The organism is Pseudomonas sp. SK3(2021), from assembly GCF_016772375.1.
Taxonomy (GTDB): Bacteria; Pseudomonadota; Gammaproteobacteria; order Pseudomonadales; family Pseudomonadaceae; genus Aquipseudomonas; species Aquipseudomonas chlororaphis_I.
In genome coordinates this window covers 1573154-2027713 of sequence record NZ_CP061943.1, presented here as the reverse complement: position 1 = coordinate 2027713, position 454560 = coordinate 1573154, and the positions used below count along the sequence as shown (strand labels likewise).

General features: G+C 62.8%; 427 protein-coding genes, 4 tRNA genes, 7 pseudogenes and 1 riboswitch (2 of these 439 only partly in view). Of the genes and pseudogenes, 194 read left to right on the top strand and 244 right to left on the bottom strand.

The features are described 5' to 3' along the window. From IF690_RS09210 to IF690_RS09190, 5 genes are all read left to right on the top strand, one after another. Positions 1-992 carry the 3' portion of a glycerate kinase type-2 family protein gene (locus tag IF690_RS09210; protein WP_202699834.1) on the top strand. It extends 289 nt beyond the left edge of the window, so only the last 992 of its 1281 coding nucleotides appear in the window; its start codon lies beyond the left edge, outside the window; the stop codon is at positions 990-992. Then, entirely contained in the window at positions 982-2397 is a 1416-nt protein-coding gene (gene pyk, locus IF690_RS09205; protein WP_202699833.1) for a pyruvate kinase, read from the top strand. Before IF690_RS09210 ends, pyk begins: the two co-directional genes overlap by 11 nt. 94 nt (positions 2398-2491) lie before the next feature. Continuing rightward, positions 2492-3403 carry an urea transporter gene (locus IF690_RS09200; protein WP_202699832.1) on the top strand — a complete coding sequence of 304 codons (912 nt, stop codon included), beginning with the start codon at positions 2492-2494 and terminating at the stop codon, positions 3401-3403. Positions 3404-3424: 21 nt separating this feature from the next. Next, positions 3425-4270 (top strand): ion transporter, encoded by an 846-nt coding sequence (locus IF690_RS09195; RefSeq protein ID WP_202699831.1) that lies wholly within the window; start codon positions 3425-3427, stop codon positions 4268-4270. A gap of 109 nt (positions 4271-4379) precedes the next feature. Then, complete coding sequence (locus IF690_RS09190) at positions 4380-5378, top strand: sulfate ABC transporter substrate-binding protein (protein WP_202699830.1); 999 nt, start codon at positions 4380-4382, stop codon at positions 5376-5378. Positions 5379-5688: 310 nt separating this feature from the next. Here IF690_RS09190 and IF690_RS09185 read toward each other — a convergent pair whose 3' ends face one another. The 12 genes from IF690_RS09185 to ccmA all read right to left on the bottom strand — a co-directional run bounded on the left by IF690_RS09185 (position 5689) and on the right by ccmA (position 15312). Next, entirely contained in the window at positions 5689-6318 is a 630-nt protein-coding gene (locus IF690_RS09185) for a DUF5666 domain-containing protein (RefSeq protein WP_202699829.1), read from the bottom strand. Positions 6319-6690: 372 nt separating this feature from the next. Continuing rightward, complete coding sequence (locus tag IF690_RS09180; protein WP_202699828.1) at positions 6691-7833, bottom strand: hypothetical protein; 1143 nt, start codon at positions 7831-7833, stop codon at positions 6691-6693. A gap of 115 nt (positions 7834-7948) precedes the next feature. Next, positions 7949-8353, bottom strand: coding sequence for a hypothetical protein (locus IF690_RS09175; RefSeq protein ID WP_202699827.1), 405 nt, complete (start codon positions 8351-8353; stop codon positions 7949-7951). An 11-nt stretch (positions 8354-8364) separates the two neighbouring features. After that, on the bottom strand, positions 8365-9567 hold the full coding sequence (gene ccmI / locus IF690_RS09170) for a c-type cytochrome biogenesis protein CcmI (protein WP_202699826.1): 1203 nt from the start codon (positions 9565-9567) through the stop codon (positions 8365-8367). Then, positions 9564-10034 carry a cytochrome c-type biogenesis protein gene (locus IF690_RS09165; protein ID WP_009047731.1) on the bottom strand — a complete coding sequence of 157 codons (471 nt, stop codon included), beginning with the start codon at positions 10032-10034 and terminating at the stop codon, positions 9564-9566. The genes ccmI and IF690_RS09165 overlap by 4 nt, the downstream gene beginning before the upstream one ends. Next, positions 10031-10567, bottom strand: a complete 537-nt coding sequence (locus IF690_RS09160; protein ID WP_038581077.1) for a DsbE family thiol:disulfide interchange protein — start codon at positions 10565-10567, stop codon at positions 10031-10033. Before IF690_RS09160 ends, IF690_RS09165 begins: the two co-directional genes overlap by 4 nt. Further along, positions 10564-12552, bottom strand: a complete 1989-nt coding sequence (locus tag IF690_RS09155; RefSeq protein ID WP_202699825.1) for a heme lyase CcmF/NrfE family subunit — start codon at positions 12550-12552, stop codon at positions 10564-10566. Before IF690_RS09155 ends, IF690_RS09160 begins: the two co-directional genes overlap by 4 nt. A 3-nt stretch (positions 12553-12555) precedes the next feature. Continuing rightward, a complete protein-coding gene (gene ccmE, locus IF690_RS09150) occupies positions 12556-13011 on the bottom strand; it encodes a cytochrome c maturation protein CcmE (RefSeq protein WP_009047728.1) in 456 nt (151 codons plus the stop codon). Beyond that, positions 13008-13184 carry a heme exporter protein CcmD gene (gene ccmD, locus IF690_RS09145; protein WP_009047727.1) on the bottom strand — a complete coding sequence of 59 codons (177 nt, stop codon included), beginning with the start codon at positions 13182-13184 and terminating at the stop codon, positions 13008-13010. Before ccmD ends, ccmE begins: the two co-directional genes overlap by 4 nt. After that, positions 13181-13936 (bottom strand): heme ABC transporter permease, encoded by a 756-nt coding sequence (locus tag IF690_RS09140; protein WP_202699824.1) that lies wholly within the window; start codon positions 13934-13936, stop codon positions 13181-13183. Before IF690_RS09140 ends, ccmD begins: the two co-directional genes overlap by 4 nt. Before the next feature lie 75 nt (positions 13937-14011). Beyond that, the gene (ccmB, locus tag IF690_RS09135; RefSeq protein WP_007922033.1) at positions 14012-14680 is read right to left on the bottom strand and encodes a heme exporter protein CcmB; all 669 of its coding nucleotides are present in this window, start codon (positions 14678-14680) and stop codon (positions 14012-14014) included. Beyond that, positions 14677-15312 (bottom strand): cytochrome c biogenesis heme-transporting ATPase CcmA, encoded by a 636-nt coding sequence (gene ccmA, locus IF690_RS09130; RefSeq protein ID WP_009047724.1) that lies wholly within the window; start codon positions 15310-15312, stop codon positions 14677-14679. The genes ccmB and ccmA overlap by 4 nt, the downstream gene beginning before the upstream one ends. A gap of 198 nt (positions 15313-15510) precedes the next feature. Here ccmA and fliK point away from each other — a divergent pair, with 198 nt between their 5' ends. Next, complete coding sequence (gene fliK, locus IF690_RS09125) at positions 15511-17082, top strand: flagellar hook-length control protein FliK (RefSeq protein ID WP_202699823.1); 1572 nt, start codon at positions 15511-15513, stop codon at positions 17080-17082. Next, the gene (locus tag IF690_RS09120; RefSeq protein ID WP_202699822.1) at positions 17079-17408 is read left to right on the top strand and encodes an EscU/YscU/HrcU family type III secretion system export apparatus switch protein; all 330 of its coding nucleotides are present in this window, start codon (positions 17079-17081) and stop codon (positions 17406-17408) included. The genes fliK and IF690_RS09120 overlap by 4 nt, the downstream gene beginning before the upstream one ends. A gap of 106 nt (positions 17409-17514) precedes the next feature. On the opposite strand, the gene IF690_RS09115 is transcribed toward IF690_RS09120, so the two are convergent. The 65 genes and pseudogenes from IF690_RS09115 to IF690_RS08795 all read right to left on the bottom strand — a co-directional run bounded on the left by IF690_RS09115 (position 17515) and on the right by IF690_RS08795 (position 87317). Further along, positions 17515-17907 (bottom strand): DUF2802 domain-containing protein, encoded by a 393-nt coding sequence (locus IF690_RS09115; RefSeq protein ID WP_037033950.1) that lies wholly within the window; start codon positions 17905-17907, stop codon positions 17515-17517. Next, a complete protein-coding gene (locus tag IF690_RS09110; protein ID WP_007922496.1) occupies positions 17908-18390 on the bottom strand; it encodes a chemotaxis protein CheW in 483 nt (160 codons plus the stop codon). A gap of 78 nt (positions 18391-18468) precedes the next feature. Continuing rightward, positions 18469-19371 carry a CheW domain-containing protein gene (locus IF690_RS09105; protein ID WP_202699821.1) on the bottom strand — a complete coding sequence of 301 codons (903 nt, stop codon included), beginning with the start codon at positions 19369-19371 and terminating at the stop codon, positions 18469-18471. 84 nt (positions 19372-19455) lie between these two features. Beyond that, positions 19456-20244, bottom strand: coding sequence for a ParA family protein (locus tag IF690_RS09100; RefSeq protein WP_007922498.1), 789 nt, complete (start codon positions 20242-20244; stop codon positions 19456-19458). A gap of 50 nt (positions 20245-20294) precedes the next feature. Next, complete coding sequence (gene motD / locus IF690_RS09095) at positions 20295-21179, bottom strand: flagellar motor protein MotD (RefSeq protein WP_202699820.1); 885 nt, start codon at positions 21177-21179, stop codon at positions 20295-20297. Positions 21180-21189: 10 nt separating this feature from the next. Next, positions 21190-21930, bottom strand: coding sequence for a flagellar motor protein (locus tag IF690_RS09090; protein ID WP_007922500.1), 741 nt, complete (start codon positions 21928-21930; stop codon positions 21190-21192). After that, positions 21930-23054: a protein-glutamate methylesterase/protein-glutamine glutaminase gene (locus tag IF690_RS09085; RefSeq protein WP_202699819.1), complete on the bottom strand. Its 1125-nt coding sequence runs from the start codon at positions 23052-23054 to the stop codon at positions 21930-21932. Before IF690_RS09085 ends, IF690_RS09090 begins: the two co-directional genes overlap by 1 nt. A gap of 49 nt (positions 23055-23103) precedes the next feature. Then, a complete protein-coding gene (locus tag IF690_RS09080; RefSeq protein ID WP_202699818.1) occupies positions 23104-25383 on the bottom strand; it encodes a chemotaxis protein CheA in 2280 nt (759 codons plus the stop codon). Between the two features lie 27 nt (positions 25384-25410). Further along, complete coding sequence (locus IF690_RS09075; RefSeq protein ID WP_009042749.1) at positions 25411-26199, bottom strand: protein phosphatase CheZ; 789 nt, start codon at positions 26197-26199, stop codon at positions 25411-25413. Positions 26200-26229: 30 nt separating this feature from the next. Then, positions 26230-26601, bottom strand: coding sequence for a chemotaxis response regulator CheY (locus tag IF690_RS09070; protein ID WP_003183998.1), 372 nt, complete (start codon positions 26599-26601; stop codon positions 26230-26232). A 159-nt stretch (positions 26602-26760) separates the two neighbouring features. Continuing rightward, positions 26761-27501 (bottom strand): RNA polymerase sigma factor FliA, encoded by a 741-nt coding sequence (fliA, locus tag IF690_RS09065; RefSeq protein WP_007922505.1) that lies wholly within the window; start codon positions 27499-27501, stop codon positions 26761-26763. Then, complete coding sequence (gene fleN, locus IF690_RS09060; protein WP_025805213.1) at positions 27498-28328, bottom strand: flagellar synthesis regulator FleN; 831 nt, start codon at positions 28326-28328, stop codon at positions 27498-27500. Before fleN ends, fliA begins: the two co-directional genes overlap by 4 nt. Positions 28329-28446: 118 nt before the next feature. After that, a complete protein-coding gene (gene flhF / locus IF690_RS09055) occupies positions 28447-29763 on the bottom strand; it encodes a flagellar biosynthesis GTPase FlhF (protein ID WP_081362346.1) in 1317 nt (438 codons plus the stop codon). Between the two features lie 11 nt (positions 29764-29774). After that, entirely contained in the window at positions 29775-31904 is a 2130-nt protein-coding gene (gene flhA / locus IF690_RS09050) for a flagellar biosynthesis protein FlhA (protein ID WP_202699817.1), read from the bottom strand. Positions 31905-32141: 237 nt separating this feature from the next. Next, positions 32142-33278, bottom strand: a complete 1137-nt coding sequence (gene flhB, locus IF690_RS09045; RefSeq protein ID WP_202699816.1) for a flagellar biosynthesis protein FlhB — start codon at positions 33276-33278, stop codon at positions 32142-32144. Between the two features lie 3 nt (positions 33279-33281). Beyond that, positions 33282-34064 carry a flagellar biosynthetic protein FliR gene (fliR, locus tag IF690_RS09040; RefSeq protein ID WP_202699815.1) on the bottom strand — a complete coding sequence of 261 codons (783 nt, stop codon included), beginning with the start codon at positions 34062-34064 and terminating at the stop codon, positions 33282-33284. 3 nt (positions 34065-34067) lie between these two features. Next, complete coding sequence (gene fliQ, locus IF690_RS09035) at positions 34068-34337, bottom strand: flagellar biosynthesis protein FliQ (protein ID WP_202699814.1); 270 nt, start codon at positions 34335-34337, stop codon at positions 34068-34070. 24 nt (positions 34338-34361) lie between these two features. Then, entirely contained in the window at positions 34362-35111 is a 750-nt protein-coding gene (fliP, locus tag IF690_RS09030) for a flagellar type III secretion system pore protein FliP (RefSeq protein WP_202699813.1), read from the bottom strand. After that, positions 35111-35548: a flagellar biosynthetic protein FliO gene (gene fliO, locus IF690_RS09025; RefSeq protein ID WP_202699812.1), complete on the bottom strand. Its 438-nt coding sequence runs from the start codon at positions 35546-35548 to the stop codon at positions 35111-35113. Before fliO ends, fliP begins: the two co-directional genes overlap by 1 nt. Next, positions 35549-36016, bottom strand: a complete 468-nt coding sequence (gene fliN, locus IF690_RS09020) for a flagellar motor switch protein FliN (protein WP_023968318.1) — start codon at positions 36014-36016, stop codon at positions 35549-35551. It abuts the gene before it with no gap. Positions 36017-36070: 54 nt separating this feature from the next. Continuing rightward, a complete protein-coding gene (fliM, locus tag IF690_RS09015; RefSeq protein WP_009042741.1) occupies positions 36071-37039 on the bottom strand; it encodes a flagellar motor switch protein FliM in 969 nt (322 codons plus the stop codon). 9 nt (positions 37040-37048) lie between these two features. Then, positions 37049-37552 (bottom strand): flagellar basal body-associated protein FliL, encoded by a 504-nt coding sequence (fliL, locus tag IF690_RS09010; protein ID WP_053277964.1) that lies wholly within the window; start codon positions 37550-37552, stop codon positions 37049-37051. Between the two features lie 167 nt (positions 37553-37719). Continuing rightward, complete coding sequence (locus IF690_RS09005; protein ID WP_202699811.1) at positions 37720-39084, bottom strand: flagellar hook-length control protein FliK; 1365 nt, start codon at positions 39082-39084, stop codon at positions 37720-37722. A gap of 111 nt (positions 39085-39195) precedes the next feature. Further along, entirely contained in the window at positions 39196-39540 is a 345-nt protein-coding gene (locus IF690_RS09000; protein ID WP_202699810.1) for an Hpt domain-containing protein, read from the bottom strand. Positions 39541-39570: 30 nt separating this feature from the next. Then, entirely contained in the window at positions 39571-41277 is a 1707-nt protein-coding gene (locus IF690_RS08995; protein WP_202699809.1) for an ATP-binding SpoIIE family protein phosphatase, read from the bottom strand. 5 nt (positions 41278-41282) lie between these two features. Then, positions 41283-41588, bottom strand: a complete 306-nt coding sequence (locus IF690_RS08990; protein WP_009047705.1) for an STAS domain-containing protein — start codon at positions 41586-41588, stop codon at positions 41283-41285. A 119-nt stretch (positions 41589-41707) separates the two neighbouring features. Further along, positions 41708-42157: a flagellar export protein FliJ gene (fliJ, locus tag IF690_RS08985; RefSeq protein ID WP_009047704.1), complete on the bottom strand. Its 450-nt coding sequence runs from the start codon at positions 42155-42157 to the stop codon at positions 41708-41710. A 6-nt stretch (positions 42158-42163) separates the two neighbouring features. Continuing rightward, on the bottom strand, positions 42164-43522 hold the full coding sequence (fliI, locus tag IF690_RS08980) for a flagellar protein export ATPase FliI (protein ID WP_202699808.1): 1359 nt from the start codon (positions 43520-43522) through the stop codon (positions 42164-42166). Further along, a complete protein-coding gene (fliH, locus tag IF690_RS08975) occupies positions 43512-44333 on the bottom strand; it encodes a flagellar assembly protein FliH (RefSeq protein WP_202699807.1) in 822 nt (273 codons plus the stop codon). Before fliH ends, fliI begins: the two co-directional genes overlap by 11 nt. A gap of 9 nt (positions 44334-44342) precedes the next feature. Then, the gene (gene fliG / locus IF690_RS08970) at positions 44343-45362 is read right to left on the bottom strand and encodes a flagellar motor switch protein FliG (RefSeq protein WP_007922630.1); all 1020 of its coding nucleotides are present in this window, start codon (positions 45360-45362) and stop codon (positions 44343-44345) included. Next, on the bottom strand, positions 45355-47142 hold the full coding sequence (gene fliF / locus IF690_RS08965; protein ID WP_202699806.1) for a flagellar basal-body MS-ring/collar protein FliF: 1788 nt from the start codon (positions 47140-47142) through the stop codon (positions 45355-45357). The genes fliG and fliF overlap by 8 nt, the downstream gene beginning before the upstream one ends. 15 nt (positions 47143-47157) lie before the next feature. Continuing rightward, entirely contained in the window at positions 47158-47484 is a 327-nt protein-coding gene (gene fliE, locus IF690_RS08960; protein ID WP_007922633.1) for a flagellar hook-basal body complex protein FliE, read from the bottom strand. 128 nt (positions 47485-47612) lie between these two features. Continuing rightward, complete coding sequence (locus tag IF690_RS08955) at positions 47613-49019, bottom strand: sigma-54-dependent transcriptional regulator (RefSeq protein ID WP_202699805.1); 1407 nt, start codon at positions 49017-49019, stop codon at positions 47613-47615. A 5-nt stretch (positions 49020-49024) separates the two neighbouring features. After that, on the bottom strand, positions 49025-50218 hold the full coding sequence (locus IF690_RS08950) for a sensor histidine kinase (RefSeq protein ID WP_202701368.1): 1194 nt from the start codon (positions 50216-50218) through the stop codon (positions 49025-49027). A gap of 128 nt (positions 50219-50346) precedes the next feature. Further along, positions 50347-51822, bottom strand: a complete 1476-nt coding sequence (locus IF690_RS08945; RefSeq protein ID WP_023968308.1) for a sigma-54 dependent transcriptional regulator — start codon at positions 51820-51822, stop codon at positions 50347-50349. A gap of 173 nt (positions 51823-51995) precedes the next feature. Next, a complete protein-coding gene (fliT, locus tag IF690_RS08940; protein WP_007922640.1) occupies positions 51996-52292 on the bottom strand; it encodes a flagellar protein FliT in 297 nt (98 codons plus the stop codon). Between the two features lie 10 nt (positions 52293-52302). Continuing rightward, on the bottom strand, positions 52303-52698 hold the full coding sequence (fliS, locus tag IF690_RS08935) for a flagellar export chaperone FliS (RefSeq protein WP_202699804.1): 396 nt from the start codon (positions 52696-52698) through the stop codon (positions 52303-52305). Positions 52699-52826: 128 nt separating this feature from the next. Further along, positions 52827-54245 carry a flagellar filament capping protein FliD gene (gene fliD / locus IF690_RS08930; RefSeq protein WP_202699803.1) on the bottom strand — a complete coding sequence of 473 codons (1419 nt, stop codon included), beginning with the start codon at positions 54243-54245 and terminating at the stop codon, positions 52827-52829. A gap of 82 nt (positions 54246-54327) precedes the next feature. Beyond that, positions 54328-54693 (bottom strand): flagellar protein FlaG, encoded by a 366-nt coding sequence (locus IF690_RS08925; protein WP_202699802.1) that lies wholly within the window; start codon positions 54691-54693, stop codon positions 54328-54330. A 71-nt stretch (positions 54694-54764) separates the two neighbouring features. Further along, positions 54765-55616, bottom strand: a complete 852-nt coding sequence (locus tag IF690_RS08920) for a flagellin domain-containing protein (protein WP_202699801.1) — start codon at positions 55614-55616, stop codon at positions 54765-54767. Positions 55617-55867: 251 nt separating this feature from the next. Next, on the bottom strand, positions 55868-56137 hold the full coding sequence (locus IF690_RS08915; protein ID WP_202699800.1) for a hypothetical protein: 270 nt from the start codon (positions 56135-56137) through the stop codon (positions 55868-55870). After that, entirely contained in the window at positions 56134-57426 is a 1293-nt protein-coding gene (locus IF690_RS08910) for a motility associated factor glycosyltransferase family protein (protein WP_202699799.1), read from the bottom strand. The genes IF690_RS08915 and IF690_RS08910 overlap by 4 nt, the downstream gene beginning before the upstream one ends. 81 nt (positions 57427-57507) lie before the next feature. Then, positions 57508-58434: a ketoacyl-ACP synthase III gene (locus tag IF690_RS08905; RefSeq protein ID WP_202699798.1), complete on the bottom strand. Its 927-nt coding sequence runs from the start codon at positions 58432-58434 to the stop codon at positions 57508-57510. A gap of 224 nt (positions 58435-58658) precedes the next feature. Continuing rightward, positions 58659-59711, bottom strand: coding sequence for a pseudaminic acid synthase (gene pseI, locus IF690_RS08900; protein ID WP_202699797.1), 1053 nt, complete (start codon positions 59709-59711; stop codon positions 58659-58661). 82 nt (positions 59712-59793) lie between these two features. Further along, positions 59794-60837, bottom strand: a pseudogene (gene pseG, locus IF690_RS08895) (UDP-2,4-diacetamido-2,4,6-trideoxy-beta-L-altropyranose hydrolase); the annotation flags it as partial. After that, positions 60834-61541: a pseudaminic acid cytidylyltransferase gene (gene pseF / locus IF690_RS08890; protein WP_202699795.1), complete on the bottom strand. Its 708-nt coding sequence runs from the start codon at positions 61539-61541 to the stop codon at positions 60834-60836. The gene pseF and the pseudogene pseG, both read right to left, overlap by 4 nt. Further along, complete coding sequence (gene pseC / locus IF690_RS08885) at positions 61538-62710, bottom strand: UDP-4-amino-4,6-dideoxy-N-acetyl-beta-L-altrosamine transaminase (protein ID WP_202699794.1); 1173 nt, start codon at positions 62708-62710, stop codon at positions 61538-61540. Before pseC ends, pseF begins: the two co-directional genes overlap by 4 nt. Further along, complete coding sequence (gene pseB, locus IF690_RS08880) at positions 62707-63708, bottom strand: UDP-N-acetylglucosamine 4,6-dehydratase (inverting) (RefSeq protein ID WP_202699793.1); 1002 nt, start codon at positions 63706-63708, stop codon at positions 62707-62709. The genes pseC and pseB overlap by 4 nt, the downstream gene beginning before the upstream one ends. A gap of 30 nt (positions 63709-63738) precedes the next feature. Then, a complete protein-coding gene (locus IF690_RS08875) occupies positions 63739-66687 on the bottom strand; it encodes a TIGR00180 family glycosyltransferase (RefSeq protein WP_202699792.1) in 2949 nt (982 codons plus the stop codon). Positions 66688-66737: 50 nt separating this feature from the next. Next, positions 66738-67475: a cephalosporin hydroxylase family protein gene (locus IF690_RS08870; RefSeq protein ID WP_202699791.1), complete on the bottom strand. Its 738-nt coding sequence runs from the start codon at positions 67473-67475 to the stop codon at positions 66738-66740. A 19-nt stretch (positions 67476-67494) separates the two neighbouring features. Continuing rightward, complete coding sequence (locus IF690_RS08865; RefSeq protein WP_202699790.1) at positions 67495-68565, bottom strand: class I SAM-dependent methyltransferase; 1071 nt, start codon at positions 68563-68565, stop codon at positions 67495-67497. Continuing rightward, positions 68555-69412, bottom strand: a complete 858-nt coding sequence (locus IF690_RS08860; RefSeq protein ID WP_202701366.1) for an NAD-dependent epimerase/dehydratase family protein — start codon at positions 69410-69412, stop codon at positions 68555-68557. Before IF690_RS08860 ends, IF690_RS08865 begins: the two co-directional genes overlap by 11 nt. 5 nt (positions 69413-69417) lie before the next feature. Beyond that, complete coding sequence (locus IF690_RS08855; protein WP_202699789.1) at positions 69418-70644, bottom strand: class I SAM-dependent methyltransferase; 1227 nt, start codon at positions 70642-70644, stop codon at positions 69418-69420. Next, the gene (locus IF690_RS08850; RefSeq protein ID WP_202699788.1) at positions 70641-71201 is read right to left on the bottom strand and encodes a dTDP-4-dehydrorhamnose 3,5-epimerase family protein; all 561 of its coding nucleotides are present in this window, start codon (positions 71199-71201) and stop codon (positions 70641-70643) included. Before IF690_RS08850 ends, IF690_RS08855 begins: the two co-directional genes overlap by 4 nt. After that, positions 71198-72280, bottom strand: coding sequence for a CDP-glucose 4,6-dehydratase (gene rfbG / locus IF690_RS08845; RefSeq protein WP_202699787.1), 1083 nt, complete (start codon positions 72278-72280; stop codon positions 71198-71200). Before rfbG ends, IF690_RS08850 begins: the two co-directional genes overlap by 4 nt. Then, complete coding sequence (gene rfbF / locus IF690_RS08840) at positions 72262-73035, bottom strand: glucose-1-phosphate cytidylyltransferase (RefSeq protein WP_202699786.1); 774 nt, start codon at positions 73033-73035, stop codon at positions 72262-72264. The genes rfbG and rfbF overlap by 19 nt, the downstream gene beginning before the upstream one ends. Before the next feature lie 308 nt (positions 73036-73343). Then, positions 73344-76916, bottom strand: coding sequence for a glycosyltransferase (locus IF690_RS08835; protein WP_202699785.1), 3573 nt, complete (start codon positions 76914-76916; stop codon positions 73344-73346). Positions 76917-77035: 119 nt separating this feature from the next. Beyond that, the gene (locus IF690_RS08830; protein ID WP_202699784.1) at positions 77036-78610 is read right to left on the bottom strand and encodes a flagellar hook-associated protein 3; all 1575 of its coding nucleotides are present in this window, start codon (positions 78608-78610) and stop codon (positions 77036-77038) included. A gap of 13 nt (positions 78611-78623) precedes the next feature. Next, on the bottom strand, positions 78624-80675 hold the full coding sequence (gene flgK, locus IF690_RS08825; protein ID WP_202699783.1) for a flagellar hook-associated protein FlgK: 2052 nt from the start codon (positions 80673-80675) through the stop codon (positions 78624-78626). A 10-nt stretch (positions 80676-80685) separates the two neighbouring features. Then, positions 80686-81966, bottom strand: a complete 1281-nt coding sequence (gene flgJ / locus IF690_RS08820) for a flagellar assembly peptidoglycan hydrolase FlgJ (RefSeq protein WP_202699782.1) — start codon at positions 81964-81966, stop codon at positions 80686-80688. 10 nt (positions 81967-81976) lie between these two features. After that, the gene (locus tag IF690_RS08815) at positions 81977-83065 is read right to left on the bottom strand and encodes a flagellar basal body P-ring protein FlgI (protein ID WP_202701364.1); all 1089 of its coding nucleotides are present in this window, start codon (positions 83063-83065) and stop codon (positions 81977-81979) included. Between the two features lie 27 nt (positions 83066-83092). Then, positions 83093-83788, bottom strand: a complete 696-nt coding sequence (flgH, locus tag IF690_RS08810; RefSeq protein ID WP_180924614.1) for a flagellar basal body L-ring protein FlgH — start codon at positions 83786-83788, stop codon at positions 83093-83095. Between the two features lie 51 nt (positions 83789-83839). Then, positions 83840-84625 (bottom strand): flagellar basal-body rod protein FlgG, encoded by a 786-nt coding sequence (gene flgG / locus IF690_RS08805; RefSeq protein ID WP_202699781.1) that lies wholly within the window; start codon positions 84623-84625, stop codon positions 83840-83842. Between the two features lie 45 nt (positions 84626-84670). Further along, complete coding sequence (locus IF690_RS08800; RefSeq protein ID WP_009047671.1) at positions 84671-85411, bottom strand: flagellar basal body rod protein FlgF; 741 nt, start codon at positions 85409-85411, stop codon at positions 84671-84673. A 340-nt stretch (positions 85412-85751) separates the two neighbouring features. After that, positions 85752-87317, bottom strand: coding sequence for a sigma-54-dependent phenylalanine hydroxylase transcriptional regulator PhhR (locus IF690_RS08795; protein ID WP_038581185.1), 1566 nt, complete (start codon positions 87315-87317; stop codon positions 85752-85754). Between the two features lie 304 nt (positions 87318-87621). Between IF690_RS08795 and phhA the strand changes: the two genes are divergently transcribed. From phhA to IF690_RS08770, 6 genes are all read left to right on the top strand, one after another. After that, the gene (gene phhA / locus IF690_RS08790) at positions 87622-88413 is read left to right on the top strand and encodes a phenylalanine 4-monooxygenase (protein WP_007930098.1); all 792 of its coding nucleotides are present in this window, start codon (positions 87622-87624) and stop codon (positions 88411-88413) included. Positions 88414-88484: 71 nt separating this feature from the next. Continuing rightward, positions 88485-88841 carry a 4a-hydroxytetrahydrobiopterin dehydratase gene (locus IF690_RS08785; RefSeq protein ID WP_007930096.1) on the top strand — a complete coding sequence of 119 codons (357 nt, stop codon included), beginning with the start codon at positions 88485-88487 and terminating at the stop codon, positions 88839-88841. Continuing rightward, a complete protein-coding gene (locus tag IF690_RS08780) occupies positions 88841-90034 on the top strand; it encodes an amino acid aminotransferase (RefSeq protein ID WP_202699780.1) in 1194 nt (397 codons plus the stop codon). Before IF690_RS08785 ends, IF690_RS08780 begins: the two co-directional genes overlap by 1 nt. Before the next feature lie 225 nt (positions 90035-90259). After that, positions 90260-90391 (top strand): hypothetical protein, encoded by a 132-nt coding sequence (locus IF690_RS29125; protein ID WP_023968281.1) that lies wholly within the window; start codon positions 90260-90262, stop codon positions 90389-90391. A gap of 81 nt (positions 90392-90472) precedes the next feature. Beyond that, complete coding sequence (locus IF690_RS08775) at positions 90473-90655, top strand: hypothetical protein (protein WP_202699779.1); 183 nt, start codon at positions 90473-90475, stop codon at positions 90653-90655. Between the two features lie 113 nt (positions 90656-90768). Then, entirely contained in the window at positions 90769-91968 is a 1200-nt protein-coding gene (locus tag IF690_RS08770; protein ID WP_202699778.1) for an MFS transporter, read from the top strand. Here IF690_RS08770 and arfB read toward each other — a convergent pair. From arfB to IF690_RS08755, 3 genes are all read right to left on the bottom strand, one after another. Continuing rightward, positions 91965-92378 (bottom strand): alternative ribosome rescue aminoacyl-tRNA hydrolase ArfB, encoded by a 414-nt coding sequence (gene arfB, locus IF690_RS08765; protein ID WP_202699777.1) that lies wholly within the window; start codon positions 92376-92378, stop codon positions 91965-91967. The two genes, IF690_RS08770 and arfB, sit on opposite strands and share 4 nt — an antisense overlap. Positions 92379-92482: 104 nt before the next feature. Continuing rightward, positions 92483-93904, bottom strand: coding sequence for an amino acid permease (locus IF690_RS08760; RefSeq protein ID WP_202699776.1), 1422 nt, complete (start codon positions 93902-93904; stop codon positions 92483-92485). A gap of 512 nt (positions 93905-94416) precedes the next feature. Beyond that, the gene (locus IF690_RS08755; RefSeq protein ID WP_202699775.1) at positions 94417-94815 is read right to left on the bottom strand and encodes a hypothetical protein; all 399 of its coding nucleotides are present in this window, start codon (positions 94813-94815) and stop codon (positions 94417-94419) included. 127 nt (positions 94816-94942) lie between these two features. On the opposite strand from IF690_RS08755, the gene IF690_RS08750 reads away from it, so the two are divergent. Next, a complete protein-coding gene (locus IF690_RS08750; RefSeq protein WP_202699774.1) occupies positions 94943-95080 on the top strand; it encodes a hypothetical protein in 138 nt (45 codons plus the stop codon). Positions 95081-95150: 70 nt separating this feature from the next. Further along, positions 95151-96110, top strand: a complete 960-nt coding sequence (locus tag IF690_RS08745; RefSeq protein WP_202699773.1) for a CgnE/CgnB domain-containing protein — start codon at positions 95151-95153, stop codon at positions 96108-96110. Positions 96111-96340: 230 nt separating this feature from the next. On the opposite strand, the gene rluB is transcribed toward IF690_RS08745, so the two are convergent. The 5 genes from rluB to IF690_RS08720 all read right to left on the bottom strand — a co-directional run bounded on the left by rluB (position 96341) and on the right by IF690_RS08720 (position 101283). Next, entirely contained in the window at positions 96341-97555 is a 1215-nt protein-coding gene (gene rluB, locus IF690_RS08740) for a 23S rRNA pseudouridine(2605) synthase RluB (RefSeq protein ID WP_202699772.1), read from the bottom strand. Positions 97556-97871: 316 nt separating this feature from the next. Further along, on the bottom strand, positions 97872-98945 hold the full coding sequence (gene scpB / locus IF690_RS08735; RefSeq protein WP_202699771.1) for an SMC-Scp complex subunit ScpB: 1074 nt from the start codon (positions 98943-98945) through the stop codon (positions 97872-97874). A 12-nt stretch (positions 98946-98957) separates the two neighbouring features. Further along, positions 98958-99776, bottom strand: a complete 819-nt coding sequence (locus tag IF690_RS08730) for a segregation and condensation protein A (protein WP_502710168.1) — start codon at positions 99774-99776, stop codon at positions 98958-98960. Further along, entirely contained in the window at positions 99777-100406 is a 630-nt protein-coding gene (locus IF690_RS08725; protein WP_009042694.1) for an L-threonylcarbamoyladenylate synthase, read from the bottom strand. It abuts the gene before it with no gap. A gap of 13 nt (positions 100407-100419) precedes the next feature. Continuing rightward, positions 100420-101283, bottom strand: coding sequence for a PHP domain-containing protein (locus IF690_RS08720; protein WP_096373351.1), 864 nt, complete (start codon positions 101281-101283; stop codon positions 100420-100422). Between the two features lie 87 nt (positions 101284-101370). On the opposite strand from IF690_RS08720, the gene IF690_RS08715 reads away from it, so the two are divergent. The 6 genes from IF690_RS08715 to IF690_RS08690 all read left to right on the top strand — a co-directional run bounded on the left by IF690_RS08715 (position 101371) and on the right by IF690_RS08690 (position 105536). After that, positions 101371-101967: a septation protein A gene (locus IF690_RS08715; protein ID WP_202699770.1), complete on the top strand. Its 597-nt coding sequence runs from the start codon at positions 101371-101373 to the stop codon at positions 101965-101967. A 1-nt stretch (position 101968) separates the two neighbouring features. Then, entirely contained in the window at positions 101969-102268 is a 300-nt protein-coding gene (locus IF690_RS08710) for a YciI family protein (protein ID WP_202699769.1), read from the top strand. 110 nt (positions 102269-102378) lie between these two features. Continuing rightward, the gene (locus IF690_RS08705; RefSeq protein ID WP_023968269.1) at positions 102379-102789 is read left to right on the top strand and encodes an SH3 domain-containing protein; all 411 of its coding nucleotides are present in this window, start codon (positions 102379-102381) and stop codon (positions 102787-102789) included. 7 nt (positions 102790-102796) lie between these two features. Continuing rightward, positions 102797-103474, top strand: coding sequence for a response regulator transcription factor (locus tag IF690_RS08700; RefSeq protein WP_202699768.1), 678 nt, complete (start codon positions 102797-102799; stop codon positions 103472-103474). 176 nt (positions 103475-103650) lie between these two features. After that, entirely contained in the window at positions 103651-104088 is a 438-nt protein-coding gene (locus IF690_RS08695; RefSeq protein ID WP_016702278.1) for a Spy/CpxP family protein refolding chaperone, read from the top strand. Positions 104089-104195: 107 nt separating this feature from the next. Continuing rightward, complete coding sequence (locus IF690_RS08690; RefSeq protein ID WP_202699767.1) at positions 104196-105536, top strand: sensor histidine kinase; 1341 nt, start codon at positions 104196-104198, stop codon at positions 105534-105536. Between the two features lie 97 nt (positions 105537-105633). Here IF690_RS08690 and IF690_RS08685 read toward each other — a convergent pair whose 3' ends face one another. Next, positions 105634-106200 (bottom strand): nitroreductase family protein, encoded by a 567-nt coding sequence (locus IF690_RS08685; RefSeq protein ID WP_202699766.1) that lies wholly within the window; start codon positions 106198-106200, stop codon positions 105634-105636. A gap of 120 nt (positions 106201-106320) precedes the next feature. Between IF690_RS08685 and IF690_RS08680 the strand changes: the two genes are divergently transcribed. Then, on the top strand, positions 106321-107775 hold the full coding sequence (locus IF690_RS08680; RefSeq protein ID WP_202699765.1) for a TrkH family potassium uptake protein: 1455 nt from the start codon (positions 106321-106323) through the stop codon (positions 107773-107775). On the opposite strand, the gene IF690_RS08675 is transcribed toward IF690_RS08680, so the two are convergent. After that, positions 107732-108793 carry an AraC family transcriptional regulator gene (locus IF690_RS08675; RefSeq protein ID WP_202699764.1) on the bottom strand — a complete coding sequence of 354 codons (1062 nt, stop codon included), beginning with the start codon at positions 108791-108793 and terminating at the stop codon, positions 107732-107734. The two genes, IF690_RS08680 and IF690_RS08675, sit on opposite strands and share 44 nt — an antisense overlap. Before the next feature lie 395 nt (positions 108794-109188). Here IF690_RS08675 and IF690_RS08670 point away from each other — a divergent pair, with 395 nt between their 5' ends. From IF690_RS08670 to IF690_RS08655, 5 genes and pseudogenes are all read left to right on the top strand, one after another. Continuing rightward, complete coding sequence (locus IF690_RS08670) at positions 109189-110268, top strand: ArsO family NAD(P)H-dependent flavin-containing monooxygenase (protein ID WP_202699763.1); 1080 nt, start codon at positions 109189-109191, stop codon at positions 110266-110268. A 152-nt stretch (positions 110269-110420) separates the two neighbouring features. Continuing rightward, complete coding sequence (locus IF690_RS08665) at positions 110421-111794, top strand: ATP-grasp domain-containing protein (RefSeq protein ID WP_252189541.1); 1374 nt, start codon at positions 110421-110423, stop codon at positions 111792-111794. Further along, positions 111791-112100: pseudogene (locus IF690_RS28965) on the top strand (hypothetical protein); the annotation flags it as partial. The gene IF690_RS08665 and the pseudogene IF690_RS28965, both read left to right, overlap by 4 nt. A gap of 70 nt (positions 112101-112170) precedes the next feature. Beyond that, positions 112171-112482, top strand: a complete 312-nt coding sequence (locus IF690_RS08660) for an Mpo1-like protein (RefSeq protein WP_007929744.1) — start codon at positions 112171-112173, stop codon at positions 112480-112482. Between the two features lie 97 nt (positions 112483-112579). After that, positions 112580-113170 (top strand): HD domain-containing protein, encoded by a 591-nt coding sequence (locus IF690_RS08655; protein ID WP_202699762.1) that lies wholly within the window; start codon positions 112580-112582, stop codon positions 113168-113170. A 104-nt stretch (positions 113171-113274) separates the two neighbouring features. Here the strand turns inward: IF690_RS08655 and IF690_RS08650 are convergent, their stop codons facing one another. Next, a complete protein-coding gene (locus tag IF690_RS08650) occupies positions 113275-114096 on the bottom strand; it encodes a UDP-2,3-diacylglucosamine diphosphatase (RefSeq protein WP_202699761.1) in 822 nt (273 codons plus the stop codon). A 132-nt stretch (positions 114097-114228) separates the two neighbouring features. On the opposite strand from IF690_RS08650, the gene IF690_RS08645 reads away from it, so the two are divergent. Continuing rightward, positions 114229-114987, top strand: a complete 759-nt coding sequence (locus IF690_RS08645; protein WP_202699760.1) for a helix-turn-helix transcriptional regulator — start codon at positions 114229-114231, stop codon at positions 114985-114987. 94 nt (positions 114988-115081) lie between these two features. Continuing rightward, positions 115082-115972 (top strand): DMT family transporter, encoded by an 891-nt coding sequence (locus IF690_RS08640; RefSeq protein WP_202699759.1) that lies wholly within the window; start codon positions 115082-115084, stop codon positions 115970-115972. On the opposite strand, the gene IF690_RS08635 is transcribed toward IF690_RS08640, so the two are convergent. Then, positions 115966-116253, bottom strand: a complete 288-nt coding sequence (locus IF690_RS08635) for an Rdx family protein (RefSeq protein ID WP_009047647.1) — start codon at positions 116251-116253, stop codon at positions 115966-115968. The two genes, IF690_RS08640 and IF690_RS08635, sit on opposite strands and share 7 nt — an antisense overlap. 71 nt (positions 116254-116324) lie before the next feature. Between IF690_RS08635 and IF690_RS08630 the strand changes: the two genes are divergently transcribed. Then, positions 116325-118514 (top strand): patatin-like phospholipase family protein, encoded by a 2190-nt coding sequence (locus IF690_RS08630; protein WP_202699758.1) that lies wholly within the window; start codon positions 116325-116327, stop codon positions 118512-118514. On the opposite strand, the gene IF690_RS08625 is transcribed toward IF690_RS08630, so the two are convergent. The 3 genes from IF690_RS08625 to recQ all read right to left on the bottom strand — a co-directional run bounded on the left by IF690_RS08625 (position 118487) and on the right by recQ (position 122541). Continuing rightward, the gene (locus tag IF690_RS08625) at positions 118487-119725 is read right to left on the bottom strand and encodes a FimV/HubP-related protein (protein ID WP_202699757.1); all 1239 of its coding nucleotides are present in this window, start codon (positions 119723-119725) and stop codon (positions 118487-118489) included. The genes IF690_RS08630 and IF690_RS08625 overlap by 28 nt on opposite strands. 130 nt (positions 119726-119855) lie before the next feature. Next, complete coding sequence (locus IF690_RS08620) at positions 119856-120290, bottom strand: MarR family transcriptional regulator (RefSeq protein WP_007929752.1); 435 nt, start codon at positions 120288-120290, stop codon at positions 119856-119858. 124 nt (positions 120291-120414) lie between these two features. Next, positions 120415-122541: a DNA helicase RecQ gene (gene recQ, locus IF690_RS08615; protein WP_202699756.1), complete on the bottom strand. Its 2127-nt coding sequence runs from the start codon at positions 122539-122541 to the stop codon at positions 120415-120417. Positions 122542-122814: 273 nt separating this feature from the next. On the opposite strand from recQ, the gene IF690_RS08610 reads away from it, so the two are divergent. The 4 genes from IF690_RS08610 to lapD all read left to right on the top strand — a co-directional run bounded on the left by IF690_RS08610 (position 122815) and on the right by lapD (position 126581). Continuing rightward, positions 122815-123402, top strand: a complete 588-nt coding sequence (locus IF690_RS08610; RefSeq protein ID WP_007929756.1) for a UPF0149 family protein — start codon at positions 122815-122817, stop codon at positions 123400-123402. A 10-nt stretch (positions 123403-123412) separates the two neighbouring features. After that, the gene (locus IF690_RS08605; RefSeq protein WP_202699755.1) at positions 123413-123808 is read left to right on the top strand and encodes a YbaN family protein; all 396 of its coding nucleotides are present in this window, start codon (positions 123413-123415) and stop codon (positions 123806-123808) included. 109 nt (positions 123809-123917) lie between these two features. Then, positions 123918-124625, top strand: coding sequence for a transglutaminase-like cysteine peptidase (locus IF690_RS08600; RefSeq protein ID WP_202699754.1), 708 nt, complete (start codon positions 123918-123920; stop codon positions 124623-124625). 18 nt (positions 124626-124643) lie between these two features. Beyond that, entirely contained in the window at positions 124644-126581 is a 1938-nt protein-coding gene (gene lapD, locus IF690_RS08595; RefSeq protein WP_202699753.1) for a cyclic di-GMP receptor LapD, read from the top strand. A gap of 62 nt (positions 126582-126643) precedes the next feature. Here the strand turns inward: lapD and IF690_RS08590 are convergent, their stop codons facing one another. Then, on the bottom strand, positions 126644-133021 hold the full coding sequence (locus tag IF690_RS08590; protein ID WP_202699752.1) for a retention module-containing protein: 6378 nt from the start codon (positions 133019-133021) through the stop codon (positions 126644-126646). A 588-nt stretch (positions 133022-133609) separates the two neighbouring features. On the opposite strand from IF690_RS08590, the gene IF690_RS08585 reads away from it, so the two are divergent. The 3 genes from IF690_RS08585 to IF690_RS08575 are packed head-to-tail and all read left to right on the top strand — an operon-like array spanning position 133610 to position 138514. After that, a complete protein-coding gene (locus IF690_RS08585) occupies positions 133610-134968 on the top strand; it encodes a TolC family outer membrane protein (RefSeq protein ID WP_202699751.1) in 1359 nt (452 codons plus the stop codon). Between the two features lie 20 nt (positions 134969-134988). Then, complete coding sequence (locus tag IF690_RS08580) at positions 134989-137148, top strand: type I secretion system permease/ATPase (RefSeq protein WP_202699750.1); 2160 nt, start codon at positions 134989-134991, stop codon at positions 137146-137148. A 10-nt stretch (positions 137149-137158) separates the two neighbouring features. After that, complete coding sequence (locus IF690_RS08575) at positions 137159-138514, top strand: HlyD family type I secretion periplasmic adaptor subunit (RefSeq protein ID WP_202699749.1); 1356 nt, start codon at positions 137159-137161, stop codon at positions 138512-138514. 108 nt (positions 138515-138622) lie between these two features. On the opposite strand, the gene IF690_RS08570 is transcribed toward IF690_RS08575, so the two are convergent. Together IF690_RS08570 and IF690_RS08565 are read right to left on the bottom strand one after the other, a co-directional pair. Next, positions 138623-139240 (bottom strand): tRNA-uridine aminocarboxypropyltransferase, encoded by a 618-nt coding sequence (locus tag IF690_RS08570; RefSeq protein WP_202699748.1) that lies wholly within the window; start codon positions 139238-139240, stop codon positions 138623-138625. A gap of 10 nt (positions 139241-139250) precedes the next feature. Beyond that, entirely contained in the window at positions 139251-140144 is an 894-nt protein-coding gene (locus IF690_RS08565) for a LysR family transcriptional regulator (RefSeq protein WP_009047635.1), read from the bottom strand. A 393-nt stretch (positions 140145-140537) separates the two neighbouring features. Between IF690_RS08565 and speB the strand changes: the two genes are divergently transcribed. The 6 genes from speB (at position 140538) to IF690_RS08535 (ending at position 146332) form a co-directional block, all read left to right on the top strand. Continuing rightward, entirely contained in the window at positions 140538-141488 is a 951-nt protein-coding gene (gene speB, locus IF690_RS08560) for an agmatinase (RefSeq protein WP_202699747.1), read from the top strand. 9 nt (positions 141489-141497) lie between these two features. After that, entirely contained in the window at positions 141498-141920 is a 423-nt protein-coding gene (locus tag IF690_RS08555) for a YybH family protein (protein WP_202699746.1), read from the top strand. A gap of 249 nt (positions 141921-142169) precedes the next feature. Continuing rightward, entirely contained in the window at positions 142170-143678 is a 1509-nt protein-coding gene (locus tag IF690_RS08550) for a purine-cytosine permease family protein (protein WP_502710167.1), read from the top strand. A gap of 140 nt (positions 143679-143818) precedes the next feature. Beyond that, positions 143819-145198 (top strand): sodium:solute symporter family protein, encoded by a 1380-nt coding sequence (locus tag IF690_RS08545; protein WP_202699745.1) that lies wholly within the window; start codon positions 143819-143821, stop codon positions 145196-145198. 84 nt (positions 145199-145282) lie between these two features. Next, positions 145283-146008, top strand: a complete 726-nt coding sequence (locus IF690_RS08540) for an MBL fold metallo-hydrolase (protein ID WP_202699744.1) — start codon at positions 145283-145285, stop codon at positions 146006-146008. Between the two features lie 72 nt (positions 146009-146080). After that, a complete protein-coding gene (locus IF690_RS08535; RefSeq protein ID WP_202699743.1) occupies positions 146081-146332 on the top strand; it encodes an acyl carrier protein in 252 nt (83 codons plus the stop codon). Between the two features lie 148 nt (positions 146333-146480). Here the strand turns inward: IF690_RS08535 and IF690_RS29120 are convergent, their stop codons facing one another. Then, entirely contained in the window at positions 146481-146609 is a 129-nt protein-coding gene (locus IF690_RS29120; protein ID WP_009042667.1) for a PA1414 family protein, read from the bottom strand. Between the two features lie 227 nt (positions 146610-146836). On the opposite strand from IF690_RS29120, the pseudogene IF690_RS08530 reads away from it, so the two are divergent. Beyond that, positions 146837-147211: pseudogene (locus IF690_RS08530) on the top strand (YbfB/YjiJ family MFS transporter); the annotation flags it as partial. 8 nt (positions 147212-147219) lie between these two features. Here the strand turns inward: IF690_RS08530 and IF690_RS08525 are convergent. The 3 genes from IF690_RS08525 to IF690_RS08515 form a co-directional block, all read right to left on the bottom strand. Then, positions 147220-148143: a DMT family transporter gene (locus tag IF690_RS08525; RefSeq protein ID WP_202699742.1), complete on the bottom strand. Its 924-nt coding sequence runs from the start codon at positions 148141-148143 to the stop codon at positions 147220-147222. A 156-nt stretch (positions 148144-148299) separates the two neighbouring features. Further along, the gene (locus tag IF690_RS08520; protein ID WP_202699741.1) at positions 148300-149748 is read right to left on the bottom strand and encodes an NCS1 family nucleobase:cation symporter-1; all 1449 of its coding nucleotides are present in this window, start codon (positions 149746-149748) and stop codon (positions 148300-148302) included. Between the two features lie 445 nt (positions 149749-150193). Next, positions 150194-151030 carry a CvfB family protein gene (locus IF690_RS08515; protein WP_202699740.1) on the bottom strand — a complete coding sequence of 279 codons (837 nt, stop codon included), beginning with the start codon at positions 151028-151030 and terminating at the stop codon, positions 150194-150196. A gap of 351 nt (positions 151031-151381) precedes the next feature. Between IF690_RS08515 and IF690_RS08510 the strand changes: the two genes are divergently transcribed. The 3 genes from IF690_RS08510 (at position 151382) to IF690_RS08500 (ending at position 153431) form a co-directional block, all read left to right on the top strand. Continuing rightward, positions 151382-151570, top strand: coding sequence for a PFL_1563 family small protein (locus IF690_RS08510; protein ID WP_016702300.1), 189 nt, complete (start codon positions 151382-151384; stop codon positions 151568-151570). Between the two features lie 197 nt (positions 151571-151767). Then, positions 151768-152481 carry a TorF family putative porin gene (locus tag IF690_RS08505; protein ID WP_202699739.1) on the top strand — a complete coding sequence of 238 codons (714 nt, stop codon included), beginning with the start codon at positions 151768-151770 and terminating at the stop codon, positions 152479-152481. An 80-nt stretch (positions 152482-152561) separates the two neighbouring features. Further along, positions 152562-153431 (top strand): DUF6279 family lipoprotein, encoded by an 870-nt coding sequence (locus IF690_RS08500; RefSeq protein ID WP_202699738.1) that lies wholly within the window; start codon positions 152562-152564, stop codon positions 153429-153431. Between the two features lie 87 nt (positions 153432-153518). On the opposite strand, the gene IF690_RS08495 is transcribed toward IF690_RS08500, so the two are convergent. After that, positions 153519-153911 carry a transcriptional regulator gene (locus tag IF690_RS08495; protein ID WP_202699737.1) on the bottom strand — a complete coding sequence of 131 codons (393 nt, stop codon included), beginning with the start codon at positions 153909-153911 and terminating at the stop codon, positions 153519-153521. A 199-nt stretch (positions 153912-154110) separates the two neighbouring features. On the opposite strand from IF690_RS08495, the gene IF690_RS08490 reads away from it, so the two are divergent. Then, complete coding sequence (locus IF690_RS08490; RefSeq protein WP_202699736.1) at positions 154111-154848, top strand: DUF899 domain-containing protein; 738 nt, start codon at positions 154111-154113, stop codon at positions 154846-154848. A 292-nt stretch (positions 154849-155140) separates the two neighbouring features. Next, positions 155141-156088: an AraC family transcriptional regulator gene (locus IF690_RS08485; protein WP_202699735.1), complete on the top strand. Its 948-nt coding sequence runs from the start codon at positions 155141-155143 to the stop codon at positions 156086-156088. A 75-nt stretch (positions 156089-156163) separates the two neighbouring features. On the opposite strand, the gene IF690_RS08480 is transcribed toward IF690_RS08485, so the two are convergent. Genes IF690_RS08480 through IF690_RS08470 form a run of 3 tightly spaced genes read right to left on the bottom strand, consistent with a single transcriptional unit; the run spans position 156164 to position 160099 of the window. Further along, on the bottom strand, positions 156164-157546 hold the full coding sequence (locus tag IF690_RS08480; protein ID WP_202699734.1) for a coiled-coil domain-containing protein: 1383 nt from the start codon (positions 157544-157546) through the stop codon (positions 156164-156166). Further along, the gene (locus IF690_RS08475; RefSeq protein WP_286673837.1) at positions 157546-158970 is read right to left on the bottom strand and encodes a DUF6384 family protein; all 1425 of its coding nucleotides are present in this window, start codon (positions 158968-158970) and stop codon (positions 157546-157548) included. Before IF690_RS08475 ends, IF690_RS08480 begins: the two co-directional genes overlap by 1 nt. Before the next feature lies 1 nt (position 158971). Beyond that, entirely contained in the window at positions 158972-160099 is a 1128-nt protein-coding gene (locus tag IF690_RS08470) for a merozoite surface protein 3b (RefSeq protein ID WP_202699732.1), read from the bottom strand. A gap of 714 nt (positions 160100-160813) precedes the next feature. On the opposite strand from IF690_RS08470, the gene IF690_RS08465 reads away from it, so the two are divergent. Beyond that, positions 160814-161086 carry a hypothetical protein gene (locus IF690_RS08465; protein ID WP_202699731.1) on the top strand — a complete coding sequence of 91 codons (273 nt, stop codon included), beginning with the start codon at positions 160814-160816 and terminating at the stop codon, positions 161084-161086. A 158-nt stretch (positions 161087-161244) separates the two neighbouring features. On the opposite strand, the gene IF690_RS08460 is transcribed toward IF690_RS08465, so the two are convergent. The 3 genes from IF690_RS08460 to IF690_RS08450 all read right to left on the bottom strand — a co-directional run bounded on the left by IF690_RS08460 (position 161245) and on the right by IF690_RS08450 (position 162847). Next, entirely contained in the window at positions 161245-161532 is a 288-nt protein-coding gene (locus IF690_RS08460; RefSeq protein WP_202699730.1) for a hypothetical protein, read from the bottom strand. An 83-nt stretch (positions 161533-161615) separates the two neighbouring features. Next, on the bottom strand, positions 161616-162323 hold the full coding sequence (locus tag IF690_RS08455; RefSeq protein ID WP_202699729.1) for a hypothetical protein: 708 nt from the start codon (positions 162321-162323) through the stop codon (positions 161616-161618). Between the two features lie 86 nt (positions 162324-162409). After that, positions 162410-162847 carry a hypothetical protein gene (locus IF690_RS08450; protein WP_202699728.1) on the bottom strand — a complete coding sequence of 146 codons (438 nt, stop codon included), beginning with the start codon at positions 162845-162847 and terminating at the stop codon, positions 162410-162412. 149 nt (positions 162848-162996) lie between these two features. On the opposite strand from IF690_RS08450, the gene IF690_RS08445 reads away from it, so the two are divergent. Continuing rightward, positions 162997-163272 carry a hypothetical protein gene (locus tag IF690_RS08445; RefSeq protein WP_202699727.1) on the top strand — a complete coding sequence of 92 codons (276 nt, stop codon included), beginning with the start codon at positions 162997-162999 and terminating at the stop codon, positions 163270-163272. A gap of 56 nt (positions 163273-163328) precedes the next feature. Here the strand turns inward: IF690_RS08445 and IF690_RS08440 are convergent, their stop codons facing one another. Next, complete coding sequence (locus IF690_RS08440; protein ID WP_023968231.1) at positions 163329-164666, bottom strand: DEAD/DEAH box helicase; 1338 nt, start codon at positions 164664-164666, stop codon at positions 163329-163331. Between the two features lie 192 nt (positions 164667-164858). Here IF690_RS08440 and IF690_RS08435 point away from each other — a divergent pair, with 192 nt between their 5' ends. Next, on the top strand, positions 164859-166157 hold the full coding sequence (locus tag IF690_RS08435; protein WP_202699726.1) for a mechanosensitive ion channel family protein: 1299 nt from the start codon (positions 164859-164861) through the stop codon (positions 166155-166157). Positions 166158-166234: 77 nt separating this feature from the next. Here the strand turns inward: IF690_RS08435 and IF690_RS08430 are convergent, their stop codons facing one another. The 3 genes from IF690_RS08430 to IF690_RS08420 form a co-directional block, all read right to left on the bottom strand. Continuing rightward, positions 166235-167098: a carboxylate/amino acid/amine transporter gene (locus IF690_RS08430; protein WP_202699725.1), complete on the bottom strand. Its 864-nt coding sequence runs from the start codon at positions 167096-167098 to the stop codon at positions 166235-166237. Between the two features lie 398 nt (positions 167099-167496). Next, positions 167497-168096: an FMN-dependent NADH-azoreductase gene (locus IF690_RS08425; protein WP_202699724.1), complete on the bottom strand. Its 600-nt coding sequence runs from the start codon at positions 168094-168096 to the stop codon at positions 167497-167499. A gap of 149 nt (positions 168097-168245) precedes the next feature. After that, positions 168246-168560 (bottom strand): hypothetical protein, encoded by a 315-nt coding sequence (locus IF690_RS08420; protein WP_007920629.1) that lies wholly within the window; start codon positions 168558-168560, stop codon positions 168246-168248. Positions 168561-168609: 49 nt separating this feature from the next. Here IF690_RS08420 and IF690_RS08415 point away from each other — a divergent pair, with 49 nt between their 5' ends. The 5 genes from IF690_RS08415 to aqpZ all read left to right on the top strand — a co-directional run bounded on the left by IF690_RS08415 (position 168610) and on the right by aqpZ (position 174020). After that, positions 168610-169533, top strand: coding sequence for a PA3225 family LysR-type transcriptional regulator (locus IF690_RS08415; RefSeq protein WP_007920628.1), 924 nt, complete (start codon positions 168610-168612; stop codon positions 169531-169533). Positions 169534-169576: 43 nt separating this feature from the next. Continuing rightward, positions 169577-170380 (top strand): alpha/beta fold hydrolase, encoded by an 804-nt coding sequence (locus IF690_RS08410; RefSeq protein ID WP_202699723.1) that lies wholly within the window; start codon positions 169577-169579, stop codon positions 170378-170380. Between the two features lie 3 nt (positions 170381-170383). Then, the gene (locus IF690_RS08405; RefSeq protein ID WP_023968226.1) at positions 170384-170947 is read left to right on the top strand and encodes a peptidylprolyl isomerase; all 564 of its coding nucleotides are present in this window, start codon (positions 170384-170386) and stop codon (positions 170945-170947) included. A gap of 139 nt (positions 170948-171086) precedes the next feature. After that, a complete protein-coding gene (locus IF690_RS08400) occupies positions 171087-172919 on the top strand; it encodes an ABC transporter ATP-binding protein (protein ID WP_110177413.1) in 1833 nt (610 codons plus the stop codon). Positions 172920-173321: 402 nt separating this feature from the next. Further along, positions 173322-174020 carry an aquaporin Z gene (gene aqpZ, locus IF690_RS08395; RefSeq protein ID WP_009047606.1) on the top strand — a complete coding sequence of 233 codons (699 nt, stop codon included), beginning with the start codon at positions 173322-173324 and terminating at the stop codon, positions 174018-174020. 15 nt (positions 174021-174035) lie between these two features. On the opposite strand, the gene IF690_RS08390 is transcribed toward aqpZ, so the two are convergent. Together IF690_RS08390 and IF690_RS08385 are read right to left on the bottom strand one after the other, a co-directional pair. Further along, a complete protein-coding gene (locus tag IF690_RS08390; protein WP_202699722.1) occupies positions 174036-175160 on the bottom strand; it encodes a GNAT family N-acetyltransferase in 1125 nt (374 codons plus the stop codon). 45 nt (positions 175161-175205) lie between these two features. Next, entirely contained in the window at positions 175206-176093 is an 888-nt protein-coding gene (locus IF690_RS08385) for a LysR family transcriptional regulator (RefSeq protein ID WP_202699721.1), read from the bottom strand. Between the two features lie 118 nt (positions 176094-176211). Here IF690_RS08385 and IF690_RS08380 point away from each other — a divergent pair, with 118 nt between their 5' ends. From IF690_RS08380 to mtr, 8 genes are all read left to right on the top strand, one after another. Then, positions 176212-177567, top strand: coding sequence for an MFS transporter (locus IF690_RS08380; protein ID WP_202699720.1), 1356 nt, complete (start codon positions 176212-176214; stop codon positions 177565-177567). After that, on the top strand, positions 177560-177961 hold the full coding sequence (locus IF690_RS08375) for a DUF4440 domain-containing protein (RefSeq protein ID WP_202699719.1): 402 nt from the start codon (positions 177560-177562) through the stop codon (positions 177959-177961). The genes IF690_RS08380 and IF690_RS08375 overlap by 8 nt, the downstream gene beginning before the upstream one ends. Before the next feature lie 14 nt (positions 177962-177975). Continuing rightward, the gene (locus IF690_RS08370) at positions 177976-178923 is read left to right on the top strand and encodes a flavin reductase family protein (protein ID WP_202699718.1); all 948 of its coding nucleotides are present in this window, start codon (positions 177976-177978) and stop codon (positions 178921-178923) included. 13 nt (positions 178924-178936) lie between these two features. Beyond that, positions 178937-180238, top strand: coding sequence for a Rieske 2Fe-2S domain-containing protein (locus IF690_RS08365; RefSeq protein ID WP_202699717.1), 1302 nt, complete (start codon positions 178937-178939; stop codon positions 180236-180238). Then, positions 180231-180701: an aromatic-ring-hydroxylating dioxygenase subunit beta gene (locus IF690_RS08360; protein ID WP_028681880.1), complete on the top strand. Its 471-nt coding sequence runs from the start codon at positions 180231-180233 to the stop codon at positions 180699-180701. Before IF690_RS08365 ends, IF690_RS08360 begins: the two co-directional genes overlap by 8 nt. Before the next feature lie 18 nt (positions 180702-180719). Then, positions 180720-182429, top strand: coding sequence for an NAD(P)/FAD-dependent oxidoreductase (locus IF690_RS08355; protein ID WP_202699716.1), 1710 nt, complete (start codon positions 180720-180722; stop codon positions 182427-182429). A 36-nt stretch (positions 182430-182465) separates the two neighbouring features. Continuing rightward, positions 182466-183809 (top strand): amidase family protein, encoded by a 1344-nt coding sequence (locus tag IF690_RS08350; RefSeq protein ID WP_202699715.1) that lies wholly within the window; start codon positions 182466-182468, stop codon positions 183807-183809. A gap of 96 nt (positions 183810-183905) precedes the next feature. Continuing rightward, on the top strand, positions 183906-185183 hold the full coding sequence (gene mtr, locus IF690_RS08345; protein ID WP_202699714.1) for a tryptophan permease: 1278 nt from the start codon (positions 183906-183908) through the stop codon (positions 185181-185183). Positions 185184-185281: 98 nt separating this feature from the next. On the opposite strand, the gene IF690_RS08340 is transcribed toward mtr, so the two are convergent. The 6 genes from IF690_RS08340 to aceK form a co-directional block, all read right to left on the bottom strand. Beyond that, positions 185282-186625 (bottom strand): OprO/OprP family phosphate-selective porin, encoded by a 1344-nt coding sequence (locus tag IF690_RS08340; protein WP_202699713.1) that lies wholly within the window; start codon positions 186623-186625, stop codon positions 185282-185284. Positions 186626-187759: 1134 nt separating this feature from the next. After that, the gene (locus IF690_RS08335) at positions 187760-187993 is read right to left on the bottom strand and encodes an anti-sigma factor family protein (RefSeq protein ID WP_202699712.1); all 234 of its coding nucleotides are present in this window, start codon (positions 187991-187993) and stop codon (positions 187760-187762) included. Continuing rightward, positions 187987-188601 (bottom strand): RNA polymerase sigma factor, encoded by a 615-nt coding sequence (locus IF690_RS08330; protein WP_202699711.1) that lies wholly within the window; start codon positions 188599-188601, stop codon positions 187987-187989. Before IF690_RS08330 ends, IF690_RS08335 begins: the two co-directional genes overlap by 7 nt. A 101-nt stretch (positions 188602-188702) precedes the next feature. Continuing rightward, positions 188703-189824 carry a beta-ketoacyl-ACP synthase III gene (locus IF690_RS08325; protein WP_202699710.1) on the bottom strand — a complete coding sequence of 374 codons (1122 nt, stop codon included), beginning with the start codon at positions 189822-189824 and terminating at the stop codon, positions 188703-188705. Between the two features lie 337 nt (positions 189825-190161). After that, positions 190162-194073: an ATP-dependent RNA helicase HrpA gene (gene hrpA, locus IF690_RS08320; protein ID WP_202699709.1), complete on the bottom strand. Its 3912-nt coding sequence runs from the start codon at positions 194071-194073 to the stop codon at positions 190162-190164. Positions 194074-194293: 220 nt separating this feature from the next. Further along, entirely contained in the window at positions 194294-196015 is a 1722-nt protein-coding gene (gene aceK / locus IF690_RS08315) for a bifunctional isocitrate dehydrogenase kinase/phosphatase (protein ID WP_202699708.1), read from the bottom strand. Between the two features lie 197 nt (positions 196016-196212). On the opposite strand from aceK, the gene IF690_RS08310 reads away from it, so the two are divergent. Then, entirely contained in the window at positions 196213-197106 is an 894-nt protein-coding gene (locus tag IF690_RS08310; protein WP_202699707.1) for a DMT family transporter, read from the top strand. 172 nt (positions 197107-197278) lie between these two features. Here IF690_RS08310 and IF690_RS08305 read toward each other — a convergent pair whose 3' ends face one another. From IF690_RS08305 to cysK, 4 genes are all read right to left on the bottom strand, one after another. Next, positions 197279-197665 carry a type 1 fimbrial protein gene (locus IF690_RS08305; RefSeq protein WP_202699706.1) on the bottom strand — a complete coding sequence of 129 codons (387 nt, stop codon included), beginning with the start codon at positions 197663-197665 and terminating at the stop codon, positions 197279-197281. Between the two features lie 231 nt (positions 197666-197896). Continuing rightward, complete coding sequence (locus tag IF690_RS08300; RefSeq protein WP_202699705.1) at positions 197897-198760, bottom strand: DMT family transporter; 864 nt, start codon at positions 198758-198760, stop codon at positions 197897-197899. Between the two features lie 345 nt (positions 198761-199105). Further along, the gene (locus IF690_RS08295; RefSeq protein WP_096373322.1) at positions 199106-200044 is read right to left on the bottom strand and encodes an aspartyl/asparaginyl beta-hydroxylase domain-containing protein; all 939 of its coding nucleotides are present in this window, start codon (positions 200042-200044) and stop codon (positions 199106-199108) included. 275 nt (positions 200045-200319) lie between these two features. Continuing rightward, positions 200320-201294, bottom strand: coding sequence for a cysteine synthase A (cysK, locus tag IF690_RS08290; RefSeq protein ID WP_202699704.1), 975 nt, complete (start codon positions 201292-201294; stop codon positions 200320-200322). Between the two features lie 132 nt (positions 201295-201426). On the opposite strand from cysK, the gene IF690_RS08285 reads away from it, so the two are divergent. From IF690_RS08285 to IF690_RS08275, 3 genes are all read left to right on the top strand, one after another. Beyond that, on the top strand, positions 201427-202503 hold the full coding sequence (locus tag IF690_RS08285; RefSeq protein ID WP_202699703.1) for a DUF748 domain-containing protein: 1077 nt from the start codon (positions 201427-201429) through the stop codon (positions 202501-202503). A 142-nt stretch (positions 202504-202645) separates the two neighbouring features. Next, a complete protein-coding gene (locus IF690_RS08280) occupies positions 202646-203491 on the top strand; it encodes an AAA family ATPase (RefSeq protein ID WP_202699702.1) in 846 nt (281 codons plus the stop codon). Between the two features lie 179 nt (positions 203492-203670). Beyond that, the gene (locus tag IF690_RS08275) at positions 203671-204849 is read left to right on the top strand and encodes a vWA domain-containing protein (protein WP_202699701.1); all 1179 of its coding nucleotides are present in this window, start codon (positions 203671-203673) and stop codon (positions 204847-204849) included. Between the two features lie 159 nt (positions 204850-205008). Here the strand turns inward: IF690_RS08275 and IF690_RS08270 are convergent, their stop codons facing one another. The 4 genes from IF690_RS08270 to IF690_RS08255 form a co-directional block, all read right to left on the bottom strand. After that, complete coding sequence (locus tag IF690_RS08270) at positions 205009-205926, bottom strand: 5-oxoprolinase subunit C family protein (RefSeq protein WP_202699700.1); 918 nt, start codon at positions 205924-205926, stop codon at positions 205009-205011. Continuing rightward, positions 205923-206627 carry a 5-oxoprolinase subunit PxpB gene (pxpB, locus tag IF690_RS08265; protein ID WP_202699699.1) on the bottom strand — a complete coding sequence of 235 codons (705 nt, stop codon included), beginning with the start codon at positions 206625-206627 and terminating at the stop codon, positions 205923-205925. The genes IF690_RS08270 and pxpB overlap by 4 nt, the downstream gene beginning before the upstream one ends. Beyond that, complete coding sequence (locus IF690_RS08260; protein ID WP_202699698.1) at positions 206624-207373, bottom strand: 5-oxoprolinase subunit PxpA; 750 nt, start codon at positions 207371-207373, stop codon at positions 206624-206626. The genes pxpB and IF690_RS08260 overlap by 4 nt, the downstream gene beginning before the upstream one ends. Positions 207374-207442: 69 nt before the next feature. Next, positions 207443-208726, bottom strand: coding sequence for an MFS transporter (locus IF690_RS08255; protein WP_202699697.1), 1284 nt, complete (start codon positions 208724-208726; stop codon positions 207443-207445). A gap of 137 nt (positions 208727-208863) precedes the next feature. Between IF690_RS08255 and IF690_RS08250 the strand changes: the two genes are divergently transcribed. Further along, positions 208864-209784 (top strand): LysR family transcriptional regulator, encoded by a 921-nt coding sequence (locus IF690_RS08250; protein ID WP_202699696.1) that lies wholly within the window; start codon positions 208864-208866, stop codon positions 209782-209784. 62 nt (positions 209785-209846) lie between these two features. Here the strand turns inward: IF690_RS08250 and IF690_RS08245 are convergent, their stop codons facing one another. From IF690_RS08245 to IF690_RS08230, 4 genes are all read right to left on the bottom strand, one after another. Continuing rightward, the gene (locus tag IF690_RS08245) at positions 209847-213578 is read right to left on the bottom strand and encodes an autotransporter domain-containing protein (RefSeq protein WP_202699695.1); all 3732 of its coding nucleotides are present in this window, start codon (positions 213576-213578) and stop codon (positions 209847-209849) included. A gap of 561 nt (positions 213579-214139) precedes the next feature. Beyond that, positions 214140-214682 (bottom strand): DUF2937 family protein, encoded by a 543-nt coding sequence (locus tag IF690_RS08240; protein WP_202699694.1) that lies wholly within the window; start codon positions 214680-214682, stop codon positions 214140-214142. A gap of 11 nt (positions 214683-214693) precedes the next feature. Then, on the bottom strand, positions 214694-215470 hold the full coding sequence (locus tag IF690_RS08235; protein ID WP_202699693.1) for a class II glutamine amidotransferase: 777 nt from the start codon (positions 215468-215470) through the stop codon (positions 214694-214696). 25 nt (positions 215471-215495) lie between these two features. Then, the gene (locus tag IF690_RS08230) at positions 215496-215990 is read right to left on the bottom strand and encodes an MFS transporter (protein ID WP_202699692.1); all 495 of its coding nucleotides are present in this window, start codon (positions 215988-215990) and stop codon (positions 215496-215498) included. 101 nt (positions 215991-216091) lie between these two features. Here IF690_RS08230 and IF690_RS08225 point away from each other — a divergent pair, with 101 nt between their 5' ends. Then, a complete protein-coding gene (locus IF690_RS08225) occupies positions 216092-218146 on the top strand; it encodes a S9 family peptidase (protein WP_202699691.1) in 2055 nt (684 codons plus the stop codon). A gap of 102 nt (positions 218147-218248) precedes the next feature. Further along, positions 218249-218722 carry a cyclic nucleotide-binding domain-containing protein gene (locus IF690_RS08220; protein WP_103331395.1) on the top strand — a complete coding sequence of 158 codons (474 nt, stop codon included), beginning with the start codon at positions 218249-218251 and terminating at the stop codon, positions 218720-218722. Here IF690_RS08220 and IF690_RS08215 read toward each other — a convergent pair. Continuing rightward, complete coding sequence (locus tag IF690_RS08215; protein ID WP_202699690.1) at positions 218719-219024, bottom strand: hypothetical protein; 306 nt, start codon at positions 219022-219024, stop codon at positions 218719-218721. The two genes, IF690_RS08220 and IF690_RS08215, sit on opposite strands and share 4 nt — an antisense overlap. Before the next feature lie 75 nt (positions 219025-219099). Here IF690_RS08215 and IF690_RS08210 point away from each other — a divergent pair, with 75 nt between their 5' ends. The 4 genes from IF690_RS08210 to IF690_RS08195 all read left to right on the top strand — a co-directional run bounded on the left by IF690_RS08210 (position 219100) and on the right by IF690_RS08195 (position 221327). After that, positions 219100-219786: a spermine/spermidine synthase domain-containing protein gene (locus IF690_RS08210; RefSeq protein ID WP_202699689.1), complete on the top strand. Its 687-nt coding sequence runs from the start codon at positions 219100-219102 to the stop codon at positions 219784-219786. A gap of 49 nt (positions 219787-219835) precedes the next feature. Continuing rightward, complete coding sequence (locus IF690_RS08205; protein WP_007926907.1) at positions 219836-220201, top strand: YajD family HNH nuclease; 366 nt, start codon at positions 219836-219838, stop codon at positions 220199-220201. Positions 220202-220399: 198 nt separating this feature from the next. Next, positions 220400-220867 carry an RNA methyltransferase gene (locus tag IF690_RS08200; protein ID WP_007926908.1) on the top strand — a complete coding sequence of 156 codons (468 nt, stop codon included), beginning with the start codon at positions 220400-220402 and terminating at the stop codon, positions 220865-220867. A gap of 88 nt (positions 220868-220955) precedes the next feature. Continuing rightward, a complete protein-coding gene (locus IF690_RS08195) occupies positions 220956-221327 on the top strand; it encodes a YgaP family membrane protein (RefSeq protein WP_202699688.1) in 372 nt (123 codons plus the stop codon). 152 nt (positions 221328-221479) lie between these two features. On the opposite strand, the gene IF690_RS08190 is transcribed toward IF690_RS08195, so the two are convergent. Both IF690_RS08190 and IF690_RS08185 read right to left on the bottom strand, forming a co-directional pair. Then, positions 221480-222718 carry a hypothetical protein gene (locus IF690_RS08190; protein WP_202699687.1) on the bottom strand — a complete coding sequence of 413 codons (1239 nt, stop codon included), beginning with the start codon at positions 222716-222718 and terminating at the stop codon, positions 221480-221482. Between the two features lie 46 nt (positions 222719-222764). Further along, positions 222765-223214, bottom strand: coding sequence for a YcgN family cysteine cluster protein (locus IF690_RS08185; RefSeq protein WP_007926912.1), 450 nt, complete (start codon positions 223212-223214; stop codon positions 222765-222767). Positions 223215-223494: 280 nt separating this feature from the next. On the opposite strand from IF690_RS08185, the gene IF690_RS08180 reads away from it, so the two are divergent. After that, positions 223495-224088: a nitroreductase family protein gene (locus tag IF690_RS08180; RefSeq protein WP_023968185.1), complete on the top strand. Its 594-nt coding sequence runs from the start codon at positions 223495-223497 to the stop codon at positions 224086-224088. Between the two features lie 131 nt (positions 224089-224219). Here the strand turns inward: IF690_RS08180 and IF690_RS08175 are convergent, their stop codons facing one another. The 5 genes from IF690_RS08175 to IF690_RS08155 all read right to left on the bottom strand — a co-directional run bounded on the left by IF690_RS08175 (position 224220) and on the right by IF690_RS08155 (position 229236). Beyond that, positions 224220-225152 carry a D-2-hydroxyacid dehydrogenase gene (locus IF690_RS08175; RefSeq protein WP_202699686.1) on the bottom strand — a complete coding sequence of 311 codons (933 nt, stop codon included), beginning with the start codon at positions 225150-225152 and terminating at the stop codon, positions 224220-224222. A gap of 127 nt (positions 225153-225279) precedes the next feature. Continuing rightward, positions 225280-225573, bottom strand: a complete 294-nt coding sequence (locus tag IF690_RS08170) for a YcgL domain-containing protein (protein WP_053277841.1) — start codon at positions 225571-225573, stop codon at positions 225280-225282. Beyond that, a complete protein-coding gene (gene rnd / locus IF690_RS08165; protein WP_202699685.1) occupies positions 225570-226703 on the bottom strand; it encodes a ribonuclease D in 1134 nt (377 codons plus the stop codon). The genes IF690_RS08170 and rnd overlap by 4 nt, the downstream gene beginning before the upstream one ends. 121 nt (positions 226704-226824) lie before the next feature. Further along, a complete protein-coding gene (locus IF690_RS08160) occupies positions 226825-227502 on the bottom strand; it encodes a class I SAM-dependent methyltransferase (protein WP_202699684.1) in 678 nt (225 codons plus the stop codon). Between the two features lie 84 nt (positions 227503-227586). Continuing rightward, a complete protein-coding gene (locus IF690_RS08155) occupies positions 227587-229236 on the bottom strand; it encodes a phosphoethanolamine transferase (RefSeq protein ID WP_202699683.1) in 1650 nt (549 codons plus the stop codon). Between the two features lie 265 nt (positions 229237-229501). Here IF690_RS08155 and IF690_RS08150 point away from each other — a divergent pair, with 265 nt between their 5' ends. Further along, positions 229502-230284: a transporter substrate-binding domain-containing protein gene (locus IF690_RS08150; protein WP_202699682.1), complete on the top strand. Its 783-nt coding sequence runs from the start codon at positions 229502-229504 to the stop codon at positions 230282-230284. On the opposite strand, the gene cynR is transcribed toward IF690_RS08150, so the two are convergent. Then, positions 230257-231147 carry a transcriptional regulator CynR gene (cynR, locus tag IF690_RS08145; RefSeq protein WP_202699681.1) on the bottom strand — a complete coding sequence of 297 codons (891 nt, stop codon included), beginning with the start codon at positions 231145-231147 and terminating at the stop codon, positions 230257-230259. The genes IF690_RS08150 and cynR overlap by 28 nt on opposite strands. Before the next feature lie 122 nt (positions 231148-231269). Between cynR and IF690_RS08140 the strand changes: the two genes are divergently transcribed. The 5 genes from IF690_RS08140 (at position 231270) to IF690_RS08120 (ending at position 235936) form a co-directional block, all read left to right on the top strand. Beyond that, on the top strand, positions 231270-231929 hold the full coding sequence (locus IF690_RS08140) for a carbonic anhydrase (protein ID WP_202699680.1): 660 nt from the start codon (positions 231270-231272) through the stop codon (positions 231927-231929). A gap of 76 nt (positions 231930-232005) precedes the next feature. Then, positions 232006-232476, top strand: coding sequence for a cyanase (gene cynS, locus IF690_RS08135; protein WP_009042607.1), 471 nt, complete (start codon positions 232006-232008; stop codon positions 232474-232476). 236 nt (positions 232477-232712) lie between these two features. Next, positions 232713-233897, top strand: a complete 1185-nt coding sequence (locus IF690_RS08130) for a cyanate transporter (protein ID WP_202699679.1) — start codon at positions 232713-232715, stop codon at positions 233895-233897. Positions 233898-233913: 16 nt separating this feature from the next. Continuing rightward, entirely contained in the window at positions 233914-234825 is a 912-nt protein-coding gene (locus tag IF690_RS08125) for a DMT family transporter (RefSeq protein WP_202699678.1), read from the top strand. 172 nt (positions 234826-234997) lie between these two features. Beyond that, the gene (locus IF690_RS08120; protein WP_202699677.1) at positions 234998-235936 is read left to right on the top strand and encodes a LysR family transcriptional regulator; all 939 of its coding nucleotides are present in this window, start codon (positions 234998-235000) and stop codon (positions 235934-235936) included. Positions 235937-235960: 24 nt separating this feature from the next. On the opposite strand, the gene IF690_RS08115 is transcribed toward IF690_RS08120, so the two are convergent. Together IF690_RS08115 and IF690_RS08110 are read right to left on the bottom strand one after the other, a co-directional pair. Beyond that, the gene (locus IF690_RS08115; RefSeq protein ID WP_202699676.1) at positions 235961-236323 is read right to left on the bottom strand and encodes a 5-carboxymethyl-2-hydroxymuconate Delta-isomerase; all 363 of its coding nucleotides are present in this window, start codon (positions 236321-236323) and stop codon (positions 235961-235963) included. 92 nt (positions 236324-236415) lie between these two features. Then, positions 236416-237345 carry a LysR substrate-binding domain-containing protein gene (locus tag IF690_RS08110; protein WP_202699675.1) on the bottom strand — a complete coding sequence of 310 codons (930 nt, stop codon included), beginning with the start codon at positions 237343-237345 and terminating at the stop codon, positions 236416-236418. A gap of 236 nt (positions 237346-237581) precedes the next feature. Here IF690_RS08110 and IF690_RS08105 point away from each other — a divergent pair, with 236 nt between their 5' ends. After that, the gene (locus tag IF690_RS08105; RefSeq protein ID WP_202699674.1) at positions 237582-237740 is read left to right on the top strand and encodes a hypothetical protein; all 159 of its coding nucleotides are present in this window, start codon (positions 237582-237584) and stop codon (positions 237738-237740) included. 162 nt (positions 237741-237902) lie between these two features. Here the strand turns inward: IF690_RS08105 and IF690_RS08100 are convergent. The 5 genes from IF690_RS08100 to dapA form a co-directional block, all read right to left on the bottom strand. Further along, positions 237903-237992 (bottom strand) — tRNA-Ser (locus IF690_RS08100). An 84-nt stretch (positions 237993-238076) separates the two neighbouring features. Next, positions 238077-238787: a phosphoribosylaminoimidazolesuccinocarboxamide synthase gene (gene purC / locus IF690_RS08095; protein WP_007930242.1), complete on the bottom strand. Its 711-nt coding sequence runs from the start codon at positions 238785-238787 to the stop codon at positions 238077-238079. Between the two features lie 28 nt (positions 238788-238815). After that, complete coding sequence (locus IF690_RS08090; RefSeq protein ID WP_202699673.1) at positions 238816-239574, bottom strand: MBL fold metallo-hydrolase; 759 nt, start codon at positions 239572-239574, stop codon at positions 238816-238818. Between the two features lie 4 nt (positions 239575-239578). Then, positions 239579-240691, bottom strand: a complete 1113-nt coding sequence (gene bamC / locus IF690_RS08085) for an NlpB/DapX family lipoprotein (RefSeq protein WP_202699672.1) — start codon at positions 240689-240691, stop codon at positions 239579-239581. Positions 240692-240708: 17 nt separating this feature from the next. Then, the gene (gene dapA, locus IF690_RS08080; protein ID WP_202699671.1) at positions 240709-241587 is read right to left on the bottom strand and encodes a 4-hydroxy-tetrahydrodipicolinate synthase; all 879 of its coding nucleotides are present in this window, start codon (positions 241585-241587) and stop codon (positions 240709-240711) included. 326 nt (positions 241588-241913) lie between these two features. On the opposite strand from dapA, the gene IF690_RS08075 reads away from it, so the two are divergent. Further along, positions 241914-242474, top strand: a complete 561-nt coding sequence (locus tag IF690_RS08075; protein ID WP_007930238.1) for a glycine cleavage system transcriptional repressor — start codon at positions 241914-241916, stop codon at positions 242472-242474. A 10-nt stretch (positions 242475-242484) separates the two neighbouring features. Next, positions 242485-242958: a peroxiredoxin gene (locus tag IF690_RS08070; RefSeq protein ID WP_023968160.1), complete on the top strand. Its 474-nt coding sequence runs from the start codon at positions 242485-242487 to the stop codon at positions 242956-242958. A 65-nt stretch (positions 242959-243023) separates the two neighbouring features. Here the strand turns inward: IF690_RS08070 and IF690_RS08065 are convergent, their stop codons facing one another. After that, positions 243024-244094 carry an AI-2E family transporter gene (locus IF690_RS08065; protein WP_202699670.1) on the bottom strand — a complete coding sequence of 357 codons (1071 nt, stop codon included), beginning with the start codon at positions 244092-244094 and terminating at the stop codon, positions 243024-243026. 41 nt (positions 244095-244135) lie between these two features. Further along, on the bottom strand, positions 244136-244375 hold the full coding sequence (locus tag IF690_RS08060) for a sulfurtransferase TusA family protein (RefSeq protein WP_007930235.1): 240 nt from the start codon (positions 244373-244375) through the stop codon (positions 244136-244138). Positions 244376-244472: 97 nt separating this feature from the next. On the opposite strand from IF690_RS08060, the gene IF690_RS08055 reads away from it, so the two are divergent. Then, on the top strand, positions 244473-245906 hold the full coding sequence (locus tag IF690_RS08055; protein WP_007930234.1) for a M48 family metalloprotease: 1434 nt from the start codon (positions 244473-244475) through the stop codon (positions 245904-245906). Positions 245907-245982: 76 nt separating this feature from the next. On the opposite strand, the gene IF690_RS08050 is transcribed toward IF690_RS08055, so the two are convergent. The 4 genes from IF690_RS08050 to rpoE form a co-directional block, all read right to left on the bottom strand. Beyond that, positions 245983-247410: a DegQ family serine endoprotease gene (locus tag IF690_RS08050; protein ID WP_202699669.1), complete on the bottom strand. Its 1428-nt coding sequence runs from the start codon at positions 247408-247410 to the stop codon at positions 245983-245985. A gap of 246 nt (positions 247411-247656) precedes the next feature. Then, complete coding sequence (locus IF690_RS08045) at positions 247657-248619, bottom strand: MucB/RseB C-terminal domain-containing protein (RefSeq protein WP_202699668.1); 963 nt, start codon at positions 248617-248619, stop codon at positions 247657-247659. Between the two features lie 8 nt (positions 248620-248627). Further along, positions 248628-249215: a sigma-E factor negative regulatory protein gene (locus IF690_RS08040; protein WP_202699667.1), complete on the bottom strand. Its 588-nt coding sequence runs from the start codon at positions 249213-249215 to the stop codon at positions 248628-248630. A gap of 31 nt (positions 249216-249246) precedes the next feature. After that, the gene (gene rpoE / locus IF690_RS08035; protein WP_007930230.1) at positions 249247-249828 is read right to left on the bottom strand and encodes an RNA polymerase sigma factor RpoE/AlgU; all 582 of its coding nucleotides are present in this window, start codon (positions 249826-249828) and stop codon (positions 249247-249249) included. A gap of 570 nt (positions 249829-250398) precedes the next feature. On the opposite strand from rpoE, the gene nadB reads away from it, so the two are divergent. Further along, the gene (gene nadB, locus IF690_RS08030) at positions 250399-252015 is read left to right on the top strand and encodes an L-aspartate oxidase (protein ID WP_202699666.1); all 1617 of its coding nucleotides are present in this window, start codon (positions 250399-250401) and stop codon (positions 252013-252015) included. On the opposite strand, the gene IF690_RS08025 is transcribed toward nadB, so the two are convergent. Together IF690_RS08025 and IF690_RS08020 are read right to left on the bottom strand one after the other, a co-directional pair. Then, positions 251984-252436: a protein YgfX gene (locus tag IF690_RS08025; protein ID WP_202699665.1), complete on the bottom strand. Its 453-nt coding sequence runs from the start codon at positions 252434-252436 to the stop codon at positions 251984-251986. The two genes, nadB and IF690_RS08025, sit on opposite strands and share 32 nt — an antisense overlap. Next, positions 252420-252674, bottom strand: a complete 255-nt coding sequence (locus IF690_RS08020) for an FAD assembly factor SdhE (RefSeq protein WP_007930227.1) — start codon at positions 252672-252674, stop codon at positions 252420-252422. The genes IF690_RS08025 and IF690_RS08020 overlap by 17 nt, the downstream gene beginning before the upstream one ends. Before the next feature lie 149 nt (positions 252675-252823). Here IF690_RS08020 and ygfZ point away from each other — a divergent pair, with 149 nt between their 5' ends. Continuing rightward, complete coding sequence (ygfZ, locus tag IF690_RS08015; RefSeq protein WP_202699664.1) at positions 252824-253765, top strand: CAF17-like 4Fe-4S cluster assembly/insertion protein YgfZ; 942 nt, start codon at positions 252824-252826, stop codon at positions 253763-253765. A gap of 36 nt (positions 253766-253801) precedes the next feature. Next, positions 253802-254623 (top strand): HDOD domain-containing protein, encoded by an 822-nt coding sequence (locus IF690_RS08010; protein ID WP_202699663.1) that lies wholly within the window; start codon positions 253802-253804, stop codon positions 254621-254623. 18 nt (positions 254624-254641) lie between these two features. Here the strand turns inward: IF690_RS08010 and tctE are convergent, their stop codons facing one another. Both tctE and tctD read right to left on the bottom strand, forming a co-directional pair. Beyond that, positions 254642-256027: a two-component system sensor histidine kinase TctE gene (gene tctE / locus IF690_RS08005; RefSeq protein ID WP_202699662.1), complete on the bottom strand. Its 1386-nt coding sequence runs from the start codon at positions 256025-256027 to the stop codon at positions 254642-254644. Further along, on the bottom strand, positions 256020-256691 hold the full coding sequence (tctD, locus tag IF690_RS08000; protein ID WP_009042580.1) for a two-component system response regulator TctD: 672 nt from the start codon (positions 256689-256691) through the stop codon (positions 256020-256022). Before tctD ends, tctE begins: the two co-directional genes overlap by 8 nt. Before the next feature lie 235 nt (positions 256692-256926). On the opposite strand from tctD, the gene IF690_RS07995 reads away from it, so the two are divergent. The 5 genes from IF690_RS07995 (at position 256927) to IF690_RS07975 (ending at position 262344) form a co-directional block, all read left to right on the top strand. Then, positions 256927-258219, top strand: a complete 1293-nt coding sequence (locus IF690_RS07995) for an OprD family porin (RefSeq protein WP_202699661.1) — start codon at positions 256927-256929, stop codon at positions 258217-258219. Between the two features lie 80 nt (positions 258220-258299). Further along, positions 258300-259289, top strand: coding sequence for a Bug family tripartite tricarboxylate transporter substrate binding protein (locus IF690_RS07990; protein WP_023968150.1), 990 nt, complete (start codon positions 258300-258302; stop codon positions 259287-259289). A 56-nt stretch (positions 259290-259345) separates the two neighbouring features. Beyond that, the gene (locus IF690_RS07985) at positions 259346-259804 is read left to right on the top strand and encodes a tripartite tricarboxylate transporter TctB family protein (protein ID WP_016702126.1); all 459 of its coding nucleotides are present in this window, start codon (positions 259346-259348) and stop codon (positions 259802-259804) included. Position 259805: 1 nt separating this feature from the next. Then, positions 259806-261320 carry a tripartite tricarboxylate transporter permease gene (locus tag IF690_RS07980; protein ID WP_202699660.1) on the top strand — a complete coding sequence of 505 codons (1515 nt, stop codon included), beginning with the start codon at positions 259806-259808 and terminating at the stop codon, positions 261318-261320. After that, positions 261313-262344 carry an AbrB family transcriptional regulator gene (locus IF690_RS07975; RefSeq protein ID WP_202699659.1) on the top strand — a complete coding sequence of 344 codons (1032 nt, stop codon included), beginning with the start codon at positions 261313-261315 and terminating at the stop codon, positions 262342-262344. The genes IF690_RS07980 and IF690_RS07975 overlap by 8 nt, the downstream gene beginning before the upstream one ends. A 169-nt stretch (positions 262345-262513) precedes the next feature. Here the strand turns inward: IF690_RS07975 and ung are convergent, their stop codons facing one another. After that, on the bottom strand, positions 262514-263206 hold the full coding sequence (gene ung, locus IF690_RS07970) for a uracil-DNA glycosylase (protein WP_202699658.1): 693 nt from the start codon (positions 263204-263206) through the stop codon (positions 262514-262516). Between the two features lie 131 nt (positions 263207-263337). Between ung and dspII the strand changes: the two genes are divergently transcribed. After that, complete coding sequence (dspII, locus tag IF690_RS07965) at positions 263338-264450, top strand: enoyl-CoA hydratase/isomerase DspII (RefSeq protein ID WP_202699657.1); 1113 nt, start codon at positions 263338-263340, stop codon at positions 264448-264450. A 60-nt stretch (positions 264451-264510) separates the two neighbouring features. On the opposite strand, the gene IF690_RS07960 is transcribed toward dspII, so the two are convergent. Continuing rightward, complete coding sequence (locus IF690_RS07960) at positions 264511-264960, bottom strand: hypothetical protein (protein ID WP_202699656.1); 450 nt, start codon at positions 264958-264960, stop codon at positions 264511-264513. 442 nt (positions 264961-265402) lie between these two features. Then, positions 265403-265503: riboswitch (guanidine-I (ykkC/yxkD leader) on the top strand. Between the two features lie 60 nt (positions 265504-265563). Between IF690_RS07960 and IF690_RS07955 the strand changes: the two genes are divergently transcribed. The 15 genes from IF690_RS07955 to IF690_RS07885 all read left to right on the top strand — a co-directional run bounded on the left by IF690_RS07955 (position 265564) and on the right by IF690_RS07885 (position 280802). Beyond that, complete coding sequence (locus IF690_RS07955; protein ID WP_202699655.1) at positions 265564-266637, top strand: putative urea ABC transporter substrate-binding protein; 1074 nt, start codon at positions 265564-265566, stop codon at positions 266635-266637. A gap of 14 nt (positions 266638-266651) precedes the next feature. Continuing rightward, positions 266652-267467, top strand: coding sequence for an ABC transporter permease (locus IF690_RS07950; protein ID WP_202699654.1), 816 nt, complete (start codon positions 266652-266654; stop codon positions 267465-267467). Next, positions 267464-268252 carry an ABC transporter ATP-binding protein gene (locus IF690_RS07945; protein ID WP_202699653.1) on the top strand — a complete coding sequence of 263 codons (789 nt, stop codon included), beginning with the start codon at positions 267464-267466 and terminating at the stop codon, positions 268250-268252. The genes IF690_RS07950 and IF690_RS07945 overlap by 4 nt, the downstream gene beginning before the upstream one ends. Positions 268253-268265: 13 nt before the next feature. After that, positions 268266-268991, top strand: a complete 726-nt coding sequence (locus IF690_RS07940; protein WP_202699652.1) for an urea amidolyase associated protein UAAP1 — start codon at positions 268266-268268, stop codon at positions 268989-268991. Positions 268992-269002: 11 nt separating this feature from the next. After that, a complete protein-coding gene (locus tag IF690_RS07935; RefSeq protein ID WP_202699651.1) occupies positions 269003-269644 on the top strand; it encodes an urea amidolyase associated protein UAAP2 in 642 nt (213 codons plus the stop codon). 201 nt (positions 269645-269845) lie between these two features. Beyond that, complete coding sequence (gene uca / locus IF690_RS07930) at positions 269846-273433, top strand: urea carboxylase (protein ID WP_202699650.1); 3588 nt, start codon at positions 269846-269848, stop codon at positions 273431-273433. 28 nt (positions 273434-273461) lie between these two features. Then, entirely contained in the window at positions 273462-275240 is a 1779-nt protein-coding gene (gene atzF / locus IF690_RS07925; RefSeq protein WP_202699649.1) for an allophanate hydrolase, read from the top strand. A 175-nt stretch (positions 275241-275415) separates the two neighbouring features. Next, positions 275416-276903, top strand: a complete 1488-nt coding sequence (locus IF690_RS07920; RefSeq protein ID WP_202699648.1) for a sensor domain-containing diguanylate cyclase — start codon at positions 275416-275418, stop codon at positions 276901-276903. Between the two features lie 7 nt (positions 276904-276910). Then, entirely contained in the window at positions 276911-277129 is a 219-nt protein-coding gene (locus IF690_RS07915) for a cysteine-rich CWC family protein (RefSeq protein WP_286673850.1), read from the top strand. Between the two features lie 33 nt (positions 277130-277162). Continuing rightward, positions 277163-277855, top strand: coding sequence for a pseudouridine synthase (locus tag IF690_RS07910; RefSeq protein WP_202699646.1), 693 nt, complete (start codon positions 277163-277165; stop codon positions 277853-277855). Positions 277856-278206: 351 nt separating this feature from the next. Further along, positions 278207-279091 carry an alpha/beta fold hydrolase gene (locus IF690_RS07905; protein WP_202699645.1) on the top strand — a complete coding sequence of 295 codons (885 nt, stop codon included), beginning with the start codon at positions 278207-278209 and terminating at the stop codon, positions 279089-279091. Positions 279092-279293: 202 nt separating this feature from the next. Next, positions 279294-279367 (top strand) — tRNA-Gly (locus IF690_RS07900). A gap of 269 nt (positions 279368-279636) precedes the next feature. After that, positions 279637-279819 carry a type II toxin-antitoxin system HicA family toxin gene (locus IF690_RS07895; RefSeq protein WP_202699644.1) on the top strand — a complete coding sequence of 61 codons (183 nt, stop codon included), beginning with the start codon at positions 279637-279639 and terminating at the stop codon, positions 279817-279819. Positions 279820-279851: 32 nt separating this feature from the next. Beyond that, entirely contained in the window at positions 279852-280259 is a 408-nt protein-coding gene (locus tag IF690_RS07890) for a type II toxin-antitoxin system HicB family antitoxin (protein WP_202699643.1), read from the top strand. 237 nt (positions 280260-280496) lie between these two features. Beyond that, positions 280497-280802 carry a hypothetical protein gene (locus IF690_RS07885; protein WP_252189539.1) on the top strand — a complete coding sequence of 102 codons (306 nt, stop codon included), beginning with the start codon at positions 280497-280499 and terminating at the stop codon, positions 280800-280802. 175 nt (positions 280803-280977) lie between these two features. Here IF690_RS07885 and IF690_RS07880 read toward each other — a convergent pair whose 3' ends face one another. Together IF690_RS07880 and IF690_RS07875 are read right to left on the bottom strand one after the other, a co-directional pair. Continuing rightward, positions 280978-282756 (bottom strand): GGDEF and EAL domain-containing protein, encoded by a 1779-nt coding sequence (locus IF690_RS07880; RefSeq protein ID WP_202699642.1) that lies wholly within the window; start codon positions 282754-282756, stop codon positions 280978-280980. 236 nt (positions 282757-282992) lie between these two features. After that, positions 282993-283883 carry a LysR family transcriptional regulator gene (locus tag IF690_RS07875; protein WP_202701356.1) on the bottom strand — a complete coding sequence of 297 codons (891 nt, stop codon included), beginning with the start codon at positions 283881-283883 and terminating at the stop codon, positions 282993-282995. 102 nt (positions 283884-283985) lie between these two features. Between IF690_RS07875 and IF690_RS07870 the strand changes: the two genes are divergently transcribed. Next, complete coding sequence (locus tag IF690_RS07870) at positions 283986-284648, top strand: NAD(P)-binding domain-containing protein (protein WP_252189538.1); 663 nt, start codon at positions 283986-283988, stop codon at positions 284646-284648. A 271-nt stretch (positions 284649-284919) separates the two neighbouring features. Here IF690_RS07870 and IF690_RS07865 read toward each other — a convergent pair whose 3' ends face one another. Together IF690_RS07865 and IF690_RS07860 are read right to left on the bottom strand one after the other, a co-directional pair. Further along, positions 284920-285261, bottom strand: a complete 342-nt coding sequence (locus tag IF690_RS07865; protein WP_202699640.1) for a YXWGXW repeat-containing protein — start codon at positions 285259-285261, stop codon at positions 284920-284922. A gap of 182 nt (positions 285262-285443) precedes the next feature. Beyond that, positions 285444-285974: a GNAT family N-acetyltransferase gene (locus IF690_RS07860; protein WP_202699639.1), complete on the bottom strand. Its 531-nt coding sequence runs from the start codon at positions 285972-285974 to the stop codon at positions 285444-285446. A gap of 106 nt (positions 285975-286080) precedes the next feature. Between IF690_RS07860 and IF690_RS07855 the strand changes: the two genes are divergently transcribed. Next, positions 286081-286251, top strand: coding sequence for a YhfG family protein (locus IF690_RS07855; RefSeq protein WP_202699638.1), 171 nt, complete (start codon positions 286081-286083; stop codon positions 286249-286251). Further along, a pseudogene (locus IF690_RS07850) lies at positions 286248-286863 on the top strand (Fic/DOC family protein). The gene IF690_RS07855 and the pseudogene IF690_RS07850 overlap by 4 nt, the downstream one beginning before the upstream one ends. An 80-nt stretch (positions 286864-286943) precedes the next feature. Here the strand turns inward: IF690_RS07850 and IF690_RS07845 are convergent. From IF690_RS07845 to IF690_RS07830, 4 genes are all read right to left on the bottom strand, one after another. Beyond that, a complete protein-coding gene (locus IF690_RS07845; protein WP_202699637.1) occupies positions 286944-287957 on the bottom strand; it encodes an Ldh family oxidoreductase in 1014 nt (337 codons plus the stop codon). A 112-nt stretch (positions 287958-288069) separates the two neighbouring features. Then, a complete protein-coding gene (locus tag IF690_RS07840; protein WP_202699636.1) occupies positions 288070-289644 on the bottom strand; it encodes an aldehyde dehydrogenase (NADP(+)) in 1575 nt (524 codons plus the stop codon). Positions 289645-289675: 31 nt separating this feature from the next. Further along, positions 289676-291244 (bottom strand): APC family permease, encoded by a 1569-nt coding sequence (locus IF690_RS07835; RefSeq protein WP_202699635.1) that lies wholly within the window; start codon positions 291242-291244, stop codon positions 289676-289678. Between the two features lie 169 nt (positions 291245-291413). Beyond that, positions 291414-292334: a dihydrodipicolinate synthase family protein gene (locus IF690_RS07830; protein ID WP_202699634.1), complete on the bottom strand. Its 921-nt coding sequence runs from the start codon at positions 292332-292334 to the stop codon at positions 291414-291416. 458 nt (positions 292335-292792) lie between these two features. Here IF690_RS07830 and IF690_RS07825 point away from each other — a divergent pair, with 458 nt between their 5' ends. From IF690_RS07825 to IF690_RS07805, 5 genes are all read left to right on the top strand, one after another. Beyond that, positions 292793-293725 (top strand): 4-hydroxyproline epimerase, encoded by a 933-nt coding sequence (locus tag IF690_RS07825; protein ID WP_202699633.1) that lies wholly within the window; start codon positions 292793-292795, stop codon positions 293723-293725. After that, on the top strand, positions 293722-294855 hold the full coding sequence (locus IF690_RS07820; protein WP_202699632.1) for an NAD(P)/FAD-dependent oxidoreductase: 1134 nt from the start codon (positions 293722-293724) through the stop codon (positions 294853-294855). Before IF690_RS07825 ends, IF690_RS07820 begins: the two co-directional genes overlap by 4 nt. Continuing rightward, on the top strand, positions 294852-295085 hold the full coding sequence (locus tag IF690_RS07815; protein ID WP_023968126.1) for a 2Fe-2S iron-sulfur cluster-binding protein: 234 nt from the start codon (positions 294852-294854) through the stop codon (positions 295083-295085). Before IF690_RS07820 ends, IF690_RS07815 begins: the two co-directional genes overlap by 4 nt. After that, the gene (locus IF690_RS07810) at positions 295082-296344 is read left to right on the top strand and encodes an NAD(P)/FAD-dependent oxidoreductase (protein WP_202699631.1); all 1263 of its coding nucleotides are present in this window, start codon (positions 295082-295084) and stop codon (positions 296342-296344) included. Before IF690_RS07815 ends, IF690_RS07810 begins: the two co-directional genes overlap by 4 nt. A 112-nt stretch (positions 296345-296456) precedes the next feature. Then, entirely contained in the window at positions 296457-297233 is a 777-nt protein-coding gene (locus tag IF690_RS07805) for an AraC family transcriptional regulator (RefSeq protein ID WP_202699630.1), read from the top strand. Between the two features lie 24 nt (positions 297234-297257). Here IF690_RS07805 and IF690_RS07800 read toward each other — a convergent pair whose 3' ends face one another. Next, a complete protein-coding gene (locus IF690_RS07800) occupies positions 297258-298031 on the bottom strand; it encodes a GNAT family N-acetyltransferase (RefSeq protein WP_202699629.1) in 774 nt (257 codons plus the stop codon). A gap of 551 nt (positions 298032-298582) precedes the next feature. Here IF690_RS07800 and IF690_RS07795 point away from each other — a divergent pair. Further along, on the top strand, positions 298583-299455 hold the full coding sequence (locus IF690_RS07795) for an AarF/UbiB family protein (protein ID WP_202699628.1): 873 nt from the start codon (positions 298583-298585) through the stop codon (positions 299453-299455). 357 nt (positions 299456-299812) lie between these two features. Here IF690_RS07795 and IF690_RS07790 read toward each other — a convergent pair whose 3' ends face one another. The 7 genes from IF690_RS07790 to yiaY form a co-directional block, all read right to left on the bottom strand. Then, on the bottom strand, positions 299813-300898 hold the full coding sequence (locus IF690_RS07790; protein WP_202699627.1) for a type I restriction endonuclease: 1086 nt from the start codon (positions 300896-300898) through the stop codon (positions 299813-299815). 296 nt (positions 300899-301194) lie between these two features. Next, on the bottom strand, positions 301195-301719 hold the full coding sequence (locus IF690_RS07785; protein WP_202699626.1) for a DUF4142 domain-containing protein: 525 nt from the start codon (positions 301717-301719) through the stop codon (positions 301195-301197). A gap of 137 nt (positions 301720-301856) precedes the next feature. After that, positions 301857-303197, bottom strand: a complete 1341-nt coding sequence (locus tag IF690_RS07780; RefSeq protein ID WP_202699625.1) for a sensor domain-containing protein — start codon at positions 303195-303197, stop codon at positions 301857-301859. Positions 303198-303308: 111 nt separating this feature from the next. Further along, on the bottom strand, positions 303309-303947 hold the full coding sequence (locus IF690_RS07775) for a LysE family translocator (RefSeq protein WP_180924475.1): 639 nt from the start codon (positions 303945-303947) through the stop codon (positions 303309-303311). A 127-nt stretch (positions 303948-304074) separates the two neighbouring features. Further along, the gene (gene fos / locus IF690_RS07770) at positions 304075-304491 is read right to left on the bottom strand and encodes a fosfomycin resistance glutathione transferase (protein ID WP_202699624.1); all 417 of its coding nucleotides are present in this window, start codon (positions 304489-304491) and stop codon (positions 304075-304077) included. Positions 304492-304575: 84 nt separating this feature from the next. Next, positions 304576-305322, bottom strand: a complete 747-nt coding sequence (locus tag IF690_RS07765) for a PA3715 family protein (RefSeq protein ID WP_202699623.1) — start codon at positions 305320-305322, stop codon at positions 304576-304578. A gap of 288 nt (positions 305323-305610) precedes the next feature. After that, positions 305611-306759 carry an L-threonine dehydrogenase gene (gene yiaY / locus IF690_RS07760; RefSeq protein ID WP_202699622.1) on the bottom strand — a complete coding sequence of 383 codons (1149 nt, stop codon included), beginning with the start codon at positions 306757-306759 and terminating at the stop codon, positions 305611-305613. Between the two features lie 157 nt (positions 306760-306916). Between yiaY and IF690_RS07755 the strand changes: the two genes are divergently transcribed. After that, complete coding sequence (locus IF690_RS07755) at positions 306917-307936, top strand: DUF4917 family protein (protein ID WP_202699621.1); 1020 nt, start codon at positions 306917-306919, stop codon at positions 307934-307936. A gap of 329 nt (positions 307937-308265) precedes the next feature. Here the strand turns inward: IF690_RS07755 and IF690_RS07750 are convergent, their stop codons facing one another. After that, positions 308266-308808 (bottom strand): helix-turn-helix domain-containing protein, encoded by a 543-nt coding sequence (locus IF690_RS07750; RefSeq protein ID WP_202699620.1) that lies wholly within the window; start codon positions 308806-308808, stop codon positions 308266-308268. A 159-nt stretch (positions 308809-308967) separates the two neighbouring features. Between IF690_RS07750 and IF690_RS07745 the strand changes: the two genes are divergently transcribed. Both IF690_RS07745 and IF690_RS07740 read left to right on the top strand, forming a co-directional pair. Continuing rightward, positions 308968-309750, top strand: a complete 783-nt coding sequence (locus IF690_RS07745) for an aldolase (RefSeq protein ID WP_202699619.1) — start codon at positions 308968-308970, stop codon at positions 309748-309750. A gap of 30 nt (positions 309751-309780) precedes the next feature. Next, entirely contained in the window at positions 309781-310668 is an 888-nt protein-coding gene (locus IF690_RS07740) for a dihydrodipicolinate synthase family protein (RefSeq protein ID WP_202699618.1), read from the top strand. Positions 310669-310933: 265 nt separating this feature from the next. Here the strand turns inward: IF690_RS07740 and IF690_RS07735 are convergent, their stop codons facing one another. Continuing rightward, a complete protein-coding gene (locus IF690_RS07735; RefSeq protein WP_202699617.1) occupies positions 310934-311269 on the bottom strand; it encodes a YegP family protein in 336 nt (111 codons plus the stop codon). A 14-nt stretch (positions 311270-311283) separates the two neighbouring features. Here IF690_RS07735 and IF690_RS07730 point away from each other — a divergent pair, with 14 nt between their 5' ends. After that, positions 311284-311631: a hypothetical protein gene (locus IF690_RS07730; RefSeq protein WP_202699616.1), complete on the top strand. Its 348-nt coding sequence runs from the start codon at positions 311284-311286 to the stop codon at positions 311629-311631. 634 nt (positions 311632-312265) lie between these two features. Continuing rightward, the gene (locus tag IF690_RS07725; RefSeq protein WP_097302265.1) at positions 312266-312619 is read left to right on the top strand and encodes a DUF6124 family protein; all 354 of its coding nucleotides are present in this window, start codon (positions 312266-312268) and stop codon (positions 312617-312619) included. A 184-nt stretch (positions 312620-312803) separates the two neighbouring features. Here IF690_RS07725 and IF690_RS07720 read toward each other — a convergent pair whose 3' ends face one another. Both IF690_RS07720 and IF690_RS07715 read right to left on the bottom strand, forming a co-directional pair. After that, positions 312804-313112 (bottom strand): ribbon-helix-helix domain-containing protein, encoded by a 309-nt coding sequence (locus tag IF690_RS07720; RefSeq protein WP_202699615.1) that lies wholly within the window; start codon positions 313110-313112, stop codon positions 312804-312806. A gap of 76 nt (positions 313113-313188) precedes the next feature. Beyond that, entirely contained in the window at positions 313189-313770 is a 582-nt protein-coding gene (locus IF690_RS07715; protein ID WP_202699614.1) for a DJ-1/PfpI family protein, read from the bottom strand. Between the two features lie 303 nt (positions 313771-314073). On the opposite strand from IF690_RS07715, the gene IF690_RS07710 reads away from it, so the two are divergent. Further along, entirely contained in the window at positions 314074-314967 is an 894-nt protein-coding gene (locus tag IF690_RS07710) for a DMT family transporter (protein ID WP_202699613.1), read from the top strand. 150 nt (positions 314968-315117) lie between these two features. On the opposite strand, the gene IF690_RS07705 is transcribed toward IF690_RS07710, so the two are convergent. The 4 genes from IF690_RS07705 to IF690_RS07690 form a co-directional block, all read right to left on the bottom strand. Next, positions 315118-316335 (bottom strand): class I SAM-dependent methyltransferase, encoded by a 1218-nt coding sequence (locus tag IF690_RS07705; protein WP_202699612.1) that lies wholly within the window; start codon positions 316333-316335, stop codon positions 315118-315120. A gap of 252 nt (positions 316336-316587) precedes the next feature. Next, a complete protein-coding gene (locus IF690_RS07700) occupies positions 316588-317205 on the bottom strand; it encodes a TPM domain-containing protein (RefSeq protein WP_202699611.1) in 618 nt (205 codons plus the stop codon). A gap of 29 nt (positions 317206-317234) precedes the next feature. After that, complete coding sequence (locus IF690_RS07695) at positions 317235-317984, bottom strand: TPM domain-containing protein (RefSeq protein WP_202699610.1); 750 nt, start codon at positions 317982-317984, stop codon at positions 317235-317237. Positions 317985-318057: 73 nt separating this feature from the next. Further along, the gene (locus tag IF690_RS07690) at positions 318058-318666 is read right to left on the bottom strand and encodes a LemA family protein (RefSeq protein WP_202699609.1); all 609 of its coding nucleotides are present in this window, start codon (positions 318664-318666) and stop codon (positions 318058-318060) included. 253 nt (positions 318667-318919) lie between these two features. Here IF690_RS07690 and bglX point away from each other — a divergent pair, with 253 nt between their 5' ends. Beyond that, positions 318920-321241, top strand: coding sequence for a beta-glucosidase BglX (bglX, locus tag IF690_RS07685; protein ID WP_202699608.1), 2322 nt, complete (start codon positions 318920-318922; stop codon positions 321239-321241). Positions 321242-321481: 240 nt separating this feature from the next. On the opposite strand, the gene IF690_RS07680 is transcribed toward bglX, so the two are convergent. From IF690_RS07680 to IF690_RS07640, 9 genes are all read right to left on the bottom strand, one after another. Next, on the bottom strand, positions 321482-322639 hold the full coding sequence (locus IF690_RS07680; RefSeq protein ID WP_202699607.1) for a phospholipase D-like domain-containing protein: 1158 nt from the start codon (positions 322637-322639) through the stop codon (positions 321482-321484). A 1-nt stretch (position 322640) separates the two neighbouring features. Next, positions 322641-323231, bottom strand: a complete 591-nt coding sequence (locus IF690_RS07675; protein WP_202699606.1) for a YceI family protein — start codon at positions 323229-323231, stop codon at positions 322641-322643. A 224-nt stretch (positions 323232-323455) separates the two neighbouring features. Further along, complete coding sequence (locus IF690_RS07670) at positions 323456-324226, bottom strand: IclR family transcriptional regulator (RefSeq protein ID WP_202699605.1); 771 nt, start codon at positions 324224-324226, stop codon at positions 323456-323458. Between the two features lie 86 nt (positions 324227-324312). Next, positions 324313-325770, bottom strand: coding sequence for an amidase (locus IF690_RS07665; RefSeq protein WP_202699604.1), 1458 nt, complete (start codon positions 325768-325770; stop codon positions 324313-324315). After that, positions 325770-327080, bottom strand: a complete 1311-nt coding sequence (locus tag IF690_RS07660; protein WP_202699603.1) for a citrate-proton symporter — start codon at positions 327078-327080, stop codon at positions 325770-325772. Before IF690_RS07660 ends, IF690_RS07665 begins: the two co-directional genes overlap by 1 nt. A 109-nt stretch (positions 327081-327189) precedes the next feature. Beyond that, positions 327190-328365: a M20 aminoacylase family protein gene (locus IF690_RS07655; protein ID WP_202699602.1), complete on the bottom strand. Its 1176-nt coding sequence runs from the start codon at positions 328363-328365 to the stop codon at positions 327190-327192. A 213-nt stretch (positions 328366-328578) separates the two neighbouring features. Beyond that, complete coding sequence (locus IF690_RS07650) at positions 328579-328908, bottom strand: amidase (RefSeq protein WP_202699601.1); 330 nt, start codon at positions 328906-328908, stop codon at positions 328579-328581. After that, positions 328905-330002 carry a serine hydrolase domain-containing protein gene (locus tag IF690_RS07645; protein WP_202699600.1) on the bottom strand — a complete coding sequence of 366 codons (1098 nt, stop codon included), beginning with the start codon at positions 330000-330002 and terminating at the stop codon, positions 328905-328907. Before IF690_RS07645 ends, IF690_RS07650 begins: the two co-directional genes overlap by 4 nt. 291 nt (positions 330003-330293) lie before the next feature. Continuing rightward, positions 330294-331169 carry an acyl-CoA dehydrogenase family protein gene (locus tag IF690_RS07640; RefSeq protein ID WP_202699599.1) on the bottom strand — a complete coding sequence of 292 codons (876 nt, stop codon included), beginning with the start codon at positions 331167-331169 and terminating at the stop codon, positions 330294-330296. A 140-nt stretch (positions 331170-331309) separates the two neighbouring features. Here IF690_RS07640 and olsB point away from each other — a divergent pair, with 140 nt between their 5' ends. Both olsB and IF690_RS07630 read left to right on the top strand, forming a co-directional pair. Then, positions 331310-332065 carry an L-ornithine N(alpha)-acyltransferase gene (gene olsB, locus IF690_RS07635; RefSeq protein ID WP_202699598.1) on the top strand — a complete coding sequence of 252 codons (756 nt, stop codon included), beginning with the start codon at positions 331310-331312 and terminating at the stop codon, positions 332063-332065. After that, a complete protein-coding gene (locus tag IF690_RS07630) occupies positions 332065-332859 on the top strand; it encodes a lysophospholipid acyltransferase family protein (protein ID WP_202699597.1) in 795 nt (264 codons plus the stop codon). Before olsB ends, IF690_RS07630 begins: the two co-directional genes overlap by 1 nt. 82 nt (positions 332860-332941) lie before the next feature. On the opposite strand, the gene IF690_RS07625 is transcribed toward IF690_RS07630, so the two are convergent. After that, complete coding sequence (locus IF690_RS07625; RefSeq protein WP_202699596.1) at positions 332942-333523, bottom strand: acyl carrier protein phosphodiesterase; 582 nt, start codon at positions 333521-333523, stop codon at positions 332942-332944. 153 nt (positions 333524-333676) lie between these two features. On the opposite strand from IF690_RS07625, the gene IF690_RS07620 reads away from it, so the two are divergent. From IF690_RS07620 to IF690_RS07610, 3 genes and pseudogenes are all read left to right on the top strand, one after another. Next, on the top strand, positions 333677-333991 hold the full coding sequence (locus IF690_RS07620; RefSeq protein ID WP_009047418.1) for an ArsR/SmtB family transcription factor: 315 nt from the start codon (positions 333677-333679) through the stop codon (positions 333989-333991). A 13-nt stretch (positions 333992-334004) separates the two neighbouring features. Beyond that, positions 334005-335170: pseudogene (locus IF690_RS07615) on the top strand (MFS transporter). 28 nt (positions 335171-335198) lie between these two features. Continuing rightward, complete coding sequence (locus IF690_RS07610; RefSeq protein WP_009042512.1) at positions 335199-336248, top strand: alkene reductase; 1050 nt, start codon at positions 335199-335201, stop codon at positions 336246-336248. A 178-nt stretch (positions 336249-336426) separates the two neighbouring features. On the opposite strand, the gene IF690_RS07605 is transcribed toward IF690_RS07610, so the two are convergent. Together IF690_RS07605 and emhR are read right to left on the bottom strand one after the other, a co-directional pair. Next, positions 336427-337314: a DMT family transporter gene (locus tag IF690_RS07605; protein WP_202699595.1), complete on the bottom strand. Its 888-nt coding sequence runs from the start codon at positions 337312-337314 to the stop codon at positions 336427-336429. Positions 337315-337476: 162 nt separating this feature from the next. After that, entirely contained in the window at positions 337477-338109 is a 633-nt protein-coding gene (emhR, locus tag IF690_RS07600; RefSeq protein ID WP_202699594.1) for an efflux system transcriptional repressor EmhR, read from the bottom strand. 264 nt (positions 338110-338373) lie between these two features. On the opposite strand from emhR, the gene emhA reads away from it, so the two are divergent. The 4 genes from emhA to IF690_RS07580 all read left to right on the top strand — a co-directional run bounded on the left by emhA (position 338374) and on the right by IF690_RS07580 (position 345703). Beyond that, a complete protein-coding gene (gene emhA / locus IF690_RS07595; RefSeq protein WP_202699593.1) occupies positions 338374-339531 on the top strand; it encodes an efflux RND transporter periplasmic adaptor subunit EmhA in 1158 nt (385 codons plus the stop codon). Positions 339532-339534: 3 nt separating this feature from the next. Further along, positions 339535-342681, top strand: a complete 3147-nt coding sequence (gene emhB / locus IF690_RS07590; RefSeq protein ID WP_202699592.1) for an efflux RND transporter permease subunit EmhB — start codon at positions 339535-339537, stop codon at positions 342679-342681. Continuing rightward, entirely contained in the window at positions 342678-344138 is a 1461-nt protein-coding gene (gene adeC / locus IF690_RS07585) for an AdeC/AdeK/OprM family multidrug efflux complex outer membrane factor (protein ID WP_202699591.1), read from the top strand. Before emhB ends, adeC begins: the two co-directional genes overlap by 4 nt. Before the next feature lie 299 nt (positions 344139-344437). Further along, entirely contained in the window at positions 344438-345703 is a 1266-nt protein-coding gene (locus tag IF690_RS07580; protein ID WP_202699590.1) for an OprD family porin, read from the top strand. Positions 345704-345903: 200 nt separating this feature from the next. Here the strand turns inward: IF690_RS07580 and pcaC are convergent, their stop codons facing one another. The 11 genes from pcaC to pcaR all read right to left on the bottom strand — a co-directional run bounded on the left by pcaC (position 345904) and on the right by pcaR (position 356982). Next, positions 345904-346296, bottom strand: a complete 393-nt coding sequence (gene pcaC, locus IF690_RS07575) for a 4-carboxymuconolactone decarboxylase (protein ID WP_009047408.1) — start codon at positions 346294-346296, stop codon at positions 345904-345906. 11 nt (positions 346297-346307) lie between these two features. Next, positions 346308-347108 (bottom strand): 3-oxoadipate enol-lactonase, encoded by an 801-nt coding sequence (pcaD, locus tag IF690_RS07570; RefSeq protein WP_202699589.1) that lies wholly within the window; start codon positions 347106-347108, stop codon positions 346308-346310. Positions 347109-347119: 11 nt separating this feature from the next. Continuing rightward, positions 347120-348484 carry a 3-carboxy-cis,cis-muconate cycloisomerase gene (locus IF690_RS07565; RefSeq protein WP_202699588.1) on the bottom strand — a complete coding sequence of 455 codons (1365 nt, stop codon included), beginning with the start codon at positions 348482-348484 and terminating at the stop codon, positions 347120-347122. A 47-nt stretch (positions 348485-348531) separates the two neighbouring features. Continuing rightward, entirely contained in the window at positions 348532-349827 is a 1296-nt protein-coding gene (locus IF690_RS07560; protein ID WP_202699587.1) for an MFS family transporter, read from the bottom strand. Between the two features lie 200 nt (positions 349828-350027). After that, positions 350028-350594 (bottom strand): protocatechuate 3,4-dioxygenase subunit alpha, encoded by a 567-nt coding sequence (gene pcaG / locus IF690_RS07555; RefSeq protein WP_202699586.1) that lies wholly within the window; start codon positions 350592-350594, stop codon positions 350028-350030. A gap of 1 nt (position 350595) precedes the next feature. Continuing rightward, a complete protein-coding gene (gene pcaH, locus IF690_RS07550) occupies positions 350596-351300 on the bottom strand; it encodes a protocatechuate 3,4-dioxygenase subunit beta (protein ID WP_202699585.1) in 705 nt (234 codons plus the stop codon). A 29-nt stretch (positions 351301-351329) separates the two neighbouring features. Then, positions 351330-352535 carry a 3-oxoadipyl-CoA thiolase gene (pcaF, locus tag IF690_RS07545; RefSeq protein WP_202701354.1) on the bottom strand — a complete coding sequence of 402 codons (1206 nt, stop codon included), beginning with the start codon at positions 352533-352535 and terminating at the stop codon, positions 351330-351332. Further along, positions 352532-353314, bottom strand: a complete 783-nt coding sequence (locus IF690_RS07540; protein ID WP_174248213.1) for a CoA-transferase subunit beta — start codon at positions 353312-353314, stop codon at positions 352532-352534. Before IF690_RS07540 ends, pcaF begins: the two co-directional genes overlap by 4 nt. Further along, complete coding sequence (locus IF690_RS07535) at positions 353311-354168, bottom strand: CoA transferase subunit A (RefSeq protein ID WP_202699584.1); 858 nt, start codon at positions 354166-354168, stop codon at positions 353311-353313. The genes IF690_RS07540 and IF690_RS07535 overlap by 4 nt, the downstream gene beginning before the upstream one ends. Before the next feature lie 312 nt (positions 354169-354480). Then, a complete protein-coding gene (gene pcaK / locus IF690_RS07530; RefSeq protein ID WP_202699583.1) occupies positions 354481-355827 on the bottom strand; it encodes a 4-hydroxybenzoate transporter PcaK in 1347 nt (448 codons plus the stop codon). 312 nt (positions 355828-356139) lie between these two features. Next, positions 356140-356982 (bottom strand): pca regulon transcriptional regulator PcaR, encoded by an 843-nt coding sequence (gene pcaR, locus IF690_RS07525; protein ID WP_202699582.1) that lies wholly within the window; start codon positions 356980-356982, stop codon positions 356140-356142. 635 nt (positions 356983-357617) lie between these two features. Here pcaR and IF690_RS07520 point away from each other — a divergent pair. Together IF690_RS07520 and IF690_RS07515 are read left to right on the top strand one after the other, a co-directional pair. Then, positions 357618-357818 (top strand): hypothetical protein, encoded by a 201-nt coding sequence (locus IF690_RS07520; protein WP_009047397.1) that lies wholly within the window; start codon positions 357618-357620, stop codon positions 357816-357818. Between the two features lie 352 nt (positions 357819-358170). Further along, positions 358171-359646, top strand: coding sequence for an inorganic phosphate transporter (locus IF690_RS07515; RefSeq protein ID WP_023968073.1), 1476 nt, complete (start codon positions 358171-358173; stop codon positions 359644-359646). Between the two features lie 155 nt (positions 359647-359801). Here IF690_RS07515 and ccoM read toward each other — a convergent pair whose 3' ends face one another. The 3 genes from ccoM to IF690_RS07505 form a co-directional block, all read right to left on the bottom strand. Next, the gene (gene ccoM / locus IF690_RS29115; protein WP_007926603.1) at positions 359802-359918 is read right to left on the bottom strand and encodes a cytochrome c oxidase subunit CcoM; all 117 of its coding nucleotides are present in this window, start codon (positions 359916-359918) and stop codon (positions 359802-359804) included. Positions 359919-360062: 144 nt separating this feature from the next. Beyond that, positions 360063-360221, bottom strand: a complete 159-nt coding sequence (locus IF690_RS07510) for a hypothetical protein (protein ID WP_023968072.1) — start codon at positions 360219-360221, stop codon at positions 360063-360065. A 227-nt stretch (positions 360222-360448) separates the two neighbouring features. After that, positions 360449-360790: an aspartate-semialdehyde dehydrogenase gene (locus IF690_RS07505; protein ID WP_180924437.1), complete on the bottom strand. Its 342-nt coding sequence runs from the start codon at positions 360788-360790 to the stop codon at positions 360449-360451. A 219-nt stretch (positions 360791-361009) separates the two neighbouring features. On the opposite strand from IF690_RS07505, the gene rapA reads away from it, so the two are divergent. After that, positions 361010-363856 carry an RNA polymerase-associated protein RapA gene (rapA, locus tag IF690_RS07500; protein WP_202699581.1) on the top strand — a complete coding sequence of 949 codons (2847 nt, stop codon included), beginning with the start codon at positions 361010-361012 and terminating at the stop codon, positions 363854-363856. Between the two features lie 77 nt (positions 363857-363933). On the opposite strand, the gene IF690_RS07495 is transcribed toward rapA, so the two are convergent. Further along, positions 363934-365280, bottom strand: a complete 1347-nt coding sequence (locus IF690_RS07495) for a spinster family MFS transporter (protein ID WP_202699580.1) — start codon at positions 365278-365280, stop codon at positions 363934-363936. Between the two features lie 338 nt (positions 365281-365618). Between IF690_RS07495 and IF690_RS07490 the strand changes: the two genes are divergently transcribed. After that, a complete protein-coding gene (locus tag IF690_RS07490; protein ID WP_202699579.1) occupies positions 365619-365978 on the top strand; it encodes a YkgJ family cysteine cluster protein in 360 nt (119 codons plus the stop codon). 144 nt (positions 365979-366122) lie between these two features. Beyond that, entirely contained in the window at positions 366123-368411 is a 2289-nt protein-coding gene (locus tag IF690_RS07485) for a putative bifunctional diguanylate cyclase/phosphodiesterase (protein WP_202701352.1), read from the top strand. Here IF690_RS07485 and IF690_RS07480 read toward each other — a convergent pair. Beyond that, a complete protein-coding gene (locus IF690_RS07480; protein WP_202699578.1) occupies positions 368302-369198 on the bottom strand; it encodes an NAD(P)-dependent oxidoreductase in 897 nt (298 codons plus the stop codon). The genes IF690_RS07485 and IF690_RS07480 overlap by 110 nt on opposite strands. A gap of 192 nt (positions 369199-369390) precedes the next feature. On the opposite strand from IF690_RS07480, the gene IF690_RS07475 reads away from it, so the two are divergent. Then, positions 369391-371574, top strand: a complete 2184-nt coding sequence (locus tag IF690_RS07475; RefSeq protein ID WP_202699577.1) for a hypothetical protein — start codon at positions 369391-369393, stop codon at positions 371572-371574. Between the two features lie 224 nt (positions 371575-371798). Here IF690_RS07475 and IF690_RS07470 read toward each other — a convergent pair whose 3' ends face one another. Then, on the bottom strand, positions 371799-372110 hold the full coding sequence (locus tag IF690_RS07470; RefSeq protein ID WP_202699576.1) for a DUF2288 domain-containing protein: 312 nt from the start codon (positions 372108-372110) through the stop codon (positions 371799-371801). 339 nt (positions 372111-372449) lie between these two features. Between IF690_RS07470 and IF690_RS07465 the strand changes: the two genes are divergently transcribed. The 9 genes from IF690_RS07465 (at position 372450) to IF690_RS07425 (ending at position 380235) form a co-directional block, all read left to right on the top strand. Beyond that, entirely contained in the window at positions 372450-373577 is a 1128-nt protein-coding gene (locus tag IF690_RS07465; protein WP_025806742.1) for a branched-chain amino acid ABC transporter substrate-binding protein, read from the top strand. A gap of 231 nt (positions 373578-373808) precedes the next feature. Beyond that, on the top strand, positions 373809-374732 hold the full coding sequence (livH, locus tag IF690_RS07460; RefSeq protein WP_007926616.1) for a high-affinity branched-chain amino acid ABC transporter permease LivH: 924 nt from the start codon (positions 373809-373811) through the stop codon (positions 374730-374732). Beyond that, the gene (locus IF690_RS07455; protein WP_202699575.1) at positions 374729-375985 is read left to right on the top strand and encodes a high-affinity branched-chain amino acid ABC transporter permease LivM; all 1257 of its coding nucleotides are present in this window, start codon (positions 374729-374731) and stop codon (positions 375983-375985) included. Before livH ends, IF690_RS07455 begins: the two co-directional genes overlap by 4 nt. Then, a complete protein-coding gene (livG, locus tag IF690_RS07450) occupies positions 375982-376749 on the top strand; it encodes a high-affinity branched-chain amino acid ABC transporter ATP-binding protein LivG (RefSeq protein ID WP_007926620.1) in 768 nt (255 codons plus the stop codon). The genes IF690_RS07455 and livG overlap by 4 nt, the downstream gene beginning before the upstream one ends. Beyond that, positions 376750-377451, top strand: a complete 702-nt coding sequence (locus tag IF690_RS07445; protein WP_007926621.1) for an ABC transporter ATP-binding protein — start codon at positions 376750-376752, stop codon at positions 377449-377451. A gap of 289 nt (positions 377452-377740) precedes the next feature. Further along, a complete protein-coding gene (locus IF690_RS07440; protein ID WP_009047384.1) occupies positions 377741-378046 on the top strand; it encodes a BufA1 family periplasmic bufferin-type metallophore in 306 nt (101 codons plus the stop codon). Positions 378047-378077: 31 nt separating this feature from the next. Next, positions 378078-378962 (top strand): MNIO family bufferin maturase, encoded by an 885-nt coding sequence (gene bufB / locus IF690_RS07435; RefSeq protein WP_252189537.1) that lies wholly within the window; start codon positions 378078-378080, stop codon positions 378960-378962. Then, positions 378959-379729 carry an HvfC/BufC N-terminal domain-containing protein gene (locus IF690_RS07430; protein ID WP_202699573.1) on the top strand — a complete coding sequence of 257 codons (771 nt, stop codon included), beginning with the start codon at positions 378959-378961 and terminating at the stop codon, positions 379727-379729. Before bufB ends, IF690_RS07430 begins: the two co-directional genes overlap by 4 nt. Positions 379730-379731: 2 nt before the next feature. Next, positions 379732-380235: a DoxX family protein gene (locus tag IF690_RS07425; protein ID WP_198919841.1), complete on the top strand. Its 504-nt coding sequence runs from the start codon at positions 379732-379734 to the stop codon at positions 380233-380235. A gap of 249 nt (positions 380236-380484) precedes the next feature. On the opposite strand, the gene IF690_RS07420 is transcribed toward IF690_RS07425, so the two are convergent. Further along, positions 380485-381393 carry a LysR family transcriptional regulator gene (locus IF690_RS07420; RefSeq protein ID WP_202699572.1) on the bottom strand — a complete coding sequence of 303 codons (909 nt, stop codon included), beginning with the start codon at positions 381391-381393 and terminating at the stop codon, positions 380485-380487. Positions 381394-381501: 108 nt separating this feature from the next. On the opposite strand from IF690_RS07420, the gene IF690_RS07415 reads away from it, so the two are divergent. From IF690_RS07415 to IF690_RS07405, 3 genes are all read left to right on the top strand, one after another. Further along, positions 381502-382101, top strand: coding sequence for a short chain dehydrogenase (locus tag IF690_RS07415; RefSeq protein ID WP_202699571.1), 600 nt, complete (start codon positions 381502-381504; stop codon positions 382099-382101). Between the two features lie 179 nt (positions 382102-382280). Then, positions 382281-382964, top strand: a complete 684-nt coding sequence (locus IF690_RS07410; protein ID WP_202699570.1) for a COG3650 family protein — start codon at positions 382281-382283, stop codon at positions 382962-382964. Between the two features lie 110 nt (positions 382965-383074). Continuing rightward, positions 383075-384688 carry an NAD(P)/FAD-dependent oxidoreductase gene (locus IF690_RS07405; protein ID WP_202699569.1) on the top strand — a complete coding sequence of 538 codons (1614 nt, stop codon included), beginning with the start codon at positions 383075-383077 and terminating at the stop codon, positions 384686-384688. A gap of 148 nt (positions 384689-384836) precedes the next feature. Here IF690_RS07405 and IF690_RS07400 read toward each other — a convergent pair whose 3' ends face one another. Continuing rightward, positions 384837-385931: a PLP-dependent cysteine synthase family protein gene (locus IF690_RS07400; RefSeq protein ID WP_023969879.1), complete on the bottom strand. Its 1095-nt coding sequence runs from the start codon at positions 385929-385931 to the stop codon at positions 384837-384839. A gap of 324 nt (positions 385932-386255) precedes the next feature. On the opposite strand from IF690_RS07400, the gene nhaA reads away from it, so the two are divergent. From nhaA to IF690_RS07375, 5 genes and pseudogenes are all read left to right on the top strand, one after another. After that, positions 386256-387443: a Na+/H+ antiporter NhaA gene (gene nhaA / locus IF690_RS07395; RefSeq protein WP_202699568.1), complete on the top strand. Its 1188-nt coding sequence runs from the start codon at positions 386256-386258 to the stop codon at positions 387441-387443. A gap of 759 nt (positions 387444-388202) precedes the next feature. After that, positions 388203-388451 (top strand): hypothetical protein, encoded by a 249-nt coding sequence (locus IF690_RS07390; RefSeq protein WP_202699567.1) that lies wholly within the window; start codon positions 388203-388205, stop codon positions 388449-388451. Between the two features lie 369 nt (positions 388452-388820). Next, positions 388821-389327: pseudogene (locus IF690_RS07385) on the top strand (IS66 family transposase); the annotation flags it as partial. A 300-nt stretch (positions 389328-389627) separates the two neighbouring features. Then, positions 389628-390083 (top strand): aegerolysin family protein, encoded by a 456-nt coding sequence (locus tag IF690_RS07380; protein WP_202699566.1) that lies wholly within the window; start codon positions 389628-389630, stop codon positions 390081-390083. A 284-nt stretch (positions 390084-390367) separates the two neighbouring features. After that, positions 390368-390511: pseudogene (locus IF690_RS07375) on the top strand (transposase); the annotation flags it as partial. Between the two features lie 233 nt (positions 390512-390744). Here IF690_RS07375 and IF690_RS07370 read toward each other — a convergent pair. Further along, complete coding sequence (locus tag IF690_RS07370; RefSeq protein WP_202699565.1) at positions 390745-391371, bottom strand: recombinase family protein; 627 nt, start codon at positions 391369-391371, stop codon at positions 390745-390747. 158 nt (positions 391372-391529) lie between these two features. Further along, the gene (locus IF690_RS07365) at positions 391530-391751 is read right to left on the bottom strand and encodes a helix-turn-helix domain-containing protein (RefSeq protein ID WP_252189536.1); all 222 of its coding nucleotides are present in this window, start codon (positions 391749-391751) and stop codon (positions 391530-391532) included. Positions 391752-391871: 120 nt separating this feature from the next. Here IF690_RS07365 and IF690_RS07360 point away from each other — a divergent pair, with 120 nt between their 5' ends. Together IF690_RS07360 and IF690_RS07355 are read left to right on the top strand one after the other, a co-directional pair. Beyond that, the gene (locus IF690_RS07360; RefSeq protein ID WP_202699564.1) at positions 391872-392177 is read left to right on the top strand and encodes a hypothetical protein; all 306 of its coding nucleotides are present in this window, start codon (positions 391872-391874) and stop codon (positions 392175-392177) included. 205 nt (positions 392178-392382) lie between these two features. Next, positions 392383-393924: an ATP-dependent nuclease gene (locus IF690_RS07355; RefSeq protein WP_202699563.1), complete on the top strand. Its 1542-nt coding sequence runs from the start codon at positions 392383-392385 to the stop codon at positions 393922-393924. A gap of 154 nt (positions 393925-394078) precedes the next feature. On the opposite strand, the gene IF690_RS07350 is transcribed toward IF690_RS07355, so the two are convergent. The 3 genes from IF690_RS07350 to IF690_RS07340 all read right to left on the bottom strand — a co-directional run bounded on the left by IF690_RS07350 (position 394079) and on the right by IF690_RS07340 (position 398178). Continuing rightward, the gene (locus IF690_RS07350; protein ID WP_202699562.1) at positions 394079-395563 is read right to left on the bottom strand and encodes a hypothetical protein; all 1485 of its coding nucleotides are present in this window, start codon (positions 395561-395563) and stop codon (positions 394079-394081) included. 443 nt (positions 395564-396006) lie between these two features. Continuing rightward, positions 396007-397623 (bottom strand): recombinase family protein, encoded by a 1617-nt coding sequence (locus IF690_RS07345; RefSeq protein ID WP_202699561.1) that lies wholly within the window; start codon positions 397621-397623, stop codon positions 396007-396009. Positions 397624-397713: 90 nt separating this feature from the next. Then, positions 397714-398178: an outer membrane lipoprotein gene (locus tag IF690_RS07340; RefSeq protein WP_023969877.1), complete on the bottom strand. Its 465-nt coding sequence runs from the start codon at positions 398176-398178 to the stop codon at positions 397714-397716. Between the two features lie 173 nt (positions 398179-398351). Here IF690_RS07340 and IF690_RS07335 point away from each other — a divergent pair, with 173 nt between their 5' ends. Next, entirely contained in the window at positions 398352-398588 is a 237-nt protein-coding gene (locus IF690_RS07335; RefSeq protein WP_202699560.1) for a hypothetical protein, read from the top strand. Between the two features lie 12 nt (positions 398589-398600). Here IF690_RS07335 and pdxH read toward each other — a convergent pair whose 3' ends face one another. The 5 genes from pdxH to dinG form a co-directional block, all read right to left on the bottom strand. Beyond that, on the bottom strand, positions 398601-399248 hold the full coding sequence (pdxH, locus tag IF690_RS07330) for a pyridoxamine 5'-phosphate oxidase (protein WP_202699559.1): 648 nt from the start codon (positions 399246-399248) through the stop codon (positions 398601-398603). Between the two features lie 31 nt (positions 399249-399279). Then, positions 399280-400452 carry an OmpA family protein gene (locus IF690_RS07325; RefSeq protein ID WP_202699558.1) on the bottom strand — a complete coding sequence of 391 codons (1173 nt, stop codon included), beginning with the start codon at positions 400450-400452 and terminating at the stop codon, positions 399280-399282. Between the two features lie 140 nt (positions 400453-400592). Beyond that, positions 400593-401738 (bottom strand): serine hydrolase domain-containing protein, encoded by a 1146-nt coding sequence (locus tag IF690_RS07320; protein WP_202699557.1) that lies wholly within the window; start codon positions 401736-401738, stop codon positions 400593-400595. A 218-nt stretch (positions 401739-401956) separates the two neighbouring features. After that, the gene (locus IF690_RS07315; protein WP_202699556.1) at positions 401957-404368 is read right to left on the bottom strand and encodes a beta-galactosidase; all 2412 of its coding nucleotides are present in this window, start codon (positions 404366-404368) and stop codon (positions 401957-401959) included. Positions 404369-404460: 92 nt separating this feature from the next. Further along, positions 404461-406605 (bottom strand): ATP-dependent DNA helicase DinG, encoded by a 2145-nt coding sequence (dinG, locus tag IF690_RS07310; protein WP_202699555.1) that lies wholly within the window; start codon positions 406603-406605, stop codon positions 404461-404463. A 99-nt stretch (positions 406606-406704) separates the two neighbouring features. Here dinG and IF690_RS07305 point away from each other — a divergent pair, with 99 nt between their 5' ends. Further along, a complete protein-coding gene (locus IF690_RS07305) occupies positions 406705-407169 on the top strand; it encodes a CopD family protein (protein ID WP_202699554.1) in 465 nt (154 codons plus the stop codon). 87 nt (positions 407170-407256) lie between these two features. Here the strand turns inward: IF690_RS07305 and IF690_RS07300 are convergent, their stop codons facing one another. The 4 genes from IF690_RS07300 to IF690_RS07285 form a co-directional block, all read right to left on the bottom strand. Continuing rightward, a complete protein-coding gene (locus IF690_RS07300) occupies positions 407257-408015 on the bottom strand; it encodes a collagen-like protein (RefSeq protein WP_202699553.1) in 759 nt (252 codons plus the stop codon). Further along, a complete protein-coding gene (locus IF690_RS07295) occupies positions 408008-408286 on the bottom strand; it encodes a DUF1145 domain-containing protein (RefSeq protein ID WP_180924417.1) in 279 nt (92 codons plus the stop codon). Before IF690_RS07295 ends, IF690_RS07300 begins: the two co-directional genes overlap by 8 nt. Before the next feature lie 117 nt (positions 408287-408403). After that, complete coding sequence (locus IF690_RS07290; RefSeq protein ID WP_202701348.1) at positions 408404-409123, bottom strand: PA1041 family peptidoglycan-binding anchor lipoprotein; 720 nt, start codon at positions 409121-409123, stop codon at positions 408404-408406. Between the two features lie 89 nt (positions 409124-409212). Then, positions 409213-409905: a PA1041 family peptidoglycan-binding anchor lipoprotein gene (locus IF690_RS07285; RefSeq protein ID WP_202699552.1), complete on the bottom strand. Its 693-nt coding sequence runs from the start codon at positions 409903-409905 to the stop codon at positions 409213-409215. Between the two features lie 195 nt (positions 409906-410100). Between IF690_RS07285 and IF690_RS07280 the strand changes: the two genes are divergently transcribed. From IF690_RS07280 to IF690_RS07265, 4 genes are all read left to right on the top strand, one after another. Beyond that, positions 410101-410598: a DUF6231 family protein gene (locus IF690_RS07280; RefSeq protein WP_202699551.1), complete on the top strand. Its 498-nt coding sequence runs from the start codon at positions 410101-410103 to the stop codon at positions 410596-410598. A 4-nt stretch (positions 410599-410602) separates the two neighbouring features. Further along, positions 410603-411079: a YchJ family protein gene (locus IF690_RS07275; RefSeq protein WP_009047362.1), complete on the top strand. Its 477-nt coding sequence runs from the start codon at positions 410603-410605 to the stop codon at positions 411077-411079. A gap of 345 nt (positions 411080-411424) precedes the next feature. After that, positions 411425-411919, top strand: a complete 495-nt coding sequence (locus IF690_RS07270; RefSeq protein ID WP_202699550.1) for an LEA/WHy family protein — start codon at positions 411425-411427, stop codon at positions 411917-411919. Further along, positions 411916-412116 (top strand): SEC-C metal-binding domain-containing protein, encoded by a 201-nt coding sequence (locus tag IF690_RS07265; protein WP_007923047.1) that lies wholly within the window; start codon positions 411916-411918, stop codon positions 412114-412116. The genes IF690_RS07270 and IF690_RS07265 overlap by 4 nt, the downstream gene beginning before the upstream one ends. A 126-nt stretch (positions 412117-412242) precedes the next feature. Here IF690_RS07265 and IF690_RS07260 read toward each other — a convergent pair whose 3' ends face one another. Continuing rightward, positions 412243-412803, bottom strand: coding sequence for a cysteine hydrolase family protein (locus IF690_RS07260; RefSeq protein ID WP_202699549.1), 561 nt, complete (start codon positions 412801-412803; stop codon positions 412243-412245). A gap of 147 nt (positions 412804-412950) precedes the next feature. Here IF690_RS07260 and IF690_RS07255 point away from each other — a divergent pair, with 147 nt between their 5' ends. From IF690_RS07255 to IF690_RS07225, 7 genes are all read left to right on the top strand, one after another. Continuing rightward, positions 412951-413595 carry a glutathione binding-like protein gene (locus tag IF690_RS07255; RefSeq protein WP_202699548.1) on the top strand — a complete coding sequence of 215 codons (645 nt, stop codon included), beginning with the start codon at positions 412951-412953 and terminating at the stop codon, positions 413593-413595. Positions 413596-413780: 185 nt separating this feature from the next. Further along, positions 413781-416204 carry a penicillin acylase family protein gene (locus IF690_RS07250; RefSeq protein ID WP_202699547.1) on the top strand — a complete coding sequence of 808 codons (2424 nt, stop codon included), beginning with the start codon at positions 413781-413783 and terminating at the stop codon, positions 416202-416204. A 317-nt stretch (positions 416205-416521) separates the two neighbouring features. After that, the gene (locus IF690_RS07245; protein ID WP_202699546.1) at positions 416522-417304 is read left to right on the top strand and encodes a transporter substrate-binding domain-containing protein; all 783 of its coding nucleotides are present in this window, start codon (positions 416522-416524) and stop codon (positions 417302-417304) included. Between the two features lie 56 nt (positions 417305-417360). Next, entirely contained in the window at positions 417361-418089 is a 729-nt protein-coding gene (locus tag IF690_RS07240; protein WP_023969862.1) for an ABC transporter permease, read from the top strand. After that, entirely contained in the window at positions 418086-418796 is a 711-nt protein-coding gene (locus IF690_RS07235) for an ABC transporter permease (protein ID WP_202699545.1), read from the top strand. The genes IF690_RS07240 and IF690_RS07235 overlap by 4 nt, the downstream gene beginning before the upstream one ends. Positions 418797-418816: 20 nt before the next feature. Then, positions 418817-419935 (top strand): succinylglutamate desuccinylase/aspartoacylase family protein, encoded by a 1119-nt coding sequence (locus IF690_RS07230; RefSeq protein ID WP_202699544.1) that lies wholly within the window; start codon positions 418817-418819, stop codon positions 419933-419935. Positions 419936-419948: 13 nt separating this feature from the next. Then, a complete protein-coding gene (locus tag IF690_RS07225; protein ID WP_202699543.1) occupies positions 419949-420713 on the top strand; it encodes an ABC transporter ATP-binding protein in 765 nt (254 codons plus the stop codon). A gap of 86 nt (positions 420714-420799) precedes the next feature. Here IF690_RS07225 and IF690_RS07220 read toward each other — a convergent pair whose 3' ends face one another. Continuing rightward, positions 420800-421006, bottom strand: coding sequence for a hypothetical protein (locus IF690_RS07220; RefSeq protein WP_016702032.1), 207 nt, complete (start codon positions 421004-421006; stop codon positions 420800-420802). Positions 421007-421112: 106 nt separating this feature from the next. Next, positions 421113-421679 carry a dCTP deaminase gene (gene dcd, locus IF690_RS07215; protein ID WP_062823490.1) on the bottom strand — a complete coding sequence of 189 codons (567 nt, stop codon included), beginning with the start codon at positions 421677-421679 and terminating at the stop codon, positions 421113-421115. A gap of 352 nt (positions 421680-422031) precedes the next feature. On the opposite strand from dcd, the gene IF690_RS07210 reads away from it, so the two are divergent. Then, positions 422032-422241, top strand: a complete 210-nt coding sequence (locus IF690_RS07210; RefSeq protein WP_002554837.1) for a cold-shock protein — start codon at positions 422032-422034, stop codon at positions 422239-422241. A gap of 123 nt (positions 422242-422364) precedes the next feature. Beyond that, positions 422365-423783, top strand: a complete 1419-nt coding sequence (locus IF690_RS07205; RefSeq protein WP_202699542.1) for a toxin-antitoxin system YwqK family antitoxin — start codon at positions 422365-422367, stop codon at positions 423781-423783. Between the two features lie 93 nt (positions 423784-423876). Here the strand turns inward: IF690_RS07205 and IF690_RS07200 are convergent, their stop codons facing one another. Beyond that, a complete protein-coding gene (locus IF690_RS07200) occupies positions 423877-424884 on the bottom strand; it encodes a DUF481 domain-containing protein (RefSeq protein WP_202699541.1) in 1008 nt (335 codons plus the stop codon). A 164-nt stretch (positions 424885-425048) separates the two neighbouring features. On the opposite strand from IF690_RS07200, the gene IF690_RS07195 reads away from it, so the two are divergent. From IF690_RS07195 to IF690_RS07180, 4 genes are all read left to right on the top strand, one after another. Beyond that, positions 425049-425402, top strand: coding sequence for an MGMT family protein (locus tag IF690_RS07195; protein WP_009042455.1), 354 nt, complete (start codon positions 425049-425051; stop codon positions 425400-425402). A 44-nt stretch (positions 425403-425446) separates the two neighbouring features. After that, complete coding sequence (locus IF690_RS07190; protein ID WP_202699540.1) at positions 425447-427024, top strand: AmpG family muropeptide MFS transporter; 1578 nt, start codon at positions 425447-425449, stop codon at positions 427022-427024. A 129-nt stretch (positions 427025-427153) separates the two neighbouring features. Then, complete coding sequence (locus IF690_RS07185; protein WP_202699539.1) at positions 427154-428869, top strand: proline--tRNA ligase; 1716 nt, start codon at positions 427154-427156, stop codon at positions 428867-428869. Between the two features lie 17 nt (positions 428870-428886). Then, entirely contained in the window at positions 428887-429840 is a 954-nt protein-coding gene (locus IF690_RS07180; RefSeq protein WP_202699538.1) for a hypothetical protein, read from the top strand. Between the two features lie 62 nt (positions 429841-429902). On the opposite strand, the gene dinB is transcribed toward IF690_RS07180, so the two are convergent. Further along, positions 429903-430967, bottom strand: a complete 1065-nt coding sequence (gene dinB, locus IF690_RS07175) for a DNA polymerase IV (RefSeq protein WP_202699537.1) — start codon at positions 430965-430967, stop codon at positions 429903-429905. A gap of 299 nt (positions 430968-431266) precedes the next feature. Between dinB and IF690_RS07170 the strand changes: the two genes are divergently transcribed. The 5 genes from IF690_RS07170 (at position 431267) to IF690_RS07150 (ending at position 436624) form a co-directional block, all read left to right on the top strand. Next, positions 431267-431343 (top strand) — tRNA-Met (locus tag IF690_RS07170). A gap of 206 nt (positions 431344-431549) precedes the next feature. Then, positions 431550-431626, top strand: a tRNA-Met gene (locus tag IF690_RS07165). 278 nt (positions 431627-431904) lie between these two features. Then, positions 431905-434553, top strand: coding sequence for a bifunctional lysylphosphatidylglycerol flippase/synthetase MprF (mprF, locus tag IF690_RS07160; RefSeq protein ID WP_202699536.1), 2649 nt, complete (start codon positions 431905-431907; stop codon positions 434551-434553). After that, positions 434553-435848 (top strand): virulence factor family protein, encoded by a 1296-nt coding sequence (locus tag IF690_RS07155; protein ID WP_202699535.1) that lies wholly within the window; start codon positions 434553-434555, stop codon positions 435846-435848. Before mprF ends, IF690_RS07155 begins: the two co-directional genes overlap by 1 nt. 500 nt (positions 435849-436348) lie before the next feature. Next, positions 436349-436624: a DUF3077 domain-containing protein gene (locus tag IF690_RS07150; protein ID WP_202699534.1), complete on the top strand. Its 276-nt coding sequence runs from the start codon at positions 436349-436351 to the stop codon at positions 436622-436624. 214 nt (positions 436625-436838) lie between these two features. On the opposite strand, the gene IF690_RS07145 is transcribed toward IF690_RS07150, so the two are convergent. Then, positions 436839-438740, bottom strand: a complete 1902-nt coding sequence (locus tag IF690_RS07145; protein WP_202699533.1) for a potassium transporter Kup — start codon at positions 438738-438740, stop codon at positions 436839-436841. Positions 438741-439072: 332 nt separating this feature from the next. Here IF690_RS07145 and rimO point away from each other — a divergent pair, with 332 nt between their 5' ends. The 6 genes from rimO (at position 439073) to tsaA (ending at position 443997) form a co-directional block, all read left to right on the top strand. Beyond that, complete coding sequence (rimO, locus tag IF690_RS07140; protein ID WP_202699532.1) at positions 439073-440410, top strand: 30S ribosomal protein S12 methylthiotransferase RimO; 1338 nt, start codon at positions 439073-439075, stop codon at positions 440408-440410. Positions 440411-440516: 106 nt separating this feature from the next. Further along, on the top strand, positions 440517-440990 hold the full coding sequence (locus tag IF690_RS07135; RefSeq protein WP_202699531.1) for a GNAT family N-acetyltransferase: 474 nt from the start codon (positions 440517-440519) through the stop codon (positions 440988-440990). A gap of 82 nt (positions 440991-441072) precedes the next feature. After that, a complete protein-coding gene (locus IF690_RS07130; RefSeq protein ID WP_202699530.1) occupies positions 441073-441783 on the top strand; it encodes an rRNA pseudouridine synthase in 711 nt (236 codons plus the stop codon). Positions 441784-441849: 66 nt separating this feature from the next. Continuing rightward, a complete protein-coding gene (locus IF690_RS07125) occupies positions 441850-442311 on the top strand; it encodes a YehS family protein (protein ID WP_023969844.1) in 462 nt (153 codons plus the stop codon). A gap of 133 nt (positions 442312-442444) precedes the next feature. Continuing rightward, positions 442445-443215 carry an SDR family oxidoreductase gene (locus IF690_RS07120; RefSeq protein ID WP_202699529.1) on the top strand — a complete coding sequence of 257 codons (771 nt, stop codon included), beginning with the start codon at positions 442445-442447 and terminating at the stop codon, positions 443213-443215. An 86-nt stretch (positions 443216-443301) separates the two neighbouring features. Next, a complete protein-coding gene (gene tsaA / locus IF690_RS07115; protein ID WP_202699528.1) occupies positions 443302-443997 on the top strand; it encodes a tRNA (N6-threonylcarbamoyladenosine(37)-N6)-methyltransferase TrmO in 696 nt (231 codons plus the stop codon). Positions 443998-444070: 73 nt separating this feature from the next. On the opposite strand, the gene fpr is transcribed toward tsaA, so the two are convergent. Next, on the bottom strand, positions 444071-444850 hold the full coding sequence (gene fpr, locus IF690_RS07110; protein WP_009047333.1) for a ferredoxin-NADP reductase: 780 nt from the start codon (positions 444848-444850) through the stop codon (positions 444071-444073). Between the two features lie 135 nt (positions 444851-444985). Between fpr and IF690_RS07105 the strand changes: the two genes are divergently transcribed. Beyond that, positions 444986-445912, top strand: coding sequence for a LysR family transcriptional regulator (locus tag IF690_RS07105; protein ID WP_202699527.1), 927 nt, complete (start codon positions 444986-444988; stop codon positions 445910-445912). Between the two features lie 174 nt (positions 445913-446086). Here the strand turns inward: IF690_RS07105 and IF690_RS07100 are convergent, their stop codons facing one another. From IF690_RS07100 to IF690_RS07090, 3 genes are all read right to left on the bottom strand, one after another. Further along, positions 446087-446449: a diacylglycerol kinase gene (locus tag IF690_RS07100; RefSeq protein WP_096373215.1), complete on the bottom strand. Its 363-nt coding sequence runs from the start codon at positions 446447-446449 to the stop codon at positions 446087-446089. A gap of 75 nt (positions 446450-446524) precedes the next feature. Next, on the bottom strand, positions 446525-447175 hold the full coding sequence (erdR, locus tag IF690_RS07095) for a response regulator transcription factor ErdR (protein ID WP_202699526.1): 651 nt from the start codon (positions 447173-447175) through the stop codon (positions 446525-446527). Between the two features lie 331 nt (positions 447176-447506). Next, positions 447507-448217, bottom strand: coding sequence for a tRNA-uridine aminocarboxypropyltransferase (locus IF690_RS07090; protein ID WP_202699525.1), 711 nt, complete (start codon positions 448215-448217; stop codon positions 447507-447509). A 189-nt stretch (positions 448218-448406) separates the two neighbouring features. On the opposite strand from IF690_RS07090, the gene IF690_RS07085 reads away from it, so the two are divergent. Continuing rightward, entirely contained in the window at positions 448407-448829 is a 423-nt protein-coding gene (locus IF690_RS07085) for a PA3611 family quorum-sensing-regulated virulence factor (protein WP_009042441.1), read from the top strand. Between the two features lies 1 nt (position 448830). Here IF690_RS07085 and IF690_RS07080 read toward each other — a convergent pair whose 3' ends face one another. After that, positions 448831-449025 carry a hypothetical protein gene (locus IF690_RS07080; RefSeq protein WP_025806685.1) on the bottom strand — a complete coding sequence of 65 codons (195 nt, stop codon included), beginning with the start codon at positions 449023-449025 and terminating at the stop codon, positions 448831-448833. Positions 449026-449508: 483 nt separating this feature from the next. Here IF690_RS07080 and IF690_RS07075 point away from each other — a divergent pair, with 483 nt between their 5' ends. Then, entirely contained in the window at positions 449509-450624 is a 1116-nt protein-coding gene (locus IF690_RS07075) for an LOG family protein (RefSeq protein ID WP_202699524.1), read from the top strand. 45 nt (positions 450625-450669) lie between these two features. On the opposite strand, the gene recX is transcribed toward IF690_RS07075, so the two are convergent. The 6 genes from recX to IF690_RS29265 all read right to left on the bottom strand — a co-directional run. After that, positions 450670-451137, bottom strand: a complete 468-nt coding sequence (gene recX / locus IF690_RS07070) for a recombination regulator RecX (RefSeq protein WP_202699523.1) — start codon at positions 451135-451137, stop codon at positions 450670-450672. A gap of 8 nt (positions 451138-451145) precedes the next feature. After that, positions 451146-452198 carry a recombinase RecA gene (gene recA / locus IF690_RS07065; protein WP_202699522.1) on the bottom strand — a complete coding sequence of 351 codons (1053 nt, stop codon included), beginning with the start codon at positions 452196-452198 and terminating at the stop codon, positions 451146-451148. Positions 452199-452281: 83 nt separating this feature from the next. Continuing rightward, complete coding sequence (locus IF690_RS07060; RefSeq protein WP_202699521.1) at positions 452282-452782, bottom strand: CinA family protein; 501 nt, start codon at positions 452780-452782, stop codon at positions 452282-452284. Between the two features lie 82 nt (positions 452783-452864). Continuing rightward, positions 452865-453401 (bottom strand): lysis system spanin subunit, encoded by a 537-nt coding sequence (locus IF690_RS07055; protein WP_202699520.1) that lies wholly within the window; start codon positions 453399-453401, stop codon positions 452865-452867. Beyond that, the gene (locus tag IF690_RS07050; RefSeq protein ID WP_202699519.1) at positions 453383-453946 is read right to left on the bottom strand and encodes a glycoside hydrolase family 19 protein; all 564 of its coding nucleotides are present in this window, start codon (positions 453944-453946) and stop codon (positions 453383-453385) included. Before IF690_RS07050 ends, IF690_RS07055 begins: the two co-directional genes overlap by 19 nt. Positions 453947-453991: 45 nt before the next feature. Beyond that, positions 453992-454560, bottom strand: the 3' portion of a protein-coding gene (locus IF690_RS29265) for a phage tail assembly chaperone (protein WP_502710166.1). It continues 82 nt past the right edge of the window; 569 of the gene's 651 nt are visible here — the last part of the coding sequence; its start codon lies off the right edge, out of view; it ends in the stop codon at positions 453992-453994.

Sequence of the window (454560 nt, the reverse complement as noted above, 5' to 3'; positions counted from 1 at the left end):
CCAAGCGCGTGCTGGAGCTGGTCGGCGACCTGTCGGAACAAGACCGGGTGATCTTCCTCCTGTCCGGCGGCGGTTCCGCCCTGCTGGCCCTGCCCGCCGCGGGCATTACCCTGGCGGACAAGCAGTCGATCAACAAGGCCCTGCTCAAGTCCGGCGCCAGCATCGGCGAGATGAATTGCGTGCGCAAACACCTCTCGGCGATCAAGGGCGGCCGCCTGGCCAAGGCCTGCTGGCCGGCCACTGTCTACACCTACGCGATTTCCGATGTACCGGGCGACCTGGCCACGGTCATCGCTTCCGGCCCCACCGTGGCCGACCCCAGCACCTCGGCCGAGGCCCTGGCGATCCTCAAGCGTTATGCCATCGAGGTACCGGCGGCGGTGCGCGCCTGGCTGCAAAGCCCGGAGTCGGAAACCGTCAAGCCCAACGACCCGAGCCTGGCCCGCAGTCACTTCCAGTTGATCGCCCGGCCGCAGCAGTCGCTGGAGGCCGCCGCGGTGCAAGCCCGCCAGGCCGGTTTCAGCCCGCTGATCCTCGGCGACCTGGAAGGCGAGTCCCGCGAGGTGGCCAAGGTCCATGCCGGCATCGCCCGCCAGGTGGTGCTGCACGGCCAGCCGCTGGCGGCGCCCTGCGTGATCCTGTCCGGCGGTGAAACCACGGTCACCGTGCACGGCAATGGCCGCGGCGGACGCAATGCCGAGTTCCTCCTGAGCCTGACCGAGAGCCTCAAGGGCCTGCCCGGCGTCTACGCCCTGGCCGGCGACACCGACGGCATCGACGGCTCCGAAGACAACGCCGGCGCGATCATGGCCCCGGACAGCCATGCCCGCGCCACCGCCCTGGGCCTGAATGCCAGCGACGAGCTGGACAACAACAACGGCTATGGCTATTTCGCGGCCCTGGACGGGTTGATCGTCACCGAACCGACCCGTACCAACGTCAACGACTTCCGCGCCATCCTGATCCTCGAGAGCCCCAAACATGACGCCTGACAAAAAGGTCAAAATCCTCGCCACCCTCGGCCCGGCCATCGACGGCATCGACGATATCCGCGAGCTGGTGCAGGCCGGGGTGAATATCTTTCGCCTCAACTTCAGCCATGGCGACCACGCCGATCACGCCCAGCGTTACCAGTGGATCCGCGAAGTCGAAAAACAGCTGAACTACCCGCTGGGCATCCTGATGGACCTGCAAGGCCCGAAACTGCGGGTCGGCACGTTCGCCGACGGCAAGGTCCAGTTGCACCGCGGCCAGGCCCTGCGCCTGGACCTGGACAGCACCCCGGGCGACCAGCGCCGGGTCAACCTGCCCCACCCGGAAATCCTCAAAGCCCTGGAGCCGGGCATGGACCTGCTGCTGGACGATGGCAAGCTGCGCCTGCGGGTCACCGCCAAGCACGCCGCCGCCATCGACACCACGGTGCTCAACGGTGGCGAGCTGTCGGACCGCAAGGGCGTCAACGTCCCGCAAGCGGTGCTCGACCTCAGCCCGCTGACCGCCAAGGACCGCCGCGACCTGGACTTCGGCCTGGAGCTTGGGGTGGACTGGGTCGCCCTGTCGTTCGTGCAACGCCCCGAGGACATTCGCGAAGCCCGCGCGCTGATCGGCGACAAGGCATTCCTGATGGCCAAGATCGAGAAACCCTCGGCGGTCACCCAATTGCGCGAGATCGCCGAACTGAGCGACGCAATCATGGTGGCCCGTGGCGACCTGGGGGTTGAAGTGCCGGCCGAAAGCGTGCCGCAGATCCAGAAGAACATCATCGGCACCTGCCGCCAGCTGGGTAAGCCGGTGGTGGTGGCCACGCAGATGCTCGAATCCATGCGCTTCTCCCCCGCCCCGACCCGGGCCGAGGTCACGGACGTGGCCAACGCGGTGGCCGAGGGCGCCGACGCGGTGATGCTCTCGGCGGAAACCGCTTCCGGCGAATACCCGCTGGAAGCAGTGCAGATGATGAGCAAGATCATCCGCCAGGTGGAAAGCGGCCCCGACTACCAGGCCCAGCTCGACGTCAGCCGGCCCCAGGCCGAAGCCACGGTGTCCGATGCCATCAGCTGCGCGATCCGTCGCATCAGCAGCATCCTGCCGGTGGCGGTGCTGGTGAACTACAGCGAATCCGGCAGCTCCAGCCTGCGCGCGGCCCGGGAACGGCCGACGGTGCCGATCCTCAACCTGACACCGACCCTGTCCACCGCACGCCGCCTCACCGTGGCCTGGGGCGTGCACTCGGTGGTCAACGACCGCCTGCGCCAGGTCGACGAGGTCTGCTCCACCGCCCTGGAAATCGCCCAGGCGCAAGGCATGGCCAAACGTGGCGACACGCTGTTGATCACCGCTGGCGTGCCGTTCGGCCAGCCGGGCTCGACCAACTCGCTGCGCATCGAAACCCTGATCTGAGCCCATCGCGAGCAAGCTCGCGCCTGCGGGAACGACACACACCCTGTAGGAGCGAGCTTGCTCGCGATGACCGCACAGCGGTCAAGACGTCCTCATGTCCACACATCAACACTGCCCCGACTGGGCCACCGCCCTGCTCAACGGCTTCAGTCAGGTCTTCCTCCAGCGCCATCCGCTGTGCGGCCTGCTGTGCATGCTGGCCATCCTCCTGAGCGCTCCGGCGCTGCTCGGCGGCGCCTTGCTGGGCGGCGTGGCCGGGCTGCTCACCGCGCAGCGCCGGGGTTATGCCAAGGCCGACCGGCAAGCCGGGCTGTTCAGCTACAACGGGGTCCTGCTCGGCCTGCTCCTGAGCCTGCGATTCGACTGGTCGGTGCTGCTGCCACCGCTGATCATCGCCTGCGGCGGCCTCAGTGCGATCCTCACCCAGCAATGGCTCAAACGCGCCCGCGATCAATATTGCCTAGCGGCCTACACCGCGCCCTTCGTCGGCCTCGGCTGGTTGCTCCTGGGCCTGGCCGCGCCACTGCCCGCCAGTGCCGACGCGCCCCGGGCCGAACCCGATGCGCTGGAGTTGCTGCTGGCACTGATCCAGGGGCTCGGCCAGGTGATGTTCCTCGAGCATCCGCTGGCCGGGGCATTGATCGCCCTCGGGCTGTTACTGGCCGATCGCCGGGCAGCCGCCTGGGCCGCATTCGGCTCGGCGATAGGCCTGGGCTTCGCCCTGCTGCAGGACCCCGCTGGCGCCCCGCAGGGCCTTGGCGGCTACAACAGCGCCCTGGTGGCCCTGGCCCTGAGCCAGGACCAGCGCCGGTCCTGGCTGGCGCTGCCGGGAATAGCCCAGGCGCTACTGCTCGCCCCAGGCTTCACCGCGCTAGGCCTGCCCCCTCTCACCGCCCCCTTTATCCTCGCCTGCTGGCTGGTCCGCGCCGCACTGCGGACACTACGCCAGGCCGCCGTGGACAGCACGCCTTGCGCTACCGGGGCCAATCCCCCTAGGCTTCGCTGACCTTCAATTCAGGCGGACAGCATGGACAGCAACACGGACAACAACCGGCACTGGCGCGAGCGTCTCTACGTCATGATTTTCCAGACCGACACCGTGGCCGGTCGACGCTTCGACAGCACCCTGTTGCTGATCATCCTCGCCAGCCTGGTGATCGTGATCCTCGACAGCATCGACGAGGTGCATCAGAACTACGCCAATGTGCTGGCCTATATCGAATGGGGTTTCACCCTGATCTTCGCCATCGAATACGGCCTGCGCCTGTACTGCTCGCCCAAGCCGCTGCGCTACGCCTTCAGTTTCTATGGGCTGGTGGACCTGCTGGCCATCGTGCCGGGGATCCTCGCCCTGTATTACAGCGACGCCCAGTACCTGCTGATCATCCGGGTGATCCGCATGCTGCGTATCTTCCGGGTGCTCAAGCTCAGCCCGTATCTCAAGCAGGCCAACTACCTGATGTCGGCGCTGCGCGGCAGCAGACAGAAAATCATCGTGTTCCTGCTCAGCGTATCGACCCTGGTCACGGTATTCGGCACCCTGATGTATGTGGTCGAGGGGCCCGAGCATGGATTCACCAGCATCCCCAAGGGCATCTACTGGGCCATCGTCACCCTGACCACCGTGGGCTTTGGCGATATCGTGCCGAAGACGCCGCTGGGCCAGGTGATTTCGTCCCTGGTGATGATCACCGGTTACTCGATCATCGCCGTGCCCACCGGGATCTTCACCGCGGAACTGGCCAATGCCCTGCGCGGCGAACAGCTCAAGCACGACTGCCCGGTGTGCAGGAAAAACGACCATGAGCACGGTGCCGCGTTCTGCTCGCGGTGTGGCAATGCGTTGTTCCCGAAAGTGGTTCAAGGAAACTGAATAAGCAAAGCACTTTTTAATCTTTAAAGAGATATACCGCCCCGGCTATAGTCGGCGGCAAATTGCCTTCACTCTCGAATACTTCACGCTCAACAAAAAGGAATGTGCAGTGAAAAAACTCGTTAGCGCCTCTCTCCTGGCCGCCGGCCTGGCACTGGGCAGCGTCGCCCAGGCCGCCCCAACCCTGCTCAACGTTTCCTACGACGTGATGCGAGACTTCTACAAGGACTACAACACGGCCTTCCAGAAGCACTGGCAGGCCGAGCACAACGAGAACATCACCCTGCAGATGTCCTTTGGCGGTTCCAGCAAACAGGCGCGCTCGGTGATCGACGGCCTGCCGGCCGACGTCATCACCATGAACATGGCCACTGACATCAACGCCCTGGCGGACAACGGCAAGCTGGTGCCGGACAACTGGGTGACCCGCCTGCCGAACAACAGCGCCCCCTTCACCTCGGCCACCGTGTTCATCGTGCGCAAGGGCAACCCCAAGGCCCTGAAAGACTGGCCGGACCTGCTCAAGGATGGCGTGCAAGTGATAGTGCCGAACCCGAAGACCTCGGGTAACGGCCGCTACACCTACCTGTCGGCCTGGGGTTATGTGCTGAAGAACGGCGGCGACGAGAACAAGGCCAAGGACTTCGTCGGCAAGCTGTTCAAGCAGGCACCGGTGCTCGACACCGGCGGCCGCGCCGCCACCACCACCTTCATGACCAACCAGATCGGCGATGTGCTGGTGACCTTCGAGAACGAAGCGGAAATGATCGCCCGCGAATTCGGCCGCGATCAGTTCGAAGTCATCTACCCGAGCGTTTCCGCCGAAGCCGAGCCGCCGGTGTCGGTGGTGGACAAGGTGGTCGACAAGAAAGGCTCGCGCGCCGCGGCCGAGGAATACCTGAAGTACCTGTGGTCGCCGCAAGGCCAGGAAATCGCCGCCAACAACTACCTGCGCCCACGGGACCCGAACGTGCTGGCCAAGTACACCGACCGCTTCCCGAAAGTCGACTTCCTGTCGGTGGAAAAAACCTTCGGCGACTGGCGCACCGTGCAGAAGACCCACTTCAACGATGGCGGGGTCTTCGACCAGATCTACGGCGGGAAATAACCGGCCGGCCCATGAAAAAAGCGACCCTCGGGTTAATGCCGATCAGTTAAGGCTTTTTGTAGGAGCGGCCGGTCGACGCTCGATTGCTCGCGAAGAACTCCAGCACAGCGCGTTAAACCAGGCAGTACGCGTTATCGTTGACGTTTTTCGCGAGCAAGCTCGCTCCTACAGTCGAGCCAATCGCTTAACTGATCGGCATTAACCCTCGGGTCGCTTTTTTATTGCTGGCGCCTAAAGCCCGGCGCCCACATCGACCAAGGCGCTCCGAAACCAGGCCGTTGAAACGCCTGGCAACGTAACCGCCTGCCAGCTACATCGGCGGCGTCACCCCATCCTTGCCGGCGGAAATCGACTGCGCGGTGAGTGTGCCGTCCGCGCTCTGGGACACGAACATCACCACCTTGACCCCGGCCTTGAGCAAGCTGCGCTCGCCCGGCACCAGGTTGACGATGGGGACGTCGTCCGGCACCAGGATCGTCTGCTGGCCGCCCTTGTAGTTGACGGTCAGGGTCCGGCCGTTGCTCACCACCAGATCGCCGACGTGGCCATTGGTCATGCTGCTGCCCTTGACCAGGTCGAAGGGCCGATGGCCGTCGCCGGTGCCGGCCATCTGTGGTGGGAACACATGGACCTCCAACGCCTTGAGGCTGCCATCGGCCTGCGGCACGGCGGCCGAGCCGATGTAGCTGCCGGGCTTGATGTCCTCGATATTGGCCAGGGTCACGGCGCGGACCTGGGTCTGTGGCGTGAGGTTGATGGTGACGTTCTCGCCGCTGTTGACCTGGACCCGCACCGCATCGCCGGCAATGCTGGTGATTTCCCCGCGCACGCCGATGCGCATGCCCGGCGCGTCCTGGGCCTGGGCCGGGCTGGCCAGCAGCAATGCGCCGAGAGTGATCGCTTGAGCGCCGCCGAGCAGGCGGCGAAGACACAGATTCATGGGACGGACTTCCTGTGATGAAAGGTGGCACAGACGTCGAAACGAAAGCACTCCAGCGTCCGCGGAACAATCAGCGAGCTATGGAACTGAATGTAAGTAAATCTATCATCGCAGCGCGAGGCCGGTCGTCTGCCGCTCTGCGCCGGTCTCGCCAGGCCATTATTCCTGAACGGCATGAATGCTATCGCTCGTCAGCTGCTACCGCGTCATGGGCCAGCCTCGCACGCATCCCTTTCGCGGCAACGAGAATCGCCATGACTTCCAGGACCCGGGGCTGCCTGTCGCCAGCACGACCATGGCCCGCGGCATGGTGCTGCTGTTCGCCTTCTGCTGCGGCGCCATAGTCGCCAACCGCGACTACGCCCAGCGGATTCAGATCCGCTCGCGCACCAGCACTTCGACCTTGGCCGTCTCGCCCCACTGGCGCACCCGCTCGATCAGCGCCAGGTCGGTCTCGCCCACCAGGTACAGGGTTTCGATCGACTGCCTGGCCGCCCACTCGACGAAGCCGCACTGCTCGAAGGTGCTGACAGACGCCAGCTGGAACTCGTTTTCATAGAACCCAGGCGCCACCGCGACCCGGGTGTCCTGGGTACTGACCTCGGGCAGGAACGGACAGGCCAGGTGCACCACGTCCCACTTCGCCACGCGCCAGTTGCGCAGCGCTTCGTCGAAGCGGCTGCGGGCGCCGCGGACAAACCCCAGGCCGTCGATCACCATGCGCCGGTTGATGATCATCCACACCTTGCGCTTGCGCGGGGCCTTGAGCAGCACTTCGCCTGTGACCTTCGAGGCGCGCAGGGCCAGGGCGATTACCAGCAATACCGGAACGAAGTAGCGATAAACGGTCTCGGCGTTGGTGGCGCGGGTCAGCTGGTACAGCCTGGACACCTCGTTCCGGGCCTTGCGCTGCTCGCCCAGGGTTTCATCCAGCCGGCCGAGCCAGGCCAAGACGGGCGGCGCCGAATACCGCGCGCGAATCTCATCCAGCGCCTGGACCACTGTCCCTGCCGAGAGCGCCGTCAGCCGCCCCTGCGCCGTTCTCTCCAGCGAGGCAAAGCGCTGACAGAGCTCGTTCACCTGCGCGGCATCGGTGGCGCTATGGACAGCCGCGGCGGCACGGCAATGATCCGGCCCCAACAGATCGTCGATCTCGGCCTTGAGGCGCCTCTGGGTCGCGGCTTCATGGGATTCGGCCAGTCGATAGTCGCTCTGGAACCATTCGGTCCTGACGTTCTGGGTCTCGCTGATCAGCGCCAGCGAAGCCAGCAGCAGCCAGCCGTAATCCACGCGTTTCCAGCCAACCTCGCCCAGGGGCAAGACCGAGATGAAGCTCCAGCAGAAGAAGTAGTAGAGGAAGATGAACAGCACCAGCAGGTACACCGGCGCCAGGGAGAAGTAGATCAGCTGCGGCACTTCGACATCGGCGAAGCCATGCAGGGCGAGCAGGACAACGACCACACAGAGCCAGAAGGCCATGGGCGCGAAATAGGGTTTGTTCAGGCTTTTCTTCATCGGGCGCTCGGATGGCGATACTCAGGAACACCCCGGGGTATCGGCCATCCAACCGGCTGCTTGAACCGGCTCCGTCCGCGGTCCGCTCAGCGGTCGCGGCTTACGAGGGAGCCGCTTACTGGAACTGGCGCCCCAGCCCCGACGGCACACCGTGGATATCGGTCTCTTCCCATGGCCCGTCGGGGCTGATGGAACGGCTCCAGCCGTTGTTCCAGCGGTAGTAGGTGCGCTGGCGGTAGAAGGTGTTGGTCTGGTTATCCAGCACATAGACGCCCAGGCGCTGATCCCAGTGGCTATTGCCACCCGGCGGCGGCGCGAAGCTCGCGGAAGTGCGCGGCAGCGGCTTGGCCGGCTTGATCGGCGTGGCAGGCTTGCTCGGGGTACTGGGCGGCGCCGGCTTGGTGCTGGGCTGCGCGGGCGGAATCGGTGGCAGGGTGTCGGGCGGCGTCGGCTGCTGGACCGCACAGGCGCTCAACCCCAGGGCCAGCGTTAACAGGGTGATGCGGGCAATGGCGGTCATGGCGGCTTCTCTTATTTATCCGGGCTGTCGATGGTCAGTTGTTGCGGCACGGTGGTGCTGCTGGCCAAAGGCTTGCTGCGACCGACCCACTCGCCGGCAGTCGGTTGGCCGGCGCGGGAAATGCGTGCAACCAGTTGGACTTCCGGGAAGTTCGACAGTTTCAACTGCGGCATCATTGCGTCGGCATCCCCCAGCTCCACCGTCACCGGCAGGTCGGCCACGGTCAGGCGCTTGGCCGCCAGCGGCACCGGCGGCCCGGAGGTGGCGCGGGCAAAGATGAACACGCTGTCGCCCGGTTGCACCTTGGCTTTCAGATCGGCGGCTAGGTCGACACGCACCTTGAGCAGCGCGGCGGCCTTGGGCGCGGGCGCCTGGGCCACTTTGCCACCCCTGGCCAGCAGTTTCTCGGTCGCCCGGTCGATGCCGCCCTGCAGCGCAGTGCGCGAGTTGTCGTCCGCCGGCAGTTGCGCCAGCAGGCGGTTCCAGTAATCGATGGCCTCTTGATAACGCTCGCCTTCGAAGGCGGCGATCCCTAGCAGGCCGAGGCTGGTGACTTCCTTCGGGTCAGCCTTCAGCGCTTCGTCGGTCAGGGCCTGGACCTTGTCCGACCATTGCTTGCCGTCGGCGAAGTACTGCGCCTGCGCCCACTGGCCGAGCAGTTCCGGCTGGCGGCCGGCCAGGGCCACGGTGCGCTCGAAGATCTTCGCCGCGTCCGCCGGGCGGTCCTGGGCCATGTAGGTACGGCCGAGGAAGTACAGGCCCTCGGCGGAATCCGGCTGGGCGGCGACCGCGCGCTCGAGGCGGCGGGTCATCTCCTCCATGGATTGCGGGGCCTGGGCGAATTCACGGGTCAGCTCGACCTTGTCGCTGGCGCCGAAATGCAGGTACAGGCCCAGGCCCAATAGCGGCACCAGCAACGCCGCCAGCAATGGCAACGGCTTGCCCAGGCCGGACACCCGGGCCGGTTCCGCGCCCTCGGTGTCGGCCAGCAGTTCCCGCGCGGCTTCGGCGCGGCCGCTGTCCATCTGCTCGGCGCTGAGCACGCCTTCGGCCTGCTGGCCTTGCAACTCGGCCACGCGTTCTTGATAAAGCGCCACGTTCAGCGCGGTACGATCCTCTTCACGCTGGGCGCGACGGCCACGTAGAACCGGGATCAGCAGAAAACTCAGGGCTACCAGGAGCAGCAGGCCTGCGGCGAGCCAGAAATCAATCATTCGCGGTCTTTATCCAACAGTTGGTCGAGGCGCTGACGCTCCTCGGCGGAAAGTGTGCTCGGGCTGTCGCTGCGCTCTACGCGCCGACGCCGGACGATCACGGCGATGATCACCACGCCCCCGAGCAGCAGGCCGGCCGGGCCGAACCAGAGCAAGGCGGTCTTGCCGGTCAAGGCCGGCTTGTAGCGCACGAAGTCGCCATAGCGGTCGACCATGAAGTCGATGATCTGCTGGTTGTCCTTGCCTTCGCCAAGCATGCGGAAGATCTCCTTGCGCAGGTCCGCGGCGATCGGCGCGTTGGAATCGGCGATGTCCTGGTTCTGGCACTTGGGGCAACGCAGCTCCTTGGTCAGTTCGCGAAAACGCTCGCGCTCGGCATCGTTGGCGAACTCATAGGTATCGATCGCCGCGTGGGCCACGCCAGCGATGCTCAGGCCCAGGACGGCCGCGGCCAGCCAGCGCTTCATGGCTTGGCCTCATCGGCCAGGGCCTGGTACTTGGCGGCCAGCTTCTCGCGCCACACCGCTTCGTCGATCACCCCGACGTATTTGTCGCGGATGATGCCCTTGGCGTCGATGAAGAAGGTTTCCGGCGCGCCGTACACCCCGAGGTTCAGGCCCAGGGTGCCCTCCTCGTCGCGGATATCCAGCTGGTAAGGGTTGTGGAACTCGGCCAGCCACTTCAGGGCGTCGGCGTTGACGTCCTTGTAGTTGACGCCATAGATGTTCACGCCCTGCTGCGCCAGCTTGTTCAGCACCGGGTGCTCGACCCGGCAGGAAATGCACCAGGTGCCCCAGACGTTGACCAGCGCCGGCTTGCCCAGCAGGTCGGCGCGGGTCAGGGTCTTGTCGCCCTGCACCGATGGCAGGGAGAACTCCGGGAACGGCTTGTCGATCATCGCCGACGGCAGCTCGGCCGGGTCCAGGTACAACCCGCGGTAAAGGAACACCGCCACCAGCAGGAACAGCGCCAGCGGCAACAACATTATCCAGCGTCTCATGCAGTGGCTCCTGTCATGCCCAGGGCTTCGCGCACCCGGGTCTTCACCTTGACCCGATAACGCCGGTCGAGGGCCGCCAGCAGGCCACCAAAACCGGTGAGCAGGCCGCCGAACCAGATCCAGCGCACGAACGGCTTGACGTGCACCCGCACGGCCCAGGCGCCCTCGCCCAGCGGCTCGCCGAGGGCGACGTAGAGGTCACGGGTGAAACCGGCGTCGATCCCGGCCTCGGTCATCACCGAGTTCTGCACCGTGTAGAGGCGTTTTTCCGGGTGCAGCACGGCAATTTCCTTGCCGTCGCGGATCACCCGCACCGTGCCCTTGTCGGAGGTGAAGTTGGGGCCTTCGAAATGCTTGGCGCCCTCGAAGACGAAGTGATAGCCGGCCAGGTCCATGGACTCGCCCGGCTCCAGGCGCAGGTCGCGCTCGGCGCTGTTCTGGCTCGACAGCACCACGCCCAGGGCGCAGACCGCGATGCCCAGGTGCGCCAGTTGCATGCCCCAGTAGCTGCGGGTCAGGCCCGGCAGGCCCTTGACCAGGCCTTTGTGGCGGGTCTTGTCGAAGATGTCGCGGACCCCGGCGAGCAATACCCAGGCCGCCAGCATGAAGGTCGCCAGCACCGCCCAGTTGAAGTCGCCGTAGGCGATACCGGCCACCACCGCCAGCGTGGCGCTGCCCAGCAGCACCGGGGTCAGCATGCTCACCAGCCATTTGACCGGGGTGTCTTTCCAGCGCACCACCACGCCGACCGCCATCACCACCATCAGCAGTGCCATCAGCGGGATGAACAGCGCGTTGAAGTACGGCGGACCGACCGACAGCTTGGCCCCGGTCAGGGCATCCAGCACCAGCGGGTACAGGGTGCCCAGCAGGATCATCGAGGCCGCCACCACCAGCACCAGGTTGTTGCCCAGCAGCAGGGTTTCCCGCGACCAAAGATTGAAGCCGACCTGGCTCTTGACCACTGGCGCGCGCAGGGCGAACAGGGTCAGCGAACCGCCGACCACGAACAGCAGGAAGATCAGGATGAACACGCCGCGCTCGGGGTCCGAGGCGAAGGCGTGTACCGAAGTCAGCACCCCGGAACGCACCAGGAAGGTTCCCAGCAGGCTCAGGGAGAACGCGGCGATGGCCAGCAACACGGTCCAGCTCTTGAACACACCGCGCTTTTCGGTGACCGCCAGCGAGTGGATCAAGGCGGTGCCCACCAGCCACGGCATGAACGAGGCGTTTTCCACCGGGTCCCAGAACCACCACCCCCCCCAGCCGAGTTCGTAGTAGGCCCACCAGGAGCCGAGGGTGATACCGATGCCGAGGAATGCCCAGGCGACTATGGTCCAGGGTCGCGACCAGCGCGCCCAGGCCGCGTCCAGGCGACCGCCAAGCAGCGCGGCGATGGCGAAGGCGAAGGCCACGGAGAAACCGACATAGCCCATGTAGAGCATCGGCGGGTGCACGATCAGGCCGATGTCCTGCAGCAGCGGGTTGAGGTCGCGGCCGTCGCCGGGCACCTGCGGCAGGATCCGCGCGAAGGGGTTGGAGGTGACGATCAGGAACAGCAGGAAGCCGGTGCTGATCATGCCCATCACCGCCAGCACCCGCGCCAGCATCACCTGCGGCAACTGCCGGGAGAACACCGACACGGCGAAGGTCCAGCCACCGAGGATCAGCGCCCAGAGCAGCAACGAGCCCTCGTGGGCGCCCCACACCGCGCTGAACTTGTAGTACCAGGGCAAGGCGCTGTTGGAGTTGCTGGCGACATAGGCCACCGAGAAATCATCGACCATGAAGGCGTAGGTCAGGCAGCCGAAGGCGAAGGTCAGGAAGGCGAACTGTCCCCAGGCCGCGGGCTGCGCCAGGCCCATCCACAGGCGGTCGCCGCGCCAGGCGCCGAGCAGCGGCACCACGGCCTGGACCAGGGCAAAACACAGGGCCAGGATCATCGCCAGATGGCCGAGTTCGGGAATGAAGATTGCGGATGTCATCGGTCAGCCCTCCTTGGCCGGAGCCGGCGCCATTTGCCCACTGTCTTTGAGGGCCTTGGTCACTTCCGGCGGCATGTACTTCTCGTCGTGCTTGGCCAGCACTTCGTCGGCCACCACCACGCCATCGGCGTTGAGCTTGCCCAGGGCGACGATGCCCTGCCCTTCGCGGAACAGGTCCGGAAGGATGCCGCGGTAGGTGATGGTCACGGCCTTGTTGAAGTCGGTGACCACGAAACGCACATCCAGCGAATCCGCCGAGCGTTGCAGCGAGCCCATCTGCACCATGCCGCCGGCGCGGATCCGCGTATCATGGGGGGCTTCGCCGTTGGCGATCTGGGTCGGGGTGTAGAACAGGTTGATGTTCTGTTGCAGGGCGCTCAGCGCCAGGCCGACGGCGACACCCACGCCACCCAGCACGCCGAGGATGATCAACAGACGCTTTTTACGCAGCGGATTCACTGATTGTTCTCCCGGCGCAGACGACGCGCCTCTTGTTGCAGGTAACGCTTGCGGGCCAGCAACGGCACCGCCACGTTGAGGACCAGCACCACCAGGCAGATGCCGTAGGCTGACCAGACATACAGGCCGTGATGGCCCATGGCGAGAAAGTCGGCGAAGGAAGCGAAACTCATGATGCGGCCTCCAGGCTGTTCTGCACTTCGGCCCTGACCCAGCTGGCGCGGGCTTCGCGCTTGAGCACTTCAAGGCGCATGCGCAGCAACAGCACCGCGCCGAAGAAACAATAGAAGCCCAGCACCGTCAGCAACAGCGGCAGCCACATCTCGACGGGCATCGCCGGCTTTTCGGTGAGGGTGAAGGTCGCGCCCTGGTGCAGGGTGTTCCACCACTCCACCGAGTATTTGATGATCGGGATGTTGATCACCCCGACGATGGCCAGCACCGCGCAGGCCTTGGCCGCGCTGTCGCGGTTGCTGATGGCGTTGCCCAGGGCGATCAGGCCGAAATACAGGAACAGCAGGATCAGCATGGAGGTCAGGCGCGCATCCCAGACCCACCACGAGCCCCAGGTCGGCTTGCCCCAGATGGCTCCGGTGACCAGCGCCACGGCGGTCATCCAGGCGCCGATGGGCGCCGCGCATTGCAGGGCGACGTCGGCCAGTTTCATCTTCCACACCAGGCCCACCACCCCGCACACCGCCAGCATCACGTAGATGGACTGGGCCAGCATGGCGGCGGGAACGTGGATGTAGATGATGCGAAAGCTGTTGCCTTGCTGATAGTCCGGCGGCGCAAAGGCCAGGCCCCAAATGACGCCAACGGTGATCAGCAGCAACGCTGCGATGCTCAACCAGGGCAACAGCTTGCTGCTGATGCCGTAAAACCACTTGGGCGAGCCGAGCTTATGAAACCAGGTCCAGTTCATACTGTTTCCATCACGGTGCCGTGCATTGTCACGCACGGCCAGGGTCTTTACTGATCAAAATTTGATCAGACCTCATTATTCGCCGACGCTGATCTTCAGGCCAGCCGCTATTGCAAAAGGTGTCAGGGTTACTGCCAGGGCGGTCAGGCTACCAAGCCACAGCAGATAACCGGTCGCCGGCATGCCCTGCAGGGCCGCCTGCAAGGCGCCACTGCCGAGAATCAATACCGGGATGTACAGGGGCAGGATCAGCAGCGCCAGCAACAGGCCGCCACGCTTGAGTCCTACCGTCAATGCCGCACCCACCGCTCCCAGCAGACTGAGCACCGGCGTGCCCAGCAACAGGGACAGCAACAGCACCGGCAGACAGGCGGTGGGCAGACCGAGCATCAGGGCCAACAGGGGCGCAAGCAATACCAGTGCCAGGCCGGAGAAGGCCCAGTGTGCCAGCACCTTGGCCAGAACCAGAAGAGGCAGGGGGTGCGGCGAAAGGACCCACTGTTCCAAGGATCCGTCCTCGAAATCACTGCGAAAAAGCCCGTCCAGCGAGAGCAAAACCGATAATAAGGCCGCTACCCAGACTAGTCCTGGAGACAAGGTTTGCAACAATTGTGTCTCAGGTCCCACCGCCAATGGGAACAGTGAGACGACAATGGCGAAGAACACCAGCGGGTTGGCCAGTTCGGCGGGACGGCGGAACAGCAGCCGGGATTCGCGGGCAACCAGCAGTCCGAAAACACTCATACGGCCCAATGCCCCAGATCGATGTCGCGATAGCCGGCCGGCATGCGGCTCAGGGTGTGGTGGGTGGTGAGAATCACCATGCCACCGCGTTCGCAGTGGCCGGCCAGGTGCTCTTCCAGTTGCGCCACGCCCTGTTTGTCCAGGGCGGTGAAGGGTTCGTCGAGGATCCACAGCGGCGGGCTGTCCAGGTACAGCCGGGCCAGCGCCACCCGGCGCTGCTGGCCGGCGGACAGGGTGTGACAGGGCACATCCTCGAAGCCGCGCAGGCCGACCGCCGCCAGGGCCTGCCAGATGGCCTCGCGCCCGGCGGGCTGATGCAGGGCGCAGAGCCAACTGAGGTTTTCCTCGGGGGTCAGCAAGTCCTTGATCCCGGCCGCATGGCCGATCCACAACAGGTTGCGCGCCAGCTCCGCACGCTGGGCATTGAGCGGCTGGCCGTTGAGCAGCACCTGGCCGCTGGTTGGCTGCATCAACCCGGCCAGCAGGCGCAACAGGCTGGTCTTGCCGCTGCCGTTGGGGCCGCTGATCTGCAACATGTCGCCGCTGGCCAGACGCAGTTCGAGCTTTTCGAAGAGCAGCCGCAGGTCACGCTCACAGGCAAGCGCTACGGCTTCTAGAAGAGGACTGGTCAAATGATCGCGGGCCTTTACGGTTCAAGTCGGCAGTGGAGCAGCCGTTAAAGAGATGCAGAATAAACGCATCGGCGGCCTGTTCCAGAGAGCTGCGTCAAACTTTTGCGATGTTTTCGCCACGCCCCCCGAAGACGGGCGGCATTATACATGCGATGCCCTACTCTCAAGAGGGCTTATTTCTCCACAGGTTGTGTCCAGATGACAGGCGAAATCACCCTTCCTCCGCTGCCACAGCTGACGCCGGGAACCGTGCGTGCGCTGCCGATCGGCGGTGAGCTGCTCACATTGCTGCAGCCGCTGGAAGGCCTGATCGCCGCCGGCCAATCGGCCAAGGCCGAAGTGCTGTCGCTCAAGCAGGCGGACCAGACGTTCCAGCTGTTGCTCAAGCTGACCCTCGACAGCGGCCGGCAGACCACCGTCCAGGCCACCAGCAGCCAGCCGCTGCCCCTGGGCAGCAGCCTGGCGGTGACCCAGCCGTCGGCCGGCAACCTGGCCATTACCGTGCAGCAGGCGATTGCCGCCAGCGTCGCCACCCTGACTCGCCTCGACACCGCACAGCTTCCCGTCGGCACCCTGCTGCAAGGCAAGGTGCTGACCACCCAGCTGCAACCCCAGGCAGCCGGGCAACCGGCGGTCTATCGCTCGCTGGTGAGCCTGCTCAACACTGCCTTGAGTGGCAGCACCCTGAGCATCGACAGCCCGCAACCCTTGCGCATCGGCAGCCTGCTGAGCGCCCTGGTGCAAGGTTCGCAGAGCTTGAGCCTGGTGCCGCTGAGCGGGCGTCAGGAGCAACTGGCGATTGCCCAGCAGTTGGCCGCCCAGCAAAGCCGCCAGGCCTCGCTGACCGGCCTGATCAATGCCTTGCAGAATCTGCCGCCCTCCGACAACGCTTCCAGCGAGCTGCGTGCCGCGGTGGACAAGCTGCTCGCCGGCCTGCCCGACCTCCAGCAACTGAGCAACCCCAAGGCGCTGGCCCAGGCCCTGGGCAACAGCGGCGCCTTCCTCGAGTCGCGGCTGCTGGCCGGCGACAATCCGGGCCTGGCCGGCGACCTGAAGGGCAACCTGCTGCGCCTGATTGCCCAGATGACGCCGGGCCTGCCGAGCAGCACCAGTTTCAACGCGATCATTGCCGCCAACACCCTGGTCCAGGTGTTGCCGAGCTTTGTCCGCAGTGCCCTGGGCACCCTCGGCCAGGTCAGCGCCAAGCCCCAGCCGGGGGGGTTCCCCCTGCCCTCGCGGCTGCTGCAAAGCCTCGAGGAGGAAGGCGACCTGGAGCATCTGCTGCGCCTGGCCGCGGCGGCTGTTTCGCGCCTGCAGAGCCACCAACTGGCGAGCCTGGAACAGAGCGGCCTGACCGATGACGGACGGCTGCTGAGCACCTGGCAACTGGAAATCCCGATGCGCACGATGCAGGACGTCGTGCCCTTGCAGGTCAAGTTCCAGCGCGAAGAGCCGGCGGAAAAACCGCCCGAGGAAAAACGCCAGGAACGTGAACCGAAGCAGCAACTGTGGCGCGTCGAACTGGCGTTCGAGCTCGAGCCCCTGGGCCCGCTGCAGGTGCAGGCGCAATGGCTCAAGGGCCGCCTGTCCAGCCAGCTCTGGGCGCAGCGGCCGTTTACCGCGAGCCTGATAGAAAGCCATCTGGGCAGCCTGCGTGAACGGCTGCTCGCGTCCGGCCTGGATGTCGGTGATCTGGACTGCCATCTCGGCACGCCGCCGCAAGGCCCGAAAACCCGACTGGAACAACGCTGGGTCGATGAAACCGCATGAATAATCCCACCCCACCACGCCAGGCCATCGCCCTCAAGTACGACGGCCAGCACGCCCCCACGCTGACCGCCAAGGGCGACGACGAACTGGCCGAAGCCATCCTGAAGATCGCCCGCGACTGTGAAGTGCCGATCTATGAGAACGCCGAGCTGGTGAAGCTGCTGGCGCGCATGGAACTGGGCGACAGCATTCCCGAGGAGTTATATCGGACCATCGCCGAAATCATTGCCTTCGCCTGGAGCCTCAAGGGCAAGTTCCCGGCCGGGCATGAGCCGCAGGAAGCGGCGCTGGAGAAGGACGTCACCGACTGCGGCGACGATTACTGACTGTAGCCGCTGCCGCAGGCTGCGATAAGGCCGAAGGCCTTCAGCGATCCTAAGATCCCTGCGGCCGTTCCGGCCGTTCGCAGCCTGCGGCAGCGGCTACGGGATTTCAGCTTTTGTGCAACTTGCTCATCAACTCGGCCTCGGCCTGGGTCAAGCCGCAGGACTGAGTGAGTTCGTCGACGCTGGCGCCCATGCCCACCAGGCGCGCGGCCTGGGCGAAGGACAGGCTCGACGGATCGCGCTGCTCCAGCTGGGCCAGCTTGTCCGGCAACGGGCCGACCACCGCACGCAGCTCATGCAGGTCCTCGCCCATGCGCACCGTACCGTTCTGGTAATCATCGACGCGCTTGGCCAGGTCCTTGATGCGCTGATCGCGCAGCGCATCGCCCTGGGCCTGCTGGGCGGCGATCTGCCGCTGAGCGCGGATATAGGCCAGGAACATCGCCAGCGTGCCTGCCCAAAAGAGGAACAGGACAATAACCGCAACCTCGAGAATCAATCAGATACTCTCCAGTTCCGACCACTCTTCTTCGCTCATCATCTTGTCCAGCTCGACCAGAATCAGCAGCTCGCCGTTCTTGTTGCACACGCCCTGGATGAACTTGGCCGACTCTTCGTTACCGACGTTCGGCGCAGTCTCGACTTCCGACTGGCGCAGGTAAACCACTTCCGCCACGCTGTCGACCATGATCCCGACCACTTGCTTGTCGGCTTCGATGATCACGATGCGGGTGTTGTCGTTGACCTCGGTCGGCACCAGGCCGAAACGCTGGCGGGTGTCGATCACGGTCACCACGTTGCCGCGCAGGTTGATGATGCCCAGCACGTAGCTCGGGGCACCCGGCACCGGTGCAATCTCGGTGTAGCGCAGGACTTCCTGGACGCGCATCACGTTGATGCCGTAGGACTCGTTATCCAGCTTGAAGGTTACCCATTGCAGGATCGGATCTTCGGAACTCTGTGCAGACGACGACTTATTCATACCCCTGACCCCTCAAAAAACCGTTGGAAACGGTGTGTGTTCTGTGTGGCCGCACCGTCGGTGCAGCCTGTTGTTGGTCTATATCGGCTTCGGTGCCGGTTTACTGATCGCCATGTGTTTCGCCCCGCCGCTGGCGATCAGCTCGGCCAGCTCGGAAACGTCCAGCAGCGCGCACATATGCTCGATGACCGTCCCCGCCAGCCATGGCCGCTGGCCACGGTGGCTGCGCCATTTGATTTCGTTCGGGTCCAGGCGCAACGAGCGGCTGACCTGATGCACCGCCAGCCCCCACTCGTAGCCCTGGACCGAGATCACGTATTGCAGGCCCTGGCGGAAGTCGTCGCGGTAGCGGTCGGGCATCACCCAGCGCGCGGTATCCAGCACCTTGAGGTTGCCGGCCTGGCTCGGCAGGATCCCGAGGAACCATTCCGGCTGGCCGAACAACGGCGTCAGTTCATGCCCCGCCAGGGAGTAGATCGATCCCAGGCAGACCAGCGGTACCGCCAGGGTCAACCCGGCGACATCGAACAGCAGGCACTCGAAGGGTTCCGCCGCCCAGCTCGGCCGGTCGTCACCCGCCACCGGGGGTGGCGTACTGCTGGGCGGCCGATGCACCTCGACCACCGGGGCGACCACGCCTTGCAGCAAGGGCGCAACGCTCGACAAGGTGGCCGGCAATGGCGCGGGCGCCTCCAGCACCGGGGCGACCACGGACGCCTCGACCCGCGCTATCGGCGCGACAACCACCGCGGCTGGCGGCGTACGCTGGACCTGGGCATCGCGGGCCTGTTCTTCGAGCACCGCGGCCTGGAACTCATCCAGGACCTCGCTCGACACCGCCACCTCTTCCAGCGCTGCCTGAACCTTGGGCAGCACCTCGGGAACCGCGAATTCTTCTTCGGTGGCGTCCTGCAGCAACGCGTCCAGGTAGGACTGCAGCGCCAGCTGCGGCCGGGACGTAACGTCGACAGGACGATTCATGAGGATGCCCACGGATAAAACCCAGCACAGTGACCTGTAGGGTTTATCGGCCAGACCGATAGCAGACTTGAATGCTCCGCCACGTCAGGCCACCTGCGGGACAAGTTGCTGGGCCAGCAAGTGCTTGAGCAAGGCGCGATAGGCCAGTACGCCACGGCTCTTGCCGTCGAACTGCGAAGGCGTCAGCCCGGCCCGGCTGGCATCGCGCAGGCGTGTGTCGACCGGGATGTAGCCCTGCCAGATCTCATCCGGGAACTTGTCGCGCAACACCCGCAAGGTGCCCAGGGACGCCTGGGTCCGGCGGTCGAACAGGGTCGGCACGATGCTGAACGGCAGCGCCTGTTTGCGCGAGCGGTTGATCATCGCCAAGGTATTGACCATGCGCTCCAGGCCCTTGACCGCCAGGTGCTCGGTCTGCACCGGGATCACCAGTTGCTGGCTCGCCGCCAAGGCATTGACCATCAGCACGCCGAGCAACGGCGGACTGTCGATCACCGCATAGTCGAAATCCTGCCACAGCTGCGCCAGGCTCTTGGCGATCACCAGGCCCAGGCCGCTCTGCCCCGGCGACTGGCGCTCCAGGGTGGCCAGCGCGGTGCTCGATGGCAGCAGGGAAATACGTTCGTCGCTGGTCGACAGCAGCAACTGCCCGGGCAAGCCCTCGGGGACGCTGCCCTTGTGCAGGAACAGGTCGTAGTTACTGTGTTCCAGGCTGTCGGGGTCATAGCCGAAATAGCTGGTCATGGAGCCGTGGGGGTCGAGATCGACCACGACCACGCGCTTGCCCGCCTCGGCCAGCAACCCGGCTAAAGCGATGGAACTGGTGGTCTTACCGACGCCACCCTTTTGATTGGCAACTGCCCAGACTCTCATTCAGATTGTTCCTCCCGGCAGGCGCGGGCCGACCGAGAAATAGCACCCAGTTATAAAGCCGGTGACGGAGAATTGACGGCACTCTCGCGTCCCGGCGTCTTGACTGGCGTAGGTGCAGTTTGTGTGCCAGCCCGCTTCAATGCCGCATCCGGTGTTGCATGGGCGGTGCCGGTGCCTGTCAGGCTGCGGCGTACATCGAGATTGCGCGACACCACCAGCACCACCCGACGGTTGCGGGCGCGGCCATCGGCCGTCGCGTTATTGGCTACCGGCTGGAACTCGCCGTAGCCGACCGACGCCAGGCGCTGCGGATTGACCCCCTGCATCGCCAGCATCCGCACGATGCTCGCCGAACGGGCCGACGACAGTTCCCAGTTGGTCGGGTACTGCGCGGTCTGGATCGGCTGGTTGTCGGTAAAACCCTCGACGTGAATCGGGTTGTCGAAGGGTTTGAGGATCGCCGCCACCTTGTCGATGATGTTGAACGCCAGGTCGCTGGGCATCGCATCGCCGCTGCCGAACAACAGGCTGGAGTTGAGTTCGATCTCGACCCACAGCTCATTGCCGCGCACGGTCATCTGGTTGGAGCTGATCAGGTCGCCAAAGGCCGCACTGATATCGTCGGCGATGCTTTTCAGCGGGTCGCTGGCACCAGCGATACCGGCGTCGGTCTGTTCGCTGTCCTTGACCAGCGGCTTGGCCGGGGTCACGGTATGGGGCCGCTCCTCACCGATGGGAATCGGCTTGAGGGCGCGATCCGAGTCGGTGAACACGCCAATCAACGCTTCGGAAATGACCTTGTACTTGCCCTCGTTGATCGAGGAGATCGAGTACATGACCACGAAAAAGGCGAACAGCAAGGTGATGAAGTCCGCGTAGGACACCAACCAGCGTTCATGATTGACGTGTTCCTCATGCCGGCGACGACGTGACATGGCTATTCCCTTAGTCCATGAAGCCTTGCAGCTTCAACTCAATGGAACGAGGGTTTTCACCTTCGGCAATCGACAGGATTCCTTCAAGCAACATTTCGCGATAACGCGACTGCCGCAAGGCTATGGACTTGAGCTTGGCGGCGATCGGCAGCAACACCAGGTTGGCGCTGGCCACACCGTAGATGGTCGCGACGAAGGCCACCGCGATACCGCTGCCCAGCTGCGACGGGTCGGCCAGGTTGCCCATGACATGGATCAGGCCCATGACCGCACCGATGATGCCGATGGTCGGCGCGTAGCCGCCCATGCTTTCAAAGACCTTGGCCGCTTCGATGTCGCGGCTTTCCTGGGTGTAGAAATCCACTTCCAGGATGCTGCGGATGGACTCCGGCTCGGCGCCGTCCACCAGCAGTTGCAAGCCCTTGCGCGAGTAGGTGTCGGGCTCGGCATCCGCCACGCCTTCCAGGCCCAGCAGGCCTTCCTTGCGGGCGGTCAGGCTCCAGTTGACGACGCGGTCGATGCCGCCGGGCAGGTCGACCCGCGGCGGAAACAGGATCCAGCCGAGGATCTGCATGGCCCGCTTGAAGGCGCTCAACGGCGACTGCAGCAACGCCGCGCCGATGGTCCCGCCCAACACGATCAGCGCCGCCGGACCATTGGCCAGGGCCGACAGATGACCGCCTTCCAGGTAGTTGCCACCGATGATGGCGACGAACGCCATGATGATCCCGATGAGGCTTAGAACATCCATCAGAGACAAGCCTCGACCAGGTGCTTGCCGATCTCGTCCAGGCCGTACACCGCATCCGCCAGCTCCGCCTTGACGATCGCCATCGGCATCCCGTAGATCACGCAACTCGCCTCATCCTGGGCCCAGACCGCGCTACCGCCCTGCTTGAGCAGGCGCGCGCCTTCGCGACCGTCGGCGCCCATGCCGGTGAGCACCACCGCCAGAACTTTGTCGCCGTAGGACTTGGCCGCCGAACCGAAGGTGATGTCCACGCACGGCTTGTAGTTCAGGCGCTCGTCGCCCGGGAGGATTTTCACCGCGCCACGGCCGTCGACCATCATCTGCTTGCCACCAGGAGCCAGCAATGCCAGGCCCGGACGCAGGATGTCGCCATCCTCGGCTTCCTTGACGCTGATCCGGCAGAGCTTGTCCAGGCGTTCGGCGAACGCCTTGGTGAAGGCCGCCGGCATGTGCTGGATCAGCACGATCGGCGCCGGGAAGTTGGCCGGCAACTGGGTCAGCACCCGCTGCAGGGCCACCGGACCACCGGTGGAGGTACCGATGGCCACCAGCTTGTAGGCCTTGCGCTTGGGCGCTGGCGACGACGCGCCGGCGGCCGGCGTACGGGCGGCAATCGGTGCCGGAGCCGGACGCGCCGGGGCCGTGCCACTGAAACTGCCAGGGCTCGATGGCGCAGGGGCCGCTGCCGGCAGTGGCGCCGGCGCACTGTAGCTGCTGAAACGACGGTTACTGCGCGAGATGCTGTGGACCTTCTCGCACAGCAGTTGCTTGACCTTCTCCGGATTGCGCGAGATGTCTTCGAAATTCTTCGGCAGGAAATCCACCGCGCCGGCATCCAGCGCATCCAGGGTCACCCGGGCGCCTTCATGGGTCAGCGAGGAGAACATCAACACCGGCGTCGGGCAGCGCTGCATGATGTGCCGCACCGCCGTGATGCCATCCATCATCGGCATCTCGTAGTCCATGGTGATCACGTCCGGCTTGAGCGCCAGCGCCTGATCGATCGCCTCTCTGCCGTTGGTCGCGGTACCGACGACCTGGATATTGATATCCGCTGAAAGAATTTCCGAGACGCGGCGGCGGAAGAACCCCGAATCGTCCACCACCAGGACCTTGACTGCCATAAACACTCCGTTAGGCGGGGCAAGGCAAATGGCCCCGCCCCTCCGGTATTCAAATACGCCGTGCGGCGTAACGCTTGAGCATGCTCGGAACATCGAGAATCAGTGCGATGCGGCCGTCACCGGTGATGGTGGCGCCAGACATGCCCGGAGTTCCCTGGAGCATCTTGCCCAATGGCTTGATGACGACTTCTTCCTGGCCGACCAGTTGATCGACGACGAAGCCGATCCGCTGGGTGCCGACCGAAAGGATCACCACATGGCCTTCGCGCTGCTCTTCGTGAGCGGCGGAGCTGACCAGCCAGCGCTTGAGGTAGAACAGTGGCAACGCCTTGTCGCGGACGATCACCACCTCCTGGCCGTCGACCACGTTGGTGCGCGACAGGTCCAGGTGGAAGATTTCGTTGACGTTGACCAGCGGGAAGGCGAACGCCTGGTTGCCCAGCATCACCATCAGGGTCGGCATGATCGCCAGGGTCAGCGGCACCTTGATGACGATCTTCGACCCCTGGCCTTTGGTCGAGTAGATGTTGATCGAGCCGTTGAGCTGGGAAATCTTGGTCTTCACCACGTCCATGCCCACGCCGCGGCCGGATACATCGGAGATCTCGGTCTTGGTCGAGAAGCCCGGGGCGAAGATCAGGTTGTAGCACTCGGTGTCGCTCAGGCGATCGGCGGCATCCTTGTCCATCACCCCACGCTTGACCGCAATGGCGCGCAGGACATTCGGGTCCATGCCTTTGCCGTCATCGGAAATCGACAACAGGATGTGGTCGCCTTCCTGTTCGGCCGCCAGCACCACCTTGCCGCCACGGGGCTTGCCCGCCTCCTCGCGCTCTTCCGGCGACTCGATACCGTGGTCGACGGCGTTGCGCACCAAGTGCACCAGCGGGTCGGCCAGGGCCTCGACGAGGTTCTTGTCGAGGTCGGTCTCTTCGCCGACCAGCTCCAGGTTGATCTCTTTCTTGAGCTGGCGGGCCAGGTCGCGAACCAGGCGCGGGAAACGCCCGAAGACCTTCTTGATCGGCTGCATCCGGGTCTTCATCACCGCGGTCTGCAAGTCGGCCGTGACCACGTCGAGGTTCGACACGGCCTTGGACATGGCTTCGTCGCCGCTGTTGAGCCCCAGGCGCACCAGGCGGTTACGCACCAGTACCAGCTCGCCGACCATGTTCATGATTTCGTCCAGCCGCGCGGTATCGACCCGCACGGTGGTTTCGGCTTCGCTGACCGGCTTTTCCGCCGGGGCGGCAGCCGGAGCACGAGCAGGCGCCGGCGCAGCGGCGGCGGCTGGTTTCGGCGCTTCGACCTTGGCTTCGGCTTTCTTCGCTGCCGGCTTGGCGACGGCGGCAGGCGCCGAGGCCGTGACCGCCGTTGCGCTCCCCTTGGTCGCGGCGGCAGCAGGTACTTCAGAGAACTTGCCCTTGCCATGCAGCTCGTCGAGCAGGGATTCGAATTCCTGGTCGGTGATCAGGTCGCTACCGGCGGCAGCCGCGCTTGGCGCAGCCGGTGGTACCGCCGCTGCCACTGCGCAATCCAGCGCCTCTACCGCAAAGTTGCCCTTGCCGTGCAACTGATCCAGCAGCGCTTCGAATTCGTCATCGGTGATTTCGTCGCTGGCCGCGGCTTTTTCCGCCGCGGGCGCCGTGGCCGAAGGTGCCACCGCATCCGGTGCGAACTGACCCTTGCCATGCAATTGATCGAGCAGCGACTCGAACTCGGCGTCGGTAATTTCGTCGCTGGCCGCTTCGCCACCGGTCGCGGGCGCAACGGGGGCAACAGCGGCCGGGGCTTCGGCCTCGGCCTTGGCGGCATTGAGAGAATCGAGCAACTGCTCGAACTCGCTGTCGGTAATATCGCCGGACTCGCTTTCGGCCGATTCGGCAACGCTTTCAACAACTGCCTCAACCTCGGCCACCGGCGCGGCGACCTCCTCGGCTCCGGCAGGCTCGGCCAGGCGGGCCAGGGCAGCCAGCAACTCCGGGGTGGCGGCGGTGATCTCGGTACGCTCGCGCACCTGGCCGAACATGCCGTTCACCGCGTCCAGCGCTTCGAGCACCACGTCCATCAGTTCCGCGTCGACGCGACGCTCACCCTTGCGCAGGATGTCGAACACGTTTTCGGCGATGTGGCAGCACTCCACCAGCTCGTTGAGCTGGAGGAAGCCGGCGCCCCCTTTTACAGTGTGAAAACCGCGAAAAATTGCGTTGAGCAGATCCGCATCGTCCGGCCGGCTTTCCAGCTCGACCAGTTGTTCGGACAGTTGCTCTAGAATCTCGCCGGCCTCAACCAGAAAATCCTGGAGGATTTCTTCATCGGCGCCGAAGCTCATTAATGGGTGCTCCTACTAGGTCTGAGCCTAAAATCCAAGGCTGGAAAGCAAATCGTCGACATCGTCCTGACCGGATACAACGTCTTCACGTTTATCGGCATGAATCTGCGGACCTTCACCCTTGGCCAGATGTTTTTGCGGATCTTTTTCAGCAAGGATCGATTCACGGTCATGTTCGATGCCGGCAAAACGATCGACTTGGCTGGCCATCAGGACCAGCTTGAGCAGGTTGCTCTCGACTTCGGTGACCAACTGGGTCACGCGCTTGATCACCTGACCGGTCAGGTCCTGGTAGTCCTGCGCCAGCAGAATGTCGTTGAGGTTGCTCGATACCGCGCGCGTCTCTTGCTCGCTGCGGGTCAGGAAACCGTCCACCCGGCGGGCCAGGTCGCGGAACTCCTCGGCGCCCAGTTCGCGGCGCATGAAACGTCCCCAGTCGGCGCTCAGGGCCTGGGCTTCGCTGCTCAGGCCATTGACCAACGGGGTGGCGCTCTCGACCAGATCCATGGTGCGGTTGGCCGCGGCCTCGGTCAGCCTGACCACATAAGACAGGCGCTCGGTGGCATCCGTGATCTGTGAAACTTCCTCGGCTTGCGGCATATGCGGGTCAATCTGGAAATTGACGATGGCGCTATGCAGCTCGCGGGTGAGCTTGCCGACTTCCTGGTACAGGCCGCGGTCACGGGTCTGGTTGAGCTCATGGATCAGTTGCACGGCTTCGCCGAACTTGCCTTTTTCGAGGCTGTCGACCAGTTCGAGTGCGTGTTTTTTCAGGGTCGATTCGAAATCGCCCAATGAAGATTCGTTGTGCTCCATAGCTCCCCCGTGGCGGAATGGTTCCACATCTCAACCGATGCGTTCGAAGATCTTCTCGATCTTTTCTTTCAACGCCTGGGCCGTGAAGGGCTTGACCACATAGCCGTTTACGCCGGCCTGGGCAGCTTCGATGATCTGTTCGCGCTTGGCTTCAGCGGTCACCATGAGTACCGGCAGGTGCTTGAGTTTTTCATCGGCGCGCACATGGCGCAGCAGATCGATACCGGTCATGCCAGGCATGTTCCAGTCCGTTACCAGAAAGTCGATGCTCCCACTGTTGAGGACCGGAATGGCGGTGGTGCCATCGTCAGCCTCGACCGTGTTGGTGAACCCCAGGTCACGCAACAGGTTTTTTATGATCCGCCGCATCGTTGAGAAGTCATCAACGATGAGGATTTTCATGTTCTTGTCCAATTCGACCTCCAAGCAGTCTTAAACGCGTCCAGCACCTGAACGCGCCATTCAATCAATCAGGCAGAGCACTCAACGACTGCATGGAATACACACCGCAAGACCGGCAACGTCGTGCCAGTCTCGTTCGCAGTGTCCCCACACTGCCTGTCAGCGCGCTCGCCACTCCCCCAAACGCCCCCGCAAACGGGCCGCGCACTGGCTGTGTAACTGGCTGACCCGCGATTCGCTGACTCCCAGGACCTCACCGATTTCCTTGAGGTTCAGCTCTTCGTCGTAGTACAGCGCCAAGACCAGTCGCTCACGCTCCGGCAAATTGGCAATCGCGTCCGCCAGCGCGGCCTGGAAACGTTCGTCCTCCAGGTCGCGCGACGGCTCGAGATGAGCACTCGCGCCATCCTCATGCAGCCCTTCATGCTCGCCGTCCTGCAACAGGTCGTCGAAGCTGAACAGGCGACTGCCCAAGGTGTCGTTCAAAATCCCGTAATAATCGTCGAGACTCAATTGAAGTTCGGCCGCAACTTCATGATCTTTAGCGTCACGACCGGTTTTAGCTTCAATTGCGCGAATGGCATCGCTCACCATCCGGGTATTGCGATGTACCGAACGCGGCGCCCAGTCACCTTTACGGACCTCATCGAGCATCGCACCACGGATACGGATACCCGCGTACGTCTCGAAACTCGCGCCCTTGCTCGCGTCGTACTTGGTCGACACTTCGAGCAGGCCGATCATCCCGGCCTGGATCAGGTCTTCGACCTGGACACTGGCCGGCAGGCGCGCCAGCAGGTGATAGGCAATACGCTTGACCAGGGGCGCATAACGCTCGATCAATTCGTACTGGCTGTCACGTGCCGACTTTTTGTAAAGGTTGTAGCCGCTGGCGCTCATAGCACCGGTCCCGCTGTCTGATGCACTAGCCGCTCGACGAAAAATTCCAGATGCCCACGTGGGTTGGCCGGCAACGGCCAGGTATCGACTTTCTGCGCGATGGCCTTGAACGCCAGCGAGCATTTCGAACGCGGAAACGCCTCATAGACCGCACGCTGCTTTTGCACGGCCTTGCGCACGCATTCGTCGTAAGGCACGGCGCCGACATATTGTAGGGCCACGTCCAGGAAGCGATCCGTGACCTTGGTCAACTTGGCGAACAGGTTGCGCCCTTCCTGCGGGCTCTGCGCCATGTTGGCGAGCACACGGAAGCGGTTCATGCCGTAGTCGCGGTTGAGCAGCTTGATCAGCGCGTAGGCGTCGGTGATCGAGGTCGGTTCGTCGCAGACCACCAGCAAGACTTCCTGCGCGGCGCGGACGAAGCTGACCACCGAGTCACCGATGCCGGCAGCGGTGTCGATCACCAGCACATCGAGATTGTCGCCGATGTCGCTGAAGGCCTGGATCAGGCCGGCATGCTGGGCCGGGCTCAGATGAACCATGCTCTGGGTGCCGGACGCCGCCGGCACGATACGGATTCCACCCGGCCCCTGCAGCAGCACATCGCGCAGCTCGCAGCGGCCCTCGATCACGTCGGCGAGGGTCCGTTTGGGGGTCAGTCCCAATAGCACGTCGACGTTAGCCAGACCCAGGTCGGCGTCCAGCAGCATGACGCGCCGGCCGAGCTCCGCTAGGGCCAGGGACAAGTTCACTGACACGTTAGTCTTGCCGACGCCACCCTTGCCGCCGGTCACCGCGATCACCTGTACGGGATGCATGCTGCCCATGTTCTTTCTTTACCTTGTCTTACTTAGACGGGGCCACATAACTGGCTGCGCGTTCACCAACGGAACAATGCCTGGCAGACCATCGATGTAGGTACATTGCAATCTTTTCATGATTCCCTCAGCCAACCCGCTTGGTCGGGTTGTGGTAGAGGTCAGCGAACATGTCAGCCATGGCTTCTTCGCTGGGTTCTTCCTGCATCTGCACGCTCACCGCACGACTGACCAGCTGATGACGGCGCGGCAAGTGCAGATCGTCCGGAATCCGCGGGCCATCGGTCAGATAGGCAACGGGGAGTTCGTGACTGATCGCCAGGCTCAACACCTCACCAAGGCTGGCGGTTTCATCCAGTTTAGTCAGGATGCAGCCGGCCAGCCCGCAACGCTTGTAGCTGTGGTACGCGGCGGTTAGAACCTGTTTCTGGCTGGTGGTTGCCAATACCAGATAATTTTTTGCCCTGATCCCGCGTCCGGCCAGACTTTCCAGCTGCATGCGCAGGGCCGGGTCGCTGGCTTGCAGGCCGGCGGTGTCGATCAGCACCACGCGTTTGCGCAGCAGCGGATCGAGGGCTTGCGCCAGGGACTGGCCCGGGTCGACATGGGTCACCGAGACGTTGAGGATCCGGCCCAGGGTCTTGAGCTGCTCCTGGGCGCCGATGCGGTAGCTGTCCATGCTCACCAGCGCGATGTTCTGCGCGCCGTACTTGAGCACGTAGCGGGCGGCCAGCTTGGCCAGGGTGGTGGTCTTGCCCATGCCGGCGGGGCCGACCATGGCGATCACTCCACCCTCTTCCAATGGCTCGACTTCCGGGGTCACGATCATCCGCGCCAGGTGGGCCAGGAGCATGCGCCAGGCCTGGCGGGGCTCGTCGATTTCAGTGATCAGCGCCAGCAGGTCGCGGGCCAGCGGACCGGACAAGCCGATACGCTGCAGGCGCCGCCACAGGTTGGCCTGCTCGGGCCGGCTGCCTTGCAGCTGGCTCCAGGCCAGGGAACCGAGCTGGACTTCCAGCAGCTCGCGCAAGCCGTTGAGTTCAAAACGCATCGAGTCCAGTGCCCGCTGATCGACAGCCGGCGCGGCGGCCACCGGAGCCGGGCGATGGGGCTCGCTGAACGTCGGTTCGATCAGCGGCTCGGCGGCGGTCAGCGGCAGGCCGGCGAACAGCTGGCGATTGGTGCTGCCATCGCCATCGCCACGCAGGCTCAGTTCCGCCTGGGCGGTGACGATGCGCGACTGAGTCTTGCGCAGTTCGTCCTCGAGCTCCATGTTCGGAACCCGCGGCGCCAGCGCCGACAGCTTGTAATCCAGGGCAGCCGTCAGCTCGACACCGCCAGCGATGCGGCGATTGCCAATGATGGCGGCGTCGGCGCCCAGCTCATCACGAACCAGCTTCATGGCCTGACGCATATCGGCGGCGAAAAAACGCTTAACTTGCATAACCCACTACCTCAGCCGTTGGGCCCTACTGTCGCAACGATGGTCACTTGCTTGTTGTCAGGGATTTCCTGATAAGCCAACACGTGCAAGCCCGGGACCGCCAGGCGCCCGAACCGCGAGAGCATCGCGCGGACCGGACCGGCTACCAGCAGAATCACCGGTTGACCTTGCATTTCCTGGCGCTGCGCAGCTTCGATCAACGAACGCTGCAGCTTTTCAGCCATGCTTGGCTCCAACAGAACCCCCTCTTCCGAGCCCTGTCCTGCCTTCTGCAGACTGTTGAGCAAAATCTGTTCCAACCTGGGCTCCAAGGTGATCACAGGCAGCTCGGACTCAGTCCCTACAATGCTTTGCACGATGGCGCGTGACAATCCGACGCGCACCGCGGCCACCAAAGCGGCAGTATCTTGACTCTTGGCGGCATTGTTCGCGATGGCCTCGGCAATGCTGCGGATATCGCGCACCGGCACCTGTTCGGCCAGCAGCGCCTGCAACACCTTGAGCAACTGGGACAACGAGAGAACGCCCGGCACCAGCTCTTCCGCCAGCTTCGGCGAGCCCTTGGCCAGCAGTTGCAGGAGCTGCTGGACTTCTTCGTGGCCGATCAGCTCGCTGGAGTGCTTGTAGAGAATCTGGTTGAGGTGGGTGGCGACCACGGTACTGGCGTCGACCACGGTGTAGCCCAGCGACTGCGCCTGGGCGCGCTGGCTGATCTCGATCCACACCGCCTCCAGGCCGAAGGCCGGATCTTTGGCGGTGATACCGTTGAGCGTGCCATAGACCTGCCCCGGATTGATCGCCAGCTCGCGATCCGGGTAAATCTCGGCCTCGGCCAGGATCACCCCCATCAGCGTCAGCCGGTAAGCACTGGGCGCCAGGTCGAGGTTGTCACGAATATGCACGGTCGGCATGAGGAAGCCCAGGTCCTGGGACAGCTTCTTGCGCACGCCCTTGATCCGCGCCAGCAGTTGCCCACCCTGGTTGCGGTCCACCAGGGGAATCAGCCGATAGCCGACTTCCAGGCCGATCATGTCGATCTGGGTCACGTCATCCCAGCCCAGCTCCTTGGTTTCCATGGCGCGGGCCGGCGAAGGCAGCAGTTCCTGCTGGCGCTTGACCTCTTCCAGCGCCTTGACCCTGACCACGTTCTGGCGCCTCCAGAACAGGTACGCGGCGCCGGCCGCCAGGGCCGCCATGCTCAGGAAGGAAAAGTGCGGCATGCCCGGCACCAGGCCCATCACCGCCATCAGGCCGGCGGCGACGGCCAGGGCCCGGGGCGAGGCGAACATCTGCCGGTTGATCTGCTTGCCCATGTCTTCGGAACCGGAAGCACGGGTCACCATGATCGCGGCCGCGGTGGACAGCAACAGCGATGGCAATTGCGCCACCAAACCGTCACCGATGGTCAGCAAGGCGTAGACCCGACCGGCATCGCCGAAGGACATGTGGTGCTGGAAGATACCGACCGCCATGCCGCCGATCAGGTTGATGAACAGAATCAGCAGGCCGGCGATGGCGTCACCACGGACGAACTTGCTGGCACCGTCCATGGAACCGTAGAACTCGGCTTCCTGGGCCACTTCCTGGCGCCGCGCCTTGGCCTGGGCCTGGTCGATCAGGCCGGCGTTGAGGTCGGCGTCGATGGCCATCTGCTTGCCCGGCATCGCATCGAGGGTGAAACGCGCGCTCACCTCGGAAATCCGCCCGGCCCCCTTGGTCACCACCACGAAGTTGATGATCATCAGGATCGCGAACACCACGATACCGACCACGTAGTTACCGCCGATCACCACCTCGCCGAAGGCCTGGATCACCTTGCCGGCGGCAGCGTGACCGTCCTGGCCGTGGAGCATCACCACCCGCGTGGAAGCCACGTTCAGCGCCAGGCGCAGCAGGGTCGCCACCAGCAGGATGGTCGGGAATACCGCGAAATCCAGCGGCCGCAGGGCATACACGCAGACCAGCAGGACAACGATCGACAGGGCGATGTTGAAGGTAAAGAACACGTCCAGCAGGAACGGTGGCACCGGCAGCATCATCATGGCCAGCATGACCAGCAGCAACAGCGGCACACCCAGGTTCCCCCGACTGAGGTCAGCCAGGTTAGTGCGAGCCGTACTGATTAACTGAGAGCGATCCACCGGTATTCCCCGTTCCCTTGAAGCAAACTTTTGACGCCTGGAAGCGGCGCAGGGCGGGTATTGCAAGAAGCCTTCCAACTTTGGCCTGGAAGGAAAACTGATTTATGGCGTTGCGCCATCAGTCGTCATAAAAGGCGCTTTCAGCGCCATCGCGAGCAAGCTCGCTCCTACAGGCCGGGCGTGAATTCTGCAGGAGCGAGCTTGCTCGCGATAACGTCGGCACAGCCAACGCCGACCTCAGGCATCGCGACGCAAATCCGGTGGAATCGGCAGGTCCTTGAGCGGATCGGGGCGCTTGCCCTTGCCGGCGCGGTGCTGGCGAATCTGATAGACATACGCCAGCACCTGGGCCACCGCCAGATAGAGCCCGGCGGGGATTTCCTGCTCCAGTTCGGTGGAGTAGTAGATCGAACGCGCCAACGCCGGCGACTCCAGCAACAGCACTTCGTTGGCCACGGCGATCTCGCGGATCTTCAGCGCCAGGAAATCACTGCCCTTGGCCAGCAACACCGGCGCCCCGCCCTTCTCGGCGTCGTACTTGAGCGCCACGGCGTAGTGGGTCGGGTTGGTGATGACCACGTCCGCCTCGGGAATCGCCGCCATCATCCGCCGCTGCGACATCTCGCGCTGGACCTGGCGAATCCGCTGCTTGACCTCCGGACGCCCTTCCTGGTCCTTGTGCTCGTCCCGCACTTCCTGCTTGGTCATCAGCAGTTTCTTGTAGCTCTGGTACAGCTGCACCGGCACGTCCACCGCGGCGATCAGGATCAGCCCGCAGGCCATCCACAAGGTGCTCCAGGCCACTACTTGCACGCTATGGATGATCGCTTGCTCCAGCGGTTCATGGGCGATCCGCAGCAGGTCGTCGATATCCGAGGACAGCACCGACAAAGCCACGATCAGGATCACCACGAACTTGGCGAAGGCCTTGAGCAACTCGATCAGCGAAGTCGGTGACACCATGCGCTTTATGCCGCTGAGCGGGTTCATGCGACTGAACTTGGGCGCCAGGCTCTTGGTCGTAAACAACCAGCCGCCCAAGGAGATAGGACCTATGAGCGCCGCCAGCACCAAGGGCAGCAGGATCGGCATCGAGGCGATAATCGCGATCTTGCCCGAATGCAGCAGGTACAGGCCCATGGCGCCAGGGCTGAGCAGCACCTCGCGCGGCAGGGAGAAATTCAGGCGCATGATTTCCAGCAGGTCTTGCGCCACCCCCGCCCCGTAGATCAGCAGGCCGGCAGCCCCGATCATCATGATCGCCAGGGTGTTGAGCTCTTTGGAGCGGGCAATCTCGCCCTTTTCCCGGGAGTCCTTTTTACGCTTCTCCGTGGGGTCTTCTGTCTTGTCCTGACCGCTCTCGCTCTCAGCCATGGTTCAACGCGCCTGTGCCAGGTTGCGCAGCAACTGCAAGGCCTCGACGGCCAGCGGTTGGTACTGGTTGAGAATGTCGCCCAGGCTGACCCAGAAAATCCCCAGGCCCAGCACCAGGGTCAACGGAAAACCGATGGAAAAAATGTTCAGCTGCGGCGCCGCCCGGGTCATCACGCCAAAGGCGATGTTCACCACCAGCAGCGCAGTGATCGCCGGCAATACCAGCAACAGCGCGGCCCCCAGCACCCAGCCGAGCTTGCCGGCGACTTCCCAGAAGTGGTTGACCAGCAGCGCACTGCCCACCGGCAAGGTGGTGAAGCTCTCGGTCAGCACCTCGAAAACCACCAGATGACCGTTCATGCCAAGAAACAGCAAGGTCACCAGCATGGTCAGGAACTGTCCGATCACCGCCGTCGAAACGCCGTTGGTGGGGTCGACCATGGACGCGAAACCCATGCCCATCTGTATCGAAATGATCTGCCCGGCGATCACAAAAGCCTGGAAGAACAGCTGCAAGGCGAAGCCGAACAGGGCGCCGATGATGATCTGTTCGGCAATCAGCAGCAGCCCGCCGAGGTCCAGCGCATTGACCGCCGGCATGGGCGGCAGGCCCGGCACCACCACGACGGTGATGGCCAGGGTGAAATACAGGCGGATACGGGTCGGCACCAGGGCCGTGCCGAAGACCGGCATGGTCATCAAGACGGCGCCGATACGGAACAGCGGCAGCATGAAGCTCGCGACCCAGGTGCTGATCTGCGTATCGGTAAGCGCCAGCAGAGACATGATTCAGCCGATCAACTGCGGAATACTGCCGTACAGCCGCAGGATGTATTCCATGAAGGTCTGCACCAGCCAGGGGCCGGCGACAATCAGCGTCACCAGCATCACCAGCAGGCGCGGCAGGAAGCTCAGGGTCTGTTCGTTGATCTGGGTGGCGGCCTGGAACATCGCCACCAGCAGCCCCACCAGCAGGCTGGGGATCACCAGGATGGCGACCATCATGGTGGTCAGCCAGAGCGCTTCGCGAAACAGGTCTACTGCGACTTCAGGCGTCATAGCGCGTCACCCGCCAACAAGGTTCTAAACACCACCGAAACTGCCCGCCAGGGTACCGATGATCAGCGCCCAGCCATCCACCAGCACGAACAGCATGATCTTGAACGGCAGGGAAATGATCAGCGGCGACAGCATCATCATGCCCATGGCCATCAGCACGCTGGCGACCACCAGGTCGATGATCAGGAACGGAATGAAGATCATGAAGCCGATCTGGAACGCGGTCTTCAGCTCCGAGGTGACGAAGGCCGGCACCAGGATCGTCAGCGGCGCCTGGTCCGGCGTCGCGATGTCGGTGCGCTTGGACAGGCGCATGAACAGCTCCAGGTCGCTGCTGCGGGTCTGGGCCAGCATGAAATCCTTGATCGGCACCTGGGCCTTGGCTACCGCGTCCTGGGCGCTGAGTTTCTCCGCCAGGTACGGCTGCAAGGCATCCTGGTTCACCCGGTCGAACACCGGGGCCATGATGAACAGCGTCAGGAACAGCGCCATGCCGGTGAGGATCTGGTTCGATGGCGTCTGCTGCAGGCCCAGGGCCTGACGCAGGATCGAGAACACGATGATGATCCGGGTGAAGCTGGTCATCAGCATGACGAACGCCGGAATGAAGCTCAGCGCGGTCATGATCAGCAGGATCTGCAGGCTGACCGAGTATTCCTGCTGGCCGTCGGCATTGGTGCCGAGGGTGATCGCCGGGATCGACAACGGGTCGGCCGCCAGCGCCAGCGGCGCCGCCAGCATCAGGGCCAACATCAAGAGAAGGCGCAACGGCATTACTTCTTATCCTTCTGATCCTTGCCCAGCAGCTCCATCAGGCGCTGGGCAAACTCCGGAGTCGCCTGCTCGGTGCTCGGCACCTGCACCGGCTCCTTGAGCACATGCAACGCCGTGATGGTGCCCGGCGTCAGGCCGAGCAGAATCTGTTCGCTGCCGACCTGCACCAGCACCAGCCGGTCCCGCGGGCCAAGCGCCCGCGAGCCGACCAGCTCGATGACCTGCCCCTTGCCGGCCGGCCCGGCATGCTGCACCCGGCGCAACAGCCAGGCGAGAAAGAAGATCAGCCCCACCACCAGCAACAGGCCTAGCACCAGCTGGGTCAGCTGCCCGGCCACGCCGCTGCTGCCAATCACTGGCGCGGCGGTACCGGCCGCCGGCTCGGCAGCCAGTGCCCAGAGCGGCCAGGCCAGGAACAGCGCAAGTGCCTTTCTCACTTAGCGCAGCTTCTTGATGCGTTCGCTTGGGCTGATCACGTCGGTCAGGCGAATGCCGAACTTCTCGTTGACCACCACCACTTCGCCATGGGCGATCAGCGTGCCGTTGACCAGCACGTCCAGCGGCTCGCCGGCCAGGCGATCGAGCTCGATCACCGATCCCTGGTTGAGCTGCAGCAGGTTGCGGATGTTGATGTCGGTGCTGCCGACCTCCATGGAGATCGATACCGGGATGTCCAGGATCACGTCCAGGTTCGGCCCGTCGAGGGTCACCGGCTCGTTGTTCTTCGGCACGCTGCCGAACTCTTCCATCGGCAGGCGGTTGGACGCCGGCGCGCTGGCCGCATCGGCCGCCAGCAAGGCATCGATATCGTTTTGCCCGGCATCGCCGGTTTCCTGCAGGGCGGCCGCCCACTCATCAGCCAGGGCCTGGTCTTCTGCGGAAGTCATTTCGTGTTCGTCAGCCATGTTGTCCTCGGCGGGCAAAAAATCATTAACAAAGCGAATTCATAACAACGCCGCTCAACGGCGCTCGATCGGCTCGATCACTTGCAGAGCCAGGTTGCCCTTGTGCGAACCGAGCTTGACCTTGAACGCCGGTACGCCGTTGGCGCGCATGATCATGTCTTCAGGCAGCTCCACCGGGATCACATCCCCTGGCTGCATGTGCAGGATGTCGCGCAGGCGCAACTGCCGACGGGCCACCGTGGCGCTCAAGGGCACATCCACGTCCAGCACGTCTTCGCGCAGGGCCTTGCTCCAGCGCTCGTCCTGGTCGTCCAGGTCCGACTGGAAGCCGGCGTCGAGCATTTCCCGCACCGGCTCGATCATCGAGTACGGCATGGTCACGTGCAGGTCGCCGCCACCGCCATCGAGCTCGATGTGGAAGGTCGAGACCACGATCGCTTCGCTCGGGCCGACGATATTGGCCATGGCCGGGTTCACTTCGGAGTTGATGTACTCGAAGTTGACTTCCATGATCGCCTGCCAGGCTTCCTTCAGGTCGACGAAGGCCTGCTCCAGCACCATGCGCACCACGCGCAATTCGGTCGGGGTGAATTCACGGCCTTCGATCTTGGCGTGACGGCCGTCGCCGCCGAAGAAGTTGTCCACCAGCTTGAACACCAGCTTGGCGTCGAGGATGAACAGCGCGGTACCGCGCAGCGGCTTGATCTTCACCAGGTTGAGGCTGGTCGGCACGTACAGCGAGTGCACGTATTCGCCGAACTTCATCACCTGCACGCCGCCCACCGCCACGTCCGCCGAACGGCGCAGCATGTTGAACATGCTGATACGGGTGTAGCGGGCAAAACGCTCGTTGATCATCTCCAGGGTCGGCATGCGTCCGCGGACGATGCGATCCTGGCTGGTCAGGTCGTAGCTTTTGACGCTGCCGGGCTCGGCGGCGTGTTCGGTCTGTACCAGACCGTCATCGACGCCATGCAGCAGCGCGTCGATCTCATCCTGGGACAGCAGGTCCTGCACGGCCATGTCGTGTTCCTACTGCAGTACGAAGTTAGTAAAGAGCAACTGCTCGACCACCACTTTGCCGACCTCTTTCTGGGCCACTTCCTGCACGCTGGCAGTGGCCTTCTGGCGCAGCATTTCCTGACCGACCGGAGTCGCCAGGGTGTCGAAGCTCTGGCCGGAAAACAGCATGACCAGGTTGTTGCGGATCACCGGCATATGCACTTTCAGCGCGTCCAGATCGGCCTGGTTGCGCGCCAGCAGGGTGATGCTCACCTGCATGTAGCGCTGGCGGCCGTTCTGCGTGTAGTTGGCCACGAAGGCCGGCGCCATGGGCTCATAGATGGCCGCCGGCTTGACGCTGCTGGTCGCCTCGGCAGTCTCGGCAGGCTTGCTCTGGGCACTGCTGTGCATGAAGTACCAGGTAGCCCCGACGGACAAACCGATCGCCAGCAACAAGGCCAGAACAATCAAGAGGATAAGCTTGAGTTTGCCTTTCCCGGCGGGGGTTTTCTCTGCTGCTTCGCTCTTCGCCATGCCAATAATCCGTCACTAATCGGGTTTTCACAGTCGCACGGCAAGGCAAGAGCAAGTGTTATGCCAGATTTGTCTGAAGCGAAGGGATAGGGCAGCGCAAAGCAAAAGATCGCCAGCCGCGGTATCGCGCGACGGGCGATCTTCTGTTCAATGGCGTTCTAAGCGGGTCAGGCGTAATAGTCGACGGCGCTGGTGCCAATGACCGTGCTGGTGCTGGCGGCGACTTCGGCGACGCTCGGCGGCAACTCCTCATCCCCGCCGTCCAGGCGCCCGCCACTGGCACTGGTGCCGTTGCTGCGGTGCTGCCCCTGCTGGGCCTGCTCCTGGCCCCCCTGCCAGTTGCGCGACTGGTCGGAAACGTTGACGTCCACCTGCCCCATGCCTTGCTGATGGAACATATCGCGCAGGCGATGCATCTGCCCTTCGAGGGCCTCGCGCACGCCGACATGGGCACTCATGAAGGTCACCTGGGTCTGCTGGTCCGGCACCATGTTCACGCGGATGTCCAGGCGCCCCAGCTCGGCCGGCTGCAACTGGATCTCGGCCGACTTCAGATTGACGCTGGACAGGTACATGACCCGGTTGACCACTTCCTCGGTCCAGCCACTCTGATGCATGGCCAGCGGCTGGTTCACCGGGACGGCGTTGGCGGTCTTGGGCGTGGCCGCCTGGGTCAGGGCCGCCAGGCGGTTGGCGAAATCATCGACGCGGGTATCGCTGGCAGCGCTCTTGAGGTCCTTGAGACCGTCATCGAGCAGACCGCTGAAGGCCTTTTCGCCGCCCTGCCCGGTGCTGTCCTTGTCCACCTGCAGGTCCAGCATATTGGCCATGCCGCTGGCGAAGGTCTGGGCCGAAGTCGGCCCGTCATCGGCCACAGTGGTTGGCGCTGCCTTGTTCTGCGCCTGGCTGGAAGCCGAGACATGGCCGCCCTGCTCCATGGCCAGGCGTACTACCGGCAGCGCATCGAGCGGGTCGGCCTCAGGGTCGAACTCCGGATCGACCGGCACCGGCGCCACAGTGCCGGCCACCAGCGGCGCAGCCGGCTGCGCTTGCGGCTGCACGTGCGGCGGTGCCGGAACCGGCGCGGCCGTCACTTCCGGCTCAGGGGAAGGCAACGGCACCGGCTGGGTCGCCTGCATCAGCGCCGGATCGAGGGTCGGGTCGACCGGCGCGCCGTCGGCCAGCGGCTGATCGCTGCTCGCGGCCTGATCGTCGGTGACCTTGTCGTCACTGGCAGCGGCCTTGTCGGCAGGCAAGGTTTTGCCGCTATCGGCAACCGCCGGCTCGGGGACGGCAGCCTTGCCCTGGCCCGGATCCACCTTGGCAGCGGTTTCGACACCTTTGTCGCGAGCCGGCTTGATGGCGCCGTCGGCGGCCGCTACCGGCTTGCCGAGCGCTTCCTTGGCGAACACCCGGGCAAAGCTTGCGCCTTTGTCCCCGGGCTCGGCGGCGCTGGCCTGGGGGGTGGCGGAAGCCGCTTGAGTCTTGGCCTGGGAGGCGGCCTGAAGCAGCATGTTCGGGGTAAGGGGCATGAAAACGGTCTCCGCTGCACTGGGATCGTAGGTACAGTTGGGAGACTTGATTGCAAAGGTCGAGCCAGCTTTGCTGGCTCGCGGGGAAAAGCCCGGGTTGCGGCGTTTTTTTCAGCAGTGAAAACGCTGGCGTTCCTGCTCGCACAGCTGCCGGACAATGGCGAATTCACCATCGATCTCGCCCACCAGCTGTTCGATACCGCGCAACGACGAGTCCTGGGCACGCTGCTCCAACTGATGACAGAGCTCGGCCAGGCGAATCGCCCCCATATTGCTACTGCTGCCCTTGAAGCTGTGGGCAGTGGCGACAAGTTGACGGGGGTCGTCGACCTTGTGCAACTGGCGCAAACGCTCTTCGGAGTCGCAAAGGAAGGTATCGAGCAACAACGGATACTCATCCTCCATGACTTCCTGTAATGCGTTCAGCACCTCGTGATCCAGATGAATATCAGCCACTTGCTCACTCCTTGATCAAGAATCGGCGAATTATGCCAGAGGCTCCCAAGAAAACTCCACGCAGGCACTGCGGCCATCGTCAGACCAACTGGCACGCCGGCTGAGCTGACGGATCAGGCTGACGCCGCGCCCGGACAGGCGGTCGCCATCGACGGGCCGCGCCATCACCCGCCCGACATCGAAACCACTGCCACTGTCCTCGACCCGGATCAGCAAACGACCGCCGGCACCCTGGGGCTCCACCTGCAGGTGTACCCGTACAAACCCCTCCTGCAATGCTTCGAGGCGTACCGCGCGCTCCCGGTAATAACGGGAAAACCCCTGGGCATCGCGCTTGAGGCTTGAGTCCAGGCGTAATACGCCATGCTCCAGGGCATTGGAATACAACTCGGCCAGCACACTGTAGAGCGCCCCGCTCTGCGCCCGCAGGCCATGCACTTCCAGCAGCAGTTGCAGCAGGTAAGGCAAAGGGTTGAAGCGTTTGAGAGTAGCGGCGCGATACTCGAAACTCACCGACCAGTCCAGCGGGCAGGACTGGCCACTGTCGGAGTACACCAGCGCCGGCGGCGTCAACTGCCAGGCCTCGAGCAGGCTGACCTCGACCATGCTCACATCGTCCCGCGCATCCCCACCAAACTCGCTCAGGGCCCGCTGGATCTCCTCGAACAGCAGGTCCGGCTCGCGGTTGGCGGCAAATACCTGCTGCAGGCGCTCGACACCGAACAACTGCTCGTTGGCGTCACAGGTGTCGATCACCCCATCGGACAACAGGAACACCCGGTCACCCAGGGCCATGGGAAAGACTTCGGTGCGGTCGTCGAATGCCTCGGCGCCCAGCACCCCCAGCGGCAGATGGTGCGCCACCAGTGGCACCCGCTCCCCGCTTGCCAGGCGATGCAGGTAGCCATCCGGCATGCCGCCGTTCCACACCTCCACCGCCCGCCGCTGGAAACTCAGGCACAGCAGCGTCGCACAACAGAACATGCCCACCGGCAGGATGCGCTTGAGCTTGGCATTCATCTCGCGCAGGGTTTCCGGCAGCCCGTAGCCCTTGGCCGTCATGCCGTAAAACACCTCGGCCAGGGGCATCGCGCCCACGGCCGCCGGCAAGCCGTGGCCAGTGAAATCCCCCAACAGCACATGCATGTCGCCCGTCGGGGTAAAGGCTGCCAGCAGCAAATCGCCATTGAACAGCGCGTACGGCGACTGCAGGTAGCGGATATTCGGCGCGCCCAGGCATCCGGAATGCGCCACCTTGTCGAACACCGCCTTGGCCACCCGCTGCTCGTTGAGCAGGTAGTCATGGTGCTGGGTGATCTGGTCGCGCTGCTGCAGCACGGTTTCCTGCAGGCGCCGCAAGCGATCCATGGCCTTGATCTTGGCCGCCAGGATCACCGGGCTGTAGGGTTTTGCCAGAAAGTCGTCGCCGCCGGCTTCCAGGCAGCGCGCCAGCGCTTCGCTCTGGGTGAGCGAAGTCAGGAAAATGATCGGCACCAGCGCTTCGCCAGCCAGATGCTTGATCTGCCGGGCCGCCTCGAAACCGTCCATCACCGGCATCATCGCGTCCATCAGCACCAGGTGCGGGCGCTGCTGGACGAACAGCTCCACCGCCTCGGCGCCGTTACTCGCCGTCAGCACCTCGTGCCCCTGGCGCCGGACGATGCTCGACAGCAACATGCGATCGCTCGTGCCGTCTTCGGCGATCAGCACGCACAGGGGTGACTCGGTCGACTGCATGCCAATCAACTGATATCGAACAGCTTGTCGAAATTGGAAATGGCGAGGATCTTGCGCACGTCCGAGTTGCTGTTGATCACTCGCACGTCGGAATCGTCGCCGCCGGCGTGATCGCGCAGCAACAGCAGCATGCCCAGGGCAGAACTGTCGAGGTAGGTGGCGTCTTTCAGGTCCACCACTATGGATTCGGGCTTTTTGTTGAGGCGCTCGTAGGACTCGCGAAACTCTTGGTGTCGGCCAAAATCGAAACGTCCCTTGATCGAAATCGTCAGTTTTTGCCCGTCCGGTGATACTTCAGTAACGACTGACATGATACCGCTTCCTTGTGATTGGCAATCTGTACAAGGTTTAGCACCCCGTACAAGCATGGGCAACCCGAACCGCCGAAGCGTCGCTGACGAGCATCTGGCGGCGACGAACGGAATGGCGCTCAGTACGGATCCTGGCGCGGCAGGCGCTGGGACAGCTCGTCGAGCAGCTTCTGCTCGCGCTTGTCTTCCAGTTGGCGGGCTTCATCGATGTAGCGCTGCACCAGCTTGCGCAAGCCCTCGACCCGGGCATAGGCCTGCTGCCAGGTTTCCCGCGCGCGGTTGAGGTTGTTCTGGTGCCAGGCCAGGCTTTGCCGCTGCTGTCCCACGGCGGTTTCCAACTGATTGAGGAAGTGCTGGTAGTTCATCAGCCATTGGCCGGAAACCCCGCCACTGCCCCGCTCGATCCACTGCTGCTGGTATTCGGCACGAAAGCGCTCCAGGTCCCCCAGCTTGCTTTCCGCCAGGCGCACCTGGCCCTGGAAATGCCCCAGGCGCTGGGCGGCAGTGCGCTCGGCGCTTTCGGCCATTTCGACCACGGGCGCCAGACGCGCGGCACGGCTGTTGGCCATGCTGGATCAGCCGCCCGGCGCCGGAGCGAAAACCATCTCCAGATGGGCTTCGCTTTCACCCAGGCTGATGCTGTCGTTGAGCCCCTGGCGCAGGTAGGCGACCATCGACGGCTGCAGCGAAATGGCGGTGTCGGTTTCGCGATCGCCGCCCGGCACATAGGCGCCAACGCTAATCAGATCGCGCGCCTGCTGGTAACGCGACCACAGCTGCTTGAAATACTGCGCGCGGGTCATGTGCTCCGGGGTCACCACCGCCGGCATGACCCGGCTGATGGACGCCTCGATATCGATGGCCGGGTAATGCCCCTCTTCTGCCAGGCGCCGTGACAGCACGATGTGCCCGTCGAGCACCCCACGGGCCGAGTCGGCGATCGGGTCCTGCTGGTCGTCGCCTTCGGACAACACCGTGTAGAACGCGGTGATCGAGCCGCCACCGGCCTCGGCATTGCCCGCGCGCTCCACCAGCTTCGGCAGCTTGGCGAAGACCGACGGCGGATAACCCTTGGTCGCGGGCGGCTCGCCGATGGCCAGGGCGATTTCCCGCTGGGCCTGGGCGAAACGGGTCAGGGAATCCATCAGCAACAGGACGTTCTTGCCCTTGTCGCGAAAATATTCGGCAATGCGCGTGCAGTACATGGCCGCGCGCAAGCGCATCAGCGGCGCATCGTCCGCCGGCGACGCCACCACCACGGAGCGCTTGAGCCCCTCTTCACCGAGGATATGCTCGATGAACTCCTTGACTTCACGGCCCCGCTCACCGATCAGCCCGACCACGATGATGTCGGCCTCGGTAAAGCGGGTCATCATGCCCAGCAGCACACTCTTGCCCACGCCGGTACCGGCGAACAGGCCGAGGCGCTGGCCACGGCCCACCGTCAATAATCCGTTGATGCAGCGAATGCCCACGTCCAGCGGCCGGCTGATAGGGTCGCGCTTGAGCGGGTTGATGGTCGGACCGTCCATCGGCACCCAGTCCTCGGCCTTCATCCCGCCCTTGCCGTCCAGCGCACGGCCGGCGCCGTCGAGGACCCGGCCGAGCATGCCCATGCCCATCGGCAGGCGGCCGGTATCGGCCAGCGGCACCACCCGAGCGCCAGGAGCGATCCCAGCGACGCTGCCGACCGGCATCAGGAATACCTTGCTGCCGGAGAACCCCATCACCTCGGCCTCGACCTGCACCGGGTGATAGCTGTCGTCGTTGATCACCATGCAACGCGTGCCCATGGCCGCCCGCAGGCCTTCGGCCTCCAGGGTCAGGCCAACCATGCGCAGCAGGCGGCCTTCGAGAATCGGCTGGTTCGGCAGTTCGGTGGCTTCGGCGTAGCTGCTCAGGCGCTTGCCGAAGCTGGTGCGGTCAAGGCGCATCAGCGGGGTCCTGCGCGAGGTCGACAGGGTCGACATCCGCGGCGGGCTTGCCCGTGGCGGCCCCCAGCTCGAGGCTCAGGTCCGGTTCAGCGGGATGCAAAGCCTGTTCGTGAAGCTGTCCGGACAGCTTGTCCATGATCTTGGCGATCCGGGTTTCCATGGTCGCGTCGATACGGCTGTGCTCGGTCTCGACCCGGCAGCCGCCCGGCAACATGGCCTCGTCCTCGACGATGCGCCAGCTTTCCTCATGGCGCTCGCGCAGGCTCTTGACCTGGGCGAAGTCCTGCGGATTGACGTACAGGCGCACATTGCCCACGCCCAACGGCAGCAGCTTGAGGGCCTCGCGCATGACATGCTCGATCTGGCTGGAGTCGATGGCCAGCTCGCGCTGGATCACCTGGCGCGTCATGTGCTGCACCAGGTTGACCAGGGCTTTTTCAATCTGCGTGTCCTGCTCGGCGATCGGCTCGAACAGATGGCCCATCAGCTTTTCCAGCGCCGCCAGCTTGGCGCTCAGGGCCACTTCGGCCTCCTGGCGAACCTTCAGCGTGGTGCTGTGGAAACCTTCCTTTTCGCCCGTGGCGAAGCCTTCGTTATAGGCTTCCTGGCGAATGCTCTCGAGCTCCTCGAGGGTCAGTGGCTGGACCTCTTCCAGCGGCACTTCCTCGATCTCCGCTGGCGGTTCTTCAACCGGTTCCGGCTCGGGCTCGGGTACATGGGGGTCGAAACTGGGCAGCGCCCAGACGTCGAAACCACCGACGTCCCGAGCGCGAATCAGGTCGCTGTGGGATTCATCACTGCTGGACGACATAAAGCGACCTTAGATCATTTCTTCGCCGCCCTTCCCGCCGAGAACGATTTCTCCGGCTTCGGCCATACGGCGGGCAATGGTGAGGATTTCCTTCTGCGCGGTTTCCACATCGCTGACGCGCACCGGGCCCTTGGCCTCGAGGTCGTCGCGCAGCAGTTCGGCAGCCCGCTTGGACATGTTCTTGAAGATCTTTTCCTTGACGCCTTCGTCCGACCCCTTGAGGGCCAGGACCAGCACGTCGGAAGACACTTCGCGCAGCAACGCCTGGATGCCGCGGTCGTCGACATCGGCAAGGTTGTTGAACACGAACATGAGGTCTTCGATCTGACCGGACAGGTCTTCGTCGACTTCGCGGATCGAGTCCATCAACTGGCCTTCGATCGAACTGTCGAGGAAGTTCATGATGTCGGCAGCGCGCTTGATACCCCCCAGGGTGGTACGCGAGGCGTTGGAGTTGCCGGCGAACTGCTTCTCGAGAATCTGGTTGAGTTCCTTCAGGGCGGCTGGCTGCACGGTATTGAGCGAGGAAACCCGCAGAATGATGTCCAGGCGCGCCTTGTGGTCGAAGTTGCCGAGCACTTCGCCCGCCTGGTCCGGATCGAGGTACGCCACCACGATCGCCTGGATCTGCGGGTGCTCGTAACGGATCACGTCCGCCACGGCGCGCGGCTCCATCCACTTCAGGCTGTCCAGGCCGCTGGTGTTGCCGCCCAGCAGGATGCGGTCGATCAGGCCGTTGGCCTTGTCCTCGCCCAGGGCCTGGGTGAGCATCTTGCGCACATAGTCGTCGGAGCCCACGCCCAGGCTGGTCTGGTCGCCGACGATGTCGACGAACTCGCTCATCACCTGTTCGACCTGCTCGCGATGCACGTTACCCATCTGCGCCATGGCCACGCCCACTCGCTGGACCTCCTTGGGGCCCATGTGGCGCAGCACCTGCGCGGCATCGGTGGAGCCCAGGGACAGCAGCAGAATCGCAGCCTTGTCGACCCGGGTCAGTTTGGCGGTAGCGGCTCGGTTATCACTCATCTGCGTTAATCCACTCTTTCACGACCTGGGCCACTCGACCCGGGTCTTCTGCCACCAGACTCTTGATTGCGTTCAACTGTGCGTCATAGCCTTCGCTCGGGCTAGGCAGCAGGATGCTTTGCGGGCCGCCGAGGCTGACGCGATCGTTGGCCAGCTCGCCATCCAGGCCGCCCATGCCGCCGAGCTCGACATCGCTGCCAAACCCTGCCAGTTGCTTGCCCTTGCCGCCACCGGTGATGTTGTTGAGCACCGGGCGCAGCACACCGAACACCAGGACCAGGATGAAGAGCACGCCCAGGACCTGCTTCACGATGTCCCAGAACCAGGGCTGCGAGTAGAACGGAATGTCGGCGATCACTTCACCGCGATCGGCCGAGAACGGCACGTTGATCACGCTGACACTGTCGCCACGACTGGCGTCGAAGCCCACGGCGTCCTGGACCAGGCGGGTAAAGCGCGCCAATTCGTCGGCGCTCCAGGGCGCGCGGGTGGTTTCGCCGTTGGCCGGGTTGACCTTGACCTGATCGTCCACCACCACCGCCACCGACAACCGGTTCAGGCGACCCTGCTGTTGCTTGGTGTGGCTGATGGAGCGATCCAGCTCGAAGTTCTTGGTGGATTGTTGACGCTTGTCGTTGGGGTACGGCGCCAGCATCGGCTGGCCGGTAGCCGGGTCCATGATCTGCTGGCCGTTGGCGTCCAGCAGCGGCTGGCCTGGCTGCACCATGCCGGCGGCAGCGGTGGCGCCACCGGTGGTCTGCGGCGCACTGGCCGGCGACGGTGGCTGGTTACTCAGGGCGCCAGGAACGCCTTGCGGGCCCAGGCTGCTGGAGCGTTGTTCGTTGACCGACTGCTCGCTGCGCAAGGCCGGCTGGTCCGGGTTGAACTGTTCGGAAGTCGACTCGACCGCACTGAAGTCCACATCGGCGGACACTTCGGCCTTGTAGCGGTCATTGCCCAATATCGGCTGCAGGATGTTGTGCACGCGCTGGGTCAGCATGCTTTCCATGCGGCGGCTGTAGTCGAATTGCTTGCCGGCCATGGTCAGTTCGGAGTTTTCCGCCTGGTCGGAGAGCAGATTGCCCTTCTGGTCGACCACGGTGACCTGCGACTTGCTCAGCTCGGGAACGCTGGTCGCCACCAGATTGACGATGGCCACCACCTGGCCCGGCTCCAGCGAGCGACCGGAGTACAACTCGACCAGTACCGAAGCGCTGGGCTTGCGCTCGTCGCGCACGAACACCGAGCTTTTCGGGATCGCCAGGTGCACGCGCGCGCCCTTGACATTGTTCAGGCTGGAAATGGTCCGCGCCAGCTCGCCTTCCAGGCCGCGACGGTAACGGGTCGCCTCCATGAACTGGCTGGTGCCCAGGCCCTGCTCTTTATCGAGAATCTCGAAACCGATATTACCGTCGCCCGGCGCCACGCCGGCAGAGGCCAGCTTGAGGCGCGCCCGCGGCAGGTCGTCGGCCTTGACCAGCAAGGCACCGGAGTTGGGCTCGACAGTGTAGGGAATGTCGGCGGAGGCCAGGGTGTCCATGACCTGCTTGGCGTCCATGCCGGCAAGGCTGCCGTACAACGGACGGTAATCGGGTTGCTGGGACCACAACACCACGGCAAAACCAATCGCCACGCTGGCAGCCAGACCGACCATGAGGCCAACCTGACGCAACATGGTCATCTCGGAGAGGTTTTCCAGAAAGGACAACCCGAACAGCGGCGGCTTGCCTTCTGTCGGAGCGGCCTTGGCCGGTACGTTATCGGCGACTGCTTCTGCCATGACTCAATCTCGTCCTTAAACCGGCATCTGCATGATGTCTTGGTACGCCTGAACCAGCTTGTTGCGCACCTGGGTCAATGCCTGGAAGGACACACTGGCCTTCTGCGAGGAAATCATCACGTCGGTCAGGTCGACACCGCTCTTGCCGATTTCGAAGGCACTGGCCAACTGGCTGGAGGCCTGCTGAGTGTCGTTGACCTTGTTTACCGCCTGCCCAAGCATGTCGGAAAAACTGCTGCCGCTCACCTGCGGCACCGCGGCCGATTTTGGCTGGGCCATGGCGTCCATTTGCATGGCCCGCATGTCCAACATCAACCGATTAAATTCAATACCTTGGCTCATGGTCTACTCTCTCCGACGACCCGCATTTTTTTGACACTCACGCAGCGGTTAGTGAGGTGTTAGCAACAAGGGTGCCAGCTCCGCGGAGACACCGAACAAAAGCCTGCACGGCTTCAGCCTTAAACGATTCATGTTGCAAACAGATACGCCTCGACATCCATTCCGGCATCGCGCATTTGCGCCAACTTGTAGCGCAAGGTTCGCGGGCTGATACCCAGGCGCTCGGCCGCCTCCTTGCGCCGGCCGCGCTCGGCCCGCAAGGTGTCGATGATCATCTGGAATTCCCGACGCCGCAGATCATCGCCCAAGCCCCCCGCCGACTCGGCGGGCGGCACCTCGGCCTCCACCGGCGCACTGCGCGCCGCCACCGGGGTCGGTGCCATGGCCGGCAAGGGCGCACAGGCCAGCGGCCCGCCCAGGCAGAAATCTTCCGGCTGGATCAGGCCGCCCTGCTGCAGGATCAGTGCACGCTGGATCGCGTTGTCCAGTTCGCGCACATTGCCCGGCCATGGATAACCGAGCAGGCACGCCTGTGCTTCGGCGGACAGCCGGGCGGCAGCGTGTTTCATTTTATTGACGTGCCTGGCCAGCAGGCGCTCGGCCAGCGGCAGGATATCGGCGGTACGCTCGCGCAGCGGCCGCCAGGCCAGCGGGAATACCGACAGCCGATAGTAAAGGTCTTCCCGGAACCGCCCCGCCGCCACTTCACCGGCCAGGTCGCGGTTGGTGGTCGCCACCACGCGGATATCCAGGGCGATGGGCTTGCGCGCGCCTACCCGCTCGACTTCGCGCTCCTGCAACACTCGCAACAGCTTGGCCTGCAGGGCCAGGGGCATTTCGGAAATCTCGTCCAGCAGCAGGGTGCCGCCATCGGCCTGTTCGAACTTGCCGGGCTGGGCGGCGATGGCGCCGGTAAAGGCGCCCTTCTCATGACCGAACAGTGTGGCTTCGAGCATGTTGTCCGGAATCGCCGCGCAGTTGATGGCGATAAAGGGCTGGCTGGAGCGATGGGACTGCTGGTGAATGTAGCGCGCCAACACCTCTTTGCCGGTGCCGGACTCGCCAGAGATCAACACCGTGGAATCGCTGCGAGCGACCCGCGCCGCCAACTCGAGCAGTTGCGCACTGGCCGGCTCGAATGCCACCGGCCCTTCGCCCTCCGCCGCCCCCAGGCAACCCAGGGCATGTCGCGCCACCAGGTCCAGCAGGGCCTTGGGCTCGAAGGGCTTGACCAGGTAGTCGGCGGCGCCTTGACGCATGGCCTCGACCGCACGCTCGACCGCACCATGGGCGGTCATCAGCAATACCGGCAATTGCGGTTGGCGCGCACGCAGCAGGCCCAGCAACTGATGGCCGTCCATGCCCGGCATATTGACGTCGCTGACCACCAGGCTGAACGACTCGCCAGACACCGCCTCCAACGCTTCTTCCGCGCTGCCGACCGCCTTGTAGTCATGACCGGCCAACAGCAGCGTATCCGCCAGGGCCTCGCGCAGGGCGCGATCGTCTTCAACCAGTAGTACCTTGATTGCCATTACCTTCACTCCACTCCTTGAGCGCTGGAGAACAGCGGCAGAACCACCAGCGCACATGTGCCGCGCCCAGGACGCGAGCGCAGCAGCAATTCTCCCTGATGGGCACGCGCCACCGCCTTGACGACTGTCAGGCCCAGGCCGGTTCCTGTGGTCTTGGTGGTGAAAAACGGCTCACCCAGGCGCGCCAGCACCGCGGCGTCGATACCACTGCCGCTATCGCTGACACACAGCCGCAGGTTGTTGCCACGGGTGTAAAGATGGACTTTCAAACGCACCTGGCCGGCACTGGCCTGGATGGCGTTCTCGATCAGGTTGAGCACCGCCCCCACCAGCGTGTCGCGGTTGCACAGCAACTCGCCGGCATGGCTGTCGCACTGCCAGCGCACGGGCACCTCCTGCACATGGGTCAAGGCTGCTGCCTGCAGCGATTGCAGCAGCGCCTTGGGCGTCACGCGGTCAGTCAGCGGCAACTCGCCCCGGGCGAACACCAGCATGTCGCGGACCTGATGCTCCAGCTCATGCAACCGCTCCTTCAGTCGCCCGGCAAAGCGCTGCTGGGTAGCGACGGGCAGCTCCTGCTCCGTCAGGTGGCTGGCGTACAACAGCGCGGCGGACAATGGCGTACGAATCTGATGCGCCAGGGACGCCACCATGCGCCCGAGGGACGACAGGCGCTCATGACGGGCCAGTTGATCTTGCAAGTGACGGGTTTCAGTCAGGTCGTTGAGCAGCACCAGTTGGCCTGGCTCGGCGTCCAGCGAACGGGTGGCGATCGACAATCGCCGTCCATCCTTCAGCGAGATTTCATGGCCGTCGTCTTCTCGTGGCGCGAAGCAACGGGCGATGACATGCCGCCACAGCTCGCCCTCGAGAGGCAGGCCCAGCAGGTCGCAGGCAGCAGGATTGGCTTCGCGGACAATACCCTGGGCGTCGATGACGATGACGCCGCCAGGCAATAGATCGAGGAGGTTTTGCAGACGGTTGGCCAGACGCTCTTTTTCCGCCAACTCCTGCATGCGCTGGGCACTGACCACGGCCAGCTCACCCTTGAGCTCGGTCACCCGAGCCTCAAGCATGCTGTAGGAGTCGGTAAGCTGGCTCGACATCTGGTTGAACAAGGCGAACGCCTGCTCAAGGCCAAGCCGGCTTGCCTGCTCTACGGACGACGATTGCCCCTGGGCTTCAGGAACAGGAGACATCTGGGCGGCTTGGGGCATCGTGCTCTCTCGCGTGGCTGACCGTCAGTTAAACGGAACGTTGAGAGAGGCTTAGCAATACCCGTGCCGGAAAAAAACCGCCCGGTTTTCAACAGGTTAAAAAACAGGCGTCAATCCTCCGCCTGTTCATCACCCTCGCGACGGCTCATGCCGTACTTGCGCATCTTTTCCACCAGCGTCGTGCGACGGATACGCAAGCGCTCCGCAGCCCGCGCAACAATGCCGTTGGCGTCGTCGAGCGCCTGCTGGATCAGCCCCTGCTCCAGACCACCGAGGTAATCCTTCAGGTCCAGGCCCTCCGGCGGAAGCATGGCGGTGGCGGCGAAGTCCGGCGTGTGGCCATTGATCGCCACCCGCTCTTCCAGGTCGCTGCGCAGGCTGTCCACCAACTGCTCGTCTTCGTCGTCGACATAGCGGAACTTCTTCGGCAACTCGACCACGCCGATAACACCATAGGGATGCATGATCGCCATGCGCTCCACCAGGTTGGCCAGCTCGCGGACGTTGCCCGGCCAGCCATGGCGGCAGAGCGACATGATCGCCGCGGAGTTGAAGCGGATCGAACCGCGCTTCTCGTGCTCCATGCGCGAGATCAGCTCGTTCATCAGCAGCGGAATGTCTTCCACCCGCTCACGCAGCGGCGCCATCTCGATCGGGAACACGTTCAAGCGGTAATACAGGTCTTCGCGGAAACTGCCGACCTCGATCATGCTCTCGAGGTTCTTGTGAGTCGCCGCGATGATCCGCACGTCGACGCTCTGGGTCTTGTTGCTGCCCACGCGCTCGAAGGTACGTTCCTGCAGCACGCGCAACAGCTTGACCTGCATCGGCAGCGGCATGTCACCGATTTCGTCGAGGAACAGGGTGCCGCCGTTGGCCAGTTCGAAACGCCCGGCACGGCTGGTGATGGCTCCGGTGAAGGCGCCCTTCTCATGGCCGAACAGTTCGCTCTCCAGCAACTCGGCCGGAATCGCCCCACAGTTGACCGGCACGAACGGCGCTTCGCGACGCTTGGAGTGGTAGTGCAGGTTACGCGCAACCACTTCCTTGCCAGTCCCGGACTCGCCGAGAATCAGCACGCTGGCGTCGGTATCGGCCACTTGCTGCATCATCTGCCGGACATGCTGGATCGCCCGGCTGGTGCCGACCAGACTGCGAAAGAGGTTGGGCTCACGATGGCGACCACGCTCACGGGCCTGATCGTACATCTCACGATAGACCTGGGCGCGGTGCAGGGAATCGAGCAACTTGCTGTAGCTGGGTGGCATTTCCAGGGTGGAAAGCACTCGACGACGCTGGTCTTCCGGCAAGTCAATGGAAGAATTATCGCCCATTAACAAAACTGGAAGGAACTCATCCCAGGTTGAGAGTGTCTTTAACAGGCCCAGAAGTGCACCAGGAGCATTTACAGTCCCGATGAGGACACAGATTACTTCACGACTTGATGACAATGAGCCGACAGCCTGCTGCCAGTCATGGCTACCGCAGGGTAAATTTTCTTCGCCAAGAAAATTTAAAATCACCGCCAGGTCGCGGCGGCGGACGCTATCGTCATCAATCAGCAGAATTTTGGTTTCACGCCACATGCAATAGCAACTTCCCTAGTCAACTCAATGCCCGGAATCAGGGCAAGCTAGACGCTTGTAGGCATTTTGAGCCTGATAGACGTCTGAAATCTGAAAACAGCCACTAGTTAAGTCAAAAAAGCGTGCACAGTCAAATTTATGGCGCACTGGATTCGGATTAACTTAGGGGTTAATTAACCGAACAGATGGTAAACCTTTGCCGCGTTCTGTGCTTGATGGATCTGCGACATCTCGTCGACTATCGCCTGACGCTCCCCTGTCGTCACTTCCAGAAGCTGTCGATAAACCCCAAGCAGCTCCTGCAGATTCTCGCGCAACGCGGCTTCATCTTCCGGAGCTTCACTCAAGATGTCTTCCATGCAGGAACGGCAGGCCAGATCCAACTGACCGATTGCTTCCCAGTTACGCTCGGCCAGGGCGGCGACCAGTGCTTCACGGGTTTCTTCGATGCGCTGCAATACAAGACTCATGGTGATCTCCTTAGAACTGCGGACCCGGCGCAGCGATGGCGTCCCAGCCTTCCTTGACGGTGCGCAACAGATCGGCGACCTCGTCGAGAATCTTTGGATCGGTCTTGATGTTCGCCTCGGTGAGGCGCGTCATCATGTAGGTGTACAAGCCGTCCAGATCACCCAGGGTGTCGGGTGAGTTTTCCAGGTCGAGCCCTTCGCGCAAGCCACCGATAATGCCGATGGCCTTGCTGATGAATACACCTTTGCTGGGAATATCCTTGCGTTCCATCGCCCCCTTGGCCTGGGCGATACGATCCAGGCCGCCCTCCATCAGCATCTGCACCAGGCGATGGGGACTGGCTTCGGAAGTCTGCGCCTGGGCACCAATCTTCTGGTATTGCCGAAGGGCCAACATCGGATTCATGTTCTACCTCATCAAAACTCAAGGGTTCGTATAACCAGCGTATCGACCCGGCGTCAAAAAACTTTAGATCAAAAGCCAAAAGCCCGGAACGCTACGAACGTTGCCGGGCTTTTGGCGCCTTGTATCAATCAGCCTTTCTGTTGCGCGGTCAACGCCTCGAACATCGAGGTAATGTTGCTGGCGGTGGCTTTCAATTTGCCCACCAGGGTGTCCATGTCGTTGTACTTCTTGGTCAGTACCGCCGTCAGGGTCTCGATACGGCGATCCAGGGCAGCCTGATCCGAAGCCAGCTTGGTCTTGGTCTTGTTCAGCGCAGTCGTACGCTGATCGAGAACACCGCCGGTCTGGGCAAAAGGCGCGATGGCCTTGTCCATGCGGTCCAGCAGGCCGTTTTCGCCGGTGAACAGGGTCTGCACCTCGCCACCGAGCTTTTTGTCATTCATCGCCGCGGTGAACTTGGTGGAGTCGAAGTCCAGGGCACCGGTCTTCTGGTTGGTGGTAATCCCCAATTGCGCCAGAACGGTCAGCTTGTCGCCGGCCCCGACTTCCGACAGCGGCGCACGAATCGCCGCCAGGATCGAGCGCGGCAACGCGTCGCCAGTCAACTGGGCCGGGATGGTCGGCTTGCCGTCGTCATCCAGGGACGGCTTGGTCAGCGCGGTAACGCTGTTGGCCACCGCGTTGTAGGCATCGACGAACTTCTGGATCGAAGCCTTCAAACCGTCGGTGTTGGCCGCGACGGTAATGGTCGAGGTGCCTGGAGCAACCAGGTTGAAGGTCAGCCCGGAAACCGCCTTGTCCACCGAGTTGCTCTTGCTGGTCAACGCCATGCCGTCGACGGTGAAGTTGGCATCTTTTGCCAGGGCACCAATGGAGCCCGCAGAAGTGGCGGTCATCGGCGAACCGGAAGCACCAACGACAGTACTGCCGTCGATTTCCAGACCAGCAATACCGCTAAGAGAAATATCGGAGCCCGCACCAGTAGTGGTCGAGCCCACCACCAGACGCGATCCAAAGGAGTCGGTCACGATGTTCGCGCTGATCCCGGCGCTCTTGAGCGATGCATCGGCGTTGATCGAGTCACGCACCGACTGCAAGGTAGCGCCGGCTTTTACATCGAGGTTGTAATCAGTGCCATTTTGACTGATTTTCAAGGTACCAGTCGGAATAGCACTTGTAGTACCGCCAGCGAAGGCAGCACTGGTGACTTTCGAGGAAGTCGCAAGATTCTGCACAGCGACAACATAGTTGCCATTGACCGCGGTATTGCCAGCGACCGCTGTTACATACTTGTTATCGGAAGTAGTAGCGGCATAGCCAGGGAATTGCGGGTTGGTCTTGCTGCCGAGTTCGGTAATGGTGGTCCGAAAGGTCGACAACAAGGACTTCAAGGTACCAATGCCGGAGATGCTTGCGGTGTTGGTCGCAGTTCCCCGGTCGATCTGACCTTGCTTGGCTGCTTTGTCAGCGTTCACCAAGGCTTTGACGATAGCACCGGTGTCGAGGCCTGAGCCTAGACCGGTACCCGGTAGAATTGGACTTGCCATGGAGATCTCCTTTCAGTGTGCCGCCGGTCTTTTGACCATTACAACGCCCAAAAGAACATAGCAACAAATTTCATGCCAGCTGTCAGACTTTAGCGCTGAACAACAAGCTGCTCGCATCATTCAAACTATTGGCCAACTTCAGGACTTCTTCGTTGGGGATCTGACGAATCACCTCACCGGAGTCACTGGCAATGACCTTGACGACAACCTTGCCAGAAGGCTCGTCAATAGAGAATTCCAGGTTACGCTTGACCGATTGCACAAACTTTTCAATTTCCTGAATGGCCATCTTCAGTTTGTCCTGCTCGGCTTGCGCACTCTGACTCTCTTCCTTGACAGTCGACAGTGCCACAACATCCGCTTGAGGCTTCTCCACAGGCTTGTCAGCAACAGGCGTTGCCGGCTTGACCGCTGGATAAGACAAGTTCAGCTTCATGCTCATATCCATGTCCATCACCTCTTAAGTAAAAAGCGAGAGAGCACGACCAGCGCACTCCCCCGCTAGAGCTTAGTCAGCTATTACTGAAGCAGTTTCAGTACAGCGGACGGCAGTTGGTTGGCCTGGGCCAGAACTGCGGTGGAAGCTTGTTGCAGAGTTTGTTGCTTGGTCAGCTGTGCAGTTTCAGCAGCGAAGTCGGTATCTTGTACGCGACCCAGTGCAGCACTGGCGTTTTCGTTGATGTTCTGCAGGTTGGAGATGGTGCTGGTCAGACGGTTTTGCGCAGCACCGAGGTCGGCACGGCTGGAGTTGATGGTCTGCAGCGCTTTTTCGATCGCGTTGATCGCGGCCTTAGTGTTGGTTTCAGCCATGCCGCTGTCGGTGGCGCTGATGCTGATGGTAGCGGAGTCAACGCTCAGGGTCGCAGCGTCGAAGCCGCTGGCCAGAGTGATGGTGATCTGGTTGGTAGCACCGGTGTTGGAACCGACCTGGAAGGTCATGGTGCCAGCGGAACCGTCGATCAGGTTCTTGCCGTTCAGGTTGGTCGACTTGGCGATACGAGTCAGTTCGTCCGACATCTGAGCAAATTCTTTGTCCAGAGCGGTACGGTCTGCAGTGCCGTTGGAGTCGTTTCGCGACTGGAGAGCCAGCTCACGCATACGTTGCAGAATGTTGGTCGACTCTTGCATCGCGCCTTCAGCGGTCTGGGCGATGGAGATACCGTCGTTGGCGTTTTTGATCGCCATGGTCTGGCCACGGATCTGCGAGGTCATACGGGTAGCGATCTGCAGGCCGGCGGCGTCGTCTTTTGCACTGTTGATCTTCAGGCCGGAAGACAGGCGAGTCATCGAAGTCTGCAGAGCATCGGAAGCACGGTTCAGGTTTTTCTGAACGTTCAGCGACGCGACGTTAGTGTTTACTGTTAAAGCCATGACGAATTCCTCGTTGGTTGGGTACTGCGGCTTCCGGCCCTGGCAACCGCCGGGTAATGGCCTAGAGAACCTTCGTAATAGTTATCGTCGGCAATGCAAGTTGCTTTAGGGGATTTTCAAAAAAAAATGCCATCAGCGTGCCACCCCTCGTAAATCAAGGGCTGACGGCCTTCAACAGTAAAAAAAATGACGCCAGGAAAGTGCCGGGAAAGGCCCGAGCGCAAAGATCGCCCGGGCGGGCAGAGAATGTTTTAGCAAGAAGGGATGGAACGCAGTACTTCAACGCATTCGTATTGCAGATAGTCGGCCAGGGCCAACCAGTTTTGCCCTTGCTGACACTCAAACATCAGGCCAAGCAACGCCTCCCAATCCTGCCTCAGCTCTTGCGGCGCGCGCTCGATCATCGGCTCGATTGCCTCCATCAACTGGACCATCGTCATGGCCGCCTCGACATCGCGCCCCAGGCGAAACCCCTCGGCACATTGCTGCAAGCGGGCGATCACCCCTTCGCCCCCACTCATTGGTTGAACTCCGGATGAAAGGTCGTCCCGGCAATCATCGCCCCGTCCCGACTGCTGTTATAGAAGCGCACCTGTGGATGACCAGCGATAAAACGCTCCAGCTCGCACAGGTAACTGCGAAAATTAAGCTGAGTCCTGACCCGCTGGCCATGCCCGTCCAGCACCCAATGCCTGGCAGCACTCAACTGCGGCCCCAGCTCACCGTCGAGCCAGCCGGCATGTGTCTTGTTCATCGGGAAGGCAAAGTCGGCACCGAACAAGGTGATCTGCTCGGCGCCCATTTTTACTGCAAGGTCCACCGCCGGATGAATCACACTGCCGCCGACATACAGCTGCGCCTTGGGTAGCTGCTCGCGCATCCGAACGTAAATCGGACTGGCGGAATACCCGACATAACGCGGCCCCTGCCAGCGCCCCAGAATCTGCGGATCGACCATTGGCAGATAGACCAGGGTAATGGCTGCGGACCGCTCAGGCGGCAAGTGAAGATTGGAGATCCGTTGATCGATGCTGACCACGATGTCCGGCTCGATCCCCTGTTTGAGCAGCGGCCGGTAGGCGGTATCGACACAGATAAACAGCGGCCGCCGAGCCTGCCCGCGAACCTGGCGCAAGCGCTCGAAATGCCGCTCCAGACTCGGCCCGGTGGCAATCACAAAGACCTCGCGCCCCGGCTGCGAGCCAAACAACTGCGCCACGTCGCTGTCACCGGCCACCAGCTCGACACTCGATTGCAGACGTTGAGCAACCTCAGGGGAATCGGCCACGAAGTCACGGTTATTGAAGGCCAGGTGCACCTCGCTGACCAGGCGATCGCGGATCTTGGCGTTGTAGTCATCCGCCAGCACCAGTTCGGAAGGCAAGGCGAAGAACGGCAACTGGATTTCCGCCAGGTCACCGGCATAACCCAGTTCGACTCGAGGATCGTTCAACCAGGCCTGCTGATCGAGCAATTGCAGCACCAGGGCAAATACCGCGCCATTCAGGATGTGCACCTGCAAGCGTTGCAGCGCCGGGTTTTCCAGCAGTATCTGCTGCAAGTCGCCCAAGCCGGTGCCGTACAAATGAATCACCGGGCTGTCGGCCGGCAGGCTCGCTGCCTGGGTTCGCGCTTCCGCCGTACGATCGTGGCGGCTGGTGAGCTGAATGCCGGAAACACTCAAGGTCGACCCCAGCCCTTCGACCAGGTCCGCCTGCAATGCAGCACTGTCCTCCGCCAGCAACCGCTCGAGCAGTCGTGGCCAGCGAGCCTGTATTGCCTGGGCATTGCCCTCGAAGCTTTCGCTCATGCTGTCTCGCCTATCTTCATGCAAAAAAAATAGCGCTCAGGGTACACCCTGGGCGCTATTTTTGGATGCCGCGGGATCAACTCATGGGCGATAGATAATCGCCGACCCCCAGGACAGCCCCACACCGAAACCGCTCAGGGCCACACGTTGCCACTTCGACTCGAGCACATGCTTTTCCAGCAGCAGCGGAATGCTCGACGACACGGTGTTACCGGTCTCGACCATGTCCTTGATGAACTTCTCCGGCTCGCCTTCGAAACGGCGCGCCACGGCATCGACGATCGCCGCACTGCCCTGGTGGATACAGAACGCATCGATCTGCTCCTCCTTCAGGCCCGACTCATCCAGCAACTCGTTCAAGTGCGCCGGGACTTTCAGCAGGGCAAAGTTGAACACCTGGCGGCCATTCATGAAAAACACCCCATCGCTGACTTTCAGGTGGGGGGCGCCGGAACCGTCGGTGCCGAACTTGGCCTTGCCCAGCTGCCAGGGAGCGTCTTCGCCCATCCAGGTAGCGGTCGCCGCATCGCCGAACAGCATGGTGGTGTTGCGGTCTTCCGGATCGACGATCTTCGAGTAAGGGTCGGCGGTGACCAGCAGGCCGTTCTTCAAGCCCGTGGCTTCCATGAAGCCCTTGAGCGCGTAGATGCCGTAGACATAACCGGAGCAGCCCAGGGAAATATCGAAGGCCGCAACGTGGGTCGGCAGGCCCAGCTTGTCCTGGACAATGGCGGCGGTGTGCGGCAGGCCTTCTTCGTCACCGTTCTGGGTGACGACGATCAGCGCCTCGATCGACTCGCGCGACAGTTGCGGATTGTTGGCGAACAGCGCATTGACTGCTTCGACACACAGGTCCGAGGTTTCCTGCGCAGCGTCTTTGCGCGGCAGGAAGGCCGAACCGATCTTGCCCAGGATGAACTCCTCATCCTTCTCGAATTTTGCACCTTGTGCGTAATTGTCTACGCCGGCTACAGGCACGTAGCTCGCAATGCTCTTTATGCCAATCATTACGGCTTCCCAATAATAAACAGCTGAATACCCCGACCTCCGGGACCGGGGCTGCCGACAAACAGACATCCTGGCGCCCCTGACGGGCGACAGCGGGAAGAATAGAGGGCTATCACTGCACCGTTTACCGGCCAGGCGCCATCTCCCCGGTCAATACAATACAGTGAAGATGCGCGTTATGACTCGCAGGTCACGCTATTTTGCCGAATCAGCCATACAAACGGCTATTCGACAAATGCCCAATCCAATGCGGTACCGCGCTTGAGGGCCTGGCGCGCGCACCGCCCGAGGACCGCGTCGATGTGTTTGGGGGCCAGCCCCAGGCCCGGACGAATGGCCCTGACGTTATCGCTGCTGAACACCTCCCCCGCCGCCATATCGCGGGTGACATAGAGGGAACGGCGGTACAACACCGACTGCCGCTCGGCCTCGGTCGCGCCGTAACGCACCTGGCCCAGGGCCTGCCAGGCGCGTTCGGTTTCTACCACCAGGCTGTGCAGTTCCGCCGGTTCCAGGGAAAAACTCGCATCCACCCCGCCACCGGCGCGGTCGAGGGTGAAGTGTTTCTCCACCACAGTGGCGCCCAGCGCCACGGCGGCCACCGAAACCCCGACGCCCATGGAGTGGTCGGACAAACCGACCTCACAACCGAACAGCTCGCGCAAATGAGGGATGGTCAGGATGTTGCTGTTTTCCGGCGAAGCCGGGTAGGTACTGGTGCACTTGAGCAGCACCAGGTCCTTGCAGCCTGCCTCCCGGGCGGCGCGCACGCTTTCGTCCAGCTCGGCGATGCTGGCCATGCCGGTGGAAATGATCAGTGGCTTGCCGGTGGCCGCTACCCGGCGAATCAGTGGCAGGTCGGTGTTCTCGAAGCTGGCGATCTTGTACGCGGGCACATCGAGGCTTTCGAGGAAGTCCACCGCGCTCTCATCGAACGGTGTGGAGAACGCCAGCATCCCCAGCTCCCTGGCGCGGGCGAAAATCGGCGCATGCCATTGCCACGGCGTGTGGGCCTTTTCATACAAGGCATACAGCGAGGAACCGGCCCAGAGGCTGGCCGGATCCTTGATGAAAAACTCGCCATGCTCCAGGTCCAGGGTCATGGTGTCGGCGGTATAGGTCTGCAATTTCAGGGCATGGGCGCCGGCCTTGGCCGCGGCTTCGACGATCTGCAGGGCAACGTCCAGCGACTGGTTATGGTTGCCGCTCATCTCGGCAATGATGAACGGCGGCGAGCCGGCGCCAATCGAGCGCGAGCCGATCTTGAAACTAGTCATTGGGGTTTTCCTTCGATTCACGCGTAGATTCGCCGGTGGCCGGATCATCCCCGGCACGACGCAATGGATTGCGGGTCATCTCGAACAGGGCCGCCGCCACCCGCGATGCGCCCTGCCCGTCGACCAACTGCCGGGAGCGCTGCGCCAGGCTCTGGCGCAGCGGGTAATCGCCAATGAGCACGGAGGTCACCTGGCGGATCTGCTCGACGCTCACCTGCTCGCTGGGCCCCAGGTAGACATGCATGCCTGCCTCGGCCAACAGCCGGGCATTGGCCTCTTGATTGCCGGCCACGCTGATGCACAGGGTTGGCAGGCCCAGGGCGGCCCGCTCCCAGCTGGTGCCGCCACCGGCACCGATAAACAGGTCGGCCTCGGCCATCAGGCGGGAAAAGTCGCTGACATAGGCGTGCAAGCGCCAATGTCCGCGACCGGCCACCAGTTCCTGCATCTGCGCCCAGGCCGGGTTACCGGCCCCGGCGACAAAATCCACTTCCAGGTCGTCGAACGCACTCAAGGCCAGCATCGCCTTGTATGTCTGGCTGGCCGCATCGAAACCGCCGAAATTCACCAGCACCCGATTCGCTCGCTCGCGAATGGCGATCGGCGGGCAGCGGAACTCCTCGCGCAGCAAGGCGAAATGCGGCCCCAGCAGCGCCCGGCACTCAGCGTCGATCAGGCCGGCATAGGCCTGGGGCGTGCCGCTGAAGTTCTGGTCGAGCAACAGGTCGACGGCATGCCGCCGGTTGGCCAGGTCATCGATGGCGGCAATCCGCGGCGCCCATTGCCGCGCCGCCTGCTGCCACTGCCAGTCCAGACCATAGTGATCGACCAGCACCCAATCGAATCGCGGCTGATCCTGCAACGCTGCCTGCAAGGCAGCGATATCCGCCTGCCAGGGCAACGGCGCCTCGATGTCCAGCGCGCACTCACCCGGATAGCTCGCCGGCAATACGAAGGTCTGGAAACCCAGTTCGGCCAGGCGCTCCAATTGCTGCCCGGGCAAGCTTCGGCAAGCGAAAGCCACTGTGGCACCCTGCTCACGCAACGCCCTGGCCAGGGTCAGGCAGCGGGCGATATGGCCGCTGCCAATGGCCGGCGAAGCATCGGCACGGACCAACACCCTCACTCCAGTTCTCCACCGGCCTTGAGCGCCGCGTACAGATACTCAGCGCGCAGCCAGTCTTCCTCGGTGTCGATGTCCTGCACCAGATGGCGCGGCAGGATCACCGGCAGGCTGAGCGGAGAAAACACCAGGTCGCCGCGCAGCCAGGCCTCGCTGCGCCCCCAATAGAACTGCCCGGCATCCTGATAGGCCGGTGGCAGGTCCTGGGAGCGTGTGTTGCGAAACTCCGGATAAAGCGAGGTCAGCGCGCCCTGGTCGTCGAGGGTCAGGGCCCGCTGCACCGGGAACGCGAAGCTGCACACGGAAAAGGCATAGGACTTTTCAGGATGGGCATCCAGCGCCGCCAAGCCCTGGCGCAGGTAGCGCAGCTGCAACAAGGGCGCGGTGGCGTAAATGCAGCAGGCGTAATCGAAGGTTTCGCCACGCTCGCGCAACGCATTCAAGGCATGCACGATCACCGGCCCGGTGCCGGTGAAATCGTCCGCCAGCTCCGCCGGGCGCATGAACGGCACCGTGGCGCCGCTGGCCCTGGCCAGCTCGGCGATCTGCGGGTCGTCGGTACTGACCAGCACCTGGTCGAACAACCCGGAGTCGAGTGCCGTGGCAATCGAACGAGCGATCATCGGCACGCCATCGAACGGCTTGAGGTTCTTGCGCGCGATGCGTTTGCTGCCGCCACGGGCGGGAATGATGGCGATGGCACTCAAGGCTGGGCGGGCTCCTGGATAAGCTGGCGCAATTGCTCGACCACATACATCTGCTGATCATCCTCCAGCGCCGGAAACAGCGGCAGGCTGATGGCCTCGGCGTAGTAGCGCTCGGCCTCGGGAAAATCCCCCGCGGCGAATCCCAGGTCGCGGTAATACGGCTGCAGGTGCACCGGGATGTAATGCAGATTGACCCCGACCCCGGCCTCGCGCAATGCCTCGAAGACCTCGCGATGGGAGCGACGGATGCGTTCGGGTTGCAAGCGCACCACGTACAGATGCCATGCCGACTGCGCCTGCTCCTGAGCCTGCGGCAGGGTCAGCGGCAGATCGGCCAGCAGGTGGTCATAACGGGCCGCCAGCTGCCGGCGCCGGGCAATGAACGCGTCGAGCTTGTCCAGTTGGGACAAGCCCAGGGCCGCCTGCAGATCGGTGATGCGGTAATTGAAACCCAGCTCGGCCTGTTGGTAGTACCAGGGGCCGTGGCTGGGTTCGGTCATCTGCGCCGGGTCGCGGGTCATGCCGTGGCTGCGCAAGCGCCGCAGGCGGTCCGCCAGCTGCGGGCTGTTGGTCAGGACCATGCCGCCCTCGGCGCTGGTGATGATTTTCACCGGATGAAAACTGAACACCGTCATCGCCGCGAATTCGCCACAGCCCACCGGCCGCCCGGCATAGGAGGCGCCCACCGCGTGGGAGGCATCTTCGATCAGCACGAAGCCATAACGCTGCGCCAGTTGCGCCATGGCCCGCATGTCGCAGCTTTGCCCGGAGAACGCCACCGCCACTACCACCTTGGGCAAGCTGCCGGTGCGCTCGGCGGCCTCCAGCTTATGCGCCAGCGCCCGGGCATCCATGTTCCAGGTGCGTGGGTCGATATCGACGAAATCCACCTCGGCGCCGCAGTAACGGCCACAGTTGGCCGAGGCCAGGAAGGTATTGGGCGTGGTCCACAGCCGGTCTCCCGGCCCCAGCCCGGCGGCCAGGCAGGCGATGTGCAGGGCCGCCGTGGCATTGCACACCGCCACGCCATGGCCAGCCTCGCAGCGAGCGGCCATGGCCTGCTCGAAGCGCTCGATGGCCGGGCCCTGGGTCAGCCAGTCGGACTGCAGCACCGCGACCACCGCATCGATGTCCGCCTGGTCGAGGCTCTGGCGCCCGTAGGGAATCATGCCGACAGCCCGGCATGCAGCTCGGCGATCTGGCCCACCGAGAGGAAATGCGGATTGGTGTCCGAGCGGTATTCGAACTGCTCGCCCACCGGCCGCCCCCGCTCGCCCAGGCCGTCCACGGCAAAATCGACATTGACGTTGGTAAAGCGGATCGACGGCTGGATGGTGTAGTGATCGGCGAACTCCAGGGTCATGCGCGCATCATCCAGCGGCACCATCAGCTCGTGGAGTTTTTCCCCCGGCCGAATGCCCACTTGCCGGTGCGGCAGGTTTTGCGCCATGCCGCGCGCCAGGTCGACGATCCGGATCGACGGAATCTTCGGCACGAAGACTTCACCGCCATGCATGCGCGAGAAGCTGTCGAGCACGAACTGCACCCCGTGATCCAGGGTGATCCAGAAACGGGTCATGCGCTCGTCGGTGATCGGCAGCTCACGGGCGCCTTCGGCGATCAGCTTGCTGAAGAACGGCACCACCGAGCCTCGGGAGCCGGCCACGTTGCCGTAGCGCACCACCGAAAAACGGGTCGGCTGCTCGCCGGCGATATTGTTCGCCGCGACGAACAGCTTGTCCGACAGCAGCTTGGTCGCGCCATACAGGTTGACCGGGCTGGCCGCCTTGTCGGTGGACAGCGCGACCACTTTCTTCACGCCGTTGTCGATGGCCGCGGCGATGATGTTTTCCGCGCCGTTGACGTTGGTGCGGATGCATTCGGTGGGATTGTATTCCGCGGCCGGCACTTGCTTCAGGGCCGCCGCGTGCACCACGTAGTCGATCCCGCGCATGGCCTGGCGCAGGCGCTCGGCATCACGTACGTCGCCGAGGAAATAACGCATGCAGGGCGCGTTGAAGGTCTGCTGCATTTCGTACTGCTTCAGTTCATCACGGGAGAACACCACCACCCGCTTGGGCTGGTATTGCTCCAGCAGGCGCCGGATGAAATTGCGCCCGAACGAACCGGTGCCGCCGGAGATGAAAATCGATTTACCGTTGAACATGCCTTGAGTCCTTTTTCCTGTCAGCCAGGCTTATGCGAGCAACTGCGCCCAGTCGACACTGCCAGGAGCGTCAGGGGTGAAGCCTTTGCCGGTCCGGCTCAGGTTCTGGTTGTAGGCCACATCGTGCTCGAAGCGGGCCTGCCATTTGTCACGCAGCGCCGCCGCGGCCTGGGTATCGTCCGCCAGGGTGCCCGGATGGAGGATCTGCACCTGCGGGGTCCAGACCGTCAACAGCCCGGCTTCGGCCACCTTCAGGCACAGGTCGACATCAGCGAATGCCTCGGCGAAGTGCTCTTCGTCCAGGCCGCCGACGGCGTTATAGACCTCCTTGCGAATCATCAGGCAGGCACCGGAGACCGCCGAGTAGTTCTGCTCGGCAAGCAAGCCGTTCAGGTAGCCGCTGGCGCCTTTCGGCTCACCGGCGAATGCCGCCCCCAGATGTTCGTTCAGCCCGAGCACCAGGCCGGCCGAGGTGGTCGCGCCCTTGGCGTCCACCAGGCGTGCGCCGACAATCCCCACCTCCGGCCGCTGCGCCTGATTGAGCAGGCTCTCCATCCAGTCGGCATTGACCACTTCGGCGTCGGCCGCCAGCAGCACCAGGTAGTCGCCGCGGGCCTCCTGGCTCGCCGCGTTGTACAGCGCCGAAACGCTCAGGCGCCGTGGGCTGCGCAACACGCGGATACGATCGCCCTTCTGCTCCAGGCTGCCGAGCCAGCTCGCCAGTTCGTCGCACTGGTTGTGGTTGTCGGCGATGACCACTTCGTAACGCTGGTAGCGCGTGCGTTGCAGCACACTGACCAGGCAGCGCTGCAGTTGCTCGAGATTGTCCTCGCTGCGCAGGATGATCGAGGCCAGCGGACGTTCGCCATGGCCATAGTTGATCTGATAGACGCCGGGCTGCGCCGTGCTGACCTGGGCCCGGTAGCCACGCTTGCCCAGATGACGGGTCAACGCCTGGCTGTACTGGGTGTTCTCCTCCACTGTCGCGGCCTGGCCGAGCAACAGCGGCTCAGCCAGATGGGCCAGGCCGGCCAGCCCGCCGTCTTCGATCAGGCGCAGCAGCAGGTCGTATTCCATGGCCTGTGGAAAGGCCGTCGAATAACCGCCGGCGGCCGCCAGCACATCCCGGCGAACCAGCCAGTGGCCGGCCATCATGTCCGGCACGCTTTGCAGCAGGTCGAGGTTGACGCCCGGGCGGAACACATCCTTCAACGCGCCATCGGCGCCGTAGTGGATTTCGTCCATGGCTACCGCGCGGCAGCCTTGCGCACCAAGCAGTTCCAGGCTGGCGCGCAGCAGGCCGCTGGCAGTGAAACGCTCGCCGGCACAGGCCAGCAGCAACCAGTCGCGGGAAGACTGTGCCGCGACCTGGTTGATTCGCTCCACATAGTTGCTGGTGCTGACCTTGACGAAATGCACGGTGTCCCGGGTGGTGGTGGTCGCCGGCAGGTCGCCCGTGGTGAAGACCACCACCTGGAAGGACCGGCAATGGCCGTTGACCAGGCTGTCGAAGGTCGCCTGCAGCTTGACCATGTCCGCGTCGAGGTCGAGCAGCAGGATGCCGAAGGTCGGACCACCGTTGTGCCGGGCCAGGTGCTCGTTGATCGACTTGAGCTGCTGCGTCTCCGGGTTGCGCGCCTCCAGCCACTTCAGCAAGCGCCCCGAAGGCATGCTCTCCAGCAGTCCCGGGCCGTCCTGGAAAGGCACCGACGCCAGGCGCTCGGCCCAGGCCTGCAATTTGCGGGCATCGTTCTGGTCCTCGCAGTCCAGCTCCGTGGAAGCCTGCAGCGAGGCCGCCAGACGCCGGACCACCTCGAGGTTGAACAGGTTGCACGACAGCGCCTCCCACAAGCGGCTGCGCAGGGTGCGGTCGGTGTCGTTGGGTTGTACCTGCATCAGTTGCCGCTGCTTGAGCAGTACGCCTTCAAGCTCCTGGAGCTGCAGGCGGCCAGCCGGCATCGCATGCATGAGGAATTCGAACTCGGTCAACAGGTCGAACATCGGCTTGTTGTAGAACGGCATCTCGACGAACTGTTCCGGTCCGAACGAACGCACCGGCTCGGCCCCGGGCGCGACCCAGGCCGAACGGAAAATCATCTTGCCATTGAGCGAGCGCCCGGTGAGCAGGCACTCGGCCATGGCCACGAAGCTGTCCAGGGCCACCTGCTTGATCCGCTGCGGGTCCTGGCCGCTCAGGCCGGTGGGCAATGAAGCGAGGAACTCGGCGAATTCTTCACGCTGAGCCACCGACTTCGCATCGCCATAGGTCAGCACCGTCAGCACATTGGTGTTGTGTTCGGAGGCGCCATAGTTGATTTCCCGCACGGCGAACGGGATCGGCAGGATCCGCGCCTTGGCCGAGGCCAGCAGGAAGAAGGTATGGCCGATTTCCTGCCATTCGAAACTCACCCCCGGCGGCAACAGGCTGTACCACTGTTGCAGCAGGTCGGTGCGGGTCACCGCGTAGAACGGCGGCAGGAAATGGCTCATGAACGCCATGACCCGCTCGCCGGCATCTTCCGAAGCGTAGTCCTCGATCACCCGGCAATCGCGCCGGTAGTAGTTCACCTCGGCGGCGCGGGCCAGGTACATCATCCCGTAGCCATGGCACAGGCCGTAGTCGGGGTTGGCTTCGAGAAACTCCACCGACTCGGTCAGCGCGCCATGGAGCAGGAAGTCGTCGTCGGCGGCAAACACCATGTACGGCGTCGTCACCTGGGCGACACCGTAGGTGAGTTTTTCCTGCAGGCCCTTGTAGGTGTACTGCGGCAGATGCCGATAGTCGACCTGGGGGAACTGCTCGGCCAGGCGCTCGTCGGCCTGCAGCGAGGAGTCCAGCACCAGGATCTTGCAGGGGTAGGTGCTGTAGTACTGCAAGGTACGGCGCAAGAACGCCCTGCGATTGTGGGACATCACCACCAGCGTGAAACGCTCGCTCAACGGTGCGCTAGTGTTTTGAGCCTTGTCTTGAACCTGCATCAGTGTTTCCCCACAACCGGCAAAGTGCTGTTACCTGCAAACCATTGAATTCAACGAACGCGACGCAGATAGCCATCCGGCGCCACGGTGATCAGCAGCTTGTTCTGCATCTGGTAGTCGATCTCGAAGTCGCGATTCTCTTCCAGGTAGGCCCAGACCGCGGTTTTCGGGTTGTCGCCCGGGCCCCATGGACGGTCCGGGAAAAAGTCCGCCGGCATGTCCTCGACCACGGTGTCCATCACCACGCAGTAGCTGTCCACCGACACCAGCGGTGCGTACAGGCGCAGCTCCTCGAGCACGTGCTCGTGGGTGTGGTTGGAGTCCAGGACCAGGATGACTTTCTTGCCCGCGGCCGCCGCGCGCACCTGCTCGGCAATCGCCGGATCGATGCTCGAGCCTTCGATCATCTTGATGCGCTTGCTCATCGGGTGGCTTTCGATGGCTTCGCGGTTATGGGCGCGGATATCCAGGTCGATGCCCAGTACTTCGCCGTGGCCCTGCAGCTCGAGCAGCGAGGCGTAGTAGATGATCGAGCCGCCGTGGGCGATGCCGCATTCGATCACCAGGTCCGGCTTGACCCGCCAGATGATCTCCTGCATGGCCATCATGTCCTGGGGCAGCTGGATGATCGGGCGGCCCATCCAGGAGAAGTGATAGCTGTACTTGTGGCCGGCGGACTCGTTGAAGAAGTCGCGCGCCAGGTCCTTGAGTTTCTGGTCTTCGCCCTGGGCGCGGATCTGCGCCTGGCACTCGGCTTCGAAGGCTTGGATGATGCTGTTGTCGGTCATGGTCGGGTCTCAATAAACGTCATTTGAACGAAGCGCTGTCGACCGCGTGATAGACGTAACGCCCATCGGTCATGCGCTTGATTTCTTCGAGGTAGTTGGAATTCATCACAAACAGGTTGGCGCCCTCGGGCAAGGTCGCCATGACCTCTTCGGGGGACGACACACGGGCACCGCTCAGGGGCAGGTAACGGCCCTGCTTGGCCGGATTGATATCCACCACCTGGTCCACCGAAACGCCCGCGCGCTGCAGGAACAGCGAATAAATCACGCCCTTGGAAGAGGCGCCCCAGATCGCCGAGCCCGCCTCGGGCCGGGCCTGGATGATCTGCTTGGCCCGCTCGATGCTGGCGGTGAAATCCAGCGGCATCTCCAGGCGCTCGACCGGGGTCTCGCCGGGCTCGCGCAAAGTGCCGAGGTCGGCCACCACATACAGGTACTGGCCAGCGAACAGGTGGCCGGCTTCGTGCACGCTGCCGAACATCCGGCGCAGGTCATCCAGGCGGAAGTAGTTCACATGCTCGTAGAACACGTCGAACCAGGCGCGATGCTCGACGATCCAGTCGAAGCACGGCACTTCGATGTAGATCTGCCCGCCCTGGTTGGCCTCGGCCATCTCCGCCAGGAACGAGCGCGGGTCGGCGATATGCTCCAGCACATGGCGCAACACCACGGCATCGGCCGACAGGCCCAGGCCACGGGTAAAGGGCGCCTTGATCACATCGGCGTTATCGCCCTCGTAGGCCGGGTCGATACCGGTGATGCGGTAGCCCCGCTCACGCAGCAGCTCGAGGAAATAGCCCTTGCCGCAGCCGACCTCGATCAGCTCGCGGCCCTTGAAATGCCGGGCGATGATGCCTTCGACATCCAGCAGGTGGCGCTGGAACTGCGCCGAGTGGGCCTGCTCGTTCTGGTAGTCGCTGTCGTAGCTCAGCTTGTCGGGGTCGAAGGCCTGGTTGAAGATCAGGCCGCTCTCCTCGTCCTGTACCAGCACCATGTCGGCACAGGCCGACGCCCTGGCGCTGTGTGCGTCGGCGAAGGTGCGGTTCTGCAGCACCGGCAGGTCCATGACCCGATACAACTCATGCCCCATGTTCTGCTCCCAATAGTTGTTGCAGGCGCTCGTTCGCCCCCCAGAACGCCATGGGCTCATGGGCGGGATAGGGGTAATGCCCCAGGTTCAGGCGGATCATCGAGCCGCGCTCGCGCACCCGCCGCTCGACCAGCGCGCGAACCGATATCGGCTGGCCGCTGGAACAGTTGACCACCCCGGAAAAGTCCCGCCGCTGCAGCAGCGCCGCAAGGCTGGCGGTGGCGTCCTCGATCGCCAGGTAATCACGCAGCTGTTCGCCGGCGGACATGTCGAACACCGCGTCGCCGGCATCGATCGCCCGGTCCAGGGCGGCCAGCAGGCTGTTGGGGTTCTGCCCGGCGCCGTGCAGGTAGAACAGCCGCACCCACTGCAAGGTGAAAGGCACATGCTGCTGCAGGTTTTCCAGGAACAGCCGCAGGCTGTGCTTGGCCAGCCCGTAGGGATTGCTCGGCTGCGCCGGCGTCTGCTCGTCGAGCGGACCGCTCTGCATGCCGTATTCGAAACAGGTACCGGTGACCATGACCTGGGGTACGCCCGCCTGGACCGCGGCCTTGATGAACCGGTAGTCGGCCATCAGGTTGTGCTCGAAATGGAACAGCGCCTTGTAGTTCGGCAGCCCCGGCCAGGCCAGGTGCGCCAGGGCATCGACACCCTCGGCCAGGGAAGCGCTATCGCAGTCGGCGGCATGCACGTCCGCCGCCACCCGCTCCACCGCTCCAGCCCAGGGCATGGCGGCCAGCTTTTGCGGATCACGGGCCACCGCCCGTACCTGGCAACCGCGGGCCAGCAAGGCGGCGACCAGATGCCGGCCGACAAACCCGCTGGCCCCGGTGACCAGTACCTTCAAGCCACTCACAGCAGCTTCAACTCGGGCACGGCGATCACGAAACGCCCGCCCCACTGGCGAACGTGGGCCAGCTGCTCGCTGACTTCCGACAGCAGGTTCCACGGCAGCACCAGCACATAGTCCGGACGCTCGCTGTCGATACGCTCTGGCGCGACCACCGGAATCCGGCTGCCGGGCAGGAACTTGCCCTGCTTGTGCGGGCTGGCGTCGGCGACCCAGGCCAGCAGGTCCGGCTTGACCCCGGCGTAATTGAGCAAGGTGTTGCCCTTGGCCGCGGCGCCATAACCCACCACGCGCTTGCCTTCGGCCTTGGCCTGGAGCAGGAAGCGCAGCAACTCATGCTTGATCCGCTCGGCGGCCGGCGCCAGGGTCGCGTAGTACTCGGGGGTCTGGACCCCGGCTTGTCGCTCGAGCTGCAACTGCTGTTGCACCGCCGCCTGCACTTCGCGGCGCGAGCCGTCGCTGCGCTGCACGAAGACCCGCAGCGAACCGCCGTGGGTCGACAACTGGCTGACGTCGAAGACTTCCAGGCCATTGCGCTCGCACAGCGCCCGCACCGCGGTCAGCGACAGGTAGGAATAGTGCTCGTGGTACAGGGTGTCGAACTGCTGGCCAGCCATCAGCGCCAGCAACTGCGGAAACTCGAAGGTCGCCACGCCCGTCGGCTTGAGCAAGCTGGCGAAACCGCCGAGGAAATCGTTGATGTCCGGCACATGGGCCAGCACGTTGTTGGCGGCCATCAGGTCCGCCGCCCAGCCCTCTTCCCGCAGTTGCCGCGCGGCCTCGCGCCCGAAGAACAGCTCGCGAATCTCCAGGCCCTTTTGCCGTGCCGCTTGCGCGGTGCTGTGGGTCGGCTCGACCCCCAGGCAGGCGATGCCACGCTTGGCCACGTATTGCAGCAGGTAGCCGTCGTTGGCCGCGACTTCCACCACCCGACTGTCGGCCCCCAGGGCGAAACGCTCGACCATCTCGGCCACGTAGCGCTCGGCATGCTTGAGCCAGGTGCTGGAGAAAGAACTGAAATACGCGTAGTCGGCATCGAACAGGCTGTCGGCGCGGGTGTAGTCCTCGGTCTGCACCAGCCAGCAGGCCTGGCACACCTGGACCTTCAGCGGCACCCACGGCTCGGCCTGCTCGAGTTGCTCGGCACGCAGGTAGGCGTTGGACGGCGGCGAAGTGCCCAGGTCGATCAGGGGCAGGCTCAACGGGGTGCCACAACCGCGGCAGTTCATAGACGCACTCCAGCGAACTCGGCATCGAGCCAGGGATGGCTGGCATCCCTGGCCGACAGATTATTGACAGGCAGCGGCCAGCTTATCGCCAGGCGCGGATCGAGCACCGACAGCCCGGCCTCATGCTCCGGGGCGTAATCGGCGCTGTGCAGGTACAGCAGCTCGGCATCGTCGCTCAGGGCCTGGAAACCGTGGGCGAACCCGGCCGGCAGCAGCAGGCTGCGGCCATCGCCGGCGCACAGGTGCTCGGCGTGCCAGTGCAGGAAGGTCGGCGAACCATGGCGCAGGTCCACCGCCACATCCCAGACTTCGCCGCGCAGGCAGGTGATCAACTTGGCCTCCGGGCGCGCCGCGGTCTGGTAATGCAGGCCGCGCACGCTGCCGCGTAAACGGGTGCAGGAATGGTTGATCTGGCGGATATGGAACGGCTGGCCGAACGCGCTCAGGCTGCCTTCGCAGAACAGGCGAGAGAACTGTCCGCGCTGATCTTCATGGCGCTTGTGCTGGACACCGAACAAACCGTCCAGTGGCAAGGCGTGCAACAGGAACTCGCTCACAGCGCCCCCCGATAGAGGTTCAACTGGTCCAGGGTGACGGCGCGCATGTCGTCGCCACGCTGCCAGGCCAGGTGCCAGTCCAGGGTCTGCGCCAGGCATTGCTGCAGCGACCAGCGCGGTTGCCAGGCCAACAGTTGGCGTGCGCGGCTGCTGTCCAGGCGCAACAGGCCGGCCTCGTGCAGCTCGCTCGGTTCGATGCGCAATCCGGGGGCCGCCGGCCAGCGCGCGGCCAGCAACTCGACCACTGCGCCGACGCTGCACATGTCCGCTTCGCTCGGCCCGAAGTTCCAGGCCCCGGCGAACTGCGGCCCTTGTTCATAGAGCCCGGCGGCCAGTTGCAGGTAGCCGGCCAGTGGCTCCAGGGCGTGCTGCCAGGGACGCACCGCCTGCGGGTAGCGCAGGGTCACCGGCTCGTCGGCCGACCAGGCCTTGAGCACATCGGGGATCAGCCGTTCGGGGGCAAAGTCGCCGCCGCCCAACACGTTGCCGGCGCGCGCCGTGGCCAGGGCCAGGCCGTGCTCGGCATAACGCTCGGCCGGGAAGAATGACGCGGCATAGGACTGCGCCAGCAACTCGCAGCACGCCTTGCTGCTGCTGTAGGGGTCATGCCCGCCCAGGGCTTCGTTTTCGCGATACGGCCACAGCCATTCCTGATTGGCGTAGACCTTGTCGGTGGTCACCAGCACGCAGGCGCGCACACCGCCGACCTGACGGATAGCCTCCAGCAGGTTGAGGGTGCCCATCACGTTGCTCGAATAAGTGCCCAGCGGATCGCGATAACCCTCGCGCACCAGCGGTTGCGCCGCCAGGTGCAGGACGATTTCCGGCCGCGTCTCGGCGATCTGCTCCAGCAAGGCGCCGAGATCGCGCAGGTCGCCACGCTGGTCGTTGATGCCTTCGGCGACCCGCGCCAGCTCGAACAGGCTCGGCTCGGTCGCAGGGTCCAGGGAGAAACCGCTGACTTCAGCCCCCAGGCTTTGCAGCCACAGGGTCAGCCAACTGCCCTTGAAGCCGGTGTGGCCGGTCAGCAGGACCCGCTTGCCGTGCCAGAATTGCGGGCTCAGTCCCATTGCTTCCATGGGGCCTCCCCGCTCTGCCAGAGTTGCTCCAGGTGGTTCTTGTCACGCAGGGTGTCCATCGGGTGCCAGAAGCCATCGTGCTGGAAGGCATGCAACTGGCCTTGCCCGGCCAGGGTGGTCAACGGCTCGGCTTCCCACACCGTGTCGTCGGCGCTCAGCAGCGGCAACACCTTGGGCGACAGTACGAAGAAACCGCCATTGATCCAGCCACCGTCACCGCGGGGCTTTTCGGTAAAGCCCAGGACGCTGTCGCCGTCGCGCTCCAGGGCACCGTAGCGGCCAGGCGGCTGCACCGCGGTGACGGTCGCGTGCTTGCCGTGGGCCAGGTGGAAGTCCACCAGGGCGCCGATATTCAAGTCGGACACGCCGTCGCCGTAGGTAAAGCAGAAGGCTTCTTCGTTCTCCAGGTAGCGCCCGGCCCGGCGCAGACGGCCGCCGGTCATGGTTTCCTCGCCGGTATCGATCAGGGTCACGCGCCAGGGCTCGCTGTAGTTCTGGTGAACGTCCATGCGGTTTTCCCGCATGTCGAAGGTGACGTCGGAGGTGTGCAGGAAGTAGTTGGCGAAGAAGTCCTTGATCGCGTACCCCTTGTAGCCCAGGCAGATCACGAAATCGTGAATACCGTGGGCGGAGTACTGCTTCATGATGTGCCAGAGAATTGGCTTGCCGCCAATCTCGATCATCGGCTTGGGCTTGAGATGGGACTCCTCGCTGATGCGTGTGCCCAGGCCACCCGCCAAAATAACTGCCTTCATCGTCTCCCCTCTTGTTCGTCACAGGGCTCTGCCAAGCTGTACCGAGCTTTTTGCGGGCCTTCTGGATAAAACCTTATGCCGTTGACGGCGCCTCGCTGGTCAGCGGAAACGCTCGTTTTATGGCGATATCGAGGGGGGCTTGCAGGAAACGCGCCAGCTCCTGGGTCCCGGGCCCATGACCCTGGGGCTGTGGAATAGACCATGGGGCAGTGCGCCAAGGGGCGTTTTGAACGGCGACACCTGCCCCTGGATCGCCGCCATAAAAAAGCCAGGCGTCCAGGCCTGGCTTGTTGTGTTCCCGCCCCCCATCAATCCGGCAACCACCCCTGCAGCCACAGATTCAGGTTGTTGCCCCGCAGCATGTAGTCGCGCAGGACCTCTTCGCGCAATGCATCGCCCATGCGGTAGCTGGCTTCGGGGTCCGCCAGGTGCATGCGGATCGCTTCGAGCCATTCCTGGGTGCTGTTGCTCACGACCTTGGTACAAGGCAGGTAGCCGCGATAGGCCTCGGTGTCGGTGCAGATCACCGGGTAACCGCAGGCGCCGTACTCCAACAGCCGCAGGTTGCTCTTGCAGTCGTTGAAGATGTGGAACTCCAGCGGCGCCAGGGCCAGGTCGAGGTTGAGGCTGGCCAGCTTGAACGGATACGCCTGCAGGCTGACGCTGGAGTGGAATTCGTGCACGTAGGGCCGCAGTTCGTCCGGGCACATGCCGAAGAACACCCATTCGACTTCATTGGCCAGCTCGCGTACCACATCGGCGATGATCTCCAGGTCGCCGGTGTGGCTGGTGCCGCCGCCCCAGCCCACCCGTGGCTTGCTCGAAGTACCACGACGACAGGTCAGGCTGCCCCAGGGATCGACCGGCAGCATGTTAGGCACGATCCGAATGTCGCTGTGCATGCTCGACAGCGCATCGGCCAGGGGCTGCGTGGTGACCACCACCCGGTCGCACAGGGCGATGCCCTGGCGCAGCATTTCTTCGGTGTTGACCGGCTTGTTACGCGCATGGGAGTTCTTCTTCGGCGCGCTGACCACGTAGTCGTCCAGCTCGAACACCCGCAGCGCATTGGAGTACTTTTTCATGCGCTGGATATCGCTCACCGCACCGTCGCTGTAGCGGCATTGCAAGATGATCGAGTCGGGTGACAGGCGTTCGATTTCCACACTCGCCGGGGACTCGTAGGCGACACGGCCGATCAGCCGCCCCTCCTCTTCCAGCGCCGCCAGCGGTGCGGTCACCCGGTAATGGCCCACCGCCGAGCTGTTCACCGGCAAGCCAAGCACCAGTGGCAAGGCCCGGGTCGAGAACGGATTCCAGTTGTTACGCAGCCCCACCTCCAGGCTGAAGCTGGAATAACCCAGGCTCAGAGCCGGGTTGTAGGCCGGATCACGGGCGACCTTGGGCATCCAGCTGCGGTAGAAGGTGTCGTGCTCGCGCTCCTGCAATGCCAGAGTCGCGGAGTCCTGTGGCGCCTTCTCGGCAGGCGTCAGCAGCACATTGGCATAGGGTGTCCAGACCACCAGGTAACCGTCGCGGCTGATCCGCAGGCACAGGTCGACATCGCTCAAGACCTGGGAATAGTTGACCTCATCCAGCTGGCCGACACTGTCGAAGACCTCCTTGCGCACCATCAGGCAATCGCCGCTGACCGCGCTCCAGCTCTGCGGCACCTGCAGGCGCTGCATGTAGCCGCGGGCACTGGCGGCCTCGCCATGGAACGGCGAACTGGCGGCACCGGCCAGGCCGAGGACCAGCCCGGCATGCACGATCGAGCCATCCGGGCCGAGCATGCGCGCGCCCACCACCCCCACTTCCGGCCGCCGGGCATGATTGAGCAGCTCGTCCAGCCAGTCGCCGGAGCAGATCAAGGCATTGGCACTGAGCAACAACAGGTACTCGCCACGCGCCTGCTGCGCCGCGTAATTGCGCAGCGCCGCATCGCTAGCGCTGCCGGCAAACGGCACCACCCGCAACATGTCGGCGCCCAGCTGCGCCATGGCTTGCAGCCAGGCGGCCATGGCCGGGTCGCGACTGCCACTGTCGACGATCAGGATCTCGTAACGGCTGTAGGCGGTCTTTTCGATCAGGCTCTCGGTGCAGCGCTGCAAAGCCGCCAGCGAATCGCCGGCCTGGATGATGATCGACACCAGCGGTCGCTGCGGGAACAGGTAGTCGATGCGGTTGAGCAGCGGCAATTCGTCGTGGCCGATGCGGTGCTCCACGCCGATCCTGTGCAGATGCCCGCCGACCAGGCCGGCGTTGCCCTCGATCACTTCGGGCAGCGACAGCCAGTCGGCGAAATTGAACGGGCTCTCGACCTGGATTTCGGCAATGTGCTCGATGGTCTGCGGCCCCGCCTCTTCCACCAGGCGCCATAGCACGTCATGGGGGGCCAGCTCGCCGAGGGCCGGGTCGAAACCACCCAGGGCCAGGAAGCGCTGGCGCTCGAACGCCAGCGTCCGGCCGACATAGGGGTAGCCGCGCATCAGGTCCAGGTTGAAGTCGGGCTTGAACACCGGGTCGCTGGACTCGCCCTCGACCCGCGCCCCTTCATCGCTGTAGACACACAGCGCGCCCGGCGTCGCGGCGATGCGCTCGGCAAGGATCAGCAGTGCCGATTCCTTGAGGATGTCGCCGGCGCGCAGCAGGTAAAACCAATGGCAACCTTCCAGCTGCGGCACCAGGGCATTGAGCTGTCGCGGCCACTGTGCTTCCAGCGGCAGCTGCAGCACGCGTTCGTGCCCCGCACACTCGGCATCGGACAAGACCAGGATTGCCTGCGGTGCATACAGCTGCTGCTCCAGGCTCTGCAGGGTCGACTCCAGGGCCACGCCATCGGTGTCCAGGTCGATCACGACGGGCACGATCTGCGGCCGCACCGGCCAACTGGCGATGCGCTGTGGCAAGTGGCGTTTCTCGGTCTCGCTGAAACACCGGATCGCCAGCCACTCCTGATAGAACTCGGCATAGCTTTCGCTCTCGCCGCCGACCCGGCCATTGACCACGGTGTTGCGGTTGCCGAGCACCCGGGTCACGCAGAGCTCCTCCCACTGCCAGGACGGCTCGGACATTTTTGCCAGGTCGACAGAACGCACCCAGCCCGAGGCCGGGGCCGACTCGCCACTGCGCGCGGCGAGCATCTGCGCCAGCCAGCCCCATTCGAGCTTCGCCGCCCGCAGCACTTCCGGCTGCTTGCTCAAGCGTTCCGGATACAGGCGTTCGGTGCTCAGCACAGTATTGAGCAGCGCCAGGTTGCCACGCCGCATCAGGCACACGAACAACGCCAGATCCAACAACGCGAGGAAACCCGCACCTTCCTGAATCAAGGCCGGCAGCAACTCCCGCACGTCGGCGCGGCGCATCAGGGTCGAACTGAAATTGCCGAGGAAGTTGCGCGGCGTGCTCTCGAGGATCGCCAGCATGTCGTCGCCCTTGAGCATCGCGTCGTTCGGCGACAGCCGGGCGTTCTCGACCCGCGGCGGCAGGATGAAGTTGCCGGCGTCGCTCAGCATGCGCAGGGCGCAGACCAGATTGATCTCGGGGTGGTCGACCAGCACCTGTGCCTGCATGGCAAGGCTGGGGGCGAACAGGCGGTCGTCGTCACAAAGGATCTTGATCAGCTCGCCCTGTGCCTCTTCGACACAGCGCAGCAGGTTCTTCTGCATCCCCAGGCGCTGCGGGTTACGCAGATAACGCACGGGATGGGGAGGCTCTACGATGGCCTCGACCACCTCACGAATCTCGTCGCCAGCCGAATCGTCGCAGATGACGATTTCGACCCGCTCCCAGGTCTGGGCCAGCGCACTCTCGAACGCCTGGCTGAAGAAGCGCGGATTGAAGGCAGGGATGACGATGCTGACTAGAGGGCGTTGATTCACGGCGGGAAACTCTCGAGCGGCGGGCCCGGCCTGGTCAGGCGCGGGCCCCGGAACCGCTTAGTGAAGACGGTTGGCGGCTCGACGGCGCGGTCGCTCCCAGAGGCGCGACCGGCTCAGGCTCAGACCTTGTTGAACAGGCCCAGCTGGGCAATCTTGCTGAAGGCCAGTTGCGAGGCTTGCAGCATGGTCTGTTGCAGGGTCAGGCGGGTCATCACCTCGGCCGGGTCGGAATCGCGGATCGCCGACTGGGTCTGGGTGTTGGCCGCGCTCAGGCTCAGGTTGGTCTCGTTCTGGATAGCCAGCGCCGAACCCCGACCGCCGATGTCGCTGACCGCGCTCGCCACCTGGTTGGCGCCGCTGGCCAGGTTGGCCATCCCCGCCTGCAACCCCGCGTTGAGTTTCTGGATGGCGATCGGATCACCGTTGGTGGGGGTATCCAGCACGCTACGCAGCTGGTGAATGGTGTCGAGGACGTTCTGGGTCTGGTGGTTGTTGACCGCCACCACATACTGGTCGCCCGCCGCCGGTGTACCGCTGAAGGTGAAGTCCACGCCGGACGCCGTGGCGGTGGAGCCGGCCATGGTGCCGGTGGAAACCGGCTTGCTGTCGGCGGTCAACGGCGACGCGTACAGCTCGTAGTCGGTGGCGCTGGTGAACTTGAGGATCGCACCGCCGCTCGGGAAGCTGGCGTTGTAGGCGTTGGTGTCGCTGATACTGGCACCGGTCACGACCGCGGTCGACGGGTTGCCCGGGCTGCGCGAGACGTTGAAGGAATCGGGCTTGGCCGCCAGGGTGAAAGTGTGACCGGCGATCACCGCGTCAGGGGGGGTGGCATCGCCGGATTTCAGGTTGATGCTCAGGCGCAGGTCGACGCCGCGGAAACTGACGGTCTGTGCCTCGGCGCCCTTGCTGGAGGTGAAGGAGCCATTCTGGCTGGCCTCGGACGTCACGTCGTTGCCGGCGCTGTCGGTGATCTTGAACTGAGTGCTGCTGAGGAAGCTGATGGTGTACGGCTCGCCGCTGCGGAACTCACTGTTGTACTTCGGATTCGACGACACCTGGCCGTTGGACAGCGTCACCCGGCCGTCATCCACCGCCGGAGCGGTCATGCTGACCTGGCTGCGGCTGGTGTTGATGGCTTGCTGGAAGGCCGCCCAGCCGGTGGTGTTGGTGGCCATGGACATGGTGTCGCCCACTGGCAGGTCCAGCGTGGTCTGGTCGCCGTTGTAGCTGTAGGTGCCGTCGGAGTTGCGGCTGAACGGCACGGTGTCGCCCTGGGAGCCGGCAAAGATGTACTTGCCGTTTTCGTCCTGGGTGTTCATCAGGCTCAACAGCTGCTCTTCGATCTGCGCCAGCTCGGCGGCGTTGGCCTTGCGGTCGTCGTCGGTGTAACCGGCGTTGCCGGCCCCGCTCGCCAGCTCCTGGGCACGCGCCAGAACACTGGTGATGCTGGTCAGGACCGATTCGGCCTGGCCCAGGGACGCCTTGATCGAGGTGGTGTTGGCCGAATACTGGCTCAACAGCGAAGCCTGCTGGCCCAGTTGCAGCAGGCGCGAGGCGCCTACCGGATCGTCGGCCGCGGTGTTGACGCGAACCAGGCTGCTGGCCTCTTCGCTGCTCTTGACCACATTGGCGAAGTTCTTCTGGTAGTTGGCAGCCGAGGACTCGTAAAACTGGGCGGTGGAAATACGCATGGGCTACGACTCCTTAAAGGCTGTTGATCAGGGTGGCGAAGGTTTCCTGCGCCGCCTTGATGATTTGCGAGGACGCGGTGTAGTACTGCTGGTACTTGACCAGGTTGCCGGTTTCTTCATCCAGGTCGACCCCGGACAACGAATCCCGCGCGCCCTTGGCGTTGGCCAGGATCGCCTCGGTGGCCGCGCTGTCGAGCTTGCCCTGGCTGGCCTTGGCACCGACGCTCTCCACCAGCTTGCCGTAGGCGTCGACCAGGGTGATGCCCTTGCTGGCCGAACCGGTATCGACAGTCTGCTTGGTCTGCAGCCCCGCCAGCGCGATGCCGTTGCGGTTGTCGGTGGAGCCGGCGCCATTGAACTTGACGTTCAGCCCTTCGCCGGCCTTCGGCGAGCCGGCGACGCTCATCTCCACGGTGAAGGTTTTCTGCACCGGCGGTGTGCCGCCGTCGGTGATCGGGTTACCGCTGGCATCGACCATCTTGATCTGCAGGTTCAGGGTGTTGTTCTGCCCCGGGACGATCGAACCGGTGCCCATCAACGTGCCCTTGGCATCGTAGTACTTGTAGCCCTGGCTACCGCCCGCGGGGGCGTCGAAGACCAGCTTGACCGGTACCGAATTCTTGATCGCGGTCTGCATCTCGGCGTTGGCGGCCGAGTCGTAGATGTCCAGCGCCGGCTTGACTGTCGGCAGGCCTGGAATGCTCAGCGAACCGGTGGCCCCCGGCAGCACCTCGGCATTCAGCGGCGCGGCGATGGCCAGGCGCTTGGCGTCGGTCAGTTCGGTCTTGATCGTGGTGGCCGCGTTGCGGGTCGGGGTGATCTTGAAACTGTCGCCGGCGCTCATCGCCCCGCCGTTGAGGCTCAGGGTGAAACCGTCGATCACCGGTGGCGGCGTGGTGGTGGTGCTGAACGCGCCCAGGCTGGTGCCGTCGGAGCGCTTGACGGTGTAGTCGGTGGCGCTGGTGAAGGTCACCTGGTAGTCGCTGATCGTCAGCTTGCCGGTGTCCTTGATGGTCACATCGAGGTTGCCCGAGCCGGCACTGTTGTTGCCGTTGGCAATGCTGCGCTGGCTGATCAGGGCCGCACTGTTGATGTTGTTGAACAGCGCCGCGCCGAACTCGCCGTTCTTGTCGATGCCTTGTCCGAGCTGGCGGTTGACCTGGTCGGCGATCACCAGGGCCACGCGCCCCAGTTCGTTCATCGCCGGGTCCAGCACCTCGTTGCGATAACGCAACAGGCCGCCGATCTCGCCGCCGGTAATCACCGAGGTCACATCGATCACGCTCGAGCCACGATTGAGTTGCAACGAGGAACGAGTCGGATCGGTTTTGCCGGCGACCACTTCCAGGGTGCTGGAGGTGTTACCCACGACCAGCGGCTGGCCGCTGCCCAGGTACAGGTCGACACTCGAGCCGCGCTCCGAGACATCCACTTTGACGAAGGTCGACAGCTGGCGCAGCGTCTCGTTGCGCGCATCGAGCAAGTCGTTGGGCATGCCGCCGCCACTGGAGACTTCGGAAATCTTCTGGTTCAGCTGGGCGATGGTGGCCGCCAGCTTGTTGACCTGGTCAGCCATGCTGCTCAGGTTGCCGTTGATGTTGGCGTTCTGCTCGTTCAACTGGCTGGAAACGGAGTTGAAGCGATTGCTCAGGGCTTGCGCATCGCTGAGCAGCAATTGGCGCGAGGCATCGTCGGTCGGCTTGGCGTTGACGTTCTGCATCGAGGCAAAAAACTTGGTCAGCGCGCCGGTGATGCCGGTGCCGCTGTCCGACAGCAGCTTGTCCACCGGGGTGATCTGGCCCAGGTAGGCGGCGGCATCGCTGTTCAGCGAGGTGGTGGTCTGCAGCTGGGCATCCAGGTAGCTGTTGTACACCCGGCGCACGTCGGCCAGGGTGGTACCGCTGCCGATGAAAAGGTTGCCGTACTGGTTCGAAGCCTTGCTGCCCTGCACGGTCTGCTGGCGCGAATAACCGGCGGTATCGGCGTTGGCGATGTTGTTACCCGTGGTCATCAACGACGTTTGGCTGGCTGACAGCCCCGACATCCCGATATTGAGCAAACTCATGATTCAGACCTTATAAATTCGTGGAAGCGCCCGCCGCAGCGTAGTTCTCGTAGCTCTTCATCTGCTTGGCAATCTGCGAAATCTTGCTTGCGTAGTCCGGGTCGGTTGCATACCCGGCCTTTTGCAATTCGCGTACAAACTGTTCGGGGTTATCGGCCGCCTTCAGCACTTCTTGATAGCGATTGTTGCTCTGCAACAAGGTCACCAGGTCGTGGAAGCTGTCCTGATACGAGGCATAGGAGCGGAACTCGGCCGTCTCCTTGACCATCTGGCCATTTCTGAATTCGCTGGTGATCGCCCGCGCCTGGTCGCCCTTCCAACTGCTGCCGGCCTTGATGCCGAACAGGTTGTGGCTGCTGCTGCCGTCCTGCTGGCGCATCACCGATTTGCCCCAGCCGGTTTCCAGCGCGGCCTGGGCGACCAGGTAGCGCGGATCGACACCGATGCGGTCGGCGGCCTGCTGCGCCATCGGCAGCATGGTGGCGACGAATTCGTCCGCCGAGCCGAAGGCTTTCTTCGCCGGCGCCAACGGTGGCTGGGCCACGGCGCGGCCGTAGATCTGCATGCGCCCGTGCGGCACCGCGGCAAAGCTGCGCGAGCTGTTCTTGAGCAGCGCGTCGGTAGCGGCCGTGGTGCGCTCCGGCAAGGCCGTCCGGTTGGTGGCGGCACTGTCGGCCGACGGCACGATGCCCGCCAGCAAGCGATCGGTCAGCTTGCTCGGCAGGGAGATGCGCCGCTGGTTGAGCAGCGCCATATCGTTATGCGGACCGCTGTCGGCGGCGCGCTGTGGCTCCAGCGCACGGGACGCCCACAACGGACGCTGGCCATTGACCCGCGACAACGGGCCGCCCAAGGCGGTGGTGCCGGCAGCGATGGCGGTTGGCGTCGCGACCTTTGCAGTCGGCGCGACCTTTTCAGCCTGGGCCCCGGGCAAGGTCGAGGCCGCTGCCGCAGCGGTGGATTTGTTCTTCGACATCTGGCGCATCAGCACGTCGGCCAGGCCAATGCCACCGCCCTCGCGGGACATGGAAACCGCCAGCTGCTGGTCGTACATTTCCTGGTACTGCTTGGCCGCCGGGGTATTGAGCGGGTTGTCCTTGCCCAGCGCTTCGGTGGCCGAGCGCATGGACTTGAGCATTTCGTTGAGGAACAGCGACTCGAACTCCTGCGCCACCTTGCGCATGTTGGCGTCGCTGTTCTTGTCGCCGACCTTGAGCTGGTTAAGCCGGTTGAGGTCCGAGTAGGAACCCGAATCGCCGCTGCTGACCAGACCGCTCTTGCGAATATCCATGGCCCCTACCTCAAATCACGATCAGGTCGGCTTGCAGCGCGCCGGCCTGTTTCAAGGCTTCGAGGATCGCCATCAGGTCGCCCGGTGCCGCGCCGACCTGGTTCACCGCACGCACGATCTCGTCGAGGGTGGTGCCCGGGCCGAACTTGAACATCGGCTTGGCTTCCTGCTCGGCGTTGACCCGCGAGCGCGGAACGACCGCGGTCTGGCCGTTGGACAGCGGGCCCGGCTGGCTGACGATCGGGTCTTCGGTGATGGTCACGGTGAGGCTGCCGTGGGTCACGGCGGCTGGCGACACCTTGACGTTCTGGCCGATGACGATGGTGCCGGTACGCGAGTTGATGATGACCTTGGCCACCGCCTGCCCCGGATCGATTTCCAGGTTCTCGAGGATCGACAGGTAGTCGACGCGCTGGCTCGGATCGAGCGGCGCGGTAACGCGGATCGAACCGCCGTCGATGGCCTGGGCCACGCCCGGGCCGAGCATGTCGTTGATCTTGTCGACGATGCGCTTGGCGGTGGTGAAGTCGGAACGGTTGAGGTTCAGGGTCAGGCTGTTGCCCTGGTTGAAACCGCTCGGTACCGCACGCTCCACCGAGGCACCGCCCGGGATGCGACCGGCCGACGGAACGTTGACCGTGATCTTCGACCCGTCACGGCCTTCGGCGTCGAAACCGCCCACCACCAGGTTGCCCTGGGCGACGGCGTAGACATTGCCGTCGATCCCCTTGAGCGGCGTCAGCAGCAAGGTGCCGCCGCGCAGGCTCTTGGAATTGCCGATGGAGGACACGGTGATATCCACCTGCTGCCCCGGCTTGGCGAACGCCGGCAGATCGGCGCTCACCGATACCGCCGCGACGTTCTTCAACTGCACGTTGCCGGAACCCGGCGGCACCTTGATACCGAACTGCGACAGCATGTTGTTGAAGGTCTGCAGGGTGAAGGGTGTCTGGGTCGTCTGGTCGCCGGTGCCGTTAAGCCCGACCACCAGGCCATAGCCGATCAACTGGTTGGAACGCACGCCGGAAATGCTGGCGATGTCCTTCAGCCGTTCGGCTTGAGCGTTGCAGGCCGCCGAGAGCAACAGCGCGGCCAGCATGAGGCGTTTGAAATTCAACGTAGCCACCTAGAAAGGGAACAGCGGGCTGAGGAAGAAACGGTCGAACCAGCCCGGCTGGCTCGCATCGGCAAAGGCACCGGTGCCCGAATAGGTGATGCGTGCATCGGCGACGCGGGTCGAGGACACCGTGTTGTCGGTGGCGATATCGTCGGCGCGCACCAGGCCGGCAATCCGCACCAGCTCGTCGCCGGTGTTGAGGGTCAGCCACTTCTCGCCGCGCACGGCGATGATGCCGTTGGGCAGCACGTCGGCCACCGTCACGGTGATCGAGCCGGTCAGGCTGTTGCTCTGCCCGGACTTGCTGTCGCCCTTGGTCGCGCGCTCGCCTTCATAACCGACGTCCAGGCTCAGGTCGCCGCCGCCCACCGGGTTATTGGTGCTCAGGCCACCACCGAAGAACGAGGTCAGGCCGATGCCGGTCTTGCTGTTCTTGTCGATCTGCGAGTTGGCGTTCTTGCTCGCCTGGGTCCGCTCGTTGAGGGTGATGGTGATGATGTCGCCCACGCGGAACGCCTTGCGGTCGCTGTACAGGTTCTGCTCGAAGCCGGCCTGGTAGATCGAGCCGTTGTTGGCCGCAGCCGGCAACGGAGTACGTGGCAACACCGGAGCGTAATACGGGTCATTGGGTTTCGGCGTCGGGGCCACGCAGCCTCCGAGCACGACGAACCCACTCAGTGCGAGAACAGATACAAAGCGATTCATGACCCTACCTCATGGTGTTGCAGGCGGCCGCCGGGCCGCCCCAGGACTTGATTACAGATTCTGCGTGACGAACGAGAGCATCTGGTCGGCGGTGGAGATCACCTTGGAGTTCATCTCGTAGGCGCGCTGGGTGGTGATCATGTTGACCATTTCCTCAACGGTGCTGACGTTGGAGGTTTCCAGGGTGTTCTGCAGGGTGGTGCCGAAACCGTTGAGACCCGGGGTACCGACCTGCGGCGCGCCGCTGGCGGCGGTCTCCAGGAACAGGTTGTTGCCCACCGCTTGCAAGCCGGCCGGGTTGATGAAGTCGGCGGTCTGCAGGTTGCCGATCACTTGCGAGGCCGGGTTGCCGGCGGTGGTGATCGAGACGGTGCCGTCCTGGCCCACGGTGAAGGTCTGGGCATCGTTCGGCACGACGATCGCCGGCTCCAGCGCGAAACCGTTGGCGGTGACGATCTGGCCGTTGGAGTCCAGGTGGAAGGTGCCGTCACGGGTATAGGAAGTGGTGCCGTCCGGTTGCAGGACCTGGAAGAAACCGCGGCCGTTGATGGCCATGTCCAGCGGCTGCTCGGTGGTCTGCAGGCTGCCGGCGGTGAAGTTCTTCTGGGTGCCGACGATGCGCACACCGGTACCCAGTTGCAGGCCCGACGGCAGCTCGCTGTCCTGGGTCGACTGGGCGCCAGGCTGACGCTTGATCTGATACAGCAGGTCCTGGAACTCGGCGCGATCACGCTTGAAACCCGTGGTCGAAACGTTCGCCAGGTTGTTGGAAATGGTGGTCAGGTTAGTGTCCTGGGCGGACAGACCTGTTTTGGCAACCCACAGAGCCGGAAGCATTCGATTCTCCTCGTGCGCCTGTTTTACGGCGCGACGTACTGGTAATTAGCTGATCTGCAAGACCCGAGCCATGGCCTGGTCGTCTTCTTTGGCGGTGTTCATCATCTTGATGTGCAGTTCGAACTGCTTGGAGAGCGCCAGCACCGAGGTCATTTCCTCGACCGCATTGACGTTGCTCGACTCGAGGAACCCCGAGACCAGTTGCACATTGGCGTCAGCCGCTGCCGGCTTGCCGTCCTTGGTATGGATCGAACCGTCCAGCCCCTTGGTCATGTTCTTCAGGTCCGGGTTGACCAGCTTGATGCGGTCGACCTCGGCCATCACCCGCGGACCTTCGCCCATGGCGCGGATGCTGATGGTGCCGTCCTGGCCGACTTCCACCTGCTGCTCCGGCGGCACGGCGATCGGACCGCCGTTGCCGATCACCGGCATGCCATTGCCGGCGCGCAGCACACCCAGGGCGTCGATATTCAGGCTGCCGGTGCGCACGTAGCTTTCACCGCCATCCGGGGTCTGCACGGCGATCCAGCCATTGCCGCTGACCGCCACGTCGAGGTCGCGACCGGTTTCCACCAGCGAGCCCGGGGTGAAATCGGTAGCCGGACGCTCGGACATGGCAAAGGCCCGCGCCGGAAAGCTGTCACCAAACACCGGCATCGAACGCGCCTGCTCCAGGTCGCGCTGAAAACCGTTGGTGGAGATGTTCGCCAGGTTGTTGGCATGCGCCTTTTGCGCCAGCGCATTCTGGCTGGCACCGGTCATGGCCACATAAAGGTACTTGTCCACAGTCTTTCCTCTGCATGTCGGACGCTTGCCGTCCACCGCTGTACTGCTGAGCCATAAGCAATAAGTGCACCAACTTGTTTTTCGGGCGGCCGAAGGCAGGAAATCCGGGAACTTGAGGGCGTTCGAAGGGAATCGGGTGATTGTGTCAAAGTCGAAAAACCGGCGCCGATATGCCGCTTACGGCAAGCCTCGGCCTCTGTAGCGCAACAAGGTTCTGTAGCCGCTGCCGCAGGCTGCGATCGACTGCGAAGCAGACGCCAACCCCATATCGAGGTAATACGCTGCCAGCCTCGCGAGTCCTTCGGCCTCGATCGCAGCCTGCGGCAGCGGCTACAAGAGTTCAGCTCTCGCCAGCGCCCTTGCCCACTTCGTACTCGCGCAGCTTGTTGGCGATGGTGGTATGCGACACGCCCAGGCGCTTGCCCAGCTGGCGGCTGCTGGGATGTTCGGAATACAGGCGTTCGAGCACCGCCTTTTCGAAGCGCCCGACGATTTCGTCGAGGCCGCCTTCCAGGGAGAAGTCGCCAAGGGGTTGGCGCACGCCGTAGTCCGGCAGGCGGATGTGTTCGGCCTTGACCGTGCCGCCGTCGCACAGGGACACCGCCTGGAACAGCACGTTTTCCAGCTGCCGCACGTTGCCCGGCCAGTGGTAATGGCTGAGGCGCTCCATGGCCGCCGGCGCCAGCTTGGGCAAGGCGCAGCCGATCTGCCGGCTGGCCTGGTCGAGGAAGTGCTCCACCAGCGGCGTCAGGCCGTCGAGGCATTCGCGCAGCGGCGGGATATGCAACGACAGGACATTGAGCCGGTGATACAGGTCCTGGCGGAACTCGCCGCGGGCGCACAGCTCGGACAGGTCGACCTGGGTCGCGCAGATCACCCGCACATCCAGGTACACCTCTTCGTCGCTGCCGACCCGGCGGAAGCAGCCGTCCTGCAGAAAGCGCAGGAGCTTGACCTGCAAGCGCGGGCTCATCTCCCCCACCCCATCGAGAAACAGCGTGCCGCCGGCGGTCAATTCCAGCAGCCCGAGCTTGCCTTCGGCCCGGGCACCCTCGAAGGCCCCCGGCCCGTAGCCGAACAGCTCGGTCTCGGCCATGGATTCCGGCAGGCCGGCGCAGTTGAGCGCCATCAGCGGCGACTGCCCGCGCGGGCTGGCCAGGTGGCAGGCGCGCGCCAGCAGCTCCTTGCCGGTGCCGGTCTCGCCCTCGATCAACAGCGGCGCGTCCAGCGGCGCCATGCGCCGCGCTTCGCGTACCACCGCGGCCATGACTTTCGAGCTCTGGAAGATGCTGTCGAAGCCGCGCAGCTCCTGCTTGCGCACGTTATAGATGCGCTCGCCGACCCGGTCCGCGCGGTGCAGCGTCAGCACCGCGCCGGCCATGGCCTCGCTGTCGTCGTGCTCCGATTGCAGCGGCGCGATGTCCGCCAGAAACACGTCACCCTTGACCTTGACCCGCAGGCCGTTGATCCGCGACTTGTTGGCCCGCACCAGCTCCGGCAGATCGAAATCCTCGGCATAGCGCGACAGCGGAATCCCCGGCACCTCGTCCACCCGCACCCCCAGCAACTGCGCCGCCGCGCGGTTGGCGGCGACGATGGAACCGCCCATGTCGATGGACAACACCGGGAACTCCAGCGCCCCGAGCAGGGCATTGAGTTCCATGTGCCGCCGCTCGCTGGGCATCAGCCCGACCCGCTTGACCCCGAACACCCCGGCGATCGACTCGAACTTCGGCCGCAGCGCCTGGAACTGCAGATTGATCAGGTTCGGGCAATGCAGATAGATGGCATTGCCATGCTCACCGCCCACCTCGCCCCGGGCGACGTTGATGCCGTACTCCACCAGCAGGTTGAGAATGTCGCGCAGGATGCCGATGCGATTCTGGCAGTGGACTTTGATACGCATAAAGGAAGGCCCGAAACAGGTAATGGAGGGCGTGAACGCCAGAAAGCGGCGTTTTTGGCACTGCCCGGCACGAACTTTCTGCGGTGTGGCGCAGATAATCGTCAAGATTATGTGACAGCAACCTGTCTTTTCAAATCGACTATTCTCAGTATTAACGGCCTTGCGGCGCATTCGTAACGAAAACTTTACGAAATCAACCCTGAGGCGCCCATTACGTTCACGTCAACCTGCTGCATGGGCTGCAACCTTGGGTTATCTCTAACGTCAACTGATAACAAGAAGCAGCCCCTGACAGGAGAGCAGCATGAAGCAGACGCAGTACGTGGCCCGCGAGCCCGACGCGCAAGGTTTTATCCACTACCCCGATGAAGAACACGCGGTGTGGAACACCCTGATCACTCGTCAACTGAAAGTGATCGAGGGTCGCGCGTGCCAGGAATACCTGGACGGCATCGAGAAACTCGGCCTGCCCCACGACCGCATCCCGCAGTTGGGCGAAATCAACAAGGTATTGGGCGCAACCACCGGCTGGCAGGTCGCCCGGGTGCCGGCGCTGATCCCCTTCCAGACCTTTTTCGAATTGCTCGCCAGCAAACAGTTTCCGGTCGCGACCTTCATTCGTACCCGCGAAGAACTGGACTACCTGCAAGAGCCGGACATCTTCCACGAGATCTTTGGCCACTGTCCGCTGCTGACCAACCCCTGGTTCGCCGAATTCACCCACACCTACGGCAAGCTCGGCCTGCAGGCCACCAAGGAAGAACGGGTGTACCTGGCGCGCCTGTACTGGATGACCATCGAATTCGGCCTGCTGGACACTCCGCAAGGCCAGCGCATCTACGGTGGCGGCATCCTCTCCTCGCCGAAGGAAACCGTCTACTGCCTGTCCGACGTGCCCGAACACCAGGCCTTCGACCCGCTGGAAGCGATGCGTACCCCGTACCGCATCGACATCCTGCAACCTATCTACTTTGTGCTGCCCAACCTCAAGCGCCTGTTCGACCTGGCCCATGAAGACATCATGGCCCTGGTGCACCAGGGCATGCAGATGGGCCTGCACGCACCCAAGTTTCCGCCCAAACCCAAGGCGGCCTGAGCACCCTGCCCTCGCGCGGCGCTCATAAACCCCGTAATTTCCACAACAAGAACCGATTTCAGGAACCCACCATGACCGCTCTCAACCAAGCCCATTGCGAAGCCTGCCGTGCCGATGCCCCACAAGTCAGCGACGAAGAACTGCCGGTACTGATCAAGCAGATCCCCGACTGGAACATCGAAGTGCGCGATGGCGTCATGCAACTGGAAAAAGTCTTCCTGTTCAAAAACTTCAAATTCGCCCTGGCCTTTACCAACGCAATGGGTGAAATTTCCGAGGCAGAAGGTCATCATCCTGGCCTGCTCACCGAATGGGGCAAGGTCACCGTGACCTGGTGGAGCCACTCCATCAAGGGCCTGCACCGTAACGACTTCATCATGGCCGCTCGCACCGACGAAGTGGCCAAGACCGCAGAAGGACGCAAGTAATGCATTTCGACGCCATAGGCCGAGTACCCGGCGACCCGATTCTTGGCCTGATGGAGGCCTATGCGTCGGACAGCAACCCACGCAAGTTCGACCTCGGCGTCGGTGTCTACAAGGACTCCCAAGGCCTGACGCCGATCCCGCGGTCGGTCAAGCTGGCCGAGCAGCGCCTGGTCGACCGGCAGACCACCAAGATCTACATCGGCGGCCACGGCGACGCGGCCTTTGGCAAGGTGATCAACGAACTGGTGCTGGGCGCCGATTCGAAGCTGATCGCCGAACGACGCGCCGGCGCCACCCAGACCCCGGGCGGCACCGGCGCCCTGCGCCTGAGCGCCGACTTCATCGCCCACTGCCTGCCGGGCCGAGGCGTGTGGCTGAGCAACCCGACCTGGCCGATCCACGAAACCATCTTTGCCGCCGCCGGCATCCCGGTCAGCCACTACCCTTACGTCGGCAGCGACAATCGCCTCGACGTCGAGGCCATGCTGGCGACCCTGAACCAGATACCCAAGGGCGACGTGGTGCTGCTGCATGCCTGCTGCCACAACCCCACCGGTTTCGACCTGAGCCACGACGACTGGTATCGGGTGCTGGACGTGGTGCGCAACCGCAACCTGCTGCCGCTGATCGACTTCGCCTACCAGGGCTTCGGCGACGGCCTGGAGCAGGATGCCTGGGCGGTGCGCCTGTTCGCGGCCGAACTGCCCGAGCTACTGATCACCAGTTCCTGCTCGAAGAACTTCGGCCTGTACCGCGACCGCACCGGCGCGCTGATCGTCTGCACCCGGGACGCGGAAAAGCTGCTGGACGTGCGTAGCCAGCTGGCCCACATCGCCCGCAACCTGTGGTCCACCCCACCGGATCACGGCGCCGCGGTGGTCGCCACCATCCTCGGCGACCCGGAGCTGAAAAGCCTCTGGGCCGACGAAGTGGAAGCCATGCGCCTGCGCATCGCCCAACTGCGTTCGGGCCTGGTGGAAGCACTGCACCCCTTCGGCCTGGCCGAACGCTTCGCCCACATCGGCGTGCAACGCGGGATGTTCTCCTACACCGGCCTGACGCCGGAACAGGTCGCCAAATTGCGCAACCAGCACAGCGTGTACATGGTCAGCTCCGGCCGGGCCAACGTCGCCGGTATCGACGCCACCCGCCTGGACCTGCTGGCCGAAGCCATCGCCGAAGTCTGCAAGTGACATCCTGATCGCGAGCAGGCTCGCCCCTACAAAAAGCCCATGCCTGTAGGAGCGAGCTTGCTCGCGATGCTCTTCAACGGTCTCCCGCCCGATGAAACGCCTTTCATCCCAAAACCCCAGATAAAAATCTTTTTGTCATTTCCAGTGCTGTATCCTGCCCAGGCTTTTTAAAAGCGCGGATCTACCCAGCGATTTAAAAAACAGACCTTGCGAGGAGCAACGAACATGCACGAGATTCCTAATCTCCCCTTCCCAAGCCTGCACGAAACTGAGCAGACAACCCCGCAACAAGCCGGCGCCCAACAGCCCGAGCCGAAAGAAGCCGCCTGTGGCCACAAGGCCGACAGCGAAGACTGACCGCAACACCCAGACCGTGTGGAAAGCGCTCTTTGATGCGCTTTCCACACCGCCTGAAACCCGTTTTCGAGAACCGCCTCCATGACCGACGCCTTCAGCGAAACCCAAGCCAGCGTGCTGATCGGCACCGCCGAAAAGATGATCGAGATCTGGAATCGCCTGACGCCGGAAAAACAGGCCGCCCTGCTGGTGCGCTTCGGTACCCAGGAAAACGCCCTGGCCGCCCTGGTCACCACGCAATTGCTGGCCCCCGCCCAAGCCTGAACCTACGACGCGCAAAAACTTGCGCCAGGGCATCGATTTCTCCACCTGAATCGTTTCAACCCTCGGTATCATAAGCAGCCTATCTATCTCTGCCGCGCCCGTGGACCTTTCCCATGCCAGATACCCAGCACCCCTTGGCGGTCACGCTGCAAGTCGTTTCCATCGTCCTTTTCACTTTTATCGGCTACCTGAACATCGGCATCCCCCTGGCCGTGCTGCCGGGCTACGTGCACAGCGAGCTGGGCTTCGGCGCGGTGATCGCCGGGCTGGTGATCAGCGTGCAATACCTGGCCACCCTGCTCAGCCGCCCCTATGCCGGAAAGATCATCGACAACCTGGGCAGCAAGCGCGCAGTGATGTACGGCCTGGCCGGCTGCGGCCTGAGCGGCGTGTTCATGTTGTTGTCGGCGTGGCTGAGCAGCTTGCCGGTGCTGAGCCTGGCCAGCCTGCTGGTCGGGCGCCTGGTGCTGGGCAGCGCCGAGAGCCTGGTGGGCTCGGGCTCCATCGGCTGGGGCATCGGCCGTGTCGGCGCGCAGAACACCGCCAAGGTGATTTCCTGGAACGGCATCGCCAGCTATGGCGCGCTGGCCGTCGGCGCGCCACTGGGGGTGCTGCTGGTGGATCGCCTGGGGCTGTGGAGCATGGGCGTGAGCATCATCCTGCTGGCGCTCCTGGGCCTGGCGCTGGCCTGGCCGAAACTGGCGGCGCCGATCGTTGCCGGTGAGCGCCTGCCATTCATCCATGTCCTGGGCCGGGTGTTCCCCCACGGCTGCGGCCTGGCCCTGGGCTCGATCGGTTTTGGCACCATCGCCACCTTCATCACCCTGTATTACGCCACCCAGAACTGGTCCAACGCCGTGCTGTGCCTGAGCCTGTTCGGCGCCAGCTTTATCGGCGCGCGCCTGCTGTTCGGCAACCTGATCAATCGCCTCGGCGGCTTTCGCGTGGCGATCGCCTGCCTGTCGGTGGAAACCCTGGGCCTGCTGCTGTTGTGGCTGGCGCCGGATGCCCACTGGGCCCTGGCCGGCGCGGCATTGAGCGGCTTCGGCTTCTCTCTGGTGTTCCCGGCGCTGGGGGTGGAGGCGGTCAACCTGGTCCCCGCCTCCAGCCGTGGCGCGGCGGTGGGCGCCTATTCGCTGTTCATCGACCTGTCGCTGGGGATCACCGGACCGTTGGCCGGGGCGATTGCCGCCGGTTTCGGCTTTGCCTCGATCTTCCTGTTCGCCGCCCTCGCCGCCTGCAGCGGTTTGCTGCTGAGCCTCTACCTGTACCGCCAGGCACCGAAACATCGCGAGGAGCGTAACGGACGTTAGTAATCGACCTTGCCGCGGCCGGCCTTGATAGTGCCGCGCTTGCTCTTGGACTCCAGGCGCCGAGTCTTCGAGCCCAGGGTCGGCTTGGTCGGGCGGCGCTTTTTCTCCACCTTGACCGCGCCGAGGATCAACGCCACCAGGCGCTCCAGGGCATCGGCGCGGTTCTGTTCCTGGGTCCGGTATTGCTGGGCCTTGATGATGATCACCCCATCGCTGGTAATGCGACTGTCGCGCAGCGCCAGCAGCCGCTCCTTGTAGAACGGCGGCAGGGATGAGGCCTGAATGTCGAAGCGCAGGTGCACCGCGCTGGAGACCTTGTTGACGTTCTGCCCACCCGCGCCTTGCGCGCGAATGGCGGTCAACTCGATCTCGGTATCCGGCAGATGCACGTTGTTGGAAATCACCAGCATGGAAAAGGAATCCGCGTTCAGGGCGTTCAGGATACCGCGCCTACGGATTTGCAGCGCCCACAAAAAACCCGGCCGAAGCCGGGTTTTCCGTTATCGCACAGACCTCACTTCAGCGAAGCGTTGGCCGCCTGCAGGCTGTGCTGCGCGCTGCGCTTGTTCTTGATGCCGTAGCAGATCCACATGAAGGCGACCCAGACCGGAATCGCGTACACCGAGACCTGGATGCCCGGGATCATCAGCATGACGCCGAGGATGAACACCACGAACGCCAGGCAGATGTAGTTGCCGTAGGGGTACCACAGCGCCTTGAACAGCGGCGATTGTTTCGTGCGGTTCATGTGCTGGCGGAACTTGAAATGCGAGTAGCTGATCATCGCCCAGTTGATCACCAGGGTCGCGACCACCAGCGACATCAACAGCTCCAGGGCGTGCTGCGGGATCAGGTAGTTGAGCACCACGGCGACGAAAGTCACCAGCGCCGAGGCCAGGATCGACATCACCGGCACGCCGCGCTTGTCGATCTTCGCCAGGACTTTCGGCGCGTCGCCCTGCTCGGCCATGCCCAGCAGCATACGGCTGTTGCAGTAGGTACCGCTGTTGTACACCGACAAGGCCGCGGTCAGGACCACGAAGTTGAGGATGTGCGCCGCGGTGTCGCTGCCCAGCATCGAGAACACCTGGACGAACGGGCTGCCGCTGTAGGCATCGCCGGAGGCATTCAGGGTCTCCAGCAGGCTGTTCCACGGGGTCAGGGACAACAGCACGACCAGGGCACCGATGTAGAAAATCAGGATGCGGTAGATCACCTGGTTGATGGCCTTGGGAATCACGGTCTTCGGCTTGTCGGCCTCGGCCGCGGTAAAGCCGAGCATCTCCAGGCCGCCAAAGGAGAACATGATGATCGCCATGGCCATCACCAGGCCGCTGACACCATTGGGGAAAAACCCGCCGTGCTCCCACAGGTTGCTCACCGAGGCCTGCGGGCCGCCGTGACCGCTGACCAGCAGGTAGCTGCCCAGGGCGATCATGCCGACGATGGCCACCACCTTGATGATCGCGAACCAGAACTCGGCCTCACCGAAGACTTTGACGTTGGCCAGGTTGATCAGGTTGATCAGCACGAAAAATGCCGCGGCCGAAGCCCAGGTCGGCACCTCCGGCCACCAGTAGTGCACGTACTTGCCGACCGCGGTCAGCTCCGACATGCCCACCAGGATGTACAAAATCCAGCAGTTCCAGCCCGACAGGAAACCGGCGAAACCGCCCCAGTACTTGTGCGCGAAATGGCTGAAGGAACCGGCCACCGGTTCTTCGACAATCATCTCGCCGAGCTGGCGCATGATCATGAAGGCGATGAAGCCGCAGATGGCGTAGCCGAGGATCATCGACGGCCCGGCCGACTTGAGCACGCCGGCGGAGCCCAGGAACAATCCGGTACCGATCGCGCCGCCCAGGGCGATCAGTTGAATATGGCGATTTTTCAGGCCGCGTTTCAGCTCGCCTGAATGCGAGTTTTGTCCACTCATGAAAAGGGTCTCACGCAAGGTTTGATGATGTTCGATAGACGTTGCAGCCGACAGCAGGCTTAAGCAGCGCGGATCAAACCCCAGCGCAGGCACCAGGAGTTCAGCGTTTGTTTAACGGTCATGCGTCACCTGTTTGTTTTTATCTGTGACGAAATCGAACCCACCACGCTTGTGACGCGGCGGAGTGAACAAGGCGGATAGCCTCGAAATTATTGGCCTTGGGAGCGTGTCTCGAGCATTCGAGCCAGGGCTCGTCATGCGTCGAAAGCAGTCGTTGGGGCGCAAAACGCGCGGATACGCAGTTGGGTCACAGTTAAAACGCCGCGCATTGTACACCGCTGACTCCCTGCCGCCAGACGCGGCTTATCAGCGCGTCGGGTGCCGGAATCGCACGGGGCCTGCTCGATGCTTGGCATCGGCGGCAAGGTTCGGGACAGACCCGTCGGGGTCGTCGACGAAGGTACGACAGGGATCGTCCTTCGGTGGGAATCGGTTGAGGTGAGCCACGGCGTTCATTGCGCCTCCTTCTTGTTATGCACCTGCACACAGGCATGGGCTGCATCACACCCGCCTTCAGGCCGCGGAACAAGCGGCTTGGAGCCCGGCGGCGGGCAGTATTGAAGCTGCGACGGAAGGTTTTTCTTACAGTGCTGGACGAGGCTCGATTCCATGACTCGATAGCGGGTTTTTCGTAAGTTTTTCTTTACAAGGCGGAACGTATTTTTTCCACTGCAGATCGATATCAGCGGCGACTGCAAATTGACGGCCAGCGCTTTTTTACCTGTCTGCTCGCTCAGCTTTTTGTTTTTTCTTGATAATTTTTCAGCACAAAAACAGAAAAAAAAGTTCAATAAAAATAATTCAATTATTTTTTTGCATTTCAAAAAACCCTGGACTAGGTTTCCAGCCACTTGCCGGACCATACCCCCGGCAAGCCGAGCGGCCAAGTTGAGCAGCTGGGGTTTTCAAGCACTCCCCGCGGAATGCCGAGCTGTCTCACCGACTGCTTAATCCGAAAAGCCATCTAGGAGATTCACGATGCAAGCATTGGAAAAAGACGTGGACACTGAACTGCAATTGGACGATTGGTTTGAAGCAGCGACCCACGAGGCCGCGGTGGAAATGATGCAGGCCGATGCGATAGTACCGTTCGGCACAGCGATGTGGCCTTTGTAAAAACGGCCATCAGGCAGGAGCGGCCCGGCGGTCGCCCCTGCCTCCACTCGCTGTCCGCCAGGGAGGATCCATGGACAACACCGCTGCCATCCGGCATTTCCTTTACTACCTCGAACACCATCCGGCCTTGGCCGACCGCCAGAGCGCCAGGGTCCTGATCGGCCACACCGCCGAGTACACCGCCACCAGCGCCGCCATCATCGAGCAGGCCAGCGAGCCCTTCCATTTCACCGCCCTGCGCCTCGACCAGGAGCCCACCCCGGTACTGACCCAGGCCATCGCCGACTGCGATCTGTATATCTTCTTCTACGACTCCTCCACCCTCTCGCCGCCCCGCCCGCAAGGCCCGGAATTCATCCAGGCGCTGCAGGGCGTGATGGCCGAAAACTGGAAGAAATCGCTGCTGTTCAAGGACTACGGCGACTACTTCTACGACACTTTCAGCGTCGAGCCGCAACGCATCGCCGAGCTCAACGCGACCCTGATCCAGCATATGTCCGAGGCCACCACCCTGAGCTTTCGCGACGACCACGGCTCGTACTTCGAAGCGCCGCTGGACAGCATCAAGAAGTGGACCAACATCAACGGCGTGGGCAACTACGACCTGGCTCCCGGAGAAATCGCCAGCCACAGCGAGGCCATCAATGGCCGGGTGAAATTCGTCGGCACCTTCCTCGGCACCATCCCCTTCGCGCGCAAGTACGGCGTGCTGCAATCGCCGCTGGAACTGTGGATCGAGAACTCCACCATCAGCCGCATCGCCACCGACGTGCCGGGGCTGGCGGAGGACTTCAACAAATACCTGGATGCCAACCCGTCCAACCGGCGCATCGAGGAACTGGGCATCGGCACCAACGAAGGGGTGAAAGACCTCTACGCGCGCAATTCGGGGTTCGAGGAGCGCCATTGCGGCCTGCACCTGGGGCTGGGCGGCGGCGCCAAGGGCAGCCATCACCTGGACCTGATCTTTGCCAGCGGGGTGCTGGCGCTGGACGACAAGCCGGTGTTCGACGGCAGGTTCGTGTTCTGAGCCCTGTCGCCCTGTAGCCGCGGCGCAGCCTGCGATCGGGCTGGGCGGCATTCCGACGCAGCGACCGCAAGATACCTGAACACGGATTGCCTGACAGATCACCGTTGCCGTTTGGCTGCTGCTGCGCAGCCGATCGCAGGCTGCGCCAGCGGCTACATAAAGGCAAAAAAAACGCCAACCCTGGGTTGGCGTTTTTTCTTGTTGCCTACAGCTTGCTGCTCAAGGCTGCCTCACTCAGGCTTGCGGCGACCGAACCCCGGACGCTGGCCGGAACCGGCCGGGGCGCCGCGACGCTTGCCCGACGGTGCATCCTTGTCGACCAGGACGATGCCCGGACGCTTGGACTTCGGCGCTGGCTTGGCCGGGCGCCTGGTGTCGCTCGGACGATCCGCCACTGGCGTACCGCGACCCGACTCCCCACGCCCGGCAGCCGGACGCGGCGCCCGTGGAGCACGCTCGCCATCCTGGCGTGGCGCGGGCTTGCGGCCCGCACGCTCGCCTTCGATCTGCGGCTCGCGCAACGGGCGCGGGGCACCGGCGGCAGGCGCGCCATGGGCCGGACGCAGGGTCCGCACGCGCTCGCTCTTGCCCACCGGGCGCGAGGATTTGCGCTGCATGCGCTCCAGCTTGTCCTTGCTCTTGGCGTTGAGCTGCGGCAGCGCCACCGGCGTCAGGCCAACCTCGGCGCTGAGGACATCCACTTCGTACTGGCTCATTTCGCGCCAGCGGCCCATCGGCAGGTCGGAGTTGAGGAACACCGGACCGAAACGCACGCGCTTCAGGCGGCTGACCACCAGGCCCTGGGATTCCCACAGGCGACGCACTTCACGGTTGCGGCCTTCCATCACCACGCAGTGGTACCAGTGGTTGAAACCTTCGCCACCGGGCGCCTGCTGGATGTCGGTGAACTTGGCCGGGCCGTCTTCGAGCATCACCCCGGCTTTCAGGCGCTCGATCATCTCGTCGTCGACTTCGCCACGCACACGCACCGCGTACTCGCGGTCCATCTCGTAGGACGGGTGCATCAGGCGGTTGGCCAGCTCACCGTCGGTGGTGAACATCAGCAGGCCAGTGGTGTTGATGTCGAGGCGACCGATATTGATCCAGCGGCCTTCCCGTGGGCGTGGCAGCTTGTCGAACACGGTCGGGCGGCCTTCCGGGTCGTCGCGGGTGCAGATTTCGCCGTCGGGCTTGTTGTACATGATCACGCGGCGGACCGATTCGGACGCCTCTTCGCGCTTGATCACCTTGCCATCGATGGAGATGGCGTCATGCAGGTCGACGCGCAGGCCAAGGGTGGCCTCGACGCCATTGACCTTGATCCGGCCCTGGCTGATCCAGGACTCCACGTCGCGGCGCGAGCCGACGCCGATACGGGCGAGGACTTTCTGCAGCTTCTCGCCTGCTGGGCCGATTTCCTGCTGGTCTTGCTGATCTTCACTCATCTGGGCACCTCCCGGTGTGTCGATTCAGGCTTGAGTGGCCTGAACGCTAGTAAAAACAGGTCTTGTGGCGAAGGGATCGCCAAAGGGTCGCGAATCATACGCTCATGGCGCCGGTTGCGCATCAGAGACTAGCCGATAAGTGGCGGCCTAGCGGTTTTTCCGCTGGCCGGTGGATGTCCGGCATGTGAGCGCCAGACCTGCAGGAGCAAGCGGACGGCGGTCCGACTTGCCCGCGATCGGCAACGATGCGGCATGCCTGGCACAGCGCATCAACTTCATCGCGAGCAAGCTTCGCTCCTACAGAAGCGCGGCGCGATCAGTCTTCCCGTTCGCGTCTTTCGTTCTCGATGGCCTCGGCCAGCGCCAGGGCTTCGGCCTCTTCGTCGCTCAGTTCCGGAGCAGGCGGTTCCAGTGCTGCCACGGCGGCCAGCAGCTTGGCGCGGGCTTCGGCGACGCCGAGCACATCGTCGTCGGCCTCCAGCTCATCGCCAGCGTCTACTTCGAGTTCGGCCTCGTGCTCGGCTTCAAGCTCCCCTTCGTGCTCGACTTGCACTGCGGCTTCGGCTTCGGCTTCGGCTTCGGCTTCGGCTTCGGCACGAGTCTGCGCTTCGGGGTTGATCCCGGCGCCCACCTCGGCGTCGGCAACAGAATCGCCCCCGGACGAATCCACCGCGCCATCGCGATGCAGATCGTCGAAGTCGGTCTTGATCCCCTCCTCCATCGAGTCCAGCTCCAGCAGCAAGGTGTGGAAGCTGGTCTCTTCCTTCGGCTCCTCCGGCTCGGCGCTGGCGTCGGCCAGGGCTTGCAGGCTGGCGGGCACCGGCGCGTCGTCGAAGTCGAGGACCGGCTCGGTTTCGATCTCCCGCAGCTCGGCCAGCGGTGGCAGGTCGTCGAGGTTCTTCAGGTTGAAGTGATCGAGAAACGCCTTGGTGGTGGCGAACATCGCCGGCTTGCCCGGCACGTCACGGTAGCCGACCACCCGAATCCACTCGCGCTCCAGCAAGGTCTTGACGATCTGGCTGTTGACCGCCACGCCCCGCACATCCTCGATCTCGCCGCGGGTGATCGGCTGGCGGTAGGCGATCAGCGCCAGGGTTTCCAGCATCGCCCGGGAGTAACGCTGGGGCCGTTCTTCCCACAGCCGGCCGACCCAGGGCGCGAACTTTTCCCGCACCTGCAGGCGATAACCGGAAGCCACTTCCTTGAGTTCGAAGGCTCGCCCTTCGCAGGATTTGCCCAGAACGCTCAGCGCCTTCTTGAAGACCGCGGGGTCCGGCCGTTCGCCTTCCTCGAAGAGTTCGAACAGGCGCTCCATGGATTGCGGTTTTCCCGAGGCCAACAGAAAGGCTTCAAGCAGCGGCGCCAGCTCGCGGGGTTCATTCAGATTCATTGTTTCAGCTCGTTATTCGGCTCGCGCCCGCACATGGATAGCCGTGAAGGGCTCATTCTGTACCAGCTCGACCAGGGATTCCTTGACCAGCTCGAGGATCGCCATGAAGGTCACCACCACCCCCAGACGTCCTTCTTCCGCGCTGAACAGCTCGACAAAAGGCACAAACCCACCGCCCTTGAGCCGCTCCAGCACCTCGCTCATGCGCTCGCGGGTGGACAGCGCCTCGCGGCTGACCTGATGGCTTTCGAACATGTCGCCCCGGCGCAGCACCTCGGCCATGGACATCAGCACCTCTTCCAGGGCGACATCCGGCAGCAGCTTGCGCGCCCGGGCCTCCGGAGCGTCGAGCTTGGGCACTATGACGTCGCGGCCGACCCGGCTCAGGCCGTCGATGCCTTCGGCGGCGGCCTTGAAACGCTCGTATTCCTGCAGGCGGCGGATCAACTCGGCGCGCGGGTCTTCCTCTTCCTCTTCCACCTCGGCCGAGCGCGGCAACAGCATGCGCGACTTGATCTCGGCCAGCATGGCCGCCATCACCAGGTACTCGGCGGCCAGCTCCAGGCGCACCGACTGCATCAACTCGACATAGCCCATGTACTGGCGGGTGATTTCCGCCACCGGGATGTCGAGGATGTCGATGTTCTGTTTGCGGATCAGGTACAGCAGCAGGTCGAGCGGGCCTTCGAAGGCTTCGAGAAAGACTTCCAGGGCGTCGGGCGGGATATACAGGTCCAGCGGCATTTCCATGACCGCCTGGCCGTAGACCATCGCAAAGGGCAGCTCCTGCTGCGCTCCGGCCTGGTCGTCGACATGTTCCACTGCGGACATTCAGGCCTCGACCATGAAGGGAGCCGGGTCGCCGCAGCCGATACGGATCACTTCCGGCTCGCCGTCGGCCAGGTTGATCACGGTGGAGGCCATGATGCCGCCAAAACCGCCATCGATGATCAGGTCGACCTGATGTTCGAGCAGTTGGCGCATTTCATAAGGATCGTTCATCGGCTCGGTTTCGCCGGGCATGATCAGGCTGACGCTCATCAGCGGTTCGCCCAGTTCGGCCAGCAGGGCCAGGGCGATCGGATGGCTCGGCACCCGCAGGCCGATGGTGCGCTTCTTCGGGTGCAGCAACAGCCGCGGCACTTCGCGGGTGGCGTTGAGGATGAAGGTGTAAGGCCCCGGCAGATGCGCCTTGAGCAGGCGAAAGGTGCCGGTATCGATCTTGGCGAACAGGCCCAGCTGCGACAGGTCGCTGCAAATCAGCGCGAAGTTGTGTTTGTCATCCAGTTGCCGCAGGCGCCGCACACGCTCGACCGCGCTCTTGTCGCCGATCTGGCAGCCAATGGCGTAGGACGAGTCGGTCGGGTAGATCACCACGCCACCTGAGCGGATGATTTCGACAGCCTGTTTGATCAGGCGCGGTTGCGGGTTTTCCGGATGAATCTGGAAAAATTGACTCACATTCTCTACCTGTTCAGACGGCGGCAATAATTGGGTCATGTTTGAACCGACACCAGAGCGGCGGCAGATCCTCCGGAACAGGGCGATACTCGCCTATCTCGGACCAGCCTCCAGGGCCATGAAAATCACTGCCGGCGCTCACCAGCAGACCGAACTCCCGAGCAAGGATGGCCAGGCTGCCCACCTGCTCGGCGGGTTGATGGCCGTTGACCACCTCGATCGCGTGGCCACCCGCTTGAATATAGTCGGCAATCAGGCGGCGACGTTTGCTGCGGGTGAAATCGTAGTGCCAGGGATGGGCCAGGCTGACCCAGGCCCCCGCCGCGCGCAGCGTCTCGACGGTTTCCTCGAGGGTCGGCCAGTGCTGCTTGACGTCGCCCAGCTTGCCGGCCCCCAGCCACTTGCGAAAAGCTTCGGCGCGGTCCTTCACGAAACCGGCGCGCACCAGGTAGTCGGCGAAGTGCGGCCGGGCCGGCGCATTGCCGCTGTCGCCCAGCTCCCGCTGGATCGCCCGGGCCCCTTCGAGGGCGCCCGGCATGCCTTTGAGCGCGAGCTTGCGGCTTATTTCTTCGGAGCGCAGCCAGCGGCCATCGTGCAATTTGCCGATGGCTTCGACCAGTGACGGCGCATTGACGTCGAAACCGTAGCCCAGCACATGAATGGTCGCCCCACCCCAGGTGCAGGACAATTCGACGCCATTGACCAGTTGCATGCCCAGTTCCCGGGCCGCGAGGCGAGCCTCGTCGAGGCCTTCCAGGGTGTCATGATCGGTCAGGGCCAGGACTCGCACGCCTTTCTCGAACGCACGCGCAACCAGAGCCGCGGGCGCCAGGGCGCCATCGGAGGCCGTGCTGTGGCAGTGCAAATCAACATTCACGGGACTGTTCAACCTCAAGTCAGCTGGCGCTTTCGCTGCCATGGATGTTTGTTATTATGCCGCCACATCCTGCTTCTGGCTGCCACTGTGAAACAATTCATCGACTTCATCCCGCTGTTCCTGTTTTTCATCGTCTACAAAATCGATCCCCGAGTCGTCGACATTGCCGGTCAGCAACTGACCGTAGGCGGTATCTACAGCGCCACGGCGGTGTTGATCATCAGTTCCCTGGTGGTATACGGCGCGTTGTTCATCTCCCAGCGCAAGCTGGAGAAAAGCCAGTGGCTGACCCTGGTCGCCTGCCTGGTGTTCGGCAGCCTGACCCTGGCCTTCCACAGCGAGACCTTCCTCAAGTGGAAGGCGCCGGTGGTCAACTGGCTGTTCGCCCTGGCCTTTATCGGCAGCCACTTCATCGGCGACCGCCTGCTGATCAAGCGCATCATGGGCCACGCACTGACCCTGCCGGATCCGGTCTGGACCCGCCTGAACATCGCCTGGATCGCCTTCTTCCTGTTCTGCGGCGCCGCCAACCTGTTCGTCGCCTTCACCTTCCAGAGCATCTGGGTCGACTTCAAGGTCTTCGGTAGCCTGGGCATGACCGTGCTGTTCCTGGTCGGCCAGGGTATCTACCTGTCGCGCCATCTTCACGACACCGAACCCACCCCTTCGAAAACCGAGGACTGACATGCTTTACGCAATCATTGCTACAGACGTCGCCAACTCCCTGGAAAACCGCCTGGCCGCGCGCCCGGCGCACCTGGAGCGGTTGCAGCAGCTCAAGGCCGAAGGTCACGTGGTACTGGCCGGGCCACATCCTGCCGTCGACAGCAATGATCCCGGCGCCGCGGGTTTCACCGGCAGCCTGATCGTCGCCGAATTCGACTCGCTGAGTGCCGCCCAGGCCTGGGCCGACGCCGACCCTTACGTCGCCGCCGGTGTCTATGCCAGCGTCGTGGTCAAGCCGTTCAAGCAAGTCCTGCCGTAAACCCTCTCCCGCGCGGTGAACCTTATGGGTTCATCGCGCGCTCAATCGCTCATTATTCTCGTTTGACTGCCGACAACTTGCCCAACACTCGATTGGAATCAGGAGTTCCGATGCGCCAAGCTCCGTTGTGCCTGTTGTTGGTCATGTTAACGATCGGGGCGAGCGCCTCTGCCGAAGAAACCACGGACCCGGGGCATTCCACGCCTTTGTCCCTGAGTGCCGGCAGCCAGATCGGCGAATTGCAGCAGCGCCTGAAAGACAGCGAGCGCCAGCGCGAAGAGCTGACCCGGCAATTGCAGGGCGCCGACAGCGAGCGCGAAAGCGCCCAGCTGAGCCGCCTGCGCCAGGAGAACCAGCGCCTCAAGCTGCAACTGCGCGAGGCTCAGGCCAGTTCCGCGCCGCGCCTGCTGACCGATCAGCAGCAATGGTTCGTCACTGGCGCCGGGGTAGCGCTATTGGCCCTGCTCTGCGGTATCTTCGCCAGTGGTGGACATAGGAAGCGTCGACAATGGCTAAATTGAGTGATTCATGAGCGAGCTGTTACTGATTGACGATGACCAGGAGCTCTGCGAGCTCCTGACCAGTTGGCTAGGCCAGGAAGGTTTTCAGGTACGGGCCTGCCACGATGGCCTGAGCGCCCGACGCGCCCTGGCCGATCGCGCCCCGGCGGCGGTGGTGCTGGACGTGATGCTGCCCGACGGCAGCGGCCTGGAATTGCTCAAGCAGTTGCGCAACGACCACCCGGACCTGCCGGTGCTGATGCTCTCGGCCCGCGGCGAGCCCCTGGACCGCATCCTCGGCCTGGAACTGGGCGCCGACGACTACCTGGCCAAACCCTGCGACCCACGCGAACTGACGGCCCGCCTGCGCGCCGTGCTACGCCGCAGCCACCCGACCGCAGTGTCCAGCCAGATGGAGCTGGGCGACCTGTGTTTCAGCCCGGTACGCGGCGTGGTCAGCATCGATGAACAGGACATCACCCTCACCGTTTCCGAAAGCCGCCTGCTGGAAGCCTTGCTCAAGCAACCGGGCGAACCGCTGGACAAGCAGGAGCTGGCGCAGATCGCCCTGGGCCGCAAGCTGACCCTGTACGACCGTAGCCTGGACATGCACGTCAGCAACCTGCGCAAGAAGATCGGCCCGCACCCCGACGGCCGCCCGCGCATCGTCGCCCTGCGCAGCCGTGGCTACTACTACAGCCTCTGAACAGATCGCAGCGCCTTGTAGCCGCTGCCGCTACAGGGTGCGCAGTCGCCTGCTATGTCAGTTTCGCCAAAAAACCTCTTTACCCAAGCTTTACCCTTCGCTGACCGCCGCTGACCTTGATCTCCGTAATCTGCACACATCCGGAACTGACCGGGAATGAGACGAGGAGATACGCTATGCGCAAGACCCTGATCGCTCTGATGTTCGCCGCCGCCCTGCCGACCGTGGCCATGGCCATGCCGGAAGGCGCAGGCCCCATGGGTCCGATGGATGGCCCGCGCCACAGCGAACACATGCGCGGCAAAGGCCCTTACAGCCAGCTGGACTTGAGCCACGAACAGCGCCAGCAGATCCGCAAGCTGATGGGTGAGCAGATGCACGAGCGCAAGCAGCTGGTGCAGAAGTACCTGGAAAAACTGTCGCCGGCCGACCAGAAGGCCATGAAGGACGAGATCGCCGCCAAGCGCCAGAAAACCGAAGCGGATATCCGTGCCCTGCTCAAGCCGGAACAACAGAAAGAGTTTGACGCCATCCAGAAGAAACATGCCGAGCGCCGCGCCGAATGGGCCGAATTCAAGGCCTGGAAAGCGCAACAGCCGCAAAAAGCGCAATAATGCTCGAGGTTCTGTACGGACAGTCGCAGGCCGTTTATGTACAGAACCTAGCGCTTATCCCAGCCCAGTGGCGCCCCCACTGGGCTTTCCTTGTTTGAGGACTTCCCGTGCGTTCATTGTTCTGGCGCATCCTCGCCAGCTTCTGGCTGGCCATCGCCCTGGTTGCAGGGTTGTCGATTCTGCTTGGCCACATGCTGAACCAGGATGCCTGGATCCTCAGTCGCCATCCGGGCCTCAATACCCTGGCCGAAGAATGGACGCGCACCTACGAAGAACAGGGCGAAGACGCCGCCCAGGAGATCCTCGAGCAGCGCAAGCACCAGTATCACGTCAACGTACAGGTACTGAACGAAGCCGGCGACCCGGTGGTCCGCGGCACCTTCCCGCGCCGCGCGGCGGCCTTCGAGGCCCGGCAGAACAACGATGACCGGCGCCTGCCCTGGCGGCGCCTGACCGCCGAATACACCAGCCCGAAAACCGGCGAAACCTACCTGCTGATCTACCGCATTCCCCATCCAGAACTGGACGCCTGGCACCGCGACAGCCTGCTGTGGCCGCTGAGCGCCCTGACCATCGCGCTGGTGGTGCTGACCCTGTTCAGCCTGCTGGTGACCCTGTCCATCACCCGCCCCCTCAGCCGTTTGCGCGGAGCGGTGCATGACCTGGGGCAAACCACTTACCAACAGAACAGCCTGGCCCGCCTGGCGGACCGTCGCGACGAGTTCGGCGTGCTGGCCAAGGACTTCAACCGCATGGGTTCGCGCCTACAGAGCCTGATCGGCAGCCAGCGCCAGCTGCTGCGCGATGTCTCCCACGAGCTGCGCTCGCCGCTGGCGCGCCTGCGCATCGCCCTGGCGCTGGCCGAACGCGCCACGGCTGAGGAGCGCGAGCGCCTGTGGCCGCGCCTGACCCGCGAGTGCGATCGCCTGGAAGCGCTGATCAGCGAAATCCTGGTACTGGCCCGGGTCGATGCCGACAACGCCAGCGCCGAAGAGGTGGACCTCAACGCCCTGCTCGACAACCTGCAGAAGGATGCCCAACTGGCCTGCCCGGAACAACCGGTGAAGATTCAGGCCGAAGCGCAGCTCAATCTCAAGGGCTGGCCGACCATGATCGAACGGGCGGTGGACAATCTGCTGCGCAATGCCCAGCGCTTCAACCCGGCCGGGCAGCCGATCGAAGTGCGGGCATTGCGTCAGGGAGATCGGATCGTGCTCAGCGTGCGCGATCACGGCCCCGGGGTGGAGGCCGAACATTTGCGTCAGCTGGGCGAACCCTTCTACCGCGCCCCGGGCCAGACCGCGCCGGGTCACGGGCTGGGCCTGGCCATCGCCCGGCGCGCCGCGGAACGCCATGGCGGCAGCCTGACCCTGGACAATCATCCGCAGGGTGGTTTTATCGCCAGCCTGGAGTTGCCGTTGGTACCTGGGACCCCGGTTCAGCCTTGAGCCCCATCGCGGCAAGCTCGCACCTACAGGAGGACGTCATTCCTTGTAGGAACGAGCTTGCTCGCGATAAACCCGCAAGAACGTCGCGAATAATCGCTCAGGCCTTGCCCGGCCAGGCACTGACGAACTCCGCCGTATCCACCTTGGGCGCGACCCGTGGCTCGTTCAGCGGTGTGCCCAGGTACAGGAAGGCGATGATTTCTTCACCTTCTCCCAGCCCAAGGCCCTTGGCCACATGGGGCGAATAGGACAACTCGCCGGTACGCCACACCGCACCGATCCCCTGGGCGTAGGCCGCCAGCAGGATGCCATGGGCGGCGCAGCCGGCCGCCAGCCGTTGCTCCGACTTCGGCACCTTGAAGTGCTCCTGCAGGCGAGCCACCACAACCACCACCAACGGCGCGCGCAGCGGCATGGCACGAGCCTTGTCCAGGGCCGCCTGGGTCACTTCGCCACCCTGCAATTGCACCGCTTCCACCAGCAGCTCGCCCAACTGTTCACGGGCTGCGCCTTCCACCGTCAGAAAGCGCCAAGGCCGCAACTGGCCGTGATCCGGGGCGCGCAATGCCGCCGCGAACAGCGCTTCGCGTTGCGCCGCTGTCGGCGCCGGGTCCACCAGGCGCGGTACGGAAACACGGTTGAGCAATGCGTCGAGAGCCTCCATCGGCCACCTCCTGAAGAAAATGTCCGGCCATTCTACCGATAAGTGCCTTCCGGGTGCCGGTTTACATGCTCTGCGCCGCAGGTAGAATGGCGCCCTCCTTATCAGCCCCGAGCGGACCTCATGGCGTTGCCGACCCTACGGATCATTGGTTTCATCATCGGCATTTTCCTGATCACCCTGGCCATCGCCATGGTCATTCCGATGGCGACCCTGGTGCTGTTCGAGCGCACCGGCGACCTGCCGTCGTTCCTCTGGGCCAGCATGATCACTTTCGTCGCCGGCCTCGCCCTGGTGATACCGGGGCGCCCGGAACATGTGCACCTGCGCCCGCGGGACATGTACCTGCTGACGGTGTCCAGCTGGCTGGTGGTGTGCATCTTCGCCGCCCTGCCGTTTTTGCTGACCCAGCACATCAGCTACACCGACTCGTTCTTTGAAAGCATGTCCGGCATCACCGCCACCGGCGCCACCGTGCTCAGTGGGCTGGACAGCATGTCGCCGGGCATCCTGATGTGGCGTTCCCTGCTGCACTGGCTCGGCGGCATCGGCTTCATCGGCATGGCGGTGGCGATCCTGCCGCTGCTGCGCATCGGTGGCATGCGCCTGTTCCAGACCGAATCCTCGGACCGCTCGGAAAAGGTCATGCCGCGTTCGCACATGGTGGCGCGATTGATCGTGGCGGCCTATGTCGGCATCACCATTCTCGGCAGCCTGGCCTTCTGGTGGGCCGGGATGAACCTGTTCGACGCGATCAACCACGCGATGTCGGCAATTTCCACCGGCGGCTTCTCCACCTCCGACGCCTCGCTGGCGCACTGGCCGCAACCGGCGGTGCACTGGGTGGCGGTGGTGGTCATGATCCTCGGCAGCCTGCCGTTCACCCTGTACGTCGCGACCCTGCGCGGCAACCGCCGGGCGCTGATCAAGGACCAGCAGGTCCAGGGCTTGCTCGGCATGCTGCTGGTGACCTGGCTGGTGCTCGGCACCTGGTACTGGTGGACCACCCAGCTGCACTGGCTGGAAGCCCTGCGTCACGTCGCACTGAACGTCACCTCGGTGGTCACCACCACCGGCTTCGCCCTGGGCGACTACAGCCTGTGGGGCAACTTCTCGCTGATGCTGTTCTTTTACCTGGGCTTCGTCGGCGGCTGTTCCGGCTCGACCGCCGGCGGGATCAAGATTTTCCGCTTCCAGGTCGCCTACATCCTGCTCAAGGCCAACTTGAACCAACTGATCCACCCGCGCGCGGTGATCAAGCAGAAGTACAACGGTCACCGCCTCGACGAAGAAATCGTCCGTTCGATCCTGACCTTCTCGTTCTTCTTCGCCATCACCATCTGCGTGATCGCCCTGGCGCTGTCGCTGCTGGGGGTGGACTGGATGACCGCCCTGACCGGCGCGGCCAGCACGGTATCGGGGGTGGGCCCGGGCCTGGGCGAAACCATCGGCCCAGCCGGCAACTTCTCCACCCTGCCGGACGCCGCCAAGTGGATTCTGTCCTTGGGCATGCTGCTCGGCCGGTTGGAGATCATCACCGTATTCGTGTTGTGTATTCCGGCATTCTGGCGTCACTGACTGCGGCACCGGACTCCTGCAGTCGTGCCCGGTATTCGCCGGGCGTGGCATCGAACCAGCGACGAAAGGCGCGGAAAAAGTTGCTCGGGTCGGCAAACCCCAACAGATAGGCAATCTCCAGCAGGGTCATGCTTGGCTGTGCCAGGTACTGCTCGGCCAGCTCGCGCCGGGTGTCGTCGAGCAGGGTCTGGAAACTGGTGCCCTCCTCCTGCAAACGCCGTTGCAGGGTGCGCTGGGACAGGTGCAGGGTCTGGGCCACGGCTTCGCGTTTCGGCTCCCCCTGAGGCAACAACCGACACAGCGCCTGACGCGCCTTGTGCGTCACCCGGCTTTCGGAGAACCGCGCCAGGTATTCACCGGCGAAGCGGTCATGCAGCAGCGCCATGGCCTCATTGGCGGTCGGCAACGGTGCCTCCATATCGGCCCGCTCGAAAATCAATGCATCGTAAGGCGCGTTGAACACCAGCGGCGCATGAAACACCTGTTTGTAGGGCGCCAGATCGACAGGCACGGCCCCCTGCATCAGGACTTGACGCGGCTGCAGCGTTCGCCCGGTCAACCAGCCACACAGCGCCAGCGCACAGGCCAGCGAGGCTTCGGCACTTTGCCGGGTGGGCGGCAGATGATCGCCGTGTACCGTCAGAATCAGCGCATAACCTTCAGGTAAGAGTCGGAAACTCAGATCAGCGCTTTCCGCGATGATCCGCTGGTAGCGCACCAAACGCTGGAAACCCTCGGCCAGGGTACGACTGGACATCAGCGCATACCCGGCCACGTTGAAGGAGGCCGGGCGCACCACCTTGCCCATGTTCAGGCCGATCGCCGGGTTGCCGGACTGTTCCACCGCACGCTGCCAGAGACGCGTCATCGAGTCCTGGGGGAAACGCGCGTCCGGATCGTCCAGCGCGGCATAGTCGAGCCCGATCTGCTTGAACAATGCACGGCAATCCAGGCCGTCCATCTCCAGAGCTTTGACAATTCCCATCGCCCAGCTTGCAGAAGTCGTTCGTTCGCTCATGGTGGGTTCTTTTACATGATGAGCCGCATCCCACGGCCGATTTTCCAAGGATACTAACCCGTAGAGCGTAATCTGCCCCCCTTTATTATCAAGGACTCCAGCCCGAATAAATTTACAGGCTGGGGTTTGATAGGGCCTCTTGGGCCCTCAATGCCAACATAATGACAGCCTGTCATTCCCTCCTTCGGCGTCCTGCCGACTGAACACCAACCCTATTTGCAAGCCACCGACCAAAGCTGGTCCAGCCTCGCCGTATAGCTCTGACTCATCATCTACTGGCGCATCCCCCACGCAAATAGGACGCGGACACGATGCTACATATGAGCTAGATCAGTTGGATTCAAACGTGGGTCGCTATACTGGCTACCGCCCAGCATCGACTTAAGGTCTCCACTATGACTCATTCGACCAGTGACCAACTTGATGTAGTCATTATCGGTGGGGGGCAGTCAGCCTTGGCGGTGGCGTATTTCCTGCGCCGAACTCGACTATCGTTCGTCATCCTCGACGCAGAGGAAGAGCCCGGTGGTGCCTGGCGGCATGGCTGGAACTCGCTGCGTTTATTCTCACCGGCCACTTGGAGCTCGATACCCGGCTGGATGATGCCGCCCGCGCAAGAGGGCTACCCAACCCGAAATCATGTGGTCGACTACCTCATCCAATATGAGCAACGCTACCAATTTCCGGTTGAACGCCCGGTTCGGGTCGTTTCTGTGGAACGCTTAGAGTCTGGCTTACGAGTACGTTCCGACGGCAAGTATTGGGATGCCAAGGTTGTAATCAGCGCTACCGGCACCTGGAGCAATCCGTATATCCCTCACTACCCTGATGCCGAGTTATTCGCCGGTCGGCAATTGCATTCCGCGAACTATGTCGATGCACAAGCGTTTGCTGGCAAGAAGGTTTTGGTGGTGGGTGGTGGCAATTCAGGAGCGCAGATTTTGGCAGAAGTATCCAAGGTCGCCGAGACCACTTGGGTAACAGCTACTGAACCGGTCTTTTTGCCTGACGATGTGGATGGACGGGTGCTGTTCGAGCGCGCCACTCAACGCTTGAAGGCCCAGCAAGAGGGGGGTGTCATTGACCAGCCAGTCGGCGGGTTGGGAGACATCGTCATGGTGCCGCCCGTTGTAGAAGCCCGTGAGCGTAATGCTCTCAAGTCTGTACGCCCATTTGAACGTTTCACTCGCGATGGCGTGATGTGGGCCAATGGATCTGAATCTGCAGTGGACGTGGTCATTTGGTGTACCGGGTTCAGGCCCGCACTTCAGCATCTGGATACGTTGGGGGTAATCGACACTGAAGGTCGTGTTGAGGTCGAAGGCACTCACTCGATCCAAGAACCAAGACTATGGCTGGTGGGCTATGGCGAGTGGACAGGTTCGGCCTCCGCCACGCTGATCGGTGTAACACGCACAGCACGCAGCACAGTCAATGAGATCGCGACCTATCTTGGCGATCCGTCCGTGGCCTAGTGCGCCTACACCCCAGGAGTAGAGGACATGAATGAAATGATCGTGCGCTGGTCACCTTTGAGTCGCCTTAAAGTTTAATACGACACGCCTGACTGCCCGCCTCAAATAATTACAGTCTTTGGGCAAGTCACAAGGTCCTAGGGGAAATAGCGATGCCTAAGTTGGTTAACCCCCTGTTCGACAATGATGCTGCGTTTCTTTCAATGGCAGCCGCTGCAGCAGCTCTGGCAGGAGTGTCTATCGAAACCCTCAACAGTCAGTGTTTTTGCATAAGCCTAGATAAAGATGCCCTACGTAAGACCCTGGAGTCGACACTCGGTCAGCCCGGTTTGTTTGAGCTTGTGCAGCAACGTTGCCCTCATCTATTCGCCACCCATCCAGTCTTCATCGCACCGGCGCACTTGGATCGCATGGCGCAGGTGGTGCGCGCAGTCGAAGCCGTCGTTGCACTCCCGGCTTACCGTGAGGAAGTGCTGGCTCACTCTCCTGCTATCGCACGACATGATCCGGGAGGGGGCAAGGGTGTGTTCTTTGGGTATGACTTTCATGTCACTGAGAATAATTTCGGCCTGATCGAGATCAACACCAATGCTGGTGGAGCAATGCTCAATGCCGTGTTGTCACGAGCGCAGCACGCCTGCTGCCCGGCGATAGAACAACTGCTGCCACCATCGACAAGGGCCGAAACGTTTGAAAGCAAAATCATTGCAATGTTTCGTCAGGAGTGGTCACAGTACGGCCTGGATAAACCGTTACGCAGTATTGCCATTGTCGATGAGTCGCCCGAACAACAGTACCTGTACCCAGAATTCCTGCTGTTCCAACAGCTGTTCCAGCGTCATGGACTAGAAGCGGTGATCATCGATCCCTCCGAGCTCAGCCTGAGGGATGGTCTGCTTTGGCATGACCGGTTGGCCATCGATATCGTCTACAACCGTTTGACCGACTTTTCCCTTGAGGCCGTTGGCAACGCCACACTGCGCCAAGCCTACCTTGAACGAGCAACCCTACTCACACCACACCCGCAAGCCCACGCCTTATACGCAGATAAGCGCAATCTGGCCCTACTCTGCGATGCCCAGCGATTGAAAGCATGGAAAGTGCCTAAAGCCACCCAAGATCTATTACTGACCAGCATTCCGCATACCGAAATAGTAACGACAGAAAATGCCGAACGTCTGTGGCGGGAGCGCCGGGCGCTGTTCTTCAAACCTTGCACCGGGTTTGGCAGCCGGGCTGCCTACCGAGGTGACAAACTCACTCAGCGGGTCTGGAAGGAGATTCTCTCCGGTAATTATGTTGCCCAAGCCTTGATCTTACCTGGCCAACGAACGCTATCAGCCGAAACTACGGCCCAAGTGCTGAAGTTCGACGTTCGTAACTACGTCTATGCTGGCGATGTACTGTCGGTGGCCGCACGGCTATACCAAGGCCAGACAACCAATTTCCGAACCTTGGGGGGCGGTTTCGCACCCGTGTATCCAGGCCCTCAAACTAGACAGATCATTCATTCAGGTAACCGTTAAGGAAGGCAGGAGTCCGGTACCGTCACCCATATCAGACAAGGCACACCTAAGCTTGCATGATGCTTTCGGCACAGCGAACACCCTATGTGGGTGGCCAGCCAGATGGGGCACAAAGACTGGACCATGATTGCTCGGATTTGTGGTTGCTGGATGCCTTCTGCCGACGTCGATGCAGGAGGACGAGCGGAGGCTCTTTTCAGTGGTAATGCCAAGGTTATGACAACATTGCCTCTACAGGCCGCATTTTCCGGGCATCTCACCAAGGATACTAAAGTGGCGCCTATTGTCACTGGCCCTAGCCATTGATGACTCTAGACTCAATAAAGTCCCCGCAGAGCATCCCGCTGACAGAACAACAACCACAGAGATCGCAGTCGTGGATAACATCAAGCAATTCAACAGCTTCGCCGAGTTCTATCCCTATTACCTGAGCGAACACAGCAACAGCACCTGTCGCCGCCTGCACTTCGTTGGCACGACCCTGGTGATCTTCATCCTCGCCTTCGCCATCGGCAAAGGCGCCTGGCTGTTGCTGCTGGCCCTGCCGGTGGCCGGCTACAGTTTCGCCTGGGTCGGTCATTTCTTCTTCGAAAAGAACCGCCCGGCCACCTTCCAGCATCCGCTCTACAGCCTTCTGGGCGATTTCGTCATGTACCGCGACATGCTGACCGGCAAGGTGCCGTTCTAGGCCTGGCCGGACACCAAGCCGTCCCGCGCAGCCAGTGCAGGACTGGATCCAAGGCATAGACTCCAATCGTTGCGCAAAAACAACAAGAGGATTGCCGATGAACGCTCATGCCCGTTTCACCCACATGAAGGATGGCACCCAGGAAGACTGGGCGATCATCGCCGCGGATTTCAGCGCCTACGCCAAGCAGTTGCCAACGCGCATCGTGGCGCACCTGAAGTTGCTCGATGGCGATTTTGGCGGCTTCCCGGTGGACCGCCTGACCCACTCGCTGCAAACCGCCAGCCGGGCCTGGCATGACGGTCGCGATGAGGAATATGTGGTCTGCGCCCTGCTCCACGACATCGGCGACACCCTGGGTTCCTACAATCACCCGGACATCGCCGCAGCGATCCTCAAGCCGTTCGTCAGCCCCGAGAACCTGTGGATGGTGGAAAAGCACGGGATCTTCCAGGGCTACTACTTCTTCCATCACTTGGGCATGGACCGGCACCTGCGCGAGCAATTCAAGGAGCACCCGCTGTACCTGCGGACCGTCGAATTCTGTGCCAAGTACGACGCCGCGGCATTCGATCCGGACTACGACAGCCTGCCCCTGAGCTTTTTCGAACCCATGCTCGAACGCCTGTTCGCCCAGCCGAAAAACTCGATCTACAAGGCGGCCATGCAGGAACACGCGCCGGCCTGAGGTGAGCTGCACTGCCCCTCGCGAGCAAGCTCGCTACAGGGTACGCGGCGTCTGTAGGAGCGAGCGTGCTCGCGATAACGTCCGCCCGGCCGGCACCGGGCCTCTCAAGCCAGCTCCGCGACCTTGGCCAGTTCGGCCTTGCGCTGCGCCTCCCGTGCCTGGGCGTCGGCCAGCCGATACAGCTCGATGGTGCCGTCCCAATGCTCGATCAGGGCGGTGCACGACTCGACCCAATCCCCGCAATTGAGGTAGTCCACTGCGCCGACTTTGCGGATCTCGGCATGGTGAATGTGCCCGCACACCACGCCGTGCAGCTCGCGCTTCACGCATTCGTGAGCGATGGCTTCCTCGAAGTCACTGATGAAGCTGACCGCGGTCTTGACCTTGTGCTTGAGGTAGGCCGACAACGACCAGTAACCATAGCCGTAACGCGCCCGCCAGTGATTCAGCCAGCGGTTGAGGGTCAGGGTGAATTCGTAGGCCGAGTCGCCGAGAAAGGCCAGCCAGCGGTGGTAGCGGGTGATGACATCGAACTGGTCGCCATGGATCACCAGCAGGTGCCGGCCGTCGGCGGTGACGTGCACCGCCTCGTCCACCAACTGGATATTGCCCAGGATCAGCTTCGAATAACGGCGCAGGAATTCGTCGTGGTTGCCGGTGATATAGATCACCTCGGTGCCGCGCTTGCTCATGGTCAGCAGGCGGCGGATGACGTTGGTGTGTGCCTGGGGCCAGTACATGCCGCCGCGCAGCTTCCAGCCGTCGATGATGTCGCCGACCAGGTAGATCCGGTCGGCGTGATAGCCCTTGAGGAACTGCGACAGATGCTCCGCCTGGCAGTCCCGGGTGCCCAGATGCACATCGGAAATCCACAAGGTGCGCACGCGTTGTTTACGGCTGGGTCTGGCGAGTTCGGCACTGGTCATGGGCACGCTCCTGCATTTTCTGCGAGCTTGCACCCGGGCGATTAATCGCCTGTGACAGAAATACGGCAGTCCGATGACAGCGCTGAACCCCGGGCCGCCGGTGTAGACTGCCGCTCTGCCAAGGAGACTGCGATGAGACCGATCCTCACGCTACGCCAATACAGCCACGACCTGATCGTCCACAGCCACGAACACGCGCAACTGGTGTTCGGCCTGTCGGGCCAGCTCGACTTCGAGGTCGACGGCCAGGGCAGCCAGGTGGTCCAGCAGAGTTTCGTGGTGGTGCCCTCCGGCGCCCATCACGCCTGCGGCAGCCCCAACGGCAGCCGCTGCCTGGTGCTCGACGTGCCCGACGAACATTGGCTGGTGCAGTCGCTGGGCGATCACGCCGATGCCAGTCGCCGCCTGCTCGACAACGCCGGGCGCCTGCCCCTGGATACGGCGCAGAGCCAGCTGGTCAACTGGCTGGCCGGCAGCCCGGTCGACGACCCGCTGATTGCCCAGCAAGGCGCCGTGCTGTTGCTGGCCAGCCTCAACCAGGCCAGCCCCACCACTGTCGGCGGCCGACGCCTGCCCTTCGCCGCCTTGAATGCGCATATCGACCAACACGCCGCCCATCCGCTGCAAGTGGCCGACCTGGCGCGGATCGCCGGGCTGTCCAGCGCTCGCCTGCATGCGCGGTTTGTCGCCGAATGCGGGCAGACGCCGATGGACTACATCCGCAGCCGGCGCCTGCACATGGCCGCCGGCCTGTTGCGCGACTCGGCACTGCCTATCGGCGAAATCGCCAGCCGCGTCGGCTACAGCTCGCAGAGTGCTTTCGCCGCGGCGGTGCTGCGCGAGTTCGGCGTCTCCCCCGGCAGGCTGCGGCGCACGACAGACCACCGCTAGGCTGTCGACAAAAAACGCGAGGATCGCGACAGACCGGGTCCTGCCCAGGCTTTTAGACTGGCACCGCTCCGCTCAACTGTCTTGAAGGATTGAAATGACTCCGCGTACTGCCCTTGGCGCCCTGCATATCGGCGCATTGATGTTCGGCCTCACCGGTGTATTCGGCAAACTCGCCGCCGCGTCCCCGGCCATCATCGTCTTTGGTCGCGCGGCGTTCGCGGTGCTCGCCCTGGCATTCTTCGCCCGCTGCGCCAGCAGCATCCGCTGGCAACGGCTGCAGGCGACGGACTGGTGGCGCCTGCTGCTCAGCGGCTTGTTGCTGGCCGGGCACTGGGTGAGTTTCTTCATCGCGGTGAAAGTCGCGGGCGTGGCCGTCGCCACCCTGGGTTTCGCCAGCTTCCCGGCCTTCACGGTGATCCTCGAGGGGCTGATTTTCCGCGAGCGCATCCGCCTCAACGAAATCATCCTGGTGGCCCTGGTCAGCGTCGGCCTGGTGCTGGTCACGCCGGATTTCGACCTCGCCAGCCAAGCCACCAGCGGGCTGCTCTGGGCCATGGGATCGGGCCTGCTGTTCGCCTTGCTGTCATTGAACAACCGCGCCAGCTCGGCGCGCATCCCGGCGGTGCAGGCGGCGCTGTGCCAGAACGTGGTGGTTGCCTTGTGCCTGCTGCCGGTAGCGGCGCCAGGGTTGAGCGAGGTGCGCGCCCTCGACTGGTTGTGGATCAGCCTGCTCGGCATCTTCTGCACCGGCCTGGCCCACAGCCTGTTCGTCGCCAGCCTCGCGGTGATCAAGGCGCGCACCGCGGCGGTGGTGTTCGCCCTGGAGCCGGTCTACGGGATTACCGTGGCCTGGCTGCTGTTCAACGAAACGCCGACGCTGCGCATGCTGATCGGCGGCGTCTTGATCATCTTCGCCATCGTGGTCTCCAGCAGCCTGTCCGGCTCAAGCCAAAAAACCGTAGCGGCGCAAGCCCCGTCTCACTGAGTGCGGTCGTTGTGGCCGAGGTCGCGCTGCGGGTCGATCTGGTCGCGCACCCGCTGCTTGAGCACCTTGGCCTCGGGGAAACCGCCATCGGCCTTGCGCTCCCAGATCTGCACGCCGTCGCAGGTAATGCGGAACGTACCGCCGGTGGCCGGTTCCAGGGACACCTTGCCCAGGTCGTCGCTGAAGGTGCTCAGCAGTTCCTGGGCCAGCCAGGCGGCGCGCAGCAGCCACTGGCACTGGGTGCAATAGGTGATGACCACTTCGGGTTTACGTTCTGTCATGGTGCTGCCGACTCCTGGGCTCAAGGGCGTCGTTATAATAGCCGCCTTTATCGCTCGCCCCGAGATCCATGATGCGTCGTTTGCTGTCCTGCCTGATCCTGTGTTTGCTCCCCGTGTTCCTGCACGCCGCCGAAGCGCCACGACCGAAGATCGGCCTGGTGTTGTCCGGCGGCGCCGCCCGTGGCCTGGCACATATCGGCGTGCTCAAGGCCCTGGAGGAGCAAGGCGTGAAGATCGATGCGATTGCCGGTACCAGCATGGGCGCGGTGATCGGCGGGCTGTACGCCTCGGGCTACAAGATCGACGAGCTGGAAAAGCTGGCCCTGGGCATCGACTGGCAACAGGCGCTGTCCGACGCACCGCCCCGGGAAGACATACCGTTCCGGCGCAAGCAGGATGACCGCGACTTCCTGGTGAAACAGAAACTCAGCTTCCGCGACGACGGCAGCCTCGGCCTGCCGCTGGGGGTGATCCAGGGCCAGAACCTGGCGCTGCTGCTGGAAAGCATGCTGGCCCACGCCAGCGACACCCGGGACTTCGACAAGCTGCCGATCCCCTTCCGTGCGGTCGCCACGGACATCGCCAGCGGCGAAAAAGTGGTATTTCGCAAGGGCCACCTGCCCCGGGTGATTCGCGCCAGCATGTCGATCCCGGCGGTGTTCGCCCCGGTGGAGATGGATGGCCGGCTGCTGGTGGACGGTGGCATGACCGACAACATTCCACTGGATGTGGCCCGCGACATGGGCGTGGACATCGCCATTGTGGTCGACATCGGCACCCCGCTGCGCTCGCGCCAGCAACTGGCGACCGTGGTCGATGTGCTGAACCAGTCGATCACCCTGATGACCCGGCGCAACTCCGAGGAACAACTGGCCTCCCTGCACAAGAGTGACGTGCTGATCCAGCCACCCCTGGCCAGTTTCGGGGTCACCGACTTCGGCCGCGCCCGGGAAATGATCGATGCCGGTTATCGCGCCACCCGCATCCTCGACGCACGCCTGGCGCCGCTGCGCCGGGCCGAACCGATGGATGCCGGACTCAGCGCCGCGCGCATGCCCAGCCAGCGTACCCCGATCATCACCGCGATCCGGGTGGAAAACGATTCGAAGGTCAGCGACGACGTGATCCGCTACTACATCCGCCAGCACATCGGCGAGCCTCTGGACCTGGGCCGGCTGCAGACCGACATGGGCACGTTGTACGGCCTGGACTACTTCGAGCAGGTGCAATACCGCGTGGTCCACAAGGGCAATGACCACACCCTGGTGATCAACGCCCGGGGCAAACGCAGCGGCACCGATTACCTGCGCCTGGGGCTGAACCTGTCCGACGACATGCGCGGCGACAGCGCCTTCAACCTGGGCGCCAGCTACCGGGTCAACGGTATCAACAGCCTCGGCGCCGAATGGCTGACCCGGGTGCAGATCGGCGATCAGCAAGAGCTCTACAGCGAGTTCTATCAGCCGCTGGATGTCGGCTCGCGCTACTTCATCGCGCCTTACATCGGCATCGAGTCGCAGAATATCGAAGCCGTGCTGGATAACGACCCGATCGCCGAATACCGCCTGGAGCGCTACGGTCTCGGCCTCAATATCGGGCGCCAGATCGGCAACAGCGGCGAGATCCGCTTCGGCGTCGGCGAGGCCTGGGGCAAGGCCGATGTGCGCGTCGGCGACCAGGACCTGCCCAGCGAAAGCTTCAACGAGGGCTACTACGAACTGCGCTACTCGTTCGACTCCCTGGACAATGTCTACTTCCCCCACGCGGGCGAGGACATCGGCCTGTCGCTGCGCCAGTTCGAACCCAGCCTGGGCTCGGACAAGCGCTACCGGCAGTGGGAGTTCAAGCTGGACAAGGCCCTGAGCAGCGGCCCGAACACCTTTATCCTCGGCGGTCGGTATGGCCGGACCCTGGATGAGGCCGAAGTGGTGACCTCAAGCTTCGTGCTGGGTGGCGCCCGCCAGCTGTCAGGCTTCCGCCAGGATGCCCTGTCGGGCCAGAACATCAGCCTGATGCGCGGCGTCTACTACCGGCGGCTGACACCCCGCTCCTACCTGCCCCTGGACTTCCCGCTGTATATCGGCGGCTCCCTGGAGCGAGGACGGGCCTGGAACAACGACAACGAGTTCGACAGCGGCTACATCAACGCCGCCAGCGTTTTCCTCGGTTTCGACACGCCGCTGGGGCCGCTGAATTTCAGTTATGGCATCAACGACGACAACCAGAAAGCGGTCTACCTCAACCTGGGCCAGACGTTCTGAGGCTGGACGTCCGACTCGGTTTCGGCCTTGGTGCCGGAGCCCGGCTCGTCTGGCTCCTCCAGGCGCCAGACGATCGAGTCGGCATTGAAGGGTGCCGGTGTGACAGCGGGAGACGCCGGAGCGCTGGAGGGTTCGGAAGGTGCGACCAGGTCCCAGTCGACATCGATCGAAGGCTCGCGATCGGCAAGCCGATCCCCTGCCTGGGGCTGTACCGGAGCAACAGGAGGGGGTGATCTGAACGACTCCTGGGCTGCCGCCGTCGTCACCGCAGTGGCCAGCGCTCGCATGGGCCGGCTCTCGGGCGTCAGCCGCGCTTCCGCTACGGCTGCGGACCGACGACGCCGACGCATGACCAGCAGCACCAGCAAGGCCGTCAGCAGCAAGGCGGCAAGCATCAGCCAGGGATTCGAGCCTTCGGCCTCTGGCGCCTGTTCGGCTGGCGGGGGTGGACTGACAGCGGCGGGTGTCACGGGTACAGGTGCGGAAGCCGGAACGGGACTATCGGCAGGTTCACTTTGGAACTCGGTCAACTGACGTTGCAGTTCCACCAGCTGTTGCTGCTGGCGCGCCAGTTGTTCGTCCCGCTGCTGCAATGTGTCCCGCAGCTCTTGCGCCTGGTCCCGCAGTTGCTGGTTGGCCTGCTGGGCGTGCGCCAATTGGTCGGCCACAGGATCGGCCGCCCTGGCCGCCGCAGGGGGGGCCTGAGTGGCAATCGCCGGTCCAGGTTTCGTTATCTCCCTGAGCGGGGCAGGAGCTATCTCGGGGCTGCCCGGAGGATCGATCAGCAGCGTGTACTCGCGCAACTGCCGGCCATTGGCCTGGTTCACCTGCAGCAGGAAATCCAGGAACGGCTCGTTCACCGGCTTGCTCGACACCACCCGGATCACCTTGCGCTCGCCCTGCAAAACCTGGGTAAAACGCAAGTCTTCGAGAAACGGCAAGCGTTCGACACCGGCCTGCTTGAACTCGCTGGCGGTCGCCAGGCTGACCGACAACTCGCCCTCCTCCAGGCCTTGTGCCTGCACCAGGGCGATCTCCGCCTCCAGCGGCTGGTTCAGCGCCGAATGCACGGTGATTTCACCCAGGCCCACCGCCGAGGCCTGGGACGAATACAGGGTCGCCAACAGCGGCAGCAGGAGCAAGGAAGGATTCTTCGCCACCCAGGACAACCCGACAAAACCGCGCGCAGCGGCCAGCAGACTCTGGAACATGAGCAACCTTTTTTGAGGACCGAAAGCGACCACAGCGGCAATACGCTGGCTGCGCATGCCGCTGTGGACCTGGTATTTCTTATAGTCCGCCGGTGTCGGTAGCTCAAAAATCCGCGGCGCTAGTTATGCCTCAAGACTTTTCCAGATTGGCCAGGATATGCGCGTGAACCCGCATGCATACCCGCATATCCTCTTCATCGACACCGACGAACAATTCACTGCGCAAGGCGGTGGCGATGGTTTCGATCTGCTCGATCAAGGGCAGCGCCGGAGCACACAGAACGATCTTCTTCGCCCGACGATCCTCGACCACCGACTGCCGTTGCACCAGGCCCTGGGTTTCCAGACTGTCGAGCAGCCGCGCCAGGGTCGGTCCTTCGACGCCGACACTCTGGGCAAGTTCACGCTGGGTCGGAGCTTCATCGAAACGGGCGAGGTGCAGCAGCACCAGCCAGCGGGCCTGGGACAGGCCAAGTCCGGCCAGGCGGCGATCCAGTTCGGCGCGCCAGCCTCGGGACATCTGCGCCAACTGCATGCCAAAACGGTGTTGATCGGTTAACGGCATAAACAACTCATGAGTTAGTAGACTGAAAATTAAGAAAAACTAATTATTAGTCAGCTAAGCATGACAGTTGCCGAGTGGCAAGGTTTGGCATGAACTGAATCGTTACATCTTGCCGCCGGAAAATTCACATCTCGAATTCCGATTCCAGCGCCGCACGTACGCAATACAGCACACCTTCCGGCACGCGACCGGCAAACAGCTCGGCCACTTCGCTCACCGAAGGCAGCTCGCCTTCACCGTCGAGAAAGGCATCCTGGATCTCGCCGAGCAGGTCTTCCGGCAGATCCAGCGCCTGCTCCAGGGACAGCTGCTGCTTGCCCACGGCTTCGGCGAGCATGGTGTAAACGTTCTTTTCCGAGCACTGCAATTGCCCGGCGATCTGCAGCGGCGTCATGCCGGCGCGGGCCAGGGTAATCAGCTCGTGGCGGATGTCGGCCAGCACTTTCGGCGCCTGGGCCTGGCCACCCAGCACCTCGAGGAAGGCCTCGCCGTAGCGCTCCAGTTTGCGTGCGCCAACGCCGCTGACCCGGGCCATTTCCGCCAGGGAGCCGGGCTGGCTGCGGAGCATTTCCAGCAGGGTGGAATCGGGGAAAATGACATAGGGCGGCACGCCATGTTCTTCCGCCAGTTTGCGCCGCAGGGCGCGCAAGGCTTCCCACTGTTCGCGCTCTTCGCCACGTACCAGTTGGCTGGCCTGGCTGGTGCTGCTCTTGGCGGCGGTCTGCGGCTTTATGTCGCGGCGCAGCTCCAGGGTCACCTCGCCCTTGAGCAGCGGTCGGCAGCTGTCGCTCAGACGCAGGCCGCCGTAGCCTTCCAGATCGATGTCGGCCAGGCCGCGGGCCACCAGTTGGCGGAACAGCGAGCGCCATTCGCCTTCGCTACGGGCCTTGCCCACGCCGAATACGGAAAGATGCTGATGGCCGAAGCTGCGGACCTTTTCCGTGTCCTTGCCCAGCAGCACGTCCACCAGGTGGCCGACGCCATAACGCTGGCCGGTGCGATAGATCGCCGACAGCGCCTGGCGCGCCGGCTCGGTGGCATCCCAGGTCTGCACGCCATCGACGCAGTTGTCGCAATGGCCGCACGGCTGCGGCATGTCTTCGTCGAAGTAGGCCAGCAGGGTCTGGCGCCGGCAGCGGGTTTCCTCGCACAACGCCAGCATGGCATCGAGCTTGTGCTGCTCCAGGCGCTTGTGGCGCTCGTCGCCCTCGGAATTCTGCAGCATCTGCTTGAGCATCAGCACGTCCTGCAGGCCGTAGGCCATCCAGGCATCGGCGGGCAAGCCATCACGCCCGGCGCGCCCGGTTTCCTGGTAATAGGCCTCGAGGGACTTGGGCAGGTCCAGGTGCGCCACGAAACGCACGTTGGGTTTGTCGATGCCCATGCCGAAAGCAATGGTCGCGACCATGATCAGCCCTTCCTCGTTGAGGAAGCGCTTCTGGTGATAGGCCCGCAGTTCGCTGGGCAATCCGGCGTGATACGGCAGCGCCGGGAAGCCCTGCTCGCAGAGGAATGCGGCCACCTCGTCGACCTTCTTGCGCGACAGGCAGTAGACGATGCCGGCGTCGCTGCGCCGTTCGCCGAGGAACGCCAGCAGTTGCTTGCGTGGCTGCTCCTTGGGAACGATGCGATAGAAGATGTTCGGACGGTCGAAACTGGAGAGAAAACGCTCGGCATTCTGCAGGTGCAAGCGATTGACGATTTCCTCGCGGGTCCGCTTGTCGGCGGTGGCGGTCAGGGCGATGCGCGGCACCTGGGGGAACATTTCCGCCAACTGGCCCAGTTGCAGGTATTCCGGACGGAAGTCATGCCCCCACTGGGACACGCAATGCGCTTCGTCGATGGCGAACAGGGCGATGTCGAGGTTCTGCAGGAACGCCAGCATCCGCGGTTGCACCAGGCGCTCCGGCGCCAGGTACAGCATCTTCACTTCGCCGCGCCGGATGCGCGCGGCCAGGTCGCGCTGCTGCTCGGCGCTCAGGGTGGAGTTCAGCGCCGCCGCGGCGACCCCGAGTTCCTCCAGGGTCGCGACCTGATCGTCCATCAGCGCGATCAGCGGCGAGACCACCACCGCCAGGCCCTCGCGCAGCAGGGCCGGGACCTGGAAGCACAACGACTTGCCGCCGCCGGTAGGCATCAGTACCAGGGCGTCGCCGCCACTGGCCACACGCTCAATGATCGCACCTTGGCGGCCACGGAAACTGTCGTAGCCGAAGATGTCCTTGAGGACGCGCTGAGCCTGTTCGAGCATGAAAAACTCCAAAAATCGCTGAAATCCCTGTGCGCAGGCTGGCCGAAAAGACCACGGGTTTCACTGACAAATCCGTTAGCGGACTTTTCCTGGACCGTTACGACGCCTGCCGGGCATCACAAAACGCGCAAGTATACCCGAGCACTTGCCGGCGAAGGGGTCGACTATGGACCGTCGGTAACCTTTAGAAGCGCGCAAATCTGCGCTGCGGCTGGCCTGGGCGCTCAAGAAGGCCTAGAATTCAGCATCGTTTATTCCCAAGGTAGTCCTTCAATGTCCTTCGCTGAGCAATTAACCCGCCTGCAAGCCTTCCTCGACGCCGATGAGCTGCATGACGAGGCGCTGGACTATGTGGCCGCCCACGGCTACCTGACTGCGCTGTCCATCTGTTCCGAAAGCGTTCCCGACCGTGAGTGGATCGACGCCCTGTTCGCCGAGGAGCCGCACTACAGCGACGCCGCCCAGCGCGAAGAGATCGAATCCACCCTGATTGCCCTCAAGGCCCACATCGCCCGCCAACTGGCCTCCGACGAAGAGTTCGAGCTGCCGTGCGACCTCGACCTCGGTGACGAGCCGGACGACTCCGACCTGCGCGGCTGGTGCATCGGCTTCATGGAAGGCGTGTTCCTGCGCGAAGCGGCCTGGTTCGAGACCGCCGAGGAAGAAGTCAGCGAGATGCTCCTGCCGATCATGGTCGGTTCCGGCCTGTTCGACGAACAACCCGAGTTCTCCGACATCGCCAGCGATGCCAACCTGATGGACGACATGATCGTGCAGATCCCGGAAGCCCTGACCGCGCTGTACCTGCTGTGCAACGCGCCGGACGAAAAACCGGCCATTCTCAAGCCCCGCCACCACTGAGTCACTGCCTATGGCCAAGCCCATAGGCAACCGCCCCCTGATCCTGCGTTACGTTCTGCTGGCCATCGGCTGGCTGAGCGTAGTGCTGGGGGTGACCGGTATCTTCCTCCCGGTATTGCCCACCACCCCCTTCCTGTTGCTGGCCGCCGCCTGCTTTGCTCGCAGCTCGCCGCGTTTCTATCGGTGGCTGGTGGACCATCCGCGGCTCGGCCCGTGGATCCGCGATTACCTGGACGGCCGCGGCATCCCGCTCAAAGGCAAGGTCTACGCCATCGGCCTGATGTGGCTGAGCATCGGCCTGTCCTGCTACCTGGTGCCCCTGCCCTGGGCCCGTGGCTTCATGCTCACCAGTGCGGTGCTGGTGACGATCTACATCCTGCGCCAGAAGACCCTGCACAGGCCTTGAGCCCGGCTCCTGCGCGCCTCCTTCCGCCCTTCCCGGCAACCCGACCAGTTGCCCATGCTCGCGAAAAATACCGCCTAGACTTCACAAACCTGCATTCGAGCAGCCTGCCATGCCCGCAAGTTCGCGTCGCCCCGAGTGGACACTGCTCCGGCTTCGGCTGGCCGGCTGGTCGCTGTTGCTGGTCTGTTTATGGACCGACCCGGGCAATGTCCGGGCGAACTGGGAATTCGTTTCTGTCCTGAGCACCTTCGAGCACCGTCATCAGGTCCTGGGCCCGGCCCGGGAACGTCTCGACGCCTGGAACCAGTTATTGCAGGACGTGACCGGACAACCGGAATACCAACAACTGAATGCCATCAACCGCTTCTTCAACCAGCAACTGAGCTTCAAGGAGGACCAGCGCACCTGGCAGCAGAGCGACTATTGGGCCACGCCGATCGAGGCCCTGCTCAAGGGCGCCGGGGATTGCGAGGACTATGCACTGGCCAAGTATTTCAGCCTGCGCAGCCTGGGGGTCTCCAGCGACAAGCTGCGCCTCACCTACGTCAAGGCCAGGCGCGGCAACCGGCCGCACATGGTCCTGGCCTATTACCCCAGCCCCGGCGCCGGACCGCTGATACTGGACAACCTCAGCAGCGACATTCGTTCCGCCGCCCAGCGCCAGGACCCGAACCCGGTATACGCCTTCAATGCCGAGGGGCTGTACCTGCCCGGAGCGGCGGGCGATACGCGCAGCATCGATCCGAAAAAACTCTCGCGCTGGCAGGACGTGCTGAAAAAGATGCGGGACGAGGGCTTCACCGTGGGTAATGGCTGACCCGACAAGGAGTGCCGAATGTCGCTACTCAAGCAACTGTTTCTCGCCATCTGCCTGTTCCTGCTGGTGGCCTTCAGCGGCAGTTTTTTTGTCAGCCTGGAAAGCTCCCGCGAGCAGATGCTCAGCCAGCTACGCTCCCACGCCCAGGATGCGGCCACCGCCCTGGGCCTGTCCCTGACCAGCCAGGTCGACGATCCGGCGATGATGGAACTGATGGTCAGCTCGATCTTCGACAGCGGCTACTACAACAGCATCCGGGTGGTGAACATCGAAGACGAAAGCCTTCTGCTGGAGCGTTCGGTGCCTGCCAGGGTCGAGGGCGTACCCCAGTGGTTCGTCAGGCTGGTGAACCTGCACCCGCAAGGCGGCGACGCCCTGGTCATGCGCGGCTGGGAACAGGTGGCGCGGGTGGAGGTCTTGAGCAACCCGCAGTTCGCCCTGGCCAGGCTCTGGGACAGCAGTGTCGGCGGCCTGCTCTGGCTGCTGGTCTGCGGGTTGCTCAGCGCGGTGTTCGGCGGTTGGCTGCTGCGGCGCCAGCTGCGGCCGCTGGAGGCCATGGTCAGGCAGGCCGAAGCCATCAGCCACCGCGAATTCCTCAGCCTGCCGACGGTGCCACGCCCCCCCGAACTCAAACGGGTGGTCCTGGCCATGAACCAGATGGTGGAAAAACTCAAAGCCCTGTTCGCCGAAGAGGCCGCGCGCAGCGAGAAACTGCGGGCCGAGTCCTATCAGGACAGCCTGACCGGCCTGGCCAACCGGCGCCTGCTGGACGAGCAGATCGGCGATCAGTTGCTGCCCAACGAGCAGAGTGGCGATGGTTACCTGCTGATGCTGCGGGTCCACGACCTCAGTGGCCTGAACCAACGCCTGGGCGGCCAGCGCACCGACGCCCTGATCAAAAGCATCGGCGACCTGCTCAAGCGCATCAGTGCCCAGAACGACCGGCGCCACTGGCTGGCGGCGCGCAATCGCGGCGGCGAATTCAGCCTGCTCACGCCGGGCCTGGACAGCCGCGGCGCCGAGCGCCTGGCCATGGAAATCAGCGCCACCCTGGAGAACCTGCGCCTGACCGGGGCCAGCGACTGCACGCCGGTGGCGCACCTGGGCATAGTCGCCTACCGGCCGGGCGACCCGCTGAGCGGCGTATGGTTGCGCCTGGACCAGGCACTGGCGCAGGCCCAGCAGCACCCCGAGCGCCCCTGGGCGTTGCTGCAGGAGTTCGCCGCCCCCAGCCAGCCGCAGCATGACTGGCGCGCCTGGATCGACGACGCCCTGGATAACGGCAAGTTGACGTTGTATTTCCAGCCAGTGGTGCAATGCGCCGACACCAGCGAGGTGCTCCATCACAAAGTGCTGGCGCGCTTGCTCGACCCGCAGGGCGAAGCCATCGCCGCCGGGCATTTCCTGCCCTGGATCGAGCGCCTCGGCTGGTCGGCACGCTTCGACCTGGCCATGCTCGAACACACCCTGGACTATCTGCTCGAGCATGCCTGGCCGCTGGCCCTGAGCCTGTCCGGCAGCACCCTGCGCGATCCCGACGCCTTGCAGCGGATCCTCGACCAGCTCAAGGCCCTGCCCGACCTGGCCAAGTTGCTGACACTGGAGATCGACGAACGCCAACTGCCCTCGGCCAGCGAGTTGCAGCAACTGGGCCAGCGCCTGCGGGACAGCGGCTACCGGATCGGCCTGCAACATTTCGGCGGCAACTTCAGCCAGATCGGCAACCTCGCCCACCTCGGCCTGGCCTACCTGAAAGTCGATGGCAGCTACATCCGCGACATCGACCGACAAAGCGATAAACAGCTGTTCATCGAGGCGGTATTTCGCGCCACCCACAGCATCGACCTGCCGCTGATCGCCGAACAGGTCGAGACCCAGGGCGAACTGGACACCCTCAAGGCCCTGGGCCTGTTCGGGGTCATGGGACGGCTGATCGGTCCGCCGCAACCGATGTAGCCTCTTCCCCGCACACCCCCGGCGCCCACCTCGCTCGAGGCGGGCGCCGGGCCTGCCAGGCCTCAGACGGTATCGACCTTCAGCGAATGGTCGTTGAGCATGCCGTTGATGATGGTCGCGGTATCCGCACCGCCCGCGATCACCCCGCCCGCGCCCGGCGTCACCCCGTAGTGTGCCGCCAGGTTGACCCCGGCCAGGTCGATGGTCTGGGTCGGCGTGGCCCCCGCCGCCGCACTGACATTGATACTGGTGACCAGGGACGAACCACTGCCGGTGACCGTGAAGTGCAGGTAGTCATCCAGCGATGCGCTGCTGGCGCTCTCGCCTTGCAGCAGTTGCGACAGGTCGAGCTTGTCGGTGCCCGGCGTGAAGTCGGTGACCAGGTCATGCCCGCTGTTGCCCTGCAGCCACTGGAAGGTGTCGCTGCCGCTGCCACCGGTCAGGCTGTTGCTGCCCATCCCGCCGATCAACAGGTCGTCGCCGCCACCGCCGTTGAGCACATCGTTGCCCAGGCCGCCGGTGATGATGTTGGCGTTGTTGTCGCCGGTCAGGGTGTCGTTGTAGTTGGAGCCCACCAGGTTTTCGATGGCGACCAGGATATCGATACCGGCGCCACCGGTGTTCTGCGCACCGAGCAGCGAGAGGTCGACCGTGACCCCGGCACTGGCATGGGCATAGCTGGCGGTGTCGTTGCCCGCGCCACCGTCGAGCAGGTCGTTGCCCGGCCCGCCGAACAGCAGGTCGTTACCAGCGTCGCCGTGCAGGGTGTTGTTGCCGCTGCCGGCGACAAGCACGTCGTTGCCGTCGCCGGCATTGATCAGGTTGTCGCCGCTGCCGGCCAGCAGCACATCGTCGCCAGCGGTACCGGTCAGGGTATGGCCAGCCTGATAGCTGATGCTCACCGCCGCGCTGTCGCTGCCGCCATGGCTGTCGCTGGCGGTGTAGGTGCCGTGGTAGTCCGGCGCGGAATCCTGGGCGCCGGCGTAATTGACGGTCATGGTCAACTGGTAGTTTTCCGAACCGTTGGCGTTGCCGCCGCTGGGGTTGGTCAGGTTGGTGATGTGGATCTGGTAGGTGCCGTCCGCCCCCGCGGTGAAGGTGCCACCGTCGGCGATCGCGGTGTAGGCCCCGCCATTGAAGGCGAACTCCATGCCCACCCGGCCCGCCGCCAGGTTGTGATTCAGGTTCAGGGTCTCGCCCTGCTTCAGGTTGACGCTGATCACATCCTCGTCGTTGTTGCCGTTGCCGTTGTTGATACTGCCCAGGAAGCCGCTGATCACCACCGCTGCCGTCATGGCCGCGGTATTGGCATTGAACGAGGCCCGGGCGACGGTCAGGGTCTGGTTGGAGCCTCCGGTGAAGCCGATGGTCTGCAGGCTGCCGGCGGTAAAGTCCGCCCCCGGGGACAGCCAGCCGGTATCGAAGCGGGTCGGTGCGGCCGTCAGTGGATCGCCGTTGGCGTCGCTGTCGTTGGCCAGCAGGGCATCGGCCGGCACCACGACAGTGCCCGACAGAATGTTGGTGATGATGTGATCATCGCCCGCCACCGGCGCCGTGTTCGGATTGACCTTGACCACCAGGGTCGAGCTCGCCAGGTCGCCGTCGTTGTCGCTGACGGTAAAGCCGACCGTCTCGGTCAGCACCACGCTGGTGATTTTCTGCGAGGTGTAGGTGTAGTCGCCCGTGTCGAGTTTCACCACCAGCGTGCCGCCATTGTTGGTGGCGATGCTGAGGCTGTTGTCCAGGGTGTTGAAGGTGCCGTGGTTGACCCCGCCGCTGAAGCTCAGCGAGCCCTGGTTGCCATTGCCGTTGGGGTCATAGGTGTAGGTGGTGCCATCGACCACCAGGGTCTTGATGAAACCGCCGTCGGCGCCGAACGAGCCGCCTTCGCCGAGCAGCGAGCCGGTGACCGGGGTGCCCTGTACCGTACCGGCCAGCACCGAGTCGAGCTGGTTCAGATCGATGACCACCACGGCATTGCTATCGATGTGGGTGCTGCCGTCATAGGCCAGCGGGTCGAGGTTGCTGTTGCTGACACCGCTGCCCAGGCCGATGGCATAGTTCTTGATGCCGTTGGCGTCGAGGAAGGCTTTCCAGGCGGCTTCGTCAGCCGTGCCGATCTCCAGGCCATCGTTGGGCTTGCCGTCGGAGAAGAAATAACCGACGTTCTGCGCCCCACTGATCTGGCCACTGGTGACAAACGCCAGCTTCGCCGCGGCCACGGCCGCATCGTAGTTGGTGCCACCGCCCGCGGTCAGCGAGGCAATGATCGACTTGGCCGTCGCCACATCGACCCAGATCGGCGTCTTGTCCGTGGCGCTGCTGCTGAAGGTGACGATCTGGACCTTCACATCGCCCATGTCGTCGTACTTGTCGAGCAAGGCGCTGATCGCCTGCTTGGCCAGTTCCAGGCGCGACAGGCCGGCAACCCCGGACGGATCGGCCATGCTGCCGGATACGTCGATCACCAGCAGCAGGTTGGAATCGACCTCCAGCGCGGTGACCGCACGCTCGCTGGCGACCGCCTGGGGCACGTCGTCGACGATGCTGATCTGGATGGTGCTGGTGGTGGTATTGCCCAGCGCGTCGGTGGCCTTGTAGGTGAAGCTTTCGCTCAGCACGTTGGGGCCGTCGTTGGCGGTCGGCGAGGTTTTCGGCGCCGAGGTCAGGGTGTAGCGGTAGGTGCCGTCGGGGTTGAGCAGGATCTGCCCGTAGGTGCCGGTGGCGCTGCCGACCAGGGTGTAGGTGATAGTGCCGCTGCCGCCAGTGACCGAACCGACCAGGGTGCCGATGGCGGTTTCGCCGGTGTTGCCCGGGTCACTGCCGATCACGGTGCCGGCCGCCAGGTCCTGGCCGTCCTTGTTCAGGTCCAGGGCTTTTTCGAAGACAGTGACATCCTCGTCAGTGACCGCCCTGAGCTCGTTACCGCAGATCTGGATGGTGATGGTGGTGGTGCTTTCATCGCCGTCCGCGTCACGCACGGTATAGACGAACACATCTTGCGAATCGGGAGCGGTGACCGAGTTCGGGTAGCTGTGATAAGTCGCGTTGCCGAAGGCGTCCAGGGTCAGCGTGCCATACAGGCCGTTGATGGTGGTGTTCAAGCCGCCAATGGCCGAGGTCGAGGTATCGCTGCCAGCGCGCACGCCGACCACCGCGCCTGTGGCTGCCGGCCCATCGGCCCCCCCAACGTCGTTACCCAGCACATTACCGCTGATGGTGGTGCCTTCATCGGCCATCGCCACATCGGGATGAGCGGTGGGCAGGTCATCGACGATATTCACATCGATCACCCCGGAGGCACTGCTGCCGTCGCTATCGCTGGCGAACACAGTGAAATGCTCGGCGATGCTGTTGGCCCCCAGCCCCGCCGGGTGGTTTTCATTGTCGAGCAAGGTGTAGCTGTAACTGACGACACCGGTGCTGGCGTCGTAGCCGGTAATGGTCAGGACGTTGCCCAAGGCGGTCATCATCGATTGCGGGAAGCCCGCGGCCACGCCGCCAGTCACCACATTGATCCCGCCCACGGTCAGGGTTTGCAGGCCGTCCGGCGCGATAACGGCGAAGAAGCCGCTCTGGGTCAAGGCCGGGGCATTGGGGCTGGTACCGTCGCTGAGGTGCTTCTCGTAGACCGTCAGCTCGCCCCCCGGGACATCCAGGCAGTAGAGGGTCACGCAGTCATCGTTGTTATGGATGTCCAGCACCAGGTTGGCGCTGCTGGAGTCGCCATCGGCGTCGGTGATGGTGTAGGCGAAGGTCTCGGTGCCGTTGCCATTGCCGGGCAGTGCCTTGAAGTCGGCATCCTCGGTATTGAGGGTGTAGGTGTAGGTGCCATCGGCAGCCAGAACCAGGGTGCCGTAGGTACCGATGAAGGTACCGGCGGTCACCGGGCCACTGGGGACGCGGTCGGCGCCCTGCACGTCGTTGCTCAGTACGTTGCCACTGAGCACCAGCTGGCTTTCCGAGGCGACGCCATTGCTGTCATCGACCGCTGTCGGCAAGTCATCCACCACATTCACATCCAGCGAGCCGCTGGCGGTGCTGCCATCGACATCGGTCGCCACCACATTGAAGTGTTCGCTGAGACTGTTGGCGCCGTTGGCGGTTGGGTGATCTTCGTTGTCCGCCAGGGTGTAGCTGTAGCTGATCACCCCGGTAGCCGCGTTGTAGCCGGTGATGGTCAGGGTATTGCCCAGGTCGGTGGTGATCGATTGCGGGAAGCCGGCGGCGACTCCACCGCTGACCACAGTGATTCCCCCTACCGTCAAGGTTTGCAGGCCGTCCAGCGCCGTGACGGTGAAAGTGCCGCTCTGAGTCAGGGCCGCTGCATCCGGGCTGCTGCCATCTGACAGATGCTTTTCGTAGACCGTCAGTTCACCGTCGTTGCTGTCCAGACCATCAAGGGTCACGCCGTCGTCGTTGTTATGGATGTTCAGCACCAGGTTGGCGGTGCTGGGGTCGCCATCGGCGTCGGTGATGGTGTAGGCGAAGGTCTCGGTGCCGTTGCCATTGCCGGGCAGTGCCTTGAAGTCGGCATCCTCGGTATTGAGGGTGTAGGTGTAGGTGCCATCGGCAGCCAGAACCAGGGTGCCGTAGGTGCCGGTGAAGGTACCGGCGGTCACCGGGCCGCTGAGGACGCGGTCGGCGCCCTGCACGTCGTTGGTCAGTACGTTGCCACTGAGCACCAGCTGGCTTTCCGAGGCGACGCCATTGCTGTCATCGACCGCCGTTGGCAAGTCGTCCACCACATTCACATCCAGCGAACCGCTGGCGGTGCTGCCATCGGCATCGGTCGCCACCACATTGAAGTGTTCGCTGAGACTGTTGGCGCCGTTGGCGGTCGGGTGCGCCTCATTGTCGACCAGGGTGTAGCTGTAGCCGATCACTCCGGTAGCCGCGTCGTAGCCGGTGATGGTCAGGGTATTGCCCAAGGCGGTGGTCACCGATTGCGGGAAGCCCGCGGCCACCCCGCCCGTCACCACATTGATCCCGCCCACCGTCAGGGTCTGCATGCCGTCCAGCGCGGTTACGGTGAAGGTGCCGCTCTGGGTCAGCGCGCCCGCATCCGGGCTGCTGCCGTCCGCCAGGTTCTTCTCGTAGAGCGTGACTTCGCCGCCTTCGGCATTGAGGCCTTGAATCACCACCGGATCGTCGTTGTTGTACACCTGCAACACCAGGTTGGCGGTGCTGCTGTCGCCGTCGGCATCGGTCAGGGTGTAGGTAAAGGTCTCGGTGCCGCTGCCACCACCCTGGAGGGCGAGGAACGCCGGATCGCCGATGTGCAGGGTGTAGGTATAGGAGCCGTCGGCCGCCAGCACCAGGGTGCCGTAGGCGCCATTGAAGGTGCCGGCGATGATCGGTCCGCTGGGCACCCGGTCGGCGCCCTGCACATCGTTGGTCAGGACATTGCCAGTGAGTACCAGCAGGCTTTCCGAGGCAACGCCATTGCTGTCGTTGAACGCCTGGGGCACATCGTCGGTGATATTGATATCCAGCGAGTTGCTCGCCGAATCGCCATTGCTGTCGCTGGCCAGCACGGTGAAATGCTCGCTCAGGTTGTTGGCGCCGTCGGCGGCGGAATGGATGTCGTTGCCGACCAGGGTGTAGCTGTAGCTGACCGTACCCGTGACAGGATCAAAACCGGTGATGGTCAGGGTATTGCCCAAGGCGGTGGTCACCGATTGCGGGAAACCCGCGGCCACCCCGCCACTGACCACGACGATCCCGCCCACACTGAGGTTGAGCAGACCGTCGGGCGCGGAAACACTGAAGGTGCCGTTCTGCACCAGGGCCGCCGGATTGCTCGCCGAGCCCTGGGGCAGATTGGCTTCGCTGAGGGTCAACTCGCCATTGGCGACCGACAGGCCGCCCAGGGTGACCGGATTGTTCGGTGGGGCGGGCGGCGCGATACCGTCGTCGCCGCTTGGCGGTACCGCGGCAATCCGCTCAGGCACGAACTCGGGGATTGCGTTGAAGCCCGCGGTAGGGAAGCCAATGACCGGCTCGACCCGGCCCGCGACCTCTTCGAGCAGTACAAAGGTGTGCCCACCGCCCAGGGCACCGGCGGTGCCCCCCGTGGCACCAGGACCGGCCGCGGTGGCTTCGCCGGTTTGCGTCGGGTCGGAGCCGGCAGCGATGGCTTTCTGCAGTTGCTCGACATCGGTCAGCTGCGCCTCGCTGGGGGTCACGGCTTCCGGAGTCTGTACATGGGGCGCCTGGTGCGCCAACAGTTGCGGGGTCAATTGCAGGCTGCTGTCGCGCCCGAGGGTCAGTTCCTGGCCGTTCTGCAGATGCACGGCCACCGCGCCCTCTGCACCGGTCACCAGTTGATCCCCCGCAAACAGACGATCGCCTTCCACCAGGACGCGCCGGCTACCATCCGCCGCGACCGCTACCACCTGCCCGATTACCTTACTGACGACGCCGATTAACCTAGCCATGAGCACTTCCTCCGCTGCCGACCGCTATCGGCATCTGGTTGCACGGAAAAGTGCCATGGCGTTATCGGGTCACCGACAGGAAACGCCAGCCTGAAGGCTCGCTGATGTCTGCTCAGTCGAGCCTGCGCACCGGCCTGTCCCTCTCGCTCATCCCTCGCAGGCCTGCTGTTTCTGCCGAAGGCAAAACCAAATGCAATCAACCGCATTCAGGCTCCGGACAGCCCTCCCGCGAAGGTCGCAATACGAATTCAAAACCTTACAAGTGACAAAAAAATGTCGCCTGAAAACTCGTATCGCACCCTTCCACCGCTCCTCTTCCGCCCTCTGTCGAAAATTTTATTGAACCTTTTCAAGTCCAGAAAAAGCCCCATAAAGCCTATAAATACGGGGCTTGCGAACTGAACAATGTGCTGGTTTTCACAGAGTGCATAAGTTTTTTTCGGCATAAGCCTTATGAGAAATTCTTCTTAGCTTCTGCTCAGGATGTTCTTAGCTCTGTTGTTACAAGCCTGAAACGGTTTGACCTCTAAATTTCGTCATTTTTTTGGCGATCGCAAGCACCATACATGGATCAGGGAGATGTACCTCATGCGCGTTTTTACCCCCCTCAGTAGCGCGATTTTATTAGCCATGGCCTGTATTCATCAGGCCCAAGCCATGTCTCTGACGGAGGCGATTCAAAGCACGCTGGACAACCACCCGGAACTGCGCGCGAGCCAGAACAACCGTCTGTCGGCTGATGAGGACATCAAGGTCGCCAAAGGGGGCTTCTATCCATCCGTGGACCTGAATGCAGCCTATGGCCGTGGCTACAGCGACAACACCACCACGCGCGCGTTGGGCAACCATCACACCGAGACGCTGACCTATACCCAATCGGAATTGCGCCTGCGGCAAATGCTCTTCGACGGCTTCAATACCGCCAACGAAGTCGGGCGCACCCAGTCGGTCTCCAACTCGCGGGCCTACTACACCCGCGGCACCGCCGAGAGCCTGGCCCTGCGCACCATCGAGGTGTACCTGGAAGTGCTCAAGCGCCGCGAACTGGTGACCCTGGCCAAGAACAACCTGCAGGCGCACCTGCGGGTCAACGACCAGATCAGCCTGCGTAGCGAACGCGGCGTCGGCAGCACCGCCGACCTCGACCAGTCCAAGGCCCGTCGCGCCCTGGCGGAAAACAACTACGACACCGCGCAGGTCGACCTGGCCGACGCCGAGGCCAACTTCTTCAGCGCCGTGGGCCGCATGCCCGACGAACTGGAAAGCCTGCCTTCGGTGCGCGGCGAGATGCCCGCCAGCCTGCCGGATGCCCGGCAGAGCATGCTGGAGAACAACCCCTACCTGAAATCGGCCCAGGCCGACGTGCAAGCGGCCGAGAGCCAGTACGAAGTCGCCAAGTCGCCGTTCTACCCACGCTTCGATGCCGAGGCCGCGGTGGGCGCCAACGACAACGTGCAGGGCGACAAGGGCCACGACAATGAATGGCGGGTGGGCGTGGTGATGAACTACAACCTGTTCCGCGGCGGCAGCGACAAGGCCCGCCTGCAATCGGACGCGCACAAGATCAACCAGGCCATGGACATCCGCAACAACGCGCTGCGCATGCTCAACGAGAACATCACCCTGGCCTGGAACGCCATGCTCAACGCCAAGAAGCAGACCCCCACCGCTCGCGAGTACGCCGAAACCACCACCCGCGTACGGGCCGCCTACCAGGACCAGTTCGGTCTCGGCCAGCGCACCCTGCTCGACCTGCTGGACAGCGAAAACGAGCTGTACAACGCCAACCGCCGCTACACCGAAGTGCGCTACACCGAGGAATTCTCGATGTATCGCGTGCTGGCGAACATGGGCGAGCTGCTGAACAAGGAAAAAGTCGTGGTGCCAGCCGAAGCGATCGCCCAGACCGAAGTGAAGAGCGACGCCCGTCTGCCGGAGATACGTTAAGTCCTCGGGAGGACTTCAATGTGACCAGCATGGAACCCGGGAGCTCAGGCGTCGATCCGCGCCTGAGCTTTGATGACCCGTTGTTGGACGGATTGCTGATCCTCTGCAAACTGCACGACTGTACCGTCAGCCGTGCCAGCCTCAGCGCGGGGCTGCCCCTGGCCCAGCAACGCCTGAGCCTGGACCTGCTGCCCCGCGCCGCGGCCCGCGCCAGCTTGCAGGCTCGCCTGCTGCGCCGCGAGCTGTCGGCGATCTCCAGGCTCAACCTGCCGGTGCTGCTGATCCTCAAGCATGGCCGCTGCGCGGTCCTGCGCCGCTGGGGCGATGACGGCCAGGCGCTGATCCTGCCCAGCGAAGCCGAGGGCGGCGAGCAGTGGGTCAGCCAGGCGGAGCTGAACGACGACTACAGTGGCCAGGCGCTGTTCGCCCGGCCACGCCACGAACTGGAGGAGCTGCGCAATTCCCTGGTGCCGCGGGTCGAAGCCTGGTTCCGCGACACCCTGAAACTCTCGCGCTGGCTGTACAGCGACGCGATCCTCGCCAGCCTGCTGATCAACCTGCTGGGGCTGATGGTGCCGCTGTTCGTCATGCAGACCTACGACCGCGTGGTGCCCAACCAGGCCACCTCGACCCTCTGGGTGCTGGCCATCGGCCTGTTGATCGGCACCGGCTTCGAGCTGGTGCTGCGGGTGGTGCGCGCCCATCTGCTGGACAGCGCCGGCAAGCGCACCGACGTGATCCTCTCCGCCACCCTGTTCGAACGCATCACCGGCATGGCGATGAAAGCCAAGCCGGCGACCATCGGCGGCTTCGCCCAGAGCATCCATGACTTCCAGGGCCTGCGCGAGTTTCTCACCGCCGTGACCCTGACCAGCCTGATCGACCTGCCCTTCGCCGTGCTGATGCTGCTGGTGATCGGCCTGCTCGGCGGCTGGCTGGTGGTGATCCCGCTGCTGGCGTTTCCCCTGACCATCGTCTTCGCCATGCTGATCCAGGCCCGCCTGCGCGACACCGTGCAAAAGAGCCTGAGCCTGGGCGCCGAACGCCAGGCGCTGCTGATCGAGACCCTCGGCGGCCTGGAAACCCTCAAGGCCTGCAACGCCGAAAGCGAACGCCAGCACCGCTGGGAAAGCACCCACGGCGCCCTCACCCGCCTCGACAGCCATGCGCGCAACCTCTCGGCCCTGGCCACCAACGGCACCCTGTTCATCCAGCAGTTCTGCGGCATGGCGACCATAGTCGCCGGGGTCTACGGCATCATCGCCGGCAACCTCAGCGTCGGCGCGCTGGTGGCCACCTACATGCTCGGCAGCCGGGTCCTGGCGCCGCTGGGACAGATCGCCGGGCTGATCACCCGCTACCAGCAGGCGCAACTGACCATGCGCAGCACCGACGCCCTGATGGCCCTGCCCCAGGAACGCGATGCCCGCCAGCGCCCGCTGGAACGCAGGCAACTGCAAGGCGCGCTGGCGCTCAATCAGGTGACCTTCCGTTATCAGGGGCAGAATGCCGCGGCCCTGAGCAACATCAGCTTCAGCATGCAGCCCGGCGAGCGCATCGGCATCATCGGCCGCAGCGGCTCCGGCAAGAGCACCCTGGGGCGCCTGGTCATGGGCTTCTATGCCCCCGAGGAAGGCCAGTTGCTGCTGGATGGCCTCGACCTGCGCCAGCTCGACATAGCCGACCTGCGCCAGCAGATCGGCTATGTCGCCCATGACCTGCCGCTGCTGGCCGGCAGCCTGCGCGACAACCTGACCCTCGGCGCTCGCTACATCAGCGATGCGCGCATGCTCGAGGTCGCCGAGTTGACCGGGGTCACCGAACTGGCCCGCCAGCATCCCCAGGGCTTCGACCGGCCGGTGGGCGAGCGTGGCCAACTGCTGTCCGGCGGCCAGCGCCAGGCAGTGCTGCTGGCCCGGGCGCTGCTGCTGGACCCGCCGATCATGCTGCTGGACGAACCCACCAGCGCCATGGACAACAGCAGCGAAGACGCCCTGCGCCAGCGCCTGCACGCCTGGGTACAAGGCAAGACCCTGCTGCTGGTGACCCACCGCACCTCGATGCTCAGCCTGGTGGACCGGCTGGTGGTCCTGGACAACGGGCGGATCGTCGCCGACGGGCCGAAAGAAACGGTCATCGATGCACTGCGCAAGGGCCGTGTCGGCTCTGCGGCGGTCTAGGAGTCGCCCCATGCCGGCCTCATCGCAATCACGCGGCTACTTCGCCAGCCTGCGCAAAAGCGCGGAAAGCGAGTTCATGCCCGAAACCGCCGGCGCCTCGCTGCAGGATTCGCCCCGCGGCTCACGCATTGTCGTCTGGCTGACCGCCGGGTTGCTCGTCAGCGCCCTGCTCTGGGCCAAGTTCGCGGTGCTGCAGGAGGTGACCACCGGCGAAGGCAAGGCCATCCCGTCGAGCAAGGTGCAGGTGGTGCAGAACCTGGAGGGCGGCATCGTCACCGAGATCTTCGTGCGCGAAGGGCAGATGGTGAACAAGGGCGACACCCTGCTGCGCCTGGACGACACACGCTTTTTGTCGAACAAGGGCGAAAGCGAGGCTGACCGCTATGCCTTGATGGCCCAGGTCGAACGCCTGTCCGCCGAAGCCGAGGGCCGGCCGTTCAAGCCGTCCGACGAGGTGGTGGCCAAGGCGCCCCAGGTGGCGGAGGACGAACGCTCGCTGTACGAACAGCGCCAGCGGCGCCTGGCCAGCGAACAGCGGACCCTGAGCGAACAGCTGCGGCAAAAGACCCAGGAACTGGCGGAGTTCCGCTCGAAACAGGGGCAATTCAGTTCCAGCCTGGCCCTGCTCAACCAGGAGATGAACATGTCGGCGCCGCTGGTGAGTACCGGCGCGGTGTCACCGGTGGAGATCCTCCGTCTCAAGCGCAGCGCCGTGGAAATCCGCGGCTCGCTGAATGCCACGACCCTGGCCATTCCCCGGGCGGAATCGGCGATCAACGAGATCAGGAGCAAGATCGACGAATCCGAACAGGGCTTCCGCTCCGATGCGGCCAAGGAACTCAACGAGAAACGCACCGAGCTGTCGAAGATCACCGCCTCGAGCATCGCCATCGACGACCGGGTGACCCGCACTACCGTGACCTCACCGGTGCACGGGGTAATCAAGCAGCTCAAGGTCAACACCATCGGCGGCGTGGTCCAGCCGGGCAGCGACATGCTGGAAATCGTGCCGCTGGAGGACAACCTGCTGATCGAGGCCAAGGTGCGGCCGCAGGACGTGGCCTTCCTCCATCCCGGGCAGAAAGCCATGGTCAAGTTCAGCGCCTACGACTACACCATCTACGGCGGCCTGAGCGCCAAGCTGGAACTGATCGGCGCCGACACCATCACCGACGACAAGGGCAACAGCTTCTACCTGATCCAGGTGCGGACCGACAAGAACCACCTGGGCGGCGACCTCAAGCCGCTGCTGATCATCCCCGGCATGGTCGCCACGGTGGACATCATCACCGGCGAGAAAAGCGTGCTCGACTACCTGCTCAAGCCGGTGCTCAAGGCACGGACCGAGGCGATGCGCGAGCGCTAACCTGTAGCCGCTGCCGCAGGCTGCGACCGACCGCGAAGCGGGCGTCAATCAGGCGCCTCGGTCTTTCAGGGAGTACGTGGCGCGGCCCATCGCAGCCTGCGGCAGCGGCTACAGGGAGTCGTCAGGCGCCCGCAGGTGGTTGCGTTGATAGGTCTCCTCCCCCATCGCCGCGATCTGCCCGTCGATCAAGGCTTCGAAAGGTTTCAGCAAGGCCTCGAACGAGGTCGGCGCCTCCAGGGTCTGCAGGGCCTGGACGATGGCCTCGATGGTCGACAAGGCCCCAGGTCCCGGCGCCTTGCGCAGCCGGTAACGGGACACCGCGCCCTCGGCCAGGGTCACCCTGGGCAACGCCGCCAGCAGCGGATTGAGGTGCAGCAACTTGCGCGCCTTGCGCCAGGTGCCGTCGGGCACCACCAGCAGCAAGGGCTGCTCGTCCGGCGTGCAGGAATAGGCCTGCAATGGCTGTGCGTCTTGCGCCGGGAACAGCAGGCGCGCCTGATACCCGGGGCAGTTCAACCGCTTCGGCAGATCGTCAAACACCTCACCGACGATCAATTCGGCGTTGTTCAGCCCCAGCGCCGCCAGCCGCGCGGTATTCAGCGCGTGGTTCACTTCACTGGGATGCTGCAACAGCAGCACCCGGGTGCGGCTGTCCAGCCGTGGAATCAGCGGGCACAGGCAATGGGTTTTCGGGCGCAGGCAACGCGGGCACTGGACTCTCGACATAGTGGCCTCCTCAGACCTGGTTGAGCTGCGCCTTGAGCAGGTCGCGGAACGTCTGGATCAGCGGCTCCCGGCTACGCCCGCGACGGACGATCATCGAAAACGGCGCCTGATAACCGAAGGTGGCCGGCAGCAGCACGCGCAAGTCGCCCTTGTCGGCCCAGGCCTGGGCGTAATGCTCCGGCAGGTAGCCGATGTAGGCGCCGGACAGTACCAGGATCAGCTGCGCCTCCATGCTCTCCACCGTCGCCGCGCTGTGCTTGAAGCCATGGCGCGCCAGTTCGGCCTGGCTCCAGTAGCCACGGCCGACCATGCGCTGCTGGGTGATCACCTGCTCGGGGATGCGCCGCTCGTTGAACAGCGGGTGCCGGCTGCTGCAATACAGCCAGTGCTGCTCGCGGTACAGCGGCATGTACACCAGCCCGCTCATGCGCGTGGAGAACGCGCCGATGGCCAGGTCCAGGCGGTTGTCCTGCACGCCGAGCTGCAATTCGTAGGGGCTGAGCACCGACAGATGCAAATGCACCGCCGGGTGTTCCTGGCTGTAGGCGCCGATGGCTTCGGCGAACGGTAGGGCCTTGTCGCTCACCGTCGAGTCGATCACCCCCAGGTTGAGGGTGCCGCGCAGTTCGCCCTTGAGCGCCGCGGCGTACTGCTCGAAGCCTTCCAGTTCACCCAGCAGGCGCAGGGTCTCCTGGTGGAACAGCTCGCCCTTGCTGGTCAGGCTGAAACCGCCGCGGCCACGGTGGCACAGGACCAGCCCCAGGGCCGACTCGAGCTGGCTCATGTAGGTGCTGATGGCCGATGTGGAGAGGTTCAGTTCGTGCTGGGCATTGGCGAACCCCTGATGCCGCACCACGCTGACGAAGATGCGCAATAGTTTCAGATCAGGTAAAGCGTTGGCCATGGCGAACTCCAGAGTAACCAGGGTGAAAGACAAAGGCTTCGGGCGGGCGTAGCCCTGGATGGAGCCGCGCGATGTGTCGACATGAAAGGTTCCATAGCCAGGAGTTCCGGCTGCCGGGCAGCCTTTCGCGAGCAAGCTCGCTCCTACAGGGACGGTGCGCAACCTGTAGGAGCGAGCTTGCTCGCGATAGCATCAGCCCTGACGCCCCCACCCTCGACGGCGGGAAGTCTATCCTCTAGCGCCGCCATTAGTTTAGAAAAATCTGAACTAAGTATTTGCCCGTAGCGATTCTTCCCGCCCACTACATTTCGCAGAATCGGCCCCACTCGGTTTCGCCGGCAGGCATTGCCGCGCTGCAAACCCCATAAATAAAACAACGATGAGGCCAATCCCGTGGACAAGATTCTCCACCAACCACTGGGCGGCAACGAAATGCCGCGCTTCGGCGGCATCGCCACCATGATGCGTCTTCCCCACGTGCCGACCCCGGCCGGCCTGGATGCCGCCTTTGTCGGCGTACCGCTGGACATCGGCACCTCGCTGCGCGCCGGCACCCGCTTCGGGCCCCGTGAGATCCGCGCCGAATCGGTGATGATCCGTCCGTACAACATGGCCACCGGCGCCGCGCCCTTCGACTCGCTGAACGTGGCCGACATCGGCGACGTGGCCATCAACACCTTCAACCTGCTGGATGCCGTGCGCATCATCGAAGAAGCCTACGACGGCATCCTCGAGCACAACGTGATCCCGCTGACCCTGGGCGGCGACCACACCATCACCCTGCCGATCCTGCGCGCCATCCACAAGAAACACGGCAAGGTCGGCCTGGTGCACATCGACGCCCACGCCGATGTCAACGATCACATGTTCGGCGAGAAGATCGCCCACGGCACCACCTTCCGCCGCGCCGTCGAAGAAGGCCTGCTGGACTGCGACCGCGTGGTGCAGATCGGCCTGCGCGCCCAGGGCTACACCGCCGAAGACTTCAACTGGAGCCGCAAGCAGGGTTTCCGCGTGGTGCAGGCCGAAGAGTGCTGGCACAAGTCGCTGCAACCGCTGATGGCCGAAGTACGGGCCAAGGTCGGTGACGGCCCCGTGTACCTGAGCTTCGACATCGACGGCATCGACCCGGCCTGGGCGCCTGGCACCGGCACCCCGGAAATCGGCGGCCTGACCACCATCCAGGCGATCGAGATCGTCCGTGGCTGCCAGGGCCTCGACCTGGTCGGTTGCGATCTGGTAGAAGTCTCGCCGCCGTACGACACCACCGGCAACACCTCGCTGCTGGGCGCCAACCTGCTGTATGAAATGCTCTGCGTACTGCCGGGCGTGGCGCATCGCTGAGGCCCGGCCATGAACGAGCGCGAGCAAGTCCTCAAAGCCGCCGCCGAGCTGGTGGCGGCCTTCGCCCGTAACGATCGCGAAGCCTACTTCGCTGCGTTCAGCGTTGACGCCAGCTTCGTCTTCTACACCCTCGCCCAGCCCCTGCTGTCCCGCGACGCCTACCAAGCGCTGTGGGACAACTGGCGCCGCGAGGATGGCTTCGAGGTGCTGTCCTGCACTTCGAGCAACGCCTTTGTCAGCCTGCAGGGGGACACCGCGGTATTCATCCATGACGTCGCCACCGAGCTGCGCATGCAAGGGGAGCAACACTTCAGCCAGGAGCGCGAGACCATTGTTTTTTGCAGACAAGGGTCCGGCACACAACAACAAGGCCTATGGCTGGCCTGCCACGAACATTTGTCCGCAATGCCGGAAGGGCTGCCACCCCCTTAGGTTCTGTACGGAAAGTCGCCGAGCGGCGATCAGGCAAGGCAAAAACAGGCGAGGAACGGTCGGGGTCGCGGGCGACTTTAGGGGCCTACATGAGCATTCCGATCGGACTCGCGCACGAGCCTGTTTCTGCGTAGCGCCTTTGGCGCCCAGCGCGCAGCATGATCGACGCGCAGGCAATTTACGTACAGAAGCTAGCCAGACAGGTGACGCTCACACACGATGAGCGCGCCTTTGTGATCGGAGCAGATCATGAATAACAACAAAGAAAAAAGCCTTAGCCGCATCGAAACAAACGGGGTCGAACAGATTCCCGACCATGAACGCGACGCCCGGCCCAGCGACCTGTTTCGCCTGATCTTCGGCGGCGCCAATACCTTTGCCACCGCCGTGCTCGGCAGTTTCCCGGTGCTGTTCGGCCTGTCCTTCCAGGCGGGTGCCTGGGCAATCGTGCTGGGCGTGATCCTGGGGGCATTGATCCTCGCGCCGATGGGCCTGTTCGGGCCGATCAACGGCACCAACAACGCGGTTTCTTCCGGTGCGCATTTCGGCGTGCACGGGCGGATCGTCGGCTCGTTCCTGTCATTGCTTACCGCCATCGCCTTCTTCTCGCTCTCCGTGTGGAGTTCGGGGGACGCCCTGGTGGGCGGCGCCAAGCGCCTGATCGATCTGCCGGAAACCGACCTGACCCTGGGCCTGGCCTACGGCCTGTTCGCGATCCTGGTACTGACGGTGTGCATCTACGGCTTCCGCTTCATGCTGTGGGTCAACCGCATTGCCGTATGGGCCGCGAGCCTGCTGTTCCTGCTGGGGATCTTCGCCTTCGCGCCGGCCTTCGACAGCCAGTTCGCCGGCAGCGTGGCCCTCGGCCAGGCGGGTTTCTGGGCGGCCTTCATCGGCGCCGCGCTGGTGGCCATGAGCAACCCGATTTCCTTCGGCGCGTTCCTCGGCGACTGGTCGCGCTACATCCCCCGCGAAACGCCGAAAGGGCGGATCATGCTGGCGGTGATCGCCGCGCAGATCGCCACCCTGATTCCCTTCCTGTTCGGCCTGGCCACCGCCACCATCGTGGCGATCAAGGCACCCGACTACATCGCCGCCAACAACTACGTCGGCGGCCTGCTGGCGGTTTCGCCGAGCTGGTTCTTCCTGCCGGTGTGCCTGATCGCGGTGATCGGCGGTATGTCCACCGGCACCACCTCGCTGTATGGCACCGGCCTGGACATGTCCAGCGTGTTCCCGCGGGTGTTGTCGCGGGTCAAGGCGACCCTGCTGATCGGTGTGCTGTCGATCGCCTTCATCTTCATCGGGCGCTTCGCCGCCAACCTGGTGCAGAGCGTGTCGACCTTTGCCGTGCTGATCATCACCTGCACCACCCCGTGGATGGTGATCATGCTGATCGGCCTGCTGGTACGTCGCGGCTTCTACTGCCCGGACGACCTGCAAGTCTTCACCCGTGGCGAGCAGGGTGGCCGCTACTGGTTCCAGCACGGCTGGAACTGGCGTGGCCTGGGGGCCTGGATCCCCAGCGCGCTGGTCGGCCTGTGCTTCGTCAACCTGCCCGGGCAGTTCGTCGGTCCGCTGGGCAACCTGGCCGACGGCATCGATATCAGCCTGCCGGTGACCCTGGGCCTGGCCTCGCTGGTGTACCTGGCCCTGCTCAACCTGTTCCCGGAACCGGCCGCGGTCTATGGCCCCAACGATCCACGCAGCAAGAGCACGGATTCGCTCGGTAAACCGGTCACGCGCCAAACCGCCTGACTCAAGCATGGCCTGTAGCGGCAGGCTCGCCGGCAATCACGCCTCACACGACAGGTCCGCCAGACCGCGTCGCCTTGATTGCGGCAAGCCTCGCTTCTACAGCCAGCCTCTATAAGAAAGACAATCGGAGACACGCCACCATGGCTTTAGATCTATTCGTCGTACTCATCTACGCCGCCGGCATGCTGGTGCTCGGCTATTACGGCATGCGCAAGGCCAAGACCCACGAGGACTACCTGGTAGCCGGCCGCAACCTGGGCCCGAGCCTGTACATGGGCACCATGGCCGCCACCGTGCTGGGCGGTGCCTCCACCGTCGGCACCGTGCGCCTGGGTTATGTCCACGGTATCTCCGGTTTCTGGCTGTGCGCGGCGCTGGGCCTGGGCATCATCGCCCTCAACCTGCTGCTGGCCAAACCCCTGCTCAAACTGCGGATCTTCACCGTTACCCAGGTCCTGGAAAAACGCTACAACCCGATGGCCCGCCAGGCCAGCGCGGTGATCATGCTGGCCTACGCGCTGATGATCGGCGTGACCTCGATCCTCGCCATCGGCACCGTGCTGCAAGTGCTGTTCGGCCTGCCGTTCTGGATCTCGGTGCTGCTGGGCGGCGGCGTGGTGGTGATCTATTCGGCGATCGGCGGCATGTGGTCGCTGACCCTGACCGACATCGTCCAGTTCGTGATCAAGACCGTCGGCCTGATGTTCATCCTGCTGCCGATCTGCCTGTACCGCGTCGGCGGCTGGGATGAGCTGGTGGCCAAGCTGCCGGCGGCCAGCTTCAGCTTCACCACTATCGGCTGGGACACCATCGTCACCTACTTCATGATCTACTTCTTCGGCATCCTGATCGGCCAGGACATCTGGCAACGGGTGTTCACCGCCAAGACCGAAAAAGTCGCGCAGTACGCAGGCACCGTCGCCGGTTTCTACTGCATTCTCTACGGCCTGGCCTGTGCCCTGATCGGCATGGCCGCGCACGTCTTGCTGCCGGACCTGGACAACGTCAACAACGCCTTCGCCGCCATCGTCAAAGCCTCGCTGCCTGACGGCATCCGTGGCCTGGTGATCGCCGCGGCCCTGGCCGCCATGATGTCCACCGCCAGCGCCGGCCTGCTGGCCGCCTCCACCACCCTGACCGAAGACCTGCTGCCCAAGCTGCGTGGCGGCAAGCAGTCGAGCCTGGGGATCAACCGCCTGTTCACCCTGCTGACCGGTATCGTGGTCCTGGGTATCGCCCTGGTGGTCAACGATGTGATCAGCGCCCTGACCCTGGCCTACAACCTGCTGGTGGGCGGCATGCTGATCCCGCTGATCGGCGCCATCTTCTGGAAACGCGCGACCACCGCCGGCGCCATCGCCAGCATGGGCCTGGGCTTCCTCACCGCCCTGGCGTTCATGTTCAAGGATGGCCTGGATGCCAACACCCCGATCTACTACAGCCTGGCTGTCGGCCTGATCAGCTTCGTGGTGGCGAGCCTGCTGTCTCGTCGTCCGGCAACCCTGGCCAACGCGATCTAACCTCAGGTCAGACGCCGTACATTTTTCTTCGGCGGGTGCAGCGTCGGTGGCTGCACCCGTTTTTTTTCGCCTGGAGGAAAGTCGATGAAGCTTGTCAGCCGCGACCGCTGGTTCGAAGTCAGAAGCCTGAGCGACGGGATTCGGCTGATCCACGAGCCTTACATCCGGCCGTTCTATCGCTGCAACCTGTGGCATATCCAGGGCCGCGACAGGGACCTGCTGCTGGACAGCGGCTCCGGCCTGGTCAGCCTGCGCGAGCAGTTGCCCTGGCTCACCGAGCGCCCCTTGCTGGCGGTGGCCAGCCATTGCCATTTCGACCATATCGCCGGGCATCACGAATTCCCCGAACGCCTGGTGCACCCGGCCGAGGCGCAGATCCTCGCCGCGCCCGACGGGGCCAATACCTTGTCTGCCGCCTTCGTTGGCGACGCGATGTTCGAGGCCCACCCGGATTGCCTGTTGTGCTACGCCGAATATCGGGTCAAGGCCGCCCCGGCAACACGCCTGATCGAGGAAGGCGACGTGCTCGACCTGGGCAACCGGAGCCTCCAGGTCCTGCATACGCCCGGTCATTCCCCTGGGGGTATCAGCCTCTGGGAAGCCGCCAGCGGCACCCTGTTCAGCGGCGACATCATCTACGACGGCCCGCTGGTCGAAGACGCCTACCACTCGAACCTGGAGGACTACGCCACCAGCCTGGAACGCCTGTACCAGCTGCCGGTGCGTACGGTGCATGGTGGCCATTTCGGCAGTTTTTCGGGAGCGCAACTGCGCAGGATGATCGAGGATTGGATCCGTCGGCACCCCTGAAGCTGTGCTGTACTGCACACAACCCCGCCCGCTTCGAAGGCCATGCGCAGGCCCCAGGCAAAAATAGCCAAGATGAAAAGAGCCGAAGTCCGACAAGCCGTGCATGACTTCATCAGCCACCTGTTGGATGGCAAAGACGGATTCGCCGACGATGTGAGTCTGCAGGAGCTGGGGTTGGACAAGCAGGATATCGAGGACCTGATCTTCCACCTGGAAGATCAGTTTGAACTGACCGCCTTCACTCACGAAGAAGACCAGATGCTCAAGGCGGCGAACAGCGCCAATGACTTGAGCCGGTTTCTGCTGAACATTTCACGGCGCTGAAGATTTCACCGCGCCGGGCGCCATTGGCGGATTGCGAGTTGACGGGTTTGGATCAGAAGGCGGCAACCGTTCGCGAGTGAACCTGCCCTCGCGCGGCTGAAAAACGACGGGAGCAGGCTGGATGCCTGCTCCACTCCCGAGCCGATGGTTAGCGGCGACGCTGTTGCCGACGCCGTTGTTCGTCGTCTGTGCGGATTGGCACCGGCTGCAATGGCGGCTCGATCAGCCCCAGTGCGACCCCGAGGTCGTGAAGCCAGTTTTGCAGTTTCTCTTTCATAGTGCCCCCCTTAAGGGTCGTGCCCAGCGGCAGGGTTCTGGAGCCGCTTAGCTCTGATAATAGCGCTAAGTTCTGCGCATTGCTCAACCTGGATGGCAATGATCTGTTACCGGATTAATCCGAATCAGCCAGCCCGTTTCAAGCCGCCGTTCGTAGCCTTGGCCGCTGATCCGTCTGGCTCGCCTGTTGCAGCTCGATCCAGGCATTGAGGTTGGCGCCAAGCATGCCCTTGCACCACCCGGCATTGGCTGATGGCAACCTTGTTGCTGCAAGCCGCCGGGGTGTTTGCCTGTCTGTTGGGTAATGGCGCCGGCCTGGCGCTGGGGGTGATTCTCTGCGGCACGCCGTTCCTGGCCTGCCGGCAACGGGTGATGCAGCGCTCGCGGGAACTGGCGCCCCACGCCACCCAGCGCAATGCCGGTTTGCTCACGGCCGGCTTCGCCATAGACCAGTTGAGCGGGCCACGGCTGGCGGTCCTGAGCCGCCATTTCAGCGGTGGCCTGCAACCGGCGCTGATCGTCGCCGACAGCGGCTTGCTGCTAGCGAGTGCCTTGCCGCTGACCCAACAACCGCTTGCCCGGGAGTGCCGCGCCACCGCCTGAGCCTGGGGTTACAGCAGACTGCGGATCCGCCTGCGCAGCCACTGCTCGGCGCTGACGAAGGTGATGCCCAGCAACACCAGCACCGCACCGATGACGAAATTGAGGCTCAGGGGTTCCCCCAGCAACAGGACCCCGAAGGTGACGCCGAACAGCGGCGTCATGAAGGAAAACACCGCCAGGTTGGCGGCCAGGTAACGGCGCAGCAGCCAGAACCAGGTCAGGTAGCTGAAAAAGGACACCACCAGCCCCTGGAACAGCACGCTGGCCACCGCCACCGGGGTCAGGCTGACATGGGTGGCCTGGCCGCTCAGCGCGGCGATCAACAACAGGCCGACAAAACCGACGATCAACTGATAGAACAGGGTCAGGGTCGCCGGCGCCTCGGACAAGCGCGATGCGCGCACCACCACCGTGGTCGCGCCCCAGGCCAGGCCGGCCAGCACGCCCAGGGCGTCGCCAAGCAGCATGCGCGTGTCCAGGTTATCCAGCGAAATACCGCCGGCGAAGGCCACGCCAATGCCAATGAACGCCAGCAGGATCCCCAGCCATTGCAGGGGCCTGAGACGTTCGCTGGGCAGCAGCCAGTTCACCCCCAGCGCGGTGAAGATCGGCGCGGTATAGAGAAACACCGACATGTGCGCCGCGCTGGTGAGCTTGAGCCCTTCGGCGATAAACAGGAACTCCAGGCCGAACAGGCTGCCGGCCAGCAAACCGCCGCGCCAGGTACTGCCGATCTGCGACCAGCCGCCCTGCCAGCACATCAGCAAGGCCACCAGCAGCGCCGAAATGCCTGAACGGGCGGCCGCCTGCATCACCGGCGCGATATCCGCCGCGGCCCACTTGATCATTACTTGCTGCACGCCCCAGATCAGGCACAGCCCCAGCATCACTTGCAGTGCGAAACCATCGGCGCTGCGCCGCTCGATGCTCACCGCGGCCCCTCGGGCAGATTCATAGACATGGCAGTTACTCGACAGAAACGACAAAGCCCCGGAACCGGTCCGGGGCGAAGAATTAATGTGCTGGCGATTATCAACCAAACGGACAGAAAAAACGCTTGGAAAAGACCTTTATCCTGACCGTGGCCGTCAGTTCGAGGCTGTCGGGCTCAGCCTCAGGGATGACCAGGCCTCACGGCGCGCGAGAAGGAAAAACAGCGCGCCACCGAGGAAACACCCAGTGAACCAGGCAAAGTTGGCCAGCGGCTGCAACGCTGGCGTGAAGGTGATCGCCACGCCCATCAGGGTCGCCGGCGCCAGCGCCTTGACCGCGGTCCAGTTGATGCCGCCGCTGTAGTAGTAACGTCCGTCCGGGCCGTCGTTGAACAGCGAGTCGACATCGATCTGCTGCTTTTTGATCAGGTAGTAGTCCACCAGCAGGATGCCGAACAGCGGGCCGATAAAGGCGGCCAGCACATCGAGGGTGTAGTGGATCACCTGGGGGTTGTTGAACAGGTTCCAGGGGGTGATGAAGATCGAGGCCAGCGCCGCGATCATGCCGCCGGTGCGCCAGCTGATCCGGCTCGGGGCGACGTTGGCGAAGTCGAAGGCCGGCGAGACGAAGTTGGCGACTATGTTGATGCCGACGGTGGCGGTGACAAAGGCAAAGGCGCCGAGCAGCACCGCGACGTCGTTGTCGATCCGCGCCACGGTGGCGATCGGGTCGTGGAGCATTTCACCGAACACCGGCAGGGTGCCGGAGACGATGACCACGGTTACCAGGGAGAACGCCAGGAAGTTCACCGGTAACCCCCAGAAGTTGCCGCGCCGCACATCCTGCATGCTGCGGCAGTAGCGGCTGAAGTCGCCGAAGTTCAGGGTCGGCCCGGAAAAGTAAGACACCACCAGCGCCGTGGCGACGATCACCTGGCCGAATGCCTGCCAACCCGACAGCGACTTCTCCCCAAGGGTGAAGCTGATGTTGCTCCAGCCCGCCTTCCACACGATCCAGCCGGCAAGAAGGAACATCACCGCGTAGACCACCGGACCCGCCCAGTCGATAAAGCGCCGGATCGACTCCATGCCGGCCCAGAACACCAGGGCCTGGACCAGCCACAGCGCCAGGAAACCGAACCAGCCCAGGTAGGACAGCCCGGCAAAATGCGGCTCGGCGTAGGCCGCCATGGCCGGGAAAAAGCGCAGCACCACAATGATCAGGGCGCTGGACGCCAGGTAGGTCTGGATCCCGTACCAGGCCACCGCGATCAGGCCGCGAATCACCGCCGGGATATTCGCCCCGAACACGCCGAACGCCAGCCGGCAAATGACCGGGTACGGCACCGCCGCCTGCTGGCTGGGCCTGGCCACCAGATTGGCGATCAGTTGCACGATGCAGATCCCCGCCAACAGGGCCACCAGCACCTGCCAGCTGGCCAGTCCGAGGGCGAACAGGCTGGCGGCGAACACATAACCGCCGACGCTGTGCACGTCGCTCATCCAGAAGGCGAAGATGTTGTACCAGCTCCACTTCTGCGGCAGCGGCCCCAGGTCCTGGTTATACAAGCGCGGGCTGTAGCCCTTCGGTAGTTGCTCGGTCATTGCAAGGCTCCTTGTTGGACAGGCCTGCCCCCGCGGTTGACCTTGCGACCACACTGCGTACGGGAGCCGGCATAAGTTGTATACGAAGCGCTACGCAGAATGCGTGCCATACCGGAAAAACCTGTAGGCGAACGGCGTGAATCGCTTGTCCATCAAGGGCTGGGCCTTGGCTACACAACGATGATCGGCAGGCAGGATTAGAAGCAGGCATGCCCGTTGGCTGTGCACAGCTGCCTGATATCAGTGCATCGACAAGGGGCGACAGATTGTATACAGCAGTTATGCGAGTGCTCGGCTCCGTCGTCCTGACTCGCGCTTCACCCAGCCAGAAAAAACGCAATAAAAAACCGTTGCCGGAACCGGCAACGGTTGTTTTTGAACAGTCCCATGAATCGTTAGCGCCGCCGAAGGTTCTTCGACCGCAACTACACCAGGGAGGAACGGATCAGGTCAGTTCAATGCGATCGGCATGAATAACGATCTGGCCATTCTTGTACAAGGACCCGATGGCCTTCTTGAAGTTGCCCTTGCTGACGCCGAACAGGCCACTGATCACCGTCGGATCGCTCTTGTCGCTGACCGGCAGGGTGCCATTGTTTTCCCGCAACTTGGCGAGGATCTTCGCGTTCAGGCTGCTGGCCAGTTCTTCGCCCACCGGTTGCAGGCTGAGGCTGATCTTGCCGTCGGCGCGGATCTCTTTGATGAAGCCCTTTTCCTGTTTGCCCGGACGCAGGAACTTGAACACTTCGTTCTTGTGGATCAGGCCCCAGTGCTTGTTGTTGATGATCGCCTTGAAGCCCATGTCGGTGCTCTCGGCCACCAGCAGATCGACTTCCTGGCCGACCTTGTAGGTCACCGGCGCCTTGTCCAGGTAGCGGTCCAGACGGGCCGTGGCGGTGATGCGACGGGTGTGCTTGTCGAGGTAGACGTGCACCACGCAATACTCGCCGGCGGTCAATTGGCGCTTTTCCTCGGAGTACGGCAGCAGCAGGTCCTTGGGCAGGCCCCAGTCGAGGAACACACCGATGCTGTTAACTTCCACGACTTTAAGACTGGCGAACTCACCGACTTGAACTTTTGGTTTTTCGGTAGTGGCAATTAACTTGTCGGCGCTATCCAGATAAACAAAAACATTCAACCAGTCTTCATCTTCACTGGGAATATCCTTGGGAATATAACGATTGGGCAGCAATATTTCGCCATCCGCCCCGCCGTCCAGATATAAACCGAAGTTAGTGTGTTTAACCACTTGCAAACTGTTGTAGCGCCCGACTAAAGCCATTTCCAATACCCTCATTGCGTGGGCGGCATTCTACCCGGTTTTCCGCGCCTGGTTGGCCCAAGTCGCCGGATAGCAACGGAAATTTTCCTGAATGCCTTGATGTTTATGGCTTTGCGCCAGCAACCAGGTCCGCCCGTCAGGCCAACCAGCAGCGACTTTTGCCTCAGCGCCGCCGAGCAAGCCTTTGTTTGCGCCATTGTCTTTATTTAAAACAGCAGCTTATGGGGATATTCCCGAGATCAACTTAAGATTATTCAGGAGTTTTCCACTTTTATTCCAGGAGGATATTTACCAAGCAATTGTCAAGCATTTCATGTATGATGGCTGGCCAAATTAATTTTCTGAAGGTTAATGGCCGCCATGCGTGTAAAAGCATCCAACAGCAAAGCAAAGCCAGCTCCAGCCGTTGAAACCAGCGAATCGATCAACGATCAGATTGCTGCTTTCCTGAAGTCCGGCGGCGAGATCCAGCAAATTGCCAAAGGCGTCAGCGGCCAGACTTTCGGCCCGTCCAAGCAGATCAGCCTGGGCAAGAAGTAATCCCCCCGCAATACCTCCTGGTCCCTATGCGCTTTGAGCCTCAAGGCGCTAGGACTAGAGTTCTGAGTCCTTCCCTCCCGTAAAAATCGACGAACGGCCCTCATCCCCGAGGTTTCGCCGGTATCCTTTCACACCTCTAGATCGAGCATTTCAGCAGGTTCCGCGGTTCCTGCTCCTCGCGTTTCATGGAGTGAAGCATGCTCAAGCCCTCTCATGTGCTGCTTGCCAGCCTTCTCGCCAGCCCCTTGGCCCACGGGCAGATCTTCCAGCGCGAACTGGGGGACTTCGACCTCAAGCTCAGCAGCACCCCGAGCCGCAGCATGGCCCAGGGCCTGGTCAACCCCTCGGCTACCGGCTCATTCCATGGCGGCCTGGACCTGACCCACGACAGCGGCTGGTACATCGGCCAGTGGTCGCCGAGCATGGGCCTGGGCGAAAGCGACCTGGAGGTGGACTCCTACCTGGGCTTCAAGCGCCCCTTCGATCAGACCCTGGGTTATGAGGTGGGGATGATCCAGTACAACTACCCGCAACTGGCCCCGCAGGATAACCAGGAGTTCTACGGCGGCCTGACGCTGCTGGGCAGCCGCTTCGGCGCCGCGTTCAGCCATGAACCGGACAAGCGCAACAGCACCCTGTTCGCCGACCTGGGCGGCAACCAGCCTTTCGGCATCGGCGTCAGCATCAAGTACACCGCTCATCAACTGGGCAACCCGGTTGCGGTGGGCAGCGGCTACGTCAGCAGCTTCAACGATTGGTCGATCAAGTTTTCCCGCCCCTGGATGGGTATCGACCTGAAACTGATCTACAGCGACTCCAATCTCAACGGCAGCGATTGTTCGGCCTATTCTGGACATAACGCGCAATGCGACGGTCTGCTCACCTTCAAGGCCGAGCATTCGTTTTATTGAGCGGCTGAACTGCCGGAAGCTTTCCGGGTTCAGATAAGAAACCCATGCCTTACAAACCCAGGCCTTCGCAAGGACTTGCCATGGCGCGCCGGCTGCAACACCTCACCCTGCTACTGCTGCTGAGCCTGGTGCTGACCTCCTGTAATCGTGTCGGCCTGGCTTACCGCAACCTCGATGTAATCATTCCCTGGACGCTCAACGACTACCTGGAAATGAACCGCGAGCAGAAAATCTGGTTCGACGAGCGCCTCAAGGAACACCTGAGCTGGCACTGCAGCACGCAATTGCCCGGTTACCTGGACTACCTGGGCCGTCTGCAGCAGATGGTCGAGCGCAATCAGGTCAACGATACCGAACTGCAAGAGTTCACCCGCGAAGCCAGGCAGGCCATTGCCCAGACCGCTCGCGCGGTCGCGCCTTCGGCCATCGAGTTGCTGCGGGGCCTGGACGACCGACAGGTCGCGGAAATGAAGGCGGCCTTCGCCAAGGACATGCGCCAACGCCGCAGCAAATACCTCAAGCCACCACTGGGGCAACAGATCAGGCTGCGCGCCGAACGCATGGACAAACGCCTGAATACCTGGCTTGGCTCTCTCACTCCCGAGCAGACCCAGCGGGTGACGGACTGGTCAACGTCCCTCGGCGAACAGAACCAGCTCTGGCTCGCCAACCGGGCCAACTGGCAGGCACAGTTCAGTGCCGCGCTGGAGCAACGCCAGGACAGCGATTTCGACAAACGCATCGAGCGCCTGCTGGTGGATCGCGAAAGCTTCTGGACACCGGCTTATCGCCAGGCCCATGCCAACAGCGAACAGGCGGTGCGCAACCTGCTGGTGGACGTAATGGCCCAAAGCACCCCAGCCCAGCGCGAGCATCTGCGCAACAAGCTGCAGAACGTGCACGATGAGTTCGAAGCCTTGAAATGCATGAAGACGGCACGCCAGGAGTAACGCCGGCGCGGCTTGCGCCAAGGCGCTCGCTGCTGCAAGGCATGTCCCCGGCAGAAGCGAGCTTGCTCGTGATGCTCTTGATACCCGTCAGGCAATCTGCGCCTTGCTCGCCAGCTCATCGAACACCGCCGGTTCCAGCGCATCGCTCTGCTCGTCCAGCACCTGGCGCGGGTGATCGTTGCCCGGAATGCAACTGTCGATCATGCACAGCAGGCTGGAACCGCGCGGCGTCAACATGAAGTTCTCACCGTTGCCGCCTTCTTCCTCGGGGCGCGGCTCGATGAAGCCCCGGGCCAGCAACAGTTTTTCGTACTCGGCGGCGGTGCTTTTCAGCTCATCCAGATTGCCCGTGGCTTCGCCCTCGGCCGCCTTGGCCGCGGCATGCTGCTCGGCATAAGGCCGCGGCGTGAAGCTGTGGCCCGCGCCGTTCTGCACTTCATGCAGCAATCGTTCGATCAGGTCCCAGTTATAAGTCGTCATCCTGTTCTGCCTCCATTCATGAAAGAGAGATGCCTGTACCCAGGTTGTGACAGGCGCCACCGGTAGCCGTTCAGCGGCGTCGAACAGGCGGGCGACCGTTGGGCGGAACCGTCCGGCGGCTGTCGATTTGTCCGCGGGCGAAACGACTAGCCTGTGTAGGCACTGTCGCCGCGCCACCTTTGTCGCAGGAGAAGACGTCATGCACCTCAACGATCATCCGGTCGTATCCCGGGAACAATGGATACAGGCCCGCAAGCAGCACCTCATCCACGAAAAGGCCTTTACCCGCCAACGCGACCAGCTTAGCGCCGAGCGTCGTGCCCTGCCCTGGGTGAAAGTCGACAAGCCCTACCGCTTCCAGGGCCCCCACGGCGAACTGAGCCTGGCCGACCTGTTCGGCGATCACAGCCAGTTGGTGGTCTACCATTTCATGTTCGCCGAAGGCTGGGACGAAGGTTGCCCGGGCTGCTCCTTCCTTTCCGATCACATCGACGGTGCCAACCAGCACTTGGCCCACCACGACATCGCGCTGGTGGCGGTGTCCCATGCGCCCTTCGCCGAGTTCCAGGCATTCAAGCGGCGCATGGGCTGGAAGTTCGACTGGGTTTCGTCCGCCGGCTGTGATTTCAACTACGACTTCGGGGTCTGCGCCCGGGCCGACGAGGTCGCCGCCGGCACCGCCACCTACAACTATGAAAAAACCGACGGCGCCGAAGAGGAGCTGCCCGGCCTCAGCGTGTTCTACCGCAATGACGACGGCGAGGTCTTCCATACCTACTCCACCTACGCCCGTGGCCTGGACCTGCTGGTGGGGGCCTACAACTACCTGGACCTGACGCCCAAGGGGCGCAACGAAGAGCAGATCATGGACTGGGTCAGGCACCATGATCGTTATGACGACAAACCGGCCGCCAGTTGCTGCCATGGCGGTTCCTGAACGCTAGTGGCCTGTACGGTTAATTCGGCTACTCAAATTCGAGTGCCAGGGCTTGCCAGGCAAGGCGCCAGGACGAGTCGTAGCCCGCTACGGCGAGGAATGGCAACGCAGCCTGGCGAGTACTGGCGCCGAAGTCGAGTGCACGAATTAGCCACACAGGCCACTAGACCGCGGTCGCGAGCAAGCCCTCCCCTGTAGGCACGAGCTTGCTCGCGATCTCGTCCGTCCTGTCACGACAAAAAAACCGGCCGGCGCAAACCCGCCGTCTCGCCCCCCGGCTAAACTTGGCTCCATGAGCCCCGCCTACCATAGCCTCCACGAATACACCCAACGCATGAACCGGGTGCTGGAGTATATCGACCAACACCTGGACCAGCCGCTGGAGCTGGCCGAACTCGCGCAGGTCGCGCATTTTTCGCCCTTTCACTTCCATCGCCTGTTCTCCGCCTGGGTCGGCGAAACCCTGGGCGACTACCTGCGCCGGCGGCGCCTGGCCTGTGCCGCCTATCAGCTGGCCAGCCATCCGGAATTGAGCATTCTGGAAGTGGCGCTGGAGGTCGGTTTCAGCTCCGGCGAAGCGTTCTCCCGGGCATTCAAGCAGCATTTCTCCGTCACCCCGAGCACTTGGCGCAGCACCGAACCCAAACGCTGGCACCGCCGCCTCAGCGACGTCCGCGAACGGCGCCTGCGAGCATTGAGCAATCCTGATCAGACACACATCCCGGCCTTCGACGATCCTGACGCCTTCATTCACCTGAAGGAACTCACGATGAACGTCACCCTCAAGGAACTGCCACCGGTCCGCGTCGCCTACCTGCGCTATATCGGCCCCTACGGGCCGGGCATCGGCACCTTCTGGCGCGACACCGTCGCCCCCTGGATGGTCGAAAACGGCCTGCTGGGCCGCGTGCGCTACGGCATCGGCCACGACGATCCCTACGTCACCCCACCGGAAAAATGCCGCTACGACGCCTGCGTCGAAGTCCCCGCCGACTTCAAGGCCAGCGCCCCCGCCGTCGTCACCACCCTGCTCGGCGGCCTCTACGCCGTCGCCCACTACCAGGGCAAAGGCCCGGACATCGCCGACGCCTGGACCGAACTGTGCCGCGACTGGCTGCCCAAGAGCGGCATGCAGTTCGACGCCCGGCCAGCGTTCGAGCGTTATCCGGTGGAGGCGAAATACGACATGAAGACGGGGGAACTGGAGTGTGAGATCTGTATTCCGGTGAAGGCCTTGTAGGCCGCGCCGGGCTTGGGCGAAACGATACGGGGCAGCTTGTGCTGCCCCGTTTTTTGCGCTTCAGGAACACTCGGTCTAGAGGCTGTCGCTGGTAGAGAAACCGCCGCCGCCCGTCGATCGGGAAGAACTGAACGAGCTGCCGGAGCTTGAGCTGGAACCTGAGCTACTGCTTGCGGAACTGCTCGGGCGACTGCTGGAACGGCTGCTCGAACCGCTGCTGGAGCCACCGCTCCAAAAGCTCGGGGCCGGCCTGCTTGCACGACGATGGCTCCCCACCTCATTCGCCACCTGGGAGAGGGACAGCGCGCCCTGCATGAACCCGGCAACCAGAGAGTCAAGATTCATACTTGCCGAGTAGCTGTAGCTACCGCTGATAGACCCACTCGACTGCAGTTCACGCTCAAGCTGCTTGGCCTTTGCATAGTCGCGCTCGGTATCCCTGCACTTCATCTCCAGGAACGGCACGCGCAACCGCAGATCATCGAGCTCAGAACGCAAATCACGCACCCTCTGCACCAGCTCGTCGTCCTGCGGCGTCGCTGTCTGCCCGGCCAGGCGCTCAAGCTGGGCATCCGTCATCTCGGCCAATTGCCGGGACAACAACTCAGCAACCTGAGCAAAATGCTCGTCCCCCTTGGAAACGAACAGCCCCAGACGCTCATGAACGGCATTGGCCTGAGCCTTGCCGGCCTCCACGGCCTCGCGCTCCGTCTTCAGGCGCGCCTCCAGCACCGATAACAGGGTGCCTGCCAGGGCTTGCTGATACAGCCGCTCCAGCTCGGCCTCCTGAATGGCCCGGTGGCTGTCCCGTTGCCACTGGGCTCCTTCATTGGCGTCCTGCATGGCCAGAAGGCTCTGCTCGATCGCGCTGTTCTGCGGGAAATTGCACAAGCGGGCAATCCACCGATCCAACTCCCGAAAGAACGCCCGGCCCACATAACGATCCGTACCGAACCCGCGGCCCTTCAGGTAGAGGTACAGAGGCTCGGTCTGAAAGGCCCGAAGCTTGCCGCGACATTCATCACGCAACTCCTGGTAAGACGCAGCCGCCTCGTTACAGCGCTCGATGGCTTCAGCAAGGATCGCGGCTTGCTGTTGGTACGCTGGCTCTACCGTCAACTGCCGGTTGACATCGGCAACGAGGGCCTCGATTTCCTGGGAAACCGTCGACATCTCCTGCAGGTGCTTGGCAACCCCCGTCTCCGCCACCGCCAATTGCTCACGTAACCCGGATTCGGTCCGCTCCCGCTGGTCCAGCAAACGCTGAACCTCGTCCGACAGCCGAGCCCCACCGGCCAACTGAACGTTGGCAATTTGTGGAAAGACGCCAGCGATCTGCTGTTGCAAGCGCAGCTCCTGCTCGTGGGCATTGGACAACTCGAGCTGGGACCTACGCAGTTCGGCCTCGTATCGCCGAGAGTTCTCGCCAAGGGACGCAATCATGCTGCTCGAGTTCATTACCACTCCAGGATGTAATCAGGCTTGGTTTTGACAGGCCCTTTAACAAAGGTGAAGGTCAGCGAGTTGGCCGCCTTTTTACCCATCAAGCGATCATCGACATGACCATCCAGAAGCTTGTCATTCTTGGCTGCCTGATAGGTTGCCTGGCTGACGCGCACGCCAAAGATCGAGGCATAACGCCGTTCCCCGCTCTCGATACTGGTGATGGGGACCGGGACCACATTGCCTGAGGCATCGCTCGCCTCGGTCAGCAAATACCAGGTCTTGCCTCCCGTCGGATCATAGTTGCGCTCGATCATCGACTTCTCGCCGGCACGGCTGACCACCGCCAGCGTCAACGGTGTGGCCGCGACGGCTCGCAGTCGTTCGACTTCCTGCAGGCCACGTTCGGCGGCTGCCGTATTCAGCCCCAAGACAGCCTCATTCACCGCTGCCAGCAGGGGTTGAAACTGAGCCAAGTCCTCTGTGCTCAACCCCATCTTGCGGACCCCGTTCTGTGCGTCCTGCAAGCGGGTGAGATAGGGGCTGATCATGTCGATTCGGGGGATCAGGGCGCCCAGCTTATCGACCGCTGTCCGCGCCGCCGGCACACCTTGGGTGTCGGCATGGTCCAGCGCGGATCGCGCATCGGCAGCCTGGGTCATCAATTCAGGGAAGGTACTGCTGAGTGAGGTGTACGGGGCAGAGGCCAGCAGCTCTCTCAATTTCGCCTCAGCGGCCAGGAGCTGCGACAGGTCATTCAACCCAGCCTCGACAGCCTGAAGATCAGCAGTGCCTTGCTGCAAATTCTTATTCGCCTGGTCGACCAGTGCGAGGTCATTTTTCCGGCTCTCGGCGGAGACCTTCGACGGGAGTGTGATCCGCATCAGGCCACGAACCCGATCCAGCCGTTCTCTAGCCAGCTCGAACATGCGCTCTGCTGCCGGCACATTTGCTGCAAACATATCGGCCTCAAGCGCGGACAGGCGATTTTGCAGTTGTCCAAGCTGCACAGCCTCACTTTGTGCAAGCCCCTGGGCCCTGTCGACCTTGCCCTGGACCAGACTTGTCTTCATTCCGCCCAAAAAACTCGACGAGGCAGAAAAGCCGAATGCCACCACCCCGCTCAAGACAAAAGCGACAGACGCAGGTCCGAGCCATTTACTGCGACTGATGTAGAACTCAGCCAGAAGCCTTGACCAGAAGCCGAGCGGTGGGGGCTGGTAGGTAAAACGGGCCGCAAAGAAATTACGCACCCCCTCCTCGACCAGGGCATCCTCGACCTCGATCCCCCGGGAGCGGTAGAACTCGCGAATCCGTTCAGCCACCGCTTGCCGGTGCCGGGGCAGGTCCAGATGCTTCTGCGTCTCTGCCTGGCTGTGCCGCAGCTCGTCAATCAGGGCCATGGCCCCCATCTGTTCGGTGAGGGAAACCTGGCTCACCTCAGAAGCCCTTTTGCAGGAGCGCGCTGAAGCGACGCTTGCTGTCCTCGGTGATCGACTCGATCTCGGCCGCCGCCGCAGAAGACTCCTTGCGCAACTCCTGGATCAGGCTCAGGCTGCTGGCCTGGAACTCCACCACGGCCTCGGCCAGGGCTTTGACCGAACTGACCTTCAGGTTCGTACCGTAGCCCGCCTTCAGCGCGGCATTGAGCTGCTCCCCGCCCACTTTGGCCTGCGCCTCGAGACTGGAGTTGATACCGTCGTTCATCGCATTAAGGGTATTGGTGACTTCAGCCAGCCCGCCGGAGGAGGTGAAGCCCGCCGCCAGACCGGTGAGCACGATCTCATTGGTGGCGAAAAAGCTTACGGCACGCTGGTACAGGCGCTCCTTCACCGAGTGGTACTGGTTCAAACGCGCAAACACCAGCTCGGCTGCGTTGTAGGCCGCCTTCAACTGATCGGCGATGTCGGTGATGATCTGGTAGCGCTTGTCCTCGTCCTGCAGATTGCGCAGCGCCACATCCCGCGCCAGCTCCAGCTTCACCCGCTCGGCCGCCTCCAGCTCGGCCACCTCAAGCGCCGCGCCGGCATCCGCCAGGGCCTTGCGCCCGGCATCGAGCTGCGCCTGCGCCACCTTCTGCACCTCACAGGCATCGACCTCGGCCGTCTTCATGGCCAGCCGATAGTCCTGATAAGCCTCCAGGATCAGGGTTTCCAACTGGATCTGCTCATTGGCCGACTTCGCCACCGCCAGATAGTTCTTGCGAATGTCCTCGAAGCGATCCGGAATCGAGCCACGGCGCATATTCAGCCAGGCCAGCTGGATACGCTCGGAGAACTGCAGCTTGCCGTCGGCCATCCACTCCATCATCTGCTGCGCGTCGGCCTGGATCGAATCGAAACTGGCGGCGATGTCGGCATACCGGGTACTGATATCCATGCTCTGCAGCTTGTCGCGCACCGAGGCATTAAAGACCGTGGACTGTTGCAGGGTGGCGGCGATATTGGTCACCCGGTTGGCGTCATACACCGCCACCTTGTCCAGCAACGCCAGCACGGGGGCATCCTGGGTGGGAAAGCTGATACCGACCGAGCGGAGGGCAGACATGGAGCGTTCGAGGTAGTTCATGAGCGTATTCCCAGTGTGGAGCCTTGGTTCAAAAGCTCCATCATCCTTTGACAGGTGAATAGGCGAAGGGGCTTCCACCCCTCGGGATCGGGTACAGACAAGAGCATCGAAAGCGCCGCACAAAAGCGATGCCGTCTGGAAACCTGGAGGCTATGCGTGCACATCCCGCGCAGGGCGTTACCAAAGACAGACAGCGGGCAGAACCGCTGAAACAGCCGATACAGGCCCTGCCGAACGGATGTGCGCGCCGAATGGTAACAGAGCTTGGGGGCTGAAGGTTCTCGTCTGGAGCCGACACTTTTAGCAGAGTGCCAGTATTGCCTGGAGCCTTTTGCGGGAAGCCATCTTTTGGAAAGCGGATGGGATGTTTTATTGGGTGCTGAAGCTACCCAACAGCGCCTCTTTGGACTAATCAGAAAAGCCCTACAGCCCGGAGTGCACTCACCTTATTCATGCCAGCCACGGTGCGGCTTACAGTCGATGGGTCGCCCAGATGGCGACCGGGTTTGGCGACCTGACACCAGAACTGATGCAAAACCTCCTGCTTGCAGGTATTTTCGCATCCGCACTATCGCTCCATGACGGCTGTGCGCGGGAGATCTTCGGGTCTGCCGGCTTTACCTCTGGTGTCGGTTCGCCAACCTGCGTACAGCTGTCACCCTTTCGTTTGGCGACGATGGGTGACGGTTCGGGTAATCAACCAGAGGTGAACTTATGAACCGATACATGCCGATTACTGGCCACGACTGCAACATCCCCTACCTGCTGATCGACACCCAGGCACCTGTCGATGTGCTGCACGATGCCGCAGCTTATCGCATTCGTGCGGTGGCTCAGTTGCTGGAAAGCTTTTCGATGGCTGAATCATCACATCGAGAATCCGTTGTTCTTCAGGAACTGACATTGGTCTGCACAATTCTGTTGCGAGATGGCTGCGATCTGCTGGATGTAACTGGGCGAAAATTACAGGAACAGCTTTTGGCGTAAGCAATAACGGGCGACCTTCCGTCGCCCGCCTTAATACTTTTGAAATGTTATGCATCCAGCCGGTACACCTACACGGGGAGGGACAAGTAATGGCAGCTCTTCAGCATCAAATAATTTACCAATAATTAGCTGATTAGATGTTGCACCCCTACTACTTTCTAGCTCAACTTTTGCTTGATAAGCACTTCCGTCCTCCACATTTCCTGAAGAAAATCCTGATCATAATTGCTAGATGACTCCATATAGCCTCTAGAACACCCCAATATAGCTCTTAGCTTCTTCACCACTTCATCTTGCGATCCAGACTCAAGTAAAACCAGAGCATCCTGATACTTTTTCAAGTACTCAGCAATAACCACCTCGCCTGAGGATTTTAGCTGCGCTTGTATAGCCACCAACGCAATCTCTATCTGAATCTTTAAATCATCAGCCCGTTCATTAAACATTGAGAACCTCAATCGCTATTTTATGGCTTAACATCACGAGTTATTTCAATCCATTCTTTGGGCCAGTCTCGAAGCATCAGTAATTAATCGGCACCACCATCCAAGGCCGTACCCGTTGACTTAATAGTCTGCGGAGCAACCTTTCCAACATCGAGTTTTGTACCTTTGGGAATTACAATTTCTGCTTCAAACACTCGTGTATTTTTCCACTCTGGTAACAAGGCCGCATCGTTTTTTGCTTGGATTCGATTTGCGGAAGGACTTGTTGATACGAAACTGCCCTGAGCGTTAGCTTTCCCTCCAAACACACGGTACACAGTAATATCTTCATTTGTCACAACCGTCCTGTAGTTCGAATCAAGAAAGCTTTCCTTAATCCAGCCTGGCATGCTCTCATTTTTTTCAACAACAGTAACTTTATCATCGATCTTGGTAGTGTATTTTCCCCAGCCCTCTAATGCATTAGCAGTCCCTTTTGCACCAAGTACTTCAGCCTCCGCTGCAACCTTCCTCGCTGCTTGCCTCTTGGCCACTATTTCCAAGGCCGCGTCGATAATGACCTTACCGCCTCTTAGCCCAGTCAGCGACAAAATCGCATCATCAATGGCACTTACCGACTGTACCCCCTTCCCAGCCAATGCTGACAACCGCTCAGCAGCATCCGCCACGTTGGATTCGTAGGTCGAGATCCTCGTTATTTCATTCGAATGCTCGCTGGTCTGGGCTTGACCATATTGCCGCCACCGCTCATAGACAGCTCCAGGACCGTAGGCTCCGACCGCGTTGAACAAGGTTGAGTCATTGAATTGCTCTTCAGTGGCGTTGAACGCATAAACCGGCGCACCATTGGCTATGATTTGCCGGCCATCGCTCCAGGTCAGAGGGATTTCTGAGCCGCCAGTTGAGCAACCATGTCATAGGCGATCGCCATATCTCGAACGAAGGCAACAGATTCAGGATCATTTCCGCTGGACTGTTGCATCAGCCCTTTCAAACGAGCCTGATCAGCAGCATCCACCTCGGCTCCGCTGGCGATCAACAGCAAGTCTTCCCAGCGGGCGCTCGACTGTGGTTTTCCTTGTATCGCCTCAAGCTCTTCTGCCTTTTTCTTCAGCAGCGGAATTTCCTGCTCTTTGTGTAGCTGACGGTTGAACACTTCCACCCCAGCCGCACTACTTCCCCCTGCAACTGCACCTATTGCTCCGCTACCCGAGCCTGCTCCGACACCCAAACCTGTCGCAATCAACGTGGTCAGGGCATCCTGATCGGCCCCGACAACCCCACTTTTACCCAATGCATCAGCGATGGTTGGCATCAATGTGGCTGCCGCACCCGCCCCCAACGCGCCACTTCCAGCATTACCGCTAGACAATCCCATCGCCGCGCCAGCCAGGACATGCAGCAGTACGCGGGCAGCACCTCCCTCAACCGCATAACCCTGCCCCCCGAACAAGAGGCCACTCCATGAAAGCGCTCCTCTCCCTTTGCATCGCCAGCGCCCTGTTCTGCGCCCTGCCCGCCTGGGCCTGCACCCTTGACGAGGCCATCGCCAAGCGTGAGCAACTGGCCCAGGAAGTGGCCAAGCTCACCGAGCAGAACCCAGCCAAGGCCAAGGAGATCAACGACGAGTTGCAGAAGATGGACCTGAGCACGGCCAGCAAGGATCTGCCGGACAAGTGCCAGTTGATCGACCAGCGCCTGAAGGAGTTGGGCGCGGCCGAGAAGAAGGCCGACAGCTAATGGCCGGCCAATAAAAAGCCCGGACGGGGTCCGGGCTTTGGGTATGGCGCTACGGCTTATTCGGCAGCCGGTGCTGGCTTGCGGCGCTTGAGCGGCGCCATGCCGTCCTGGCTGACCAGGGCATCGCTTTTCGGCCGGTTGGCGGTCTTGCGTTTGGTCGGGGCCTTGGCCGCGGCTTTTTTCTTGTCGCCCTTGGCGTCGGTCTTTTTCTTCTTCACACCCGCGGCCTTGCCGGAGGCCTTGACCTTCTTCGGCCCGCTGTAGGTGCCTTTGACTTCCTTGATGGTGCGGCGCTCGAAGTGCTGCTTGAGGTAGCGCTCGATGCTCGACATCAGGTTCCAGTCGCCATGGCAGATCAGCGAGATGGCCAGGCCGTCGTTGCCGGCACGCCCGGTACGGCCGATGCGGTGCACATACTCGTCGCCGCTGCGCGGCATGTCGAAGTTGATCACCAGGTCCAGGCCGTCGACATCCAGGCCGCGCGCGGCGACATCGGTGGCGACGAGGATTTTCACCCCGCCCTGCTTCAGGCGATCGATGGCCAGCTTGCGGTCCTTCTGGTCTTTTTCACCGTGCAGGACAAACGCCTTGTACTCCTGGGCCACCAAGCGGCCGTAGATGCGGTCGGCCATGGCGCGGGTGTTGGTGAAAACGATGGCCTTCTGGTAGGTCTCGTTGGCCAGCAGCCAGTTGACGATCTGCTCTTTGTGCTGGTTGTGGTCGGCGGTGATGATCTGCTGGCGGGTGGTGTCGTTCAGTTGGCTGACCGCGTTGAGCTGCAGGTGCTCAGGGTTGTTCAGGACCTTGGCGACCATCTCGCGCAGGCCCGAGCCACCGGTGGTGGCGGAGAACAGCATGGTCTGCTGACGGTTCGGGCACTCGTCCACCAGGCGCTGCACATCGTCGGCAAAGCCCATGTCGAGCATGCGGTCGGCTTCGTCGAGGACCAGCACTTCCACTTCTTTCAAATCGAGGTTGCCGGCGTTCAGTTGCTCGATCAGGCGACCCGGGGTGCCGATCAGGATGTCCGGCACCTTGCGCAGCATGGCGGCCTGGACCTTGAAGTCTTCGCCGCCGGTGATCAGGCCGGCCTTGATGAAGGTGAACTGCGAGAAGCGCTCGACTTCCTTCAGGGTCTGCTGCGCCAGCTCGCGGGTCGGCAGCAGGATCAGGGTCTTGATGCTGACGCGGATCTTCGCCGGGCCGATCAGGCGATTGAGGATCGGTAGGACGAACGCGGCGGTCTTGCCGCTGCCGGTCTGTGCCGTCACCCGCAGGTCACGCCCCTGGAGCGCGAGCGGAATGGCCGCTGCCTGCACAGGCGTTGGCTCGACAAATTTAAGCTCGGCCACGGCTTTGAGCAGGCGTTCGTGCAGGGCGAATTGGGAAAACACGGGTGCTACCTCGAAGATATGCAAAAAAACAGCTGCATAGGGTAACGGTTTCGGGCGCGAAGGCCGAGTTTCTTTCACGCAAACCACGGTAAACCATTGGTTTTTGTCAGCGATTCGTCCTTAACGGTAACTTTCGACGGCTTAAATGTTCTAATCGATCCGTCTCGTCTCATAGAGGAAGCTTCTGACCCCATGGATTTCAAACAGCTCTGGCTCAACGTTCAAGACCTCTGGGGGGCGCTCGATGAGCACCCGCTCCTGCATTCCAGCCTGGCCCTGGCCATCCTGCTGGTGGTGGCCCTGCTCGTCGGACGAGTGGCGCGCTACCTCATCCTGCACGCGGTCAAGCTGCTTGGCCGCCAGCCGTCCCTGCACTGGCTCAACGACCTGCGCCAGAACAAGGTGTTCCATCGCCTGGCGCAGATGACCCCGTCGCTGGTGGTCCAGTTCGGCCTGCACCTGGTGCCGGAGCTGAGCAAGACCAGCCTGGTGTTCCTCGGCAACCTGGCCCTGGCCTTCACTATCCTGTTCCAGGTGCTGGCCATCAGCGCCCTGCTCAATGCCCTGCTGGACATCTACGCCCGCACCGAACATGCGCGCACCCGTTCGATCAAGGGCTATGTACAGCTGGCGAAGATGGTGCTGTTCGTGTTCGGCGCGATCATCATCGTCGCTACCCTGATCGACCGCTCGCCGCTGCTGCTGTTGTCCGGCCTGGGTGCCATGTCGGCGGTGATCCTGCTGGTCTACAAGGACACCCTGCTGTCGTTCGTCGCCAGCGTGCAGCTGACCAGCAACGACATGCTGCGGGTCGGCGACTGGATCGAAATGCCCCAGGTCGGCGCCGACGGCGATGTAGTGGATATCACCCTGCACACGGTCAAGGTGCAGAACTTCGACAAGACCATCGTCTCGATCCCCACCTGGCGCCTGATGTCCGAGTCGTTCAAGAACTGGCGCGGCATGCAACAGTCCGGCGGCCGGCGGATCAAGCGCAGTCTGTACATCGATGCCAGCGGCGTGCGCTTCATCAACGATGAGGAAGAGGCGCGCCTGGGCAAGGTCCACCTGCTCACCGACTACATCAGTCGCAAGCAGGCCGAGCTCAAGAGCTGGAACGAAGCCCAGGGCAATGTCGCCGCCATGTCGGCCAACCGCCGCCGCATGACCAACCTGGGCACCTTCCGCGCCTATGCCCTGGCGTACCTCAAGAGTCATCCGGACATCCAGCCGAACATGACCTGCATGGTCCGCCAGATGCAGACCACCGCCCAGGGCATTCCGCTGGAAATCTACTGCTTCACCCGCACCACGGCGTGGACCGACTACGAGCGCATCCAGGGCGATATCTTCGATTACCTGCTGGCGGTGATGCCGGAGTTCGGCCTGAGCCTGTATCAGCAGCCGAGCGGCAACGACCTGCGCGCCGGCCTGCTGCCGGCGGTGCTGGGCGCCAGCCATATCCCCGAGGCGGAAAAACGCGCGTTGTAATCCTGCCTGATCGCCCCGTCCCCGGGGCGATCACCCCCGCTATCCGCTCAATCTGTAGGAGCGTCGACCGGCCACTCCTACAGAATCGAGACGGTTTTCGTGCCACGACGGCTGATCCACACCGCCGCCAGAATCACCAGTGCGCCGAAGAACAGGCGCCCCAACGCTTCGTGCTGGTTCCAGATCAACAGATTGATCAGCAGCCCCACCGGCACATGCAGGTTGTTCATCACCGCCAGGGTCGCGCCAGTGACCAGGCAGGCGCCCTTGTTCCACCAGTACAACCCCAGTGCGGTGGACACCAGCCCGAGAAACAGCAGCACGGCCCATTGCAACGGCGCTTCGGGCAGGAAGTCCGGCTTGCCGAACAACAGGAAGGCCGGCAACACCACCGCCAGCGCCCCCAGGTAGAAGTAGCCGAAACGCCGGTAATGCGGCAGGTCGCTCGGATGGCGCGCCACCAGGTGCTTGTACAGCACCTGCCCGGCGGCGTAGGTGAAGTTGGCCAGTTGCAGCAGCAGAAAGCCCATGAAGAAGTCCGGGCTGATGCGGTCGTAGCGGATCACCGCCGCCCCGGCCACCGCCACCAGCGCCGCCAGCAGGCCCCAGGGGTTGAAGCGTCGGTTCAGTGCGTCCTCGATCAGGGTCACATGCAGCGGCGTGAGGATGGTGAACAGCAGCACCTCCGGCACCGTCAGCACGCGGAAACTCAGGTACAGGCAAACGTAGGTCACGCCGAACTGCAAGGCGCCGATCAGCAGCATGCCGCGCATGAACGCCAGCTCCACCTGGCGCCAGCGGGTCAGCGGGATGAACACCAGCCCGGCCAGCAGCACCCGGACCAGCACCGCGAAGTAACTGTCGACATGCCCGGCCAGGTATTCACCGATCAGGCTGAAGGAAAACGCCTGGATCAGCGTGACAAAAAGTAGATAGCCCATGGCTCGCCTCATCTTGAAGAGGCGGCGACGATAGCGGTTTTGCCCCACCCGACGCAAAGCCCCAGGCTACACCTACTTATGTAGCCGCTGCCGAGCCCCGGCGAGGCTGCGATCGACGGCGCAGCCGTCGCCACACCAGGCACCGCGCAATTCCTGACGCATCGCGGTTGCTGGGTTTACGGCTGCTACGCAGCCGATCGCAGCCTCGCCAAGGCTCGGCAGCGGCTACAACGGACGTGACAAATCGCGGGCAAAAAAAAGCCCGATCTCGCAAAGCGTTCAATCGGGCAGGAGCACTCAGGAGCAACAAGTGCAAAGGGAGGTTCGATGCGCAAACAAACTTGAAGGGGAGCGCAGGGCCTACTAGACCACTGCGCGATTATCTGGCGATTAACGGATCAGGCGACCTGGGCCAGTTTGGCGTTGGCCTGGTTCAGGCCCTTTTCCTGGAAGTCGCCACCCAGGTTCATGCCTTCGGCGTGGATGAACTCGACGTCGTGGATGCCGATGAAGCCCATCACCTGGCGCAGGTAGGGCTCCTGGTGATCGGCGGTGCTGCCGGCGTAGATGCCGCCACGAGCAGTCAGCACGTAGGCGCGCTTGCCGCTGAGCAGGCCCTGGGGACCGGTTGCGGTGTACTTGAAGGTCACACCGGCACGCAGCACATGGTCCAGCCAGGCTTTGAGGGTGCTCGGGATGGCGAAGTTGTACATCGGCGCGGCCATCACCAGCACGTCGGCGGCCAGCAGTTCATCAGTCAGTTCGTTGGAACGCTGCAGCGAGGCCTCTTCGATCTCATTGCGCTGCTCGGCGGGTTTCATCCAGCCACCCAGCAGGTTGACGTCCAGGTGCGGCACCGGGGTTACCGCCAGGTCACGCACGGTGATCTGGTCGCCTGGGTGGGCCGCCTGCCATTGCTTGATGAAGGTCTGGGTCAGCTGGCGGGAAACGGAATCCTGCTGACGGGCACTGCTTTCGATGATCAGAACGCGGGACATGGGATGTAGCCTCCATCGGGAATGCTGTAGGTCGATGGAGCGCAGATTAAACAGAGTCATATCGATGAAAAAGCGCAAATAACTGCTATAACCAATCAATAAATTCGTTTATAAGCGGAGCAGGTCGCGCACCCTGCTCCACTTTGCGCTTACTTGGCGGTACAGGTCAGGTCGATGCGCAGCTTGATGATGCTGCGGTTGAACTTGGCCGTGGCGTTCTTGAACTTGCCGGCCGCCACTTCCACCTTGCGCGTGCGCGGGGCTTCGGGGCCGTTGCGAAAGACCACCGTGCAGGCGGCGTCGGTGGTGCCGTAGTTGTTCACCTGGATCGAACCGATGTCGGCATCGGTGTCGTAGGCGGTGTAGTCGATGCTTACGCCTTCGAGGTGTTTCTTCACGTCGATGGGATAGGCGAACGCACTGAGCGGCAGCAGGGCCAGCAACACACAACAGAATTTTCTCATTCGGCAGTCTCCAATAAGGAGCGCCAGCTTAGGACAAGAGGAGCTCCTCATGAAAGCGCCCCGCGTTACCCTCGATCAATGGCGAACGCTGCAGGCCGTGGTCGACCACGGCGGCTTCGCCCAGGCCGCCGAGGCGCTGCACCGTTCGCAATCTTCTGTCAGCTACACCGTGGCGCGCATGCAGGACCAACTGGGCGTGCCGCTGCTGCGCATCGACGGGCGCAAGGCCGTGCTTACCGAGGCCGGCGGCGTGTTGCTGCGCCGCTCGCGGCAACTGGTGAAACAGGCCAGCCAGCTGGAAGACCTGGCCCACCACATGGAACAGGGCTGGGAAGCCGAAGTGCGCCTGGTGGTGGACGCCGCCTACCCCAGCGCCCGCCTGGTCCGCGCCCTGACCGCCTTCATGCCGCAAAGCCGCGGCTGCCGGGTGCGCCTGCGCGAGGAGGTGTTGTCCGGGGTCGAAGAGGTGCTGCTCGAAGGTGTGGCCGACCTGGCCATCAGTGGCTTCAATATCTCCGGCTACCTGGGCACCGAAATGAGCTCGGTGGAATTCGTCGCCGTGGCCCACCCGGAACACGCCCTGCACCGCCTGAACCGCGAGCTGAATTTCCAGGACCTGGAAAGCCAGCTGCAGGTGGTGATCCGCGACTCCGGCCGCCAGCAGCCGCGGGACGTCGGCTGGCTCGGCGCCGAGCAGCGCTGGACCGTCGGCAGCCTGGCCACCGCCGCCACCTTCGTCGGCAGCGGCCTGGGCTTTGCCTGGCTGCCGCGCCACATGATCGAACGCGAACTTCGGGAGGGCCTGCTCAAGGTGCTACCGTTGGACCAGGGCGGCAGCCGGCACCCGACCTTCTACCTGTATTCGAACAAGGACAAACCTTTGGGCCCGGCCACGCAGATCCTCGTCGAGCTGCTGCGCACCTTCGACACCGCGCCGCTGGACGCGCCGTTCGCCGCCCCGGAACAAGCCTGAACCCGCACTTGAACCCTCCACGCGCCTGAACAGGAATTCAGCCATGGCCTATTTCGAACACGAAGGATGCACCCTGCACTACGAGGAATACGGTCATGGCGAACCGCTGGTGCTGGTCCACGGGCTCGGCTCCAGCACCCAGGACTGGGAAAAGCAGATCGCCGAGCTGTCCGCCCATTACCGCCTGATCCTCCCCGACGTGCGCGGCCACGGCCGTTCCGACAAGCCCCGCGGGCCCTACAGCATCGCCGGTTTCAGCGCCGACCTGGGCGCCCTGCTGGAGCACCTGAACCTTTCGCGGGTGCACCTGGTGGGCCTGTCCATGGGCGGCATGATCGCCTTCCAGCTCGCCGTGGATCAGCCCGGGCTGCTGAAAAGCCTGTGCATCGTCAACAGCGCGCCCGAGGTGAAGATCCGCAGCGCCAACGACGCCTGGCAATGGTTCAAGCGCTGGAGCCTGATGCGCCTGCTCAGCCTCGAAGCCATTGGCATCGCCCTGGCCGGCAAACTGTTCCCCAAGCCGGAGCAGGCCGAGCTGCGGCAAAAGATGGCCGAGCGCTGGGCAAAAAACGACAAACGTGCTTATCTCGCAAGCTTCGATGCCATCGTTGGCTGGGGGGTCCAGGAACGACTTTCGCAAGTCGCCTGTCCAACCCTGGTCATCAGCGCCGACCGTGACTACACCCCGGTCGCACTGAAAGAACGCTATGTGAAACTGCTGCCCGACGGGCGCCTGGTGGTGATCGCCGATTCGCGTCACGCCACGCCGCTGGACCAGCCGCAACGCTTCAACCAAACCCTGCTCGAGTTTTTAACCGCAGTCGACACCACCACCCAGGATCACTGACCCATGCTGAAAAAAATCGCCCTCGTCGCCGGCTCCGTTCTGTTCGCTGCCAACTTGATGGCCGCCCAGCCGGCCAAGGCGCCTCACGTATTGCTGGACACCAGCTTCGGCAAGATCGAAGTCGAACTGGACCCGGTCAAGGCCCCGATCTCCAGCAAGAACTTCCTCGACTACGTCGACAGCGGCTTCTACACCAACACTATCTTTCACCGGGTGATCCCGGGCTTCATGGTCCAGGGCGGCGGCTTCACCCCGCAGATGGTGCAAAAGGAAACCCGCGACCCGATCAAGAACGAAGCCAGCAATGGCCTGCATAACGTACGTGGCACCCTGTCCATGGCCCGCACCTCGAACCCGAACTCGGCCACCAGCCAGTTCTTCATCAACGTTGCCGACAACGCCTTCCTCGATCCGGGCCGCGATGCCGGTTACGCGGTGTTCGCCAAAGTGGTGAGCGGCATGGACGTGGTCGACCAGATCGTCAACTCGCAGACCACCACCCGACAAGGCATGCAGAACGTGCCGATCGACCCCGTGCTGATCAAGTCGGCCAAGCGCATCGACTAAGGCCCTGTACGGAAAGTGGCTACGCTCGCCGACTTTTCGTACAGAGCCTGAGGCTTAGCCGGGAGTCCCGGCGGAGCACCGCACCCGTGCTCCGCCTGCTTACTGATAAGGAGAGCCCGCCACGCGGGCGTCAGATCCCATGCTCTATCGTCGTTTTGAACAACTGATCGATATTTTCCGCGACGCTCCCACTGCCGCTCCCCCCAACCGCGTACTGCCCTTCTACCTCTATTACATCAAGCAGGTCTGGCCGAGCTTCGTCGCCCTGCTGGTGGTCGGCCTGTTCGTCGCGCTGATCGAGGTGTCGCTGTTCAGCTACCTGAGCACGATCATCGACCTGGCCCAGGGCACGCCCAATGTCGAGATCTTCAAGACCCACGGCCTCGAACTGGCCTGGATGGCAGTGGTCGCGCTGATCTTCCGCCCGTTGTTCGTCGCCCTGCACGACCTGCTGGTGCACCAGACCATCAGCCCGGGCATGACCAGCCTGATTCGCTGGCAGAACCACAGCTATGTGCTCAAGCAGAGCCTGAACTTCTTCCAGAACGACTTCGCCGGGCGCATCGCCCAGCGCATCATGCAGACCGGCAACTCGCTGCGCGACTCGGCGGTGCAGGCGGTGGACGCGCTGTGGCACGTGCTGATCTATGCGGTCAGCTCCCTGGTACTGTTCGCCGAGGCCGACTGGCACCTGATGATCCCGCTGCTGATCTGGATCGCCAGCTACATCGGTGCGCTCTGGTACTTCGTGCCGCGGGTCAAGGAGCGCTCGGTGATTTCCTCGGACGCCAACTCCAAGCTGGTCGGCAGGATCGTCGACGGCTACACCAACATCACCACCCTCAAGCTGTTCGCCCATACCCACTTCGAGCAGAACTACGCGCGCGAAGCCATCGGCGAGCAGACCGAGAAAAGCCAGCTGGCCGGTCGTGTCATTACCAGCATGGACGTGGTGATCACCGCCATGAACGGCCTGCTGATCGTCTCCACCACGGGCCTGGCCCTGTGGCTGTGGACCCAGTCGCTGATCTCGGTCGGCGCCATCGCCCTGGCCACCGGCCTGGTGATCCGCATCGTCAACATGTCCGGCTGGATCATGTGGGTGGTCAACGGCATCTTCGAGAACATCGGCATGGTCCAGGACGGCCTGCAGACCATCGCCCAGCCCATCAGCGTCAGCGACCGCGAACAGGCGCCACGCCTGGCGGTGGCCAGCGGCGAAGTGCGTTTCGAGCATGTGGATTTCCACTACGGGAAAAAGACCGGGGTCATCAGCGACCTCAACCTGACCATCCGCCCCGGGGAAAAGATCGGCCTGATCGGCCCGTCCGGCGCCGGCAAGTCGACCCTGGTCAACCTGTTGCTGCGGCTCTATGACCTGGAGAGCGGGCGCATCCTGATCGACAACCAGAACATCGCCGACGTGACCCAGGAAAGCCTGCGCGAACGGATCGGCATGATCACCCAGGACACCTCGCTGCTGCACCGCTCGATCCGCGACAACCTGTTGTACGGCAAGCCCGACGCCACCGACGAGGAGCTCTGGGAAGCGGTGCGCAAGGCCCGCGCCGACGAGTTCATCCCGCTGCTCTCCGACGCCCAGGGCCGCACCGGCTTCGATGCCCACGTCGGCGAGCGCGGGGTGAAACTCTCCGGCGGCCAGCGCCAGCGCATCGCCATTGCCCGGGTGCTGCTCAAGGATGCGCCGATCCTGATCATGGACGAGGCCACCTCGGCCCTGGACTCGGAAGTCGAGGCGGCGATCCAGGAAAGCCTGGAGACCCTGATGCAAGGCAAGACCGTGATCGCCATCGCCCACCGGCTCTCGACCATCGCCCGCATGGACCGCCTGGTGGTCCTGGAAAAAGGCCGCATCGCCGAGACCGGCAGCCATGCCGAGCTGCTGGCCCACGGTGGCCTGTATGCGCGCCTGTGGCAGCACCAGACCGGAGGTTTTGTCGGTATCGACTGACCTGTAGCCCTGTAGCCCTGTAGCCCTGTAGCCGCTGCCGAGCCTGCGAGGCTGCGATCGGCTTGGGCGGCATTCCGACGAAGCAGTCGCAAACTGGTAAATGCGCTCCTTCAGGCAGATCAAGGCTGCAGGATTTACGACCGCTGCGCGGCCGATCGCAGCCTTCGGCAGCGGCTACAAGGGGGCGGTTACATCAATCACTACCCGCCCATCGCAGGCTGCGCCAGCGGCTACAGAAAACGCCAGGGCCCGTTACTTCGGGCCCTGGCGTTTTTTTTCGCACTGGATTTGTAAAAAAAGCCTGCTGTACTGAGCCTAGGTTCTGGAACAGGGCCTGCAGCCAGCCTGCACGGCTGCATAACGGCTTTATCGAATCGATAGTCGACCTAAAAGGATAACTTCATGTCTCTGTTCAAACGTTCAGTCACTGAGTTGTTAGGTACCTTCTGGCTGGTGTTGGGTGGTTGTGGCAGCGCCGTACTGGCGGCCGCGTTTCCGGAGGTCGGCATCGGCCTGCTCGGCGTGGCGCTGGCCTTCGGTCTTACCGTCCTGACGATGGCCTTCGCCATCGGCCATATCTCCGGCTGTCATCTCAACCCCGCGGTGTCCGTCGGCCTGGTGGTCGGCGGGCGTTTTCCACTCAAGGAACTGCCCGCCTATGTGATCGCGCAAGTGCTAGGCGGGGTGATCGCCGCGGCGCTGCTGTACTTCATCGCCAGCGGCAAGCCCGGTTTCGAACTGGCCAGCGGGCTGGCCTCCAACGGCTATGGCGAACATTCGCCGGGAGGTTATTCACTGGCGGCGGGGTTTGTCAGCGAGCTGGTGATGACCGGGATGTTCGTGGTGATCATCCTCGGCGCCACCGATAAACGTGCGCCGGTGGGCTTCGCGCCGATCGCCATCGGCCTGGCGCTGACGCTGATCCACCTGATCTCGATCCCGGTGACCAACACCTCGGTCAACCCGGCGCGCAGCACCGGGCCGGCCTTGATCGTCGGCGGCTGGGCGATCCAGCAACTGTGGCTGTTCTGGCTGGCGCCGATTCTCGGCGCGGTGGTCGGCGGCGGTATCTATCGCTGGCTGGGCAAGGAAGACAGCTGAAAACCACCCCGAGGGTCACGCCTGCCGATACGGCAGCGCGGCCCTCGCCTCCTCCGCGTACGCCAGCACACCCGCCCGCTCCTGCTGGAGAAAATCCTCCACCGCAGCTGCAAGGCCGGGGTGTCGCAGATAGTGCCAGGACCGGGTAATCACCGGCTCGAACCCCCGAATCAACTTGTGCTCGCCCTGGGCCCCGGCGTCGAAACGCTGCACGCCCTGGGCGATGGCATAGTCCATGCCCTGGTAGAAACAGGTTTCGAAATGCAGGCGATCGAACTCCGCCAGGCAACCCCAGTAACGCCCGTAGAAGCTGTCGCCACCGATCAGGCTGAAGGCCATGGCCACCGGCCTGGCGTTCTGCTTGGCCAGCACCACGCGGATGGCCTCGGGCATGCGCTCGGCCAGCAGGCTGAAAAAGGCCCGGGTCAGGTAGGGTGACTGGCGCCGCACCGCATAGGTGTTGGCGTAGCAGGCGTAGACAAAATCCCACTGCGCCTCACTGAGCTGCCGGCCTTCGAGCCACTCGAACTCGATGCCCTGCCCCGCCACCTGCTCGCGCTCCTTGCGCATCTGTTTGCGCTTGCGCGAGCTGAGGCTATCGAGAAAGTCCTGGAAGTCCCGATAGCCGCGGTTCTGCCAATGGAACTGGCAACCCAGGCGCTGCAGCCAGCCGTCTTGCCCGGCCAGGGCGGCATCGGTAAAGGCATCGGTGAAGTTGATATGGGCGCTGGAGAGCCCTTCGATCTCCAGGTAACCGGGCAGGCTTTGCAGCAGTTCGAGGCCGTCTTCCAGGGTCGCCGCCAGCAGCCGTGCGCCGCTGACCGGGCTGAAGGGCACGGCGCTCAGCAGCTTGGGGTAATACTCGATGCCGGCCCGGGCGCAGGCGTCGGCCCAGCCATGGTCGAACACGTACTCGCCGTAGGAATGCCACTTGCGGTAGCTGGGCAACGCCGCGATCAGGCGTCCGCCTTGCACATGCAGCAGGTGCTCGGCCTGCCAGCCGGAACGTGGGCCGAGGCTGCCGCTGTCTTCCAGCGTGCTGAGAAAGGCATGGCGCAGAAACGGCTGGCCGTCACTGAGCAGGCCATCCCATTGCTGCGGATCGACGGCGGCCAGGCTGGTCAAGGATTGCAACGGCATTGGGTTCCCCGCAAGTGTGTCCACGAACGCGCCGAGTATCGCCGATCACTGCCCCAGGTGCAGCAACAGGAAATCGATGAACGCCCGCGACTTGTGCGGCAGGTGCGAGCTGTTGGGAAACACCACGTTCACCGACTGCGAAGGCAAGGCGTACTCGGGCAGCAGGCGCACCAGCCGGCCGCTCGCCAGGTCGTCCTCGACCACCCAGCCGGGCAGTACCGACACCCCCAGGGACGACAGGGTCATGGCGCGGATGGCGGTGGAGGAATTGGACTCGAAATGATTGGGCCCGCTGACTTCGACCTGGCCCAGCTGCGGGTGGCTCAGGGTCCAGGTGGTCGGCCCTTGCAGGTTGCTGTTGGCGATCCACGGCACGCTGTTCAGGTCCAGGGGCTCGACCACCGGATAGCGCGCCAGAAAGTCCGGGCTGGCCACCAGGACGATGTCGTAATCGGCCAGCTTGCGACTCTTGAAAGCCGAGTCGGCGAGGTTGCCCAGGCGGATCACCAAGTCGAGTTTTTCCGCCACCAGATCATTCAACGAAGAGTTGAAGTTATAACAAAGACGGATCTCCGGATAACGCTCGGTAAACTTGGAAATGATCGGCAGTATATAGCGCTCTCCATATTCGCTAGTTGAACTGAAACGCAACTTTCCGGAAATACGATTATGCCCATGCAGGACATTCTCGAAGGCATTGTCGATATCCGCGACAATGCCCTTGAACTCGTTATAAAAGTCCTGGCCTATTTCCGTCAGGGATATATTGCGGGTATTGCGGATCAACAGGGTCGCCGACAAGACTTCCTCGAGCGCCTTGACATGCAGGCTGGCCATGGCTTTGCTGATGCACAGGTAGTTGGCCGCCTTGGTATAGGAACCGAAATCGACAACCGCCAGGAATGTCTGGACGCGATTTAGATGCGTGTGCATGTTATAGCTCACCGTGTTGTAAATCATTGTCAAATTCCATCAAACAATGTTTCAAGTATAGGCGTATCGACACCCTCGGTCTATCGCTCCTATGATCCCGCCGCAAAAGGGAGATCATATGACTTATCGCTACAAAGTGGCTCTTATATTCCTCATCGGATTCTTTATCGACTGTATAAACATATTCATGTCGGCCGTGGCTTTACCGAGTATTGCCCATGATATGCACGTCTCGACTTCATCCGTGGCCTGGGTGGCCAATGCCTATATTCTCGGCCTGACCCTGATCATTCCGGTGAGTACCTGGCTGGCCGGACGTTTCGGCAGCCGCGAAACCCTCACCGCCTCGATGCTGGTGTTCAGCACCGCGGTGTGGATGTGCGGGATGGCCGGCAGCTTCCATGAGCTGGTGATCTGGCGCTTCGTCCAGGGCATCGGCGGCGGCTTGCTGATCCCGGTGGGCCAGGCCCTGACCTTCAACCTGTTCCAGGGCCCGCAGCGGGCCAAGATCTCCACCCTGGTGATGGCCGTCGCCCTGATCGCCCCGGCCATTTCGCCGACCATCGGCGGCGTGATCGTCGACAGCAGCTCCTGGCGCTGGGTGTTCCACAGCAACATTCCGTTCTCGCTGGTCGCCGCCGCCCTGTCCTGGCTGTGGATCAAGGAAGCCCGGCCCGCCAGCCTGGCGCGCCCGGACATCAAGGGCCTGCTGCTGGTCAGCGCGGCCCTGGGCAGCCTGCTGATGGGCATGTCGCTGTACGGCGGCGACTACCCGCCGCTGGCCGCCCTGGGCTGCCTGATGCTGGGCGTCACTTGCGTGGTGCTGTATGTCCTGCACTACCGCCGCTGCGACAACGCCATCGTCGAGCTGAGCCTGCTCAAGAGCAAGAAGCTCAGCACCTCGATCTTCATCTACTACGCGATTCCCGGAGTGTTCACCGGAGTCAACCTGCTGAGCATCTTCTTCCTGCAGAACAGCCTGCACTTCAGCGCCAAGCTGACCGGCATGTTCATGATCCTCTACGCCAGCGGTGCCTTCATCGCCATGCTGGTCTGCGGCCGGGTCTACAACCGCTTCGGCGCCCGGCGCCTGTTCACCCTCGGCATGCTCCTGCACAGCGCCGGCATCGCCACCCTGTACCTGGTCGACAGCGCCGCCGACCTGCCGATCATCGTCATCGCCTACTGCCTGATGGGCGTCGGCGGCGGCATCGGCGCCAACACCGCGCAAACCACCTCGCTGATGGACTTCGAAGGTGCCGATACCCACAAGGGCAGCGTGATCTGGAACATCAACCGGCAGATGTCCTTCAGCATCGGCGCCGCGCTGTTCCTGATGATCTACAACCTGCTGCTCGCCAGCCTGGCGTCTACCCCGGCCTATCACCTGACCTTCGTCATCGCGGCGGTGATGGGTCTGTTACCCCTGTTGCAGATGAGCAACCTGACCACGCAAAAGGAATGTCATGCATAACACAATCGTTGAACAGGCCAAGCACAGCATCCATGCGGTCCACGAGCTGATCCATGCGGTCTTCACCGACCAGGACGGCAACGGCGCCGCCGCCATCGACCGCCTGCTGCCGGCCTTCGCCGAGCACTTCAGCATGGTCACCACCGCGGGCGCCATCGTCAGCCGCGAGCAGGTCGAACAGATGTTCCGCGGCGCCGTCGGTGCCCGCCCCGGCCTGGAAATCCTCGTCAGCGACCTGCACACCGCCTGGCACGAAGGCCACAGCGCGGCGATCCGCTACAAGGAAACCCATCGCCTGGAGCAGAAGGAAACCTCGCGCCTCTCGGTGGTGGTGATCCGCATCCATGAGCACTCGGCCCAGTGGCTGTACCTGCATGAAACACCGTTAAGCTGACAGCGAGTCACCCCATGAATTACCAGATCACCCAGTGCCTGATGCTCTCGCCAAGCATCAAGGAAATCACTCTGGCGCCTCTTGTGCCGGCCCCCTGCGAGGCCACCGCCGGGGCCCACTTCAAATGGTGGATTGCCACGCTCGAGCAATGGCGTCACTACTCCCGGGTCGAGCTGGCCGAGCATGAGCTGCCCCAGGGCAGCCTGGTGTTCGCCATCCGCCTGAACCCCGACTCGCCCAGCAGCGCTTATATCCGCCAGTTGAAGGTCGGCGACCCGGTACGGCTCGACGGCCCGTTCAATGCCTTCGACTACCAGCTGGACGACAGCGACGGCGCCGACATCGCCCTCGCCGGCGGCATCGGCATCACGCCGTTGACCGGCATCCTCGGGCACCTGCGAGCCCAACAGCGCCCGGCGCGGTTGCACTATTTCGCCAAGAGCGCGGGCGACGCCGCCTATGTCGCGCAGATGCGCGAGCTGTTGCAGGACAGCCTGAGCCTGCACTGCTCCGACTCGGCCGAGGGGCGCCCGTCGGTGGCCGCGGTGCTGGGCCAGTTGCAGCCCCGGGACCGCCTGTATGTGTGCGGCCCGCAAGCCATGCTCAACGACGTGTTCAGCCATGCCCAGAGCCAGGGCTTTCCCCGCGAGCGCATCCACTTCGAAATCTTCAACACCACCCTGGCGGAAGACGAACCCGGCTTCGCCGTGCATGCCGCGGACTCCGGCATCGACCTGCGGGTACAACCCGGCCAATCCCTGCTCGACGCCCTCGAAGAGGCCGGCCTGGAGCCGCTCTACGACTGCCGTCGCGGTGAATGCGGGGTGTGCGAGCTGGACGTGCTGGAAGGTGAAGTCGATCACCGCGATTTCATCATGAGCCCGCAGCAGGCCGCCTGCAGCAACAAGATCTACCCCTGCGTATCCCGGGCCAAAGGCCCAAGCCTGAAACTGGTCATCTAAAGAGAGAACCTCGTTGGACAACTACTTCAACGGCAAGGAAGTGCATCGCACGCTGTTCCTTGATCCGTCGCTCTTCGAGCGAGAACAACAACAGGTATTCGCCGCCAGCTGGTGCTACCTGGGCCATGAAAGCCTGGTCCCGGAAACCGGCGACTTCTTCACCGGCGACATCGCCGGCCAACCGCTGGCCATGGTCCGGCAGAAAAACGGCGAGATCGTCGTGCTGCACAACCGCTGCCCGCACAAGGGCGTGAAAGTGCTGGCCGAGCCGCAAGGCAATGTCGGGCGCTTTATCCGCTGCCCCTATCACGCCTGGACCTTCAAGACCGACGGCCAGCTGCTGAGCATCCCGGTGAAAAAGGAATACGACGACTGCGACCTGAGCAGCTGCGCCGCCCACAAGGGCATGCAGCCGGTGGCCGCGGTGGAGAACTACCGGGGCTTCGTGTTCGTGCGCCTCAAGGAGCAAGGTGTTGGCTTCAGCGAGTTCTTCGGCGACTCGCTGTCGACCCTGGACAACATGGTCATGCGCTCGCCCCAGGGGCAATTGCGCGCCATCGGCCAGCCCCTGCTGCACCGCCACCGCTGCAACTGGAAGATGGTGGTCGACAACCAGACCGACACCTGCCACCCGATGGTCGCCCATGAGTCCTCGGCCGGCGAAGCCATTCGCCTGTGGAAGGAAACCGGGCACGACGGCCAGCCGCCGATGGCCGTGGAACTGTTCTCGCCGTTCATGGCGTCCTACGAGTTCTTCAGCGCCATGGGCATCCGCACCTGGCCCAATGGCCATGGCCATACCGGTGTCAGCAACTCGATCCACAAGGCCTACTCCAGCATCCCCGGCTACTGGGAGCTGATGGTCGAGAGCTACGGCGAAACCCAGGCCGCGGCGATCCTCGACGATACCCGGCACAACACCGTGTATTTCCCCAACCTGATGGTCAAGGGACCGATCCAGACCCTGCGGGTGATCCGCCCGGTCTCGGCCTGCGAAACCGTGGTCGAGTCGTGGATCTTCGAGCTGGTGGGCGCGCCGGTGCAGTTGCTGGAAAGAACCGTGCAGTACAACAACCTGATCAACTCGCCGTGCTCGATGGTCGCCCACGACGACGTGGAGATGTACGAGCGGGCCATGGATGGGCTGCGCAGCCAGGCCAACGACTGGGTGAATGTCGCCCGCCTGTTCGCACCGGGCGAATCCCATGAGCAGACCCAGGTGGTGTCCGGCACCAGCGAACGGGCCATGCGCAACTTCTACAACACCTGGCAGCAGCTGATGCAGGCCCCAGACGGATCGACCGCCCATGGATAACTCGCCCCTCGAACAGCTGATCTACCAAGAGATCGCGCTTCTCGACCAACAGGATTTCGCCGCCTGGCAACAGCTGCTGTGCGACGACTTCCACTACTGGATTCCGCTGCGCCACGATCAACCCTGCCCGTTGCGCGAGTCCTCCTTGCTGTATGAGGACCGCTTCCTTACCACCCTGCGCATCAACCGCCTGGCCAGCGCCCGCAATTTCTCGCAGCAGCCCAAGAGCCGCAGCCTGCACATTGCCCAGCGGCCGGCGATCAGCCTCGACCCGGATGGCCTCAGCGCCCGTTGCCTGACCCCCATGCTGTATTGCGAGGCCCGTGGCGACAGCGAATGGCATTACCCGGTGACCGTGGAGCACCAACTGCTGTGCCTCGCCGGCCAGTGGAAAATCCAGCGCAAGAAAGTCCTCCTGCTCAATCCGTCCCGCGCGTTTGAAAGCCTGCAGCTCATCATCTGATTTCCGAGACCCTTACCTGTGAACTCTTCCCACTCCGGTTTCGAAGAAACCCAAGGCACCCGCTCGTTCCCCAACATCGACCTGTTGTACGACTATGGGCAATTCCTGCGCCGTGCCACCCAGGCCATCGGCCACCTGCCACCGGCAATCGCCGACAAGCACATCGGCATCGTCGGCGCCGGCCTCAGCGGCCTGATCGCGGCCTATGAACTGCTGCGCGCCGGCGCCACCCGCATCACCCTGTTCGAAGCTTCGAAAGACCACCTTGGCGGACGCTTCCTGACCCAGTGCTTCGACGAAACACAACCGCAGTTCATCGCCGAGATGGGCGCCATGCGCTTCCCGCCGAGCGAAGTCGGCCTGTTCCATTACCTGGAGCGTTTCGGCATCGGCACCACCGAGGCCTTCCCCGACCCCGGCGTGGTCGACACCGAAATCCACTACCGCGGCGAAACCCACCACTGGCCGGCCGGGGAAAATCCACCGCCGATCTTCAACACCGTGCACCGGGGCTGGAATGCCTTTCTCAAGGAAGGCGTGCGCCTGGACGACGGCACCTTCCTGGCGCCGCCGCTGCTGCTCACCGAACTGCTGGAAAAACAGCAGTACGCCGAAGTGCAGCCGGAGTGGCAACGCTACCTGGACTGCTTTGGCGACCACTCCTTCTACTCGGCCATGGTGCAGATCTTCACCTCGAAGAACCCGCCGGGCGGCAGGCGCTGGCGCAAGCCGGAAGATTTCCACCTGTTCGGTTCCCTGGGCATCGGCTCGGGTGGTTTCCAGTCGGTGTACCGGGCCTCGTTCACCGAGATCCTGCGCCTGGTGATCAACGCCTTCGAGGTCAACCAGCGGCTGGTGCCCAACGGTATTTCCACGCTCTGGGAGCGGATCGCCGACGAGGAATTCCATGGCATCGCCCTGCGCGACCGGATCTGCCGCACCCGCATCGAATCCATCGGCAAGGGCGCCGACGGGCAAATCCTGCTGCAGGGCTGCAACGGTGAAACCTATGGCTGCGACCGGGTGATCACCACCGCCACCACCCGCGCCCTGCAAGTGAACATGCGCCTGACCCAGGCCGAGCAGTTCGTCAATCGCGATGTGGCCCGGGCGATCAACGAAACCCACATGGTCGGCTCGTCCAAGCTGTTCATCCTGACCCGCGACAAGTTCTGGCTCAAACATGGCCTGGCGCAGAACATCCAGACCGACACCCTGGTCAAGGGTGTCTACTGCCTGGACTACGCCCCGCAGGACCCGGACTCCTGGGGCGTGGTGCTGATCAGTTACACCTGGGAGGACGACTCGCACAAAATGGTCTCGATGACCGACAAGGTCCAGCGCTGCAAGCGCCTGGTGGACGAACTGGCGATGAGCGCGCCGGAGTTCGCCCGCCACCTGGTGCCGCTGGACGGCGACTACCAGCGTTACGTGCTGGAGTACGACTGGCTCACCGACAAGCAGGCCCTGGGCGCCTTCAAGCTGAATTTCCCGGGCGACGACCTGTACTCCCAGCGCCTGTTCTACCAGTTCAAGACCGCCCTCGACCCGCAGCAGGACACCGGCCTGTACCTGGCCGGCTGCGGCAGTTCGTTTACCGGCGGCTGGGCCGAAGGCGCGGTGCAGACCGCCCTGAACAGCGCCTGCGCGGTGATCGCCAGCCTCGGTGGCGAACTGCTGGAAGGCAATCCGCTGTTCGACCTGCAATCGCACTTCCGCTATTGCTGAGCCCAGGCCCCTACCGACTTTCGTTGAGACTTTTTCATGTACAGCCAGCTTTCGATCGAAGCGCTCGTTGACGGGTTTCGCCAGGGCAAGCTCTGCCTGGATTCCTGGCACCGCGCGCTGCTCGAGCAATACGCCGACGCCGGGCACCTGAACAGCTTCATCAGCTTCGCCCCACAGGCGTTCAGCGGCGACACCGGCACGCCAGAGCAGCGCCAGGCGCCGCTCTACGGCATCCCGGTTTCATTCAAGGACAACATCAATGCCAGCGGCCTGCCGACCACCGCCGGCACGCCCGGCCTGGCCGACTACCACCCGGCCGCGGATGCCGGCATCGTCCAGCGCTTCAAGGCACTGGGCGCGCGGGTCGCCGGCAAGAACAACATGCACGAGCTGTCGTTCGGCGTGACCTCGGCCAACCTGAGCTACGGCGCGGTGGTCAATCCACGCCACCTGCAACACAGCGCCGGCGGCAGCAGCGGCGGTTGCGCCGCGGCCGTGGCCGCCGGCCTGGTGCCCTGCGCGGTGGGCACCGACACCGGCGGCTCGGTGCGGATTCCCGCGGCCTTCTGCGGCGTGGTGGGTTTCCGCCCGAGCACCGGGGCCTACCCCGGCGACGGCATTGTCCCGGTGTCCCAGACCAAGGACTCGCCGGGCCTGCTGACCCGCAACCTGGAAGATGCGCTATTCGTGCATCGGCATCTGACCGGCACGTCCTGCGCCGCGCCGACCGAAGCCAGGCGTCTGCGCATCGGCATTCCCCAGCAGTTCTTCTGGTCCGAGCTGGAGACCAAGGTGCACAGCGATTGCCGCGCGGCGATCGATTGCCTGGCCGATCAGGGCGTGGAGATGGTGCCCGTGGACGACCGCCTGATCGGCGAGATCAACGAAAGCATCCAGTTCCCGCTGCCGATCTTCGAGTTCTTCATCGACTTCCCGCGCTTCCTGCTGAAGGCCGGCCGCGGCGAGCACTTCCTCGAGATCCTGGCGCAGATCCGCGACCCACAGATCAAGAAGACCCTTATGGCGCAGTTGGAGAGCCCGGCCATTTCCTATGAGGACTACGTGCAGGCCTTGATGAGCAAGATCCGCCTGGATCGCGAATACGCCGGGCTGTTCCAGCAGCACCGGCTCGACCTGATCGCCTACCCGACCGTCAGTTGCACTGCGCCGCTGCTGAGCGACAGCGACGCCCAGGAGCATTTCGAGCGTTTCGTGCGCAACACCGACCCGGCCAGCAACCTGGCGGCGCCGAGTGTCAGCGTGCCGGTGGCCGCCGCGGGCAGCCTACCGGTCGGGCTGTCGTTCGACGCCTTGCCCGGGCAGGACCACCGGCTGCTGCACATGGCGCAGCAACTGAGCCGCCTGCTGGCCCTGCGCTGAATCGCCGCCCGGGTGCGCGGGAGCCGGCCTGCCGGTTTCCCGCCGCCCGAGGCGCCCCTCGCTACCTCCAATAACAATTTCATTGCAGGCCTTGCCATGCGCGGTACGTCCATCGCTTCATCCCCTTCAACCTCCCATCGCCCGGTCGCCGAACGCCGGCCCTCGGTCATCGGCGGCGCCATGATCATCGGCGGCACCATTGTCGGAGCGGGCATGTTCTCGCTGCCGGTGATGATGTCGGGGCTGTGGTTCCAAGGTTCCCTCGCGGTGCTGGTGCTGTCGTGGTTCTGCACCCTGCACTCGGGGCTGATGATCCTCGAAGCCAACCTCAACTACCGGCCGGGGGCGAGCTTCTCGACCATCACCCGCGACCTGATCGGCCGGCGCTGGAGTCTGTTCAACGGCGCCACCCTGGTGTTCGTCCTGTACATCCTGACCTACGCCTACATCTCGGCCAGCGGCTCGGTGATCCGCCACACCGCCCACACCCTGGGCCTGGAGATTTCCTCGCGCAACGGCGGCCTGGTGTTCGCCCTGGCGGTGGCCCTGGTGGTCTGGCTCAGCACCGCGGCGGTCAGCCGCATCACCAGCCTGGTGTTCGGCGCCAAGATCCTCGCCTTCTTCCTGACCTTCGGTGGCCTGCTCGGCCATGTGCAGCCACAGGTTTTGCTCGATCGCGGCAACCCGCACCCGGACTACCTGCCCTATCTGTTCATGACCCTGCCGTTCTGCCTGACCTCCTTCGGCTTTCACGGCAACGTGCCGAGCCTGATGAAGCACTACGGCAAGGACCCGCAGCGCATCCGCAACTGCCTGCTGATCGGCACCCTGATCGCCCTGGTCCTGTACACGGTGTGGATGCTCTGCACCATGGGCACCCTGCCCCGCGATCAGTTCAAGGACATCGCCCACCAGGGCGGCACCATCGATGTGCTGATCAGCGCCCTGGGCGGCATGCTCGACAGCGCCCGGGTCGACCTGCTGCTGACCCTGTTCTCCAACTTTGCCGTGGCCTGTTCGTTCCTCGGCGTCACCCTTGGGTTGTTCGACTACATCGCCGACGCCCTGGGCTTCGACGACAGCCCCCGGGGCCGCCTGAAAAGCGCGCTGGTCACCTTCGCCCCGCCGATCGGCTGCGCGCTGATCTGGCCGGATGGCTTCATCCTCGCCATCGGCTTTGCCGGCCTGGCGGCGACCGTCTGGGCGGTGATCACCCCGGCCCTGCTTGCCCACGCCTCGCGCAAACGCTTCGCCAGCCCGCTGTACCGGGTCTGGGGCGGCACGCCGATGATCGTCCTGGTGTTGCTGTTCGGCCTGGCCAACGCCCTGGCCCACCTGTTGTTCAGCTTCGACCTGCTGCCGGTCTGGCGTTAGTCGAATGGCCAGGCAAAAAAAAACCCCGCCGGAGCGGGGCTGAAACGAAAGGAGCTTTAACGGATGAGAAAGAGCTCTTTACAGCAAGTGCAGCGGCATCAGAACACGTACTGGGCGCGAACGATGAAGCCGTCGCCGTCGTCGTCGCCGGTACGCTTGGCCGGTGTACCACCGCTGGCGGCCGTGGCGTTGGTGACCTTGTCGGTCTTGGCCTTGACGTAGGTGGCAGAGATTTTCACTGCTTCGTTGGCGTACCAGTTCACACCCAGGTTGTGCACCTTGACTTCGGCATCGCCGACGTCGCGGGTCAGGCTGGCGGTGGTGATGTTGTCGTCTTCGACGGTCATGCTGTCGTAGCGGTAGAACAGTTCCCAGGCGCCGAAGGTCTTGTTGGCCGGCTTGATGGCGTCGAACTTGCCAACCTTGTAGCCGCGGGATTCGCCGGTCAGGGTGTAGGCGCCCTGCACGTAGAAGCCATGGCCCTTGATGTCTTCGTAGGCGTTGGAATCAGCCTTGGTCTTACGGGTGATGTATTCACCCTGGATCGAGGCCGGGCCCATGGCGAACGCGGCTTCCAGACCAAAAGCGGTGTCACGGTCGTAGGAGCCGGCTGGCGAACTGGAGCTGCCGCCCAGCACCGGACGGTTGCCGTTGGTGCCGGCATCGTTACCCCCCAGGGTCTCGACGCCACGCATGCCCATACGGGTGCGATAACGGGAATCGAAAGCGGTGTCGGAGACATCGCGCGAAGCCACGTTCACACCGAAGTGCAAGACGTTGCCGGCATCGTGCAGCGGGGCGAAGACGAAGCGACCGTTGACCTGCTTGACGCTGTCGCCGTCGGTGTCGTCGGTGTCCTTGCTGAACACACCGGCGGAAGCATAGAAGGAATCGGCGAAGGTGCTGGAAGCCTGCAGGCCCAGGCCATTCTGGTGAGTGTTGGCCCAGTCGACCATGTCGTAGGCGATGTTACGTTCCGGCGCGGTCACCCACTTGGAGCTGGTGGCTTTTTCCAGGCCGAAGTCCGGGTCGAAGCGACCGACCTTGATCGACACCGGCTTGAAGCCGTTGTAAGCCAGCGAGGCTTCGTCGAAGTAGCCGTTATCGGAGTCGCCGGTGTTGTGGGAGAAGTCGTAGTTGATGGTGTAGGCCCAGTCGGTGTACAGCACGCCGGACAGTTCGAGGAACGCGCGACGGAAGTAAGCGGCGTCGGCGGTGTCGCCGTTCTTGGTGTAGACACCGTCGAAGCGGCTGTAGTCGGCTTGCAGGCGACCACCGAGCTTGAAGCTGAACTCTTTGTCTGTGGTGGCGACCTCAAGGCCGCCCTTGGTCTTGACTACGATATCGGCGCCATCGGTGGTGACGGTGCCAGCGAAAGCCTGGGCGGTAACTGCCAGGGCCAGGGCGCTGGCGGCAAAACCGGCGAAGTGCTTACGGATCATCGAAGATTTCCCCTAATTGGTGGTCTGTAGCGCTGGAAAAAACACGCGAGTCAGGCCCGCTTGTGTTGGGAGGGAATCTTGGCGGCGGGTTATTTCAGGGGAGTTGCTGATAGATAAAGATTTGATGACAACGGAACTTTTTACTCCCAAAAGAAATAAGGCAAAAAGCCTGTATTAAAGCCTCGGGCGGGGGATTTGGAAAAAAACGGGATCCAATGTAGCCGCTGCCGCAGGCTGCGATCGGCCCGGGCCGCGTTCGGAGAACGGCCGCGGCGACTTCAAGATCGCTGAAGGCCTTCGGCCTTATCGCAGCCTGCGGCAGCGGCTACAGGAGTTGGTATGTCTTGCAGGCGTTGGTGTAGCCGCTGGCGAAGCCTGCGATCGACCCGGGCCGCGTTCGGAGAACGGCCGCGGCGACTTCAAGATCGCTGAAGGCCTTCGGCCTTATCGCAGCCTGCGGCAGCGGCTACAGGAGTTGGTATGTCTTGCAGGCGTTGGCGAAGCCTGCGATCGACCCGGGCCGCGTTCGGAGAACGGCCGCGACGACTTCAAGATCGCTGAAGGCCTTCGGCCTTATCGCAGCCTGCGGCAGCGGCTACAGGAGTTGGTATGTCTTGCGGGCGTTGGTGTAGCCGCCGGCGAAGCCTGCGATCGACCCGGGCCGCGTTCGGAGAACGGCCGCAGCGACGTCAAGATCCTGAAGGCCTTCGGCCTTATCGCAGCCTGCGGCAGCGGCTACAGGAGTTGGTATGTCTTGCAGGCGTTGGTGTAGCCGCTGGCGAAGCCTGCGATCGGCCCGGGCCGCGTTCGGAGAACGGCCGCGGCGACTTCAAGATCGCTGAAGGCCTTCGGCCTTATCGCAGCCTGCGGCAGCGGCTACAGGAGTTGGTATGTCTTGCAGGCGTTGGTGTAGCCGCTGGCGAAGCCTGCGATCGACCCGGGCCGCGTTCGGGGAACGGCCGCGGCGACTTCAAGATCGCTGAAGGCCTTCGGCCTTATCGCAGCCTGCGGCAGCGGCTGCAGGAGTTGGTATGTCTTGCAGGCGTTGGTGTAGCCGCTGGCGAAGCCTGCGATCGAGCGCGAAGCGGTCGCGTTCTTGAGGCTTCAGCGGCTACAGGAGGATTGTCGGGGGAATCAGGTGTTGCGGTTGCGCTCGGCAGCCAGGCGCTCGGCCAGTGCGTCGATATCGGCGACGGGCGCTTGCGGCATCTTGCGCAAGGTGGCCTGCATCAGGCGCATCTGCCGCAGGAAACGCCGGCAATTGGGGCAGAACAACAGGTGATGGCGCTGGATCAGGCGCTGGCGAAAGCTCAGCTGACCATCGAGATAGTCGCTGGAGCGTGCCACTTGTTCCTTGCAGGTCAGCATTGGCCGGTCTCCTCGAAATGCTCCACGGTGGCAAAGACCTTGAGTCGCGCCCGGTGCAGCAGCACCCGGACATTGGAGAGGGAAATGTCCAGAAGATTACAGATCTCCTCCAGCTCCAGGCCCTGGCGCTCGCGCAGGGTCAACACACTGCCTTGCAGTTCCGACAGGCTCGCCAAGGTGTGTTCCAGGCACTCGCGCAACTCGGCCTCGGTCAGCAGGGCCTCCGGAGTATCGGCGTGCCAGGCGAACGGCGCCACCAGCCAGTGACCGTCAGCCGCGGAAAAGCGTTCGTCGCCGATGCTGCCATGGGGGGACGGCAAGTCATCCAGCAGGACTTCCCGGCGGTTCTGCTTGTAGCGGCTTTTCGCCGAGTTGGCGGTAATGGTCAACAGCCAGGTCTTGAGGCTGGAACGCCCCTGGAAACCGGCCAGGTTGCGCACCACCGACAGCCAGGCATCCTGCACCACTTCATCGGCGTGGCGCTGGCCGACAATGGCGTAGGCCACGGCGCGCATCGCGCTCTGGTAGGTGCCGACCAGTTCCTTGTAGGCCTTTTGCTCGCCGGCCAACAGGCGTTCAAGCAGTTGCGTGTCGTCAGCTGCGGACATTCATGCCTCGTAATCGGAGTCAGGGATCACAGCCGCCCAGCGCCATCGGCCCCATGCAGGAGCCGACGGCCAGCACTCAGCGGCTGCGATCCATAAGACTGTCAACGCTTGCGCAGAAGCACACTGCCAATCGAATAACCGGCGCCGAACGAACTGAGTACCGCCAGCGAGCCGCTGGGCAGATCGTCCTGGTTCTTGTGGAAAGCGATCACCGAGCCGGCCGAACTGGTGTTGGCGTAGGTGTCGAGAATCACCGGGGCTTCCTCTTCGGTAGCCTCGCGGCCCAGCAGCTTCTTGACGATCAGGTGGTTCATGCTGAGGTTGGCCTGGTGCAGCCAGAAACGCTTCACGTCGCTGACGTTCAGCTGGTTTTCCTGCAGGTGCTCGGCGATCAGTTCCGCCACCATCGGGCAGACGTCGCGGAACACCTTGCGGCCTTCCTGCACGAAGAGTTTGTCCGGTGCGCCGATGCCCTCTTCCGCGGCGCGGTTGAGGAAGCCGAAGTTGTTGCGGATGTTGTTGGAGAACTTGGTCAGCAGCTTGGTGCTGATGATGTCGAACTGGTACGGCGAGGTGGCCAGGTCAGCCCGTTCGACGATCACCGCGGTGGCCGCGTCGCCGAAGATGAAGTGGCTGTCGCGGTCACGGAAGTTCAGGTGGCCGGTGCAGACTTCCGGGTTGACCATCAGGATCGCCCGGGCCTGGCCCAGTTGCACGCTGTTGCAGGCCGCCTGGATGCCGAAGGTGGCCGAGGAGCAGGCCACGTTCATGTCGAAACCGAAACCTTCGATGCCCAGGGCTTCCTGGACTTCGATGGCGATGGCCGGGTAGGCGCGTTGCAGGTTGGAGCAGGCGACTATCACCCCATCGATGTCCGCGGCGGTCTTGCCGGCGCGTTGCAGGGCCTGTTCGGCGGCGCCGATGGCCATCTGGCAGAGCACCGACCATTCGTCGTTGGAACGCTCGGGCAGGCGCGGGATCATGCGCTGCGGATCGAGGATGCCGTCCTTGTCCATGACAAAGCGGCTTTTGATGCCGGAGGCCTTCTCGATGAAGGCCGCGCTGGATTCGGTCAGGGCCTGAACGTCGCCGCGCTCGATCGCTTGCGCGTTGTCGGCGTTGAACTGATGCACGTAGGTGTTGAAAGACTCCACCAGCTCTTCGTTGGAGATGCTGTTGGCCGGGGTGTACAGGCCAGTGCCGCTGATGACGACGTTATGCACGGTCGTTCCTCTATTCTGTTCAGGCAGAAGGTATTGGCACTGTCGTGCCAAACCGTAAATGGTCTATCCCGACTGGCGGAACAGGACCTGACATCGCTTTATTCCGCTTTGCCCGGGCGGCGAACGCTCAAAACCGCGGGGCCGGCATTTATAACGGCGAAGTTTGCCATAAACGCTGGCGTTTGGCCCCATCGGCAAGCGTAATCGCCGCCATCACAGATCGCTGTAGCCGCCGCTGCAGGCTGCGATCGACCTCGAAGAGGGCATGCTCCCTGAGATCGCGGGAAGGTCCTTCGGACCTTATCGCAGCCTGCGGCAGCGGCTACAGGGAGGGAAGTCAGGCTTCCACCTGGCTCCACTGCTTGTTCAGGCGCTTGTCGGAAATCGGCGCCTTGGTGCCCAATTGCTGGGCAAACAGCGACACCCGGTATTCCTCCAGCCACCAGCGGTACAGCTCCAGTTGCGGGTCGCGCTTGCCTTCCTGGGCGTGTTTGCCGGCCCGAGCCTGGTACTGGTTCCACAGGCCGGCCAGTTCGGTACTCCAGACCCGGTCCTTCTGCACCTGGCTGCCGAGCTTCTCGAAGCGCAGTTCGACGGCCTTGAGGTAGCGCGGCAGCTCCTTGAGCCACTGTGCCGGGGTTTCGCGGACAAAACCCAGGTACACCAGGTGGCCGAGCTGCGACTTGATGTCGTTCAGCGCGACCGCCTGGGCCAGGTCGATCTTGCCCTTGAAGCGCTTTTGCAGGCCATGCCAGAGCTTGAGGATATCCAGGGTCAGGCGCGCCAGGCGTTCGGCGTGCTCGGTCCAGTTGCCGCGCTTGCGTTCGGCCAGCGAGGCCAGGCCGGCGCCGTCCCGGGGCAGGCTGTCCTCGCCTTCCAACACGCAGCTGTCGAGGCTGGCCAGCAGGATGTCTTCCACCAGGGCATCGACACGCCCCAGCTCGCGATACAGCAGGCCCAGCTCGGTCAGCCCCGGCAACTTGTTGCGCAGGAACTTGGCCGGCTCGGCCAGCTGTTGCAGCAACAGGCGCTGCAAGGCGCGGCGATGCTGGAACTCGGCTTCGGCCGGGGTCGAGAAACGCCCTTCCTTGACGGTCCCGCCTTCTTCTACCAGCGCCGGATACACCGTCATCGACAGCCCGGCGATCTTCTGCTGGGTTTTCTCCGCCACCGCGGCGAACACCTTGGCTTCCACCGGCTGCTGGCTTTTCGCGGTTTGCGGCACGGCCAAGGCAGCCTGGCTGGCCTCGGCGAAACGCGCGGTCAGCTCGGCCAGGTCGCGGCCTTCGCCGAGGAACTGGCCCTGGGCGTCGACGACTTCCAGGTTCATCCGCAGGTGGCTCTCCACCTGTTGCGCCGACTCGGCCCAGGCCTCGTCGCTGACTCGCGCGCCGGTCATGCGCAGCAACTCGCGCCCCAGCGCCTGGGGCAGCGAGCCCTGGGCAAAGTCGATACGCGCCAGGGCCGCCTTGACGAAATCCGGCACCGGCACGAAGTTCTTGCGCAGCGCCTTGGGCAGGTTGCGCACCAGGGCGATGCACTTGGCTTCCACCAGCCCCGGCACCAGCCATTCCAGGCGCTCGGCGGGCAAGGCCGGCAGCAGCGGCGCCGGCACCCGCAGGGTCACGCCGTCCCGGGGATGGTTGGGCTCGAAGTGATAACTCAGGGCCAGTTCCAGGTCGCCGATGTGCAGGGTGTCCGGGTACTGCAGGGCGGTGACTTCACTGGCCTCCCGGGCCAGCACGTCTTCCTCGCGCATGATCAGCAGCTGCGGGTTCTTCTGGCTGTTGATCCGGTACCAGCTGTCGAAGGTCGCGGTCTGGTGGATCTCCGCTGGCAGGCGCGCGTCGTAGAAGGCGAACAGGGTTTCCTCGTCGGCGAGGATGTCGCGGCGCCGGGCCTTGGCTTCCAGTTCGTCGAGCTGTTCCAGCAAGCGCGTGTTGGCGCTCAGGCACTTGGCCTTCGACTGGATCTCGCCACGCACCAGCCCTTCGCGGATAAACAGCTCGCGCGACACCACCGGGTCCACCGGGCCGTAATGCACCGGGCGGCGGCCGACCACGATCAGGCCGAACAGGGTGATCTGCTCGTAGGCCACCACCTGCCCGCGCTTCTTCTCCCAATGGGGTTCGAAGTGGTTCTTCTTGATCAGGTGCCCGGCCAGCGGCTCGATCCAGTCCGGCTCGATCTTCGCCACCATGCGCGCATAGAGCTTGGTGGTTTCCACCAGCTCGGCGGTCATCAGCCACTGCGGGCGCTTCTTGCCCAGGCCCGACGACGGATGCACCCAGAAGCGCCGCTGACGGGCACCGAGGTAGTCGCCCTCCTCGGTCTTCTGGCCGATCTGGCTCAGCAGGCCGACCAGTACCGCCTTGTGCAGTTTCGGATAGTCGGCCGGTTCCTTGTTCAGGCTCAGTTGCAGGTCGCGGCAGATCAGGCTCAGCTGGCGGTGGGAGTCGCGCCACTCGCGCAGGCGCAAGTAGTTGAGGAAATTCTTCCGGCACCAGTTACGCAGCGGGCTGGCGGTCAGCGCCTGGCGCTGCTCTTCGAAACCGCGCCACAGATTGACCAGCCCGGCGAAATCCGAGTCGGCGTCCTTCCATTGCGCGTGGGCCTGGTCGGCCGCCTGCTGGCGCTCCGGCGGCCGCTCGCGCGGGTCCTGGATCGACATGGCGCTGGCGACGATCAGCACTTCCTGCAAGCTGCCCAGCTTCGCCGCTTCCAGCAGCATGCGGCCCATGCGCGGGTCCACCGGCAGCCGCGCCAGCTGGCGGCCCAGTGGTGTCAGTTGGCTGTTGCGATCCACCGCCGAGAGTTCTTGCAGCAGGTTGAAACCGTCGCTGATGGCCTTGCCGTCCGGCGGCTCGATAAAGGGAAAGGCAGTAATTTCACCGAGGCGCAGATGGAGCATCTGCAGGATCACCGCCGCCAGGTTGGTACGCAGGATTTCCGGGTCGGTGAACTCCGGACGGCCGTTGAAATCCTCTTCGCTGTACAGCCGCACGCAGATGCCCGGCTCGACCCGGCCGCAGCGGCCTTTACGCTGGTTGGCGCTGGCCTGGGAAATCGCCTCGATGGGCAGACGCTGGACCTTGGCCCGGTAGCTGTAGCGGCTGATGCGCGCGGTGCCGCTGTCGATCACGTAGCGGATGCCCGGCACGGTCAGCGAGGTCTCGGCGACGTTGGTCGCCAGTACCACCCTGCGGCCCGGGTGCGACTGGAAGATCCGCTGCTGCTCGGCCGGCGACAGGCGCGCATACAGCGGCAGGATCTCAGTGTGCTTGAGCTGGGCCTTGCGCAGCATTTCGGCGGCGTCGCGAATCTCCCGCTCGCCCGGCAGGAACACCAGCACGTCACCCGGACTGCGGCGCTCGCTGCGTTCATGGGCGGCGATTTCATCGAGGGTGGCGAGGATCGCCTGGTCCACCGTCAGGTCATCCTCGACCCGGTTGCCCTCTTCGTCCTGCTCCAGGCTCAGCGGGCGGTACCAGGTTTCCACCGGGAAGGTGCGACCGGAGACCTCGACGATCGGCGCGTCGTCGAAATGCCTGGAGAAGCGTTCCAGGTCGATGGTCGCCGAAGTGATGATGACCTTGAGGTCCGGACGCCGCGGCAACAGGGTCTTCAGGTAGCCCAGCAGGAAGTCGATGTTCAGGCTGCGCTCGTGGGCTTCGTCGACGATGATCGTGTCGTAGCGTTCCAGGTAGCGGTCGTTCTGGGTTTCCGCCAGCAGGATGCCGTCGGTCATCAGCTTGATCAGGGTGTTCGAGTCGCTCTGGTCCTCGAAGCGCACCTGATAACCCACCAAGGCACCTAGCGGCGTCGCCAGCTCTTCGGCGACCCGGCTGGCCACGCTGCGCGCGGCGATCCGCCGGGGCTGGGTGTGACCGATCAGGCCGTGCTGGCCGCGACCGATTTCCAGGCAGATCTTCGGCAACTGGGTGGTTTTACCCGAACCGGTTTCGCCGGCGATGATCAGCACTTGGTGCTTTTGCAGCGCCGCCTTGATTTCGTCGCGCTTGGCGGCAATCGGCAGGCTGTCGTCGTAGCGAATCGACGGCACGCTGGCGCGCCGCGCCGCCACCTGGGCGCAGGACGCCTGCATGCGTTCGACCCACTGCACAAGCTTGGCCTCGTCGGGCTTCTTGCGCAGCTCAAGCAGCTGCCGGCGCAACCGGTGACGGTCGGCGAGCATGGCTTGGTCGAGGTTTTTCAGCAGTTGGTCGATTGCAGGCGATTCGGAAGTCATCGGGTACGCAAGGGTCGTCTATTTATGCAGGGGGCGGATTGTCGCAGATTTAACGAGCGAACGAGATCCTTGTAGCCGCTGGCGTAGCCTGCGTTCGGCTGCGAAGCAGTCGCAAAACCTGCTTTCCCGAGTATTCCTGATGTACCGCGAGCAGCGGTTTTGCGGGACTTCGTCCTCGAACGCAGGCTACGCCAGCGGCTACAGGGCGCGCGGTGCGGGGTTATTCGTTATCCCGTTCCTTGCGCCGGTACGGGAACACATCGATCACCTTGCCGGCGCGAATGGCCTCCTGCAGGCCTTTCCAGTAGTCGGCGTTGTACAGCTCGCCGTGCAACTGGTCGAACAGCTTGCGTTGCCCGACGTCGGCGAACAGGAACGGCGGGAACTCCTCGGGGAACACGTCCAGCGGGCCGATGGAATACCAGGGCTCGGAAGCCATCTCATCCTCCGGGGTGCGCGGCGCCGGGATGTGGCGGAAGTTGGCCTCGGTAAGAAAGCAGATCTCGTCGTAGTCGTAGAACACCACCCGGCCATGGCGGGTGACACCGAAGTTCTTCAGCAGCATGTCGCCGGGGAAGATGTTGGCCGCAGCCAGCTGCTTGATCGCCAGGCCGTAGTCCTCCAGCGCCTCGCGCACCTGGGCCGGGTTGGCGTGGTCCAGGTAGAGGTTGAGCGGGGTCATGCGCCGCTCGGTCCAGCAGTGGCGGATCAGCACCGTATCGCCCTCCACCGACACCGTCGACGGCGCCACTTCCAGCAACTCCGCCAGGCACGCCGGATCGAACTTGCCCAGGGGAAAGCGGAAATCGGCGAACTCCTGGGTATCGGCCATGCGCCCGACCCGGTCGACGCTTTTCACCAGGCGGTACTTCTCGATCACCGTGGCGCGGTCGACGTTTTTCGACGGTGAGAAGCGGTCCTTGATGATCTTGAACACGGTGTTGAAGCCCGGCAGGGTGAACACGCTCATGACCATGCCGCGCACCCCCGGGGCCATGATGAACTGGTCGTCGGTGTTGGCCAGGTGGTTGATCAGCGCCCGGTAGAACTCGGACTTGCCGTGCTTGTAGAACCCGATGGAGGTGTACAGCTCGGCGATGTGCTTGCCCGGCAGGATGCGCTTGAGGAAACCGATGAACTCCGCCGGCACCGGCACGTCGACCATGAAATAGGAACGGGTGAAGGAAAAGATGATCGACACCTCGGCTTCGTCGGTGATCAGCGCGTCGATCTGGATGCCCCGCCCTTCGCGGTGCAGCAGCGGAATCACCAGCGGCCACTGCTCGTCATGGGTGTAGATGCGGCCCACCAGGTAGGCCCCCTTGTTGCGGTACAGCACCGAGGAAAACAGCTCCACCGCCAGCTCCGGGTCCTTGCACACCCAGTCCGGCAGGTTCTCCCGCAGTTGCGACTCCAGGCGCCGCAAGTCGCCGGGCAGGTCGGCATAGGCCTCGCTGAAGCGGTAGTCGACGAAGATCTGCTCGAGCATCGTCGACAGGTGGCCTTGCGGGCGGTAGGTGCGGGTCTGCGCGGCCCGGGCGCGGCGCAGGCTCGGCCGCGTGGTGTGGATGAACATGCAGCCGTCGCTGATCAGGTCGTGGCTGAACAGGCCGCAGAAGGCCGAGTTGTACCAGGTCTCGGACAGCTCATCGTCGAAGCGCAGGTCGATCAGGCTGATATAGGCGCTTTTCACCAGCGGCCACTGATTGACGTCGAGCAGGGTTTCCAGGTCGAACGTCGTGCGCAGCCGCTCCACGGTCTCGCCGACCTTTTCCTCGTACAGGTTGATCCGTGCCGCCGAGGCCTTCTGCGCCTCCTGCCACTGCGCCTGCTCGAAGCGCGCCCGGGCACCGTCGGTGATCTGGCGAAAGTGCTCGCGGTAATCGTCGAAGCCATCGAGGATCGTTCGAGCGATATCGGCGGCGGGCCATTTCTGCGGCATGGTGAGACCTCTGCGGGAATTCGAGAAGCCTGAGCTTAGCCAGTGAACCGGGTGCAGGAGAAGTGCAATTTTTCCGTAGCGAGACAGATCCCGCCCATTCGACCGCAAGATAGCGATTGCTCGCGCCCCGTCTCTCGGCAACACTCTCGCCCTGCCGAAAAAAGGGCCGTTGCAGGGGCCATCAAAGGAGTTGCACCGTGAGACTTGTCGATACCCTGCGTTTGTTGTCCCTGGCCGCGATCTGGGGCGCGAGTTTTCTGTTCATGCGCATCATCGCTCCAGTGATCGGCAGCATTCCCACGGCGTTCTTCCGCGTCTCCATCGCCGCCACCGGCCTGTTGGTGATCCTCGCGCTGATGCGCATCAGCTGGGACTTCCAGGGCAAGTTCAAGACGGTGCTGCTGCTCGGTGTGATCAACTCCGGCATCCCCGCCACCATGTATTCGGTGGCGGCCCTGGTGCTGCCGGCCGGTTATTCGGCGATCTTCAACGCCACCACGCCCTTGATGGGTGTGCTGATCGGCGGGCTGTTCTTCCACGAGAAACTGACCCCGACAAAAATCGCCGGGGTCAGCCTGGGCCTGTTCGGCGTGGGCATCCTGACCCGCGCCGGCCCCATGACCTTCGACCTGGAACTGCTGCTGGGCGCGCTGGCCTGCCTGCTCGCCACCACCTGCTACGGTTTCGCCGGTTTCCTCGCGCGGCGCTGGCTGGACCAGGCCGGTGGCCTCGACAGTCGCCTCTCGGCCCTGGGCAGCATGCTCGGTGCCAGCCTGTTCCTGCTACCGGTCTTCGCCTACAGCGCCATCAGCCAGCCGCCCGCCAGCTGGGGCGGCTGGAGCGTCTGGCTGTCGTTGCTGGGCCTGGGGCTGGCCTGCACCGCCTTTGCCTACATCCTGTATTTCCGCCTGCTGAGCTCCATCGGCCCGGTCAAGTCCATGACCGTGACCTTCATGATCCCGCCGTTCGGGGTGCTGTGGGGCGCGTTGCTGCTGGACGAACCGCTGTCCATGGCCCACCTGTATGGTGGCGTGCTGATCGCCGCGGCGTTGTGGCTGGTGTTGAAACCCACAGCGATGAGGCAAGCCTGAGGGCTGCGGCAAATCCACGACAAAGTGGCTTTGGGGGAGTAAAGGACATTGCATTCAGTCATCGGCCAGGCCGGCGTTCATGGACCCGGTGCGTACCGAGCAACAACGGGGGCATCCGTGACTGTCATTCAATACCCGGCACGCTGGCGCCGGGCATTGACCTGAACCTTTGTCATGGCGACGTCAGGGTAATCAGGTAGCTCCCCGAGGTCACCGGTTTGCCCGCCCCATCGACCAGCGCATATTGCTGATCGTAGTAGCGCCCTTGCTTGCCGCTGTCCGTCACTAGCTTGACATTGACCGGCGACTGGCCAACGGCCGTCACCGTGCTCGACGGACCGACACCGTGCACCCGGATGTCGTTACCCCGCGACAGTTGCGGGCACTGGCGCAGGCTCAAGGCGGCCCCGCCGTGGGCAGTCGAGCTTGGCGTGCAAGGTTCCTCGACGATGCTGCCGTGAAAATAGATTGTTCCCTGAATGCTTTGAGGGGCTGCGGAACAGATTCCACTCAAGCCTAGAAACATGCCGACACCTGCCAAAACCAGCTTGATACTCATTCTGACTTTCTCCATTGGGCCTGAAGAATGTGTCGTCAGTGTAGAAGGAATCTTTAATTTTTAAGGCTTTTCCTATTCCCAAATACGCAATAAATAGAGTATGGAGAATAAAATTTAATATCAATGAGCCATCATCGCTATCGGCCAGTCCTGCCCATCTGAAGGGTACGTCCCAGACAAAAAAAGGCGCAGCCCTCGTTCAAGTCGAAAGCTGCGCGCGACACTCCTGAATCAGCTGTTTTTGCGGAACACGAATACCAGCCCGACAATGATCAACAGCATGCCGAGCACGCTCAGCAGCGCCAGCCGGTTACCGAAGAACAGATAGTCCATCACGGCCGTCACCGCCGGCACCAGGTAGAACAGGCTGGTGACATTCACCAGATTGCCGTGGGCGATCAGCCGGTACAGCAGCAAGGTCGCCAGCACCGAGACCACCAACCCCATCCACAGCACCGGGACGATAAAGCCAACGCTGTGCTCGAAGTGAAACGGCTGGAACGGCACAAACAGCGTGCACAACAACAGCCCGGCCAGGTATTGCACCGGCAGGGTACCCAGCGGGTTGTCGCTGATGCGCTTCTGCATGATCGAGCCCAGGGTCATGCTCACCAGGGCCAGCAGGCCGAAGAGCATCCCGGCCAGCGACATGCCGGCCAGGCCGATGCCCTGGTACACCACCATGATCAACCCGGCCAGCCCCAGCGCCAGGCCGAACATCCGGCTCCAGGAGCGCTGACGCTCCATGATCACCACGGTGAGGATCGGCTGTACTCCCATGATGGTGGCCATCACGCCGGGGGTAACCTTCAGGTCCAGGGCCAGCAGGTAGAAGATCTGATACGCCCCCAGCAACACCAGCCCGGTGGCCACCGCGTACAGCATCGGCTTGCGCCCGCGGGGCAAACGCAGCTTGAGCAAGGGAATCAACAGCACCAGCCCGCACAGGGCGATGGCGAAACGCAACAGCAGGAAGGCAAAGGGCGAGGCATGGGCCAGCCCCCATTTGGAGAAGATCGCCCCACTGCTCCAGAGCAGGACGAACAGGCTCGTGGAAGCCGCCGCGAGCGCGGACTTTTTCGTTATGAGCAACATGAATACCACCTGTAATCAGGCAAATAGCCAACTCAGCCGAGGCTGAAATTCAGTAGTTTTTTCTGGCGGGTACGGGCAACAGCAGAGGTTGCTGATCAGCCCCGTACGACGACGCCCGGCGGTGATACGACGGCGCACACCGGCGTGCTACTGACAGGTGGGGGGTAATGACTGATCTGCACAGGCTGCTGGTTCCCGCACGGCACGACGCCAGCGTTGACCGCTGAATCGACTACCGCGTTGATGAGGGAATGAGTCATGTGCTGATCTTTCTGAAGAGGAAGGTGAATCTTCTGATACACCGGGCGCCGACTATAACCAGCGCCCGATCTTCATTGCAACGCCTTATCCGAACAACCAGTAACCCAGGGCGGTCAGGACCACCACCGCCAGCACCGGACGCATGACGCGGTAGAGCTTCGGATTGCGGCGCTTCCATTGCTTGACCACACCACTGATACGGTCGCTGAAACGCTTGCTCCAGGCATAGGCCTGGTTGATCCCGCCGACACGCTCGTCGTCGAGGTTCTGCGGCGCGGTGGCGCGCCCCAGCCAGCCGCTGATCCAGCGGTTGATACGAGTCATCAGCGGGTTGCTCAGTGGGCGCTCGATGTCGCAGAACAGGATGACCCGGGTCTTGTCGGTCTCGTTTTTCACCCAGTGCACGTAGGTTTCGTCGAACATCACGTCTTCGCCATCGCGCCAGGCGTAGACCTGGCCGTCGACGAAAATCCGGCAGTCGTCGGAGTTCGGCGTGGACAGGCCCAGGTGATAACGCAAGGAACCGGCGAACGGGTCGCGGTGCGGGTTCAGGTGACTGCCGCCGGGCAGCAGGGCGAACATCGCGCCCTTGACGTTGGGAATGCGGCTGACCAGTTCAACGGTCTTCGGGCACAGTAATTCGGCCGACGGCAGCGGTTTGTCGTACCACTTGAGGTAGAAACGCTTCCAGCCCTTCTTGAAGAACGAACCGAAACCGGCGTCGTTGTTCTTCTCCGCGGCGCGGATATAACCCTCATCGAACAGGTGCATGGCTTCGTCGCGGATCACTTCCCAGTTGTCCTTGAGCACATCCAGCTCGGGGAACTTGCTGCGGTCCAGGTAAGGCTTGGAAGGCACGCCGGAAAACAGGTACATCAAGGCGTTATAAGGAGCGAACAGCGCCGAATGGTTGACGAACTGACGCAGCACCGGCAGTCGAGCCTTACCGCGTAAATGTACGTAGAGAGTGCTGCCGATGAATAGCAGCAACACCGCGGACTTGGCGGCAAACGAAAGGCTCATGCAATATCTCCTTGAAATAGTTACCAGCGGGGCAGCATTCATCCGGCATGGCAGCCGGCCATGATAAACACTCCCGGCCCCTGGAAAAACCCGCACAAACCGACAATCAGTGTTAACAGTCGTGCAATAAAACGCTAATTAACACGCCCCGGCTGAACGCCAGCTGATGCATGTCAGGACAATTGCCCTGTGCCCTGCACGCCGCAGCCGCCGGACCTTCGATCGCCGACCAGCCGGCTCCTGCGCAGCCTGCCGGCGATCACCTGCCCACTGTCTTACTGCTGGTTCTCCTGCTCGGTGAACAGGTCGCTGAACAGCATGCTCGACAGATAACGTTCCCCCGAATCCGGCAGGACCACCACTATGGTCTTGCCTTGCATCTCGAGGGTTTCCGCCAGGCGTACCGCCACCGCCATCGCCGCGCCGCAGGAAATGCCACAGAGGATCCCCTCCTCCTGCATCAGGCGCAGGGCCATGGCCTTGGACTCCTCGTCGCTCACCAGCTCGACCCGGTCGACCATCGACAGGTCGAGGTTGCTTGGCACAAAGCCAGCGCCGATGCCCTGGATCTTGTGCGGGCTGGGCTTGATCTCTTCGCCGGCCAGTTTCTGGGTGATGACCGGCGAGACGCTCGGCTCCACCGCCACCGACAGGATAGGTTTGCCCTGGGTCCTCTTGATGTAGCGGGAAACACCGGTGATGGTGCCGCCAGTGCCGACGCCGGCCACCAGCACGTCCACGGCGCCATCGGTGTCATTCCAGATTTCCGGACCGGTGGTTTTCTCGTGGATCGCCGGGTTGGCCGGGTTATCGAACTGCTGCGGCATGAAGTATTTGCCAGGGTCGCTGGCGAGGATTTGCGCGGCCCTCTCGATTGCACCTTTCATGCCCTTGGCCGGCTCGGTCAGCACCAGTTCGGCCCCCAGCGCCTTGAGTACCTTGCGCCGCTCGATGCTCATCGACGCCGGCATGGTCAGGATCAACTTGTAGCCACGGGCCGCGGCGACGAATGCCAGGCCGATGCCGGTGTTACCCGAGGTCGGCTCGATGATGGTCATGCCCGGCTTGAGTTTGCCGCTGCTTTCCGCGTCCCAGATCATGTTCGCGCCGATCCGGCACTTCACCGAATAACCTGGGTTGCGCCCTTCGATCTTGGCCAGGATGGTGACGCCGCGGGGCGCGATACGGTTGATCTGCACCAGTGGCGTATTGCCAATGGAGTGGGCGTTGTCGACGAAAATGCGGCTCATGGCTGGGTCCTTGTACAGCGTGAAAGGAAGTCTCCAAGGGTATGCCTCGCCCCCATGAGCGTCCAGTCGGGACGAACGACTGCGATGCCGGGGAGTCAATCGCTATAGGCACATGGCTGGAGACTCATACGCATGAAACGTCGCTACAGCTGGCCCCTGTGGACCCTCGCCGGGGTGCTGGCGCTGCTGGTCGCCCTGCACATCGCCCTGCCCTATCTGGTGCGCGATTACCTCAATGACCGGCTCGCCAACATGGGCGACTACCGCGGCCAGATCGCCGATATCGACCTGGCCTTGTGGCGCGGTGCCTACCGGATCAACGGCCTGAAGATCGTCAAGGTCGACGGCAAGGTGCCAGTGCCCTTCGTCAATGCACCGCTGGTCGATCTGTCGGTGAGCTGGCACTCCCTGTGGTACGACCACGCGGTGGTGGCCGAAGTGCAATTCGTCAGGCCACAGGTCAACTTCGTCGACGGCGGCGCCAACAAACAGAACTCGCAAACCGGCGAAGGCACCGACTGGCGCGCCCAGCTGAACAAGCTGCTGCCCATCACCCTCAACGAAGTACAGGTCAGCGACGGCCAGATCAGTTTCCGTAACTTCAATTCCAAACCGCCGGTAAACATGAGCGCCACCCAGGTCAACGCCAATGCCTACAACCTGACCAACGTGGTCGACACCCAAGGCAAACGCGACGCCCGCCTCGAAGGCAAGGCCCTGCTGCTGGGCCATGCGCCCCTGGAGACCAACGCCACCTTCGACCCGCTGAGCGATTTCCAGGACTTCGCGTTCCGCCTGCGTGTACGGGATATCGAACTCAAGCGCTTGAACGACTTCGCCGCCGCCTATGGCAAATTCGACTTCAACGCCGGCCACGGTGACCTGGTGATCGAAGCCGAGGCCAACAAGGGCCAGCTCACCGGCTACATCAAGCCGCTGCTGCGCGATGTCGATGTGTTCAACTGGCGGCAGGATGTCGAGAACAAGGACAAGGGAATATTCCGCTCGATCTGGGAAGCCCTGGTGGGCGCCAGCGAAACCGTGCTGAAAAACCAGGGAAAAAACCAGTTCGCCACCCGGGTCGAACTCAAAGGCAGCGTACATCAGCGTGATGTCAGCGCATTCCACGCTTTTTTGCAGATTTTACGCAATGGTTTCATCGAGGCCTTCAATGCCCAGTATGAGCGCCCCAAGCCATCCGCTGACTGAGTCACCCTGTGACGCCCCATTCAGAGACTGAATGGGGCGTCTGCGTTCACAGTCGACCGGGCGGCGCGCTATAGTCGGCCATCGTGTTTTATTCTTCCGACCTGCTCGATGCACGTCGGCGTTACCGTTCGAGGAATTGCAGATGAAGTTCGAAGGCACCAGCGCGTACGTCGCTACCGATGACCTGAAGCTGGCAGTCAATGCCGCCATCACCCTGGAGCGGCCACTGCTGGTCAAGGGCGAACCGGGCACCGGCAAGACCATGCTCGCCGAGCAACTGGCCGAGTCCTTCGGTGCCAAGCTGATCACCTGGCACATCAAGTCCACCACCAAGGCCCACCAGGGCCTGTACGAGTACGACGCGGTGAGCCGACTGCGCGATTCGCAGCTGGGCGTGGACAAGGTGCATGAGATCCGCAACTACCTGAAAAAGGGCAAGCTGTGGGAAGCCTTCGAATCCGAGGAGCGGGTGATCCTGCTGATCGACGAAATCGACAAGGCCGACATCGAGTTCCCCAACGACCTGTTGCAGGAACTCGACAAGATGGAGTTCTACGTCTACGAAATCGACGAGACCATCAAGGCCAAGCAGCGCCCGATCATCATCATTACCTCCAACAACGAGAAAGAGCTGCCCGACGCCTTCCTGCGCCGCTGCTTCTTCCACTACATCGCCTTCCCCGACCGCGCCACCCTGCAGAAAATCGTCGACGTGCACTACCCGGACATCAAGAAGGACCTGGTCAGCGAAGCGCTGGACGTGTTCTTCGACGTGCGCAAGGTGCCGGGCCTGAAGAAGAAGCCTTCGACCTCCGAGCTGGTGGACTGGCTCAAGCTGCTGATGGCCGACAACATCGGCGAAGCGGTGCTGCGCGAACGCGATCCGACCAAGGCCATCCCGCCGCTGGCCGGCGCCCTGGTGAAGAACGAGCAGGATGTGCAACTGCTGGAACGCCTGGCTTTCATGAGCCGTCGCGGCACCCGCTAGGCTCTGCCCAGAAGCTGCCTGCGCGTCGATCATGCTGCGTTAAAAACAGGCTCGGAATGCTCATTTAGTAAACTAAAGTCGCCCGCGACTCCGACCGTTCCTCGCCTGTTTTTGCCTTGCCTGATCGCCGCTCGGCGAGCTTCTGAACAGACCCAAAGATTATTTGGAGAGCGATAGTCATGCTGCTCAACCTGTTCAATGAAATGCGCGCCGCCAAGGTTCCGGTGTCGGTGCGCGAGCTGCTCGACCTGATCAACGCGCTCAAGCAGCGCGTGACCTTCGCCGACATGGACGAGTTCTATTACCTGTCCCGGGCGATCCTGGTGAAGGACGAGCGGCACTTCGACAAGTTCGACCGCGCGTTCGGCGCCTACTTCAACGGCCTGGAAAAACTCGACGACCACCTGCAGGCGCTGATCCCCGAGGATTGGTTGCGCAAGGAGTTCGAGCGCTCGTTGAGCGATGAGGAACGGGCGCAGATCCAGTCCCTCGGTGGCCTGGACAAGCTGATCGAAGAGTTCAAGAAACGCCTGGAAGAACAGAAGGAACGCCACGCCGGTGGCAACAAGTGGATCGGCACCGGCGGCACCAGCCCCTTCGGCTCCGGCGGCTTCAACCCGGAAGGCATCCGCGTCGGCGACGCCGGCAAGCGCCAGGGCAAGGCGGTCAAGGTCTGGGACCAGCGCGAGTACAAGAACCTCGACGACTCGGTGGAACTGGGCACCCGCAACATCAAGGTGGCCCTGCGCCGCCTGCGCAAGTTCGCCCGCCAGGGCGCGGCGGACGAGCTGGACATCGATGGCACCATCGACCACACCGCCCGCGACGCCGGCCTGCTGAACATCCAGATGCGCCCGGAACGGCGCAACAGTATCAAGCTGCTGTTGCTGTTCGATATCGGCGGCTCGATGGATGCCCACGTGAAAGTCTGCGAGGAACTGTTCTCGGCCTGCAAGACCGAGTTCAAGCACTTGGAGTACTACTACTTCCACAACTTCATCTATGAGTCGGTGTGGAAGAACAACCTGCGCCGCGGCTCGGAACGCACCTCGACCCAGGACGTGCTGCACAAGTACGGCGCCGACTACAAAGTGATCTTCGTCGGCGACGCCGCCATGGCGCCTTACGAAATCACCCAGGCCGGCGGCAGCGTCGAGCACTGGAACGAAGAAGCCGGCTACGTGTGGATGCAGCGCTTCATGGAAAAGTACAAGAAGCTCATCTGGATCAACCCCTACCCGAAAGACACCTGGGGCTACACCGCCTCGACCAACATCGTGCGCGAATTGATCGAAGACCAGATGTACTCGCTGACCTTGCGCGGCCTGGAAGAAGGGATGCGGTTTCTCTCCAAATAGGATCCCGTCCAACGCGATCCCTGTAGCCGCTGCCGCAGGCCGCGATCGGCTTGGGCGGCACTCCGACGAAGCAGACGCGCTCTTGAGTCCGCTTGAAGGCCCTTCGACCAACGTGGCCCGGACCATCGCAGCCTGCGGCACTACAGGTATCGCTCCGCGTCACACGAAACCGCGTAGAAACTCGATCTGCTGCCGATACGCCGTCTCCTGCACCACCGGCGTCAGGCGCACCTCGCTGCCCGGCAGGCATTGCGCCAGCCGCGCCAGCGCCAGGGGCGTCAAGGCCCCCAGCCGCGGATACCCGCCAATGGTCTGCCGGTCGTTGAGCAACACGATCGGCTGGCCGTCCGGCGGCACCTGGATCGCGCCCAGGGGAATGCCCTCGGAGATCATCGGCGCCCCTTGATAGCGCAATGGCGGCCCCAGCAGGCGCATGCCCATGCGGTCGGCGCGGCTGTCCAGGGTCCAGGCGCTGTTGAAGGCATCGAACAGGCTCTGCCCGCTGAACTGGCCGATCTGCGCCCCGAGAATCACCTCCAGTGGCGCCTTCGATCGCAGGTCCGGCAGTTGCTTGCCCGACAGTTCCTTGAGGTTCCCCCCCGCCCCGGAATACTCCAGCCGCGCGCCCTCGGCCAGCGGTTGGCCGAAACCGTCGAGCCCGCCCAGTTCCTCGCGGACCACGCTGGCGCAACTGCCCAGCACCTTGGGCGCATTGAAACCGCCGGGCGCCGCCAGATAGGCTCGCGCCCCCAGGTACGGCTGGGTGAAACGCAGCCGCTGGCCTTTTTGCAGGATAAAACTGCGCCCCGGGCTGAGCGGACGCCCGTCGATACAGGCCCCCAGGTCGGCACCCGCCAGCGCCAGCAGGCACAGCTCCTCGGCGACCACGCTGAAGCCGCCCAGGGTGATCTCGATCACCGGCGCATCCAAAACGTTGCCCAGCAGCCAGTTGGCCCAGGACATCGACACCCAGTCCAGCGCGCCCCCCTGGGTCACGCCCAGGTGCCGCACGCCAAAGCGACCGGCGTCCTGCAACAGGCACAAAGGTGTGCTGGTTTCGATCGTCAGGCGGCTCATGCCAGCACCTCCAATGGCCTGTCGTCGCCGCCCAGGCGAATGAATTCGGCGTGGTCCACCGCGGCGAAACGCACGCTGTCGCCCGGTTGCATCAGGCTGTAGCCGTCGCGCTCGCGATCGAACAGGCAGCTCGGCGTACGCCCGATCAGGTTCCAGCCACCCGGCGACACCAGCGGATAAGCCGCGGTCTGCCGCTCGGCAATGCCGACGCTACCGGCCGCCACGCGCTTGCGCGGCGTATCCAGGCGCGGCGCGGCCAGCACTTCGTCCACCAGCCCCATGAAGGCGAAACCCGGGGCAAAGCCCAAGGCGAACACCTGGTATTCACGCTCGCTGTGGCGACGAATCACCTCGCTCACCGACAGGCCGCTGCGCCGCGACAACAGGCTCAGCTCCGGGCCGACGCTGAGGTCGTACCAGACCGGCAGCACATGGCGCTGGCCGCCGGTACGCGAATCGGGGGTCAGGTCGGTCAGGGCCTGGCCGATCAGCTCCCGGGCCTGGGACGGGCTCAAAGCCCGCAGGTCGTAGTGCACCATCAGCGTGGTGTAGGACGGCACCAGGTCGATCAACTGCCCGCCGAAGGCCGCCCGCAGGCGCTCGCTGGCAGCGAGCATCCACGGCATGTTGGCCTCGGCGATGGCATCGAACAGGCGCACCATCAGGCAGTCGATGGCCACCACTTCAAGGCGTATTTTCATGCGGGCAACTGCGCAAGGGCCGCACGGATACGCTGCACGGCGGCCACCGAACTGGCGTTGTCGCCGTGCACGCACAGGGTATTGGCCTTCAGGTGCAAGGCGCTGCCGTCGCTGGCCTGCAGCGCGTCGCCGCGGGCGATGGTCAGGGCCTGGGCAATGATCTTTTCCGGGTCGTGATGCACCGCCCCCGGCAGTTGCCGCGACAGCAGATGGCCGGCGCTGTCGTAGGCGCGGTCGGCGAAGGCTTCGAACCACAGGGTCACGCCGAACTCGTCGCCCAGGGCCTGGACCGCGCTGTTGTCACGGGTAGCCATCAGCATCAACGGCAGCTGCCGGTCGTAGGCGGCCACCGCCTGGATCACCGTGCGCAACTGCGCCGGGTTGGCCATCATGTCGTTGTACATGGCGCCATGGGGTTTGACATAGCTCACCCGGCTGCCCTGGGCCCGGCAGATGCCGTCGAGGGCGCCGATCTGGTAATGCAGCAGGTCCTGCAGTTCCTGGGCGCCGTAGGCCATGGAGCGGCGGCCGAAGCCGGCCAGGTCCTGGTACGCCGGATGCGCGCCGATGCGCACGCCGTTGGCCAGGGCCAGGCTGACGGTCTTGCGCATGATGCTCGGGTCGCCGGCGTGGAAACCGCAGGCGATGTTGGCGCAATCGATGAATGGCATCACCTCGGCATCCAGGCCCATGGTCCAGTTGCCAAAGCTTTCGCCGATGTCGCAATTCAATAACAGGCGGCTCACGGTCAGTGCTCCTGTAGCGTTTGTCGTTTTGGCTGCGGGGATCGCGATGGGATGCCCACAGATTATCAGTTAGCGCGCTTCGAGTTGCTTGCCACGGGTTTCCGGCAGGCTCAGGGCCGCCAGCACCACGATGCCGTAGGACACGGCGGCGAAAGTGCCGATGGCCGCGCCCAGCGGAATGTGCTGGCTGAGCAGGCCGATCAGCAGCGGGAACAAGGCTGCCAGCGCCCGGCCGCTGTTGTAGCAGAAACCCTGGCCCGAACCGCGGATCCGCGTGGGGAACAGCTCGGTCAGGAAGGCGCCCATGCCACTGAAGATCCCTGAGGCGAAAAAGCCCAGGGGAAAGCCCAGCCACAGCATCACCGCGTTGCTCACCGGCATTTGCGTGTACAGCAGGACGATGGTGAACGAGCCGGCGGCGAACAGGACGAAGTTCTTCTTGCGCCCGAGAATATCGGTCAGATAGGCGCTGATCACATAGCCCACATAGGAGCCGAAGATCACCATCGCCAGGTAGCCGCCGGTGCTCAGCACGCTCAGGCCCCGCTCGGTCTTGAGGAAGGTCGGCAGCCAGAAGGTGATGGCGTAGTAGCCACCCTGGGCGCCGGCCGCGAGCAGCGATGCGCGCAGGGTGGTACTGAGAATGCCAGGGGCGAAAATCTCGTAGAAGCGCGAGGGGTTGTCAGGCACTTCCCGGGCCCGGGTTTGCCGGTAGACCTCCGGGTCCTTGACCAGCCGGCGGACGAAAATCACGAAGATCGCCGGCAGGATGCCCAGCAGGAACAGGGCGCGCCAGGCGTCTTCCGGCGGCAACAGGGAATACATCAGCGCATACAGCAATGCCGTGATGCCCCAGCCCAAGGCCCAGCCGGACTGCACCATGCCCACCGCCTTGCCGCGGTTTTCCGCACGGATCACCTCGCCGATCAGCACCGCGCCGGCGGTCCATTCGCCGCCGAAACCGAAGCCCATCAGGGTCCGGGCGATCAGCAGCTGCTCGTAGTTCTGCGCCAGGCCACAGAGGAAGGTGAAGAAGGCGAACCAGAGCACGGTCAGTTGCAGGGTGCGCACCCGGCCGATGCGGTCGGACAGGATGCCGGCGATCCAGCCGCCCAGGGCGGAGGCCAGCAAGGTGCTGGTGTGGATCAGCCCGGCCTCGGCGGAGCTGATGCCCCACAGCGCAATCAGGGTCGGGATGACGAAGCTGAGCATCTGGGTGTCCATGCCATCCAGGCCGTAACCGGCCTTGCAGCTCCAGAACGTGCGGCGTTCCTGCTGGTTGATGTCGCGGTACCAGTCGAAGGGGCCGGCGCGGCGCGGGGCCTTGGCGGCCAGTGTTTCGGGCGCACTCATGGCGATCTCCAGGGTAATTTATTGGTGTTGTTCTGGGCCCCGACGACGCATATCGTGGGTTGGCGCATTCTTCGGCTCGAGCGCCATCTGCGTCCAACTAATAAAAACTGCCCTTATGCATAAGAAAAGTTGATCCCATGAACCTTAAGTTCCTCGAAACCTTCGTCTGGGTCGCACGGCTGAAGAGCTTCAGCCACACCGCGGAAAAACTCTTTACCACCCAGGCAGCGATCTCCAGCCGTATCGCGGTGCTGGAAGGCGAGTTGGGCGTGAAGCTGTTCCTGCGCGACTCCCGGGGCGTCACCCTGACCCCGGAAGGCGTCAAGGTGCTGGAGCACGCCGAGCAAATGCTCGACACCCTACAGGTGCTGAGACAGTCGATCGAGGCGCCGTCGACAAAGGTTGGACGGATTCGCATCGGGGTCATGGATACCGTGATCCACACCTGGCTCAGCCCCCTGGTGGCCGAGTTGATGGATCACTATCCACAGGTGGAGATCGAGCTGGTGGCCGACACGTCGCTGAACCTGTGCGAGCAGTTGCAAAAAGGCTTTCTGGACCTGGTGCTGCAAACCGACCTGCTACGCCAGGAGAGCATCCGCAGCCAGGAGCTGGCCAGCCACCCGGTGGCCTGGATCGCCGCCAGCGCGTCGATCTACAACCGCGACTACAGCACTCTGGCCGAGCTGGCACGGGAACGGATTGTCACCTACTCGAAGAACTCCCTGCCCCACCAGCAGGTACTGAGCCTGATGCAGGCCAATGGCGTACTGGCGCCACGGCTCAATTGCGTCAACTCGGTGTCGGCCATTACCCGTCTGCTGCGGGACGGCTTCGGCATCGGCGCCCTGCCACCGGTGCTGGTGCGCGAAGAACTGGCCCGAGGCGAACTGATCCAATTGGCTATCGAGCAGCGTCCACCGAACCTGCAGGTGGTGGTGTCATGGCGGGTAGGCGCAGAGTTAGTGGAAGACATCGTGCAGTTGTGCCAACGTGTGGCGCAGCGTTATGCCCAGAGGGTCGGGCCCGAGCACATGCTCCTGGCATCTGCCTTGTAGGCGCCGCCCCTCCAGACACTCGACACTGCCCATCTAAGTCATTGAGACTTGAGGCTCGGAACTCAGAACTGCCATGAAGCGAAGGCGGACACCACTTGGTCGCGCATTCCGCTAGCACGCTCCGCCGTATAGTCCAGACCGACCGCTAAACCGCTCTTGTGCTGCGCCACCACCTTCGCGTTCAACTGCAGGGTGTCTCTTTTCAGAGGAAGGCCGGCACTACCAAATTCACCGTCTATCGAGCGATATTGCATATCAGTGTTCGACGACAAACCGGAGAATATGTGCTTCAAGCCTGCACCGCCCTGAAAATCAACCTTGATATCTTGGCTGTAAAGCTTCGAGTGATTCAGACGAACGCCCAGTGTGCCAGCAGAAAGATCCTTGCTTTCCTGCTTCCCCTTGACCGCGAACAGCTCTTTTTTCTCGGAGAAACCAGATACGTCCAAACGGGTGTAAGACACACCAGCGTAGGGTTCAAGAACAACCTCTCCAAGGTTCAAGCCATAGGCCAGCTCAGAAAAAACCTGAGCCGAACGCCCATGATAATCAGCCTTGAGTGCGGAGTAATGCCCCTTGTAGTAGACCTTGCGCCGACTCTCGATCTCATGCCAGGCCAGATTGGCTCCCAGCCTCACTGACAAAGCGTCATAACGCTTGTTGCCATAGGCCCCTAAATGGAAGGTCTTGACATCGGCACTGCCAAGACCTTGCGACAGATTGCTTTGCTGGTAACCGCCGACAACCCCCAAAATCAGATCCTTGTCCTCGATGAGCACATCATTGCCGAGCACGAATCCGTTGGTACGGCGACTCATGCTGGCAATATTGTCAGTACCTTGCTGCTTACCTTCCGAACCGAACGCATAACCCCAAGCGCCCTGGCCCAACAGATTGACCGATGAATCGAACATCCGCTTGGTGACCGCAGATTGCACAAACGATGATTCCTGCAGTAGGACAGTTTGAATGCTGGGGTGAATGTCGGCAGGCAATGTTGCAGTCAACTGAAGAACCTCTGCGGAACTCATCCCCTCAATCAGGGCGATTTCCTTTGGCACCCGCTGCTGAGGGCTACTTGAGACGGCCGCTGTCGGCGCAGAAGTCTGAACAGTCGTCACAGGAGGAGTAGTCTGCGCTACCGCTGGCGCGGACACAGGCGCTACCGCCTCGACCGGGGCTGGAGCAGCAGACTCAACAGGCGAGGTTGTTGGCTGCGCTACCGCTGGCGCGGACACAAGCTCTACCGCCTCGACCGGGGCTGGAGCAGCAGACTCAACAGGCGAGGTTGTTGGCTGCGCTACCGCTGGCGCGGACACAAGCTCTACCGCCTCGACCGGGGCTGGAGCAGCAGACTCAACAAGCGAGGTTGTTGGCTGCGCTACCGCTGGCGCGGACACAGGCTCTACCGCCTCGACCGGGGCTGGAGCAGCAGACTCAACAGGCGACGTTGTTGGCTGCGAGGCCACCGAGTCCAGTGGTGCGCAGGCGGCCATCTGGTTTTGGCCCTGACAAAAGCTACTCAACTTAATGCTGTTACGTATCAGTTGCAGGCTCACGGCTGCTGGATGGTAGATCAGGGTGGGCTCCAGAAAAGCCAGGTTGGTGCTCACCTGCTCAAACTGCCCATTCACCTGTTTGGCAGCACTGAGAATTGTGTATAGGCTCTTATCCGCATAATTGCCGTCTGCGGCGTTAACCTGAACCTCTCCGCCCTCAATGTTTGCGGTCCCTCCAGCCCTGATCTCGTCACTCTGACTCGCGGCATCCACTTCAACTTCGTAAATTGACCCTTTCGCGAACTTGATATCGTCTTGCACCGTGAAGAGGCCGATAGAATTACCTGGGGCAATAGCCGCGCCTGGTTGCAGATCGACGGAACGCACACTTCCAACACCGGAAAGACGGGCTCCCGGCGCGACAGAGACATCGGTGTTGTTAAACGCGGCATTCACGGCCAACTGCCCCTGATTGATCCAGGTTTTACCGCTTATATCTCCATTGCCAGTCAGATTCAGCAAGCCAAAACCATTTTTGATCAAATCTCCAGTTCCATTGATGGCGCCACTAAATACCTTATTATCCGAGCGATTGAAAATCAAAGTGCTATAATTGTCTACATTCCCCTGAAGCCAGCCTTGATCACCGCCATTACCCACCTGCAAAGCACCACCAACAACATACACCAAGGACAAGTCATTATCTGCAGCGAGCACCAACTTGCCAGAGCCACTTTTTAAAAGTGGCCCGTTAGAAGCACTGCCTGTGTAGATCAGTTCTGACGCTTCCCCATCAACTTCAATTCCACCACCAACTTCTTTACTAACAAGAAGATCAACATCCAACTGACTAGTACGAGGACGATCATTGAAATTCTCGGCCTCCCCATCAAAATACAAAATACCTCCATTTAACTTGACAGTCTTGGAAAGCGCCTCAGCCTGCCCCCTCAAACTAAGATCCAAAACCCCATTATTAATCTGATGAATAACTACCCCGTTCTCCTCAACACTGGTTATATCAACGAAAGAATCAAGATAAGCATCATAGCCTCTACCTTGCGCATGAGCACTGATAACTTCATTAGGATCCCGCAAGTAGTTCCTGTAACTATCAGCTATTATCTTACTTGTCTCTTCACTCGGGTGCAGCCCATCCTCAGTCAAATACCCACCCAAACCATAGGCTTTCTTATCCGAATTAATTCCATACTCGGCACTATTGTTTGAAATATGTGAAAGCAATTTAAACGCATCAAAAATCGTTATATTAATACCGGGATTCTTCAAGGCCGCCCCCAAGGCCGCCACCATCGCCTGCTCATTCGCATCAAACATCAATCTGGACATATTACGATGAGCGTCTTCCTCCGACAGAGCGACCCCCAAGTGGAGCGTATTAGTCTGTCCAGGCTTCCAATCCAAGTATTCAGGAGTCACTCGAAGATCAGGTATATTGCCAAAAAAGATGTGCTTCGCACCTTGAGCGGCTATATCCTCCAATAGTTTTTTTCGCCCCTCGGACAAATCCTTGCTTGCCTTCTCAAAACTTCTGGCGCCGCTGTAGCCTTGCTCGATTACATCATTCCCGCCAGCCATGATCATGGCTAAGTCGTGCTCACCAAAAACACCGCCGGCCTTTTTAAAGGCCTCAGGTTGATCAACAATTTTATTTATCAAGGTGATATTTCTTTCAACCATCCTATCTATAGTTAAATCAGCAATTACTTCCTCTTGAAACACCCACGCCAGCCACGACGGAAGTTTATCCTTAACCGCACTGACCACTTGCAAGGCTATACCACGCAACAGCTTTCTATCCTCCCCAGGGAAATCACTAACAAGCTTGCCCCCTCCCTGAGCCATATCAACAAATTTCTTATCCTTCACCGCAATATTTGATTTATCGCCGCTATAAACACGAAACTCCACATCATAACCAAGCGGACTAAACTTATCCCCCCAATCCATTGGATTAGCGCGATAAAAATCCTTTTCAAATAATTGTTGAGCCACGTTCCCAGTGCCAGAGGTAAAGGGAGCCCCCATTGGCAACTTTTGTTCAAAATTCCTCCCCAAAACCCCAAGATTAAATTTTTTAGTTATATTCCCCGTATCCAACTCACTATCGCCAAACAACACAACTCGAGGGTATTTTTCCTTCACCCTAGCAATATCAGCCAACGTAATTTCCGGTCGAACAGCGATACCCGGCTGCGCAACAACCGTCATTGAAAACGAGATGACGCATACAACCATTACAGACAGGATTCCATCTTTGCGCCTTATACCCATCGTCCAGCACCTTTATTATTTTATTTTTATAGAGACTTTAAAAACACCAATAAAATCATTGCAACAGTAGAAGTCCTCCACCACTCCCTATGTTTGTGTTTGCATCTATCGCCCACGACTTAAACAGTCGTTTGACGAGTATTAGCCCCAAAAAAAAATGAAAAATGCAGGCATTTTCCTACTGCCTTGTAGGAAATTTCCTTATGAATGGCTTTCTATGAAATAACGCCATACAAGCGTTTGTATGCTTCACGCTGAGTGAGTCGAGCTCTGAACACGCGCAATGACTTGCGCCCCCGCGTGCCCCCCCAACACAAAAGAATGTCAGGGGAGCCTTGTGAGGCGGCAGACGAAAAGATGTTCTGGCGGATCGTTGAGCGGTTTAGCGTCTATCTGAAGTACGCCTTCGCGAGCTTTTGACAAGCACACGTTCAGCCCCGTCCGCCAGGGAGATGGCGTGAGATACATGAGGTTGCGCAGGCTTGAGTGCAAACCAGTTGAGGACGTTGTGGGGCCATTGACGGCCAATCAGCCGGAGCGGCCGGGAATCCGAAGCCGGAATTAGCGCCCCTTGAAATCACGCTCTTCGATCGGCCGGCTCTGGCGCAGGCGCTTGCCGCCGAGCACCACCCAGTCGATCAGGCGATACAGGCATTCCAGGCCGAACGACAGCAGCAAGGCGCCGCTCATGGCCCAGAGCATCGCTTGCGGGGTCAGCAGGATCTGGTAGCTGTAGCCGTTCCAGGTTTCCTTGCGGATCTCCGGGTCGGCGGCCAGCACCACTTGCAACAGGCGGATGTACCACGGGCCCTGCATGGCCTGGAACTGCTTGTCCAGCGCGCGCTGGCGAACGAGCAGATTGCCCAGGCTGTCGGCGTCGCTGCGGAACACCGGATCGTCGCTGGCCCGATAATGGGCGACCAGCGCCTGCAGATCGCCCTTGAAGAACTGGTTGGCGGTGCCCTGGAACCCTTGAAGGCCGGCCTGGGCCTCGATCAGGTGAGCCTCGACGCGCTTGGCGTAATCGCTGATGAACCCCGGCACCTGGACGCCGACCAACAGGCCGGCCGCAAACAACACCAGCCGCAGATAACTGAGCAACATAGGGGATGTCCTTATTCGGTCTGGCCGTGCAGCAAGCATTCACCGCGCCGCCACAGGCTCCATTGGCCCGGCTCGTAGCGAGTCCAGGTTTCGTTTTCGGTCAGGGGTTCGGTGGCGATCACCGTCACCACGTCGTTGGGCGTGGTCTCCGCCTGGAAGTCGACGATCACGTCGACGTCCTTCAGGCGGGCCGGGCCAAAAGGCGCGCGGCGGGTGATCTGCGCCAGCTTGGTCGAGCAGTAGCAGAACAGCCAGTCGCCGTCGCTGAGCAGGCAGTTGAACACGCCCTTGCCGCGGTATTCGGCGCAGGCGGCCACCAGCGACGGCAGCAGTTCCTCGACTTCCACCGGCTCGGGAAAGGCTTCGCGCACCCGGTTGAGCAGATCGCAGAAGGCCGCTTCGCTGTCGGTATCGCCCACCGGACGGTAGAAGCTGATGGCCGGCTGGAAATCCGCCAACTGGCCGTTGTGGGCGAAGCACCAGTTGCGCCCCCACAGTTCACGCACGAAAGGATGGGTGTTGGACAGGCAGACCTTGCCGACGTTGGCCTGGCGAATGTGGCCGATCACCACTTCGCTCTTGATCGGGTAGCGCTGCACCAGGTTGGCCACTTCCGACTCGCTGCTCGCCGCCGGGTCCTGGAACAGGCGCAGGCCACGGCCCTCGTAGAACGCGATGCCCCAGCCATCGCGATGCGGGCCGGTGCGCCCGCCGCGCTGCATCAGCCCGGTAAAGCTGAACACGATATCGGTCGGTACATTGGCGCTCATGCCCAATAACTCACACATGCTCGGACTCTCGCTTCAATGCGTGTTACAGACGCGGCTCGATCCGCGAACGCTGAGGGTTGCCGGGCACTGGCGGGCGACCGTAGCGATCGTCGCCGGCGCCACCGAAAGGCTGGTCGTCCGGCTCTTCGGCGCGGGCCGCGGCCTTGGCGGCCTCGGCCTGTTCCTTGCGGTCCTTGGAAGCGCGCTCGATTGGCCAGCGGATCAGGACGAACACCAGGTAGATGCCGAAGGCGATGACGCCGTACATGAACAGGTCGGAGACCGCGCGCCAGGCGTTGTTGCCGACCTTGAACAGCATGTCCAGGGCCGTGATGGCCACGGCCGGGGCGAACATCTCCTTGGCCGGGTCGACCACCGTCGGGCTGAACAGCAGCACCGCCACCAGTATCCGCAGCGGCTCGCGCAGCCAGCGCCACATCCAGCGGGTCAGGCGCATCCACACCAGCAGGCAGCCCAAGGCGGCGAAGGCGTAAAGCCCCCAAGCGATCAGATAGTCGTTCTCGGTCATGGTGTCCATGGCAAGGCAGGCAAAGAGGCGCTTATGATAACGGCTTTTCGCATGCCAGGCTGCACCGCCGTCTGCCGCGTCCTTAATTGTCACCGCCCCGAGAGCCCTTCATGCCCGTATCCGCCCCCGTCACCAGCGCCCCGATCGCCCGCAAGGCCGAAGGCCCGGACCCGTACGCCTGGCTCCAGGAGCGCGACACCGATGCCGTGTTCGATTACCTGAAGGCCGAAAACAGCTACCAGGAAGCCGCCCTCGCCGACCAGGCCGAGCTGCGCGAAACCCTGTTCCAGGAAATCAAGGGACGGATTCTGGAGACCGACCTGTCCCTGCCCTCGCCCTGGGGCCCGTACCTGTATTACACCCGCACCACCGCCGGCGACGAATACGCCCGGCACTACCGCTGCCCGCGTCCGGCCGACGACAGCCTGAACGTCGACGAAAGCCAGGAGCAGCTGCTGCTGGACCCGAACGAACTGGCCAACGGCGGCTTCTTCTCCCTTGGCGCCTTCAGCATCAGCCCCGACCACCAGCGCCTGGCCTACAGCCTCGATACCAGCGGCGAAGAGGTCTACACCCTGTTCGTCAAGGAGCTGTCCAACGGCAAGGTCAGTGAGCTGGAGTTCACCGATTGCGACGGCAGCATGACCTGGGCCAACGACAGCCTGACCCTGTTCTTCGGCGAGCTGGACGACACCCACCGCCCGCACAAACTGTTGCGCTATCGCCTGGACGGCACCGCCGCCGAAGAGGTGTTCCATGAGCCGGACGGGCGTTTCTTCCTCCATTGCTACCGCTCAAGCTCGGAGAAACAGCTGCTGCTGTCCCTGGGCAGCAAGACCACCAGCGAGGTCTGGGTACTCGACGCGGCGCAGCCGCAGCAGGCCTTCACCTGCCTGGCGCCTCGGGTCGAGCACCATGAGTACGACGTCGACCATGGCCTGCTCGACGGCCAGTGGACCTGGTTTATCCGCAGCAACCGCGACGGCATCAACTTCGCCCTCTACCAGGCGCCGGACCTGGGCACCGTGCCGGGCCAGGCCGACTGGCAGAACCTGATCCCCCACCGCGACAGCGTGATGCTCGAAGGCCTGAGCCTGAACAGCTCGGCCATGACCCTGAGCCTGCGCGAAGGCGGCCTGCCGATCATCGAGGTGCACCCCGAGGGCCTGCCGGCCTATCGCGTGCAACTGCCGGACGCGGCCTACAGCCTGCATGTGCAGAACAGCCTGGAGTTCGTCAGCCAGCGCATCCGCCTGCGCTACGAAGCGCTGAACCGCCCGGCGCAGATCCGCCAGCTGGAACTGGCCAGCGGCGAACAGAAAGTGCTCAAGGAAACCCCGGTGCTGGGCGTCTTCGACCCGGATGCCTATGTCAGCCAGCGCCTGTGGGCGACCGCCGCCGACGGCACCCAGGTGCCGATCAGCCTGGTGATCAAGCGCGCAGCCCTGGGCCGGCCGGCACCGCTGTACCTGTACGGCTACGGCGCCTACGGCGAAAGCCTCGACCCGTGGTTCTCCCATGCGCGCCTGAGCCTGCTGGAGCGCGGCGTGGCCTTCGCCATCGCCCACGTGCGTGGCGGCGGCGAATTGGGCGAAGCCTGGTACCGCGCCGGCAAGCAGGAACACAAGCAGAACACCTTCAGCGACTTCATCGCCTGCGCCGAACACCTGATCGCCCAGGGCCTGACCACTTCCGAACAATTGGCCATCAGCGGCGGCAGCGCCGGCGGCCTGTTGATCGGTGCGGTGCTCAACCAGCGCCCGGAGCTGTTCAAGGCGGCGATCGCCGAGGTGCCGTTCGTCGATGTGCTCAACACCATGCTCGACCCCGAGCTGCCGCTGACCGTCACCGAGTACGACGAATGGGGCAATCCGGAGGAGCCGGAGGTCTATGCGCGGATCAAGGCCTACGCGCCCTACGAAAATGTCGAGGCCAAGGCCTATCCGGCGACCCTGGTGATCGCCGGCTACAACGACAGCCGCGTGCAGTACTGGGAAGCGGCCAAATGGGTGGCCCGGCTGCGCGCCACCAAGACCGACGACAACCTGCTGCTGCTCAAGACCGAGCTGGGCGCCGGCCACGGCGGCATGAGCGGGCGTTACCAGGGATTGCGTGACGTAGCGCTCGAATATGCATTTGTTTTCAAGATTCTGGGCATTGCCTGAGGAACTCCGGCCGGCGCTCCTGTCTTAACACAGGAGCACCGGCCCCAAGCCATCTGCACCTGCCCGGGACCGCAACAGACCCAAGAAAAAGACCGTGACGACATGCCAGAACCCACTTTGTTGAACAATGAAATCCGCGACTGGCTGATGGACTGCGGACTGTTCGATCAGCTCTTGCCGGCCGACTTCAACGCCGCCGCCGGCTACTTCAGCATCAGCAGCATCGCCCAGGGCCAGGAAATCTTCCGCGAAGGCGATGCCGGCAGCTTCATGTGCATCATCCATTCCGGCCAGGTGGCGGTGCAGAAGACCAACAGCGAAGGCGTGCGCGTGACCATCGCCACCCTGCGCAGCGGCCGCGCCTTTGGCGAGATGGCGGTGCTCGATGGCGAGCGGCGTTCGGCCACCTGCGTGGCCGCCAGCGATTGCCGTCTGCTCAACCTGGGCAAGGACTCGCTGGAGAAAATGCTCAACGACGCGCCGAAGATCGCCGCCAAGATCATCCGCGCCCTCGCCGTATCACTGTCCAAGCGCCTGCGCATGGCCGACGGGCAGTTGCTGTCGCAACAGGTCTAGCCACCCGGCGTCTTGGTTTTCGTCGCGTTCTGCTCCAACCCTGGCAAGGCCTGATCCTTCGGCGGCTTGGGCATGTCGATCGGTGGCAGCAAGGGCGCGCCGCCATGGGCCGTGGCCTTGGGGGTGCTGGGGGGCGTGACCTGGGGATAAGGGGTCGGGGTCGCGGTGCCGGGCGAGCCGGCGGCGGGAACCGGAGTCACGGGCACCGCCTGCAGTTCCTCGGCGTGCACGGCGCTCATCGCCAGCGCCGCACTTAGCAAGAGCGCTGCGCGGGCAATGACCGTTAGAATAGTGCGCTTCATCAATGGCTCCATCGCTATTGTCAGCCCTCAGGCTACTCCCAACCGGACCGGTTTGCCTTCCTCATTGAGACCCTCATGAAACGTTTCGCTCTGCTGGACACCACCCCGATTCCCGAAAATGGCGGTGCCTTGTGCCTGTTCGAATACGGCGAGGATTTTGTCATCAAGATCCAGGGCGGCGACGGCGGGCAATTGATGAACACCCGCATGCACGGCTCCGAAGACGCCCTGGCGGAGATCCCCTGCCGCAAGGTCGCCGGGCGACCGAATTCGCGGGTGCTGATCGGCGGCCTGGGCATGGGCTTCACCCTTGCCTCGGCCCTCAAGCACCTGGGCAAGGGCGCCGAAGTGGTGGTCGCTGAGCTGGTGCCGGGAGTGGTGGAATGGAACCGCGGGCCGCTGGGAGAGAAATCCGGCCGGCCGTTGCTCGACCCGCGCACGGTGATCCGCATGGAAGACGTGGCCAAGGTGTTGCAGGCCGAACCCCAGGGTTTCGATGCGATCATGCTCGACGTCGACAACGGCCCCGAAGGCCTGACCCAGAAGGCCAACAGCTGGTTGTACTGCGCCGCCGGGCTGGCGGCCTGCGCCCGGGCCCTGCGGCCCAAGGGCGTGCTGGCCGTATGGTCGGCCAGCGCCGACAAGCAGTATTCCGACAAACTGCGCAAGGCCGGCTTCAAGGCCGAGGAAGTTCAGGTCTTCGCCCACGGCAACAAGGGCACCCGCCACACCATCTGGATTGCCGAGAAGCTCAAGGCCTGAGCTAAACTTGGTGCATTACCGTCATTAGTCTTTGCATAAAGGTGAACCCATGAGTTCGACCAACACGTCCAAGCTCGACCGCATCCTCGCCGACGCCCAGCGTGACCGCGAGATGGGCTACCGCGACAAGGCCCTGAAGATGTACCCGCACGTCTGTGGACGCTGCGCCCGCGAGTTCTCCGGCAAGCGCCTGAGCGAGCTGACCGTGCACCACCGCGACCACAACCACGACAACAACCCGCAGGACGGTTCCAACTGGGAACTGCTGTGCCTGTACTGCCACGACAACGAACACTCGCGCTACACCGACCAGCAGTACTTCGGCGAAGGCTCCCTGAGTACGCCGAAAGTCGCCAAGGCCACCCACAACCCCTTCGCCGCGCTGGCGGGGTTGATGAAGAAAGACGACGAGTAACTTCCTCGACGAGCGTTTTGTCCGGTCCTTCGTTTCGCGAGCAATCGAGCATCGACCGGCTGCTCCTACAGGTCTTGCGTACCTTTGTAGGAGCGAGCCTGCTCGCGATGGCGTCAGCCGGGACGCCGCTATCCACGAGCCTCACGCCCCTCATCCAATCCCCGTATAATCGCGATTTTTCTCGAAGGCACCCCGCTCGTGGCAAACAAAAGGTACAGCTGCATTGGTTTGTATAACCCCAAGTCACCGGAGAACGTCGGTTCGGTGATGCGCGCCGCCGGCTGCTACGGCGTCGCGTCGGTGTTCTACACCGGCAAGCGCTATGAACGGGCCCGCGACTTCGTCACCGACACCAAGAAAGTCCACCAGGACATCCCGCTGATCGGCATCGACGACCTGAAGAAGATCCTGCCCCTGGGCTGCGTGCCGGTGGCGGTGGAACTGGTGGAAGGCGCCCGCTCGCTGCCGGAATACACCCACCCGGATCGCGCGCTGTACATCTTCGGCCCGGAAGACGGCTCCCTGGACAAGGACATCCGCGACTGGTGCGAAGACGTGGTCTACATCCCGACCACCGGTTGCATGAACCTCGCCGCCACCGTCAACGTGGTGCTCTACGACCGCCTGGCCAAGGGCAACAACACCCGCTCCGGTCCCAAGTTCTGAGTACTGCTTCAAGTTCGCGGCACACTCGATGGAACAAGCGACGCGCCAGCGCAGTCAGCTTTATATCCATCCCTCCTGGAGACAGATCATGAGCGACAGCAAACAACTGGAACCCATCGCAACCACCCCTTTCCAGAGCCCGCCGGAGCAGAACGTACAGGGCTGGGAGCGCATCGGCTCGCTGGCCGGCGGCGTGGTCATGGTCGGCAAGGGCCTGCGCCGTGGCGGCGTGTTCGGCCTGATCCAGGTGGCCATCGGCGGGGTCGCCCTGGCCCGCGGCATCAGCGGCCACAGCTCGGCGAAAAGCCTGCTGGAGAAAAGCCGCCAGGACATGCAGAACGTACGGGCGAAGATCGAGCGCGCCGGCGCGGAGCTGAAAACCCTCAAGGCCAATGCCGAGGCGGCGCCCCGCGCCACGACCGGCAACGATTCGCTGAAATCGCCCAAGGCCGGGGTCTGATAGTCGGACGTGAAACTGGCGTTGAATGATAGGACGCTATCGCGAGCAATCGAGCGTCGACCGGCTGCTCCTACAGGTTTGTGGAATCTCGAGGTCGTTGCTCCCCTGTAGGAGCGAGCTGGCTCGCGATGACCGCAAAGCGGTCGATTCCACTAGCGCAACAAATCGCTGTCGAGCACCTTCGACGGCCCGTCCAGCACGTTTTCACTGAGCTTCACAAACTCGTCGGTACTGACGTTTTCCAAGCCCATCACCGCCCGAGTCACGTCGTCCAGCGAACGCTTGTTGCGGGTCTTCAGGCGGATCTCCCGATCCAGCTCCTGCAACAGCAGCACGGCCCTGGCCACCACCGGCGCGTCCACCTGCTCGCCGCGCACGCTGCTGACGCCGTGGCCGCTCTTGGCCAGCCGAGCCTCCAGGGCCTGATAACGCTCGTCGCTCATGCCACCGGCGCGGCGCATCAATTCGATGGCGTAGTACTCCGCCAGCCCCTCGCCGATCCAGTCGCTACGCCCGCTGTCGTTGATCCGGGCAAAAGCCTGGATCACCTCGCGCAGCAGCGGGCTGGTACCGCTCTCGCTGACCAGCGGCAGGCGGCTGTGCAAGAACAGCGAATCGTGCCCGGCCAGGCTGCCACGCCACATCGGATCGGCCGCGCCGACGATCAGCAACTTGTTGGGATGGCGGGGAAAGGTCGCCTGGATCTGCGGCCAGACGAAGGTCAGCAGGGTCAGCACATCCATGCGCCGCATGCCCTGCCCTTGCGGCGAGGCCACCGTGACTTCGGTCTCCCCCAGCCGGGTGCGGCGACTGCCCAGGGCGCCGGCCAGCATCCAGCCGGTGGGGCGGTCGAACAGGCGCGCGGGGTTATCGATACGGAAGCGGTGCTTGCCGATCCGTGGCCAGGCGGTTTCCACGCTTTTCCAGCCCGCGGGCAACTCGAACTCCAGGCGCGACACCAGCTCAATGCCGTCCTGCTGGTCGAGCTTCGCCGCCGGCACCAGCGTATCGCCACGCAACAAGGCCCAATGCGGGGTCATGCGGCTGTCGAAACTGTCTTTTTTCAGGCTGTGGCTGATCCGTACCCGGTAGCTCAGGCTGGCTTTGCCGCTGGCCGGGCGCCACACACCGCGCTGCAGCGCGGAAGGCTTGGCCGCGTCGGACCGCCATTGGCCGTCGGCCTCGAAGTCGCTATAACCGCCGTGCTTGCCCAGGTTGAAATCCAGGCTGCGTACCGCTGCACCGTCCGCCAGGGTCAGGCGCACCTCGGCCTGGTCGCTCTGCGGCAACAGGCGCACGTGGTAATCCAGATCGACTTTTTTCGCCGCCCACCCCGGCGCACTGAGCACCAGCAGCCAGCCGGCCAGCGCCAGCCTTGCCCCCACAGCCATACACACTCCTTCGTGAAACAACCTTGAACGCGAGCGCGGCGTACCTTCAGCCGGCGCGGAAAATCAGATGGTCTTCCCAGTCCTCTTCGGCCACGCTGCCTTCGGCGAGCATGCGTCCGGATTGGGAAATACGCTCGTGGTGCACTGCGTCGCGGTCACCGCACACCAGGTGGTGCCAGAGCGGCAGGTCCTTGCCTTCGCTGACCAGGCGATAACCGCAGGTCGGCGGCAGCCATTTGAACTCATCGGCCTTGCCCGGGGTGAGCTGGATACAGTCCGGCACCGAGGCGCGGCGGTTGGCGTAGTCGCTGCACTGGCAGGTCTTCAGGTCCAGCAGTTTGCAGGCGATGCGGGTGTAGTAGACGCTGTTGTCTTCTTCATCCTCGAGCTTCTGCAGGCAGCACAGGCCACAACCATCGCACAACGACTCCCACTCCTCCTGGTCGAGTTGTTCGAGGGTTTTGCGGATCCAGAAGGGTTCAACTTTGGCGGCCATGGCTCAGGTAATCGATATCGGACAGGGAAAAGGCCGCCAGTCTAGTGCCCAAGGCCCCGCGGGCCAAGCGCTGGCGACTGTCGGTAAGGCACTACTTGTCAGGCCGCATGCGGCGCAGTAGCTTTGCCTGTCGCAAGGCCCTATGTCCGCGTGCCATTAACGCTCGACCGCGTCGCACCGGTGAACCGCCCAGGGCCAGGAAAAAACCCCATTGCTCAGTTCAACTGCGCTCGCCGGTTTATCCACATTTCATTCTCAAACGTAGCCAGGAATCTCTGTCATGAGCGCCAATCCCCGCGTTGCCGAGTACGCCATCCACCCGCAGTTCACCAATCGCTGGTCGCCGCGCGCCTTCACCGGCGAAACCATCCCCGAGGAAACCCTGCTGAGTTTCTTCGAAGCCGCGCGCTGGGCGCCGTCGGCCTACAACTCGCAGCCGTGGCGCTTCCTGTATGCGCGCCGCGACACGCCGAACTGGGAACGTTTCCTCGGCCTGCTCAACGAGTTCAACCGTGGCTGGGCGCAGCATGCCTCGGCCCTGGTGATCGTGATCTCGAAAACCACCTTCACCGCCCCCGGCGCCAGCGAAGAAACCCCGGCCCTGTGGCACACCTTCGACACCGGTTCGGCCTGGGGCCACCTGGCGCTGCAAGCCAGCATCAGCGGCTGGCACACCCACGGCATGGCCGGGTTCGATCAGGAGCTGACCCGCAAGGAGCTGAAGATTCCAGAAGGTTATGCCCTGCATGCCGCCGTGGCCGTTGGCAAGCTGGGTGACAAGGCGAGCCTCGCCGAATACCTGCAAGCCCGCGAAGAGCCGAGCCCGCGTCGCCCGCTGAGCGAAACCGTGGCCGAAGGCGACTTCAGCCTGTAAGCCGCTGTCGCCCCTGTAGCCGCTGCCGCAGGCTGCGATAAGTCCGAAGGACTTCAGCAATCTTCAGATCCTGCGCCCACGTGGTGGGCGATCGCAGCCTGCGGCAGCGACTACAGAGTTTGTGATCGCCCTCAGTACCCTCGTGCGAAATCCACTTCGCCACGCAACGCCGTGTTGGCCTGATAGGCCCGCAGGTTGTCGATGAACAGCTGCGCCATCAGGGTCGGCGAGGTCGGCGCCGAGCTGTGGCCGGTCAGCAGCAGGCCCCAGGCGGTCCAGAACGGATGGCGCTGCGGCAACGGCTCCTGACGGCAGACGTCGATCACCGCCCCCGCCAGATGCCCTTCCTTCAAGGCTTCCACCAGATCCGCATCGACTACCGCGACACCGCGACCGACGTTAATGAACAGGCCCGTCGGCTTGAAGCGCTTGAACAGCGCCGCGTCGTACAGGTCATGGGTGTGCGGGGTGTTGGGCAGCAGGTTGACCACATAATCCACCTCACCGACCAAACGTCCCAGGTCCGCCAAGGCCGCGACTTCGATAAACGGCGCCTGCTCCCGGGCTTCGCTGGCGATGCCATACAACTCGACGCCGAATGGCAGCAGGAACTGCGCCACGCTCTGGCCGATGTCGCCCGCGCCGACGATCAGCACCTTGCGCCCCGCCAGGCTCTGGCCCGTGCGGTTATCCCACTTGCGCTCGACCTGGCTGACCAGGCGCGCGAGGACTTCGCGCTCGTGGCCGAGCATGTAGGTGAGCACGTATTCGGCCATGACCTGGCCGAAGATCCCCACGGCGCGGGTCAGCCGGTAATGACGCGGCAAGCCGTCGGCGAGCAGCGGCGTGATGCCGGCCCAGGTCGATTGCAGCCACTGTGGCTGGTGGCCCTGGCGCAACAGGGTGGCCAGCAGGTCCGGCTGGCCGAGCCAGACCGGGCAGTCCGCGGCCAGCTTCGACAGTTCGGCGGAATCGCCGCTGGTGAGCACTTCCAGGTCAGGTGCCAGCTGACGCAACAAACGGGCATAAATAGCGTGATCGTGTTCGGCAATCAGAACGCGCATGGTTCAAACCTTACAAAACGGTGCAGGCAGCCGCCAACGGAGTATCGCTCCATCGATCGCGGCAGCCGCCAGATAGAGTCAGTTCCATTTTCAACGATGCCCCGGACAGGGCATCTACAGGTGTCCGTCAGACCGGATCATTACGGCGCAGCAGCTCTTCGGGCAAGTGCTCGATGTACTCGTCCTCGGCCGGTGGCATCTGCAGGTGGTAACCCTGCTTGTCGAGGTTCTCCAGCACCTGGTGAATGTCCTCGCGCGACAGCTTGCGCTCCGGGGTCAGCACCAGGTCGAAGGCGTGCTGCGGCTTGCCGAACGCCAGCAGCAGGTTTTCCGGCACGCGCTCCAGGGCATCGCTCTTGAGCACGTAGAGGTACATCTCGTTCTTGCGCGGGCTTTTGTAGATCGAGCAGATACGTTTCATGGCTGTTCTCCGGCAGTGGCCAGGCTGTCGAGCAGCGCCTGGCCCATCAATTCGCGGCGCCAGCCACGCAGCGAATCGGGCAATTGGTAGGGTCCGTTGGGGAAGCCGCTCTTGAGCAGGCTTTCCAGGGTTTTCTTGCGCAGCATCAGTTCCGGGGCGATGCCCAGGCGCTCGGCTTCGGCCTGGCCCACGGCGCGCAGGCGCTTGAGCAGGGGCGAGGCTTCCATCGGCAACGGCTCGGGGACGGCCGGCGGCCACTGGTCGGGGCCGACACTGGCGGCACGCTTGATCAGGCCCAGCAGGAACTCGCCGTCCTGGCGCACGGTGCGCGGGTGCATGTCTTCGATTTTCGCCAGGGCGCCGAGGCTGTCCGGCTGGCTCTTGGCCAACGGCCACAGCGAGTGCTCGCGCACGATCCGGTTGCGCGGCAGGTCCCGCGCCCGGGCCTCGCGCTCGCGCCAGGCGCAAAGTTCACGCAGCACCGCCAGTTGCGCACGGGACAGTTTCCAGGCCAGCTTGGCCTCGCGATACACCTCGTAGGGATCGACTTCGCGGCGCAGGTTGGCCACCAGCTCGGCGCCGTCTTCCAGCACCCAGTTGTATTTGTCCTCGGACAGTTTCGGCCGCAGCTGGGTGAAGACCTCGGCCAGGTGCACGGCGTCTTCGGCGGCGTAGCTGACCTGGGTTTCCGACAGTGGACGCTGCAGCCAGTCGGAGCGGGTCTCGCCCTTGGGCAACTCGATGCCCAGCACTTCCTGGACCAGCCGCGAGTAGCCCATGGAGAAACCCAGGTTCAGGTAGGCAGCCGCCAGTTGCGTGTCGAACAACGGCGCCGGCAGGCTGCCAGTCAGGCGCAGCAGGACTTCGAGGTCCTCGCTGCAGGCGTGCACCACCTTGACCACCGCGCTGTTCTCCAGCAAGGCCGCCAGCGGCTGCCAATCGTCGATGGTCAAGGGGTCGATGAGGTAAGCACGCTGGCCATCGCCGACCTGCAACAGGCCGGCGATCGGATAGAAGGTGTCGACCCGCATGAATTCGGTGTCGAGGGCGACGAATGGCAGCTTCTGCCACTCGGTGCAGAATTGACCGAGGCTATCGTTGTCGCGAATCCAGTGAATATCGATGGCCACACGGCTCTCCCTTGAAGAATGGCGCGCAGTATATATCGCCCTTGGCGATTTCTGAGCATTCACTCGACAAGAGCCTGCGCGAAATCGGCACCCGGCCACAAGAACAATCCGCCCCCGTCGGCTAACCCTGTTTGCGCAGTACGTAAACCCGCCAGGCGGCGCAGCCGGGAATGAAATCCTGGTGGCTGAGCACTTCGAACCCCGCGCCCTTGAACTCGGCCTCGACCCGCGCCCGGCTGGTCTGCCCCCATGGCTCAGGCTCCGGTTGCCGGAGGTCCAGCAGCCGCTCTTGCAACGCCTTGAGGCGACTGTCGATGCGCACCGCGAGGATCACCGAGTCGCGGCTGACCCGATGGAATTCCTCCAGCAACGCCAGGCGCGCCTCGCTGCTGGCGACATGCGGGAACAGTTGCAGGCAGACGATGCAGTCCACCGCGTTGGCCGACAAGCCGATGCTGAACGACGAACTCGGGAAGGTCCTGACCCGCCTGAGCAGGCTGGCCGGGTGGTGGGTCTGGGCGTGGTTGAGCATGTCCTGGGATGGGTCCGCCGCCAGGATCACTCGATTACTGTGTTCGCCCAGCACCGGCCAGAAGCGCCCCGCACCACAGGCCAGGTCGAGAATCAGCCCCGGCTCGCCCGCCACCTTCAGCGCGTGGCGGACCAGCCATTCGTCGCGCCACAGCGACAGGCGCCGCCCCAGCCCCAGCGGACGTTCGTCGCCACAGACGCGCGCATGCGCCTGGTCATAACGCCTGGCGAACTCGAGTTCGAGGGGGGATGGAGGGTGGGCGGACATGAATCTGCTGGCTCTTGTAGGTCTTGGATGAAAAACAGGTTACCGCTCCGATCGTGAAAAAAAGGTCGAACGCCGATCAAGGCTTCATTGCCGCGCCAGCACGCCATCGACCACGCTGCCCCGGCAACCGGCGAACAGGTCCAGGTCGGGCTGGTAGACCTGGCTGTCGACCTCCAGCAAGCCGAGCATCGAATGGAACAGGTTGTCCTGGCTCAATGGTTTTTCCCGGCTCAGTTGCAGGCAATGGGTGTCCACCGAGAACGCCTTCTGATAGCTGTCGGAGAACCAGGCCAGCATCGCCACGTGTTTTTGCTGCGACGGCGCGAGCATGTAGGGCGTGCCATGCAGGAACAGGTTGTATTCGCCCAGGGACTCGCCGTGGTCCGACAGATAGAGCATGGCGGTATCGACCTTGTCCTGGTTGCTGCGCAGCAGGTCGATCAGGGTCGCCAGCACGTGGTCGGTGTACAGCAGGGTATTGTCGTAGCCGTTGACGATGCTCTCGCGGCTGCAATTGTTCAGGGCGTTGCTCTGGCACACCGGGGTGAAGCGCTCGTATTCCTTGGGGTAGCGCTTGAAGTATTCCGGCCCGTGGCTGCCCATCTGGTGCAGGACCAGCACGGTGTCCTTGTCCAGGTTATCGATGAAATGCTGCAGGCCCTGGAGCAGGATCTCGTCGCGGCATTCGCTGTTGGCACAGAGCGCCGGATCCTTGAGGTTGCTGACGTCGTCGAGGGTCACCCGGTCGCAGGTGCCCTTGCAGCCGGACTGGTTGTCCCGCCAGATCACTTCGAGCCCGGCACGCTTGAGCACGTCCAGCAGCCCTTCCTCGTTCTTCGCCTTGCTGGCGTCGTAGTTCTTGCGCCCCATGTTGGAGAACATGCAGGGCACCGAGACCGCGGTCTCGGTGCCACAGGACGACACGTCGGTAAAGGCGATCAGACCGTTTTCCTGGCTGAGTTTCGGCGTGGTGTCACGCTCGTAGCCCAGCACGCCGAAGTTCTCGGCCCGGGCACTCTCGCCGACCACCAGCACCGTCAGCGACTTGCGCGCGTGGTTTTGCCAGGTCGGATTGCGCTGGGCATCTTCACCGATCTTGACGAAGGGCCGACGCGCCGAGACCACTTGCTCACGCAGATAACCGAAGGAAGCGCCCACGTAGTTGCTCGGCACTATCATCAGGCGCAACTCATGGTGATTGCGAAACAGCGAGGCCAGCCCCTGATAGTTGGCCAGGGCAACCCCACCAATGGCCACTGCACAAATAAAGGAAACCAGCAACTTGCTGAATAACTCGCGGTGCCAGCGTCGATAATTAATCGGGGTTTTCCACAACAACCAGGAAGGCAATACACCCAGCAACAGAATATAAACAAGCAACTTCAGCGAGAGTAAGTCACGCACTTCCGTTGCATTGGTTTCGGCGAAGTTGCGAAACATGCCGGCATCTATCAGCACTCCGTACTGGCCCATGAAATAAGCCACGCCGGCACTGACCATAAACAACAGAACCAGCACCGGCTTAAGTACCCGGCGAAACGCCAGCCAGGTCAGAATGAGGTTGAAGGCGCAGAAGATCATCACCCCGAAGGCCACGCGCATGGCGATGCCTGGGGTGTCCGAGGCGGTAATGCTAAACAGGTGCTGCCAGAGCACAAAGTTGCAACCCAGTAATAAAAAGGCGCAGGCAATCAGCGTCACCCATTCGGGACGCAGGGGCTTGATATTCAGCATGATGATCGGCGTGTTCCTTGAAAGAAGTGCGTCGTCAACATGCCTGTTATTCAATGACTGTCCACGACAGCACGAACTTTAGGTAGCCGACCATCAACGTTTCGTGAAAAAGAAGCCAACAAATAGTTGGCATGGCCCTTTGCCAAAACTTTTTCGGCGAAAACAATCCGCAACGCCTTGGCAAGCGATGCGCCTTGCCCCGCCCGGGTCCGGCGCCAATAATGAGCCGCCCTCGGCCCCTCCCTCGTCATCAAGGATCGACCGCATGAAAGCACGCCTCCTGCTCTGCTCGCTGCTGACCCTCAGCGCCCCGGCATTTGCCGCGCCAAGCACCTCGCACCTGGATCAGGTCATCGAGCGCGGCCACCTGAACGTCTGCACCACCGGCGACTACAAGCCCTACACCTACCTGCGCGCGGACGGTGCCTACGAAGGCATCGATATTTCGATGGCGCAGTCCCTGGCGCAAAGCCTGGGGGTCGAGGTGAAGTGGGTGAAGACCACCTGGAAAACCCTGATGCCGGACTTCCTGGCGACCCCGTGCGACATCGCCGTGGGCGGTATTTCCGTGTCCCTGGAACGGCAGAAGAAAGCCTTCTTCAGCGACACCCTGGACGTCGACGGGAAAATCCCCCTGGTGCGTTGCGCCGACAAGCAGCGCTACCAGACCGTCGAGCAGATCAACCAGCCTTCGGTGCGCCTGATCGAGCCGCCGGGAGGCACCAACGAAATCTTCGCCCGGGCCCACCTGCCCAAGGCCAGCCTGACCCTGTTCGCCGACAACGTGACCATCTTCGAGCAACTGTTGGAGAACAAGGCCGACGTGATGATCACCGACGCTTCCGAAGCGCGCTTCCAGCAGAAGCTCAAGCCGGGGCTGTGCGCGGTGAACCCCGAGCAGTACCTGCAATACAGTGAAAAAGCCTTCCTGTTGCCACGGGACGACGTCGCCTGGAAAAGCTACGTCGACCAGTGGCTGCACCTGAGCAAGGCCACCGGTTTCTACAAGGGTGTGGTCAATCAGTGGCTGGCGGCGCCCACGCCCTGAGCCATCAGCAGCTCGCGAAAAGCCTGGCACGCGGCGCTGCGATAGGCGCCCTTGCGCCCCAGCAGCGCCACGCTGCGGGGTGCCAGGGCCGGTTGCAGGAGCACCGACCGCAGGCCCGGCTGCTCCTGGGTGATGGCCAGCGGCAGGATCGTCGCCAGTTGCCCACGGCGGACGATCTCGACAATCGCGCCGATGGAGTTGGCCTCGATGGCGATGCGCGGCGTTATGCCCTGCTCGCGGCAATAACGGTCGATATGCTGGCGGGTGGCGAAATCACCGCTGAGCAGCACCAGCGGCTGCCGCTCCAGCTCGGCCGCCGTCAACTCCCGCGGTCGCTCGGGCTGCTGCTCGCGGCTCACCATCAGGCTCAGGCTCTCCTCGAACAACCGCTGGCTGTCGATGTCCGGCAGGTGCTGCCCGGCAAAGGCGATGCCCAGGTCCAGGCGGTCTTCGGCCAGGGCCGCTTCCAACTGGTCCTGGGTCATTTCTTCGAGGCTCAGGGCGACCCCCGGGTAACCCTGGTTGAAACGGGTCAGCAGCGGCCCCGCCAGGTAAGTGCTGAAAGTCGGGGTCATGCCCAGGCGCAACGAGCCGCGCCGCAGATCCTGAACGTCATGCATGGCTCGTTTGGCCGCCTCCAGCTCCTGCAAGGCCCGCCGCGCATAACGCACATAGGCCTCGCCGGCGTCAGTCAGGCGCACGGTGCGCCCCGAGCGGTCGAACAGCGGCGCGCCGAGGCTGTCCTCCAGTTGCTTGATCTGTTGCGACAGCGTCGGCTGCGACACGTGCAAGGCTTCGGCGGCGCGGGTGAAGTTGCAGTGCTCGGCGACGGCCAGCAGGTAACGGATATGGCGTAGCAGCATGGGGTCCCCAGACTAAGGCAGCCAACTATAGGCAGTACTTATGGAGAGCATAACAAGCCGGTCTTGGACGCTATAGCCGAAATTTCCCATCCTTGCGCCATCAGCGATGCAAGGAGAACCCCATGCGGCACATCATCGACGGCTTCCTCAAGTTCCAGCGCGAAGCCTTCCCGAAACGTAGCGAGCTGTTCAAGCAACTGGCCACCACCCAGAACCCGGGCACCCTGTTCGTCACCTGCTCCGACAGCCGGGTGGTGCCGGAACTGCTGACCCAGCAGGAGCCGGGCGATCTGTTCGTGATCCGCAACGCCGGCAATATCGTGCCCTCCTACGGGCCGGAGCCGGGCGGCGTGTCGGCCACCGTGGAATACGCGGTGGCCGTGCTCGGGGTCAGCGACATCGTGATCTGCGGGCATTCGGACTGCGGCGCCATGACCGCCATTTCCACCTGCAAATGCCTGGACCACCTGCCGGCCGTGGCCAACTGGCTGCGCCATGCCGAGTCGGCCAAGGTGGTCAATGCCGCCCGCAGCCACGCTTCGGATGCCGCCCGCCTGGATGCCCTGGTGCGCGAAAACGTGATCGCCCAGTTGGCTAACCTGAAGACGCATCCCGCGGTCGCCCTGGCCCTGGAACAAGGCCGGTTGAACCTGCACGGCTGGGTCTACGACATCGCCAGCGGCGACATTGCCGCGCTGGACGGCCCGAGCCAGGGCTTCGTGTCCCTGGCCGAACACCCCGACGCCTGCGCCCTGGTCGGCAAACCGCGACACGCGGCTTGAGCGCTGCCTTTTTCAACCGCTCCTTTTCAACCACTGATTCAACAACCGTTTGACCATCCCCAAAGAGGAACTCGACATGCTGCAATCCCAATTCGCCCAAGCCCCACGCCTGGCCCTGGCCGACACCATCATCGATGCCAAGGCGCGCAAGAACCTGTCGTGGCAACAGCTCACCGACGGCACCGGCCTGAGCCTGGCGTTCGTCACCGCCGCCCTGCTCGGCCAGCATGCCTTGCCGGCCGCGGCCGCCGACCTGGTCTGCAGCAAGCTCGACCTGGACCAGGACGCCAGCCGCCTGCTGCAAAGCATTCCGTCGCGCGGCAGCATCCCCGGCGGCATCCCCACCGATCCGACCGTGTACCGCTTCTATGAAATGCTCCAGGTCTACGGTTCGACCCTCAAGGCGCTGGTCCACGAGCAGTTCGGCGACGGCATCATCAGCGCCATCAACTTCAAGCTCGACATCAAGAAAGTCGAAGACCCGGAAGGCGGCTCCCGCGCGGTGATCACCCTGGACGGCAAGTACCTGCCGACCAAGCCATTCTGATCTTCCTGTAGCCGCTGCCGCAGGCTACGATCCAGGCCGCGGGACTGGCGAACCGGGCAACGTGATGCTTCCGGCAGACCGCGCGCGCAGGTTGGGGGCCGCTTCGCGGCCCAGCGCAGCCTGCGGCAGCGGCTACAGGTGTTATTTAATTTTCAAATACCACTGCTGACTTTCTGATTTGCCGGCCTTGCACCGGCCATCGCCTAATCAGCGCCTGAATTCTTCAAGGCCTGGTTATGGAAAACGTTCGCGCAACAACCCGCCCCGCCTTCTGGCTGATGCTCAGTGTGATTCTGGTGGCCTTGAACCTGCGGCCATCGATGGCCGCCGTCGGCCCCTTGCTGTCCGGCATCCGCGGCGATATCGCCCTGAGCTTCAGCGGCGCCGCGCTGCTGACCATGCTGCCGGTCATGGCCATGGGCCTGGCGATGTTCTTCGGCGTGCGCATCGGCCAGCGCCTGGGCGACCACCGCAGCGTGGTGGTTTCGCTGCTGGTCATTGGCCTGGCCACCCTGTCGCGGCTGTTCCTCGATTCAGCCGCCGAACTGATCCTCAGCGCCGTGCTCGCCGGCCTCGGCATCGCCCTGATCCAGGCGCTGATGCCGGCGCTGATCAAGTCGCGTTTTCCCGACAATGTCTCGCTGTTCATGGGCCTGTATGTCACTTCGATCATGGGCGGCGCGGCCGTCGCGGCGTCCTTCGCCCCGCTGGTGATGAGCCGCACCGGCAGCTGGCGCCTGGGCCTGGCGATCTGGGCGGCGCTGGCGGTCCTGGCGCTGCTGTTCTGGTACGCGCAACGGGCGGTCATGCCGAAACTGCCAAGCGTCGCGACCCGCCACGAAGCCTTTGCCGGCAACCGTCGCGCCTGGCTGCTGGCGGTCTTCTTCGGCCTGGGCACGGCGTCCTACACCTGTGTCCTGGCGTGGCTGGCCCCCTATTACGTGGAACAAGGCTGGAGCGAACAGAACGCCGGCCTGCTGCTGGGGTTTCTCACTGCCATGGAAGTGGTCTCGGGCCTGGTGACGCCAGCCATCGCCAATCGCAGCCAGGACCGCCGCCGGGTACTGGTGGCGCTGCTGGCGCTGATCATCGCCGGCTTCTGCGGGCTGATCCTCAGCCCGCAGCACCTGAGCCTGCTCTGGCCGTGCCTGCTCGGCCTGGGCATCGGCGGGTTGTTTCCCATGAGCCTGATCGTATCCCTCGACCACTTGGACAATCCGCGCCGCGCCGGTGGCCTGACGGCCTTCGTGCAAGGCATCGGCTACTTGATCGCCGGCCTGTCGCCGCTGCTCGCCGGGATCATCCGCGACCGCCTGGGCAGTTTCGAATGGGCCTGGTGGTCGCTGACCGCGGTCATGGCGCTGATGATCCTGATGGTCCTGCGTTTCGATCCGCGGCATTACCACCGCCACTTCCAATGACCCGGGGAACGCACCGATGAAACCCGCCAGCTTGCTCAACGCCCATCTCGGCATGCTGCTGTGGGCGGTGCTGATCGCCGCCTCGTTTTTCGCCGCGGCCCGGGTCAGCCAGGCCGTCGACCCGCTGTTGCTGACCGGCCTGCGCCTGCTGTTGTCGGCCTTGATGTTTGTGCCGTCGCTGTGGCTCAACGGCGCGTTCCGGATCACCCGCGCCGGGTTGCGGGCGCATGGGGTGCTGGGCCTGTTGCTGGCGATCTACTTCGCTTCGCTGTTCGAGGCGCTGCGGCATACCTCGGCGGCCAACACCGGCATCCTGTTTGCCCTGGTGCCGTTGCTGACCCTACTGTTCGAGGGTGTCCTGCTGAGCGGCGACCCTGCGAAAAACCGCCTGTTGCCGATGCTGCTGGCCGCCGCCGGGGCCATGCTGCTGACCTTCAAGGGCAACGGCGCCGAGGGCATGCCGTCGCTCTACGCAATCGGCGTGTATGGCGTCGGTTGCCTGGCCATGGCCTGTTATTCGCCACTGAGCCAGCGGCTGAAAGCCACCAGCCTGAAAGATCGCAGCCCGGCCGCCATGACCTTCTGGAACATGCTGTTCGGCGCGCTGTTCCTGTTCGCCTTCTGCCTGCCGGGCGGTGGTTGGCGCAGCGCCGTGTTGTTGACCCCCGACGACGGCCTGTGGCTGCTGTACCTGGCCTTGTTCGCCACCCTGGCGACTTTTTGGCTGCTGCACCGGGCCATCGGGGTGATCGCGCCGGCCACGGTGATTTCCTACATCTACCTGAGCACCCTGTTCATCGCCCTCTTCCAGTGGTTCGGGCTGGGCCGGCAACCCTTGCCGAGCGAGCTGCTCGGTGCGCTGCTGGTGGGCCTGGGCATGCTCGCGCTGATCCTCGGCAGCCGCCGGCCCGCACCCGCGCTCGGCTGAACGCACAAGGCACAGGGACAAGCCGTTACACTGCGCAGGTCGTGTTCTCGGAATTAATTGTCCCCTTGCTGTCCATGAAACCCCGGGGCAAGGATTCAATTAGGACGATCGTTCCGTTAGCATCAGGCGAGTTTGCGCACGACCGCGCGAGGTGCTTAACGAGACGGAACGGATGCTGAACAGTAACTTGCTTAGAAAGCTCGACATGCAGGACCTGATGGTGTTCGTCGCCGTGTACGAGCAAAGCAGCGTGACCGGGGTGTCCGAGGCCCTGTGCGTGAGCCAGTCGACCGTCAGTTACTGCCTGAAAAAACTGCGCACCGGCTTCGAGGACGAACTGTTCATCAACACCCGCACCGGCATGCGTCCGACCTACAAAGCCACCACCATGTACAGCCACGTGCTGAAGATTCTCGAAAGCATCAACCTGTGCCACTCCGGGGCCCAGGCCTTCGACCCGACCCGCCAGGCTGTCACCTTCAACGTCTGCGCGCCGGAATACTTCGAACTGCTGATCCTGCCCCGCCTGCTCAAGGGCTTCGACTTCGCCGACCTGCCGGTGACGGTCAATGTGCACAAGCTGGAAACCGACATTCCCGCCGATGAACTGCGCGATGGCAGCCTGGACCTGGTGATCTGCTTCGGTCCGAACTTTCACCACAACCACCCTGACCTCAAGTCGCAGGTGCTGCTCGAGGATGACCTGGTGTGTGTCTTCGACAAGCGTGCGACACCGCCGCTGGAGCCGCGCTTCAGCCTGCAATCGTTCGTCGAGCGCCGGCATGTCTACCCCACGCCCTGGACCTCGACCACCAACATGGTCGACGGCTGGCTGGCCCGCCAGGCCCAGCGGCGGCAGATCGTCGCGCGTTCCAACAGCTACAGCGCGGCGCTGAAGATGATCACCGGCACCGACTTCATCCTGACCCTGCCGCGGCGCATCCAGGCGCTGCTGGCAAACGACGCGGTGTTCAGCCATTGCGAAGCACCCAACGGCCTGCCGGGCTTTACCCTGGACATGCAATGGAGCGCGCGCACCGACCAGGACAGTGCCAACACCTGGCTCCGCGAGCAGGTGGTCAAGGTCTGCGCGCAGCAGGGCCTATTGTAGGTTCAGGCCCTGCTGCATTCCGGTTCAGTGACCGATGCTGAGCTTGCCATAGGAATCGCGGTCGATATCCAGGATCTCCACCGCCAGTTGCAACTCGACGCCGGCCGGCCATTCGCAGAGTTCCTGCAACACCGCCAGCAGGCTTTGCGAAAGCTGCTTCTTGATCTGTGGCGAACGCCCGCTGAGCAGCGACAGCTTCACATGCACGAACGCCCGCTCGCCGAGGCCGGTGCCGACGCGAAACGTCTCGACCTTGCGCGCGCGGCTCTTGATGTCGTATTCAGCGAACTGCCCGGACGCCACCAACGCATGGTTGAACCGCAGCAAGGCCTTGTCGGCATCCAGTTGCGGCAGGTTGGCGGTGTATTCCATATACAGATGAGGCATGGCAGAAATCCCTGAAAGGTGGCGTGAAAAGGCGCTCCATACTACACACCCCGCAACCGCCTGCCCGAATCTTCGACCAAGGGATAAGACGCTCAACGGGCCTTGAGCGGCGCCAGGTCGCGGTCGCTCATGAACGCCTCGAGCCGCGAACGCAGCCAGCGCTCGGCCGGGTCGGTATCGACATGGCTGAGCCAGACCATGGACAGGTCCAGGGTCGGGGTCTTGAACGGGAACGGCTCCTGGAACAACTGCCCCGACGCGGCCATGGCCGCCGCCGCGTAGTCCGGCAGGCTGGCGATCATGTCGGTCCCCGCCAGCAACGCCGGCAGCGCACTGTATTGCGGCACCGACAACACTACCTGGCGCTGCCGGCCGATCTCGGCCAGCCACTCATCGGCAAAACCGCTGACATTGGCCGTGTGCGACACCAGCACGTGCGGGCGGGAACAGTATTCGTCGAGGGTCAGCGGCGTGTCGCTGGCATCGGCACGCAGCACGCTGGGCTGGATATGCCGCAGCAGCTTGCGCTTGGCATTGGCCGGCAGCCCACGGGTCTGGCTGATGCCCACGGTGATGTCGCCGGCGGCCAGCAGGTCCGGGATCCGCCAATAGTCGGCATGCTGCACCACGAACACCACCTTCGGCGCTTCCTGGCGCAAGGCTCGCAACAGCGGCGGCAACAGGCCGAACTCGACGTCGTCGGACAGGCCGATGCGAAAGGTCATGGTGCTGCTGGCGGGATCGAAATCGTGGGTCAGGCTCAAGGCCGAGGACAGGGCATCCAGCGCCGGCGACAGGTGCTGGATCAGCTCCTCGGCGCGGGCCGTCGGCTCCATCCGGTGGCCCACGCGAATGAACAGCGGATCGTTGAAGATCGCCCGCAAGCGATTGAGCGCCGAACTGATGGTCGGCTGGCCGAGAAACAGTTTCTCCGCCGCCCGGGTCACATTGCGCTCGAGCATCAGGGTTTCGAACACCACCATCAGGTTGATATCGGCCTTGCGCAGTTCGTTGCGATTCATCCGTGTGCTCCATCCCCAGGTCGGCGCCCAGTGTAGAAAGGCCCCGCAACGGCGTCCATCGTCATCGAAGGGGCTGCCCCCTCCCCTGAAATGCGCGCACTGCCCTTCAGCTCAAGGGAAGGAAAAGGTCAACTTCGCCGCGCCATCGGCATCGCCGACCTTGACCTCGACCTCTCCACGCAGCTCAACGCCAACTTCGTCAGCGGCACCAGCCAGGTGGCCGACTTTTCCAACTGGTGCAGTCCGGCAGCGACATCACCGTGCAGGTGGATCCCGATGGCGCCAACAATGGCAAGCATTTCGTCGATGTGGCGGGGCTTTACCGCATTGGCACGCCCAACCCCGATCTGGTGCGCACCTGGCTCGGAGAGGCCGACCATACGCTGGCCGCGTGATGCATTGGGCTGGAGCCGGCTGGAAGGGCAAGTGTTCTCGATGTGAATCGGGTGCCCCACTCGAAATCCAAACAGGCGAACCCGCGAGGGAATAAAAATAGTCAGAAACGACGAAGCCCCTGAAAACTTTAACGTTTCCAGGGGCTTCGGCTACTTCAATAATGGCGGAGAGATAGGGATTCGAACCCTAGGTACCCGCGAAGGTACAACGGATTTCGAATCCGTCCCATTCGGCCACTCTGGCATCTCTCCAACGGCGCGCATCATAACAGCACCTTTGCCCGAAGCGAAGCCCCTCGGGCAATTTTTTTCCGTGCTATCAGTCGGTTGCGTCGATTACAGCGGTACGCCCAGACGGTTTGCGACTTCTTCGTAGGCTTCGATCACATCACCGAGGCCCTGACGGAAGCGGTCCTTGTCCATCTTCTTGCGGGTTTCCTTGTCCCACAGGCGGCAGCCATCCGGGCTGAACTCGTCGCCCAGGACGATCTGGCCGTGGAATACGCCGAACTCCAGCTTGAAGTCCACCAGCAGCAGGCCGGCGTCGTCGAACAGCTTGCTCAGGACTTCGTTGACCTTGAGCGACAGCTCTTTCATGCGCGCCAGTTGCTCGGCGGTGCCCCAGCCGAACGCCACGACGTGGGATTCGTTGATGAACGGGTCGCCCTTGGCGTCGTCCTTCAGGAACAGTTCGAAGGTGTAAGGGTTGAGTTTCAGGCCCTCTTCCACACCCAGGCGCTTGACCAGGCTGCCGGCGGCGTAGTTACGCACGACGCACTCGACCGGGATCATGTCCAGCTTCTTCACCAGGCACTCGTTGTCGCCCAGCAGCTTGTCGAATTGGGTCGGCACGCCGGCCTCTTCGAGCTTCTGCATGATGAAGGCGTTGAACTTGTTGTTCACCATGCCTTTGCGATCGAGCTGCTCGATACGCTTGCCGTCGAACGCCGAGGTGTCGTTGCGAAACAGCAGGACCAGGCGGTCGGCGTCGTCGGTCTTGTAAACCGATTTGGCTTTGCCACGGTAGAGTTCTTCACGTTTTTCCATGATGGGCTCCGCTTGCTAAGTAGGTGGGCTAGGCGATGTGGCGCCAGTCGAGCCCTGAATCTTGATCGGCCAGTTGCAGCCAGTCCGGGTCGCACCCGAGGGTGTCGACGAAACATTGCCGGGCCAGCTGCGGCAGGTTGTTCTTGCTGCTGAGATGGGCCAGTACCAGATGCTGCAGGTCCTGCCAGCCCAACTCGGCCACCAGGCTTGCGGCCTGATGGTTGTTCAAATGTCCCATTTCCCCACCGACCCGCTGCTTGAGGAAATACGGGTAGTAACCTCGGGCCAGCATGTCGCGGCAGTGATTGGCCTCGATCATCAAGGAATCCAGCCCGCGATAGCGGTCGATCACCGTGTCGCAGTAGGAACCCAGGTCGGTCAGCAGGCCGAAGCGCCGCTGGCCGTCACTGAACACGTACTGCACAGGTTCCAGCGCATCGTGAGCGACACGGGTCACGTCGATGCTCAAGGCACCGACCTGAAGCGTTTCGCCCCCGGCGAGAAAACCCGCGGCTTCCACCGGTTTGCGCATCCCGCGCAACGTGCCGCGACTGAGGTAGACCGGTAAATTGTAGCGCCGAGACAGCAAACCCACGCCATGCACGTGGTCGGCATGTTCGTGGGTTACCAGAATCGCGCTCAGCTGCGCGGGGGCTACCCCCAGGCGCAGCAGGCGCCGCTCGGTTTCGCGCAAGGAGAAACCACAATCCACCAGGACGCAGGTGTCGTCACTGGCTATCAGCGTGCCATTCCCTTGACTACCACTGCCGAGAACGGCGAAACGCATCGGATCAGCCCAGGTTGTCCTGAATCACGGTCAATACCTTGCGCGCCACTTCAGGCGGGGCAACGGTATTGATGTCTTTCTCGACGGTGACCTGGACGTTGTCGCCCACCTTGCTCAGGCGAACCTGATAACGCTCGGCGCGGGCTTCGATTTCTTCCTTGGCCGGTGCGCTGCCGAACAACTTGCCGAAGAAGCCCGGCTCGTCGTTTTTCTTCTCGGCTTTTTCCGCCAGGTTGATGTAGTACAGGCCCAGGCTGCGGTTGATGTCTTCAACGCGCCACTCGCCCTGTTCCAGGGCACGGCCGACGCTCGACCAGGCGCGATCTAGGTCTTCGCCGAGGTTGAGCACCACGTTGCCGCTGCCGTCCTCGGTGAGGCTGACACGGCTTGGGGTATCGAAATCACGCGCGGCCAGCAGGGAGACAGAACCACCCTTCTCGGCGCTGCGGCTCATGCTGGCGAGCATTTCGTCGACCAGCGCGGCATCCAGGCTGGTGTTGACCGAGCGGTTGGTGAAGTCGACGCTGGACGTGCTGCCGACAGGACGCTCGGCGCTGACCACGTAGACTTCACTGGTATTGCGCTGCACGCCGGGTTCGATACGCACCCGCACGCGGGTTTCGTTATCGGCCGAACCTACGCTGCCCAGGCGCTTGGCCATGGATGCGGAGAGCTCGTCGGAACGCTGCCAGGCGGTGCTGAACTCGCCGGTTTGCGGGCGTTGCTCGTCAATACGGAAACCGTTGTCCTGGAAGAACTGCATGGCCACCGGCCAGACTTCGGCCGGGGCGTGCTGGGCCATGACCCAACGCGCATCGCCGCTCTTCTGCAGGGTGTAGTCGCTGGCATCGGCCACCGAGCCCAACGGCTGCGGACGCGGCACGATGTATTCGCCCTTGACGGTGTCGTCGGCCACGTTACGCGGGATCGGCAACAGCGGATCAAGGCGTTTGGAGGTGCTGACATCCGATGGCAGTTGCATCGGTGCGGTCTGTTGCGCTTGCAGGTAATCGCTGCCGCGGTCACGGAAGTAGCCTTCCGGCCCCCAGATCCAACCGCAGCCACTGGTGCTGGAGATAATCAAGGCAAGTGCGGAAAGTCCGGCCAATCGCTTCATGCGTAGTACTTCCTCAATTAAACCAATACGCCGGACTGGCGCATGGCCTGCCGCAGCGGTTCGTGACAGGCAGCACTGAGCCAGGTGAGCGGCAGACGGATACCGTTCGCCATCAAGCCCATCTCGCACAGGGCCCATTTCACGGGAATAGGGTTGGATTCGATAAACAGCGTCTTGTTGAGCGGCATCAGCTTCTCGTGGATCGCCCGGGCGGTGGTGGCATCGCCACGCATCGCGGCGGCGCACATCTCGCTCATGGCTTTTGGCGCCACGTTGGCGGTCACCGAAATATTGCCCTTGCCGCCCAGCAGGATCAGTTCGACGGCGGTTGCGTCGTCGCCGGAGTACACCAGGAAGTCGCTGCTCACGCCCGCCAGGATGTCCTTGGCGCGCTGCAGGTCGCCAGTGGCTTCCTTGATGCCGATGATGTTCGGCACGGTCGACAGGCGGATCACGGTCTCGGCCTGCATGTCGCAAGCGGTGCGGCCCGGCACGTTATAGAGGATCTGCGGGATATCGACGGCTTCGGCGATGGCACGGAAATGCTGATACAGGCCTTCTTGCGTCGGCTTGTTGTAATAAGGGGTCACCAGCAGGCACGCGTCGGCACCGGCGATCTTCGCGTTGGTGGTCAGCTCGATCGCTTCGCGTGTCGAGTTCGCACCGGTACCGGCGATCACCGGGATGCGCCCTGCCACCTGAGCGACCACGCGACGAATCACTTCGATGTGTTCGTTCACATCGAGGGTAGCCGACTCACCTGTAGTGCCGACCGCCACAATGGCGTTGGTGCCCTCTTGCAGGTGGAAGTCCACCAGTTTGCTCAGGCTCTCCCAGTCGAGACGACCCTGTGCATCCATGGGTGTGACCAGTGCCACCATACTGCCCGCAATCATGCAACCGCTCCTGCCGGAAAAAGAGAGCGGTAATGGTACTGGCGCCAAGATGCTTGCACAAGCGAAGTACCGCGCTGCGAGCATTCCCCTGAGCGATGTATTTCGCTACCCTTCAGACTTTGATCGGTACTGATAAGCTTGTACGCCGGGTTCCAGCCTCCCTTTTCGGCATCCGAAGCCCCAATCCCGCGTTGCCGCCCTTCGCTCTCGCCTTTATGGAGCTCGTCGCAACCGGGCGGTTCAGGGCTTCTGAAACCGCATCCGGACGTTTACCCGGTACTCGAGCCTGCAAAAGTATCGACCGCTCATCGCTTTAGGAATGCTGCATGTCCACCCCCACAGTCCGCGAACAATTCCTTGTCATCAGTGCCCTCGGCGCCAACCCCATGGAGCTGACCAACGTCCTGTGCCGCGCCAGCCATGAAAACCGCTGCGCCGTGGTGACCTCCCGCCTGACCCGCCACGGCGAGTGCAGCGCGCTGGTCCTGGAGGTTTCCGGCAGCTGGGATGCCCTGGCGCGCCTGGAGGCCGGCCTGCCGTCGCTGGCGAAGAAATACGCCTTCACCGTCAACGTGGTACGCAGCGCGGCCCTGGAAAACCGCCCACAGGCCCTGCCTTATGTGGCTTACGTCAGCGCCGCCTACCGCCCGGACATCGTCAATGAACTGTGCCAGTTCTTCATCGATCACCATGTCGAACTGGAAAACCTGACTTGCGATACCTATCAGGCCCCGCAGACCGGCGGCACCATGCTCAATGCCACCTTTACCGTGACCTTGCCGGCCGGCACCCAGATCAGCTGGCTGCGCGACCAGTTCCTGGACTTCGCCGACGCAATGAATCTCGATGCGCTGATCGAACCCTGGCGCCCACAGAACCCCATGTAAGGAAGCCCTAATGGCCGTTGCCATCGACCAACCTGTTGCCAACTTCGAAGCCCCGGCCACCAGCGGTCAGACCGTCAGCCTCGCCGCGCTCAAGGGCAAGCAGGTGGTGATCTACTTCTACCCCAAGGACAGCACCCCGGGCTGCACCACAGAGGGCCAGGGCTTTCGTGATCAATACGCCGCGTTCAAGGCCGCCAACACCGAGGTGTTCGGCGTCTCCCGCGATGGCCTGAAGTCCCACGAGAACTTCAAGTGCAAGCAGGAATTCCCCTTCGAGCTGATCAGCGACAAGGACGAAGCCGTCTGCCAGCTGTTCGATGTGATCAAGCTGAAAAAGCTCTACGGCAAGGAATACATGGGCGTCGATCGCAGCACCTTCCTGATCGACAAGAATGGCGTGCTGCGCCAGGAATGGCGTGGTGTGAAAGTGCCAGGCCACGTGGATGCGGTACTGGCTGCCGCCCAGGCGCTGAACAAGGCCTGAGCGTGGTAAGCGACTAAAAAGGGGGTGGCTGATTCAGCCGCCCCCTTTTCATTTCCAGAGCCGTTCTACAGCAAGGGCGCCACGACCGGCTCCTTGCGCGGCCAGGCATCCAGTACCGCCTTGAACAGGGTGGCCAGGGGAATCGCGAAAAATACCCCCCAGAACCCCCACAACCCACCAAACAGCAGCACCGCACAGATGATCGCCACTGGATGCAGGTTCACTGCCTCGGAGAACAGCAGCGGCACCAGCACGTTGCCGTCCAGGGTCTGAATGATTCCGTAGACTGCCATCAGATAGATGAACTGGTCGCTCCAACCCCACTGGAACAAGGCAATCAGCGCCACCGGAACGGTCACCACCACTGCCCCGACGTAGGGCACCACCACCGAAATCCCCACCAGCAACGCCAGCAGGGCCGCGTAGTTCAGGCCCAAGGCCACGAAGGCGATGTAGGTCACTGCGCCGCAAATGACGATCTCGATCACCTTGCCACGAATGTAATTGGCGATCTGCCGGTTCATCTCCTGGGCCACCCGGGTGATCAGGGCACGCTCGCGCGGCAGGTAACCGCGGACCCACTGGCTGATCATCGCCCGGTCCTTGAGGAAGAAAAACACCAGGATCGGCACCAGCACCAGATAGATCATGATGTTGACCAGCAGTGGCAGGCTGGACAGCGAGAAGGTCAGCGCCCACTGGCCGAACTTGCCGATTTCGCCGCGCGCCACCTCGATCGCCTGCAACACCTGTTCGTCGGACACCAGGTGCGGATAACGCTCCGGCAACAGCAGAAGCAGCGATTGCCACTTGGCGAGCATTCCCGGCAGCTCATTGAACAAGGTGATCAACTGGTGCCACAGCAGCGGCACGACGACCACGATGAACACCAGCAGCAGCCCCATGAACAAGGCAAACACCAGGCCCACTGCCGCCCCGCCAGGCAAACGCCAGCGCTCCAGCGTGAGCACCAGCCCCTGCATCAGGTAAGCCAGCACCATCCCCGCCAACACTGGCGCGAGCATGCCGCCCAGGGTCAGCACTGCGGTGAAGGCCAGGAACAACAGAACGGCCAGTACCACGGCCTCTTCGTCGGAGAAGTAGCGCTGAATCCAGTCGCGTAACACTTTGAACATCAATGATCCTTAGACAGAGGCGCGATGATTTCCTGGGCGGCTCAAGCCTTCTTCAGCCAGTAACGATAGACCCCGGCTTCGTCTTCCTCGCGCAGCAGGGTATGACCGGCCAAACGGGCAAAGGTGCGAAAGTCGCGCTGGGAACCGGCATCCGTGGCGATCACCTTGAGCACCGCGCCGCTGGCCAGGCGATTGAGTTCCATCTTGGCCTTGAGCAGCGGCAGCGGGCAGTTCAGTCCGCTGGCATCGAGCTCGGCGTCGTGGGCTACAGCATCAGTCATTGCGTCACTCCGGGAGGGTCGTCGAGATGCCTAGAATATCTGGTCCAAGGCCTGGTGTCCGGCTACAGTAGACTCTTTGTCGACTAAGGCTTTGTGCATGACTTTTTTGCGCCCTACCCTGCTGACGCTCGCTTGCCTGCTCGCCTCACCAGGCTTCGCCGACGACCTGCCGTCACTCGGTGATGCCAGTTCTGCCATTGTCTCTCCCCAACAGGAACACCAACTGGGCCGCGCCTGGCTGGCGTTGCTGCGCAGCCAGGTTTCGCAACTCAACGACCCGCAACTCAAGGACTATGTCGAAACCAGCGTCTACAAGCTGGTCGAAACCAGCCAGGTCAACGACCGGCGCCTCGAGTTCATCCTGATCAACAGCCCGCAGCTCAACGCCTTCGCCGCTCCCGGCGGGATTGTCGGGGTCAACGGCGGGCTGTTCCTCAACGCCCAGACCGAAGGCGAATACGCCTCGGTACTGGCTCACGAATTGGCGCACTTGTCGCAACGCCACTTTGCCCGTGGCGTCGAGGCCTCGCAACGCATGCAGGTACCGATGATGGCCGCCCTGCTGGCCGGGATCGTGATCGCCGCGGCGGGCGGTGGCGACGCCGGGATCGCCGCCATTGCCGGCACCCAGGCCGCGGCCATCCAGGAGCAACGGCGCTTCTCTCGGCAGAACGAGCAGGAAGCCGACCGCATCGGCATCCTCAACCTGGAAAAAGCCGGTTATGACCCACGCTCCATGCCGACCATGTTCGAGCGCCTGATGCGCCAGTACCGCTTCGACGCCAAGCCGCCGGAGTTCCTGCTGACTCACCCGGTCACCGAATCGCGGATCGCCGACACCCGCAACCGCGCCGAACAAGCCAAGGCCGGCGGCAAGGAAGACAGCCTGCGCTACCAGCTGATTCGCGCCCGAGTACAGCTGATCTACGAAGAGTCTCCCGGCATGGGCGCCAAGCGTTTTCGCGCCCAGCTCGACGAAAACCCGAAAAACGACATCGCTCGCTACGGCCTCGCCATCGCCCAGATCAAGGGCAGCCAGTTCAACGATGCCCGGGAAAACCTCAAGCAACTGCTGGCCAAACAGCCTAACGACATCACTTACAACCTGGCCCAGATCGATCTGGATACCGCCACCAGCCGCTTTTCCGACGCCCAGGCCCGGGTGGATAAAATGCTTGCGCAGTACCCGGGCAACTATCCCCTGAACCAGGTCAGGGTCGATCTGCTGCTCAAGCAGAATCGCCCGGCGGACGCCGAAAAGGCCCTGGAAAGCCTGCTCAAGACCCGCTCCGATGATCCGGACGTCTGGTACTCGGTGGCGGAAACCCGTGGCCTGTCCGGCAATATCATCGGCCTGCATCAGGCGCGGGCCGAATACTTTGCCCTGGTTGGCGACTATCGCCAGGCGATCCAGCAGTTGGATTTCGCCAAACGTCGCGCCGGCAGCAACTTCCCCCTGTCTTCACGGATCGATGCACGTCAGCGTGAGTTGATGGACCAGGAGCAGATGGTCAAGGACATGATGCGCTGAACCCAAGCGGCGCCCACAAAAAAGCCCGCCTCTTTCGAGGCGGGCTTTTTATTGCGCGATCAATCCGTTAAACGAATTACTCGGCCAGCTTGAAGGTAATGAAGCTCGCGCGCCCCTGACGCAGAACCCGCATCGATACCGAACGGTTCTTCGGCAGCGCCTGGGCGATTTCAGTGAAGTTCTTGGTCGAAGTGATCGCCTGATTATTCAGGTGAGTGATCACATCACCCGGCTGCAGGCCGATCAGCGCGGCCGGGCCGTCCTGAACTTCCTTGATCACCACACCGCCCTTGATGTCGTAGATTTTCTTCTGCTCATCGGTCAGCTCCACTACCGCAACACCCAGGCGGTTGCTGCTGCGTTCGGCACCAGACTTGCTAATGACGTCCAGGGTCTTGTCTTCGTCCGGAATCGCACCAACGGTCAATTCGATGTTCTTTCGCTTGCCGTCACGAATCACTTCAAGATTGGCTTTCGCGCCAGCCTTGAGGGCCCCCACCAGATGCGGCAGGTCCGCCGACATGATGATCGGTTGACCGTTCATGCTCAGGATCACATCACCCACCTGCAAGCCGCCCTTGGCTGCCGGGCCGTCGTCCTGGATCTGAGCCACCAGCGCACCGGCCGGCTTCTCCAGACCGAAGGATTCCGCCAGGTCCTTGTTCACTTCCTGGATGACCACGCCCAGCCAACCGCGGCTGACTTTGCCACCGGCTTTCAGCTGGTTGGAAACATCCATGGCAACATCGATCGGGATGGCGAAGGACACCCCCATGAAGCCGCCGGAACGGGTGTAGATCTGCGAGTTGATACCCACCACCTCACCGGCCAGATTGAACAGCGGACCACCGGAGTTACCCGGGTTGATCGGCACGTCGGTCTGGATGAACGGCACGTAGTTTTCGTTCGGCAGGCTGCGACCGATGGCGCTGACGATGCCCTGAGTCACGGTGTGGTCGAAACCGAATGGCGAACCGATGGCCACTACCCACTGGCCGGCCTTCAGGTCCTGGGATTTGCCCAGTTTCAGCACCGGCAGGTCCTTGCCATCGATCTTCAGCAACGCCACGTCGGAGCGTGGATCGGTGCCGATCAGCTTGGCTTTCAGTTCGCTGCGGTCGGCCAGGCGGACAAGGATTTCATCCGCGTCGGCAATCACATGGTTGTTGGTCAGGATGTAACCGTCCGACGAAATGATGAAGCCAGACCCCAGGGACTGGGCTTCACGCTGGCGATCGCCTCGTGGCGAACGCGGCTGCGGTGGCATGCCACGCTCGAAAAACTCGCGCAGCATCGGCGGCAAGCCTTCAAGGTCAGGCATCTGGGCGGAAACCTTGCGGTCCGGGAGCTTCTGCGTGGTACTGATGTTGACCACGGCGGGCGATGCCTGCTCGACCAGTTGTGTGAAGTCAGGCAAGTCCGCTGCCTGCGCGGTAACGGCCTGACCGAGCACCAGCACAGTAGCGAAAATGGAGAGATAGGATTTCAAACGTGGTATCGACATACGGCTCCCATTACAACGAGCGTGGTTAAGCGATAGGGACAAGAAATACCAGGCGACTCGCGCAGTACTTTTGTCTCGGAAACGACAAACAAGGCCAGAACCTAGTGGTTCTGACCTATAAGAAAAAACAGAGGGTTTTGCAAATGAAAATGTTCACCGAACATTTAGATATCTCGATTGCAGAGCTGGCATTGCAGACCTCTTACACAACCAACATTAACGCTCGATGAACACCTGGGGCTGTACTCACTGCGCCTTGGGCGCTGCAGCGTCGGTACGCATCGACAAGGCGATCCGTTCGGCGGTGCCGATAGGGATCTCACCCACCACCGTTACCATCATTTCGCCTTCAGGCGTGGTCAGCCGCCGGGAGACCGCCACGGTCGGGCCCAGTTGAGTACGGGTGTCAGTCACCGTCGCACCATTGAGCGGTTCGAGGAACACCGAAAAGCGGGCCAGGCCATCGTCATACATCAGGCTGTTGACCATGGTCTTGGTCTCGGGATCCTTACGCGCACTGCTGCTGGTCAACTCGAAGCCTGGCGGCAACCAGTCCGAGTGCCAGGTCTGCGCAGACTTCACCGCAGAAGCCTTGTCGCTGTCCAGGGCGACAGCCTTGCATTCGGCGCTGGCTTGCAGCTCGCTGTCCTTCGGCACATCCGCCGTATCCAGACGAGTGAACTGGAAGCGCTCGAGCAACTGCCCCTTATCGTTCAATAGCAGCGATTTCAGCGGCAGGCCCGTTTCGCGGTCCAGATGCAATTCAAAACCATAACGGTGCTGGTCCCGTGGGGTCAGGGAAACAATGACCGCTGAACGCCCAGCCACACGCGACTTGCCGATGACGGCAAGGTCGTACCAATTCTTGAGCTTTTCTGGATCGAGTGAGTGGGCCGAAGCGTTGGGGGCGTCCCCCAGTCCAGCCACCAGCGTACCGCTGACACATTGGGTACGCCCATCAACACGCACAACCTCTTGAGCGGAACCGTCGAGCTGAATCAGCCGCTCGCGGACTTGACCATCCTGGACGCGATGCCAGATGTTATGGGTAGAAAAACTACCATTACGCTCATAGACGAAAGTACCCTGGAAGCTTTGCTGCTGTTCGGCTTGCCCAAGACGTTTCAACCAATCCTGAGCTTCGTCGGCGTGGGCTGGAACAATGAACCAGCCACTGAGCAGGAGCGAGAGTAGAGGGATGGCGCGCATGATCCTCCTTAACGGTTTTCCAGGCTCGCCGCACGAGCATAAGGCAGAGCACTTTCAGTGCCCTTCAGTGCAGCTTGTTGAGCATGCTGACGCAGGTAGCTTGGCAGACGCTGATCGTGCCAGCCTGGCTGACCTTGCAATACGCCGTTGGCCATAGGGCCAGTGGCTTCCGAACTCTCATTGTAGCCGGCCAATACGGCTGGGACTTTTACTTGAGGAGCGGCAAGGGTTGGCTGGTTCGATTGCTGTGCCAGTTCGACACCAGCGATCTCATCCTGATTGTACAGGCGAACACCCGCCAGTACGGCAACGGTCACCGACGCGGCAACAGCCAGGCGACCCAGGCTGCGCCATGGACCACGAGCGGCCTTGGCCGGTACGGCTTCATCAGCCAGCGCAGCAGAAACGGCTGCGGCGATGTCCAGACGCGGAAGCAGCAATTCCTTGTGCATGGCCGCCCGGGCGATCTGGTAACGAGCCCAGGTCTCACGGGTTTCCACTTCGTCGACGGCATTCAATACCCGACGCAATTCCAGTTCGTCCGCTTCGTTATCCATCACCGCGGACAGCGATTCCTGCAGGGCTTCACGACTCATGGCGGTTCCTCTCTTGGCTGTCGCCGCTGTCTCAGGTTTCCTGCAACAACGGCTGCAGGGCTTTATCTATGGCCTCCCGAGCGCGGAAAATCCGGGAGCGCACGGTACCCACCGGACATTGCATGACACTGGCAATATCCTCGTAACTCAGACCATCGAACTCACGTAAAGTTAAAGCCGTACGCAAATCTTCTGGCAATTGCTGAATGGTTCGATGGACGGTGCCTTCGATCTCATCCCGCAGCAATGCGCGCTCCGGCGATTCGAGATCCTTGAGGCCATGATCGCCATCATAGAATTCCGCATCCTCTGAGCTGACATCGCTATCCGGCGGCCGGCGGCCGCGTGAAACCAGATAGTTTTTCGCCGTGTTGATGGCGATACGATACAGCCACGTATAAAACGCACTGTCACCGCGGAAATTACCAAGCGCACGGTAAGCCTTGATAAAGGCTTCTTGTGCAACATCCTGGGCTTCATGGGTGTCGTGCACAAAACGCACGATCAACCCGAGAATTTTGTGCTGGTATTTCAGCACTAGCAGATCGAAAGCTCGCTTGTCGCCGCGCTGAACGCGTTCGACCAGCTGCTGATCCTCTTCCTGGGTTAGCATGAACACTCCTCGATAAGCTCGGAGGAGGCTTGCATAACTAAACGATCAGGCTTGCAAACATAGACTCGGGCTTTTCGCAAAAGTTCTCCCCCTCCAAGCAAGTTTCCTGCGGGCTCTGATTTGGCACGCACGAAAAACGCAGCGCGGGCAAGGCCGGCTGCGCGAATAATCCTGTCGTCGAATTGAGTTGCATGACCACAACACAAGTCCTGCATAAAAACCGACGCTGTCCCTTCTATCAGGCAACCTTCTATTGAGTTTGGGGCCGTGTCAAAAGTTCCCAATCTTTATAGCCGTGCAGAGCGAACATTGTGTAACCATGAAGAGAAAAAGGTTGCTACATCTTCGATACAGTCGCGAGCTTCTCGATTTGACGGAAAAATCGAACCGCCCGCCACAGCCTCGCAACACCGCCTTTCCCGCACCCATAATTTCATAATGCCACGAAGGCACCGCTATTGTGCCGATCCCCCCCTCTATATACTAGTGGGCTGCATGGCTGCTTTGATTCGCCGATCCAGGCGTCTTGCACCACCCCCAACCCGGGTCGCTTTTGAGCGGAATCTTCCAATGAGCCAACAGTTTCAACACGATGTTCTGGTGATAGGCAGCGGCGCTGCCGGTTTGACCCTTGCGTTGACCTTGCCTGGTCATCTGCGCATTGCCGTACTGAGCAAGGGCGATCTCGCCAACGGCTCGACTTATTGGGCTCAAGGTGGCGTCGCAGCGGTGCTGGACGACACCGATACCGTCGAATCCCACGTCGACGACACCCTCAATGCCGGTGGCGGGCTGTGCCATGAAGACGCGGTGCGGTTTACTGTCGAACATAGCCGCGAGGCCATTCAGTGGCTGATCGATCAAGGCGTGCCCTTCACCCGTGACGAGCAATCGGGCGATGAAGACGGCGGTTTCGAATTCCACTTGACCCGCGAAGGCGGCCACAGCCATCGCCGCATCATCCATGCCGCCGACGCCACCGGCGCGGCCATCTTCACGACATTACTGGACCAGGCCCGGCAACGCCCGAACATCGAACTGCTGGAGCAGCGGGTCGCCGTCGATCTGATTACCGAAAAACGCCTGGGACTGGAAGGCGATCGCTGCCTCGGTGCCTACGTACTCAACCGCGCCACGGGCGAAGTCGACACCTACGGTGCGCGCTTCGTCATCCTCGCTTCCGGCGGGGCCGCCAAGGTCTACCTCTATACCAGCAACCCCGATGGCGCCTGTGGCGATGGCATCGCCATGGCCTGGCGTTCGGGCTGCCGGGTGGCCAACCTGGAGTTCAACCAGTTCCACCCGACCTGCCTCTACCATCCGCAGGCCAAGAGTTTCCTGATCACCGAGGCCCTGCGCGGCGAGGGGGCGCACCTGAAGCTGCCCAACGGCGAACGCTTCATGCCGCGCTTCGACCCACGTGCCGAACTGGCGCCGCGGGATATCGTCGCCCGGGCCATCGACCATGAAATGAAGCGCCTGGGTATCGATTGCGTGTACCTGGACATCAGCCACAAGCCGGAAGCCTTTATCAAAAGCCACTTCCCGACCGTGTACGAGCGCTGCCTGGAATTCTCCATCGACATCACCAAGCAGCCGATCCCGGTGGTACCGGCCGCGCACTACACCTGCGGCGGGGTGATGGTCGACCAGCAGGGCCGCACCGACGTCCCGGGCCTGTATGCCATTGGCGAAACCAGCTTCACCGGCCTGCACGGCGCCAATCGCATGGCCAGCAACTCGCTGTTGGAATGCTTCGTCTATGCCCGTTCCGCGGCAGCCGACATTCTCGAGCAACTGCCGCAGATCGCCATTCCGATCGCCCTGCCCGCCTGGGACGCCAGCCAGGTCACCGATTCCGATGAGGATGTGATCATTGCGCACAACTGGGACGAACTGCGGAGATTCATGTGGGATTATGTCGGTATCGTGCGTACCAACAAGCGCCTGCAACGGGCTCAGCACCGGGTACGCCTGCTGCTGGACGAAATCGATGAGTTCTACAGCAACTACAAGGTCAGTCGCGACCTGATCGAGTTGCGCAACCTGGCCCAGGTCGCCGAGCTGATGATTCGTTCAGCCATGGAGCGCAAGGAAAGCCGGGGCCTGCACTACACCCTCGACTACCCGAACCTGCTGCCTGAAGCACTGGACACTATTCTGGTGCCGCCCACCTACGGCGACTGAACTTGAGCCGTACGCGCAGGCGCCGATGCACATCGGCCGCCTGCGCATCCCACGGTACACAGACCGACCTCACCCAGCGCTCGCCCGGCAGGCGAAAACGCAACACCACCAGCAACGGCAGCGCCAGGCTGTCAGGACGCAGTTGCACCGGCCGCCAGCCCTGCCCGGCACACCACAGCTGCCAGCCATCGGCATCGCGGCGCAGGCCACGGAAGGCCGAAGGATGATTCAGCAGAATCCGCCGCGGCAACGCCCAGACTCCGTGGCCCAGGCACAACAGAGCCCCGAGCAGGCGGGCCCAGTGCGGAATATCGAGCATCAGCAAGGCGCCCAGCGCGAACAGCTGGGCCAGGAGATAGGCCGCCAGCAATTGCCTGGAAGGCTGCCAGCGGCATTCGAAGGTGTTACTTGGGTTGGACACGATCCAGAATCATGCGGACCATGCGTTGCAGCTCGGGATCTTCGGATTCGGAGCGTTCCATGAACCAGCCGAACATGTCCTGGTCTTCGCATTCGAGCAGCCTGACGTAGCAGGCACGGTCAACATCGTTCAGATGCGGATAGACTTCTTTCACGAATGGCACCAGCAACACGTCCAGTTCCAGCATGCCGCGGCGGCTGTGCCAGTAGAGGCGGTTCAGTTCAACATCTTCGACCATGGAGCGCTCCTCAAATAGAGCGCAAGTATACAGCCCGACGGACGCCAGAACAGTCGGCTTTGGTCGGTCGCCACCCATCCTTTGTGAACTACCCATTTCAAGGGCACCACCTTATGATGTCCGCCAGACTTTTTACCCTGCGATGACCCATGGCTGATTCCGCTTTTTTCTGCTCCCTGTCCCACGAGGGCGTTCTCGCCGTCCGCGGCCCCGATGCCAGCAAGTTCCTTCAGGGCCAGCTGACCTGCAACCTCAATTACCTCAGCGATAGCCAATCGAGCCTGGGCGCCCGTTGCACCCAGAAGGGCCGCATGCAATCGAGCTTTCGCATCCTGCTCGAAGGCGATGGCTGCCTGCTGGCCATGGCCACCGAGCTGCTGGAGCCGCAACTGGCGGACCTGAAAAAATACGCGGTGTTTTCCAAGGCCAGGCTCAGTGACGAAAGCGCCCTGTGGGTACGCTTCGGCCTGGGCAACGCCGATGCGGCGCTGGCTGGGCTAGGGTTGGAACTGCCGGCCGAAGACGGCGCGGTCGCCCGCAACGGCGGCCTGATCGCCATTCGTGTTTCAGCGGACCGGGCCGAGCTCTGGGCCCCGGCAGATAAAGCTGAAGGCCTGCGCGAAAAGCTGGCCGCGCAACTACCCGAAGGCAATCTCAATCAATGGTTGCTGGGCCAGATCCGCGCCGGCATCGGCCAGGTCATGCCGGCCACCCGCGAGCTGTTCATCCCGCAAATGCTCAATCTGCAGGCCATCGGCGGCGTCAGTTTCAAGAAAGGCTGCTACACCGGCCAAGAAATCGTCGCCCGCATGCAGTACCTGGGCAAACTCAAGCGCCGTCTCTACCGCCTGGCCCTGAAGGCCGAAGAATTGCCGGAGCCCGGCACGCCACTGTTCTCCCCGACCCACGGCAGCTCCATCGGTGAGGTGGTGATCGCCGCGCGCGCCGAACAAAACATTGAACTCCTGGCCGTACTGCAAGCCGAAGCTGCAGAGGATGGCAATCTCCATCTTGGTGCGCTCGAAGGTCCCGGGCTGCAGCTGCTGGACCTGCCTTACCAGCTGGATCGCGATCGAGAAATCCAGCGCTGATCGCCGCAACTTCCTGCAATACCCTAGAGAACAGAAATGAGTGAGCTGGCGGAAAAAGTCCAACAGGATTTGGTTGAGGCCATCGATAACGATGACCTGGTTCTGCCAACGTTACCGGAAGTGGCCCTGCAGATTCGCCGGGCCGCTGAAGACCCGGAAATCAGCGTCAGTACCCTGAGCAAAGTGATTGGCCGCGATACGGCGCTGTCGGCGCGCCTGATCAAAGTGGTCAACAGCCCCCTGCTGCGCGCCACCCAGGAAGTCACCGACCTGCACACCGCGATTACCCGACTGGGCGTCAACTACAGCAGCAACCTGGCCATCGGCCTGGTCATGGAGCAGATCTTCCATGCCCGCTCGGAGGTGATCGCACAGAAAATGCACGATGTCTGGCGCAAAAGCCTGGAAGTGGCCGGCGTCAGCTATGCCTTGTGCCGCAGCCATACCCAGTTGAAACCCGACCAGGCCGCCCTCGGCGGGCTGGTGCATCAGATCGGCGTACTGCCGATCCTGACCTATGCGGAAGATCACTATGAGCTGCTGTCCGACCCGGTCAGTCTCAACCACGTGATCGAGCGCATCCACCCGTTGCTGGGCGACAAGCTGCTGCAGGTCTGGGAGTTTCCGGAACAACTGGCCCAATTGCCGGGGCAGTACCTGAACTTCCAGCGCCAGTCCGCACGCCTGGACTACGTCGATCTGGTGCAGGTCGCCAGCTTGTACTGCCACAAGGACACCGATCATCCACTGGCGAAGATCGACGCCTTCAGCGTGCCGGCCTTCAAAAAGCTCGGGATCGACCCCGAGAACAAGGTGATGTGCAGCGATCTGGCCGAGTCGCAGTCAATGTTCTACTGAAAGCCTGTAGCGCAAGCTCTAGCCCGCGTTAAAACTCACCCGCACCTTCAGCCCGCCCTGCGCGCCATCGTGCAGGCTGATCTGCGCCAGATGGGCGCGACAGATTTCGCCGACGATCGCCAGGCCCAGTCCAGAGCCGGCAACATGGGGGTTGCGCCGATAGAAACGCTCGAATACCCGGTCGCGGTCTTCCAGGGGAATCCCCGGGCCGTCGTCCTCCACCTCCAGCACCGCCGGCGCGCTGACCCGCAGGATCACGTTTCCGCCGGGTTTGGTGTGGGCCAGGGCATTGTCCACCAGGTTGCTCAGCAACTCGTTCAACAGGGTCGGTTCGCCGCGTAGCCACACCGGCTCGTCGGCTTCCAGGGCCAGAGCAATCCCCCGAGCGTGAGCCAAGGGCGCCATGGCCATGCCCAGTTCGCGGGCCAGTTGGCTGAGGTCGAGCAATTGCGCGCCGCCCTCGGCAATCGCCCGGGCGCCGTTTTCGATCCGCGCCAGGGACAGCAGTTGATTGGCCAGGTGAGTCAGGCGGTCGGTGCCCTGGGCGGCGCTTTCCAGGGTACTGCGCCAGGTCTCGGGCTCCGATGCCCGTAGCCCCAGCTCCAGGCGAGCCTTGAGTGCCGCCAAGGGAGTGCGTAATTCATGGGCGGCATCGGCGATGAACTGCGCCTGGCGCTCGAACTGCCCACGCAGCCGCTCGGTGAAGTGATTGAGTGCCCGCACCAGCGGCCACAGCTCGCGTTGCACCTCGACCAGCGGCAATGGTCGCAAGTCGTCGGACTGACGCTCTTCCACCGCGCTGCGCAAACGCTCCAGCGGGCGCAACGCAGCGCTGACCGCGAACCACACCAGCAGCAAGGCCCCCATGGCCAGCATGCCCAGGCGCAGCAGGGTATCGGCCATCAGGCTGCGCGCCATGCGGACCCGTGCCTCGTCGGTCTCCGCCACGCGGATTTCCGCCATGCCATTCATGTTCGGCTCGCTGACCGCCTTGAGCAGGCTCACTACCCGGACGTTCTGCCCTTGATAGGTGGCATCGTAGAACCGCGCCAGCGCCGGGTAATCGTCGGTGCGTGGCGTACCCGGCGGCGGACCGGGCAGGTTTTCGTAGCCGGAAATCAGCTTCTGGTGGATGTCGTTGACCTGGTAATAAATCCGCCCGGCGCTGTCGTAGGCGAAGGTATCGAGGGCAACATAGGGCACATCGGCGCTCAAGCCACCGTCGCGCTGGGACAGGCCGGCGGCGATGGTCCGGGCCGAGGCCAGCAGGGTCCGGTCGTAGGCGGTGTCCGCCGCCTCGCGGCCGTTCCAGTAGGCACTCAGGCCGCTGGCCAGCATCAGTACCACCAGCAGCAGCGCCAGGTTCCACAGCAGGCGCCAGCGCAGGCTGCTGGGCCTATGCATCGCGGCTTTCCAGCAGGTAGCCGAGGCCACGGAAGGTAACGATGGCCACCGGCTGGCCGTCGAGTTTCTTGCGCAAGCGATGGACATAGATTTCGATGGCATCCGGGCTGGCCTCTTCATCCAGGCCGAAGACCTGGGAAGCCAGTTGCTCCTTGCTCATGACCCGCCCCGGCCGGGCAATCAGCGCCTCGAGCACCGCCTGCTCGCGGGAGGTCAACGTCAGCAGTTCTTCACCGAGGGTAAAGCGCCGCGTATCGAGGTCGTAGGCCAGCACTCCGCAGCGCTGCACCCGCTCGCCGCCGAGCACGCTGCGCCGCAGCAGGGCCTTGACCCGAGCTTCCAGCTCGGTCAGTTCGAAGGGTTTGGCCAGGTAGTCGTCCGCCCCCAGGTTGAGGCCGTGGACCCGGTCCTTCACATCGCTGCGCGCGGTCAGCATCAGTACCGGCAAGTTCTTGCCCCGGGCCCGCAGGCGCGCCAGCACTTCGAAACCATCCAGGCGCGGCAGGCCCACATCGAGGATCGCCATGGCGTAATCCTCGCTGCCCAGGGCCAGGTCCGCGGCGACTCCATCGTGCAGCACATCCACGGTCAAACCCGTGCTCTTGAGCGCCTGGGCGACACTTTCAGCCAGCTGCAGGTGGTCTTCGACGAGAAGCACGCGCATGGATTTCCTACCTCGTTCAGGGGATCGACGGCACTTTTTATTGCCGCGGAGTTTACAGCCGGGACCGCTGCTGTGAAGCCCGAAAACCGTGAAAGCCTGCTGAAAGGTTAGCGAAAGGTTGGTCCTTTAGAGTCCTGTTACGGATTGTTTCAACTTCCGTGGCTACCCCCGGTGGCATCCCGAAAAACGCCTCGAAGCGTTTTCGCCAATAAGAACAATAACGGAGTACAACACGATGCTGTCCATGCAGCCTCAGGCCTGCCAGCCTGTTCGTTTTTCCCGTCTCAGCCACACCGCCCTCGCCAGCGCCGCCGCCCTTGCCGGTTTCTCACCGATCAGCCAGGCCGCCTTCTTCGAAGACAGCAGCGCCACCCTCGAAACCCGCAACATGTACTTCAACCGCGATTTCCGCAGCGGCACCAGTGCCCAGCAATCCAAGCGCGACGAATGGGCCCAGGGCTTCATGCTCAACCTGCAATCGGGCTACACCGACGGCACCGTGGGTTTTGGCATCGATGCGCTGGGCATGCTCGGCATCAAGCTCGACTCCAGCCCCGACCGCGCCGGCACCGGCCTGCTGCCGACCCACGACGACGGGCGCGCCGCCGATGAGTACTCCAAGGTCGGCCTGACCGGCAAAGTGAAGATCTCCGCCACCGAACTGAAGATCGGCAGCCTGATCCCGGAACTGCCGACCATCAAGCCCAACGACGGACGCATCCTGCCGCAGACCTTCGAGGGCGGCCTGCTGACCTCCAGGGAAATCAAGAACCTGACCTTCACCGGCGGCCGCCTGGAGAAAGCCAAGGATCGCGACAGCACCGACTTCGAGGACATCGCCCTCAACAACAAGAACAGCCGCTTCGCCGGCACCGTCGCCGGCAAGCACTTCGACTTCGGTGGCCTGGACTACAAGTTCACCGACAAGATCACCGGCAGCTACCACTTCGCCCAGCTCGCCGAGGTCTACAACCAGCACTTCTTCGGCCTGCTCGCCTCGCAGCCGATGGGCCCGGGCACCTTCGCCACGGACCTGCGTTTTGCCGTCAGTGACGACCAGGGCCAGGCCCGTGGCGGCAAGATCGACAACAAATCCCTCAATGGCCTGGTGAGCTATGCCCTGAACGGACATAAACTCAGCGCCGGCTACCAGCACATGTCCGGCGACAGCGCCTTCCCCTACCTCGACGGAGCCGACCCGTACCTGGTCAACTTCGTGCAGATCAACGACTTCGCCGGCGCCGAAGAGCGCTCCTGGCAAGCCCGCTACGACTATGACTTCGGCAAGCTCGGCATCCCCGGCCTGAGCTTCATGACCCGCTACCTGAGCGGTGACAACATCGCCCTGAAAAACGGCGACACCGGCAGGGAATGGGAACGCAACACCGAGATCAAGTACGTGGTGCAAAGCGGCACCTTCAAGGACGTCGCGGTGCGCCTGCGCAACGCCACCTACCGTTCCAATTATTCGGCCCGCGATGCGGATGAAGTGCGCCTGCTGGTGAGCTACAGCCTGGCGCTCTGGTAATCGACCGGCCTTTGGCAGGCGCCGCGCCTGCCAAAGGCCCTGACATGCAATACACAACAACAACTCCTGTGGAGACAAGCATGAACCCATCACTGCGTAAATTGGCCCTCGCCGCCGGCTGTATGCTGTTCGCCGGCCAACTGCTCGCCGCCGCCAGCGCCGAACCCAAGCGCCCGGAATGCATCGCCCCGGCCTCTCCCGGCGGCGGTTTCGACCTGACCTGCAAACTGGCGCAGAGCGCGCTGGTCAACGAAAAGCTGCTGACCAAACCAATGCGCGTGACCTACATGCCCGGCGGCGTCGGCGCGGTGGCCTACAACGCGGTGGTGGCCCAGCGTCCTGCCGATGCCGGCACGCTGGTGGCCTGGTCCAGCGGTTCGCTGCTGAACCTGGCCCAGGGCAAGTTCGGCCGTTTCGATGAAAGCGCGGTGCGCTGGCTGGCCGCGGTCGGCACCAGCTATGGCGCCATCGCGGTGAAGAGCGACTCGCCGTACAAGACCCTCGACGACCTGGTCAAGGCCCTGAAGAAAGACCCGAGCTCGGTGGTGATCGGCTCCGGCGGTACCGTCGGCAGCCAGGACTGGATGCAGACCGCGCTGATCGCCAAGGCCGCCGGGATCAACCCGCGCGACCTGCGCTACGTGGCCCTGGAAGGCGGCGGCGAAATCGCCACCGCGCTGCTGGGCGGGCACATCCAGGTCGGCAGTACAGACATCTCCGACTCCATGCCGCACATCCAGAGCGGTGACATGCGCCTGCTCGCGGTGTTCTCCGACAAGCGCCTGGACGAGCCGGAAATGAAGGACATCCCGACCGCCAAGGAGCAAGGCTACGACATCGTCTGGCCAGTGGTGCGCGGTTTCTACCTCGGGCCGAAGGTCAGCGACGAAGACTACGCCTGGTGGAAAGACGCCTTCGACAAGCTGCTGGCTTCCGAAGAGTTCGCCAAGCTGCGCGACCAGCGCGAACTCTTCCCGTTCGCCATGACCGGGCCGGAACTGGACGCCTACGTGAAGAAACAGGTGGCCGACTACAAGACCCTGGCCAAAGAGTTCGGCCTGATCCAGTAATCGCCCCTGTCTAGCGGCCCTGCCCCTTTCGCGGGGGCAGGGCCCAGGAGTTTGCCATGCTCTTACAACGTATTTTCGCCTCGGTGCTGCTCCTGGTCTGCCTGGGCCTGGCGCTGATGGCCTGGCCTTACCAGGCCGCCTTTTCCTACGAGCCGGTCGGTCCGCGCGCCTTTCCCCTGCTGATGCTCGGGCTGATGGGCCTGGCACTGCTGTACATGGTGTTTCGCCCGGCGCCGATCAAACACAGCGAAGACGAGCCGCCGCTGGACCGTGAAACCCTGACCAAGATCAGCATCTGCGTGGTCCTGCTGCTGATCTTCGCCGGTCTGTTCGAACCCCTGGGTTTCATTCTCAGCAGCATCCTGATCGGCATTCCTATGGCGCGCCTGTACGGCGGCCGCTGGGTGCCCAGCGCCGTGGTCACCACACTGATGGCCATCGGTCTGTACGTGCTCTTCGACCGGGTGATGGATGTGCCACTGCCCCTGGGCCTGCTCGACGTTCTGGAGAACTGATATGGATACGCTTGGCTATTTGGGCCAGGGTTTCGGCGTCGCGCTGAGCCCCTACAACCTGGTCACCGCCCTGACCGGCACCCTGATCGGCACCGTGGTCGGCCTGCTTCCGGGCCTGGGCCCGATCAACGGTGTGGCACTGCTGATCCCGATCGCCTTCGCCCTCGGCCTGCCACCGGAGTCGGCGCTGATCCTGCTGGCGGCGGTGTACCTGGGTTGCGAATACGGCGGCCGGATCAGCTCGATCCTGCTGAACATCCCGGGCGAAGCCTCCACCGTGATGACCACCCTCGACGGCTACCCGATGGCGCGCCAGGGCCTGGCCGGGGTGGCCCTGTCGCTGTCGGCCTGGAGCTCGTTCATCGGCGCCTTCATCGCCACCTGCGGCATGGTGATGTTCGCCCCGCTGCTGGCGAAATGGGCGATTGCCTTCGGCCCGGCGGAGTACTTCGTGCTGATGGTGTTCGCCATTGTCTGCCTCGGTGGCATGGCGGGCGACCGGCCGATCAAGACCTTTATCGCCGCGCTGATCGGGCTGTTCCTGTCGTCGGTCGGCATCGACGCCAACAGCGGCGTGTACCGTTTCACCGGCGATAACATCCACCTCACCGACGGCATTCAGTTCGTGGTGCTGGTACTGGGCCTGTTCTCCATCAGCGAGATCCTGTTGCTGCTGGAAAAAACCCATCGCGGCCAGGAAGCGGTGAAAGCCACCGGGCGCATGATGTTCAACTTCAAGGAAGCCGCGTCGGTGTTCGTGGTGAACATCCGTTGCGGCCTGCTGGGCTTCATCATGGGCGTCTTGCCGGGTGCCGGCGCGACCCTGGCCAGCGCCGTGGCCTACATGTCCGAAAAACGCATCGCCGGCGCCAGCGGCAAGTTCGGCCAGGGCGACAAGCGCGGCCTGGCGGCTCCGGAAACCGCGATCGGCGCCTCGGCCTGCGGCGCCCTGGTACCGATGCTGACCCTCGGCGTCCCGGGTTCGGGCACCACCGCGGTGATGATCGGCGCCCTGTCGCTGTACAACATCACCCCGGGCCCGCTGCTGTTCCAGCAGCAGCCGGACATCGTCTGGGGCCTGATCGCCTCGTTGTTCATCGCCAACATCATGCTGGTGATTCTCAACATCCCGATGATCCGCGTCTTTACCCGCATCCTCGCCGTGCCGAACTGGGCCCTGGTGCCAGTGATCGCGATCATCACCGGGATCGGCGTCTACGCAGTGCACGCCACCACTTTCGACCTGTTCCTGATGGTCGGCATCGGCATCTTCGGCTATATCCTGCGCAAGCTGGACTTCCCACTGTCGCCGGTGCTGCTGGGCTTTATCCTCGGCGGGCTGATGGAGCAGAACCTGCGGCGCGCGCTGTCGATCTCCAACGGCGCGATGGAAATCCTCTGGTCCAGCCCGATCACCGTCGGCATCTGGGTGCTGACCGTGATCATGCTGCTGATGCCGATGATCCGCATCTGGCGCAAGCGCTCGGCCCTGCAACGCGCCGTGGCCGATGTCTGAGGCCAGCTTCAAACAGTGGTGGGGTACGCCCCTGGTCGGTCTGGCCGGCGGTTACCTCGCCAGCCAGATCGGCTGGCCGTTGCCGTGGATGGTCGGCTCGTTGCTGGCGATCATCCTGGTGCGCTGCCTGACGCCCTGGCAACTGGGGGAAATCCCCGGCGGCCGCAAATGCGGGCAATGGGTGGTGGGCATCGGCATCGGCCTGCACTTCACCCCGGTGGTGATGGAACAGGTCATGAGCCATTTCGGCCTGATCTTCTTCGGTGCCCTGGTCACCAGCCTGTCCAGCGTGGTCGGGGTCTGGCTGCTGCGGCGCACCGGTGAGGACCGGGCTACCGCGTTCTTCTCCAGCATGCCGGGCGGCTCCGGCGAGATGGTCAACCTCGGCGCGCGCAATGGCGCGGTGCTCAGCCGTGTGGCGGCCGGGCAAAGCCTGCGGGTGCTGGTGGTGGTCTTGTGTGTACCGGCGGCCTTCAAGTACCTGTTGGGTGAAGGCGTGCCTCAATTGCATCCGGCCAGCGTCGATTGGCGCTGGCTGGCCGTATTGTTTCCGGCGGGCGCCCTGCTCGCCTGGCTCTGGCAACGTCTGCGCCAGCCTAACCCCTGGCTGTTCGGGCCGCTGCTGGTCAGTGCCGCGGTCAGTATCGGCTGGGACCTGCACATCGGCCTGCCGGACGGCGGCAGCCAGATCGGCCAGTGGCTGATTGGCAGCGGCCTGGGCTGTCACTTCAATCGCCAGTTCTTCCGCCACGCGCCCTCGTTCATGGGCCGCACCCTGATCGGCACGGCGCTGACCATGCTGATCGCCAGCCTCGCGGCCGTGGCCCTGAGTGCCCTGACTCATCTGGACCTGCGTTCGCTGACATTGGGCATGATGCCCGGCGGCATCGCGGAAATGAGCCTGACGGCCGAGACCCTGCAACTGTCGGTGCCGCTGGTGACGGCGATGCAGGTGATGCGCTTGCTGTTCGTGCTGTTTCTGGCCGAGCCGCTGTTCCGGCATTGGGACAAGAAACCGGACTGAAGCCGGTCCCCTGTAGCCGCTGCCGCAGGCTGCGATCGACCCCGAAGGGGGCGCAATATACAGAATCGCCGAGGTCCTTCGGACCTATCGCAGCCTACGGCAGCGGCTGCAGGGTTTTGCGTTGCTTCTGGAGCGAGGCTTGCCCGCGATGACGGCCTTCAACCCTCCCTCAAACCGGCGGCAACCGCCATTCGATCGGCGTCTCGCCATTCTGCTCGAGGTACTTGTTGGCCCGGCTGAAATGCCCGCAACCAATAAAGCCGCGGTGCGCCGACAGGGGCGACGGGTGTACCGAGGTCAGCACCAGGTGCTTGGTGGCATCGATCAGCTTCTGCTTGCTCTGGGCATGGGCCCCCCACAGCAGGAACACCAGATGCGGCCGGTGCTCGCTCACCACTTCGATGATCCGGTCGGTGAAATGCTGCCAGCCCTTGCCCGCATGGGAAGCGGCGTTGGCCCGCTGCACGGTCATGGTGGTATTGAGCATCAGCACCCCCTGGTCGGCCCAGCTCTGCAGGTAGCCATGGTTGGGCATGTCGAGGTTCAGGTCGCGCTTGAGCTCTTTATAGATGTTCACCAGGGACGGCGGCACCGGTACGCCCGGTTGCACCGAGAAGCACAGGCCATGTGCCTGGCCGGGGCCGTGGTAAGGGTCCTGGCCGAGGATCACCACCTTGACCTTGTCCAGCGGGGTCGAATTCAGCGCATTGAAGATCAACGGGCCCGGCGGGTAGATCTCCTTGCCAGCGACATGCTCCTGACGCAGGAACTCGCGCAATTGCGCCATGTAAGGCTGGTCGAATTCGGCACGCAGTGCCTGCTTCCAGCTGGGTTCGAGTTTGATACGGTCGTCATCGGTCATGGTTGCACCCGGTAAAATCAGTGGGCGCACCCTAGGAAAGCCCACCACGCTTGTCAATTGATCTGACGCAGAACCGCCACTTTCGCCTATAGCGATCATACTGAACGCTCAAATTCCCGATCGAGGTCACGATGAATCTGCACTTCGAAGAACTCACCGGCACCGACGGCGCGCGCATCGCAATTGCCACCCTGGATGCCGAACAATCCCTCAACGCCTTGTCCCTGCCGATGATCCATCTGTTGAGCGACCGCCTGGAAGCCTGGGCCAAGGACCCGCAGGTGGTCTGTGTGCTGTTGCGCGGCAACGGCGCCAAGGCCTTTTGCGCCGGCGGCGAAGTGCGCAGCCTGGTCCAGGCCTGCCTGGCCCACCCCGGCGAAGTACCGCCGCTGGCCGCGCAGTTCTTCGCTGCGGAATACCGTCTCGACTACCGCCTGCACACCTACCCGAAACCGCTGATCTGCTGGGGCCACGGCTATGTGCTCGGGGGCGGCATGGGCCTGCTGCAGGGCGCCAGCATTCGTATCGTCACGCCGAGCAGCCGCCTGGCGATGCCGGAGATCAGCATCGGCCTGTACCCGGATGTCGGCGCCAGCTGGTTCCTCTCGCGCCTGCCGGGCAAGCTCGGGCTGTTCCTCGGCCTGACCGGCGCGCAGATGAACGGCCGCGACGCCATCGACCTGGACCTGGCCGACCGCTTCCTGCGGGACGACCAGCAGGAAGCGCTGATCGACGGGCTGCTGCAACTCAACTGGCAGGAGCAGACGCCGATGCAGCTCAACAGCCTGCTCAAGGCCCTGCAACAGGAAGCCGTGGCACAAATGCCCGCGGCCCAGTGGCTGCCACGGCGCCAACAGATCGACGAGTGGCTGGACGTCAGCGACGTACGCTGTGCCTGGCGAGCCATCAGCCAGTTGCACAATCACTCGGATGCCCTGCTGGCCCGGGCGGCGAAAACCCTCGGCGAAGGCTGCCCGCTGACCGCCTGCCTGGTCTGGGAACAGATCCGGCGGGCCCGGCACCTGTCCCTGGCCCAGGTGTTCCAGATGGAATACACCCTGAGCCTGAACTGCTGCCGGCACCCTGAACTCAGCGAAGGGGTCCGGGCGCGCTTGATCGACAAGGACCACAAGCCCCGCTGGCACTGGCCGGACATCAACAGCGTCCCCGACGCCGTGGTCGAGGCGCATTTCCACAAGGCCTGGGAAGGCCGTCACCCCCTGGCGGATCTGTCGGACTTGTGAAAAAAGCCAGCCATGAAAAAGCGGCGCTCCAGGCGCCGCTTGTTGATTGTGGTGGGCAGATCAGCGGTTGTGATGACGGTCACGACGGTGATCGTCGCGACCGCGATCGCTCCAGTCTCGACCGCCACGCCGGCCGTCATGGTCGCGGCGGCCGTCATGACGCCGATAGTCGTTGCTCCAGCCCTGGCGGTGGCCATCCCAGCCACGGTTCGGGTAGGCGCGGTAAACGGCCCGCGGCGCCGACGGGTAGTAACGCGGTGCCGGTTGGTAATACCGGGGCTGGTAGTACCGGGGCGCAGGTTGGTAGTAGTACCGGGGCGCAGGTTGGTAATAACGCGGCGCGTAATAGCCGCGGCCGGAAGAGTAATAGGAACCGCCGTAGTAGACCGGCGCCGGTGTCGTATAGACCTCAGAGCGGTAGTAAGTGGAACCTCCGTCGTAGTCGTAATAGGGAACGCAGGCAGAAAGCGCCAAACCCAGGAACGCAGTGAGAAGAATTCGACGATACATGGCGGCCTCCCGGACCGCTGATGGGCCATGCCAGCGACGCTGGCCGGCGGCAGCCGAGGATGTTCTGGCTGACGGAATATCTGACCGCGAAAACGGGGTCTGGTGCGATTTCCGTTACACCTTGATACAAGTCGCCAGGCAAGGATTCTGGATCCGATAAAGGCCGGTTTTCGCTGGCTGTACCGGCCCTCGCTCCCACTGGGAAAAAGCGCTTGGGCAGGAGCAGACGGACAGCGCTCGAGGCCGAATGCCAGCTCACAACCTGCACCCTGGCAGCGCCCACCTGATGCAAAACGCACCACTTGAAGGCAGATTCCGCCCCCTGCTTTCTCCCTCGTCATCAACCCAGGCCTTCTAGACCGGCCCTCCCCCGTACTTGGCACGCGTCTCGCTTTAACCCTGGCGTGCAGGAGTCATCACAGGTTCGCGGCACCACAATTTGCAAATGGCTGACTAGGGTTCCGGCTCGCATGCGCGAGTGACTGGTCCGAGAGTTGGCGACCTCCAGTTGAGGTTACACGGCGGGACAAAAGCCCGGGAGACAAGCCACCGTTCGCGGTGCTGCGTGCTCCTGTCCGCCCTCGATCAACTGGAGAACCACCCATGCCCCAGCTTCGCTTCCCCGCTCTGCTCGCCACCGTCTTCGCGGTGCTCGCCACCCTCGCCAGCGCCGCCCAGGCCGCCCAGAAAGACCACTTCAGCGTGTGCTGGACCCTCTACGCCGGCTGGATGCCGTGGGAGTACGCCGGTAGCCAGGGCATCGTCGACAAGTGGGCGAAAAAGTACGGCATCAGCATCGATGTGGTGCAGCTCAACGACTATGTCGAATCCATCAACCAATACACCGCCGGCCAGTTCGATGGCTGCACCATGACCAACATGGACGCCCTGACCATCCCCGCCGCCGGTGGCGTGGACAGTACCGCGCTGATCGTCAGCGACTTCTCCAACGGCAACGACGGCGTGGTGCTCAAGGGCGAGGGCAAGCAGGTCGCCGACCTCAAGGGCATGGACGTCAACCTGGTGGAACTCTCGGTATCCCACTACCTGCTGGCCCGTGCCCTGGACTCGGTGGACCTCACCGAGAAAGACCTGAAAGTGGTCAACACCTCCGACGCCGATATCGCCGCCGCCTTCAACACCGACCAGGTGCAGGCTGTCACCACCTGGAACCCGATGCTCTCGCAGATCAAGGCCAAGCCGGGGGTCAGCGAAGTCTTCAATTCCAGCCAGATCCCCGGCGAAATCATGGACATGATGGTGGTCAACAGTTCCACCCTCAAGGACAACCCGGCCCTGGGCAAGGCGCTGACCGGCGCCTGGTTCGAAGTGGTGGCGCTGATGAATGCCAGCAACGCCCAGAGCAAGGCGGCGCTGGAACACATGGCCAAGGCCTCGGGCACCGACCTGGCCGGATTCCAGGCGCAACTGGACACCACCCGGCTGTTCGCCACCCCCCAGGAAGCCCTGGCCTTCGCCACCAGCGCGGAGCTGCCGAAAACCATGCGCAGGGTCGCCGAATTCTCCTTCCAGCACGGTCTGCTGGGCGAAGGCGCCAAGGACACCAGCGCAGTGGGCATGAGCTTCGCCGGCGGCGTCATCAGCGGCGACAAGGCCAACCTCAAGCTGCGCTTCGACCCGAGCTTCGTGCAGCTGGCGGCCGACGCCAAGTTGTAACAGGAGGACTGGCCATGCGCCTGATCAATCGTTACCCGGACCGGCCGAGTCGCCTGCTGCTGGTGATCCTGCCGTTCGCCCTGGTGCTGCTCGCCTACTTCATGGGCTCGGCCGAACGGCTGCTGGACAACCCCAACGACAAGCTGCTGCCCAGCGCGTCGCAGATGATCGACGCGGTAAAACGCCTGGGCTTCAGCGCCGACGCCCGCACCGGCGAATACCTGCTGTGGCAGGACACCGCGTCGAGCCTGCAACGCCTCGGTATCGGCCTGGCTATCAGCGCCCTGGCCGGCCTGTGCCTGGGTATCGCCGCCGGCACCCTGCCGCTGTTCGGGGCGCCGCTGTCGCCGCTGCTGACCGTGCTGTCGATGGTGCCGCCGCTGGCGATCCTGCCGATCCTGTTCATCGTCTTCGGCCTCGGCGAGTTGTCGAAAATCATGCTGATCGTGATCGGCATCACCCCGTGCCTGGCCCGTGACCTGGAACAGCGCGCCCGGGAGATTCCCGTGGAACTGCTGATCAAGGCCCAGACCCTGGGCGCCTCGACCTGGACCCTGATCCTGCGGGTGGTGTTGCCGCAATTGCTGCCGCGCCTGCTGATTGCCCTGCGGCTGATGCTGGGTTCGGCCTGGCTGTTTTTGATCGCCGCCGAAGCCATCGCCTCCACCGACGGCCTGGGCTACCGGATCTTCCTGGTGCGCCGCTACCTGGCCATGGATGTGATCCTGCCCTACGTGGTATGGATCACCCTGCTCGCCTGGCTGATGGACTGGGGGCTCAAGCGCCTGACCCAGGTGGCGTTCCCCTGGTACGAGGGGGCACGGCCATGAGCTTCATCACGGTGAACAATGTCTGGCAGCAGTACGCCGGGCAGGTGGTGCTCGAACGCCTCAACCTGCACGTCGAGGAGGGTGAGTTCTGCACCCTGGTGGGCGCCTCCGGCTGCGGCAAGTCGACCTTCCTGCGCCTGTTGCTGGGCCAGGAACAGGCCAGTCGCGGCGAGATCCTGCTCGACGGCCAGCCCCTGGCCAGCGAGCCGGAAGCCAGCCGTGGCGTGGTGTTCCAGCGCTATTCGGTGTTCCCCCATCTGTCGGTGCTGGACAACGTCGCCCTCGGCCTGGAGCTGCCACGCTCGCCGCTGCTGGGCCGGCTGTTCGGCAGCGCCAAACGCGAAGCCCGGGAACAGGCGGCGACCCTGCTGCACAAGGTCGGTCTCGGCCATGCCCTGGACAAGTACCCGGCGCAGCTCTCCGGTGGCATGCAGCAGCGCCTGGCGATCGCCCAGGCGCTGATCATGCAGCCGCGGGTGCTGCTGCTCGACGAACCCTTCGGCGCGCTGGACCCGGGCATCCGCAAGGACATGCACGGCCTGCTGCTGGAGCTGTGGCGCGAGACCCGGCTGACGGTGTTCATGGTCACCCACGACCTGGCGGAAGGCTTCAGCCTCGGTACCCGCCTGCTGGTGTTCGACAAGGTCCGCCTCGACCCGCACGCCCCCGGCGCCTATGGCGCGCGCATCACCTACGACATCCCTTTGAACAGCGACCGCCGAGCCACCGGCAAGGCCGTCGCGGCCCTGCCGGCCGAGCTGGCGGGCGCCCTTCGTCTCGCTTGAGAGGACTTTGCAGATGACCGACTCGACTCAACTCTTCCCGCCCTTCGCCGAAGAAACCCTGCCCGGCGGCGGCCACCGCTCCTTTGTAGTCAAGCGCGGCCAGCTGCTGCGCCTGACCGATATCCGCGGCGGCGCCAATGTCAGCCTGACCCTGCTCAACGCCAATGAAAAGACCGAGCGCCTGAACCTGCCCGACAGCCTCAAGTGCCAGCACACCGCCAAGCTCACCGCCGGTCATTGCCTGTACTCGGACATGGGCCGGGTGCTGGCGGCAATCACCGCCGACACCTGCGGCTGGAGCGACAGCATCGGCGGCGTGCTGTGCGCCGCAGAAGTGGCAGAGAAATACGGCCAGGGGCGCTTCCAGGAACTGCGCAACGGCTTCTACCGCAACGGCACCGACAACCTGCTGGTGGAACTGGGCAAATGGGGCCTGGGCCTGTCCGACCTGCTGATGACCCTCAACCTGTTCAGCCGGGTCAACGTCGACGAGTCCGGCGCCCTGCACTTCGTCGAAGGCAACTCCAGGGCCGGCGACTACATCGAGCTGTACGCGCCAATGGACACCCTGGTGGTGCTCACCGCCCTGCAACACCCGATGGACCCCAACCCCGAATACGCGCCCAAGCCACTGAAGCTCAGCTGGATGAACGCCGACCCCAGCGTCGCCGAGCATTGCCGCACTTCGCGCCCGGAAAACCTGCGCGGCTTCATCAACACCGACCGTCTGTTCGCCTGAGGAACGCCGCCATGTCACTTGCTATCGCCACCGCTGAAAAGCAGCCAGAAACCGCCGTGTACCGCGCCACCATTCCCTCCGGCGAACCCTGGCTGATGGAGGTCAAGGCCGGCCAGACCCTGCGCATCCTCGACCTGGAGGGCAACCAGGCCGTCGATACCCTGTTCTACAGCCTGAAAAACCCCAAGGAACGCTACGACGTGCAGCGCACCCTGCGCCGGCAGAACCGGATCTACCTGAGCACTGGCAGCGTGCTGTATTCCAACCTCGGCCGGCCGATGCTGAGTATCGTCGCCGACACCTGCGGCCGGCACGATACCCTCGGCGGTGCCTGCGCCCAGGAAAGCAACACCGTGCGCTACGCCCTGGAAAAACGCTACATGCACAGCTGCCGCGACAACTACTTGCGGGCCTGTGCCCACGACGGTCGGCTGGGCAAGGGCGACATCGGGCCGAACATCAACTTCTTCATGAACGTGCCAGTGACCGCCGACGGCGGCCTGACCTTCGAGGACGGCATTTCCGCGCCGGGCAAATACGTCGAGCTGCGCGCCGAGATGGATGTGATCGTGCTGATCTCCAACTGCCCGCAACTGAACAACCCGTGCAACGCCTACAACCCCACCCCCGCGGAGCTGCTGGTATGGAACTGAAATTCGCGCGCCTGCGCCGCTGGCTGTTCGCCCTGTGCCAGAGCCGTTCGGGGCAATGCATCAAGTGACCGCCGCCGCTGACTGCGGCGACTGAGACACGGATCCTGCCGCCAGGGACGACCCCGGCGCCTATCGAAAAACTGCGGGACGGCCCGCAACCCAGGTCGAGGCGGTGTACGCATCGCCTCCAGGGGTCATGCCATGTTCGAAAAACTGCTGATTGCCAACCGCGGCGCCATCGCCTGCCGCATCCTGCGCACCCTGCGCGAGCTAGAGGTCCAGGGTGTCGCCGTGTATTCCGAGGCCGATGCCGCCAGCCTGCACATCCTCCAGGCCGACGAGGCCCACAGCCTCGGTGAAGGCGCGGCCGCCGGCACCTACCTGGCGGTGGACAAGATCCTCGGCATCGCCAAAGCCAGCGGCGCCACGGCGATCCACCCCGGCTATGGGTTTCTCTCGGAGAACGCCGCCTTCGCCGAAGCCTGCGAAACCGCCGGCATCGCCTTTGTCGGGCCAACGCCGGAGCAGCTGCGGGTGTTCGGCCTCAAGCACACCGCCCGCGCCCTGGCCAGGCAGCATGGCGTGCCGATGCTCGAAGGCAGCGAACTGCTGGACAGCCTCGACGCCGCCCTCGACGCCGGCGAGCAGCTGGGCTACCCGGTGATGCTCAAGAGCACCGCCGGCGGTGGCGGTATCGGCATGCGCGTGTGCCGTAGCGCGGCCGAGCTGGGCGAGTCGTTCGAGGCGGTGAAGCGCCTGGGGCAGAACAACTTCAGCGACGCCGGCGTATTTCTCGAAAAGTACATCCAGCGCGCCCGGCATCTGGAGGTGCAGGTGTTCGGCGATGGCCAGGGCGAGGTCCTGGCCCTGGGCGTACGCGATTGCTCGGTGCAGCGACGCAACCAGAAAGTGCTGGAAGAAACCCCCGCGCCAAACCTGCCCGAGGGCATGGCGCAAGCCTTGTGCGCGGCGGCAATCAAGCTGGCCAAGGCGGTGAACTATCGCAGCGCCGGTACCGTGGAGTTCGTCTTCGACAGCCAGGCCCAGCGCTTCTACTTCCTTGAGGTGAACACCCGCCTGCAGGTCGAGCACGGCGTCACCGAACAGGTGTGGGGCGTCGACCTGGTGCGCTGGATGGTACAACTGGCGGCCGGCGACCTGCCGCCGTTGAGCGAGCTGAGCGCCCGGCTGCAACCCTGCGGCCACGCGATCCAGGCCCGGCTGTACGCCGAAGACCCGGGCCGGGACTTTCAACCCAGCCCGGGGCTGCTGAGCGCCGTGCATTTCCCGCCCGCCGATGGCCGGCAGTTGCGCATCGACACCTGGGTCGAAGCGGGCTGCGAGATCCCGCCCTACTTCGACCCGATGATCGCCAAGCTCATCAGTTGGGCGCCGGACCGCGAACAAGCACGCCAGGACCTGCATCGGGCATTGGGCGACAGCCTGCTCTACGGCGTGGAAAGCAACCGCGACTACCTGCGCCAGATCCTGCTGGACGCCCCTTTCGCCAGTGGCAACCCCTGGACCCGCTGCCTGGAAGACCTGGTCTACCAGGCCAACACCTTTGAAGTGCTCAGCGCCGGCACCCAGACCAGCGTCCAGGACTATCCCGGACGCCTCGGCTACTGGGCCGTGGGCGTGCCGCCTTCGGGGCCGATGGACAGCCGCGCCCTGCGCGCGGGCAACCGTCTGCTGGGCAATGCCGAAGGCGCCGCCGCTCTGGAAATCACCATGAGCGGCCCCCTGCTGCGCTTCAACTGCGATGCCGTGGTCGCGGTGACCGGGGCCGTGATTCCCCTGAGTCTCAACGGTGCGCCCCAGCCGATGAACACCGCACTGCGGGTCCCGGCAGGCGCAACCTTGAGCCTGGGCACCATCGCCGGTGCCGGCGCACGCAGCTACCTGTGCCTGCGCGGCGGCGTGCAGGTGCCGGACTATCTGGGCAGCAAAAGCACCTTCACCCTCGGCCAGTTTGGCGGGCATGGCGGGCGAGCCTTGCGCGCCGGCGATGTGCTGCATGTGCCGGCCTTGGACGAGCACAGCGCCGGGCAGTGCCTGCCGAGCGAGCAGCTCGGCGAGCTGCCGGCCGTGCGGCGGATCCGGGTGATCTACGGGCCCCATGGCGCACCGGAATATTTCACCACGGACTATATCGACACCTTCTTCGCCACCCAGTGGGAAGTGCACTTCAACTCCAGTCGCACCGGCGTGCGGTTGATCGGACCGAAGCCGCAATGGGTGCGCGCCGACGGCGGCGAGGCCGGCCTGCACCCGTCGAACATCCACGACAACCCTTACGCCATCGGCGCCGTGGACTTCACCGGCGACATGCCGGTGATCCTCGGTCCCGACGGCCCGAGCCTCGGCGGCTTCGTCTGCCCGGTGACGGTGATCGAAGCCGACCTGTGGCAACTGGGCCAGCTCAAGGCCGGGGACAAAGTGAAGTTCTTCCCGGTCAGCCTCGAACAGGCCCGAGCGCTGCTCTGCCAGAACCCGCCGCCCGAGGAAACCGGGGAGGCTCCTGCGAGCCTGGAGTTACTGTCGCCAGTGGTGCTGGATATCGGCCAGGACGACAGGCGACTGGTGGCGCGCTTGTCGGGGGACACCCATCTGTTGCTGGAAATCGGCCCGCCGGAGCTGGACCTGGTGCTGCGCTTTCGCGGCCATGCCTTGATGCAGGCGCTGGAGGCCAAGGCACTGCGCGGGGTGATCGACCTGACCCCGGGCATCCGTTCGCTGCAGGTGCATTACCAGCCGGAACAACTGCCCCTGGCCGACCTGCTGGGCATAGTCGCCGGCGAATGGGACGCGGTGTGCGCGGCGAGGGACTTGCAGGTGCCGTCGCGCATCGTCCATCTGCCGCTGTCCTGGGACGACCCGGCTTGCCGGCTGGCCATCGAGAAATACATGACCACGGTGCGCAAGGACGCCCCCTGGTGCCCGAGCAACCTGGAGTTCATCCGCCGCATCAACGACCTGCCCGACCTCGATCAGGTGCAACGCACGGTGTTCGACGCCAGCTACCTGGTGATGGGCCTGGGCGACGTCTACCTGGGGGCGCCGGTCGCCACCCCGCTGGACCCGCGCCATCGCCTGGTGACCACCAAGTACAACCCGGCCCGTACCTGGACCGCCGAGAACTCGGTGGGCATCGGCGGCGCCTACCTGTGCGTGTACGGCATGGAAGGCCCCGGCGGCTATCAGTTCGTCGGCCGCACCCTGCAGATGTGGAACCGCTACCGCGAGGTCGCCGCGTTCGATGGCAAGCCCTGGCTGTTGCGCTTCTTCGACCAGATCCGTTTCTACCCGGTCAGCGCCGACGAGCTGCTGCGGATTCGCCGCGATTTCCCCCTCGGGCGCTTCGCGCCGAACATCGAGCACAGCCAGCTGAAGCTCGCCGACTACCAGGATTTCCTGGCCAGGGAAGCCCAGAGCATCGCCGCCTTCCGCCAGCAGCAACAGCACGCCTTCAATGCCGAGCGCGAACGCTGGATCGCCAGCGGCCAGGCGCACTTCGACAGCGAGGACGTGGCGCCGCAACCGACTGTGGAGGCACCGTTGGAAGACGGTCAGCAGAGCATCGACAGCCACATCGCCGGCAACCTCTGGCAGGTCCAGGTGGAAGCTGGCAGCCGGGTAGCGGCCGGCGATGTGCTGGTGATCCTGGAGTCGATGAAGATGGAAATCCCGGTGCTGGCGCCGATGGCCGGCGTGGTGCGGGAAATCCGCGTGCAACCGGGTTCGGCGGTGCGCGCCGGGCAGCGGGTCGCGGTTCTGCAACTGGACTGAACTTCACTTATCGCAACGGACTTTGATCATGACTGTGAACCTGCAACTCGATGCCCTGCGCGCCGCCTACCGTGAAGGCCGCACCACGCCCCGCGAACTGCTCCCGGCCCTGCGCGACAAAGCCGCGGCGCTGAACCCGGACTATCACCTGTTCATCCATCTGCTCGGCATGGAAGAGCTGGAGCCATACCTGGCGGCACTCGACGGCCGGGAGATCGACAGCCTGCCCCTGTACGGCGTGCCCTTCGCCATCAAGGACAATATCGACCTGGCCGGAATCCCGACCACTGCCGCCTGCCCGGCCTTCGCCTATGTGCCGCAGCGTTCGGCGAGCATCGTCGAGCAACTGCTGGCGCTGGGGGCCATTCCCCTGGGCAAGACCAACCTCGACCAGTTCGCCACCGGTCTCAACGGCAGCCGCTCGCCCTATGGCGCTTGCCCCAACAGCGTGCTGGCGGAATATCCGTCCGGCGGCTCCAGCGCCGGATCGTCCCTGGCGGTGGCGCTAGGGGTGGCCAGCTTTGCCCTCGGTACCGACACCGCCGGCTCCGGCCGGGTACCGGCGGCGCTGAACAATCTGCTCGGGCTCAAGGCCACCAAGGGCCTGATTTCCACCGCTGGCGTGGTTCCGGCCTGCCGTACCCTGGACTGCGTCACCACCTTCACCGCCACTGCCCGCGAAGCCAGCCAGCTGCTGGCGCTGACCGCGCAGTTCGACCCACGGGATGAATACAGCCGCCGCAACCCATCGTGGAACGATGGCTCGGCCTTCGGTACGCCGCGGCCCTTGCGCTTCGGCGTGCCCCGGGCCGGGGACCTGCAATTTTTCGGCTGCAACGAAGGTCCGCGGCTATTCGACGACGCCATTGGCCGCCTCAAGGCCCTGGGCGGCGAGGCTGTGGAACTGGACCTCTCACCCTTCCTCGAAGCGGCGCGCCTGTTGTACGAAGGGCCCTGGGTCGCCGAGCGCTATAGCGTGGCCGGCGAACTGCTGGAGCAAGCCCCGGAAGCCGTATTGCCGGTGATTCGCGCGGTACTGGCCAAGGCGCCTGCGGTGAATGGCGTGCAGACCTTTCGCGCGCAATACCGCCTGCAAGCGCTGAAGGCGCACTGCGACCGGTTGCTGGAAGGTCTGGACTGCGTGCTCACCCCGACCATCGGGCGCCCGGTGACCCTCGCCGAGCTGGAAGCCGAACCGGTGCTGCGCAACTCGGAACTGGGTTACTACACCAACTTCATGAACCTGCTGGATTACGCCGCCGTCGCCGTCCCCAGCGCCTTCATGAGCAATGGCTTGCCCTGGGGCGTCACCCTGTTCGGGCGAGCGTTCACCGACCAGTACCTGCTGAGCCTGGCCGATGCCCTGCAACGCCAGCAGGGCCTGGCCGTGCCTGCCGCCGACAAGCCCGCGGGCAATGACCGGACGCGCCTGGTGGTATGCGGTGCGCACCTGGAAGGGCTAGCCCTCAACGGGCAACTCAGGCAACGGGGCGCACGGCTGGTCGAGGCCGGCCACAGCTCGCCGGACTACCGGCTCTATGCCCTGGCCGGCGGTCCGCCGATGCGCCCGGGCATGCTGCGAGTGAGCGAAGGCGGCGTGGCGATCGCGGTGGAAGTCTGGGAACTGCCGAGCAGCGAACTGGGCTCGTTCCTCACCGGCATCCCCGCGCCGCTGGGCCTGGGCAAGGTGCAGCTGGCCGACGGCCGTTGGGAAAACGGTTTCATCTGCGAAGCCTACGGCCTGGAAGGCGCCACCGATATCAGCCACCTCGGCGGCTGGCGTGCCTATCTGCAGATGCTGGGCTGAAACCCTGTCACACCGCGCATAGGCTAAAAAGCGGTCGTCTGTCCGGCGACCGCTGCGCTCGAGCCCAGCCTTCCACGCCGCGACACAATTGCGTGCTTCACCCTGCAAATGACGCAGCTACTCGCCGGCGCCGCCACTAGAATGCTTGCATCGGGTCACTGCCACGGAATCCCCCATGCCGCCGAGTTCCCCCCTGTATTCGCAACGCTGGTTGATCATCACGCTCATCGCGCTGCTGGGCGGCGGTTTCATAGCCACTTCCTTACTCAGCTATTACGCCTCGCGAACCTCGATCCGCAACAACATCGTCAACACCGAGCTGCCGCTGACCTCCGACACCGTGTATTCGGAGATCCAGAAAGACCTGGTACGACCGATCCTGATTTCTTCGATGATGTCCCGCGATACCTTCATGCGCGACTGGGTGATGGGTGGCGAACGCGATCCCGAGCAGATGACCCGCTACCTCAACGAAGTCATGACCCACTACGGCGCCTACACCGCCTTCTTCGTTTCCAACAGCACCCTGACTTACTACCACGCCAAGGGCGTGCTGAAAAAAATCGCTCATGACAACCCTCTCGACGCCTGGTACTTCCGCGTCCGCGACATGGCCACCCCGTATGAGATCAACGTCGATCCGGACCAGGCCAACCAGAACAACCTGACGTTTTTCATCAACTACAAGGTCTACGACTACCAGGACAATTTCATCGGTACCGCCGGTGTCGGCCTGAAGGTAGATGCGGTGGTCAAGCTGATCGACCGCTACCAGCAGCGTTATCAGCGCAGTGTGTATTTCGTCGATACCCAGGGCCGGATCGCCCTCACCGGGGCCGAAGGCGGTCCGCAGGGCGCGCGGGCCGGCCAGTCGCTGTTCGAACTGGAAAACCTGCACGACCTGCAGGCCAGGCTGCCCAAGCCCCACAGCGGCAGCTATGAGTACAACGCCCCAGACCAGCGGCACTTCCTCAATGTGCGTTTCATTCCCGAGCTGAACTGGTACCTGTTCGTCGACAAGCGCGAGGGTAGCGCCCTGGGCGATATCCGCCGCTCGCTGTACCTCAACCTGCTGATCTGCCTGGCGATCACCCTGATCGTGCTGACCCTGCTCAACGGCGTGGTCAGACGTTTCCAGCGCAAGATCGAAACCCAGGCCACCCTCGACAGCCTCACCGGCCTGCCCAACCGCCGCGGCTTCGACCTGCTGGCCGCCCAGGCCATGCACGAAGCCCAGCGCGAGCCCAAGCCGCTGACCGCCCTGCTGCTGGACCTGGATCACTTCAAACGCCTCAACGACACCTACGGCCACCTCGCCGGCGATCAGGTGTTGAGCGGCTTCGCCCGACACCTGGAAAGCTGCCTGCGCCAGTCCGATATCGTTTGTCGATGGGGCGGCGAAGAGTTCATCGTGCTGCTCAAGGACACCGACAGCGCCACGGCGTTGAAGATTGCCGAGAAGATCCGCCTGCTGATCGAGCGACAGAGCTATGCCTATGAGGGCAAGAACCTGCGGCTGACCGTCAGTATCGGCGTGACCACGCTGCAGGCGGACGATACTCTGCACAGCCTGCTGTCGCGCGCCGACCATGCGATGTACCGTGCCAAGCAGACTGGCCGTAACCGAACCTGCGTGGAAATGCCTCACTCCAGCTATGAATGAACCGACCCTGAACAGCCCCAGCCTCTGCCCGGCCTGCGGCGCCCGCAACGACTGCAGCCTGGCCGACCCGCGTACCGTCGACCAGGCCTGCTGGTGCTACGGCGTGAGCATCGACCCGGCGGTGCTCGAAGCCTTGCCGCCGGAGCTGCGCGATCGCGCCTGCCTGTGTCCGCGCTGCGCCCGGGTCGAGGCGCAACTGCAAGCGGCCGCCCGGCCGATCCCGTAAGATGCGCAGCCTTTTGCCAGCCTGCCGATAGCCATGCGCGTTGACCGTTTCCTCAGTAACCTGCCCCGCTTCAACCGTCAGCAGGTGCGCTTGTTGCTGGTGGCGAAGCGCATCCGCATCGACGGCCAGGTGGTCAGCGATCCCCATGCCGAAGTGCGCGAGTTCAGCCGGGTCGAGCTCGACGACGAAGTGCTGCAGGCCGGCAAGCCGCCGCGTTATTTCATGCTGCACAAACCCATGGGCTGCGTCAGCGCCACCCGCGATCCCGAACACCGCACCGTGCTCGACCTGCTGGACGAACCGGAAAAACACCAGCTGCACATCGCCGGGCGCCTGGACTACAACACCACCGGCCTGCTGATCCTCACCAACGACGGCAGCTGGTCGCGACGCCTGACCCAGCCGCAGACCAAGCTGGCGAAGCACTATTACGTCGAGACCGAACAGGACATAGGCCCGGAGTACGCCGAGACCTTCGCCCGGGGCCTGTACTTCGCTTTCGAGGACCTCACCACCCTGCCCGCCGAACTGCAGATCCTCGGCCCCCGGCGCGCACGGCTGAGCATCGTCGAAGGCCGCTACCACCAGGTCAAACGCATGTTCGGCCATTTCGACAACAAGGTCTTGCGCCTGCACCGCGAACGCATGGGACCGCTGGCCCTCGACGAAAACCTGGCGCCTGGCGAGTACCGGCCGCTGACCGATGAAGAAATCCGCCTGATCTGATTGCCTGCAATTTCTCTCGTCGCTGTAAGCCATTGACGACACCATGACCATTCAGCCGAAGTTGTCGAACAATTTACCGAACGGCACTTGCGGGACGGCGTTCTCCCTGCTTGAATCAGTCCGTCGGCCCAAATGTGACCGATGAGTCACGAACATACTTCTAAGAAATCCTTTGCCGTCCGAGCCGCCTGTGCTCATCCCGCATTACGGCAAATTGCCCGCTTATAACAACACCCGTCGACCATCTGTTGCGGATCGACATGGGCTAAAAATTCCAGGCGTATGCCTACCTGTCACAAATCTCGTGCACCCTCGGTTGCGCGCATACCCGCTTGCCAGGAGTCTTATGACATGAGGCCAGAAATCGCTGTGCTTGATATACAAGGTCAGTATCGGGTTTACACGGAGTTCTATCGCGCAGATGCCGCAGAGAAGACCATCATTCTGGTCAACGGCTCAATGGCCACCACTGCATCTTTTGCGCAGACCGTGAAGAACCTGCATCCGCAATTCAATGTGGTGCTCTACGACCAGCCCTACGCCGGTCGGTCGAAAGCCCACAACAGACACGAGAAAATGCTCACCAAGGAAGTCGAGGGGCAGATCCTCCTGGAGCTGATCGACCACTTCGCCGCCGAGCACGTGATGTCGTTTTCCTGGGGTGGCGCACCGACGCTGCTCGCCCTGGCACAGCGCCCGCGACGCATCGAAAAGGCGGTGATCAGCTCGTTCTCGCCAGTGATCAACGAGCCGATGCGCGACTACCTCGAACGCGGTGTCAATTACCTCGGCAGCCTGGACCGCGACCGGGTCGGGCACCTGGTCAACGAGACCATCGGCAAGCACCTGCCGTCGCTGTTCAAGCGCTTCAACTATCGCCACGTCAGCACCCTGGCCGAGCATGAATACGGGCAGATGCACTTCCACATCAGCCATGTCCTCAACAGCGACCGCCAGTGCTACCTGAAAGCGGCTAAGAACATCGACGTGCCGGTGCTGTTCATGAACGGCGAATGGGACGAATACACCGCCGCCAACGACGCACGGCTGTTCGGCAACCATGTCCGGCACTCGACGTTCAGCACCATCCAGGCCGCCGGGCACTTCCTCGACATGGAACACAAGGCCGCCTGCCGGGACAGCCGTAACGCGCTGATGGGATTCCTCACACCGACCCAGCACACCAGTCGTCCGCGTTATCACTACCTGCAGGACCATCATGCCCTGGCAATCTGAAGTGACGTCATCGCGAGTAACTCGTCCCCAGCCGCAGGAGCGAGCTTGCTCGCGATAGACCGCAAGACGGTCTTCGCCCCGTCGCCGCGATGACGGCGTAGAAGCGTACCCGAGCACATCTCCCGCCGCCTCGCAGACACAGGCCCGGCAAAGAAAAACTTCAAATCCGCGCGCACTTCTGGTACAAAGTCAGCCGCTCCGAGCGGGTGTCGTATAATGGCATTACTCCAGCTTCCCAAGCTGATAACGAGGGTTCGATTCCCTTCACCCGCTCCACTTCATTCGAGTCCAGCGTCAGGCCCTGCCGACGAGGGATGCAGAAACAAAAAAACCGGTCCTGAGTGGCCGGTTTTTTTATGGGCGTTTCATCGCCGTTCAGGAAGGATCCTGCAACACAGCCAGCGCTGTTATCCGCTGCGTCCCAAACTCTATCTTTCTACACTTCAGCCTGCAGAGTGCCCCTGCCAACGACCGTCGGGCAGGCGAGGTGTTGATCGCATCTATTTGGTAGGTATAGTAACCACCATGCATCACAAGGAGGTGATGTGAACAGTCGGTATTTGATCGGCCAAATCGTCGCAGACGGTTGGTATCTGGTCAGGGTCAAAGGCAGTCACCACCATTTCAGGCACCCCAGTAAACCGGGGCTGGTGACAGTTCCACAGCCCAAAAAAGACCTGCTGAGAAAAACCGCCATCAGCATTCTGAAACAGGCGCTGCTCATGTGAAGGCGATTCACCGCGCCCTGGAGGTTCCGCACATGCTTTACCCGATTGCCATTTCAATGGGCGATGACGAACACGCCTGGGGCGTGGAAGTCCCCGACATTCCTGGCTGTTTCTCGGCCGGTGACGACCTCGACGACGCCATGGCCATGGCCCGCGAAGCCATCGAAGGGCACTTCGAGATTCTCGCCGAAGACAGTGCCCCCATCCCGCCCGCCAACAAGGTCACCCTGCACGCGGCCAACCCTCAGTACGCAGGCTGCACCTGGGCCCTGATCGACATCGATGTCACCAAGTACCTGGGCAAGGCGCAGAAGCTCAACATCACCCTGCCCGGCTACCTGCTGAACCGCATCGACGAATACGTGCTGCATCACCCGGAAGCGAAGAGTCGCTCGGGTTTTCTCGCTTCGGCTGCATTGAAGGTGCTGCAGCAAGACTGAACACGCCGCACTGACCGAAGAACGTGAGCGGCCAATGATGTTGTGGGGAGCCGCTCAACGTTGAACCGGCTAGCGCTCGTGCCAAAAGGCCCGGCATGGCCGATTTTTTTATCCCTCGGCGATGCCCCGGCAAACGACCTGCAAACGAATGTAAGCAAGGACCCATTCGGTATTTAAAGCCGCCCCGCTCGCCCCGTGATAGCCGGCCCTTGCCAGCTCGACAGACAGGAGGCCCAGGTGGCCAAGTCTTCCCCATTGTTCGACTCGCCGCAGGCCAATATCGACGCCCTGGCCAGGCAACCGGGCGTCAGCTCGATCCTGATCATGCATTCACGGCCCCGGCACATGCAGGTCGAAGCCTCGGGCGGGCGGCATGAGGATACTTATCCGATTGGCGCCCAGGGCCAGAAAAGCAGCCTCGCGCACAACGGCCAGGCGCTGTACTGCGAGCGTGTGGTAGACAGCAGCCAGCCGTTGCACGTCAAGGACTCGCGCCTGGAAGCCGAATGGGCGGGCAACGAGGATGCGGTGGAGTTCGCCTGAGCAACTACCTGGGTTACCCGGTGCGCGATGCCGATGGCGAGGTGTTCGGCACCGTCTGCGCGCTGCATGAAAGCGCCCGTTCAGCGCGTTGAGTCCTTGCTCGGGCAGCTACCCCGTGGCCGCCAGCCGTTCATGAGCTGACGGGGCAAGGCGTCCGCCTCGCCACGGGCTGCGCCTAGACACAGGGCTGCAACGGAAAGCGGTTCGCCCCGCTCCAGGCCAGGAAGCGTTCCTGCAGCATCGGCCGGGCGAGGAAATAACCCTGGGCCTCATCGCAACCGTACGCGTACAGCATCTGCAGGCATTTGAAACTCTCGATGCCCTCGGCCACGGTGCGATAGCCCAGCTCGCGGGCCAGGCTGATGATCGAGCGGGTGATCTTCTGGTGCTGGGTGTTGCACTCCAGGTCGGTGATCATCGACTTGTCGAGTTTCACCACATTGGCCGGGATCTGATGCAGGTAGGCGAAGTTGCTGTAGCCGGTGCCGAAATCATCGATGGCCACGTCCATGCCCAACTCGCGGATGCGGATCAGCTGCGCCAGGACATTCGGGTTGGAACGCAGCCACTCGCCTTCGGTGATCTCCACTTCGAGCCGCCGCGGGTCAATATGATGCCGCTTGCAGGCATGGCGGATCAGCTCGGCGATATCCTGGTCCTCGAAATCCTTGGGCGACAGATTGATCGACAGCTTGCTGCTCTCCGGCAGGCTCCAGCTGTGCAACTTGCTCAACACCGTGTCGATGACCCAGCGGGTCACCTGATGAATCAGGCCGTTGCGCTCCATCACCGGAATGAACTCGACGGGCGAGATCGGCCCCAGCCACGGATGCTCCCAGCGCAGCAAGGCTTCGGCACTGACCTGGGCCCCGTCGGGCAGGGCGAAGCGTGGCTGGAACATCAGGTAGATCTGGCCACTGCGCAAGGCATCGTTGAGGTCCGAGGCCAGGTTGAACGCGCGGCGCTGGGCATGATCGCGCCCGGCATCGTAGGGCGCCCAGAAACTGCGCCGGGCCATGGCCAGCTCCAGGGCGAACATGGCCTTGCGCAAGGCATCGTCCACCGACTGGGTATCGATCTCGAACTCCACGGTTCCGGCGCAGACCGTGGGAATCATGGGAAACCCCAGCCCGGACGGCTGGCGACGCAGGCGACTGACCAGCGCATCGAGCAATTTATCCAGCCCGTGTGCCGGCGCCGGCAGCAGGAAACCGAAACGCTTGACCGACACGTGATAGACCCGCACATGCCGCCCCAGGTACTCCTGCAGGCGCAGCGCGAGAAAACGGATGATGGTCTCGAAGGGCGCCAGCCCCAGGGCCAGGGTCAGTTCATGGGCCACCTTCATGTCCAGGGCATTGATCAGCACCAGCACGCGCTTTTCGCCGAAGTGGTGCTCGGCCAGGTCCCGCAGGTCGCCCTGGAACTGCTCGCGATTGGCCAGGCCGCTGACCGGGTCGCGACGCCGCAGGCGCTGGCGCTGCTCGACCTGCTCCATGACCATTGCCGCCATGTCGCGCAACTGCTGGCGTTCGACGATGCTCAACTGCTGCTCGACCTTGTCGATGATGCACAGGCTGCCGATGGCATAACCGGACGAGGTCAACAGCGGCGCTCCGGCGTAGAAGCGGATGCCCTGGTCCCGGGTCACCAGCGGGTTGTCGCAAAAGCGCGGATCGAGCGCCGCGTTGCGCACCTCCAGCACCTCGCGGCCTTGCACCGTGAAAGCACAGAACGACTGGCTGATGGGGGTCTGCGGCTGATCGAAGCCGACCCGCGACTTGAACCACTGGCGATCGCGGTCCACCAGGCTGATCAAGGCGGTCGGCACCTTGAAGTACTCGGCCGCCATGCGGCAGATCCGGTCGAAATTCTCGCAACTGGCGGTGTCCAGCAACTCCAGGGCATGCAGGGCGGCCAGGCGCCGCTCCTCGGCAACCGCCTTATCGGGCATACACAACCTCGGGCCGGGATAACGCGATCATCACAATAAACAACCTATTCGCAGGGAGGCTGGAAGGGCGCGACGGCCTTGAATACGATAGTGGCACTAGGACATCTCGGCCTCCAGAATGACTGACGGGCAGGCGCTTGCCAAACCCATCCGTCGGACGAACGGTATCGGTTACAAAAAAGTGTGGTTCTCAAGACCTTTGGTCTAGAGCGCTTTGAGGCGTTCCGACGCTGATCTCAAGCGCCAAAACGCGCGATAGCCGCATCAACGAAGTGCCGCAGCTTGGCGGTCATCCGCCGGTCCGGCCGGTACAGCAGATGCATGGCGCGACTCGGTGCCTCATAGCCGGGTAGCAACTGCACCAACTCCCCCGCGGCCCGCGCCGGTTCGAGAAAGTCCGCCGGCCCCAGGACGATGCCGAAGCCATCCACGGCCGCCGACAGCAGGGCTTTGCTCTCGTTGACCTGCAAGCGGCTGCGCACCTGAACCTCATGGACCTGGCCGGCGCGGCGGAACTGCCATTGGTGGTCCGCCGGCCGTGACCAGTAGGCGTACCCCAGGCACTCATGCTGTTCGAGATCGGCCGGCACCCGTGGCGTGCCCCGGGCGGCCAGGTAGGCAGGCGCCGCGCAGGCGATCAGCCGATAGGGCGCCAGCGGCCTGGCAGTGAGGCTGGAATCGGCCAGCGGCCCGATACGAAAGGCCGCCTCGTAGCCCTCCTCCACCAGGTCGATGTAGCGATCGGTGAGGTGCAGGTCGATTTCCACCTCCGGATGCTCGCGCAAAAACGCCGTCACGAACGGCATGAGGCTGTAGGAGCCGAAGGTCACCGGCGCACTGATGCGCAACTTGCCCCGGGGCGTGGCGTTCATGATCTGCGCCAGGGAATCGGCGGCCCGGGCTTCGTCGAGGATGTGCTTGCAGCGCTCGAGGTAGGCACTGCCCAGCTCGGTCAGGCTCTGCCGGCGTGTGGTGCGGTTGAGCAGGCGCGCGCCCAGCCGCTGCTCCAGCGCCGCGACATGCTTGGCGACCATCTGCGGCGACAGCCCCAGGCGGGTCGCCGCACGGGCGTAGGAACCGCTTTCGGCGGCCGCGACAAAGGCCTCCATGCTGGTCAGGCGATCCATCATTCAATACTCCCAGTAACAAGACCCAGTACCAGACGCTTATTTATCGCCATTGGGTGGCGAATCATCATAGCCGCTCGACCCATTCAACGGAGCATGGACATGCGTATCGGCATTATCGGAGCAGGTTTTATCGGGCGCGCCGTGGCGCAACTGGCCCTGGCGGCGGGGCATGAGGTGCTGCTCAGCAACTCCCGCGGCCCGCAGACCATGAGCAGCGTGGCCAGCGGCATTCGCGGCAGCCGCATCGGCAGCGTCGAAGACGCCGTACAGTTCGGCGACCTGGTGCTGGTGGCCATCCCGCTGGCCCATTACCGCAGCCTCCCCGCGGCCCTGCTGGCCGGCAAGACAGTGCTGGATGCCAACAACTATTACCCGGATCGCGACGGTCATATCGAAGCCCTGGACCGCTTCGAAACCACCACCAGCCAACTGCTCGCCGAGCACCTCGAAGGCGCCAGGGTGGTGAAGGTGTTCAATGCCATCCTCGCCCAGGACCTGCTGACCGACGCCCGCCCCGGCGGCGCTGTCGATCGTCGGGCGCTGCCGGTTGCCGGCGACGATCCACAGGCCAAGGCGCAGGTCGTGCAATTGCTCGACGAGCTGGGTTTCGACGCTGTCGATGGTGGCGGCCTGGCGGAGAGCTGGCGCTTCGAACGGGCCAAACCGGCCTACTGCATCCCGCTGGACAAACCGGGGCTGCGCGCGGCCCTGGCGCAGGCGCAACGCGAGGTCGAACTGCCCGAAGGTTCGTGGCGTTCCTGACGGCAGGGCCTGCAACGTGCTGCGAGCGCACAAAAAACCGACCCGTTCGGGTAATGCCGATCAGTCAAGGCTTTTTTGTAGGAGCGAGCTTGCTCGCGATGGACTCAAGAGCACCGCGTTTACTCAAGTAAAGACGCGGTATCGTTCACCATCATCGCGAGCAATCGAGCGTCGACCGGCTGCTCCTACAGTCGAGCCAATCGCTTAACTGACTGGCATTACCCGTTCGGGTCGTTTTCATCGGTTTGCCTGTGCGCGGGTTCGGCCTCGCTCAACTGGCCCAGCCACCCGCATGCAGGTGCCAGCCATCGCCGCGACGCTCCCAGAACGGGTGCACATAATGGTACCCGGGGCGCAACGGCTCCCAGTGGCCATGGACCGCCACATACTGCCGGCCATCCCAGTGCCAGTAAGCCCGGGACCAGACATAACCCGGGCGATGCATGGGCTCGACCTCGATGACCCGCACCGGCGGTGGCTGCAGCGCAACCACCTCGGTGTACTCCACCGGCGCCGCGCGTTCGACCACCCGCCGCTCATGCACCACCCGTTCCTGCACACACCCGGAGGCCATTACGACCACCGCCATCAGCGCCGTGTAACGTAACGACATGCTGCCTCCCCGGCGCTTGGCGCCGACGTTTGAACGGTTGACAACGCCCCCTGCAACCACCCGGCTCCTGCCAGGCGTACGGAGTGTTTTAACAGCTCGAAACTGTCTGCTTGCTGAACCGGGTAACCGCAGGCAGATCGCGACAGCGGGGTGGCGACAAACGGCCAGTCAGCGACGGCGGTTCAACGTCGTCGAGCGTCGAAATCCGCCCGGGTCATCTCGAAAAACTTGCTCGGCAAGCCTTCGAACTCACCGTCGCGCACAAATCTAAAACCCAGCTTGCGCGCCACTGCCAACGACGCCTCGTTCAAGGCATGGGCATCGGCGACGATGCGCTCGACCCCAGCGCCGAGAAAGGCATGCTCGACGATGCGCCCCGCCGCCTCGGACGCAATCCCCTTGCCCCACGCCCGCCGCACCAGGCGCCAGCCCATTTCCAGCTCGGGGCCGATAGCGTCGTAGGGAATGAACGACACCCAGCCGAGAAACTCATCCGGCGCGGACTTGGCAAAGATCGCCCAATAACCGCAGGACTCGCCGAAATCGCGCTCGATACGCGAACGCACGAAATCGCGGTGCTCCTCGCCACCGTCCCAGGGACCGGGAAGGTAACGGGTGACTTGCGGGTCCAAGTCCATGGCGATGCACGCCTCGAAGTGTTCGAGGGTGCGCGGGCGCAGCAGCAGGTTGGGGGTTTCGAAGTGGTGGTTCATCAACTGGATATCCGTATTCAGGGAGATTGAAACGAGCGATGAACGATAACAAAGTCCCGCCAGCTATCAGCTATAATTCCCCATCATTTGCACAGAGGGGCCTGATATGGAAAAGCTGAGTATTCAAGCTAAAAAAGCCTACTTCGCCAAGCATCGCACATCCAACTTCAGCGCCAGTCTGCGCCTTGAAGGCTTCTCCACATCGATCAACGATGAGGAATGCAAACTGCCCTCCCGCAAAGCCGCACTCAAAGCCGTTCAACAACTCAAAGTGTGAATACCGACAAGTACGGCGCTGGCCATGACCCGGATTGCTACCCGGGAACCGATGTCCTGAAAAACCTCCTGGATTTGCGTGATGAGCGAGACCTCAACGAGGCAGAACGCTATCTCACCGAGAAGTGCGCAACGCAGTTCGAATTCCAGGAACCGCCCTACAGCCTGGCAACCTTGAAAGACATCCATCACACGCTGTTTTCGCAGATCTACAGTTGGGCAGGCGAACTGAGAACCGTGAAGATAAGCAAGGGTGGCAATCAGTTCTGTATCCCCCGAACGCATCGAACCGGAAGCGACCAAAGAATTCAGCCGGCTCAAGGCAGCAGGCTGGTTTGAAGGTTATTCCCGTGAACAGCTGGTAGTCGCCTGCGCCGAGTCTTACGGAACAATCAACATCCTGCATCCCTTTAGAGAAGGCATCGGGCGAACCCAACGCATCCTTTTCGAATGGATCATCGTCAACGCCGGCTATGAAATCGATTGGTGGGCGGTTGACCAACAGGAATGGGTTGCAGCCAACATCAGTTCATTCCACGGCAACGATCACCATCTGAGTCGGATATTCGAGCGCTGTATCGGTATGCCGATCCAAGAAAACGTTCATTCATAGCCTGGAGCTGAAACGATCACTTGTTGAAGGATCACGGCCCCCTCTGTAGGTGAGCTTGCTCGCTACAAGAATCTCAATTACTACGCCAACAGCGCCTGGATATCGTTGAACAGCGCGAGCGGAATCTGCACGCCGTGTTGTTCGCTGCGGGCCCTGGCCTCGAAACGCCGCTGCGACGGCAGCCGCGCGCCTTGCTCGGTGATGGCCGCGAACAGCCCTTCGGCGCGGGCCAGGCCTTGCGGGTAGTCCTCGCCCAGAAACACTTTGGGATCGAACGCCAGGATCAGCTCGCCGTGGCAGGGCGCGGCGCCGACGCCGGCGTCGAAGGCCATGGACTCGGCGCTGGTGAGGTCGCCGATCAGCGCGCCGGCCAGCAGTTCGATCATCGCCGCCAAGGCTGACCCCTTGTGCCCGCCGAAGGTTTGCATGGCGCCTTGCAGGGCCGCCTTGGCGTCCGTGGTGGGTTGGCCCTGGGCATCGACGGCCCAATGCTCGGGGATGGCTTTGCCTTGGCGCGCGTGCAACTCGATATCGCCACGGGCGATGGCGCTGGTGGCGAAGTCGAACACGAACGGCTGGCCCGACGGCCGTGGCCAGGCGAAGGCCAGGGGGTTGGTGCCGAACACCGGCTTGCTGCCACCGGCCGGCGCCACCCAGCTGTGGCTGGGGTTCATGGCGATGCCCACCAGCCCTTCGGCGGCGATCGCCTCGACCTCCGGCCACAGCGCCGAAAAGTGGAAGCAGCGCTTGATCGCCATGGCCGCGAGCCCCTGGCTGCGGGCCTTTTCCGCCAGCAACGGCAAGCCGGTCTGGAACGCCAGCAAGGAATAGCCGTAGTGCGCGTCCACCTCCAGCACGCCCGCGGAAACAGGCCGCAGGCTCGGTTCGGCCAGCGGATCGACCTGGCCCTCGCGCACGGAGCGCACACAGCCCAGCAGGCGATAGACCCCGTGGGAGTGGCACTCGTCGCGCTGGCCCTGGGTGATGACCTCGGCAATGGCCCGGGCATGGGCATCGGACAAACCGTGGCGGGTCAGCACCTTGAGGGACAGCTCGCGGACCTGGTCGAGGGACAGGGTGATGAATTCGGACATTTCACTGCCTCATGATCGTGAAGACATAACCGCCTCCATCAGGCGGTGCGACATAAAACCGGTTGATGAGAGGCGCCTGAGCCGTACGCGACCGCCCCGGCGCAGAGGCCTCTCAACGCGGCCGCTCACCGTTGAGGCGCTGCGGAACCTGCCACGGGTTGTCGCTGCGCAGGGCCTGCGGCAGCAGGGCTTGCGGCACGTCCTGGTAAGACACCGGGCGCAGGAAACGCTGGATCGCCAGGCTGCCCACAGACGTGGTGCGCGTATCCGAGGTGGCGGGGAACGGCCCGCCATGGACCATGGCATGGCCGACTTCGACACCGGTGCCAAAACCGTTGACCAGCAGGCGGCCGGCCTTTCGCTCCAGCAACGGCAGCAGTTCCCGCGCTTGCGGATGGTCGTCGTCACTCAGGTGCAGGGCGATGGTCAGCTGACCTTCCAGGCTCGCCAGCAGTGCTTTCATCTGGGCCGCATCGGTGCAGCGCACGAGCAACGAGGCCGGGCCAAAGATTTCTTCCCGCAACTCCGCCCTAGCCATAAAGGCCGCCGCCGACGTGGCGAACAACGCGGCCCGGGCCTGATAACGCTCGCCCTCGCCGCCCTGCCCCAGGCAGTCCACCTCGGCATGCCGCAGCAGCCGCTCGACACCCTGGCAGTAGCTGGCGTGGATGCCTGGCGTCAGCATGGTCTGCGCCGGCGCCACCTTGAGAGCCGCGGCCGCCGCGGCTTCGAATGCCCGCAGCGCCGGGCTGTCGACGGCGAGGAGCAACCCCGGGTTGGTGCAGAACTGGCCAGCCCCCAGGGTCAGGGAGCCGACAAAGGCCTTGGCAATTTCTTCGCCCCGCTCGGCCAGTGCATTGGTCAACAGCAGCACCGGGTTGATCGAACTCATCTCGGCATAGACCGGGATCGGCTCCTCGCGGGCCGCGGCGATCTGCATCAGCGCCACCCCGCCGCTGCGCGAACCGGTAAAACCCACAGCCTTGATCCGACTGTCCGCCACCAGCCCCTGGCCGATGCTGCGGCCGGCATCGAACAGCAGCGAGAACACCCCTTCCGGCAACCCGTGGCTGTGCACCGCCTGCTGGATCGCCTGCCCTACCAGTTCCGAAGTGCCGGGGTGCGCCGAATGCGCCTTGACCACCACCGGGCAACCGGCGGCCAGCGCCGAGGCGGTGTCGCCGCCGGCCACGGAAAACGCCAGGGGGAAGTTCGAGGCACCGAACACCGCCACCGGCCCGATGGCGATCTGGCGCAGGCGCAGGTCCACCTTGGGCAAGGGCTGGCGCTCCGGCTGGGCCGGGTCGATGCGCGCCTCCAGGAAACTGCCGTCGCGCACCACCGCGGCGAACAAACGCAGTTGGCCGACCGTGCGCCCGCGTTCGCCTTCCAGGCGGGCGCGAGGCAGGCCGGTCTCGCTCATGCAGCGCTCGATCAGCTCATCGCCGAGGGCGAGGATGTTGCTGGCGATGCTTTCCAGGAACGCCGCCCGTTGCTCCAGGCTGGTTTCCCGGTAGCGGTCGAATGCCGCCTCGGCCAGGGCGCAGGCGCGCTCCAGGTCATCCGGGCCGGCACCGCCAAAACTCGGCGCCAGGGCCTCGCCGGTGGCGGCGGCCAGCGCATGCACTTCGCCATGGCCGCCACGCACGCGGGCTTGGCCGATCAGCAGTTGTCCTGTTACAGGCATGGGTTACCTCTCCGAATAAATGGCGTGACGGTCATTCGTCTGCCCCTTCCAGCACCAGCTTGTTGCCCGGCACGCCGCTATTGGCGCCCCAGTAGTAGATGCACAGGGCCATGAGCGTGACGGCCAGGGTGTCGTAAGGGTGAGTGAGGGTGCCGATACCGCCGAAGCTGCCCAGGTAGGAAATGACCATGGTCAGGGCGTAAAAGGCGATCAGCCACAGGGACGAGCGCACCTGTTCGCTGAGGCTCAGGTGGTCGGTGGGCACCAGGCGCTTGCAGCCCAGGTAGATGACGAACATCAGGATCTGCAGGCCCAGCAACCAGGACACCGTGCTCCAGCCGGACCAGTAGACGATCAGCGCGGCGATGACAAAGGACACCGGCCCCAGCAGGCCGAAGCCGCTGACCCGGAATGGCCGCGGCAGGTCCGGCGCGCTCTTGCGCAGCGCCGCCACGCTGATCGGGGCAATCGCATAACTGAGCACCAGGGCCGCCGACACCACATTGATCAGCGCTTCCCAGGACGGGAACGGCAAGGTCCAGAACACCGACAGGCCGAAGGTCAGCCACAGCGCCGGGCGCGGGATGCCGGACGGCTCGTCGATACGGGTGAAGATCTTGAAGAAGGTCCCGGTCTTCGCCCAGCCATACACCACCCGTGGCGTGGCGTTCATGTAGATGTTGCCGCAGCCGCTGGGGGAAATCACCGCGTCCGCCACCACCAGGTAGGCCAGCCAGCCAACGCCCAGGGTCAGGGCGATGTCGCGGTACGGCAGGGAGAATTCCTTGCTGATGCTGCTCCAGCCGTTGGCCAGCATGTCGGTGGGGATGCTGCCGAGGAACGCCAGTTGCAGCAGGCCGTAGATCAGGGTCGAGAGCAGGACCGAAAGGATCAGCGCGATAGGAATGGTGCGCTGCGGATTGCGCACTTCGCTGGCCACCGAAATGATCGGCGTCAGGCCCAGGTAGGCGAAGATGATGCCGCCGGCGGAGACCGCCATTTCGATGCCGGACAGCCCGAAAGGGGCAAAGCCCTGGACGTGGAAATTGTCCGGCTTGAAGAAGCTGAACAGCACGCCGATGACCAGCAACGGCACGACGAACTTGAACAGGCTGATGAGGTTGTTGGACTTGGCGAAAGTCTTGACGCTGGAGTAGTTGAGCCAGAAGAACAGGCACAACAGGGCGAACTGCACCAGCCAGCCGAGGATGGTCGGGTTGCTGTTGCCGGCATGGGTCAGCCCCGGAAACCAGGCCGCCGCGTATTGCCGCGCGGCCACCACTTCAATGGCCACCAGGCTGGAAAACGCGATCAGGGTGATGAAGCCCATCAGGTAGCCCAGCAGCGGCCCGTGGGAGAACACCGGATAACGCACCACTCCGCCCGCTCGCGGCAAGGCCGCGCCCAGTTCGCAATAGACGATGCCCAGCAGCAACACGGCGAAACCGCCGAGCAGCCAGGAGAAGATCCCCGCCGGCCCGGCGATGGCCGAGACATGGCTGGCGGCGAACAACCAGCCGGAACCGAAGATCGCCCCCAGGCCGATGAATGTAAGGTCAACCAGAGAGAGCTGTTTCTTGAATTTGCCTTGGCCGGACATAGGCGCGCCTTCTTATTGAGTTATTGGAGCAGGCAGATCGAATGTCACGCCGGCCTCCCGCGGACGGGTTGCCGACGTGGTGAAACACGGCACTGTGCGAGTGCCTGATGGTTCTTCTCGTGGACCAGGGCGCCCCGCCCCCACCGCGCGGGGGCATCCTGTCGGCGGCCTACAGACCGACGTCCGGCAATTGCGGACGCTCGGCCAGGGCCTTGGCGACGATCGCCTTGACCTCGGCCAGGGTCTCGCCCTGCAGGGCCAGGCGCGGTGGGCGGGTGATCGAGGAGCCGCGACCGACCAGTTCCTCGCAAAGCTTGATGCACTGCACCAGGTCAGGACGCGCATCCAGGTGCAGCAGCGGCATGAACCAGCGGTACAGCGCCAGGGCTTCCTCGAAGCGTTTTTCCCTGGCCAGGCGGAACAGCGTCTCACCCTCTTTCGGGAAGGCGTTGGACATGCCGGAGACCCAGCCTTCGGCGCCGACGGCGATGCTTTCCACCACCACGTCATCCAGGCCGGCGAACAGCACGAAGCGGTCGCCCACGGCATTGCGCAGGTCGATGAAGCGCCGGGTATCGCCGGAGGAATCCTTGAAGCAGACGATGTTTTCGCAGTCCTGCAGGGCGATCAGCACGTCCGGGGTGACGTCGTTTTTGTAGATCGGCGGGTTGTTGTAGACCATCACCGGCAAGTCGGTGCCGGTGGCGATGCTGCGAAAGTGCGCGGCGGTCTCATGGGCCTTGGCCGAATACACCAGGGCCGGCATCACCATCACCCCGTCGACCCCGACCTTGGCCGCTTCACGCACGGTGTTGCGGGCGAACTCGGTGGTGAACTCGGCGATCCCGGCGATCACCGGCACACGGCCGCCGGCGGCGTCCTTGGCGACCTCGATCACCGAGAGTTTTTCCGCGGTGCTCAGCGAGGTGTTTTCGCCCACGGTGCCGCACACCACCAGGCCCGACACGCCATCGGCCACCAGGTTGCGCATGACGCTGTGGGTGGCGTCCAGGTCCAGGGAAAAGTCAGCGTTGAACTGGGTGCTGACGGCAGGGAACACACCGCTCCAGTGGATGGCTTTACGGCTCATGGTCTTGTCCTTGTTGGTTGAGTCGGCCGCGCCGACAGGCGTTGGAAACGAAAAACAGATTCCGCCTTTCGCCGCCCTGGAGCTTGAGGTTTTTCCCGCTCAAGCAAGACGAAATCGGCACATTCGCCCAATCGCCCACAGGCCTTTCCCCTGCATTCCCCCGCCGAACCGCCTCCCTTTCGACCCCGTTGAAATCCCCTGCGCCCTGCCCCTGTAGCCGCTGCCGCAGGCTGCGATCGGCTGCGCAGCAGACGCAGAACCTGTATCCCCAATCTTTCTGTCACACCACGTCGTCCGATCTGGCGGACGCTGCGCGTCCGTGCGCAGCCTGCGGCAGCGGCTACAGGGTGGGCGAAAACCCCCACTGTGCCGATTTCGTCATCCGCCGCAGAGAAAACCCACAAGCGATACGGCCCTTTCCCGAGCCAATCTGTAGGCCTTTTCCGTCAGGTGATGCCATGAAAAAAATAACCGTCATCGATTCACACACGGGGGGCGAGCCGACTCGCCTGGTTGTCGACGGCTTTCCCGACCTGGGCAGCGGTTCGATGGCCGAACGGCTGGCCGTCCTGCAAGAACGCCACGATCGCTGGCGCACGGCCTGCGTGCTGGAACCGCGGGGCAGCGACGTGCTGGTGGGGGCCCTGCTGTGCGAACCCCAGGCGGCGGATGCCTGTGCCGGGGTGATCTTCTTCAACAACAGCGGCTACCTCGGGATGTGCGGCCACGGCACCATCGGCCTGGTGCGTTCGCTGCATCACCTGGGGCGCATCGAGCCGGGCGTGCACCGCATCGAAACCCCGGTGGGCACCGTCAGCGCGACCCTGCACGACGACCTCTCGGTCAGCGTGCGCAACGTGCCGGCCTACCGCTACCGCAGCGGCGTCGAATTGCAGTTGCCCGACCACGGCACCGTCCGCGGCGATATCGCCTGGGGCGGCAACTGGTTCTTCCTGATCAGCGAGCATGGCCAGCGTATCGCCCTGGACAACGTCGAGGCCCTGACCCACTACACCCGGGCCGTGCGCGAAGCCCTGGAGGCCGCCGGCATCAGCGGCGCCGATGGCGGCGTGATCGACCATATCGAGCTGTTCGCCGACGACCCGCACGCCGACAGCCGCAACTTCGTGCTGTGCCCCGGCAAGGCCTACGACCGCTCCCCCTGCGGCACCGGCACCAGCGCCAAGCTGGCCTGTCTGGCCGCCGACGGCAAGCTGGCGCCCGGGGCAATCTGGCGTCAGGCCAGCGTGATCGGCAGCCAGTTCAGCGCCCGCTACGAGCAGGCGGGCGAACAGGTCATCCCGACCCTTCGCGGCACCGCCCATATCAGCGCCGAAACCACCCTGCTGATCGAAGACAGCGATCCCTTCGCCTGGGGCATCGTCTCGTGAGCGAGCCGGCCGAAGCCGACGTGCTGGTGATTGGCGGCGGCATCGTCGGGGCCGCCTGCGCCCATGAAATGGCTCGCCGTGGCCTGCGGGTACGGGTGCTCGACAACGCCAGCGGCGGCGCCACCGGCGCGGGCATGGGCCACTTGGTGGCGATGGACGACAACCCCGCCGAACTGGCGCTGAGTCACTACTCCATCGGCCTGTGGAACCAGCTGCGCGCACACCTGCCGGCCGCCTGCGCCTACCGCAATTGCGGCACCCTGTGGCTGGCCGCGGACCAAGCGGAAATGGACCTGGCCCGGGCCAGGCAAATCAACCTGGCCCAGCACGGCGTGGCGGGCGAATTGCTCGACAGCGCGACCCTGGCCGAACTCGAACCCATGTTGCGCAACGGTCTTGGCGGCGCCCTGAAGATTCCCGGCGACGGCATTCTCTACGCCCCGGCCACGGCCCACTGGCTGCTGCACAACACACCGGGGATCAGCTGCGAGCGGGCCACGGTCAGCGCCATCGCCGCCCACCGCGTGGAGCTGGATGACGGCCGTGTGCTGCGCGCCGAGTACCTGGTGCTGGCCAACGGTCTGGCGGCCAGGAGCCTGCTGCCGGAATTGCCATTGCGGCCGAAGAAGGGCCACCTGCTGATCACCGATCGTTACCCCCGGCAGGTGTCCCACCAACTGGTGGAGCTGGGCTACGCCGCCAGCGCCCACGCCAGCAACGGCACCTCGGTGGCGTTCAATGTGCAGCCACGACCGACCGGACAATTGCTGATCGGCTCGTCGCGGCAGTTCGACAGCCTCGACCCGGCCATCGAGCCCGAGGTGCTGACACCAATGCTGCAACGGGCCGTGGCCTACCTGCCGGGGCTCGCGCAATTGAACGGCATCCGCGCCTGGACCGGCTTTCGCGCCGCCACCCCGGACGGCCTGCCGATCCTTGGCGCTCACCCACGACACAGCGGCCTGTGGCTGGCGGTCGGTCATGAGGGCCTGGGCGTCACCACCGCCCCCGGCAGTGGCCGCCTGCTGACCAGCCTGATGCTTGGCGAGCGGCCGGATATCGACACCCTTGCCTATCGCCCCGAGCGCTTCGCCGAGCTGACCGCCACCCCGACAGGAAGCGCCCCATGATCATTTACCTGGACCGTCAGGCGCTGACCGTGGGCGATGGCCTGAGCGTCGCCGCCGCCATCGCCGGCAGCGGCGACCCACGTACCCGAACCTCCTGCACCGGCCAGCCCCGGGCGCCCTTCTGCGGCATGGGCATCTGCCAGGAGTGCCGCATGACCATCGACGGCCGGCGCCAACTGGCCTGCCAGACCCTGTGCCGCGAAGGCATGCACGTGGAGCGCACGCCATGAACCCACAGCGCCTGAGCTGCGACATCCTTATCGTCGGCAGTGGCCCGGCCGGCCTCGCGGCGGCCCGGGCGGCGAGCCGCCGCGAGCTCTCCATCATCCTGCTCGACGACAACCCGCGCCCCGGCGGCCAGATCTGGCGCAACGGGCCCGGCGTCACGCTTGCCGGTAGCGCTCGCGCAGCCTTGCAAGTGCTGGAGCATCCGCGGCTGCGCTACCTTCCGGGCACCCGGGTGGTGGCGGGTGCCGGCGCCAATGCCCTGCTGCTGGAAGATGCCGAGCAGGCTCTGCTGGTCCGCTACCAGAGCCTGATTCTGTGCTGCGGCGCCCGCGAACTGCTGCTGCCCTTCCCCGGCTGGACCTTGCCCGGAGTGACGGGCGCGGGGGCCTTGCAGGCGCTGCTGAAAAACGGCCTGGCCGTGGCCGGCGAACGGGTGGTCATCGCCGGCAGCGGGCCGCTGCTCCTGGCCAGCGCCGCCACCGCCCGCCAGGCCGGCGCCCGGGTCGAGGCGGTCCTGGAACAAGCGCCGTTGACCGCGCTGGCGACATTCACCGCCGGGCTCTGGCGCTGGCCGGCCAAGCTCGGCCAGGCCGCCGGGCTGGCCACCACGGCCTATCGCTGCAACGCCCATGTGCTCGAAGCCCTGGGCGACGATCGCCTGGAAGCGGTGCGCATCCGGCAGGGCGAACACGTGCGGGAAATCCCCTGCGAGCGCCTCGCCTGCGGTTTCGGGCTGGTGCCCAACACCACCCTGGCCAGCCACCTCGGTTGCCAGCTACAGGCCAACGCCATCGCGGTGGATCGTTACCAGGGCACCAGCCTCGCCCGGGTCTACGCGGCCGGCGAATGCACCGGGGTCGGCGGCAGCGAACTGGCGAGGGTCGAAGGCGAGATCGCCGGGCTGGCCGCCAGCGGGCAGACCCGGGAGGCCACCGCGCTGATCCAGCGCCGGGCCCATTGGCAGGCGTTCGCCGAGCGAGTGAGTGAAACCTTCGCCCTGCAACCGGCGCTTCTGCGCCTGGCGCGAGCTGATACGCTGCTGTGCCGCTGCGAGGATGTGCCCTTCTCTGCCGTGGCTGGCGAGGCGGGCTGGAGCGAGGCCAAACTGCACAGCCGCTGCGGCATGGGCGCCTGCCAGGGGCGGGTCTGCGCCACGGCGGCACAAGCCCTGTTCGGCTGGACCGCGCCGGCACCACGAGCGCCCCTGGTGCCCGCGCGGATCGAGACCTTGCTGATGGAGTCGACGCCCGGCGTGAAGTGAAGAGCAGAGCGTTGCCGCTGGCCGCCCGCCAACGGCGCCGTGGGATCCAAGGATGAGCCAGTAGACCCAAAGTCGCGGGGCGCGCCCCGCCCCCTAACAAGAGCAGCCCTTGATGATCGACACCGCTCAGTTGCACCGCCTGCCCGAAGCCATCGCCAGCCAGGCGCCCGAGGATATTCACGGCCTGCTGGGCAGCATGGCCCTGGTGATCCCGCTGCTCGACACCCTGCCCAACGCGGTGTTTTTCATCAAGGACCTGCAAGCCCGCTACCTCACCGCCAACCTGACCCTGGCCCAGCGCTGCGGTTTCAAGAACGTCGCGCCGCTGCTCGGCAAGACCTCGGCCGAGGTGTTTCCCGCCGTGCTCGGCCCGGTCTATACCGAGCAGGACCAGCGCGTGCTGCGCCAGGGCATCACCATCAAGGGCCAGTTGGAACTGCACCTGTACGGCAGCCGCGAACCCGGCTGGTGCCTGACCCACAAGCTGCCGCTGCATGGGCGCGACGGGCGGATCATCGGCATGGCCGGCATCTCCCTCGACCTGCAGGCCGCCCGCGACGCGCACCCGGCCTACGAACGCCTGGCCGCGGTGGACCGGCATATCCGCGAGCACTACAACGAAGCCATCCGCCTCGACGACCTGACCCACATCGCCGACCTGTCCATCGCCCAGCTGGAGCGCTACTGCAAACGCATCTTCCACCTCACCCCGCGGCAGATGATCCACAAGGTGCGCCTGGAACACGCTTCGCGCCTGCTGCTCGGCGAACTGCCGATCACCGACGTCGCCCTGCAATGCGGCTACACCGACCACAGCGCCTTCAGCCGCCAGTTCAAGGCCCTGACCGGCGTCAGCCCACGGCAGTTCCGGCAGAACGCCGCGCATTGAGCGAGGTGTTTGCCCACCACCTGCTCATTCGCGGAAAAAGGTCGTGTACCCGAACAACGTGCCGAAACCCGCCTTGCGATAGATCGACAGCCCCTCCTGGGAGGCCTCCAGCACACACAGGCTCATCCCCTGTTCTTTCGCATACGCCAGCGCCTGTCGAATCAATGCGCTGGCATAGCCCCGGCCCTGGCATTCGGGCCGGGTGCCGATGTCATCCAGGCGCGCCACCGTCTGCCCCAGCGACAGGGTCAGCGAACTGACCGGCAGCGACTGCTCATACAGGGTGAAATGCACCAGAGGCTGGCCGTTTTGCAGCGCCACCCGATGCCGGGCCAGGTACTGCCCCGCTCCCGCATCACCCGACTCGAAGGCACTTTCCACCGGAGCGACCCAATCCTCAAGCCGCTCATCGGTACGGCGAATGTCGAAGTTCGCCGCCGCATCCGGTGGCAATTCATGGAGGCCCAGATCGACCCACATCGAGGTGGTTCTATCGCCTTCCAACCAGTGCTGCTCCAGCAGCAGGGCACGAACCTGTGCCACCAGGTCATCGTGCACGACCACGCAAAAAGGCAGCCCCGCGCGCTCAAGAAAGCCGATGCCTGCAAGCAACCCCGTGGCCAGGTCCGGCCCGGTTCGCTTGACGAACAGCAGGTTCAGACTGCTGGCGACGACACCTGTGCAGTACGCGGCAAGACGGTCATCGAAATGCCAGCTTTTTTGTGAAATAGCCGAGAAAAAAAGATCCTCTGCCTGATGATAGAGAGCGACCGTACGGGACGGCGTAACGCTGGACATCGTGTTCACTCCTAAGCCTGTTCGCGCTCCCTGTGTCGCGCTCTTCAAGCCACGGTAGACCCGAGCACCCGGGCCCTCCAGAAAAATTCTGTTTTAGAGTGTGAAGGTGGGTGTTCGTCGCTAGAGCGAGCCGCCTGTCATAAAGCTTCGAAACCGCGGTAGGGTTCTACACGTCCATCGGTGGCCAGGGCAACGACACCCCGACTCCATGCAAGGCCACCGCCTGAGTGGCGGTTCCCAACACCAGTCCCCCTCGGGGCCCAGCAGTCAGAAAGTGGACAACGACTACGGGGCAGCCGAAATCCTGGCCTGCGGCAGCTCCGGCAGAGTGCCGCGCACTGAACCCGTCTACCGGCCTGCTCGGTCCAACCCTGGCCAAGACAGGCTGTGGCCGGCCAGAGGTCCTTTGCCGTCGCAGGGCACACAAGGCACCCGGGTGAGTTTCGCCAACGCCCGGGCCTTCGATGAATTATGATGCGCGCCCTCGCGGCTCGCGCGTCACACCAGTTCACCGCTCCCCCTCGTTCGCAGTCCAATGCCAGGAAATCTACATGCTTCACCTCAGGAGCTTCACCCGGACGCTGCATCGGCAACAGATCGATGGCGTGACCTTCCATTTCGATCCATCCCATCGGCACGAACTGGACAGGCTGATACGACGCTTTTTTGCCAAGCCCGAGCAGTACCCCACGCTGGATGTTCCGGAAGACACCCGGGGGGTTTTCCTGCTCGAAGGCGAACGCCAATGGGTGCTCAAGCGCAACCGCCTGACTCACTGGAAAAAGCAACTGCAGAACTTCCTCGGGCTCAAGCGCAGCTTCGGCCTGCACGACCTGACCAACGAATTCATCAACCTGTCGGTGGTGTCGGGCAAATCCGCGCTTTCGCCCCAGGTCTCGGCATTTGGCTACAAGGGGCGTTTTCCATTCCTGCGCGAAGAGTACTTGCTGGTGGGTTTCTGGGCGGATCATTGCAGCGTCGACGACCGCCTGCTGGCCCATCCCGAGCAGGCTGAAACCCTGTTGCCGGCGATCTTCCGGCTGTTCGGCCAGATGCTCGACGACGACTTCGTGCACATGGACCCCCACCCGAAAAACATTCTGGTCGCCGCCGATGGCCGACTGCGCCTGATCGACTTCGAGTGCTGCGCCCACTCGGTACTCGACCGCGACTTCAGCCTGGGCTTCCTGCTGGGTTACTTCTACCGGTTCTGGTTCCGGCGCTTCATCTCGCAGCAGGATTACGACCGGCTTAGCGAGGCCTACCTGAACGCGGAGCAGCCCAACCTGGATCGCACCGTCTTCCAGCCGGTGTACCAGCGCTTTCGCGACCAAAACGTTTCACGCAGCACGCGCTACCGCATCCTCACCTGTGCCCGGGCACAAGCGGCGTTCCAGCGTGAAACCAACGGTTCCCGAGGCTAATCCGAGATCCGCTCAAGTACTCTTGATAGGCGAGCAGGGAGCCAGGCTCCCTGGCGCATTCGGCCTGAGGGCCCAGGTCGGCGAGATCGATGACGCTTTGAAGCTAGTTGCCAGCAGCGGTCAGGTCTTTCATCTACGTGACCTGACTAGCTCCCTGCGCGCCGAGCACAGCGTGCTGATCTATAAGATTGCCATTGGTAGCGCCGAAACCTGCAAGATCAACTTCATGCTGGTCGACCCTCAGTGCCAGGTGCCGGGTATTTCAAGCGGGAGATCGAGGTGACGCCGACGGGGTGAGTCAGGCAAAAAAAACCGGCGTAGCCCGCCGGTTCTTTAACTCGTACCCAATACAGATTTCTAGTCGTAATACCCGACGGTTTTTTTCAGGTGATCGGAATACTCGTAGATTTCATCGACAGAACTGATCGGATGACGGGTCTCATTCTTTTCCTCGTCAAAGATCCCGATGTACTTTTGTGAACGGTTGAAATGCAGGCGGCAAATCGGTTTTCGGTTGTTGTCGTCGAGCAAGATACCGAAGTAACTCTGAGTGTCCCTTTGGACAATACGCTTGGCATCAACCACGGAGCGAACCACCGCACGTACGATGTGATACCCCTCAAGCTCCTCCAACGTCGTCAGCATCTTATCGTTTGCTGCTTCTGCATCATCGTTATCGGCATTCCCCGCTCCGGAGGCAGAGGCAACCGCAAGAGACGGCTGGATAGCGCCACTCATTGCAGACTTGAGACGCTCATTGATTTGATCATTGAGAAATTGCCCCACCGCTTTTCGAGTCAGCTCATAAAACTGCTCACGGACTTTCTGGGTAATCACTCCGTCGTATACCCGCGACGCAAAGACTTTGACGAAGTCATCGTCTGGCTGACTAACCTGAGACGCAATGACTTTTTTGATCTGGCTAACGTACTTAAGCTCACCTGCCGCACTGATAATCGACTCCACATCAAAAGACGACTTGGTCAGTTTGGTCAGCTCTGGTACCGAATATTCGTCGATATCAAGCAGGTCCAATTCAAGGAAGGGTTTCTCATCCATTTTGTTGGGAGCATCCAGGTCGGTAAAAAACTTATAAACCTGGCCATTGGTGAGGATGGAAATCCGCGCGCTGGTGACATGGAAGTAACGAAACAATTGCGATGCATGATTGATATGCAACGGCTCGCCGATCTTCTTGCACTCGATGAGGATCTGAACCTCCCCATCTTTCATAATCGCGTAATCGATCTTCTCGCCCTTCTTGGTTCCTATATCGCAGACAAACTCTGGCGTCACCTCCGTCGGATCGAATACGTCATAGCCCAACACCGTGCTGATGAAGGGCATGACAAAAGCATTTTTTGTCGCCTCCTCCGTCTGAATGGCTGCTCCCTGCAGACGTACCTTGGCAGCAAGACTGGTTAACTTTTCGAAAAATTCCATGAGTGGCCTCTTACCTGTTCCGATCCGTGTATGAGCGTGGTGGCAAATTGACTGCCATTGATACTAGACACAAACCGCCACAAAGAAAGATTCCTCCCATTCTGGAACGCCGGGACAGGATCTCTGATGGCCGAATAGATGTAACTCCTAACCGCAACGCCTTGAGGATCGGCGGCACAGCAACCGCAGCAGGAACAAAACCAATCTGAAGCGGTGATAAAAACGCCCCGGAAGCGCCTGGCTCGCACTCCCGGGGCATCAGCAATCATTAATGGGCGCCAGCAGCAGGACAGCACTCAACCATCCAGCTGGTCCAGCGGCCGGCCAGCCTTGAGGGCCTTGGCCATTTGCAGGTGGTTCTGCAGTTTCGGCAGGGTCTCTTCGGCGAAGGCCTTGAGCTCGGGTACCTCGGTGACTTCGGCCTGTTGCCGGATCTGCTCGATGGCCTCTTCGGTGGCCTTGACCTGGCTCTCGGCATAGGCGGCGTCGAAGGCTTCGCCTTCCGGGACCTCGGGGATCAGCGCCTTGGCCTTGCTGATCACTTCTTCCCGGGGCGCCACGGGCAGGTCGAGTTTTTTGGCGATTTTCGCCAGGTGCTGGTTGGCGGTGGTGCGGTCGTTGATGACCACGATGGTGTAGTCCTTGACGGCCTTGGAGGAGGTCTTCTGGTGGGCCAGGCGACTGGCCTCGATGTCGGCCATGCCCTTGGCCGAGGCATCATCGATAAACTCCGCGGGGGACTGGGCGAATGCCGCGCTGGCGCTCAGGCCGAGCAACAGCGCGAGGCAGGTGCGAGACAGATGGGTGGCCATGAAGCTCATGGTGTCGGCCTCCTTCGATGAGGTGACGGCGCATGGCGCCTGCACAGAGTGAGAGTTTTCAGGCCATCGAAGGTTTGAAAAAGTTGCATCGGCCACGACGAACGGTTGGCAAAAAACGGCCAGCTCCGCCGCTTCTGTCAGGCACGGGATCGGCTTCGCTGGGCGCGCTTGACGGCGTACATCGCTTCGTCGGCGTGCTTGAACAACTGCTTTTCGTCATGACCATGTTCGGGGAACAGGCCGATACCGATGCTTGGCAGAATGCTCAGCTGATGGCCGTCCAGGCGCAGCGGCTCGTTGAGCGCCTGGCGAATCTTCCCGGCGACGATGCCGGCATCTTCCGCGTGCTGGATACAGCCGAGCAGCACCACGAACTCATCGCCACCGATCCGCGCCACGGTGTCGCTTTCGCGCACGCAGGCCTTGAGCCGGTTGGCCACGGCCTGCAACAGCATGTCGCCCACGGCGTGGCCAAGTGTGTCGTTGACCTGCTTGAACCGGTCCAGGTCGACGTAGAGCAAGGCCATGCGCCCGGACTCGCGGCGGGCACGGGCCAGGGCGCTGCGCAGGCGCTCGCGCAGCAATTCGCGGTTGGGCAACTGGGTCAACTGATCGTACTGGGCCATGTACTGCAGGCGCGCATGCAGCTGCTTGCGCTCGATGGCGGTGGCGAGCTGGGCACAGACGTATTGCAGCAGCTCCTTGTCCTGCTCGGTGTATCGCTCGTCGCCCGGCGCGCTCTTGACGATCAGCGCGCCGATGGTGCCCTTCTGCGAGTTCAGCGGCACACCGAGCCAACAGGGTGAATGCGGCTCGGCGCTGGCATCCGGCAGCGGCACATAATCGTCAGGGGTCAGCAGCAAGGGCTGGCCACTGCGGATCACCTCGGCACACAGACTGCCCGTCAGCGTGCCCGGCTGCTCCGGGCAACGCTCGCGGTCGTCGACGTGATAGGGAAAGCTCAGCGCCTGACATTGCTCGTCATACAGCGCGACGGAGAAATTCAGTGCCGGCAGCCATTCACCGATGATCCGATGCACGCGCCGGAACAACGCCAGCAGGTCCTCGGCGGCATGGGCCGCTTCGGAAATCGCATACAGCGCCGCCTGCCGCGACTCGGCCTGCTTGCGCTCGGTGATGTCGCGGGCCACGGCGATGCGCAGCTGGTCGACCTCGGACCAGCGTGCCGACCAGAGGATATGCGCGACCTGCCCGTCCTTGCGCAGGTAACGGTTCTCGAAGTTGGGCATGGGTTCGCCGGCCATGATCCGGTCGGCGGCCTGCAGGGTGCGCGCACGATCCGCGGGGTGCACCAGCTCGATCATGCGCCGGCCGACCAGCTCGTCCGGCGTGTAACCGAAAATCCGCTCGCAGGCGGCGCTGACGAAGACGAAACGGCCTTCGACATCCACCGCGCAGACGGCGTCCAGCAGAAGGTCGATGAAACTGGCCAGGGGCGCGGAGTTGTTGGTTGCCATCAGGGAACGACACTGCCTGTGAAAATAAAGCGCCGAGTATCAATCCCTGGGTTCTGGCAGCGGCGCAGGGCCGCTGCGGGTCCATGACTGTCGCAACCTTGCGGACAGCCTTTATGCCTTGTTCGCCAGCAATCCCGGAACGGCATGCAGCAAGGCGTTGATGGCAAACCCGATGAACATCACGCCGCAAAGCCGGGTGATCGCCAGTTCGTGGCGCTGATACAGGGTCCGCACCCGCCGCGCACCGACGATGCCAATGAGAATAGCGTATGCGCCGATGCCGCCGAGGAAACTGAGGAAGATCAGCCAGGGCAGCATCGACCAGTTGAGCAGCTCGGCACGACTGGACAGCAGCGCAGTGAACGTCGCCACGGCCACCGGGTACGCCTTGGGGTTGGTCAGGCCGAACAGGATGCCGTGCCAGAACGGTTGGCGCGCCGGGCCCTGGGGCTCCTGCCCGCTGCTGCGCCGGCTGCGGATCGCCCGCAGGCCGAGCCAGAACAGATAAAGGCCGCTGAGCACGCCCAGCACATCGAAGGCACTGCTGCCGATCTCCCGCGCGCCGACGATAGCGATCAGCGCGGTGCTGCACCAGACCACGTCGCCCAGCAGATGCCCGCAGAGAAAGCCGGCCCCGGCCCGTCGCCCGCGCGCGGCGCCAATGCCGAAGACCGCCAGCACGCCGGGCCCGGGGGTAATGCCGTAGATAAAGCCCGAGGCAAGGACAGCCAGTAACAGCGAAGAGGTCATGCCACACTCCGAAGCGCCGAAGGTGGCGCGGTTTTGATCGCAGGATTCTGCCGGCTTGTGCGCCCCCGCACCACCCCACCATGGTCGTCACAGCGACAGCCCGTCGTCTTGAAGCGGCGGCGAGCGGTCATTCGTCGGTAAAGATCGTCATCCCGGCATAGGGTTGCCGCCGGCAGGCGCGCAAGCGCGAGGCCAGATCGCCGACATGGGCTTCCAGCAGGTGGCCGTCGGGGTCGAGAAAATAGAACGAGGCGCCTTCGCTGCGGTTGTCGCGCCACTCCCGCACGCCAGCAGCACGCAGGCGCTGGACGAACGCCACGAAATGCCCGGCCTCGATGCTGAAGGCGTAATGGGTGTAGTCCGGTACCTCCGCCGAACGGCGCGACGAGTCCAGCGACAGGCACAACCACAGGCCCGGCAGCGACAGATAGGCGCCGCTGTCCCAGCTGGCATCCAGGCGCAGGCCCAGCAGGTCGCGATAAAACCCCAGGCTGCGGTTCAGATCGGTCACGGCGAGGGTCAGGTGGTTGAGGCCGGTCAGCATGTCCTGGATACCTTTGAGTCCATCGCCTCGCCCGTGGCCATCGCCACTAACAGACGAGCCAACATCAGGAGATCAGGCAACGCATCAGAATGAGCGACCTTTCAGGCCTTCCGGTACCACGTATTGCTTGCCGTCGTAACGCAGGGTGGTCACTGCCGGCTTCTCGGCACGGGATACGGAAACGCACTCTTCGCCCTTGCGAACATTGGTCGAACCACTTGACTGGGTTTTGACGATCAGGTCTGCATAACCGTGGCTGCTGCTCTTGGCCATCTGAAGAGTGCGTCTGGTCTCATGAAATTCGCCTTCACAGTTGGTGTCCCATTCTCCCCCATAGGACTCGACAACCAACGACTCCAGCACCGGACGCAGGGTGTTGCCCTCTTTGACGTAGAGTGACAGCCAGGCTTCACCGAAAGGGTTGGCCCGTGACGACCCTCGGAAAGCCGCGCGAATGCCGAATGCACGTAACTGCGGCGTGAGGCTATAACGGGCAGTATCAATACTCAGCCCATTGAAGCTGATCGCGTCGGAATTGAATGACGAGGCCTGAGAGTAAGTGGCCAGGGCGGCGCCACCTTCACTCGCAACCAGAGCCAGGCGCAGATCGTAGGTGCCTTCGTCATAGGGGTTTTCAGTAGCCGACTGCGCCTCGAGCTGCGAACTCGCCGTAATGCTCACTCCGGGATAGGCTGGCCACGCCTTGCACGCCGAATATCCCGCCACGCCATCCTTGAGTTCCGGCGCAACGCATTGGGCATAGACATGAGTCGTGCCCAGCGACAGTCCGATCATGACCCAGCAACCCAGCACACCATGTCTCGATGTCATTGCTCCGCTCCCTGCGCCCATCGACGATTACCACGTTTCAGCCACGCACTATCCCCCGCCCAATCGACTCTTTCAACCCGTTCAAGCCTGACTCCCGCGTGCCCATATGAACAAGCCTGTCGGTTTTCGGCTACATGCAAGCCTGGGGCTCGATTCGCAAGCGCCAGTTATGCCTCTCTGCAGGAGCGAGCTTGCTCGCGATATTCGTCAGAACAATGCGGAACATCGCCCAGATCGCTGACGCGATCGATCGCGAGCAAGCTCGCTCCTATAGGGAATGGGGATGGGTCAGAACGCGCTGCGGAAGATTTCCTCGATCTGGCGCTGGTCGGCGGCACGGGGGTTGGTCAGGCCGCAGGCATCTTTCAAGGCGTTGGCGGCCAGCACCGGGATGTCCGTCAGCTTGGCGCCCAGGTCGCGCAAGCCGCTGGGGATCTCGACATCCCGGGCCAGGCTGCGGATGGCGCTGATGGCCGCCTGCGCGCCCTCCTCCGGGCTGAAGCCACGGATGTCCGCGCCCATGGCGTGGGCCACGTCGGTCAAGCGTCCGGCGCAGACCATGGCGTTGAAACTCTGCACATGGGGCAGCAGCACCGCGTTGCACACGCCGTGGGGCAAGTCGTAGAAGCCGCCCAACTGATGCGCCATGGCATGCACGAAACCCAGCGACGCATTGTTGAACGCCATGCCGGCGAGGAACTGCGCATAGGCCATGTTTTCCCGGGCAACCAGGTCGCTGCCGTCGTGCACCGCCTGGCGCAGGTTCTGGCTGATCATGGTCACGGCTTTCAGCGCGCAGGCATCGGTGATCGGGTTGGCCGCGGTGGAGACATAGGCTTCGACGGCGTGGGTCAGCGCGTCCATGCCGGTGGCGGCGGTCAGGCCCTTGGGCATGGCGACCATCAGCGCCGGGTCGTTGACCGACAGCAGCGGCGTGACGTTACGGTCGACGATGGCCATTTTCACGTGGCGCTTTTCGTCGGTGATGATGCAGAAACGGGTCATTTCGCTGGCGGTGCCGGCGGTGGTGTTGATGGCGATCAACGGCAACTGGGGCTTGGTCGAGCGGTCGACGCCCTCGTAGTCGCGGATATGCCCGCCATTGGTGGCACACAGGGCAATACCCTTGGCGCAGTCATGGGGCGAACCGCCACCGAGGGAAATCACGAAGTCGCAGCCACTGCGCTGCAATTGCGCCAGGCCCTTCTCGACGTTGTCGATGCTCGGGTTGGGCTTGGCGCCGTCGAAGATCACCGAATCGATGTCCTGCAGCGCCAGCTTCTCGGCAATCGTCCCGGCCACCCCGGCCTTGGCCAGGCCGGCGTCGGTGACAATCAGCGCCTTGCGAAAACCGTAGTTGCGAATCGCGACCATGGCCTCGTCGAGACAGTCGATACCCATGATGTTCACGGCGGGAATGAAAAAAGTGCTGCTCATGGCGCGTCCTCCTGGCTGACGCCGGATCGGCCACACCGACCCGGCAAATGCGCACAGGATCGACCCATCGGTCACGCGCGTTGTTGATCTGGCTCAAGGGTCGGTCGTGATAAAGTCGGCGCCCTGTACACCTTCTGCCTTGAGACGACGAACTGCGATGATGGATTTCCAGGAATTTGATACCGACCTTGAAGACTGGGACGCCTTGCGCGCCAGCACGCCGATCGCCGGCCTGCTGATCGGCAACGGCGCCAGCCGTGCGGTGTGGGAAGACTTCGCCTACGATTCGCTGTTCGAGAACGCCCGCACCGTCGAGGAAAAGCCCCTGAGCCCCTCCGAGCTGAGCGTGTTCGACGCCCTGCAGACCCGCAGTTTCGAGCAGGTGCTGGGCGCGCTGAAGACCACCAGCCGGGTCAACAAGGCCCTGGCCGTCAGCTCCGCGGCGCCGCGCAATCGCTACTACGCGATCAAGGAAGCGCTGATCAATACCGTGCATGCGGTGCACATTCCGTGGCGCCTGGTGCAGCCGGCGACGCTTTCGCAGATCAACCAGGAGCTGCGCCGCTACCGCACGGTGTTCACCAGCAACTACGACCTGCTCAACTACTGGGCGATCCAGCACGATGCCCAGGGCATCGACGACCTGTTCCAGGGCGCCGACCCGAGCTTCGACATCGGCCAGACCGCCAGCCAACAGACCCGCGTGCTGTACTTGCACGGCGGCCTGCACCTGGTGCGCAACCAGGACGGCACCGCGCGCAAGCTGGGTTCCACCGAAGGCACCCTGCTGGGCAACTTCGCCATCAACAACACCCTGAAGACCCTCGACGATGTGCCGCTGTTCGTCAGCGAAGGCCCGGTGGCGGACAAGCTCAAGACCATTCACAGCAGCGACTACCTGTCGTTCTGCTACCAGCAGTTGCTCAACCACAGCGACGCGCTGTGCATCTTCGGCCACGACCTCGGCCCCCAGGACAGCCACCTGGCGCAGGCGATCCGCCAGGCCGGGATGCGGACCCTGGCGATCTCGATCCACCCGCGCAGCAAGGCCTTCATCCAGAACCAGAAGCGGCGCTACACCCAGCTGTTCGAGGGGCTGGAGGTGACGCTGCGCTTCTTCGATTCGAAGAGCCATGCCCTGGGCGCACCTGCGCTGTCGGTGCCGGTCGAGCGCTGAAAGCTATCCGCTATTTGTGGCGAGGCTTGCCCGCGATCCAGGCATCGCGGTCAGTCTGGACGGACGTTATCGCGAGCAAGCTTCGCGCCTACAGTTTTCGTGCTGGTACGCCACCTGTAGCCGCTGCCGAGCGTAGCGAGGCTGCGATCGGCTGCGAAGCGGCCGTAACATTCTTCCAGGCATACCGCATGCTCAGGTTTTGCGAGGACTGCGTCGGAATGCCGCCCACCTCGATCGCAGCCTCGCTACGCTCGGCAGCGGCTACGGGGCAATGGGGCAGCAGTTCGGCGCCGATGGTGTAAGAAAATCCACAATCCGCAGGAGCGGGCTCAGTCTTCGCCGCTGTGCACCACCACCAGCAACTGCGCCTGTACCTCGCCCACCGAGCGCAGGCGGTGGGGTTTCTGCGCGTTGAAGTGCAGCGCGTCGCCACGGTTGAGGATCACCCGCTCGTTCATGAAGTCCACCTCAACCTGCCCTTCGTGGACAAACAGAAACTCCTCTCCCAGGTGTTCCTTGAAGCTCTTGTCGGTGAACTCCCTGGGCGGATAGATGATGAACGGTAGCAGGCTGCGCTCGCTGACCTGATGCGCGAGCACCGCATAACCCGGCGCCTGGTCGTTGGCCGCCAGCGACTGGCGTTCGTCGCTGCGCACCAGGCTGTAGCTGTCGAGGCTGACCTTGTCTTCGGCGAACAGCTCCTCGACGTTCACGTTCAATGCCCTGGCCAGTTTCAACGCCGCCGCAATCGAGGGCGTGTTCAGGCCCCGTTCGACTTTCGACAGGTAGCTCTTGGTCATGCCGGATTTCTCGGCCAGGGCCTCCAGCGTCACGCCAAGTTTTTTTCTCAATAATTTCAAACGGATAGACATGTAGAACGGTTAACCCATCAAGGAGGCGATGATTTGTCCTTGCCAATGACACAAAGTGTCATATAGCCTCTTTAGTGTCATTTGCTATCACCCAACGACCTTGCGAGCAGCGGGGGCTGGCAAATCCGACGTCCATTGCAACCACCAAAGGACACCGATATGGCCAAGACATTAGCACTACCCAAAGAGCAACTGGTCAAGCAAGCCCTGACCCAGATGCAAAACACCCTGGCGGATAATACGTGGACCGACCGGCAAAAGCTGGCGCTGACGTGCCGCATCCTGTTCGAGAACGGGCATGACTCCGGCCTGGCCGGGCAGATCACTGCCCGCGGCCCGCAGCCGGGCACCTACTACACCCAGCAATTGGGCCTGGGTTTCGACGAAATCACCGCGGGCAACCTGCTGCTGGTCAATGAAGACCTGGAGGTGCTCGAAGGCCACGGCATGCCCAACCCGGCCAACCGTTTCCACAGTTGGGTGTACCGCGCCCGCCCCGACGTGAACTGCATCATCCACACGCACCCGACCCACGTCGCCGCGCTGTCAATGATCGAAGTGCCGCTGGAAATCTCCCACATGGACCTGTGCCCGCTGTACGACGACTGCGCCTTTCTCAAGGCCTGGCCGGGCGTGCCGGTGGGTAACGAAGAAGGCGAGATCATCTCCGCGGCCCTGGGCGACAAGCGCGCCATCCTGCTCTCGCACCACGGCCAGCTGTCCACCGGCGCCAGCATCGAGGAAGCCTGCGTGATCGCCCAGCTGATCGAGCGCGCCGCCAAGCTGCAATTGCTGGCCATGGCCGCCGGCACCATCCAGCCGATCCAGCCGGAGCTCGGCCGCGAGGCCCATGACTGGATCTCCAAGCCCAAGCGTCACGCCGCCGCCTTCAACTACTACGCTCGGCAGAACCTCAAGCAACACGCCGATTGCCTGAACTGAAACCACCCTATTCGCTAAAGGAGCCTCGCCATGTCGAACACCCACATTCACGGCATCATCGGCTACACCATCACCCCGTTCACCGCCAACGGTGAGCACCTGGACCTGGACACCCTCGGCCGTTCCATCGATCGCCTGATCGACAGCGGCGTGCAGGCCATCGCGCCCCTGGGCAGCACCGGCGAAGGCGCCTACCTGAGCGACGCCGAGTGGGACCAGGTCGCCGAGTTCAGCATCCGTCACATCGCCAGGCGCGTGCCGGTCATCGTCAGCGTTTCCGACCTGACCACCGCCAAGGCCGTGCGCCGCGCGCGCTTTGCCGAGGCCAAGGGCGCCGATGCGGTGATGGTCTTGCCGACGTCCTACTGGAAGCTCAGCGAAGCCGAGATCCTCGCCCACTACCAGGCCATCGGCGACAGCATCGGCGTGCCGATCATGCTCTACAACAACCCGGCCACCAGCGGCACCGACATGTCGGTGGAGCTGATCCTGCGGATCTTCCACGCGGTGGAAAACGTGACCATGGTCAAGGAGAGCACCGGCGACATCCAGCGCATGCACAAGCTGCAACTGCTGGGCGAAGGCCAGGTGCCGTTCTACAACGGTTGCAACCCGCTGGCCCTGGAAGCCTTCGCCGCTGGCGCCAAGGGCTGGTGCACCGCCGCGGCGAACCTGATCCCGCAGCTCAACCTGGACCTGTACCAGGCGGTGCTGGACAACGACCTGGACCGCGCGCGCGAACTGTTCTACCGCCAGTTGCCAGTGCTCGACTTCATCCTCAAGGGCGGCCTGCCGACCACCATCAAGGCCGGGTTGAACATGACCGGGCTGCAGGTCGGCGACCCGCGCCGGCCGGTGTTCCCGCTGGGCGAGGCCGGGCGTAATCAATTGCAGGCCATGTTGAACGCAGTCCGCTGATCGGGCCTTCGCTGTAGAGGGTGATCGTGCGGGCCTCATCGGCGGCAAGCCTGGCGCCTACAGAAGCCAGGACGCCACCGACCTTGTAGGAGCGAGCTTGCTCGCGATGACGACAGCAGGAGCGCCGCACAACTTGCCCGCGATAGCGGTGCAGCAGACACAACACCTTGCCTGCATCGCCGGCAAACCGAGTTCCCACAAAAGCAGCGCCCAACAAAAAGCCCGGCAGGTTGTCCTGCCGGGCTCTTTTGTTTCAGAGCAGAAACTAAACGGTCTTGTCCTTGATGGTGGTGGTTGGACCGTTGGCCTTGACGCTTTCAATACCGCCGTCGCGTGCCGCCTCGGACGAATAGCGCTGGCTACTGCCGATGATCTGGTGGTTCGCCGCCTTGAGGTTGAAATAAGGCTTGCCGTCCTTGGCGACTTCCTTGGCGTAGCGGGCCTCGGTAGGGCTATTGCTTTGCACCGAAGCGATGCCGTTTTCGGCGGCGCTGCGGGAGGAATACAACTCACTCGTCAAAATGGTTTCAGCGTTGCCAGCCTTGAGAACGAAGCGGAACTGCCCGTCACTGCTTTTGCTCAATTCATACCATCCAGCCATGGTCCTGCTCCTGAGTGTCCAAAGATGCGAATGCACTTCGGATTAAAGCCTGTCTTTGCCGGTTTACCAGCGTTTGGGGTGTGTTGCTGAGGCACGCAGCATCAGACAGGAAAAACCGCATCCGGTTCATGAGGCAAAACGCATGCAGACAAATAGTCATAACCCTCAATATCATTCGTAGCCTTTCCTGTCCGGCAGCACTTGCAAAGGATTTTCATATCGGCGACCTGAGCATCAAGGGCTTCGAGGTCGACTTCACCCTGGACAACAGGTTCAACCGCGATTGCCGCCCGCCCCTGAGCGGCGAAAACGCCTCGAGCCTTGGGCGTAAGGCCAAGATCAGCGTGACGCGCTTCTTCTGAAGTGGCGTTGCCCAGTCGATCGCCATCGCGAGCAAGCTCGCTCCTACAAGGGAACGCCTATCCCCTGTAGGAGCGAGCTTGCTCGCGATGGCGGTACGTCAGACACAGCGCAAGTCGCGTAAGAAACACAGTTGCTACAGAAGCCGGGGCTGCCCTGAACCTGTAGGAGCGAGGCTTGCCCGCGATGACATTCTCACAGCCGCTGGAGGTCCTGCGACCAGCGGGGCCCGGACCTATCGCCGCCTTGCAGGCTCGGCAGCGGCTACAGGTCGTGTTTTGTCAGGGGATGCTGCTGAAAAGTGGAGAGTTTTCGCTTTGTTTTGTAGGGTATTTCCTAGAAAATCCCCAACGCCTTTGAGCGCCTTGTCCCCCTCAAACCGATCAGGCAGTCTGCCTGGGTCGCTGCAAAAACAGCGGCCCGGATGTGGAAGTCCGGGTCTGAAGAACGTGCAATTCGCTCAATACGAACACCAGTGATTTTCGGTCCTGGTGAGCTCGTTTTATGGCGGCTGTACGTGGGGCACCCTCGGGTGCGCCGGGTCTTCAGGCCGGTCTTCCACACCCATGTACGGCTGCCACCTCTCATGTGGAAGTGAGACCCGGCGGTTCCTAGAACACCTGGAGAAATCACCTCATGAAAAAGCTCGTCCCCGATCCACCCCTGCAATCCCCCCGCAAGCTACGCGACCCGGAACTGGATCGCGCCAATGCCAGCCTGATTGCCACCTTGCAAGCCACTCGCCGCCGCCCCTTCGGCCTGCGCGATGGCCAGCACAACCCCCTGTTCGCCGTACAGCCGGGCGTCAATGCCGAAGACGCGCTGATGCACGTGTCCCTGCTGCTCAAATGCGCCGAGGAGGTTTCCGATGAAATCACCGAACGCGCCAGCGGCATCGAGCGCGGGCTGATCTGGTCCATGGTGCATTCGGTGGAAATGGCCCGGGCAGTGGTGGATGCCCTGCTCGATGGCACGCGCCCGACCTCATGACCTGAAACGGCCCCTGTAGCCGCTGCCGAGCCCTGGCGAGGCTGCGATCGACTTGGGCGGCATTCCGACGCAGCAGGCGCCAAGCCAGGCAACACCACACATCAGACATACCGCGTCGCCAGGTTTTGCGGGGCTGCGCCCCGATCGCAGCCTCGCCGGGGCTCGGCAGCGGCTACAGGGCGGCTCAGCTTTTTGCGGTACGGCGCACCACGCTGAGTTCCGGCGTGGTGCTGCGGCGCTGGCTCAGGTAGCGGGTGCAGCTGACCCGCAGGAACGAGGCGAAATTCACCACCTCGCCGCGGTAATCCATCACCTCTTCGTAGAGTTTGGCGATCAGCTGGTTGGTGGTCATGCCATCGACCTCGGCGATTTCGCTGAGGATGTCCCAGAACTGGTTCTCCAGGCGCAGGGTGGTGACCACCCCGCAAATGCGCAGCGAGCGCGAGCGGGACTCGTAGAGGATCGGGTCGGCTTTGACGTAAAGCTCGCACATGGTGGGCGCTCCTCGGTTGGAAGTAGGACGATGGCGCTGCTTCCTGACAGAAAAGCAGCGCCAGCGGGTCATCCGCTTACAGGGTGATCTGGGTGCCCAGCAGGCCGAGGAAACCGGCCAGCCAGCCGGGGTGCGCCGGCCAGGCCGGGGCCGTCGCCAGATTGCCTTGAACGTGGCTGTCCGTCACCGGGATATCGATGTAGGTACCGCCGGCCAGGCGCACTTCCGGGGCACAGGCCGGATAGGCGCTGCACTCGCGGCCTTCGAGAATGCCCGCCGCAGCCAGCAGCTGGGCGCCGTGGCAGACAGCGGCGATCGGCTTGCCAGCCTTGTCGAAGGCCTGCACCAGTTGCAGGACCTTTTCGTTCAGCCGCAGGTACTCCGGGGCGCGCCCGCCGGGTATCAGCAGCGCGTCGTAATCGGCCGCCTCGACTTTGGCGAAGTCGAAGTTCAGGGCGAACTGATGGCCCGGTTTTTCGCTGTAGGTCTGGTCGCCTTCGAAGTCGTGGATCGCCGTGCGCACGGTCTGCCCGGCCTTTTTGTCCGGGCACACCGCATGCACGGTGTGGCCGACCATCAGCAGCGCCTGGAACGGCACCATCACTTCGTAGTCCTCGACGTAATCGCCGACCAGCATGAGGATTTTTTTCGCGGCCATGGAGATGACTCCTCTTCAAGGGAAAACAGGAGTGTTCAAGGTAGTCCTTATCCGCGGAGCCGGGTAATAACCCGGTACTACGCCCTCAACGCTTCTGTAGCGAGGCTTGCCCGCGATAAAGGCACCGCGGATTGCCTGATACACCGCGTTATCGTTCATCGCGGGCAATCGAGCGTCGACCGGCCGCTCCTACAGAAGCCGAACTGTATGGATAACTCTGCGTACAGCTGTAACAGGGTGCCGCGGTGGGTTTATGGCTAGATAAGCGCACCTGCCCTTCCCCAATAAAAAACGGTTGTCATCATGTCTTCCCGCGAAAACACCGGCATGGCCCTGGGCCTGCTCGGCGTAATCATTTTCAGCCTGACCCTGCCCTTCACCCGCATCGTGGTGCAGGAACTGCATCCACTGCTCAACGGCCTGGGACGGGCGCTGTTCGCAGCGATCCCAGCGGCGCTGCTGTTGCTCTGGCGGCGGGAAAAATGGCCGACCTGGCATCAGGTCAAGGGCCTGAGCCTGGTGATCGCCGGGGTGATCCTGGGGTTTCCGGTGCTATCGGCCTGGGCCATGCAAACCCTGCCGGCGTCCCACGGCGCGCTGGTCAATGGCCTGCAACCCTTGTGCGTGGCGCTGTACGCGGCGTGGCTGTCCCATGAGCGGCCGTCGAAAGCCTTCTGGGGCTGCGCCGCATTGGGCAGCGCCCTGGTCCTGGGTTACGCGCTGATCAGCGGCGCCGGCAGCATCCAGGCCGGTGACTTGCTGATGCTCGGGGCGATTGCGGTCGGCGGGCTGGGCTATGCCGAAGGCGGCCGGCTGGCCAGGGAGATGGGCGGCTGGCAGGTAATCTGCTGGGCGCTGGTGCTGTCGACGCCGCTGTTGATCGGCCCAGTCTGGTACCTCGCGGCGCAGCATCAGGGCGCGGTCTCGGCGAAGACCTGGTGGGCCTTCGGCTACGTGGCGCTGTTCTCGCAGTTCATCGGCTTTTTCGCCTGGTACGCCGGGCTGGCCATGGGCGGTATCGCCCGGGTCAGCCAGATCCAACTGCTGCAGATCTTCTTCACCATCGCCTTCTCGGCGCTGTTCTTCGGCGAGCAGGTGGAACCGGTCACCTGGCTGTTCGCCGTGGGCGTGATCCTTACCGTGATGCTCGGGCGCAAGACTGCCGTGCGCCAAGCAGTCCCAGCGCGCGTCCTGTAGCCGCTGCCGCAGGTTCGGGCCGCGTTCGGACGATCGACGGCGTAGCCGGCGCAAAGGCGGTATCCCGGCCCAGTCAGATGTAGCGCGTCGCCTGGTTTTCGGCCCCTGCGGTGCCGATCGCAGCCTGCGGCAGCGGCTACAGGGGCGTGCTCAGGCCAGGTAGCCGTCGGCCCGCAGCAGGGTTTCCAGGCAGTGCTCGCTGATGTGGTAGAAGGCCTTGAGTTCGCCGATCTTCGCCAGCAGTTGGGTCGGGTCCTGGGGTTCGGCGCGTTTGACCGCGAGGATCATCTTGTTCTTGTTGGTGTGTTCCAGGGAGATGAACTCGAAGACCTTGGTCTCGTAACCGCAGGCTTCGAGGAACAGCGCGCGCAGGCTGTCGGTGACCATCTCCGCCTGCTGGCCCAGGTGCAGGCCGTATTGCAGCATCGGCTTGAGCAGCGCCGGGCTCTGCATCTGCGGGCGGATCTGCTTGTGGCAACACGGCGAGCACATGATGATCGACGCGCCGGAACGAATGCCGGTGTGGATCGCGTAGTCGGTGGCGATATCGCAGGCGTGCAAGGCGATCATCACGTCCAGCTCGCTCGGCGCCACGCTGCGCACGTCGCCGCATTTGAACGCCAGGCCCTGATGGTCCAGGCGCGCCGCCGCGGCGTTGCACAGGGTCACCATGTCTTCGCGCAATTCCACGCCGGTCACCTGCCCTTGCGCCTGCAAGGTGTTGCACAGGTAATCGTGGATGGCGAAGGTCAGGTAGCCCTTGCCGGAGCCGAAGTCCGCCACCCGCACCGGCTGTTGCAGGTCGATCGGCGACGAACTCAGCGCATGGCTGAAGACTTCGATGAACTTGTTGATCTGCTTCCACTTGCGCGACATCGCCGGGATCAGTTCATGCTGCTTGTTGGTCACCCCCAGGTCCGTGAGGAAGGGCCGGCTCAGCTCCAGGTAGCGATTCTTCTCGCGGTTGTGCTCGGCGGACGGCACTTCGCGCTGCTGCTGGGCCTTGCCCTTGAACAGCGAGCTTTTGCCCTTCTTGCTGTATTCGAGCTGCACTTCATCGGTGAGCGACAGCAGGTGCGCGTTCTTGAACGACGCCGGCAGCAGCCCGGCTATCAGCGCCACGCCCTCGTCCAGGGGGAAATTCTTGGTGATGTCGCGGGTCTTGTAGCGGTAGACGAAGGACAGGCATGGCTGCTCCTTGACCGTCAGCTGCTTGATGATCAGCCGCTGCAAATCCGCCTCGGCGCCCACATGCTTGGCCAGCACCAGTTTGATAAAGGCGTTCTGCGCCAGGCTGGTTTCCAGCAGCTCGAGAAACTGGGCGTGATGATCCGGCGCGAGGCTGGCGGGGGTTGCGGTTGCAGACATGGAAAAAGGCGCCTCGGGCGGTGCGGGTATGAATCGGGGAATGGCGGGTATTTTAGGGGGGATGGCCCGCCGGGGCACGGAGTTATTTACCCGGCGGCGCAGAATTCCCAGAAATTGGGCCTCCTGTAGCCGCTGCCGAAGGCTGCGCAAGGTCCGCAGGACCTCCAGCGATCTTGCGGACGCCACGGCCGTACTCCGAACGCGGCCCGGGCCGATCGCAGCCTGCGGCAGCGGCTACAGGAGCGGGGGAAATCAGGCCAGGACCACCAGGCGGTTGGGCAGTTCGTTGCGCACGTGGGTCACCGGCACATGCACCTTGAGCAGTTCGCCACAGGCCTCGATGCAGGTGATGAAGCCTTGCAGGGTCTGCCCCTGCTTCACCTGCTGGGTGAAGGCCTGGACAATGTTGTCCCAGGTCTTGTCGTCGAGGCGCTTGGAAATGCCCTCGTCCACCAGGATCTCCACATAGCGCTCGGCTTCGCAGACGAAGATCAGCATCCCGGTGCCGCCGACGGTGTGGTGCAGGTTCTGCTCGAGAAACTGGCGCCGGGCCAGGTTCGAGGCGCGCCAGTGGCGTACCGAGCGCGGGATCAGGCGGGTGGTGATGCGCGGGATGCGGAACACCAGGCAGAGCACGATAAAGCTCGCCCACTGCACCAGCAGCAACAGGTGCATGCTCATCCAGCCGGTGGCGTAATGCACCACGCCCGGCACGATCAGCGCCAGCAGGCTGGCCCAGAGCAACGGGATATAGGCATAGTCGTCGGCGCGGGCGGCCAGCACGGTGACCAGTTCGGCATCGGTCTGCTGTTCGACCCGGGCGATCGCCTCGGCGACCTGCCGTTGTTCGTACTCACTCAGTAGTGCCATCTCTTCCCATACTCATCGATTATTTTTAGTCACCAGCCGCCTGACGATCCGCCGCCGCCAAAGCTACCACCGCCACCGCTGAAGCCCCCACCGCCTCCGCCACCAAAGCCGCCCCCGCCAAAACCGCCGGAACCGCCACGCCCGCCGCCACCGCTGGGCAGGATGCCAAGCAACTGGCAGACGAAGATCGTCACGATAAACAGCAGCACCAGGAACACCAGGGCGCCGGGATGCCGATCGAAAAACTCAGCTCCGCGCTCGCCGCCACCGTCGTAGGCGGCGCTCGGCTCGTCCAGCGGATTGCCGCCCAGCACCAGCAACATGGCCGACACGCCGTCGCTGATGCCCTTGCTGAAATTGCCGGCCTTGAAGGCCGGGGTGATGACCTGATGGATGATCAGCGAACTTTGCGCGTCGGTCAGGCGGTCTTCCAGGCCGTAACCGACTTCGATGCGCAGCTTGCGATCATCGCGGGCGACGATCAACAAGGCGCCGTTGTTCTTGTCCTTCTGGCCGATGCCCCAGTAGCGCCCCAGCTGATAGCCGAAATCCTCGATGCTGGTGCCTTGCAGGTCCGGCAGGGTCACGACCACCACCTGCTCGCCAGTGGACTGTTCGTGGGAGGCCAGCTCCTGGGTCAGTTGCTGGCGCACCGCCGGCTCGATCATCTGGGCGTTGTCCACCACCCGCCCGCTCAGCGCCGGGAACTTCAGCTCGGCCTGGGCCGTTATCGCAAACACCCAGAGCAACAGCACCAGGCCAACTCTCAACACGCGCATTGGAACCTCATCCGTGGTAACGCCGGGTCGGATCCCGCGGCCGCTCGTGCGATCCGCGGGCAGCCGCGGCCGATCAGAACTTCACTTCTGGCGCTTTGTCGGCGTCGGGGCTGGTGGCCTCGAAGGTCTCGCGCACCGGCAGGTCGCTGTACATCACGGTGTGCCACAGGCGACCGGGGAAGGTACGGATCTCGGTGTTGTACTTCTGCACCGCGAGGATGAAATCGCGACGGGCCACGGCGATGCGGTTCTCGGTGCCTTCGAGCTGCGACTGCAGGGCCAGGAAGTTCTGGTTGGCCTTGAGGTCCGGATAACGCTCGGACACCACCATCAGGCGGCTCAAGGCGCCAGTCAGCTGGTCCTGGGCCTGCTGGTACTGCTTGAGTCTTTCCGGGTTGTCCAGGGTGCTGGCATCGACCTGGATCGAGGTGGCCTTGGCCCGCGCCTCGATCACCGCGGTCAGGGTCTCCTGTTCGTGCCTGGCGTAGCCCTTGACCGTTTCCACCAGGTTGGGGATCAGGTCGGCGCGACGCTGGTACTGGTTCTGTACCTGGCCCCAGGCCGCCTTGGCCTGTTCGTCGAGGGTCGGGATGTTGTTGATCCCGCAGCCGCTGAGCAAGCTGCTGAGCAGCAGCAATGCCATCACGGGCCAGCTTGAGCACAGGCTCTGTCGTACGTTCATGGTGGTGACGCTCCTTGCAACCTAGGGGATGGAACCGGTAACCCGTTGAATCGAGTGCATCGACATAATCTGCCGCCACCACTGGATTGCATCGGGCCAATCGGCTAAAAGATGCCCAGCGCGAAAAAGAGTTCAGAAGTGTGCTGCATTTATCCGAACAACAATAGTCGTTCCTTTATTAGCCGCTCTCCCAATTTTCGGCCGCTCGACGCGCACTGATCGCGTCTGTCTTAGGCCCTAGAGAACAATATTCATGAAGAAGCTGTGTTTGCTGGGCTTGCTGGTCAGCCTGGCCAGTCACCCTGCCCTGGCCGCCGCCACGCCGGTATCGGCCCAGGAAAAACCCTTTTCCGATGCGGTCCTGCAGAACAAGGACGCCTTCATCGACAACCTGCTCAAGCAGATGACCCTGGATGAAAAGATCGGCCAGTTGCGCCTGATCAGCATCGGTCCGGAAATGCCCCGCGAGATGATCCGCAAGGAAATCGCCGCCGGCCGCATCGGCGGCACCTTCAACTCCATCACCCGCCCGGAAAACCGGCCGATGCAGGACGCGGCCATGCGCAGCCGGCTGAAGATCCCGATGTTCTTCGCCTATGACGTGATCCACGGCCACCGCACGATTTTCCCGATCCCCCTGGCCCTGGCGTCGAGCTGGGACATGGACGCCATCGGCCGCTCCGGGCGCATCGCCGCCCAGGAAGCCAGCGCCGACAGCCTGGACATCACCTTCGCGCCGATGGTCGACATCTCCCGCGACCCGCGCTGGGGCCGCACCTCCGAAGGCTTCGGCGAAGACACCTACCTGGTCTCGCGCATCGCCCAGGTCATGGTCAAGGCCTACCAGGGCGACAGCCCGAAGAACGCCGACAGCATCATGGCCAGCGTCAAGCACTTCGCCCTGTACGGCGCGGTGGAAGGCGGTCGCGACTACAACATCGTCGACATGAGCCCGCTGAAGATGTACCAGGACTACCTGCCGCCCTACCGCGCCGCGATCGACGCCGGAGCCGGCGGGGTGATGGTGGCGTTGAACTCGATCAACGGCGTGCCGGCCACCTCCAACACCTGGCTGATGAACGACCTGCTGCGCAAGGAGTGGGGCTTCAAGGGCCTGGCGGTGAGCGACCACGGCGCCATCGTCGAGCTGATGCGCCACGGCGTCGCCAAGGACGGCCGCGAAGCCGCCAAGCTGGCGATCAAGGCCGGCATCGACATGAGCATGAACGACTCGCTGTACGCCAAGGAGCTGCCGGGGCTGATCAAGTCCGGCGACGTCAGCCAGCGCGACCTGGACAACGCGGTGCGCGAAGTGCTGGCCGCCAAGTACGACATGGGCCTGTTCGCCAACCCGTACCTGCGCATCGGCAAGGCCGAGCAAGACCCGGCCGACACCAACGCCGAAAGCCGCCTGCACCGTAGCGACGCCCGCGATGTGGCGCGCCGCAGCCTGGTGCTGCTGAAGAACGCCAATGATACCCTGCCGCTGAAAAAGGCCGGCAAGATCGCCCTGGTCGGCCCGCTGGCCAAGGCACCGATCGACATGATGGGCAGTTGGGCCGCCGCCGGCGTGCCGGCGCAATCGGTCACCCTGTTCGACGGCATGAGCCATGCCCTGGGCGACCAGGCGCAACTGATCTACGCCCGTGGCTCGAACATCACCGCCGACAAGGCCGTGGTCGACTACCTGAACTTCCTCAACTTCGATGCCCCGGAAGTGGTGGACGACCCGCGCCCGGCCCAGCAGTTGATCGACGAAGCGGTGCAGGCCGCGCAGCAGGCTGATGTGGTGGTGGCGGCGGTGGGCGAATCGCGGGGCATGTCCCACGAGTCCTCGAGCCGTACCGACCTGCACATCCCGGCCAGCCAGCGCGAGCTGATCAAGGCCCTCAAGGCCACCGGCAAGCCGCTGGTGCTGGTATTGATGAACGGCCGGCCGCTGGCGCTGCTCGACGAGAACGAACAGGCCGACGCGATCCTGGAAACCTGGTTCAGCGGCACCGAAGGCGGCAATGCCATCGCCGACGTGCTGTTCGGCGACTACAACCCGTCCGGCAAGCTGCCGATCACCTTCCCGCGTTCGGTGGGGCAGATCCCGACCTACTACAACCACCTGACCATCGGCCGGCCGTTCACCCCGGGCAAGCCGGGCAACTACACCTCGCAGTACTTCGACGACACCACAGGTCCCCTGTTTCCGTTCGGTTATGGCCTGAGCTACACCACCTTCAGCCTGTCGGACATGGCCCTGTCGTCTACCACCCTGAACAAGAGCGGCACGCTCGAGGCCAGCGTGACCCTGAAGAACACCGGCAAGCGCGACGGCGAAACCGTGGTGCAGCTGTATATCCAGGATGTCGCCGGGTCCATGATCCGCCCGATCAAGGAACTCAAGGGCTTCCAGAAAGTACAGCTCAAGGCCGGCGAACAGAAGGTGATCCGCTTCAGCATCAGCGAAGACGACCTGAAGTTCTACAACGCCCAGCTCAAGTACGCCGCGGAACCGGGCGAGTTCAAGGTCGAGATCGGTCTGGACTCCCGGGACGTCAAGCAACAGAGCTTCGAACTGTTGTAACCCTCCCCCTCGGCCTCGCTCCTATGTAGGAGCGAGGCTTGCCCGCGATAGCGATTTCCCTGACACACCGCGCTGCCCGCATCGCCAGCAAGCTTGGCTCCTACAGAAGCACAAGCCGCGCCAGGCCTCGCGATAGCGTTTTCCCTGACATGTCCCATCGCGAGCAAGCTCGCTCCTACAGAAAAGCGCCGCTGTTCATACCGATCGTGCAGGAGCGAGCTTGCTCGCGATAAGGCCCGTTCAGTCGCGGCGATTGAGCAGGTTCACCACCAACCGGTCCACCCAGCCCCAGATCCGCTGCTTGACCCGCCGCCACAGCGGGCGTTTTTTCCAGGCTTCGAGGCTGACTTCCTGGCTCTGGTCGAAGTCGGCGAGGAAGCTCGCAAGCACCGCATCGGTCAGTGGCAGGTCGAGGGCTTCAAGGTTGGCCTCGAGGTTGAAACGCAGGTTCCAGTGATCGAAATTGCACGAGCCGATGCTCACCCAATCGTCGATCAGCACCATCTTCAGGTGCAGGAAACGTGGCTGGTATTCGAAGATCTTCACCCCGGCCCGCAGCAGGCGCGGGTAATAACGATGCCCGGCATAACGCACCGACGGATGATCGGTGCGCGGCCCGGTCAGCAGCAGGCGCACGTCCACCCCACGTCCGGCCGCGCGGCGCAGGGAGCGGCGGACCTTCCAGGTCGGCAGGAAATACGGGGTCGCCAGCCAGATCCGCCGTTGCCCGCTGTTCAGCGCACGCACCAGCGATTGCAGAATGTCCCGATGTTGCCGGGCGTCGGCATAGGCCACCCGGCCCATGCCCTCGCCCTGGGCCGGCACGCGCGGCAGGCGGGGCAGACCGAAGTTCGATGCGGGCTTCCAGGCGGTGCGATAGCGGTTGGCGATCCACTGCCGGTCGAACAGCATCTGCCAGTCGAGCACCAGCGGGCCGCTGATCTCCACCATGACCTCATGCCAGTCGCAGCTGTCCTGCAATGGGTTCCAGAATTCATCGGTCACCCCGGTGCCGCCGACCACCGCCAGCTCCTGATCCACCAGCAACAACTTGCGGTGGTCGCGATACAGGTTTCGCACCCCGCGGCGCCAGCTCAGGCGATTGTAGAAACGCAGTTCGACCCCGGCGCCGGTCAGGCGCTGGCGCAGGCCCATGGTGAAAGCCAGGCTGCCGTAGTCATCGAACAGGCAACGCACCCGCACCCCGCGCTCGGCGGCCTGGGTCAGGGCCTGGACCATGGCCTCGGCGCAGGCGCCCGCCTCCACCAGGTACAGCTCCAGTTCCACCTGCTCGCGGGCCCGGGCAATCGCCACCAGCATCCGCGGGAAAAAACTCGGACCATCGATCAGCAGCTCGAAACGATTGCCTTCACGCCAGGGAAAGACCGCGCCCGCCATATCAACGCGCCGTGAAGATCAGCACCGCACCCACCGGCACCGACAGGCTGATCGCCGACAGGCCGGCCGCCTTGCGCAGGGTTTCGAGCCCTGGCACCAGGTCGAAATCGGCAGCATTGAGCACCAGCGGCTCCAGGGTCACCACCTGGAAGCGTCGGTCATCCAGGCGCGTGGCCAGCAGTTCGGCGGTGTATTCGTGTTGTTTGCCGTGCAGGGTGACATTGAGCGGCAGACGCAATTCGATCTGTGCGCCGGACGCCAAGTCGTTGATCGGCCGCAGATTGATCTGCGCATTGATCAGGGCATCCGGATGCCGGTCGATCTCGAACAGCTCCTTGCGCATGCGTTCGTCGCGCAGCGGAATCCCGCTGTTGATCGAGTCCAGCTCGACTTCCAGCTGTGCCATGCCCTTGGCGTCGACCTTGCCGTGCAGGACCAGGAAACGATGGACTTCGGAAACATTGGCATTTTTGGTGGTGACTAAAGACAGGCGCGAGGACTCGTTGTCCAGGTACCAGTTGGCCTGGGCCGGCCAGGCCGCGCAGGCCAGTAGCAAAGCGGCCAGGGCCTTGGGGAAAGAGGCGTTGAACATGGAAGACTCATGGGGTCGAGAAATCTGAGCCGAACCTTAACCGGCCCGCGTGCGCTTGCAAACAGCGACAGGGCCGTGAACGGCGAATACTCGGAGTGCATAAAGACGAAAAAGATCCCCGCCCCCCTGTCGCCGCTGCCGCAGGCCGCGATGGGCTTGCAGCGGCCCCGAGCAGGGTAGCCGGTGGTCCGGATACGCCGCCATGCCAAGCCGAGCGGCTGAGTCTAGATCAAGCTGCGCTCGACATCGTGGACAGTGGCCGCGAGGCTGGCCAGGTGCAAACTCAGCACCCGCTCCACCGGCGCCTGGTCCATCGGCCAGTGCAAGGCCATGCTGCCCACCAGCCGGCCCTGGTCGCGAATCGGCAGGGCCACGGCGCGGATCAGGAACGGCAACCGCACCGGGTACTCCCAATAACCCTCGGTGCGCTGGCCGAAACCCTGATGCTGGGATTGCTCGCAAGCGCGGTACTGGTCTTCCTGGGGCACCCGCTCACGGACGGCCAGGCGCTGGACCTGCTCGTGATCCAGCTCGGCCAGGCAGGCCTTGCCCATCGCCGAATGGAACAAGCTCGAATAGTGGCCGACGATCTGGCAGTTATGCGGATAACGCTTGCGCAGCACCGCCGGGATCGAACTCTCCATGACCTCCAGGCGCTCGCCGTCGAAACACGACAGGTCGACCACCAGCCCGGTGCGTTCGCTCAACGCCTGCAACCAGGGCGCGGCGCGCTCCACCAACTGCCGCTTGAAGCGTTGCTGCTGGTCGCCGAACAACCGCCTGGCGCACAGCCGATAGCGCCGGTCGCTCAGGCCGCGATAGATCCAGCCCTGCTCCTGCAACGTCAGGAGCATGCGCGACACCGTGGCCTTGGGCAGCGCCGTCAGGTAGTGCAGTTCCTCCAGGCCCAGGGCCTGGTGCTGGCCCAGCAGTTCGACGATCGCCAAGGCCCGTTCGACCGAACGCACACTGCCGGTTTCTACCTTGCTGGCCATATGCCGACCTCCCTGATAAGCGGATGGATGAGCGTTTTACGCAGCAAGATGCGGGCCCGATAAACCCGCACACCCCGGTTCGAGGGTTACAACGGATGACCAGGCGGCCGACGCTTGACCCACTGCGTCAATTGTTCATGGGCATGACCGAGCTGCAACACCGCCCGGTCGGCCTGGGCCGGGCCGATGATCTGCAGGCCCATGGGCAAGCCCGCCGGACTGAAGCCGACCGGCACGCTGAGGCTCGGCAGGCCGGCCAGGGTCGGGCCGATCACCACTTCCATCCAGCGATGGTAGGTGTCCATCTCCCGCCCTCCGACAAAGCGTGGCCAGGGCACCCCTGCATCGAAAGGGAACACCTGGGCACTGGGCAGCAGCAGGAAATCGTAACGTTCGAACAGGCGCTCCAGGGCCAGATACCAGTCGCTGCGAACCTGCGAGGCGCGGTAGACCTCCGCCGCGCTCAGGCCCAGCCCGCCCTCGACTTCCCACTGCGCCTCGGGCTTGAGCAGGTGGCGCTTCTGCGGATCGGCATACAGCGGCCCCAAGTTGCCCTGGACCAGCCAATGCCGGTGCACCAGCCAGCACTGCCACAGCGCCGCCATGGAAAACGCCGGCTGGCAGGCCTCGACCTCGCAACCCAGTTGGCGAAAGTCCCCCAGCGCCGCTTCGCACAGCGCCAGCACGCCGTCGTCCATGGCCAGGTAGCCGTCGAAGTCCCCCAGCCAGCCCAGGCGCACACCGCGAAAATCCCGTTGCAAGGGCTCGTTGAAGATCGCCGGATCGTCCTTCAGCGACAAGGGCACTCGCGGATCGTACCCGGCCTGGGTGCCCAGCAGGCGCGCGATATCGGCCACGCTGCGGCCCATCGGCCCCTCGGTGGCCAGTTGCTGGACGAACAGCTCCGGTGCCGGGCCATGGGGCACCCGGCCCTGGGACGGGCGCAGGCCAAAGACATTGTTGAAGGCCGCCGGGTTGCGCAACGAACCCATCATGTCGCTGCCATCGGCCACCGGCAGCATGCGCAGCGCCAGGGCCACCGCCGCCCCGCCACTGCTGCCGCCGGCATTCAGACTCGGGTCGTAGGCGTTGCCGGTGGTGCCGAACACCTTGTTGTAGGTCTGCGAGCCCAGGCCGAACTCCGGCACGTTGCTCTTGCCGACGATGATCGCCCCGCTGGCCCGGACCCGCGCCACACAGATGGCGTCGTGGACCGGTATCTGTTCGGCGAACAGCGGCGAGCCCAGGGTGGTGCGCAGTCCGGCGGTGGCCGCCAGGTCCTTGATCGCCTGGGGCATGCCGTGCATCCAGCCCATGGACTGGCCCCGGTCCAGCTGGCGGTCGCGCGCCTCGGCCTCGGCCAGCAACACCTGGCGTTCGCGCAGTGACACCAGGGCATTGACCCGCGGGTTGCAGCGCTCGATCCGGTCCAGGTAGGCCGACATCACTTCGCGACAGGAAAACCTGCGGGCGTGGATCGCCCGGGACAGTTCGACGGCGCCCAGCTCAACGATGGGGCCAAAGTCTTGTGCTGCGATATCCATCAAGGTTTCACCCCGAAATTCAGTGCGCTCGGTTTCTTCTCTCTGGGTGCCTCATGCAGGCAATAAGTGCCCAGCAGCGTCAGCACGCAGGCGAACAATACATAAAACGCCGGGGCCACCGGGGTGCCCAGCACCTTGCTGAGCCAGGTCACGATCAGCGGGGCAAAGCCGCCGAAGACCATGACCGCCACGTTGTAGGCCACCGACACCCCGGTGGAGCGCACCTGTACCGGGAACTGTTCGGCCAGCGCGGTCGGCGCCGGGCCGAAGAAGCCGCCGATGGCGCTGCACAGCAGCACCTGCATCACCAGCAGCCGCTCGATCGACGGCGCCGCGGCCACCCAGGCGTACAGCGGGTAGACCATGACAAAAAACGCCAGGGTAAAGGCCAGCAACACCGGGCGCCGCCCCAGCCGGTCCGACAGGGCGCCGGACAACGGAATCACCACCGTCATCAGCGCCACCGCGAACATCTGCACCAGCAACACCTGGTCCAGCGGCAAGCCGAGGTTCTTGTGGGCGAAGGTCGGCATGTTCACCAGCACCACGTAGAACGACACCGTCGCGCCACAGGCCAGGCCCATGGACACCAGGATGCTGCGCCGATGCTCGCGTATGATCTGCATCAAGCCCGGGCCGTTGCCGCGCACCTGCTTGCGGGCCTCGACGAAGGCTTCCGGCTCTTCCATGTACTTGCGGATCCACAGGCCCACCGGACCGATCAGCAGGCCGATCACGAACGGCAGGCGCCAGCCCCACAGATCGAGGTTCTCGGGCGAGAACAAATGGGTGACCAACGCCACCATCGCCGCCCCGGAGAACACCGCCAGGCATTGCCCGACCAGTTGCCAGGAGCCATACAGGCCCTTGCGATGGGCCGGCGCGCTTTCCACCAGGAAGGCCGTGGCGCTGGCGTATTCGCCGCCGGTGGCGAAGCCCTGCAGCATGCGCGCGACCACGATCATCAGCGGCGCGCCCATGCCAATGGCCGCGTAGTTGGGAGCAAAGGCGATCAGGGCGATGGAGACCGTCATCAGGCGAATGATCAGCTGCATGGCGGCCTTGCGACCTTTGCGATCCGAGTACATGCCCAGCAGGATGCCACCCACCGGGCGCATGAAAAAACCCACGCCAAAGGTGGCCAGGGCCATCAGCAGCGAGGCGTAGTCGTCGTCGGAGGGAAAAAACTGCCGGGCGATGATGCTCGCCAAAAAGCCGTAGACGATGAAGTCGTACCACTCCAAGGCGTTGCCGATCACGGCGGCGACCACTTGCCGGGTACGCGAAACACTGGATCTCGAGGCATGCATGAGCGCTGTCCTTCTATTCTTGTCGGGCCTCTCGGGTAACGAGTCGGGCCCTTATCGGGAAGTGCCGGGCGCCACGGCGCCCGATTCAGCGGCAGAAGAAAGGGGAAACTCAGGCCGGCTCGAGCCAGCTCTCGGCCAGCGCGGCCCAATAGGCGGCGCCGGTCAGCAGGATGTCGTCGTTGAAGTCGTAGCCGGGGTTGTGGACCATCGGCCGGGACAGGCCGTTGCCGATGAACAGGTAGCTGCCGGGGCAGCGTTGCAGCATCCAGGCGAAGTCTTCGCTGCCCATCAGCTTGCGCGTGTTGCCGTCGACCGCCTGCTCGCCCAGCAGCGCCACACCCACCTGGCGGGCGAATTCGGTCTGCTCCGGGCTGTTGACCAGTACCGGATAGGCCGGGCGGTGTTCGATGCTGGCCGAGCAGCCGAAGCTCTGGGCCTGGGTGTGGATGATCGCCTTGACCCGTTCGAGCATCTGCTCGCGCACCGGCGCGTTCAGCGCCCGCAGGCTCAGGCGCAGCAGCGCCTGTTGCGGAATGACGTTGGCCGCCTCGCCGGCCTGCAGCGCACCGACCGTCACCACCGCCGCCTCCTGGGCATCGATGTTGCGCGCCACCACGGTTTGCAAGGCCATCACCACACTGGCCGCGGCCACCAGCGGATCGACCGTCAGGTGCGGCATCGAACCGTGCCCGCCCACGCCTTCGAGGGTCACGGTGAGCAGGTCCTGGGAGGCCATCATCGGCCCTTGGCGAAAGCCCAGGTGGCCGGCCGGCAGCCCCGGCATGTTGTGCATGCCGAACAGCGCATCGCAGGGGAAACGCTCCAGCAGGCCGTCCGCGAGCATTGCTTCGGCGCCGCCCTGGCCTTCTTCGGCCGGCTGGAAAATCAGGGTCAGGGTGCCGTCGAACCGGCGCGTGGCCGCCAGGTAGCGCGCCGCGCCGAGGAGCATGGCGGTGTGGCCGTCGTGCCCGCAGGCGTGCATGCACCCGCTGTGGCGACTGCTGTAGGCCACGCCGCTGTTCTCGATGATCGGCAAGGCGTCCATGTCGGCGCGCAACCCCAGCCGGCGCGGGCTGCTACCGTTGCGCAGCACACCGACCACCCCGGTCTTGCCGATCCCGCTATGCACCTGGTAGCCCCACTCCTGCAGGGAGCGGGCGACCAGCGCCGAGGTGCGGTTCTCCTCGAAGCCGAGTTCGGGGTGGGCGTGGATGTCCTGGCGCACGGCGCGCAGGTCGCTGGCAACGTCGTCGAGCCAGGCAAAGATATGCGGGAAACGGGTCATGACGTATCTCCTTGGCCGGGTGTAATCCCGTTCTTTTTTTCGGAGCGTCTCACGGTGCAGCAAGGCGTGATCGCGGCGTGCCCTCAGATAACCGCGAGCCATCGCCTGCGACAATCAAATGTGGTTCCACAGGGTGGAACCTTGTGCGGGGAGCCAATAAGCATGGGGGCTGGCAGGCCCGGGAAAGGATTACCGATCGTTGCGCGGCGCCGTTCAGGGCTCCAGTCGACAGCCCTGGCGTTCGCTCAGCCAGACAGCACTGTGGCTGCGCCCCAGGCCGCTGGCGCTCACCCGCTTGTGCCCGGCATCGTCCTGCAGGCTTTTGAGCGGCAGGTACTGCTGCACATAACCTTCGCAGTACTCGGCGTCGTTATGCATCACGTAGCGGCAGGAACAGTACTCCTTGGCGCTGTAGGCACTGAGGATGTCCGGGAAGGCCCGCAGGGCGATCCGCTCGTGCCAGCCCCAGCCAAGCAAGGCCAGCAGCGCCAGCAACAGCAGGCTGGCGAAGGGATGGCGCACGACCCACGGACGCCGGCTCATGGCTGCACCTGCCGGGCGAAGGCCGCCTGGGCCAGTTTGAGCAGCTCGTTGTGGCTATAGCGGCCGTCGCGGTCGTCGGCATAACGCACGATCACCAGCCCGGCGCTGGGGATCACGTACAACGCCTGCCCCCAATGGCCCAGCGCCGCGAAGGTATCGGCCGGTGCGTCCGGCCAGGGCGATGGGGCGCCGCCGACGGCGCGATTGAGCCACCAGTGGCCACCGGGCACCTGCTCGTCCTGGTTCGCCTGATAACCGGCGAACGGCGTGCGACTGAATTCGACCCAGTCCCTGGGCAACAACTGGCGCTCGCCCCAGCGTCCGTCGCGCAGCATCAACAGGCCGACCCGCGCCAGGTCCCGCGCGGTGAGGTAGGCATAGGACGAACCGACGAAGGTGCCGCTGGCGTCGCTTTCCCACACGGCGTAGGTAATGCCCAGGGGCTCGAACAGCGCCTGCCAGGGATAGTCGGCATAACGCTGGGCTCCCAGCATGCCTTTCAGGGCCGCCGACAGCAGGTTGCTGTCGCCGCTGGAGTAACGAAACACCTGCCCTGGCGCGCTGAAGGCCGGATGCTCGGCGGTAAAGGTCGCCATATCGCCGTGGCCACGGGTGTAGAGCATGGCCACCACCGAGGACTTCAGTGGCGCGTACTCATAATCCTCCTGCCAGTCCAGGCCCGAGGCCCAGTGCAGCAGGTCGGCCAGGCTGATGTCCGGGTGCTGGCGCAACGCCGGAAGAAAACTGGCGGCCTTGTCCTGCAGCTGGAAACGCCCTTCGCCATAGGCCACCCCCAACACCGCGGCCAACAGGCTTTTGCTGATGGACCAGGTCAGGTGCGGGGTGTCGGCGTTGGTCGGGCCGGCATAACGCTCATAGATCAACTGGCCATCACGGATCACCAGCAAGGCATCGCTGCGGATCCCCAGCCGGGTCGCCTCGTTGCGGGGCGCGAAGGCGTAGGCCTCCAGTGCCTCGAGGGCCGGGCCGCGGGCCGCGGGGCCCTCGCTCCATTGCGCCCCGGGCCAGTTCTCGGCCCAGGCCGGTGGGAGCATGAATAGCAGCGTGAGCAGCAGGGTCGAGCCTTTGAGCATGGCGGGAACTCGGACAAGGGAACCCGCTGAGGGTAGACCAGGGAGATGACAGTTTTTTGCCCGGAGGCGGGCCTTGGCCTCTATCGCGAGCAAGCTTCACTCCTACATCGCAAGGCTGACGCTGATGAATCAGTTCCACGTCTGCCCCTGCCCCTGCCCCCGTGTAGGAGCGAGCTTGCTCGCGATGAGCCCGAGAACGCCGCATTCATCCGGTGGATCCGCTTTATCGTTGACGACCATCGCGAGCAAGCTCGCTCCTACAGAAAAGCACTGCCGCGGGCCATCCTTCCTTTATATAGCCAGCGCCTTGGCCAGGCGTTTGCTCCGCGCCCCCGCCGCCAGGTCCAGCACTGCCCGATCGCGCTTCCACAATTCGGCCCACTCCGGCGGGCCATCGGCAAAGGCTTGCTCAAGGGCCGGCTTGAGCCCGTCGAACTGGGCGAACAGCCCGCCCAGCAATACATGCCCACTGCCCAGCGACGGGTTCTGCCGGCTGACTTCCGCGCAACCGGCGAGCAAGGCCAGCAATTGCAGGAGCAGGGTCTGCGGCCAGCCGTTGTCCTGGCCGACGCCATACAGCCAGGCCGTCATGGCGCTGAGTACATAAATGTCCTCCAGGGTGCGGAAGGGTTTGACGTAGGCATCCCAGCCGTCGCCCGCCAGCAGTTCGCACAGGGCGTTATCCAGTTGCAGGCGGCCATGGCTGATGTCCGGCATCAACGGGATCGCCGGCAGCTTGTCGACCTTGACCCCGGGCTCGCCGGCGTAGACCACCGCCAGGCTCAGGCGCGGCGACTCGCCTGGCGCCTCGCAGCGGGCGGCGATCAGCAGCCAGTCGGCGGCATCGCCGGCGGTGACGAAGTCTTTGTGCCCGCTCAGGTGCAGGTCCTTCAGGCGAGTACGCATATCGGCCGGGCGCAGGCTGCGCTGCTCGGTGGCGCACAGGGCACCCAGGCGCAGTGGTGCGCTGGGCCAGAGCATGCGCAAGGCCGCCTGGTAGCCCACCAGGAAGGCCAGCCCCGGGGTGGCCATCAGCCGTCCGCCGCGCACCGCCAGCTCGAAGGGCGTCACCGGTCCCAGCTCTTCTAACAACGCGGCATAACCCTCGGCCAGGTCCGGATGGGCGGGCAGTCGGCGACGGCTGTGCAGCAGGGCTTGCCAGGGCATAAGCGGGTCCTCAGGGGCTGTCATATAAGCATCACCAAAGCTTCATGGCGATGACACCGGGGCTACATAGCCTGACTTTGCACAACAAAGTCGATCGGCTGCAACCCAAGGCGGGTCAGTGGCCCGCACGGAGATTCACAATGACTCAGATCGCCCGCATCAGCGAAACCGGCAATGAACGCCGCCTGCAAGCCGAGCGCCTGGTTGGCGCCGCGGCCCTGCAAGAAGCCCAGGCCCTGCGCTTCAACGTCTTCAGCGGCGAGTTCAACGCCAAACTGAAAGGCGCTGAGCTGGGTCTGGACATGGATGACTATGATGTCCACTGCAGCCACATCGGCGTGCGTGACTTGAACAGCGGCCGCCTGGTCGCCACCACCCGCCTGCTCGACCACCAGGCCGCCAGCAGCCTGGGGCGTTTCTACAGCGAAGAAGAATTCAGCCTGCACGGCCTGGTCCAGCTCAAGGGCCCGATCCTGGAAATCGGCCGCACCTGCGTCGACCCGGCCTACCGCAACGGCGGCACCATCGCCGTACTCTGGGGCGAGTTGGCCGAAGTGCTCAACCAGGGCGGCTACAGCTACCTGATGGGCTGCGCCAGCATCCCGATGCAGGACGGCGGGGTGCAGGCCCACGCGATCATGCAGCGCCTGCGCGAACGCTACCTGTGCACCGAGCACCTGCGCGCCGAACCGAAGAACCCGCTGCCGAACCTCGACCTTCCGTCCAACGTCATTGCCGAGATGCCGCCGCTGCTCAAGGCCTACATGCGCCTGGGCGCGAAGATCTGTGGCGAGCCGTGCTGGGACCAGGACTTCCAGGTGGCCGACGTGTTCATCCTGCTCAAGCGCGACGAGCTGTGCCCGCGCTACGCCCGTCACTTCAAGGCGGCCGTGTGATGCGCCGGCTAAGGGTCTACGGGCGCATCGCCCGCGTACTGCTGGTGGTGGCGCTGGGCCTGGGCATGGCCTGCGTGTTCGGCGTGTTCGAGCGCCTGGGCATCGCCAACTCCATGGTCCGGCGCCAGCGCTGGTCGCGCTTTTTCATGGCGCGCCTGAGCAATGCCCTGCCCTTCGGCGTGACGGTGCACGGCGAGTTGCCCAAGCAGCCGATGCTGTGGGTCAGCAATCACGTGTCCTGGACCGACATCCCGTTGCTCGGCGCGCTGACGCCGCTGTCGTTCCTGTCCAAGGCCGAAGTGCGCACCTGGCCGGTCGCCGGCTGGCTGGCCGCCAAGGCTGGCAGCCTGTTTATCCGTCGCGGTTCGGGCGACAGCCAGTTGATCCGCAAACAGATGACCCGCCATCTGCAGCAGACCCACCCGCTGCTGATGTTCCCCGAAGGCACCACCACCGACGGTCGCAGCCTGCGCACCTTCCACGGGCGCCTGCTGGCCAGCGCCATCGAGGCCGACGTGGCGTTGCAGCCGGTGGCCATTCGTTACCTGCGCGATGGCGATATCGATCCGCTGGCGCCGTTCATCGGCGACGATGATTTACTGTCGCACCTGATGCGCCTGTTCGCCAACGACCAGGGTCGGGTGGAAATCCATCTGCTCAAGCCGATTGCCTGCCAGGGCCAGGAACGCGCCGCGTTGGCGTTCCAGGCGCAGCAGGCGGTGCAGAAGGTCCTGTTTGGCGATATCGCCCAGCCAGCCGAACCACGGCGTGCCGACAACCTGATCGCCGCCTGAACCCTGTGGGAGCAAGCTTGTTCGCGAAAAGAACCTGAGTCTTGAGCCGTACTCAAGGATCTCATCGCGAGCAAGCTGGCTCCTACACGGGATGGATATGTTGCGCGGCGAATGCCTGCAACTGCGGGTAGAACGCCTGGAAGTCCTCGCTCAACGGCTGATACAACCGTTCCAGCTCGCCCATCGCCGCCGCCAGCTCTTCCGGGCGCGACAGGCGCCGGGCAATCCCCCGCAACACCTGCTCCAGCACCTCGAACTCGCGGTAGGAACCCAGCCAGTCATGGGCGGCCATGTGCGGCGCGATCTGCGCCAGGCGCCCGGGCAACCGGGGTTCGGCCGCCAGTACCCGATACACGTCCGAAGTGAACAATTCCAACGGCCGGTCGGCATAGAGCGCCCAGTCCCGGGCCAGGCAGTGGTCGAAAAACACGTCCAGCACAATGCCGGCGTAACGCCGGCGGGTCAGGGAAAAACGCGACAGCGACTCGCCCACCAGCGGATGGCGGTCGGTAAAGAGGTCGATGCTGCGATGCAGCTGGATAGCCGCCTCGATCTCCGGGTCGAACTGGCCCTGCAGGCGCCCTTTGACGAAGTCGCCATACAGACTGCCGAGTAATTGACCGGGGCGCTGGCCGCCGAGATGCAGATGTGCGAGATAATTCATTCGCGCAGCTTAGCATCGCGCCCCACATATCGTTATAACCCGATATACCGATTAACGCTGATCTCAGATCAAAATCATATTGGTATATCGCGAAATAGCGATTTAAAGTTCGCCTCATCGCGATATAACGTTTTACGGAAAACGAGCACCGCCATGTCCATCGACCTCGACGAAATAATAAAAGCCCTGGCACACCCAGTACGACGAGACATCCTTATCTGGCTCAAGGACCCGAAGGTCCAGTTCCCCGATCAGACCCACAACCACGAGTACGGCATCTGCGCCGGACAGATCGACCAACGCTGCGGCCTGTCGCAGTCGACCGTCTCCGCGCACCTGGCGACCTTGCAGCGGGCGGGCCTGATCAGCAGCCAGAAAGCCGGCCAATGGCACTTTTTCAAACGCAACGAGGATGTGATCCAAGCCTTCCTCGAAGCGCTCACCCAAGAACTCAGCAGCAGACGCTGACAAGGACCCGACAATGCCCCTCTCGCTCCTCATCCTGGCCTTGAGCGCCTTCGCCATCGGCACCACCGAGTTCGTCATCATGGGCCTGCTGCCCGATGTGGCGAACGACCTGGGTGTGTCGATCCCCGGCGCCGGCTGGCTGGTGACCGGCTACGCCCTGGGCGTGGCCATCGGCGCCCCCTTCATGGCCCTGGCCACCGCCAGGCTGCCGCGCAAGGCCGCCCTGGTAGCGTTGATGGGGATCTTCATCGTCGGCAACCTGCTGTGTGCACTGGCCAGTGACTACGACGTGCTGATGTTCGCCCGTGTGGTCACCGCCCTGTGCCATGGCGCCTTCTTTGGTATCGGTTCGGTGGTCGCGGCAGGCCTGGTGCCCGCCAACAAGCGAGCCTCCGCCGTGGCCCTGATGTTCACCGGCCTGACCCTGGCCAACGTGCTCGGGGTCCCGCTGGGCACCGCCCTGGGCCAGCAGGCCGGCTGGCGTTCGACCTTCTGGGCGGTGACCGTGATCGGCGTGATTGCCCTGATCGGCCTGATCCGCTTCCTGCCGGCCAAGCGCGACGAAGAGAAGCTCGACATGCGTTCGGAACTGGTCGCCCTCAAGGGCGCCGGGATCTGGCTGTCGCTGAGCATGACCGCGCTGTTCTCCGCCTCGGTGTTCACCCTGTTCACCTATGTCGCCCCGCTGCTGGGCGAGGTGACCGGCGTCTCGCCCCAGGGCGTGACCTGGACCCTGGTGCTGATCGGCCTGGGCCTGACCCTGGGCAACATCATCGGCGGCAAGATGGCCGACAAAAGCCTGTCGGGCACCCTGGTCGGCGTGCTGATCGCCATGGCCGTGACCAGCTCCGTGCTGACCTGGACCAGCGTTGCGCTGATCCCCACCGAAATCACTCTGTTCCTCTGGGCCACCGCCTGCTTCGCCGCGGTGCCAGCCCTGCAGGTCAACGTGGTGACCTTCGGCAAGGCCGCGCCGAACCTGGTGTCCACGCTGAACATCGGCGCCTTCAACATCGGCAACGCCCTGGGCGCCTGGGTCGGCGGCAGCGTCATCGCCCACGGCTACGGCCTGGTCAACGTGCCGCTGGCCGCCGCCGCGCTGGCATCCTGGCCCTGCTGGTGACGCTGATTACCTTTCGCCAGGGCGGCAACGCCGATCTGGCTCCTGCGACCAACTGATACGTTCATCTAAAGAAGGGTGTATTTCATGACGACTATTTTCGACCCGATCAAACTCGGCGACCTCGAGCTGGCCAACCGCATCATCATGGCGCCGCTGACCCGCTGCCGCGCCGACGAAGGCCGCGTGCCGAATGCGCTGATGGCCGAGTACTACGTGCAACGCGCCTCCGCCGGCCTGATCCTCAGCGAGGCCACTTCGGTGACCCCGATGGGTGTCGGCTACCCGGACACCCCGGGCATCTGGTCCAACGACCAGGTGCGCGGCTGGAGCAACGTGACCAAGGCCGTTCACGGCGCGGGCGGCAAGATCTTCCTGCAGCTGTGGCACGTGGGCCGGGTTTCCCACCCGAGCTACCTGAACGGCGAAGCGCCAGTCGCGCCCAGCGCCATCCAGCCCAAGGGCCACGTCAGCCTGGTGCGCCCGCTGGCCGACTACCCGACCCCGCGCGCCCTGGAAACCGCTGAAATCGCCGATATCGTCGATGCCTACCGGGTCGGCGCCGAGAATGCCAAGGCCGCCGGTTTCGACGGCGTGGAAATCCACGGCGCCAACGGCTACCTGCTGGACCAGTTCCTGCAAAGCTCCACCAACCAGCGCACCGACCAGTACGGCGGTTCCCTGGAAAACCGTGCTCGCCTGCTGCTGGAAGTGACCGACGCCGCCATCGAAGTCTGGGGCGCCGGCCGTGTCGGCGTACACTTGGCGCCACGGGCCGACTCCCATGACATGGGCGACGACAACCTGGCCGAAACCTTTACTTATGTCGCTCGCGAGCTGGGCAAACGCGGTATCGCCTTTATCTGCTCCCGCGAGAAAGAAGGCGCCGACAGCCTCGGCCCACAACTGAAAGAAGCCTTTGGCGGCCCCTACATCGCCAACGAACGTTTCACCAAGGACAGCGCCAACGCCTGGCTGGCCAGCGGCAAGGCCGACGCCGTGGCCTTCGGTGTGCCCTTCATCGCCAACCCGGACCTGCCGGCCCGCCTGAAGGCCGATGCCCCGCTGAACGACGCGCGTCCCGAGCTGTTCTATGCCAAGGGCCCGGTCGGCTATATCGACTATCCGACGCTGTAAGGCGCTTCAATAAAAAAGCCCCGGACTCGCAAGAGCCGGGGCTTTTTCCTGCGCGTTCACCTGTAGGAGCGAAACTTGCTCGCGATAAACCCAAGGGCAGCGGGTAGCTTCAGGTACACCGCGTTATCGTTGACCACCCTCGCGAGCCAGCTTCGCTCCTACAGAAGGTAGGGTGCGATCAGCCGCGTTGGCGCTGGCCCCAGGCCACGGCCAGGCCGCTGAGGCAGATCACCACGATCCCGACTATGCCGAAACTGTCCGGGGTGTGATCGAAAATCAGGTAGCCGTACATGCCCGCGAACAGGATCTGCCCGTAGCTGAATGGCGCCAGCATCGCCGGCGCGGCATGACGGAAGGCCTGGGTCAGCAACAGGTGGCCGAGCATGCCGCAGGTGCCGAGGCCGATCATGAACAGGGCGTGCCACAGGGTCGGCGTACTCCAGAAGAACGGCAGCGCCGCGCTCGTGATCAGGCTGTTGAGAATCCCGGTGAGGAAGTTGCTGGTGGTCGGGCTGTCGACCCCGCTGAGCTTGCGGGTGAGCAACTGATAGAAACCAAAACACAACGCCGAACACAGCGGCAGCAGGATCGCCGGGGTGAACAAGGCGCCGCCCGGACGAATCACGATCAAGACCCCGACGAAACCGGCCAGCACCGCCAGCCACTGGCCGCGGGTCACCCTCTCCCCCAGCAATGGCACGGACAAGGCGGTGACCAGCAAAGGCGCGAGGAAGTTGACCGCGGTGGCCTCGGCCAAGGGGATGTAACGCAGGCCGGTGGTGAAAAACAGGCTGGTGCCGATCAGGCACAAGGCACGCAACAGTTGCAGGCCTGGTCGCTTGGTACGCACCACCGCGGAGAAACCGCTGCGCGGCACGAACACCACCAGCATCAACAGCGTGTGCACCACATACCGGGCCCAGACCACCATGACGATGGGGTAGAACCCGGACAGGTATTTGGACAGGGTGTCATGACTGGCGAACAGCAAAACCGCCAGGCAAATCAGTGCGATACCTTTTATCGGTTGCTCGGCACCCTGGTAAGCCGCGCTGCTCACACTCATTCACACACCCGCAACAATTTCCCTACAAAATACGTAGCTCGCTATCTATCAAGATAAAGTCGGTACGTATATAAAGGCATCCCGGTGAGCCGTGACGAATGAAACATCGCGTTTTATAACGCGCAAACGTTGACATCTGCCGACGTAATTCCGCATTTTGTCTCAATGACGCAGGCTGGGACTCAGGCGCAGCATGTCCAATCCGGTATCGATCCAGCGCTCCGCTTCCTTATGGAGTTCGAAACTGTCCGGCGCCAACAGCCACTGATAAAGAATGCCATCAATATAGGCGTGGATGCTGATGGCCGCCCGGGCAGTATCGAGGCTCTCGGGCAGTTGTCCGCGCTTCACGGCATTGCGCAACGCCAGCTCGATATGCACGTTGCAATCCAGGCTGGCCGCGCGACGCTGGCGCCGCAAGTCGCACATTTCGTCAGTGAATTCGCACTTGTGAAACAAAATCTCATTAATGCGTCGGGTTTTCGGGTCCAGGGCAATTTGATGAAACAAATGAATCAGCAGCTTGCGCATGCACCCCAGCGGATCGACTTCTTCTTCGTCTTCACTGGCCCTGGCCATTTCATTCAGCGGCTCGCGCAAGGTATCGAGCATGGCCTGCACCAGATCCGCCTTGTTGCTGAAATGCCAGTAAATAGCTCCACGCGTGACACCGGCCAACGCCGCGATATCGGCCAGGGTGGTACGCGCCACACCGCGCTCGTAGAAGGCTTTCTCGGCCGCCTCGAGTATCTGTTTGCGGGTTTCTTGAGCTTCCTCTTTGGTACGACGGACCATGGCAGTAAACCTCGATCAGGATGTTTCAGCGATGCATGAAGCTCATCTGAATAAATATGGAACGGCATCTCGGGTGCCGTTTGCCCAGCCTACAATTCGACACTTGCAACGGCTTTTGTAACCGAATGGGTACGCCGCCAAGGTATTTACAAACAACCATGAACGTAAGTATATTCCTTAGCAAGCTACTTATCCACTCAGCACTCGTTTTTTACCCTTCCACTTTTCGAGTGCGCATTTTGCGCGCCTGACCCGAGGATCTTCATGCAACTCAAGCCAGCTGTTACCGCTCTGGTCACTGCCGTCGCCCTGGCATCGCTGCTCAGCGGATGTAAAAAGGAAGAGGCGGCTCCCGCCCCACAAGCCCCTCAGGTCGGCGTAGTCACCCTTCAACCTCAAGCCTTTACCCTGACGTCCGAGCTTCCAGGGCGCACCACTGCGTTCCGGATCGCCGAGGTCCGTCCCCAGGTCAACGGCATCATTCTCAAGCGTCTGTTCAAGGAAGGCGGCGACGTCAAGGAAGGCCAGCAGCTCTACCAGATCGACCCATCGGTCTATGAGTCGACCCTCAAGAGCGCCCAGGCCAACCTGCAATCGACCAAGTCGATCTCTGACCGCTACAAGCAGTTGGTCGACGAGCAAGCCGTAAGCCGCCAGGAATACGACACTGCCGTCGCCAACCGCCTGCAATCGGAAGCCGCGCTGCAAAGTGCCCAGATCGACCTGCGCTACACCAAGGTGCTGGCGCCGATCTCCGGGCGTATCGGCCGTTCTTCGGTCACCGAAGGCGCATTGGTCAGCAACGGTCAGTCCACCGCCATGGCAACCATCCAGCAACTCGATCCGATCTACGTCGACGTCACCCAGTCGTCGGTGGAACTGCTCGAGCTGCGCCGCGAGCTGGAAAGCGGTCGCCTGCAGAAGGCTGGCGACAACGCCGCCAAGGTCAAGCTGACCCTGGAAGACGGCAGCCAGTACAAGCTCGATGGCAAGCTGGAGTTCTCCGAAGTGTCGGTCGACGAAACCACCGGTTCCGTGACCCTGCGCGCAGTGTTCCCGAACCCGGAACACACCCTGCTGCCAGGCATGTTCGTGCACGCGCAACTGCAGGCCGGCGTGAATGCCGCGGCGATCCTCGCCCCGCAACAAGGCGTGACCCGCGACCTCAAGGGCACACCGACCGCCCTGGTGGTTGGCCCGGACAACAAGGTTGAACTGCGTCAGCTCAAGGCCAGCCGCACCGTCGGCAACCAGTGGCTGATCGAGGACGGCCTGAAGGCCGGTGATCGCCTGATCACCGAAGGGCTGCAATTCGTCCGACCTGGCGTCGAAGTCAAAGCCAGCGAAGCGACCAACGTACCAGCGAAAAACCCGGCCACTGCACAGGCAACTGACCAAGCTGCAGGCGGCAAAGGGGAGTAAACCATGTCGAAATTTTTTATCGACCGTCCGATTTTCGCCTGGGTAATCGCCCTGGTGATCATGCTGGTCGGGGCTCTATCGATCCTCAAATTGCCGATCAACCAATACCCAAGCATCGCGCCTCCAGCGATCGCCATCTCCGTGACCTACCCAGGCGCTTCCGCACAGACCGTGCAGGACACCGTGGTCCAGGTCATTGAGCAGCAGCTCAACGGTATCGACAACCTGCGTTATGTGTCCTCGGAAAGTAACTCCGACGGCAGCATGACCATTACCGCGACCTTCGAGCAGGGCACCAACTCGGACACTGCACAGGTCCAGGTGCAGAACAAGCTGAACCTGGCCACCCCGCTGCTGCCGCAAGAAGTGCAGCAACAGGGTATCCGCGTGACCAAGGCGGTGAAGAACTTCCTGTTGGTGATCGGTGTGGTTTCCGAGGATGGCAGCATGTCCAAGGACGACCTCTCGAACTACATCGTGTCCAACATGCAGGACCCGATCTCGCGGACCGCGGGCGTGGGTGACTTCCAGGTGTTCGGTGCCCAGTACGCCATGCGTATCTGGCTCGACCCGGCCAAGCTGAACAACTTCAACCTGACTCCGGTTGACGTGAAAAACGCCGTGGCCGCGCAGAACGTCCAGGTGTCGTCCGGCCAGATCGGTGGCTTGCCCGCCCTGCCAGGCCAGCAACTGAACGCCACCATCATCGGCAAGACCCGCCTGCAGACCGCCGAGCAGTTCAAGGCCATCTTGCTGAAGGTCAACGCGGACGGCTCGCAAGTGCGCCTGGGCGACGTCGCCGATGTCGCCCTGGGGGGTGAAAACTACTCCGTCAGTGCCCAGTTCAACGGTGCCCCGGCTTCCGGCCTGGCCGTGAAACTGGCCAACGGCGCCAACGCCCTGGACACCGCCAAGGCCCTGCGCAAGACCATCAGCGACCTGGAACCGTTCTTCCCGCAAGGGATGAAAGTGGTGTTCCCGTACGACACCACCCCGGTGGTGACCGAGTCGATCAAGGGTGTGGTCGAGACCCTGGTCGAAGCGATCGTGCTGGTGTTCCTGGTGATGTTCCTGTTCCTGCAGAACTTCCGCGCCACCGTCATCACCACCATGACCGTTCCGGTGGTGTTGCTGGGTACCTTCGGCATCCTCGCGGCCGCCGGGTTCAGCATCAACACCCTGACCATGTTCGGCATGGTGCTGGCCATCGGCTTGCTGGTGGACGACGCCATCGTCGTGGTGGAAAACGTCGAGCGGGTGATGGCCGAGGAAGGCCTGTCGCCCAAGGAAGCGACCAAGAAGTCCATGGGCCAGATCCAGGGCGCCCTGGTCGGTATTGCCCTGGTGCTGTCGGCGGTACTGCTGCCAATGGCGTTCTTCAGCGGCTCCACCGGGGTGATCTACAAGCAGTTCTCGATCACCGTGGTCTCGGCCATGGCCCTGTCGGTCCTGGTGGCCCTGATTTTCACCCCGGCCCTGTGCGCCACCATGCTCAAGGCCATTCCCCACGGCGAACACGCCGCGCCGAAACGCGGTTTCTTCGGCTGGTTCAACCGTACCTTCGACCGCAGCGTCAAAAGCTACGAGCGTGGCGTGGGCAATATCCTGCGGCACAAGGCGCCTTACCTGCTGGCCTACGTGCTGATCGTGGTCGGCATGATCTGGCTGTTCGCCCGTATCCCGACCGCGTTCCTTCCGGAAGAAGACCAGGGCGTACTGTTCGCCCAGGTACAGACCCCGGCCGGTTCCAGTTCGGAGCGGACCCAGGTGGTCGTCGATGAAATGCGCGCCTACCTGCTGGACAAGGAAAAGGACACCGTGGCCTCGGTCTTCACCGTGAACGGCTTCAACTTTGCCGGTCGTGGCCAGAGTTCGGGCATGGCGTTCATCATGCTCAAGCCGTGGGACGAACGCTCCGTGGAAAACAGCGTGTTCAACCTGGCCGCCCGCGCCCAGCAGCACTTCTTCAGCTTCCGCGATGCGATGGTGTTCGCCTTTGCCCCGCCGGCGGTACTGGAGCTGGGTAACGCCACCGGTTTCGACGTGTTCCTGCAGGACCGCGCCGGTATTGGCCACGAGAAACTGATGGAAGCGCGCAACCAGTTCCTCGGCATGGCGGCGCAGAGCAAGATCCTCTCCCAGGTGCGTCCGAACGGCCTGAACGACGAGCCGCAGTACCAGCTGGAAATCGATGACGAGAAGGCCAGCGCCCTGGGCGTGACCATCTCCGACATCAACAACACCTTGTCGATTGCCCTGGGCAGTAGCTACGTCAACGACTTCATCGACCGCGGTCGGGTGAAGAAGGTGTACATCCAGGGTCAGCCTAACGCTCGCATGAGCCCCGAGGACCTGAAGAAGTGGTACGTGCGCAACAGCGCCGGGACCATGGTGCCGTTCGCCTCCTTCGCCAAGGGCACGTGGATCTACGGTTCGCCGAAACTGGCCCGTTACAACGGCGTGGAAGCGGTGGAAGTCCTGGGTGCCCCGGCGCCGGGCTACAGTACCGGTGAAGCCATGGCCGAAGTCGAGGCCATCGCCAAGAAGCTGCCGGCCGGTGTCGGTATCTCCTGGACCGGCCTGTCCTACGAGGAACGCCTGTCGGGCTCGCAAGCGCCCGCGCTGTACGCCTTGTCGCTGCTGATGGTGTTCCTGTGTCTGGCGGCGCTGTATGAAAGCTGGTCGATTCCGATCGCGGTCATGCTGGTGGTGCCGCTGGGGATCATCGGTGCGCTGATGGCCACCAGCCTGCGCGGCCTGTCCAACGACGTGTATTTCCAGGTGGGGCTGTTGGTGACCATCGGTCTGGCGGCGAAAAACGCCATTCTGATCGTCGAGTTCGCCAAGGAACTGCACGAAGAGGGCCGCAGCCTGGTGGACGCGGCGATCGAAGCCTGCCGCATGCGTCTGCGTCCGATCATCATGACCTCCCTGGCCTTCGTGCTCGGTGTGGTACCGCTGGCCATCTCCACCGGCGCAGGCTCGGGTAGCCAGCATGCGATCGGTACCGGGGTCATTGGCGGTATGCTCACCGCGACTGTCCTGGCGATATTCTGGGTACCTTTGTTCTTCGTCACCGTGTCCTCGATGAGCCGCCGCAAGGCAATCGAAGCGCAAACTACCGAAACTCCTGAAGAGGCTGGCCAATGAGCAAGTCGCTACTCTCCCTCGCAATCACCGCCGCCGTGCTCAGTGGTTGCTCGCTGATACCCGATTATCAGCAGCCGCAAGCGCCGGTCGCGGCGCAATACCCGCAAGGGCCGGCCTACTCGCCTGCGGAGGCTGCCAACCAGGCAGCCGCCGAACAGGGCTGGCGGCAGTTCTTCCATGACCCTGCCCTGCAGCAGTTGATCCAGACCGCGCTGGTGAACAACCGCGACCTGCGGGTCGCGGCGCTGAACATCGACGCCTATGCCGCGCAGTACCAGATCCAGCGCGCGGACCTGTTCCCGGCGATTTCGGCCAACGGCAGCGGCAGCCGTCAACGCACCCCGGCACGGATGTCGCAGACCGGTGAAGCGGCCATCTCCAGCCAGTACTCGGCAACCCTGGGGATCAGCGCCTATGAGCTGGACCTGTTCGGTCGCGTTCGCAGCTTGAGCGAACAGGCCTTGCAGACCTACTTCTCCAGCGAAGAAGCCCGGCGCAGCACACAGATCAGCCTGGTGGCCAGCGTGGCCAACGCCTACCTGACCTGGCAGGCCGACAAGGAACTGCTCAAGCTGACCCAGGACACCCTGGCGGCCTACGAGGAGAGCTACCGCCTCACCTCGCGCAGCAACGAAGTCGGCGTGGCCTCGGCCCTGGACCTGAGCCAGGCGCGGACCTCGGTGGAAAACGCCCGGGTGCAACTGGCGCGTTACACCCGCCAGGTCGCCCAGGACGAAAACAGCCTGACCCTGCTGCTGGGGACCTCGATCCCGGCCAACCTGCCGAGCCCGCAGCCGTTGTCGGCCGACCTGCTCAGCGAGTTGCCGGCCGGCCTGCCGTCGGAGCTGCTGCAACGCCGTCCGGACATTCTCGCCGCCGAGCACAACCTGAAAGCCGCCAACGCCAGTATTGGCGCGGCACGCGCGGCGTTCTTCCCGAGCATCAGCCTGACCGCCAATGCCGGGACCTTGAGCCCGGACATGGGCGGCCTGTTCAAGGGCGGCTCGGGCACCTGGTCGTTCGCACCGCAGATCAATATCCCGATCTTCAACGCCGGCAGCCTGCGCGCCAGCCTGGATTACTCGAAGATCCAAAAAGACATCAACGTGGCGCAGTACGAGAAGTCCATCCAGACCGCCTTCCAGGAAGTCTCCGATGGCCTGGCCGCACGCCAGACCTACAACCAGCAGTTGCAGGCCCAGCGTGACTTCGTCAACGCCAACCAGGACTACTACCGCCTGGCCGAGCGTCGCTACCGCATCGGTGTCGACAGCAACCTGACCTTCCTCGACGCCCAGCGCTCGCTGTTCAGCGCGCAGCAAGCGTTGATCACCGACCGGCTTGCGCAGTTGACCAGCGAGGTCAACCTGTACAAGGCCCTGGGTGGCGGTTGGAACGAGCAAGGTTCGCAGAAAGCGGAAGTGAGCAAAGAGGCACCGCCACTGAAACTGTTCTGAGTGCATGACGCTTGAAAAAAGCCCACCTTCCGGTGGGCTTTTTTATGGGTCGAAGACGGCTGTCAGTTGTGTTCGTTAATCGCCCAAAACCCGCCAAGGCCAATTGAACAGGCCCGTTGATCCAACGCACCATTCCCCGCACCTACCAAAACCAATAACAACAGGTTCGTCATCATGACCCCGCGCCCTGCCCGCTCCGGCTGATTCCGTTCCATCCACCCTCCCGGTTTCAACCTTGCCTGCAACCTGACGTTGCGGCAGCGCCCTGCCTCACCCCTAACAATTAGAGAGCCCGATCCATGAAGCCATCCACTCGCACGCCCTATTCCCTGCTGCCCAGCCTGCTGGCCGTCAGCATCGCCGGCACGGCCCTGCCGGTCATGGCCGCGGAGTCCGGCTTTCTCGAAGACGCCAAGGTCAACCTGAACCTGCGCAATTTCTACATCAACCGCAACTTCACCAACCCGGGCAAGAGTCAGGGCAAGGCTGAAGAGTGGACCCAGAGCTTCATCCTTGACGCCAAGTCCGGCTTCACCCAGGGCACCATCGGTTTCGGCATGGACGTACTGGGGCTGTACTCGCTGAAGCTCGATGGCGGCAAGGGCACCGGCGGCACCCAGCTGCTGCCCCTGGATCACGACGGGCGCCCGGCCGACCACTTCGGCCGCACGGGCGTGGCGTTCAAGGCGCGCCTGTCGCAGACCGAAGTCAAGGTCGGCGAATGGATGCCGGTGCTGCCGATCCTGCGCTCGGACGACGGTCGCTCCCTGCCCCAGACCTTCCGTGGCGGCCAGATCACCTCGAAGGAAATTGACGGCCTGACCCTCTACGGCGGCCAGTTCCGCGCCAACAGCCCGCGTGACGACAGCAGCATGAGCGACATGTCGATGACCGGCAAAGCGGCCTTCACCTCCGACCGCTTCAACTTCCAGGGTGGCGAATACAGCTTCAACGACAAGCGCACCCAGGTCGGGGTGTGGAACGCCCAGCTCAAGGACATCTACAGCCAGCAATACCTCAACCTGATCCACAGCCAGCCGCTGGGCGACTGGACCTTGGGCGCCAACATCGGCTTCTTCTACGGCAAGGAGGATGGCAGCGCCCGCGCCGGCGACCTGGACAACAAGACCTGGTCGGGCCTGTTCTCGGCCAAGTACGGCGGCCACACCTTCTACGTCGGCCTGCAGAAACTCACCGGCGACAACGCCTGGATGCGCGTCAACGGCACCAGCGGCGGCACCCTGGCCAACGACAGCTACAACGCCAGCTACGACAATGCCCAGGAAAGATCCTGGCAGCTGCGCCATGACTACAACTTCGTCGCGCTCGGCATACCCGGCCTGACCCTGATGAACCGCTACATCAAGGGCGACAACGTGCACACCGGCACCATCACCGACGGCAAGGAATGGGGGCGCGAGAGCGAGCTGGCCTACACCGTGCAAAGCGGCACGCTGAAGAACCTCAACGTCAAATGGCGCAACTCGACCATGCGTCGCGACTTCAGCACCAACGAGTTCGACGAGAACCGCCTGATCATCAGCTACCCGATCAGCCTGCTGTAAGCCCACTCGCTCGCCAGCACCAAAGACAAGGCCAGCCCCATTCCCCGGGGCTGGCCTTGATTTTTTGCAGGAGCGAAGCTTGCTCGCGATGGTCGTCAACGATGACGCGTACTGACTGGCTGGACGCGGCGCCCTCAGGTGCATCGCGAGCAAGCTCGCTCCTACAGGGGGCGCAGTGTTCGCGAGCGCCAGCTGACGCCTTAGGCGCGGGATTCGACGCCCAGCTCGTCCCACACCGACTCGGCCAGGTGGAAGGTCGCGTTGGCCGCCGGAATGCCGCAGTAGATCGCGCTCTGCATGATCACTTCCTTGATCTCGGCGCGGCTCACGCCGTTGTTGGCGGCGGCGCGCAAGTGCAGCTTGAGCTCTTCGTTGCGGTTCATGCCGATCAGCATGGCGATGGTGATCAGGCTGCGGGTGTGGCGTGGCAGGCCCGGACGCGTCCAGATATCGCCCCAGGCGTGCCGGGTGATCATTTCCTGGAACTCCGAGTTGAACTCGGTCAGGGTGTTCAGGCTGCGATCGACATGGGCATCGCCCAGCACCGCGCGACGCACTTGCATGCCTTCGGCATAACGTTGTTTCTCGTCCATCGGGGGCTTCCTCAAATGTTCTGGCCAGCCAGCAGAAAGGCCACGACCCGCTCGCTGAACGCCGCGCCGGCCTGGACGTTGGACAGGTGCGCCGCATGGAACTCGGCGTATTCGGCGCCGCGCACGCGCTCCTGAATGAAATGCCCGCCCGAGGGCGGCGTGACCGCATCTTCGGTACCGGACACCACCAGGGTCGGCGCCTCGATCGCCGACAGTTGATCGCGGAAATCCGCATCGCGCACTGCCGCGCAGTTGGCGGCATAGCCCTGGGGCGAGGTAGCCGCCAGCATGTCGGTGATCAGCTTGGCCTGGTCCGGGCGCGCCGTGGCGAAGTCCGGGGTGAACCAGCGGGCAATAGAGGCATCGCGCAGCGCCACCATCGCCGCCTGGCCATCGCGCAGCACGGTTTCGATACGTGGGTTCCACACCGACGGGTCGCCGATCTTCGCCGCGGTGTTACACACCACCAGCTTGTTCAGGCGCTCGCCGGCATGGATGCCCAGCCACTGGCCGATCAGCCCGCCCATGGACAGGCCGCAGAAATGCGCGCGCTGGATATGCAGCGCATCCAGCAGCGCCAGTACATCGCGCCCCAACTGCTCGATGCTGTAGGGGCCTTTGGTGACCAGGGATTTGCCGTGGCCACGGGTGTCGAAACGCAGCACCCGGAAGTGCTTGGTAAAGGCCGGAATCTGCATGTCCCACATGTGCAGGTCGGTACCCAGGGAGTTGGACAGGACCAACACCGGCGCATCGGCCGGGCCGTCCAGTTGGTAATGCAGTTCGCCATCGGCGAGTTGTACGAATGCCACGGCAGTCTCCTTCAGGCGTTCAAGGCTAAATGTTCGGCCACGGCGCGCTCGACCCAGGCTTGCGCCTGGCCGAGGTAATGCGCCGGGTCCAGCAGGCGGTCCAGTTCCGCCGCCGACAGTTCGGCGGTCACTTGCGGCTCGTCCCCCAGCACCGCGCGCAGATGCCGCTGTTCGGCCACCGCGCGCTTGCAGCACTGCTCCAGCAGATGGTGAGCGGTCTCGCGTCCCAGGCGCTGGGCCAGGGCGATGCTCACGGCTTCCGCCAGCACCAGCCCCTGGGTCAGGTCGAGATTCCTGGCCATGCGCGTGGCGTCGACTTCCAGCCCGTCGGCCACCAGCAGCGCCTGATGCAGGGCACCGGACACCAGGCAGCAGATCTCCGGCAGGGTTTCCCATTCGGCGTGCCACAGGCCCAGGCTGCGTTCGTGCTCCTGGGGCATGGCGCTGAACATCGTCGCCAACAACCCGGGAACCCGGGTCGCCGCACCGATCAACACCGCCGCGCCCACCGGGTTGCGCTTGTGCGGCATGGTCGAGGAACCGCCCTTGCCCGGCGCCGACGGCTCGAAGACTTCAGCCGCCTCGGTCTGCATCAGCAGGCTGATGTCCCGGCCAAGCTTGCCGAGGCTGCCGGCGATCAGGCCGAGCACCGAGGCGAACTCCACCAGCCGGTCGCGCTGGGTGTGCCAGGGCTGTTCCGGCAGGCTCAGTTGCAACTCCTCGGCCAGGGCCTGGGCAATGGGCAGGGCCTGCTCGCCCAGGGCCGCGAGGGTGCCCGAGGCCCCCCCGAACTGCAGCACCAGCAAGCGCGGCTTGAGCTGCGCCAGACGCTCGCGGCTTCGGGTCACGGCCCCCAGCCAGCCGGCGATCTTCATGCCGAGGGTGACCGGCGTGGCATGTTGCAACCAGGTGCGGCCGGCCATCGGGGTGCCGGCATAACGCTGGGCCTGCGCGGCCAGGATGCCGCCGAGACGCGCCAGGTCGTTGTCGATCAGGCTCAGCGCCTGCCGCAGTTGCAGGACCAGCCCGCTGTCCATCACATCCTGGCTGGTGGCGCCCAGGTGTACATAACGCTCGGCACTGGCATCGCTCTTGGCGATCTGCTTGCCCAGGGCCTTGACCAGCGGAATCGCCGAGTTGCCCGCGGTGGCGATGGCCTGGCCCAGGGTGGAAAAATCATAGAGCCCGGCGCGGCAGGCCGCCTCGATCGGCGCCACCGCCGCGGCCGGGATCACCCCGACCCGAGCCTCGGCCCGGGCCAGCGCGGCCTCGAAGTCGAGCATGGCCTGGACCCGCCCCTGGTCGCAGAACACCGCGCGCATGTCGCGGGTGGTGAAGTAGGCATCGAACAGTTGGTTGCTTGCCGGTGTACTCATAAACAATCCTTTGGGGCGTGCGTGCGCGACGGACGCACGCGGACAGGTCAAAGATCGTGGTGCAGGTATGCCGCCTGTCTAGGCAGGCGCAGGCTGAACAGGAAGGCAATCGCCATCATCGCTGTCACGTACCAGTAGAAGGTGTTTTCCATGCCCAGGGATTTCAGGCCCAGGGCCACATATTCCGCCGAACCGCCGAACAGCGCGTTGGCCACCGCATAGGCCAGGCCTACCCCCAGCGCCCGCACTTGCGGCGGGAACATCTCGGCTTTTACCAGGCCGCTGATGGAGGTGTAGAAACTGACGATCGCCAGGGCCAGGGTGATCAGCACGAAGGCCAGGAACGGACTGGTAACGGTTTTCAGGGTCAGCAGGATCGGCACGGTGCACAGCGTGCCCAGCGCGCCGAACCAGAGCATCGAGTTACGCCGGCCGATCTTGTCCGCCAGCATGCCGAACAGCGGCTGCATGCACATATAGAGAAACAGCGCGCCGGTCATGATGTAGCTGGCGGTCTTGGCGTGCATGCCGGCGGTGTTCACCAGGTATTTCTGCATATAGGTGGTGAAGGTGTAGAAAATCAGCGAGCCGCCAGCGGTATAGCCGAGCACGGTGACAAAGGCCTTCGAGTGATGCTTGAACAACGCGGCAACGCTGCCGGCGTCCTTGTCTTCACGCATTTCCTTGCTGGTGGTTTCTTTCAGCGAGCGCCGCAGCAGCAGGGAGATCAGGGCCGCGATGGCGCCGATCACGAACGGAATCCGCCAGCCCCAGGCCTTGAGCTGAGCCTCGTCGAGAAACTGTTGCAGGATCACCACCACCAGCACCGCCAGCAGTTGCCCGCCGATCAGGGTCACGTACTGGAAGGACGCGAAGAACCCGCGCTGGCCCTTGAGCGCGACTTCGCTCATGTAGGTCGCGGTGGTGCCGTACTCCCCACCCACCGACAGGCCCTGGAACAGCCGCGCCATCAGCAGCAGCGCCGGCGCCCAGGCACCGATGCTGGCGTAGGTCGGCAGGAAGGCGATGACCAAGGAGCCTGCGCACATCATCAGCACCGAGATCATCATGGAATTCTTGCGCCCGTGCTTGTCGGCCACTCGGCCGAACAGCCAGCCGCCGATAGGACGCATCAGGAACCCGGCGGCGAACACGCCGGCGGTATTGAGCAGCTGCACCGTGGGGTCGTCGGAAGGGAAAAACGCCGGGGCGAAATAGATCGCGCAAAAGGCATAGACGTAGAAGTCGAACCATTCGACCAGGTTGCCGGAGGAGGCGCCGACGATCGCGAAGATCCTCTTGTTGCGCTCCTCGGTCGTGTAGTGACTGGTTAACGTTGTCATGGGTTTTCACTCTTTGGGGACGTGGTGAGTCTAGACATACTTTGTAACAGTCCCGTTCCGCAAGACGACCTTGGGGGGTGTCGGCCTATTCGGCCTTATCGCGAGCAAGCTCGCTCCTACAGGATGTGGGTCGGTCACGATGCCGTGATTAAACTGCGGTCATGTAGGAGCGAGCTTGCTCGCGATCCCTCCAGGCACACTCAATAATCGAAGAACACCGTTTCCGCGTCGGTACCCTGCAAGATCACGTTCCACTGGTAGTGACCCGGCGCATCCGCCTTGGCCAGCAAGGTGGCACGGCGCTCTTCGGGCACGCAGGCCAACAGCGGATCGGCCGCGTTGGCCGGCTCGCCGTCGAAGTAGATGCGAGTCAGCAGGTGCTTGACCAGGCCCCGGGCAAACACCAGCACCACCAGGTGCGGCGCCTGGGTCGAACCCTGCAGGCCAGGCACGCTGCCCGGCTTGATGGTGGTGAAGCGGAATCGCCCTTCGCCATCCACCGGCACCCGGCCGAAGCCCTGGAAGTTCGGATCCAGCGCCTTGTCCTGATCGTCTTCCGGGTGGTCGTACTTGCCGAGCGCATTGGCCTGCCAGATTTCCAGCATGGCGTCGTTGACGAAGTCGCCGTTGCCATCCACCACCTGGCCGCTGATCGCCACCCGCTCGCCGAGGGTCTCGGCCTGGGTCAGGTCTTCGCGGTTCAGCCAGGTCAGGCCGATGTGGTAGTAGGGACCGACGGTGTGGGACGTGGTCGCAGTCAGCGTCATCTTATTTCTCCATCGGCGTGGCATCGCGGCCGCGCAAGACGATGTCCCAACGGTAGCCGAGGGCGTAGGACGGAATGGTTTTCTCCAGGTCGAAGCTGGCGATCAGGCGTTCCTTGGCGCGGGTGTCCGGCACGCAGTTGTAGATCGGGTCGTAGGCCAGCAGCGGGTCGCCCGGGAAATACATCTGGGTCACCAGGCGCGTGAGGATGCTCGGCCCGAACAGCGAGAAGTGGATATGCGCCGGACGCCAGGCGTTGTGGTGGTTACCCCAGGGGTAGGCACCGGGCTTGATGGTCTGGAACTGGTACCCGCCATCGGCGTCGGTGACGGTGCGCCCGGTGCCGGTGAAGTTCGGGTCCAGCGGCGCATCGTGCAGGTCACGCTCGTGGTTGTAGCGACCGGCGGCGTTGGCCTGCCAGATCTCCACCAGGATCCCCGGCACCGGCAGGCCGTTCTCGTCCAGCACCCGGCCGTGGATGATGATGCGCTCGCCCTGGGGCTCGCCGGCATGCTGGGCAGTGAGGTCGTTGTCCTTGTCCTGCAGGTAATCGGCGCCGATGGTCGGGCCGGTGATTTCCGACAACGAATGGGGCAGGAACACCAGTGGCTTGGACGGCGAGCGGGTGTTGGTGGATTTGTAGGCCGGGTGCAGGTAATCAGGCTGACTACCTGGTTGCGGGCGCCGGTAACCGGGCTTGTCGGTCATGCTCGATCCTCGTTCTTATAAGAAGCGCGTCAGACGCGCTCGATGGCCAGTGCCAGGCCTTGGCCGACACCCACGCACATGGTCGCCAGGCCTTTCTTGCCACCGGTCTTTTCCAGCTGGTGCAGCGCGGTCAATACCAGACGCGCGCCGCTCATGCCCAGCGGATGGCCGAGGGCGATGGCGCCGCCGTTGGGGTTGACCTGGGGCGCGTCGTCCGCCAAGCCCAGCTCGCGCAACACCGCCAGGCCCTGGCTGGCGAAGGCTTCGTTGAGTTCGATCACATCAAAATCGCTGACCGCCACGCCCAGGCGCTCGGTCAGTTTGCGCACCGCCGGCACCGGGCCAATGCCCATCACCCGCGGCGCGACGCCGGCACTGGCCATGCCCAGCACTCGGGCACGGGCAGTCAGGCCGTACTTTTTCACCGCCTCGGCCGACGCCAGGATCAGCGCCGCCGCCCCGTCGTTGACGCCCGAGGCGTTGCCGGCGGTGACGGTCTTGTCCGGGCCATTGACCGGCTTGAGCTTGCTCAGGGTTTCCAGCGAGGTGTCGGCCCGCGGATGCTCGTCCTGCTCGACCACCGTCTCGCCCTTCTTGTGGACGATGCGCACCGGGACGATTTCCTCGGCGAAGAACCCGGCGGCCTGCGCCGCGGCGGTGCGCTGCTGGCTGCGCAGGGCGAACGCGTCCTGGTCGGCGCGCGACACCTGATAATCGTCGGCGACGTTGTCGGCGGTCTGCGGCATGGCATCCACGCCGTACTGGGCCTTCATCAGCGGGTTGATGAAGCGCCAGCCGATGGTGGTGTCTTCCAGCTTCATGTTGCGCGAAAAAGCGGTATCGGCCTTGCCCATGACAAAGGGCGCGCGGGACATCGACTCGACACCGCCGGCGATGGCCAGCTCCATCTCGCCGCTGGCGATGGCGCGGAAGGCGGTGCCGATGGCATCCATGCCCGAAGCGCACAGGCGGTTGAGGGTCACCCCCGGAATGGTTTCCGGCAGCCCGGCCAGCAGCAGCGCCATGCGCGCCACGTTGCGATTGTCTTCGCCGGCCTGGTTGGCGCAGCCGAGGAACACCTCGTCCAGCGCGCTCCAATCTACCGACGGGTTGCGCTCGATCAGCGCCTTGATAGGCACCGCGGCCAGATCGTCGGCACGGACTGTCGACAGGCCGCCACCAAAGCGGCCGATGGGGGTACGAATGGCGTCACAGATAAACACTTCGCGCATCAGGCTTCTCCCGGGGTCTGGCCGTGGGCCGCGGCGGTGCGGGCTTCCAGGTCGCGCAGGGCAGTCAGTTCGATCTCGGTCGGCGCGGCGGTCTCTGCAACCTGGTCGGCGAAACGGATCGCCCAACCAGTGGCGGCGACCACCTGCTCGCGGGTCACGCCCGGGTGCAGCGAGGTGACCACGAACTCATGGGTGCCGGCTTCCGGCTCCATGATGCACAGGTCGGTGATGATCCCCACTGGCCCTGCCCCTGGCAGGCCCAGGCGTTTGCGCGAATCGCCGCCTTCGCCGTGACCGACCGAGGTGATGAAGTCGAGCTTGTCGACAAAGGAACGCGACGACTGCTTGAGGATGATCAGTACGCTCTTGGCCGAGCCGGCAATCTCCGGCGCACCGCCAGCACCCGGCAGGCGGACTTTCGGCTGGTGGTAATCGCCGACCACCGTGGTGTTGATGTTGCCGAAACGGTCGACCTGGGCGGCGCCGAGGAAACCGACGTCGATACGCCCGCCTTGCAGCCAGTAGCGGAAAATCTCGCCGGTCGGCACCACGGTATCCGCGGTCTCGGCCAACTCGCCGTCACCGATGGACAGCGGCAGCACACTGGGCTTGGCGCCGATCGGGCCGGACTCGTAGATCAGCACCACGTCCGGCGACGACGTCAGGCGCGCCAGGTTGGCGGCCTTGGACGGCAGGCCGATCCCGACAAAGCATACCGAGCCGTTCTGCAAGCGGCGGGCGGCGGCAACGGTCATCATTTCATTGGTGGTGTAAGTCATTATTTGGCCCCCGTTGCTGCGGCCAGCTTGGCCTGGAATTCGCTGAAGTCAGCGCTGCCGCGGATGTATTCGTTGATCCAGGCGGTGAAGGTTTCACGGTCGCGGGCGATCGGGTCCCAGGCCTGGTAGAAGATGTTGTCGCGCTCGGTGTAGCCGTGGGCATAGGACGGATGGGCACCACCCGGCACATGGCAGACCGCGCTCAGGGCCCAGGTCGGCAGCACGCAAGCGTTCATCGGGGCGTTCAGGTCGTCGACGACTTCTTCCACGGTGACGATGCAGCGCTTGGCGGCCAGGGCGGCTTCCTTCTGCACGCCGAGGATGCCCCACAGCAGCACGTTGCCCTTGCGGTCGGCTTTCTGCGCATGGATCACGGTGACGTCAGGGCGCACCGACGGCACCGCCGCCAGCACTTCACCGGTGAAAGGGCAAGTCACGCTCTTGATCAGCGGGTTGACCTTCGGCAGGTCGGAGCCGGCATAGGCACGCAACACCGCGAATGGCAGGCCCGAGGCGCCCGCCACGTAGGCGTTGGCGAGGTCGGCATGGCTGTGTTCTTCGATTTCCAGGGCATGCGGCCATTGCTTCTCGACCGCGTCCCGCAGGCGATGCAGGGAACCGACGCCCGGGTTGCCGCCCCAGGAGAAAATCAGCTTGCGGGCACAACCGGCACCGATCAACTGGTCGTAGATCAGGTCAGGGGTCATCCGTACCAGGGTCAGGTCCTTTTTGCCCTGACGAATGATTTCGTGACCCGCGGCCGTGGGGATCAGGTGGGTGAAGCCTTCGAGCGCGACGGTATCGCCGTCGTTGACGAACTGCTTCACCGCGTCGTGCAGCGAAAGGATTTCAGCCATGGAAGGATCTCCCGATTGTTATTGAGCGACTGGAAGAAAAAGGCGCGAGGGATACGCCTGAGTGACTGAAGATTAAGCCGGGGGAAAAACCCAAACAATCCGATAATCGACTGAGCGTTCGTTTATCGAACGGATTGTTGCCTGACTATCGATTGCACTGTAGCCGCTGCCGCAGGCTGCGATCGACCCGGGCCGAGTGCGGAAAACGGTCGCGAAGCTCTCAGGATTGCTGAAGGCCTTTGGCCTTATCGCAGCCCGGGGCAGTGGCTACAGGTATTCAGCGCTCCCTTCGGGAGCGCTTTGCTCATTCGATCAGGTTGCATCCGCATGGCTGACCATGCCCTTGATCACTACCGCCGTGGTCGCCAGCGCCGCCGGGATCACCAGCGCGGTCAGCACCTGCTCGAAGTTCCAGCCCAGCCCCAAGAGCGTAGCGCCCATCCAGGCCCCGAGGATTGCGCCGAAGCGGCCAATGCCGAGCATCCAGGACACGCCAGTGGCGCGACCCTGGGTCGGATAGAAGCGCGCGGCCAGGGACGGCATCGCCGATTGCGCGCCGTTGACGCACATGCCGGCGATCAGCACCAGGGTCGCCAGCAAGGTGATGTTGCCCAGGCTTTGCCCGACCGCGTAGGCGAAGACCCCGGCCAGCAGGTAAAAGGTGCCGATGACCTTGTGCGGGTTGAAGCGGTCCATGGCCCAGCCCACCGCCACGGCGCTGAGTACCCCGCCAAACTGGAACAGCGCGCCGATAAAGGCCGCCTGCTCCATGCTCGCGCCGCTGTCGCGCATCAGGGTCGGCAGCCAGCTGGTCAGCAGGTACACGATCACCAGCCCCATGAAATAGGTCAGCCATAACAACAAGGTGCCGACGCTGTAGGTCCCGGAGAAAATCACCGCAAACACGTTGCGCGCCTTCACCGTCTTCTGTTCCGGCACGCTGAAGCTCGCGGCCTGGCCGACCGTGCCCGGCTCGATGGGCGCCAGGGCCTTGCGCACCTGGTCGGTGCCACGATTGCGCACCACCAGGTAACGCGCCGACTCCGGCAGCCAGGCCAGCAGCACCAGTGCCAGGATCAACGGCAGGATCCCGCCGATCAACAGCAAGCTGTGCCAGCCGAACGCCGGGATCAGCTTGGCGGAAATGAAACCGCCACCGGCCATGCCCAGGTTGAAACCACAGAACATGCTGGTCACCAGCAACGACTTGTGGCGCTCGGGGGTGTACTCGGAGAGCAGCGTGGTGGCATTCGGCATGCCGGCACCCAGGCCCAGGCCGGTGAGGAAACGCAGCACCAGCAACTGGTCGACATTGGTGCTGTAGGCCGACGCCAGGCTGAAGGCTCCGAACAGCAGCACCGCCCCCACCAGCACCATTTTGCGCCCGAAGCGGTCAGCCAGCGGGCCGGAGCCCAGCGCCCCGAACACCATGCCGATCAGCGCCGCACTCATCACCGGGCCGAGGCTGGCGCGGTCGATGCCCCAATCCTGGGACAGCGCCGGCGCGATAAAGCCCATGGCCGCGGTATCGAGGCCATCGAGGAAGACAATCAGGAAACACAGGATCACCACCCGCCACTGATAGCGCGACAGCGGCTGGGCATTGATAAAGGACTGCACATCGAGGCAGTTCCCTACAGCGGATTGAGGCTGGTTCATTATTTTTATTCCACGCGAAAAACGCAGGCGAACAGGTGCCAGCCAAAGCTGGTCGGTTCAAATCGAAAAAGGGTCTTGCGGGATCAGGCCATCGGCAGGCGAAGGCAGGATAAAGGAGCGCGGCTGGGCGCGCAGTCGATGCTCATGGGCGGGTTGGCCTCTTCATTATTATGGGGTCGCCGCGCGGCCATTGGAGAGGCAGAACTCCAGTGGCCGGATGACGCTGCCGCGACATTAATGAGGCAAGGGAAAGAGCGTCAATTCAGCCAGCACATATCTGTGCGTTTATCGAACAGCTTAAGCAGGCAACCCTCAAGCGAACAATTGGGCGCTGAGGTCGCGACTGGCGCTGAGCAGGCCCGGCAAGAAGCGCTGCTCCAGCTCGGCGCGGCTGACGCGGCCGGCATGGGTACTGACGTTGAGCGCGGCCAACACCTGGCCCGAAGCGTCGTACACCGGCACGGCGATGGAACGCAGGCCTTGCTCCAGCTCCTGATCGACGATGCACCAGCCCTGCTGCCTGACCTGTTGCAGGCATTCGAGCAGCGCCTGCGGCGTGTGCAGCGTACGACTGGTCTTGGCTTGCAGGTCGGCATGGTCGAGGTATTCGCGCAACGAAGCGTCATCCAGCGCCGCCAGCAGGATCCGGCCCATGGATGTGCAATAGGCCGGCAGGCGCCCGCCAACCGAGAGGTCGACCGAGATCAGGCGCTGGGTGGTGGCCGAACGGGCGATGTACAGAATGTCGTCGCCTTCCAGGGTGGCCATGTTGCAGGCTTCGTGCAGCTGCTCGCTCATGCGATCCAGGTAAGGCTGGGCCGACACCGCCAGCGGCGTGGAAGACAGATAGGCGTGCCCCAGCGTCAGCACCTTGGGCAGCAGCGAATAGGTGCGCCCATCGGTGGTGGCGTAACCGAGCTTGATCAAGGTGTGCAGGCAGCGGCGCACGGCGGCACGGGGAATCTCCGTGCGGTGGCTGATCTGGGCGATGGTCAGATGGCGCTTGCGTTCCTGAAAGGCCTGGACCACCGCCAGGCCGCGAGCCAGAGAAGTCATGAAGTCCGGATCACCCGTCAGCGCCTGAATCCGCTTGGCTGGCGAAGCGACAATCGGTGGCGCGGCGGAAGCGAAGGCATTACGCAATTGATCGTTCATTTCAGGTTCTCTGCGACGGAAGTCCGGCTTATTACAAGCCGTACTGGAGAGGATGCACAAGCCTGCATGGCCAACATTGGGCGATTATCGAACCATCGACCGATAATCGCAATCCTTCACGATTAAGTGCTGCTACGCGATGTGGCGTTTTTTTGCCGCCAATAAAGTGCTCATTTCTTCCGTGTTAGTCCAGGCAACTTGTCAGGCCTTGTTACAGAACTAGCTCTCGCCATCCGGATTAAAACTTTCGTGTAACAAAACCCTGATATCAAGTTGACGATTTTTAACTTATTGCCGATAGAGTTATCCATGATCGCCGCTATAATGAGCAAAGTGATCACCGACGCTTTTCTGTGTTCGGCAGCATCATCAGGTTGCGTACCAATAAGTGACGCCTCCTGCAGCAAGCGCCTGATGCTCATCTCAATATGCCCGGCCAATGCGCTTGCAAAATAGTAACTGTTGCTACGACAGCTGTTCTTGTCCGGTGGCGTGGCCGCATGCAACAAGAAGCGGTTTGGCGAGCCCCATCGCACCCCTGGCTCCTTTAATCGAGCCGAGTACGAGGCGGTTTGATAAACCCGATCTAGGCAATGCGTATCATCGGGATAATCTCAACTCAGTTAGGTAATACTGTGACGAAAGACGAACTGCGCGCGGAACTTGAGCGCCAGGAACAACGTTACAAGGAAGTTTACGGAGGCGAAGTCACCACCTACGCCGCCCAGCCTGAACCGGAACGCAAACCCTGGCGCAAGCGCGCCAGCATTCTCGACCAGGCATTTACCCAAGAATTGCAAAAGATGGAAAAAGAGCTCAAGGCAGAACAGCCGTAACGCGGTTCGCCTGAAGCTTTCGCACTGCTCGATGCCCTTGCAGATAAAGGTCGATGCAAGGTCGGCCGGGCATCCGCCGTGCGCCAGCGAATGGCCCCCGAGGGCTCAAAAAGCGTCATGAAAGTGAAATTTCATACAAGCGTTTGAGACGTTTGACTCCGCGTTGCGCCCCAGTGCCTGAGGATGAGACCCAGTAAAATCAATGGCTTGCCCATGCCCCCAAAAAAGGCATGGCCATTGGCCTGCCTCCGGCTTTTTCATTGAAGAATGTTACCAACCAGCACCTAGTGCATCGATTACCAGGGTTTTCTGGCATAATCGCGCCCCCTTATGACCGGGTCAGAAAACCTTCATGATCGATTTATTCAGCGGACTGGATGCTTGGGTGCTTGTGAGCCTCTTGCTCGCCCTGGCTTTTGTCCTCGCCTACGAGTTCATCAACGGCTTTCATGACACCGCAAATGCGGTTGCCACTGTTATCTATACCAAAGCCATGCCGCCGCACCTGGCCGTATTCTTTTCCGGTGTATTCAATTTCCTCGGTGTGCTGCTGGGCGGCGTCGGCGTGGCCTATGCCATCGTCCATCTGCTGCCGGTCGAGCTGCTGATCAATGTCAACACCGGTCACGGCCTGGCCATGGTCTTCTCGTTGCTGGCCGCGGCCATCACCTGGAACCTGGGCACCTGGTACTTCGGTATTCCCGCCTCCAGCTCCCACACCCTGATCGGTTCGATCCTCGGCGTCGGCCTGGCCAACGCCCTGCTCAACGACATCCCGCTGGGCGATGGCGTGAACTGGCAGAAGGCGATCGACATCGGTGCTTCCCTGGTGTTCTCACCCATGGCCGGCTTCCTGATTGCTGCCCTGGTGCTGATCGGCCTGAAGTGGTGGCGCCCGATCTCGAAGATGCACAAGACCCCGGAACAACGCCGCAAGGTCGACGACAAGAAACACCCGCCCTTCTGGAATCGCCTGGTGCTGGTGATCTCGGCCATGGCCGTGAGCTTCGTGCACGGCTCCAACGACGGCCAGAAAGGCATCGGCCTGATCATGCTGGTACTGATCGGTATCGTGCCCGCGCAGTTCGTGCTCGACCTGAACAGCACCACCTACCAGATCGAACGTACCCGCGACGCCACCCTGCACCTGAGCCAGTTCTACCAGCGCAACCAGGACTCCCTGGGCGAGTTCCTGGCCCTGGGCAAAAGCGTGAAAGACGATCTGCCAGGCAAGTTCCGCTGCAACCCGCAGCAGACCGAACCGACCATCGAGGCGCTGCTGGGTGCCCTCAAAGGTGTCGCCGACTATCACTCGCTGCCGGCCGAAAGCCGCATCGAAGTGCGTCGTTACTTGCTCTGCCTGGACGACACCGCGAAGAAAGTCGGCAAGCTGCCGCACCTCGCGGCCCGTGAAAAGGCTGACTTGGACAAGTTGCGCAAAGACCTGACCGCCACCACCGAATACGCGCCATTCTGGGTGATCCTGGCCGTAGCCCTGGCCCTTGGCCTGGGGACCATGATCGGCTGGAAACGAGTGGTGCAGACCATCGGTGAGAAGATCGGCAAGCAAGGCATGACCTATGCCCAGGGCATGTCGGCGCAGATCACCGCCGCCGGCCTGATCGGCATGGCCAATATCTTCAGCCTGCCGGTATCGACCACCCACGTGCTGTCGTCGGGTGTGGCCGGGACCATGGTCGCCAACAAAAGCGGCCTGCAAAGCGGCACCGTGCGCACCATCCTGCTGGCCTGGGTGCTGACCCTGCCGGCAACCGTGGCGCTGTCGGCCGGTCTGTTCTGGCTGGCCTCGAAAGCCCTCGGGAGCTGATTCGCTCGGTCCGCGACAAAAAAGGTGCGCCCCTCGGGTCGCACCTTTTTTGTTTTGTGCCTGAAAGAAATGATGGGGTTCCACAAAACACACAGGCAAAAAAAAGGGCAACCGAAGTTGCCCAAAATGCCTTGCGTGCTCGTTACCGGAAAGATTCAAGGTTTTTTGCGTTTATGCGCATCTTTCCAGATGAAAAATCCAAACCCGGCGAAAAACAGAACCATGAGGCCGACAGTCAGCACTCCGGCGATCACCACATTGTCGAAAAACATGACTGGCCTCCTGCTCTTGCCCTGTTGCGATGGGGCTAAGTTAACCAAAGAGGCGGCGGGGAAAATTGACCGGGGTCAATGGTCGCCCAAGACAGGACGACAGGGAGGGAAATAACTGACTTACATCAACAGTTCGCGCCCGATTCAGCGCTTTTTCGGCTTTTTCGGTTTCTTCTTCGGCTTGCCCAAAGGCATTGCCTGCTCGAATGCCTGGCGCACTTCATTCAGGCGTTTTTCCTTCAAGTCATGCACACGCTTGGCACGTTCGGCGTTCAGGTCGATCAGGTTGTCGTCTTGGCTCATGGCGTTGGCTTACATCATTCAGGTCTGTGTCGACCGGAGCCTCTATATATAGATAGCGCGGCTGCGGCCCTTGCGGGTTTGCCAATAATGCGGCGTGACGCGGCGGCTGACCAGTGATCGGCAGATATTGAGCGCAATTAAAGATGGAGGTCCGCCGTTCGACCAGCATCGCGCGGATTACGGCGTGTGATGCCTTGCCCCGCTGTGGCGGTATTAAAGAACGGTATCTAAACCTCGACGTCGACCCACAACCCCTGGCGTGGCGCATCCTCGATCAGCGGTACCACCGGCACGGTGTTGTCGGCATTCAGCTCGTCCCCGGGCACGGCCAAGTGCAGCTCGGGATCGTCCTCGGCCTCGCGCTGGCGTTTGTGCCTTTGCTGCTGGCGCTGCTGTTCTTCGCGCAGCAGCAACGCCGACTGTTCGGCATCGCGCTTCTGCAGGTCGATGGTGCTTTCGTTGGAACTCTGTTGCACCGGCACCACCGGCGGGATATCCGGGCGCGGCCGGATCGGATCCTGCTGGGAGGTCACAGGCACGGCACTCAAGGGCAGCATCGGGGGCAGCATATTATTGGTCTCCTGTCGGCAGGCTGTCGGCTGCTGCGGGGGCGACTTGAGCCATCGGTCGCAAACTTGTGACCCAGTCGTCACCCGATAGTGCCCCGGGCCCCGACAAATGCGCCCGATACGCTACCTTCCAGCGTAGTTGTTTTTGTTAGAGCCCTTTGGCCTGAGGGCACCGATCCGTTAACATAGTCGGCTTTTTCAAGGCGGGAGTCAGGCAGCATGGCGCAGCAGTATCAACCGGGGCAACGCTGGATTAGTGACAGCGAAGCCGAGCTAGGTCTAGGCACCGTTCTGGCACAGGACGGCCGCTTGCTGACCGTGCTCTATCCGGCCACTGGCGACACTCGCCAGTATGCGCTACGGAATGCGCCCCTCACTCGCGTGAGGTTTTCCCCGGGTGACACCATCACCCACTTCGAAGGCTGGAAAATGACCGTGCGCGAAGTCGACGACGTCGACGGCCTGCTGGTCTACCACGGCCTCAACGGGCAGAACGAAGTCGTCACCCTGCCGGAAACCCAACTCTCGAACTTCATCCAGTTCCGCCTGGCCAGCGACCGTCTGTTCGCCGGGCAGATCGACCCGCTGGCCTGGTTCTCCCTGCGCTACCACACCCTGGAACACACCAGCCGCCAGCTGCAATCGTCGCTGTGGGGCCTGGGTGGCGTACGCGCGCAGCCTATCGCCCACCAGTTGCACATTGCCCGTGAAGTCGCCGACCGTATCGCGCCGCGGGTTCTGTTGGCGGACGAAGTGGGCCTGGGCAAGACCATCGAAGCCGGCCTGGTGATCCATCGCCAGTTGCTGTCGGGCCGCGCCAGCCGCGTGCTGATCCTGGTCCCGGAAAACCTGCAGCACCAGTGGCTGGTGGAAATGCGCCGGCGCTTCAACCTGCAGGTTGCACTGTTCGACGAAGAACGTTTTATCGAAAGCGATGCCGCCAACCCCTTCGAGGACACCCAGCTCGCCCTGGTGGCCCTGGAATGGCTGGTGGACGACGAGAAGGCCCAGGACGCGCTGTTCGCCGCCGGCTGGGACCTGATGGTGGTCGACGAAGCCCACCACCTGGTATGGCACGAAGACCAGATCAGCCCGGAATACGCGCTGGTGGAACAGCTTGCCGAAGTCATTCCTGGTGTCCTGTTGCTCACCGCCACCCCGGAACAACTGGGCCAGGACAGCCACTTCGCCCGTCTGCGCCTGCTCGACCCGAATCGTTTCCACGACCTGGCGGCCTTCCGCGCCGAGAGCGAAAACTATCGCCCGGTGGCCGAAGCCGTGCAGGAGCTGCTGGATAAGGGTCGCCTGTCGCCAGAAGCGCACAAGACCATCCACAGTTTCCTCGGTAACGAAGGCGAAGCCCTGCTCGCCGCCGTCAACGAGGGCGACAGCGAGGCCAGCGCGCGCCTGGTGCGCGAGCTGCTGGACCGCCACGGCACCGGCCGCGTGCTGTTTCGCAACACCCGCGCCGCGGTGCAAGGCTTCCCCGAGCGCAAGCTGCACCCGTACCCGCTGCCGTGCCCGGACGAATACCTGGAACTGCCGCTGGGCGAACACGCCGAGCTGTACCCGGAAGTCAGCTTCCAGGCCCAGCCGGACGCCAGCGAAGAACAGCGCTGGTGGAAATTCGACCCGCGCGTCGAGTGGCTGATCGACCAGCTGAAAATGCTCAAGCGCACCAAGGTCCTGGTGATCTGCGCCCATGCCGAAACCGCCATGGACCTGGAAGACGCCCTGCGCGTGCGTTCCGGCATCCCGGCCACGGTGTTCCACGAAGGCATGAACATTCTCGAGCGCGACCGCGCCGCCGCCTACTTCGCCGACGAAGAGTTCGGCGCCCAGGTGCTGATCTGCTCGGAAATCGGCAGTGAAGGTCGCAACTTCCAGTTCGCCCACCACCTGGTGCTGTTCGACCTGCCGTCGCACCCGGACCTGCTGGAGCAGCGGATCGGCCGTCTCGACCGGATCGGCCAGAAACACGTGATCGAACTGCATGTGCCGTACCTGGAAACCAGCCCGCAAGAGCGCCTGTTCCAGTGGTACCACGAAGCGCTGAACGCCTTCCTCAATACCTGCCCGACCGGCAACGCCCTGCAGCATCAGTTCGGCCCGCGCCTGCTGCCGCTGCTGGAAGAAGCCGACGACGGCGAGTGGCAAGCGCTGATCGACGAGGCGCGCACCGAGCGCGAACGCCTGGAAGCCGAGCTGCACACCGGTCGCGACCGCTTGCTGGAACTCAACTCCGGTGGCGCTGGCGAAGGCGATGCGCTGGTGGAAGCGATCCTCGAGCAGGACGATCAGTTCGCCCTGCCGATCTACATGGAAACCCTGTTCGACGCCTTCGGCATCGACAGCGAAGACCATTCGGACAACGCGCTGATCCTCAAGCCGAGCGAAAAAATGCTCGACGCCAGCTTCCCGCTGGGCGACGACGAAGGCGTGACCATCACCTACGACCGCAACCAGGCGCTGTCTCGCGAAGACATGCAGTTCATCACCTGGGAACACCCGATGGTGCAAGGCGGCATGGACCTGGTGCTGTCCGGTTCCATGGGCAACACCGCCGTGGCGCTGATCAAGAACAAGGCGCTGAAACCCGGCACCGTGTTGCTGGAACTGTTGTACGTCAGTGAAGTGGTGGCACCGCGCTCGCTACAGCTGGGCCGCTACCTGCCACCGGCCGCCCTGCGCTGCCTGCTGGACGCCAACGGCAACGACCTGTCGGCGCGTGTCGCCTTCGAGACCCTCAACGACCAGTTGGAAAGCGTGCCCAAAGCCAGCGCCAACAAGTTCATCCAGGCCCAGCGCGACCAGCTGACGCCGAAGATCAACGCCGGCGAAGCGAAGATCGCCCCGCGTCACGCCGAGCGCGTGGCCGAGGCGCAACGTCGCCTGGCCGCCGACACCGACGAAGAACTGGCGCGCCTGACCGCGTTGCAGGCGGTCAACCCGACCGTGCGCGACAGCGAGCTGGTGGCCCTGCGCCAACAACGCGAACAAGGCCTGGCCATGCTTGAGAAAGCGGCGCTGCGCCTGGAAGCGATCCGGGTACTGGTAGCGGGCTGACCCCCCTGCTCTCCCGGTAAATGAAAAGGCCCGCACCATGCGGGCCTTTTTTATCGGCGCCTACAGGACATGGGCGATCAGGCGGTCACCGCCGTCCCCACAGCCGCGCCTGGCACCAATCCGTCCTTCATCCGCTGCGCATCGCGCACGAAGCAGCGCGAGGCCAGGAACAGGAACAGCATGGTCAGCAGCAACGCCACCGGGATCAGGTACATGGCGTCATGCAGGCCAACCGCCTTGAACGCCTCGGTCATCTGCTCCGCCCCGGCGGCATACATCGCCGCATGGGCGAAGTGATCGGACAGTGCCCCGACCACCACCGGCCCCAGGCCACCGCCCAGCAGATACAGGCCGGCGAAAAACAGCGCCATGGCCGTGGCCCGCAGGCGTGGTTCGACCACATCCTGGATGGCCGTGTAAACGCAGGTATAGAAGTTGTAGGCGAACAGCCAGCCGACACTGAACACCGCGACGAACACCCCGATCTCGATACGCCCGGCATGCAGGGCCCAGGCGGTGCACAGGGTCGAGACCAGCATGCTGAAGGCCGCGAACAGCAACCGGCCATTGGCGACGCGCTGGTGAATCTTGTCGGCGACCCAGCCGCCCAGGGTCAGCCCGAACAACCCGGTCAACCCGACTATCACCCCGGTCGCCACCGCGGCTTCCTGCAACGGCATCAAGAAATAACGCTGCAGCATCGGCACCAGGAACGAGTTGCAGGCGTAGGTGGCGAAGTTGAAGGTCAGCCCGGCCAGCACCAGCCAGAGAAAGGTCGGGATCGCCAGCACCCGGCGGATCGGCCGGTCGACGCGCTCCTGGGAGACCTTGACGGTTTCCGCCGCCCCGCGCTTGGGTTCCTTGATGAAGAACATGAACACCGCCAGCAACAAGCCTGGCACCGCGGCGATAAAGAACGGCGCGCGCCAGCTGTCGAAAGCCTTGACCATGGCGCCGATGGTGAAGAACGCCAGCAACAGGCCCAGGGGCAGGCCGAGCATGAAGATACCCATGGCCCGTGCCCGGCGATGGGCCGGGAACAGGTCGCCGATCAGCGAGTTGGCGGCCGGCGCATAGCTGGCTTCGCCGATGCCGACGCCCATGCGCACGATCAGGAAACTCCAGAAGCTGCCCACCAGGCCGTTGACCGCGGTCAGCCCGCTCCATACCGCCAGGCCCCAGCCCATGAGCTTGCTGCGCGAACCGGTATCGGCCATGCGCCCCAGGGGCAGGCCGGCAATGGCGTAGACGATGGTGAAGGCGGTGCCGATGATGCCGATCTGGAAGTCGCTCAGGTGCCATTCCATGCGGATCGGCTCGATGATGATGGCCGGAATGGTGCGATCGAAGAAGTTGAACAGGTTAGCCAGGAACAACAGGAACAGAATGCGCCAGGCATTCGCCGCTTGGGTCGAGTTCTGCATGGGTCGGTCTCTTTATTGTTATTCGGCCAGACGCAACCGAGCCTGGAAGTTGCAATCTAGTCAGCCCCGCCGCGGTTGTCTGTAATGATTCGTAAGGCTGATATCAGGTAATCCGAAGCACAGGCCATCAACCGTGCTCGACGGTCGCCCGAACAGCGCCAGCGCCCCTGCCCAAACCGCCGCAAGCCCCCGGATACCGGGGCTAAAGCCAGATTTCTCAAGGGCTTGCGCAGGGCCTGAAAAATACCTCGCGCGCCCCCTTCCCAAGGCCGTTGCGAAGCCTAGAATAGCGACGTTGCTCCCCCCCTCATCAACCTCCTCCCCTTTTGAATACGCCCATGTCCGAAGCCAGTCCGTGTCTGAATTGCGGTGCCTGCTGTTCACACTTTCGTGTGTCTTTTTTCTGGGGTGAATGCGCCTCTTCCGGCGGTACGGTCCCCGACGATCTGGTGGCGTCCATCAGCCCCAGCCGGGTCGCCATGCTCGGGACCGATTGCAAGTCGCCCCGCTGCATCGCGCTGAGCGGGGAAGTCGGCAAGCACGTCAGTTGCTCGATCTACGAGCAGCGCTCCAGCCCCTGCCGCGAGTTCGAAGCATCCTGGGAAAACGGTGAACAGAACCTCGATTGCGACGCTGCGCGCGCGGCATTCGGGCTCGCGCCCCTGGAGCCGGCGCAGTACTTCGAACAGAGTGCTTAGTTCGATTGGCTATGGACTGAATTCCAAAATCATTTAAGTCAATTTGCCACCATCGCTTTCAGCCTTGCCTCGGCTTCCTATACTCAGCCCCATTGGCCAGCCACCCAGGGTTGGCCCTGGATGACTCAAGAAACGGGGCATGCGATGGAATGGCTTGGTCTGCATTTTTTTACCGAGCTCCCCGAAGGCGGGCAGGTATTACTCACCTGCAATCACAACCCCGTGCTGGTGATCCTCGCCTATCTGGTGGCCTGCGCCGGCAGCTTCGCCACCCTGGACATGGCCGAACGGGTGCGCCACGTCGACCTGGCAGCGGCCCAGCAACGCTGGCGCTGGGTCGGCGCCTTCTGCCTGGCGGGCGGCATCTGGGCCATGCACTTCATCGGCATGCTGGCGCTGCAGATCCCCATCGAAACCCATTACGACCTGCCCATGACCCTGCTGTCGCTGCTGATCGCGGTGGTTGCGTCCTGGTTGGCGATGAAGACCCTCAGCCATCCCCGACTACAACTGTGGCGCTACCTGCTGGCGTCGATCTGGATCGGCCTGGGCATCTGCACCATGCACTATGTCGGCATGGCGGCCATACGCTCGCCAGCCACGGCCTACTACCAGCCCGACCTCTTCGGTCTGTCGATTGCCATCGCCATCAGCGCGAGCCTGGTCGCCCTGCTGTTGTCCCGCTACCTGAGCAACGGCAGCGGCGTGCTCCACCAGTTGCTCAAATACGCTGCCAGCCTGCTGCTGGGGGGCGGCATAGTCACCATGCATTTCACCGGCATGTGGGCGTTGAAACTGGTGCTGCCGGCGGCGGGCACGCCCTCCATCGCGGTGGACGACAACCCCTTGCAACTGGGCCTGACCATCGCCGTCATCGCCCTGCTGATCATTGGCAGCAGCATCAGCGCGGCCCTGGCGGACAAGAAACTCCAGCACAAGGAGCAGGACCTGCGCCGGGTCAACACCCTGTTGAGCCAGCTGGACCAGGCTCGGGTAGCCCTGCAACAAGTGGCGCATTACGACGCGCTGACCAACCTGATCAATCGTCGCGGCTTCAATCAGCTGTTCGCCGAAAAGCTCATCGAAAAGACCGTGCAGGGCGGCATGCTGGCGGTGATGTTCCTCGACATCGATCACTTCAAGCGGATCAACGACAGCCTCGGCCACGATGCCGGCGACGAACTGTTGAAGGTGATTGCCAGCCATATCAAAAGCTCCACCCGTAGCCATGAAGATGTGGTGGCGCGTTTCGGCGGAGACGAGTTCTGCATCCTCATGAGCTTGAGCAACCGCGACGAAGCCCGGCACATGGCGCAACGCATCATGAGCAAAATGAAGGAGCCCATCGAGCTGGCAGGAAGGCGCATGGTGATGACCACCAGCATCGGTATCAGCGTCTTTCCCGACGATGGCACAACCTGCGAAGAGCTGCTCAAGCATGCCGACCTGGCGCTCTATCAATCCAAGGGCGGCGGTCGCAACAGCCTGCATTTCTTCAGCACCAACCTGAAGACCCGGGCGAGCCTGGAACTGCAACTGGAGGAAGAACTGCGCAACGCCCTGCGCAGCGAAGCCGGATTGACCCTGTATTACCAACCCATCTACGACCTGGGCAGCCGCAAGGTCAGCAAGCTCGAAGCGCTGGTGCGCTGGCGGCATCCGTTGCACGGGCTGCTGGCCCCGGATCGCTTCATCGGGATCGCCGAAGCCAACGGGCTGATTGCCGAACTGGACAACTGGGTCTTGCGCAAGGCCTGCGAGGACCTGGCCGCCCTGTCCCACCACGGCTTTGCCGAGCTGAAAATCGCGGTGAACTGCTCGGCCCTGAACCTGGCCCGGGAGGCATTGGCCGAGGAGATCGCCAACGCCCTGAGCAGCGCCGGCGTCGCGCCCCAGCGCCTGGAACTGGAAGTCACGGAAAACGCCCTGATGGGCAACATCGACAGCACCGTGGCCCTGTTGCGGCAGATCCGCAATCTCGGGGTGTCATTGTCGATCGACGACTTCGGCACCGGTTACTCGTCCCTCGCCTACCTCAAGCGCCTGCCGCTCAACACCCTGAAGATCGACCGCTCGTTCATCCAGGACGTGCCCCAGTCGACCCAGGACAAGGAGATCGTCCAGGCGATCATCGTCATGGCCCATACCCTGCACTTGCAGGTGGTGACCGAAGGCGTCGAGAGCGTGCAACAGTATGAGTTCCTCGCTCAATACGGCTGCGACTTCATCCAGGGTTACCTGCTCAGCCGGGCGCTGCCCCTGGAAGAGTTGCCCGCGGTGATCGACGAGATCGAGCAGCGCATGCTGCCCGCCGTCGCCGGGGTCAGCCTTCTGACGCCGGCTCGCGATACAGGCGGATCAGGGTCGCGGGATCCTGTTCCAGATAACCCTGGCCGCCATGCAAGCGCATCAGCTGCGCAGCCAATCCGCTGATCGGCGTGGCCGAGCCCTGCTCACGGGAGAACTTCACCGCAGCGTCCAGATCCTTGAGCAGGGTGCGCACATGCCATTTGATCGGTTCGAAGCGGCTTTCGGCCATCTGCGGGGCGAGGATCTGCAACGGCCTGGAATCGGCAAAACCACCGGCCAGCGCCTCGGCCAGCAATGACGCATCGACCCCGGAACGCTCGGCCAGCGCCACCACTTCGGCAATCACCAGTGCATTGCAGGCGACGATCATCTGGTTGCAGGCCTTGGTCACCTGGCCGGCGCCGACACCGCCCATATGAGTCACCCGGTGCCCCAGGTGGAGCAGGAGCGGACGAACCCTTTCGATATCCGCCGTCTCGCCACCGACCATGATCGCCAGGCTGCCAGCCTCGGCACCGGGCGTGCCGCCGGACACCGGGGCATCGACCCAACCCATGCCGGTCGCGCCCGCCAGTTGCGCGGCCATTTCCCGGGTGGCGGTCGGCTCCAGGCTGGAGAGGTCCACCAGCAACTGGCCGGCCCGGGCCCCCTGGGCAATGCCATCGGCGCCGAACACCACCTCGCGCACCACCTCGGTGTTGGCCAGGCACAGCAGCACCAGGTCCGCCGCCTCGCACAGGCGGGCCGGAGTCTCGGCCAGTTGTGCGCCCGCCTCCAGCAGCGGTGCGCATTTTTCCCGGTTGCGGTTCCACACCACCAGGGGATAACCCGCCGCCAGCAGACGGCGACACATGGGCAAGCCCATCAGGCCAATACCGGCGAACCCTAGGGTGGGTAACGTTGCCATCATCTTGCCTCCTTTTGATTAAAGATCACCGAAAACTGGCCGATTTATCTGAACTTAGGAAAGGATTCCCCCTAGCGGCCATCAGACTTATCCCTATCGCTGGGGCCAATATCGCACTGTAAAGTCGCGAGATCCCACTTGATGGCTCTTTGATATCTTTTCACCGAGCCGACCAGTCCAGGCACACGGCGCACAATGACTTCTAAAAACAATTCTGCCAACGCAGTATCCGAACTGACGCTGACCCCGGGCAGCCAGAGCTTTTCAGATTCGAAGCCATTGTCCAGCTCGCGCCCGCAGGCGCCCCAGCAATACCTCTACTTCACCGAAACCAACACCGACCGCATCCTCGACAACCTCGACGGCCTGCGCGACTCGGTATTTCCCCGCGCGCCGCACCTGGAAGACGAACTCGAGGCACGCCGCGAGCAGGAGTTTCCCTCGGTCTGCCTGATTGGCCTGGGCCGCTGTGGGTCGAACATCGCCCTGGATGTAGCGGAGCTGGTGTACAACGCCCGCAAGTTCTACCTCAACGAGTTCAACAACGACGACAAGGCCTATGCCGACAAGGGCTACAGCCCCGCCCAGTGGATCCGCCATAACTTGCGCCTGGGCCAGAACAAGGCGAGCAAACCGGTATTCCTGGTCGAGCCGCTGGTGATGCTGGGCGACCTGGACAAAGACATCGCCGGGCGCATCCGCTTCTCGCGCAAGGGCGAAAAAAGCGGCTTCATCCGCGACTACAGCAAGATGAAGATCATGGACCTCTCGGAAGTCCACGCCGGCGGCGCCGGTAACGCGCCGATCCTCGGCCAGTACCTGGCCAAGATCATCCTCAACAAGGACACCCAGCGCTTCTCCAGCCCCGACTGGAAAATGATCCACTCGTACCTGATCGACTCCTGCGGCATCAAGGCCAACCAGTCGCGCCTGTACTTCTCGATCTTCAGTGCCGGCGGCGGTACCGGCTCGGGCATGGCCTCGGAGTTCGGCCTGGCCCAGCAGTACTCGTACATGAACAAGACGTTCGACACCAAGCCGATCGACGAGCACGACAGCAAGAGCGGCCACTCGTTTGTCTTCGAGCCGATCTTCACCAGCGGTATCTGCGTACTGCCAAATATCTCCGATCACCGCAGCGAAATGTCCGAAGCGTTGCACATCAACGCCGGACGCCTGCTGTGCAAATACCTGTCAGAAGAATGGGACTTCTCCTACAACTTCGATAGCGAAGACAGCAGCGAAGCCAGCGTCATGGGGCGCATCCGCCCATGGAACGCGATGATGCTGATTTCCAACGACATCATGCGCTATGCCGAAGAGAGCGATGACGGCAACATCCAGAACATCGACGTCAATGCCATGGAGAAGCACGCCAACCAGTACATCTCCCAGCAGATCTTCAACATCCTCACCGCCCAGGCGGTGACCACCGACTACGACCAGAACTACTTCCGCCGCGCCGGCATCGACATCGGCGAGACCATCCGCCTGGATGCCAACGATCTGTTCATGAGCCTGGCCGGCCCGGTGGCGATCGCCTATGCCGAGTCCGTGGTCCCGGAAACCCCGGTGCCGACCGGCGACAAGTTCAAGGTGTTCGAGAAAGAGCCGCAGCGCCTGAACATCGACGACCTGTTCTTCCGCTCCATCGACCTGCCGCACTTCAACAAGGTGACCCAGGCCATCGAGGGCATCAGCCTGCTGCCGATCGAGTCCAAGCGCTATCGCGCGGCGCTGGAGCAGTACAAGGCTTCCGGTTACGACGCGGCCGCCCTGCACGACCTGCACTTCTTCAAGAACTGCTCGTCGGTGGTGTCGATCGTCTCCCTGCCGAAGGACTACAAGCTGTCGTACATGGACCTGAACCGGCTCAAGACCCACCTCAACAGCCTGTTCCCCAACACCACCCTCAAGCGTTATGCCCTGGTGATCGGCGCTTCGGCCAACCTCTCGCTGACGACCCTGATCGCCAAGAGCCCGTGCCTGTCGGACGACTTCCTGACCCTGATCGTGGCCTTTATCAAGCGTTGCTTCGCCCGCAACCCGTACCGCTTCGACGAGACCCTGGACAACTCGATCCTCGATTTCATCGTCAGCGAGGCATTCGATGAAAGCCGCATCGACGAGCTGCTCAACGAGTTCGAGAACCCGGCGAAGATCCTCGATACCAACTGGTACGCGATCAAGCCGATGTACGAGAAGAAGTACCGCGAGCTGATCAACGACAAGGACAAGTTCGTTTCGATCAACGACATCCGCCTGTCCCGCGATTGCGTGAAGAAAGCCATCAAGTACCTGCGCGAGATCTATCGTCACCGCATCGGCAAGACCAAGGTCATTTCGCTGAACAACCACACGGGCAGGACAGCGTACTAACAGCTGCTCCTACAGGGGAAATGGCGTTTTACAGGGAAGTGGCGTTAATACCCGGAAACAATCAGGCCGCCCGCGGGCGGCCTTGCAAACTGTTCCCATTCCGCTTACGTCACCGTCAGCCTGAAACGGGTGGGGCCTTTCTTCACGGGCAACTTGCCATCACCGTGATCGCGGTTACTCGGCTACACACTTTCAGCCGGAAAAACCAGGCCCCCTTTTGGTGCTCAACCTTCGGCCTGCGCCCTTTCCTGGACCAGAATCCACGGCGAAACCACCACCGCCCACAGCAGCGGATCACGCTCAACCAGATCCAGCGCCCGCGTCGCAGACACCTTGCCAACCTTCTCGGTGGCCAGCCAGGCAGAGACTTTCTCGGCCTGGTTCTCGGCCATCGCCTCGGCCGCCTCGATCAAATCCAGGCTGGCGTCGACCCACAATAGGGCACCCTTGGCGAAGAATGGCTCCAGCTCCTTCCAGGTAATGGATGCGGTTTCACCAAGCAGCTTGGCATAGAGGGTGCTAGGTTCTTGAGTCATGGGCCTGTCCCGAAAAGAAATCGGCGCAATGATAACGTCGGTACTCTGGCAGACAAACCCGGTTGCAATTGCGTCAACGATAGAGAAGTGCAGGAGAGCCAAGGATTGCTCGCTGAATACGGTCAAACCCCCGCCGCGATTCTGTCTTTTTCTTTCAATAAAGCGACACCCCCTGATTTTGCCCCCTGGCGCCAGCTTCCCAGGCTAACAATCGGCGCTCTACACTGTACCGGTACAGTTGCCGGGGGCATTTTCCGGGGATATCCAAGAGATATCTGACCCGGTTCTGCTGCTACGGCGCCAGGACTATAAAAATTACAACAGTAAGAGTGGAGCACTATGAATAAGGCTACTAAGCAGATTTCCAAACTGTTTGCCGCTATGGTTCTGGCCGGAGTCGCCAGCCATTCGTTCGCAGCTGACACCATCAAGATCGGCATCGCCGGCCCCAAGACCGGCCCTGTAGCCCAGTACGGCGACATGCAGTTCAGTGGCGCCAAAATGGCCATCGAACAAATCAACGCCAAGGGCGGCGTCGATGGCAAGCAACTCCAGGCCGTCGAATACGATGATGCCTGCGATCCGAAACAAGCCGTCGCCGTGGCCAACAAAGTCGTCAACGACGGCGTCAAGTTCGTGATCGGTCACCTGTGCTCCAGCTCCACTCAACCGGCTTCGGACATCTACGAAGACGAAGGCGTGGTCATGATCACCCCCGCCGCCACCAGCCCGGACATCACCACCCGTGGTTACAAGATGGTGTTCCGCACCATTGGCCTGGACAGCGCCCAGGGCCCTGCCGCCGGCAACTACATCGCCGACCACGTGAAACCGAAAATCGTTGCCGTGCTGCACGACAAGCAGCAATACGGTGAAGGCATCGCCACCGCCGTTAAACAGACCCTCGAGAAGAAAGGCACCAAGGTTGCGGTGTTCGAAGGCATCAACGCCGGCGACAAAGACTTCTCCTCGATGATCGCCAAGCTCAAGCAAGCCAACGTCGACTTCGTCTACTACGGCGGCTACCACCCGGAGCTGGGCCTGATCCTGCGCCAGGCCCAGGAAAAAGGCCTGAAGGCCAAGTTCATGGGGCCGGAAGGCGTGGGTAACGACTCCATTTCGCAAATCGCCAAGGACGCTTCCGAAGGCCTGCTGGTAACCCTGCCGAAATCCTTCGACCAGGATCCGGCCAACGTGGCCCTGGCGGATGCGTTCAAGGCCAAGAAAGAAGACCCGAGCGGTCCGTTCGTGTTCCCTTCCTACTCCGCGGTTGAAGTCATTGCCGGCGGTATCACCGCGGCCAAGAGCGAAGACCCGACCAAAGTGGCCGAAGCCATCCACGCCGGTACGTTCAAGACCCCGACCGGCGACCTGAGCTTCGACGCCAAGGGCGACCTGAAAGACTTCAAGTTCGTGGTCTACGAGTGGCACTTCGGCAAACCTAAAACCGAAGTCTCGCCTCAATAAGGCCCTGTCTGACTGACTGCCAATAAAGCCCACGGCGTGCCGTGGGCTTTGTTTTACGAACGTATTGGGCCTGTTTTCCGTGATCCGGAAGCCCGCCCACCTGAAAATCTCAAAACCGTCATCAGCGGTTCGCTGGCAAAACCTGACCCGAAGTGGATGCAGATCCACAGGAAGCAGGCGGGAAAATGACTCCACCAGTGAAATGCGTATCAGGTTTTTAGGAGCGCTGTAATGCCTGACCTCTATCACTTTTTCCAACAGCTGGTTAACGGTCTCACCGTTGGCAGCACGTATGCCCTGATCGCCATCGGCTATACGATGGTTTACGGCATCATTGGAATGATCAACTTCGCCCACGGCGAGGTGTACATGATCGGTTCCTATGTGGCGTTCATCGCCATCGCAGGGCTGACCATGATGGGACTCGACAGTGTCCCGCTCTTGATGACCGCGGCCTTCATCGCGACCATCGTCGTGACCAGTGCCTACGGCTACAGCATCGAACGGATCGCCTACCGCCCCCTGCGCGGCAGCAACCGTCTGATCCCGCTGATCTCGGCCATCGGCATGTCGATCTTCCTGCAGAACACGGTTCTGCTGGCGCAGGACTCCAAGGACAAATCCATCCCCAACCTGATCCCGGGCAACTTCTCCATCGGGCCAGGTGGCGCACATGAAGTGCTGATCTCCTACATGCAAATCGTGGTGTTCGTGGTGACCCTCATCGCCATGCTCGGCCTGACCCTGTTCATCTCCCGTTCCCGCCTGGGCCGCGCCTGCCGTGCCTGCGCCGAGGACATCAAGATGGCCAACCTGCTGGGTATCAACACCAACAACATCATCGCCCTGACCTTCGTGATCGGTGCCGCGCTGGCGGCGATCGCGGCCGTGCTGCTGAGCATGCAATACGGCGTGATCAACCCCAACGCCGGCTTCCTGGTCGGTCTCAAGGCCTTCACCGCCGCGGTACTGGGCGGCATCGGCAGCATTCCGGGCGCCATGCTGGGCGGCCTGGTACTTGGGGTGGCGGAAGCCTTCGGTGCCGATATCTTCGGCGACCAGTACAAGGACGTCGTGGCGTTCGGCCTGCTGGTTCTGGTGTTGTTGTTCCGGCCAACCGGCCTGCTGGGCCGTCCGGAGGTTGAGAAAGTATGACTAGGAATTTTCGACAGGCGTTCTTCAGCGCCTTGCTGGTGTGGGCCGTCGCCTACCCGATACTCGGTTTGAAACTGACCATCGTCGGCATCAACCTGGAAGTCCATGGCACCAGCCCTACCACGCTGATGATCATCGCCGCGTGTTCGGTGCTGATGTTCCTGCGGGTGCTGTTCGACCAGCAGATCAGCGCGGCCTGGAAGTCCTCGCCCAACATGCCGGTGATCCCGGCCAAGGCCAGTAACTTCCTGACCCTGCCGACCACCCAGCGCTGGATCATCATTGCGCTGATCATCGGTGCGCTGGTCTGGCCGTTCTTCGGCTCCCGCGGCGCGGTGGACATCGCCACCCTGGTGCTGATCTACGTGATGCTCGGCCTCGGCCTGAACATCGTGGTCGGCCTGGCCGGCCTGCTGGACCTGGGTTACGTCGGCTTCTACGCCGTGGGCGCCTACAGCTACGCGCTGCTGTCGCACTACTACGGGTTGAGCTTCTGGATCTGCCTGCCTATCGCCGGCCTGATGGCGGCCGCCTTCGGCTTCCTGCTGGGCTTCCCGGTACTGCGCCTGCGCGGTGACTACCTGGCGATCGTGACCCTGGGCTTCGGTGAAATCATCCGCCTGTTCCTGCGTAACCTGACCGACCTCACCGGGGGTCCGAACGGTATCAGCAACATCGATAAACCGACGTTCTTCGGCCTGTCCTTCGAACGCCGGGCCGCCGAGGGCCTGCAGACCTTCCACGAGTACTTCGGCATCGAATACAACTCGATCAACAAGGTGATCTTCCTCTACCTGGTCGCGTTGTTGCTGGCATTGTTCGCCCTGTTCGTCATCAACCGCTTGCTGCGCATGCCCCTGGGGCGTGCCTGGGAAGCCCTGCGTGAAGACGAAATCGCCTGCCGCGCACTGGGCCTGAACCCGACCGTGATCAAGCTGTCGGCCTTCACCCTGGGTGCCTGCTTCGCCGGTTTCGCCGGCAGCTTCTTCGCCGCGCGCCAGGGCCTGGTGACGCCGGAGTCCTTCACCTTCATCGAGTCCGCGACCATCCTCGCCATCGTGGTGCTGGGCGGCATGGGCTCGCAGTTGGGCGTGGTCCTCGCGGCCACCGTGATGATCCTGCTGCCTGAACTGATGCGTGAATTCAGCGAATACCGCATGTTGATGTTCGGCGCCATGATGGTGCTGATGATGATCTGGCGTCCTCAAGGCCTGCTGCCCATGCAACGTCCTCACATGGAGCTGCGCAAATGAGCCGTGAAATCCTCAAAGTAACGGGCCTGAGCATGCGCTTTGGCGGCCTGCTGGCGGTCAACGGCGTGGCCCTGACCGTCAAAGAGAAACAAGTGGTGTCGATGATCGGCCCGAACGGCGCCGGCAAGACCACGGTGTTCAACTGCCTGACCGGTTTCTACCAGCCCACCGCCGGCAGCATCCTGCTCGACGGCGAGCCGATCCAGGGCCTGCCCGGCCACAAGATCGCCCTCAAGGGCGTGGTACGCACCTTCCAGAACGTGCGGCTGTTCAAGGACATGACCGCGGTCGAGAACCTGTTGATCGCCCAGCACCGTCACCTGAACACCAACTTCCTGGCCGGCCTGTTCAAGACCCCGGCGTTCCGCAAGAGCGAGCGCGAGGCCATGGAATACGCCGAGTACTGGCTGGAAAAGGTCAACCTCAAGGAGTTCGCCAACCGTCCCGCCGGCACCCTGGCCTATGGTCAGCAACGCCGCCTGGAAATCGCTCGCTGCATGATGACCCGTCCGCGGATCCTCATGCTCGACGAACCGGCCGCCGGCCTCAACCCGCGGGAAACCGAAGACCTCAAGGCGCTGATCGGCGTGCTGCGCGAAGAGCACAACGCGACCGTGCTGCTGATCGAACACGACATGAAGCTGGTCATGAGCATTTCCGACCACATCGTCGTGATCAACCAGGGCACGCCCCTGGCCGACGGCACGCCGGAACAGATCCGCGACAATCCCGAAGTGATCAAAGCCTACCTGGGGGAAGCGTAAATGCTGCAGTTCGAAAACGTTTCCACCTTCTACGGCAAGATCCAGGCGCTGCACAGCGTCAACGTCGAGATCCGCCAGGGCGAGATCGTCACCTTGATCGGCGCCAACGGTGCTGGCAAATCCACCCTGCTGATGACCCTCTGCGGTTCGCCGCAGGCCCACAGCGGCAGCATCCGTTACCTGGGTGAAGAGCTGGTCGGGCAGACCTCCGCGCAGATCATGCGCAAGAGCATTGCCGTGGTGCCGGAAGGTCGTCGGGTGTTCGCCCGCCTGACCGTGGAGGAGAACCTCGCCATGGGCGGGTTCTTCACCGACAAGGGCGATTACCAGGAGCAGATGGACAAGGTCCTGGGCCTGTTCCCGCGCCTCAAGGAACGCTTCAACCAGCGCGGCGGCACCATGTCCGGCGGCGAACAGCAGATGCTCGCCATCGGCCGCGCGCTGATGAGCAAGCCCAAGCTGTTGCTGCTCGACGAACCGTCCCTGGGCCTGGCGCCGATCATCATCCAGCAGATCTTCGACATCATCGAACAGCTGCGCCGTGACGGCGTGACGGTGTTCCTGGTGGAGCAGAACGCCAACCAGGCGCTGAAGATCGCCGACCGTGCCTATGTACTGGAAAACGGCCGGGTGGTGATGCAAGGCACCGGCGAAGCCCTGCTGACCGACCCCAAGGTGCGCGAAGCCTACCTGGGCGGCTGAGCCTCCGCTGCAACCAAGAACGGCCCTTCGGGGCCGTTTTTTTCGCCTGGAAATCGCCCCTCCTGTAGCCGCTGCCGCAGGCTGCGATCGGGGCGACGCCCCGACTCGGAAGGCCAGGTACACCGCGCGGCCAGTGATTGCGCCGGCTTCGCCGTCGATCGCAGCCTGCGGCAGCGGCTACAGATGAAGATTTTTTCGCCTGGGCTGTAACAAACCCCATCGACCTTTCTCTAGAGGGGTAAGCAGGCACACATGCCTGCCTTCCCACTACCTTTTCTGGAGAAACACCATGACCGCTACCACTCGCACCCTGTCCGCCGCCGCCCTGGCCCTGGCCCTCGGTTCTGCCTTGAGCATGGCCGCGCTGCCGACCACCGCCCAGGCTGCCGACGACATGGAGAAATGCTTTGGCGTCGCCATGAAAGGCAAGAACGATTGCGCGGCGGGCGCGGGCACCACCTGTGCCGGCACCGCCAAAGTCGACCACCAGGCCAACGCCTGGAAACTGGTTCCTAAAGGCACCTGCGAGAAAACCGCCAGCAGCACCTCGCCTACCGGTTTCGGCCAGCTCCAGGCCTACAAAGCCAAGTCGTAATCCACTGTCTGCCTGAGTGTCGATGATGAACATGGCCGTACCACTCTCCCTCCATCCCGCCACTCAGGCGCCCCTCTCCAGCCTGCCGCAACGCGCCGGGCTGGGGCTCAAGACCGAGCACTTTCGCCAGGTCCTGAGGGAACAGCCCGATATCGGTTTCCTTGAAGTCCATGCGGAAAACTACATGGTCGCCGGCGGGCCGTTCCACCACTACCTGGGGCTGATCCGCGAGCAGTACCCGCTGTCGCTGCACGGCGTCGGCCTGTCGATCGGCGCCGAAGGTCCGCTGGACCACCAGCACCTGAAACGCCTGGCGGTGCTGATCGAGCGTTATCAACCCCAGTCCTTTTCCGAACACCTGGCCTGGTCCAGCCATGGCCCGGTGTTTCTCAATGACCTGCTGCCCCTGGCCTATGACCGGCCGACGCTGAACCGCGTCTGCGACCACATCGACCAGGTGCAGAACACATTGCGCCGCCCCATGCTGCTGGAGAACCCGGCGACCTACCTGGAGTTTCGCCAGTCGAGCATGGACGAGGCCGAATTCATCCGCGAAGTGATAAGTCGCACCGGCTGCGGCCTGTTGCTGGACGTGAACAATGTCTATGTGTCGTGCATCAACCACCGGCGCGACCCGCTGGCCTACATCGATGCCCTGCCGTTGCACGCGGTGGGCGAGATTCACCTGGCCGGGTTTGCCGAAGACAGCGATAGCCTGGGCGAGCGCCTGCTGATCGACGATCACGGCGCGCCGATCGACAACGCCGTGTGGGCGCTGTACTTGCGGCTGCTGGAACGGATCGGACCGACCGCGACCCTGATCGAGCGCGACAACCAGGTGCCGGCGTTTTCCGTGCTGCACGCCGAGGTGCGCCAGGCGGACGAGCTGCTGCAATGCGCCAGGAGGCTGCCGTGAACACGCAAGCCAGCTTCGCCAGCGCCCTGCTCGACCCCGAGCAGCCCTGCCCGGCGGGCCTGTACTGCGGCAACGGTGCCGACCCGGCCAGCCGCTTCGCGGTGTACCGCAACAATGTGCAGAGCTCGTTGATCAACGCCCTGGCCGATGCCTATCCGGTGGTGGCGCAACTGGTGGGCGATGCATTCTTCCGGGCCATGGCCGCGCTCTACGTCAGGCGCTTCCCCCCCACCAGCGCCGTGCTCAGCGACTACGGCCACGACTTCGCCAATTTCATCGGCGGTTTCCCTCCCGCCGCCGGCCTGCCTTACCTGGCCGATGTCGCGCGCCTGGAGCGCCTGCGGGTCACCGCCTATCACGCCGCCGACGCCTGCCCGGTACAACCGCAGCAGATCGCCGCGGCCATGGCCGAGCCTGCAACCCTGGGGCAGTTGCGCCTGGAACTGCACCCTTCGCTCGGCCAGCTGGAATCGGCGCACCCGGTGGTCGCCTTATGGGCCGCCCACCAGGGTGATGGCGACTGGCAGGCGATCGACCTGCAACAAGGGCAAAACGCCCTGGTACTGCGTCACGACCTGGAGGTCGAAGTGTTCGCCATCGACGCCGGGGGCGCCCGCTTCATCCACGCCCTGCGCCACTCACAGCCGCTGCAAGTCGCCGCGGCCCATGCCTTGGCGACCGATCCGGCATTCGAGCCGAGCCAGGCCCTGGCGCTGTTGATCGGTCGTGGCGCCATCACTCGCCTGTCCCCCCATTCCGAGGTCTGAACATGCACACCCATTGCACCAAGCATCATCCGCTCAGCCACGGGGTGAACCGGCTCATCCAGCTGCTGGAGCGTATTCCCCACAGCCTGATCGCCTTTATCGCGCGTTTCTCCATTGCCGCGGTGTTCTGGAAGTCCGGCCAGACCAAGGTCGAGGGCCTGGCCATCGATCTGTTCTCCGGGACATTCGAGCTCGGCATGCCGCGCCTGGCCGACTCGACCATTCCCTTGTTCCAGAGCGAATACCGGGTACCGCTGCTCTCCCCCGAACTGGCCGCGCACCTAGCGGCATTCGCCGAGCATCTGTTCCCGCTGCTGCTCCTGGTCGGTTTCGCCACGCGCTTCTCGGCCCTGGCGCTGCTGGGCATGACCCTGACCATCCAGCTGTTCGTCTACCCCGACGCCTACCCGACCCACGGCACCTGGGCGGCGGTCCTGCTGTACCTGATGGCCCGAGGCCCCGGCAAGCTCTCCATCGACCACCTGATCGCCCGCCGCTACCGCTGACCTCACACCTCTCCCGTAGGAGCGCAGCTTGCTCGCGATGAACGATAACGCGGTTTTTCAGACAGTCCGCGGCGCGGCCATCGCGAGCAAGCTTCGCTCCTACAGATCTGCTCGCCCACCGCTGTAGCTGTAGCCGCTGCCGCAGGCTGCGATCGGGTCCGAAGGACGCGCAAGGTCTCAAGACCGCTGAGGCCCTTCGGGCTTTGCGCAGCCTGCGGCAGTGGCTGCAAGGTCCATCGCAGCATCAAGTCAGAGGCGGTCCAGCGCTTCTCCACTGCGCTTGAACCAGCCGATCAGGTAATCGGCCAGGACCTGGGTGCGCCTGGGCAGCCCGCCCTGATACGGGTGCACCAGGTACATCGGCATGCTGCGGGTCTGGTAGTCGCGCAGCAGCCCGCGCAAACGCCCGTCGGCCAGTTCCGCCTGCAGCAGGTAGGACGGCAGCCGGGCGATCCCCGCCCCCACCAGTGCGGCCTGCTTCAGCAGGTTGTAGTGATTGCTGGCGAAAGGCCCCGACACCCGCACCCGCAACAGCTCGTGCTGCTGGTGATAGAGCCACTCCTCGCGACCGCTGTAATGACTGTTGAGCAGGCAGCGATGCTCGGCCAGGTCCCCGGGCACCAGCGGCTCGCCATATTGCTCCAGGTAGACCGGGCTGGCGCAGGTCATCTCGTGCCAGGCCAGCAACGGCCTGGCCACCAAGCGCTGGTCATTGGCCACCTCCGAACGGATCGCCAGGTCGAAACCGTCCCGGGCCAGGTCGCGGTAGTTGTTGTTCAGCTCCAGCTCGATCTGCACCTCGGGATACTGCCGGGAAAATTCCAGCAACAGGCCTTCGAAGAAGGTCTCCCCCAGGGACACCGGCACTGTCAGCCGCACCGGCCCGGCCATGTCGTCCTTGAGCCGCGCCAGGGCCTGGCGCGCCCGCTCGACCTGGGCCAGCAGCGCCTGGGCCTGGGGCAACAAGGCCGCGCCCGCCGCAGTCAGGCTCAAGCACCGCGTGGTGCGCTGCAACAGCACGACCGAGAACTGCGCCTCCAGGGCGCTGATGCGCTTGGACAATTGCCCCTTGCTACAACCCAATTGCTGGGCGGCCAGGGTGAAACTGCCGGCCTCGATCAGCACGGCGAACGCCGCCAGGTCATCCATCTCGCTCACGGATTGTTTCCATTTGAAAACCAAAGGTTGCCTATTAGTGCGCTAATCAACAGGAAAAACCAGCACTAGACTGCAACCTCGTTCAACCCACGCGAGGAACTCCCCCCCATGAAAATTCTTCTGATCGGCGCCAACGGCACCCTAGGTTCAGCGGTCGACAAAGAGTTGTCGCAGCGTCATGAAGTCATCCGCATTGGCCGCACCAGCGGTGATTTCCAGGTGGATATCAGCGACAGCGCCTCGATCCGCGCTCTCTTCGAGAAAACCGGCACATTCGACGCACTGATCTGCGCCGCGGGTAATGTCACCTTCGCCCCGCTGGATGAGATGAGTGCCCAGCACTTCGCCCTGGGCCTGCAGGACAAGCTGATGGGCCAGGTCAACCTGCTGCTGATCGGCCGCGAGTTCGCCAACGACGGCGCCTCGTTCACCCTCACCTCCGGCATCCTCAACCGCGACCCGATCCGCAGCGGCGCCTCGGCGGCCCTGGTCAACGGCGCCATCGACGGTTTCGTCCGCGCCGCCGCCATCGAGTTGCCGCGCGGCCTGCGGGTGAACTCGGTAAGCCCGACCGTGCTGGTGGAGGCCATGGACAGCTACGCCCCGTACTTCCGTGGCTACAAACCGGTTCCCGGCGCCGACGTAGCGCTGGCCTACGCCAAGAGCGTGGAAGGCCTGCAGACCGGCCAGACCTACATCGTTGGCTGACCCCGAGCCCCTGCAGGAGCAGCCGGTCGACGCTCGATTGCCCGCAATGGCGCTGCCCCCGGCACACCGCAGCGCCCGGATCGCCGACAAGCCTGGCTTCTTGGAATCGCGATTGGATCCGGGGTTGTGATGAGCGGCCGGGCTGCGTAACGTGGCGGCACTTGATTGGAGACCCGACGATGCGTGCCGCCCGTTCCCTTGTTTGTATTGCCCTGCTCCCCCTGTTTGCCGGTTGCCAGATGCTGTCGGTGTTCGATGGCCAGCCCCGGACGCAGTCCCAGGCCGGCCAGACCCGCATGCAGGGCACCCTGACCGCCGCCGATGGCCAGTTGCTGTTCAAGCCTTGCGTCGGCGAACAGCGTTATGTGGTCAAGGACAACGGTGGCACCAGCATCCTCCAGGAAGCCGCCAGCCTGGCCGACCAGCAGGGCACGTTGTTCGCCGACCTGCGCGGGCATTTCTCCCCGAGCAAGGCCGGCGGCGCCGACAGTGAAGTGGCGTTGAGCCAGTTGTATCGCATCGAACGCTCGAACGATGCCTGCAGCGATCCCGACTTCCCGCGCCTGATCCTGCGGGCCAGTGGCAAGGCCCCGGACTGGAACGTCGATGTCAACGCCAAGGGCATGCGCATCGAACGCGCCGGCCAGCCGGCGCTGGCGCTGCCTTACCTGGAAGAACAGCTGGGCGACGGCCGTTTCAACCTCAGCAGCGAAGCCAACAACCGCCACGTCGAACTCTGGGTCGCGCCGCAGCGCTGCGTGGACAGCAAGACCGGCAGCGTGCAGCACCTGACCGCGGAACTGCGGGTCGATGGCCAGGTCCAGCGCGGTTGCGCCTATTTCGGTGGCTCGCGCAGCGACTGAGGCGACGGACAACCGTTTTAACCTCACGGGGTCCGGGCTTTGCGGCTTATAATCGCCGGTTTGTAAAACCGCCCTGACGCATTGGTGCGTCCCGCGAACCGGACCCTGTCATGTTACGAATCACCGAACTCAAGCTGCCGATCGACCATCCCGATGAAGACCTGCGCCCTGCCATCCTGCAGCGCCTGGGCATCGCCAGCGAGGACCTGCTCGACTTCACCCTGTTCAAGCGCAGCTACGACGCGCGCAAGAAGTCGTCCGAGCTGTGTTTCATCTACACCCTCGATCTGCACGTACGTGACGAGGCCAAGCTGCTGCACAAGTTCGCCGACGACCGTAACATCAACCCGGCGCCGGATGTCAGCTACAAGGTCGTCGGCCAGGCGCCCGCGGACCTGGAGCAACGCCCGATCGTGGTCGGTTTCGGCCCCTGCGGGATTTTCGCCGGCCTGCTGCTGGCGCAGATGGGCTTCAAGCCGATCATCCTCGAGCGCGGCAAGGAAGTGCGCCAGCGCACCAAGGACACCTGGGGCCTGTGGCGCAAAAGCGTGCTCAACCCGGAATCCAACGTGCAGTTCGGCGAAGGCGGCGCGGGGACCTTCTCCGACGGCAAGCTGTACAGCCAGATCAAGGACCCGAAACACCACGGTCGCAAGGTCCTGCACGAGTTCGTCAAGGCCGGCGCGCCGGAAGAGATCCTCTACGTCAGCAAGCCGCACATCGGTACCTTCCGCCTCACCGGCGTGGTCGAGAACATGCGCCAGCAGATCATCGCCCTGGGCGGTGAAGTGCGCTTCGAGCAACGGGTCACCGACGTACTGATCGAAGACGGCCAACTGGTCGGCGTCGAGCTCAACAGCGGCGAACGGCTGCACTCGAAACACGTGATCCTGGCCCTCGGCCATAGCGCCCGCGACACCTTCCGCATGCTCCATGGCCGTGGCGTCTACATGGAAGCCAAGCCGTTCTCCGTGGGTTTCCGCATCGAACACCCGCAGTCGCTGATCGACAGCGCGCGCCTGGGCAAGTACGCCGGCCACCCGAAGCTCGGCGCCGCCGACTACAAGCTGGTACACCACGCGAAGAACGGCCGCTCGGTCTACAGCTTCTGCATGTGCCCGGGCGGCACCGTGGTGGCGGCGACCTCCGAGCCGAACCGCGTGGTCACCAACGGCATGAGCCAGTACTCGCGTAACGAGCGCAACGCCAACTCCGGCATCGTGGTCGGCATCACCCCGGAAGTGGATTACCCGGGTGGCCCGCTGGCCGGTATCGAGCTGCAGGAGCGCCTGGAATCCCACGCTTTCGTGCTCGGCGGCAGCAACTACGAAGCCCCGGCGCAACTGGTCGGCGACTTTATCGCCGGCAAGCCGTCCACCGCCCTGGGCAGCGTCGAGCCGTCCTACAAGCCGGGCGTCGCCCTGGGTGACCTGGCCCTGGCCCTGCCGGACTTCGCCATCGAGGCGATCCGCGAAGCGCTGCCGGCCTTCGAGCGACAGATCAAGGGCTACTCCCTGCACGACGCGGTACTGACCGGGATCGAGACCCGCACCTCGTCGCCGCTGCGCATTACTCGCGACGAATCGATGCAGAGCCTGAACGTGAAGGGCCTGTACCCGGCCGGTGAAGGCGCCGGTTATGCCGGGGGCATCCTCTCGGCCGGGGTCGACGGGATCCGCATCGCCGAAGCGGTGGCGCGCAACATCCTCGGAATCGAGGCGTAAAAAAGGCCTCTGCCAGAGGTAGAGGCCTCCCTGTAGGAGCGAGCTTGCTCGCGATGGCGGCCAACGATCACGCGGGGCATCTGAAACAGCGCGTTGTCCTGACGTTTTTCGCGAGCAAGCTCGCTCCTACAAGGGTGGGTTTGCGGCCTCAGATGCCGGCGCGCAAGACGCTGGCCGGCAACGGCTCGCCACGCTCCACACTCGCTGCCACCGCCTCGATCAAGGCCGTCAACGGGTAACCCTGGGCGGTCAGCCAGTCCTGATCGTAATAGGTGGTCGCATAACGCTCGCCACCGTCACACAGGATGGCGACGATCGAACCACTCTCCCCAGCCTGTTTCATCTGCTGCGCCGCCATCAGCGCGCCGATCAGGTTGGTCCCGCTGGAACCGCCCACCCGCCGCCCCAGGCGCTGCGCCAGGTAATGCATGGCCGCCAGCGACAGGGCATCCGGCACCTTGACCATCGCATCGATCACCTTAGGCAGGAACGACGCCTCGACCCGTGGCCGGCCAATCCCTTCGATGCGCGAACCGCAATCCAGGCGCAGGCTGGCGTCACCGCTCTGGTAGTAATCGAAGAACACCGAACGCTCGGCATCGGCGCACAGTACCCGGGTGCAATGCTGGCGATAGCGCACATAACGCCCCAGGGTGGCGGTGGTGCCGCCGGTGCCCGGGCTGGAGATCAGCCATTTGGGCTCTGGGTAACGCTCGAAGCGCAGCTGCTGGAAGATCGACTCGGCGATGTTGTTGTTCGCCCGCCAGTCGGTGGCGCGCTCGGCGTAGGTGAACTGGTCCATGAAATGCCCGCCGCTCTCCCGGGCCAGGCGCTCCGACTCGGCGTAGATCTGCGTCGGGTCCTGCACCAGGTGGCTCTTGCCGCCGTAGAAGGCGATCTGCGCGATCTTTTCCTGGGACGTGCTGGCCGGCATCACTGCAATGAACGGCAAGCCCAATAGGCGCGCGAAATAGGCTTCGGAAATCGCCGTCGAACCGCTGGACGCCTCGATCACCGGCGCCCCGGGCTTGAGCCAGCCGTTACACAGCGCATAGAGGAACAACGAACGCGCCAGGCGATGCTTGAGGCTGCCGGTGGGATGACTGGACTCGTCCTTGAAATACAGCTCGATGCCCGGCAGGCCCGGCAAGGGCAAGGGGATCAGGTGGGTATCGGCGCTGCGCTGGAAGTCGGCTTCGATGATCCGGATGGCCTCGCGGGCCCACTGACGGTTGTCGCTCATGGTGTTTTCTCGTTGGCTCGAACGCCACACAGGACGCAATAAGATGAAGTGCACCCAGCATAGGCGATCCAGGCACAAGGAAAATCAGGGCTGTAACAGGCAAAAGCTCCCGGACCGCTGGGGCCTGGGCCGGACATGTTAGAAAACATCCCCAGTCGCTCACAGGTACAGTTTTGAATCAATTGGATACACAACTGCTAGGCTGGTTTTCCAGCAGGCCGCTGCTTCGCTACATATAACAAAAAAGAATATAACTTTTGTTTTAACAACTAACAGTACGGGTTAGGGTGTGCCACCTTTTTAGTTTTCTGATGGAGAGCGACCTTGCCTCTGCGTAGCACTTTCACGCGTTTCTTTCAGTTGGAAGCTGCCAGCGGTCTGTTATTGATTGCCGCTGCCGTGCTTGCCCTGATCATCAACAACTCACCGCTGTCCTGGCTGTACAACGGCCTGCTGGACACTCCCGTGGTCGCCCAGATCGGCGCCCTGAAAATCGCCAAGCCCCTTCTGCTGTGGATCAACGACGGCCTGATGGCCATGTTCTTCCTGCTGATCGGCCTGGAGGTCAAGCGCGAGGTCCTCGACGGCCACCTGTCCAAGCCTTCGCAGATCGTCCTGCCGGGCGCCGCCGCCATCGGCGGCATGGTGGTGCCGGCGCTGATCTACTGGTTCCTCAACAAGGACAACCCTCCGGCGCTCAGCGGCTGGGCGATCCCCATGGCCACCGACATCGCCTTCGCCCTCGGCGTGCTGGCCCTGCTGGGCAAGCGGGTGCCGGTGTCGCTGAAGCTGTTCCTGATGACGCTGGCGATCATCGATGACCTGGGGGCCATCATCGTCATCGCGATTTTCTACTCCGGCGCCCTCTCGACCCTGTCGCTGATGCTCGCCGCGGCCTGCCTGGTGGCGCTGGTGGCGATGAACCGCCTGGGGGTGGTCAAGCTCGGGCCGTACATGATCATCGGCCTGATCCTCTGGGTCTGTGTGCTCAAGAGCGGGGTCCACGCGACCCTGGCCGGCGTGACCCTGGCCTTCTGCATCCCGCTGCGTACCCGCAATGCCGAGCCTTCGCCGCTGTTGAGCCTGGAGCATGCGCTGCACCCGTGGGTCGCCTACGGCATCCTGCCGCTGTTCGCCTTCGCCAATGCCGGCCTGTCGCTGCAGGGCATCACCGTGGAAAGCTTCACCCACTACGTGCCCATGGGCATCGCCATCGGCCTGCTGCTGGGCAAGACCGTCGGCGTGTTCGGCCTGACCTGGCTGGCGGTGAAGATGGGCCTGGCTGCCCTCCCCGGCGGCGCCAACTGGGGCCAGGTGCTGGGCGTGGCGATTCTCTGCGGGATCGGCTTCACCATGAGCCTGTTTGTCGGCTCCCTGGCCTTCGTGCCCGGCAGCAGCGAATACGCTGGCATGGACCGCATGGGCATCCTCACCGGCTCGCTCTTCGCCGCCCTGATCGGCTACGCCGTAACCGCCGTGGCCAGCCGCAAGAACCCACAATTGCCGGCATAACCGCCGGCATTGCCAGGGCTGAAAACACAAAACCCCGACCAGTTGGCAAGTATCTGCGTAATTATGATGAGTGATCAGAATGGATTCTGATCAGCAGAAACTTAATACCATATCGAAACCACCCCCTCGAAAGCTGAATCGACGCTCACCGAATCGGCGATGCCTACCAGCCCTTCTGCACGCCTTCGGACTCATAAATTATTCCCTAGCGAACGAACCCGAACGAACAAGAGCGAAACCAAAATTGAACAATCGGAAACCTTTAAAGGCCCTTTGAGGGCCTCAAGAGGCCCTCGAGAGCCTTACATGCGAACAAAAGGGATACCGAGGGGGTCGGCTCCAGCGTCGCCTCAAAAGGCTCACAGAGCCTCGCGAAAAATAAATATCATCAAAAACGACAGACGGTATACCCCTTGCAGGCTGCGGCCTGCAGGACTTATAGGCACTTACCCACAGAGCTTATCCACAGGTTATAAACAACTGTATACTTGCACACTTAAAAAGAGGCCATTATCTTAGGCACCACAAACGCAAAAACTCCCAATAAAGGGAGTTCAGCTGAAGAATGCATGCAGATAGCCACGCTACGTTTGGCGACAGAAACGTGACTACCTGCACCCTCTGACGCATGCATTTGTAAATGCACATATCTAGAGAAGGACGCTATTTAGCCCACTGCTGACAAAATCGTCAACAGGGAACTGATTGGTGGTCATTTTAGGTACGTGCGTCTAAATCGCAAATATCGAGATCATTCCAATGGCTAAAAATACAAAGAAGTCCTCCGCAGAAGTCACCAAACTGGCTTCCGACACCCTTCGCGATCCAAACGCATCCGCAATAGCCAAAAGCCTTGCTGCCTCCACGCTGGCCCAAGCCAACACTGGAAAGCAAACGAGCTCAGAAATGGAAGCGAAAGCAGCACGCGTACTTCAGAGCGAAAAGTACAGCGACGATACTAAAAGCCTTGCTGGTTCGGTTGTATCCCAATCCAACAAAGATCGCTGAGGATCTGTCGCAATGTACAATTTTTATGTCAATACGGCAGCACAAACAAACGGTGATCATGAAGTGCATCAGGACGGATGCAGGTTTATGCCCACACTCCTAAATCGCAGACACCTTGGGGTATTTTCTAGCTGCTATGGGGCCGTTCAAGAAGCTAGAAAAATCTATTCACGTGCCAATGGATGCTACTTCTGTGCTTTAAGCTGCCACACTAGCTAAGCATCACTGGAAATTAGAGAGGGAGCTGGAAGCTCCCTCTTTTCTTGGCAGTTCGCCACCCGACAGCATCTGCATAATTTGGATAACTTAACGCTGGCTGGTCAGGCCATTCATAATTTTTCAGATTTTTCCTACTGACTGCTCTCCGGTATCCACGGTAACGTCACCCCAGTACAGACGCTGACGCCTGGCGCGAAGAAAACTCATCGCGCTTACGTCTGGGCCTACGCCACCAGCCAGTTCTCCGATCTGGCGGCAGTCGTTTACGACTTCAGCTCGAGCCGCGCTGGCGAACATGCCCGAGCCTTCCTTGGCCACTGGAATGGCAAGCTGGTCTGCGACGACTTCACTGGCTACAAGGCAGGATTTGAACTGGGCGTTACGGAGATCGGCTGCATGGCCCATGCACGCCGAAAGTTCTTCGACTTGCACGCGACCAACAAGAGCCAGATCGCCGAAAAGGCGCTGCACTACATCGCGGCCTTGTACGAAGTTGAGCGAGGGGTTCGCGAGCTGGAATCGGGTGATCGGCAGCGAATACGGCAGGAAAAAGCAGCACCAATCGCCGGCGCCCTTCATACCTGGATGATCGCCCAAAGACAGCTTGTGCCTGAGGGATCGGCCATCGCCAAAGCTTTAGATTACAGCCTCAAACGCTGCAAGTCCATTGTCGGTGGATGTGTTGGTGCCTTCAATTGTACAGCACAGGGCTATGCGTAATCGCAGTTCATAAGTCTGGTGATGTGACAAGACTCACCTTTATAATCTCAATTCTGATTTGACAATAATCAATCTATATACCACCCTATCTTTGTCAACTGACGACACATGTACACCAGTCGAACGACTGGATAAAACCGTACAATGCAGATACTTTATCGGCAGCTGTTGAAAGTGACACTTTTGTGAAGTCTGGTCACAACTCTATCAACTCATTGGAAATTTCAGGGATACGAAATGGCATATGCACAATGGGGTACCTTTGTAATTCACGCCTTAAACTACACCGTAACGATCAAAAATGTCGCCCATTCATGGGGTAAGTTCTACGACTCGAAACAGGTCGGTGTCGCAGGCGGAAACAAGGATAACGAATACGATCCGAGCGAGATCGAAGGAAAGGTAATCGAAACAGGCCAGGCATTCGCCATCAACGCCTGTGGACGATCAGATGCTGCCTCTGGAACAGAAGGTTCCTTCGATCTCTACGATGGTAAAACCTACGTCGGGACCTACACTTGGGAATGCCCGTGGGGCAGCAAAACAAACTCATCGACGTGGACTGCTGCGGCAGGCTCCCAGCCGCCGAACAACAGTTACATTACCCAACAAAGCGGAGCGAATCTGGATAGTGGCGCACTTGGCACCGTGACAATTCAGACAGCAAAAATTGCCGCATTTAAACAGCAATAAATCCTGTTTAATCAAATTGCAGGCTTGAGGTAACCGTGCCGCCATCGATGTGTTCGGTGGCGGTACTGAATGATCGAAAAGCGCTTACGTTGCGCGGTTGATCTTCTGGTTATCTATCATGGGCAAGGAATGGTTTCGACCTTATGGGAGCCGGTCTTTCAAAGGGCTTATCCTGCTTACTGTAAAAAGTCCCTATACGGCAATATTCATTGCCCCCTCTCTTGTCTCATCAATCCCAAACCGTCAGCTCCGAGCAACCAGCGCTCGACAAAATGACAAGTCGGCATAGTTGTTGCTATACCGTGTGCACAAGCTGCTCGTGGCGAATGCTGCCTCGCGAGTTTCAGCATTAAAACAACGTCTCTAAGAAATTCCGACAGTGGAATGCTCAGGGCAAATTCGAGCACATGCATGACCGGCTTCGGGCCCTTGATTTTATCTATACCCTCCTATCCCTTATCGTAAGGGGGAAACGATGTCCTGTCTTTCATGGGGCTCGTTCAGCGACCTATCCCACCCACCTAGCCTGACTTGGATGACCCGTTTGAAAGCTGTCCATTTCTCAAAATAAGTTGAGGTGCCCATCTCCAGGTCACAGATGTGACGAAGCCCCGCGTTGGTGGGGCTCTTGGAGTGTCTTGCAAAACCGGGGAGTCGTCGGTTATGCAGCCTTCGTTTCTTTCTTGATTCTGTAGACCGTGGCGACACCACAATCTGCCAATTTAGCGATCATTTCAGCAGACATAGTTGGATGTTCCCGCATCAGTGTTTGTACTTTGGCCCACTTGGCAGCGTTCCGCCCTTTACCCGATGGCTTCCATTCTGGATCGGCAGCTTTCTTGTTCTCCAGGCCCTGCTTGATGCGTTCCACGCGCTTCTCTTGATCCAGACGTGCCATTGTCGCCATCAGGTCGATCAGCATGTTGTTGATCACGTCCATGATTTGACCGGTGATTCCCTGAGCCTCTACCAGCATGTGACTGGTAGGTAGATCAGCTACAACCAGACGTAATCCCTTTGCCTTGATAGTGGCCTTGAGCGTGTCCCAGTCGGCTTGTGACAGACGGCTCAGGCGGTCTACGGACTCAACCAATAGCACGTCTCCACTCTTGGCAGTATCGAGCAAGGTTCGCAACTCAGGGCGGTTCAGTTTGGTGCCACTGCTATTCTCGGCATACACGCCAACGATGCTCAATCCTTTCTCGACGGCGAACGATTCCAATGCAGCTTTTGCACGATTGGCGTCTTGGTCTTTGGTAGATGCTCGTAGGTAGAGGTGGGCATTCATGGTTAACTATCCTTTGACATTAAATTCAATAGATCAATGATAGATGAATCATATATCTATCCACAATAGGTATTTGATAGTTATTGCTGAGCAGCTCTTGAACTACCAGATAGGTCTACTTCTTTGATAGCTGGATCGGGTGTGGAAGGAGCGAAGGGTTAAAGGCCTTCGAGCAGTTGTGACAGCGATACGCCCAACCCATCGGCAAGAACTTTGGCAGCATCTAGGCTGGGGTTGGCTGTGCCTGTCTCAATACGAGACATATATGTTCGGACGAAGCCACACTTGTCAGCGAACGCTTCCTGACTGAAGCCTTGGCTGCTGCGAAGCTCTCGGATTCTTTGGCCGAAACTTTTTCTGAGATTCTGATTTGGTTGCATCCCTGAATGATGGGCAGATGTGCCCTAATCGTGAACACACTGACTGATGACACACTAATTGATACAATGATGCCATTACCACCAATGTGCGATCAGCTTGCGCTTCACGAGGGATGAACCATGAACGACCAGCTCTATGTCCTGACCAGTCGGAAACGAACCACCAACCACGTCCTGCACCTCCTACTCTGCATCCCGACGCTTGGTGTTTGGCTGATCGTCTGGTTTATCGCAGCGGCGAGCAATAACAGCCACAACAAGAAGATCGATAGACAGATTGATCGGATCGTCCAGTACAAGGCTGATGGGTTAAGTGACACCGAAACCTTCAAGCAGACGAAGGTAGACAAGGCTGACGATGATGCCTTCCAGCTGAAGGTGATATTCGCAGTCGTTGTTGTGGGGCTGTACTTCTATTTTCGGTAGTTGTTGCACGCAGAGCCATCAAGCCCACTGTTCACAGGGAGTTGAGGTGGGGGGGGGGGCAAGTTCACCTTGTGCTCATCACGCGACTTGTATTGCTAAAGCTGATATCCGTGTCTGAAATACAGTCGGAGCAGTATCTAGATACCCAGTTTAAAAGATGGTAGGGTGAAAAAAACATAAAAAATTTAGGCTAGGGTAGGCGTCAATGAAATATCGAGAAAGTCAGTTAGACAAGAGTCTGAGGCAGTGGTTTTCTAACGATAATACTAAAGGCTTATTGCGTCATATTCGCATTGTGTCTGGAACGATGCGAGGATTGACGCCGTTCCATGTCAGCTTAGAGTACCCTATTACTGCATTCGCAGGTATCAATGGATCTGGGAAGTCTACCATTCTTGCTTTAGCTTGTTGTGCATACCATAACACCCCAAAAGCATTTAAACTGCCTAAGAGAAAAATTAGTTACTATACTTTTTCTGACTTTTTTATTCAGCATACTGAAGAAGTACCTCCGCAAGGTGTTGAAATTTCCTATGGAATAGCACATGACAATTGGAGGAGTCTTCCTCCGGGGATTGGTTACCAAAGCAGGAAAAAGAAGCATGGTGGCAAGTGGAATGATTACGATATAAGAGTTAAAAAAACAGTGGTTTTTTTGGGGATTGAAAGAATTGTTCCTCATTCAGAGCGGAGTCAGTCACGCTCGTACTCTCGCTCTTTTAAGGATGTAAAGGTTAAAGGCTGGGAGGGTAAAGTAAAAGATGCAGTTGGTTATGTTCTTAGTAAAAAATACGATGACTATCGGCATTTGGAGCACACAAAGTACAGTCTCCCAATTGTAAAGTCAGGAGGGGTTACCTATTCGGGCTTTAATATGGGAGCAGGTGAAAATGCATTGTTTGAGATATTCTCAATTATTTACTCCTGCGGGCAGAACTCACTCTTGGTTCTTGATGAAATTGAGCTGGGGCTTCATGCGAAAGCTCAGCGACTATTTATGGAGAAGCTGAAAGAGGTTTGCATGCAAACCCATACTCAAGTTATATGCACCACGCATTCAAAAGAAATATTTCAATGTCTTCCAGATGATGCAAGGTTTTTTATTGAAACAAGTGGAGGAAAAACAAAGGTTACTGCTGGAATTTCGTCAGATTTTGCATTCTCTAAACTTGGAGCATTAAATCAGAAAGAGCTAGATATTTTTGTAGAGGATCAGGTTGCTAAGGTGCTTATCGAAAGTTCATTAAGTGCAGCTATACGCTCACGGGTGACAATAAGAGTTATTGGGTCGGCAACTGCAATATCTAAACAGCTTGCAGCGTTATACACGAGAGGAGAAGATAGACAGACTTTGGCTATTTTTGATGGGGATCAGAAGGCTTTAGAGTCTGATAATCTAAATCTTGCCAAAAAAATGTCTGAACGGTCTGGAGACGCTTTTAATAAATGGTTTAAAGAAAAGGTGTTTTATCTACCGGGAGGGACTTGGCCGGAAGCTTGGATAGTTCAAAAAAGTAAAGAAGCACCTGAAGCAGTTGCTATTGCACTTGGAGTGGACTTAGATCAATGTCCAGAGGTTCTTGAATATGCACTTCAAGCGGGAAAACATAATGAGTTTTTTGAGATTTCACAGCATGTTGGTCTTGATAAGGATAGGTGCTTAAGCTTGCTTTGTGGAGTGGTTTGTCAGAGTTTTCCCAAGGAGTTTGATAAGCTGCGACAGGCGGTTCTTTCAAAGCTTGATTGAGGTTCATAATGGTTAAAGGTTTAGGGGGCGTTTTAATTAGATCGTTAGTAGTTTGATGCACATCTTTCCTAATAAGTCTCTTAGGATCAATGTGCAAGTCTTCGGTGTGCAATGGTTGAATGTTACAGAGTTGCGATATGCAACAAACCTAGCGTTAAGCAGCCTGCTCTAAACACCAATCTTTTCTCCAGTTCGAAACAGTGTTCCGGTGAAGGCCTGTGATGCTTACAATTTCGGTGTTCTTCTTGTCTTGTGCAAACAGCTCGAACACTTGCCGCTTCCGTGGATCTTCAGTTGTTCTGCGATCCTCAAACACTGGGATGGTTTCAGACAAGCTCCAATCAATCGTAGCGTGCGGCATGTAACTAGATACAAGGTATTCAGCCACTCGCCCATCTTGTACGAGCAGTTGTATCGGTTTCGTGTTACCCCTGTCTCGTATCGCTGTCCGAGTTGCCGCCTGCAAGCTAGGCTCCAGAAATCTGGTAACCATGAATCCTTGGCGAAATACACGATCATACTTTACAGCCAAAAACTCTAGTGCTCGTTCGTCCGATGGTGATGGGTTCCCACCAAACAGGAGGATCGCATCAGTTTCACCTTGATACTCGTTCAGGCCTCGACTGTCGATTGAGCAGCGGTGTACAGCCCCTTTGGGTAGCCACCTGAAGCTTGCCCACTTGTTACAGAACAGCAGCGGAGTTCCAGTAGCCCGCTGGAGGGCAGCTTTGAGAATTACATCAATCACTAGAAGCTCGCCCTGCTTCTGCTTACCAATAGTGTCTCTCTCACAAGCCGTCACCGTTACCGCCGCCTTGCTGTAAATACGTCCCTTTGGCATGAAGGGGTAAATTGTGATTGGCGAAGTGTAGCCTTCAAACTCGGGCGTGAAGTCCGACCTTTCATAAATGAACCCGTGCACCTGGGCGAGGTCATCAAACAGGCTGCCCTCAACAGTGGCAGCAAGAACGTGTGCTTCTTCCGCCGCCGCAAATGTGCTCCAGCATGTTGACTCAACTACTGCTCGGACATACCTATTCCCATTAGACATCTCCGTATCGATGAACACTGGATGCTCATCCTTCAGGCATTCATAAATGCGGGCTCCTTCGCTGCTCAACATCGACGTGCGTTCAGCTCCTGCTGAAACTGCCTTGAAGGTTGCTAATGCTGTTTCAATCGCGTCAGCATAACCTTCTCGAATGTGGAGGCGTCCATCTTGCTCCTCGACGTTAACGAGTAACTGGGCCAGCTCCGAAGGCTCGAATGGGTATGCTGGAAAGTCAGCTACGACAGGTAGCTCATCGACAATAAGCACCCAGCCCGAGAGCAAGTCAGGTTTCGCCGAGAAAATGCTCTGATGAGTCGTGATCACCAGTACGTTTGGCTTCTCACGCAAGGTCTGATTTAGCTCGGAGCTAACATGATCGAAAGTGCTAGAGTTGATAACTTGGTGGGGCGTACCCATAGACAAGCGATTGATGAAGCTATCGGTCAGGGTGAGAGTAGGGAGTGCTAGAACAACGGAGCGTCCCGCAGAAAGCAAAGACGGAATTTGGCTAATGAGTGCTTGTGTTTTCCCCGCTCCTGGAGCGGATACAGCGGTATGAATTACTTTATTTAAGGCGATACTGGTCATCTTCATGTCTCCTTTTCAGTTCATGTCATAGGCGTTACCTCAGGTATTGCCGGTTAGGGTTAGTAAATCGCAGACGAAACAATACCGATCATCTGGCACTACATGAGTGCGGGACGTATTCGGTATGTTTGGTTGAGGTACGGATTCTACTATCGAATACATCCTGCGTCAAGAATTAGTTGTTGTGCGTGACAACAGAATGATGTAGGCGTATTGCACTTACGAAGCTTTGGCCGTCTTTAAATCCAGTTTGTACAAAACCAGCTTTCCGTGGGAGGGAAAGGCACCTGCTTAGTTTCTATTGGTTCAGACAATCATTTAACCCCGTAAACATTGGGTGTAACGGTAGTGGGTGTCTAGGTAGTGGCAAATATGATGCACGTTTTACCGAGGTTAATTGCCGGTATTCGAAGGTTTTTCTTGCCTTTCGAACGTCACACAAACTAACGGGGCATCAGGATAAACTTATCGGCGCCCTCATCGTATTGGTAGACGATTGGTGAAACCTTGCCATCAGTAACGAGCTGTTCGAACTCTGCTTCGTCTTTCCGATCCTGCTCAATCATCGCCTCCACGCGCTTGGAGTCGGGCATATCTAGGTGATGCTCGGTGTGGTGGTTTTCAATCAACCTGTACGTCTCTGTAGCACGATGCGAGCCCCTGTATTCGTACACCTGACGCTCTCCCTCGGTTTGAAGGTGCGGCTCATCCACAGTGATCGTAGTACCGTCACAGACGATGACGTATCCCACACTTTGAAGCAGCGCGTTCAACCTCATTTGGTCGTCGTCCAGCAGTGTATGTTGAAGGTCGATCATGTCACCCAAGGTCACCGGAGCCGGTGCAACTTTGAGCAACGCTCGCTCCTGTTCCAACTTCTGTATTGATGTCGTCACCTGCTCCAGCTTGGAACGGATTGGCACCAGCATCCCGAACTCTGCAAGTGAGTCAGCAAGGTTGGAAGACTGACGTTGCAACTCCGCCAACTCTCCTTCGATTTCAATCAGGCGCTTCTCGCCTGACGTGAGGTTTTGGCTAGCGGCTGCACGCTGCATAGCTCCGTACATAGTCCGACTGCGAACAAAGTCTAGGACGTGCATCGGAATAGAACGCCCGTTGGCACAACCGTCAGCACCCTTTCGATGGCGTCGATAGCAGAGCATCACCGCAGGAGAACGCTTTGTGTCCACAACACAGTAATTGGTGCCACAGCGCCCGCACCGGACCAAGCCAGACAACAGATACTTCGAAGGAGCAGACCTTGGCCTGTATCCTTCTGTTAGACGCTTTTGGACCCTGTACCAGAGTTCTTTGCTGACTACCGGGGGGTAAACGTCTTCGATGTCATTCCACCGCCCTATAGCTGTTGGATTTCGCAACCAACGCTTCAAAGTGGTAGGGTTTGTGGCTTCAACTAACGGATGCTTGCTGCGAATGCGGGAAAGAATCCGACGCTCGCCAAGACCGTCTGCGTAGTCCTCAAACACTTGAACAATGATGGAAGCAAGACCTTCGACCAGCTCACCATCAGAAGTGAGCCAGATGGGAGTGTGGCGTTTGACTCCATTACCAGCAGCAGCCTTCTCCCTTTTCCTAGTATAGGCATCCTTGATTCTTCGACTCAATGCGTCACTGTACTGGTGTGCCTGCTGTACCTTGGCAACAAGAAGAAAGAGGTTGTTCGAATTATTAGGATCGTTGCTGTACGTGACTCCATCGTCCAGCGTGATCAATTTCACACCTGCATTAACAATCCCAGTGAGCAGGTGGAGCATTACTGATGGCTCAAGCCTCCCTGCCCTGTCGATGGCTTCAATCAGCACAACGTCTGTAGACTTGATGACACCGTTCTCGACAGCAGCTAAAAGCTTGCCGAAGCCATTCTCAAGGTGCTTACCGGAGTAACCGCTGATCCCCAAATCTTGGAAGCTCGCGCCGCTCAGAACGTATTCAGGGTGAGCCAGCAGCCACTTGGCAACATACTCTTGTTGTCGCGTCAGGCTATCGCCACGAGCTTGCTCCGCACTGCTAAAGCGGATGTACGAGAATGCTACAGGCAAAGTAAACCCCGGCTAGACAACGAAAGACCGGATCATAACATCGCGGACTTCTGCTGCCTGGCCGGGGTTTTGTTTTGTCGCGGTTAACGCTTAGTGGGCGACACGGCTGGTGCCGTTGACGCTCATGATGCGCACGCGCTCGCCAACACGGAACACTTCGTTTTCCTGAACCTGTTGCACATAGGCACGCATGCTGCCGTCGTCTTCACGCACGGTGATTTCCACGCCCTGGGTACGGGTCAGGCCTTCCTCGGTGGCGGAACCGATCAGGCCGCCCGCCACCGCACCGATGACCGCCGCCACGATGCTGCCTTTGCCGCCGCCGATGGCGCTGCCGCCAACGCCGCCGACCGCTGCACCGGCGAGGCCGCCGATCGGGGTCTTGGTGCCTTCGATTTTCACCGGACGCAGGGACTCGATGGTGCCCATGCGAACGGTCTGTACGCGACGCGCCTCGTCACGGGAGTAAGAGTCACCGGACAGGTTGGATTGGCAACCGGTGAGCAACATGGCCATCGTGGAAAAGGAAGCAACCAGCAAAACAGACTTACGCATAGGATCAACTCCAAAGGACAGGTAATCATTAAACTCCGCAGCTTGACGCCTGTCACGGCATCGCCCGGATAAAATGGGTTCTATTCAGCAGCAGTACAGACTGCATGTATATAAAAACTCTTCACACGGTAGCGCTTATTTCCCGAGTTGCGCCACCGACCAAAGGATTTTCCATGGATTACTTCATCATCGTCGTGACCACCGTTGCCGGCCTGTACTTCCATTGGTGGCTGTATGTACGGATCAAGCGCTGGATGGACCGGGACCTGGCGCTGTCACTGGCCGGCGGGGACGAGAAGAAGAAATCCTTCATGCTGCAACAGCTGGCGAATGCCCATCGCCAGAAAATAAAACGCCGGGACCTGCCACAGTGGCTTGAAGCCGCCGCGGCCGGTTATCCCGGCGAATGAACTGATTCGGGTTCAGGGGGCCAGGCGCTCGCGCACCCAGTCGGCACCTTGCAGGCGGTAGTTCAGGCGATCGTGCAAACGGCTGGCGCGCCCTTGCCAGAACTCGATGCGCTCCGGTAACAGGCGATAGCCCCCCCAGTGCTCGGGGCAATGGGGCTGGGTATCGCTGAAGCGCTCCTCGGTGTTCTTGAGCAAGGCTTCCAGTTCCTGGCGATCGGCGATCACCTGGCTCTGCGGCGATGCCCAGGCGCCCAGGCGGCTGCCCAGCGGGCGGACCTGGAAGTAGGCATCGGACTCCTCGGCGGTGACCTTGACCACCCGCCCCTCGATACGCACCTGGCGCTCCAGGGCCGGCCAGAAGAAGGTCATGGCGGCAAAAGGCCGTGCGGCCAGTTGCTGCCCCTTGGCGCTGTCGTAGTTGGTGAAAAAGGTGAACCCCTGCGCATCCAGCCCCTTGAGCAGCAGGATGCGGCAATGGGGGCGCCCCTCTTCGTCAACGGTCGCCAGGGTCATGGCATTGGCCTCGACCGGCGGCTGCTCGGTTTCAACCGCCTGTGCAAACCACTGGTGAAACAGCGTGAAGGGCTCGACCGGAGCCTGGGCTTCGGTCAGTCCGTCACGGGTGTAGTCGCGGCGCATGTCCGCCAGTCCCTGGGTCATTATTGGTTCCTTTTGCCCGATGCCTGATGAATCAGTTCTTCGCCTGTTCGATCGCTGCCTTGGCCGGAGCCTTGGCAGTGGTGGTTTTCTTGGCGACGGCTTTCTTCGCCACAGGCTTCTTGGCTGGGGCTTTTTTCGCCGGAGCGGCTTTCTTCGCGGCGACGGCTTTCTTCGAGGACGCAGCAGGAACGACCGACTTCACGTCCTGTACGGCAACCAGTTCAGCCTCGGATGGAGTCGGCTGATTGTACTTGCTCAGCAGGGCCAGCATGGTGCTGCGCTGGGTGACGATGATTTCCACGCGACGGTTCAGCGCACGACCTTCGGCGCTGTCGTTGGCGGCGCGCGGCATGACCGAACCCATGCCGCGCAGCATCAGGCGATCGCGCTTGAGGCCGGTGAGGCTGAAAATCGCGGCAACGGACTGCGCACGGTCACGGCTCAGCTTCTGGTTGGCCGCCGCGGCACCGGTGGTGTCGGCATGGCCCAGTACCAGCACGGAAGTCTTGGCGTCGGTGCCCACGGCCTTGGCCACGCGGGTGAACGGGCTCAGGGTGACCGGCAGCAACATGGCCGGGCGGTCCGGGTTGAACGAGCCGTCGACCGGAGCGATCACCACCAAGTAGTTCTCACGACGCTCCAGCTGCAGGCGGCTGTCCTTGACGGCTTCACGCAGGCGCGGCTCGTAGTCGTCCAGCCAGGCCTGGGTGACTTTTGGATCCGGCATCGGGATGTCTTTAACATCTGCCTTGGTCGGAGACGTAGGTTGCTGATTGAAAGGCCACCACCAGTTGCCAGTCTCGGTCTTGGCGACCTTCGGCGCCGCGGTCGCGGCATCCGTCTTGACCTTGGCGTCGGCTACCGGCTCCGTGACGGCGTCTTTGCTCGCGTCCTTGGAAGGGAACGGCCACCACCAGTTGCTGGTCTCGGCCTTGGCGGCCGGAGCAGCGGCGGAAGCGGCTGCGGTTTCGACCTTGGCCGCGGCAGGAGCGGTCGCGGACTTGGCGGTGGAGGTGGCGGCGGACTTGGCCGCGGAAACTTCGTTGGCAGCTGCTTTTGCTGCCGGTTGCACCGCTTCCTTGCTGGCGGCCTTATCGGAACCGAAAGACCACCAGTGCCCTCCTTCTGCGTCATTTTGTGGAGTTTGTGCACAACCGGTGACAGTGAGGCAAAGAGCCAAGGCTAAAGACTTGTTCGACGACATGGGATATCCACAAAATGAGATCAAAAATTACGGTCTCTACGAACCGTACAAACAGACGCTTTGAAAGTATAAAAGCCACAGGGTTCCTTTCTGATGCCTTTACTCATGTTTAGGCAAAAAAAATCCTGACAGCAATCTTTTTACAGACAATCCGACAGAACCCTCGCCAGCTTCTGCGCTCTTGGATCCATCAGCACGTACGGCCCCAGGGTATTGGTGACAAAACCGAAGGCCACATCGTACTCAGGATCGGCAAAACCGATGGAGCCACCCGCTCCCGGATGACCAAACGCCCGAGGGCCGAGACCGAAGGTCGCGTTGGCCACCTGCGGCTGGTCGAGCATGCACCCCAGGCCGAAACGGGTCTGGGTCAACAGGGTCTTGTCCATGCCGACGCTGTGTTCGCGGGTCAGTTCTTCGAGCATGTCCGCTTCCAGCAGGCTGCCATCGAGCAGGCCGCTGTAGAACCCGGCCAGGCTGCGGGCATTGCCATGGCCATTGGCCGCTGGCTGTTGCATGCGCCGCCATTGCGGCTTGTTGGTACTGGTCATGATCGACGGCGGGTTGGTGAACGCCCGGGTGGTCATGGCCGTGGGTTCGCGCAGGGTCACTTGCAGCAGGCGCTGCGCGGCCGCGTCGCCGACATTGCCCTTGCCCCGGGCGATATGCGCTACGCGGTAAAACTCCTCGTCGGGCAGGCCAACGTAGAAGTCCAGCCCCAGCGGCCTGGCGACCCGCGCCACGATGGACTCGCCGGGACCGCGCCCGTCAGCCCGACGCAACAGCTCGCCCACCAGCCAGCCGTAGGTGATGGCCGCATAACCATGGCCTTCGCCCGGCGTCCACCAAGGCGCTTGCGCCGCGAGGGCATCGACCATGGTTTGCCAGTCGTAGAGCGCTTCCGGCGCCAGCAGCTCACGCAACGCCGGTAGCCCGGCCTGATGGCAGAGCAACTGACGCAGGGTGATCGCTTCCTTGCCGGCCGCGGCGAACTCAGGCCAGTACCGGGCAACCGGCGCGTCCAGCTGCAACTTGCCTTCGGCCACCAGTTGCAGGGCGGTGACCGCGGTGAAGGTCTTGGTGCAGGAAAACAGGTTGGCGATGGTATCGCAGTGCCAGGCCTCGCTGCCGTCCTTGTCGGCGGTGCCGGCCCAGAGGTCGATCACGGTTTCCCCGCCGATCTGAATGCACAACGCCGCGCCACGCTCCTGGGGATCCTCGAAGAGGGCCGCGAAGGCTTCGCGCACCGCTTCGAACTTAAGCTCGTAATGACCCTGAATCTGCACCCGTAACTCCCCCGGACCATGCTCTACAAAGTGGTGCGCATTGTTCCAGCCCTTGAGGGTTTTGGGAACAGAAACGAGCCCGGCGATGATCCACCGGAAGATTTGTTCAGAAATCGACGGACGTTGAACACTGCGCGGGCCGCCAGCCCCTGCGAATGAGTGTAGAGGCGGAACGGTCCGCGCGGGGGAAGCCGCACCCTAAAGGCCTGGCTCAGCGATCAATGGCCATTCCCCGCATGTCCACCCGCATGACCGCCGCCCTGCCCTGCGCCCTTGCCATCATGGCCCGGCTTGCCGCCGTCGGCGGCATGACCCGCGGCCTTGGCCTTCCCGGCTTCCTTGCCCAACTGGTCGAGGGCCTGCAGGTTGCTCTTGCGCACGCTGTCGACAAAACCCTGGAACGGCACATCGGTGATGCCCACCAGGCCGAAATGACCGTTCTCGCCGTCCAGCAGGCGTCCGGTGACCGGCTGATCGAGGTACTGGAACCAGTGCACGCCGACAATCGACGGCTCGCTCAACGCCTGCTTGAGGAACTGGGCATAGGCCGGACCGCGATCCTCCTCCCGCACCAGCTCGGTCACGCCCCCCCAGAACGGGCCGCGATCCCTGGAGCCGAAGTTGAACTCGGTGATCAGTACTGGCTTGTCCAGCGTGTTCAGCCAGGCAAAGTCGTAACCGTCCTGCGGCTTGAGGGTGTACATGTTGAAGCTCAGCACATCGCAGTACTGGGCGCAGGACGCCACGGCCTCGGGGGTGCTGATGGCGAAGCGTCCGCCCAGCAGCAGGTGGTTCGGCGCGTGCCATTTCAGTGAATCGGAAATGGTCTTGAAGTACGTGTCGGCAAAGACCTTCTGGAAGTATTTGAAGTCGGCTTCGATCTCTGGATGTTCCGCGCTAGGCAAAGGCGGCTCGAACCCCGGGTCCTCCATCAGCTCCCAGGCGGTCAGGTTGATGCCCCAGGCCTTCGACAGGCCCTCCTGGTTGCGGTACTTGTCGCGCAATTGCTTGAGGAACGCACGCTTGGCCGGGACGTCGGTGGTCATGCGCAACGTGCCGTAGGCCAGGGCATAACGCGCCTTGGGGTCATTACCCGGGCCGGCCCAGGCCAGTTCGTTGTCGGCGAAGTAGCCGATCAGCCATGGATCGTCGCGGTGATCGCGGGTGGCGATGGCCACGGCGCGCTCAGTGGCCATGGCGAAACGCGGATCGAACGGATCGGGCATGCCGCCCCACCAGTCGGTACCGGTGCTGATGCTCGCGTAGTCGCCGACGATCGACAGCGGCAAGGTGTAGGGCACACGGTCGTTCAGGCCCAGCGCCGGCGCGCTCCAGTTGCCGATGGTGTTGAAGCCCCAGGCTTGCAGGCGATCCAGGGTGTGGCTGGCCCAGCGTTTCTGGTCCAGGGCCGCGACCGGGCAAGCTGGCTCGGCTGACGACTCGCCCCCCTGTCCGGCCTGGGCCTCCTGTGCGTCGGCCTTGGCGGCATCCGCCACACCGGCCTTGGTTTCGCTGCCCGGGGTGCAAGGCACACCGTAGGTGCGTTGCAGGTTGGCGCCATAGAAGTCGTACCAGCGACCGGCGTTATAGGCGCGGCCCTGGTCGGCGCCATTGCCGCCGCGGTTGTCGCCTTCACCGTAATAACCGGCCAGCGGTTCGCCGGCGTTAGGCAGTGTGGCGAACATCCACTCACGGCCGGCGATGTAGGTCTGACTGTTGTCCGCCGCGACCGCATTGACCCCCAGGGAATAGAACGGATGCCCCTGGGGCGTTACCAGATACCAGCGGCCATCGCGCTTCTCGGTACGGAAGAAGCCACTGGCCTTGAAGGCCGGCCCGTTGTTCCAGCCACCGAAGGTGTCCAGGGGGGAACGTTCGCGTTCGGCCAGCCAGGTTTTCAGTTGCTGCTGTTCCTTGGCCGCGGCAGCCTTGAGCTGCTCGTCGCTGGCGATCTTTTCCGGCCATTTGGCCCGGGTCGACTGGCCATAGGCATCCACCAGACCGCCGTAGGCCGCCTTGACCACGGCCTCGCCGTCCTGCACGCCAAAACGTTCGAGCAGGATGCTCTGGGCGGCTTTCGGCCGGTCCATGGACAAGGTCACCGACACCACCTGGCTGCGGTCCAGCTCGCCTTCGCTGCTGGCCAGCAGCACGCGCTGGCCTTCGAAGGTCATCGGCATTGGCGGGCCGGCCTTCATGCCCTGGCTCAGCGGCGAGCTGGCAACCAGCGGCACCAGCAGGGTCTGCGCCGGGCCGGCCGGCAGGTCGATACGGCTGACCAGGGTCTTGCCGTCATTGCTCTGGATCTTCACGTACAGGGTCAGGGCCCAGTCCATCGCGCTCTGGATCCGCAGGCTCATGACCGCGGACTGCGACCAGTCCCAGGCGCCCGTCTGCGGGGTCAGGCGCAGGCTTGGTTGAGTCGCCGGATTGAACGTCACTCGGCGTAACACTTCGCCCTCGGCTGTTTGCTCCGCGTTGGATTGCGGCAGGCTGGCATCCTGTGTCGCCACCTGCACCACATCGGCAGGCCGGACAAAGTTGAACAGCGTCTGTTGCCCCGCGGGCGCGGCGAACAGCGGCGTGGCGAACAGCAGAGCAAAGACAGCGAGTAACGAACGGCGAATCATAGGGACCTGGTGCTCCTTAACGACCGATGAACGGCCTGTGTGCAATCAGTGGCATGCCATAGACAACGCGACCGGCCACAGGCCGGCCGCGCTCAGGAAATTTCCCGGCGGAACGGCGGCAACGCATTGAGAATAGCCTTGCCGTAACGCTGGGTGACCAGGCGCCGGTCCAGCAGGGTGATGGTGCCGCGGTCCTGTTCGGTACGCAGCAGGCGACCGCAGGCCTGGACCAGCTTGAGCGAGGCGTCCGGCACCGAGATTTCCATGAACGGGTTGCCGCCCCTGGCTTCGATCCACTCGGCCAGCGCAGCCTCCACCGGATCGTCCGGCACCGAGAACGGGATCTTGGCAATCACCACGTGCTCGCAATAGGCTCCGGGCAGGTCCACCCCCTCGGCGAAGCTGGCCAGGCCGAACAGCACGCTGGAGTCGCCGCCATCGACCCGCGCCTTGTGCTTGTTCAGGGTTTCCTGCTTCGACAGGTTGCCTTGAATGAACACCTGCTTGCGCCAGTCGCGGTCGAGGCCGTCGAACACGTCCTGCATCTGCTTGCGCGAGGAGAACAGCACCAGGGTGCCCCGCGAGCCTTCCACCAGTTCCGGCAGGTCGCGGATGATCGCCGCGGTGTGGGCCGGCGCATCCCGTGGGTCGGCGCGCAGGTCGGGGACGCGCAGCACCCCGGCATCGGCGTGATGGAAGGGGCTGGGCACCACCGCCGTCACGGCCTTTTTCGGCAGCCCGGCACGCATGCGGAAGCGATCGAAAGTGCCCAGGGCGGTCAGGGTGGCGGAGGTCACGAGCGCGCCATACGCCACGTTCCACAGGTTCCGACGAAGCATCTCCGCGGCGAGGATCGGGCTGGCATTGACCTCGATGTCGAACAGCGAGCCACTTTCCGCCAGGGTCAGCCAGCGCGCCATCGGCGGGTTGTCTTCCGGGTCTTCGGTGGTGAAGGCGGTCCACAGTTCCCAGTTGCCCGAGGCCCGGGACAACAGGCTGCCGAACAGCGGGTACCATTCCTCGGCCTGGTTGCTGGCGATGCCGATGTTGACCTCGCCGTCCATGCCTTCCTTGAGCAGGTCGGTCAGGCGGGTGAACAGGTCGGTCAGGCGCGAGAAGCCTTTCTTCAGCTCGATGCCCATTTCCCGCATAGGGTCGGGGATCAGCCCGCCGACAAAACGATGGCGCGGCCGCTCGCGGCCTTCCATGTCTTCGCCGGTCTTGAAGTCGGCCAGTTGCTCGCAGGCAGTGAACATGAACTGCTGCTGGGTCTTGATCTCCCGCGCCAGCTCCGGCACCTGTTCGATCAGCTTGCCCAGGTCGCCCGGCAGCGGGTGCTGGGCCAGCAGCTTGGTGAGGTTCTTGGCGGTCTGCTCCAGCCAGTCGGCGGTGGAACGCAGGCGAGTGTAATGGGCGAAGTGGCCGATGGCCTTGTCCGGCAGGTGGTGGCCTTCGTCGAACACATAGAGGGTGTCGCGCGGGTCCGGCAACACGGCGCCACCGCCCAGGGCCAGGTCGGCCAGGACCATGTCGTGGTTGGTGACGATCACGTCGACCTTGCCCATGCCTTCGCGGGCCTTGTAGAAGGCGCACTGGCCGAAGTTCGGGCAATGGCGGTTGGTGCACTGGCTGTGATCGGTGGTCAGGCGCGCCCAGTCAGCGTCCTCCAGGGCGGTGGGCCAGCTGTCGCGGTCGCCGTCCCACTTATTGCCGGCAAGCTTCTCGATCATGCTGGTGAACAGCTTCTGGCTGGCCTCGTCGACCTCGATCTTGAAGCCTTCTTCTTCGAACAGCTGGGCGGTAGCGGTTTGCGCGTGGCCTTCCTGCAGCAGCATGTCGAGCTTGGACAGGCACATGTAGCGGCCACGGCCCTTGGCCAGGGAGAAGGTGAAGTTCAACCCGCTGTTGCGCATCAGGTCGGGCAGGTCCTTGTAGACGATCTGCTCCTGCAGGGCGACGGTGGCGGTGGCGATCACCAGGCGCTTGCCGGCGGCCTTGGCAGTCGGGATCGCCGCCAGGCTGTAGGCCACGGTCTTGCCGGTACCGGTGCCGGCTTCCACGGCCACCACGGCCGGGTCGCCGGAACGCCGGCCTTCGTCGTCGGTATCGACATCGCCCAGGACCTTGGCCACTTCGGCGATCATCAGGCGCTGGCCGTAACGCGGTTTCAGGCTCTTGGCTTCGAGAAAACGCGAGTAGGCGCCCTGGATCGTGGTTTTGAGTTCGTTGCTGATCATGGTTCTTCGGGCGCGAGAAACGCTGGATAAATTTTCAGTGGTTCGGATCGGCCGCTATCATACCCCGCTAATTCATCCCGCGCAGAACGGAGTACCCGAATGACAGCCTTTGCCCTTGCCTACACCCTGCATGTCCTGGCCGCCCTGGTCTGGGTCGGCGGCATGTTTTTCGCCTGGATGGTGCTGCGTCCGGCAGCGGTGGCCGCCCTTGAGGCGCCGGCGCGGTTGAAGCTGTGGGCAGAAGTGTTCCCACGGTTTTTCGTCTGGGTCTGGGTGGCGGTGGTGCTGTTGCCGATCAGTGGCGTCGGCCTGATCCACCTGCGTTTCAGCGGCTTCGAGACCGCGCCGCGCTATGTGCAGGTGATGATGGGCCTGTATGTGGTGATGACCGCGCTGTTTATCCGGATCCAGTCGTTGCAGCTGCCAGCGTTGCGCCAGGCAGTGGCGGCCGAGGACTGGCCGACAGGGGCCACGACCCTGGGCAATATTCGGAAATTGGTGGGGATCAATCTGATCATTGGCCTGTTGCTGGTGGCCGTGGCAGCGGCCCGGCCAATGTTCTAAAGGCCGATGCCGGAAAAAACATCGCGGGCAAGTCGGATCGGCGCCCGCTCGCTCCTGCAGGAGCGGTTGCCCGCGACCGAGCCTGAATTACAGACGCTGTACCGTGACCGAACCTGCGGGGCCCGCCGGCCCTGGATGGCCTTCGGCACCAGGGCGACCGCTCTTGCCACCGTCGGCGCGATAGACGAAGCAGCCCTTGGACTTGCCCCCGGCCCCGGGTTTGCCGCCCGCACCGGCCACACCGCCCGCCCCGCCATCGACCCAGACCTTGATCTGCTCCGCCGGGTAATCGCGCGGCAGCTCGACCCGCACCTGGGCGCCCGCCGCCCCGGGCTGGCCGTCACCGCCGTTGTCGCCATCGGCGCCACGCCCGGCCTGGCCCCAGGTGCACCCCGGCTCTTCGCCGTTGGCGCCATCGAGACCGACATAACCCGGCGCGCCGGTGCCGCCGCGCGCATCCACCGAGAGTTCCCCGGCCTGCAGCGAGGCGATGCGCAGCGTCAGGTTGCGCCCGGCTTTGGCCGCCTTTTCATAAGTCCCCGGAGCCCCGCGGGAGGTGATCTGGCTACCAGCCTCCAGGTCGGCATGGTCGACGCTCAGCAGCAGGCTCTGTTCAGCAGGAACGATAGCGATCCGCGCTTCACGCCCCAGGCGCAACTCGCCGACCTTGACCTCGGTGACCGTGGACGGAATCAGCAAGGTACCGTAGTCCGCCACTTCCAGGCGCTCCAGTTGCAGGCTGCCGGTGGTGTTGGGCAGGCGCATCAGGGAGTGGGTCTCGACCGTCACTACCTGGGCCAAAACCTGTGGGCTGCACAGTACCGCGAGCAGGCAGAGCTTACGCATGGCCAACCTCCGCGGGCTTCGCCGCCTTGAAGGTCTGCAGGTGGAAAATGCCGGTCAGGAGAATCTGCAAGCGATCTCGCCAAGGGTGGGCTCGGCCCTTGAGGCTGCCGTTGAACAGCAGCAGCTCCATCAGGTGGGTCAGCAGCAACAGGCTGCCTGCCAGATTGATCAACAGATGAATCGGATTGATCAGCGGGCTGACCAGATTGACCAGCACCAGCAACCAGAACAGCAGCGTCAACAACTTGCCCAGCCCCCAAAACACCTTCATATGCCCCCCTTTGCGAGTTTTTCTTTGCGCGCACAGTAACGACTTCGGCGGGGCATAAGCCAGAGGGCGACGCAAATTCTCCCGCCGCCCCTGCCAAGCCGCCCTGGCGCCTGATGATCAGCGTTGAATATGCAGCTCCACCCGACGGTTCTGCGCCTGCCCTTCTTCGGTGGCGTTATCGGCGACCGGCTCGCTCTCCCCCTTGCCCTGGCTGGTCAGTTTGTCCGGTGCCAAGCCCTGGTTCAGGAGGAATGCGACGACGCTGCTGGCGCGGCGTTCGGACAGTTTCTGGTTGTATTCATCCGCCCCTTGGCTGTCGGTGTGGCCAACCACCTTGATGCGCTGCACGTCGGCGCCCTGAAGCTTGGCCAGCAGCCCCTGCAGCTGGTTTTGCGCTTCGGGTGTCAGCTCCGCCGAGTCGAAGGCAAACAGCACATCGCCCTGATCGCTGAGGGTGATCACTTCGGATTGCGCCGCCGGCTCGGCTGCGGGTGCGGCCGGGTATTGCGGCAGCGGGCAGCCACGGTTGTCGACCGGGGTATTGGCCAGGGTATCCGGGCAACGGTCACGGCGGTCGAACACGCCGTCATCGTCCTTGTCGCCATCCTGGGCGTAGCAGATCAAGCCACCGCTCACCAGGCCGAGTGCCGCGCCACCCGCGGCCCAGCCACCGCTTTCAATGGCGCCCAGGCCGCCGCCCACCAGGCCGCCGAGCAGGCTGCAGATTGGCCACGTACGCTGGTTGAGGGGGGCAGTGCCGTCGCTGTGGGTAGCGCAGCCTGTGAGCAGGCTGCCGAGCAGTAGAACCGGCAAGGCGGCTCGCGCGCGAAGACTCATCATGAATGCTCCTGTGTCACCGGCCCATACCGGTCACACAGGAGTAAAGACCCGCATGGGCGGCTGCACAAGCCGCCCAGGCCAGGCAATCAGCGGTTGATTTTGATTTCCGTGCGCCGGTTCATCGCCCGGCCATCGGCGGTCTTGTTATCCGCGACCGGTTGACTCTCGCCGGCACCGGCCACCGAAACGAAACTGCTGCGGGGTACGCCCGCGCTGATCAGGTACTCGGTCACCGAGCGCGCGCGTTTTTCCGAAAGGCGCTGGTTGTAGGCATCGCTGCCCACGCTGTCGGTGTGCCCGGTCACGCGCAGTTGCGCACTCGGGGCTTCCTGTTTCAGGCGCGTGGCGATGGTGTCGAGCTTGGCCTTGTCGGCGCCGGTCAGCCTGGCGGAGTCGAATTCGAAGTGCACATCGCGGATGACAATGGTCTCTTCCTTGACCACCACCACTTCCTCGACCACGGCTACAGGCTCTGGCGGGCAACCGTTGGCGTCCACCTGCACGCCTTTAGGCGTGCCAGGGCACTTGTCGCGACTGTCCGGCACGCCATCGCCGTCTTCGTCGCCATCACCGTGCACCCAGCAATAACCGGCCGCGACGCCGGCCCCCAACAAGGCGCCATACCCCGCCCAGGACGAGCTTTCAATCGCGCCCAACGCGGCCCCACCGACACCCCCGACAGCAGCGCAGGTCGGCCAATCGGTTTTCTGCAAACCTGCGCAACCAGTCAACACACTGGTTAGCAGAACCAAGGGTAATGCTGTCCGAACTATGCTCATCTAGTTATCTCCTGAGGGAATCGGCTTAGAACCGATTGGGGGAGTAAAGACCTGGCTTTAAATCTCCGCCAGCATGAGGCCGGCAGGTTTTCCCCCTGGATTCGCCCAGGAACGGCTGCCATTTCAGGCAAAACGGCTCTAGGCCCGTGGGTCCAGGCAGGCTAGTCTTTGCCACTCAAAGATTGAGGAACTTCGATGACCGCAGGTATTTCTTCGCGCACGCCCCAGCAGGCCCTGGCCGCCCTGCTCGACCGCTACGCCCCGCAACAGCTGCTGCTGATCGGCGCCAGCGGGTTTCCGGCCCTGGAAGCGTTTCGCCAGGCGCACCCCGAAACCGTCATCACCCAGGCCGCGCCCGGGCCGTTGCCGGCGGAAATGGCGGCGCGCCGTTTCGACCTGGCGCTGGCGGTCGACTGCCTGGAACATCTGCCCAAGCGCGACGGCCTGAACCTGCTCGGCGGGATCCGCAACCTCAATGCCAGCCGCATCGCGGTCCTGGCCGACCTGAACGCCTGCGGCTGGCGGGAGACCGACTTTTTCTCCCTGGCCCTGCAGGCCAGCGAACGTTTCCAGCGCGACGAACAGGTCCTGACCCTGTTCACCTACGATCTGCTTGAATACAAACAAGTGCCCGACTGGCTCAACTCCAGGTTCTGGGCGAATCCGGAAAACTTCGGAAAGTACTGGTGGTAATGCGATGAGTACCTCTATTTGTCCCTGCGGCAGCGGCAACCTGCTGGACGCCTGCTGCGGCCACTACCATGCCGGCCACCCTGCGCCCTGCGCCGAGGCGCTGATGCGCTCGCGCTACAGCGCCTACGTGCTGGGCCTGGTGGATTACCTGGTGGCCACCACGCTGCCGGCGCAACAGAGCGGCCTGGATCGCCAGTCCATCAGCGACTGGAGCGCGCAAAGCACCTGGCTGGGCCTGGAAGTCGAAAGCTCGGAAGTCTTCGGCGGCCAGCCGGAGCACGCCTTTGTCACCTTCACCGCACGCTGGCACGACAGCCATGGCGAACACAGCCATCGCGAACGCTCATCCTTCGTACAGAACAGCGGGCACTGGTATTTCATCGACCCGACCGTGCAACTCAAGGCCGGCCGCAACGACGCCTGCCCCTGCGCCAGCGGGCAGAAATTCAAGAAGTGCTGCGCCAGCTACTTCGCCAGCTGAATCCTCGTCCCTGAGCCTGTCCTCGCGGGCGCTCCACGGTTGCCAGGGTCTGTACGAAAAGTCGGCGAGCGAAGGTCAGGCAAGGCGCAACGACCAACGGGAGTAACAGCCGAAGGCTGGCCCGGAGGGTGAGCGCAGCGAATCAAAACAGGCGAGGAACGGCCGGGGTCGCGCCCGACTGTAGGGGCCTGCATGAGCATTCCGATCGGACTCGCGCACGAGCCTGTTTTTGCGTAGCGCCGGAGGCGCCCAGCATGCAGCATGGTCTGCGTAGCGCCGAAGGCGCCCAGCGCGCAGCCACTTTTCGTACAGAGCCTAGACTGGGAGTTCAAACGGAGTAACCCCATGGTCGTTCAACTGCGCGTACTACGGACCTTCGGACTGCTCACGGTGCTGGCGCTTTCGGGCTGCGCCTCGTGGTTCGTCGACGACACCCTCGACCCGCAGGTGCACCTGGTCAAGGTCGAGGTGATCAAGGCGAATTTGCTGGAGCAGCGCCTGCGCCTGCACTTTCGCGTCGACAACCCCAACGATGCCGACCTGACCGTCCGTGCCCTGGAATACCGGGTTCATCTCGGCGGCGTGTTGCTGGCGGAGGGTGAGCATGAACACTGGTTCACCATCGGCCCCAGGCACAGCGCCTACTTCCAGGTCCCCGTGCGCACCAACCTGTGGCCGCAGATACGCCAGGTAGTGAAATGGCTGAAGGAACCGCAGCAACCGATCCCCTATCGCCTGGAAGGTTTGCTGGAAACCGGATTGTTCATCGGCCATGACGTGCACCTGGCGCGTAAAGGCGAGATAATTCCCGCCGATTTTATTCCGGAGCAACCTCGATGACCCAGCAACCCCATGTCCACGGCCCTGACTGCAACCACGATCATGACCACCACGATCACGACCACGGCCATGTTCACGGTCCGCATTGCAACCACGCTCACCAGGAGCCGGTGCGCAACGCCTTGAAAGATGTCGGCCGCAACGACCCTTGCCCCTGCGGCAGCAGCAAGAAATTCAAGAAGTGCCACGGCGCCTGATGCCGTAACGCCCTGCCTTTTTCCTGCTTCCAGGTAGGAGCGAAGCTTGCTCGCGATGCGGGCGACTCGGTTAATCAATGTGATCGAGTCGATTTCATCGCGAGCAAGAACTGCCCCCCCTTGCTCCTACAGATCGCGTTGCAGGATCTGTCTCGAATCGATCACCGTCGCATACTCGCCATGCAGGTTGCCCAGCGACATGGCATGCACCTCCTCGGCGCTGTGGGCCTGGCCGAAAAAGTCGGCCTTGTCGAAGGTGTAGCAGGCGTCTTCCACCACCCAGGTATCGAACCCCAGATTGCCGGCGGTCCGCGCCGTCGATTCCACCGAGTTGTGGGTCGCCACACCGACAATCACCAACTGAGCGATCCCGGCCTTGCGTAAATCGGCCTCCAGGGTCGTGGCGCAGAAGGCATCCGGCACCTGCTTCTGGATCACCGACTCAGCGCCCCGCGGCAAAAACCGCTGCTGAAACTCCACCCCCGACTGCCCCGGCCAGAACACCGACTGCTCGCTGCGGGACAGGTGCTGCACATGGATCAGCGGCCGCGCCGTCTGGCGCCAGTAAGCCAGCAACTCGGCGATGCGCTCCTCGGCCTGAGGGTTGTTACGCCGCCCGAGCCTGGGATGCAGGATGCCCTGTTGCTGATCGATCAGGATCAGCGCTGCGTTGGTCTGAAGCTCCATGCTGGCTTTTCTCGTGTCGGGTCATTGAATTCCACGCACTTCAACATCACCTCTGCAGACAGGCAAGCCGTCGAACGTAGACCGGACCACCGAATACCACTATTGGCTATCCGTAGCAGAATGTCCTTCGTTTACCTGGAGAGTCCCATGATCGATCTGTATTACTGGACCACCCCCAACGGCCACAAGATTTCCCTGTTCCTCGAGGAAACCGGCCTGCCCTACAGCGTGCACCCGGTCAACATTGGCCAGGGCGAGCAGTTCAAGCCCGAGTTCCTGAAGATCGCGCCGAACAACCGGATTCCCGCCATCGTCGACCATCAGCCGGCCGACGGCGGCGCGCCGCTGTCGCTGTTCGAGTCCGGGGCGATTCTGCTGTACCTGGCGGAAAAGACCGGGCAGTTCCTGCCCAAGGATCTGCGTGGCCGCCAGGAAGCCCTGCAGTGGCTGTTCTGGCAGATGGGCGGCCTGGGGCCGATGGCCGGGCAGAACCACCATTTCAGCCAGCTCGCCCCGGAGAAGATCCCCTACGCGATCAAACGCTATGTCGATGAAACCGCGCGCTTGTACGGGGTGCTGGACCGACGCCTGGCGGACCGCGATTTCGTCGCTGGCAGCGAATACAGCATCGCCGACATGGCGATCTATCCGTGGATCGTGTCCCACAAGTGGCAAAGCCAGAACCTGGAAGACTTCCCCAACCTGCACCGCTGGTTCAACCGCATCCTCGATCGCCCGGCGACCGCGCGCGCCTACGCCATCGCCGCGCGGATCAATCCACCCAAATCCTGAGGCCCGATTGCCCACTGCCGGCCGGCAAACAGCGGTGACTGCACTGTTTCGGGCAGCCACCGAACGGCCGGCGCGGGCTATTTATCCGGCAACGCAGAAATACTCTCGGCCCCCGCTTGCGCGGCACTCGCCTGCTCACTAACGTAGCGCCTTTATCGACGCTACCCCCCCGCAGGAGCTTTGCCATGGCCTCGCCAGCCTTCTCACATTTTCTTCCCCGGTTCGGCGTTGCCGCGGCAGTGGCCGGCGTTCTCAGCCTGGCCGGTTGCCAGTCATGGAACACCCAGGACAGCCTGCCGCCGACCTCCGGCGTGCAACCGCTCAAGGGCCTGGCCCAGAACGTTTCGGTCCGGCGTAATGCCATGGGCATGCCGCTGATCGAAAGCAACACCTTCCACGATGCGCTGTTCGCCCTGGGTTACGTGCACGCCAGCGACCGGATCAACCAGATGGTGACCCTGCGCCTGCTGGCCCAGGGCCGGCTGGCCGAGATGTCCGGTGCCGATGCGCTGGACGTCGACCGCTACATGCGCGCGGTCAACCTGAAGAACAGTGCCGGCGAGCTGTACAAAGCCTCGTCCCCACGGATCAAGCGCTTCTTCGAGGTCTACGCCCGCGGGGTCAACGCCTACCTGTTCCGTTACCGCGACAAGCTGCCGCCAGACCTGGCCGCCACCGGCTACAAGCCCGAATACTGGAAACCGGAAGATTCGGCGCTGATCTTCTGCCTGCTGAACTTCAGCCAGTCGGCCAACCTGCCGGAAGAAATCAACGCCCTGGTGCTGGCGCAGAAAGTCGGCGCCGACAAACTCGCCTGGCTGACCCCGAGCTACCCGGACGAACCGCTGCCGCTGGCCGAGAGCGACAAGCTCAAGGGCCTCAACCTGAATGTCCCGGGCTTGAGCGAAATCAGTGCCGCCGCCGGCAAGCTCGGCGAGCTCAACCCGCTGAGCGTCGCCGGCGCCAGCAACTGGGCCATCGCTCCACAGCGCAGCCGCAGCGGCAAAAGCCTGCTGGCCGCCGACAGCCACTCGCCGGCGTGGAACCTGGTGCAGATCCGCGCCCCCAAATACCAGGCCGCGGGCGCTTCGATCGCCGGCCTGCCGATGATCGTCCAGGGCTTCAACGGCAAGGTGGCCTGGAGCATGACCTCGGTCGCCGGCGACAACCAGGACCTGTTCCTGGAAAAACTCAAGCGCCAGGGCAATGCGCTGTATTACGAAGCCAACGGCAAATGGCTGCCGGCCGTGGTGCGTAACGAAACCTACTTCGTCAAGGGCCAGCGGCCGATTCGCGAGGCGGTCTATGAAACCCGTCACGGCGCCCTGCTCAACAGCGCCAGCAACCTGAGCGGCGGCTACGGCCTGGCCCTGCAACAGCCGAACCTTGCGGACGACAAGAGCCTGGACGCGTTTTTCGACCTGTCGCGGGCGCAGAACGTGGAGCGAGCCTCCGACGCCAGCCGCGAGATCCGCGCCATCGGCCTGAACATGCTGTTCGCCGATGCCAGCCATATCGGCTGGCAGGTCACCGGCCGCTTCCCCAACCGCCGTGAAGGCGAAGGCCTGCTGCCGTCGCCGGGCTGGGAAGGCCGTTACGACTGGGACGGTTATGCCGACCCGATGCTCCACCCCTATGACCAGGACCCGGCCCAGGGTTGGCTGGGCACCGCCAACCAGCGGATCATCCCCCACGGCTACGGCATGCAGCTGTCCAACTCCTGGTACTACCCCGAGCGTGGCGAGCGCCTGGCCGAACTGGCCGGCAGCGGCAAACATGACGGCCGCAGCATGATCGCCATGCAGTACGACCAGACCACCCCTTTCGCCGCCAAGCTGAAGAAGATGTTCGAAGCCCCCGGCATGGCGCAGCCCCTGAAGAAAGCCATCGACGCCCTGCCCGAAGCGCAGCGCAGCAAGGCTCGCGAGGCCTACAGCCGCCTGATGGCGTTCGACGGCAAACTCAGCCCGGTGTCGGCCGACGCGGCGATCTATGAGCTGTTCCTGCAGGAAAGCGCCCGACAGATCTTCCTCGACAAACTGGGTCCGGAGTCCAGCCCGGCCTGGAAAGCCCTGGTGGCCAACGGCGCGCTGTCCTACTCGGCCCAGGCCGACCACCTGCTGGGCCAGGAAGACAGCCCGTTCTGGGATGACAGCCGCACCCCGCAGAAAGAAGACAAGCCGGCGATTCTCGCCCGCAGCCTGGCCGCCGCCATCAGCGCCGGCGAAAGCCAGCTGGGTGGCGATCGCCGGGCCTGGCAATGGGGCAAGCTGCACAGCTACCACTGGAAGAACGCCAATGGCCAGGTCGTTCGCGGACCGCTGCAGGCCGGTGGCGATCACAGCACCCTGAACAGTTCGCCGTACCGCTGGGGCCAGGACTTCACGGTGATCGAGGCGCCGGCGCTACGGCTGATCGTCGATTTCGGCCAGAGCGAACCGCTGAGCGTCATCAACAGCAGCGGCCAGTCCGGCAACCCGGCCAGCCCGAACTACCTGAACGGCATCGATGCCTGGCTCAAGGGCCAGTACCTGAACCTGCCGCTGCAAACGCAGAACTTCGACCGCCTCTATGGCAAGACCCGCCTGACCCTGGCGCCAGGCAAGTAACACCGGCCAGCCCGCCCCTCTCCACAAGGGGCGGGCTTGAGCCCAACCAGGCTTCAACCCTTCCGCTAGTCCGCCTGCCAAGCTCTCGGCAGCCGCGCCCTTCCCTGCTCGAAATCTCCCACGCGCCCTATTGATGCAAGGCTTCGCGCGCGCTCTTTTTTGGGGCGCGGCCGACGCACGGCAGGCTCTCGCACCACCTTTTAAAACACCTGTTCGGGACTCTGGTTCGGAAATTGCTACTTTCATTAAGTCTGACGCGTTGCAGTAACAGTACTAATGCGCCACAAGCGCTCATATTGGTTTTTAGGGATTTAATAATGAAAAAAGCATTGCTGACCCTTTCTGCACTGGCTCTCTGCATGGCCGCCGGTTCCGCGCTGGCCAAGGAATACAAGGAACTGCGCTTCGGCGTTGACCCGTCCTACGCACCTTTTGAATCCAAGGCCGCCGATGGCAGCCTGGTCGGCTTCGACATCGATCTGGGCAATGCCATCTGTGCCGAACTGAAGGTCAAGTGCAAATGGGTCGAAAGCGACTTCGACGGCATGATCCCGGGCCTCAAAGCCAATAAATTCGACGGTGTGATCTCATCCATGACCGTCACTCCGGCCCGCGAGAAAGTCATCGACTTCTCCAATGAACTCTTCTCTGGCCCGACGTCCTTCGTGTTCAAGAAAGGTTCCGGCCTGACCGAAGACACCGCATCGCTCAAGGGCAAGACCGTCGGCTACGAGCAGGGCACCATCCAGGAAGCCTACGCCAAGGCCGTGCTGGACAAGGCCGGGGTGAAGACCCAGGCCTACCAGAACCAGGACCAGGTTTATGCCGACCTGATCTCCGGGCGCCTCGATGCGTCGATCCAGGACATGCTGCAAGCCGAACTGGGCTTCCTGAAGTCGCCACAGGGCGCCGGCTACGAGGTGAGCAAACCAGTGGAAAGCCCCCTGCTGCCGTCCAAGACAGCGATCGGTATCTCCAAAGGTAACAAAGAGCTCAAGGCCCTTCTGGATAAAGGTATCAAAGCGTTACACGATGATGGCACCTACGCCACCATTCAGAAAAAACACTTTGGCGATCTGAATCTCTACAGCGGTAAATAAGGTCCTGGCGCCCATCCTCGATGGGCGCCTTTTTTATCGCCACAGGTCTCTGATTTATGTTCGAAGAACTTCTGCAAACCCTTGGGCTTTCCGCCTTCAGCCTCAAGGGGTTCGGTCCGTTGTTGCTGGAAGGCACCTGGATGACCATCAAACTCTCGGTATTGTCGCTGTTACTCAGTGTCCTGCTCGGCCTGCTCGGCGCCAGCGCCAAACTCTCCCCGCTGGGCCTGCTACGCCTGCCCGCCCAGCTCTACACCACGCTGATTCGTGGCGTACCGGACCTGGTGCTGATGCTGCTGATTTTCTACAGCCTGCAAACCTGGCTGACCACCTTCACCAACTTCATGGAATGGGAATACATCGAGATCGACCCGTTCAGCGCCGGGGTCATCACCCTGGGCTTCATTTATGGGGCGTACTTCACCGAAACCTTCCGTGGCGCCATCCTCGCCGTGCCACGCGGGCAGATCGAAGCCGCCACCGCCTACGGCCTCAAGCGCGGCCAGCGTTTTCGCTTCGTGGTGTTTCCGCAGATGATGCGTTTTGCCCTGCCGGGTATCGGCAATAACTGGATGGTGATGCTCAAGGCCACCGCGCTGGTGTCGATCATCGGCCTGGCCGACCTGGTCAAGGCGGCCCAGGATGCCGGCAAGAGCACCTATCAGCTGTTCTACTTCCTGGTACTGGCGGCCTTGATCTACCTGGTCATCACCAGCGCCTCCAACATCGTCCTGCGCTGGCTCGAACGCCGTTATGCCGCGGGCTCGCGGGAGGCGGTGCGATGATCGAGCTCCTGCAGGAATACTGGAGACCCTTCCTCTACAGCGACGGCTACAACGTCACCGGCCTGGCGATGACGATGTGGCTGCTCAGCGCCTCGATCTTCATCGGTTTCCTGGTGTCGATCCCGCTCTCCATCGCCCGGGTCTCGCCCAAGCTCTACCTACGCTGGCCAGTGCAGTTCTACACCTACCTGTTTCGCGGCACACCGCTCTATATCCAGTTGCTGATCTGTTACACCGGGATCTACAGCATCGCCGCGGTCCGCGCCCAGCCCATGCTCGATGCGTTCTTTCGCGACGCGATGAACTGCACCATCCTCGCCTTCGCCCTGAACACCTGCGCCTACACCACGGAGATTTTCGCCGGGGCGATCCGCAGCATGGCCCATGGCGAGGTCGAGGCGGCCAAGGCCTACGGCCTCAGCGGCTGGAAACTCTACGCCTACGTGATCATGCCCTCGGCCCTGCGCCGCTCGTTGCCCTATTACAGCAACGAAGTGATCCTGATGCTGCACTCGACCACCGTGGCCTTCACCGCGACCATCCCGGATGTGCTGAAAGTCGCCCGCGACGCCAACTCGGCAACCTTCATGACCTTCGAGTCCTTCGGCATCGCCGCGTTGATCTACCTCACCGTGACCTTCGCGCTGGTCGGCCTGTTCCGTCTCGCCGAACGCCGCTGGCTGGCCTTCCTCGGGCCGATCCACTAGAACAAGGCAAATCATCATCCATGCGCCACCAGACTCATGATCTGCTCGCCCCACTGCCGGGGACCACGCGCCAGATCCACAGCTTTCACTTCGGCCCCGAGCGGGCCGAAGGCAAGATCTACATCCAGTCGTCGCTACACGCCGATGAACTGCCCGGCATGCTCGTGGCCTGGCACCTCAAGGCGCGCCTGGCGGAACTGGAGGCCCAGGGCCGCCTGCGCAGCGAAATCGTCCTGGTCCCGGTGGCCAACCCGGCCGGCCTGGAACAGGTGTTGATGGACGTGCCGCTGGGCCGCTACGAGCTGGAAAGCGGGCAGAACTTCAACCGCTGGTTCCTCGACCTCGGCGAAGAAGTCGGCAACGACATCGAAGGCCAACTGGGCGACGATCCGCGGCACAACCGCGAAATCATCCGCGCCAGCCTGCGCAACGCCCTGGCGCGGCAGACCGCCGGCACCCAGTTGCAGTCCCAGCGCCTGGCCCTGCAGCGCCTGGCCTGCGACGCGGACATGGTGCTGGACCTGCACTGCGATTTCGAAGCCGTGACCCATCTGTACACCACACCCGAGGCCTGGCCGCAGGTCGAGCCGCTGGCCCGCTATATCGGATCGCAATCCAGCCTGCTGGCCACCGATTCCGGCGGCCAGTCGTTCGACGAATGCTTCACCCTGCTCTGGTGGCAATTGCAGCAGCGTTTCGGCGAGCACTTCACTATTCCCCAGGGCAGCTTCTCGGTCACCGTCGAGCTGCGCGGCCAGGGCGACGTCAGCCATGGCCTGGCCAGCCGGGATTGCCAGGCCATACTGGATTACCTGACCCATTTCGGCGCCATCGTCGGCGAAGCTCCGCCCATGCCCGATCTGCCCTACCCGGCCACGCCGCTGGCCGGCGTCGAACCTGTGGCCACGCCCGTGGGCGGCCTGCTGGTGTTCACCGCCCTGCCCGGGGAATACCTGGAGGCCGGGCAACAGGTGGCCGAAGTCATCGACCCGATCAACGATCGCGTCACCCCCGTTCATTGCAGCTGCGCCGGCCTGCTCTACGCCCGCTCGCTGCGCCGCATGGCCACGGCCGGCATGGTGATCGCCCATGTCGCCGGCCACGAAGCCTATCGCAGCGGCTACCTACTTTCGCCTTGAGGATGCATGCCCCATGTACAAACTGACCATTGAAGGCCTGCATAAATGCTATGGCGACAATGAAGTGCTCAAAGGTGTTTCGCTCAAGGCGAAGACCGGCGACGTCATCAGCCTGATCGGCGCCAGCGGCTCGGGCAAAAGTACCTTTCTGCGCTGCATCAATTTCCTGGAAATCCCGGACGACGGCGCCATGAGCCTGGACGGCCAGCCGATCCGCATGGTCAAGGACCGCCACGGCATGCACGTGGCCGACGCCGACGAGCTGCAGCGGATTCGCACCCGCCTGGCCATGGTGTTCCAGCATTTCAACCTGTGGAGCCACATGACGGTGCTGGAGAACATCACCATGGCCCCGCGCCGAGTGCTGGGGGTCAGCAAGAAGGACGCCGAGGAGCGCGCCCGGCGTTACCTGGACAAGGTCGGCCTGCCCGCCCGGGTGGCCGGCCAGTACCCGGCCTTTCTCTCCGGTGGCCAGCAACAGCGGGTGGCGATTGCCCGGGCGTTGGCGATGGAACCGGAAGTGATGCTGTTCGACGAACCCACCTCGGCCCTCGATCCGGAGCTGGTGGGCGAAGTGCTCAAGGTGATCCAGGGCCTGGCCGAGGAAGGCCGGACCATGATCATGGTCACCCACGAAATGAGTTTCGCCCGCAAGGTGTCCAGCCAGGTGCTGTTCCTGCACAAGGGCCTGGTGGAAGAGGAAGGCGCACCGGAAGAAGTGCTGGGCAATCCGAAGAGCGAGCGCTTGCAGCAGTTCCTCAGCGGTAACCTGAAGTAAGCCTGGCACCTCTATGGATAAAGGCCAGCTCGCCGGGACCTCGATGGAGTCCGGCGGGCTGGCCTTTTTCTGGGGGGGGGCGTCAATCAGGCGACAGGAGCGGGAGGAGGCTCGTCCGGCAAGGTCGGCTCGCCAGGTTCGGTCGGCTCGGCGGGTTGCGGGGTATCCGGGTCGGGCTGACCGGGAATGCCGCCTGCCACACTGGGGTGCGCCAGCAGTGACCAGGCCAGGACGCCGACCTGATTGGGCTCAAGTCTGGCAAGTGTGGCGCTTATAAGCGGATCGATCTTCATGGGGCACTCCTGAGCTAAGCACGGTCCACTGTGCGCAAACCGGGGCAGTCCTCTGGTTAGAGTATCTGCCCGCTGAGGAATTCCCGCTATTCGTCAGACGACAAACTCAGGTACGCGGCAGGGTCACGCCACGCTGGCCCTGGTACTTGCCGCCACGGTCCTTGTAGGACACTTCGCACTCTTCGTCGGACTCCAGGAACAGCATCTGCGCCACGCCTTCGTTGGCGTAGATCTTCGCCGGCAAGGTGGTGGTGTTGGAGAACTCCAGCGTCACATGGCCTTCCCACTCAGGCTCGAGGGGGGTGACGTTGACGATGATGCCGCAACGGGCGTAGGTGCTTTTACCCAGGCAGATGGTCAGCACGTTGCGTGGAATGCGGAAGTACTCGACGGTGCGGGCCAGGGCGAAGGAGTTCGGCGGAATGATGCACACGTCGCTCTTGATGTCGACGAAGCTGCCGGCGTCGAAGTTTTTCGGATCGACGGTGGCCGAATTGATGTTGGTGAACACCTTGAATTCATCGGCGCAACGCACATCGTAGCCGTAGCTCGACACACCGAAGGAAATCAGCCGTTCTGAGCCTTCGCCACGCATCTGGCGCTCCACGAAAGGTTCGATCATGCCGTGCTCTTGCGCCATGCGGCGAATCCACTTGTCCGATTTGATGCTCATGGCGGGTGTCCTGAAATAGCGAGGTGGAAAAATTCTGTCCGGCATCTTACCGGGGTGCGCCTGCGGGTTCAAAGTCCGGGCCGCTTTTCTCGCTGAAAGCCGCAATACTTGCGGGCTGGAGGGTATATACGGCACCGCCAGTCACTAAAAGCGCGAATCCTTCGCAAAGAACATTGGCAGGTTCCGGAAAAAGGGTTAAGGTGGCGCCACTGTGCTGCTTGTGTCACTGAGAATCTCTACACGATGTTGAATTTCGATCCAACCATCTCCAAGAATTTTTCCTGCTCTTTGCACTCAGTCTCGGCCAGGGCTTTTCCTGAGTCGCAGTTAACTTTGTCCAAGGAGATACACCATGTCTAATCGCCAAACCGGTACCGTTAAGTGGTTCAACGATGAAAAAGGCTTCGGCTTCATCACTCCACAATCCGGTGACGACCTGTTCGTACACTTCAAAGCTATCCAATCCGACGGCTTCAAAAGCCTGAAAGAAGGCCAACAGGTTTCTTTCATCGCTACCCGCGGTCAGAAAGGCATGCAAGCTGAAGAAGTTCAAGTTATCTAACTTGTACTGAAACAGTAAAAAAGCCCCGCCCTCGAAGCGGGGCTTTTTTGTGCCCAGGTGTTTTTGCCTAACAGCGCCCTGGCTATATGATTCGCCCCCGGACAATTACACGGAAACAGCAGGATGCCGTTCAAACACTGGAAGTTGTTGAGCGCAGCGGTGCTTACATTCACCCTCCCTCTCACACTCAACGCCACACCCCGTCCCGACCATCCGACGATCATCGTCAGCATGGATAGAGGCTCCAGCTACATTGCCATGGATTCGAAACAACAACCTCAGCTGCGGCTCGCGGTGCTGCTGGAGCTTTCCAGCGCCCATCGCTGTGGGAGCAACGAGGTCTATCTCACGCCAGAATCCGCAGGCATCCCCGAACAATCATTCTCTAGAGCCCTGGGAGAAATCCAGCAACTGATCGATCAGCAGATCCCGCTGTTGCTGACCCTTTCGGAGTGCGACGGAAAGCGCGCCTTTTTCGAAAAAGTTCGGCCCTGTACCCCTCAGGAGTGCAGCGACCTGACGGCATCCCTGGTCGACGGCAAGCTCTATCTCGACGAGCGGTATGCGCCAACAGGCCGAGGCCTGGCCTCGTACTACCTGACGATGCCGATGAGCTACGACAAGCGGCAAAAAGCCTGGCACGCGAAAGTCTTCTACGTCGAATCGGGCACCCTGCGCCGGGACTATTTTGTCAACGCCGAGGACTTCGTTTCAGGCAAGGCCGTTCACGCCTCGAAAACCTACTATCCGGACGGCCAGGTCGGCCAGAGCATTGGCTATGACGTCAATGGCAAACGTCAGGGAGAGGTTCTGACCTACTCCGAGAGCGGTGTCGTGATTGAACGCTCGAACTATCTGGACGATCTCCTCGAGGGCTGGCAAACCACCTACCACGACAATGGGAAAGTCGCCGAATCCTATAACTGGCACCAGGACAAACGCGTCGACGGCGAATACCTGGAGTACGACGAGAACGGCAAGCTGGTCGGCCGTATCAACTACCGGGCAAATCTGCTGGACGGTCCAATTACCAGCTACTACCCGGACGGTCGACTGAAAAACAGCGGACAGTTCGTTGCAGGCAATAAAGTCGGGCCAAGCCCGTCCTACTACCCTGATGGCACCCTGGAAGGCACCGTCGATTACGTCGACAACCAGCCCGTGGGCTGGCAGGTCGAGTACCACCCCAACGGCAAGGTAAAGCAGAAGCAATTCAACGACGAACACGGCACCCAGCGCAGCTATGCCCTGTGGAACGAACAGGGCGTGCAGACGCTTGAGTGGCAATGGGATGAACAGCACCGCGAGCAGGGTGATTTCAGGGAGTGGTACGACAATGGCCGGCTCAAGGACCACAAGCTCTACAAGGACGCAAAACTGCAAGGTCCTGCGGTTACCTGGTACGAAAACGGTCAGATGAAGTCATCCACGGATTACCTTGATGGCCAGGAACAAGGCTGGATGCGCTTCTGGAACAAAGACGGCAGCCTGCAGAGCGAATGCCAGTACCAGGCAGGTGCCCGTCAAGGCGCATGCAGTTGAGCCGGACATAACACAGCGCTACTGAATACCGCCCCCCTCTAGACAGTCCCGCCGGCTCAAACCGCGGGACTTGTTCATTCAGGATCAGCGACGTCACCAAGCCACGCCAAACCCCGCGGTATAACGGGTCTTGTTGACGTCGCTGTCCTTGGTGCCGCTGATGATGTCCCGTTCGGCCTTGAGGTTGAGCGATGCCCACTCCGTGACCTTGTAGCGCAGGCCGATCTCGGCATCCAGGGCATAATCGGCAATATTGGACAACGGCCTGCCCACCTCGCCATTGGTAAACAGCTCGACCCGCTTGCCAATCAGGTAACGGTTGTAGTCCCACTTCATCGCCAGGGAATAGAAGTTGTCCTTGCCGCCGTCCTTGTACTCGTAGTCGGTGCGGTTGAGCAGCGACCCCAGGGAGAACGCCCCCAGTTCGTTATCCCAGAACTGGTAACCCGGACCGGTACCCACCACACGCTGGCGGGCCAAATCCTCGACCTTGTCACGCTTGTAGTTCAGCCGCCCTTGCCAGAACCACTTATCGGTGAGGAAGCGGTCCAGTGCGTATTCGCCGCGCCAGTTGTCGGTGGTGACGACATCGTTCTGGAATTCGCGGTTGTACTCGCCTTCCGCCGTGTGTCGCCATTTGCCGTGGCGCGCCGAGGTCTTGAAGTCGATGTCGTAGTCGTCGGTGTCCTTGTCCGCCCGCTGATAATCCAGCGCCATGTCGACGTTGCCCTTCCACACCAGGTCCTCGACCACCGGCTTTGGCTTCATGATCTGCTGGATGCTCGCCAGCTCGACAGTCTTCGGCGCCTCGCCATTGGCCAGGGTGACCTTGCCGTCCTCCGCCGCGTGCAGGGATTTGGCCTTCTCGCCGGTGTAGGCATCCTGCTTGACCAGCAGTTCCTGATCGCTCTCCAGCGTCTTGACCTGCTTCCAGTCGATCGGGATGGCCCCGGCATACTCGGTCTGGATCAGTAACTTGCCACCATCGAACACTTTGATCTTGCCGCTCAGACGGTCACCGTTCTTCAACCAGACGGTATCGGCGAGCAAAGGCGTGGAGGCACTGAAAACGGCAAGGCACAGCAGGGTTCTGGACAACATAAACAGATACAGGACTCGAGTTTGCGAAAAAAACCGGCATTATCCACATGAATAAAACCTCAGGTAGCGAATGACTCGACTATCTATAGTGAGTTCAATCCTCAACGGTTAATAAACCCTTTGTCCTACAGACGGTTTACAAGCCTGCATCAGGAACCCCGAACGTGATCGAACCGCTCGACGCCGACCAAAGCCCTGCCGAAATCCGACGCACGGCGCTCTACCTGACCCTGGCCCAAGTCCCGGAAGGCAAGGTAGTCAGCTATGGGCAACTGGCGGAAATGGCGGGCCTGGGTCGCGCCGCACGCTGGGTGGGACGGACCCTCAGCCAACTGCCCGCCGACACCACCCTGCCCTGGCACCGTGTACTGGGTGCGGGCGGGCGCATCAGCCTGCCCGTGGGCAGTGCATCGGGCGACGAACAGCGCGCGCGACTGCGCATGGAAGGTGTCTCGATCCTGAACAATCGTGTGGATATTCGGCGCCATGGCTGGCGTCCGGTAGAGCACAGCGGTTAGAGTGCGCGCTTTGTTTCCGTAATTCTTGAGGCAGACTCCAGCCCATGCCCCGTAAAACCTGGCGCGCCGCGCTCGCCGCCTATGCCAGCCCCTCGACGCTCGTGCTGTTGCTGCTTGGTTTCGCCGCCGGCCTGCCCTACATGCTGGTGTTTTCGACACTTTCGGTCTGGTTGCGCGAAGCCGGTGTGGCCCGCGAGACCATTGGCTACGCCAGCCTGATCGGCCTGGCCTACGCCTTCAAATGGGTCTGGTCGCCCTTGCTCGACCAATGGCGCCTGCCCCTGCTGGGCAAACTCGGGCGCCGCCGCTCCTGGCTGGTCCTGGCGCAATCGCTGGTGCTGCTCGGGCTGATCGGCATGGGTTTCTGCGATCCGCAAAAGCACCTGTCCTGGCTGATCGCCATTGCCGTTATCGTCGCCTTCGCTTCTGCCACCCAGGACATCGCGGTGGACGCCTACCGCCTGGAAATCGCCGAAGACAGCCGCCAGGCCGCCCTGGCCGCCGCCTATATGTCCGGCTACCGCGTCGCCGCCCTGCTGGCCACCGCTGGCGCCCTGTTCTTCGCCGAAGGTTTCGGCTCCACCGGTTTCAGCTATAAGCACTCGGCCTGGACCGGCACCTACGTGCTGTTCGGTGTGCTGATGATCCCGGCCCTGCTGACCACCTTGTTCATGCGCGAACCGCCCGTGCCGCTGCGCACCCAGCTATCGGCCGGGCGCTACAGCTTCTTGCACCAGCTGGTGTCGGTGTTCGTACTGATCGTGCTGCTGGTGTCCGTGCCGGCGATGTTCACCCAGCTGTACAACACCGACTTCGCCAGCGTGCTGTTCGAAGGCGCCAGCCTGCTGGACCTGTTGCTGGAAGACCGGGCGTTCCTGCGCGCCATTCTCTACACCATCCTGACCGCGCTGTGCCTGTCGGCCATGGGTCGCCGCGGCCTGGCCCCGGTGCTGACCCCGGTCAACGACTTCATCCTGCGCTACCGCTGGCAAGCCCTGCTGTTGCTGGGCCTGATCGCCACCTACCGGATGTCGGACACGGTGATGGGCGTGATGGCCAACGTGTTCTACATCGACCAGGGCTTCACCAAGGACCAGATCGCCAGCGTCAGCAAGATTTTCGGCCTGATCATGACCCTGGTCGGCGCCGGCATGGGCGGCCTGCTGATCGTGCGCTTCGGCATCCTGCCGATCCTGTTCATCGGTGGCGCCGCCTCGGCCGCGACCAACCTGTTGTTCCTGATGCTGGCCGACATGGGCCCCAACCTGCAGATGCTGGTGGTGACCATTTCCCTGGACAACTTCAGCTCGGGGCTGGCCACCTCGGCCTTCGTCGCCTACCTGTCGAGCCTGACCAACCTGAAGTTCTCGGCGACCCAGTACGCCCTGCTCAGCTCGATCATGCTGCTGTTGCCGCGCCTGATCGGCGGTTATTCGGGGGTCATGGTGGAAAAGTTCGGCTATCACGACTTCTTCCTGATCACCGCCCTGCTCGGCGTGCCGACCCTGATCCTGATCGCCCTGCACTGGTTCCAGGAAAGCCGCCGCGCCGAACCGCCGGAAGCGCCCGAAGCCACACCGCCGGCCACTCCACCCGCGGCTACTGCCAGCGAAGAACCCTAGGAAACCCCGGGGCACGCCGGCATTCATCCGGCGCCCCGACCTCCCCCGGCCGCAATCCTGTACGCCAACGGTTCTCGCCCGTACAATGCTTCGTCATTTCTAGTCTTCAGCAACCGACAACGGCCTACCATGCGCACCAGTCAATTTTTGCTCGCCACACAGAAAGAAACGCCTTCCGATGCGGTCGTGATCAGCCATCAGCTGATGCTGCGCGCCGGCATGATCCGCAAACTGGCCTCGGGCCTGTACACCTGGCTCCCGATGGGCCTGCGGGTGATGCGCAAGGTCGAAGCCATCGTTCGCGAAGAAATGAACGCCGCCGGCTCGCTTGAAGTGTTGATGCCGAGCACGCAGCCGGCTGAACTGTGGCAGGAATCCGGTCGCTGGGAGGAGTACGGCCCTGAACTGCTGCGCTTCAAGGATCGCCACGGTCGCGACTTCTGCGCCGGCCCGACCCACGAAGAAGTGATCACCGATCTGGCCCGCAACGAGCTGAGCAGCTACAAGCAGCTGCCGATCAACCTGTACCAGATCCAGACCAAATTCCGCGATGAAATCCGTCCACGCTTCGGCCTGATGCGCGGTCGCGAGTTCATCATGAAGGACGCCTACTCCTTCCACGCCGACCAGGCATCGCTGCAGGTCACCTATGACCGCATGCACCAGGCCTACTGCAACGTGTTCACCCGCCTGGGCCTGAAGTTCCGCCCGGTCGAAGCCGACAACGGCTCCATCGGCGGCGCCGGCTCACACGAGTTCCACGTACTGGCCGAGTCCGGCGAAGACGACATCGTTTTCAGCAATGGTTCCGACTACGCGGCGAACATCGAGAAAGCCGAAGCCGTGCCACGGGAAACCTCGCGTCCGGCGCCAAGCGAAGAACTGCGCCTGGTCGACACCCCTGACGCGAAAACCATCGCGCAGTTGGTGGAAGGCTACAACCTGCCGATCGAAAAGACCGTCAAGACCCTGGTGGTGCACGCCGAGGAAGCCGGCAAGCTGATTGCCCTGATCATCCGTGGCGACCACGAGCTGAACGAAATCAAGGCCGCCAACCAGCCTGGCGTCGCCAGCCCGCTGGTCATGGCTTCGGAAACCGAACTGCGTGACGCCATCGGTGCCGGCGCCGGCTCCCTGGGCCCGCTGAACCTGCCGCTGCCCATCATCATCGACCGTTCGGTGGCCCTGATGAGCGACTTCGGTATCGGCGCGAACGTCGACGACAAGCACTATTTCGGCTTCAACTGGGAACGCGACATGCCGGTGCCGACCGTGGCCGACCTGCGCAATGTCGTCTCCGGCGACCCGAGCCCGGACGGCAAGGGCACCCTGGAAATCAAGCGCGGCATCGAAGTCGGGCACATCTTCCAGCTGGGCAACAAGTACAGCAAGGCGATGAAGTGCGAAGTGCTGGGCGAGAACGGCAAGCCGGTCACCCTGGAAATGGGCTGCTACGGCATCGGCGTGTCCCGCGTGGTGGCTGCGGCCATCGAGCAGAACAACGATGAGAACGGCATCATCTGGAGCGACGCCCTGGCCCCGTTCCAGATCGCCCTGGTACCGCTGCGCTATGAAACCGAGCAGGTTCGCGAAGCCACCGACAAGCTGTATGCAGAACTTACCGCCGCCGGCTTCGAAGTGCTGCTGGACGACCGCGACAAGAAGACCAGCCCGGGCATCAAGTTCGCGGACATGGAGCTGATCGGCATTCCACACCGGATCGTGGTCAGCGACCGCGGCCTCGCCGAAGGCAACCTGGAATACAAGAGCCGTACCGAAGCCGAGGCGCAAGCGCTGCCGGTGGCTGACGTGCTGTCCTTCCTCCAAGCCCGTATCCGTCGCTGAAACCAGATAGAGAAGTCATGTTCAAGCGAAACACCTTAAGCCTCGGTGGCGCCGCCTTGTGCGGCGCCCTGTTGCTCAGCGGCTGTGCCAACCAGATGTCGCAACGCAGCGAGCACGAGGAACGTGTCGAGCGCAAATTGCTCGATCACAGCCTGCAGATCGATGTCGGTGAGCCTAAGGTGCTTGAGCTGCCGCAACGCCGGGTACGCATCCACGAGCAGAAGACCTTCGAAGTCACCGAGTTCGAAGTCACGCGTCGCTACGATCGCTACACGCCCTATCAACCCTGGCGGGAGCTCTACGAGATCCCGCTGGGCGCGGTAGCTGTGGTCGCCGGTATCGGCGCCAACGTGGTCAATGTGTTTGCCCTGGGCAACCTGCCGGACAGCGTCACCAAGGACTGGATCAGCTACGGCGTGGCCGGGCTCAACCCGTTCATGAACGTGCAGTCCCACGGTCGGGCGCAGCAGAACCTGGCGGGCATCGACGAAGTCCAGCGCGACAAGCGCGTGGAGTATTCGAGCCTGCCCTGGAGCGAACGTCCGGTGCAGGTCAAGGCCGGCAAGGAAACCCATGAGCTGAGCACCGACCGCAACGGCATACTGCGCCTGAACCTGTTGGACAGCCCGTTTTCCGAGCAGGACCTGAACCACATCGGCAAGCTGCAGATCAGCGTCGCGGATGCCCAGGACGACGTGCATTCCGACTCGTCGCTGGCCATCAGCAACACCCTGCGCGGCAAGCTGCAAGAAGCGCACAACCTGATCTACGACGACCTCGAAGACGACGAAGTGAGCCAGTGGGTACACCGGGTCAAGCGTCTCTCCGAACTGGGCCTGGAAGAGGAAGCCAGCGAACTGGAGCAGAGCCTGATCGAGCTGACCCGCAACGATCCGGAGCTGCAAAGCGAGTTTCTCAAGTCGCTGACCAAGAACGCCGGCCGCCTGGTCGCCGATCCTGGCGCCCATTGATCTGAAAACCATCGCGAGCCCACTCTCGCACTGCAGGAGCGGGCTCGATCGCGATGCTTTTTTCAGGAGCGGCCGAACAACTCCAACTGCTCATGCCCGCCACGCAGATCCTGCAAACGCACACCAATCCCCAATAGCCGCACCGGCCTGTCCCCGCGTTTGAACGCCTGGGTCAAAAGCTGCCGGTAACTCTCCAGGTCCCGCCCTGCTCCCGCCTGCTCGAGCGTGGTCTGGGTGAAATCGTGGAACTTCACTTTGACGAAGGGCTTGCCCGGACGATAACTGCTGTCGATTCGCTCGATCCGGCCGGCCAGGGTCTGCATCAGTTCCGGGAGCTTATCCAGGCAGCTCTGCAGATCGGGCAGATCGACGTCGTAGGTGTTTTCCACACTGATGGACTGCCGGCGGCTGTCGTTCTGCACCGGCCGCTCATCGATACCCCGGGCGAGGTTCCACAACCGCTCGCCAAAACTGCCGAACTCGCGCACCAGCGCCAGCTTGCTCCATTCGCGCAACGTCTCGCAGTTGACGATGCCCAGGCGCCCCAGCTTGTCGGCGGTGACCTTGCCCACGCCATGCAGCTTGTTGACCGGCAAGGCCGAAACAAAGTCCTCGACCTGGTCCGGGGTGATCACGAACAGACCATTAGGCTTTTTCCAGTCGCTGGCGATCTTGGCCAGGAACTTGTTCGGCGCCACCCCGGCCGACACCGTGATATGCAGCTGGTTGGAGACCCGGCGGCGAATATCCTGGGCGATGCGCGTGGCGCTGCCGGCAAAGTTGGGGCTGTCGGAGACGTCCAGGTAGGCCTCATCCAGGGACAAGGGCTCGATCAGGTCGGTGTAGTCGCGAAAGATCGTATGAATCTCTTTCGACGCCTCCCGATAGGCCTCCATGCGCGGCTTGACGATCAGCAGGTCGGGGCACAGCGTCTGCGCATGCCGCGAGGACATGGCCGAACGCACACCAAAGGCACGGGCTTCATAGTTGCAGGTGGCGATCACCCCGCGTCGCTCCGCCGAGCCGCCCACCGCCATCGGCCTGCCGGCCAATTGCGGGTCGTCGCGCATTTCGATGGCGGCGTAGAAGCAATCGCAGTCGATGTGGATGATTTTGCGCTGCGTCATATAAAGGCGGAGTTCATGGAAGCAAGAGGTCGATCACGAAACAGGGCGACAGTATCTCACCGAGAACTGTATATAGCACCAGTAGTTTGATTTCTCCTGTCTGCCGCCAGAAAAATCGGAAGATGAATTTATTTTCTCAATCGGCCAAAGCCCTCCAATAGAGCTGAAAGCCTTGTGCAGCATGCCCTCAAGCCCGATTCAAAGGCTGCTTTTTCAAGCTAAGCAATTGAACAAGAACAGTTTTTTTCGCCTGATCGGTTGACAGGCCGGCAATCCTCTGTAGAATGCCGCCACACAGACGCGGGATGGAGCAGTCTGGTAGCTCGTCGGGCTCATAACCCGAAGGTCGTCGGTTCAAATCCGGCTCCCGCAACCAAACATCAAAAAAGGCTACTCGAAAGAGTGGCCTTTTTTGTGCGCGCCGCTTTTTCAACAGGCCTTGTACAGTTGTCACGCAAAAAATAAAACCCTTTGCAACACCGGGACTTAACCCGCCTTGCGAGCCATTCAACACTTATTTGACTCAATGGGCCATTAACGGTTGACACTCCAGCATTCGTCTGTAGAATGCCGCCACACAGACGCGGGATGGAGCAGCCTGGTAGCTCGTCGGGCTCATAACCCGAAGGTCGTCGGTTCAAATCCGGCTCCCGCAACCAAACATCAAAAAAGGCCACTCGAAAGAGTGGCCTTTTTTGTATCTGTCGAAAAAATCTTTTCGCAACAATGACCTGGCAATCTGCCATGAACCGTCAGACACCTCTCCCCTCCCTTGCGACCCGCTATGCTCATTCCCAGGCAGCCACATGAAACACGGTCCGTCCGGGCTCGCAGGGCCATGGTGAGACGCGTTAATATTTGAAACTATTTTTTCTGCAGGGATTGGTAACTTGGCTGGATACCCCCATCCTGTCGCGCACAATCCACGAGGTGATTGATGCGCGCCAACTCGTCTGACTCACAAGACACCGATACCGTTACAGCAAACCAACCGGTTGCGGCGACCCGCTTGCACTGGCTGGAGCTGTTGAGCAAATACCGCCAGCCCATCGGCATGGTGGTGACCCTGCTGCTGTTCGGCATCGCCCTGATTGCCTGTCGCCACCTGCTCAGCGAGCTGGATCTGTATGCCCTGCATGACTCGATCCTCGAGGTGCCTAAACCGGCCCTGCTCGGCGCCCTGGCCGCAACCGTGGTCGGCTTCGTCATCCTGCTCGGCTACGAATGGTCCGCCAGCCGCTACACCGGGGTGAACCTGCCGCCACGCACCCTGGCCCTCGGTGGCTTCACCGCCTTTGCCATCGGCAACGCCATTGGCCTGTCGCTGCTTTCCGGCGGTTCGGTGCGTTACCGACTCTATGCCCGGCATGGCGTGGGCGCCGGCGACGTCGCCCATATGACGCTGTTCGCCAGCCTGTCCCTGGGTTGCGCCCTGCCACCGCTTGCGGCCCTGGCGACCCTGAGTAACCTGCCCGCCGCGTCCGCAGCCCTGCGTCTTTCCGAAGGCCTGCTGGCCAGCATTGCCGGCGCCGTACTGCTGCTCTGCGCGATCCTGGTCATCGGTATCTACCGGCGCCGCCTGCCCGAACAGCCATTGCTGGACAACCTGCTGGTCAAGGCCGGGCGCCGCACCCTGCGCCTGCCGGGACGCCGCCTGACGCTCCTGCAACTGCTGATCACCGCCCTCGATGTCGCCGCGGCAGCCACCGTGCTGTATCTGCTGCTGCCCGAAGCACCGCCCTTCGGCGCCTTCCTGCTGGTCTACCTGCTGGCCCTGGCGGCCGGCGTGCTCAGCCATGTCCCCGGCGGCGTCGGGGTGTTCGAAGCGATTCTGCTGGCCGCCTTTGCCGACAAGCTCGGCGCGGCGCCACTGGCCGCCGCCTTGCTGCTGTACCGCCTGATCTACGTGATCCTGCCGATGCTGGTGGCCTGCGTCCTGCTACTGATCAATGAAGCCCAGCGCCTGTTCCAGACCCGTCAATCGCTGCGGGCGGCCTCGGGCCTGGCGGCGCCGATCCTCGCGGTGCTGGTGTTCCTGTCCGGCGTGGTGCTGCTGTTTTCCGGTGTGACCCCGGAAATCGACACCCGCCTGCAACACATCGGTTTTCTGATCCCGCACCGCCTGGTGGATGCCTCGCACTTCGGCGCCAGCCTGGTCGGAGTGCTTTGCCTGCTGCTGGCCCAGGGCCTGCGCCGGCGCCTGTCCGCAGCCTGGATACTCACCACCATCCTGCTGCTGGTCGGCGCCGTGCTCTCACTGCTCAAGGGTTTCGACTGGGAAGAAGCCAGCCTGATGACCTTGACCGCCAGCCTGCTGGCGATCTTCCGGCGCTCCTTCTACCGGCCAAGCCGCCTCACCGAACTGCCGTTCTCGCCGCTGTACGTGGTGGCCAGCGTCTGCGTACTGGGTGCGTCGATCTGGTTGCTGCTGTTCGCCTATCAGGATGTGCCCTACAGCCATCAGCTGTGGTGGCAGTTCACCCTCGACGCCGACGCCCCGCGGGGCCTGCGTTCGCTGCTGGGGGCCGCGGTGCTGCTGGTGGTGGTGTCCCTGACCTGGCTGCTGCGCACCGCACGCCCGGTGATTCACCTGCCCAATGGCGAGGAACTGGACCGCGCGGCGAAGATCCTCATGGCCTCTTCCCAGCCCGATGGCGGCCTGTCCCTGACCGGCGACAAGGCCCTGCTGTTCCACCCCAACGACGACGCCTTCCTCATGTATGCCCGGCGCGGCCGCAGCCTGGTGGCGCTGTACGACCCGATCGGCCCGCCCCAGCAACGGGCCGAGATGATCTGGCAGTTCCGCGACCTGTGCGACGTCCACCATGCACGCCCGGTGTTCTACCAGGTGCGCGCGGAAAACCTGCCGTACTACATGGACATCGGCCTGACCGCGATCAAGCTCGGCGAAGAAGCCCGGGTCGACCTGAATCGCTTTGACCTCGAAGCCAAGGGCAAGGAGATGAAGGACCTGCGCTACACCTGGAACCGTGGCACCCGGGATGGCCTGTCGCTGGAAATCCATGAGGCCGGGCATGCGCCGATGGACGAGCTGAAAGTCATTTCCGACGCCTGGTTGACCGGCAAGAATGTCCGTGAGAAAGGCTTCTCCCTGGGACGTTTCAGCGAGGACTACCTCAAGCATTTCCGTATTGCGATCATCCGTTTTGAAGGACGTCCGGTGGCCTTCGCCAACCTGCTCGAGACCCACAGCCATGACCTGGCCAGCCTCGACCTGATGCGCGCCCACCCGGAGGCTCCCAAGCTGACCATGGAATTCATGATGGTCGGCCTGATCCAGCATTATAAAAACCATGGGTATGCCCGCTTCAGCCTGGGCATGGTGCCGCTGTCGGGCCTGCAACCCCGGCGTGGCGCGCCACTGACCCAGCGCCTTGGATCGATGGTTTTCCGTCGGGGTGAGCAGTTGTACAACTTCCAAGGGTTGCGCCGTTTCAAAGACAAATTCCAGCCTGACTGGGAACCTCGTTACATGGCCGTGCCCGCCGGACTGGATCCGCTGGTGGCACTGGCCGATACCGCCGCCCTGATTGCGGGCGGCCTGACTGGATTGGTGAAACGCTGATGATTCAACGCTCCTGGCGGTATGTATTAGCCACTGTGGTGGTGTTTGCCCTGATAGCGGGAGGCGGTTACTGGTACTGGAATCGCCCAGCCCCGCAACCGACCCTGGAACACCTGGCCCAGACCGATGGCTCGACCCTGACCCGCGTCACCCCGGCCGCCCAGGCCAAGGCCCGGGTCGCCGTGGCCGTCCTCGCCGACGAAGCCCTGACCGATACCCAGCTCATGGCCCTGAGCCGCGGCGGCGTGGCGCAGATCGTCCAGGTGATCCTGCCCAAGGACGACTGCAAGCTGCAGCAACAAGCCCTGCAGAACGCCCTTGGCCAACTCAAGGGGCCGGCGACCCTGGTCAGCGGCATCGGCCCTGGCGCCGCCCTGGCCTGGCGCTGGATCGCCACCCAGAACGACGACAAGGCCCAGGCCGTGTCGGTGGGCTTTACCATCAACCCGGCTCCGGGCTGCACCGATCCATTGCCCAAGACCCTGGCCCACGGCCACTGGCTGGTGGCCTGGAACGACAACCCGGATGACGAAAGCGCCGGCTTCGTGCGTGACACCCCCAATGCCACCACCAGCATCAGCGACTACGACATTCACCTGCCCCAGGTACTGAACAACGAGCTGCGCAAGCTGCTGGTGGGTTCGGACAACGGCGGCCTGAACATCCCGGTGGTCGAAGTGCCGGCCGGCCAGGCCAAGGACACCGTGACCCTGTTCCTCTCCGGTGACGGCGGCTGGCGCGACCTGGACCGCGACGTGGCCGGCGAGATGGCCAAGATCGGCTACCCGGTGGTGGGCATCGACACCCTGCGCTACTACTGGCAGCACAAGACCCCGGAACAGAGCGCCACCGACCTGACCGAACTGATGCAGCACTACCGGCAGAAATGGGGCACCAAGCGCTTCGTGCTGACCGGCTATTCGTTCGGCGCCGACGTGTTGCCAGCCATCTACAACCGCCTGCCGGAAGCCGAGCAGCAGCGGGTCGACGCCATTATCCTGCTGGCCTTCGCCCGCACCGGCAGCTTCGAGATCGAAGTCGAAGGCTGGCTGGGCAACGCCGGCAAGGAAGCCGCCACCGGCCCGGAAATGGCCAAGCTGCCAGCGGCCAAGGTGGTGTGTATCTACGGCGAGGAAGAAGTCGACGAAAGCGGTTGCACCGACAAGACCGCCGTCGGCGAAGCCATGAAGCTGCCGGGCGGCCACCACTTCGACGAGAACTACCCGGCCCTGGCCCAGCGCCTGGTCAACGTCATCGAGAAACGCCAGGGCAAGGACAAGGTCGCCGACGAGTGATCTGAGCGCCGTTGTATCAAAGGCCCCTGCAGCCTGATGGTTGCAGGGGCTTTTTTACGCCTGCTGAAAACTCAAGAGCGACCCGTTCTCCAGCACGGCTGGGCCAGCTTGCCGGAACGCCTCAAGGCGCCAAACCAGGGCGAAACATCGCAATGCCGGATGACTCCCGCAGAGGTTGTAGGCAAACTCCGAACATTGCGTAAGGGGATGCGCTAGAACACTTTGCTGCCTTGTTGGCCTTCGCTTCGACGGGATAGGCTCCAGACGTCGCTGACTATTCAGCGATCGGGCTTGGAAACCCGTTGAATCATGGCAACTAGCGCCCCCCATTGCGATTGCAGACGACTTTTTACGCCTGCGATGCTGAGTTATGGCGGCTGTGCGTGGGAGACCTTCGGGTCTGCCGGTTTCCTTGGTTCCCGGTTTTCCAACCTGCGTACAGCTGCCACCCATTCGCGTGGAAACGAACGTGGCAGCTCCTCAAACCAAGGAGCAAGACCATGAACAAAACAGATCCGCCTACACCTCGTGGACTGAAAACGATCGGCCTCACCCCTTTCATCTACCGCTCGGACCAGCCGCTGTTCCACGTCAGCGCCGGTGTGCCGATTGGCGACGCCCTGGCCCAAGCCTCCGACCTGCTGTTCCTGGCCAAGGCCTTTACCGAGGACGCCGCCTACAGCAAAGACAGCGACCGCCACGCCTGGGCCGCGCATTACCTGACGGCCATGGGCAAGGCGGTGATTGACGATGTGGTGCAAGCGCTGACCCCATGACCGGCTCGCCCAAAGATCAGGCCTTAAAACCCGCAGCCGGCACCGCCGCTCTCCTGTAGGAGCGAGCTTGCTCGCGAAGATGGTCAACGATAACGCGCAGGCATTGAAGAAATGCGCTGTGTTTGAGTTTTTCGCGAGCAAGCTCGTCTACAGGGCACAACAAAAAAGCCCCCGTCACCGCGAAGGTGACGGGGGCTTCTGTCATCGCCGCTGCTTACATCTCGATCTGCGTACCCAGCTCGATCACCCGGTTCACCGGCAGCTTGAAGAAGCGCAGGTTGCCGTTGGCGTTCTTGAGCATGAAGGCGAACAGCGTCTCGCGCCAACGCGCCATGCCGACGATCTTGGAGGTGATGACCGTCTCGCGGCTGAGGAAGTAGGTGGTGCGCATCGGGCTGAAGTCCAGCTCGTCCAGATGGCACAGTTTCAGCGCTTCAGGCACGTCCGGCTCGTCGGTGAAACCGAAGTGCAGGATCACCCGGAAGAAACCTTCGCCATAGGAATCCACCTCGAAGCGGCGTTGCGTCGGCACCCGCGGGATATCTTCATAGACCACGGTCAGCAACACCACTTGCTCGTGCAGCACCTGGTTATGCAACAGGTTGTGCAACAGCGCGTGGGGCACGGCGTCGGAGCGTGCAGTGAGGAACACCGCGGTGCCCTGGACCCGATGCGGCGGCTGCACACGGATGCTGTTGATAAAGATCGGTAGCGGCAACGCGCCCTCGCCGAGGCGGTCCATCAACAGTTCCTTGCCGCGCTTCCAGGTGGTCATCAGGGCGAACAGCACAATCCCCGCCACTACCGGGAAAGCACCGCCCTGGACGATTTTCGGCACGTTGGCGGCGAAGAACAGCCCGTCCACCAGCAGGAAGCCCAGCAGGATCGGCACCGTCAGCACCGGCGACCACTTCCACAGCAGCAGCATCACCGCCGACACCAGGATACTGGTGATCAGCATGGTCCCGGTCACCGCCACGCCGTAGGCCGAAGCCAGGGCGCCTGAGGACTCGAAGCCCAGCACCAGGAGGATCACACCGACCATCAGCGCCCAGTTCACCGCGCCGATGTAGATCTGCCCCTGCTCCGCGCTGGAAGTGTGCTGGATGTACATACGCGGGATATAACCCAGCTGGATCGCCTGGCGGGTCAGGGAGAACGCGCCGGAAATCACCGCCTGGGAGGCGATCACGGTGGCCAGGGTCGCCAGCACCACCAGCGGGATCAGGGCCCAGCTCGGTGCCAGCAGATAGAACGGGTTACGCGCCGCTTCCGGGTTCTCCAGGAGCAAGGCACCCTGACCGAAATAGTTGAGCACCAGCGCCGGCAGTACCAGGGCGAACCAGGCGCGGGCGATCGGCTTGCGGCCGAAGTGGCCCATGTCGGCGTACAGCGCCTCGGCACCGGTCAATGCCAGTACCACCGCGCCCAGGATGGCCACCCCCATGCCCGGATGCACGATGAAGAACCGCACGCCCCAGACCGGGTTCAGCGCCTGCAACACTTCCGGATGCTGGGCGATGCCGTAGATCCCCAGCCCGCCCAGGGTCGCGAACCACAGGACCATCACCGGCCCGAACAGCTTGCCGATGCGATCGGTGCCGTGTTTCTGGATCAGAAACAGCGCCACCAGTATGACCAGCGCCATCGGTACGACCCAGTGCTCGAGCCCATCGAAGGCAATCTCCAGCCCCTCTACCGCCGACAGTACGGAAATCGCCGGGGTGATCATGCTGTCGCCATAGAACAAGGCCGCGCCGATCAGGCCCAGGATGACCAGAACCACCCGCAGCCTCGGATAGGGCGTCGACGCCCGCCGGGCCAGGGCGGTCAAGGCCATGATGCCGCCCTCGCCCTGGTTATCGGCCCGCAGAATGAACAACACGTATTTGATCGAGACCACCCAGATCAGCGACCAGAAGATCAATGCAAGAATGCCGAATACACCGTCGTGGTTGACCGGAACCCCGTAATGCCCCGCGAATACCTCCTTCAAGGTATAAAGCGGGCTGGTCCCGATGTCGCCATAAACCACCCCGACCGCCGCCACCAGCATTCCCAGGGGCCTGGCCCTGGAATGCTCGTGACCTACTGCCTGACTACTTGCCTGACCCATCCACCACTCCTACTACCCAGATCGGGGCTTCTTATAAAAGGCATGACATTCAAGACAACGCTAAGCTTGCAAGACTCTCGCGAATGCCCATGCAGCATGCGCCCTTTTACCTACAGTTACAGACGTTCTGTTGACTAGTAAGAATCCACCCGGGCGCAACGGCGCGAAGCATAGCGCAGCACTCGTCGTATTTCCCTGCATAAAGCTGGTCAAGTGCGCCGGCCATCGCTAGAATTGCGCACTTTTTGATCAGAGGCGCCCCTAGCGCCCATCCGTCGCCAGCGGTTTTATCCAGATTGCCGAGCGGCCCGACACCTATACCGAGGTTAGACATGTCCACCCCTACCGCGCCAGCCAACCCCAAGGTCGGCTTCGTTTCCCTGGGTTGCCCGAAAGCGCTGGTCGATTCCGAGCGCATCCTCACGCAACTGCGTATGGAAGGTTATGACGTGGTGTCCACCTACCAGGACGCCGACGTCGTGGTGGTCAACACCTGCGGTTTCATCGACTCGGCCAAGGCCGAATCCCTGGAAGTGATCGGCGAAGCCATCAAGGAAAACGGCAAAGTCATCGTCACCGGCTGCATGGGCGTGGAAGAAGGCAATATCCGCGACGTACACCCGAGCGTGCTGGCCGTGACCGGTCCGCAGCAGTACGAGCAAGTGGTCAGCGCGGTGCACGAAGTGGTGCCGCCGAAACAGGACCACAACCCGCTGATCGACCTGGTACCGCCACAAGGCATCAAGCTGACCCCGCGCCACTACGCGTACCTGAAGATTTCCGAAGGCTGCAACCACAGCTGCAGCTTCTGCATCATCCCGTCGATGCGCGGCAAGCTGGTCAGCCGCCCGGTGGGCGATGTATTGGACGAGGCCCAGCGCCTGGTCAAGTCCGGGGTCAAGGAACTGCTGGTGATCTCCCAGGACACCAGCGCCTACGGTGTCGACGTCAAGTACCGCACCGGTTTCTGGAATGGCGCGCCGGTGAAAACCCGCATGACCGAACTGTGCGAAGCCCTCAGCACCCTGGGCGTCTGGGTCCGCCTGCACTACGTCTACCCGTATCCGCACGTCGACGAGCTGATCCCGCTGATGGCCGCCGGCAAGATCCTGCCGTACCTGGACATCCCGTTCCAGCACGCCAGCCCGAAAGTGCTCAAGGCCATGAAACGCCCAGCCTTCGAAGACAAGACCCTGGCCCGGATCAAGAACTGGCGCCAGATCTGCCCCGAGCTGATCATCCGCTCGACCTTCATCGTCGGCTTCCCCGGCGAAACCGAAGAAGACTTCCAGTACCTGCTCGACTGGCTGACCGAAGCCCAGCTCGACCGCGTCGGCTGCTTCCAGTACTCACCGGTGGAAGGCGCGCCGGCCAACGACCTGGACCTGGAAGTGGTCCCGGATGAGGTCAAGCAGGACCGTTGGGAGCGCTTCATGGCGCACCAGCAGGAAATCAGCTCGGCGCGCCTGCAACAGCGCATCGGCAAGGAAATCGAAGTGCTGATCGATGAAGTCGACGAACAGGGCGCCGTGGGCCGCTGCTTCTTCGACGCCCCGGAAATCGACGGCAACGTGTTCATCGACGGTGCCGGCGACCTCAAGCCAGGCGACAAGGTCCGGTGCCGGGTGACCGACGCCGACGAATACGACCTGTGGGCCGAAGTCCTGTAAAGCGTAAAAAACCGCAAAGCCCCGCTCTCTTCGCGAGATGCGGGGCTTTTTTACGTCTATCGTTTGCTCAGGACCACGGATGCGTCACAACACAGGAGCAGGCGGCATGCGCCATCATTCGGTCATCCATACCCCGAAACACAGCGACTACCCGGAGCTGGCCCGAGTCTGGGAGGCCTCGGTACGCGCCACCCACGACTTCCTGCCGGACAGCTACATCGAACTGCTGAGAAACCTGGTGCTGAACCGCTATCTGGATGCGGTGATGCTGATCTGCACCCGGGATCAGCGCCAGCACATCACCGGCTTCGCCGGGGTCGCCGCCGGCAAGATCGAAATGCTCTTCATCGATCCCAAGCATCGCGGCCAGGGCCTGGGCAAGCAATTGCTCAGGTACGCCATCGAACACCTGAACGCCGACGAGCTGGACGTCAACGAGCAGAACCCGCAAGCCCTGGGCTTCTACTTCAAGCAGGGCTTCGAGATTGTCGGCCGCTCCGAGCACGACGGCATGGGCCAGCCCTACCCGCTGCTGCACATGCGTTTGAAGCAGCCCCAGCAGCAGGCACTGCGCGGCTAAAAGCCACAGCGGGCAAATGGACCCGCGATTAACCGGCGCCGGGCAGGTACAATGCCTGCCCCCTTTTGTTACGGCCCCTGTCATGACTGACCCGATTCGTCTCTCCAAACGCCTCATCGAACTCGTCGGCTGCTCCCGCCGGGAGGCTGAGCTGTTCATCGAGGGCGGCTGGGTCACCGTGGATGGCGAGGTCATCGACGAGCCGCAGTTCAAGGTCGACACCCAGAAAGTCGAGCTCGACCCGCAAGCCAAGGCCACCGCGCCGGAGCCGGTGACCCTGCTGCTGAACGTACCGGCCGGCCAGGACGTCGACAGTGCCATGCAGTCGCTGGGCGCCGCCAGCCTGTCCGAGGAACACCGCTTCGGCAAACGGCCGCTCAAGGGCCACTTCCTGCGCCTGACCGCCAGCGCCGACCTGCAAGCCAACGCCAGCGGCCTGCTGGTGTTCACCCAGGACTGGAAGATCCTGCGCAAGCTGACCGCCGACGCGGCCAAGATCGAGCAGGAATACGTGGTCGAGGTGGAAGGCGAGATGGTCGCCCACGGCCTCAACCGCCTGAACCACGGCCTGACTTACAAAGGTCGGGAACTGCCGCCGGTCAAGGCCAGCTGGCAGAACGAAAACCGCCTGCGCTTCGCCATGAAGAACCCGCAACCGGGCGTGATCGCCCAGCTCTGCGAAGCGGTAGGCCTGAAGGTCGTCGCCATTCGCCGCATCCGTATCGGTGGGGTTTCCATCGGCAAGGTACTGGTCGGGCAATGGCGCTACCTGTCCGCCAAAGAGAAATTCTAGGCCGCCCCCCATTCAGACGCCGCGCTTGCCTGCGGCGCTCAACGTGAACAGACCAGGACTGTAGACATGATTCATAACGATCTACTGCGCAGCGTGCGCTACATGCTCGACATCAGCGACAAGAAGGTCGTCGAGATCATCAAGCTCACCGGCTTTGAAGTGAGCCTGAACGACATCGTCGGCTACTTGAAAAAGGACGAGGAAGAAGGTTTCGTGCATTGCCCGGACGAGGTCATGGCGCACTTCCTCGACGGCCTGGTGATCTTCAAGCGTGGCAAGGACGAAAGCCGTCCGCCGCTGCCGATCGAACTGCCAGTGACCAACAACATCATCCTGAAGAAGTTGCGGGTCGCTTTCGAGCTGAAGGAAGACGACATGCACGCCATCCTCAAGGCCGCCGATTTCCCGGTGTCCAAGCCCGAGCTGAGCGCGCTGTTCCGCAAGTTCGGCCACACCAACTACCGCCCGTGCGGCGACCAGTTGCTGCGCAACTTCCTCAAGGGCCTGACCCTGCGCATTCGCGGCTGATTGCCCCTCGATCGGCGGTGGCCACCCTCGGCCACCGCCATGCATGACCCTTCATTCCCCCGCACAATAATGGCTCCGCTCATCGCGACTGACGACTAGGGTATGCACTGACCCTCAGCCCTCAGGATTCGCCATGCATCCCTACTTTTCCCTGCAAGGCCGTACCGCCCTGGTGACCGGCGGCACCCGCGGCATCGGCAAGATGATCGCCAAGGCCTTTGTCGAGGCCGGCGCCACTGTCTATGTCTGCGCCCGTGATGCCGAGGCCTGCCAACAGACCGCGACGGAGCTCGGGGCCCTGGGCAGCTGCCACGCCCTGTCCGCCAACCTGGCGAGCGAAGAAGGCATCCAGCAACTCGTCTCCCGTCTCGAAGCCCAGGTCGATCAACTGGATATCCTGGTGAACAACGCCGGCACCACCTGGGGCGCACCGCTGGAAAGCTACCCGGTCAAGGGCTGGGAAAAAGTCATGCAATTGAACGTGACCTCGGTGTTCAGCTGCATCCAGCAATTCCTGCCGCTATTGCGCAAGGCAGGCTCCGCGGCCAATCCGGCGCGCATCATCAATATCGGCTCGGTGGCCGGGATCTCCTCTTTTGGCGAACAGGCGTACGCCCATGGCCCGAGCAAGGCGGCGCTGCACCAGTTGTCGCGGATCCTCGCCCGCGAACTGGTCAGCCAGCACATCAACGTCAACGTGATCGCCCCCGGGCGCTTTCCGAGCAAGATGACCCAGCATATCGGCAACGACGAGCAAGCCCTGGCCGAGGATACGGCGCTGATCCCGATGAAACGCTGGGGTCGCGAGGAAGAGATGGCCGCCCTGGCCATCAGCCTGGCGAGCACCGCCGGGGCCTATATGACCGGGAATATCATTCCATTGGACGGTGGCTTCAGCCTCTGACTCCACCTGTAGCCGCAGCCTGCGGCAGCGGCTACAGGTCAACGCGGGTTATCATGGCGGCCCCTGCCCCGTCTCGACCCCAGACCATGACCTACAGCGTTTCCCCCATCGGCTTCGTGCGCTCCTGCTTCAAGGAAAAGTTCGCCATCCCACGCCAGCCACAACTGGCCCCGGCGGCCCGTGGCGTGCTGGAGTTGGTGGCGCCCTTCGACCAGGGTGATGCGGTGCAGGGCCTGGAACAGGTCAGCCACGTCTGGTTGTTGTTCCTGTTTCACCAGGCGCTGGAAGACAAACCGCGGCTCAAGGTTCGCCCGCCACGCCTGGGCGGCAACAAGTCCATGGGCGTATTCGCCACCCGCGCCACCCACAGGCCCAACGGTATCGGCCAGTCGGTGGTCAAGCTGGACAGGGTCGAGGCCGATCGCCTGTGGATCTCCGGCATCGACCTGCTGGACGGCACGCCGGTTCTCGATATCAAGCCCTACGTGCCCTACGCCGACATCATCGACAGCGCGAGCAATAGCATCGCCAGCGCGGCGCCGGAGCTGATTCCGGTGCAGTGGAGCGACAATGCCCTGCAACAGGCCCATGCGCACGCTCGCCGCCTGCAGGAGCCGCTGGTGGAGCTGATCGAACAATGCCTGGCCCAGGACCCGCGCCCGGCCTACCAGACACCCACTCCAGAGCGTGAATACGGCGCGCAGTTCTGGGACCTGGACGTGCGTTGGCACTACCCGCAGCCGGGCCTGATCCAGGTCCTGGAAGTGGTTCCCGCGCGCTGACCGGTAGCCGGAAACGAAAAAGCCCGCGCTGCCTTCTCAGGCAACGCGGGCTTTTTTCTGTGCGGCGAGTCGCTTACTTCTCGACGAAGGCGCGCTCGATCAGGTAGTCGCCCGGCTCGCGCATGCGTGGCGAAACGGTCAGGCCGAAGCTGTTGAGTACTTCGCTGGTCTCCTCGAGCATGCTCGGGCTGCCGCACAGCATGGCGCGGTCGTCCTGCGGGTTGATCGGCGGCAGGCCGATGTCGCTGAACAGCTTGCCGCTGCGCATCAGGTCGGTCAGGCGGCCTTCGTTCTCGAACGGCTCGCGGGTCACGGTCGGGTAGTAGATCAGTTTTTCACGCAGCGCTTCGCCGAAGAACTCGTTCTGCGGCAGGTGCTCGGTGATGAACTCGCGGTAGGCGACTTCGTTGACGTAACGCACGCCGTGGCACAGGATCACTTTTTCGAAACGCTCGTAGGTTTCCGGATCCTGGATGACGCTCATGAACGGCGCCAGGCCGGTGCCGGTGCTGAGCAAGTACAGGTGTTTGCCAGGCTTCAAGTCATCCAGCACCAGGGTACCGGTAGGCTTCTTGCTGATGATGATCTCGTCGCCTTCCTTCAAATGCTGCAGTTGGGAAGTCAGCGGACCATCGGGAACCTTGATGCTGAAGAACTCGAGATGCTCTTCCCAGTTCGGGCTGGCAATCGAGTAAGCGCGCATAAGCGGGCGGCCGTTGGGTTGTTGCAGGCCGATCATCACGAACTGACCGTTCTCGAAGCGCAGGCCCGGATCGCGGGTGCACTTGAAGCTGAACAGAGTGTCGTTCCAGTGGTGAACACTGAGGACACGCTCGTGGTTCATGTTGCTCATGTACGGGGGACTCCTGGAAAGTGATCAGCGCATGCTCTGCGACAGGCGAGCCGAGCGCAATTGCACAGCATTCTAATGGCGACGACAATATCTGTTAACTGGATTATTAAGATAAGGGTTATCGGTTATATCGATATGCGATTCACTCTCCGTCAACTGCAAGTATTCGTCGCCGTCGCCCAGCAAGAGAGCGTTTCTCGTGCTGCCGGCCTGCTGGCCCTTTCCCAATCCGCGGCGAGCACGTCGATCACCGAGCTCGAACGGCAATCCAGTTGCCAACTGTTCGATCGCGCCGGCAAACGCCTGAGCCTCAACGCCCTGGGCAAACAGCTGCTACCGCAGGCGGTGGCGTTGCTGGACCAGGCCAAGGAAATCGAAGACCTGCTCAATGGCAAATCCGGCTTCGGCTCATTATCGGTGGGCGCGACCCTGACCATCGGCAATTACCTGGCGACCCTGTTGATCGGCAGCTTCATGCAGGTCCACCCCGAGAGCCAGGTCAAACTTCATGTGCAGAACACCGCGCATATCGTGCAGCAGGTCGCCCACTACGAAATTGACCTGGGTCTAATCGAAGGCGACTGCAGCCACCCGGACATCGAAGTGCAAACCTGGGTCGAGGATGAACTGGTGGTGTTCTGCGCCCCGCAGCACCCCTTGGCCAAGCGCGGCCACGCGAGCATGGAAGAGCTGACCCACGAAGCCTGGATTCTGCGCGAACAAGGCTCTGGCACCCGACTGACCTTCGACCAGGCCATGCGTCATCACCGTAGCGCGCTGAATGTCAGGCTCGAACTGGAACACACCGAAGCGATCAAGCGCGCGGTGGAGTCGGGGTTGGGGATTGGCTGCATTTCCAGACTGGCGCTGCGCGACGCCTTCCGCCGTGGCAGCCTGGTCCCGGTAGAGACGCCGGACCTGGACCTGGCCCGGCAGTTCTACTTCATCTGGCACAAACAGAAGTACCAGACCTCGGCGATGCGCGAGTTCCTCGAACTCTGCCGCGCCTTTACCGCCGGGGTACAGCGCAGCGACGAGATCGTGCTGCCGAGCATTCCCTAAGGTCTGTACGAAAAGTCAGCGAGCGAAGGTCAGGCAAGGCAAAAACAGGCGAGGAACGGCCGGGGTCGCGCCCGACTGTAGGGGCCTACATGAGCATTCCGATCGGACTCGCGCACGAGCCTGTTTTTGCGTAGCGCCGGAGGTGCCCAGCATGCAGCCACTTTTCGTACAGACCTAGATCAGGATCACGGCCCAGACCACGGTAATCATGCTCAAGGCCACGAGTTGTGCGGCGCTGCCCATGTCCTTGGCATTTTTCGACAGTGGATGGCGATCCAGGGAGATGCGGTCGATCGCCGCCTCGACCGCCGAATTGAGCAATTCGACAATCAACGCCAACAGGCAGACCGCGATCAGCAACGCCCGTTCGACCCGGCTGACATTCAGCAGGAAAGACACAGGGATCAGAATCACGTTGAGCAGCACCAACTGACGGAATGCTGCTTCGCCAGTGAAGGCGGCCCGCAAGCCATCGAGGGAGTATCCCGAGGCATTGAGGATGCGTTTAAGACCGGTTTGACCTTTGAAAGGCGACATAAATAGGCAACTAGAGCAATAAGGAATGGGAAAGCTAGTTCAACCAAAGTCAAAAAAGCGTGAAGAAAGAGCCAGTTACTGGCTGGAAATTGACTCAAGCTGTTGCAGGAGCAGCGCCGCCTGAGTGCGGGTACGCACCCCCAGCTTACGGAAGATCGCCGTCACGTGGGCCTTGATAGTCGCTTCCGAAACGCTCAGTTCATAAGCGATCTGTTTGTTCAGCAACCCCTCGCAGACCATGGTCAGCACGCGGAACTGTTGTGGCGTCAGGCTCGCCAGGCCTTCGCTGGCCGCCTTGGCCTCGGCGCAGACGCTGACTTGTTCGAAAGCCTGCGGCGGCCACCAGACGTCACCGTCGAGCACGCTGCGCACGGCCTGTTGAATGACTTCGAGAGAACTGGACTTGGGAATAAATCCGCTGGCGCCAAATTCGCGTGAGCGCACCATCACGGATGCTTCTTCCTGTGCCGACACCATCACCACCGGAATCTGCGGGTACTGACCGCGCAACAGCACCAGGCCGGAGAAGCCGTAAGCGCCAGGCATATTCAGGTCCAGCAGCACCAGGTCCCAATCGGCTTTTTCGGTCAGGCGGGCTTCCAGTTCGGCAATGCTCGCCACTTCCACCAGACGGACATCCGGGCCGAGGCCCAGGGTCAGCGCTTGATGCAGTGCGCTACGAAAGAGGGGGTGGTCATCGGCAATCAGGATTTCGTATGTGGCCATTTTTCAAATGATCCTGTTTTTTATGGGAGAACCGATGCATTCGGTCCTCGCCAAGGCAACACAGGTGTCAGCCAGAATGCTGCACCCAAAGAGCATGATCAACGCCAAGAGCCCATAAATTCGGCGTTTCAAAGATCGGTCGCGCCCTAATCGGCGCCAAGCATGCCCAGCGAAGCCGGGGTGGTCAAGCTTCGGGCCTGGCGGCATCTTAGCTTGCTAACTAATAAGAGTGCCATCATGCAAAGCCACGCCCTGCGCGGTGCCTCGGTGCTAAGCGGGATGCTGGTGGTGCAACCCTGGCTGGAAAAACTCCAGCCCCTTGCCTCAGGTCTTACAGGAAAGGCTTGAGGCGCGTGTGCGTCTCATCATCAGGGTCGATCTCAAGCTGGAACTTGGCCGACAGATAATGGGTACTGAACACATCCAGATAAGCATCCAGCACTTCGCCAGCCTGCCGGTCCGCGGCCAACTCCAGGCACAGTGCCGCAACCTCCGCGGTACAGAAATGGTCATCGCGCTTGGAACGCCGCAGCTTGTAGCGCGACAACTGCTCGGGCTCCAGGCTCAATACCGGCAAGTGTTCTAGATAAGGGCTCTTGCGAAACATCTTGCGCGCTTCGCTCCAGGTCGCATCCAGCAGGATAAACAACGGGCGCTTGCCCGCCTCCAGGCGGACTTCGCTCACCACCCGTTGTGGCGCGACGAACTCTCCGGGGAACACCACATAAGGCTGCCACTGAGGATCGGCCAGCAAGGCCAGCAATTGTGGGTCGACCTCCGTCCGTGACCAGGGGAACGCCAGGGTGTCTTCTATGACATCGGCGATCAGCCAGCCGGTATTGCTCGGCTTCATGGGTTCGACGTCATGCATGATCAGGCACATCGCCGACTGCGCGGAAACCTTGGGACGCCAGGCACACAGGCAGTGGCTGGGAATCACCCGACAGCCCGCACAGCGTTCCGCCCGGGAACCACGGGCAGTAAAAGGTCTGACAGCACGGGCAAGACGCTGGGCACGCAGGCGGGAAACGGCATGACTCATTAGAAGCCGCCCTGACAGAAAGAAGGAATCGACACGAAAGGAACTCAGAAAGCTGAAAATTCGCACAAGTTTATCAGAGCTCTCTGCTCAAACCTGTACCGCCTACCCTCGCTCCCCTATAATTCGCCGCCACTGAACGCACAGTCGCATGGCTGGTCGAAGCATCAGTCACTGAACCAGGAGAGTTTCATGTTGCGCTTTATCGTTCCCACCGCCGCCCTTCTGCTGGCCTTGCCGTTCAGTGCTCAGGCTGCATCGCTGCAAGACTTCGAACTGAACAAGACCCTGCAGAAAACCGCCGAGGAAAGTAACGTCGGCACGCCTCGGGAAGTCAACGAGAACATCCTCGACCAGGGTTATACCGTCGAAGGCAAGGAGCTGATCAACCACCTCAGCGTCCAGGCCGAACATGCTGAAAAAATGCGCGCCAACCCCAAGGCGGTGTACCTGCAACTGGGTGCCAGCGTTTGTCGTGACCCGAACTACCGCAAGCTGATGGCCAAGGGCGCAATCATGCGCTACGAATTCACCGAAAACCGCACCAACCGCCCAGTCGCTTCGGCGCGCTTCCAGGAGTCGGACTGCCCGGCCCCGACGAAGAAGAAAAAGTGATTCAGTGCCCTGCTGCGTGCCGCTGTTGATCATCGGCCCGCAGCTCCGCCAACAGGGCCTGCAAATAGCTCGAACGGCGCTCCCCACCTTCAAGCCGGCGTCGGCATTCCTCTTCAAGAGTCAGATGATTGGCGTCTGCCGCTGACTTCAGCAGTTGATACAGCTGCGCATCTATATCCAGTACAACTTTGTGCATGACCAGCCTCCGTGCCCCCACTCGCCATTACCTGCGCGGCAACCCCGACCTGTGCATCCTGCCCATTGACGCCAAGCTGTCTTGCTGGCGCTGTAACTTAGTAAATCAGAGCCTCCACCGGGCGGCACGCGTTCAGACAGGCGGTGAAAACACCGCACGCCCCCGGCAATAAGTGATTGCCAGCCCCGACTTTCAAGGACCATGATCAAGTCAGCGCGAATCATCATGAAGGTCTAGATTTCAAAGTGTTCATGCTGAATTTTCCTGGGTGGATCCGGAGGCTGCCCAAGCGCGTCTTGCAGTGCACATGCTTTCTAAATCAAGGAATAGCAGAACCTGTATGAATGGCCCGCAGGCCACGACAGGGTTTTTCCACCCTGACGAATCAGCCGCCGATACCGGGCTGACAGCGACACATGCCGTGTCGTGACGCCAACGAATGCTTCGTTCGTGTCAAAGGTTCTGTGCAGAAGGAGAAGTTGAATGCCTTACGAACCGAATGACATCCTCAGTCGTCATTTTCAGAGCAACGGTATCGACCTCAGCAAGGTCGAAGAACAACTCAACCTGATCGCCCCCAACAGCCCTAACATCCCTCTTTATCGCGACATGATTCTCACCGTCCTGCGCATGGCCCAGGACGATCTCAACCGCTGGAACGCGAAAATCACCCTGCAGGCCCTGCGCGAACTGGAACATGCTTTCCGCGTACTGGAACAGTTCAAGGGGCGGCGCAAGGTGACGGTATTCGGCTCCGCACGCACGCCGATCGAGCATCCGCTGTATGGCCTGGCGCGAGAACTGGGCGCAGCCCTGGCCCGCTCCGACCTGATGGTCATCACTGGCGCCGGTGGCGGCATCATGGCCGCGGCCCACGAAGGTGCCGGTCGCGATCACAGCCTGGGGTTCAATATCACCCTGCCCTTCGAACAGCATGCGAACCCAACGGTGGACGGCACAGAGAACCTGCTGTCCTTCCACTTCTTCTTTACCCGCAAGCTGTTCTTCGTCAAGGAAGCCGATGCCCTGGTGTTATGCCCGGGTGGCTTTGGCACGCTCGATGAGGCGCTGGAAGTACTGACCCTGATCCAGACTGGCAAGAGCCCGCTGGTACCGGTGGTGCTGCTGGATGTCCCAGGAGGGACCTTCTGGCAAGGGGCGCTGGACTTTATCCACAACCAGCTCGAGAACAACCGCTATATCCTGCCAACCGACATGAAGCTGGTGCGCCTGGTGCACAACACCGAGGAGGCGGTGGAGGAAATCAACCAGTTCTACAGCAACTTCCACTCCAGTCGCTGGCTGAAACATCAATTTGTCATTCGCATGAATCACAAGCTCAGCGAACCGGCGCTCGAGCAGATGCAGACGGCTTTTGCCGACCTGTGCCTGAGCGACCACTTCCATCAACATGCTTACAATGTGGAGGAACACAACGAACCGGAGTTCAGCCATCTGGCACGCCTGTCGTTCACCTTCAACGCCCGCGACAATGGTCGCCTGCGCGAACTGATCGACTTCATCAATTTGCCGGAAAACTGGGCGATGAATCAGGCCAGGGCGCCACAACGTAGCAGAGAACCGATCAAGGTCACTTGAGCGCAATTGCAGCGGCCCGCGCATTCGACTCGCGGGCCCTAGAGGTCAGTCGTCCACCCTTCGGCCGCTCAACAAGCGGCCGATCATGTCCATCGAATATCCCCGATACCCCAAAAAGCGGCCTTGCCTGGCACGCTCCTTGGCATCTATCGGGAAATGCCCGGCGAACTTGCGCCGCCAGACGTCTTCCAGCTGCGCTTGCCAGTCGATCCCACTCTCACGCAAGGCGAGTTCGATATCGGCACGCTGCAAACCGCGCTGGCTGAGCTCTTCGCGAATACGCATGGGGCCGTAGCCGGAACGGGCACGATAGGAAACGAAACTTTCAAGGTAACGGGATTCGGATAACAGCCCCTCTTCCGTCAAACGGTCAAGGGTTGTTTCGATCATCTCGGGAGAGGCGCCGCGCTGACGCAGTTTACGCGTCAGCTCGACTCGACCATGCTCGCGTCGCGCGAGCAGGTCCATTGCGGTTCGCCGCACCGCGACGAGGGTATCGAGTACGGCGGTCATCGGATCGATCAGATATCCGCGTCAGCCATGTCATCGATGGTCTCGTTGACCGGCGAAACTTTGACATCAGCGGTTGGAGCCAGCAGCTTGTCGCGGATCTGCTTCTCGAGGGCATTGCCGATTTCTGGATTGTCCTGCAGGAACTTGGCCGAGTTGGCCTTGCCCTGACCGATCTTGTTGCCCTGGTAGCTGTACCAGGCACCGGATTTCTCGAGGAAACCGTGCAGCACGCCCAGATCGATGATCTCGCCGTTCAGGTAGATACCCTTGCCGTACAGGATCTGGAATTCAGCCTGACGGAACGGTGGAGCCACCTTGTTCTTGACGATCTTGACCCGGGTTTCGCTACCGACGACTTCATCGCCTTCCTTCACCGCGCCAGTACGACGGATATCCAGACGAACCGAGGCGTAGAACTTCAGCGCGTTACCACCGGTGGTGGTTTCCGGACTGCCGAACATCACGCCGATTTTCATACGGATCTGGTTGATGAAGATCACCAGGCAGTTGGCGTTCTTGATGTTACCGGTGATCTTGCGCAGCGCCTGGGACATCAGGCGAGCCTGCAGGCCTACGTGCATGTCGCCCATCTCGCCTTCGATCTCGGCCTTGGGTACCAGCGCCGCCACGGAGTCGATCACGATCACGTCGATGGCATTGGAACGCACCAGCATGTCGGTAATTTCCAGTGCCTGTTCGCCGGTGTCCGGCTGGGAAACCAGCAGGTCGTCAACGTTGACCCCCAGTTTGCCGGCGTATTCCGGGTCCAGCGCGTGCTCGGCGTCGACGAAGGCGCAGGTGGCGCCCATCTTCTGTGCCTGGGCAATCACGGACAGGGTCAGGGTGGTTTTACCGGACGATTCCGGACCGTAGATTTCAACAATACGGCCTTTTGGCAGGCCGCCGATGCCGAGTGCGATGTCCAGACCCAGAGAGCCAGTGGAAATGGCCGGGATCGCCTGGCGGTCGTGATCGCCCATACGCATTACGGCACCCTTGCCGAATTGACGTTCGATCTGACCCAGGGCCGCAGCCAAGGCTTTCTTCTTGTTGTCGTCCATTAAAGTCCTCACGTAATCAATAAGGCCTGACGGCCAACACCTGTATAAGTAGCCAGTATTATTCCACAGCGTTCGTGGATCGCCTACCCCTGTTTTGAGATTTCTGCCGCAGCATGTTGCAGCAAGCCCTCTAGCGCGGCCTTCACCGTTTGTCGGCGGACTTCGTCCCGATTTCCGGCAAAGTGTCGGCACTCGGCCGTTACCGCCTCTCCGACGCCCCAGGCCAGCCATACGGTGCCCACTGGTTTCTGCGGCGAGCCGCCATCCGGACCGGCCACGCCGCTGACCGCCACGGCAAAACGCGCCCGGCTTTTGTCCTGCGCACCCCGCACCATCGCCTCGACCACCTCGCGACTGACCGCGCCGACGGAAGCGAAAAGCGCTTCCGGCACCCCCAGTTGCTGGGTCTTCTGCCGATTGGAATAGGTCACATAACCCGCCTCGAACCAGGCCGAACTCCCCGGAATACGGGTGATGGCCTCGGCAATCCCGCCACCGGTGCAAGATTCGGCTGTAGTGACATGGGTGTTCAGAACCTGCAAGCGCCTGCCAAGTTCAGCGGCAAGCTGGGTGATTTCGTTCACGGTCCTCTCCTGATCGGGCTGGCGGAGGTCTTACCGTACACGAGCGATACGCGCTTGCAAGGCACGCAGCGGATCAAAATGTTTAGCGGTTCAACGCCCTGACGTAGGCCTGACAGGCCTGTAGGGCGATCAGCCCCCGGTCGCCGGCATCGGTGATGCCGACAATTCGTTGAGCATGCGCCGGGTCAAGTCGGGCTCGTGGGGCTCCATGAACCAGGCCGCCGGTGGTGGCGGTGGCTGGCACTGTGCAGCCGGCGCCACTGTCATGGGCGTCGAGGAGGACTGACAGGCGCAGATCAGCAGTGGCAAGACGGTCGCGCAGGCGACCTTGATCACGTTGTGCATCGCTCAAGGCTCGAGAATGGGTTTGGTCGCTGGCTTGCAGCTGTTGCTCCAGGGCCAGGCGTTTGTCCTGTTCGTCCCGCTGCCGGGCAGCGGCCGCCAGGTTCAGCTGATTCAGCGCTTCACCGTGCAGCCTGGCCTGCTCCGCCAGTTGCCGGCCAAAACGCCAATCCTGGACCTGCCAGGCCAGCATCCCCGCAACGCCAGCCACCACGGCCAGCAGCACGACGATAGCCATTGCCCGGTAAGACAGCGGCATCAGGCCGAAGGCTGGCATAACACCTCCCGCGCCCGCGCCCAGAGCTGCAGACGATCCTCCAGCCCGTTCAAGCCGCCGTTGATCCGGCGGGTGATGCTGTTGAACTGGTCGCGGTCGGCCAGTTCGTTGAGGCCGTTCTGCTGCCAGAACCAGGCGGCCGACTCGGCGGCCCACTGCGGCTGTTCCAGCAATTGCGGCAATGCCAGCAAACGTTCGTCACCGAACAGTCCGAGGCTGCATTGCCGGTAGTTGTCACGACCGGTGACCTGGATCAGACCACGGCCCCGGTATTTCTGGCCGTCGCCATCGGCCTCCGGGGTATTGCCCAGACGAGCCGCCAGGCTGCCGGTGTCGTATTTGCTCAGGTACTGGTCATTGCCCAGCTCCCGCACATAACGCAACTGCCCCGACTCATGACCGACCTGCGCAAGGAAGGCGGCCATGCGTTTGGGGGTGTTGATATAGCGGTGCGCCATGGCGGTGTTGAGCGCAGAAACAAAAACGCCCGCTTGGGAGCGGGCGTTGGGCATGATGCGTTGAATCATTTCAATAGTGATGGGCATTCCATTCCACCTCATCTATAGCGAGGACGCTCCTGACAAACGAATTCATTGATGTTCCTGAAAGACACTTTCAAGCCAGCTTGGCTCGACCGGTCGATGTTCTGCATCTGGAAAACCGATGGCTGATGGCCAGTCTCGCAACGCCTGCCTGTAAGCCAGCAACTCCTTGAACTGCTCGGTATTCAGCGTCGTCCCTTCACCCATTTCCAGTTCTTCGTTATCGCGAATAACCAACCACTGGGTAGACTCCAGCATCTTGCTGCGCCAGGCCCTTTCAATCGCCTCGGCCTTCTGAGCAGAAGCTTCTGCAGTCGATACAGCAAGAGCAGAAATCAAACTGATATTGAGAAAAGGTCTTGCGACAACAGAAGGAAAATCTGAGGACTCCGGCCAGCTACGCAAAGCCCGGCGATAGGCTTGCAAGTTCTCATAGTCAGCCGTTGATATCGTTGTATCGACCCCTGCCTCCAATTCATCCCGATGCCTCGCGACAATGCCATCGGTTTGTAGAAGCTGCGAATCACGCCAAACACGCTCAGCCCCCTCCGATTCGGTATTGATCGTGATCGGTTTGGGTTCTCCCCCAAAGCTCAGCCATTGCAAATAGGCAGCCC

Excerpts from the sequence above, each read along its gene's own strand:
- pyk (WP_202699833.1), top strand. The coding sequence starts at position 982 with ATGACGCCTGACAAAAAGGTCAAAATCCTCGCCACCCTCGGCCCGGCC.
- IF690_RS09200 (WP_202699832.1), top strand. The coding sequence starts at position 2,492 with ATGTCCACACATCAACACTGCCCCGACTGGGCCACCGCCCTGCTCAAC.
- IF690_RS09195 (WP_202699831.1), top strand. The coding sequence starts at position 3,425 with ATGGACAGCAACACGGACAACAACCGGCACTGGCGCGAGCGTCTCTAC.
- IF690_RS09185 (WP_202699829.1), bottom strand. The coding sequence starts at position 6,318 with ATGAATCTGTGTCTTCGCCGCCTGCTCGGCGGCGCTCAAGCGATCACT.
- IF690_RS09180 (WP_202699828.1), bottom strand. The coding sequence starts at position 7,833 with ATGAAGAAAAGCCTGAACAAACCCTATTTCGCGCCCATGGCCTTCTGG.
- IF690_RS09175 (WP_202699827.1), bottom strand. The coding sequence starts at position 8,353 with ATGACCGCCATTGCCCGCATCACCCTGTTAACGCTGGCCCTGGGGTTG.
- ccmI (WP_202699826.1), bottom strand. The coding sequence starts at position 9,567 with ATGATTGATTTCTGGCTCGCCGCAGGCCTGCTGCTCCTGGTAGCCCTG.
- IF690_RS09165 (WP_009047731.1), bottom strand. The coding sequence starts at position 10,034 with ATGAAGCGCTGGCTGGCCGCGGCCGTCCTGGGCCTGAGCATCGCTGGC.
- IF690_RS09160 (WP_038581077.1), bottom strand. The coding sequence starts at position 10,567 with ATGAGACGCTGGATAATGTTGTTGCCGCTGGCGCTGTTCCTGCTGGTG.
- IF690_RS09155 (WP_202699825.1), bottom strand. The coding sequence starts at position 12,552 with ATGACATCCGCAATCTTCATTCCCGAACTCGGCCATCTGGCGATGATC.
- ccmD (WP_009047727.1), bottom strand. The coding sequence starts at position 13,184 with ATGAGTTTCGCTTCCTTCGCCGACTTTCTCGCCATGGGCCATCACGGC.
- IF690_RS09140 (WP_202699824.1), bottom strand. The coding sequence starts at position 13,936 with ATGAACTGGACCTGGTTTCATAAGCTCGGCTCGCCCAAGTGGTTTTAC.
- ccmB (WP_007922033.1), bottom strand. The coding sequence starts at position 14,680 with ATGAGTGTTTTCGGACTGCTGGTTGCCCGCGAATCCCGGCTGCTGTTC.
- fliK (WP_202699823.1), top strand. The coding sequence starts at position 15,511 with ATGACAGGCGAAATCACCCTTCCTCCGCTGCCACAGCTGACGCCGGGA.
- IF690_RS09120 (WP_202699822.1), top strand. The coding sequence starts at position 17,079 with ATGAATAATCCCACCCCACCACGCCAGGCCATCGCCCTCAAGTACGAC.
- IF690_RS09110 (WP_007922496.1), bottom strand. The coding sequence starts at position 18,390 with ATGAATAAGTCGTCGTCTGCACAGAGTTCCGAAGATCCGATCCTGCAA.
- IF690_RS09105 (WP_202699821.1), bottom strand. The coding sequence starts at position 19,371 with ATGAATCGTCCTGTCGACGTTACGTCCCGGCCGCAGCTGGCGCTGCAG.
- IF690_RS09100 (WP_007922498.1), bottom strand. The coding sequence starts at position 20,244 with ATGAGAGTCTGGGCAGTTGCCAATCAAAAGGGTGGCGTCGGTAAGACC.
- motD (WP_202699820.1), bottom strand. The coding sequence starts at position 21,179 with ATGTCACGTCGTCGCCGGCATGAGGAACACGTCAATCATGAACGCTGG.
- IF690_RS09090 (WP_007922500.1), bottom strand. The coding sequence starts at position 21,930 with ATGGATGTTCTAAGCCTCATCGGGATCATCATGGCGTTCGTCGCCATC.
- IF690_RS09085 (WP_202699819.1), bottom strand. The coding sequence starts at position 23,054 with ATGGCAGTCAAGGTCCTGGTGGTGGACGATTCGGGGTTCTTCCGCCGC.
- IF690_RS09080 (WP_202699818.1), bottom strand. The coding sequence starts at position 25,383 with ATGAGCTTCGGCGCCGATGAAGAAATCCTCCAGGATTTTCTGGTTGAG.
- IF690_RS09075 (WP_009042749.1), bottom strand. The coding sequence starts at position 26,199 with ATGGAGCACAACGAATCTTCATTGGGCGATTTCGAATCGACCCTGAAA.
- IF690_RS09070 (WP_003183998.1), bottom strand. The coding sequence starts at position 26,601 with ATGAAAATCCTCATCGTTGATGACTTCTCAACGATGCGGCGGATCATA.
- fliA (WP_007922505.1), bottom strand. The coding sequence starts at position 27,501 with ATGAGCGCCAGCGGCTACAACCTTTACAAAAAGTCGGCACGTGACAGC.
- fleN (WP_025805213.1), bottom strand. The coding sequence starts at position 28,328 with ATGGGCAGCATGCATCCCGTACAGGTGATCGCGGTGACCGGCGGCAAG.
- flhF (WP_081362346.1), bottom strand. The coding sequence starts at position 29,763 with ATGCAAGTTAAGCGTTTTTTCGCCGCCGATATGCGTCAGGCCATGAAG.
- flhB (WP_202699816.1), bottom strand. The coding sequence starts at position 33,278 with ATGGCTGAGAGCGAGAGCGGTCAGGACAAGACAGAAGACCCCACGGAG.
- fliR (WP_202699815.1), bottom strand. The coding sequence starts at position 34,064 with ATGTCTCTGCTGGCGCTTACCGATACGCAGATCAGCACCTGGGTCGCG.
- fliQ (WP_202699814.1), bottom strand. The coding sequence starts at position 34,337 with ATGACGCCTGAAGTCGCAGTAGACCTGTTTCGCGAAGCGCTCTGGCTG.
- fliP (WP_202699813.1), bottom strand. The coding sequence starts at position 35,111 with ATGCCGTTGCGCCTTCTCTTGATGTTGGCCCTGATGCTGGCGGCGCCG.
- fliN (WP_023968318.1), bottom strand. The coding sequence starts at position 36,016 with ATGGCTGACGAACACGAAATGACTTCCGCAGAAGACCAGGCCCTGGCT.
- fliM (WP_009042741.1), bottom strand. The coding sequence starts at position 37,039 with ATGGCCGTGCAGGACCTGCTGTCCCAGGATGAGATCGACGCGCTGCTG.
- fliL (WP_053277964.1), bottom strand. The coding sequence starts at position 37,552 with ATGGCGAAGAGCGAAGCAGCAGAGAAAACCCCCGCCGGGAAAGGCAAA.
- IF690_RS09005 (WP_202699811.1), bottom strand. The coding sequence starts at position 39,084 with ATGCCCCTTACCCCGAACATGCTGCTTCAGGCCGCCTCCCAGGCCAAG.
- IF690_RS08995 (WP_202699809.1), bottom strand. The coding sequence starts at position 41,277 with ATGCAGTCGACCGAGTCACCCCTGTGCGTGCTGATCGCCGAAGACGGC.
- IF690_RS08990 (WP_009047705.1), bottom strand. The coding sequence starts at position 41,588 with ATGTCAGTCGTTACTGAAGTATCACCGGACGGGCAAAAACTGACGATT.
- fliJ (WP_009047704.1), bottom strand. The coding sequence starts at position 42,157 with ATGGCCAACAGCCGTGCCGCGCGTCTGGCGCCCGTGGTCGAAATGGCC.
- fliI (WP_202699808.1), bottom strand. The coding sequence starts at position 43,522 with ATGCGCCTTGACCGCACCAGCTTCGGCAAGCGCCTGAGCAGCTACGCC.
- fliH (WP_202699807.1), bottom strand. The coding sequence starts at position 44,333 with ATGTCGTCCAGCAGTGATGAATCCCACAGCGACCTGATTCGCGCTCGG.
- fliG (WP_007922630.1), bottom strand. The coding sequence starts at position 45,362 with ATGAGTGATAACCGAGCCGCTACCGCCAAACTGACCCGGGTCGACAAG.
- fliF (WP_202699806.1), bottom strand. The coding sequence starts at position 47,142 with ATGGCAGAAGCAGTCGCCGATAACGTACCGGCCAAGGCCGCTCCGACA.
- fliE (WP_007922633.1), bottom strand. The coding sequence starts at position 47,484 with ATGAGCCAAGGTATTGAATTTAATCGGTTGATGTTGGACATGCGGGCC.
- IF690_RS08955 (WP_202699805.1), bottom strand. The coding sequence starts at position 49,019 with ATGGCAATCAAGGTACTACTGGTTGAAGACGATCGCGCCCTGCGCGAG.
- IF690_RS08950 (WP_202701368.1), bottom strand. The coding sequence starts at position 50,218 with ATGTCTCCTGTTCCTGAAGCCCAGGGGCAATCGTCGTCCGTAGAGCAG.
- IF690_RS08945 (WP_023968308.1), bottom strand. The coding sequence starts at position 51,822 with ATGTGGCGTGAAACCAAAATTCTGCTGATTGATGACGATAGCGTCCGC.
- fliT (WP_007922640.1), bottom strand. The coding sequence starts at position 52,292 with ATGAGTCTTGTATTGCAGCGCATCGAAGAAACCCGTGAAGCACTGGTC.
- fliS (WP_202699804.1), bottom strand. The coding sequence starts at position 52,698 with ATGAATCCGATGTTGGCCCTTCGGCAATACCAGAAGATTGGTGCCCAG.
- fliD (WP_202699803.1), bottom strand. The coding sequence starts at position 54,245 with ATGGCAAGTCCAATTCTACCGGGTACCGGTCTAGGCTCAGGCCTCGAC.
- IF690_RS08925 (WP_202699802.1), bottom strand. The coding sequence starts at position 54,693 with ATGGATATGAGCATGAAGCTGAACTTGTCTTATCCAGCGGTCAAGCCG.
- IF690_RS08920 (WP_202699801.1), bottom strand. The coding sequence starts at position 55,616 with ATGGCTTTAACAGTAAACACTAACGTCGCGTCGCTGAACGTTCAGAAA.
- IF690_RS08915 (WP_202699800.1), bottom strand. The coding sequence starts at position 56,137 with ATGAGTGGGGGCGAAGGGGTGATCGCCCGCTTGCAGCAATGTGCCGAG.
- IF690_RS08910 (WP_202699799.1), bottom strand. The coding sequence starts at position 57,426 with ATGAGCGAAAGCTTCGAGGGCAATGCCCAGGCAATACAGGCTCGCTGG.
- IF690_RS08905 (WP_202699798.1), bottom strand. The coding sequence starts at position 58,434 with ATGATTGGCATAAAGAGCATTGCGAGCTACGTGCCTGTAGCCGGCGTA.
- pseI (WP_202699797.1), bottom strand. The coding sequence starts at position 59,711 with ATGACTAGTTTCAAGATCGGCTCGCGCTCGATTGGCGCCGGCTCGCCG.
- pseC (WP_202699794.1), bottom strand. The coding sequence starts at position 62,710 with ATGATTCCCTACGGGCGCCAGAGCCTCGACCAGGCGGACATCGATGCG.
- pseB (WP_202699793.1), bottom strand. The coding sequence starts at position 63,708 with ATGTTCAACGGTAAATCGATTTTCATCTCCGGCGGCACCGGTTCGTTC.
- IF690_RS08875 (WP_202699792.1), bottom strand. The coding sequence starts at position 66,687 with ATGCAGGTTCAAGACAAGGCTCAAAACACTAGCGCACCGTTGAGCGAG.
- IF690_RS08870 (WP_202699791.1), bottom strand. The coding sequence starts at position 67,475 with ATGACCGACAACAGCATCATCCAAGCCTTCGAAGCCGAGTGCCAGGCG.
- IF690_RS08865 (WP_202699790.1), bottom strand. The coding sequence starts at position 68,565 with ATGGGGCATGAGTTGTATCGGGTCATGGACCTGCCGGTGCTGCAGAAC.
- IF690_RS08855 (WP_202699789.1), bottom strand. The coding sequence starts at position 70,644 with ATGAACTGCCGCGGTTGTGGCACCCCGTTGAGCCTGCCCCTGATCGAC.
- rfbG (WP_202699787.1), bottom strand. The coding sequence starts at position 72,280 with ATGGAAGCAATGGGACTGAGCCCGCAATTCTGGCACGGCAAGCGGGTC.
- rfbF (WP_202699786.1), bottom strand. The coding sequence starts at position 73,035 with ATGAAGGCAGTTATTTTGGCGGGTGGCCTGGGCACACGCATCAGCGAG.
- IF690_RS08830 (WP_202699784.1), bottom strand. The coding sequence starts at position 78,610 with ATGCGTATTTCCACCGCCCAGTTTTACGAGTCCTCGGCTGCCAACTAC.
- flgK (WP_202699783.1), bottom strand. The coding sequence starts at position 80,675 with ATGAGTTTGCTCAATATCGGGATGTCGGGGCTGTCAGCCAGCCAAACG.
- flgJ (WP_202699782.1), bottom strand. The coding sequence starts at position 81,966 with ATGGATATTCGCAAGAGCGGTCTGGTCAGCAGCGGCGATTCGGGTTCC.
- IF690_RS08815 (WP_202701364.1), bottom strand. The coding sequence starts at position 83,065 with ATGCTGGCCGCGCTGTTGCTCTCGGCGGCCTGCAACGCTCAAGCCGAA.
- flgH (WP_180924614.1), bottom strand. The coding sequence starts at position 83,788 with ATGAATCGCTTTGTATCTGTTCTCGCACTGAGTGGGTTCGTCGTGCTC.
- flgG (WP_202699781.1), bottom strand. The coding sequence starts at position 84,625 with ATGCTTCCGGCTCTGTGGGTTGCCAAAACAGGTCTGTCCGCCCAGGAC.
- IF690_RS08795 (WP_038581185.1), bottom strand. The coding sequence starts at position 87,317 with ATGCGTATCAAAGTCCACTGCCAGAATCGCATCGGCATCCTGCGCGAC.
- phhA (WP_007930098.1), top strand. The coding sequence starts at position 87,622 with ATGAAGCAGACGCAGTACGTGGCCCGCGAGCCCGACGCGCAAGGTTTT.
- IF690_RS08785 (WP_007930096.1), top strand. The coding sequence starts at position 88,485 with ATGACCGCTCTCAACCAAGCCCATTGCGAAGCCTGCCGTGCCGATGCC.
- IF690_RS08780 (WP_202699780.1), top strand. The coding sequence starts at position 88,841 with ATGCATTTCGACGCCATAGGCCGAGTACCCGGCGACCCGATTCTTGGC.
- IF690_RS29125 (WP_023968281.1), top strand. The coding sequence starts at position 90,260 with ATGCACGAGATTCCTAATCTCCCCTTCCCAAGCCTGCACGAAACTGAG.
- IF690_RS08775 (WP_202699779.1), top strand. The coding sequence starts at position 90,473 with ATGACCGACGCCTTCAGCGAAACCCAAGCCAGCGTGCTGATCGGCACC.
- IF690_RS08770 (WP_202699778.1), top strand. The coding sequence starts at position 90,769 with ATGCCAGATACCCAGCACCCCTTGGCGGTCACGCTGCAAGTCGTTTCC.
- arfB (WP_202699777.1), bottom strand. The coding sequence starts at position 92,378 with ATGCTGGTGATTTCCAACAACGTGCATCTGCCGGATACCGAGATCGAG.
- IF690_RS08760 (WP_202699776.1), bottom strand. The coding sequence starts at position 93,904 with ATGAGTGGACAAAACTCGCATTCAGGCGAGCTGAAACGCGGCCTGAAA.
- IF690_RS08750 (WP_202699774.1), top strand. The coding sequence starts at position 94,943 with ATGCAAGCATTGGAAAAAGACGTGGACACTGAACTGCAATTGGACGAT.
- IF690_RS08745 (WP_202699773.1), top strand. The coding sequence starts at position 95,151 with ATGGACAACACCGCTGCCATCCGGCATTTCCTTTACTACCTCGAACAC.
- rluB (WP_202699772.1), bottom strand. The coding sequence starts at position 97,555 with ATGAGTGAAGATCAGCAAGACCAGCAGGAAATCGGCCCAGCAGGCGAG.
- scpB (WP_202699771.1), bottom strand. The coding sequence starts at position 98,945 with ATGAATCTGAATGAACCCCGCGAGCTGGCGCCGCTGCTTGAAGCCTTT.
- IF690_RS08730 (WP_502710168.1), bottom strand. The coding sequence starts at position 99,776 with ATGTCCGCAGTGGAACATGTCGACGACCAGGCCGGAGCGCAGCAGGAG.
- IF690_RS08710 (WP_202699769.1), top strand. The coding sequence starts at position 101,969 with ATGCTTTACGCAATCATTGCTACAGACGTCGCCAACTCCCTGGAAAAC.
- IF690_RS08705 (WP_023968269.1), top strand. The coding sequence starts at position 102,379 with ATGCGCCAAGCTCCGTTGTGCCTGTTGTTGGTCATGTTAACGATCGGG.
- IF690_RS08700 (WP_202699768.1), top strand. The coding sequence starts at position 102,797 with ATGAGCGAGCTGTTACTGATTGACGATGACCAGGAGCTCTGCGAGCTC.
- IF690_RS08695 (WP_016702278.1), top strand. The coding sequence starts at position 103,651 with ATGCGCAAGACCCTGATCGCTCTGATGTTCGCCGCCGCCCTGCCGACC.
- IF690_RS08685 (WP_202699766.1), bottom strand. The coding sequence starts at position 106,200 with ATGGAGGCTCTCGACGCATTGCTCAACCGTGTTTCCGTACCGCGCCTG.
- IF690_RS08680 (WP_202699765.1), top strand. The coding sequence starts at position 106,321 with ATGGCGTTGCCGACCCTACGGATCATTGGTTTCATCATCGGCATTTTC.
- IF690_RS08675 (WP_202699764.1), bottom strand. The coding sequence starts at position 108,793 with ATGAGCGAACGAACGACTTCTGCAAGCTGGGCGATGGGAATTGTCAAA.
- IF690_RS08670 (WP_202699763.1), top strand. The coding sequence starts at position 109,189 with ATGACTCATTCGACCAGTGACCAACTTGATGTAGTCATTATCGGTGGG.
- IF690_RS08665 (WP_252189541.1), top strand. The coding sequence starts at position 110,421 with ATGCCTAAGTTGGTTAACCCCCTGTTCGACAATGATGCTGCGTTTCTT.
- IF690_RS08655 (WP_202699762.1), top strand. The coding sequence starts at position 112,580 with ATGAACGCTCATGCCCGTTTCACCCACATGAAGGATGGCACCCAGGAA.
- IF690_RS08650 (WP_202699761.1), bottom strand. The coding sequence starts at position 114,096 with ATGACCAGTGCCGAACTCGCCAGACCCAGCCGTAAACAACGCGTGCGC.
- IF690_RS08645 (WP_202699760.1), top strand. The coding sequence starts at position 114,229 with ATGAGACCGATCCTCACGCTACGCCAATACAGCCACGACCTGATCGTC.
- IF690_RS08640 (WP_202699759.1), top strand. The coding sequence starts at position 115,082 with ATGACTCCGCGTACTGCCCTTGGCGCCCTGCATATCGGCGCATTGATG.
- IF690_RS08635 (WP_009047647.1), bottom strand. The coding sequence starts at position 116,253 with ATGACAGAACGTAAACCCGAAGTGGTCATCACCTATTGCACCCAGTGC.
- IF690_RS08630 (WP_202699758.1), top strand. The coding sequence starts at position 116,325 with ATGCGTCGTTTGCTGTCCTGCCTGATCCTGTGTTTGCTCCCCGTGTTC.
- IF690_RS08625 (WP_202699757.1), bottom strand. The coding sequence starts at position 119,725 with ATGTTCCAGAGTCTGCTGGCCGCTGCGCGCGGTTTTGTCGGGTTGTCC.
- IF690_RS08620 (WP_007929752.1), bottom strand. The coding sequence starts at position 120,290 with ATGCCGTTAACCGATCAACACCGTTTTGGCATGCAGTTGGCGCAGATG.
- recQ (WP_202699756.1), bottom strand. The coding sequence starts at position 122,541 with ATGCTCGAACAGGCTCAGCGCGTCCTCAAGGACATCTTCGGCTACGAC.
- IF690_RS08610 (WP_007929756.1), top strand. The coding sequence starts at position 122,815 with ATGTCCTTCGCTGAGCAATTAACCCGCCTGCAAGCCTTCCTCGACGCC.
- IF690_RS08605 (WP_202699755.1), top strand. The coding sequence starts at position 123,413 with ATGGCCAAGCCCATAGGCAACCGCCCCCTGATCCTGCGTTACGTTCTG.
- IF690_RS08600 (WP_202699754.1), top strand. The coding sequence starts at position 123,918 with ATGCCCGCAAGTTCGCGTCGCCCCGAGTGGACACTGCTCCGGCTTCGG.
- lapD (WP_202699753.1), top strand. The coding sequence starts at position 124,644 with ATGTCGCTACTCAAGCAACTGTTTCTCGCCATCTGCCTGTTCCTGCTG.
- IF690_RS08590 (WP_202699752.1), bottom strand. The coding sequence starts at position 133,021 with ATGGCTAGGTTAATCGGCGTCGTCAGTAAGGTAATCGGGCAGGTGGTA.
- IF690_RS08585 (WP_202699751.1), top strand. The coding sequence starts at position 133,610 with ATGCGCGTTTTTACCCCCCTCAGTAGCGCGATTTTATTAGCCATGGCC.
- IF690_RS08575 (WP_202699749.1), top strand. The coding sequence starts at position 137,159 with ATGCCGGCCTCATCGCAATCACGCGGCTACTTCGCCAGCCTGCGCAAA.
- IF690_RS08570 (WP_202699748.1), bottom strand. The coding sequence starts at position 139,240 with ATGTCGAGAGTCCAGTGCCCGCGTTGCCTGCGCCCGAAAACCCATTGC.
- IF690_RS08565 (WP_009047635.1), bottom strand. The coding sequence starts at position 140,144 with ATGGCCAACGCTTTACCTGATCTGAAACTATTGCGCATCTTCGTCAGC.
- IF690_RS08555 (WP_202699746.1), top strand. The coding sequence starts at position 141,498 with ATGAACGAGCGCGAGCAAGTCCTCAAAGCCGCCGCCGAGCTGGTGGCG.
- IF690_RS08550 (WP_502710167.1), top strand. The coding sequence starts at position 142,170 with ATGAATAACAACAAAGAAAAAAGCCTTAGCCGCATCGAAACAAACGGG.
- IF690_RS08545 (WP_202699745.1), top strand. The coding sequence starts at position 143,819 with ATGGCTTTAGATCTATTCGTCGTACTCATCTACGCCGCCGGCATGCTG.
- IF690_RS08540 (WP_202699744.1), top strand. The coding sequence starts at position 145,283 with ATGAAGCTTGTCAGCCGCGACCGCTGGTTCGAAGTCAGAAGCCTGAGC.
- IF690_RS08535 (WP_202699743.1), top strand. The coding sequence starts at position 146,081 with ATGAAAAGAGCCGAAGTCCGACAAGCCGTGCATGACTTCATCAGCCAC.
- IF690_RS29120 (WP_009042667.1), bottom strand. The coding sequence starts at position 146,609 with ATGAAAGAGAAACTGCAAAACTGGCTTCACGACCTCGGGGTCGCACTG.
- IF690_RS08520 (WP_202699741.1), bottom strand. The coding sequence starts at position 149,748 with ATGACCGAGCAACTACCGAAGGGCTACAGCCCGCGCTTGTATAACCAG.
- IF690_RS08515 (WP_202699740.1), bottom strand. The coding sequence starts at position 151,030 with ATGGCTTTAGTCGGGCGCTACAACAGTTTGCAAGTGGTTAAACACACT.
- IF690_RS08510 (WP_016702300.1), top strand. The coding sequence starts at position 151,382 with ATGGCCGCCATGCGTGTAAAAGCATCCAACAGCAAAGCAAAGCCAGCT.
- IF690_RS08505 (WP_202699739.1), top strand. The coding sequence starts at position 151,768 with ATGCTCAAGCCCTCTCATGTGCTGCTTGCCAGCCTTCTCGCCAGCCCC.
- IF690_RS08500 (WP_202699738.1), top strand. The coding sequence starts at position 152,562 with ATGGCGCGCCGGCTGCAACACCTCACCCTGCTACTGCTGCTGAGCCTG.
- IF690_RS08495 (WP_202699737.1), bottom strand. The coding sequence starts at position 153,911 with ATGACGACTTATAACTGGGACCTGATCGAACGATTGCTGCATGAAGTG.
- IF690_RS08490 (WP_202699736.1), top strand. The coding sequence starts at position 154,111 with ATGCACCTCAACGATCATCCGGTCGTATCCCGGGAACAATGGATACAG.
- IF690_RS08485 (WP_202699735.1), top strand. The coding sequence starts at position 155,141 with ATGAGCCCCGCCTACCATAGCCTCCACGAATACACCCAACGCATGAAC.
- IF690_RS08480 (WP_202699734.1), bottom strand. The coding sequence starts at position 157,546 with ATGAACTCGAGCAGCATGATTGCGTCCCTTGGCGAGAACTCTCGGCGA.
- IF690_RS08470 (WP_202699732.1), bottom strand. The coding sequence starts at position 160,099 with ATGAACTACCTCGAACGCTCCATGTCTGCCCTCCGCTCGGTCGGTATC.
- IF690_RS08465 (WP_202699731.1), top strand. The coding sequence starts at position 160,814 with ATGAACCGATACATGCCGATTACTGGCCACGACTGCAACATCCCCTAC.
- IF690_RS08460 (WP_202699730.1), bottom strand. The coding sequence starts at position 161,532 with ATGTTTAATGAACGGGCTGATGATTTAAAGATTCAGATAGAGATTGCG.
- IF690_RS08450 (WP_202699728.1), bottom strand. The coding sequence starts at position 162,847 with ATGCCAACCATCGCTGATGCATTGGGTAAAAGTGGGGTTGTCGGGGCC.
- IF690_RS08445 (WP_202699727.1), top strand. The coding sequence starts at position 162,997 with ATGAAAGCGCTCCTCTCCCTTTGCATCGCCAGCGCCCTGTTCTGCGCC.
- IF690_RS08435 (WP_202699726.1), top strand. The coding sequence starts at position 164,859 with ATGGATTTCAAACAGCTCTGGCTCAACGTTCAAGACCTCTGGGGGGCG.
- IF690_RS08430 (WP_202699725.1), bottom strand. The coding sequence starts at position 167,098 with ATGGGCTATCTACTTTTTGTCACGCTGATCCAGGCGTTTTCCTTCAGC.
- IF690_RS08425 (WP_202699724.1), bottom strand. The coding sequence starts at position 168,096 with ATGTCCCGCGTTCTGATCATCGAAAGCAGTGCCCGTCAGCAGGATTCC.
- IF690_RS08420 (WP_007920629.1), bottom strand. The coding sequence starts at position 168,560 with ATGAGAAAATTCTGTTGTGTGTTGCTGGCCCTGCTGCCGCTCAGTGCG.
- IF690_RS08415 (WP_007920628.1), top strand. The coding sequence starts at position 168,610 with ATGAAAGCGCCCCGCGTTACCCTCGATCAATGGCGAACGCTGCAGGCC.
- IF690_RS08410 (WP_202699723.1), top strand. The coding sequence starts at position 169,577 with ATGGCCTATTTCGAACACGAAGGATGCACCCTGCACTACGAGGAATAC.
- IF690_RS08405 (WP_023968226.1), top strand. The coding sequence starts at position 170,384 with ATGCTGAAAAAAATCGCCCTCGTCGCCGGCTCCGTTCTGTTCGCTGCC.
- IF690_RS08400 (WP_110177413.1), top strand. The coding sequence starts at position 171,087 with ATGCTCTATCGTCGTTTTGAACAACTGATCGATATTTTCCGCGACGCT.
- aqpZ (WP_009047606.1), top strand. The coding sequence starts at position 173,322 with ATGTCTCTGTTCAAACGTTCAGTCACTGAGTTGTTAGGTACCTTCTGG.
- IF690_RS08390 (WP_202699722.1), bottom strand. The coding sequence starts at position 175,160 with ATGCCGTTGCAATCCTTGACCAGCCTGGCCGCCGTCGATCCGCAGCAA.
- IF690_RS08385 (WP_202699721.1), bottom strand. The coding sequence starts at position 176,093 with ATGCACACGCATCTAAATCGCGTCCAGACATTCCTGGCGGTTGTCGAT.
- IF690_RS08380 (WP_202699720.1), top strand. The coding sequence starts at position 176,212 with ATGACTTATCGCTACAAAGTGGCTCTTATATTCCTCATCGGATTCTTT.
- IF690_RS08375 (WP_202699719.1), top strand. The coding sequence starts at position 177,560 with ATGCATAACACAATCGTTGAACAGGCCAAGCACAGCATCCATGCGGTC.
- IF690_RS08370 (WP_202699718.1), top strand. The coding sequence starts at position 177,976 with ATGAATTACCAGATCACCCAGTGCCTGATGCTCTCGCCAAGCATCAAG.
- IF690_RS08360 (WP_028681880.1), top strand. The coding sequence starts at position 180,231 with ATGGATAACTCGCCCCTCGAACAGCTGATCTACCAAGAGATCGCGCTT.
- IF690_RS08350 (WP_202699715.1), top strand. The coding sequence starts at position 182,466 with ATGTACAGCCAGCTTTCGATCGAAGCGCTCGTTGACGGGTTTCGCCAG.
- mtr (WP_202699714.1), top strand. The coding sequence starts at position 183,906 with ATGCGCGGTACGTCCATCGCTTCATCCCCTTCAACCTCCCATCGCCCG.
- IF690_RS08340 (WP_202699713.1), bottom strand. The coding sequence starts at position 186,625 with ATGATCCGTAAGCACTTCGCCGGTTTTGCCGCCAGCGCCCTGGCCCTG.
- IF690_RS08335 (WP_202699712.1), bottom strand. The coding sequence starts at position 187,993 with ATGCTGACCTGCAAGGAACAAGTGGCACGCTCCAGCGACTATCTCGAT.
- IF690_RS08330 (WP_202699711.1), bottom strand. The coding sequence starts at position 188,601 with ATGTCCGCAGCTGACGACACGCAACTGCTTGAACGCCTGTTGGCCGGC.
- hrpA (WP_202699709.1), bottom strand. The coding sequence starts at position 194,073 with ATGACTTCCGAATCGCCTGCAATCGACCAACTGCTGAAAAACCTCGAC.
- aceK (WP_202699708.1), bottom strand. The coding sequence starts at position 196,015 with ATGCCGCAGAAATGGCCCGCCGCCGATATCGCTCGAACGATCCTCGAT.
- IF690_RS08305 (WP_202699706.1), bottom strand. The coding sequence starts at position 197,665 with ATGAGTATCAAGCTGGTTTTGGCAGGTGTCGGCATGTTTCTAGGCTTG.
- IF690_RS08300 (WP_202699705.1), bottom strand. The coding sequence starts at position 198,760 with ATGTTGCTCATAACGAAAAAGTCCGCGCTCGCGGCGGCTTCCACGAGC.
- IF690_RS08295 (WP_096373322.1), bottom strand. The coding sequence starts at position 200,044 with ATGAGCCTTTCGTTTGCCGCCAAGTCCGCGGTGTTGCTGCTATTCATC.
- cysK (WP_202699704.1), bottom strand. The coding sequence starts at position 201,294 with ATGAGCCGCATTTTCGTCGACAACGCCCACTCCATTGGCAATACGCCA.
- IF690_RS08285 (WP_202699703.1), top strand. The coding sequence starts at position 201,427 with ATGAAACGTCGCTACAGCTGGCCCCTGTGGACCCTCGCCGGGGTGCTG.
- IF690_RS08280 (WP_202699702.1), top strand. The coding sequence starts at position 202,646 with ATGAAGTTCGAAGGCACCAGCGCGTACGTCGCTACCGATGACCTGAAG.
- IF690_RS08275 (WP_202699701.1), top strand. The coding sequence starts at position 203,671 with ATGCTGCTCAACCTGTTCAATGAAATGCGCGCCGCCAAGGTTCCGGTG.
- IF690_RS08270 (WP_202699700.1), bottom strand. The coding sequence starts at position 205,926 with ATGAGCCGCCTGACGATCGAAACCAGCACACCTTTGTGCCTGTTGCAG.
- pxpB (WP_202699699.1), bottom strand. The coding sequence starts at position 206,627 with ATGAAAATACGCCTTGAAGTGGTGGCCATCGACTGCCTGATGGTGCGC.
- IF690_RS08255 (WP_202699697.1), bottom strand. The coding sequence starts at position 208,726 with ATGAGTGCGCCCGAAACACTGGCCGCCAAGGCCCCGCGCCGCGCCGGC.
- IF690_RS08250 (WP_202699696.1), top strand. The coding sequence starts at position 208,864 with ATGAACCTTAAGTTCCTCGAAACCTTCGTCTGGGTCGCACGGCTGAAG.
- IF690_RS08245 (WP_202699695.1), bottom strand. The coding sequence starts at position 213,578 with ATGGGTATAAGGCGCAAAGATGGAATCCTGTCTGTAATGGTTGTATGC.
- IF690_RS08240 (WP_202699694.1), bottom strand. The coding sequence starts at position 214,682 with ATGTTGCTCAGTTATCTGCGGCTGGTGTTGTTTGCGGCCGGCCTGTTG.
- IF690_RS08235 (WP_202699693.1), bottom strand. The coding sequence starts at position 215,470 with ATGTGTGAGTTATTGGGCATGAGCGCCAATGTACCGACCGATATCGTG.
- IF690_RS08230 (WP_202699692.1), bottom strand. The coding sequence starts at position 215,990 with ATGGACACCATGACCGAGAACGACTATCTGATCGCTTGGGGGCTTTAC.
- IF690_RS08225 (WP_202699691.1), top strand. The coding sequence starts at position 216,092 with ATGCCCGTATCCGCCCCCGTCACCAGCGCCCCGATCGCCCGCAAGGCC.
- IF690_RS08220 (WP_103331395.1), top strand. The coding sequence starts at position 218,249 with ATGCCAGAACCCACTTTGTTGAACAATGAAATCCGCGACTGGCTGATG.
- IF690_RS08215 (WP_202699690.1), bottom strand. The coding sequence starts at position 219,024 with ATGAAGCGCACTATTCTAACGGTCATTGCCCGCGCAGCGCTCTTGCTA.
- IF690_RS08210 (WP_202699689.1), top strand. The coding sequence starts at position 219,100 with ATGAAACGTTTCGCTCTGCTGGACACCACCCCGATTCCCGAAAATGGC.
- IF690_RS08205 (WP_007926907.1), top strand. The coding sequence starts at position 219,836 with ATGAGTTCGACCAACACGTCCAAGCTCGACCGCATCCTCGCCGACGCC.
- IF690_RS08195 (WP_202699688.1), top strand. The coding sequence starts at position 220,956 with ATGAGCGACAGCAAACAACTGGAACCCATCGCAACCACCCCTTTCCAG.
- IF690_RS08190 (WP_202699687.1), bottom strand. The coding sequence starts at position 222,718 with ATGGCTGTGGGGGCAAGGCTGGCGCTGGCCGGCTGGCTGCTGGTGCTC.
- IF690_RS08185 (WP_007926912.1), bottom strand. The coding sequence starts at position 223,214 with ATGGCCGCCAAAGTTGAACCCTTCTGGATCCGCAAAACCCTCGAACAA.
- IF690_RS08180 (WP_023968185.1), top strand. The coding sequence starts at position 223,495 with ATGAGCGCCAATCCCCGCGTTGCCGAGTACGCCATCCACCCGCAGTTC.
- IF690_RS08175 (WP_202699686.1), bottom strand. The coding sequence starts at position 225,152 with ATGCGCGTTCTGATTGCCGAACACGATCACGCTATTTATGCCCGTTTG.
- IF690_RS08170 (WP_053277841.1), bottom strand. The coding sequence starts at position 225,573 with ATGAAACGTATCTGCTCGATCTACAAAAGCCCGCGCAAGAACGAGATG.
- IF690_RS08160 (WP_202699684.1), bottom strand. The coding sequence starts at position 227,502 with ATGTCCGCCCACCCTCCATCCCCCCTCGAACTCGAGTTCGCCAGGCGT.
- IF690_RS08155 (WP_202699683.1), bottom strand. The coding sequence starts at position 229,236 with ATGCTGAATATCAAGCCCCTGCGTCCCGAATGGGTGACGCTGATTGCC.
- IF690_RS08150 (WP_202699682.1), top strand. The coding sequence starts at position 229,502 with ATGAAAGCACGCCTCCTGCTCTGCTCGCTGCTGACCCTCAGCGCCCCG.
- cynR (WP_202699681.1), bottom strand. The coding sequence starts at position 231,147 with ATGCTGCTACGCCATATCCGTTACCTGCTGGCCGTCGCCGAGCACTGC.
- IF690_RS08140 (WP_202699680.1), top strand. The coding sequence starts at position 231,270 with ATGCGGCACATCATCGACGGCTTCCTCAAGTTCCAGCGCGAAGCCTTC.
- cynS (WP_009042607.1), top strand. The coding sequence starts at position 232,006 with ATGCTGCAATCCCAATTCGCCCAAGCCCCACGCCTGGCCCTGGCCGAC.
- IF690_RS08130 (WP_202699679.1), top strand. The coding sequence starts at position 232,713 with ATGGAAAACGTTCGCGCAACAACCCGCCCCGCCTTCTGGCTGATGCTC.
- IF690_RS08125 (WP_202699678.1), top strand. The coding sequence starts at position 233,914 with ATGAAACCCGCCAGCTTGCTCAACGCCCATCTCGGCATGCTGCTGTGG.
- IF690_RS08120 (WP_202699677.1), top strand. The coding sequence starts at position 234,998 with ATGCTGAACAGTAACTTGCTTAGAAAGCTCGACATGCAGGACCTGATG.
- IF690_RS08115 (WP_202699676.1), bottom strand. The coding sequence starts at position 236,323 with ATGCCTCATCTGTATATGGAATACACCGCCAACCTGCCGCAACTGGAT.
- IF690_RS08110 (WP_202699675.1), bottom strand. The coding sequence starts at position 237,345 with ATGAATCGCAACGAACTGCGCAAGGCCGATATCAACCTGATGGTGGTG.
- purC (WP_007930242.1), bottom strand. The coding sequence starts at position 238,787 with ATGGAAAAACGTGAAGAACTCTACCGTGGCAAAGCCAAATCGGTTTAC.
- IF690_RS08090 (WP_202699673.1), bottom strand. The coding sequence starts at position 239,574 with ATGCGTTTCGCCGTTCTCGGCAGTGGTAGTCAAGGGAATGGCACGCTG.
- bamC (WP_202699672.1), bottom strand. The coding sequence starts at position 240,691 with ATGAAGCGATTGGCCGGACTTTCCGCACTTGCCTTGATTATCTCCAGC.
- dapA (WP_202699671.1), bottom strand. The coding sequence starts at position 241,587 with ATGATTGCGGGCAGTATGGTGGCACTGGTCACACCCATGGATGCACAG.
- IF690_RS08075 (WP_007930238.1), top strand. The coding sequence starts at position 241,914 with ATGTCCACCCCCACAGTCCGCGAACAATTCCTTGTCATCAGTGCCCTC.
- IF690_RS08070 (WP_023968160.1), top strand. The coding sequence starts at position 242,485 with ATGGCCGTTGCCATCGACCAACCTGTTGCCAACTTCGAAGCCCCGGCC.
- IF690_RS08065 (WP_202699670.1), bottom strand. The coding sequence starts at position 244,094 with ATGTTCAAAGTGTTACGCGACTGGATTCAGCGCTACTTCTCCGACGAA.
- IF690_RS08060 (WP_007930235.1), bottom strand. The coding sequence starts at position 244,375 with ATGACTGATGCTGTAGCCCACGACGCCGAGCTCGATGCCAGCGGACTG.
- IF690_RS08055 (WP_007930234.1), top strand. The coding sequence starts at position 244,473 with ATGACTTTTTTGCGCCCTACCCTGCTGACGCTCGCTTGCCTGCTCGCC.
- IF690_RS08050 (WP_202699669.1), bottom strand. The coding sequence starts at position 247,410 with ATGTCGATACCACGTTTGAAATCCTATCTCTCCATTTTCGCTACTGTG.
- IF690_RS08045 (WP_202699668.1), bottom strand. The coding sequence starts at position 248,619 with ATGCGCGCCATCCCTCTACTCTCGCTCCTGCTCAGTGGCTGGTTCATT.
- IF690_RS08040 (WP_202699667.1), bottom strand. The coding sequence starts at position 249,215 with ATGAGTCGTGAAGCCCTGCAGGAATCGCTGTCCGCGGTGATGGATAAC.
- rpoE (WP_007930230.1), bottom strand. The coding sequence starts at position 249,828 with ATGCTAACCCAGGAAGAGGATCAGCAGCTGGTCGAACGCGTTCAGCGC.
- nadB (WP_202699666.1), top strand. The coding sequence starts at position 250,399 with ATGAGCCAACAGTTTCAACACGATGTTCTGGTGATAGGCAGCGGCGCT.
- IF690_RS08020 (WP_007930227.1), bottom strand. The coding sequence starts at position 252,674 with ATGGTCGAAGATGTTGAACTGAACCGCCTCTACTGGCACAGCCGCCGC.
- ygfZ (WP_202699664.1), top strand. The coding sequence starts at position 252,824 with ATGGCTGATTCCGCTTTTTTCTGCTCCCTGTCCCACGAGGGCGTTCTC.
- IF690_RS08010 (WP_202699663.1), top strand. The coding sequence starts at position 253,802 with ATGAGTGAGCTGGCGGAAAAAGTCCAACAGGATTTGGTTGAGGCCATC.
- tctE (WP_202699662.1), bottom strand. The coding sequence starts at position 256,027 with ATGCATAGGCCCAGCAGCCTGCGCTGGCGCCTGCTGTGGAACCTGGCG.
- tctD (WP_009042580.1), bottom strand. The coding sequence starts at position 256,691 with ATGCGCGTGCTTCTCGTCGAAGACCACCTGCAGCTGGCTGAAAGTGTC.
- IF690_RS07995 (WP_202699661.1), top strand. The coding sequence starts at position 256,927 with ATGCTGTCCATGCAGCCTCAGGCCTGCCAGCCTGTTCGTTTTTCCCGT.
- IF690_RS07990 (WP_023968150.1), top strand. The coding sequence starts at position 258,300 with ATGAACCCATCACTGCGTAAATTGGCCCTCGCCGCCGGCTGTATGCTG.
- IF690_RS07985 (WP_016702126.1), top strand. The coding sequence starts at position 259,346 with ATGCTCTTACAACGTATTTTCGCCTCGGTGCTGCTCCTGGTCTGCCTG.
- IF690_RS07980 (WP_202699660.1), top strand. The coding sequence starts at position 259,806 with ATGGATACGCTTGGCTATTTGGGCCAGGGTTTCGGCGTCGCGCTGAGC.
- IF690_RS07975 (WP_202699659.1), top strand. The coding sequence starts at position 261,313 with ATGTCTGAGGCCAGCTTCAAACAGTGGTGGGGTACGCCCCTGGTCGGT.
- ung (WP_202699658.1), bottom strand. The coding sequence starts at position 263,206 with ATGACCGATGACGACCGTATCAAACTCGAACCCAGCTGGAAGCAGGCA.
- dspII (WP_202699657.1), top strand. The coding sequence starts at position 263,338 with ATGAATCTGCACTTCGAAGAACTCACCGGCACCGACGGCGCGCGCATC.
- IF690_RS07960 (WP_202699656.1), bottom strand. The coding sequence starts at position 264,960 with ATGTATCGTCGAATTCTTCTCACTGCGTTCCTGGGTTTGGCGCTTTCT.
- IF690_RS07955 (WP_202699655.1), top strand. The coding sequence starts at position 265,564 with ATGCCCCAGCTTCGCTTCCCCGCTCTGCTCGCCACCGTCTTCGCGGTG.
- IF690_RS07950 (WP_202699654.1), top strand. The coding sequence starts at position 266,652 with ATGCGCCTGATCAATCGTTACCCGGACCGGCCGAGTCGCCTGCTGCTG.
- IF690_RS07945 (WP_202699653.1), top strand. The coding sequence starts at position 267,464 with ATGAGCTTCATCACGGTGAACAATGTCTGGCAGCAGTACGCCGGGCAG.
- IF690_RS07940 (WP_202699652.1), top strand. The coding sequence starts at position 268,266 with ATGACCGACTCGACTCAACTCTTCCCGCCCTTCGCCGAAGAAACCCTG.
- IF690_RS07935 (WP_202699651.1), top strand. The coding sequence starts at position 269,003 with ATGTCACTTGCTATCGCCACCGCTGAAAAGCAGCCAGAAACCGCCGTG.
- uca (WP_202699650.1), top strand. The coding sequence starts at position 269,846 with ATGTTCGAAAAACTGCTGATTGCCAACCGCGGCGCCATCGCCTGCCGC.
- atzF (WP_202699649.1), top strand. The coding sequence starts at position 273,462 with ATGACTGTGAACCTGCAACTCGATGCCCTGCGCGCCGCCTACCGTGAA.
- IF690_RS07920 (WP_202699648.1), top strand. The coding sequence starts at position 275,416 with ATGCCGCCGAGTTCCCCCCTGTATTCGCAACGCTGGTTGATCATCACG.
- IF690_RS07910 (WP_202699646.1), top strand. The coding sequence starts at position 277,163 with ATGCGCGTTGACCGTTTCCTCAGTAACCTGCCCCGCTTCAACCGTCAG.
- IF690_RS07905 (WP_202699645.1), top strand. The coding sequence starts at position 278,207 with ATGAGGCCAGAAATCGCTGTGCTTGATATACAAGGTCAGTATCGGGTT.
- IF690_RS07890 (WP_202699643.1), top strand. The coding sequence starts at position 279,852 with ATGCTTTACCCGATTGCCATTTCAATGGGCGATGACGAACACGCCTGG.
- IF690_RS07880 (WP_202699642.1), bottom strand. The coding sequence starts at position 282,756 with ATGCCCGATAAGGCGGTTGCCGAGGAGCGGCGCCTGGCCGCCCTGCAT.
- IF690_RS07875 (WP_202701356.1), bottom strand. The coding sequence starts at position 283,883 with ATGGATCGCCTGACCAGCATGGAGGCCTTTGTCGCGGCCGCCGAAAGC.
- IF690_RS07870 (WP_252189538.1), top strand. The coding sequence starts at position 283,986 with ATGCGTATCGGCATTATCGGAGCAGGTTTTATCGGGCGCGCCGTGGCG.
- IF690_RS07865 (WP_202699640.1), bottom strand. The coding sequence starts at position 285,261 with ATGTCGTTACGTTACACGGCGCTGATGGCGGTGGTCGTAATGGCCTCC.
- IF690_RS07860 (WP_202699639.1), bottom strand. The coding sequence starts at position 285,974 with ATGAACCACCACTTCGAAACCCCCAACCTGCTGCTGCGCCCGCGCACC.
- IF690_RS07855 (WP_202699638.1), top strand. The coding sequence starts at position 286,081 with ATGGAAAAGCTGAGTATTCAAGCTAAAAAAGCCTACTTCGCCAAGCAT.
- IF690_RS07845 (WP_202699637.1), bottom strand. The coding sequence starts at position 287,957 with ATGTCCGAATTCATCACCCTGTCCCTCGACCAGGTCCGCGAGCTGTCC.
- IF690_RS07840 (WP_202699636.1), bottom strand. The coding sequence starts at position 289,644 with ATGCCTGTAACAGGACAACTGCTGATCGGCCAAGCCCGCGTGCGTGGC.
- IF690_RS07835 (WP_202699635.1), bottom strand. The coding sequence starts at position 291,244 with ATGTCCGGCCAAGGCAAATTCAAGAAACAGCTCTCTCTGGTTGACCTT.
- IF690_RS07830 (WP_202699634.1), bottom strand. The coding sequence starts at position 292,334 with ATGAGCCGTAAAGCCATCCACTGGAGCGGTGTGTTCCCTGCCGTCAGC.
- IF690_RS07825 (WP_202699633.1), top strand. The coding sequence starts at position 292,793 with ATGAAAAAAATAACCGTCATCGATTCACACACGGGGGGCGAGCCGACT.
- IF690_RS07815 (WP_023968126.1), top strand. The coding sequence starts at position 294,852 with ATGATCATTTACCTGGACCGTCAGGCGCTGACCGTGGGCGATGGCCTG.
- IF690_RS07810 (WP_202699631.1), top strand. The coding sequence starts at position 295,082 with ATGAACCCACAGCGCCTGAGCTGCGACATCCTTATCGTCGGCAGTGGC.
- IF690_RS07805 (WP_202699630.1), top strand. The coding sequence starts at position 296,457 with ATGATCGACACCGCTCAGTTGCACCGCCTGCCCGAAGCCATCGCCAGC.
- IF690_RS07800 (WP_202699629.1), bottom strand. The coding sequence starts at position 298,031 with ATGTCCAGCGTTACGCCGTCCCGTACGGTCGCTCTCTATCATCAGGCA.
- IF690_RS07795 (WP_202699628.1), top strand. The coding sequence starts at position 298,583 with ATGCTTCACCTCAGGAGCTTCACCCGGACGCTGCATCGGCAACAGATC.
- IF690_RS07790 (WP_202699627.1), bottom strand. The coding sequence starts at position 300,898 with ATGGAATTTTTCGAAAAGTTAACCAGTCTTGCTGCCAAGGTACGTCTG.
- IF690_RS07785 (WP_202699626.1), bottom strand. The coding sequence starts at position 301,719 with ATGAGCTTCATGGCCACCCATCTGTCTCGCACCTGCCTCGCGCTGTTG.
- IF690_RS07780 (WP_202699625.1), bottom strand. The coding sequence starts at position 303,197 with ATGGCAACCAACAACTCCGCGCCCCTGGCCAGTTTCATCGACCTTCTG.
- IF690_RS07775 (WP_180924475.1), bottom strand. The coding sequence starts at position 303,947 with ATGACCTCTTCGCTGTTACTGGCTGTCCTTGCCTCGGGCTTTATCTAC.
- fos (WP_202699624.1), bottom strand. The coding sequence starts at position 304,491 with ATGCTGACCGGCCTCAACCACCTGACCCTCGCCGTGACCGATCTGAAC.
- IF690_RS07765 (WP_202699623.1), bottom strand. The coding sequence starts at position 305,322 with ATGACATCGAGACATGGTGTGCTGGGTTGCTGGGTCATGATCGGACTG.
- yiaY (WP_202699622.1), bottom strand. The coding sequence starts at position 306,759 with ATGAGCAGCACTTTTTTCATTCCCGCCGTGAACATCATGGGTATCGAC.
- IF690_RS07755 (WP_202699621.1), top strand. The coding sequence starts at position 306,917 with ATGATGGATTTCCAGGAATTTGATACCGACCTTGAAGACTGGGACGCC.
- IF690_RS07750 (WP_202699620.1), bottom strand. The coding sequence starts at position 308,808 with ATGTCTATCCGTTTGAAATTATTGAGAAAAAAACTTGGCGTGACGCTG.
- IF690_RS07745 (WP_202699619.1), top strand. The coding sequence starts at position 308,968 with ATGGCCAAGACATTAGCACTACCCAAAGAGCAACTGGTCAAGCAAGCC.
- IF690_RS07740 (WP_202699618.1), top strand. The coding sequence starts at position 309,781 with ATGTCGAACACCCACATTCACGGCATCATCGGCTACACCATCACCCCG.
- IF690_RS07735 (WP_202699617.1), bottom strand. The coding sequence starts at position 311,269 with ATGGCTGGATGGTATGAATTGAGCAAAAGCAGTGACGGGCAGTTCCGC.
- IF690_RS07725 (WP_097302265.1), top strand. The coding sequence starts at position 312,266 with ATGAAAAAGCTCGTCCCCGATCCACCCCTGCAATCCCCCCGCAAGCTA.
- IF690_RS07720 (WP_202699615.1), bottom strand. The coding sequence starts at position 313,112 with ATGTGCGAGCTTTACGTCAAAGCCGACCCGATCCTCTACGAGTCCCGC.
- IF690_RS07715 (WP_202699614.1), bottom strand. The coding sequence starts at position 313,770 with ATGGCCGCGAAAAAAATCCTCATGCTGGTCGGCGATTACGTCGAGGAC.
- IF690_RS07710 (WP_202699613.1), top strand. The coding sequence starts at position 314,074 with ATGTCTTCCCGCGAAAACACCGGCATGGCCCTGGGCCTGCTCGGCGTA.
- IF690_RS07705 (WP_202699612.1), bottom strand. The coding sequence starts at position 316,335 with ATGTCTGCAACCGCAACCCCCGCCAGCCTCGCGCCGGATCATCACGCC.
- IF690_RS07700 (WP_202699611.1), bottom strand. The coding sequence starts at position 317,205 with ATGGCACTACTGAGTGAGTACGAACAACGGCAGGTCGCCGAGGCGATC.
- IF690_RS07695 (WP_202699610.1), bottom strand. The coding sequence starts at position 317,984 with ATGCGCGTGTTGAGAGTTGGCCTGGTGCTGTTGCTCTGGGTGTTTGCG.
- IF690_RS07690 (WP_202699609.1), bottom strand. The coding sequence starts at position 318,666 with ATGAACGTACGACAGAGCCTGTGCTCAAGCTGGCCCGTGATGGCATTG.
- bglX (WP_202699608.1), top strand. The coding sequence starts at position 318,920 with ATGAAGAAGCTGTGTTTGCTGGGCTTGCTGGTCAGCCTGGCCAGTCAC.
- IF690_RS07680 (WP_202699607.1), bottom strand. The coding sequence starts at position 322,639 with ATGGCGGGCGCGGTCTTTCCCTGGCGTGAAGGCAATCGTTTCGAGCTG.
- IF690_RS07675 (WP_202699606.1), bottom strand. The coding sequence starts at position 323,231 with ATGTTCAACGCCTCTTTCCCCAAGGCCCTGGCCGCTTTGCTACTGGCC.
- IF690_RS07670 (WP_202699605.1), bottom strand. The coding sequence starts at position 324,226 with ATGGCCAGCAAGGTAGAAACCGGCAGTGTGCGTTCGGTCGAACGGGCC.
- IF690_RS07665 (WP_202699604.1), bottom strand. The coding sequence starts at position 325,770 with ATGGATATCGCAGCACAAGACTTTGGCCCCATCGTTGAGCTGGGCGCC.
- IF690_RS07660 (WP_202699603.1), bottom strand. The coding sequence starts at position 327,080 with ATGCATGCCTCGAGATCCAGTGTTTCGCGTACCCGGCAAGTGGTCGCC.
- IF690_RS07655 (WP_202699602.1), bottom strand. The coding sequence starts at position 328,365 with ATGACCCGTTTCCCGCATATCTTTGCCTGGCTCGACGACGTTGCCAGC.
- IF690_RS07650 (WP_202699601.1), bottom strand. The coding sequence starts at position 328,908 with ATGAGCCGGCGTCCGTGGGTCGTGCGCCATCCCTTCGCCAGCCTGCTG.
- IF690_RS07645 (WP_202699600.1), bottom strand. The coding sequence starts at position 330,002 with ATGCTCAAAGGCTCGACCCTGCTGCTCACGCTGCTATTCATGCTCCCA.
- IF690_RS07640 (WP_202699599.1), bottom strand. The coding sequence starts at position 331,169 with ATGCCCTGGCAAGCCCTGCTGCACAGCCGTCGCCGACTGCCCGCCCAT.
- olsB (WP_202699598.1), top strand. The coding sequence starts at position 331,310 with ATGACTCAGATCGCCCGCATCAGCGAAACCGGCAATGAACGCCGCCTG.
- IF690_RS07630 (WP_202699597.1), top strand. The coding sequence starts at position 332,065 with ATGCGCCGGCTAAGGGTCTACGGGCGCATCGCCCGCGTACTGCTGGTG.
- IF690_RS07625 (WP_202699596.1), bottom strand. The coding sequence starts at position 333,523 with ATGAATTATCTCGCACATCTGCATCTCGGCGGCCAGCGCCCCGGTCAA.
- IF690_RS07620 (WP_009047418.1), top strand. The coding sequence starts at position 333,677 with ATGTCCATCGACCTCGACGAAATAATAAAAGCCCTGGCACACCCAGTA.
- IF690_RS07610 (WP_009042512.1), top strand. The coding sequence starts at position 335,199 with ATGACGACTATTTTCGACCCGATCAAACTCGGCGACCTCGAGCTGGCC.
- IF690_RS07605 (WP_202699595.1), bottom strand. The coding sequence starts at position 337,314 with ATGAGTGTGAGCAGCGCGGCTTACCAGGGTGCCGAGCAACCGATAAAA.
- emhR (WP_202699594.1), bottom strand. The coding sequence starts at position 338,109 with ATGGTCCGTCGTACCAAAGAGGAAGCTCAAGAAACCCGCAAACAGATA.
- emhA (WP_202699593.1), top strand. The coding sequence starts at position 338,374 with ATGCAACTCAAGCCAGCTGTTACCGCTCTGGTCACTGCCGTCGCCCTG.
- emhB (WP_202699592.1), top strand. The coding sequence starts at position 339,535 with ATGTCGAAATTTTTTATCGACCGTCCGATTTTCGCCTGGGTAATCGCC.
- adeC (WP_202699591.1), top strand. The coding sequence starts at position 342,678 with ATGAGCAAGTCGCTACTCTCCCTCGCAATCACCGCCGCCGTGCTCAGT.
- IF690_RS07580 (WP_202699590.1), top strand. The coding sequence starts at position 344,438 with ATGAAGCCATCCACTCGCACGCCCTATTCCCTGCTGCCCAGCCTGCTG.
- pcaC (WP_009047408.1), bottom strand. The coding sequence starts at position 346,296 with ATGGACGAGAAACAACGTTATGCCGAAGGCATGCAAGTGCGTCGCGCG.
- IF690_RS07565 (WP_202699588.1), bottom strand. The coding sequence starts at position 348,484 with ATGAGTACACCGGCAAGCAACCAACTGTTCGATGCCTACTTCACCACC.
- IF690_RS07560 (WP_202699587.1), bottom strand. The coding sequence starts at position 349,827 with ATGACAACGTTAACCAGTCACTACACGACCGAGGAGCGCAACAAGAGG.
- pcaG (WP_202699586.1), bottom strand. The coding sequence starts at position 350,594 with ATGACGCTGACTGCGACCACGTCCCACACCGTCGGTCCCTACTACCAC.
- pcaH (WP_202699585.1), bottom strand. The coding sequence starts at position 351,300 with ATGACCGACAAGCCCGGTTACCGGCGCCCGCAACCAGGTAGTCAGCCT.
- IF690_RS07535 (WP_202699584.1), bottom strand. The coding sequence starts at position 354,168 with ATGGCTGAAATCCTTTCGCTGCACGACGCGGTGAAGCAGTTCGTCAAC.
- pcaK (WP_202699583.1), bottom strand. The coding sequence starts at position 355,827 with ATGAACCAGCCTCAATCCGCTGTAGGGAACTGCCTCGATGTGCAGTCC.
- pcaR (WP_202699582.1), bottom strand. The coding sequence starts at position 356,982 with ATGAACGATCAATTGCGTAATGCCTTCGCTTCCGCCGCGCCACCGATT.
- IF690_RS07515 (WP_023968073.1), top strand. The coding sequence starts at position 358,171 with ATGATCGATTTATTCAGCGGACTGGATGCTTGGGTGCTTGTGAGCCTC.
- ccoM (WP_007926603.1), bottom strand. The coding sequence starts at position 359,918 with ATGTTTTTCGACAATGTGGTGATCGCCGGAGTGCTGACTGTCGGCCTC.
- IF690_RS07510 (WP_023968072.1), bottom strand. The coding sequence starts at position 360,221 with ATGAGCCAAGACGACAACCTGATCGACCTGAACGCCGAACGTGCCAAG.
- IF690_RS07505 (WP_180924437.1), bottom strand. The coding sequence starts at position 360,790 with ATGCTGCCCCCGATGCTGCCCTTGAGTGCCGTGCCTGTGACCTCCCAG.
- rapA (WP_202699581.1), top strand. The coding sequence starts at position 361,010 with ATGGCGCAGCAGTATCAACCGGGGCAACGCTGGATTAGTGACAGCGAA.
- IF690_RS07495 (WP_202699580.1), bottom strand. The coding sequence starts at position 365,280 with ATGCAGAACTCGACCCAAGCGGCGAATGCCTGGCGCATTCTGTTCCTG.
- IF690_RS07490 (WP_202699579.1), top strand. The coding sequence starts at position 365,619 with ATGTCCGAAGCCAGTCCGTGTCTGAATTGCGGTGCCTGCTGTTCACAC.
- IF690_RS07485 (WP_202701352.1), top strand. The coding sequence starts at position 366,123 with ATGGAATGGCTTGGTCTGCATTTTTTTACCGAGCTCCCCGAAGGCGGG.
- IF690_RS07480 (WP_202699578.1), bottom strand. The coding sequence starts at position 369,198 with ATGATGGCAACGTTACCCACCCTAGGGTTCGCCGGTATTGGCCTGATG.
- IF690_RS07475 (WP_202699577.1), top strand. The coding sequence starts at position 369,391 with ATGACTTCTAAAAACAATTCTGCCAACGCAGTATCCGAACTGACGCTG.
- IF690_RS07470 (WP_202699576.1), bottom strand. The coding sequence starts at position 372,110 with ATGACTCAAGAACCTAGCACCCTCTATGCCAAGCTGCTTGGTGAAACC.
- IF690_RS07465 (WP_025806742.1), top strand. The coding sequence starts at position 372,450 with ATGAATAAGGCTACTAAGCAGATTTCCAAACTGTTTGCCGCTATGGTT.
- livH (WP_007926616.1), top strand. The coding sequence starts at position 373,809 with ATGCCTGACCTCTATCACTTTTTCCAACAGCTGGTTAACGGTCTCACC.
- IF690_RS07455 (WP_202699575.1), top strand. The coding sequence starts at position 374,729 with ATGACTAGGAATTTTCGACAGGCGTTCTTCAGCGCCTTGCTGGTGTGG.
- livG (WP_007926620.1), top strand. The coding sequence starts at position 375,982 with ATGAGCCGTGAAATCCTCAAAGTAACGGGCCTGAGCATGCGCTTTGGC.
- IF690_RS07445 (WP_007926621.1), top strand. The coding sequence starts at position 376,750 with ATGCTGCAGTTCGAAAACGTTTCCACCTTCTACGGCAAGATCCAGGCG.
- IF690_RS07440 (WP_009047384.1), top strand. The coding sequence starts at position 377,741 with ATGACCGCTACCACTCGCACCCTGTCCGCCGCCGCCCTGGCCCTGGCC.
- bufB (WP_252189537.1), top strand. The coding sequence starts at position 378,078 with ATGGCCGTACCACTCTCCCTCCATCCCGCCACTCAGGCGCCCCTCTCC.
- IF690_RS07425 (WP_198919841.1), top strand. The coding sequence starts at position 379,732 with ATGCACACCCATTGCACCAAGCATCATCCGCTCAGCCACGGGGTGAAC.
- IF690_RS07415 (WP_202699571.1), top strand. The coding sequence starts at position 381,502 with ATGAAAATTCTTCTGATCGGCGCCAACGGCACCCTAGGTTCAGCGGTC.
- IF690_RS07410 (WP_202699570.1), top strand. The coding sequence starts at position 382,281 with ATGCGTGCCGCCCGTTCCCTTGTTTGTATTGCCCTGCTCCCCCTGTTT.
- IF690_RS07405 (WP_202699569.1), top strand. The coding sequence starts at position 383,075 with ATGTTACGAATCACCGAACTCAAGCTGCCGATCGACCATCCCGATGAA.
- IF690_RS07400 (WP_023969879.1), bottom strand. The coding sequence starts at position 385,931 with ATGAGCGACAACCGTCAGTGGGCCCGCGAGGCCATCCGGATCATCGAA.
- IF690_RS07390 (WP_202699567.1), top strand. The coding sequence starts at position 388,203 with ATGGCTAAAAATACAAAGAAGTCCTCCGCAGAAGTCACCAAACTGGCT.
- IF690_RS07380 (WP_202699566.1), top strand. The coding sequence starts at position 389,628 with ATGGCATATGCACAATGGGGTACCTTTGTAATTCACGCCTTAAACTAC.
- IF690_RS07370 (WP_202699565.1), bottom strand. The coding sequence starts at position 391,371 with ATGAATGCCCACCTCTACCTACGAGCATCTACCAAAGACCAAGACGCC.
- IF690_RS07365 (WP_252189536.1), bottom strand. The coding sequence starts at position 391,751 with ATGCAACCAAATCAGAATCTCAGAAAAAGTTTCGGCCAAAGAATCCGA.
- IF690_RS07360 (WP_202699564.1), top strand. The coding sequence starts at position 391,872 with ATGAACGACCAGCTCTATGTCCTGACCAGTCGGAAACGAACCACCAAC.
- IF690_RS07355 (WP_202699563.1), top strand. The coding sequence starts at position 392,383 with ATGAAATATCGAGAAAGTCAGTTAGACAAGAGTCTGAGGCAGTGGTTT.
- IF690_RS07350 (WP_202699562.1), bottom strand. The coding sequence starts at position 395,563 with ATGACCAGTATCGCCTTAAATAAAGTAATTCATACCGCTGTATCCGCT.
- IF690_RS07340 (WP_023969877.1), bottom strand. The coding sequence starts at position 398,178 with ATGCGTAAGTCTGTTTTGCTGGTTGCTTCCTTTTCCACGATGGCCATG.
- IF690_RS07335 (WP_202699560.1), top strand. The coding sequence starts at position 398,352 with ATGGATTACTTCATCATCGTCGTGACCACCGTTGCCGGCCTGTACTTC.
- pdxH (WP_202699559.1), bottom strand. The coding sequence starts at position 399,248 with ATGACCCAGGGACTGGCGGACATGCGCCGCGACTACACCCGTGACGGA.
- IF690_RS07325 (WP_202699558.1), bottom strand. The coding sequence starts at position 400,452 with ATGTCGTCGAACAAGTCTTTAGCCTTGGCTCTTTGCCTCACTGTCACC.
- IF690_RS07315 (WP_202699556.1), bottom strand. The coding sequence starts at position 404,368 with ATGATTCGCCGTTCGTTACTCGCTGTCTTTGCTCTGCTGTTCGCCACG.
- dinG (WP_202699555.1), bottom strand. The coding sequence starts at position 406,605 with ATGATCAGCAACGAACTCAAAACCACGATCCAGGGCGCCTACTCGCGT.
- IF690_RS07305 (WP_202699554.1), top strand. The coding sequence starts at position 406,705 with ATGACAGCCTTTGCCCTTGCCTACACCCTGCATGTCCTGGCCGCCCTG.
- IF690_RS07300 (WP_202699553.1), bottom strand. The coding sequence starts at position 408,015 with ATGCGTAAGCTCTGCCTGCTCGCGGTACTGTGCAGCCCACAGGTTTTG.
- IF690_RS07295 (WP_180924417.1), bottom strand. The coding sequence starts at position 408,286 with ATGAAGGTGTTTTGGGGGCTGGGCAAGTTGTTGACGCTGCTGTTCTGG.
- IF690_RS07290 (WP_202701348.1), bottom strand. The coding sequence starts at position 409,123 with ATGAGTCTTCGCGCGCGAGCCGCCTTGCCGGTTCTACTGCTCGGCAGC.
- IF690_RS07285 (WP_202699552.1), bottom strand. The coding sequence starts at position 409,905 with ATGAGCATAGTTCGGACAGCATTACCCTTGGTTCTGCTAACCAGTGTG.
- IF690_RS07280 (WP_202699551.1), top strand. The coding sequence starts at position 410,101 with ATGACCGCAGGTATTTCTTCGCGCACGCCCCAGCAGGCCCTGGCCGCC.
- IF690_RS07275 (WP_009047362.1), top strand. The coding sequence starts at position 410,603 with ATGAGTACCTCTATTTGTCCCTGCGGCAGCGGCAACCTGCTGGACGCC.
- IF690_RS07270 (WP_202699550.1), top strand. The coding sequence starts at position 411,425 with ATGGTCGTTCAACTGCGCGTACTACGGACCTTCGGACTGCTCACGGTG.
- IF690_RS07265 (WP_007923047.1), top strand. The coding sequence starts at position 411,916 with ATGACCCAGCAACCCCATGTCCACGGCCCTGACTGCAACCACGATCAT.
- IF690_RS07260 (WP_202699549.1), bottom strand. The coding sequence starts at position 412,803 with ATGGAGCTTCAGACCAACGCAGCGCTGATCCTGATCGATCAGCAACAG.
- IF690_RS07255 (WP_202699548.1), top strand. The coding sequence starts at position 412,951 with ATGATCGATCTGTATTACTGGACCACCCCCAACGGCCACAAGATTTCC.
- IF690_RS07250 (WP_202699547.1), top strand. The coding sequence starts at position 413,781 with ATGGCCTCGCCAGCCTTCTCACATTTTCTTCCCCGGTTCGGCGTTGCC.
- IF690_RS07245 (WP_202699546.1), top strand. The coding sequence starts at position 416,522 with ATGAAAAAAGCATTGCTGACCCTTTCTGCACTGGCTCTCTGCATGGCC.
- IF690_RS07240 (WP_023969862.1), top strand. The coding sequence starts at position 417,361 with ATGTTCGAAGAACTTCTGCAAACCCTTGGGCTTTCCGCCTTCAGCCTC.
- IF690_RS07235 (WP_202699545.1), top strand. The coding sequence starts at position 418,086 with ATGATCGAGCTCCTGCAGGAATACTGGAGACCCTTCCTCTACAGCGAC.
- IF690_RS07230 (WP_202699544.1), top strand. The coding sequence starts at position 418,817 with ATGCGCCACCAGACTCATGATCTGCTCGCCCCACTGCCGGGGACCACG.
- IF690_RS07225 (WP_202699543.1), top strand. The coding sequence starts at position 419,949 with ATGTACAAACTGACCATTGAAGGCCTGCATAAATGCTATGGCGACAAT.
- IF690_RS07220 (WP_016702032.1), bottom strand. The coding sequence starts at position 421,006 with ATGAAGATCGATCCGCTTATAAGCGCCACACTTGCCAGACTTGAGCCC.
- dcd (WP_062823490.1), bottom strand. The coding sequence starts at position 421,679 with ATGAGCATCAAATCGGACAAGTGGATTCGCCGCATGGCGCAAGAGCAC.
- IF690_RS07210 (WP_002554837.1), top strand. The coding sequence starts at position 422,032 with ATGTCTAATCGCCAAACCGGTACCGTTAAGTGGTTCAACGATGAAAAA.
- IF690_RS07205 (WP_202699542.1), top strand. The coding sequence starts at position 422,365 with ATGCCGTTCAAACACTGGAAGTTGTTGAGCGCAGCGGTGCTTACATTC.
- IF690_RS07200 (WP_202699541.1), bottom strand. The coding sequence starts at position 424,884 with ATGTTGTCCAGAACCCTGCTGTGCCTTGCCGTTTTCAGTGCCTCCACG.
- IF690_RS07190 (WP_202699540.1), top strand. The coding sequence starts at position 425,447 with ATGCCCCGTAAAACCTGGCGCGCCGCGCTCGCCGCCTATGCCAGCCCC.
- IF690_RS07185 (WP_202699539.1), top strand. The coding sequence starts at position 427,154 with ATGCGCACCAGTCAATTTTTGCTCGCCACACAGAAAGAAACGCCTTCC.
- IF690_RS07180 (WP_202699538.1), top strand. The coding sequence starts at position 428,887 with ATGTTCAAGCGAAACACCTTAAGCCTCGGTGGCGCCGCCTTGTGCGGC.
- dinB (WP_202699537.1), bottom strand. The coding sequence starts at position 430,967 with ATGACGCAGCGCAAAATCATCCACATCGACTGCGATTGCTTCTACGCC.
- mprF (WP_202699536.1), top strand. The coding sequence starts at position 431,905 with ATGCGCGCCAACTCGTCTGACTCACAAGACACCGATACCGTTACAGCA.
- IF690_RS07155 (WP_202699535.1), top strand. The coding sequence starts at position 434,553 with ATGATTCAACGCTCCTGGCGGTATGTATTAGCCACTGTGGTGGTGTTT.
- IF690_RS07150 (WP_202699534.1), top strand. The coding sequence starts at position 436,349 with ATGAACAAAACAGATCCGCCTACACCTCGTGGACTGAAAACGATCGGC.
- IF690_RS07145 (WP_202699533.1), bottom strand. The coding sequence starts at position 438,740 with ATGGGTCAGGCAAGTAGTCAGGCAGTAGGTCACGAGCATTCCAGGGCC.
- rimO (WP_202699532.1), top strand. The coding sequence starts at position 439,073 with ATGTCCACCCCTACCGCGCCAGCCAACCCCAAGGTCGGCTTCGTTTCC.
- IF690_RS07135 (WP_202699531.1), top strand. The coding sequence starts at position 440,517 with ATGCGCCATCATTCGGTCATCCATACCCCGAAACACAGCGACTACCCG.
- IF690_RS07130 (WP_202699530.1), top strand. The coding sequence starts at position 441,073 with ATGACTGACCCGATTCGTCTCTCCAAACGCCTCATCGAACTCGTCGGC.
- IF690_RS07125 (WP_023969844.1), top strand. The coding sequence starts at position 441,850 with ATGATTCATAACGATCTACTGCGCAGCGTGCGCTACATGCTCGACATC.
- IF690_RS07120 (WP_202699529.1), top strand. The coding sequence starts at position 442,445 with ATGCATCCCTACTTTTCCCTGCAAGGCCGTACCGCCCTGGTGACCGGC.
- tsaA (WP_202699528.1), top strand. The coding sequence starts at position 443,302 with ATGACCTACAGCGTTTCCCCCATCGGCTTCGTGCGCTCCTGCTTCAAG.
- fpr (WP_009047333.1), bottom strand. The coding sequence starts at position 444,850 with ATGAGCAACATGAACCACGAGCGTGTCCTCAGTGTTCACCACTGGAAC.
- IF690_RS07105 (WP_202699527.1), top strand. The coding sequence starts at position 444,986 with ATGCGATTCACTCTCCGTCAACTGCAAGTATTCGTCGCCGTCGCCCAG.
- IF690_RS07100 (WP_096373215.1), bottom strand. The coding sequence starts at position 446,449 with ATGTCGCCTTTCAAAGGTCAAACCGGTCTTAAACGCATCCTCAATGCC.
- erdR (WP_202699526.1), bottom strand. The coding sequence starts at position 447,175 with ATGGCCACATACGAAATCCTGATTGCCGATGACCACCCCCTCTTTCGT.
- IF690_RS07090 (WP_202699525.1), bottom strand. The coding sequence starts at position 448,217 with ATGAGTCATGCCGTTTCCCGCCTGCGTGCCCAGCGTCTTGCCCGTGCT.
- IF690_RS07085 (WP_009042441.1), top strand. The coding sequence starts at position 448,407 with ATGTTGCGCTTTATCGTTCCCACCGCCGCCCTTCTGCTGGCCTTGCCG.
- IF690_RS07080 (WP_025806685.1), bottom strand. The coding sequence starts at position 449,025 with ATGCACAAAGTTGTACTGGATATAGATGCGCAGCTGTATCAACTGCTG.
- IF690_RS07075 (WP_202699524.1), top strand. The coding sequence starts at position 449,509 with ATGCCTTACGAACCGAATGACATCCTCAGTCGTCATTTTCAGAGCAAC.
- recX (WP_202699523.1), bottom strand. The coding sequence starts at position 451,137 with ATGACCGCCGTACTCGATACCCTCGTCGCGGTGCGGCGAACCGCAATG.
- recA (WP_202699522.1), bottom strand. The coding sequence starts at position 452,198 with ATGGACGACAACAAGAAGAAAGCCTTGGCTGCGGCCCTGGGTCAGATC.
- IF690_RS07055 (WP_202699520.1), bottom strand. The coding sequence starts at position 453,401 with ATGCCAGCCTTCGGCCTGATGCCGCTGTCTTACCGGGCAATGGCTATC.
- IF690_RS07050 (WP_202699519.1), bottom strand. The coding sequence starts at position 453,946 with ATGCCCATCACTATTGAAATGATTCAACGCATCATGCCCAACGCCCGC.